At 44.4% G+C, this 461,373-nt stretch carries 443 protein-coding genes, 27 tRNA genes, 12 rRNA genes, 1 other RNA gene, 6 pseudogenes, 4 riboswitches and 3 other annotated features (2 of these 496 running past the window's edge); of the genes and pseudogenes, 285 read left to right on the top strand and 204 right to left on the bottom strand.

The genetic code is table 11. The annotated features are described in order from the left end of the window. Together rpoN and HUS26_RS17320 are read right to left on the bottom strand one after the other, a co-directional pair. A protein-coding gene (rpoN, locus tag HUS26_RS17325) for an RNA polymerase factor sigma-54 (protein ID WP_173918288.1) crosses the window boundary here: on the bottom strand, window positions 1-27 show its beginning. The gene continues 1,236 nt to the left of window position 1, outside the view; only the first 27 of its 1,263 coding nucleotides appear in the window; the start codon lies at window positions 25-27; the stop codon falls past the left edge of the window. 68 nt (window positions 28-95) lie between these two features. After that, the gene (locus HUS26_RS17320) at window positions 96-2,114 is read right to left on the bottom strand and encodes a sigma 54-interacting transcriptional regulator (RefSeq protein WP_173918287.1); all 2,019 of its coding nucleotides are present in this window, start codon (window positions 2,112-2,114) and stop codon (window positions 96-98) included. A 153-nt stretch (window positions 2,115-2,267) separates the two neighbouring features. Between HUS26_RS17320 and yfcC the strand changes: the two genes are divergently transcribed. Both yfcC and iadA read left to right on the top strand, forming a co-directional pair. Continuing rightward, window positions 2,268-3,755, top strand: a complete 1,488-nt coding sequence (gene yfcC, locus HUS26_RS17315; RefSeq protein WP_173918286.1) for a putative basic amino acid antiporter YfcC — start codon at window positions 2,268-2,270, stop codon at window positions 3,753-3,755. A 23-nt stretch (window positions 3,756-3,778) separates the two neighbouring features. Further along, entirely contained in the window at window positions 3,779-4,945 is a 1,167-nt protein-coding gene (gene iadA / locus HUS26_RS17310) for a beta-aspartyl-peptidase (protein ID WP_173918285.1), read from the top strand. Window positions 4,946-4,978: 33 nt separating this feature from the next. On the opposite strand, the gene HUS26_RS17305 is transcribed toward iadA, so the two are convergent. The 16 genes and pseudogenes from HUS26_RS17305 to HUS26_RS17230 all read right to left on the bottom strand — a co-directional run. After that, the gene (locus HUS26_RS17305; RefSeq protein WP_254434308.1) at window positions 4,979-6,889 is read right to left on the bottom strand and encodes a glycoside hydrolase family 13 protein; all 1,911 of its coding nucleotides are present in this window, start codon (window positions 6,887-6,889) and stop codon (window positions 4,979-4,981) included. 32 nt (window positions 6,890-6,921) lie between these two features. Continuing rightward, window positions 6,922-9,360, bottom strand: coding sequence for a glycogen/starch/alpha-glucan phosphorylase (locus tag HUS26_RS17300; RefSeq protein ID WP_173918283.1), 2,439 nt, complete (start codon window positions 9,358-9,360; stop codon window positions 6,922-6,924). Window positions 9,361-9,385: 25 nt separating this feature from the next. Continuing rightward, the gene (gene glgA, locus HUS26_RS17295) at window positions 9,386-10,816 is read right to left on the bottom strand and encodes a glycogen synthase GlgA (RefSeq protein ID WP_173918282.1); all 1,431 of its coding nucleotides are present in this window, start codon (window positions 10,814-10,816) and stop codon (window positions 9,386-9,388) included. An 81-nt stretch (window positions 10,817-10,897) separates the two neighbouring features. Next, window positions 10,898-12,004: a glucose-1-phosphate adenylyltransferase subunit GlgD gene (gene glgD, locus HUS26_RS17290; protein WP_173918281.1), complete on the bottom strand. Its 1,107-nt coding sequence runs from the start codon at window positions 12,002-12,004 to the stop codon at window positions 10,898-10,900. Window positions 12,005-12,015: 11 nt separating this feature from the next. Next, window positions 12,016-13,179, bottom strand: coding sequence for a glucose-1-phosphate adenylyltransferase (locus tag HUS26_RS17285; protein WP_305792011.1), 1,164 nt, complete (start codon window positions 13,177-13,179; stop codon window positions 12,016-12,018). Next, a complete protein-coding gene (gene glgB / locus HUS26_RS17280) occupies window positions 13,179-15,089 on the bottom strand; it encodes a 1,4-alpha-glucan branching protein GlgB (protein WP_173918280.1) in 1,911 nt (636 codons plus the stop codon). The genes HUS26_RS17285 and glgB overlap by 1 nt, the downstream gene beginning before the upstream one ends. A 696-nt stretch (window positions 15,090-15,785) precedes the next feature. Then, window positions 15,786-16,634 carry a carbohydrate ABC transporter permease gene (locus HUS26_RS17275; protein WP_173918279.1) on the bottom strand — a complete coding sequence of 283 codons (849 nt, stop codon included), beginning with the start codon at window positions 16,632-16,634 and terminating at the stop codon, window positions 15,786-15,788. A gap of 17 nt (window positions 16,635-16,651) precedes the next feature. Beyond that, window positions 16,652-17,545 carry a carbohydrate ABC transporter permease gene (locus HUS26_RS17270; protein ID WP_173918278.1) on the bottom strand — a complete coding sequence of 298 codons (894 nt, stop codon included), beginning with the start codon at window positions 17,543-17,545 and terminating at the stop codon, window positions 16,652-16,654. Window positions 17,546-17,619: 74 nt separating this feature from the next. Continuing rightward, window positions 17,620-18,936, bottom strand: coding sequence for an ABC transporter substrate-binding protein (locus HUS26_RS17265; RefSeq protein ID WP_173918894.1), 1,317 nt, complete (start codon window positions 18,934-18,936; stop codon window positions 17,620-17,622). Window positions 18,937-19,086: 150 nt separating this feature from the next. Then, on the bottom strand, window positions 19,087-20,001 hold the full coding sequence (murQ, locus tag HUS26_RS17260; protein WP_173918277.1) for an N-acetylmuramic acid 6-phosphate etherase: 915 nt from the start codon (window positions 19,999-20,001) through the stop codon (window positions 19,087-19,089). Window positions 20,002-20,274: 273 nt separating this feature from the next. Then, on the bottom strand, window positions 20,275-22,116 hold the full coding sequence (locus HUS26_RS17255) for a gamma-glutamyltransferase family protein (RefSeq protein WP_173918276.1): 1,842 nt from the start codon (window positions 22,114-22,116) through the stop codon (window positions 20,275-20,277). Continuing rightward, window positions 22,113-23,381 (bottom strand): CapA family protein, encoded by a 1,269-nt coding sequence (locus HUS26_RS17250; RefSeq protein ID WP_173918275.1) that lies wholly within the window; start codon window positions 23,379-23,381, stop codon window positions 22,113-22,115. Before HUS26_RS17250 ends, HUS26_RS17255 begins: the two co-directional genes overlap by 4 nt. A gap of 12 nt (window positions 23,382-23,393) precedes the next feature. Next, window positions 23,394-23,843, bottom strand: a complete 450-nt coding sequence (gene pgsC / locus HUS26_RS17245; RefSeq protein ID WP_173918274.1) for a poly-gamma-glutamate biosynthesis protein PgsC — start codon at window positions 23,841-23,843, stop codon at window positions 23,394-23,396. Window positions 23,844-23,864: 21 nt separating this feature from the next. After that, a complete protein-coding gene (gene pgsB / locus HUS26_RS17240) occupies window positions 23,865-25,130 on the bottom strand; it encodes a poly-gamma-glutamate synthase PgsB (RefSeq protein ID WP_254434306.1) in 1,266 nt (421 codons plus the stop codon). 373 nt (window positions 25,131-25,503) lie between these two features. Beyond that, window positions 25,504-26,913 (bottom strand): hypothetical protein, encoded by a 1,410-nt coding sequence (locus tag HUS26_RS17235; RefSeq protein ID WP_173918272.1) that lies wholly within the window; start codon window positions 26,911-26,913, stop codon window positions 25,504-25,506. Beyond that, window positions 26,910-27,518, bottom strand: a pseudogene (locus HUS26_RS17230) (ATP-binding cassette domain-containing protein); the annotation flags it as partial. The pseudogene HUS26_RS17230 and the gene HUS26_RS17235, both read right to left, overlap by 4 nt. Window positions 27,519-27,808: 290 nt before the next feature. Here HUS26_RS17230 and HUS26_RS17225 point away from each other — a divergent pair. Next, window positions 27,809-28,354, top strand: a complete 546-nt coding sequence (locus tag HUS26_RS17225) for a flavodoxin family protein (protein ID WP_173918270.1) — start codon at window positions 27,809-27,811, stop codon at window positions 28,352-28,354. A 56-nt stretch (window positions 28,355-28,410) separates the two neighbouring features. Here the strand turns inward: HUS26_RS17225 and HUS26_RS17220 are convergent, their stop codons facing one another. From HUS26_RS17220 to HUS26_RS17205, 4 genes are all read right to left on the bottom strand, one after another. Next, a complete protein-coding gene (locus HUS26_RS17220) occupies window positions 28,411-29,430 on the bottom strand; it encodes a HEAT repeat domain-containing protein (protein WP_173918269.1) in 1,020 nt (339 codons plus the stop codon). Between the two features lie 49 nt (window positions 29,431-29,479). Beyond that, window positions 29,480-30,613, bottom strand: coding sequence for a 5-methyltetrahydropteroyltriglutamate--homocysteine S-methyltransferase (locus HUS26_RS17215; protein ID WP_173918268.1), 1,134 nt, complete (start codon window positions 30,611-30,613; stop codon window positions 29,480-29,482). Between the two features lie 52 nt (window positions 30,614-30,665). Next, window positions 30,666-30,774: riboswitch (SAM riboswitch) on the bottom strand. Between the two features lie 60 nt (window positions 30,775-30,834). Then, window positions 30,835-31,698: a ribokinase gene (locus HUS26_RS17210; RefSeq protein WP_173918267.1), complete on the bottom strand. Its 864-nt coding sequence runs from the start codon at window positions 31,696-31,698 to the stop codon at window positions 30,835-30,837. 218 nt (window positions 31,699-31,916) lie between these two features. Further along, window positions 31,917-33,335, bottom strand: a complete 1,419-nt coding sequence (locus HUS26_RS17205; RefSeq protein ID WP_254434230.1) for a YfcC family protein — start codon at window positions 33,333-33,335, stop codon at window positions 31,917-31,919. Window positions 33,336-33,528: 193 nt separating this feature from the next. Between HUS26_RS17205 and HUS26_RS17200 the strand changes: the two genes are divergently transcribed. The 3 genes from HUS26_RS17200 to HUS26_RS17190 all read left to right on the top strand — a co-directional run bounded on the left by HUS26_RS17200 (window position 33,529) and on the right by HUS26_RS17190 (window position 36,387). Continuing rightward, a complete protein-coding gene (locus HUS26_RS17200) occupies window positions 33,529-34,572 on the top strand; it encodes a fatty acid desaturase (RefSeq protein WP_173918266.1) in 1,044 nt (347 codons plus the stop codon). A gap of 85 nt (window positions 34,573-34,657) precedes the next feature. Next, the gene (locus tag HUS26_RS17195; protein WP_173918265.1) at window positions 34,658-35,791 is read left to right on the top strand and encodes a sensor histidine kinase; all 1,134 of its coding nucleotides are present in this window, start codon (window positions 34,658-34,660) and stop codon (window positions 35,789-35,791) included. Continuing rightward, entirely contained in the window at window positions 35,788-36,387 is a 600-nt protein-coding gene (locus HUS26_RS17190; protein ID WP_173918264.1) for a response regulator transcription factor, read from the top strand. Before HUS26_RS17195 ends, HUS26_RS17190 begins: the two co-directional genes overlap by 4 nt. 150 nt (window positions 36,388-36,537) lie before the next feature. Here HUS26_RS17190 and HUS26_RS17185 read toward each other — a convergent pair whose 3' ends face one another. Both HUS26_RS17185 and HUS26_RS17180 read right to left on the bottom strand, forming a co-directional pair. Next, a complete protein-coding gene (locus HUS26_RS17185; protein ID WP_173918263.1) occupies window positions 36,538-37,797 on the bottom strand; it encodes a M48 family metallopeptidase in 1,260 nt (419 codons plus the stop codon). 400 nt (window positions 37,798-38,197) lie between these two features. Next, entirely contained in the window at window positions 38,198-39,031 is an 834-nt protein-coding gene (locus HUS26_RS17180; protein ID WP_173918262.1) for a YihY/virulence factor BrkB family protein, read from the bottom strand. Window positions 39,032-39,184: 153 nt separating this feature from the next. Between HUS26_RS17180 and HUS26_RS17175 the strand changes: the two genes are divergently transcribed. From HUS26_RS17175 to HUS26_RS17165, 3 genes are all read left to right on the top strand, one after another. Next, window positions 39,185-39,595, top strand: a complete 411-nt coding sequence (locus HUS26_RS17175) for a DUF4395 family protein (protein WP_173918261.1) — start codon at window positions 39,185-39,187, stop codon at window positions 39,593-39,595. Window positions 39,596-40,040: 445 nt separating this feature from the next. Beyond that, entirely contained in the window at window positions 40,041-40,184 is a 144-nt protein-coding gene (locus HUS26_RS17170; RefSeq protein ID WP_173918260.1) for a hypothetical protein, read from the top strand. Window positions 40,185-40,456: 272 nt separating this feature from the next. Continuing rightward, entirely contained in the window at window positions 40,457-43,237 is a 2,781-nt protein-coding gene (locus HUS26_RS17165) for a pullulanase (RefSeq protein ID WP_254434229.1), read from the top strand. 55 nt (window positions 43,238-43,292) lie between these two features. Here the strand turns inward: HUS26_RS17165 and HUS26_RS17160 are convergent, their stop codons facing one another. After that, on the bottom strand, window positions 43,293-44,459 hold the full coding sequence (locus HUS26_RS17160; protein WP_173918891.1) for a TraB/GumN family protein: 1,167 nt from the start codon (window positions 44,457-44,459) through the stop codon (window positions 43,293-43,295). A 339-nt stretch (window positions 44,460-44,798) separates the two neighbouring features. Further along, window positions 44,799-44,979, top strand: a riboswitch (Lysine riboswitch). A 125-nt stretch (window positions 44,980-45,104) separates the two neighbouring features. Here HUS26_RS17160 and dapA point away from each other — a divergent pair. The 7 genes from dapA (at window position 45,105) to HUS26_RS17125 (ending at window position 53,706) form a co-directional block, all read left to right on the top strand. Next, window positions 45,105-45,995 carry a 4-hydroxy-tetrahydrodipicolinate synthase gene (dapA, locus tag HUS26_RS17155; RefSeq protein ID WP_173918259.1) on the top strand — a complete coding sequence of 297 codons (891 nt, stop codon included), beginning with the start codon at window positions 45,105-45,107 and terminating at the stop codon, window positions 45,993-45,995. Window positions 45,996-46,331: 336 nt separating this feature from the next. Next, window positions 46,332-46,805 (top strand): divergent PAP2 family protein, encoded by a 474-nt coding sequence (locus tag HUS26_RS17150; RefSeq protein ID WP_173918258.1) that lies wholly within the window; start codon window positions 46,332-46,334, stop codon window positions 46,803-46,805. A gap of 231 nt (window positions 46,806-47,036) precedes the next feature. Next, window positions 47,037-48,245, top strand: a complete 1,209-nt coding sequence (locus HUS26_RS17145) for a M20 family metallopeptidase (RefSeq protein ID WP_173918257.1) — start codon at window positions 47,037-47,039, stop codon at window positions 48,243-48,245. Beyond that, complete coding sequence (locus tag HUS26_RS17140) at window positions 48,245-49,546, top strand: amidohydrolase (RefSeq protein ID WP_173918256.1); 1,302 nt, start codon at window positions 48,245-48,247, stop codon at window positions 49,544-49,546. The genes HUS26_RS17145 and HUS26_RS17140 overlap by 1 nt, the downstream gene beginning before the upstream one ends. Continuing rightward, window positions 49,539-50,783 (top strand): M20 family metallo-hydrolase, encoded by a 1,245-nt coding sequence (locus tag HUS26_RS17135; protein ID WP_173918255.1) that lies wholly within the window; start codon window positions 49,539-49,541, stop codon window positions 50,781-50,783. The genes HUS26_RS17140 and HUS26_RS17135 overlap by 8 nt, the downstream gene beginning before the upstream one ends. Next, a complete protein-coding gene (locus HUS26_RS17130; RefSeq protein ID WP_173918254.1) occupies window positions 50,783-52,093 on the top strand; it encodes a hypothetical protein in 1,311 nt (436 codons plus the stop codon). Before HUS26_RS17135 ends, HUS26_RS17130 begins: the two co-directional genes overlap by 1 nt. 68 nt (window positions 52,094-52,161) lie before the next feature. Next, entirely contained in the window at window positions 52,162-53,706 is a 1,545-nt protein-coding gene (locus HUS26_RS17125; RefSeq protein WP_173918253.1) for an AbgT family transporter, read from the top strand. Between the two features lie 154 nt (window positions 53,707-53,860). Here HUS26_RS17125 and HUS26_RS17120 read toward each other — a convergent pair whose 3' ends face one another. The 7 genes from HUS26_RS17120 to HUS26_RS17090 form a co-directional block, all read right to left on the bottom strand. Continuing rightward, on the bottom strand, window positions 53,861-54,934 hold the full coding sequence (locus HUS26_RS17120) for a branched-chain amino acid aminotransferase (RefSeq protein ID WP_173918252.1): 1,074 nt from the start codon (window positions 54,932-54,934) through the stop codon (window positions 53,861-53,863). Window positions 54,935-55,198: 264 nt separating this feature from the next. Continuing rightward, window positions 55,199-56,482, bottom strand: a complete 1,284-nt coding sequence (locus HUS26_RS17115; RefSeq protein ID WP_173918251.1) for a GntP family permease — start codon at window positions 56,480-56,482, stop codon at window positions 55,199-55,201. A gap of 24 nt (window positions 56,483-56,506) precedes the next feature. Then, the gene (locus tag HUS26_RS17110; protein ID WP_173918250.1) at window positions 56,507-57,685 is read right to left on the bottom strand and encodes an acetyl-CoA C-acetyltransferase; all 1,179 of its coding nucleotides are present in this window, start codon (window positions 57,683-57,685) and stop codon (window positions 56,507-56,509) included. A 15-nt stretch (window positions 57,686-57,700) separates the two neighbouring features. Then, a complete protein-coding gene (locus HUS26_RS17105; RefSeq protein WP_173918249.1) occupies window positions 57,701-58,471 on the bottom strand; it encodes a 3-hydroxybutyrate dehydrogenase in 771 nt (256 codons plus the stop codon). Window positions 58,472-58,514: 43 nt separating this feature from the next. Further along, window positions 58,515-59,159: a 3-oxoacid CoA-transferase subunit B gene (locus HUS26_RS17100; RefSeq protein ID WP_173918248.1), complete on the bottom strand. Its 645-nt coding sequence runs from the start codon at window positions 59,157-59,159 to the stop codon at window positions 58,515-58,517. Between the two features lie 18 nt (window positions 59,160-59,177). Then, window positions 59,178-59,873, bottom strand: coding sequence for a CoA transferase subunit A (locus HUS26_RS17095; RefSeq protein WP_173918247.1), 696 nt, complete (start codon window positions 59,871-59,873; stop codon window positions 59,178-59,180). Window positions 59,874-60,077: 204 nt separating this feature from the next. Continuing rightward, complete coding sequence (locus HUS26_RS17090; protein ID WP_173918246.1) at window positions 60,078-61,448, bottom strand: sigma-54-dependent Fis family transcriptional regulator; 1,371 nt, start codon at window positions 61,446-61,448, stop codon at window positions 60,078-60,080. Window positions 61,449-61,853: 405 nt separating this feature from the next. On the opposite strand from HUS26_RS17090, the gene HUS26_RS17085 reads away from it, so the two are divergent. Continuing rightward, complete coding sequence (locus HUS26_RS17085; RefSeq protein WP_173918245.1) at window positions 61,854-62,588, top strand: YqjF family protein; 735 nt, start codon at window positions 61,854-61,856, stop codon at window positions 62,586-62,588. A gap of 173 nt (window positions 62,589-62,761) precedes the next feature. Here the strand turns inward: HUS26_RS17085 and HUS26_RS17080 are convergent, their stop codons facing one another. Together HUS26_RS17080 and HUS26_RS17075 are read right to left on the bottom strand one after the other, a co-directional pair. Further along, window positions 62,762-63,247 carry a cupin domain-containing protein gene (locus HUS26_RS17080; RefSeq protein ID WP_173918244.1) on the bottom strand — a complete coding sequence of 162 codons (486 nt, stop codon included), beginning with the start codon at window positions 63,245-63,247 and terminating at the stop codon, window positions 62,762-62,764. A 24-nt stretch (window positions 63,248-63,271) separates the two neighbouring features. Beyond that, the gene (locus HUS26_RS17075) at window positions 63,272-63,826 is read right to left on the bottom strand and encodes a DUF6241 domain-containing protein (RefSeq protein ID WP_173918243.1); all 555 of its coding nucleotides are present in this window, start codon (window positions 63,824-63,826) and stop codon (window positions 63,272-63,274) included. 221 nt (window positions 63,827-64,047) lie between these two features. Between HUS26_RS17075 and HUS26_RS17070 the strand changes: the two genes are divergently transcribed. Continuing rightward, complete coding sequence (locus tag HUS26_RS17070; protein WP_173918242.1) at window positions 64,048-64,359, top strand: hypothetical protein; 312 nt, start codon at window positions 64,048-64,050, stop codon at window positions 64,357-64,359. Between the two features lie 172 nt (window positions 64,360-64,531). On the opposite strand, the gene HUS26_RS17065 is transcribed toward HUS26_RS17070, so the two are convergent. From HUS26_RS17065 to HUS26_RS17055, 3 genes are all read right to left on the bottom strand, one after another. Beyond that, window positions 64,532-65,299 carry a DUF1129 family protein gene (locus tag HUS26_RS17065; protein WP_173918241.1) on the bottom strand — a complete coding sequence of 256 codons (768 nt, stop codon included), beginning with the start codon at window positions 65,297-65,299 and terminating at the stop codon, window positions 64,532-64,534. After that, window positions 65,286-65,627: a PadR family transcriptional regulator gene (locus HUS26_RS17060; protein ID WP_173918240.1), complete on the bottom strand. Its 342-nt coding sequence runs from the start codon at window positions 65,625-65,627 to the stop codon at window positions 65,286-65,288. The genes HUS26_RS17065 and HUS26_RS17060 overlap by 14 nt, the downstream gene beginning before the upstream one ends. Window positions 65,628-65,729: 102 nt before the next feature. After that, window positions 65,730-66,272: a chloramphenicol phosphotransferase CPT family protein gene (locus tag HUS26_RS17055; RefSeq protein ID WP_173918239.1), complete on the bottom strand. Its 543-nt coding sequence runs from the start codon at window positions 66,270-66,272 to the stop codon at window positions 65,730-65,732. A 117-nt stretch (window positions 66,273-66,389) separates the two neighbouring features. On the opposite strand from HUS26_RS17055, the gene spoVB reads away from it, so the two are divergent. Further along, window positions 66,390-67,919, top strand: coding sequence for a stage V sporulation protein B (spoVB, locus tag HUS26_RS17050; RefSeq protein WP_173918238.1), 1,530 nt, complete (start codon window positions 66,390-66,392; stop codon window positions 67,917-67,919). Window positions 67,920-68,298: 379 nt separating this feature from the next. Here the strand turns inward: spoVB and HUS26_RS17045 are convergent, their stop codons facing one another. Beyond that, complete coding sequence (locus HUS26_RS17045) at window positions 68,299-68,454, bottom strand: DUF1540 domain-containing protein (RefSeq protein ID WP_173918237.1); 156 nt, start codon at window positions 68,452-68,454, stop codon at window positions 68,299-68,301. A 139-nt stretch (window positions 68,455-68,593) separates the two neighbouring features. Continuing rightward, complete coding sequence (locus HUS26_RS17040) at window positions 68,594-69,010, bottom strand: CotD family spore coat protein (protein ID WP_254434228.1); 417 nt, start codon at window positions 69,008-69,010, stop codon at window positions 68,594-68,596. 333 nt (window positions 69,011-69,343) lie between these two features. On the opposite strand from HUS26_RS17040, the gene mgtE reads away from it, so the two are divergent. Continuing rightward, window positions 69,344-70,702: a magnesium transporter gene (gene mgtE, locus HUS26_RS17035; RefSeq protein ID WP_173918236.1), complete on the top strand. Its 1,359-nt coding sequence runs from the start codon at window positions 69,344-69,346 to the stop codon at window positions 70,700-70,702. Between the two features lie 217 nt (window positions 70,703-70,919). Here mgtE and HUS26_RS17030 read toward each other — a convergent pair whose 3' ends face one another. After that, a complete protein-coding gene (locus tag HUS26_RS17030; protein ID WP_254434305.1) occupies window positions 70,920-71,600 on the bottom strand; it encodes an LrgB family protein in 681 nt (226 codons plus the stop codon). Then, a complete protein-coding gene (locus HUS26_RS17025) occupies window positions 71,600-71,962 on the bottom strand; it encodes a CidA/LrgA family protein (protein ID WP_173918235.1) in 363 nt (120 codons plus the stop codon). Before HUS26_RS17025 ends, HUS26_RS17030 begins: the two co-directional genes overlap by 1 nt. Before the next feature lie 273 nt (window positions 71,963-72,235). Between HUS26_RS17025 and HUS26_RS17020 the strand changes: the two genes are divergently transcribed. After that, entirely contained in the window at window positions 72,236-72,541 is a 306-nt protein-coding gene (locus HUS26_RS17020) for a DUF3243 domain-containing protein (RefSeq protein ID WP_173918234.1), read from the top strand. A 62-nt stretch (window positions 72,542-72,603) separates the two neighbouring features. Here the strand turns inward: HUS26_RS17020 and HUS26_RS17015 are convergent, their stop codons facing one another. Beyond that, complete coding sequence (locus HUS26_RS17015) at window positions 72,604-73,014, bottom strand: VOC family protein (RefSeq protein WP_173918233.1); 411 nt, start codon at window positions 73,012-73,014, stop codon at window positions 72,604-72,606. A 139-nt stretch (window positions 73,015-73,153) separates the two neighbouring features. Here HUS26_RS17015 and HUS26_RS17010 point away from each other — a divergent pair, with 139 nt between their 5' ends. Further along, window positions 73,154-73,951 (top strand): LysM peptidoglycan-binding domain-containing protein, encoded by a 798-nt coding sequence (locus HUS26_RS17010; RefSeq protein ID WP_173918232.1) that lies wholly within the window; start codon window positions 73,154-73,156, stop codon window positions 73,949-73,951. 5 nt (window positions 73,952-73,956) lie between these two features. Here HUS26_RS17010 and HUS26_RS17005 read toward each other — a convergent pair whose 3' ends face one another. The 6 genes from HUS26_RS17005 to HUS26_RS16980 form a co-directional block, all read right to left on the bottom strand. After that, window positions 73,957-74,676 (bottom strand): sulfite exporter TauE/SafE family protein, encoded by a 720-nt coding sequence (locus HUS26_RS17005; RefSeq protein WP_173918231.1) that lies wholly within the window; start codon window positions 74,674-74,676, stop codon window positions 73,957-73,959. 111 nt (window positions 74,677-74,787) lie between these two features. Continuing rightward, window positions 74,788-75,495 (bottom strand): lactate utilization protein C, encoded by a 708-nt coding sequence (locus tag HUS26_RS17000; protein ID WP_173918230.1) that lies wholly within the window; start codon window positions 75,493-75,495, stop codon window positions 74,788-74,790. Beyond that, window positions 75,495-76,919 (bottom strand): LutB/LldF family L-lactate oxidation iron-sulfur protein, encoded by a 1,425-nt coding sequence (locus HUS26_RS16995; protein WP_173918229.1) that lies wholly within the window; start codon window positions 76,917-76,919, stop codon window positions 75,495-75,497. The genes HUS26_RS17000 and HUS26_RS16995 overlap by 1 nt, the downstream gene beginning before the upstream one ends. A 15-nt stretch (window positions 76,920-76,934) precedes the next feature. Continuing rightward, window positions 76,935-77,651: a (Fe-S)-binding protein gene (locus HUS26_RS16990; protein ID WP_173918228.1), complete on the bottom strand. Its 717-nt coding sequence runs from the start codon at window positions 77,649-77,651 to the stop codon at window positions 76,935-76,937. A 72-nt stretch (window positions 77,652-77,723) separates the two neighbouring features. Then, window positions 77,724-78,431 carry a FadR/GntR family transcriptional regulator gene (locus tag HUS26_RS16985; protein ID WP_173918227.1) on the bottom strand — a complete coding sequence of 236 codons (708 nt, stop codon included), beginning with the start codon at window positions 78,429-78,431 and terminating at the stop codon, window positions 77,724-77,726. A gap of 80 nt (window positions 78,432-78,511) precedes the next feature. After that, entirely contained in the window at window positions 78,512-80,110 is a 1,599-nt protein-coding gene (locus HUS26_RS16980) for an L-lactate permease (RefSeq protein ID WP_173918226.1), read from the bottom strand. Between the two features lie 231 nt (window positions 80,111-80,341). Here HUS26_RS16980 and HUS26_RS16975 point away from each other — a divergent pair, with 231 nt between their 5' ends. Then, a complete protein-coding gene (locus HUS26_RS16975; protein ID WP_173918225.1) occupies window positions 80,342-80,635 on the top strand; it encodes a hypothetical protein in 294 nt (97 codons plus the stop codon). A 555-nt stretch (window positions 80,636-81,190) separates the two neighbouring features. On the opposite strand, the gene HUS26_RS16970 is transcribed toward HUS26_RS16975, so the two are convergent. Next, window positions 81,191-81,907 carry a hypothetical protein gene (locus tag HUS26_RS16970; RefSeq protein ID WP_173918224.1) on the bottom strand — a complete coding sequence of 239 codons (717 nt, stop codon included), beginning with the start codon at window positions 81,905-81,907 and terminating at the stop codon, window positions 81,191-81,193. A gap of 153 nt (window positions 81,908-82,060) precedes the next feature. Here HUS26_RS16970 and HUS26_RS16965 point away from each other — a divergent pair, with 153 nt between their 5' ends. The 15 genes from HUS26_RS16965 (at window position 82,061) to HUS26_RS16900 (ending at window position 95,090) form a co-directional block, all read left to right on the top strand. Further along, window positions 82,061-82,810, top strand: a complete 750-nt coding sequence (locus HUS26_RS16965) for a DUF4397 domain-containing protein (RefSeq protein WP_173918223.1) — start codon at window positions 82,061-82,063, stop codon at window positions 82,808-82,810. Window positions 82,811-82,929: 119 nt separating this feature from the next. Next, window positions 82,930-83,289: a hydrogenase maturation nickel metallochaperone HypA gene (locus HUS26_RS16960; protein ID WP_173918222.1), complete on the top strand. Its 360-nt coding sequence runs from the start codon at window positions 82,930-82,932 to the stop codon at window positions 83,287-83,289. Further along, window positions 83,286-83,945, top strand: coding sequence for a hydrogenase nickel incorporation protein HypB (hypB, locus tag HUS26_RS16955; protein WP_173918221.1), 660 nt, complete (start codon window positions 83,286-83,288; stop codon window positions 83,943-83,945). The genes HUS26_RS16960 and hypB overlap by 4 nt, the downstream gene beginning before the upstream one ends. Then, window positions 83,930-85,051, top strand: coding sequence for a Sua5/YciO/YrdC/YwlC family protein (locus HUS26_RS20080; RefSeq protein WP_254434227.1), 1,122 nt, complete (start codon window positions 83,930-83,932; stop codon window positions 85,049-85,051). Before hypB ends, HUS26_RS20080 begins: the two co-directional genes overlap by 16 nt. After that, the gene (locus HUS26_RS20075; RefSeq protein ID WP_254434226.1) at window positions 84,979-86,214 is read left to right on the top strand and encodes a hypothetical protein; all 1,236 of its coding nucleotides are present in this window, start codon (window positions 84,979-84,981) and stop codon (window positions 86,212-86,214) included. Before HUS26_RS20080 ends, HUS26_RS20075 begins: the two co-directional genes overlap by 73 nt. Before the next feature lie 6 nt (window positions 86,215-86,220). Beyond that, window positions 86,221-86,442: a HypC/HybG/HupF family hydrogenase formation chaperone gene (locus HUS26_RS16945; protein ID WP_173918220.1), complete on the top strand. Its 222-nt coding sequence runs from the start codon at window positions 86,221-86,223 to the stop codon at window positions 86,440-86,442. Further along, entirely contained in the window at window positions 86,429-87,535 is a 1,107-nt protein-coding gene (gene hypD / locus HUS26_RS16940; protein WP_217424736.1) for a hydrogenase formation protein HypD, read from the top strand. Before HUS26_RS16945 ends, hypD begins: the two co-directional genes overlap by 14 nt. A 2-nt stretch (window positions 87,536-87,537) precedes the next feature. Continuing rightward, a complete protein-coding gene (gene hypE / locus HUS26_RS16935) occupies window positions 87,538-88,542 on the top strand; it encodes a hydrogenase expression/formation protein HypE (RefSeq protein ID WP_173918218.1) in 1,005 nt (334 codons plus the stop codon). A gap of 30 nt (window positions 88,543-88,572) precedes the next feature. After that, window positions 88,573-89,067, top strand: a complete 495-nt coding sequence (locus tag HUS26_RS16930) for a cytochrome b5 domain-containing protein (RefSeq protein ID WP_173918217.1) — start codon at window positions 88,573-88,575, stop codon at window positions 89,065-89,067. Continuing rightward, on the top strand, window positions 89,068-89,973 hold the full coding sequence (locus HUS26_RS16925; RefSeq protein ID WP_173918216.1) for a hydrogenase small subunit: 906 nt from the start codon (window positions 89,068-89,070) through the stop codon (window positions 89,971-89,973). Further along, window positions 89,966-91,372 (top strand): nickel-dependent hydrogenase large subunit, encoded by a 1,407-nt coding sequence (locus HUS26_RS16920; protein WP_173918215.1) that lies wholly within the window; start codon window positions 89,966-89,968, stop codon window positions 91,370-91,372. Before HUS26_RS16925 ends, HUS26_RS16920 begins: the two co-directional genes overlap by 8 nt. Next, window positions 91,372-91,830 carry a hydrogenase maturation protease gene (locus HUS26_RS16915; RefSeq protein ID WP_173918214.1) on the top strand — a complete coding sequence of 153 codons (459 nt, stop codon included), beginning with the start codon at window positions 91,372-91,374 and terminating at the stop codon, window positions 91,828-91,830. Before HUS26_RS16920 ends, HUS26_RS16915 begins: the two co-directional genes overlap by 1 nt. A 207-nt stretch (window positions 91,831-92,037) precedes the next feature. Continuing rightward, window positions 92,038-92,146, top strand: a riboswitch (SAM riboswitch). An 84-nt stretch (window positions 92,147-92,230) separates the two neighbouring features. Beyond that, the gene (locus HUS26_RS16910) at window positions 92,231-92,710 is read left to right on the top strand and encodes an OsmC family protein (protein ID WP_173918213.1); all 480 of its coding nucleotides are present in this window, start codon (window positions 92,231-92,233) and stop codon (window positions 92,708-92,710) included. Beyond that, window positions 92,707-94,320: a sodium:solute symporter gene (locus HUS26_RS16905; protein WP_173918212.1), complete on the top strand. Its 1,614-nt coding sequence runs from the start codon at window positions 92,707-92,709 to the stop codon at window positions 94,318-94,320. The genes HUS26_RS16910 and HUS26_RS16905 overlap by 4 nt, the downstream gene beginning before the upstream one ends. 119 nt (window positions 94,321-94,439) lie before the next feature. Further along, entirely contained in the window at window positions 94,440-95,090 is a 651-nt protein-coding gene (locus HUS26_RS16900) for a LysE family transporter (RefSeq protein WP_173918211.1), read from the top strand. 196 nt (window positions 95,091-95,286) lie between these two features. On the opposite strand, the gene HUS26_RS16895 is transcribed toward HUS26_RS16900, so the two are convergent. The 9 genes from HUS26_RS16895 to HUS26_RS16855 all read right to left on the bottom strand — a co-directional run bounded on the left by HUS26_RS16895 (window position 95,287) and on the right by HUS26_RS16855 (window position 104,572). After that, the gene (locus HUS26_RS16895; protein ID WP_173918210.1) at window positions 95,287-96,111 is read right to left on the bottom strand and encodes a cupin domain-containing protein; all 825 of its coding nucleotides are present in this window, start codon (window positions 96,109-96,111) and stop codon (window positions 95,287-95,289) included. Between the two features lie 259 nt (window positions 96,112-96,370). After that, complete coding sequence (locus HUS26_RS16890; RefSeq protein WP_173918209.1) at window positions 96,371-96,958, bottom strand: hypothetical protein; 588 nt, start codon at window positions 96,956-96,958, stop codon at window positions 96,371-96,373. 12 nt (window positions 96,959-96,970) lie between these two features. Further along, a complete protein-coding gene (locus tag HUS26_RS16885) occupies window positions 96,971-98,407 on the bottom strand; it encodes a sodium:solute symporter (RefSeq protein ID WP_173918208.1) in 1,437 nt (478 codons plus the stop codon). Window positions 98,408-98,410: 3 nt separating this feature from the next. Further along, on the bottom strand, window positions 98,411-98,626 hold the full coding sequence (locus HUS26_RS16880; RefSeq protein WP_173918888.1) for a hypothetical protein: 216 nt from the start codon (window positions 98,624-98,626) through the stop codon (window positions 98,411-98,413). 15 nt (window positions 98,627-98,641) lie between these two features. Beyond that, window positions 98,642-99,586, bottom strand: a complete 945-nt coding sequence (locus HUS26_RS16875; protein ID WP_173918207.1) for an ornithine cyclodeaminase family protein — start codon at window positions 99,584-99,586, stop codon at window positions 98,642-98,644. A 116-nt stretch (window positions 99,587-99,702) separates the two neighbouring features. Beyond that, window positions 99,703-101,118: an NAD-dependent succinate-semialdehyde dehydrogenase gene (locus HUS26_RS16870; protein WP_173918206.1), complete on the bottom strand. Its 1,416-nt coding sequence runs from the start codon at window positions 101,116-101,118 to the stop codon at window positions 99,703-99,705. 14 nt (window positions 101,119-101,132) lie between these two features. Next, the gene (locus HUS26_RS16865; protein ID WP_173918205.1) at window positions 101,133-102,524 is read right to left on the bottom strand and encodes an APC family permease; all 1,392 of its coding nucleotides are present in this window, start codon (window positions 102,522-102,524) and stop codon (window positions 101,133-101,135) included. A 14-nt stretch (window positions 102,525-102,538) separates the two neighbouring features. Continuing rightward, a complete protein-coding gene (gabT, locus tag HUS26_RS16860; protein ID WP_371809638.1) occupies window positions 102,539-103,903 on the bottom strand; it encodes a 4-aminobutyrate--2-oxoglutarate transaminase in 1,365 nt (454 codons plus the stop codon). 9 nt (window positions 103,904-103,912) lie between these two features. Next, a complete protein-coding gene (locus tag HUS26_RS16855; protein ID WP_173918203.1) occupies window positions 103,913-104,572 on the bottom strand; it encodes a GntR family transcriptional regulator in 660 nt (219 codons plus the stop codon). A gap of 228 nt (window positions 104,573-104,800) precedes the next feature. Between HUS26_RS16855 and HUS26_RS16850 the strand changes: the two genes are divergently transcribed. Further along, on the top strand, window positions 104,801-105,496 hold the full coding sequence (locus tag HUS26_RS16850; protein WP_173918202.1) for a hypothetical protein: 696 nt from the start codon (window positions 104,801-104,803) through the stop codon (window positions 105,494-105,496). On the opposite strand, the gene HUS26_RS16845 is transcribed toward HUS26_RS16850, so the two are convergent. From HUS26_RS16845 to HUS26_RS16830, 4 genes are all read right to left on the bottom strand, one after another. Then, a complete protein-coding gene (locus HUS26_RS16845) occupies window positions 105,493-105,882 on the bottom strand; it encodes a thioesterase family protein (protein ID WP_173918201.1) in 390 nt (129 codons plus the stop codon). The genes HUS26_RS16850 and HUS26_RS16845 overlap by 4 nt on opposite strands. Next, a complete protein-coding gene (locus HUS26_RS16840) occupies window positions 105,875-107,056 on the bottom strand; it encodes an iron-containing alcohol dehydrogenase (RefSeq protein WP_173918200.1) in 1,182 nt (393 codons plus the stop codon). The genes HUS26_RS16845 and HUS26_RS16840 overlap by 8 nt, the downstream gene beginning before the upstream one ends. Window positions 107,057-107,379: 323 nt before the next feature. Continuing rightward, window positions 107,380-108,099, bottom strand: coding sequence for a GDSL-type esterase/lipase family protein (locus HUS26_RS16835; RefSeq protein ID WP_173918199.1), 720 nt, complete (start codon window positions 108,097-108,099; stop codon window positions 107,380-107,382). A gap of 134 nt (window positions 108,100-108,233) precedes the next feature. Then, the gene (locus HUS26_RS16830; RefSeq protein ID WP_254434225.1) at window positions 108,234-110,627 is read right to left on the bottom strand and encodes an immune inhibitor A domain-containing protein; all 2,394 of its coding nucleotides are present in this window, start codon (window positions 110,625-110,627) and stop codon (window positions 108,234-108,236) included. A 315-nt stretch (window positions 110,628-110,942) separates the two neighbouring features. On the opposite strand from HUS26_RS16830, the gene HUS26_RS16825 reads away from it, so the two are divergent. Together HUS26_RS16825 and HUS26_RS16820 are read left to right on the top strand one after the other, a co-directional pair. Further along, a complete protein-coding gene (locus HUS26_RS16825) occupies window positions 110,943-112,217 on the top strand; it encodes an OFA family MFS transporter (RefSeq protein ID WP_173918198.1) in 1,275 nt (424 codons plus the stop codon). Between the two features lie 134 nt (window positions 112,218-112,351). Beyond that, a complete protein-coding gene (locus tag HUS26_RS16820; protein ID WP_254434224.1) occupies window positions 112,352-112,801 on the top strand; it encodes a ferritin-like domain-containing protein in 450 nt (149 codons plus the stop codon). Between the two features lie 121 nt (window positions 112,802-112,922). On the opposite strand, the gene HUS26_RS16815 is transcribed toward HUS26_RS16820, so the two are convergent. Together HUS26_RS16815 and HUS26_RS16810 are read right to left on the bottom strand one after the other, a co-directional pair. After that, window positions 112,923-113,228 (bottom strand): hypothetical protein, encoded by a 306-nt coding sequence (locus HUS26_RS16815; RefSeq protein ID WP_173918197.1) that lies wholly within the window; start codon window positions 113,226-113,228, stop codon window positions 112,923-112,925. Between the two features lie 39 nt (window positions 113,229-113,267). Next, window positions 113,268-113,885 carry a CoA pyrophosphatase gene (locus tag HUS26_RS16810; protein ID WP_173918196.1) on the bottom strand — a complete coding sequence of 206 codons (618 nt, stop codon included), beginning with the start codon at window positions 113,883-113,885 and terminating at the stop codon, window positions 113,268-113,270. A 72-nt stretch (window positions 113,886-113,957) separates the two neighbouring features. Here HUS26_RS16810 and HUS26_RS16805 point away from each other — a divergent pair, with 72 nt between their 5' ends. Beyond that, window positions 113,958-115,019, top strand: coding sequence for a sulfite oxidase (locus HUS26_RS16805; protein ID WP_173918195.1), 1,062 nt, complete (start codon window positions 113,958-113,960; stop codon window positions 115,017-115,019). A 364-nt stretch (window positions 115,020-115,383) separates the two neighbouring features. Here the strand turns inward: HUS26_RS16805 and HUS26_RS16800 are convergent, their stop codons facing one another. The 6 genes from HUS26_RS16800 to HUS26_RS16775 all read right to left on the bottom strand — a co-directional run bounded on the left by HUS26_RS16800 (window position 115,384) and on the right by HUS26_RS16775 (window position 122,561). Continuing rightward, complete coding sequence (locus HUS26_RS16800) at window positions 115,384-117,453, bottom strand: amylo-alpha-1,6-glucosidase (RefSeq protein WP_173918194.1); 2,070 nt, start codon at window positions 117,451-117,453, stop codon at window positions 115,384-115,386. A gap of 18 nt (window positions 117,454-117,471) precedes the next feature. Beyond that, on the bottom strand, window positions 117,472-118,488 hold the full coding sequence (locus HUS26_RS16795) for a LacI family DNA-binding transcriptional regulator (protein WP_173918193.1): 1,017 nt from the start codon (window positions 118,486-118,488) through the stop codon (window positions 117,472-117,474). Between the two features lie 312 nt (window positions 118,489-118,800). After that, entirely contained in the window at window positions 118,801-119,481 is a 681-nt protein-coding gene (locus tag HUS26_RS16790) for a YesL family protein (RefSeq protein ID WP_173918192.1), read from the bottom strand. A gap of 20 nt (window positions 119,482-119,501) precedes the next feature. Further along, window positions 119,502-120,338 (bottom strand): carbohydrate ABC transporter permease, encoded by an 837-nt coding sequence (locus HUS26_RS16785; RefSeq protein WP_173918191.1) that lies wholly within the window; start codon window positions 120,336-120,338, stop codon window positions 119,502-119,504. After that, on the bottom strand, window positions 120,338-121,213 hold the full coding sequence (locus tag HUS26_RS16780) for a carbohydrate ABC transporter permease (RefSeq protein WP_173918190.1): 876 nt from the start codon (window positions 121,211-121,213) through the stop codon (window positions 120,338-120,340). The genes HUS26_RS16785 and HUS26_RS16780 overlap by 1 nt, the downstream gene beginning before the upstream one ends. Window positions 121,214-121,298: 85 nt before the next feature. After that, a complete protein-coding gene (locus tag HUS26_RS16775) occupies window positions 121,299-122,561 on the bottom strand; it encodes an extracellular solute-binding protein (RefSeq protein WP_173918189.1) in 1,263 nt (420 codons plus the stop codon). 448 nt (window positions 122,562-123,009) lie between these two features. Between HUS26_RS16775 and HUS26_RS16770 the strand changes: the two genes are divergently transcribed. Both HUS26_RS16770 and HUS26_RS16765 read left to right on the top strand, forming a co-directional pair. Further along, complete coding sequence (locus HUS26_RS16770) at window positions 123,010-123,360, top strand: hypothetical protein (protein WP_173918188.1); 351 nt, start codon at window positions 123,010-123,012, stop codon at window positions 123,358-123,360. A 386-nt stretch (window positions 123,361-123,746) separates the two neighbouring features. Further along, a complete protein-coding gene (locus HUS26_RS16765; RefSeq protein ID WP_173918187.1) occupies window positions 123,747-124,487 on the top strand; it encodes an HAD family hydrolase in 741 nt (246 codons plus the stop codon). Window positions 124,488-124,630: 143 nt separating this feature from the next. On the opposite strand, the gene HUS26_RS16760 is transcribed toward HUS26_RS16765, so the two are convergent. The 11 genes from HUS26_RS16760 to dacB form a co-directional block, all read right to left on the bottom strand. Beyond that, the gene (locus HUS26_RS16760; RefSeq protein ID WP_173918186.1) at window positions 124,631-125,239 is read right to left on the bottom strand and encodes a thioredoxin domain-containing protein; all 609 of its coding nucleotides are present in this window, start codon (window positions 125,237-125,239) and stop codon (window positions 124,631-124,633) included. After that, complete coding sequence (locus HUS26_RS16755) at window positions 125,236-125,520, bottom strand: hypothetical protein (protein ID WP_173918185.1); 285 nt, start codon at window positions 125,518-125,520, stop codon at window positions 125,236-125,238. The genes HUS26_RS16760 and HUS26_RS16755 overlap by 4 nt, the downstream gene beginning before the upstream one ends. After that, entirely contained in the window at window positions 125,517-126,380 is an 864-nt protein-coding gene (locus HUS26_RS16750; protein WP_173918184.1) for a hypothetical protein, read from the bottom strand. Before HUS26_RS16750 ends, HUS26_RS16755 begins: the two co-directional genes overlap by 4 nt. Further along, window positions 126,367-127,851, bottom strand: coding sequence for a hypothetical protein (locus HUS26_RS16745; RefSeq protein ID WP_173918183.1), 1,485 nt, complete (start codon window positions 127,849-127,851; stop codon window positions 126,367-126,369). Before HUS26_RS16745 ends, HUS26_RS16750 begins: the two co-directional genes overlap by 14 nt. Then, entirely contained in the window at window positions 127,826-128,578 is a 753-nt protein-coding gene (locus HUS26_RS16740; RefSeq protein WP_173918182.1) for an ABC transporter ATP-binding protein, read from the bottom strand. The genes HUS26_RS16745 and HUS26_RS16740 overlap by 26 nt, the downstream gene beginning before the upstream one ends. Before the next feature lie 134 nt (window positions 128,579-128,712). Next, complete coding sequence (locus HUS26_RS16735; RefSeq protein ID WP_173918181.1) at window positions 128,713-128,922, bottom strand: hypothetical protein; 210 nt, start codon at window positions 128,920-128,922, stop codon at window positions 128,713-128,715. Window positions 128,923-129,114: 192 nt separating this feature from the next. Continuing rightward, window positions 129,115-129,837 (bottom strand): LytTR family DNA-binding domain-containing protein, encoded by a 723-nt coding sequence (locus HUS26_RS16730; protein WP_173918180.1) that lies wholly within the window; start codon window positions 129,835-129,837, stop codon window positions 129,115-129,117. Beyond that, window positions 129,830-129,952, bottom strand: coding sequence for a cyclic lactone autoinducer peptide (locus tag HUS26_RS16725; protein WP_173918179.1), 123 nt, complete (start codon window positions 129,950-129,952; stop codon window positions 129,830-129,832). Before HUS26_RS16725 ends, HUS26_RS16730 begins: the two co-directional genes overlap by 8 nt. Then, window positions 129,949-130,596, bottom strand: a complete 648-nt coding sequence (locus tag HUS26_RS16720; protein WP_173918178.1) for an accessory gene regulator B family protein — start codon at window positions 130,594-130,596, stop codon at window positions 129,949-129,951. Before HUS26_RS16720 ends, HUS26_RS16725 begins: the two co-directional genes overlap by 4 nt. Further along, entirely contained in the window at window positions 130,586-131,884 is a 1,299-nt protein-coding gene (locus tag HUS26_RS16715) for a GHKL domain-containing protein (protein ID WP_173918177.1), read from the bottom strand. The genes HUS26_RS16720 and HUS26_RS16715 overlap by 11 nt, the downstream gene beginning before the upstream one ends. 220 nt (window positions 131,885-132,104) lie before the next feature. Beyond that, window positions 132,105-133,598, bottom strand: a complete 1,494-nt coding sequence (gene dacB, locus HUS26_RS16710) for a D-alanyl-D-alanine carboxypeptidase/D-alanyl-D-alanine-endopeptidase (RefSeq protein WP_173918176.1) — start codon at window positions 133,596-133,598, stop codon at window positions 132,105-132,107. Between the two features lie 284 nt (window positions 133,599-133,882). Here dacB and HUS26_RS16705 point away from each other — a divergent pair, with 284 nt between their 5' ends. Together HUS26_RS16705 and HUS26_RS16700 are read left to right on the top strand one after the other, a co-directional pair. Then, window positions 133,883-134,515, top strand: a complete 633-nt coding sequence (locus HUS26_RS16705; protein WP_173918175.1) for an FMN-dependent NADH-azoreductase — start codon at window positions 133,883-133,885, stop codon at window positions 134,513-134,515. A 660-nt stretch (window positions 134,516-135,175) separates the two neighbouring features. Beyond that, entirely contained in the window at window positions 135,176-136,228 is a 1,053-nt protein-coding gene (locus HUS26_RS16700) for a sugar diacid recognition domain-containing protein (RefSeq protein WP_173918174.1), read from the top strand. 306 nt (window positions 136,229-136,534) lie between these two features. Here the strand turns inward: HUS26_RS16700 and HUS26_RS16695 are convergent, their stop codons facing one another. From HUS26_RS16695 to HUS26_RS16680, 4 genes are read right to left on the bottom strand one after another with little or no spacing between them, the layout of a single operon-like run. Then, the gene (locus HUS26_RS16695) at window positions 136,535-138,103 is read right to left on the bottom strand and encodes a SagB family peptide dehydrogenase (protein WP_173918173.1); all 1,569 of its coding nucleotides are present in this window, start codon (window positions 138,101-138,103) and stop codon (window positions 136,535-136,537) included. Between the two features lie 20 nt (window positions 138,104-138,123). Next, on the bottom strand, window positions 138,124-140,070 hold the full coding sequence (locus tag HUS26_RS16690; protein ID WP_173918172.1) for a TOMM precursor leader peptide-binding protein: 1,947 nt from the start codon (window positions 140,068-140,070) through the stop codon (window positions 138,124-138,126). Then, a complete protein-coding gene (locus HUS26_RS16685) occupies window positions 140,067-142,016 on the bottom strand; it encodes a putative thiazole-containing bacteriocin maturation protein (RefSeq protein ID WP_173918171.1) in 1,950 nt (649 codons plus the stop codon). The genes HUS26_RS16690 and HUS26_RS16685 overlap by 4 nt, the downstream gene beginning before the upstream one ends. A 51-nt stretch (window positions 142,017-142,067) precedes the next feature. Continuing rightward, the gene (locus HUS26_RS16680; RefSeq protein ID WP_173918170.1) at window positions 142,068-142,262 is read right to left on the bottom strand and encodes a hypothetical protein; all 195 of its coding nucleotides are present in this window, start codon (window positions 142,260-142,262) and stop codon (window positions 142,068-142,070) included. Between the two features lie 490 nt (window positions 142,263-142,752). Between HUS26_RS16680 and HUS26_RS16675 the strand changes: the two genes are divergently transcribed. Beyond that, entirely contained in the window at window positions 142,753-142,971 is a 219-nt protein-coding gene (locus HUS26_RS16675) for a hypothetical protein (RefSeq protein ID WP_173918169.1), read from the top strand. A gap of 323 nt (window positions 142,972-143,294) precedes the next feature. On the opposite strand, the gene HUS26_RS16670 is transcribed toward HUS26_RS16675, so the two are convergent. The 5 genes and pseudogenes from HUS26_RS16670 to HUS26_RS16650 form a co-directional block, all read right to left on the bottom strand. Continuing rightward, the gene (locus HUS26_RS16670) at window positions 143,295-143,852 is read right to left on the bottom strand and encodes a sugar O-acetyltransferase (protein ID WP_173918168.1); all 558 of its coding nucleotides are present in this window, start codon (window positions 143,850-143,852) and stop codon (window positions 143,295-143,297) included. 479 nt (window positions 143,853-144,331) lie between these two features. Continuing rightward, window positions 144,332-146,290, bottom strand: a complete 1,959-nt coding sequence (locus tag HUS26_RS16665) for a beta-galactosidase (RefSeq protein WP_173918167.1) — start codon at window positions 146,288-146,290, stop codon at window positions 144,332-144,334. 48 nt (window positions 146,291-146,338) lie between these two features. Next, window positions 146,339-147,925 (bottom strand): solute:sodium symporter family transporter, encoded by a 1,587-nt coding sequence (locus HUS26_RS16660; protein WP_173918166.1) that lies wholly within the window; start codon window positions 147,923-147,925, stop codon window positions 146,339-146,341. A gap of 490 nt (window positions 147,926-148,415) precedes the next feature. Continuing rightward, window positions 148,416-148,598: pseudogene (locus HUS26_RS16655) on the bottom strand (IS1595 family transposase); the annotation flags it as partial. 124 nt (window positions 148,599-148,722) lie between these two features. Continuing rightward, window positions 148,723-148,893, bottom strand: coding sequence for a hypothetical protein (locus HUS26_RS16650; protein ID WP_173918165.1), 171 nt, complete (start codon window positions 148,891-148,893; stop codon window positions 148,723-148,725). Between the two features lie 272 nt (window positions 148,894-149,165). Between HUS26_RS16650 and HUS26_RS16645 the strand changes: the two genes are divergently transcribed. Next, on the top strand, window positions 149,166-150,284 hold the full coding sequence (locus tag HUS26_RS16645) for a glycerate kinase (RefSeq protein WP_173918164.1): 1,119 nt from the start codon (window positions 149,166-149,168) through the stop codon (window positions 150,282-150,284). Between the two features lie 173 nt (window positions 150,285-150,457). After that, the gene (locus HUS26_RS16640) at window positions 150,458-151,363 is read left to right on the top strand and encodes an acetamidase/formamidase family protein (RefSeq protein ID WP_173918163.1); all 906 of its coding nucleotides are present in this window, start codon (window positions 150,458-150,460) and stop codon (window positions 151,361-151,363) included. Window positions 151,364-151,436: 73 nt separating this feature from the next. Here HUS26_RS16640 and HUS26_RS16635 read toward each other — a convergent pair whose 3' ends face one another. Both HUS26_RS16635 and HUS26_RS20155 read right to left on the bottom strand, forming a co-directional pair. After that, window positions 151,437-151,649 (bottom strand): N-acetyltransferase, encoded by a 213-nt coding sequence (locus tag HUS26_RS16635; protein ID WP_173918162.1) that lies wholly within the window; start codon window positions 151,647-151,649, stop codon window positions 151,437-151,439. Window positions 151,650-151,716: 67 nt separating this feature from the next. Then, window positions 151,717-151,842, bottom strand: a complete 126-nt coding sequence (locus HUS26_RS20155) for a hypothetical protein (RefSeq protein WP_256371071.1) — start codon at window positions 151,840-151,842, stop codon at window positions 151,717-151,719. A gap of 65 nt (window positions 151,843-151,907) precedes the next feature. Between HUS26_RS20155 and HUS26_RS16630 the strand changes: the two genes are divergently transcribed. The 3 genes from HUS26_RS16630 to HUS26_RS16620 all read left to right on the top strand — a co-directional run bounded on the left by HUS26_RS16630 (window position 151,908) and on the right by HUS26_RS16620 (window position 153,788). Next, the gene (locus HUS26_RS16630) at window positions 151,908-152,402 is read left to right on the top strand and encodes a hypothetical protein (protein WP_173918161.1); all 495 of its coding nucleotides are present in this window, start codon (window positions 151,908-151,910) and stop codon (window positions 152,400-152,402) included. Between the two features lie 19 nt (window positions 152,403-152,421). Beyond that, window positions 152,422-152,886 carry a staygreen family protein gene (locus HUS26_RS16625; RefSeq protein WP_173918160.1) on the top strand — a complete coding sequence of 155 codons (465 nt, stop codon included), beginning with the start codon at window positions 152,422-152,424 and terminating at the stop codon, window positions 152,884-152,886. Between the two features lie 197 nt (window positions 152,887-153,083). Further along, window positions 153,084-153,788, top strand: coding sequence for a DUF421 domain-containing protein (locus tag HUS26_RS16620; protein ID WP_173918159.1), 705 nt, complete (start codon window positions 153,084-153,086; stop codon window positions 153,786-153,788). Between the two features lie 105 nt (window positions 153,789-153,893). On the opposite strand, the gene HUS26_RS16615 is transcribed toward HUS26_RS16620, so the two are convergent. Together HUS26_RS16615 and HUS26_RS16610 are read right to left on the bottom strand one after the other, a co-directional pair. Then, entirely contained in the window at window positions 153,894-155,456 is a 1,563-nt protein-coding gene (locus HUS26_RS16615; RefSeq protein ID WP_256371081.1) for a malate:quinone oxidoreductase, read from the bottom strand. A 206-nt stretch (window positions 155,457-155,662) separates the two neighbouring features. Next, window positions 155,663-157,081 (bottom strand): sodium:alanine symporter family protein, encoded by a 1,419-nt coding sequence (locus tag HUS26_RS16610; protein ID WP_173918157.1) that lies wholly within the window; start codon window positions 157,079-157,081, stop codon window positions 155,663-155,665. A gap of 172 nt (window positions 157,082-157,253) precedes the next feature. Here HUS26_RS16610 and HUS26_RS16605 point away from each other — a divergent pair, with 172 nt between their 5' ends. Beyond that, window positions 157,254-158,486 (top strand): CdaR family transcriptional regulator, encoded by a 1,233-nt coding sequence (locus HUS26_RS16605; protein ID WP_173918156.1) that lies wholly within the window; start codon window positions 157,254-157,256, stop codon window positions 158,484-158,486. Between the two features lie 129 nt (window positions 158,487-158,615). Beyond that, window positions 158,616-159,752: an alanine dehydrogenase gene (gene ald, locus HUS26_RS16600; protein ID WP_173918155.1), complete on the top strand. Its 1,137-nt coding sequence runs from the start codon at window positions 158,616-158,618 to the stop codon at window positions 159,750-159,752. A gap of 543 nt (window positions 159,753-160,295) precedes the next feature. On the opposite strand, the gene HUS26_RS16595 is transcribed toward ald, so the two are convergent. Together HUS26_RS16595 and yeiL are read right to left on the bottom strand one after the other, a co-directional pair. Continuing rightward, window positions 160,296-161,393: a PD-(D/E)XK nuclease family protein gene (locus HUS26_RS16595; protein WP_173918154.1), complete on the bottom strand. Its 1,098-nt coding sequence runs from the start codon at window positions 161,391-161,393 to the stop codon at window positions 160,296-160,298. Between the two features lie 50 nt (window positions 161,394-161,443). After that, the gene (gene yeiL / locus HUS26_RS16590) at window positions 161,444-162,124 is read right to left on the bottom strand and encodes a transcriptional regulator YeiL (RefSeq protein ID WP_173918153.1); all 681 of its coding nucleotides are present in this window, start codon (window positions 162,122-162,124) and stop codon (window positions 161,444-161,446) included. Between the two features lie 80 nt (window positions 162,125-162,204). On the opposite strand from yeiL, the gene HUS26_RS16585 reads away from it, so the two are divergent. Continuing rightward, on the top strand, window positions 162,205-163,383 hold the full coding sequence (locus HUS26_RS16585; protein ID WP_173918152.1) for an MFS transporter: 1,179 nt from the start codon (window positions 162,205-162,207) through the stop codon (window positions 163,381-163,383). 299 nt (window positions 163,384-163,682) lie between these two features. On the opposite strand, the gene rlmH is transcribed toward HUS26_RS16585, so the two are convergent. Further along, complete coding sequence (gene rlmH, locus HUS26_RS16580) at window positions 163,683-164,162, bottom strand: 23S rRNA (pseudouridine(1915)-N(3))-methyltransferase RlmH (RefSeq protein ID WP_173918151.1); 480 nt, start codon at window positions 164,160-164,162, stop codon at window positions 163,683-163,685. 124 nt (window positions 164,163-164,286) lie between these two features. On the opposite strand from rlmH, the gene HUS26_RS16575 reads away from it, so the two are divergent. From HUS26_RS16575 to HUS26_RS16565, 3 genes are all read left to right on the top strand, one after another. Beyond that, window positions 164,287-165,195, top strand: a complete 909-nt coding sequence (locus tag HUS26_RS16575) for a Gfo/Idh/MocA family protein (protein ID WP_173918150.1) — start codon at window positions 164,287-164,289, stop codon at window positions 165,193-165,195. Window positions 165,196-165,319: 124 nt separating this feature from the next. Further along, window positions 165,320-166,402: a hypothetical protein gene (locus HUS26_RS16570; RefSeq protein WP_173918149.1), complete on the top strand. Its 1,083-nt coding sequence runs from the start codon at window positions 165,320-165,322 to the stop codon at window positions 166,400-166,402. Between the two features lie 112 nt (window positions 166,403-166,514). Beyond that, a complete protein-coding gene (locus HUS26_RS16565; protein ID WP_173918148.1) occupies window positions 166,515-166,910 on the top strand; it encodes an SRPBCC family protein in 396 nt (131 codons plus the stop codon). A gap of 25 nt (window positions 166,911-166,935) precedes the next feature. Here the strand turns inward: HUS26_RS16565 and HUS26_RS16560 are convergent, their stop codons facing one another. The 3 genes from HUS26_RS16560 to HUS26_RS16550 all read right to left on the bottom strand — a co-directional run bounded on the left by HUS26_RS16560 (window position 166,936) and on the right by HUS26_RS16550 (window position 169,307). Then, window positions 166,936-167,340, bottom strand: a complete 405-nt coding sequence (locus HUS26_RS16560; RefSeq protein ID WP_173918147.1) for a DUF6438 domain-containing protein — start codon at window positions 167,338-167,340, stop codon at window positions 166,936-166,938. A gap of 198 nt (window positions 167,341-167,538) precedes the next feature. Continuing rightward, on the bottom strand, window positions 167,539-168,225 hold the full coding sequence (locus HUS26_RS16555) for a response regulator transcription factor (RefSeq protein ID WP_173918146.1): 687 nt from the start codon (window positions 168,223-168,225) through the stop codon (window positions 167,539-167,541). Continuing rightward, the gene (locus HUS26_RS16550) at window positions 168,225-169,307 is read right to left on the bottom strand and encodes a cell wall metabolism sensor histidine kinase WalK (RefSeq protein WP_173918145.1); all 1,083 of its coding nucleotides are present in this window, start codon (window positions 169,305-169,307) and stop codon (window positions 168,225-168,227) included. The genes HUS26_RS16555 and HUS26_RS16550 overlap by 1 nt, the downstream gene beginning before the upstream one ends. A gap of 362 nt (window positions 169,308-169,669) precedes the next feature. On the opposite strand from HUS26_RS16550, the gene HUS26_RS16545 reads away from it, so the two are divergent. Both HUS26_RS16545 and HUS26_RS16540 read left to right on the top strand, forming a co-directional pair. Further along, entirely contained in the window at window positions 169,670-170,164 is a 495-nt protein-coding gene (locus HUS26_RS16545) for a hypothetical protein (protein WP_173918144.1), read from the top strand. A 90-nt stretch (window positions 170,165-170,254) separates the two neighbouring features. Then, window positions 170,255-170,647: an SRPBCC family protein gene (locus HUS26_RS16540; protein WP_173918143.1), complete on the top strand. Its 393-nt coding sequence runs from the start codon at window positions 170,255-170,257 to the stop codon at window positions 170,645-170,647. Window positions 170,648-170,724: 77 nt separating this feature from the next. On the opposite strand, the gene asnB is transcribed toward HUS26_RS16540, so the two are convergent. From asnB to HUS26_RS16465, 15 genes are all read right to left on the bottom strand, one after another. Then, on the bottom strand, window positions 170,725-172,638 hold the full coding sequence (gene asnB / locus HUS26_RS16535; protein WP_173918142.1) for an asparagine synthase (glutamine-hydrolyzing): 1,914 nt from the start codon (window positions 172,636-172,638) through the stop codon (window positions 170,725-170,727). Between the two features lie 133 nt (window positions 172,639-172,771). Further along, window positions 172,772-172,963, bottom strand: a complete 192-nt coding sequence (locus HUS26_RS16530) for a hypothetical protein (protein ID WP_173918141.1) — start codon at window positions 172,961-172,963, stop codon at window positions 172,772-172,774. Between the two features lie 357 nt (window positions 172,964-173,320). Beyond that, window positions 173,321-173,767, bottom strand: a complete 447-nt coding sequence (locus HUS26_RS16525; RefSeq protein ID WP_173918140.1) for a hypothetical protein — start codon at window positions 173,765-173,767, stop codon at window positions 173,321-173,323. 347 nt (window positions 173,768-174,114) lie between these two features. Continuing rightward, window positions 174,115-175,137, bottom strand: a complete 1,023-nt coding sequence (ltaE, locus tag HUS26_RS16520; RefSeq protein ID WP_173918139.1) for a low-specificity L-threonine aldolase — start codon at window positions 175,135-175,137, stop codon at window positions 174,115-174,117. Window positions 175,138-175,627: 490 nt separating this feature from the next. Next, window positions 175,628-176,842: a S1C family serine protease gene (locus tag HUS26_RS16515; protein ID WP_173918138.1), complete on the bottom strand. Its 1,215-nt coding sequence runs from the start codon at window positions 176,840-176,842 to the stop codon at window positions 175,628-175,630. 66 nt (window positions 176,843-176,908) lie between these two features. Then, complete coding sequence (locus HUS26_RS16510; RefSeq protein ID WP_173918137.1) at window positions 176,909-177,703, bottom strand: MBL fold metallo-hydrolase; 795 nt, start codon at window positions 177,701-177,703, stop codon at window positions 176,909-176,911. A 22-nt stretch (window positions 177,704-177,725) separates the two neighbouring features. Further along, complete coding sequence (locus HUS26_RS16505; RefSeq protein WP_173918136.1) at window positions 177,726-178,634, bottom strand: two-component system regulatory protein YycI; 909 nt, start codon at window positions 178,632-178,634, stop codon at window positions 177,726-177,728. Further along, a complete protein-coding gene (locus HUS26_RS16500) occupies window positions 178,615-179,955 on the bottom strand; it encodes a YycH family regulatory protein (protein ID WP_173918135.1) in 1,341 nt (446 codons plus the stop codon). Before HUS26_RS16500 ends, HUS26_RS16505 begins: the two co-directional genes overlap by 20 nt. Next, window positions 179,952-181,784 carry a cell wall metabolism sensor histidine kinase WalK gene (gene walK, locus HUS26_RS16495; RefSeq protein WP_173918134.1) on the bottom strand — a complete coding sequence of 611 codons (1,833 nt, stop codon included), beginning with the start codon at window positions 181,782-181,784 and terminating at the stop codon, window positions 179,952-179,954. The genes HUS26_RS16500 and walK overlap by 4 nt, the downstream gene beginning before the upstream one ends. A gap of 13 nt (window positions 181,785-181,797) precedes the next feature. After that, window positions 181,798-182,502, bottom strand: a complete 705-nt coding sequence (yycF, locus tag HUS26_RS16490; RefSeq protein ID WP_173918133.1) for a response regulator YycF — start codon at window positions 182,500-182,502, stop codon at window positions 181,798-181,800. Window positions 182,503-182,628: 126 nt separating this feature from the next. Beyond that, window positions 182,629-184,026 (bottom strand): peptidoglycan DD-metalloendopeptidase family protein, encoded by a 1,398-nt coding sequence (locus tag HUS26_RS16485; RefSeq protein ID WP_173918132.1) that lies wholly within the window; start codon window positions 184,024-184,026, stop codon window positions 182,629-182,631. Between the two features lie 738 nt (window positions 184,027-184,764). Then, window positions 184,765-184,837: transfer RNA gene (locus HUS26_RS16480), tRNA-Phe, on the bottom strand. Window positions 184,838-185,034: 197 nt separating this feature from the next. Then, window positions 185,035-185,111, bottom strand: a tRNA-Asp gene (locus HUS26_RS16475). Between the two features lie 73 nt (window positions 185,112-185,184). Continuing rightward, a complete protein-coding gene (locus HUS26_RS16470) occupies window positions 185,185-185,733 on the bottom strand; it encodes a TIGR00730 family Rossman fold protein (RefSeq protein WP_173918131.1) in 549 nt (182 codons plus the stop codon). 91 nt (window positions 185,734-185,824) lie between these two features. Next, the gene (locus tag HUS26_RS16465) at window positions 185,825-187,117 is read right to left on the bottom strand and encodes an adenylosuccinate synthase (protein ID WP_173918130.1); all 1,293 of its coding nucleotides are present in this window, start codon (window positions 187,115-187,117) and stop codon (window positions 185,825-185,827) included. Between the two features lie 234 nt (window positions 187,118-187,351). Here HUS26_RS16465 and HUS26_RS16460 point away from each other — a divergent pair, with 234 nt between their 5' ends. After that, window positions 187,352-188,116 (top strand): DeoR/GlpR family DNA-binding transcription regulator, encoded by a 765-nt coding sequence (locus HUS26_RS16460; RefSeq protein ID WP_173918129.1) that lies wholly within the window; start codon window positions 187,352-187,354, stop codon window positions 188,114-188,116. A 1-nt stretch (window position 188,117) separates the two neighbouring features. Continuing rightward, complete coding sequence (locus HUS26_RS16455; RefSeq protein ID WP_173918128.1) at window positions 188,118-188,996, top strand: Cof-type HAD-IIB family hydrolase; 879 nt, start codon at window positions 188,118-188,120, stop codon at window positions 188,994-188,996. A 216-nt stretch (window positions 188,997-189,212) separates the two neighbouring features. Here the strand turns inward: HUS26_RS16455 and dnaB are convergent, their stop codons facing one another. From dnaB to HUS26_RS16435, 4 genes are read right to left on the bottom strand one after another with little or no spacing between them, the layout of a single operon-like run. Next, complete coding sequence (gene dnaB / locus HUS26_RS16450) at window positions 189,213-190,574, bottom strand: replicative DNA helicase (RefSeq protein WP_173918127.1); 1,362 nt, start codon at window positions 190,572-190,574, stop codon at window positions 189,213-189,215. 40 nt (window positions 190,575-190,614) lie between these two features. Next, window positions 190,615-191,061 carry a 50S ribosomal protein L9 gene (rplI, locus tag HUS26_RS16445; protein ID WP_173918126.1) on the bottom strand — a complete coding sequence of 149 codons (447 nt, stop codon included), beginning with the start codon at window positions 191,059-191,061 and terminating at the stop codon, window positions 190,615-190,617. Continuing rightward, window positions 191,058-193,031, bottom strand: coding sequence for a DHH family phosphoesterase (locus HUS26_RS16440; protein WP_173918125.1), 1,974 nt, complete (start codon window positions 193,029-193,031; stop codon window positions 191,058-191,060). Before HUS26_RS16440 ends, rplI begins: the two co-directional genes overlap by 4 nt. A 33-nt stretch (window positions 193,032-193,064) precedes the next feature. Further along, a complete protein-coding gene (locus HUS26_RS16435) occupies window positions 193,065-194,015 on the bottom strand; it encodes a YybS family protein (RefSeq protein WP_254434223.1) in 951 nt (316 codons plus the stop codon). A gap of 157 nt (window positions 194,016-194,172) precedes the next feature. Between HUS26_RS16435 and HUS26_RS16430 the strand changes: the two genes are divergently transcribed. Further along, on the top strand, window positions 194,173-194,988 hold the full coding sequence (locus tag HUS26_RS16430; protein ID WP_173918124.1) for a histidinol-phosphatase: 816 nt from the start codon (window positions 194,173-194,175) through the stop codon (window positions 194,986-194,988). A 187-nt stretch (window positions 194,989-195,175) separates the two neighbouring features. On the opposite strand, the gene serA is transcribed toward HUS26_RS16430, so the two are convergent. Together serA and HUS26_RS16420 are read right to left on the bottom strand one after the other, a co-directional pair. Continuing rightward, window positions 195,176-196,759, bottom strand: coding sequence for a phosphoglycerate dehydrogenase (gene serA / locus HUS26_RS16425; protein WP_173918123.1), 1,584 nt, complete (start codon window positions 196,757-196,759; stop codon window positions 195,176-195,178). Beyond that, window positions 196,740-197,924 (bottom strand): alanine--glyoxylate aminotransferase family protein, encoded by a 1,185-nt coding sequence (locus HUS26_RS16420; RefSeq protein ID WP_173918122.1) that lies wholly within the window; start codon window positions 197,922-197,924, stop codon window positions 196,740-196,742. The genes serA and HUS26_RS16420 overlap by 20 nt, the downstream gene beginning before the upstream one ends. Before the next feature lie 237 nt (window positions 197,925-198,161). Here HUS26_RS16420 and HUS26_RS16415 point away from each other — a divergent pair, with 237 nt between their 5' ends. Then, complete coding sequence (locus HUS26_RS16415; protein WP_173918121.1) at window positions 198,162-199,832, top strand: peptide ABC transporter substrate-binding protein; 1,671 nt, start codon at window positions 198,162-198,164, stop codon at window positions 199,830-199,832. A 519-nt stretch (window positions 199,833-200,351) separates the two neighbouring features. Here the strand turns inward: HUS26_RS16415 and hmpA are convergent. Further along, on the bottom strand, window positions 200,352-201,572 hold the full coding sequence (gene hmpA, locus HUS26_RS16410; protein WP_173918120.1) for an NO-inducible flavohemoprotein: 1,221 nt from the start codon (window positions 201,570-201,572) through the stop codon (window positions 200,352-200,354). Between the two features lie 213 nt (window positions 201,573-201,785). Between hmpA and HUS26_RS16405 the strand changes: the two genes are divergently transcribed. Next, the gene (locus HUS26_RS16405) at window positions 201,786-202,223 is read left to right on the top strand and encodes an Rrf2 family transcriptional regulator (protein WP_173918119.1); all 438 of its coding nucleotides are present in this window, start codon (window positions 201,786-201,788) and stop codon (window positions 202,221-202,223) included. Window positions 202,224-202,365: 142 nt separating this feature from the next. Here the strand turns inward: HUS26_RS16405 and rpsR are convergent, their stop codons facing one another. From rpsR to HUS26_RS16370, 7 genes are all read right to left on the bottom strand, one after another. Then, the gene (gene rpsR / locus HUS26_RS16400) at window positions 202,366-202,593 is read right to left on the bottom strand and encodes a 30S ribosomal protein S18 (RefSeq protein WP_101841900.1); all 228 of its coding nucleotides are present in this window, start codon (window positions 202,591-202,593) and stop codon (window positions 202,366-202,368) included. A 24-nt stretch (window positions 202,594-202,617) separates the two neighbouring features. Further along, entirely contained in the window at window positions 202,618-203,097 is a 480-nt protein-coding gene (ssb, locus tag HUS26_RS16395; protein ID WP_173918118.1) for a single-stranded DNA-binding protein, read from the bottom strand. A gap of 12 nt (window positions 203,098-203,109) precedes the next feature. Next, window positions 203,110-203,400: a 30S ribosomal protein S6 gene (gene rpsF / locus HUS26_RS16390; protein WP_173918117.1), complete on the bottom strand. Its 291-nt coding sequence runs from the start codon at window positions 203,398-203,400 to the stop codon at window positions 203,110-203,112. A gap of 137 nt (window positions 203,401-203,537) precedes the next feature. After that, window positions 203,538-204,635, bottom strand: coding sequence for a redox-regulated ATPase YchF (ychF, locus tag HUS26_RS16385; protein ID WP_173918116.1), 1,098 nt, complete (start codon window positions 204,633-204,635; stop codon window positions 203,538-203,540). A gap of 184 nt (window positions 204,636-204,819) precedes the next feature. Then, on the bottom strand, window positions 204,820-205,017 hold the full coding sequence (locus HUS26_RS16380; RefSeq protein ID WP_173918115.1) for a DUF951 domain-containing protein: 198 nt from the start codon (window positions 205,015-205,017) through the stop codon (window positions 204,820-204,822). A 15-nt stretch (window positions 205,018-205,032) separates the two neighbouring features. After that, the gene (locus HUS26_RS16375) at window positions 205,033-205,932 is read right to left on the bottom strand and encodes a mechanosensitive ion channel family protein (RefSeq protein WP_173918114.1); all 900 of its coding nucleotides are present in this window, start codon (window positions 205,930-205,932) and stop codon (window positions 205,033-205,035) included. A 47-nt stretch (window positions 205,933-205,979) separates the two neighbouring features. After that, a complete protein-coding gene (locus HUS26_RS16370) occupies window positions 205,980-206,996 on the bottom strand; it encodes a hypothetical protein (protein ID WP_173918113.1) in 1,017 nt (338 codons plus the stop codon). 93 nt (window positions 206,997-207,089) lie between these two features. Here HUS26_RS16370 and yyaC point away from each other — a divergent pair, with 93 nt between their 5' ends. Beyond that, complete coding sequence (gene yyaC / locus HUS26_RS16365; RefSeq protein WP_173918112.1) at window positions 207,090-207,701, top strand: spore protease YyaC; 612 nt, start codon at window positions 207,090-207,092, stop codon at window positions 207,699-207,701. Between the two features lie 400 nt (window positions 207,702-208,101). On the opposite strand, the gene HUS26_RS16360 is transcribed toward yyaC, so the two are convergent. From HUS26_RS16360 to HUS26_RS16325, 8 genes are all read right to left on the bottom strand, one after another. Further along, the gene (locus HUS26_RS16360) at window positions 208,102-208,806 is read right to left on the bottom strand and encodes a DUF554 domain-containing protein (RefSeq protein WP_173918111.1); all 705 of its coding nucleotides are present in this window, start codon (window positions 208,804-208,806) and stop codon (window positions 208,102-208,104) included. A gap of 79 nt (window positions 208,807-208,885) precedes the next feature. Beyond that, window positions 208,886-209,731 carry a ParB/RepB/Spo0J family partition protein gene (locus tag HUS26_RS16355; RefSeq protein ID WP_173918110.1) on the bottom strand — a complete coding sequence of 282 codons (846 nt, stop codon included), beginning with the start codon at window positions 209,729-209,731 and terminating at the stop codon, window positions 208,886-208,888. Continuing rightward, the gene (locus HUS26_RS16350; RefSeq protein WP_173918109.1) at window positions 209,712-210,485 is read right to left on the bottom strand and encodes a ParA family protein; all 774 of its coding nucleotides are present in this window, start codon (window positions 210,483-210,485) and stop codon (window positions 209,712-209,714) included. The genes HUS26_RS16355 and HUS26_RS16350 overlap by 20 nt, the downstream gene beginning before the upstream one ends. Before the next feature lie 108 nt (window positions 210,486-210,593). After that, entirely contained in the window at window positions 210,594-211,469 is an 876-nt protein-coding gene (noc, locus tag HUS26_RS16345) for a nucleoid occlusion protein (protein WP_173918108.1), read from the bottom strand. 387 nt (window positions 211,470-211,856) lie between these two features. Further along, the gene (locus tag HUS26_RS16340) at window positions 211,857-212,207 is read right to left on the bottom strand and encodes a VOC family protein (RefSeq protein ID WP_173918107.1); all 351 of its coding nucleotides are present in this window, start codon (window positions 212,205-212,207) and stop codon (window positions 211,857-211,859) included. Between the two features lie 29 nt (window positions 212,208-212,236). After that, window positions 212,237-212,674: a GNAT family N-acetyltransferase gene (locus tag HUS26_RS16335; protein ID WP_173918106.1), complete on the bottom strand. Its 438-nt coding sequence runs from the start codon at window positions 212,672-212,674 to the stop codon at window positions 212,237-212,239. Window positions 212,675-212,706: 32 nt separating this feature from the next. Then, window positions 212,707-213,927: an MFS transporter gene (locus HUS26_RS16330; protein WP_254434222.1), complete on the bottom strand. Its 1,221-nt coding sequence runs from the start codon at window positions 213,925-213,927 to the stop codon at window positions 212,707-212,709. Next, entirely contained in the window at window positions 213,920-214,966 is a 1,047-nt protein-coding gene (locus HUS26_RS16325) for a metalloregulator ArsR/SmtB family transcription factor (RefSeq protein ID WP_173918104.1), read from the bottom strand. Before HUS26_RS16325 ends, HUS26_RS16330 begins: the two co-directional genes overlap by 8 nt. 208 nt (window positions 214,967-215,174) lie before the next feature. Between HUS26_RS16325 and HUS26_RS16320 the strand changes: the two genes are divergently transcribed. Both HUS26_RS16320 and splB read left to right on the top strand, forming a co-directional pair. Beyond that, entirely contained in the window at window positions 215,175-215,435 is a 261-nt protein-coding gene (locus HUS26_RS16320; RefSeq protein ID WP_173918103.1) for a transcriptional regulator SplA domain-containing protein, read from the top strand. Further along, window positions 215,429-216,457: a spore photoproduct lyase gene (gene splB / locus HUS26_RS16315; protein ID WP_173918102.1), complete on the top strand. Its 1,029-nt coding sequence runs from the start codon at window positions 215,429-215,431 to the stop codon at window positions 216,455-216,457. The genes HUS26_RS16320 and splB overlap by 7 nt, the downstream gene beginning before the upstream one ends. Window positions 216,458-216,498: 41 nt before the next feature. Here the strand turns inward: splB and HUS26_RS16310 are convergent, their stop codons facing one another. From HUS26_RS16310 to gvpQ, 17 genes are all read right to left on the bottom strand, one after another. After that, entirely contained in the window at window positions 216,499-217,047 is a 549-nt protein-coding gene (locus HUS26_RS16310) for a hypothetical protein (RefSeq protein ID WP_173918101.1), read from the bottom strand. 47 nt (window positions 217,048-217,094) lie between these two features. Next, window positions 217,095-217,367: a hypothetical protein gene (locus HUS26_RS16305; RefSeq protein WP_173918100.1), complete on the bottom strand. Its 273-nt coding sequence runs from the start codon at window positions 217,365-217,367 to the stop codon at window positions 217,095-217,097. Further along, window positions 217,364-217,813, bottom strand: coding sequence for a DUF948 domain-containing protein (locus tag HUS26_RS16300; RefSeq protein ID WP_173918099.1), 450 nt, complete (start codon window positions 217,811-217,813; stop codon window positions 217,364-217,366). Before HUS26_RS16300 ends, HUS26_RS16305 begins: the two co-directional genes overlap by 4 nt. Before the next feature lie 31 nt (window positions 217,814-217,844). Next, window positions 217,845-218,276, bottom strand: a complete 432-nt coding sequence (locus HUS26_RS16295; protein WP_173918098.1) for a DUF948 domain-containing protein — start codon at window positions 218,274-218,276, stop codon at window positions 217,845-217,847. Window positions 218,277-218,385: 109 nt separating this feature from the next. Next, window positions 218,386-219,318 carry a DMT family transporter gene (locus HUS26_RS16290; protein WP_173918097.1) on the bottom strand — a complete coding sequence of 311 codons (933 nt, stop codon included), beginning with the start codon at window positions 219,316-219,318 and terminating at the stop codon, window positions 218,386-218,388. An 88-nt stretch (window positions 219,319-219,406) separates the two neighbouring features. Beyond that, window positions 219,407-219,775: a gas vesicle accessory protein GvpU gene (gene gvpU, locus HUS26_RS16285; RefSeq protein ID WP_173918096.1), complete on the bottom strand. Its 369-nt coding sequence runs from the start codon at window positions 219,773-219,775 to the stop codon at window positions 219,407-219,409. A gap of 30 nt (window positions 219,776-219,805) precedes the next feature. Further along, window positions 219,806-220,996: a hypothetical protein gene (locus HUS26_RS16280; RefSeq protein WP_173918095.1), complete on the bottom strand. Its 1,191-nt coding sequence runs from the start codon at window positions 220,994-220,996 to the stop codon at window positions 219,806-219,808. A gap of 22 nt (window positions 220,997-221,018) precedes the next feature. Continuing rightward, window positions 221,019-221,339, bottom strand: a complete 321-nt coding sequence (locus tag HUS26_RS16275) for a gas vesicle protein (protein WP_173918094.1) — start codon at window positions 221,337-221,339, stop codon at window positions 221,019-221,021. Window positions 221,340-221,354: 15 nt separating this feature from the next. Further along, a complete protein-coding gene (locus HUS26_RS16270) occupies window positions 221,355-221,654 on the bottom strand; it encodes a gas vesicle protein K (protein WP_173918093.1) in 300 nt (99 codons plus the stop codon). After that, window positions 221,635-221,892, bottom strand: a complete 258-nt coding sequence (locus HUS26_RS16265) for a gas vesicle protein (RefSeq protein ID WP_173918092.1) — start codon at window positions 221,890-221,892, stop codon at window positions 221,635-221,637. The genes HUS26_RS16270 and HUS26_RS16265 overlap by 20 nt, the downstream gene beginning before the upstream one ends. A 3-nt stretch (window positions 221,893-221,895) precedes the next feature. After that, window positions 221,896-222,711 carry a GvpL/GvpF family gas vesicle protein gene (locus HUS26_RS16260; protein ID WP_173918091.1) on the bottom strand — a complete coding sequence of 272 codons (816 nt, stop codon included), beginning with the start codon at window positions 222,709-222,711 and terminating at the stop codon, window positions 221,896-221,898. Window positions 222,712-222,733: 22 nt separating this feature from the next. Beyond that, window positions 222,734-222,985 (bottom strand): gas vesicle protein GvpG, encoded by a 252-nt coding sequence (locus HUS26_RS16255; protein WP_173918090.1) that lies wholly within the window; start codon window positions 222,983-222,985, stop codon window positions 222,734-222,736. Beyond that, window positions 222,982-223,746, bottom strand: coding sequence for a GvpL/GvpF family gas vesicle protein (locus HUS26_RS16250; RefSeq protein ID WP_173918089.1), 765 nt, complete (start codon window positions 223,744-223,746; stop codon window positions 222,982-222,984). The genes HUS26_RS16255 and HUS26_RS16250 overlap by 4 nt, the downstream gene beginning before the upstream one ends. Window positions 223,747-223,758: 12 nt before the next feature. Then, a complete protein-coding gene (gvpN, locus tag HUS26_RS16245) occupies window positions 223,759-224,679 on the bottom strand; it encodes a gas vesicle protein GvpN (protein WP_173918088.1) in 921 nt (306 codons plus the stop codon). A gap of 17 nt (window positions 224,680-224,696) precedes the next feature. Next, entirely contained in the window at window positions 224,697-224,960 is a 264-nt protein-coding gene (gvpO, locus tag HUS26_RS16240) for a gas vesicle protein GvpO (protein ID WP_173918087.1), read from the bottom strand. Between the two features lie 70 nt (window positions 224,961-225,030). Next, the gene (gene gvpA / locus HUS26_RS16235) at window positions 225,031-225,330 is read right to left on the bottom strand and encodes a gas vesicle structural protein GvpA (RefSeq protein WP_173918086.1); all 300 of its coding nucleotides are present in this window, start codon (window positions 225,328-225,330) and stop codon (window positions 225,031-225,033) included. Window positions 225,331-225,354: 24 nt separating this feature from the next. Then, a complete protein-coding gene (gene gvpQ, locus HUS26_RS16230; protein WP_173918085.1) occupies window positions 225,355-225,903 on the bottom strand; it encodes a gas vesicle protein GvpQ in 549 nt (182 codons plus the stop codon). 294 nt (window positions 225,904-226,197) lie between these two features. Here gvpQ and HUS26_RS16225 point away from each other — a divergent pair, with 294 nt between their 5' ends. Together HUS26_RS16225 and nei are read left to right on the top strand one after the other, a co-directional pair. Next, a complete protein-coding gene (locus HUS26_RS16225) occupies window positions 226,198-227,067 on the top strand; it encodes an SDR family oxidoreductase (RefSeq protein ID WP_173918084.1) in 870 nt (289 codons plus the stop codon). A 229-nt stretch (window positions 227,068-227,296) separates the two neighbouring features. After that, window positions 227,297-228,124, top strand: a complete 828-nt coding sequence (nei, locus tag HUS26_RS16220) for an endonuclease VIII (RefSeq protein WP_173918884.1) — start codon at window positions 227,297-227,299, stop codon at window positions 228,122-228,124. On the opposite strand, the gene HUS26_RS16215 is transcribed toward nei, so the two are convergent. From HUS26_RS16215 to rpmH, 8 genes are all read right to left on the bottom strand, one after another. Further along, window positions 228,106-228,603, bottom strand: coding sequence for a metallophosphoesterase (locus HUS26_RS16215; RefSeq protein ID WP_173918083.1), 498 nt, complete (start codon window positions 228,601-228,603; stop codon window positions 228,106-228,108). The genes nei and HUS26_RS16215 overlap by 19 nt on opposite strands. A gap of 126 nt (window positions 228,604-228,729) precedes the next feature. After that, window positions 228,730-229,446: a 16S rRNA (guanine(527)-N(7))-methyltransferase RsmG gene (rsmG, locus tag HUS26_RS16210; RefSeq protein ID WP_173918082.1), complete on the bottom strand. Its 717-nt coding sequence runs from the start codon at window positions 229,444-229,446 to the stop codon at window positions 228,730-228,732. 15 nt (window positions 229,447-229,461) lie between these two features. Continuing rightward, window positions 229,462-231,351 (bottom strand): tRNA uridine-5-carboxymethylaminomethyl(34) synthesis enzyme MnmG, encoded by a 1,890-nt coding sequence (gene mnmG, locus HUS26_RS16205; RefSeq protein WP_173918081.1) that lies wholly within the window; start codon window positions 231,349-231,351, stop codon window positions 229,462-229,464. A gap of 30 nt (window positions 231,352-231,381) precedes the next feature. Then, window positions 231,382-232,758: a tRNA uridine-5-carboxymethylaminomethyl(34) synthesis GTPase MnmE gene (gene mnmE / locus HUS26_RS16200; protein ID WP_173918080.1), complete on the bottom strand. Its 1,377-nt coding sequence runs from the start codon at window positions 232,756-232,758 to the stop codon at window positions 231,382-231,384. Between the two features lie 326 nt (window positions 232,759-233,084). Next, on the bottom strand, window positions 233,085-233,705 hold the full coding sequence (jag, locus tag HUS26_RS16195) for an RNA-binding cell elongation regulator Jag/EloR (RefSeq protein ID WP_173918079.1): 621 nt from the start codon (window positions 233,703-233,705) through the stop codon (window positions 233,085-233,087). Further along, on the bottom strand, window positions 233,702-234,463 hold the full coding sequence (gene spoIIIJ, locus HUS26_RS16190; protein ID WP_173918078.1) for a YidC family membrane integrase SpoIIIJ: 762 nt from the start codon (window positions 234,461-234,463) through the stop codon (window positions 233,702-233,704). Before spoIIIJ ends, jag begins: the two co-directional genes overlap by 4 nt. A 78-nt stretch (window positions 234,464-234,541) precedes the next feature. Then, window positions 234,542-234,895 carry a ribonuclease P protein component gene (gene rnpA, locus HUS26_RS16185; RefSeq protein ID WP_173918077.1) on the bottom strand — a complete coding sequence of 118 codons (354 nt, stop codon included), beginning with the start codon at window positions 234,893-234,895 and terminating at the stop codon, window positions 234,542-234,544. Between the two features lie 87 nt (window positions 234,896-234,982). Further along, a complete protein-coding gene (rpmH, locus tag HUS26_RS16180) occupies window positions 234,983-235,117 on the bottom strand; it encodes a 50S ribosomal protein L34 (RefSeq protein WP_173918076.1) in 135 nt (44 codons plus the stop codon). 1,215 nt (window positions 235,118-236,332) lie between these two features. Here rpmH and dnaA point away from each other — a divergent pair. The 7 genes from dnaA to gyrA all read left to right on the top strand — a co-directional run bounded on the left by dnaA (window position 236,333) and on the right by gyrA (window position 245,418). Continuing rightward, complete coding sequence (gene dnaA / locus HUS26_RS16175; protein ID WP_173918075.1) at window positions 236,333-237,685, top strand: chromosomal replication initiator protein DnaA; 1,353 nt, start codon at window positions 236,333-236,335, stop codon at window positions 237,683-237,685. A gap of 166 nt (window positions 237,686-237,851) precedes the next feature. After that, complete coding sequence (gene dnaN / locus HUS26_RS16170; RefSeq protein ID WP_173918074.1) at window positions 237,852-238,991, top strand: DNA polymerase III subunit beta; 1,140 nt, start codon at window positions 237,852-237,854, stop codon at window positions 238,989-238,991. Between the two features lie 232 nt (window positions 238,992-239,223). Next, on the top strand, window positions 239,224-239,445 hold the full coding sequence (gene yaaA, locus HUS26_RS16165) for a S4 domain-containing protein YaaA (RefSeq protein ID WP_173918073.1): 222 nt from the start codon (window positions 239,224-239,226) through the stop codon (window positions 239,443-239,445). An 18-nt stretch (window positions 239,446-239,463) separates the two neighbouring features. After that, window positions 239,464-240,576 carry a DNA replication/repair protein RecF gene (gene recF, locus HUS26_RS16160; RefSeq protein ID WP_173918072.1) on the top strand — a complete coding sequence of 371 codons (1,113 nt, stop codon included), beginning with the start codon at window positions 239,464-239,466 and terminating at the stop codon, window positions 240,574-240,576. Between the two features lie 16 nt (window positions 240,577-240,592). Next, entirely contained in the window at window positions 240,593-240,877 is a 285-nt protein-coding gene (gene remB, locus HUS26_RS16155) for an extracellular matrix regulator RemB (RefSeq protein WP_173918071.1), read from the top strand. Window positions 240,878-240,910: 33 nt separating this feature from the next. Continuing rightward, window positions 240,911-242,833, top strand: a complete 1,923-nt coding sequence (gene gyrB / locus HUS26_RS16150; protein WP_173918070.1) for a DNA topoisomerase (ATP-hydrolyzing) subunit B — start codon at window positions 240,911-240,913, stop codon at window positions 242,831-242,833. Window positions 242,834-242,871: 38 nt separating this feature from the next. Beyond that, a complete protein-coding gene (gene gyrA, locus HUS26_RS16145) occupies window positions 242,872-245,418 on the top strand; it encodes a DNA gyrase subunit A (protein WP_173918069.1) in 2,547 nt (848 codons plus the stop codon). Between the two features lie 576 nt (window positions 245,419-245,994). Here the strand turns inward: gyrA and HUS26_RS16140 are convergent. Next, on the bottom strand, window positions 245,995-246,702 hold the full coding sequence (locus HUS26_RS16140; protein WP_173918068.1) for a YaaC family protein: 708 nt from the start codon (window positions 246,700-246,702) through the stop codon (window positions 245,995-245,997). 164 nt (window positions 246,703-246,866) lie between these two features. On the opposite strand from HUS26_RS16140, the gene guaB reads away from it, so the two are divergent. The 6 genes from guaB (at window position 246,867) to HUS26_RS16110 (ending at window position 254,063) form a co-directional block, all read left to right on the top strand. Further along, entirely contained in the window at window positions 246,867-248,336 is a 1,470-nt protein-coding gene (gene guaB, locus HUS26_RS16135; protein WP_173918067.1) for an IMP dehydrogenase, read from the top strand. Between the two features lie 106 nt (window positions 248,337-248,442). Continuing rightward, on the top strand, window positions 248,443-249,780 hold the full coding sequence (locus HUS26_RS16130; RefSeq protein ID WP_371809605.1) for a D-alanyl-D-alanine carboxypeptidase family protein: 1,338 nt from the start codon (window positions 248,443-248,445) through the stop codon (window positions 249,778-249,780). Between the two features lie 123 nt (window positions 249,781-249,903). Next, a complete protein-coding gene (gene pdxS / locus HUS26_RS16125) occupies window positions 249,904-250,788 on the top strand; it encodes a pyridoxal 5'-phosphate synthase lyase subunit PdxS (RefSeq protein ID WP_173918066.1) in 885 nt (294 codons plus the stop codon). Between the two features lie 345 nt (window positions 250,789-251,133). Beyond that, on the top strand, window positions 251,134-251,724 hold the full coding sequence (gene pdxT / locus HUS26_RS16120) for a pyridoxal 5'-phosphate synthase glutaminase subunit PdxT (protein WP_173918065.1): 591 nt from the start codon (window positions 251,134-251,136) through the stop codon (window positions 251,722-251,724). Window positions 251,725-251,761: 37 nt separating this feature from the next. Then, window positions 251,762-251,984 (top strand) — a binding site (T-box leader). Between the two features lie 208 nt (window positions 251,985-252,192). Then, entirely contained in the window at window positions 252,193-253,467 is a 1,275-nt protein-coding gene (serS, locus tag HUS26_RS16115; protein ID WP_173918064.1) for a serine--tRNA ligase, read from the top strand. 503 nt (window positions 253,468-253,970) lie between these two features. Next, a tRNA-Ser gene (locus tag HUS26_RS16110) sits at window positions 253,971-254,063 on the top strand. A gap of 252 nt (window positions 254,064-254,315) precedes the next feature. Here the strand turns inward: HUS26_RS16110 and HUS26_RS16105 are convergent. Both HUS26_RS16105 and HUS26_RS16100 read right to left on the bottom strand, forming a co-directional pair. Next, on the bottom strand, window positions 254,316-254,999 hold the full coding sequence (locus HUS26_RS16105) for a deoxynucleoside kinase (protein ID WP_173918063.1): 684 nt from the start codon (window positions 254,997-254,999) through the stop codon (window positions 254,316-254,318). Beyond that, on the bottom strand, window positions 254,996-255,637 hold the full coding sequence (locus HUS26_RS16100; protein ID WP_173918062.1) for a deoxynucleoside kinase: 642 nt from the start codon (window positions 255,635-255,637) through the stop codon (window positions 254,996-254,998). Before HUS26_RS16100 ends, HUS26_RS16105 begins: the two co-directional genes overlap by 4 nt. A gap of 158 nt (window positions 255,638-255,795) precedes the next feature. On the opposite strand from HUS26_RS16100, the gene HUS26_RS16095 reads away from it, so the two are divergent. Both HUS26_RS16095 and HUS26_RS16090 read left to right on the top strand, forming a co-directional pair. After that, window positions 255,796-255,868: transfer RNA gene (locus HUS26_RS16095), tRNA-Arg, on the top strand. 255 nt (window positions 255,869-256,123) lie between these two features. After that, the gene (locus tag HUS26_RS16090) at window positions 256,124-256,399 is read left to right on the top strand and encodes a holin (protein ID WP_173918882.1); all 276 of its coding nucleotides are present in this window, start codon (window positions 256,124-256,126) and stop codon (window positions 256,397-256,399) included. A gap of 274 nt (window positions 256,400-256,673) precedes the next feature. Here HUS26_RS16090 and HUS26_RS16085 read toward each other — a convergent pair whose 3' ends face one another. From HUS26_RS16085 to modA, 5 genes are all read right to left on the bottom strand, one after another. Then, complete coding sequence (locus tag HUS26_RS16085) at window positions 256,674-257,198, bottom strand: hypothetical protein (RefSeq protein ID WP_173918061.1); 525 nt, start codon at window positions 257,196-257,198, stop codon at window positions 256,674-256,676. Beyond that, complete coding sequence (locus HUS26_RS16080; RefSeq protein ID WP_173918060.1) at window positions 257,195-257,377, bottom strand: hypothetical protein; 183 nt, start codon at window positions 257,375-257,377, stop codon at window positions 257,195-257,197. Before HUS26_RS16080 ends, HUS26_RS16085 begins: the two co-directional genes overlap by 4 nt. 86 nt (window positions 257,378-257,463) lie before the next feature. After that, window positions 257,464-258,081, bottom strand: coding sequence for an ATP-binding cassette domain-containing protein (locus HUS26_RS16075; protein ID WP_173918059.1), 618 nt, complete (start codon window positions 258,079-258,081; stop codon window positions 257,464-257,466). A gap of 12 nt (window positions 258,082-258,093) precedes the next feature. Further along, window positions 258,094-258,774 carry a molybdate ABC transporter permease subunit gene (gene modB / locus HUS26_RS16070; RefSeq protein WP_173918058.1) on the bottom strand — a complete coding sequence of 227 codons (681 nt, stop codon included), beginning with the start codon at window positions 258,772-258,774 and terminating at the stop codon, window positions 258,094-258,096. 18 nt (window positions 258,775-258,792) lie between these two features. After that, window positions 258,793-259,563: a molybdate ABC transporter substrate-binding protein gene (gene modA / locus HUS26_RS16065; protein WP_173918057.1), complete on the bottom strand. Its 771-nt coding sequence runs from the start codon at window positions 259,561-259,563 to the stop codon at window positions 258,793-258,795. Between the two features lie 86 nt (window positions 259,564-259,649). On the opposite strand from modA, the gene HUS26_RS16060 reads away from it, so the two are divergent. The 3 genes from HUS26_RS16060 to HUS26_RS16050 all read left to right on the top strand — a co-directional run bounded on the left by HUS26_RS16060 (window position 259,650) and on the right by HUS26_RS16050 (window position 260,864). Then, window positions 259,650-260,306 carry a M50 family metallopeptidase gene (locus HUS26_RS16060; RefSeq protein WP_173918056.1) on the top strand — a complete coding sequence of 219 codons (657 nt, stop codon included), beginning with the start codon at window positions 259,650-259,652 and terminating at the stop codon, window positions 260,304-260,306. Window positions 260,307-260,401: 95 nt separating this feature from the next. After that, window positions 260,402-260,503: a YjcZ family sporulation protein gene (locus tag HUS26_RS16055; RefSeq protein WP_173918055.1), complete on the top strand. Its 102-nt coding sequence runs from the start codon at window positions 260,402-260,404 to the stop codon at window positions 260,501-260,503. Between the two features lie 109 nt (window positions 260,504-260,612). Then, window positions 260,613-260,864 (top strand): hypothetical protein, encoded by a 252-nt coding sequence (locus tag HUS26_RS16050; protein WP_173918054.1) that lies wholly within the window; start codon window positions 260,613-260,615, stop codon window positions 260,862-260,864. 32 nt (window positions 260,865-260,896) lie between these two features. Here the strand turns inward: HUS26_RS16050 and HUS26_RS16045 are convergent, their stop codons facing one another. Continuing rightward, on the bottom strand, window positions 260,897-261,085 hold the full coding sequence (locus tag HUS26_RS16045; protein ID WP_173918053.1) for a hypothetical protein: 189 nt from the start codon (window positions 261,083-261,085) through the stop codon (window positions 260,897-260,899). Window positions 261,086-261,216: 131 nt separating this feature from the next. Between HUS26_RS16045 and aldA the strand changes: the two genes are divergently transcribed. After that, window positions 261,217-262,668, top strand: coding sequence for an aldehyde dehydrogenase (gene aldA, locus HUS26_RS16040; RefSeq protein ID WP_173918052.1), 1,452 nt, complete (start codon window positions 261,217-261,219; stop codon window positions 262,666-262,668). Window positions 262,669-262,703: 35 nt separating this feature from the next. Here the strand turns inward: aldA and queF are convergent, their stop codons facing one another. After that, window positions 262,704-263,201: a preQ(1) synthase gene (queF, locus tag HUS26_RS16035; RefSeq protein ID WP_173918051.1), complete on the bottom strand. Its 498-nt coding sequence runs from the start codon at window positions 263,199-263,201 to the stop codon at window positions 262,704-262,706. Between the two features lie 133 nt (window positions 263,202-263,334). Continuing rightward, a riboswitch (PreQ1 riboswitch) is annotated at window positions 263,335-263,382 on the bottom strand. 246 nt (window positions 263,383-263,628) lie between these two features. Here queF and acsA point away from each other — a divergent pair. The 4 genes from acsA to HUS26_RS16015 all read left to right on the top strand — a co-directional run bounded on the left by acsA (window position 263,629) and on the right by HUS26_RS16015 (window position 268,493). Continuing rightward, window positions 263,629-265,338, top strand: a complete 1,710-nt coding sequence (acsA, locus tag HUS26_RS16030; RefSeq protein WP_173918050.1) for an acetate--CoA ligase — start codon at window positions 263,629-263,631, stop codon at window positions 265,336-265,338. A 357-nt stretch (window positions 265,339-265,695) separates the two neighbouring features. After that, window positions 265,696-267,000 (top strand): lysine N(6)-hydroxylase/L-ornithine N(5)-oxygenase family protein, encoded by a 1,305-nt coding sequence (locus HUS26_RS16025; protein WP_173918049.1) that lies wholly within the window; start codon window positions 265,696-265,698, stop codon window positions 266,998-267,000. Between the two features lie 93 nt (window positions 267,001-267,093). Next, window positions 267,094-267,609 (top strand): type 1 glutamine amidotransferase domain-containing protein, encoded by a 516-nt coding sequence (locus HUS26_RS16020; protein ID WP_173918048.1) that lies wholly within the window; start codon window positions 267,094-267,096, stop codon window positions 267,607-267,609. Between the two features lie 119 nt (window positions 267,610-267,728). Continuing rightward, entirely contained in the window at window positions 267,729-268,493 is a 765-nt protein-coding gene (locus HUS26_RS16015; RefSeq protein ID WP_173918047.1) for a DUF3891 family protein, read from the top strand. A 42-nt stretch (window positions 268,494-268,535) separates the two neighbouring features. Here HUS26_RS16015 and HUS26_RS16010 read toward each other — a convergent pair whose 3' ends face one another. Further along, window positions 268,536-269,825, bottom strand: coding sequence for a LysM peptidoglycan-binding domain-containing protein (locus tag HUS26_RS16010; RefSeq protein ID WP_173918046.1), 1,290 nt, complete (start codon window positions 269,823-269,825; stop codon window positions 268,536-268,538). 88 nt (window positions 269,826-269,913) lie between these two features. Here HUS26_RS16010 and tadA point away from each other — a divergent pair, with 88 nt between their 5' ends. From tadA to rsmI, 21 genes are all read left to right on the top strand, one after another. Next, window positions 269,914-270,384 (top strand): tRNA adenosine(34) deaminase TadA, encoded by a 471-nt coding sequence (tadA, locus tag HUS26_RS16005; protein ID WP_173918045.1) that lies wholly within the window; start codon window positions 269,914-269,916, stop codon window positions 270,382-270,384. Window positions 270,385-270,449: 65 nt separating this feature from the next. After that, window positions 270,450-270,715, top strand: an RNA gene (gene ffs / locus HUS26_RS16000) — signal recognition particle sRNA large type. A gap of 204 nt (window positions 270,716-270,919) precedes the next feature. Continuing rightward, window positions 270,920-272,629, top strand: coding sequence for a DNA polymerase III subunit gamma/tau (gene dnaX / locus HUS26_RS15995; protein WP_173918044.1), 1,710 nt, complete (start codon window positions 270,920-270,922; stop codon window positions 272,627-272,629). Window positions 272,630-272,656: 27 nt separating this feature from the next. Further along, window positions 272,657-272,974 carry a YbaB/EbfC family nucleoid-associated protein gene (locus HUS26_RS15990; protein ID WP_173918043.1) on the top strand — a complete coding sequence of 106 codons (318 nt, stop codon included), beginning with the start codon at window positions 272,657-272,659 and terminating at the stop codon, window positions 272,972-272,974. A gap of 11 nt (window positions 272,975-272,985) precedes the next feature. Next, on the top strand, window positions 272,986-273,582 hold the full coding sequence (gene recR, locus HUS26_RS15985) for a recombination mediator RecR (RefSeq protein ID WP_173918042.1): 597 nt from the start codon (window positions 272,986-272,988) through the stop codon (window positions 273,580-273,582). A gap of 15 nt (window positions 273,583-273,597) precedes the next feature. Continuing rightward, complete coding sequence (locus HUS26_RS15980; protein WP_173918041.1) at window positions 273,598-273,813, top strand: YaaL family protein; 216 nt, start codon at window positions 273,598-273,600, stop codon at window positions 273,811-273,813. A gap of 74 nt (window positions 273,814-273,887) precedes the next feature. Next, window positions 273,888-274,151 carry a pro-sigmaK processing inhibitor BofA family protein gene (locus HUS26_RS15975; RefSeq protein ID WP_173918040.1) on the top strand — a complete coding sequence of 88 codons (264 nt, stop codon included), beginning with the start codon at window positions 273,888-273,890 and terminating at the stop codon, window positions 274,149-274,151. Window positions 274,152-274,628: 477 nt separating this feature from the next. Further along, window positions 274,629-276,197 (top strand): 16S ribosomal RNA (locus tag HUS26_RS15970). Window positions 276,198-276,366: 169 nt separating this feature from the next. Next, window positions 276,367-279,288: ribosomal RNA gene (locus HUS26_RS15965) — 23S ribosomal RNA — on the top strand. 87 nt (window positions 279,289-279,375) lie between these two features. Continuing rightward, window positions 279,376-279,489 (top strand): 5S ribosomal RNA (gene rrf, locus HUS26_RS15960). Together the 16S, 23S and 5S rRNA genes form the textbook arrangement of a ribosomal RNA operon. A 278-nt stretch (window positions 279,490-279,767) precedes the next feature. Then, window positions 279,768-279,950: a sigma factor G inhibitor Gin gene (locus HUS26_RS15955; protein ID WP_173918039.1), complete on the top strand. Its 183-nt coding sequence runs from the start codon at window positions 279,768-279,770 to the stop codon at window positions 279,948-279,950. A gap of 87 nt (window positions 279,951-280,037) precedes the next feature. Continuing rightward, window positions 280,038-281,459, top strand: a complete 1,422-nt coding sequence (locus tag HUS26_RS15950) for an aminotransferase class I/II-fold pyridoxal phosphate-dependent enzyme (RefSeq protein ID WP_173918038.1) — start codon at window positions 280,038-280,040, stop codon at window positions 281,457-281,459. Window positions 281,460-281,474: 15 nt separating this feature from the next. Further along, a complete protein-coding gene (gene tmk, locus HUS26_RS15945; protein WP_173918037.1) occupies window positions 281,475-282,110 on the top strand; it encodes a dTMP kinase in 636 nt (211 codons plus the stop codon). A gap of 44 nt (window positions 282,111-282,154) precedes the next feature. Then, window positions 282,155-282,484 (top strand): cyclic-di-AMP receptor, encoded by a 330-nt coding sequence (locus HUS26_RS15940; protein ID WP_173918036.1) that lies wholly within the window; start codon window positions 282,155-282,157, stop codon window positions 282,482-282,484. 11 nt (window positions 282,485-282,495) lie between these two features. Then, window positions 282,496-282,936 carry a YaaR family protein gene (locus HUS26_RS15935; protein ID WP_173918035.1) on the top strand — a complete coding sequence of 147 codons (441 nt, stop codon included), beginning with the start codon at window positions 282,496-282,498 and terminating at the stop codon, window positions 282,934-282,936. A 13-nt stretch (window positions 282,937-282,949) separates the two neighbouring features. Next, window positions 282,950-283,933 (top strand): DNA polymerase III subunit delta', encoded by a 984-nt coding sequence (holB, locus tag HUS26_RS15930; protein WP_173918034.1) that lies wholly within the window; start codon window positions 282,950-282,952, stop codon window positions 283,931-283,933. A gap of 7 nt (window positions 283,934-283,940) precedes the next feature. Beyond that, window positions 283,941-284,768, top strand: a complete 828-nt coding sequence (locus tag HUS26_RS15925) for a stage 0 sporulation family protein (protein WP_173918033.1) — start codon at window positions 283,941-283,943, stop codon at window positions 284,766-284,768. 16 nt (window positions 284,769-284,784) lie between these two features. Further along, window positions 284,785-285,126 (top strand): DNA replication initiation control protein YabA, encoded by a 342-nt coding sequence (gene yabA, locus HUS26_RS15920; protein ID WP_173918032.1) that lies wholly within the window; start codon window positions 284,785-284,787, stop codon window positions 285,124-285,126. A gap of 216 nt (window positions 285,127-285,342) precedes the next feature. Further along, complete coding sequence (locus HUS26_RS15915; protein ID WP_173918031.1) at window positions 285,343-286,086, top strand: tRNA1(Val) (adenine(37)-N6)-methyltransferase; 744 nt, start codon at window positions 285,343-285,345, stop codon at window positions 286,084-286,086. Further along, a complete protein-coding gene (locus tag HUS26_RS15910) occupies window positions 286,076-286,372 on the top strand; it encodes a GIY-YIG nuclease family protein (RefSeq protein WP_173918030.1) in 297 nt (98 codons plus the stop codon). Before HUS26_RS15915 ends, HUS26_RS15910 begins: the two co-directional genes overlap by 11 nt. After that, on the top strand, window positions 286,341-287,213 hold the full coding sequence (gene rsmI / locus HUS26_RS15905; protein WP_173918029.1) for a 16S rRNA (cytidine(1402)-2'-O)-methyltransferase: 873 nt from the start codon (window positions 286,341-286,343) through the stop codon (window positions 287,211-287,213). Before HUS26_RS15910 ends, rsmI begins: the two co-directional genes overlap by 32 nt. 103 nt (window positions 287,214-287,316) lie before the next feature. Here rsmI and HUS26_RS15900 read toward each other — a convergent pair whose 3' ends face one another. Next, complete coding sequence (locus tag HUS26_RS15900) at window positions 287,317-287,598, bottom strand: AbrB/MazE/SpoVT family DNA-binding domain-containing protein (protein ID WP_173918028.1); 282 nt, start codon at window positions 287,596-287,598, stop codon at window positions 287,317-287,319. A gap of 413 nt (window positions 287,599-288,011) precedes the next feature. Here HUS26_RS15900 and metG point away from each other — a divergent pair, with 413 nt between their 5' ends. The 11 genes from metG to spoVG all read left to right on the top strand — a co-directional run bounded on the left by metG (window position 288,012) and on the right by spoVG (window position 298,256). After that, on the top strand, window positions 288,012-289,970 hold the full coding sequence (gene metG / locus HUS26_RS15895; protein ID WP_173918027.1) for a methionine--tRNA ligase: 1,959 nt from the start codon (window positions 288,012-288,014) through the stop codon (window positions 289,968-289,970). 159 nt (window positions 289,971-290,129) lie between these two features. Next, entirely contained in the window at window positions 290,130-290,900 is a 771-nt protein-coding gene (locus HUS26_RS15890) for a TatD family hydrolase (RefSeq protein WP_173918026.1), read from the top strand. Window positions 290,901-291,101: 201 nt separating this feature from the next. Next, window positions 291,102-292,367: a G5 and 3D domain-containing protein gene (locus HUS26_RS15885; protein ID WP_173918025.1), complete on the top strand. Its 1,266-nt coding sequence runs from the start codon at window positions 291,102-291,104 to the stop codon at window positions 292,365-292,367. 99 nt (window positions 292,368-292,466) lie between these two features. Continuing rightward, window positions 292,467-293,030, top strand: a complete 564-nt coding sequence (rnmV, locus tag HUS26_RS15880; protein ID WP_173918024.1) for a ribonuclease M5 — start codon at window positions 292,467-292,469, stop codon at window positions 293,028-293,030. Further along, window positions 293,020-293,892 carry a 16S rRNA (adenine(1518)-N(6)/adenine(1519)-N(6))-dimethyltransferase RsmA gene (gene rsmA, locus HUS26_RS15875; protein ID WP_173918023.1) on the top strand — a complete coding sequence of 291 codons (873 nt, stop codon included), beginning with the start codon at window positions 293,020-293,022 and terminating at the stop codon, window positions 293,890-293,892. Before rnmV ends, rsmA begins: the two co-directional genes overlap by 11 nt. A gap of 56 nt (window positions 293,893-293,948) precedes the next feature. Then, on the top strand, window positions 293,949-294,824 hold the full coding sequence (yabG, locus tag HUS26_RS15870; protein WP_173918022.1) for a sporulation peptidase YabG: 876 nt from the start codon (window positions 293,949-293,951) through the stop codon (window positions 294,822-294,824). Between the two features lie 196 nt (window positions 294,825-295,020). Further along, on the top strand, window positions 295,021-295,281 hold the full coding sequence (gene veg, locus HUS26_RS15865) for a biofilm formation stimulator Veg (protein WP_173918021.1): 261 nt from the start codon (window positions 295,021-295,023) through the stop codon (window positions 295,279-295,281). A 284-nt stretch (window positions 295,282-295,565) separates the two neighbouring features. Next, window positions 295,566-295,748, top strand: coding sequence for a small, acid-soluble spore protein, alpha/beta type (locus HUS26_RS15860; protein WP_173918020.1), 183 nt, complete (start codon window positions 295,566-295,568; stop codon window positions 295,746-295,748). 295 nt (window positions 295,749-296,043) lie between these two features. Beyond that, complete coding sequence (gene ispE, locus HUS26_RS15855; RefSeq protein ID WP_173918019.1) at window positions 296,044-296,910, top strand: 4-(cytidine 5'-diphospho)-2-C-methyl-D-erythritol kinase; 867 nt, start codon at window positions 296,044-296,046, stop codon at window positions 296,908-296,910. A gap of 59 nt (window positions 296,911-296,969) precedes the next feature. Continuing rightward, complete coding sequence (gene purR / locus HUS26_RS15850; protein WP_173918018.1) at window positions 296,970-297,785, top strand: pur operon repressor; 816 nt, start codon at window positions 296,970-296,972, stop codon at window positions 297,783-297,785. Window positions 297,786-297,959: 174 nt separating this feature from the next. After that, the gene (spoVG, locus tag HUS26_RS15845; protein ID WP_173918017.1) at window positions 297,960-298,256 is read left to right on the top strand and encodes a septation regulator SpoVG; all 297 of its coding nucleotides are present in this window, start codon (window positions 297,960-297,962) and stop codon (window positions 298,254-298,256) included. Window positions 298,257-298,280: 24 nt separating this feature from the next. Here the strand turns inward: spoVG and HUS26_RS15840 are convergent, their stop codons facing one another. Next, window positions 298,281-298,520, bottom strand: coding sequence for a hypothetical protein (locus tag HUS26_RS15840; protein WP_173918016.1), 240 nt, complete (start codon window positions 298,518-298,520; stop codon window positions 298,281-298,283). A 168-nt stretch (window positions 298,521-298,688) separates the two neighbouring features. Between HUS26_RS15840 and glmU the strand changes: the two genes are divergently transcribed. From glmU to HUS26_RS15770, 14 genes are all read left to right on the top strand, one after another. Beyond that, window positions 298,689-300,068, top strand: a complete 1,380-nt coding sequence (gene glmU / locus HUS26_RS15835; protein ID WP_173918015.1) for a bifunctional UDP-N-acetylglucosamine diphosphorylase/glucosamine-1-phosphate N-acetyltransferase GlmU — start codon at window positions 298,689-298,691, stop codon at window positions 300,066-300,068. 14 nt (window positions 300,069-300,082) lie between these two features. Continuing rightward, a complete protein-coding gene (locus tag HUS26_RS15830; protein ID WP_173918014.1) occupies window positions 300,083-301,036 on the top strand; it encodes a ribose-phosphate diphosphokinase in 954 nt (317 codons plus the stop codon). An 88-nt stretch (window positions 301,037-301,124) separates the two neighbouring features. Then, window positions 301,125-301,802 (top strand): 50S ribosomal protein L25/general stress protein Ctc, encoded by a 678-nt coding sequence (locus HUS26_RS15825; protein WP_173918013.1) that lies wholly within the window; start codon window positions 301,125-301,127, stop codon window positions 301,800-301,802. Window positions 301,803-301,937: 135 nt separating this feature from the next. Then, a complete protein-coding gene (gene pth, locus HUS26_RS15820; RefSeq protein ID WP_173918012.1) occupies window positions 301,938-302,501 on the top strand; it encodes an aminoacyl-tRNA hydrolase in 564 nt (187 codons plus the stop codon). A 67-nt stretch (window positions 302,502-302,568) separates the two neighbouring features. Then, on the top strand, window positions 302,569-302,799 hold the full coding sequence (locus tag HUS26_RS15815; RefSeq protein WP_173918011.1) for an anti-sigma-F factor Fin family protein: 231 nt from the start codon (window positions 302,569-302,571) through the stop codon (window positions 302,797-302,799). Window positions 302,800-302,850: 51 nt separating this feature from the next. After that, a complete protein-coding gene (mfd, locus tag HUS26_RS15810) occupies window positions 302,851-306,387 on the top strand; it encodes a transcription-repair coupling factor (RefSeq protein WP_173918010.1) in 3,537 nt (1,178 codons plus the stop codon). Between the two features lie 298 nt (window positions 306,388-306,685). Beyond that, window positions 306,686-307,222 (top strand): stage V sporulation protein T, encoded by a 537-nt coding sequence (spoVT, locus tag HUS26_RS15805; protein ID WP_173918009.1) that lies wholly within the window; start codon window positions 306,686-306,688, stop codon window positions 307,220-307,222. 83 nt (window positions 307,223-307,305) lie between these two features. After that, complete coding sequence (locus HUS26_RS15800; RefSeq protein ID WP_173918008.1) at window positions 307,306-308,886, top strand: oligosaccharide flippase family protein; 1,581 nt, start codon at window positions 307,306-307,308, stop codon at window positions 308,884-308,886. Next, on the top strand, window positions 308,883-310,340 hold the full coding sequence (mazG, locus tag HUS26_RS15795) for a nucleoside triphosphate pyrophosphohydrolase (protein ID WP_173918007.1): 1,458 nt from the start codon (window positions 308,883-308,885) through the stop codon (window positions 310,338-310,340). Before HUS26_RS15800 ends, mazG begins: the two co-directional genes overlap by 4 nt. A gap of 2 nt (window positions 310,341-310,342) precedes the next feature. Further along, window positions 310,343-310,603 carry an RNA-binding S4 domain-containing protein gene (locus HUS26_RS15790; protein WP_173918006.1) on the top strand — a complete coding sequence of 87 codons (261 nt, stop codon included), beginning with the start codon at window positions 310,343-310,345 and terminating at the stop codon, window positions 310,601-310,603. A gap of 234 nt (window positions 310,604-310,837) precedes the next feature. Next, window positions 310,838-311,143 carry a sporulation protein YabP gene (yabP, locus tag HUS26_RS15785; RefSeq protein WP_173918005.1) on the top strand — a complete coding sequence of 102 codons (306 nt, stop codon included), beginning with the start codon at window positions 310,838-310,840 and terminating at the stop codon, window positions 311,141-311,143. After that, the gene (yabQ, locus tag HUS26_RS15780) at window positions 311,140-311,730 is read left to right on the top strand and encodes a spore cortex biosynthesis protein YabQ (RefSeq protein ID WP_173918004.1); all 591 of its coding nucleotides are present in this window, start codon (window positions 311,140-311,142) and stop codon (window positions 311,728-311,730) included. The genes yabP and yabQ overlap by 4 nt, the downstream gene beginning before the upstream one ends. A gap of 54 nt (window positions 311,731-311,784) precedes the next feature. Next, complete coding sequence (locus HUS26_RS15775; RefSeq protein WP_173918003.1) at window positions 311,785-312,162, top strand: septum formation initiator family protein; 378 nt, start codon at window positions 311,785-311,787, stop codon at window positions 312,160-312,162. Between the two features lie 74 nt (window positions 312,163-312,236). Beyond that, window positions 312,237-312,626, top strand: coding sequence for a S1 domain-containing RNA-binding protein (locus HUS26_RS15770; protein ID WP_173918002.1), 390 nt, complete (start codon window positions 312,237-312,239; stop codon window positions 312,624-312,626). A 437-nt stretch (window positions 312,627-313,063) separates the two neighbouring features. Here HUS26_RS15770 and HUS26_RS15765 read toward each other — a convergent pair. Then, window positions 313,064-313,135: transfer RNA gene (locus tag HUS26_RS15765), tRNA-Glu, on the bottom strand. 215 nt (window positions 313,136-313,350) lie between these two features. Then, window positions 313,351-313,424 (bottom strand) — tRNA-Met (locus HUS26_RS15760). Between the two features lie 264 nt (window positions 313,425-313,688). Here HUS26_RS15760 and spoIIE point away from each other — a divergent pair. The 97 genes and pseudogenes from spoIIE to rpsI all read left to right on the top strand — a co-directional run bounded on the left by spoIIE (window position 313,689) and on the right by rpsI (window position 393,963). Beyond that, a complete protein-coding gene (gene spoIIE / locus HUS26_RS15755) occupies window positions 313,689-316,130 on the top strand; it encodes a stage II sporulation protein E (protein WP_173918001.1) in 2,442 nt (813 codons plus the stop codon). A gap of 33 nt (window positions 316,131-316,163) precedes the next feature. Continuing rightward, on the top strand, window positions 316,164-316,925 hold the full coding sequence (locus HUS26_RS15750; RefSeq protein WP_305792010.1) for a VWA domain-containing protein: 762 nt from the start codon (window positions 316,164-316,166) through the stop codon (window positions 316,923-316,925). Beyond that, window positions 316,906-317,823 carry a protein kinase gene (locus tag HUS26_RS15745; RefSeq protein WP_173917999.1) on the top strand — a complete coding sequence of 306 codons (918 nt, stop codon included), beginning with the start codon at window positions 316,906-316,908 and terminating at the stop codon, window positions 317,821-317,823. The genes HUS26_RS15750 and HUS26_RS15745 overlap by 20 nt, the downstream gene beginning before the upstream one ends. Before the next feature lie 64 nt (window positions 317,824-317,887). Further along, window positions 317,888-319,273, top strand: coding sequence for a tRNA lysidine(34) synthetase TilS (gene tilS, locus HUS26_RS15740; RefSeq protein WP_173917998.1), 1,386 nt, complete (start codon window positions 317,888-317,890; stop codon window positions 319,271-319,273). A gap of 20 nt (window positions 319,274-319,293) precedes the next feature. Beyond that, window positions 319,294-319,830, top strand: a complete 537-nt coding sequence (gene hpt, locus HUS26_RS15735) for a hypoxanthine phosphoribosyltransferase (protein WP_173917997.1) — start codon at window positions 319,294-319,296, stop codon at window positions 319,828-319,830. Window positions 319,831-319,948: 118 nt separating this feature from the next. Beyond that, window positions 319,949-322,021, top strand: coding sequence for an ATP-dependent zinc metalloprotease FtsH (gene ftsH / locus HUS26_RS15730; protein ID WP_173917996.1), 2,073 nt, complete (start codon window positions 319,949-319,951; stop codon window positions 322,019-322,021). A gap of 126 nt (window positions 322,022-322,147) precedes the next feature. Next, the gene (locus tag HUS26_RS15725) at window positions 322,148-322,942 is read left to right on the top strand and encodes a type III pantothenate kinase (protein WP_173917995.1); all 795 of its coding nucleotides are present in this window, start codon (window positions 322,148-322,150) and stop codon (window positions 322,940-322,942) included. A gap of 3 nt (window positions 322,943-322,945) precedes the next feature. Beyond that, window positions 322,946-323,824: an Hsp33 family molecular chaperone HslO gene (gene hslO / locus HUS26_RS15720; RefSeq protein ID WP_173917994.1), complete on the top strand. Its 879-nt coding sequence runs from the start codon at window positions 322,946-322,948 to the stop codon at window positions 323,822-323,824. A gap of 259 nt (window positions 323,825-324,083) precedes the next feature. Then, complete coding sequence (gene cysK / locus HUS26_RS15715; RefSeq protein WP_217424735.1) at window positions 324,084-325,010, top strand: cysteine synthase A; 927 nt, start codon at window positions 324,084-324,086, stop codon at window positions 325,008-325,010. Window positions 325,011-325,439: 429 nt separating this feature from the next. Continuing rightward, entirely contained in the window at window positions 325,440-326,261 is an 822-nt protein-coding gene (gene folP / locus HUS26_RS15710; protein WP_173917992.1) for a dihydropteroate synthase, read from the top strand. A gap of 2 nt (window positions 326,262-326,263) precedes the next feature. Next, entirely contained in the window at window positions 326,264-326,629 is a 366-nt protein-coding gene (gene folB / locus HUS26_RS15705; protein WP_173917991.1) for a dihydroneopterin aldolase, read from the top strand. Next, complete coding sequence (folK, locus tag HUS26_RS15700) at window positions 326,626-327,123, top strand: 2-amino-4-hydroxy-6-hydroxymethyldihydropteridine diphosphokinase (protein ID WP_173917990.1); 498 nt, start codon at window positions 326,626-326,628, stop codon at window positions 327,121-327,123. Before folB ends, folK begins: the two co-directional genes overlap by 4 nt. A gap of 42 nt (window positions 327,124-327,165) precedes the next feature. Then, window positions 327,166-327,321 carry a hypothetical protein gene (locus HUS26_RS15695; protein ID WP_173917989.1) on the top strand — a complete coding sequence of 52 codons (156 nt, stop codon included), beginning with the start codon at window positions 327,166-327,168 and terminating at the stop codon, window positions 327,319-327,321. A 138-nt stretch (window positions 327,322-327,459) separates the two neighbouring features. Then, window positions 327,460-328,950, top strand: coding sequence for a lysine--tRNA ligase (lysS, locus tag HUS26_RS15690; protein ID WP_173917988.1), 1,491 nt, complete (start codon window positions 327,460-327,462; stop codon window positions 328,948-328,950). A gap of 361 nt (window positions 328,951-329,311) precedes the next feature. Beyond that, window positions 329,312-330,880 (top strand): 16S ribosomal RNA (locus tag HUS26_RS15685). Between the two features lie 169 nt (window positions 330,881-331,049). After that, window positions 331,050-333,971 (top strand): 23S ribosomal RNA (locus HUS26_RS15680). Between the two features lie 161 nt (window positions 333,972-334,132). Beyond that, a 5S ribosomal RNA gene (rrf, locus tag HUS26_RS15675) occupies window positions 334,133-334,246 on the top strand. A gap of 12 nt (window positions 334,247-334,258) precedes the next feature. Continuing rightward, window positions 334,259-334,334, top strand: a tRNA-Val gene (locus HUS26_RS15670). A 4-nt stretch (window positions 334,335-334,338) separates the two neighbouring features. Then, window positions 334,339-334,414 (top strand) — tRNA-Thr (locus tag HUS26_RS15665). Window positions 334,415-334,436: 22 nt separating this feature from the next. After that, window positions 334,437-334,512 (top strand) — tRNA-Lys (locus HUS26_RS15660). Between the two features lie 7 nt (window positions 334,513-334,519). Continuing rightward, a tRNA-Leu gene (locus tag HUS26_RS15655) sits at window positions 334,520-334,601 on the top strand. Window positions 334,602-334,607: 6 nt separating this feature from the next. Then, a tRNA-Gly gene (locus HUS26_RS15650) sits at window positions 334,608-334,682 on the top strand. A 50-nt stretch (window positions 334,683-334,732) separates the two neighbouring features. Continuing rightward, window positions 334,733-334,821 (top strand) — tRNA-Leu (locus HUS26_RS15645). Window positions 334,822-334,832: 11 nt separating this feature from the next. Continuing rightward, a tRNA-Arg gene (locus HUS26_RS15640) sits at window positions 334,833-334,909 on the top strand. Between the two features lie 8 nt (window positions 334,910-334,917). Beyond that, window positions 334,918-334,994, top strand: a tRNA-Pro gene (locus tag HUS26_RS15635). Between the two features lie 15 nt (window positions 334,995-335,009). Continuing rightward, window positions 335,010-335,085: transfer RNA gene (locus HUS26_RS15630), tRNA-Ala, on the top strand. A 118-nt stretch (window positions 335,086-335,203) separates the two neighbouring features. After that, window positions 335,204-336,772: ribosomal RNA gene (locus tag HUS26_RS15625) — 16S ribosomal RNA — on the top strand. 169 nt (window positions 336,773-336,941) lie between these two features. Beyond that, window positions 336,942-339,863: ribosomal RNA gene (locus tag HUS26_RS15620) — 23S ribosomal RNA — on the top strand. 101 nt (window positions 339,864-339,964) lie between these two features. Continuing rightward, a 5S ribosomal RNA gene (rrf, locus tag HUS26_RS15615) occupies window positions 339,965-340,078 on the top strand. A gap of 90 nt (window positions 340,079-340,168) precedes the next feature. After that, window positions 340,169-340,861 (top strand): MgtC/SapB family protein, encoded by a 693-nt coding sequence (locus HUS26_RS15610; protein ID WP_173917987.1) that lies wholly within the window; start codon window positions 340,169-340,171, stop codon window positions 340,859-340,861. Between the two features lie 165 nt (window positions 340,862-341,026). Continuing rightward, on the top strand, window positions 341,027-341,491 hold the full coding sequence (locus tag HUS26_RS15605; protein ID WP_173917986.1) for a CtsR family transcriptional regulator: 465 nt from the start codon (window positions 341,027-341,029) through the stop codon (window positions 341,489-341,491). Window positions 341,492-341,508: 17 nt separating this feature from the next. After that, window positions 341,509-342,060, top strand: coding sequence for a UvrB/UvrC motif-containing protein (locus tag HUS26_RS15600; protein ID WP_173917985.1), 552 nt, complete (start codon window positions 341,509-341,511; stop codon window positions 342,058-342,060). After that, a complete protein-coding gene (locus tag HUS26_RS15595; RefSeq protein ID WP_173917984.1) occupies window positions 342,060-343,130 on the top strand; it encodes a protein arginine kinase in 1,071 nt (356 codons plus the stop codon). The genes HUS26_RS15600 and HUS26_RS15595 overlap by 1 nt, the downstream gene beginning before the upstream one ends. 20 nt (window positions 343,131-343,150) lie before the next feature. Then, window positions 343,151-345,610, top strand: coding sequence for an ATP-dependent protease ATP-binding subunit ClpC (clpC, locus tag HUS26_RS15590; RefSeq protein WP_173917983.1), 2,460 nt, complete (start codon window positions 343,151-343,153; stop codon window positions 345,608-345,610). Window positions 345,611-345,781: 171 nt separating this feature from the next. Next, window positions 345,782-347,158 carry a DNA repair protein RadA gene (gene radA / locus HUS26_RS15585; protein ID WP_173917982.1) on the top strand — a complete coding sequence of 459 codons (1,377 nt, stop codon included), beginning with the start codon at window positions 345,782-345,784 and terminating at the stop codon, window positions 347,156-347,158. Further along, complete coding sequence (gene disA, locus HUS26_RS15580) at window positions 347,159-348,232, top strand: DNA integrity scanning diadenylate cyclase DisA (protein ID WP_173917981.1); 1,074 nt, start codon at window positions 347,159-347,161, stop codon at window positions 348,230-348,232. It begins immediately after the preceding gene. Between the two features lie 149 nt (window positions 348,233-348,381). Continuing rightward, on the top strand, window positions 348,382-349,488 hold the full coding sequence (locus tag HUS26_RS15575; protein ID WP_173917980.1) for a PIN/TRAM domain-containing protein: 1,107 nt from the start codon (window positions 348,382-348,384) through the stop codon (window positions 349,486-349,488). A gap of 76 nt (window positions 349,489-349,564) precedes the next feature. Continuing rightward, window positions 349,565-350,767, top strand: coding sequence for a bifunctional 2-C-methyl-D-erythritol 4-phosphate cytidylyltransferase/2-C-methyl-D-erythritol 2,4-cyclodiphosphate synthase (locus HUS26_RS15570; protein ID WP_371809604.1), 1,203 nt, complete (start codon window positions 349,565-349,567; stop codon window positions 350,765-350,767). Window positions 350,768-350,821: 54 nt separating this feature from the next. After that, complete coding sequence (gene gltX / locus HUS26_RS15565; protein ID WP_173917978.1) at window positions 350,822-352,291, top strand: glutamate--tRNA ligase; 1,470 nt, start codon at window positions 350,822-350,824, stop codon at window positions 352,289-352,291. A gap of 46 nt (window positions 352,292-352,337) precedes the next feature. Then, window positions 352,338-352,551, top strand: a binding site (T-box leader). A gap of 61 nt (window positions 352,552-352,612) precedes the next feature. Further along, complete coding sequence (cysE, locus tag HUS26_RS15560) at window positions 352,613-353,275, top strand: serine O-acetyltransferase (protein WP_173917977.1); 663 nt, start codon at window positions 352,613-352,615, stop codon at window positions 353,273-353,275. After that, complete coding sequence (gene cysS / locus HUS26_RS15555; protein WP_173917976.1) at window positions 353,265-354,665, top strand: cysteine--tRNA ligase; 1,401 nt, start codon at window positions 353,265-353,267, stop codon at window positions 354,663-354,665. The genes cysE and cysS overlap by 11 nt, the downstream gene beginning before the upstream one ends. Before the next feature lie 5 nt (window positions 354,666-354,670). After that, a complete protein-coding gene (locus tag HUS26_RS15550; RefSeq protein ID WP_173917975.1) occupies window positions 354,671-355,078 on the top strand; it encodes a Mini-ribonuclease 3 in 408 nt (135 codons plus the stop codon). Then, entirely contained in the window at window positions 355,075-355,818 is a 744-nt protein-coding gene (gene rlmB / locus HUS26_RS15545; protein WP_173917974.1) for a 23S rRNA (guanosine(2251)-2'-O)-methyltransferase RlmB, read from the top strand. The genes HUS26_RS15550 and rlmB overlap by 4 nt, the downstream gene beginning before the upstream one ends. A gap of 3 nt (window positions 355,819-355,821) precedes the next feature. Beyond that, on the top strand, window positions 355,822-356,331 hold the full coding sequence (locus tag HUS26_RS15540) for an NYN domain-containing protein (protein ID WP_173917973.1): 510 nt from the start codon (window positions 355,822-355,824) through the stop codon (window positions 356,329-356,331). Window positions 356,332-356,476: 145 nt separating this feature from the next. Continuing rightward, the gene (gene sigH, locus HUS26_RS15535) at window positions 356,477-357,064 is read left to right on the top strand and encodes an RNA polymerase sporulation sigma factor SigH (protein WP_371809637.1); all 588 of its coding nucleotides are present in this window, start codon (window positions 356,477-356,479) and stop codon (window positions 357,062-357,064) included. Between the two features lie 81 nt (window positions 357,065-357,145). After that, the gene (rpmG, locus tag HUS26_RS15530) at window positions 357,146-357,295 is read left to right on the top strand and encodes a 50S ribosomal protein L33 (RefSeq protein WP_173917971.1); all 150 of its coding nucleotides are present in this window, start codon (window positions 357,146-357,148) and stop codon (window positions 357,293-357,295) included. Between the two features lie 40 nt (window positions 357,296-357,335). Then, a complete protein-coding gene (gene secE, locus HUS26_RS15525) occupies window positions 357,336-357,509 on the top strand; it encodes a preprotein translocase subunit SecE (RefSeq protein ID WP_173918881.1) in 174 nt (57 codons plus the stop codon). Between the two features lie 131 nt (window positions 357,510-357,640). Further along, window positions 357,641-358,177 (top strand): transcription termination/antitermination protein NusG, encoded by a 537-nt coding sequence (nusG, locus tag HUS26_RS15520; protein WP_173917970.1) that lies wholly within the window; start codon window positions 357,641-357,643, stop codon window positions 358,175-358,177. Window positions 358,178-358,330: 153 nt separating this feature from the next. Then, window positions 358,331-358,756: a 50S ribosomal protein L11 gene (gene rplK, locus HUS26_RS15515; protein ID WP_173917969.1), complete on the top strand. Its 426-nt coding sequence runs from the start codon at window positions 358,331-358,333 to the stop codon at window positions 358,754-358,756. 115 nt (window positions 358,757-358,871) lie between these two features. After that, the gene (gene rplA / locus HUS26_RS15510) at window positions 358,872-359,567 is read left to right on the top strand and encodes a 50S ribosomal protein L1 (RefSeq protein WP_173917968.1); all 696 of its coding nucleotides are present in this window, start codon (window positions 358,872-358,874) and stop codon (window positions 359,565-359,567) included. 53 nt (window positions 359,568-359,620) lie between these two features. Beyond that, window positions 359,621-359,769: a sequence feature (ribosomal protein L10 leader region), on the top strand. 39 nt (window positions 359,770-359,808) lie between these two features. Then, window positions 359,809-360,309 carry a 50S ribosomal protein L10 gene (rplJ, locus tag HUS26_RS15505; protein ID WP_173917967.1) on the top strand — a complete coding sequence of 167 codons (501 nt, stop codon included), beginning with the start codon at window positions 359,809-359,811 and terminating at the stop codon, window positions 360,307-360,309. A 53-nt stretch (window positions 360,310-360,362) separates the two neighbouring features. After that, a complete protein-coding gene (gene rplL / locus HUS26_RS15500) occupies window positions 360,363-360,728 on the top strand; it encodes a 50S ribosomal protein L7/L12 (RefSeq protein ID WP_173917966.1) in 366 nt (121 codons plus the stop codon). A gap of 77 nt (window positions 360,729-360,805) precedes the next feature. Continuing rightward, on the top strand, window positions 360,806-361,408 hold the full coding sequence (locus HUS26_RS15495) for a class I SAM-dependent methyltransferase (protein ID WP_173917965.1): 603 nt from the start codon (window positions 360,806-360,808) through the stop codon (window positions 361,406-361,408). A 322-nt stretch (window positions 361,409-361,730) separates the two neighbouring features. Continuing rightward, window positions 361,731-365,261 (top strand): DNA-directed RNA polymerase subunit beta, encoded by a 3,531-nt coding sequence (gene rpoB, locus HUS26_RS15490; RefSeq protein WP_173917964.1) that lies wholly within the window; start codon window positions 361,731-361,733, stop codon window positions 365,259-365,261. 59 nt (window positions 365,262-365,320) lie between these two features. Then, the gene (rpoC, locus tag HUS26_RS15485; RefSeq protein ID WP_173917963.1) at window positions 365,321-368,929 is read left to right on the top strand and encodes a DNA-directed RNA polymerase subunit beta'; all 3,609 of its coding nucleotides are present in this window, start codon (window positions 365,321-365,323) and stop codon (window positions 368,927-368,929) included. Between the two features lie 145 nt (window positions 368,930-369,074). Further along, window positions 369,075-369,326, top strand: a complete 252-nt coding sequence (locus HUS26_RS15480; protein WP_173917962.1) for a ribosomal L7Ae/L30e/S12e/Gadd45 family protein — start codon at window positions 369,075-369,077, stop codon at window positions 369,324-369,326. Window positions 369,327-369,420: 94 nt separating this feature from the next. After that, window positions 369,421-369,834 (top strand): 30S ribosomal protein S12, encoded by a 414-nt coding sequence (gene rpsL, locus HUS26_RS15475; protein ID WP_173917961.1) that lies wholly within the window; start codon window positions 369,421-369,423, stop codon window positions 369,832-369,834. Between the two features lie 41 nt (window positions 369,835-369,875). After that, window positions 369,876-370,346: a 30S ribosomal protein S7 gene (gene rpsG, locus HUS26_RS15470; protein WP_173917960.1), complete on the top strand. Its 471-nt coding sequence runs from the start codon at window positions 369,876-369,878 to the stop codon at window positions 370,344-370,346. A 42-nt stretch (window positions 370,347-370,388) separates the two neighbouring features. Continuing rightward, window positions 370,389-372,467: an elongation factor G gene (gene fusA, locus HUS26_RS15465; RefSeq protein ID WP_173917959.1), complete on the top strand. Its 2,079-nt coding sequence runs from the start codon at window positions 370,389-370,391 to the stop codon at window positions 372,465-372,467. 126 nt (window positions 372,468-372,593) lie between these two features. After that, entirely contained in the window at window positions 372,594-373,784 is a 1,191-nt protein-coding gene (gene tuf / locus HUS26_RS15460) for an elongation factor Tu (RefSeq protein ID WP_173917958.1), read from the top strand. Between the two features lie 457 nt (window positions 373,785-374,241). After that, window positions 374,242-374,550 (top strand): 30S ribosomal protein S10, encoded by a 309-nt coding sequence (gene rpsJ, locus HUS26_RS15455; protein WP_143414534.1) that lies wholly within the window; start codon window positions 374,242-374,244, stop codon window positions 374,548-374,550. A 33-nt stretch (window positions 374,551-374,583) separates the two neighbouring features. Then, window positions 374,584-375,219, top strand: coding sequence for a 50S ribosomal protein L3 (gene rplC, locus HUS26_RS15450; protein ID WP_173917957.1), 636 nt, complete (start codon window positions 374,584-374,586; stop codon window positions 375,217-375,219). Window positions 375,220-375,241: 22 nt separating this feature from the next. Then, window positions 375,242-375,865, top strand: a complete 624-nt coding sequence (gene rplD, locus HUS26_RS15445; protein WP_173917956.1) for a 50S ribosomal protein L4 — start codon at window positions 375,242-375,244, stop codon at window positions 375,863-375,865. Next, window positions 375,865-376,152 carry a 50S ribosomal protein L23 gene (rplW, locus tag HUS26_RS15440; RefSeq protein ID WP_173917955.1) on the top strand — a complete coding sequence of 96 codons (288 nt, stop codon included), beginning with the start codon at window positions 375,865-375,867 and terminating at the stop codon, window positions 376,150-376,152. Before rplD ends, rplW begins: the two co-directional genes overlap by 1 nt. Before the next feature lie 34 nt (window positions 376,153-376,186). Continuing rightward, on the top strand, window positions 376,187-377,020 hold the full coding sequence (rplB, locus tag HUS26_RS15435) for a 50S ribosomal protein L2 (RefSeq protein ID WP_173917954.1): 834 nt from the start codon (window positions 376,187-376,189) through the stop codon (window positions 377,018-377,020). A 57-nt stretch (window positions 377,021-377,077) separates the two neighbouring features. After that, window positions 377,078-377,356, top strand: coding sequence for a 30S ribosomal protein S19 (rpsS, locus tag HUS26_RS15430; protein WP_082235768.1), 279 nt, complete (start codon window positions 377,078-377,080; stop codon window positions 377,354-377,356). 21 nt (window positions 377,357-377,377) lie between these two features. Beyond that, complete coding sequence (rplV, locus tag HUS26_RS15425) at window positions 377,378-377,719, top strand: 50S ribosomal protein L22 (protein WP_082235767.1); 342 nt, start codon at window positions 377,378-377,380, stop codon at window positions 377,717-377,719. A gap of 3 nt (window positions 377,720-377,722) precedes the next feature. Then, window positions 377,723-378,389: pseudogene (gene rpsC, locus HUS26_RS15420) on the top strand (30S ribosomal protein S3). Beyond that, on the top strand, window positions 378,383-378,817 hold the full coding sequence (gene rplP, locus HUS26_RS15415; protein WP_173917952.1) for a 50S ribosomal protein L16: 435 nt from the start codon (window positions 378,383-378,385) through the stop codon (window positions 378,815-378,817). Before rpsC ends, rplP begins: the two are co-directional and overlap by 7 nt. Beyond that, window positions 378,807-379,007: a 50S ribosomal protein L29 gene (gene rpmC / locus HUS26_RS15410; protein ID WP_008636054.1), complete on the top strand. Its 201-nt coding sequence runs from the start codon at window positions 378,807-378,809 to the stop codon at window positions 379,005-379,007. The genes rplP and rpmC overlap by 11 nt, the downstream gene beginning before the upstream one ends. 24 nt (window positions 379,008-379,031) lie before the next feature. After that, window positions 379,032-379,295 (top strand): 30S ribosomal protein S17, encoded by a 264-nt coding sequence (gene rpsQ, locus HUS26_RS15405; RefSeq protein ID WP_173917951.1) that lies wholly within the window; start codon window positions 379,032-379,034, stop codon window positions 379,293-379,295. A 41-nt stretch (window positions 379,296-379,336) separates the two neighbouring features. Continuing rightward, window positions 379,337-379,705 (top strand): 50S ribosomal protein L14, encoded by a 369-nt coding sequence (rplN, locus tag HUS26_RS15400; protein WP_173917950.1) that lies wholly within the window; start codon window positions 379,337-379,339, stop codon window positions 379,703-379,705. A 36-nt stretch (window positions 379,706-379,741) separates the two neighbouring features. Further along, window positions 379,742-380,053, top strand: coding sequence for a 50S ribosomal protein L24 (rplX, locus tag HUS26_RS15395; RefSeq protein ID WP_101847015.1), 312 nt, complete (start codon window positions 379,742-379,744; stop codon window positions 380,051-380,053). A 26-nt stretch (window positions 380,054-380,079) separates the two neighbouring features. Then, complete coding sequence (gene rplE / locus HUS26_RS15390; RefSeq protein ID WP_173917949.1) at window positions 380,080-380,619, top strand: 50S ribosomal protein L5; 540 nt, start codon at window positions 380,080-380,082, stop codon at window positions 380,617-380,619. Between the two features lie 26 nt (window positions 380,620-380,645). Next, a complete protein-coding gene (locus HUS26_RS15385) occupies window positions 380,646-380,831 on the top strand; it encodes a type Z 30S ribosomal protein S14 (RefSeq protein ID WP_082235759.1) in 186 nt (61 codons plus the stop codon). A 31-nt stretch (window positions 380,832-380,862) separates the two neighbouring features. Beyond that, on the top strand, window positions 380,863-381,261 hold the full coding sequence (rpsH, locus tag HUS26_RS15380; protein ID WP_173917948.1) for a 30S ribosomal protein S8: 399 nt from the start codon (window positions 380,863-380,865) through the stop codon (window positions 381,259-381,261). Between the two features lie 31 nt (window positions 381,262-381,292). Continuing rightward, a complete protein-coding gene (rplF, locus tag HUS26_RS15375; protein WP_173917947.1) occupies window positions 381,293-381,829 on the top strand; it encodes a 50S ribosomal protein L6 in 537 nt (178 codons plus the stop codon). A gap of 34 nt (window positions 381,830-381,863) precedes the next feature. Further along, window positions 381,864-382,226, top strand: a complete 363-nt coding sequence (rplR, locus tag HUS26_RS15370; RefSeq protein WP_173917946.1) for a 50S ribosomal protein L18 — start codon at window positions 381,864-381,866, stop codon at window positions 382,224-382,226. Between the two features lie 20 nt (window positions 382,227-382,246). Next, window positions 382,247-382,747 (top strand): 30S ribosomal protein S5, encoded by a 501-nt coding sequence (gene rpsE / locus HUS26_RS15365; RefSeq protein WP_173917945.1) that lies wholly within the window; start codon window positions 382,247-382,249, stop codon window positions 382,745-382,747. Window positions 382,748-382,765: 18 nt separating this feature from the next. Next, complete coding sequence (gene rpmD, locus HUS26_RS15360) at window positions 382,766-382,948, top strand: 50S ribosomal protein L30 (protein WP_173917944.1); 183 nt, start codon at window positions 382,766-382,768, stop codon at window positions 382,946-382,948. Between the two features lie 30 nt (window positions 382,949-382,978). Then, a complete protein-coding gene (rplO, locus tag HUS26_RS15355; RefSeq protein ID WP_173917943.1) occupies window positions 382,979-383,419 on the top strand; it encodes a 50S ribosomal protein L15 in 441 nt (146 codons plus the stop codon). Further along, window positions 383,419-384,711 carry a preprotein translocase subunit SecY gene (secY, locus tag HUS26_RS15350; RefSeq protein ID WP_173917942.1) on the top strand — a complete coding sequence of 431 codons (1,293 nt, stop codon included), beginning with the start codon at window positions 383,419-383,421 and terminating at the stop codon, window positions 384,709-384,711. The genes rplO and secY overlap by 1 nt, the downstream gene beginning before the upstream one ends. Before the next feature lie 37 nt (window positions 384,712-384,748). Then, window positions 384,749-385,396, top strand: a complete 648-nt coding sequence (locus tag HUS26_RS15345; protein WP_173917941.1) for an adenylate kinase — start codon at window positions 384,749-384,751, stop codon at window positions 385,394-385,396. Window position 385,397: 1 nt separating this feature from the next. Continuing rightward, on the top strand, window positions 385,398-386,144 hold the full coding sequence (gene map, locus HUS26_RS15340; protein ID WP_173917940.1) for a type I methionyl aminopeptidase: 747 nt from the start codon (window positions 385,398-385,400) through the stop codon (window positions 386,142-386,144). 16 nt (window positions 386,145-386,160) lie between these two features. Beyond that, window positions 386,161-386,496 (top strand): KOW domain-containing RNA-binding protein, encoded by a 336-nt coding sequence (locus HUS26_RS15335; RefSeq protein ID WP_173917939.1) that lies wholly within the window; start codon window positions 386,161-386,163, stop codon window positions 386,494-386,496. Then, window positions 386,474-386,692 carry a translation initiation factor IF-1 gene (infA, locus tag HUS26_RS15330; RefSeq protein WP_035543089.1) on the top strand — a complete coding sequence of 73 codons (219 nt, stop codon included), beginning with the start codon at window positions 386,474-386,476 and terminating at the stop codon, window positions 386,690-386,692. The genes HUS26_RS15335 and infA overlap by 23 nt, the downstream gene beginning before the upstream one ends. Before the next feature lie 35 nt (window positions 386,693-386,727). Continuing rightward, complete coding sequence (gene rpmJ / locus HUS26_RS15325; RefSeq protein WP_003156543.1) at window positions 386,728-386,841, top strand: 50S ribosomal protein L36; 114 nt, start codon at window positions 386,728-386,730, stop codon at window positions 386,839-386,841. A gap of 24 nt (window positions 386,842-386,865) precedes the next feature. Continuing rightward, the gene (gene rpsM / locus HUS26_RS15320; protein ID WP_173917938.1) at window positions 386,866-387,231 is read left to right on the top strand and encodes a 30S ribosomal protein S13; all 366 of its coding nucleotides are present in this window, start codon (window positions 386,866-386,868) and stop codon (window positions 387,229-387,231) included. Window positions 387,232-387,256: 25 nt separating this feature from the next. Further along, window positions 387,257-387,652 (top strand): 30S ribosomal protein S11, encoded by a 396-nt coding sequence (gene rpsK / locus HUS26_RS15315; protein WP_173917937.1) that lies wholly within the window; start codon window positions 387,257-387,259, stop codon window positions 387,650-387,652. 173 nt (window positions 387,653-387,825) lie between these two features. Then, window positions 387,826-388,770, top strand: coding sequence for a DNA-directed RNA polymerase subunit alpha (locus HUS26_RS15310; protein ID WP_173917936.1), 945 nt, complete (start codon window positions 387,826-387,828; stop codon window positions 388,768-388,770). Between the two features lie 45 nt (window positions 388,771-388,815). Beyond that, on the top strand, window positions 388,816-389,175 hold the full coding sequence (gene rplQ / locus HUS26_RS15305) for a 50S ribosomal protein L17 (RefSeq protein ID WP_082235745.1): 360 nt from the start codon (window positions 388,816-388,818) through the stop codon (window positions 389,173-389,175). A gap of 162 nt (window positions 389,176-389,337) precedes the next feature. Then, window positions 389,338-390,177, top strand: a complete 840-nt coding sequence (locus tag HUS26_RS15300) for an energy-coupling factor ABC transporter ATP-binding protein (RefSeq protein WP_173917935.1) — start codon at window positions 389,338-389,340, stop codon at window positions 390,175-390,177. Next, window positions 390,153-391,022 (top strand): energy-coupling factor ABC transporter ATP-binding protein, encoded by an 870-nt coding sequence (locus tag HUS26_RS15295; protein ID WP_173917934.1) that lies wholly within the window; start codon window positions 390,153-390,155, stop codon window positions 391,020-391,022. Before HUS26_RS15300 ends, HUS26_RS15295 begins: the two co-directional genes overlap by 25 nt. Beyond that, window positions 391,019-391,816 (top strand): energy-coupling factor transporter transmembrane protein EcfT, encoded by a 798-nt coding sequence (locus HUS26_RS15290; RefSeq protein ID WP_173917933.1) that lies wholly within the window; start codon window positions 391,019-391,021, stop codon window positions 391,814-391,816. The genes HUS26_RS15295 and HUS26_RS15290 overlap by 4 nt, the downstream gene beginning before the upstream one ends. Before the next feature lie 15 nt (window positions 391,817-391,831). After that, a complete protein-coding gene (gene truA / locus HUS26_RS15285; protein WP_173917932.1) occupies window positions 391,832-392,572 on the top strand; it encodes a tRNA pseudouridine(38-40) synthase TruA in 741 nt (246 codons plus the stop codon). Between the two features lie 540 nt (window positions 392,573-393,112). Next, window positions 393,113-393,550 carry a 50S ribosomal protein L13 gene (rplM, locus tag HUS26_RS15280; protein ID WP_173917931.1) on the top strand — a complete coding sequence of 146 codons (438 nt, stop codon included), beginning with the start codon at window positions 393,113-393,115 and terminating at the stop codon, window positions 393,548-393,550. A gap of 20 nt (window positions 393,551-393,570) precedes the next feature. Further along, window positions 393,571-393,963, top strand: coding sequence for a 30S ribosomal protein S9 (rpsI, locus tag HUS26_RS15275; RefSeq protein WP_082235739.1), 393 nt, complete (start codon window positions 393,571-393,573; stop codon window positions 393,961-393,963). A gap of 201 nt (window positions 393,964-394,164) precedes the next feature. On the opposite strand, the gene HUS26_RS15270 is transcribed toward rpsI, so the two are convergent. The 3 genes from HUS26_RS15270 to HUS26_RS15260 all read right to left on the bottom strand — a co-directional run bounded on the left by HUS26_RS15270 (window position 394,165) and on the right by HUS26_RS15260 (window position 399,528). After that, the gene (locus HUS26_RS15270) at window positions 394,165-395,433 is read right to left on the bottom strand and encodes an exo-beta-N-acetylmuramidase NamZ domain-containing protein (RefSeq protein WP_173917930.1); all 1,269 of its coding nucleotides are present in this window, start codon (window positions 395,431-395,433) and stop codon (window positions 394,165-394,167) included. A 233-nt stretch (window positions 395,434-395,666) separates the two neighbouring features. Beyond that, the gene (locus tag HUS26_RS15265; protein ID WP_173917929.1) at window positions 395,667-397,727 is read right to left on the bottom strand and encodes a glycoside hydrolase family 3 protein; all 2,061 of its coding nucleotides are present in this window, start codon (window positions 397,725-397,727) and stop codon (window positions 395,667-395,669) included. A 115-nt stretch (window positions 397,728-397,842) separates the two neighbouring features. After that, window positions 397,843-399,528: a serine hydrolase domain-containing protein gene (locus HUS26_RS15260; RefSeq protein WP_173917928.1), complete on the bottom strand. Its 1,686-nt coding sequence runs from the start codon at window positions 399,526-399,528 to the stop codon at window positions 397,843-397,845. A gap of 231 nt (window positions 399,529-399,759) precedes the next feature. Between HUS26_RS15260 and cwlD the strand changes: the two genes are divergently transcribed. Next, on the top strand, window positions 399,760-400,464 hold the full coding sequence (gene cwlD / locus HUS26_RS15255; protein ID WP_173917927.1) for an N-acetylmuramoyl-L-alanine amidase CwlD: 705 nt from the start codon (window positions 399,760-399,762) through the stop codon (window positions 400,462-400,464). A gap of 85 nt (window positions 400,465-400,549) precedes the next feature. Beyond that, complete coding sequence (locus HUS26_RS15250) at window positions 400,550-401,602, top strand: Mrp/NBP35 family ATP-binding protein (RefSeq protein WP_173917926.1); 1,053 nt, start codon at window positions 400,550-400,552, stop codon at window positions 401,600-401,602. A 39-nt stretch (window positions 401,603-401,641) separates the two neighbouring features. Here the strand turns inward: HUS26_RS15250 and gerD are convergent, their stop codons facing one another. Beyond that, a complete protein-coding gene (gene gerD / locus HUS26_RS15245; protein WP_173917925.1) occupies window positions 401,642-402,295 on the bottom strand; it encodes a spore germination lipoprotein GerD in 654 nt (217 codons plus the stop codon). A gap of 141 nt (window positions 402,296-402,436) precedes the next feature. Here gerD and HUS26_RS15240 point away from each other — a divergent pair, with 141 nt between their 5' ends. Beyond that, on the top strand, window positions 402,437-403,036 hold the full coding sequence (locus HUS26_RS15240) for a KinB-signaling pathway activation protein (protein WP_173917924.1): 600 nt from the start codon (window positions 402,437-402,439) through the stop codon (window positions 403,034-403,036). Between the two features lie 37 nt (window positions 403,037-403,073). Here the strand turns inward: HUS26_RS15240 and HUS26_RS15235 are convergent, their stop codons facing one another. Further along, the gene (locus HUS26_RS15235; RefSeq protein ID WP_254434220.1) at window positions 403,074-403,832 is read right to left on the bottom strand and encodes a polysaccharide deacetylase family protein; all 759 of its coding nucleotides are present in this window, start codon (window positions 403,830-403,832) and stop codon (window positions 403,074-403,076) included. A gap of 125 nt (window positions 403,833-403,957) precedes the next feature. Between HUS26_RS15235 and HUS26_RS15230 the strand changes: the two genes are divergently transcribed. The 19 genes from HUS26_RS15230 to rocF all read left to right on the top strand — a co-directional run bounded on the left by HUS26_RS15230 (window position 403,958) and on the right by rocF (window position 412,415). After that, complete coding sequence (locus tag HUS26_RS15230; RefSeq protein ID WP_173917923.1) at window positions 403,958-404,179, top strand: hypothetical protein; 222 nt, start codon at window positions 403,958-403,960, stop codon at window positions 404,177-404,179. A 407-nt stretch (window positions 404,180-404,586) separates the two neighbouring features. Further along, window positions 404,587-406,155 (top strand): 16S ribosomal RNA (locus HUS26_RS15225). A 100-nt stretch (window positions 406,156-406,255) separates the two neighbouring features. Continuing rightward, window positions 406,256-406,332, top strand: a tRNA-Ile gene (locus HUS26_RS15220). 9 nt (window positions 406,333-406,341) lie between these two features. Next, window positions 406,342-406,417, top strand: a tRNA-Ala gene (locus tag HUS26_RS15215). Between the two features lie 137 nt (window positions 406,418-406,554). Next, window positions 406,555-409,476, top strand: a 23S ribosomal RNA gene (locus tag HUS26_RS15210). Window positions 409,477-409,577: 101 nt separating this feature from the next. Further along, window positions 409,578-409,691: ribosomal RNA gene (gene rrf / locus HUS26_RS15205) — 5S ribosomal RNA — on the top strand. Window positions 409,692-409,707: 16 nt separating this feature from the next. Next, window positions 409,708-409,782, top strand: a tRNA-Asn gene (locus HUS26_RS15200). A gap of 3 nt (window positions 409,783-409,785) precedes the next feature. Then, a tRNA-Thr gene (locus HUS26_RS15195) sits at window positions 409,786-409,857 on the top strand. 20 nt (window positions 409,858-409,877) lie between these two features. Next, window positions 409,878-409,952 (top strand) — tRNA-Glu (locus tag HUS26_RS15190). A gap of 3 nt (window positions 409,953-409,955) precedes the next feature. Next, window positions 409,956-410,031, top strand: a tRNA-Val gene (locus tag HUS26_RS15185). Between the two features lie 4 nt (window positions 410,032-410,035). Further along, window positions 410,036-410,111 (top strand) — tRNA-Thr (locus HUS26_RS15180). A 21-nt stretch (window positions 410,112-410,132) separates the two neighbouring features. After that, window positions 410,133-410,218, top strand: a tRNA-Tyr gene (locus tag HUS26_RS15175). 60 nt (window positions 410,219-410,278) lie between these two features. Then, a tRNA-Gln gene (locus HUS26_RS15170) sits at window positions 410,279-410,353 on the top strand. Window positions 410,354-410,585: 232 nt separating this feature from the next. Continuing rightward, window positions 410,586-410,658, top strand: a tRNA-Lys gene (locus HUS26_RS15165). Between the two features lie 26 nt (window positions 410,659-410,684). Beyond that, window positions 410,685-410,759, top strand: a tRNA-Gly gene (locus HUS26_RS15160). A 6-nt stretch (window positions 410,760-410,765) separates the two neighbouring features. Next, window positions 410,766-410,841, top strand: a tRNA-Ala gene (locus tag HUS26_RS15155). 103 nt (window positions 410,842-410,944) lie between these two features. After that, entirely contained in the window at window positions 410,945-411,142 is a 198-nt protein-coding gene (locus HUS26_RS15150; RefSeq protein ID WP_173917922.1) for a hypothetical protein, read from the top strand. Between the two features lie 13 nt (window positions 411,143-411,155). Then, entirely contained in the window at window positions 411,156-411,326 is a 171-nt protein-coding gene (locus tag HUS26_RS20295) for an HAD hydrolase-like protein (RefSeq protein ID WP_173917921.1), read from the top strand. Window positions 411,327-411,512: 186 nt separating this feature from the next. Further along, window positions 411,513-412,415 (top strand): arginase, encoded by a 903-nt coding sequence (rocF, locus tag HUS26_RS15140; protein ID WP_173917920.1) that lies wholly within the window; start codon window positions 411,513-411,515, stop codon window positions 412,413-412,415. 24 nt (window positions 412,416-412,439) lie between these two features. Here rocF and HUS26_RS15135 read toward each other — a convergent pair whose 3' ends face one another. Next, window positions 412,440-412,625 carry an aspartyl-phosphate phosphatase Spo0E family protein gene (locus HUS26_RS15135; RefSeq protein ID WP_256371070.1) on the bottom strand — a complete coding sequence of 62 codons (186 nt, stop codon included), beginning with the start codon at window positions 412,623-412,625 and terminating at the stop codon, window positions 412,440-412,442. Window positions 412,626-412,765: 140 nt separating this feature from the next. Here HUS26_RS15135 and sigW point away from each other — a divergent pair, with 140 nt between their 5' ends. The 6 genes from sigW (at window position 412,766) to glmS (ending at window position 419,604) form a co-directional block, all read left to right on the top strand. Next, window positions 412,766-413,329 carry an RNA polymerase sigma factor SigW gene (gene sigW / locus HUS26_RS15130; RefSeq protein WP_173917919.1) on the top strand — a complete coding sequence of 188 codons (564 nt, stop codon included), beginning with the start codon at window positions 412,766-412,768 and terminating at the stop codon, window positions 413,327-413,329. 13 nt (window positions 413,330-413,342) lie between these two features. Further along, window positions 413,343-413,996 (top strand): anti-sigma factor, encoded by a 654-nt coding sequence (locus tag HUS26_RS15125; protein ID WP_173917918.1) that lies wholly within the window; start codon window positions 413,343-413,345, stop codon window positions 413,994-413,996. A gap of 143 nt (window positions 413,997-414,139) precedes the next feature. After that, on the top strand, window positions 414,140-414,958 hold the full coding sequence (gene cdaA, locus HUS26_RS15120; protein ID WP_173917917.1) for a diadenylate cyclase CdaA: 819 nt from the start codon (window positions 414,140-414,142) through the stop codon (window positions 414,956-414,958). Continuing rightward, a complete protein-coding gene (locus HUS26_RS15115; RefSeq protein WP_173917916.1) occupies window positions 414,951-415,922 on the top strand; it encodes a YbbR-like domain-containing protein in 972 nt (323 codons plus the stop codon). Before cdaA ends, HUS26_RS15115 begins: the two co-directional genes overlap by 8 nt. Before the next feature lie 69 nt (window positions 415,923-415,991). Next, window positions 415,992-417,341, top strand: a complete 1,350-nt coding sequence (gene glmM, locus HUS26_RS15110) for a phosphoglucosamine mutase (protein ID WP_173917915.1) — start codon at window positions 415,992-415,994, stop codon at window positions 417,339-417,341. A 463-nt stretch (window positions 417,342-417,804) separates the two neighbouring features. Further along, window positions 417,805-419,604: a glutamine--fructose-6-phosphate transaminase (isomerizing) gene (gene glmS / locus HUS26_RS15105; protein ID WP_173917914.1), complete on the top strand. Its 1,800-nt coding sequence runs from the start codon at window positions 417,805-417,807 to the stop codon at window positions 419,602-419,604. A gap of 47 nt (window positions 419,605-419,651) precedes the next feature. On the opposite strand, the gene HUS26_RS15100 is transcribed toward glmS, so the two are convergent. The 3 genes from HUS26_RS15100 to HUS26_RS15090 all read right to left on the bottom strand — a co-directional run bounded on the left by HUS26_RS15100 (window position 419,652) and on the right by HUS26_RS15090 (window position 423,117). Further along, window positions 419,652-420,653, bottom strand: a complete 1,002-nt coding sequence (locus HUS26_RS15100; RefSeq protein ID WP_173917913.1) for an NAD-dependent epimerase — start codon at window positions 420,651-420,653, stop codon at window positions 419,652-419,654. A 103-nt stretch (window positions 420,654-420,756) separates the two neighbouring features. After that, a complete protein-coding gene (locus HUS26_RS15095; protein WP_173917912.1) occupies window positions 420,757-421,800 on the bottom strand; it encodes a glucose-1-phosphate thymidylyltransferase in 1,044 nt (347 codons plus the stop codon). Window positions 421,801-421,824: 24 nt separating this feature from the next. Then, entirely contained in the window at window positions 421,825-423,117 is a 1,293-nt protein-coding gene (locus HUS26_RS15090; RefSeq protein ID WP_173917911.1) for a UDP-glucose/GDP-mannose dehydrogenase family protein, read from the bottom strand. 178 nt (window positions 423,118-423,295) lie between these two features. On the opposite strand from HUS26_RS15090, the gene HUS26_RS15085 reads away from it, so the two are divergent. Both HUS26_RS15085 and HUS26_RS15080 read left to right on the top strand, forming a co-directional pair. Further along, window positions 423,296-424,390, top strand: coding sequence for a CotS family spore coat protein (locus tag HUS26_RS15085; RefSeq protein ID WP_173917910.1), 1,095 nt, complete (start codon window positions 423,296-423,298; stop codon window positions 424,388-424,390). A 2-nt stretch (window positions 424,391-424,392) separates the two neighbouring features. Next, window positions 424,393-425,742, top strand: a complete 1,350-nt coding sequence (locus HUS26_RS15080; RefSeq protein ID WP_173917909.1) for a glycosyltransferase family 4 protein — start codon at window positions 424,393-424,395, stop codon at window positions 425,740-425,742. 50 nt (window positions 425,743-425,792) lie between these two features. On the opposite strand, the gene HUS26_RS15075 is transcribed toward HUS26_RS15080, so the two are convergent. Together HUS26_RS15075 and HUS26_RS15070 are read right to left on the bottom strand one after the other, a co-directional pair. Then, complete coding sequence (locus HUS26_RS15075) at window positions 425,793-426,761, bottom strand: L-lactate dehydrogenase (protein ID WP_173917908.1); 969 nt, start codon at window positions 426,759-426,761, stop codon at window positions 425,793-425,795. A 157-nt stretch (window positions 426,762-426,918) separates the two neighbouring features. Next, window positions 426,919-427,020 (bottom strand): ROK family protein, encoded by a 102-nt coding sequence (locus HUS26_RS15070; protein ID WP_254434300.1) that lies wholly within the window; start codon window positions 427,018-427,020, stop codon window positions 426,919-426,921. Between the two features lie 55 nt (window positions 427,021-427,075). On the opposite strand from HUS26_RS15070, the pseudogene HUS26_RS15065 reads away from it, so the two are divergent. The 4 genes and pseudogenes from HUS26_RS15065 to HUS26_RS15050 form a co-directional block, all read left to right on the top strand. Continuing rightward, window positions 427,076-427,603, top strand: a pseudogene (locus HUS26_RS15065) (xylose isomerase); the annotation flags it as partial. 4 nt (window positions 427,604-427,607) lie between these two features. Next, a pseudogene (gene xylB / locus HUS26_RS15060) lies at window positions 427,608-429,076 on the top strand (xylulokinase). An 88-nt stretch (window positions 429,077-429,164) separates the two neighbouring features. Beyond that, window positions 429,165-430,148, top strand: a complete 984-nt coding sequence (locus HUS26_RS15055; RefSeq protein WP_173917907.1) for an aldo/keto reductase — start codon at window positions 429,165-429,167, stop codon at window positions 430,146-430,148. Beyond that, the gene (locus HUS26_RS15050; protein ID WP_254434219.1) at window positions 430,123-431,205 is read left to right on the top strand and encodes an aldose epimerase family protein; all 1,083 of its coding nucleotides are present in this window, start codon (window positions 430,123-430,125) and stop codon (window positions 431,203-431,205) included. Before HUS26_RS15055 ends, HUS26_RS15050 begins: the two co-directional genes overlap by 26 nt. Before the next feature lie 457 nt (window positions 431,206-431,662). Here HUS26_RS15050 and HUS26_RS15045 read toward each other — a convergent pair whose 3' ends face one another. Genes HUS26_RS15045 through HUS26_RS20290 form a run of 3 tightly spaced genes read right to left on the bottom strand, consistent with a single transcriptional unit; the run spans window position 431,663 to window position 433,897 of the window. Continuing rightward, window positions 431,663-432,514 carry a MurR/RpiR family transcriptional regulator gene (locus HUS26_RS15045; RefSeq protein ID WP_173917906.1) on the bottom strand — a complete coding sequence of 284 codons (852 nt, stop codon included), beginning with the start codon at window positions 432,512-432,514 and terminating at the stop codon, window positions 431,663-431,665. Between the two features lie 4 nt (window positions 432,515-432,518). Further along, on the bottom strand, window positions 432,519-433,424 hold the full coding sequence (locus tag HUS26_RS15040) for an aspartate aminotransferase family protein (protein ID WP_371809602.1): 906 nt from the start codon (window positions 433,422-433,424) through the stop codon (window positions 432,519-432,521). Beyond that, window positions 433,424-433,897 (bottom strand): aminotransferase class III-fold pyridoxal phosphate-dependent enzyme, encoded by a 474-nt coding sequence (locus tag HUS26_RS20290; protein WP_371809601.1) that lies wholly within the window; start codon window positions 433,895-433,897, stop codon window positions 433,424-433,426. The genes HUS26_RS15040 and HUS26_RS20290 overlap by 1 nt, the downstream gene beginning before the upstream one ends. A 268-nt stretch (window positions 433,898-434,165) precedes the next feature. Here HUS26_RS20290 and HUS26_RS15035 point away from each other — a divergent pair, with 268 nt between their 5' ends. Beyond that, window positions 434,166-434,255 carry a putative holin-like toxin gene (locus HUS26_RS15035; RefSeq protein ID WP_254434218.1) on the top strand — a complete coding sequence of 30 codons (90 nt, stop codon included), beginning with the start codon at window positions 434,166-434,168 and terminating at the stop codon, window positions 434,253-434,255. Window positions 434,256-434,478: 223 nt separating this feature from the next. Here the strand turns inward: HUS26_RS15035 and HUS26_RS15030 are convergent, their stop codons facing one another. From HUS26_RS15030 to HUS26_RS15020, 3 genes are read right to left on the bottom strand one after another with little or no spacing between them, the layout of a single operon-like run. Beyond that, complete coding sequence (locus tag HUS26_RS15030; protein WP_173917905.1) at window positions 434,479-434,901, bottom strand: universal stress protein; 423 nt, start codon at window positions 434,899-434,901, stop codon at window positions 434,479-434,481. Window positions 434,902-434,923: 22 nt separating this feature from the next. Further along, window positions 434,924-436,384, bottom strand: a complete 1,461-nt coding sequence (locus HUS26_RS15025) for a SulP family inorganic anion transporter (RefSeq protein WP_173917904.1) — start codon at window positions 436,382-436,384, stop codon at window positions 434,924-434,926. Between the two features lie 57 nt (window positions 436,385-436,441). After that, window positions 436,442-436,624 (bottom strand): helix-turn-helix domain-containing protein, encoded by a 183-nt coding sequence (locus tag HUS26_RS15020; RefSeq protein WP_173917903.1) that lies wholly within the window; start codon window positions 436,622-436,624, stop codon window positions 436,442-436,444. 250 nt (window positions 436,625-436,874) lie between these two features. Between HUS26_RS15020 and HUS26_RS15015 the strand changes: the two genes are divergently transcribed. Beyond that, the gene (locus tag HUS26_RS15015; protein WP_173917902.1) at window positions 436,875-437,063 is read left to right on the top strand and encodes a helix-turn-helix domain-containing protein; all 189 of its coding nucleotides are present in this window, start codon (window positions 436,875-436,877) and stop codon (window positions 437,061-437,063) included. A 48-nt stretch (window positions 437,064-437,111) separates the two neighbouring features. On the opposite strand, the gene HUS26_RS15010 is transcribed toward HUS26_RS15015, so the two are convergent. Both HUS26_RS15010 and HUS26_RS15005 read right to left on the bottom strand, forming a co-directional pair. Further along, window positions 437,112-438,482, bottom strand: a complete 1,371-nt coding sequence (locus tag HUS26_RS15010; RefSeq protein ID WP_173917901.1) for an LVIVD repeat-containing protein — start codon at window positions 438,480-438,482, stop codon at window positions 437,112-437,114. Between the two features lie 201 nt (window positions 438,483-438,683). After that, window positions 438,684-439,049: a hypothetical protein gene (locus tag HUS26_RS15005; protein WP_254434217.1), complete on the bottom strand. Its 366-nt coding sequence runs from the start codon at window positions 439,047-439,049 to the stop codon at window positions 438,684-438,686. Window positions 439,050-439,179: 130 nt separating this feature from the next. Between HUS26_RS15005 and HUS26_RS15000 the strand changes: the two genes are divergently transcribed. Together HUS26_RS15000 and HUS26_RS14995 are read left to right on the top strand one after the other, a co-directional pair. After that, window positions 439,180-440,121, top strand: a complete 942-nt coding sequence (locus tag HUS26_RS15000; RefSeq protein WP_173917900.1) for an MBL fold metallo-hydrolase — start codon at window positions 439,180-439,182, stop codon at window positions 440,119-440,121. Between the two features lie 58 nt (window positions 440,122-440,179). Further along, window positions 440,180-441,199 carry a Gfo/Idh/MocA family protein gene (locus tag HUS26_RS14995; RefSeq protein WP_173917899.1) on the top strand — a complete coding sequence of 340 codons (1,020 nt, stop codon included), beginning with the start codon at window positions 440,180-440,182 and terminating at the stop codon, window positions 441,197-441,199. A gap of 174 nt (window positions 441,200-441,373) precedes the next feature. Here the strand turns inward: HUS26_RS14995 and HUS26_RS20070 are convergent. Further along, a pseudogene (locus HUS26_RS20070) lies at window positions 441,374-441,579 on the bottom strand (IS5/IS1182 family transposase); the annotation flags it as partial. 632 nt (window positions 441,580-442,211) lie between these two features. After that, window positions 442,212-444,005: an LTA synthase family protein gene (locus HUS26_RS14990; RefSeq protein WP_173917898.1), complete on the bottom strand. Its 1,794-nt coding sequence runs from the start codon at window positions 444,003-444,005 to the stop codon at window positions 442,212-442,214. Between the two features lie 220 nt (window positions 444,006-444,225). Here HUS26_RS14990 and cydD point away from each other — a divergent pair, with 220 nt between their 5' ends. From cydD to HUS26_RS14975, 3 genes are all read left to right on the top strand, one after another. Further along, entirely contained in the window at window positions 444,226-445,953 is a 1,728-nt protein-coding gene (gene cydD / locus HUS26_RS14985) for a thiol reductant ABC exporter subunit CydD (RefSeq protein WP_173917897.1), read from the top strand. After that, window positions 445,950-447,665 (top strand): thiol reductant ABC exporter subunit CydC, encoded by a 1,716-nt coding sequence (gene cydC / locus HUS26_RS14980; protein WP_173917896.1) that lies wholly within the window; start codon window positions 445,950-445,952, stop codon window positions 447,663-447,665. Before cydD ends, cydC begins: the two co-directional genes overlap by 4 nt. A gap of 74 nt (window positions 447,666-447,739) precedes the next feature. After that, the gene (locus tag HUS26_RS14975) at window positions 447,740-448,372 is read left to right on the top strand and encodes an SIMPL domain-containing protein (protein ID WP_173917895.1); all 633 of its coding nucleotides are present in this window, start codon (window positions 447,740-447,742) and stop codon (window positions 448,370-448,372) included. Between the two features lie 150 nt (window positions 448,373-448,522). Here HUS26_RS14975 and HUS26_RS14970 read toward each other — a convergent pair whose 3' ends face one another. From HUS26_RS14970 to HUS26_RS14955, 4 genes are all read right to left on the bottom strand, one after another. Further along, a complete protein-coding gene (locus HUS26_RS14970) occupies window positions 448,523-449,740 on the bottom strand; it encodes a threonine synthase (protein ID WP_173917894.1) in 1,218 nt (405 codons plus the stop codon). A gap of 299 nt (window positions 449,741-450,039) precedes the next feature. Then, complete coding sequence (locus HUS26_RS14965) at window positions 450,040-450,900, bottom strand: permease (protein ID WP_173918874.1); 861 nt, start codon at window positions 450,898-450,900, stop codon at window positions 450,040-450,042. A gap of 48 nt (window positions 450,901-450,948) precedes the next feature. Continuing rightward, entirely contained in the window at window positions 450,949-451,110 is a 162-nt protein-coding gene (locus HUS26_RS14960; protein WP_173917893.1) for a hypothetical protein, read from the bottom strand. Between the two features lie 47 nt (window positions 451,111-451,157). Further along, window positions 451,158-451,445 (bottom strand): metalloregulator ArsR/SmtB family transcription factor, encoded by a 288-nt coding sequence (locus tag HUS26_RS14955; RefSeq protein ID WP_173918873.1) that lies wholly within the window; start codon window positions 451,443-451,445, stop codon window positions 451,158-451,160. A 272-nt stretch (window positions 451,446-451,717) separates the two neighbouring features. Between HUS26_RS14955 and HUS26_RS14950 the strand changes: the two genes are divergently transcribed. The 8 genes from HUS26_RS14950 (at window position 451,718) to HUS26_RS14915 (ending at window position 459,161) form a co-directional block, all read left to right on the top strand. Continuing rightward, on the top strand, window positions 451,718-452,062 hold the full coding sequence (locus tag HUS26_RS14950) for a helix-turn-helix transcriptional regulator (protein WP_173917892.1): 345 nt from the start codon (window positions 451,718-451,720) through the stop codon (window positions 452,060-452,062). Between the two features lie 13 nt (window positions 452,063-452,075). Then, on the top strand, window positions 452,076-453,371 hold the full coding sequence (locus HUS26_RS14945) for an arsenic transporter (RefSeq protein ID WP_173917891.1): 1,296 nt from the start codon (window positions 452,076-452,078) through the stop codon (window positions 453,369-453,371). 192 nt (window positions 453,372-453,563) lie between these two features. Next, entirely contained in the window at window positions 453,564-453,986 is a 423-nt protein-coding gene (gene arsC / locus HUS26_RS14940) for an arsenate reductase (thioredoxin) (RefSeq protein ID WP_173917890.1), read from the top strand. A 55-nt stretch (window positions 453,987-454,041) separates the two neighbouring features. After that, the gene (gene arsD, locus HUS26_RS14935; RefSeq protein ID WP_173917889.1) at window positions 454,042-454,395 is read left to right on the top strand and encodes an arsenite efflux transporter metallochaperone ArsD; all 354 of its coding nucleotides are present in this window, start codon (window positions 454,042-454,044) and stop codon (window positions 454,393-454,395) included. A 12-nt stretch (window positions 454,396-454,407) separates the two neighbouring features. Continuing rightward, window positions 454,408-456,153 carry an arsenical pump-driving ATPase gene (gene arsA / locus HUS26_RS14930; RefSeq protein ID WP_173917888.1) on the top strand — a complete coding sequence of 582 codons (1,746 nt, stop codon included), beginning with the start codon at window positions 454,408-454,410 and terminating at the stop codon, window positions 456,151-456,153. An 18-nt stretch (window positions 456,154-456,171) separates the two neighbouring features. Further along, window positions 456,172-457,125: a thioredoxin-disulfide reductase gene (gene trxB, locus HUS26_RS14925; RefSeq protein WP_173917887.1), complete on the top strand. Its 954-nt coding sequence runs from the start codon at window positions 456,172-456,174 to the stop codon at window positions 457,123-457,125. Window positions 457,126-457,444: 319 nt separating this feature from the next. Beyond that, on the top strand, window positions 457,445-457,903 hold the full coding sequence (locus tag HUS26_RS14920) for an LPXTG cell wall anchor domain-containing protein (RefSeq protein WP_254434216.1): 459 nt from the start codon (window positions 457,445-457,447) through the stop codon (window positions 457,901-457,903). Window positions 457,904-458,039: 136 nt separating this feature from the next. Beyond that, complete coding sequence (locus HUS26_RS14915; protein ID WP_173917886.1) at window positions 458,040-459,161, top strand: FAD-binding oxidoreductase; 1,122 nt, start codon at window positions 458,040-458,042, stop codon at window positions 459,159-459,161. 116 nt (window positions 459,162-459,277) lie between these two features. Here the strand turns inward: HUS26_RS14915 and HUS26_RS14910 are convergent, their stop codons facing one another. Together HUS26_RS14910 and HUS26_RS14905 are read right to left on the bottom strand one after the other, a co-directional pair. Further along, window positions 459,278-459,940 carry a type 1 glutamine amidotransferase domain-containing protein gene (locus HUS26_RS14910; RefSeq protein ID WP_173917885.1) on the bottom strand — a complete coding sequence of 221 codons (663 nt, stop codon included), beginning with the start codon at window positions 459,938-459,940 and terminating at the stop codon, window positions 459,278-459,280. A gap of 75 nt (window positions 459,941-460,015) precedes the next feature. Beyond that, on the bottom strand, window positions 460,016-461,373 hold the 3' portion of the coding sequence (locus tag HUS26_RS14905) for a UDP-N-acetylmuramoyl-L-alanyl-D-glutamate--2,6-diaminopimelate ligase (protein WP_173917884.1). The gene runs 106 nt beyond the window's last position; the window shows 1,358 of its 1,464 coding nt (coding positions 107-1,464); its start codon lies beyond the right edge, outside the window; the stop codon is at window positions 460,016-460,018.

The following is a 461,373-nucleotide window of genomic DNA, read 5'->3' as shown; positions in this document are numbered from 1 at the left end:
CTGATTATGGCTTAACTCGAGCTTCATGCTGCCCCTCTTTTCATTTTGTCGTTACGTTTATTTTCCTTGATTTTACGCTGATTTTCAAGCTCAGCTTAGAGCAGAAGTTCGTTTAAATAGCTTTGGCCTGCCGATGTAATTTCCGTGCCGGCTCTCCCCCTTTTAACCCTTGCATACCCCAGTTCCTCAAGTTCCTTTACTATTTTTCGTACTTGCTGTTCTGAGAGGGGGTTTCCCAGGAAATTACTGTGTTCGCTTATCTTCTTCCTGCTGGCGCTTTTATATGAGTTATTAAGCTCAAGTAAAATGGATAAGACGATTTCATGCTTTCTCTGATCAAGCTTCCCCTGCTGTTTACCTTTTCTCTCACCCTTCTGGAAAAATTCGGATTGTGGCAGATCCTCACTTGTAATTTTCCCCCCTTCTGAAACGGTTATTAAATACGATATCGTATTTTGGAGCTCTCTAACATTTCCGTACCAGTTATAAGACTTTAATCGATCCATTAAGGGCGGACTAATTTGTTTTTCCCGTTTTCCATTTTCGATGAGAAATTGACTTACAAGAACTGGAATATCGTCTTTCCTTTTTCTAAGCGAGGGAACTTGAAGGTATAATACCTTAAGCCGGTGGTATAGATCTTCCCGGAACTCTCCTGCTTCAATTAATTCTAAGAGATTTTTATTTGTTGCTGCGATGACACGCACGTGAATAGGAATATTTTTATTGCCGCCGATTTTCCTTACTTCTTTTTCCTGAATGACCCTAAGAAGGCGAGCTTGCAGCTTTAAGCTAATATCGCCGATTTCATCAAGAAAAATAGTGCCTCCGTCCGCCTGCTCAAACAATCCCTTCTTCCCGCCTTTTTTTGCACCTGTAAATGCTCCCTCTTCATAACCAAAGAGCTCACTTTCAAGCAGGTCTTCTGGCAGAGCACTGAAATTCACAGCTAGAAAAGGCTCCAGCTTATTTTCAGAATGATTATGAATGGCGCTGGCAAACAATTCTTTCCCTGTACCGCTCTCTCCTTGAATCAGTACAGGAAGATCTGATTGGGCCAGCTTCTTAGCTATGGATTTCGTTTGTTCAATCGACGGGCTCTTCCCGATAATATCCGAAAAATGATATTTTGCAATATAGCCTGTCTTTGTCAGCTGCTTTCGAGCGGCTTTTTCCATTGAAATCGTTTCATCTGTATTCTTAAAAATAAAAATTACACTGTTTGTATCTTCCCATTGATAGCGATATACCATCACATTGTAAGTGTTGATCGTAAAAAACCTTCCTTCTTGCTGGGGCTGTGATAGGAATTGCAAGAGATCATGCTGCTTAAAAAGCTGAGAAAGGCTCTTCCCTGCCGCCTGTTCAGATGATATACCTGTGTACTCCTCCATGAATGGATTAAACACAGTGATTTTCCCGTTATGGTCTACAGCCATGATGCCATCGTTTACTCCATCAACAACTTGTTTCAGATGCTCATTTAAAGTCTCGGTTTTACGGTTCATTTGGACAACCTTTTTACTCAGGTCAATAATTTTACCCGTATAGCGGCTCGATATTAGGCCTCCCAGCTGTTCCTTCAATTGAAAGTGATCCAAAATATCAATTAAAGTAGTAATATCGATCAATCGGACCCCGATATCCACCACACGCTCGATTCCCCTTGGAATAATAGGAACCTCTCCCGGGGTCACCGCCACCTTTATGCCTTCCCACCCTTTTTTCAGGCCTGGATAATACGGAAGATAAGAAATATGGTTCAATCCGATTTTTTCTAATGTATCAATCGTCTGCTCGGTCATCTGCCGGGTATCATTTACACATAGCACTTTACTGCCTTCAGGAAGGTGAAACAGGGCGTCAATATGCTGGTAGTTTATAGCCCGCTGTGCTGTGAGTGTCGTACAGCTCTCTCCTGCAATATGACCAGCTTCTCTTTCGATCAACTCTGAAGAGTAAACGATCAAATCTTCATGAATGACATCCGGTAAAAATTCATCTGCTGCGTAACTTGTTATTTCAATGATTTCACCCATTATATTCTCAAGCTGACGATGAAGAGCCGCTTTTGTTTCTGGAGTACCTGTAATTAGTGTTAAGTGATTGTTCATAACCATCTTCATCCTTTTTGGCCCTAACAATAAGAACCCTTTACAACCAGATTAACACAATAAGCCCATTAACACTTGAAATATTCAGAAAATAAAGTTGGCACAAATTTTGCATCTATAACGATGAATGAAAAATATTGGGGGGGAACCAAAATGCAAAAACGAAAAAAAGCTTGGGAAATGCCGCACACGTACGTCATTATATTCTTCGTCGTACTATTCGCAGCTATCCTTACCTATCTTGTTCCTGCAGGAAGTTTTGAAACTGAAGAAATGACCTATAACAATTCGGGTACGGAGGAAACGAGAACAGTGCTTATCCCAGAAAGCTTTTCGACAGAAGGTGGAGAAGGGACTGAAACCTCCTTATTTGAAGGTGGAGGAGGAGCGGGGCTCCTCAACTATGTTTTTGAAGGACTCGTCAGCGGGGATAAATGGGGGTCTGCTGTCGGTGTAGTAGCCTTCATTATAATTATCGGTGGTGCTTTCGGCATTATTATGAGAACACGAGCCATTGAAGAAGGCATCCTTTCTGTAATTGATAAGACAAAAGGAAAGGAAGCTCTAATTATTCCCATCCTGTTCTTTTTATTTTCACTCGGTGGAGCTGTATTTGGAATGGGTGAAGAAGCGATTGCTTTTGCGATGATACTTGTTCCTTTAGTTGTTGCACTCGGCTATGATGCAATAACCGGAGTAATGATCACATATGTGGCTACACAGATCGGATTTGCCACTTCATGGATGAATCCATTCGGTGTTGCTATTGCCCAAGGAGTTTCGGATGTTCCTGTCCTATCCGGTTCCCCATTTCGTATCATAATGTGGCTTGTTTTTACAGTCATCGGAACGTTGTACACGTGGAGATATGCAAATAAGGTTAAAAAAAACCCAGCAAGATCTCTCGCTTATGCCTCAGATGAATACTTCCGAAAGGATTTTGAACATAAAGATTTAGACGTCAACTTTAAAAAAGGACACCTGCTTGTCATCCTGACCGTCGCAGCCGGGATAGTCTGGATTATTTGGGGGGTTATTCAAAACGCCTACTATATTCCGGAAATTGCGAGCCAATTTTTCACGATAGGTCTTGTCGCCGGGGTTATTGGGGTTATTTTTAAGCTAAATAACATGAGAGTAAATGATATTGCTGAAGGATTTGCCCAAGGAGCAAAAGACTTGCTTCCCGCTGCCCTGGTTGTTGGGATGGCCAAGGGAATTATTATTATTCTTGGCGGCGATGATCCAGCTTCTGCTTCAGTACTAAATACTATTCTCTATTCAGCCGGACAGGTGTTCAACGGAATGCCAGAAGTGCTGTCTGCCTGGTTTATGTACATCTTTCAATCGATCTTCAATTTCTTTGTCGTTTCTGGTTCAGGCCAGGCTGCCTTAACGATGCCGCTGATGGCCCCGCTTGCTGATATTGCAGGTGTCACACGACAGGTCGCCGTCCTTGCCTTTCAGCTGGGTGACGGGTTAACAAATATCATAGTACCTACCTCTGCTGCTCTTATGGGAAGTCTTGGAGCGGCACGTCTTGACTGGGGATTATGGTTTAAATTTATTATTAAGTTTCAGCTGCTCTTAGTTGGCTTATCCAGCCTTTTTATAATAGCTGCCGTCCTGATTAATTTTTAACTAATAGGTAGGGGGTTTCTTTCATGTTAAAGCTCATTAAACAAGCTAAAGTTTATCAGCCGGAATATGCCGGTGTTAAAGATATTCTAATTGCCGATAAGCGTATAGCGAAGATCAGTGATAATATCAGCATAAGTCACTGTGATTCTATTCAAGTTATTGATGGAACCGGGAAGGTTCTTGTTCCCGGGTTTATCGATGGTCACGTCCATATTGCAGGGGGCGGTGGAGAAGGAGGCTTTCATACCCGGACACCTGAGCTTAAACTTACGGATGCCACTCAAAGCGGCGTCACCACGGTCGTTGGAGTGATCGGTACAGATGGAACTACCCGGACAATGACCAACCTCATCGCCAAGGCAAGGATGCTGCAGGAAGAAGGGATTTCCTGCTATGCTCATACAGGATCCTACCAGGTCCCTGTACGCACTCTTACAGGAAAAATAGAAGATGACCTCCTGCTCGTAGACCTTCTCATAGGTGCAGGCGAAATCGCTATTGCGGATCACAGGTCCTCCCAGCCAAGTGTCGAGGAATTAGCAAGGATTGCTTCCCAGGCACGGATTGGCGGAATGCTTGCAGGCAAAAAAGGGATTGTCAACATTCATATAGGCGACAGCTCCTCACATTTATCGTTGATTGACCAGGTTGTGGAAGAGACAGATATCCCGATCACTCAATTTTACCCTACCCATATCAACCGAACACGCCAACTCTTTGAGGCTGGGATTCAATTTGCCAAAAAGGGAGGATATGTAGATTTCACGACAAGCACGATCCCTAAATTTTTAGAAGAAGGGGAAGTAAAGTGCAGCCACGCTGTAAGAGAAATGCTTGATGCAGGGGTTCCCATCGAGCAGATGACGTTTACCTCTGATGCCCAGGGAAGCCTGCCTGATTTTAATAAAAAAGGAGAGCTTATCGGCTTAAAGGTTGGAAAAATAAGCTCTCTATACGAGGCTTATCTCGATACCGTTAAGAACGGAATAGATACAGCTCATGCGTTAAAGCTGGTCACTTCAAACCCTGCTGATATTCTTGGTCTTTCAAATAAAGGAAAAGTAGAGGAAGGAAAAGATGCTGATATTGTGCTATTAGAAGAAGATACGATGGAAATTGATGCCGTTATTGCCATGGGACAGATTATGCTCGAACATAAAGAAATAGTTGTCAAAGGGACATTTGAATAAAAAGGGTCAGCCATTAGCGGCTGACCCTTTTTGTTAATGCATATGACGCAGGAGCATAGATTCAGAAGGCTTGAGGGGTAGAGTGATCTTGTCGTCTTTCGACTGAAACACCCGCTTTTTATTCTCCATATGCTGCCATTTTCCTCTGCGTGCAGGAATATCAATTTCAATGGTATCGGTAAGATTTCGATTAAAAACATAGATCAAATGTTCATTAGGGGCTTTTTCTCCGAAATAATCAACTTCATTATCAATCCAGCGTTCAAAAGCATATACATCTGCGTGAGGAGCGTGAGCACGCCAGCTGCCCGTCCTCAGAGCCTGATGGTCTTTACGCCAGGAACCAATCGTTTTGTACCATGAAAGAAGATCCTCGTTTTCTCTTCCCCACGGATAAGGCTTGCGGTTATCCGGATCACTGCCTCCGGTCAGCCCGGCTTCATCTCCATAATAGAGAGACGGGATGCCCGGGAAAACATAGAGCCATAGACTAAGAGCTTTAACCTGTGCGTAAATTGTTTCTTCACGCTTCTCCTGCTCCATGTCTTCAGGGAGAAAGCTGTCAAGCATCGTTTGAACTCTTTCTACATCATGGCTCGAAAGCATATTCATCAGTGCATAGAAATAAGCTTTCGGATAATGTTCCTGCAGGGTCTGCAAACGTCTGTCGATATATAAGGCATCCACTTCCCCCTGTACAAAACCAAGCATTAAATCACGAAGCGGGTAGTTCATGACGGAATCCAATACTCCGCCGAGGAAATAATCGCGGCGTTTTCCATACGCGGATTTGTTAGAAGCGTCTTCCCAGACTTCACCGAGCAGTACGCTCGATTTGTCCTTTTTCTTTAATTGCTGATAGATTTGACGGATCAGGTCATCCGTCAGTTCATCTGCTACGTCGAGACGCCAATGATTTAATCCGGAATTCTGCCATGCTTTAATGACGCTGTTTTCATCATGGACTAGAAAGTTCTGATAGCTTTTCTCTTCTTTATTGAGCGTTGGCAGCGTTCCAACACCCCACCAGGCTTCATATTCATCTGGGTGTTTATGAAACTTATACCATGGATAATAAGGTGAATCTTTAGACTGGTAGGCTCCCAGTGAGTCATATTCACCCCTTTGGTTAAAATAAATGCTGTTGCTGCCCGTATGACTGAATACACCATCCAGCATAATTTCAATTCCACGTTCGGCCGCCTTATCGATCAGCTCCTCAAAGTCTTCTTTTGTACCAAGAAGAGGATCAATCTTATGGTAATCCCCCGTATCATAACGGTGATTGCTCTCGGCTTCGAAGATCGGGTTTAAATAAATCACTGTGGTGCCCAGGGATTGGATATAATCCAGCTTGCTGATGATTCCTTGAAGGGTGCCCCCGAAGAAATCCCAGCGCACAACTCCGCCATCTTCATCTCGAATGTAGTAAGGATCATTTTCCCAGTGAGAGTGCATGAGACTCGTTTTCGGCGCTTTGCTTAATTCGGGCGGTCCTTCTCTATGAAACCGGTCAGGAAAAATCTGATACATCGTGGCATGCCTCCACCACGATGGAGTATCATAACTAGAATCATAGACTGTAATCTGCCAGGAAGGTGGCACCTGCTCATAAAGCACCCCTTCTCCGCTCTCTTCAATGTTTACCCGTCCATAATAAAAAGTTTTATCTTTCGTGACGATCTCAAAGTAATACCAAACGAGCTGCGGCTGTTCCGGCATAGTGATCGTCGTTTCAAATGAATCGTAATGATGCTCTTCGCTATATACATCCATTTCTGCGGTGTGTTCTTTATCTGTTTTATCATAGATGTAATGAAGAACAACACGCGAAACATGCTGGCGGTTAGGCACGTCGATAGTAAGTGTTACGTTAGATCCTTTAGGAGCAGCCCCAAAGGGTTCTCTATATTTAGAGTCGAAACTATTATGATAAACATCCATCTGCTTCACATGCAGTCCTCCTTCATCTGTATTTACTTTAATACTCCTGAAGATTCGATATTCCAAATATCTGTGGCATACTCCTGAATCGTTCGATCACTTGAAAACTTGCCGGAGTTCGCAATATTAATCAGGCTTCTCTTCGTCCATTCTTCTGTCTTCAGATAATCCTTGCCAATCTGTTCATGAGTGGCCATATAACTCGGAAAGTCTTTCAGGAGAAAGTATTCATCATTGTAAGTGATCAAATGGTCATACAGATCCTGAAATTCATGGCCGCCTTTAGCAAACGGTCCGTGACCTACCAGGAGATCTACTGCTTTCTTTACACTGCTCTCCTGCTCATACACTTCATAAGAACGATAGGATCCGTTTCTATAGAATTCAAGCACTTCCTCAGAAGTCAGCCCGAACGTATAAATATTTTCATCACCGACGAGTTCGTGGATTTCTACATTGGCGCCATCCATTGTTCCCAGCGTCAATGCTCCGTTCATCATCAGCTTCATATTTCCTGTGCCTGAGGCCTCTTTACTGGCCGTAGAGATTTGTTCACTAACATTCGTTGCTGGTATGATACGTTCCGCAAGGGAAACAGAATAGTTGTGTAAAAACACGACTTTTAACGTGCCGTTTACCGCAGGATCTGAGTTAACTACATCAGCAATGGTATGAATCAGCTTAATGACCTTTTTCGCAAAATGATAGCTTGGAGCCGCCTTGGCGCCAAAAATAAATGTCCGAGGTGTCATAGATAAATTCGGATTTTCTTTTAATTTATTATATAAGTGCATAATATGAAGGGCATTTAGCAGCTGACGTTTATATCCATGCAGACGTTTGATCTGCACATCGAAAATAGAAGATGGATCTACCGTTATTTGGCTGTACCCTTGAATAAACTGAGCTAACTCTTCCTTTTTCATCTGTTTAATGCTGTTTAACTCTTTTAAGAAAGACGAGCTTTCTTGATAGTGTAAAAGGTCCTGCAGGCGTTCAGGCTGAGTCTTCCACTGCTCGCCGATAGATTCCGTGATTAAGTTCGAAAGCGGCTGATTGGCATGCATAAGCCAGCGTCTGTGCGTGATGCCGTTTGTCTTATTGTTAAAACGCTCAGGGAACGTATCGTAAAAGATTTTCATTTCGCGCTTTTTCAAGATTTCCGTATGCAGCTTCGCAACTCCATTAATGCTGTGGCTGCCGACGATAGACAGGTGAGCCATCTTCACATAACCGTCTGCAATAATCGCAAGGCTGGCAATCCGGTCAAACTCGCCCGGGTGCTTTTCCCACAGAGACTGGCAGAAACGTTCGTTTATTTCTTCAATGATCATAAAGATTCGCGGCAGAAGCGATCGCACCATACCTACCGGCCATACTTCAAGAGCTTCACTCAGTGTCGTATGATTCGTGTAGGAAACCGATGACTGGGTAATGTCCCAGGCTTCTTTCCAGCCAAGTCCTTTATCATCCATTAACACTCTCATTAATTCAGGAATGACGAGGGCCGGGTGTGTATCATTGATGTGCAGGGCGGCATGGTCAGGAAAGTCGCTCCACGGAAGGCCGCTTCGCTCAAAACGGCGGACGGAATCCTGCACTCCGGCTGAGACGAGGAAATATTCCTGCTTTAAACGCAGTCGTTTCCCGTCTTCATGAGAATCGTCCGGATAGAGAAACCCTGAAATTTCTTCTAGAGACCGTTTGTTGTCAAGGAAGTTCTCATAGTTCTCATCAGGCGCGGATTTAAGCAGTGTATCCACTTCTGTAGGCTCGGCGGACCATAAGCGCAGCGTATTGACTGTCGTATTGTTATAGCCCACCACCGGCACGTCATAAGGCATAGCTCGTACCTGTTCGTAATTGTTCATTTTGAACTCCAGCTTGCCGTCTTTGCCGGCAACCATATCGACTTCACCGCCAAAGTAGACGCTGACAGCTTCTTCAGGACGCTTGACTTCCCACACATATTCTTTAGAAAGCCAGCCATCCGGCAGCTCTACCTGATATCCATCGATAATTTTTTGATCGAACATTCCATATTTATAGCGGATGCCGTACCCATGTCCAGCGATGCTTAAGGAAGCAAGGGAATCCAGGAAACAAGCAGCTAAACGGCCTAATCCTCCGTTTCCAAGACCTGCATCGCATTCCTGCTCTTCCAGGTCGGAGATCGATAATCCAAGATCCTTCAATCCATCTTTGACTATTCCGTACAGCTGCATATTAATTAAGTTATTGCCGAGTAAACGTCCCATGAGGAACTCCATGGAAAAATAGTAAACTTGTTTTTCCTGGCTTTCATCATATTGCTTATTTGTTTCCAGCCAATTTTTATTGATTTTGTCTGAGAGCAATGAGCCAAGAGCCCGATAGGCGTCGTCCTCTGTTGCTGATTCTACCTTTTTTCCTAAGTTCGTTTCGAGTTTTTCAGAAAAAGCTTGTTTAAATTCCTCTTTACCGCTGAACATACGGTCTCCTCCATTCATTACCTCACTACTCTAACGTTGCCTCATACAATTCGCTGTACTGGCTTGCGGAGTACTTCCACGGGAACTGGCTTTTACCCATGTTTTTCACAAGCTGTTTCCAAGCGGCCGGGTCTCGATACATTTCAACCGCTCTGCGGATCGTAAACAACATGTCGTGAGCGTTGTAGTTAGTAAAAGTGAATCCGTTGCCTTCTCCTGTCGTTTCATCAAATGGCTGGACAGTATCTGCCAGCCCGCCTGTTTCACGTACGATCGGTGCGGATAAATAACGGAGAGCGATCAGCTGGCCGATTCCACACGGTTCAAAACGTGAAGGCATTAAGAATAGATCACTGGCTGCGTAAATTTGACGGGAGAGGGCGTCACTGAACATAATATTCGCGGACAGCTTCGTCGGATACTTGGATTGTGCCCATTGAAACATATCCTCATACTCTGTTTCGCCTGTCCCCAGGACAACAATTTGAATGTCTTCTTGCTCCAGTAATTCACTAATGACTCTGGCGACTAAATCAAAGCCTTTTTGTTCAACCAGACGGGAAACGACCCCAATCATAGGAACATCCTTCCGAACAGGCAAGCCTAACTCCTCTTGAAGCCACATCTTGTTAAGAGATTTTTTGACAAGTGAACTGCGATAAGGAAAAGCTAAACTTTCGTCTTTTAAAGGATTGTATGCTTGATCATCGATCCCATTTACTATTCCTGATAAAATTTCTGAGCGCTCTCTGAGTACTCCATCTAGGTTTTCCCCATAATAAGGAGTTTGAATCTCTTTTGCGTATGTTTCGCTCACAGTTGTGATATGATCCGCGTAATTGAGTGCGCCTTTCATAAAATTAATGTTGCCGAAAAATTCAAGACCCTGTGCTGTCATCATGTTGCTGTCGAAGCCTAGCAGATCATATAAAACCGCGTCAGGATAGATACCCTGATACTTTAAATTGTGGATCGTAAAGACAGTTTTCATATCATGAAAGTAAGGATTATTTCCATAATGAGTATGCAGCAGTACAGGAATTAATCCAGACTGCCAATCATGGCAGTGCAGCACATCCGGCTTCCAGTCCATTTTTCTTACCATTTCCATAATCGCTTTATTAAAAAACACAAACCGCTCCGCTTCATCGTCATATCCATACAAGTTCGAACGCTTGAAATAGTACTCATTATCAATAAAGTAAGTAGGAATTCCTTCGTGTTCTATGAATTGTACACCTGCATATTGATTACGCCAGCCCAGCTCCACGTTGAACGTATCCAATGTATTCAGCTGCATCTTCCACTCATCACTCATATTTTCATATTTTGGCAGTACAATGCGCACGTCATGTCCTTGTTCTTGAAGAGCCCGGGGCAGCGAACCCAGCACATCCGCTAATCCTCCAGTTTTTACAAAAGGGGTACATTCCGACCCAATCATCAAAATGTTCACTAAACTTTCCACTCCTTTAAACATTGAATAATGAAAAGAGGCTGCCGGACACATGCGTTCAGACAGCCCCTTTTATCTTATTTACATCGTTTTTCGTTTGGCAACGACAAAAGGTTTTTCAGGAGCACCAATTAAGGTACGTCCAGGCGAGATCGAACAATCTTTATCTAAAATAACGTTTTCCAGCACAGCGTTTTCTTCAATATCACACCTCTGCATAATGATTGAATTCTTAATGACAGCGCCTTTTCCTACCCGCACTCCTCTAAATAAAATACTATCTTCTACTTCTCCATCGATGATACAGCCATTAGCTACAAGCGTGTTATTAACACTTGATGAACCCAAATACTTGGATGGAGGCTCATTTTTAACTTTTGTATAAATAGGAGATTCATCTTTAAATAATTCGTCGTGATTGTGCTCATCAAGCAGCTCTTTGCTATTTCTAAAGTAGCTTTCGACTGAATTAACGAGCGATAAGCTTCCTTCATATTCATAGGCATTGATATTAATATCCGGCAGTCTGCCTTTAATTCCATCTAAGAATAAATGTGAGCAGCCATGAGCAATGCAGTTTTCTACAAGATAATGAAGATATTCTTTCTCGATGATATACATATCCATATACACGTTCGTACCCTGCTGGTCATTGTGAATCGCCATCACATGACCGCTGTCATCAATCGTAAGTTTATGAGACAGGTTGTATTCAGGGTAGAGCTCCCGCACCTTTTTATAAACAACCGTTACATCAGCGCCTGATCGTTTATGAGATTCTACTACATCTCGATAGTCAATGTTGCAGATGTTTTGGGAACCAGAGACGACAATGTAATCCGCATACGTCCGGTTAATAAAATCTATATTGTTATGAAAATGCTGGAGATCCCCCCGGGAAATATCGGTTGGATCATTCCAGTCCGGCGGCAGGATAAACAGCCCGCCGCGTTTACGGTCTAAATCCCATGCTTTGCCCTGCTCAAGATGGTCCATAAGTGAACGGTACTTTCTTCTGGCAAATACTGCGATGGAATCCATCCGGGAATTCGTCATATTTGAAATTGTAAAATCTATCATTCGGTAACGTCCGGCAAAAGGGACGGCCGCTCCGCATCGAAAGTAAGTCAATTCTTCTAGTAAATCTTGTTCATGGTCCAAATTTATAATTCCTGCGATCCGGTCCATACCTTCACCCCTTATTTAATAATTGTTGCGTAGCTTGATGCCATTACGCTGCCTTCTTCTGCAATTAGTGTGATCGCGCTGTTTGGATTATCGTCTCCGATAATAGCTCCGTCTTCAATGACGCTGCCTTCTGAAATAATCGCGCGGTTAATCTTCACGTTCTTCCCAATCTTCACATTCGGCATAATCACAGAATCCCTCACTTCTGTCCCTTCGTCTACTCTGACACCATAGAAGACGACAGAAGTATCAATATTTCCATAGATACGGCAGCCTTCATTAATTAGTGAGTTTTTAACTGTTGCTTGCGAAGAAATATACTGAGCAGGCTGATTTGGGTTTTTAGAATAAATACGCCAGTTGTTGTCGCTTAAGTTTAATTCAGGCTCTTCACTTAATAAATCCATATTCGCTTCCCAGAGGCTGTCGACGGTTCCTACGTCCTTCCAGTATCCGTCAAACGTATAAGCATTGAGAAGCTTACGGTCGTTAAGGAGTGCCGGAATGATGTCTTTACCAAAGTCATGGGAGGAGCCTTCCTTTTCCTCATCCTCGAGCAGGTAACGTTTTAACACATCCCATTTGAAAATATAAACACCCATAGAAGCCAGGTTGCTGAGCGGGAACTCAGGCTTCTCATCAAACTCTATGATTCTTCCATCATCGTCTGTGTTCATAATTCCAAAGCGGCTCGCTTCGTTCCACGGTACTTCAAGGACAGAGATCGTAGCATCCGCTTCTGTTCTAATATGGTCCTCAAGCATGTCGTTATAATCCATTTTGTAAATGTGGTCCCCTGAAAGTATGAGAACGTGTTCCGGATCAAATCTATCGAGGAAATCTATGTTTCGATAAATCGCATTGGCTGTCCCTGTATACCATCCGCCGCCTTCAGACTGCATATAAGGCGGAAGCACGGATACACCTCCGTAGCTTCTATCCAGATCCCACGAAGATCCGATTCCAATGTAGTTATTTAAGATGAGGGGTTCGTATTGAGTAAGCACGCCAACGGTATCGATCCCAGAATTCGTGCAGTTACTAAGTGGAAAGTCTATAATTCGATACTTTCCTCCAAAATATACAGCGGGTTTTGCGATCTTTTTCGTCAAAGATTTTAATCTTGTGCCCTGTCCACCTGCTAGCAGCATAGCCACGCATTCTTTACCTTTCATTATTTGTCCTCCTTTGATGATGTTGTTCGTTTTAGAAAGCTGACGGCAAGTGGAGGAATGGTCATTTCCACATGCTGGCTTTGTTCTTGCCATGGTTCATTAATGGTAGATAAGGTAAGGCCGTTGATCTGCCCGGATCCCCCAAAATGCTCAGCGTCGCTGTTGAAAATCTCTTCATATTCCCCCTCTTCGGGAACGCCTACCTTATAGCTGTGGTAAACCTGAGGCGTAAAGTTGCAAACAACGATCAGCTGATCGGATGATTTCCGGCTGTTCCTTGCGAAAGAAACAATACTTTGTTCATAGTTATTAGGATCGATCCAGAAGAAACCTTCTTCCTTATGATCGAGCTCCCACAGCGCGGGCATATCCTGGTAAAACTGGTGAAGCTGCTTTGTAAATTCAAGAGTTGAAGAATGGGCTTCATAATCGAGCAGTTCCCAATCCAGGTCTTCTAAGTCTTTCCATTCATCGAACTGGCCAAATTCTGTACCCATCATGAGAAGCTTCTTCCCTGGGTGTGCGTACATAAAAGCAAGGAACGCTCTTAAGTTAGCGAACTTCTGCCAGTAATCTCCCGGCATTTTATTCAAGAGAGATTTCTTCCCATGGACCACTTCGTCATGCGAGATCGGCAATACAAAATTCTCATTGAATGCATAGAACAAAGAAAATGTTATTAAATGATGGTGATGTTTCCTGTAGATCGGATCCATCTCCACATACTTGAGCATGTCGTTCATCCAGCCCATGTTCCATTTATAATTAAAGCCAAGTCCCCCTATGTAAGTAGGAGCACTGACTAAAGGCCAGGAAGTAGATTCTTCGGCCATCATTAGAACATGCGGCACTTCTTCAAAAATGGCTTCATTCAGCTTTTTAATAAAACCTACCGCTTCAAGGTTCTCACGGCCGCCGTGCTCATTTAAATCCCATTGGCCTTCCTCTTTTCCAAAGTCGAGGTAAAGCATACTGGCAACAGCATCAACTCTAAGTCCGTCGAGATGGAACTCTTTCAGCCAGTAAATAGCATTAGAAATCAAAAAGCTTTGAACTTCATTTCTGCCAAAATCAAACGTCAGTGTGCCCCATTGAGGCTTTTCTGCTTTTTTAGCATCCTCATATTCATATAAGGCCTCTCCATCAAACCTGCGCAGACCATGCTCATCTTTACAGAAATGAGCAGGAACCCAGTCAAGAATTACGCCTATGCCGTTCTGGTGGCACTGATCGACGAAATACTTAAAGTCATCCGGTGTGCCGTACCTTGAAGTAGGTGCATAGTACCCTGTCGTCTGGTATCCCCAAGAGCGGTCAAAAGGGTGCTCTGTAATCGGCAGTAATTCAATATGGGTATAGCCAAGCTCCTTCACATATGGAATAACCATATCGGCATATTCCCTGTATGTGTAGTACACTTCCTCTTCAATATTCTTCCACGATCCGAGGTGAAGCTCATATATAGAAATCGGTGTTTCATATATATTTAAGCTTTCACGCCTCTTCATCCACTGTTTATCATTCCAATTATAATCAGTAAGAGGGTAAACTATTGAGGCAGTATTGGGCCTTACTTCACTGGAAAAGCCATATGGATCAGCTTTTAGTTGAAGGTGCCCATGCGGGGTTAAAATCTCATATTTGTAAATTGTCCCTTTTTCCAGTTCCGGAATAAATACTTGCCATATCCCGTTTTCATTGACTTTCGTCATGGGATGCTGTCGGCCATCCCATTGGTTAAAATCGCCCACTACGCTTACCTGTTTGGCATGTGGTGCCCAAACGGCGAATCGGATGCCTTCTTTTCCATCCTGCTCATAAGGGTGAGCCCCGAGAAGCTGATAACTATATCGAAGATTCCCTTGATGAAATAGAAAAATATCATGCTCAAATGTTGCTGTATCTAACACGCCATCACCTCCTGCTTAAATTGCTTACTACTAAGCATAAAATGTTAAGTTAACGATTACAATTAAATTCTGTTAAAAAAATCTGAAAATTATGTCCGATTTTGTCGATTTCACAATGGAAGCGCTTCATATTACTTTTTTTACCTTTAATTGAATAATCTGAAACATTTTAATAGAAATTTACTCTAACTTCTCACTGACTCATAAAATACTGTTAGGAAATATATTGGTGTCTAAAGGGAGAAAATGTTCCGTTCAATCTAACTAGAGAAAAGGGCAAGGGAAACGGATCGCTTCCATGGGCGAACGCTGACCTTCCTCGGGCAAAGCCATCCGGGATCTCACCCTGTTCTGTTATCCCATTGGAGTCTCACCGTTTCCCCTGGGCTTTATGAAGATTAGAGTAACGGAACTTATTCTTCCATTAGAGAACCTTAGACAAGAATCTGGGTGTTCCGTTTTTCAATAACTTGGTGAAGGGGGCTGGGAAATTGCGAGACTCCTGCAGGGTGAAAGAGCTAAGGGCGAGACCCCCGATGTGAAACGAGGTGGCTCGGCGGCTCCCTGCGGAAAGCGAGTGATTTCCCAGACCCCTTGGCTCCATTTTTCATAAGCGGAACAAACCTTTTAAGCCAAAAGAAAAGAAAGCCAAAAACGGCTTTCTTTCATTTGGGTGATATAGAATTCATGCAAAAACTAACCTTTAATTGCTCCTTCAGTCATTCCTTTAGCAATTCGCTGCTGGAAGATTGCGTATAAAATGATCACCGGCACTATAGCGATCACGAGACTCGCAAAAAGCGTGCCCCATGCATTCGTATACTGCGCCTCGCTGCTGATATAATCGATAGCCAAAGCAAGCGTATAATTCTCTTCTGTCTGCAGGAAAATCAACGCCATAAAATATTCATTCCAGAACTGAATCGCATTCATAATAGTGACGGTAATGATCCCCGACATCGATAAAGGCGTAATGATTTTTAACAGGATGCCATACGGAGAAAGGCCGTCAATAGAGGCCGATTCTTCCAGTGATTTAGGAATCGTCCCCATAAAGCTCGTAAGAACAAAGATTGTAAAGGGAAGCTGGCTTACCGCATAGACAATGGCCAGGCCGTAAATATTGTTGAGCAAGTTAAACTGCTGCAATAAGAAGAACAGTGGAATCCACCCGAGCACCATCGGAATCATCATAGCGGAGACATATATGGTAAAAAGAACTTGGCTCCCTTTAAACCGAATCCTCTCTATAGCATAGGCAGTAGGTATCGCCATCACCAATGTAAGCAGCGCTCCGAGTACAGTAACGATCAAGCTGTTGAAGACACTCGTATCAATGCTGAATTCCGTCCATGCCTGTATAAAGTTATCGAGCTTAAATTCTTCCGGCAGCCCCCAGGGATTGGCATATATTTCACCATTCGATTTAAAAGAACCAATAAACATCCATATAATTGGATACAAAACGGCAAGAGACCAAAGAATTAACGGGATCCGAACTCCAGCCCTTCCGAGTATTTGACTGACACTTCGTTTACGATGCACAGATCTTTCCCTCCTTACTAGTATTCCACACGCTCACGTCTCATAAAGAATTGCAAAATGAGAACAGTGATTAATGACAGAATGAGGATCATAACCCCAATCGTTGCTCCATAACCAAAATTAAACTGTTTAAAGGCCTGCTGGTACAAGTAGGAGCCCATGACGTGAGTGGAATTATTAGGTCCCCCGCCGGTCATAACTTGAACGATAATAAAAGAGCCATTCAGTGTAGTAATAACGATATACAAAATAGAAATTTTAATTTGCGGCCAGACGAGAGGCAGAGTGACCTTCCAGAATTGCTGCCATTCATTGGCACCGTCAATTTCAGCTGCTTCATAATAGCTTTTAGATACGTTTGCAATCCCGCCCATCAGCATAAGCATGAATAATCCGATCCCGGCCCAGACAGACGGAAGAACCAAGCTTGGCAGTGCCCAGTCCTCGCTTCCAAGCCACGGACGCGTCCAGCTTTCGAGGCCGATTGCTGTCAAGCCTGAATTTACTAATCCAAGACTCGGGTTATAGATAAAGGACCATAAGATCCCGATAACGACCACTGACATAATATTAGGAAAGAAGAAAATAATCCGGTAAAAAGGCGCTTCTTTTATCTTGAGCTGCGTAAGTGCTACAGCAAAGAAGAGAGCAAGTACCATAATCCCTACTACCTTTGTTGCTACTAAAAAGTAATCGTGGTAGATGGTGCGGGGAATAATGCTGTCGTTAAGCAACTGTATGTAATTATCAAATCCAACGAAGGTTTTTTCTTGTGAGGCTCCAGACCAATCAAAGAAGGAAGAATATAACCCATTAAACAAAGGATAAAGGGTAAAAATCGAAAACATAACAAACGTCGGAACTAAACAAAAGGCTAAAAAAGTGTATTTTTGCTTTTTAGACTGTACCACCCAATCACTCTTTCTTTATGAAATAAGATATGGAATATAAAGGCTGTGCCCCTATATTCCATATCGTCAGTCACCTAATTGCTGTTACGATACTCGGCCGCTGCCTTCTCTGCTTCTTCAGTGAATTCTTCAGCGGTAATGTTTCCGAGCATTAAAGATACCAGTGAATTACTAATTGGCTCTTCAAGATCTGCACTCATTGGGTGAGGCTTGTTATTCAATTGAACTTGTTCTGGGTCGTTGATCATTTTGTTTGCTTCGATCAGGTAGTCAGGAACCCCTTCACTCTTAGCAAGATCTACACCATTTAAGTTCATGATCGCCCCAGTATGCTCAGAGAATAGTTTGGCATATTCTCTTGAGAAAACAAACTCGACGAAAGCTTTTGCAGCTTCAGGGTTTTCAGCTCCTTCTGCAATCGCCAGCGGACGCAGGTCAGGCACAATGGAGAAAGCCTCTCCTTCATTCTGCATAGGAGAAGGAATAAATCCAAAGCTGAAATCTTCCGGCACATCATTCTTCATTTCATTTGGAAGCCAGAAGCCTACAGGAATAAACGCGTTATCTCCAAGCAGGAAGTCCATTTGAGACTGTGTATGGTTTAAAGCACCAAACCCGTCATCAATATAGCCGGCTTTCTGCATTTCTTCTACTTTTTTCATAACTTCAAGAACAGGCTCGCTCGTCCAGGCACCTTCAGCTCCCGTAATAACATCTGAAAGCAGCTCATCTCCACCTGCTGCGCCAAATGCCGGGTAAAGCACACCGCGTAAGAAGTAATAAGGATGCTGTCCTGTTGTAACGAAAGGTGCGATATCTTCACCTTCCTGAATTTCACCCATTGTACTCATAAAGCTGTCAAAGTCAGTTGGAACTTCGTAGCCTTTTTCTTCAAACATTTTTTTGTTGTACCACGTTCCCCACGTATCAAATACTAAAGGCAGGGAGTAAATGTCACCGTCATAAGTAGCCGGTTCTACAAGGAAGCTATCCATAAGCGGATCGCCATCAACTTCGATCTCCTCTACCCAGTCAGTCAGATTCATCAGCTGGCCGTCTTCTACCATCTGAGTTTCACTGGATCCTGCACCGTCGATGTACACAACATCAGGCGGATCGCCCGAAACCCAGCGGGATCTCATTTCATCGTTTATGTTAGGTCCAGCATGCTCTACAACAGACACATCCGGATATTCTTCCTGAAAATCTGCTATGACTTCTTTCCACCAGGAATCCCCATATCCGCCGACAAAGTATTGAAGTTCAAGCTCTCCGGAGACTCCCCCTTCTCCTGACCCGTCGGATGAACTGCCTCCGCTCTCTTCCGAAGATGATTCATCAGATGAACAGCCTACAACGAGAATCAGCATCAATAAGCCTGTCCATAACATCGCAATTGGCCCTTTACACAGCTTCTTCAAGTTACTTCCCCCTTTTTAAAAATTGTTAAGTATATGAAACGCATCAATAGCTTCAGGCTACTAATGTAGTTTCTAAGAATAAAATACTCGGTTGCATTTCAGCACCACCGTTTAACAGAGCTATGTGCGCTGCTGTTTTAAAATCATGGCAATCGCTTCTCTTACATACCCTTTGGATTCTTTAATCGCCCGCTCAGCTTCTTCACAGCTTGCTCCTGTTTCGATCATAACAACAGCCGGCTTCACGGCATTATTGGTTTGGGTCAGCGTTTTTTCTGCTTGATCATAACTTGCGTTTGTAATCTCCATGATCGTCCGCTTTGCCCGCTCCAACAATTTATAGTTGCTGGCGTGAACATCTACCATGAGGTTCTCGTGCACTTTTCCAAGCTGAATCATCGTTGTAGTGCTAATCATATTAAGTATCATCTTATGGGCGGTAGCGGCTTTCATCCGGGTAGACCCCGTCAAAACTTCGGGCCCTACGACTACTTCGATGTCACAGTCAGCATACTGGCTGATCAGTGACTTTTCATTACAGGACAATGAGATCGAATAGGCTCCGATTTGTTTTGCATATTTTAATGCACCTATAGGGTAAGGGGTGCGGCCGCTCGCAGTAATCCCAACGACAACATCGCCCGCCTTAAGCCGGCGTGCTTTTAAATCAGCCGCTCCCTGGCTCTCATTATCTTCAGACCCTTCAGCTGCGTTAAAGAAAGCATCACTTCCGCCGGCCATCACAGCCTGAACCATGTCGGGCGGTGTCATAAAGGTAGGAGGACATTCAGAAGCATCGAGAACCCCTAATCTTCCACTCGTGCCTGCTCCCACATAAAACAACCGTCCCCCATCAGCTAAAGATTCATAGATTCGCTCAATCGATGTATTAATCTTAGGAAGGACAGCTTCTACGGCTTCGGCTACTTTTTTATCTTCATTGTTGATCGTATGTAAGGCTTCCATGATTGTCATTTGGTCTAGACCATAACTATTCTTGTTTCGTTGTTCCGTCGTTAACTTCGATAACTCCATGAGCCCGATCTTCTCCTTACCTTTAATATCTATGAATTCATATGTGGAAGATAAATAGATTAGAAGTTTCTTTGTAAACGCTTTAATTTTAATTTTCTAAAATTATGACAATTATATGACTGCCTTCATCATATTTCCTTTGAACTATTTTGTCAATAAAATGTTTATTGTTTAGAAATTTTATTTCAAAATGTTAAAAATAAAGCATTAAAAGTTTCTATCAACTCAAAAAAAGACTGTCGAGAGTTACTCGACAGTCTTTTACAGCTTCTTTTATTGATCGGTTTCGTTTTCTACAAGGCCTTCCTGATCGGCAATCTGCCATGTACCCAAACGTCTGCGGTCGCCGCCGCCGTACATTTCCTGCACACTACCCTCAGTTCGAAGGCCGAGGCCCTGAATTCCACCATAGAAAAGCGGGGAATTGTGTTCAATAACTGAATAATTTAATTCACTCCGCAAAATCTCTACAGATTCAGGAGCGATCATGTTTTCTAAATGAACGACGTTATCTTCTGTATAGAAGCGTGATCTCATAATCGCATCCTGCAGCGTCAGCTTTTCATTATTATCATCTAATCCATATTCATACTGAAGTATAGTTTGGAAAAGCATAGCCGGGATTCTGGAGCCGCCAGGAGATCCCAGTCCTAACACAGCTTCTCCATCTTCCTCGAATATCATCGGAGAAACGAAAGAACGCGGACGTTTGCCAGGCTGGTATTCGTTCATCGATCCTTCTGCGGTATCGAAGTTATTCAGCTGGTTATTCCAGAAAAAGCCGTTCGAATAGCGGCCGGAACCGAAGAACTCCCCTAATGAGTTCGTTGCCGATGCCATCATGCCGTCTTTATCTACAACTACAAAGTGTGTAGTGTTGCGTGAATCACTGTAATCATTTGGACTGCTAAACCAGTCATTGGAGCTAGTCAATCCGTCACCATTCTGAAACTCTTCCTGGAAAAGACTTTCCACATAGGCATCAGACGTCAGCTCCTGCTGATCTACATTTACAAACTGTGGGTCACCCAGTGTATCGACTCGATCTGAGTAGACCGCATCAGACATTTTGTTGATTAGATGGATATATACTGGCTTCCATTTAGGGTTGTTCACTAAATCTTCCATATCTTCCGGCAGTCCATCCTGCAGGAAGGCAGGGATCTGGCCGTTTTGATCCGCAAACTCTTGTTTAATGACCTGATCCAGATTTCCTTCTAAGTGCTCCATCATTTTCAGCGCCTGGATGACAATAATCCCTGAAGTCGGTGAAGACCCGGCATATACGGTTTGTCCTTTAAATGTTCCAGACGGCGCTTCTCTTCTGGCTACTTCATAGGAAGCCAAGTCTCCTTCCTGAAGGCCAAGTTCAGCTGTTAATTGAGCACCGAGCTCTCCGCCATAGAATCCGTCGGCTCCTTGCTGCTGTATGACCTTTAAGGTTTCAGCTAATTCCTTTTGAACGAGTGTTTCATTCATCGGGATTGGCTGCCCCTGCGGATAGTACAATTCCCTTTGTTCAGGAGGCATTTGCAGATAACGGTTTGAGCTCTGAATTTGTTCGTTAAAGATTCGTCCAACCGAGAATCCTTCTTCACCGTAAGTAATCGCCTGATCCAGTAAGCTTTCCCATTCTACATTTTCGCCATAATCTTCATAGAGGGCTTCCATTCCTTTTACAAAACCAGGAATTGCCACTCCCCGTTCAGGCCAGGAGCCGCTGACGGGAGCTGCTTCGCGGTAGTCATATGTCATGGCTTTTTTTCCAGGTTCATGAACAATCATCTGGCCGCCGCCGCCGATTCCTGAACCGTAAGGCTCTACTACACCTAATGTAAAGGAAACGGCAATAGCTGCTTCAGCGGCATTTCCGCCATTATTTAATACTTCCATTCCTGCCTCAACAGCAAGAGGATGCAGGGCACTTACCCCGTAGACAAATGCGTTCTCATCCTCTGTATTGACTTCAATAGTTTCTGAAGCCTGCTGATCCTGATAAGGTTCACGGAAGGCATCAAATTCATCTTCAAAATAATAATTCCACGCCACTAAGCCAATAAAAACAAGGATCGCTGTAATGTTAGTAATTCTTAAATAGTTCTTATAGTTCTTCATGATGCAGACCCCCGGTAGTCAAGCACGCCTGCTTTCTCAACGTCAATTTTCAAGCGGCCGTCTTCTACACGCCACAGGTCTTTATCTAATTCCTTTCGCAGTGTGCGGTATATTCTGTAATCACGATATGGTTTTAATATTCCTGATGTCTCTCTTGGCCTAGTATCTGAAATTTGCATTGGAATAAAGGATAGATCAACGCTTCCATCCTGAAGGAAATCAAGCTGGGCCAGTGCCGATTCCTTTGTACGGGACCACCCCTGGTCAAAAACGAAATTCCCTAAACTGTTCATGACAAGAGAGGTGTTATTCGCTGTTTTCACAATACTCACCGGTTCAAGCACGTGGGAATGGTGGCCGATAATAATATCCGCCCCTATGTCTGTCATCAGCCAGGCTAAATTTTCCTGCTGTCGGTTGGATCCTACTTGATATTCGTCGCCCCAGTGAGCATGAACGATAACGATATCAGCTTGTTCCTTCGCTTCTCTAATTCTATCTTGAAGAACATTTAACCCATCATTGGTCAGTACACCGCCTACATAATCTCCGGCACTGTACCCGCTTACGTAGACATCTGTAAATCCAAGAATAGCTGCTGTGTAATTCTCGTTGATATCAAAATAATTGATTTCACCGGCATCCTTTACATCTTCCTCTTGCATACTCTCAGGATTTTCCACATCACCCCGGGCTTCACCGGAATCCAGTACTTCCCCGATCCCAAGTAAATCAAGATCAACATCACTCATATGCTTTAAGGTTTCCGTTAACGACAGGCTGCCATAATCCATCGTATGGTTGTTAGCCATGTTGACTGAATCAAAACCTGCATCCACGACCGCCTGCTCTGCTCCCTTTTCAGCATAGAGGTGGATATCTTTATTATGAAGCTCATAATCCTCCATCTGGCTTTCTATTTTCGGATTAGAAGAATCAATAATAGGATTTTCAAAGTTTCCTGTAGAATAATCTGATTCTTGAAAATATGGCTTTACATATTCAAAAACACGGCTGATCGGCTCACCGCTTCTGTCCGCTGCCTCCTGCACGTGGCGCCCAAGCATCATATCTCCGACCATTGAAACACGGTAATCTACATTATCAGGTCTTGTATTAGATGGCGGATCAGATTCATCGATTTTTGCATGGGCAAAGAATGGAATCGCTAAGAGCACCGCCAGAATAATAGAATGCGGGACTGCTCTCTGCTGGTGCTTTTTAATCCACACCTGCATGAATGACTTCAATTTTGTTTCTTTCATAAGTAAACTCCCCTAGATCAAGTGATAGACCGTAATACATACAAACGTAAAGAAGGCAATCACAAAAGTAGAACTAAACGTAGGAATGACGCCCTGCTTTTGAATGGAGTTGGCAATCAGTCCGGGCACGATAACCCCGATACCCCTGAGCTCCATCACCGGAAACGGGGTCAATGGGTAGAGATAGTCCATAGACATCTTAAGCAGAACCCCTACTGTCAGCATAGCTGCGAACTTTCTCCGTCCGTATAAAACTGTAAATCTTGAAAGCACCTGTGTCACCAGCAGATATGTAATCAAACTGATTAAAGCTACGACAAGCACATACATAACCTGGTCAAAAATTAAGGCAATATACCCAGGGACAACTAATCCTGCCGGGACAATGCCTGTTTTTTCTGCATATAACAAACTTAATAAAACCCCAATAACAATGGCTATATATAAATCCGTACCGAACACTGTACGTCCAACCCCTTTATTCTAATACTTATTTGCCTGAAAGCTGTTTTCAGCCCCAGTCGCGGAGTAAGAGTATTTCTCTTTCTTCTCTTCCTCTTTGTATACTTCTTTGATTTGAGCAGGCGAGCTCTCTCTGGCTTCCATCGCTTCTGCCAGCTCGTCCCCGCCCCCGTGAATGTTTCCAATGCCATAAATGACGGCATGAGCAGGCAAGCCTTCGATATATTCCAAGGCTTCTTCTATCGGCTGTTTTTCCAGGTTTACCAGATATCTTGCTAAAATTTTCCCTTCATCATAAGCTGTCAAAATCGGGTGAACCTCCCGTCCAATTAGGACAAGACGATCGATATCCAATTTCGGCAGCACTTTTTCAGCAAATTCAATCGTTCTCTCTACCCGGTCATGACGGCAGTTCACGATAACCGTGACGTCATCCATTGGATAACCTAAATCTTTAACCCGTTCCCAGATATTAAGAGTCGATGTAACATCATTAGCCGCAAATCCATTGAAAAAGTATTTAGGCGCATGTGGATCGCCTAAATGGTGAACCCGCATTGCCCCCGGATCAACCGGCGCCGTCAGCATTCCCTGAAGAGCCGTGTCTCGATCTATTTTTAATATGTCCGCTACAGCTAAAGCTAAGGCTGCATTCTGCGGGAAGATCATAAACGGAAACTTTTTCAAATAATCTTCATCTATCAGACTTTCATCAGCGACAACCACTTGACTGCCCCGACTTTCAGCAATCTTTTCAAAATATGACTGGTAAGGTGTTTCTGGTATAACGACATATCCATTATACGGAATGGTAGAACTAAACGCTCGTGCGATGTCGTCTAATGTAGGACCCATGACATCGAGGTGGTCTTCAATCACATTGGTGATAATTGTAATGTTTGATTTCACGAGCCTTTTCTGAAACACCTCCTGGTAAGTTGGATTAACCGCCATACATTCACTGACGAAGGCGTCCGCTCTTTTCTTTACAACCTTTTTGACCATATGCATCTGCTCACTGATGTTCGGACCTTGAAGGCTTCTGACAATTGGTTCCTCTTCTTCCTGATCCCAATAAAACATACGTGCAGAGGTTCCGGTGGTCTTACCTACTACTCTATCGCCGTTTTCTTTTAAAATCCCCATTACGAGTCTGGTAACCGTTGATTTCCCACGGATACCATTAACTAGAATCCGGGTGGGAATCCTTTTTAACCGGCGGTCCAGTGACTGTCTCTCCCGCAACCCTAACACAACGACCAACACCGCAAAGATCATCAGATATATTAATTCACTCATAGGTTGTCCCCCTGTAAATTGTTAAATTTCCTACAAAAATATTAAAAATAGAACTTTTTTCCCGATTTTTATCGTAACATAATATCTCTTACCCTAATTACTAATTTTACAATCTTTTATTTTTCAACCATATAATATTCCATCGTGATCAAATTTTTGTGTCGGTTGTTAGCAGATTATGTCAGTGTTTAGAGGAATTATTTTAGAAATATTTATTTCTTTCTACGAAAAAAAGGAAACCTTCCTCGCTTTCAAACGGCTCCATAGAATATGGGGGCCGGCTAGTTTTTCCGCAGGAGTTTCGCAGGTTCCCTTGTTTTTTCTGTATAACATCGACTCTATCGATTAATAAAACCTAAATCTAAACCTTGGGGCGAAGAAACATGAGATTTATTTTTCGATTCATCCACATCGGCAAAAATAATCCCAGCAGCGCTGGAGGAAAATAGAGGCCAAGGCCTAGAAATACATAACCCGTCAGGCGCAGCCAGTCTTGCTGATTTACTCTTTTTCTAAGAAAAACCCGGGTTCTCTCCTTCAACTGCTGCTTAAAGTCAATCAATCCCCAGGCGGCTGCACATCCTGTCTGGATGACCAGAAACAGCGTGCTACCCCCAGTGATCCACGCCGTTATAAAAAAGACAACGATCAAAGGCACAAGTCCCCAGGCACCCCAGTGAAAGAAGCTTTCCTGCCAGCCTTCTTCTTCAATGGGAATAACCGCTAATAAAGGCTGGGCATTAAACTGGTCAATGTATAAGCTGGCAGCAACCTCGACGTAAACAAATAAGGCAATGGGGGCGGCGATATATATGATCCACGAAGCCTGATATGGAAGAATTCCTAAGACGAGGATACACACGCCCATCGTTTTCCACACGTAACCGAAGTTCTGAAGAAAATAATGACGCCACAACCGGTGATAAAGCTGAGAAACCTGGTTAAACCTTTGCCTGGCCCGCTTTCTTCTAAAATAAGTCTGCACAATCCCGTATCTTTTCGGCGGCTTAATTTCCACCTTTGTCATCTGACTGACCAAACGAATATTCCATACGCGCGCATCATTCACCTCAACCACACGCCCCCAGTCCACTTGATGGAGAAGATACGGAAGCAGGCAGACATTTACTCCTAAGAGAATCAGGCCTAAACTCAAGCCGGCAAAAGATTGATTCCACTCGAAATATCCGGTCAATCCGCGAATTCCAGCAACCGAAGCAATGACAAAGATCATCCACATAAGCTTCTTCCACTTAGATACTGAATACAATTTCCACTGGATCACGATCGTCAATGTGAAAAAGAGACAGTAAATGGCGGCCAGGCGGAACGCAAATGGAAAAGTAAAGGGCGTGAGAACAGCGACGGTAAAAGCCAGCCCAAACATACCGAGCAGCTGCCACCCCCCTCGTTCTAAAGCCATCTGCCAGAGCAGGTCCTTTCTCGTATGAGGGAGCATGCTGAGCTTTAATTCAGACGTTGTAAAAGCTAAGCCTGAGTGAAGAAATGATTGTAAAACGGCTTTCACCAATAAAGCAGAAGGCAGAATCCAGAGCCATTGCTCAACATTCATCTGCCAGCTTTCCACAAGCGGCATGAACTGTTTCAGCCAGTCAGCCAGCATGAAAAGGAAAGCAGCACTGAAGATCAACATATAGATTAAAATTGTCCAATCCAAAGTGACGAGAAACGCCTGTTTATATAACTTGAACTTTTTTTTAAAACGCTGGCCGCGTACCCACCTGTACACCTCCCATGTCGAAAGGTTCATCGGGATTCCCTCCGATCGAGCGTTTCAAATTGCTCAATGGCGCCTGCTTGAGAGACGGCCCCGCTATTCAGCATGACAAATTCATCGGCAAGATCACGCACCTTTTCCAGCTGGTGCGTCGTCAGCAATATACTCGTTCCTGCTGCTTTTCTTTCCTGAAGGACTTCAATGAGATAGGCGCCTGCGTAAATATCCAAGCCAATGAAGGGTTCGTCAATTAAAAGGAGCGGTGCATCAGGAAGCAGCGCACAAATCGTCTGCGCCTTCTGCCTCATTCCTTTTGATAAAGACTCTGGGTATTCATCGAGTTTGTCCATGAGCTCAAAAGCTTCTGCGTATTTATTGGCACGGGGAATGAAAACTTCGTCCGGGATATCATAGCTCTTTTGATAAAGCTGAAAGTGCTGAAACACCGTCAGTTCAGACAGAAGAAGGGGTTCTTCCGGGATATAGCTGAACTGATATTTATAGTCTGAATAGTTTTCATCCTGGTCGATGCCAGCGATCTGGATACTTCCCTCGGTGCGTTCAAGACTGCCAATAATTGTTTTCATTAATGTAGATTTCCCTGCCCCGTTATGGCCGACAAGGGCCGTGATTATTCCTTTTGGAACTTCAAATGTGATGTCAGTAAGAAATGGCTGCTCCCGGATATTGACGGTGCACTGATTGACGCGGAGCACGGATTGATCGCTCATTTTTATTTCCTCCGTCATAAGTTTTCTTATAATACGCTTGAAAACATCCTATGGTTTCATGGCAGAAGAGGAAAGAATATTTTTCTCATTTTTCCAGTCCCAGTTTCAAAAACTTTTTTCTTTTTCTCCTGGCACCTGGTACCCATTTATTAAAACTTAGTATATGGTATTAATATCTAGTCAAAGGAGGGAGTACTATGAACATTTTGGTTATTCATGGATCGACCAGGCAAAATGGGAACACCGAGGCTCTTGCTAAATTATCTGTCCCTGAGAATGAGACCACTCATATTTATTTAAGAGATTCACAGATCCAGCCGATTCAGGATGCACGTCATTCGAAGGAAGGCTTCCAGGACGTCTCAGATGATTTCAGTGGGATTTTTGATCAGATCCTGGAGCATGAGGTGCTTATTTTTGCGACACCGATTTACTGGTACAGCATGACGTGTATCATGAAAACCTTTATTGACCGTTTTTCGCAGTCGATCAGAGAAGAGAAATATAAAGACTTTAAAGACCGGATGAAATCCAAGTACGTTTACGTTATTGCAGTCGGCGGCGATCAGCCTTCTGTAAAGGGGCTTCCGCTCATTCAGCAGTTTGAATATATTCTGCAATTTTTCGGTACCACATTAAATGGATACATATTAGGGGAAGCCAATAAGCCGGGAGAGATTCATAACGATAAAGCGGCCTTGCACACAGCTTCTGTTTTAAAAGAAAAAATGAGCAATTATTAATTTTTCATAACATACTCAAAGGACGATTTAGAACATTTCTAAATCGTCCTTCTCTTTTATGAGCTTTCCTGCTCTTCATGATCCTCCCAAAGCAGCAGGCTGAGGCTGTCTAAGCCAACGACTTTATAATAAACATAGGTCACATCATCCATATCGGTTAATCCGGTAAACTGGCCCCGCTCTATAAAATCCTCGATTTCATGAAGGCAGTCTTCGGAAAAATGGAGGCACATTCCTTCAACAATGGCTTCCCTATACTCCAGATCTTTTGTTTCCGAATACAACTGCCGAAGGGCTTCTAATGCTTCTTCAGTTTTTGTTTTTATCAGGATGCTCAGCGGCAGCATTTCATCCTCTGACTTACAAAGAGGATAGATTTCATCTACGATTGCATTCGTTTGATAGGCACAAAGCGTTTCTGCAGCGGCTTCACTTAAAAGGGCTCCGCCCGCCTTTAAAGCCTTAACCAGCGGATACACATACCGGTCTTCAGGGAAATGACGGAGGATATAAGCATTTAGAATAGCACGGAATCCATCAGATGCCGCTTTGAGGGATTCTTCTAACTCGCCCACTGCTTCCTCGCCGTCGAGCCACCCCTTTTTCACTATATAATCGACCGTCGTTTTAGCCAGCTGAAACGTTTTCTGGTCAAAGCGCTTATCAAGCATTTGAATCAATTCTGAATAAATGGAGTAAAGTTCATCTTTCGCTGAACAGTTTGCAATTCTCTCGTAATGGCTCCATGCCTCTTCTGTTATAAAGAAACGCAGGGCTTCTTTATGCTGAATGAGGCTCATCACATCCATTTTTTCTAACAGAGGCTGATAAAGATGTTTTCGATGCAAATCTTGTAGGCACTTTATGAGTTCTTCTATGGCACCTTCTTCAAGAATGACGCCATTTAACGAAGATATATAAGGGTACTGACCTTCCAGCCTGCTTCTTTTTAAGCTCTCGGCTGTCAAACGGTCAGGAATCCCTGGATGGTCGCTTAAAGCACGCATGATGATTTTTAAAACCGTTTCGTCATTTGTACTGAAGTAAGGCTCCACCCGCTTTAAAAACGGATCCATCTCATTCACTCCTATCCAACTTTATCTAAGCTGCCGCTGCCTGAGCGAATTAATTCCAAACTTCTTCGGCAATTTCAACGACGTGACGGAGCTTCGCCCACTGCTCCTCTTCCGTTATAATATTCCCTTCTTCTGTAGATGCAAATCCACATTGAGGACTTAAACATAGCTGCTCTTTTGGAACCAGCTTAGCCGCTTCCTCCAAGCTTGCTTTTATTTTCTCCTTATCTTCGAGCTCAGGAAACTTAGAAGTAATAAACCCGAGCACGATTTTCAAATCTTTGCGCTTAAGCTGTCTTAGAGGCTGTAACCCGCCTGAACGTTCTGTATCGTACTCTAAGAAAAGCCCATCGACATTAAGTTCGTTAAACAGAGTTTCTGCAATCGTGTCATAGCCTCCGGATGCGGTATAAGTCGAGCGGAAATTACCGCGGCAAATATGCATCGTGATGACCATATCGTCCGGTCGGCCGGCGATGGAATGATTAATTGCCTGAATGAAAAGCCGGCGAAGCTGTTCAGGCTCATGGCCGCGCTCTTTAATTTTCTGCCGGCCTTCTTCGGAGAAAAAGACAGCCCAGGAGGTATCGTCCAGCTGTAAATAGCGGCATCCTTCATCGTAAAAAGCCTGAATCGCTTTTTGGTAAGCCTGCGTGAGATCTTTTAACAGGGAGGCTTCATCCGGATAAATCTCAGGATTGATATCCCCTCTAAAGAACAGCATGTTTGGGCTTGGAATTGTAAACTTCGCCACGTGATCAGGTCCGACAATGGAATGAAGAAATTTATAATCATCAAGCATCGGATGCTGGTCAAAGTCTACTTTATCCAAGACTCGGACAGAGTGGGCTTTTGTCTGCACCCCTTTAAACTGAATTCCTTCTTCTGGTTTAAATCCTTCTACTCCTTTCAATCCTTCGAGGAAGTCAAAGTGCCACCAGGACCGGCGCAAGTCGCCGTCTGTGATGGACCGAAGTCCGGCTTTCTTCTGCTTTTCCACAAGCTTAGTAATTTCTTCATCTTCTATATTACGTAATTCTATGGCAGAAATTTTCCCTTTTTCCTTTTGCAGTCTTGCTTCCTTAATCCGCTGCGGGCGAAGGAGGCTTCCGACATGATCTGCTTTAAATGGAGCCTGATTTGTTTTTATCACTTGTATCCTCTCCTCTTTATAATTTTCCATAAAAAAATCTCTTCTATAATAAGAAGAGACGGCTTTATGTAACATGTGGCTCTTCTTATCTTCCAAGCCTGGACAGCTTGGTGGAATTAGCACCTTGCGTTAAGAAAACACAGGTTGCTGAGGTGTCTGCGGGCCATACCCTCGACCTCTCTTGATAAGAAATTAAATTGTAGTTGATATCGTATCAATTTTTTTTGGTAAATAAAAGGAAAATGAGACGTTTAGGCGTTAAGTCCCATGCGCTCCTCGACTTTTTCATATGTCGGCATGCCTGCCTGGGCCCCCAGTTTCTCTACTGTAAAGGAAGCCGCCGCATTCGCAAAAGCGATCGCCTGCTCCACCGAGAGTCGTACACCTAACGAAAAAGCCAGTGCCCCGTTAAACGTATCGCCCGCGCCTGTTGTATCCACTACTTCAGCCGGATATCCCGGAATAAACAGTGTCTTATATTTAGCCCCAAGCGGACCTAATGTTGTAATCAGCTGATCGCTAAACGACGGCTCTTGAAATAACAGCGCAGCTTCCAGCTCGTTTGGGGTAATGTAACTGCACTTTTCCCAGACGGAAGCGGACAGAGGAACAGCAGGAGCAGGGTTCAAAACAAACGGTATCTCGTTTTTATGGCAAAAATCCGCTGCCCATTCAACGGTTTCCACTGGAACCTCCAGCTGGCTGAGGACGACATCACTTGCCAGAAGCGTTTCTTTACAGGACTCTGCATAATCTGGCGTTACTTCCTGGTTCGCTCCGGATACGACCATAATGCGGTTGTCGCTTTCATTAATTAATATGTTCGCGACACCCGTTGCCTTTGTTTTTGAAATTCCGATATGCCCCGTATCAACGTTCTCACGCTTCATATGCTGGATCAGTTCTACCCCTATTGAATCGTTTCCGACTTTTCCAATTAGAGAAACCTTTGCGCCAAGACGTGCGGCTGCTACAGCCTGATTGGCCCCTTTCCCGCCAGGCTTCATGTAAAAAGATTCTCCGAAATTGGTTTCGCCTTGATCAGGAAGCCTCGAAATCGTCGTCAGGAGATCCATGTTAAGGCTTCCTATTACTGTAATGACCGGCTGTTTCATACAACTGACCTCCCAGAATGAATAGTTACTCTTATTATGTCGAAAAAGCTCAAAAATAAAAAGACCTTGGCGATATTTTAAGAAATTCAAATAACATAAAGGGGCCGTGTATGGAGGAAAGGTGTGGTGGTTGATGGTGAGGAATGACAGTATTAGGTTCGTAAATTAGAAAAAAGCTCAGAGCTTTAACCTCTGAGCTTTTTAGCTTTCGAAGAATCTTATACAGGTCCCCAATTAATGAGAACCGCAATGCTCAGCATGACAACCGCAATCGCTATCCAAATAAACAGAAGCGGAAGCATCCATTTCGCCCATTTGATCCATGGAACACCGGCAACGGCCAGACTCGCCATTAAAGGGCCTGAAGTCGGGAAAATACTGTTCGTAAATCCATCTCCGAACTGATAAGCCTGAACAGCCACCTGGCGGGTAACTCCAACCATATCAGCCAGCGGGGCTAAAATCGGCATCGCAATCATCGCCTGGCCGCTCCCTGAAGGAACAAGAAAGTTCATCAGTCCGTTCGCCACAAACATTCCCAGTGCTGCCATGACAGGGCTTAAGCTTTCCAGCGGAACTGCCAGGGCATTAACTGCTGTATCTAAAATCTGTGCATTTTCCATAACGATTAAAATGGCACGGGCAACACCGATAATCAGTGCACCATAGACAAGCTTTTGACAGCCATCAAGAAACGTCAGGGCAATTTTATTGTAATTCATGCCGGCAATGATACCGCACACAAGCCCGATAATGATAAAGAAGGCAGCCATATGATCGGTCGTCCATTTAAATTGAATGGTAGCAAATATAAAGAAAGCCAGAGCAAGACCTACGAAGCTTAAGATTAATTTATGTCTCCCTGTAAACGGGGCTTTTAAATCTTTTGATGATGCCTCTTTTGCATCTAAAATGCCAATCATGCTTTTGTCAGGGTCTTTTAATATGGTTTTCGCATAGCGCCATGTGTACCAAATTGTTACGCCAACGATGATGACGAAGGCAATAAGACGCAGCGCCATTCCCGAAAACAGTGGCAGATCGGCAATCGACTGCGCAATCCCGACCGTATATGGATTCATAAAACCTACGTTAAACCCCGCAAAAGTGGCCCCAAACGTAATGGCAACAGCAACCATTGCATCCAGCTTCAGCGCCCGCGCAATAATCACGCCGATCGCTACAAATGGAATAACGGCATTAGCGATTGCTCCTACAGCTCCCCCAATGGCAAACAATAGAGAAACAATCGCAATTAAAAAGAATTCTTTCCCTTTCGTCTTATGTACCGCTCTTAAGATCCCGCCTTTTATCGCCCCGGACCTTTCGATCACTTCAAATGCTCCCCCGGCAAACAAGACGAGAAAAATTAAGCCGGCAGACTCGACCATACCTCCCTGCAGAGCTAGAAATATTTCCATAAATCCAGTCGGCTCTCCATCCACCGATGTGAACGTATCTGGTATGACCCGCTCTACTCCATTGACCGTTTCTCTTTCAAACGATCCTGAAGGAACAAAATATGTAGCCACAACCGCCAGTAATAATACAAGAAAAAGAATGACGTATGTATCAGGCATCTCCCATCTTTTCGCCTTCTGGTTCTCAAGCTGCGATTCTTCTTTTCCCAATTCCACGTTCTATCCATCTCCATTCTAAAAAAAGATAGTGTCCATTATATAGTTTTGGCGGAATATTTTCAAAATTTAGTTAAAAATTGACTACCCATGATAAATGTCATACCCGGTACCTGACATTTGTGTCTTACAATCCTTTTTTGCTTCTTATATGCTTAGAAGACATTATTAAATGTATAAAAGGAGTAATGAAATGAGCCAACGTAAACAGGCAGAACTAAAAAAAGACGTAGCATCCTTTGCCAAGGCTGATAATAAAGCCGGCATTCTCCAATTAATAAATACAATTGTACCCTTTGTCATTCTATGGATCCTTGCCTATCAAAGCCTATCTGTTTCTGTATGGCTTTCGCTTCCTTTTGCTATGGCAGCTGGAGCGTTTGTCGTCCGTATTTTCATTATTTTTCACGATTGCACGCACATGTCCTTTTTCAATAACAAAAAAGCGAACCGAATCATTGGAACAATTACCGGTATTATCACCCTTTTCCCTTTTGAAAAATGGAAAAGAGAGCACTCCATTCACCACGCTACGAGCAGTAACTTAGATAAGCGCGGCACAGGTGATATTTGGATTATGACTGTGGAAGAGTATAAAGAAGCTTCTCTGAAAGAACGTCTGGCATATCGTTTATACCGTAACCCGTTCGTTATGTTCGGCTTAGGGCCCATTTATCTGTTTTGTATTACAAACCGCTTTAACCGTAAAGGGGCCAAGCGCAAGGAACGCATGAACACTTATTTAACGAACGCTTCAATTGTCGTACTCTACAGCTTACTCATTTTCGCGATTGGCTGGGAGGCTTTCTTAATCATTCAGCTTCCAATTCTTTATGTAGCTGGTTTCCTTGGCATCTGGCTGTTTTATGTCCAGCACCAGTTCGAGGATTCCTATTTTGAAGATGAGAAAGAATGGGACTTTGTTAAAGCCGCAGTGGACGGAAGTTCCTATTACAAACTGCCAAAAATCCTGCAGTGGATCTCAGGCAGTATCGGCTATCACCATGTTCACCACTTAAGCCCAAGAGTTCCTAACTATAAGCTTGAGGAAGCCCATGAATCTACGCCGCCTTTACATAAGGCGACAACGATTACGCTGGCATCAAGCTTAAAATCGATCCGCTTCCGCCTCTATGATACGAAGAACAAAACGTTTGTCAGCTTCAAAGAGGTGAAGCACCGTCTGCATGAACCTAAAGTATCGATCAGCCACAAAAACACAAGCTTTGAAAAATAATAAGTATTTAGGAACCCTATTCTTCATTACTCGAATAGGGTTTCTTTTGTTAAAATAAGGTTATATTCAATAAAAGGAGAACATCATGCAAAATTGGTATCAAATTATCCCTAAGAATACAGGGCTCAGCACTTATATATGGATTATCTTTTGTTTACTTCCTTTCTTTTTTATTTTCCGTTCTTCTTCATTAATCGAAATCATCTTTGGGATCGTGATGATTCTGCTGTTTTTCTTATCTTACCGCCTGTCGTTTATTTCTCACAGCCGCAGCGTCTATGTATGGGTAAGTATCGAAATGGCGATCAGTATTACGATGACCCTATTGTACGGATATATCTATTTCGCACTGTTCCTTGCCTTTTTCATCGGAAGTATCCAAAAATTCTCCGGCTTCCTGACTTTATATATCGTACACCTTGTCACAACGATTGCCGCCATTACAACCGTTTTTCTTACTCAAAATGAAGCCCTATTTCCACAGCTGCCATTTGTAATTATTTGTGTGATTGGTGTCATCCTGCTTCCCTTTACGATGTATTCCCGCATTAAACGCGAGAAGCTCGAAGGACAGCTGGAAGATGCGAATAAAAAAATCTCCCAGCTTATGGTTGTGGAAGAAAGAGAGCGCATCGCCCGCGATCTGCACGATACGTTAGGACAGAAGCTATCCTTAATCGGTTTAAAAAGCGACCTTGCCGGAAAACTGATAGAAAAGAAACCAGAAGCCGCCCAGAAGGAAATTCATGATATCAACCAAACCGCTAGAACGGCATTAAATGAAGTCCGCGAGATGGTTTCTAACATGAGGCGCGCGAAGCTTGAAGAAGAAATCCTGCGCGTCCAGCAGATGCTTGAAGCAGCTGAAATCAAATTTCGCGTTGATCACACACAGCTTCCTTCCCCGCCGCCTTTAGTGGAAAATGTATTGAGCATGTGCTTAAGAGAGTCCGTAACAAACGTCGTAAAGCATAGTAAAGCCACCGAGTGCGAGTTAAGCTTTAAGCAGACGGCAGAGGATTTTGAAATGCAGATTAAGGATAATGGTACCGGATTTAACAGTAAGCAGATCTCCCTGGAAGGCCATGGGCTTCAGGGAATGAGAGAACGTCTGGAATTCGTAAATGGCAGCCTGGATATTACTTCTCACAAGGGAACGAGGATAACAATTCGAGTTCCGTACCTCAATCAACATCAAAAACAGGAGGAGTCGGTATGATTCGTATAATTATCGCTGAGGATCAAAGACTGCTGTTGGGAGCTCTAGGTTCTCTGCTTGATCTAGAAGACGATATGGAAGTGATCGGAACCGCGAAAAACGGGGAGGAAGCCTGTGAGCTTGTTAAGGAGCTGAAACCGGATGTTTGTATAATGGATATTGAAATGCCTATGAAAAACGGGCTTGACGCTGCAGAAGAACTGAAAGACCACTCATGTAAAATCATCATCCTGACAACCTTCGCAAGGGCCGGATATTTTGAACGGGCCCGAAAAGCGGGAGTCAGCGGCTACCTGTTAAAAGACAGTCCGAGTGAAGAGCTCGCCAACTCAATACGTACGATCATGGAAGGACAAAAGGTGTTCGCTCCTGAGCTGATCGATATGGCATTTTCGGATGAGAATCCGTTAACCGAACGGGAAAAACAAGTCATTCAGCTGATGGCTGATGGAAAAGATACGAAAGAAATCTCAAAGCAGCTTTATATTACAACAGGAACGGTAAGGAACTACATTTCTGTTATTTTAGATAAGCTCGAAGTATCGAATCGGATTGAAGCTATTTCCCGCTTTCGTGAAAAAGGCTGGTTTAAATGATAGAAAAAGGAGAGTGTGAAGGTGCCGGCGAGACCCCGCACGAGGAAGCCCGCACGTTCGCCCGCGAAAAAGCGAGTACATTCCCCTCCGCTGGAAGTAAGATAAATAAAACCAAAAAGCCAAAGAGCTGGCAGGCTTTTTGGCTTTTTCTTATTCTTCTTCGTATTCCTCAAGCATATGAATCCTCTCCATCATCGTCGGATGACCGTAACGGAACCATTTCACGAGCAGCGGCGGATTCACATCACTAAGCCCGTTAATCGTCAGCTGTTGAAAGGAACCAATCGCAGCTTCCCTATCACCCGTCATTTCAATCGCATACTCGTCAGCCGCCTTTTCCGCCTGCCGAGAAATCATCAGTTCTACAGGAGTCGCCGCGATCGATATAGCAGACAGCAGCACCAAGAGAACAGGCAGAGAAGACACCTCAGACACGCTTTTCACTCCGAAATCATTTCCCCATTTCCGTACCACTTTAAGTAAAAGCCGATATGTCAAATAGAGGCCGATAAAGCTTGCGAAAATAACGCCCGTTAAATTCATGTACAGGTGGTTCATGACGTAGTGACCAATCTCATGAGCCATTATAAAAAGGGTTTCCGTGTCATCTAAACGGTTTAGCGTCGTATCCCATAAAACGATACGCAGGTTATCTCCTATCCCATTTACATAGGCGTTCATGCTGTTCGTTTTTTCCGACATATTGACTTCATATACACGATCCGCCGGCACGTTCGCTTCTTCAGCTAACGCCAGGATCTTCGTTTCAAGCTCCGCATCCTGCAGCTCTGAAAAATCGTTATATAAAGGATCGATTACTACGGGCTGGATATACATCATAAAAGCGAAAAATGGAATTAGCAGCCCCCATGCGTACAGCCACCATCTCTTAGCAGCTTTTCTAATCAGCAGATAAAGGACCGTGACTAAAACAGCCATAACGATAAACCCAATCCAGAAGCTGATTAGTTCATCCCTCATCCAGCTTGAAAAGGTTTGCGTTGAAATGCCGTAAGCGGAAGACAGCCGGTAGCCGATATAATCGAGCGGGAAGCTGATCAAATATACCACTGTTGAAAGCACCAGCACGTAAATAGGAATGTTGATGAAAGAAAAACGAGAGATTTTTTCACCGAATTGTTTAAATACAGGAGACCAGCCGAAAACAAGAATCCCCAGATATATTAATAATTCAAGCGGCAGCCCAATGAAGAAAAGCAAATTCCGATACCTTGAATATTCCTGGCTGAGCGCGATTTCCTCACCCGTCATAAATGTCGCCGGATCTGCTGCCGATCCCTGATAGGCTTCAGGAACGCCAGGCGTCGTCCAATGGAATAAATATAAATAAACGAGCAGAATGTATATAGGAAATAAGATAAACAGGCCGATCATAAACCGTTTTTTCATTCGCCTTCCCCCTCAAGCCTTTTTACCGCTTATTACTACTTGTACGAGTTCTCTCTTTATTTATACCACTTTTTAAAAATTTGATCAGGCGATTGAATGGTCAGCATAAAAAAGAGAGGCTAAATGCCTCTCTCTGCTTGTGGAGAAACCCCTGGTTTTCCGCAAGCTTTTTTCTTGCCGCCAGGAGCGAAAGCCCCTGGCCCCTTCCCTTTCCGCGAACGTGCGCCCGAGCTTCCTCACGAAACCCACGCTCGACGATCTCTGCTCACTCGTTCTTCCGCAGGCGTGGAAGGGGCCTCGCTCTTTGGAAGTTCCTAAGCCAGAAAAAGACTCTCCTCCATCTATTTCACACTATCTTCTTTAAGTCGTATTCCAATGATCTCACGCATGTAAACCTTTTTTATGCTGCACGGGCTTTTCGTTTCTTTCTTCTATGGCGGATGACATTAATTTCAGCACCAACCATAAGAATAATACCGGTTATGAAGAACCAAAGCATAAGGATAATCACACCACCAAGGCTTCCATATGTGGCAGAGTAGTTTGCGAAATTGCTGACATAAAAGGAAAATGCCAGGGAAACAAGCTGCCAAAGAACGGCTGCTGCGATAGCTCCAGGTACGATCTCTTTAAATGGGAACGTTTTGTTAGGAGCGAAATGATAAAGAGCCATTAAACTTAAGACCATCACAACGATACTAATCACCCAGCGCAGCACTTGGAACACGATCACCGTTTGTTCCGGCAGGCCTAAGAAGCTGCTGACCATTGAAATAATAACCTCCCCGAAGATCGGAAGGGCAAGAGCAACTGCAATGGTAATGATCATTCCAAGTGTCAGGAAAATAGAGATAAGACGTACTTTAATAAAAGAACGGGTCTCTTCTACATCATAAGCAATATTGGATGATTGAATAAATGCATTAACTCCGTTAGAAGCTGACCATAATGTACCGAGGATACCGACTGTTAAGAGGCCGCCATTTGGCGTTTGAATCAGCTCAATAATATTATCTTCAATCAGACTCGCCGTTCCTCCAGGCAGAGCATCACGCATAAAATTCATCGCCTGCTCCGTACTGATATTTAGATAAGGAAGTATGGATAATAGCAGAATCGCCAGTGGAAAAATGGCCAGTAAATAGTAATAAGCCTGAGCCGCTCCCAGTAAGGGAACATTATCTTTTTGAAACTCTGAATATACATTTTTAGCATATTTGAAAACCTTTTTCATAGAAATAAGCCTCCTCTAATGTTGTATAAGACTATCCCCGTTTCTTCTTCCTTTCTAACCTGTTCATGGCAATTAAATGACAATTGGCTATGCTGATAACTTTATTCCGAGTAAAATACTCTGTATAATAAACTATAAAAAAGGGGTGCCTACATGAGTATTCCAAAACCTCTAGTCCAGCTGAACCAATCGTTTATTATAGTTACTGCCGCAGCGGGACTCCTTTTACATCCCGCCCTTTTGCTTCTGCCTTTTATCAATGGTGTTTATACTGTAGCTGTGAAAACTAATCCTGTCATCATGCTCGGTAAACAATTTCTGAAAAAGCCGATTGATCAATATGAGGCGGAAGACAGAGATCAGCAGCTCTTCAATCAGTGGATTGCTACTATCTGCCTGGGCCTGTCTATGCTGTTTATTTTTACTGAGTGGTCGGTGATTATTGGATCGGCTTTCAGCATAATGGTAATTGCAGCGGCGGGCGCTGCACTGTTTGGGTACTGCATAGGCTGCACGATACGCTACCGGTATATGATGTGGAAATATAAGCGTGACCAAGTCTGAAAAAGTTTTTTCAGTTTGTCTAATTAGTCAGACCACAAAAAAGACTCTACTTCTTCCAGGCAGTTTGAGGCAGATGAAGCAGAGTCTTTTTCAGTTACCTCGAGAGCGATCCGAGACCCAGCAGTGAGGTTTTCACGAGAATGCTCGGGCATTAGTCCGTGAAAAAAGCAAGTGGTTTTAGCTCGAGGGAGAAGATCTTTTTTATTTGCGCTTACGGAGTTCAGGCTTTCCTGAGGGATTTCTTCTTTAGAGTGACTGCTTCTGCTTCTTCTATGTCCGCTTCTTCCTCTGGCTGCTCAGAGACTTCCTGTTCACTCGATTTCCGCAGCTCTTCCGGGGGACCAGGCTCCCCCTTCCCCGCAGTCGCCGATGGGTTTATTGCCTCTTGTACAAACCTTTCCAGCCACCAAGGAATAAGATAGAGAGAAGGGAGGAATGACAATGGATGGGAAAAAAAGAGAAAGACCTAAACATCAGGACAAACTCGATTCTTTTTCTCAACGTTGTTGTACAGCTAAAAAAAGACCTAAGAAAAAACATTGCTGTCATAAATGCTGCTGCCACTGTAAATCCCCTCGCTAAAATTTAAAGGCCCCGAGGTCCCGAGGTCTATTTCCACTCAAAAATATCCATTACTTATGTTATAGAAACCTTTCACAGCAGCTTCACCCCTAAATCTCCTAATCCTTTACAGATAAGCATTTTTTCTTTTGTGCAAACGCTTGCTTAATTGTTGTGTGAAGTAATTGCACTACTTAAGTCTTATCTATTAAAAACCCTATTAAATCTTATTGTTATTTAATTACATTTCAACTTATAATTAATGCAAGCGGTTTCATAAATTATAGAGGAGAGGTTCTATTGCGGAAGAAAAAATTTTATCCAGTATTGGCTGCAGTTCTTGGGTTAAGTCTTGTTCCATTTTTTTCGGCGGACTCCACGAGTGCCGAAGCTTCTGAAGACACGGTTCGTATCCACTACGATCGGGAAGATGATAATTATGAAGACTGGGGGCTCTGGCTTTTTGAAGATGTGGCTGCTCCTTCCGACCAGTCGGGACCATGGCCGACCGGTGCTTCTAACTTTTCAGAACAACAGGTTGGGGAACAAGGAGCATACATGGACGTAGAATTAGCAGAGGAAGCAAAAAACCTTGGTTTAGTCGTTGTTAATACAAAGTCTGGAGACAAAGATGGAAACGACAAAATATTTAGTAATGTAGATGATTACGACGACCTCTATATTCGTGAGGGAGATGATACCGTCTATACCAATCCTGACTACCTTCCAGAAATTAAGATGAAATCAGCACAGTTAGTCAACGGTCAAACCATCGAAATTTATTTCTCTTCTTCAGAAGGACTCGATGAAGATACGATTCGTGAAGAGCTGAGGATTATGGACAAAAATGAAGAAGAAGTCCCCTATAAAAATATTGAAATTCTTAAAGACGGAAAAGTAATAATAACAGGAGCATTCAATGAAGAACTGGCTCCTTACCAGGCAACATTTAAAGAAAAATCAGTGTCTGCTAACGTAAGCTGGCGCTATATTGACGAAAAATATGGCTATGACGACGATCTGGGACTTGAGCTTAATAGCGACGGGAGTGCTTCCTTGAAATTCTGGTCTCCTCGTGCCGATCGAGTGGCTGTTAAACTTTACGATAAAGACAACCAGGATAAAGCAGCAGGAACTGTAGATATGCAGATTGGTGACCGTGGTGTCTGGTCTGTGAAGCTGGATGAAGAAAACACTGGGATTAACAATTTAACCGGCTATTACTATCATCTGGAAATAGAGCGTAATGGTGAAACTAAATTAGCTTTAGATCCTTATGCTAAGTCAATGGCTGCATGGAATAGCGATGCCAGCGATACAATTGGAAAAGCAGCTATCGTCAACCCTTCAGACATCGGTCCTGAACTGAATTATGCTGATATCGAAGGCTATGAAAAACGGGAAGACGCTATTATCTACGAGGTTCATGTTCGTGACTTCACTTCAGATCCAAGCATAGAGGACGAGCTGTCTTCACAATTTGGCACATTTGAAGCTTTTATTGAAAAACTCGATTATATTGAGGACCTAGGGGTCACTCATATCCAGCTGCTTCCCGTAATGAGCTATTACTTTGCAGATGAAACGGCAAGTGCCGAGAGAATGCTTACCTATGATTCTCAGGATAATAACTACAACTGGGGCTATGACCCGCAGAGCTACTTTTCACCAACCGGTATGTATTCCGAGAACCCTGATGACCCGGAACTTCGCATACAGGAGCTTAAGCACTTAATTGATGAAATTCACAAACGTGATATGGGTGTTATTTTAGATGTAGTATATAACCACACAGCCGATGTAAATATTTTTGAAGATTTAGTTCCTAATTATTATCACTTTATGGATGCAGATGGGAGTCCTCGTACGAGTTTTGGCGGCGGACGACTAGGAACAACTCATGAAATGTCTCGTAAAGTACTGGTGGATTCAATTAAGTATTGGGTGGATGAATTTAAGGTGGACGGCTTCCGATTTGATATGATGGGGGATCATGACGCCAAGAGCATTCAGACAGCTTATGATGAAGCCGTGAAGTTAAATCCGAATACCCTCATGATTGGAGAAGGCTGGAGAACTTTTGCAGGTGATGAAACCAGCAGCGGTGTACAGCCTGCAGATCAGGACTGGATGATCGATACAGACAGTGTCAGCGTATTCTCTGACGAATTTCGAAATGAATTGAAATCGGGATTTGGAATTGAGGGTCAGCCTCGCTTTATCACAGGAGGCGCTCGGAACATCCAGCAGATTTTCGATAACATGAAGGCCCAGCCTTACAATTTTGAAGCATCTGATCCTGGAGATGTAGTCACTTATATTGCTGCTCACGATAACTTAACACTGCATGACGTGATTGCCCAATCGATTAAAAAAGATCCAGACAAGCATGCGGAAGAAATCCATAAACGCATCCGTCTCGGCAACTCAATGGTGTTAACCTCACAAGGTACAGCTTTCCTTCACGCCGGACAGGAATTCGGCCGGACAAAGCAATTTAGAGCTGAAACGAAAGAAGCACCTTATAAATCAACTTATATGGAGGATGAGGAAGGAAATCCATTTAACTTCCCATATTTCATTCATGATTCCTATGATTCTTCTGATGCAATTAATAAAATCGACTGGCAGAAAGCATCAAATGCGAAAAAGTACCCGATTCATACGATCACGCGTGAATATACAACCGGCTTGATCAAACTTCGCAGGTCAACGAACGCTTTCCGTTTAGGTACTATGGAAGAAGTGAATTCCAATGTCACAAGGCTTGAGGTGCCAGAGATTAAAGAAAATGATTTAGTACTTGCCTACAAAGCTGAGTCTACAGACAACACAGGAAACTACTTTGTATTTGTTAATGCAGATAATAAAGCAAGAACACTTACGATGAATGATTATAATTTAGCACCGGGAAAAGTGGTAGTCGATGACGATGAAGCCGGCGTGAATAAAGTAAATGATCCTACCGGTTTTTCTAAAAATGAAAAAGAGATAAAGATAGACCCGCTGACAACCATTGTTGTGAAGTGTGAAGATCGCGGCAAGGGCAATAACCCGTGCGAAAAGCCGAATAAGAAATAATGACAAAAGAAGCTCCCAGGTTATGGGAGCTTCTTTGTGTTTGTTTATGTGTATTTTAAAGGTTATCGAAAAACAGGCGCAGAACATCTGCCCCGCCTATTACTGTTCCAAGGGAACTTCCTAAATTAGCAAGGACGACAATAAGCAGGATACGGGTTACTTTATTATCCCAAAACCCTTTGACACTTGTAACATCATCAGACAGTGTTTCAAAATCGCTGACATTCGGCCTGCGGAAATAAGCCTGGACAACCCCTGCAAACCAGCCGGCAGCAAGCAGCGGATTTAACGAAGTAATTGGCGCCGCTACAAAAGCTGTCAGCACAGCTAGCGGGTGTCCTAAAGCTGCAGCCGCTCCTAAAGCTGAAAACGATCCGTTCCAAAGAATCCAGCTGATGGTCTGCTGGGTTCCAGCTGCCGGGTTTGTATAAAACGTATAGGCGATAATCGCGAGAATCACCACAGGAATGGACCAGCCAATAATCTTTGGAACCTTTGATTTTGGCGGCTTTGCTGTCAGTTTCTTTAAATCATGCTCTTTATGGATTTCTTCCTTGATGCCGGGGATGTGGGCCGCCCCTAATACGGCTACGATTTTCTTCCCGGGGGCATTTTTAATTTTCTGAGATAAGTATTGATCCCGCTCATCAATTAACGGCTTTTTCAAACGCGGGAAGTTATCCGAGAAATCCTGCAAGATCGAATTCAGCATATCCTGAGTCTTTAACTTTTCCAATTCTTCTTCAGAGATCTTTTCGTTACTAAATATACTTAATGAAATCTGTGTGAGCAGCTTCGCCCGGCCACCCATGCCAAGGTTTCCCCAGATGCGGGAAAACGTAACCTGGATATTTCGATCGGCGAGCACGAGCTCAGCCCCCATTTCATCCGCTGATTCGATGCCTTGGATCATTTCCTGGCCGGCCTGAATGCCAAGCTGTTTGGCCATCCTTTTTTGGAATGAAGAAATCGCCAGGTTCATTAATAAAAGCGTGGCTTTTTTATCTTTAATCACTTTAAAAATATCGGTTTCTTTCCATTGGCTGCCTTCTTTGATGGATTCATAGCGCTGCTGATCGAGCTCCACACATACAGAGTCCGGCCGTTCGTATTCGATGACTTCTTTGACCTGCTCCGCACTCTGTCTAGAGACATGGGCCGTCCCTATTAAAATTAATTCTTTATCGTCTAAATTAATCCGTGTAATGTTCTCTTCATTAATCGACATGCATAACCTTCCTTTTGAACATCTCTGTGATATTCTTCCTTATTTATATAGTAAACCAGATTTAATTAAATGAGAATTTATTTCGTTCATTCTTTTAGTATATAGTAAACGGTGATATTAATATTTTACAAAAAAGCAAAGGGGACCTGCGCGACTCCTGTTAAAAAAGGAGGCGGCCAAGTCCTCACATCGGTGGTGCGGCACAACTCAAGCGTTCTTCCTTTTTCTTCAAAAGTATATCCGATAAATTAAAAAAGTCCGTATTACCCCTTGTAGTTAAGCTGAATATTTGTTATAGTTCAGGCAACTAAATATTTCTTTCTTCAAATATGAAGAGAGGATAGAGGTGCGAAGACCATCAGTACACAATGCGAGGGTTATGAGATCCATCGACCATTGTGAAAAGGGGGATTTGCCGAAGCTTGAGAGAACTCATAATCTCGGAAGGCTGGTTCTGCTATTGAACAAATACAGGACTGTCAAATAGGAGACTATTTGGAGGGCTATCTGACGCGGAAACGGACTAGTATTTGTTTCACAGCAGCAGCGAACCCTCGCTGTTGCTTTTTTGCGGTTATACCTTAATGGCCCGGTCACCTTCATATTAAGAACAAAAATTTTACAAAAGGGTGTGTATTTATGAATTTTGGCCAAGTGTTAACAGCCATGGTGACTCCGTTTGATGCAAACGGCGATATTGATTTCAATGCAACGAGGGCTTTAGTCAATCATTTAATTGCAAACGGTTCAGACGGTTTAGTAGTCGGCGGAACGACAGGAGAATCTCCTACGCTGACGTCACAAGAGAAAATTCAGCTTTTTCAGTATGTAGTTCAAGTCGTAAATAACCGCGTCCCTGTGATTGCCGGGACAGGCTCAAACAACACGAGAGCATCGATTGAACTTACCCAGCAGGCGGAAAAAGCGGGAGTCGATGCAATTATGCTCGTAACTCCTTACTATAATAAACCTTCCCAGGAAGGTTTATACCAGCACTTCCAGACGATTGCAGCCGCTACCTCCCTGCCGGTAATGCTTTACAACATTCCTGGGCGCAGCGCTGTAAATATGGCACCTGAAACGATTATACGACTTTCACATATTGAAAATATCGTTTCTGTCAAAGAATCAAGCGGAGATTTAGATGCGGCTACTCAAATCATCAACGAGACAGCAGATGATTTCTCTGTTTACAGCGGGGATGACAGCCTGACCCTGCCGATGCTATCCATCGGGGGAGCAGGTATTGTATCTGTGTCTTCCCACATCATCGGGAGCGAAATGAAGCATATGGTCAACAGTTACCTTGAAGGCGATGTTCAATTTGCAGCTTCCCTTCACGGAAAGCTTTTACCTGCCATGAAAGCTTTATTTGCCCAGCCAAGTCCGGCACCGGTTAAAGCTGCTCTTAATATGACAGGCGTGCCTGTCGGCGGTGTTCGTCTGCCGCTTGTCGAGCTGACTGCCGAAGAAAGACACATACTGGCTCAATATATTCCGCACGGCCGTACCGAGCACGCCGTTATTTAATAAATGAGCATGAAAGCCTGCAGACCTTCCTGCAGGCTTTTGTACTTTATGTCAGGGAACAAAAATACCGTTCCCATCAAGGGGTTCTGCGAGACTCCTGCTTCAAAAAAGCGGACAACACCCCGCAGTGCGGTTTTCGCGAGGAGCTTTCCCGTTCGTCTGCGAAAAGCGAGCCATTAATATTTAGCACAACTTTTTTAAAAGAAACTGGGACCTGTACAAAGGAATGTCTCCCACATCTTCATGACTATGGAAAGTCATTGAATAAAAAACCTTGGCAGAGGGTATGAATTTCTTATAGCACTTTATAAAACGAGCTATAGGAGGCTGTATTAAATGAATCGTGGAATCATTACCGCAGTATCTGGCATAGCCATCGCGCAGGGCCTCAAGGTTTTTACGAATAAGCGGCTGACAGGCAAATGGGATTGGAAACCCCTCTTTCAAACAGGAGGCATGCCCAGTTCTCACTCGGCAGGCGTCGCTTCACTTGCTACATATGTAGCCGCCAATCGCGGAACAAGGCATATCGAAACGGCGCTTGCCGTCGTATTTGGATCCATCGTTATGTACGACGCGCAAGGTATTCGCCGTCATACCGGTGAAATCGCTCAACTGGTCAACGACCTAGAAGACCATTTTGGAACAATTTCTGAAAAATACCCAAGCATTGAATTTGTAGAACGAGAAGAAGAGCTGAAGGAAATGCTTGGCCACCAGCCAGCTGAGGTTATCGCTGGAGGTCTTTTCGGAATACTTCTCGGCCTAATTTCGGCTAGAATTGAAAATTACAACCAGGATCAATCCTAAAACCTGTTTTTCGATTTCGATCGGAAGCAGGTTTTTTCTTTTTTTAAAAAATATCTATTCTCTTTCTAAGTGCGCTTAAATCAGTATTTTGAGCAGTTTTAAACATCGATATTCTTGCTAATTTTCACAACATTTTGTCAAATAGGGGCTGATTTTTATCAAACTTCTGTTATAATCATTATTAACGGAATATTAAAGGACGATGTCCTTAAATAACAGGAGGTTCATTTTTTGTCTACCATCAAAGAACTTATATCAACTATTGAAAATGAAATTATAAATATACGCAGAACCTTGCACGAGAATCCTGAATTAAGCAATGAAGAATACCAAACCTCTTCTCTTGTAAAAGAAAAGCTGACTGAATTCGGAATTGAATGGCAGGACGGATTTGCTAATACAGGAGTGCTCGGCATCATCCATGGCGAGCAGTCAGGCAAAACTGTAGCTCTCCGCGCCGATATGGACGCACTTCCTATTCATGAAATGAACGATTCCGAAATCGCATCTCAGAATCCGGGAAAAATGCACGCTTGCGGCCATGATGCCCATACCGCGATGCTGCTTGGTGCAGGTTATGCCCTGCAAAATCTAAAAAAAGACATCAAAGGAACTGTACTGCTTGTCTTTCAGCCGGCTGAAGAAGTATCCCCTTATGGAGGGGCTCAGCCAATGATGGAGTCAGGAGTTTTTAACGAATATACACCTGATGTTATTTATGGACAGCATGTTTGGCCAAGTCTCCCTGTCGGACAAGTAGGGATTCGCGATAAAGAAATGATGGGCGCTTCCGATCGCTTTAAAGTAACGATAAAAGGCCGCGGCGGCCATGCGAGCATGCCTCAGGATGGAAATGATGCCTTGATTATGACCAACCAGGTGATTTCGGGTCTCCAAACGATAATCAGCCGAAATGTGAATCCATTGGAGTCCGCAGTCGTTACCATCGGAAAAATTGAAGGCGGCTACAGTTACAATGTCATTCCCGACAAGATTACATTCGAAGGCACGGTAAGAACTTACAAAACGGAAGTCAAAAACAAAGTAAAAGACAGATTCCACACCATTATTAAGCAAACGGTTGAAGCTTTTGACGGTCAAGCGGAAATCGATTATTTCGATGGCTATCCTGCCACCATAAACACTCCTAAATGGGCCCAGCAGGCCAGGGAATCTGCCCAAAAGCTGCTCGGCGAAGGAGCCACACCTGAAGTAGCACCTGCTCTGGCCGGTGAGGACTTCTCCCGTTTCTTACTTCAATACCCTGGGGCTTTCATCTGGCTTGGAACCCAAATTGAGGATGGTCAAAAACAAAAACCCCTGCACGATCCAGGTTTTAAGCTCAATGAAGAAGCTCTGCCTATTGGAAGCAGCTATTTAGCTCAGGTTGCCATCGATACTTTAAATCAGCTCCAAGTTTATGAAGAAAGGGTGTCATGATGTCTGTCGGTCATTTCTTAGAACATATGAAACCTCAGTTAATAGAATGGCGCCGTAAACTCCATCAGCATCCAGAGCTTGGCTTTATGGAATACGAGACAACGGCATTTATCGCAAAGCAGTTAGAAGATTTAGGTTTTAAAATTTATATCGGAAAAGACGCTTTAAAGAGCGAATCACGCTACGGTGTGCCAGCCTGCGAAGAACTGAAAAAACAGGAACAATCAGCGAAAGCTGCGGGTGTCCCGGACCATTTAATGAATCTCATGAAAGGCGGCCATACAGGCCTCGCTGCTTTATGGGATACAGAAAGGGAAGGAAAGCACAGCGCCTTTCGTTTTGACATCGACGCTCTGCCTATTGAAGAAGCGGAAAGTGAAGTACACTTACCCTTCAAGCATTCTTTTTCTTCTCAGAGAAAAGGCGTCATGCACGCCTGCGGTCATGACGGCCATACATCTATCGGTCTTGGATTAGCTCATTATATTTTCGAAAACCACAAGCATTTAAACGGAACATTCACTCTGCTTTTCCAGCCTGCAGAAGAAGGCGGCCGCGGGGCCAAAGCCATGACGGATAAGGGGTGGCTAAAAGAAGCTGACCACTTTTATTCCGGTCATATCGGCATCCAGCAGCTGCCTGTCGGAACGATTGCTGCATCGACGAGAGGATTCCTCGCTTCCTCAAAGCTTAACGCTACTTTTAAAGGGCAGTCTTCTCACGCCGGCATGAAACCTGAAGATGGACGTAATGCATTACTTGCAGCAGCCACAGCAGCCACTCAGCTCTATACAATTCCAAGACACAGCGAAGGAGTCAGCCGCGTTAATGTAGGGAAGCTCGCTGCAGGCAACGGCCGCAACATCATTTCTGATAAAGGGTATCTTGAGCTTGAAACCCGCGGCGAAACACAGGCCATTAATCAATTTATGCAGCAGCAGGCCAAGCGTATCATTCAGTCGGCTGCTGATATGCATAATGTAGAAGCTTTAGTGGAATTCGTCGGCGAAACGGAAGAAATGGTCTGTGATGAGTCTCTTATTTCTTCGATTCAAAGCGCGTGCAAAGAAAGCCTATTCGTTCAAAGGGTCGAGCCTTCCGCTCAAGTTTCCGGTTCAGAAGATGCCAGTTTTATGATAAATGAGGTTCAGTCTCATGGCGGCCAGGCGACTTATATGCTGTTTGGCACACCACTCCCTGCCAACCACCACGCCCCGCTGTTTGATTTTGATGAAGGTGTGCTTACCACAGCCTTAGAAACGTACATTCAAATTGTTAAAGGGGGTCACTCTGTTGCATAAATGGCTGGAAGAACATTTAAATCAGCTGAATTTAGTTAAAGAACTCGATTTTGAAAATGGTTTTACAAGACTGGGCTACAGTCCAGATGAAAAACAAGCTCATGAAGAGTTTTATAAAATTGCTCAAAGCCTTGACTTAGAAGTAGATCAAGATGCTGCCGGAAACCTGTGGGCTGTTTGGAAAGCAGAGGAACAAGCTCCTCTCATCGCCATTGGTTCCCATGTCGATACCGTACATTCCGGAGGAGGATTTGATGGTGTGGCCGGAGTGCTCACAGGCTTAGCTGCCATTAAACACTTAAAGGATACAGGTTTTTCACCGAGAAAAAATCTTGCGGTCGTCTGCTTTGCTTCAGAAGAATCCGCCCGTTTTGGAGTATCCACTATTGGGAGTAAAGCCGTATCAGGACTGCTCGATAAAAACGATTTAGAAAGCATAACAGATGCAGACGGGACTACGATAAAAGAAGCTGTCGAATCATTCGGCCTGTCGTGGGATGATATTGATCAAGCTGAGTTGTCCGAAGACCTCCTGGAGAGCTTTATAGAACTGCACATTGAACAAGGCACACAAATTGAGGAGCATACAGCAGATGTCGGCATTGTACGCGGCATTGCCTGTCCTGTCCGTCTTAAAGTAACGGCCTCAGGGATGGCCAACCATACTGGAACAACTCCAATGAACCGGCGTGCTGATGCGTTTGCTGCAGCAGCACCGCTAATCAATTTTGTCGAAGAAGAAGCAAACTTGATTAACGAAGAGCAGGAGATCCCTTTAGTCGCTACCGTGAGCACGGTCAGCCTCTCCCCTAACGCGATGACCGTAATACCAGGAGAAGTGGAACTGGGCATAGATATACGAAGCGTAGACGACAGCTTAAAACATAACCTGGCAAAAAAGATTAAGGACTTCTGTAAAAACAGCGAAGAACAGAGATCCGGCGTCACTATTAAAGTCGATACGCTCGTCGATAATGCATCAGTATTTCTCGATGATGAGGTTCAGAAGAAATTAATAGCTGCAAGCAGCGAGTTAGGGATGAAACATTTAGCCATGGACAGCGGAGCCGGCCATGATGTGATGAATATGGCCAACAAGTGGCGTTCAGGACTTATGTTCATTCCTTGTGAAAAAGGGATCAGCCACCATCCTAAGGAATATGCCTCTACAGAAGATCTCTGGAAAGGAACACAGGTCCTTGCCCAGTATCTTCGGAATGAAGCAGGAGGGATATAATGAAAACTACGATTGGCGTCATCGCTCCCCATGACTCCTTAGAAAGAGTTATGTATGTAGCAGAGGAATTCGAAGATATCACATTTATCCCCCATGCTTATGACCAGCTGGGGGAAGTCAGCGATATTTTAAATAAACATCGTTATGAAGTGGACCAGTGGCTGTTCTCTGGTGTGTTAAATTACACCTACGCTATGGAAAACAATCTGATTACCGAAGAGGAAGGGGCCTTCCCTCCTCTTCACGGGTCGAGCTTTTTTGGAATCCTATTAGAAGCTCAGCTGACTTCAAACAAAGTCTGCCGCCGAGTCAGCATTGATACGATTGCAAATGAAGAGTTTGAAAAAATTCTATCTTTCTACCAGCTCGACAATCTATCGTACTATAACCACCCGTTTGAAAGCGGAAAGAGTTCAGAAGAGCTTATTCAATTCCATGCTCAATTATATAAAGAGGGAAAAACGGAAGTCGTCATTACCTCCATTAAGGACGTTTATGAAAACTTAAAGAAACAGCAAATTCCCGTCTTCCGCGTTACACCATCCTATTTATCAATCAAAATGATTATTCAATTCCTGGAAGAGCGGGCACAGTCCAACCTGTACCGCAACTCACAGGTAGCGGTTATCGGCTGCCGAATTGAAATGAATCCCAACCAACTGGATGAAAACTACTATTCTTTTAAAACGAAATATCAAGAGCTCGACGTGAGGCGCCAGCTGCTTGCGATTGCTGAAAAAACGAATGGATCCGTCATGCAGATGGGCGATGGGCTATTCTTTATTTTTACTACAAGAGGAGAGCTGAGCGCAGAATCAGAAGCAGATATCTTTCAGCTGATTGAAGAGATTCGGATGCAGACGAATTTACAGGCAAAAGTATCTATTGGCTATGGAGAAACCGTCCTTCAAGCAGAACAGCACGTCCGGCTCGGCTTCCGTCACGTTAAAGAATACGAAAAACCGGTCATCTTAGTAGTGGATGAAGACCAGTCCATCTCCTTAAAGGAACAAAAAAAGGAGATTATCTACCAAACGACAGAAGTCGGATCTGCATGGAAAGAACGAATTAAAAATGCACATTTAAGTCCAGGCGTTGTTTCCAAAATTTCTGCCTATGCCAAGCAATACGGACGTGACCGCTTTTCATCACAGGACCTAGCCAGATGGCTCAAAAGTTCGGAACGAAACGGACGGAGGATTCTTGCTGAAATGGAACGCTCAGGCATTGTAGAGCAGGCTGGAGAAGCGCAGTCAGGCGAAAGAGGACGGCCGAGAAAGGTCTTTCAATTTACGGATTATGAACCTTAAGTACTTTTATTTCTCATCATACGGAACATTAAAGGAATTTTTCCAATATTAAGGAAAGGGTGGAGAAAATGAATAAGCTAAAGAAAGAGGAAGTGAGTACGGAACAGAAAAATAATTCCGCGATGACAAAATTTCTAAACGGAATTGAAAAGGTAGGGAACAAACTCCCTGAACCTTTTATGCTGTTTGTTTATCTTGCTGCTTTTACAATTTTGTTTTCATGGATTATTGCTCAGTTTGGAGTTACGGTTCAGGAACCTGGAACAGGGGAAGAAGTGGCTATTAAAAGCCTTGTATCCGGGGAAGGATTGGAATTTATTCTAACTTCTATGCTCGATAACTTTACAGGGTTTGCACCACTCGGCCTGGTACTAGCAATGATGCTGGGTATTGGACTTGCAGATAAAGTCGGGTTATTAGAAACAGCTATTAAAAGCACAATTCTTAAAGCACCTAAATCTTTAGTCACCTATGCTGTTATTTTTGTCGGTATTCTAGGTAACATCGCATCAGACGCTGCCTTCGTAATTATTCCACCTCTGGCTGCTATGGTCTTTTACACGATTGGCCGCCATCCTCTTGCTGGTTTAGCTGCCGGTTTTGCCGGAGTAGGTTCAGGGTTTACGGCAAACTTTATTATTACCGGAACGGATGCGCTTTTAGCCGGGATTTCTACAGAAGTGATGCAAAGCATGGATTCTAATATTGTAGTAACCCCTGTAGATAACTGGTACTTCATGATGGCTTCCGTTGTCGTACTTTCCATTACAGGTGCATTGGTCACGGAAAAAATCATCGAACCGCGCCTAGGCAAATATAAAGGGGAAGCAAGTGGAGAGCTAGAACAAAGTACTGCTTTAGAGAAAAAAGGATTTAGAAATGCAATTATTACCGGCCTCGTCTTTATTGCCGTACTAATAATTGCTATTGCATGGCCGAACTCTGCTCTTAGAAGTGAAGAAGGCGGACTGGTCCCTTCACCATTCCTGGATGGAATTGTGCCGATCATTCTTTTCTTCTTTATAGCGATTGGTATTGCTTACGGGGTTACTGTTAAAAAGATTGAATCCACTCGTGACATTTCTGGATTTATGGGGGAAGCCATGAAAGATATGTCAGGGTTTATTGTCCTTATTTTTGCAGCCGCCCAGTTTATTGCTTACTTTGACTGGACAAATATTGGCACATGGCTTGCTGTCAGTGGAGCAGAAACTCTGCAGGCTATGAATATGACAGGCTTACCAATCGTTGTAGGCTTCTCTGTCCTAACAGCGTTTATGAACCTGCTGATTTTTAGCGGATCTGCACAGTGGGCTCTGGAAGCACCGATCTTCCTGCAGATGTTCTATCTATTAGACTATCATCCTGCATTTATCCAGGTTGCTTATCGGATTGCCGACTCTTCCACTAACATTATCACACCTATGAACCCTTATATCATTGTAGTATTGGCGTTTATGAGAGAATACAACAAAAAAGCCGGCTTAGGTACTCTCATTTCCTTAATGCTGCCATACAGTGTCATCTTTTTCGTCATCTGGGTTATTCTATTAATAGCTTTCGCACTGCTGGGAATTCCGTTTGGTCCAGGAGTCGATATGTACATCAACTAAATATAAAGGAAACGAGTCTCAAAAGGAGGCTCGTTTTTCTTTTCTTATTCTATTCCCAAATCCTTGTTAGCGAAACTTACAGAAATCAGAATGGAAAGGGAATCCTGCTAAAAAAAGGGCCTGGCTGCAGATTCAGCCAGGCTTCCTTGTTCATTTATTTAACTTCTACAACCCAATTATACCGATCTTCTAAATTCCCTTTTTGAATGCCGGTGATTGTATCATAAAGCTTCTGGGACAGTTCACCGATCTCATTATTATTAACCGTCATCTTGCGGCCCTGCCAGTTTAACTCTCCAACAGGCGAGATAACAGCCGCTGTTCCCGTACCAAACGCTTCTTCCACTTCTCCTCGTTCGTAAGCTTCATACAGCTCATCAATAGAGATTTTACGCTCGACCACTGGAACATCCCATTCTCTTAACAGCTCTATGATGGACATTCGGGTAATTCCTTTTAGGATGCTGCCGCTGAGTTCGGGAGTAACCACTTCTCCATTAATTTTGAAAAAGATATTCATACTGCCGACTTCTTCTATGTATCTCTTTTCAATCCCGTCGAGCCAGAGAACGTCGGCGCTCCCTTCTTTATACGCCTGTGCCTGTGCCTGATAGCCGGAAGAGTAGTTGCCGGCTGTCTTCGCCATGCCGGTGCCGCCTTTTACGGCGCGGGTAAACTTGTCCTCTACTTTAATCTTCACAGGGTGAATGCCGCCTGAGAAATAAGAGCCGACTGGAGAAAGGATCATCATAAACTTGTACGTTTTCGACGGTGCCACAGCAAGATTTGGAGCTGTAGCAATAATAAACGGACGGATATATAAGGATGTTCCTTCTGTTGTCGGAACCCAGTCCTTCTCAAGGCTGATCAGTTCCTGTAAGTATCCCAGTACTTTTTCTTCATCTATCAGCGGGATGCTTAAACGGTCACTGGAACGATTTAAACGTTTAAAGTTCTGCTCCGGACGAAAGAGAAGAATATTGTCATTGTTCCCCCGATAAGCCTTCAGTCCTTCGAAAACGGTCTGGCCATAGTGGAAAATCATTGCTGCCGGATCTAACGTAATCGGCTCATAAGGAACGATTCTCGGCTCGAACCAGCCCTTACCTTCTTCATAATCCATCACAAACATATGGTCTGTAAAAGTTGTTCCAAAAGGAATCTGATCCTGCTCTGGTTTAGGCTTTCGGTCATTGCTTTTAACGATAGTCAGTTCTTGATCTGTCATCTTCTTCCATGGCTCCTTCTTGTCTGTATTAGCGCCCAAGCGAAAGAGACGCAATGTTAGTACTATTGTACGCTCAACACACGTTTTTTTAAAGCCTTGCACACCAATATTGTTTTTTACGTTTAAGCAGTGCAGAAAAAAAGGATTTCGATAAAATCGAAATCCTTTCAGCTTCTAGAGAAACTTCTTAGTGCAGACGTCCAACTTTTTCTTTCAAAAATATAGAAAAGAGCTACGGGAAATGGATCGCTTTCCAAAGGCTTTTTATAGAATGCCAAGCGATGAAAGTAGTATAACAAAGACTACAGAGATTACCGGGATAAGAACAGCCACTACGAAAATATCCTTATAGCTGTCTTTATGAGACAAGCCGGTAATGGTTAAAAGCGTCAGAACTGCGCCATTATGCGGAAGTGCATCAAGGCCGCCGGATGATAAGGAAGCCACCCTGTGAAAAGCTTCAGGGCTGATACCTGAGTTCAAGGCGATTTCATAATATTTAGACCCGAGCGCTTCAAGTGCAATCCCCATTCCGCCGGAAGCGGAACCGGTGGCCCCGGCAAGGACGTTAACCGCAACGGCTTCTGAAATAAGAGGATTTCCTTTAATCCCCATTAAGATCTCGGTCAATCGTTCAAATCCCGGTACGGCTTTTACGACTGTGCCGAATCCGACCGCCGCACTCGTATTAATAATTGCAATTACAGAGCCGCCGGCACCGCTGTTCAGCGATTTAGTGAAGCCTTTAACCTGTTGAATGTTAAGGAGCATGATTAAGACAATCCCTGAGATCAGGGCGGTAATGATATCCCATTTAAGCAGATTTAAAGTAAGTAATACTGTTAACAGCGGAAGTAAGGATAACAAGAAGTTAGGATCTTTTTCACTTGTTTCTGTCATTTTATTATCCTTAGGTTCGGTAAAATGTTCACCCTTCCCGGTCAGCTTCTTCTCACGCCAGCGCAAGTAAAAGTAGCCGCCGCCCGCCATGATAATAGCCGCGATAACCCCCATTGCCGGTGCCGCTACCGCGTTGGTCTGAAAATACTCCATCGGAATCAGGTTCTGGATTTGTGGAGTTCCCGGCAGCGCGGTCATTGTAAATGTAAAAGCACCAAGGGCAACGGTTGCTGGAATTAATCTTCGGCTGATATTCGCTTCTCTAAATAAGGAAAGCGCCAGCGGATAGACCGCAAATACGACAACGAACAGGCTGACGCCTCCATATGTTAAAACGGCTGCGGATACAAGCACGCCAAGAATCGCCCGTTTTGTCCCTATCAGCTTAGTTAAAGCGACCGCCACAGATCGGGCCATCCCGGTATCCTCCATGAGTTTTCCGAAAATGGCACCGAGCATGAAGACAGGAAACCAGTCTTTCGCAAATCCGACGAATCCTTCCATATACGTATTCTTATAGGCTTCTAATAAATCGAGACCGCCCGTTAAAGCCACGACACCTGCCGCAATGGGCGCAACCCAGATGATCGACCAGCCCATATAGGCCAGCGCCATTAACACTATAAGGCCTAGTAAAATACCAAGCATAGACTTTCTCCCCCTTTATCTTTTTTATAAAGCTTCAACGACCATGGCGATTCCCTGTCCGCCCCCAATACATAGGGACGCAACGCCGTACTTTTTGCCGCGCCGCTTTAATTCTTTAATCAGTGAATAGAGGACTCTCGTTCCGCTTGCTCCAATTGGATGGCCAAGCGCAATCGCACCGCCGTTTACGTTCACTTTGTCACGATTGAGCCCAAGTTCTTTTTCAACCGCTAAGTATTGAGAGGCAAACGCTTCGTTTACTTCAATTAGATCCATATCTTCAAGCGTGAGATCTGTTGATTTTAAAGCTTTCTTAATGGCTGATACCGGACCGATTCCCATATAAGCCGGGTCAACGCCTGCTAACCCCCAGGAGAGGACCTTTGCGATCGGCGTGCTGTTATTTGCCTGGACAAAATCTTTGCTCGCTGCAACCACAGCTCCTGCGCCATCGTTAATTCCGCTGGCATTGCCCCCGGTTACACTGCCTTCTTTTTTAAATGCAGGTTTTAGGGAAGAGAGCCCTTGTAGAGTGGTATCTTCACGGATGTGTTCATCTTCTGTAACTTCGCTTGTCCCTTTACGGCTTTTGACTTCTACGGCTGTAATTTCTTCAGCCAGCCTTCCTTCTTCTCTGGCAGCTGCTGCCCTCTTATGGCTTAATGCTGCATACTCATCCTGCTCTTCACGGCTGATTTCGTATTTTTCAGCAAGGTTTTCTGCGGTCACTCCCATGCCGTCGCCTATATATTCATCCGTTAAAGCCGCCCATAGCATATCGTCGACTTTCGGTGCACCTAATTTTGTCCCAAATCGGCTTCCTCTTAAGGCATAGGGGGCGAGGCTCATATTCTCTACGCCTCCGGCTAAAGCAGCTTCGCCTTCTCCAAGCTGGATCGACTGAGCTGCTGAAACGACTGACTGCATTCCGGAACCACATAGGCGATTTACGGTAAGAGCAGGACTGGTGATAGGAATCCCTGTATTTAAAGCGATATGCCGCGAAAGGTAAGGAGCGTTTTTTGCTGAGTGAATCACATTGCCAATCACGGAAAAATCAATTTGATCGGGAGTGATCCCGCTTCGCCTGATCGCTTCCTTACTCGCTGTCACTCCAAGCGTCGTTGGGTCGACGTCTTTTAACTTACCTCCAAAGCTGCCAAACGGTGTGCGTGCGCCTTCTAAAATATAAACTTCTCTCATTGTCGCCCTCCTTAGTTATTGAGCCGTATAGCCGCCATCAAGCACAACAGCCTGACCGGTTACACCTCTTGCTTTTTCGCTGGCCAAAAACATCGTATAGTCCGCGATTTCCTCCACAGACAACAGCCGCTTCTGAGGAACCAGCGGATAAATAACCTCTTCTAACACTTTTTCAAGAGAAACTCCGCGGTTTACGGCCAAGTCTTCCAGCTGATTGCGCACAAGCGGCGTATCCACATAGCCAGGGCAGATTGCATTGACGGTAATTCCGTGTTCCGCCCCCTCTAATGCTGTAACTTTGGTTAATCCGATTACCCCGTGTTTGGAGCTGTTATAAGCAGATTTTCCTGCAAAACCGATTAATCCGTTTATCGAGGCCATATTGATAATCCGGCCAAATCCCTGCTTTTTCATAATTGGAAAAGCATGCTTAATGGCCATAAACGGCGCCACCAGCATGACATCCGTAATAAAACGGAACTTCTCTGTTGGGAATTCTTCAATGGAGGCCACATGCTGCAGCCCGGCGTTGTTGATCAACACATCAAGACGTCCATAAGTGTTGACCGTCTCATCGATGGAGCTGATTAATTCTTCCTCCTTTGTTACATCACATTTCAGGCCGATACACTCATAGCCTTGTTTCTTCAAGGCTTCTGCCGCTTCTTTTACTTTTTCTTCATTTACATCACTGAGTACTACTTTTGCTCCTTCTTTTGCGAATGCTGTTCCTATTTGATATCCGATGCCGCTTGCAGCACCTGTAATAAAGACAACTTGGCTCATTGATTAAAAACCCCCATTATTTATTTGTACTTTCCATTAACTGCTAGCTTATTGTCAGCTCAGCCTCTGTAGAAACTTTTACTTCATCAACTGTCCATCCATTTAGAACCTCCACTAATTCAAGGCCCTGCCGCGTAACATCGATGACCGAGCGTTCTGTAATGATGCGGTCAACCACTCCCTGCCCTGTTAATGGCAGCTGACACGTTTTTAAAATTTTCGGATCACCGTGTTTGTTGACGTGATCCATGATAATGACGATCTTCTTAGCTCCATGGACAATATCCATCGCTCCGCCCATGCCTTTAATCATTTTTCCTGGAATCATCCAATTGGCAAGGTCACCCTTCTCTGAAACTTCCATACCGCCGAGTATGGCCAGATCCAAATGCTCGCCGCGTATCATGGCAAAAGACTCTGCGCTGTCGCAATAAGAGGCTCCTGGCGCTTCGGTCACCGTTTCCTTTCCGGCATTGATTAAGTCCGGGTTCACTTCCTCTTCATAAGGGGATCTTCCAATCCCAAGCAGCCCGTTTTCCGACTGAAGAACGACCTCTTTATCCTCTTGAATGTAGTTCGCTACCATTGTCGGCATTCCGATTCCTAAGTTGACATAGTAACCGCTTTCAATTTCCTGCTCAGCTCGCCGGGCAATTCTTTCTCTCACTTGGGCTCTATCTAATTTCATTAATTTCCCTCCTAGTGGTTATGCGTGTGTCCTAAGTGTTAATCGTTCAATCCGCTTTTCCTGAGCTCCCTGAATGAGTCCTTGTACGTAAATGCCTGGGGTATGAATCTGATCCGCCTCTAGTTCTCCTGTCTTAACGAACTCTTCTACTTCCGCAATTGTTGTTTTTCCGGCTGCTGCCATCATCGGATTGAAATTGCGGGCCGTTTTGTTATAAATGAGGTTGCCGTGCCTGTCACCTTTGGCTGCCCTGACAAGGCTGAAATCAGCACGCAGTCCGGTTTGAAGCAGATAATCTTTTCCATCAAAATTCCTGACTTCCCCGTCTTCTGCTAGAGGAGTACCGACCCCTGCTGGTGTGTAAAATGCCGGAATACCTGCTCCTCCTGCACGAATCCGTTCGGCCAGCGTCCCTTGTGGTGTCAGTTCAACTTCCAATTCACCTGAAAGTACCTGTCGTTCAAACTCTTTATTCTCACCAACATAAGAGCCAATCATTTTATCAATCTGCTTATTTTTCAACAAAAGTCCAAGCCCCCAGTCATCGACTCCACAATTGTTAGAGATAACTGTAAGGTGCTTAACCTTTGAATCTACTAAAGCGAGAATCAAGTTCTCCGGTATACCGACAAGCCCGAAACCGCCGACCATGATGACAGACCCGTCTTTTATATCTTTTACTGCCTGTTCGAATGATGAATAAATGGTTTTCATCCATGTAACACTCCCTTCACCCTTATATATGCAAAATTCATGCCAACTTTATAAACGCTGATTCGATAAGGTTTTCTCATATTCGCCATTTTTTTATTCCAGATTTCCGGAAAAGAGATCTCTATATACTGACTCAATTTATGAAAACCCTTACAATTAAGCGATAAAAAAATCATTCCGGTAATCCGGAAAGTGATTCCAGGATTACGGAATGATTGATAACTCGTACTTTTTCACTTTGTCATAAAAGCTGGATTTCCCAATTCCAAGAGCTTTTGCAGCCTTAACTTTGTCGCCTTTGCACCTTTTTAAAGCCTGTTCAATAGCCTTTCTCTCTGTACCCTCAAGAATCTCCTTCAACGATTGTTCTTCGGGATTATATTTGTACCGCATATGATCAGGGAGATCGCCAAGCTGAATGGTCTCTTCATTTGTTAAATAGACAGCGGATTCAATCACATTCTCTAACTCCCGGACATTCCCCGGCCAATCATAAGTTTGAAAACAGCTGTGCACCTCAGGGGCAAACTCAGCGACCCGCTTTCCGATGCGGTCTGTAAGCTTCTGTAAAAGATATTTAGAAAGGACCCGTAAATCCTCCGGACGCTCCCTTAATGGAGGAATAAACACCTGCATTGCATTAATCCGATAAAATAAATCGTTGCGAAACTTTTGTGTTTCGATCAGCTTTTCCAGTGGTTGATTGGTCGCCGCCACGATCCGCACGTCAATTTGCTGCGGCTTCACAGCACCAATAGCTTCTGCCTCTCCCTCTTGCAGCACACGCAGAATTTTCACTTGAGTGTGAAGGGGCATATCGCCGATTTCATCAAGGAAAAGAGTGCCTCCATCCGCGAGCTGAAATTTTCCGGGCTTCCCGCCTTTTTTAGCACCTGTAAAAGCTCCTTCCTGATAACCAAACAGCTCAGACTCTATTAAATGCTCAGGAATGGCGGCACAGTTGACCTTTATAAAAGGCTTCGTATGACGCTCACTCAGCTGGTGGATGCTGTGGGCGAAAAGCTCCTTGCCTGTTCCGCTTTCCCCTCTTAACAAGACGGACACGTCGCCGGTTGCCAGCTTTTTCACCTTGTCTTTCACCTTTTGCATTTCCGGAGAAGATGTAATAATATCGTGCAGAGAATAGCTGGCTCCACTTTGCTTATTCATTTGATTTCTGTAAGTTTCAAGCTCCATCAGAAGTGCCTTAATGTGACTATTCATTTTCAGCCATTCTTCTGTATCACGGAACAGAACCATCCCAAGCGCTCCGACGAGCTTCCCTTCAGAGCGCAGCGGGACGCGGTTGGCGATCATATAATTGCCGCGGATATACTGAATATCAGCCATCTCTTCCTTTCCTGTTTCCGCAACGATATGCATCCTTGTATTGTTAATGACATCAGTGACATGCTTTCCTTTTACTGCTGCTTTATCAACCTTTAAGAATTCACAATAACCTTCGTTCATGTATGAAATATAGCCTTTTTTATCGACGATCACAATGCAGTGATTGACGTTTCCAAAGAACGTCTCAAAAATTCCATCCTTATAATCATTTAAAATGGACAGCATGTAAATTAACCCCTTTATGATAACGGTTTCAATAACTAGAATTCTATCACACTGTCCTTTTAATAACGACTCTGCTGCTAAATGCAGCTACACCCAAAATATAGCAGGATCACGTATAATATCATGCGGTTGTCAGTGAAGTATCTAAAGGCAAGGAGAATAATTGACAGTCATTTAGGGTAGAGTGTAATCAATATAACAAAGCAGGTACGGCATGGGTGAGCCCTCCTCCCTTCATCCGCCCGTGCCTGTTTTGTTTTCTATCCTGGATTTCTGCCAAAGGATGTAGTGATTTTGAGGGGATTACGGGACTATCTGACGAGACCCCGCAATGAAGGACGATCGAAGAAGCTTGATCGGTTCGTCCATGGAAACCCTTAGCCTATCTATTATAGGAGTGGTCGTATGTATGAAGATATTCTTTCAAAAACCGAATATCGTGATTCTCCGCTTCCTAAAGGACCATGGGTATTCTCTCAACAATGGGACCACACCTTATTTATGCATCACTCCGTAGATAAGGAAGCTCTCCTCCCTTTCATTCCAGCCGGGCTGGAATTAGATACATTTGAAGGCGAGGCGTGGATCTCTATCATCCCCTTTCGAGTAAGCGGCATGCATTTTCGAATGATCCCGAAGATCCCTTACCTTCATACTTTTTTAGAACTCAATGTGCGTACATATGTTAAAAGAAACGGCGTTCCAGGAATCTGCTTTTTCAGTCTCGATGCTGAAAAGCTATTAGACGTGTTAGGAGCCAGAGCTACGACTCTGCCTTATTATTACGCGTCTATGAACATGACCAGGAAAGGAGATACGTTTCATTACTATAGTAAGCGAAAAGGAAAATCAGGTGCTCTGCTGCAAGGAACCTGGCGTCCGGTGTCTGCCGGTTACTCCCCAGAAAAAGGAAGCGTGGCAAACTGGCTCGTTGAACGCTATTATTTATGGACACCTGTTAATGATTCCTTGTATTCGATAGGCGTGCATCACTTACCGTGGAAAATCCATGATGCTTCCGGTCATTTTGAAACATATAATCTTTCGCCTTTACCTCCTTCTGCTTTTTCCGGGGGGAAATTTCTCCTTCATTACGCGGAAGCCAGACGAGTGCTGTTCTGGCCGATGAAAAAATCATAAGAAAAAAGCCTCCTCGTTCGTCCCTCACTGCGGTAAGCAGGCCGTTTTTCTGCAGGGGGCTCGCCGTTTCCCTGCCCTTCTTACATAACCAATAAATATAAAGCCAAAAGAAAAACCTCGAAGAATTTTCATTTCCTTCGAGGTTTTCACATTATAAACCGTTCGGACAGCCCTTATTTCTCATAAGCAAGCTTGTTAATGATTTTGCGGTGCTGAGGATATTGCTTCATCAGCTCCTGTTTTTCAAATAACTCAAAGTCCTCAAAATCAAAGCCGGGAGAGACCATACAGCCTGCCAGAGAAAACGTATCCTCTTCATCTACAGAAGAACCGAATATCGTATGTTTTGACACGACGAATTGCGGCACTTCTCCTCTGCTGATATTAAGGCCGAGCTTCACTTCCTTATATTCGCCTTCTGGTGTGATCATATGGACAGTGAGCGGGCTTCCTCCGTGAAAATACCAGAGCTCATCCGATTGAAGCCTGTGAAAGTGAGAAACGTCTTTAGAACGCAGCAGAAAATAAATGCTTGTGTACAAACTTCGCTTTCCATGAGGAGTTTCAGTGGAGATATCTGATTCGTAGGTTGGTTTATAAAATCCGCCTTCTGGGTGGGCTTTTAGTCCCAGCTGGTTAATTAAATCATCGCTTTTCATTCAAGCACTTCCTTCCCTTTCATATTATTCTTTGCTGCTTTCAATAAAAGCTTCTTCCTCAGCTTCTGATAATACACCAAATGATCTTCCTACTGTGCCCCCCTGCAGGCTCCACATCGCGTTATGGTGCTCGTCAGCTGATGAGAAATCTCCATCCTGCCAAGTATTTAGAATGCCGGCGTACTTGTCTTTATACTTTAGATCTGCAGTCTCTAACCCTTCAAGAAGCCAATTGACCCGTTCATCTGTAATTAAATAAAAACCCCACTTTTTGCCGGCCTTTACTTTTTGGTGGGACATTTGATGGATATACTCCTGATAGTCCCGATCGGTTAGTTCTTCATGTTCAGCTTGATCACCGAAAGGAATTAATTCTTCCGCATCCCCTTCAGCAAGCTTGTCCTCAGACAGCTCTTCCACTTTCTGACCTTCTGTCTCTTCTGTTTTCTCCGTTTCTTCAGAGCCCGCTGCTTCTTCATTGCCGCCCATGAGAATATCATAAGCCATATATCCAATGGCACCTGCCACGCCAAAGCAGATAAGGATTGAAATGGTTAAACCGATTACTTTATTAGACAATTCCCTTCCCCCTTATAACATCTCTGAGTCCATAGTAATAGTAAAAGAGATACAATTCAAGGTTATGAAGGAATAATAAGGAAAAATACAGGACTATAAGAAGAGATCACAACTGAAAAAATAAGGCTATTCCCCTTTATTTTCTCCAGTTCTACCCAGTGTCCCCGATCCGTATACTATCCTTACGAAGTTGAGATATTTATCTAAAGGAGGCTGAAAAGATGTCAGCATCAAGAGTTTTAAAGTGGGTTGCCGGAGCACTTGAAGCCATTCTCGCTATACCTTTTTTTGGAGGTGCCCTTATTATTTCGCTTTACTGGACGCCGCTTGCCGTTATGCTTGCCCTTCATATTATTACTTTAGTTTTAACAAAACAGGTCAAGGGAGCTTCGAGGGGAAGTGTTTTAGGGATTATTACCTCCTGCATCGGCTGGATCCCGGTAGTTGGAATGATTATGCATATCCTCTCGGCCATCTTTTTAATGATTGATGCGGCGACCCCTGACCCTGCCCCTGAGAAAGAAGCAGCTTAAGAGAAAGAAGCAGCTTAAGAGAAAGAATGGCTGATGTGCAAGCGAAAACCGTGTTTTGGTGTCTTAATTCGCCCGTTTGTTGGCACGTTACGGAAAAATATTCTCCTTTTGAGAGACGGCAGTGCTGGAGCGCCTGCCCGATATTTCTCGACAGCCTTAGAACTTCATTCCACTAAAGGGATGAAGTTCTTTTTTCCTCTGCTTTTGCTTTTCGGCCAATGAAGAATAAGTAAGTCATCATCCCGATAAACATGGCAGAGCTTGACACCGCCAGCTGCGTCTCCTTTGTAAAGCTGGTCAGCTTCACTAATAATTCAGGAACAAACAGCAGCAGCGGTATAATGATCGTAAACCACGTTTTACTCCAGATAGCCATTCCTACAAAAACAGCAACGGCTGCTACAGCAGCGATAACGTTGGCAGCGGTATTGAATTCAATGGAACTCGTTGAGTAATATTGATTGGCAAAAATTAAAGCTCCAAACAGCACAATCGGAGTAAAGCCCAGTATCCCAAAAAGGATCCACTCCTTAGTTTTTCGTGGACTTGAGCTTGCCATGTAACGAAAGACGGCCGCTGTAAGGAGTGTGAAAAGAATTACGACCATTGGATAACCGGCCAATTCTAATACCGATAATGTGATGCCGCCGTTGATCACGTCTCCGAGTAAAATGTAAGCAAACGCCCCCAGTATAATCATCGATATATATTGAAAAACCGTCCTTCTATTTAAAGGCATCTCTGCTGCAATCTGCTCCATATATTCCTTTGGCGATTGGCCGATCAGGCTGTCGACATTCTTGCCTTCGCTTTCTGCTTCTGTTAAATGGTCCTCCAGTTCACCGACGATTTCTTCAATTTGATGCTCACTTCTTCCTGCTGACGTTAGGTATAATTGTAGGTTCTCAAGAAACTCCTCACTCTGTTTAGATAATGTCATCCTTTCTTTCCTCCCGTAATAAATGGTCAACACTGCGAGAAATCTTTTCCCATTTTACTTTAAAATTGTGAAGCTCTTCTTCTCCTTCAGCGGTCAACGCATAATATTTCCGCTTCGGTCCGCCTGATGGCAGTTTCTTTTGCGTTGTCGTCACGAGGCCTTCCTTTTTCATCCTCAGCAGGAGAGGATAGATGCTTCCTTCCTTCACCATGGAGAAACCATGCTCATTCAGCTTCTCCATCATTTCGTAGCCGTACGTTTCTCCTTTTCCAATGATGGAGAGAAGACACCCCTCCAAAATCCCTTTGAGTATCTGACTTGAAGACAATTGATTCGCTCCTTTTGGTACAACTAAGTTGTTTTACAAGGTAGTTGGTTAAAAAATACTATATTGCATAACAATATAGTTTAAGATTAACACATTTTCCACTTATTTCAAGCCCGTTTTTTTCAAAGTCGATTTCCAGCCTTTGGCAGACTTCTGACTTTTTAATTGTTTAATCACAACATCAGCTGCCTCTCCCTGAGAAGTATCTACTGTAACGTCATACACTTCCCCCTGCTGATGAACATATGCCAGCTGCTTTTCTGCCTGGCCGATCGTGCGGTCGCCCCTAGCTGCTTCTCTTCTTTCCAGTTCATCCAGAGAACAATGCACCCCTACAAAGAAAATAGGATAATCTTTTAACACTGTGAAGGCGTCTTTCATCGTATCGTCATTATGTAGAATTTGATCCACGATCAGGTTGATCCCCCGATCAGAAAACATAGCAGTCGTTTGATGAAAAAAGTGCTCGGTCGGAATTGGAATCAGCTTTTCAAGCGTGCGATCTTCCATTCGTTCAATGAGTTCATCAAAATCATCAATGCTTAACGGGAAATAATTCCTAAGCTTTGAAGCAAGCTGCTTTGCCAGAGTGCTCTTCCCTGAACTTGATACACCATTAAGCAGAATAATTTGGCCCTGCTGCACGTATATCCTCTCCCTGCGTCTAAAAAAGTATTTAAAAGATTTTCTATAAAAGAAAGCAACTTCATCTTTTCCTGCCATATATATCAAATATGGACAAGGTAAAGGATGAGTGGACATATGACCAAACAAAGTCTTCTTAAAGGAACAATCATTCTCACCATCGGCGCCCTGATCACCCGGATTCTAGGGTTTGCAAATGGGATCGTCATGGCTAATGTATTAGGTCCTGAAGGGGTCGGCCTCATCATGATGGCGATGCCTGTGACCGGCTTATTAATTACGCTAACAACGCTTGGGCTTCCGGTTGCGATATCGAAGCTTGTGGCTGAAGCTGAAGTAAAAAATGACCCGCAGCGGGTGAAAAAGATACTGATTGTTTCTTTAACGACGACCAGTGTGATCGGTATCCTTTTAATGGGCGGAGCGCTCATTGGAGCAAAAGTGCTGGCCTCGATTTTCCTTACCGACCAGCGCGCTTACTACTCACTGCTTGCCGTTATTCCAATCATTCCTATTATAGCGGTTTCTTCAGTCATTAAGGGATATTTTCGCGGAAAGCAAAATATGACTCCGATTGCCCTTTCACAGGTGATTGAGCAGTTCTCAAGAATCGGTTTTATTTTCTTATTCGTTCAGTGGCTGCTTCCTTATGGACTGGAGTTTGCGGCAGCAGGCGCTGTGTTAAGCGGAATTATTGGGGAAGCTTTCTCCTTACTGTATTTAATGTCTGCTTTTAAATGGTTCAAGCGCCGGCGCTTTTCGTTTCGTCAGCCTTTTTCTAAAGTGGACAAGGGCAAGCGTGTCTTCTTTGACTTAATGCATACAGGACTCCCGACAACGGGAAACGGCTTGATCCACTCATTAATCGGAGTTATTCAGCCGATTCTTATTACCCAGAGTCTGGCGATTGCCGGGGTCGGTACAGCCCTGGCCACTCAGCAGTTCGGGATCGTTATGGGGTTTGTCATCCCGCTGTTAATGCTGCCAGGCTTTGTTACGAATTCGCTGTCCATTCCTTTAATACCGGCGATCAGTGAAGCAAAAGAGCAGAACGCGACAGGCCTGATTCACAAGAGGACCCAGCAGTCGATTCGGATTGCCTTAATCGTCGGCGTGCCAAGTTCCCTTGTGCTGTGGCTGTTTGCCGATCAGCTGACGACGGTTATATACAACTCACCGGAAGCTGCAATCCTGCTGAAAATGATGGCTCCTTTTCACCTGCTTCAGTATTTCCGAATACCGCTGCAAGCAGTTATCACCGGGTTAGGAAAAGCAAACCTTGTTATGGTGAACGACCTGATTGCAAATGCAGCTAAACTAGCCTTTATATTTTTACTGGCTTCCCGGCCGGATTTTGGGATTTACGGTGTTTGTTTAGGCATCAGCGCCAGCGTCATTCTCGGAACGCTGCTTCACTTTGCTACGATATCTAAGCTTGTCGGCTTTCGCTTTGTTCCGGGAGACTTTATAAAAGTCGGATTGTCAGGGGCAATTATGGGTTTTGTCGGGCATGGCACGTTTGATTATTTAAGTACAGTTACGACAAACCAGATTCTCCTGCTTTGTGCGTCGGTCTTCGTTACTATGCTCACTTACCTCCTTTTATTATTATTCTTAGGGGTCATTAAATTAAGACTTAAAAGATAATGGAAAATTTTCGTCGAATCCGCCTTTCCGTATTGCTAGCAGGAGCGGGTCCCCTTTCGCTTTGAAGCAAACGTCCGGCCAAGCCTCCGCGCTTCGCTGCTGGGTATCGGCAGGCCGTTTTTTAAGCAGCCCCTCGCGCAAGACTTGCGTCACGAACAAAGGCTTAAAGCGCTCTGGTAGACACGAAACGCATAAGCAAAAAGTCCGGAGGAAGGTGGCCTTCCCTTTTAGCAGGCCGGATGGCTTATGACGCGAGTGTCTGGGCGCTGGAGCTGGATGCCGCTATTATAAACATATATATCCACAGCTTGGAATTTTATAATTTCCTAGACAACGAAAAAACCTGATGGGCTTACCCGTCAGGTTTTTTAATTTTTTTTTAATGTTGAGGTTCGAATGTTTTACAGTCGGTTTCTTCCTGCTTGGAAGCCTGTTTGCCGCTATGGCTGACTACATAGATAGCCTCCGCGCTGCATTTGTTCCCATGATCCCAATATTTACAGTTGTTTACTTCACACAGTACATCTTTCGCCATGAATGTCACACCTCCCATGTCTCTATTTTTGACAAAGGATGGTGGATTGATACCCTTATGATCCTTAGAAGAACATAAAAAAAGATATAGGAGGAGCGAGTATGCCTATATCTTTTCTTACTAAACCTATTTAGTTTTTTTACCATCTAGGACGCTGCGGCCCCATCCAGTTTTGTGGAGGGTAAGGAACACGAACATTCTCACAGGAATAAGTGTTAACTACGGAGCAGGTATGCGGATAAGAATGCAAATATTTATAATGCGTATGATGAATTTGAGTCGTATGACTCGGATGAACAACTGGGATTAGCACCTCTCGATTAAAATTCTCGGTGAATTCCCTTACAGGTTCAACCTGAGCAGGCATTGTCTCAGTTGGCTGCTGCACAGCAGGCGCAACTTGATTATTATCATAATCATCATCGTCATCGTAATCCTGACTTTGACCCATTACTTGACCAGGACCCATCATGTTGTTTTGGGCTTGCTGACCCATCACGTCGTTTTGCCCCATCATGTCGTTTTGGCCGTGAAATCCTTGGAAACCTTTGTTCATTTCACCCAGCCTCCTCTCTTTCGCTGTTTTACGTTACATAATTTTATACGCAGGACAATCGTCCATTGATTGTACGTTTACCCATTTCCATAAATGAAGTTATTTTGTGTCACGATTTCCTCCCCTCCGCCCAGCACTTAAATAATTGAGCCGAATAAATTGTAAAAACTATTTATATACGACGGCTTGTTAATTGATAATGTTGATTTTTCATAAAATAGGGGAGCCTCGCAGTAGTCCCCCTGTTCTTATCAGCATTCTTTAACAGCGCCTTCATATTAAACAGGAAAATAGGGAAAGTTATATTAAGGAACTAAACTGGAGGGGTCTCCCATGTCTCTGGCCATGACAGAAAACGAAATTACCCTTGCAATTATACAATCATTAAAAGATGGCAAGAAAAGAGCTTTCCAGCATATCATCAGCGAACTGCATCCTTACGATATCGCCCTGCAGTATCACCATATTCCCGTCAAACATTCCGATAAATATCTGCTGTATTTAACTCTTGATCAGCTGACCAGTCTTATGGGAGAACTCGATCAGGGGGATCAGCTTGATGTGCTGCAAAGATTAGGAAGGAAAAAATCAACGAAAGTTCTCGACTTAATGGAGAATGATGATTTAGCCTCACTGCTGACGGACATGGAGCCGGAAAAGATTAAAGAACTGCTTTCGGAAATGAAAGATGAAGAATCGAAAATCGTTCAAAATATGATGACATACCCGCCAGAAACAGCCGGGCGCTTTATGAACAACCGGTATGTATGGATTCCACGTCACTATACGGTCAGGGAAGCCGTCGATAAGCTTAAAGACTTCGCGGAACTCGCCGAATATCTTAACTACCTGTACGTCATCGATGAAGAAAAAAGTCTGGTCGGGGTCGTTTCTTATAAAGATCTTATTTTGGGTGAAATCACCGATAAAATTGAAGACATCATGTACACCCGTGTCGTTAAAGCAGATGTGCATACAGACCAGGAAGAAGTCGCCAGTATCATTAACCGATATGATTTCGTTTCCCTCCCCATTGTTGAAGAAGGCGATCGGCTGGTCGGTGTGATCACGGTCGATGATGTCCTTGATGTCGTCTATCAGGAAGCAAACGAAGATATTGAAAAGCTATCCGCCTCCGGTAAAGCAATTGATTTTTCAACAAAACCGCTCATAGCCGCTTACCGACGTCTGCCCTGGCTGATTCTGTTATTATTTATCGGGCTGATTTCAGGTAGTATTATCAGCAGCTTTGAATCGACGTTGGAAACGGTGGTCGCACTGGCTTTCTTTATGCCGATGATTGCCGGCATGACAGGAAATACAGGTACTCAGTCACTCGCTGTTGTCGTACGTGGATTAGCTTCTCAGGATTTAAATTTTAAGCAGGTAGCTAAACTGGTTTCACGCGAACTTTGGGTAGGGATGATTATCGGCGTCACCTGCGGAATTCTCATCTCGTTAATCGCATATATATGGCGGGGGAATATCACCCTGGGGCTTGTCGTTGGAAGTTCCCTGCTGCTCACACTGATCATCGGAACGATCGCCGGCACCGTCATCCCGCTTATTTTATATAAGTTAAAAATAGACCCGGCTGTCGCTTCTGGTCCTTTAATCACAACGATTAATGATATTTTATCTTTACTCATTTTTTTTGGAATCGCGACAGCATTTATTTCGCGTCTTATGTAAAGTTTTTCTTTTATTTGTTATCGGGATAGAATACCGCTCGCTTTTACGCACAAACCATCACAGCGCCTTAATAATAAACATAAGAGCTATCACTGAAAGAAGCTTCCAAAATAAAAGGAAGGGACCGTCCCTTCCTTTTTATTGTTTCACGTGAAACACTCTCGAAAACGTTCCATTTATCCGCGAAATCATCTTTCCACTAAAAACCTCTTACCCATTAAATTTGGAATATCCATACAAATAGAGGTCCGAGCACAGATCCGAAAATGGCAGTCAGACTCATCGCGACCGAGCTCATCGAAGCTGTCTCTTCCCCGTATTCTAAAGCTTTTGATGTACCTAATGCGTGAGAGGCACTTCCAAAAGCGATCCCCTGTCCCATCGCACTTGTCATGCGCGTCCATTTTAACAGAAGCGGACCTGCGATAAGCCCGGTAAATCCCGCAACCATTGTAAAAACCACCGTCATTGAAGGAATGCCTCCGATTTCTGTTGAAACCGGGATCGCGACGGGTGTGGTTAATGATTTAGGAACCATGGAGAGGATCTGGATACGGTCAATACCGAATGCTTTGGCAAATAACAGGCCGGTGCCAAGAGCTGTCACAAGTCCAGCCAGAACCCCGGAGAGTACCGGCAGCAAATAAGTCAGGATCTCTTTTCTCTGCTTATACATGGGATAGGCGAGGGCAACGACAGCCGGGCCTAAAAAAGTATCGATCCACCGGCCTCCCTTCATATACGTTTCATATGGAATTTGAAAAATGACGAGCATAAGGACAATGAGCAGCGTCGATGTTAAAACAGGTGCTAATAACGGATTATGAAAGCGGGTGTATAGGCGGCTCATCAGTAAAAAGACAACTATGGTTACAGCAAACATCAGAATGGCCACCATCAATCACCACCCTCCTTTTTTAAAAAGATTTCGCTGATTTTCCCTGCCGCGATCATCGTCAATAGTGTGCTCACACTAACGATGAATACTAAGAAAACTCCGTTCATTGAAAGAAAGGACGGATAGTTCACGACTCCGACAGTTGCCGGAATAAAAAATAACGGAAGAAAAGAAAGCATGAATATCGATCCCTCTTCTATCCACCGGACAGAAAAGAGGTTGAGAGACAGGCAGCTAAAGAGAAGGACCAGCCCGATGATGCTGCCGGGGATCGATAAGTTTAACAGTTCGCGCAGCCCTTCTCCTATTAAATAAAAAAGATAAAATATAGAGATCTGCAAAGTAATTCGAATGATTTTCATAGGGTAAGGCCTTCTCTAAAAGAAGTCCGCCTCCTTTCTTTTTATTGACTATGTTAATTAAAAGAGATAGAATTCGCTCCCTTTTTCGCGGAATCATTCATTTTAAAAATATAATTTCATATCCTATCATTTCCTTAACAAACTCTTCAAAACAAAAGATTATAACAAACCTGTTCTATTAATTATTATTCTACGAGCACATTCACCAACCATTAAACGTTTAGGCGGCATTGGCACGTGGAACTAGCAGAACTATATGAAAGGAGAGATACAATGGCTAATAAAGACCCTAAAAATGTAGCAGCAAACATGAGCGAAGAAAAAAAAGATGACATTATGCAGAATTTCCAAACGTTTAAGGACTATCTTGGTGACCAGGTCAACAAAGGTGAAAAGCTCGGTTTAGGTGAAGAAGGACTTACAAAAGGCGCCAAGCGTGTGGCTGATTATCTCGCCAATCACGAGGAGCCGCGTAACCGTGAGGAAAAAGTGTTAAACGAACTTTGGAACGCCGCGAACGAAGAAGAGCGCAAGCACATGTCCCACGTTCTCGTAAAACTTGCTGATTCTACTAACTAATTGAGGAACATTCTGCTTTGAATAAAAGAGGTGCCTCTTGCTTAGGCACCTTTTTTTCGTTTCTAAAATTTTTCTCCTTGCTCGTATTTTGAAATATCGATACAAAATACAATGCGCCAGCCTTCAGGATCCTCAAAGGTATACCCTTTATCCTTCCAATATGGGTTCAGCGGCTCTACAGGTTCAAATCCATACTTTCTAAAATAGCTCTTCTGCTGCTCAATTTCTTCTTTGGTATTTAAGTAGAATACGAGTAAATGATCTTTAGAGGGTGCTTTCGTTTCAAGATCATGATCACTTTGTAAAAGTTCGAGATGGACTGTCTGGTCCGGCAAGCCGTACAGTAGCCCGTGATAGCCGTTGTGATTAAATTCTCCAATCAGCTTGAGACCTAACACTTCGCCATAGAAATGCCTCATTGGTTCAATTTTTGTTGTAGGCCTCGCGATCCGCATATAATTCCATGCTTTCATTTGCTTCCCCCTCTATTTCTTTACCCTTATCTTACCTCTAAAATTCCAGTTTTGAAATTAACAGAACAGCGCTCACCCCTTTTCTTTAACCGAATATTTTAAAATATACGGTTTCTTAAGAAGCAAGGAGTGAAATGACATGCCGATCGTGGACCAGACTCATTTTATGTACACCGTTCAGCCCGGAGATACACTATATACGATTGCCAACCGGTTTGGGACGAATGTTTCGCTGATTGAATCCGCAAACGCTCTCTACCCTCCGATTACCGACCCAGGACTGATCTATCCCGGACAGCTGTTAGTGCTGACAAGACCAGGCCTTCACGAGGTGTATCAAATGGTCAGCCAGGGGGACACGCTCTATTCCTACGCTCAGAGGTATTCAGCCAGCGTGGATTTACTGCACGGAATTAATCCTCAGGTCGCAAATCCTGTTTTTATTTACCCCAATCAGTTTTTGAGAGTTCCTGCTTTTATTTATGATATCGAACCGGGGGATACGCTGAACAGCCTCAGCCGCCGCTTTGGCCTATCACTGGCTGCCCTGTTGAATGCCAACAAATATCGTCCGGGGTTATCTCCTGACGTCATTTATCCAGGCTATTATCTTGTTGTTCCTCTGCCTTCCTCCCAGAATATTTTAGTAACCCAGCCGTTTGCCGGCACTCCTTTAATAGACGGCCAGTTGCTCAGCGGGTACGCGAGAGCTTTTGAAGGAAGCATTTTATACCGGATCATCGACAGTACAGGTCAAGTTGTTACCGATGAATCTCCTATTCAAACGTCAGCAGGAGCCCCTATGTATGGCCGTTTTTCCACTCCTGTACGATTCGACCGGCCGCCATCTGCAGCAGAAGGGGAATTGTGGGTATATACGAGAAGTGCCAATGACGGAAGCGTCCAGGATTTAGTACAGGTAGCTGTTCGATTCTAATCATGTTATGCATTCCAGTTTTCGACGAGTAAATAAATGCCTGTGAATAACAAAATGACATATATAAATATTTGGAACAATCGAGGGTTGATCCATTTAAACAGCAGCTGTCCTGCAAATAAACCTATAAGCACTAACGGGAGACCGAGACCGCTTGCTATCCAAATCACTGCATTGGTTCCCGCAAATAATACTTGAATAACTAAACTGATTAAATAGATAAATAAATAAAAAGCGAGCGTGGTCGCTCTTAATGTTTCTTTCTGTGTATTCGTTCCTGCAAAATAAAGGAGCAGCGGAGGGCCGGGCATCCCGATACTCGTAGTCAGAGTGCCGGATAAGCTTCCGGTGATTAAATCTCTCCCTTTGGTTTGAGAAACTCTAAAGTTCAGCATCAGCATAAAGGTTAACAGCAAAATAATGACACTTACTACAATCTTCAGCATGCTGATCTCCAGGGTAAGAAAAATTAACATCCCGACCGGCAAACCTGCTGCACTGCCTGCAATAAACCTTCTGACGATCCCAAAGTCAATATCTTCCTTAATCTTTTGAATTAACGCCAACGAGATTACGAGAGATAGAATAAGGTTGATTTGAATCGCTTCTCTCGGTTCAAAAAGCAGCAGTAAAAATGGAGTGGCGAGAATAGAGAAGCCGAAGCCGGTGCTCGTCTGCAGAATAGAAGCTGTTAGAATGATGATGATAAACAATACAATATCCAAATATATACCTTCTTTTTATGAGAGTTGATCTGTTTATCTTATCATTTCTACCCCCTTTATTTAACATCGAAAAAACAATAAACCCAGTCGATTTTAGACTGGGTTTTCTTCTTATAGATCATCGACTAAAATATAGGTCGCCTTAACCGGACCGTGAACACCAACGATTAAGTTCATTTCAATATCTGCACTGTTGCTTGGTCCTGTGACAAAGCTGACGCAGGAAGAAACAAGGTTCCCTTTCTTCTCTTCGGCGTGAATCAATTGGCCTGCCTGCGTCATACGCGGGACAAGCGTGCTTTTTGGAATGACAGCTATAAACGTTTCAGGCAGGAGACTGATGGAACGTCCATTGTACCGGTCGTTAAAAAGAGTGACCGTGCCTGACTCGGCCAGCGTGAGGTCACTGCAGACGATGCCTGCGCCTGCCCGTTCGGCAATTGTGAGATTGCGGCTGCCTTCATTTTCATCCCAAATGTGAAGATTGTAGCCGTCATGCTTTAATATCTCATAACAGTGATTAAGCCCTGCAGACTCAGTACGCGGACCGCCGGCGGCCACGATATCCCGCACACCATAATCTTCAAGGGTTGCTTTCATTGTTTGGGAGAGTCCCTCTGTCGTTGTTTTTTTAAAAGTTGTATGAATGACATCACACTGCTTTTCCAGAACATCGACAAGTTCATCGGCTGTCGCGCCTGCTAGCACGCGGGACTGCGGATGAACAGAATAAGCGGGAGGAGTGACTTCTGTTTTTCGCGGGCGCCCAAGACTTTCAGATACATGATCGAGAAAACTTTCACGATTATGAATGGCCATCAATGTCCCCTCCTTTTCTCTCTTTTTTTATACCAGTCTCTGAAACTTACCTTTGATGGTGCCGGAAAATCACGGGAGTCCGTCCAGCCTTTTAGCGGGCCAGGTCCGTTTTCGATAAAATCGTCTTTCGTCCAAGGCTTCATCGCCGTAAGGGCCACCTTGGTACTCAGCTTATAGGCCGCTGGATTTGATGCCCATTTTGCGTACCCCTTCATCATGACAGCTTCGGCTTTAGAGCCCATTTGTTCTTTTTCCACGATGATTTCACGGTGCCTGATCAAATGTTCATGAAGCGGAATTTTAACCGGACAAGCTTCCGTACAGGCGGCGCAGAGTGTGGATGCATAAGGGAGATCTTTATGATCCTCATAGCCATCAAGCAGAGGTGTAAGCACGGCGCCGATCGGCCCTGGATAAATCGATCCATACGAGTGGCCGCCGACGTGGCGATAAACCGGGCAGGCATTGATACAAGCTGCACAGCGGATACAGTGTAAAGCCGACTGAAATTCGGTTCCTAAAATTTTCGAGCGGCCGTTATCAACAATAACGAGATGAAAATCTTCCGGCCCGTCTACTTCGCCTTCCTGTCTTGTTCCTGTCAACGAGGTAATATAGCTCGTCAGCTTCTGGCCAACGGATGAGCGGGTCAGAAGACTCACGACGACTTCAAGATCTTCCCATGTCGGAACGATGCGCTCCATCCCCATCACCGATATTTGCGTATCAGGCAGTGAGGTGACCATACGGGCGTTTCCTTCATTCGTGACGAGCGTTACCGTACCTGATTCAGCGACAGCGAAATTACATCCCGTCACTCCGATATCCGCCGATAAAAAATCCTGTCTCAGCTGCTCACGGGCAAAAGCGCCCAGTTCCTCCGGCTCGTCTGAACCTGTGTAGCCTTTTTTCTCCATAAACGTCTGCTGAATTTCTTTTCGGTTTTTATGAAGGGCCGGTGTGACGATATGAGAAGGCGGATCTTCATCTAGCTGCAGGATCCACTCCCCTAAATCGGACTCGACGACTTCACAGCCAGACTCCTCAAGAGCATGATTTAAGCCGATTTCCTCCGTCACCATTGATTTTGATTTAACAACCTTTTTCGCCTGCTTCTCGAGGGCGATCTTCTGCACATACTCATTCGCTTCTTCGGCTGTCTTGGCGAAAAAAACCGTACCGCCCCGTTTTTCCACCTGCTCACTGAGCTGGTGCAAATAATAATCCAGGTTCTCTACGGTATGACGCCTGATTTCTTCACCAAGTGTCCGCCAGTCTTCCCAGTCGCCAAGCTCCTCGGCAGCTGCTGCCTTTCTCGTCCGGAACCGTCCTTGAGCAGAAGACACCGCCTGGCGCATAAACGTGTTGTCAATACCCGCCTGAATTCGATCTGCATACGTTTTACTGCTAATTTTAATACTCATTCAAGCTCTCCTCTCTTATTGACTGTTCAACACTTGAGCAATATGAAGGACCTTTACGTCTTTGTCATTACGACGCAGGCGTCCGCCCATATTCATCAGGCAGCCCATATCCCCGCCGATTAAGTATTCCGCTTTTGTTTCATCAATATGTTCTGCTTTCTCATGTACCATCTGTTCAGAGACAGCCGCATTTTTCACAGCAAACGTTCCGCCAAATCCACAGCAGTCCTCTTTAAGCGGCAGGTCAATAATGTTTAAACCCTTGACGTTTTCCAGCAGGATACGAGGGGCATCCGTTACGCCGAGCAGGCGGGTCATATGGCAGGATGGATGATAGGTGGCTGTGCCTTTAAAGGTGGACCCTACGTCCTCCACGCCTAAAACTTCAACGAGAAACTGTGTCAGCTCATACGTTTTACCCTTTAAAGTTTCGGCCCTGTCTCTCCATTCAGGCTCGTCTTTTAAAACCTTCGGATATTCCTTGAGCATGTGAACACAAGAACCAGAAGGCCCGACGACATATTCACTTTTTTCAAAGGCTTTGATCATCTGCTTCATGCCCTGCTTGGCTTCTTTTACATAACCGCTGTTATAGGCCGGCTGTCCACAGCATGTCTGATTTGCGGGAAAATCGACTTCGCATCCAAACCGCTCAAGAAGCTGGACCGTATCTTTTCCAACGTCAGGAGTAATCGTATCGCATAAGCATGTGATAAATAATGATACCTTCATCTTTTTTCCTCCCTAATGACATAAGGTCATCTGATGAGTAGGGAGCAGAAAGTTAACAAAAACTTTCTCCCACTAGCTCTCTAAATAATCCATAAGCGACTGTTCTACTTTACTTAGATGATTGTGCATGGCCTGCCGGGCTTTCTTCTCATCACGTGCAGAAATCGCAGCGAAGATCTGCCTGTGTTCTTCCAGGAGCCGCTCCGTTCCTTCTTCTGTGTGCAGAAGCTTCCGGGTTTCGCGCATCGCCTGAACCATAATGTCGGCTACGCTTTGCATCAGGTGGATAAGCATTTGATTGTGTGTCGCTTTTACCAAAGCGACGTGAAAAGCGAGGTCAGCCTGTTCGCCAAGCTCCCCGTTTCCTTTGGCTTCTTCCATCGCAAGCAGCGCATTCTCTAAAGGCTTTAAGTCTTCCTTCGTATGACGGAGGGCAGCAGCTTCAGCGGCACCTACTTCGAGAATCTGCCGGACCTCAAGCAGCTCGACGACATCTTTTCGGCTCATAAGGAAAGCAACCGAAATCGGCAGCGAAAACCGGTTAGCTTCAAAAGCTTTGACATACGTCCCTTCTCCCTGGCGCATCTCAAGAATTCCCATCGCTCTCAAGGCGCTTAGTGCTTCCCTGATCGCTGATCTGCCTACATTAAAGCTCTTTGCCAGCTGTTCAACACTATCGAGCTTGTCCCCCGGCTTCAGCTCATTATTTTTTAAAGAATCAAGCAGCGAATCAGCGACCTGCTCATAAATTTTTTTCGATCGAATCGGTTTGTATTCCACATTTGTCCCTCAACTTTCCATTACCCTTCTTTCTTCCATTGTACTCCAAAAAAAGGCTTAGGAAAAAGGAGGGAGTGATATTAAACTATAGAACCAAAGATGAACGCCGCCAGCCCGACAAGCAGCCCGTAAAGCAGTGCCGGCCCAACCGTCTTTCGAATAATCTCTCCTTCTTTCCCGGAGAGTCCGACCACAGTCCCTGCGGCCACCACGTTATGAACACAGATCATGTTGCCGGCGGCAGATCCAATAATCTGCAAGGACAGCACCGTGTTTGTATCAAATCCTACCTGCTCCGCAATGTTGTACTGAATCGGGGAAAACGTCAGTGCAGAAACAGTGGCACTTCCGGTAATAAATGATCCAAGTTCTCCGAGAAATGGTGCCATTAACAGCCACATAGGTCCAAAGCTGCCTGCCAGAGTCTGGGCAATATATTCAGGCATACTGATAATGTCATTCATGTTAATTCCTGAATTCGTAAATACTTGAACGAGCGCCAATGTCGCTGTAAGAGCCATGGCTGCATCTTTCATTGATAAAAGAGATTCTTTAGACGCTCCCGTAAAGCAATGGAACGGCTTCCGCTGAATGAGAAGTGACAGTAAAGCTGCAGCCACGAGGACGGCGCCCGGGGAATAAAGGAGTTCCCAGTTCGACGTTACCCCTTCTACACCAAGAATGCTTTTCAACGAAAGGTCGATCCACGTCAACGCTGCGTCTTTTATAAAAGGAACAATTCGAGTCAGCAGCAGTAAGGCAACAATAATTAAATAAGGCGACCACGCGGTCAGCAAAGGCATCGAAGACTTCTCCGCTGCCGCCGCTGCTTCTGTTCCCTTTACGTCTTCTTCCAGGGCATCCTGCCAGGTTGACGACGGCAGCAAAAATCCTTTTTTCGCGGTCAGGGTAGCGATGATCAGACCTGTTAGTGAGGCAAGAATAGCTACGAACTCAAACCCGAACAGCACAGCATATAAGAACGATGAGGATGTGTAAACGATCCCGACAAACAGACTCCATGGCAGCAATTCTAGCGCATCTTTAAACCCTTTTCGCTTACCAAAAAAGACGGTTAAAAGGAAGATGATGAGAAATGGGATAAACGTTCCAGCAAATAAGTCGAGAAACGCAATTTGAACCCCTATGTCTCTAAATAATTCAAGACCCGCATTCGGAAGGTTGCTGAGTCCCACCTGGATCGGCGTCCCTACAGCACCGTAAGAAACGGCAGAGCTGTCAGCTACTAAGGCAACGACAGCCGCAGCCATCGGTGTAAAACCAAGCGCCACCATCAAAGGCCCCGTCACAGCTGCAGGCGTTCCAAAACCGGCGGCCCCTTCAATTAATGAGCCGAATAAAAAGGCAACGATCACGACCTGAACCCTCATATCCGTTGAGATACTGCGGAATCCTTGATTAATCCGGTCAACTGCTCCCGTGCGCTTTAAAGTATTAAGCAGCACAATCGCACCAAAAAGAATAAATAAAATCGTAACTGTTTTATGAGCTCCCTGTAAAATCGAAGCTGAGATTACTTTCCCTTCCATACCCCATACAAAAAAGGCGAGGGAAATGACAATCAGCGCACTTAAGAACATCCCTTTTTTAGCTGACATTCTTAAAAGCACAAGAAAAACAAATGGGGCAATAATCGCACTAAAAGCTGCTAACAACATCCTGCTTCCTCCTCAGCTGCTACGTTACCGCTTTCATTTTCTCTAAATAAGTAAGGTCATCAGATGACCTGTTCAATATTATTGTAAGCCTTTTCCTATTAAAAAACAATTTATTTTATTAAATCTCTCTTCTAGTTTCGAAAGAAGCCAGCAGCTTGTCTTTTATTACCATATATATTCAAAAAAATAATGTAGATATTAAGGAAAACAGTATTAACAGGAGGTGCAGGGATGAAAGCAAAGGCAGGCATTCTAATGTTATCCTTCGTATTAGCCACAGCATTCTTAACAGCCTGCAATATTAATGGCAATCGAATGGATGACTTACTGTACGAACGAACCAATAATCAAAATGGTGAAGGGCCGCCTATCGAGCGAACTCATAACAACCGAAATAATTTCTACAATGAAAACCAAGATGAGGCAGATGATCTGATTCGAAATGAAGTAAATCCATTAGATAGAGATGGGCAGGAACCTGATGAAGGAAAAGATCCATCAGAAGAAAGAAATAACCGCGAGTAAAAGTGTGCAAGGCATTAAAAAGGAACTTCCGAAGTTATGGAAGTCTTTTCTTTTAAAGGATCGGATACAGCTTAGGGCTGCGGGAAACGGATCGCTTTCTGTGGGCGTACGGTGAGCTTCCTTAAGGCTTCGCCTTTTAGGGATCTCACCCTGTACGTTCCTCCCACAGGAGTCTCACCGTTTCCCTTCGCCCTATCCTAATAAGCTTTTCTCTCTCGTTCTATTGACTCTCTTCTCGGAGTTTAAGCTCTTAAAGATGCAAAGTACCAGGTAAAGGTCAGCTGATTCCTCTTCTCGCATGAGCAGAATTCCATTCCTCTTTTTCCTCGTAATGGGATGGGAAGCAGCGAGACTCCTGCTTAAGAAACGGACGATCCGAGACCCCGCAGAGTGGGTTTCTCGAGAAGGCTTGGGTGTTCTTCCGCTAAAAAGCGAAGTGGTTCCCGACCTATTAGTCCCCTTTTATGGCCAATGGAATCCTACCAACCACGTTAGAGGAAACTCCATAAGAAAAAACGGTTGCGACTTTCTCGACAGCCTGAGGAACTTCCAAAGTTATGGAAGTTCCTTTATTCGGTTTTTCTTCTTTTTTCTTCTCCCCGCTAAGATTACAATCGCCAGCACCACTAACAGTCCTGACCCTGTCCAAATAATATTCGTAAGGTTGGGTGCTTTCGCCTCAACGATAATATCCGTCACTCCAAGGGGCTGAATCTGCCAAGATAATACGCTGCCGTCCACTTCATCTGCATTATGTTCGGAGGCCTTAACCGGCAGGTCCAAAGTAAACGTTAAGTCTACCTGATTGGCCAGCAGCTGATCCATGCCCCCTCCTAAGCCAAGGGAATTATCAAGGTCTACCTCTCCCTCAAGCCGGTAAGTATTTGTAAAAAACCCTTCATCAACACTAAAGTCAACTGGTGACTCTTGCGGCTTTTCTTCCGATGTATCGAGAGGCTCTTCCTTCATCTTTTTAGTATCTGGAATGACCTTCATATTACGAACGTCGTCGAATTTCTTTGTTGCCTGAAAACCGACAAATCCGTTTTCGCTGATTTCTTTGATCGAATAGCCCTGGGCTTCCAGGTCCTCATAAGGAGCGGTAATCGTACCATCTTCCGCGCCGCTGAACTGTTCGAGAGTATCCTGCTCGACTCCGATCGTAATTGTATTTACACCGCTGCCGTCTTTGTTGATTTTTACGCCAAAATCGCCTTTGACGCAGCCAGTTAAAAGAAAGAGAAATAAGCCGATACACATTAATTTTTTCATATGTAATTTCTCCTTTGCCCGTATTTTCCGATTCCAACCGTATTCTTTTCATTATCGCCTGTCCAAATAAAAAGAGCAACGGAACAGACAAGATGCCTATTTTAAAAAGATGAATAGGCTAATGTTATCAGTTTGTTTGAAAGGAGTACGGAAATGTATCAGCAAAACTTTGATCAACTCGCATGGGAAGCGGCCAAATATGATTTAATGTCCCAATATTATAAGTACAGCGATCCTCAAATGCATATCTATTATTACCAAAAACACTTGGAATGTATGCAGAGGATGATGAATGACAATAAAAACAACAGGATAGGCATGAACGGTGAAGCCGAGGTCCGCGTTCTTCATGCTTCCCCCGACGCCCCGGATGTTGATGTGTACGTCAATGGACAGCCGATGTTAGAAGGTTTTTCTTATAAGCAGCGCAGCAATTATGTAACTGTGCCGGCGGGCCAGTACCAAATCGATATTTACCCGGCAGGACAAACGAATCAGCCTGTCCTCTCACAGATGGTTGAAGTCGGAGCAGGAAACAAGTACACCGTTGCAGCCGCAGGCCCCGTAAGCAGCCTGCAGCTGATTGCTGTGATTGACAGTGACAGCGTATCCTCTGGAAAAGCCAAGGTCCGATTCTGGCACTTATCGCCGAATGCCCCTGCTGTTGATATCGCTGTAAAAGGCGGAGAGGTCCTATTTAGAAATGTCCCGTTTGGTAAAGCCACACGCTACTTGTCACTGCCGCCTACAACCACAGATCTTGAAGTGCGCGTCGCCGGTACACCAAATGTCGTGTTGACGATTCCGGATGCCACGCTTAATCCGAACCAGGCGTATACTGCTGTTGCGCTGGGGTTTGTGGGAGAACAGCCTCCGCTTGAAGCTATTTTTATAAAACCTTAAATACAGGCAATGACTGCCTGTATTTTTTTATGATTCCACTTTACTCATTATGCGTACAAGCAGTTCTGATATAAAAAGTAACGCATAGATTTTAATAAAGATAAATAAAGGGTGTTCCTATGCATGAAATGTCACTCATGGCTGAGCTCATCCAGCTGGTTTCTGAAGATGCGAAGCAGCGGTCGTTTAAAAAAATCGACAAGATTGAAGTTATTGTCGGAAGTTTATCCAATGTCTTACCAGAGGCTCTGGAAATAGCCTTTTTTTATTTTCAGCAACAAGGAGAGGCTCTTATCGATGAAAAGACACAGCTGCAGATTATTCGAGAAGCAGCCAAGGCAAAATGCCAAAAATGTCTGATGGAGTTTGAACCTGACTATCAAATTGCGATCTGCCCCAAATGCGGCTGGACGGGCTGCCAGCTTTTAGAAGGGGAAACATTTAGAGTCGAATCTTATGAAGGAAGTGACGGGACGTGAAAGTAAAGCTTAAAGAACAAGTGTTAAAGGATTTAAATGAAGCCGCAGACTTTAACAGGAAAATTTTTAAAGATCATCAAATGCTCGTTATTAATCTCATGAGCTCTCCCGGGGCAGGTAAAACGACCCTCCTTGAGGAAACGGTGAAGGTGTTACGTGATGAGTATAGGATTGCTGTTATTGAAGGAGACCTGGCCACGGACAGGGACGCCGAACGATTACGCTCCCTTGGCGTTAAAACGGTTCAAATCAATACGGTGGGCGGCTGCCATCTAGATGCCCGCATGATCGCTAAAACGCTGCCGGAATTTGATTTTAAAAACATCGATATCCTTTTTATCGAAAATATCGGCAACCTCGTCTGCCCATCTGGATATGATCTGGGCCAGGATTATAAAGTCGTTGTCCTAAGCGTGCCGGAAGGTAATGATAAAATCCCGAAATATCCCGTGATGTTCAGGCGAACAGACTTGACGGTTATTAATAAAATCGACCTTCTCCCCTACCTGCCTTTTAATATTGAAGAAGCAAAACAGGACTTGGCTTCCATCAATCCAAAAGCAGAGTTTAAACAGCTCTCTGCCCTCACCCACGAAGGAATGGACAGCTGGATTGAGTGGATTAAGGACGCTTATCAAAAATGTACGAAGCTTTAAGAATTATAGTGACAGGCAGAATTCAGGGAGTCGGATTCCGCCCCTTTATTTATTCCCTGGCTGTGAAACATCACCTGACAGGAAGCGTCCAAAACAATAGGGGGCGGGTAACCATAGTAGTCGAAGGGGAAGCTGCAGCCATTCGCAAAATGGTGAAAGAATTAACCGCCTCTTCCCCGCCGCTGTCAAAAATAGATCAAGTAAATACCGAGCAGGTACCACCTGCTTTTTATCAACAGTTTACGATATTACGAAGTGAAGAAACGAGCGATTCTCTTCCATTGGTATCACCAGATGCTGCGGTATGTGAGGATTGTTTAGAAGAGTTTTCTGATCCCACAAACAGACGCTATCGTTATCCTTTTATTAATTGTACCCAGTGCGGACCGCGCTACACGATTACAAAACGCCTCCCCTACGACAGGCCTTATACCACAATGGGCGAATTTGAAATGTGTCCGCTTTGCCGGAGTGAATATGAGAATCCCTTGGATCGAAGGCACCATGCCCAGCCGATATGCTGTCCAAGGTGCGGCCCGGCGATTAAGCTTTTCGATCTAAAAGGCAAAGTGATCAGCGAAGATCATGAAGCTATAAAAGGTGCGGTCAATCAAATTTCTCAAGGAAAGATTGCAGCTGTGAAAGGAATCGGCGGCTACCACTTAGTCTGTGATGCTTTTCAGACAAGTGCCATCAAGCGGCTGCGGCAGAAAAAGAATCGGCCGCAGCGTCCACTCGCCATCATGGTGAAATCTCTTGACGACGCGAAGAAATATTGTGAAATAAACAAGCTGGAAGAGGAAATGCTCACAAGGCCGGCCAGGCCCATTGTTGTATTAAAGAAAAAAGCTGATTGTCCGCTGCCTGAATCCATATCGCCTGGACTCTCAACTATCGGTATTATGCTGCCTTATACGCCGCTTCATTACCTATTGTTTGAGAAAAATGTAGAGTGCCTTGTTATGACGAGCGCAAATCTTTCCGGCCGCCCGATTTCCTATCGGGAAAGACCATCGGAAGAGCTGGCGTCTATGTGCTGGATCATAATCGAGACATCTACCTTCCCATCGATGATTCAGTCCTTCAGTCTGACGGCAGCTGCATGATGGTCTTGAGAAATGGAAGGGGATTGGTGCCTGAACCCGTAAAAACGGACCACCCCGTCGACCACATCATCGCCTTAGGGGGAAATCAAAAAAACACCTTTGCTGTGGGAAGAAAAAATCACATGGTGATCGGCCCCCACATTGGAGATTTAGACAGTGAAGAAATGCTGAGACATGGGGAAAGTCAGCTGAATCATTTTAAAGAATGGTTTGACATCCAGTCTAGATTTATTGCCATCGATAAGCATCCTTTGTATGCCGCCCGTTCTCTCTTAGAGAATCAAGGAGGCCGAGTCGTTCCTGTGCAGCATCACCATGCCCATCATGTGTCGTGTATGGAAGATAACGGACTGACAAAACCATGCTTAAGCATTATTTTAGACGGGACAGGTTACGGAGATGACGGGCAAACGTGGGGATTTGAATTTTTATATGGAAATGCCGCTGCTTATAAGCGTCTCGGCCACCTCTCCTACTCCCCGCTGCCAGGAGGAGAAAAAGCTATAAAAGAACCGTGGCGTAATGCTGCTGGAATGCTCATACACCTCTATCCGTTAGAGGGCAGAGAATTAGCGATCCAGCTCTTTCCTGATCATGTAAAAGAAATTGAGATTATCGTTCAAATGGTTAAAAATAAGCTCAATTCACCAATGGCAGGAACTTGCGGCCGTCTGTTTGACGCGGTAAGCGCCATCCTTGGGATTTGCACCTGCTCCACTTATGAAGGGGAAGCCGCTGTTAAGCTATCTGATCCTATGACTCGACTTCCATCTGAATTTACAGCTCAAACTTATCCCTATCAAATCAAACCAATCGAAGATGCGTTTCAAATCGATTTTTCTGAAATGATACGGCATATCGCTGAGGACAAATTAAATCAGAGACCTGTTTTTGAGATCATCGCGTCTTTTCACGAGACAGTCGTTACCTGCTGTGTGGAAATGATGCAGAAGCTTACGACAAGAAACACAGAACTCAACCGAAACGTCGTGCTCTCTGGAGGATCGTTTCAAAATATATATCTTTCAAACTCAATCAAGCAGCGTCTTGAACGAGAAGGCTTTACTGTTTTTACCCATAAAAGGGTTCCCTGCAATGACGGAGGGTTAGCGTTAGGACAGCTCATTATTGCGTCACAGGCGGGATACAGCAAAGGAGGGTGAACAGATTTGTGCTTAGGCGTGCCTGCGAAAATTATTCAAATAGATGGTGAACGGGCGTTAGTCGATGTCATGGGGTCAAGGATGCACGTGGGAACGTTTTTTGTACCAGAAGTAAAAGTGAATGATTATGTACTTCTGCATGCAGGCCAGGCGATGACAATAGTAGATGAAACGTATGCGAAAGAAAGCATGACAGAATGGAGGAACCTTCTTGATGGAAGAGCTTGAACAGTTTTCTGACCCTAAGTTAAGCCGCGAATCCCTTCAAGCCGTTTTAGAACTGGCCGAGGATTTTAAAGACACCTTCGGCAGGGTTCCTGTTTTTATGGAGGTGTGCGGATCTCATACGATGGCGCTGGCGAAAAGCGGCGTCAAAAGCCGGTTAAAAGACCACGTCCGGCTGATTGCGGGGCCAGGCTGTCCGGTTTGTGTAACCGATCAAAAATCTATCGATGCCATGATCCAGCTTTCTAAAGGAACGAACCGGATACTTTGCACATTTGGCGATATGATGCGCGTTCCTGGTTCCAAACATAGCCTGATGCAGGCTAGAACAGACGGAGAGGATATCCGGGTCGTCTATTCCCCGTTAGATAGTGTCAAAATCGCGGAAGACCATCCTGATCATGAGGTTATTTTTCTAGGAATCGGCTTTGAAACAACGATTCCAATTCTCGCCCTTGCCATACGCGAAGCTGAGAATAAACAACTAAACAACTTTTCCATATGGATGACGACTAAGTTAGTAGAACCTGTCATGCGGGCCCTCCTTGAGTCCGAGGAAATCAATCTTGACGGCTTTCTGCTGCCCGGCCACGTTTCGATTGTGTCCGGAAAACAAAGCTTTGATTTTCTAGCGGAAGAATACAGAATGCCGGGTGTGATCAGCGGGTTTGAGCCTGTCCAGCTCCTGAGCGGCATTTATAAGCTGCTGAAGCTTCTCATTGAAAAAAAGGTGGATATCCTAAATGACTATACATACCTTGTTAAAGATGAAGGTAATCTTACGGCTCAAAAATTATTAGACGAGTATTTAGAGCCGAATGACGAGGTATGGCGCGGGATGAGCGCGATTCCAAAGAGCGGGTTAGTCCTTAAAGAAAAGTACGCCCGCTTCGACGCTAAAAAGAAGTTTAACGTTTCAGCAGGTGAACCGCGAAAAACGAAATGCCGCTGCGGAGATATTATTAAAGGTCTGATCAAACCTGAAGAGTGCATTTTGTTTAATAAAGGCTGTACCCCGATTCATCCGATCGGTCCTTGTATGGTCTCCACAGAAGGTACTTGCGCCGCCCATTACCAATACATGAGGGAGGATTAGATGTGGTCCGGAGAATCAGCTTAGCCCATGGAGAAGGCGGTGAGTTAACCCACCAGCTCATCCAGAACCTGTTTATAGAGTCGTTTGGCCATCAGGAGCAAACCCGGTTGGATTCCGCGATTTTAAAAGGCCCTCTTGAAAATATAGCTGTAACGACCGACAGTTTTGTAGTCAAACCTATTTTCTTTCCCGGTGGTGATATAGGAAAACTCGCGGTTACAGGGACTATTAACGACTTAGCTGTATCCGGCGCTCGTCCGGAAGTCCTTACCGCAGGGTTTATTTTAGAAGAAGGCTTTCCGCTGCCTGACTTAAAAAAAGTAGTAAAAAGTATGGCTGCAGAAGCAGCACGTGCCGGAGTCAGAATTGCAGCCGGAGATACGAAAGTCGTTGAAAAAGGCAGTGTGGACGGATTATTTATTAATACGACAGGGATCGGAATAGTCGTTCAACCCTTAGAGCCTGAAACGATTAAGGAAGGAGACGCGGTAATCATTAGCGGAACGATTGGGGATCACGGAGTTTCGATCATCAGCGCCCGCCAGGAGCTCGGTTTGCTAAACGAAGTGAAAAGCGACTGTGCATCCCTCAATCACCTGATCAGCCAGCTGATGGGAGATACGGAAGGTATTAAAATGATGAGAGATCCGACACGCGGCGGGCTGGCTACCACCCTTGTCGAGCTGTGTGAAGAGTTTAACTGCACGATAGAATTAGATGAGCTTTCGATACCCATACGAGATGAAGTCCATGGGGCCTGCGACATTTTAGGCTTTGACCCTCTTTATCTGGCAAACGAAGGAAAGGTCATCCTTATTGTCGATGCTGCATCAAAGCAGCAAGTCCTGGATACTCTGCACAGCAGTGAATTAGGAAAAGATGCTCAAGTTATCGGCCGTGTCACTGCAGGCGGGGAAGCCCAAGGCAAGTTAACGATATGTACACCGATTGGGACAACGAGACGTCTTTACCGGCTTTCAGGGATGCTTTTGCCGAGAATCTGCTGAATTTGATCCTTTTTTTAAGGAGAGGACAACATGAATAACACCCAGATGATTCGTCAGGAAATTAATCACCTCATTACACAAACGCGCTACGATGTTTCAATGCTGGCTAATGTCAGTCATACACCAGAAAACGCCCAGACCTTTCAGAGGCTTTGGGACAGCTTGAGTTCCATTCACTTTTTAAGTGAGCTGCTGGCAAGCCCCCTCCCTCCTCAGCCGGCGTTTGCAAATGGTGCAACAGCTCAGCACCCTGTTACACCAGCACCCCAAAACGAAGCGGCCCCTGCTCCTGAACAAAGAACATTCACTGTTGAGCAATTAGCAACATTTGACGGAAAGAATGGCAGGCCCGCTTATGTTGCGGTCAACGGCCTCGTGTACGATGTAACGAACAACAGAGCCTGGGCAGCAGCCACTCATTTTGGCTTAGTTTCCGGTAAGGACTATACAAATGAATTTGCTTCCTGTCATGCCGGTCAGCAGGCGATCTTAGCCACAATGCCAGTTGTAGGGAGGCTTGTGTAAATGGAAGAGAGAGTTTTACCTCCAGAGTCGTTAACCAATGAAGCGATTGCCAAAAGATTATCAAGCACGGTTGTAAGAAGCGTGAATAAGGATCTGATTAAGAAAAAGAAGTTAGTGTACCTTGAGCTGAATGGCTGTTCGGGAAATATAATTTCACTTTTAAATGGGGAAAATCCTGACTTTGAATATACGTTAACTTCCATGGTGGACCTTCGTTATCAAAACAGCATCATGGCTGCTGAAGGTGAGCAGGCCATTGAAAAGCTGATGAATACGCTGGATGATGATTTTATTTTAGCGGTAGAAGGTGCTGTGGCTTTAAGAAATAACGGCTTATATAATGTGATCGGCCGCTGGAAGGGGAAGCCGCTTACCGGTCTTGAGGCCGCAAAGATGTTCGGGGAAAAAGCATCTCACATCCTAGCTGTCGGAGCCTGTGCCACACACGGCGGTGTATCGGCTGCGAAGCCCAATCCGTCACAGTCTGTCGGGTTAAAAGAAGTACTCCCCCATAAAAAAATCATTATGCTTCCAGGCTGCCCTGTACACCCTGACTGGTTCTTAGGCACGCTGGCCCACCTTCTTCTATACGGCGAGCCGGAAATGGATAATTTAAACCGCCCGCTCATGTTTTACAGCACACTGATTCACGACAGATGTCCGCGACGGCCGTTCTTTGACCGCGGCATCTTTGCGGAAAAACTCAGTGATAAAACCTGTTTATTTAAGCTTGGCTGCCGCGGGCCTGTAACGAGAACCGACTGCCCGACAAGGCAGTGGAACGGCCATGTCAATTGGCCGATTGGTGATGACACGCCATGTATCGGCTGTGCCACATTTGGTTTTCCAGATCAGATGGAACCGTTTATTAGCTTTGACACGACAAGGGTGGTAAAGGATGAGTAAAAAAATTATTATAAACCCGCTGACGAGGATCAGCGGGTTTATGGAGATTGACTTCACGATTGAAAACAATACCGTCGTTGATGCCAGGACAAAAGGGAATCTTTTTCGGGGCTTTGAAGAAATGATGGTCGGGCGAAAGCCTTTTGATGCCGTCTATTTCACTCAGCGCATCTGCGGAATATGCTCGGCCGCCCACTCGATGGCCTCCTCTCTGGCACTTGAAGATGCTTTAAATGTACAACCATTAGAGCAAGGAAGATATTTGAGAGATATCATCCACTGCTGTGAGTTTCTGCAAAATCATATCCGCCATTTCTATCAATATACCGTTCCCGACTTCGTAAAGATTGATAAGGTTACGATTGTTGAAGCAGACCACGACGATTACCGTCTGCCCCAATCTGTCAATAGCCGAATCTCTCAAAATTACTTTGATTCCCTTGCCATCAGTCGTTCCGCTCACCAGATGCTCGCTGTACTAGGCGGAAAAGCTCCTCACAACCACGGCGTTTTTATCGGCGGGATTACAACGAAAGCCAACAGTGAAAAAATTGTTCATATTGATTCCATACTGCAGCATATCGCGGGATTTATTGATGAAAAAATGATCCCCGACGTTTACGAGATTGCTTACTATTACCCTGACTATTTCCGTTTAGGAGGAGGATATGGAAATCTATTAACCTATGGGGCTTTTGACAATTATAAAGATCTTGGGACCCTGTATGTAAATCCGCTCGTATTCAGCGGGAATACTGTGCAGCCTTTTGATGAAAATAAAATAGAAGAAAAGATAGATTATTCCTGGTATACAGCAATAGAAAATACGTACAAGCCAGACGAGCTGACCCCTAAACCCGATATGGACAAAGAAAAAGGCTATTCCTTTGTAAAAGCTCCAAGATATGACGGACTCCCCTTTGAAGTGGGGCCGCTGGCACGGCTCATTTTATCAGGAGAGCAAAAACTTGGTATTTCTGCCATGGACCGCACGATTGCCCGGGCTCTTGAAGCTAAAAAAATCACAGAAATTATGAGGACGTTACTTAAAGAAGTGCTTCCTAATGTAGAGCTGCAGAAACAATATGAAGTCCCTAAAAAAGCATCAGGCCGGGGATTAACAGATACAACGCGGGGCGCCTTAGGACATTGGCTTAAAATAGATAATAAGAAATTATCTTTCTATCAGATTATCACCCCCTCCACCTGGGATTTCTCTACTAGAGATGATAAAGGCTTCGCCGGCGTAGCCGAAAGAGCCTTATTGGGTACGCCGATTCAAAACCCTGACCAGCCGGCAGAAATCGGAAGGATCCTCCGTTCATTTGATCCATGTATGTCCTGCGCGACACACGTTTACAGCCCGGGGCGCGTAGTCAAAACCATTCAGGTGTTTTAATGGAAAAAGTAATCGTACTTGGAATTGGCAATCAGCTCATGATGGATGATGGAATTGGAATTTATCTCACAGAAGAACTGGCGAAGCAGAAACATCCGGAAAATATCTCTTATCTAATCGGCGAATCAGACATTGACTACTGTCTCCAGCAAATTGAACAGGCCTCCTATATGATTATTTTAGATACCGTCCGGGCAGGAAAAGAACCTGGAGAACTTTCCATCTTCCCGATTAACAACTTACATGAACAGCGTCCTCTCGATATCTCGCCGCATAACATACATTTGTTTCAGTCTCTCTACCTGCAAAGAGATACGCTTAAGGGTTTCCTTATTGGTATAGAGCCTTTTGAGATTAAGTTTCATATAGGATTGAGCGCACCTTTAAAGGGAAAGTGGGACACTATTTTAAGGGACGTGAGAATAACTATTGATCAACTATTAAAAGACAGCCATTAAAGGGATTGGGTTAGGCGAAAGGGGGCAGGGAAATCACTTGCTTTCCGCGGGGATCCGTCGAGCCTCCCCGCTTCTCTTTGGGTCCCGAACTGGCGTCCAAGGAGTCTCGCAATTTCCTTCTTCACATGACAAAACCGACTTATTTACTATGATTTTCCATTGACATTCCTTAGATGAAGCCATACAATGTTCAGTAATTTCATAATTTTCTTATCAAGAGCGGTGGAGGAATCTGGTCCTTTGATCCCGCGGCAACCTGTTTTTTATAAACAAGGTGCTAACTCCAGCAGACATTTTTCTGTCTGAAAGATAAGAGCCGGGACCTAAATATCCAAGCCTTCTATTTTTCATTCAGGAAAATAGAAGGCTTTTTTATTTATCAAAAATGGAGGGATTTTGTATGGCAAGTGAAACACAAACCAAGTCGTCAATACGTTCAATTAAGGCAGAAAGTACGCGCACGAATCAATTCCAAAACAAGCATTATATTCGGGATTTCGATTTCCTGATCGATGAGCCAGAGAAGCTGGGCGGCTTAAATCAGGCAATGACGCCAATGGAATACATCCTCGGCTCGTTTAACGGCTGTTTAATGATCGTAATTGAAATGGTCGCAAAAGAAAACGCCCTTACGATAGAGCACCTGACCTCTTCATCCATAGGGACGGTCGACCGTGAAGGATTGCTGGGAACGGCTGACGTAAGCCCGCACTTCCAGCAGGTTACTTTAAAAGTAGAAGTTACATTTGCTGAAGTGGAAATCGACGCCCATCATTTAATCTATTTAGTTAAAAAACGCTGCCCTGCATTCAATTTGTTTAAAGATGCTGGTATTGAGATTGAACTTATTTGGGAGATCAATAAGGAGGTGCAATCATGACATCATATGGAATATGGATGATATTATTCGCGCTGCTTTACACGCTGGCTTTAATTATTGTCGGGAACTTAGCCAAGCGAAAGGCAAGCCGGGGAGAGCAATATTTCGTTGGAGGGCGTACGTTTCGCTGGTGGACCGTAGCATTTTGTATCACTGGTTTATTCTCAGGTTCTACTTACATTTCGATTGTCGAGCTCTCCTATCTGACCGGAATCTCTGCCATATGGTATGGAGTAGCAGAAACGGTCCAAGTCCTGATCATCGCCTTGCTGATGATTAAATCGTTTCGCAAAAAGCTTATTGTTACAATTTCTGGTTTAATTGGCGACAACTTCGGACGGACGGCTAAAGGACTGGCGGGTACGATTACGGCGATCGCCTTTCCAATGTGGTCGGTAGCCACGGCAATTGCGTTTGCCTCAGCATTTCACGTGTTTACCGGAATTTCTTTATCTCTTTCTGTCGCGTTTACAGCTCTTTTACTATTTGTATATCTACAAGCCGGCGGTATGTGGTCGGTAGCCTTTACACAGACGATGAATTCCATCGTCTTTGCGATCATGTTCATTATTGGAACTGCGGCATTTTTCATTAATCCAGGGATCGCAGGCCTGCAGCAGCTCGCTTTAGACCGCCCGCAAATGTTTGACTGGGGAGGAGCAGGACTTCAGGTTATTCTCGTCTGGTTCGCGACTTTTCTAGTTAATGTAATTCTCGCGCAGGCTGCTTTTCAAATGGCATTATCCTGCAGAACTCCTGAAGAAGGCAGAAAAGGACTAATTGCCGCCTCATTCATGGGAATTCCTTTTATCGTCTTAGGTGTGTTATTTGGTTTAGCAGCATCTGTCGTCGTACCTGATGCAAGCTTAGGATTGGTTGCCCTGCCGCAATATTTCATGGAGGTGCTGCCCGCTCCGTTAGTCGGACTATTTTTCCTTGGAATCTGGGCATGTGCCCTCGGCTGGGGAGCTCCTTGCCAGTTCTCAGGAGCGACAAGCTTAGGAAAAGACGTCGGAAGTGCCGTATTTCCAGGTGCCTCTCCAGAGAAGCTCATTACCTATACCAAATGGTCGCTGCTGATTCTAACAGGCTTGATGATCGTCTTCGGTTTCTTAAGAACAGAGCAGTCAGCCTGGTGGAATGTGCTCGCCTGGACGATGAGAAACTCAGCTACATTCGCACCCGTTGTAGCTGCCCTATTCTGGCCGCTCGTTACCAAAAGAGCCGTTGTCAGCTCGCTGTTTGGAGGATTCGCCGCCGGGTTGATCTGGTACAATTTAAGCAACTGGAGCCCGACAGACTTCTACCTCAACATTCACCCGGTATGGGTCGGCATGAGTGTTAATGTCCTGACAATGGTCTTGTTTACGGTCGTTCTCAATATCGGCCAATGGAAAATCAACAGAGCCGCTTCCCTAAAAGGACCTGTCACTGCGATTGCTGCTGGTGTACTTTTAGTGGTAAATGTATTTTTTTACGAGCCGCTTCACCAGACGGGCATCGTCGGATTGTTTATCTTTAGTAATGCTTTAACCTTATTCATCGCAAGTATTATTTACTTTAAGCCTAAATATGCAGCGCAGGAATCACGTAAGCAAGTGGTTTCCTAGTAACGAAAAGAAGGGACTCCATTTAAAAATGGAAAGTTCCTTCTTTTTTTACTTCTAATTTACCTTGTCCCTTCATTAAATATAAGGACAAACTTCTTTAAACGCGGGAGGCTTAAGGCATGTTCTTTCTTTTAATCAGGCAGATTGTACTCGGCTTATCCATTGCAGCACCCATCGGACCAATCAATATCGAAATCATTAGAAGAGGGATTTATCAAGGGTTCTGGCCTTCTTTACTTGTTGGAGCAGGCGGCATGACGGCTGATCTCGCTTTAATGTACTTTATGTATCGAGGACTCTCCGAATACCTGACCTTAAACTGGGTCCAGCTTATCTTATTAGTATTGGGGGCCCTCGTTTTAACCTATACCGGGATTCAAAGTTTTATCAATAGAACAGAACCTATAGTGGATTCATCCGATCATAGAGGGGACCGCTTAAGCACCGGGTTGATTCGCCCCTATCTTACCGGATTATCGATAGCTGCGTTCAATCCTTTAAATATCTTATTCTGGCTGGGCATTTACGGATCGGTGCTCAGTGATTCCCTGCAGGACGAAGACATCCTAAGAGCCTTCTACATTAGCAGTGCTATCTTTATCGGTATCGGTCTATGGAATTTAAACCTTGCCCTCACCGTTCATTTTAGTAAAACACTGCTGAAGCCAGGAGCATTGAAGCTGATCACAGTAATGGCTAGCCTGGTCTTAATAAGTCTTGGTGTGTACTTCGCGTTTAAGGCGGCAATTAAAGTGACAGATTTTCTTTGAACGGGGGAACAGCCTATTTTATTCAACTAAAGCACTATTTTCAGAACAATAGGCCCATCCCAATACTTTTAGATTGTGCATTTACCCTTTCATTTGATGTGTATATGCAGAAATAAAAGGGGTTTGTCAATCTGACAAAACCCTTAACATTTTTTGAAATGTTTCTTTCTCTTAACTATATGTTTTTACTCTGCTTCTACATATTTTTGCTTTGCTGAAGAAGTTTGGATTCTCCTGTACGTTCCCATTCTTCTACTGTTTCATATGCGCTTTCAGGAGAATACCCTTTCCCTACGAGGACTCCCATTAGAATAAATTCTTGAAGGATGTGTAAAGCATTTATTCCTCTTTTAACATCTTGTAATCCTTCATTTACCAAAAATTCCGTGTACTGTACCCATTCATCTGGAGTCCTGCCGGAAACAACGGTATTTCCTTGGCTATGACCGTTGCCTTCTTCCGCAGCCATTGCATCTGCTTTGGTCACATGAACCGTGCCCGACGGATGGTTAGGAGGAGCATAAATCGAGTAAAGTTTTAGTGGAATATTGCCTGTATTGGTTACATTATGCCATGTTCCAGCAGGTATCATTATTGCAGAATCATCATAGACATTTCTTTCAAAATTTAAATCATCTTTATTCTTGCCCATCTGAACAATCCCCTGTCCTTCTTCAATACGTAAGAATTGATCAACGTCAGGGTGTATTTCTAAACCGATTTCTTCTCCGACATTAAGACTCATTAAAGTAACTTGTAAATGTGATCCCGTCCATAAAGCCGTACGATACGTATTGTTTTGCTTCGTTACTTCATTAATATTAACGACAAATGGATTTGGCCCGTAATCCTTCAACAAAATCCTTTCATCATCGTTGTATGTGCGAAAAGAATCCAATCCGGCTGCATACTGTATCTGATTAGGAAAAGTCCAGTATCCAGACGGTCTTTCATAGTTATACATTGGGGCATTCACATAATATGGGGTTTGATAAGGATACATATTAGGAACATAGTACATGTTTCTCCATCCCTTCAGTTTTATAAAAATATCGTATTCACTTGTTAAGGAAATGTACTTAGACTAAAGTCAAGGCGAATTATTAAGAGTAAGAGTTTTTTGCTTGAGACGCTTGGTCCTTATGTACAATGACTATCAAGTTCTTTTTATTCCGCTTACTTGTTAACTTCCAACCTTCCAATTCGTTTAACTTTGTGTATGCTTTTCACAAAATAAATACCCTGCCTCTTAAAAGACAGGGTAGTAAACTATATTTTGCCTACAACCGCCATTCTCCGCTCTTCCATAACTTACTCATATATTCCTCTGACTCCCCGGTATTCGCGTTAATGACAAACTCTTTTGTCAGGTAGCTGGAATCCACGCTCACTTTCCAAAGCGGGAGGTATGTAAGAAACAAGTCTTTCAGCTCATACCGTGGCTTCTTTAACACATAGCTGCGGTTGATTTGCTTTTGCTGGATGTCGATGATGTAAGTTTCCTCGACTTGCTGCTTTGTTAATTGTACAGGGACGATTTCTCCGCTTCCTGCTTCAGCTTCCTTCATCGGCGGTACGCTTGGAAAAAGACCGCGGTAGCCGGAGACAGCGTCGACAAATACCATGTTCGGTTTTTTTCTGGGAGGAAAAGGTTTGCGGTCGGCGATGACGAGCAGCTTGGCTACCCACATCGGGTGATACAGTCGCTTCGTGTTCGTTATGTGGTCTTTCAAATAGGCAGCATCGATGTGTCGGTTCATTTTCAACTGTACGCCAAGGTTTTTGTAAATGATTTTAGGCACTTCGTTTTCGGTTATCTCCCCGCCTGAACCAATCAGGCGGAGGTTATTCTGCTTCAATGTGTCCATGGATTTCATCCTTTATGACTCAATATGGGTGTGATAACGGTCCACTTCACGCTGCATTTCTTCGGATGGCGGAGCGGTCAGCAGGCTGACGACAATCATAAGGACCGCGGACACAGGTGCCGCTACGATTGGTTCAGCAACTAAAGCAAATGGAAGGGCTGCCATGATGATAAAGGCAATCGAGCCTCCAATCATGCCGGCCAGGGCCCCGGCCATGTTGGCTCGTTTCCACCAGATGCCAAGAACCATCGGAAAACCAAAGGCAGAAAGCATGGCACCGCTGACCCAGCCTACCATAATTGCGATAAGCTGCGGTGGATCAATTGCAAAATAAATACCTACAAGACTTGCTAAGATCATAACGACAAATCCGAGACGGGTAATCGATTTTTCCGAAGCGTTCTTATTAATGTACCCTTTGTACAAGTCGTGGGCCACCCCAGCAGATACAGCCAGCAGCATCGCGTCAGCTGAGGACATAATAGCCGCTAATAATCCAGCCAGCATCAGACCAGCAAGAATCGGAGGCATGTAATGCTCAATGACAGAAATAAAAATCATATCCTGATTACTCAGTGAATCAATAATGCCCAGGCTAGCTCCGGCAGAAGCAATGATCGCACCAAAAATAAAGACACAGAGATACAAAATACAGGCGCCAAGCGCTGAGCGGCGGGCTGTTTTTGCATCACGTGAAGCAAAATTACGCATAACAGCCGATGGTGATACGACACCAAACCATAGGAAGGCAATAAACAACCCAAAGTAAGACATCCACGGCTGTGTAACTTCACCAAAAGCAGGGTCAGCCGCAAGGGCATCCTGTATTAACGTACCTACCCCTTCGTGATCAACCAGTATAATAATGGAAAGTACGAGCATCCCTATCACCATCACTGCTCCCTGGATCAGATCGGTATATGTAATCGCCCACATGCCTCCTAAAGCAGCATACAGGGTAAATCCTATGCCAAGGAAAATGACAGCGGTTGTGTATTCAATGCCCAGCACGTAAGAACCGATTAAGCCTGAGGCTGTGAGCTGCGGCACCATGTAGAACGTCATACTAAGTACTACGATAACGGCAGCTACAATCTGAACCGGTTTTCCAAAGCGTATTTTGAAAAATTCCGGCATCGTTTTTACGCCTGAACGGCGAATCTGCCCGGCGATAAGAAAGAGAGCGAAGGATGGAATAGCGACAGCGCCAAATCCGTAAGCAAATAAGAATGGAAGACCAAGCGCCACACCGGACCCAACGGCTCCCATTAAGGAGCTCGAGCTGGCAACAGCCGCGAATAAAGCGAATGAACCTACGAAACTATTAATATTTCGTCCTGCCGTCCAGTAGTCATCTTCCGAGGAGTGTGCTCTCTTGGCAAAATAGATGCCGATGATGGTCATAAAAATTAAGTAGATTGCTAATATCGAGGTTTCCATTCCTTTCATCGTCTACAGCTCCGATCGTTTTTCGATTTTTTCGATCCAAATCACGTAAATAACCGTTAACAGCAGCCAGATAAAAAAGCAGAAAAACATCAGCCACCCAGCCAGAGAAATGCCCAGCCAATATACCTCAGTCGGCCACCAAAGCCAGACGACTCCTGAAATCAACAGAAGCGCAATGACCATGATGATCCCCGGGTCCTTCCACTTCGCTTTCGTCATTTGCTTCACATGGATTCATCCTCTCGTGTCTAATTTTTCATATAAAGCTTTTGTTACTACTAGGTCAAAAATGGCAGCACCGACGGATTTGAAAATAATAGATTGATCTTCTGGATGCTGCGGTTGATGTTTACGTTCAATGATATCTTTAAGGGAAAGCGTCTGATCCGGATCAACGCCGAGTTCTTTCGCCCTAATCATATCCCCTGATTCACGGAAAGCACTTGGAGCGTCAACATATACTTCATCCGCTTCAGACAACACGTGGTCAGGAATCTCCTGCATCGACGGGCGGAATGAACCGACGCCTGCAATCAGCTTTCCTTTATAGCTGGAAGCATCAAGTTCGGGAAGTACCGGAGTTTCTGAAGTGGTCGTGGTGACGATAATATCTGAGGTGAGAACTAATTCCTTAAGTGAAGCTTTTTCAATATGTAGGTTCGGGAAGGATTCACGGGCTTCCTTTATAAAATTCTCCAGCTTGTCCTGGCTGCGGTTGTACACCTTCACCGTTTCAATCGGCCGCACGGCACATGCCGACTGCAGGTGGCTCCACCCTTGAGTTCCTGCTCCAATGATGCCGAGTGAAGAAGCATTCTCTTTAGCTAAATATTTCATACCCAGCCCGCCAAGCGCGCCTGTTCTAAGGGCCGTAATCGGTACCGCATCACACATAAACAGCGGCTCCATCGTTTGACGGCTGTAGAGAACCATCAGCCCATGAATCGTCGGCTTGTTAAGCTCCGTGTTTTTTGGCGCTACCCCGACAAGCTTCGTCGCATAGTAATCACCAAAATAAGAAGGCATCAGCAGGCTCGTATTGCCGCCGTCCTCGATGTGCATGCGGTCAGGCATGACAATATCGCCTGAATTATCATCGAGGTAGAATTTTTCAATGGAGCGAATCGTTTCATCCATTTTTAATAACTCGTTTACTTTCTCAGCAGTAAAGTATTCCATTTTAAACCTCCTTAGGAAAATAATAACGATATGGTATCATAGTTTTCTGAAAAATTAAATTTTTAGTCTGGTTTCAAAAAAATGAGCACCTCAAAAGATAGGTGCTCATTATGTGACTATAATCCAATGGAAATATACTTCGTTTCTAAATATTCCTCAATTCCATGATGGCCGCCTTCTCTTCCTAAACCACTTTCTTTAAATCCTCCAAACGGAGCTTGAGCTGCTGACGGAGCGCCATCATTCAGCCCGACGATGCCATAATCCAGTTTTTCAGAAAGTGTCAGGGCTTTCGTAAGGTTTTCTGTGAATAAATAAGCGGCTAAGCCGAATGGAGTATCATTTGCTCTTTGAATGGCATCTTCTTCATCTGTAAAAGTAGAAACAGGCAGAACTGGACCAAAGGTTTCTTCTCTCATGCACAGCATGGAATCCTCCACATTTGTCAGCACGGTAGGCTCTACAAAGTAACCCAGGTCTGATTCAAAGCCTTTTCCTCCAACGGCAGCGTCAGCACCATGATCAACGGCTTCGCTAATATGACGGGTAACTTTTTCATAAGCATGCTTATCAATCAGCGGTCCTATATCTGTATCGGGATCCATGCCGTCTCCGACCCTCAGCTTCTTCACGGCTTCTTTCAGCTTTTCAGTAAATGGCTCTGCCACAGATTCATGAACAAAAAAGCGATTAGAGCAAATACATGTCTGGCCAGCGTTGCGGAATTTCGAAGCAACCGCGCCGGCAGCAGCTTTGTCTAGATCTGCGTCCGCTAATACTACAAAGGGGGCTTGGCCGCCAAGCTCTAAAGAGATTCGCTTCATCGTATCTGCAGATTTTTTCATCAGCAGCTTCCCGACTTCCGTTGACCCTGTAAAGGAAAGCTTGCGTACGCGGGAGTCAGACAGCCAGACATTGCTGATCGTCTTTGCATCTCCTGTTACGATATTGATTAATCCCGCAGGAGCCCCAGCTTCATGGGCAAGCTCTACGAGTCTAATAGCTGTGAGCGGAGTCTGCTCGGCAGGTTTAATCAAGACAGAACAGCCGGCTGCAATAGCTGGCGCTACTTTCCTAGTAATCATCGCCGCTGGAAAATTCCATGGAGTAATAGCTGCCATTACACCAACTGGCTGCTTCTGAACAAGGATTCTTTTATCGCGTTTGGAAGCAGGGATGGTTTCTCCATAAATCCGCCTGGCTTCCTCCGCGTACCAGGATATGTACTGGTTGGCGTAATTCACTTCTCCTAATGCTTCCTTTAAAGGCTTTCCCTGTTCTTTTGTCATCGTTTCAGCCATCTCTTCCTTATGCTCATCAATCAGCTTATGCCAGCGCCAAAGGAAGCCGGCACGCTCTTCTGCAGACGTTTCCTTCCATTCATGAAAAGCATGGTAAGCTGCGTCCACAGCCAGCTTGGCTTCCTCCTCCCCAGCATCAGGAACAGAGGCAATCTTCTTTTGGTTCAGAGGGTTAAACACATCAAATTCAGCCTGCGTTCTATGTGCTTCTCCATTAATATAGATATCCATCATATATTCTCCTTTTATAATACTTTTTTCTTATCTATTACCTTTTCTTCATAAGCACCGCTTCTCATTCTAATAAAGAAAAATGCTCCAAGCAGTGTCCAGCCGGCAATCATCATCCATTCGTATGGCCATACAAGGGCCGCTGGCATTCCCGGCATATATAAAGTAATGAACCCAAAGCTAAGAATCAGGGCAAGGTAGCCGTAAATTGGAGATTTAGCTGCACGAAAAGGACGCTCCATATCCGGCTCTCTTTTTCTTAAAACGATAAAAGACAGGGCCACCAGAAAATAAGCCGTTACAATTCCAAGCCCGCCTGCATTTACAATCCATACGAGAGCTGATTCTCCAAGCAGAGGAGCAAGCATGGACAGGACACCAATAAATAAAACAGCATTTGATGGCGTCTTGTATTTAGGATGAAGCTTTCCGAACCAGGAAGGGAGCATCCCTGACTCAGCCATGGCATAAAGCACTCGGCTTCCGCCAATAATGAATGAGTTCCAGCTCGTTATAATCCCTGCTACCCCTCCCACAATTAATAACTGCGCAAAGAACGGAGATCCAAAGAGACTGGCAATCGCATCGGCTGTTGCTAGATTTGTAACTTCAAGCTGGGATTGGTTTAATCCAAGTCCCACTCCAAGCGCAATAGCCAGATAAAAAATAATGGCAGAGGCGACGGAAAAGATCAGCAGCTTTCCAATTTGTTTTCTAGGAAGATTGGCTTCTTCTGCCACCTGCGGAATCACATCAAAGCCGACAAATAAGAAAGGAACCATAACCAGCACCGTCATTATCCCAGCTCCGCCATCAATAAAGAAAGGTGATAGGTTAGCAGGGTTTCCATTTGTGCCTGCACCAAAAATTAACAGCAGGCCTACACCTACAATCATTAGTGTGAGGAACGTCTGCAAAGCAGCTGCCTGCTTAACCCCTATATAGTTAATGATCGTAATGATGAGGGCTCCCACAGACCCAATAAGCACCCAGTTAAGGTGGACATCAAAGCCAGCGACCGTCCATAAATAACCCGCCTCATAATCAGGAAGAAGGAAATTGATAACGGTCGGAAGCGCCACAGCTTCAAATGTAGCCACAGATACATACCCAAGCGTAATCGCCCAGGAAGCAATGAATGACATATTGTGGCCCAGAGCCCGATGCACGTAGGCATGTTCTCCGCCCACTTTCGGCATAGCCGAAGCAAGCTCCGCATAGTTAAGTCCAACAAATATAACAAGCAGCCCGCCGATCGCAAATGCAACCAAGGCACCAAATGAACCAGCAGAAGTAATCCAAGTCCCGGACAATACCACCCAGCCCCAGCCGAGCATTGCACCTAAGGCTAAGAAAAGCAAATCGAATTTAGATAATACTTTTTTCAGCTTCTTTCCTTCTTTCATGGAAAAACCCCTTTCTATATTGAGTATTGTGCTTTTTCATTCCAGACTTTACGAACTGAATTTGTGATAATCTCAAGACCCTCTTCCAGTTCTTCATCTGTAATGACAAGCGGCATTAAAAAGCGGATCACGTTTCCATATACACCTGCTCCTAATACGAGCAACCCTTGCTGCTGCGCATGGGCAATCATTTTAGCAGTTGAAACCTTATCAGGAGTTTTTTCTTCCTTGTCCCTGACAATCTCTACGGCAACCATTGCGCCTATACCACGTACATCACCAATACAATTGACTTCTTCTTTTAGTTCATGAAAGGCTTTTTTTACCTTTTGGCCAATAACGTCAGCACGTTGATTTAATTCTTCTTCTTCAATAATTTCAATCGCTGCAAGTGCGGCTCTGCAGCTTACTGGATTCCCGCTGTATGTACCTCCAAGTTCCCCTGGTCCAGCTGCATCCATAATTTCCTTACGACCGATAACTCCGCTGATCGGCATGCCGGCTCCTAAGGACTTAGATACAGTGATCAAATCAGGAACTACGTCATAATGATCACATGCAAAGTAATGCCCTGTCCGGCCAAAACCTGTCTGTATTTCATCGGCTACAAATAAAATGCCATGCTGTTCACAAAGACCCTTAACCGTTTGAACAAACCTAGGATCAGGAACGATAAACCCGCCTTCTCCTTGAACAGGCTCCATAACCACAGCAGCTATCGTTTCGGGAGCCACCTCTTTAATGAGGAAGTCCTCGAACTGCTCAATCATGAAGTCCACGTATTCATCTTCATTCATCCCCTTTGGACGGCGGTAGGCATAAGGGAACGGAGCTTTATAGACTTCAGGTGCAAACGGACCGAATCCGAATTTATAAGGTTTTACTTTACTTGTCATCGACATCGTCATTAACGTCCGGCCGTGAAAAGCATTCGCAAACGTGACAACCCCTTGTCTGCCTGTATACTTGCGAGCTACTTTCACTACATTTTCAACAGCTTCAGCCCCGCTGTTTTGCAAGAGTACTTTTTTATCATGATTCCCCGGAGCCAGCTCTGCCAGCTTTTCAGCCAAAGCGATGTAAGGCTCATACATCATCACATTGAAGCCTGTATGAATAAACTTTTCCACTTGGTCATGGAGAGCTTCTTTCACTTTCGCATGACAGTGGCCCACATTGATCGTCCCAATCGCTCCTGCAAAATCAATGAATGTATTGCCATCGACATCCGTCACTCTTGCCCCTTCTGCTTTTTCTACAAATGTAGGGATTCCATAGCTTACAGCGTCCGGAACAATATGATGACGTCTTTCAAGCAGATCTTTGGCACACGGCCCTGGTAAACTTGTACGAACTAAAGCATTCTTTGTCATGTGAATCTCTCCTTATCAGCTGAAAATTGATGACCTCTTGGACAAGTCCTCCAATGTGGAAAGCAGATGGTCCTCAATGGCCTGGCATATACCATCCGTATCTCTTTCCTTGAATTTACTAATGATCGCGTTATGTTCAGGGATGGACTTTACTTCATCAAAAGGAGTCGAATAAAATTCGTCCCGTAAGATGAGATAGCCATCCGACCATTGATTCAGCTTCTCTATTTCTTCTAATAGAAACTTATTGCCAGAAATTCTGGCAGGAAAGCTGTGAATGAAACCATTCACTCTCATAAACTCTTCAAAGTCTTTCTTTTCGTAAGCTTCGATTTCCTGCTCCTGAAATTCTTCCAGCTGCTGGATATCTTGTTCAGTCAGCTTTTTGACTGCCAATTCTGCTGCATATTTCTCAAGTACCACCCGTAAATTAAAAACATCTTCAAGCTCTTCATCTGAAGGGTTGTAAACAATCGCTCCTTTATTAGGAACCAATTGAATCAAACCTGCGCTCTCAAGCTTCTTAAAAGCAGCCCGAATCGGAGTCCTGCTCATCTTCAGCTCCTTACTCACCCATTCCTCTGTCACTCGCTGGCCTGGATTTAGCTTCTTAAGCATGATTGCCCGCTTTACTTTTTCAAAAGCAAGCTCTTCGTTACTTTTTTGGTTAACCATAAGCTGTCCTTCTCCTTATTGTGTACAATAATTGTATACAATTTATAATTTAGTTAATATTCTAACTTATCTAAAAATATTTATCTAGTAATTTTCTGAAAAAATAGAATTTAGGGAAAATGAACCTAGTTTGATTTCACAAGGGAAGTATAGGAGGAAACAGCATGTTAGAAGCAATTTGAAAAAATGTATAGAATACTTTTAAAAACGAAAGGAGATTGAAGTGAAGTGGATACCGTTCTTTTCAGCTTGTTGGCTTTCGTTTACACTGCCCTTTTCATATCAGCGATTAAAATATTTAAAAGCCGCTATGTTGTGAGCACAGCTTTCCTTCTGCCTGTGATCGCAGGACTAATCTATGACAATGGAATCATTGCATCCGGACGATTGATCGGGGAAGGAACATTGTTGGAGAGCTTGAATCTTGCCCGGTTCTGGATTCATGCCTTTTTCACACCGCTTCTTGTCCTGTTTGCCTGGAAAACCCTTGAACAGGCAGACATCTGCTTGGTAAAAAAGTCGTGGGTACGGCTCTCTGCCTTTGTTTTAACGGCATCGCTGGTGCTCATCGAACTTTTGACAGAAGTATTTGGGCTCGAGTTAGAACCCAATTGGGAATACGGAGTACTAAGCTACAGCAGTTCCGAGCCTTCAAGCGGTCCCCCGATTATGGTGCTGATCGTCTCCTTCGTGCTTCTTGCCACCTCCGTTATGATTTGGCGTAAGCAGAAGTGGGCATGGTTCTTCATCGGTTCCTTTTTAATGATCATAGGGAGCACTGTTCAGCTGCCTGTAGAAAGCGGCGCAGTTACGAATTTCTTTGAATTGATTTTGCTTTGTTCTTTGCTTGGAACTGCTTATTTTCAGGGAAAGCCGGTGATTAGAAAAAGCAGTCCTGAACACAGGACTGCTTTTCCTACTTAATATAAATGTGCTTCAAGCGCTTCGCGAATCTTACCCGGAATTCTCTCCGATGCCTGCTTCTCCAAATTATAGTTCACATATGTCGTTGTCCCTTTCGCACACAGCGTATCCTTCTGCCACACTTCTTCATACAGCTGAAGACTGGTGTTGCCCACTTTATTCACCCACGTACGGATTTCAACATTCACCCCGAAATAAATTTGGCTGGTGTAATCAATATTCATATTAATAATAATCATCTTCCAGTTTGCAAAATTATCATCGGGTGTAAACAGCTTAAAAATCGGATTACGGCCGGCTTCAAGCCAGACGGGGATGACCGTATTGTTGATGTGGCCGACTCCGTCCGTTTCCGAAACGCGGGGTTCAATGGTCGATTTAAACATGATTGGATCCGTCCAATCGTCTGTGATAGGCATTCGTGTAAATTTGGTGAATTGACTGCTCATCAAGCTTTTTCGGGCTTCGGTTGAGCAGTCTAGTTTGCTTAATGCCGTTTCTTGTTAAAGACTCGATATCTTTTTCTTTAATTTCGTAAGCACTGAGCTGAGTCGAAAGCCCGACGTCCTCAACTAAGTGAAATAACTCCCAAACGACCTCCCGGGCGAGTGTACGATTGTCTTTTCCTTCTGCAGGCAGTCCCATGGCTTCAGCAACTTTGCTCATCTTATGGAGGCATGCAGGCCAAATGTGGTCATAAACATACGGCAGCAGAACGGCATTTGATTCGCCGTGGGGAATCTTAAATAAGCCGCCTAACGGATAAGCTAATGCATGTACTCCGGCGACACCGGCATTGTAAAAACTCAGTCCGGCAATTAGGCTTCCAAGCGCCATTTGTTCACGGGCATGCTTGTCTTTTCCGTTCCAGACAGCTGTTCTGATATTTGCGCTGATTTTTCCGATAGCATCGAGCGCCAGTGAGTCCGTGAGCGGACCAGCTTGTGTGGACGTATAGGCTTCAATTGCGTGCGTTAAGGCATCAATACCGCTTGCGGCAGTCACTTTTTCAGGAAGTGAGTAAGTTAAAACAGGATCGACAATGGCGTAATCGGCCAGCAAGTATTCGTGGGTGATTACGTCTTTCGTGTCTTCTAATGAAAAAACAGCGATGTCCGTTACTTCGGCTCCCGTTCCGGCCGTAGTTGGAATAAACAGCTTGGGAACACCCTTATTCTCAAGCTTTTTCGTTCCATTTAGGTTTAAATATTCCTCCACCTTACCTTCGTTCTCTACTAACACGGCTGTAGCTTTCGCAATGTCAATGGCACTCCCGCCGCCTACGCCAATCACTAATTCAGGCTGGCTTTCCCTGGCTTCTTCAACCACTTGATCTGCTGTATCGATCGGCGGTTCCGGCACGACACTAGTAATAATATCAAGTTCAACATTTTCGTTATGTAAAATTTCTAAAACGGGATCAATGACACCAAGCTCCTTTAATATCGGATCAGTGATCAGGACCACCTTTTTTACCTGCAGGTCCTGGATGATTTCGGGCAGCTTGCATAACGATCCTTCTCCATAGTAAATATGCTTAGGTGAAACAAACGGATTCATTTAAAAACTCCTTTATTCCAATATTTAGAAAGCGCTTTCATTTATTAAAATTTTACGGCCGCTCGGCGGTTACGTCAAATATTTTCCAGCTGGAGAAGGGGGGACGATATTCATTCACAAAAACAGCGAAGAAACCTTGCTATTAGAAATGGGCACTCATTTATATTTCGACAGGTTTTAAGCAGCACCGCAAAATTTAGTATTATTTCCTCGGAAATAATCGTGAAAACCAAGTATAAATAGGAAGAAAAGGGGTCAGAAAGCATTCCATCTATAAACAAAGCCGGCCCCTAGTGTCGTTCACACCGTGAGACCGGCTCATTTTAATTATTTTTACTTTTATCAAGCTTCTTCCAAAATTCTTTTGCAATAGCTTGATAGCCTTCTTTACTCACATGAATATTATCAGGGTTTGGAAGGTATGTTTCATAGTTTTTAGCAATCACTTTTTCAGTCGAGATATAAGTATCTCCGTTCTCACTTGCCGCTGACTGAATCACTCCGTTTAAAGCGTCCAATAAGAACTTTAGCTGAGGCTGCAATGCTTCAGGAGCGTAAGGAAATGGATTGTAATAGCCCAGAACATACACTCTGGCATCTGGGTTGATGGCATCGATTTTACTTAAAACGCCTTGTAAATTGACAGCCACCCCCTGTAAAGCACCAGGAACCAGGGAAGGATTGAAGCGCACCGGCAGCAGGTCATTGGCGCCAATATTAATTGTGATGTATTCAGCTTCTTTAATTTTTCCTTGAACAAATTCTTCATTAAGTACAGCTGCTAGATTAGCAGATGTGTGTCTGGGAACGGCAAAATTAGCATAATCTACGGTGTACTGTGACTGTTCCAAACGATCGACAAGGTAATCGGGATAGCCTGAGCCAGGCTTGTTGTCCGGCGTAATCCCATAGGCTAACGAGTCTCCTAACGCTACATAATCGACTTCTTTTTTCACAGGTCCTTTGGCAGAAACAGCAGACGCCACTGAAATCAGCAGGACAAAAACAAGCAGAAAGGCGGAGAGCTTCTTCATTTGTTTCATCAGCCAATCATCTCCTGTCATTCGTTATAACGATCATCTTTATCATACTAAAGCCTGTCTATGAAAACAATAAAATTTTCCAGCAAAAAGACCTGCTTCTTCCCCAATAGAAGCAGGTCTTCTAAATCTTCCTATTAATCTCTTGTCAGCTTAACTTTTCCTACCGTGCGATCCTTTGCTTCGCCGGTTACTTCAATGTTCAGTCCATACTCAGGAACATTGCGCCCTGCATCTGGAAGGACTGGATTTAAATAGTTTTTACTGTCATCAAACTTCTTCACAAATTGTTTCTTCTTATCTTCAATGGTATAGCCGAAAGTATCGCGGTAATCGATGAACATCTTCTCATCATGACGGAGGCTGAAGGCAGCATCATGAACTTGGAAGCGGGTAGAAGCAGGCTCACCGTCACTTCTCATGATCCCTCTCTGATCCGCATCCACAACTCCCAGGTACCCTTCACCTGGGTGAGCGCCTGTCCAGTTATCGCTGTATTTATTATCAACATACCAAATTACTAAACCTGGATCATAAACCATCAAGCTGTTGCCGCGACGGATATGCTTTAACCCTTCATCGACACCCTCATGATTTCGCCACTCTAATAAATAGTAATGCTCGGAAGTTTTCCATCCATTATCCTTCTTAAATCCATCAAGCTCCACTTTGGGCTCGCCTTCTGCATCGTCAAAAAATACTTCCTCCCCATCTGCTGTAACGCGGATGTCATCGGCATATAATCCCGGCAGAACCGCGGCCACGTCTGTCCAATAGTTAATTTTCACTTGAATATTCTTGCCCGCATAGTCGCTTAAATCAAACTTGGCATCTACCCAGCCGTCTGACTTACCAGTAATTCCGTGTCCAGGGTTTTGTTCATGCGGGTCAGTATCAGTAGTAATGTTACCTGGAATCACATCCCATGCTTCCCCGTCTTCACTTACTTGCACAGAACCGTAATCCCAATCGACTTCAATATCATACCAGACTTTAAATGCCAGTTCACCAGACTCGGCATTCGTTAGATCTACGTCCATCACTGCTGAATGATCGAGGTTATTTCCGCTTCCGCTAAAGTATTCATATTCTCCGCTAAATGGTGTATTGATCTGTGTTTCTTTATCAGGCAGGTTGACACGAAGGGCATCTAAGTTCGTCCCTTTTGTATTGGCCTGATCCAGTAGAACTTCCATTCCTTTTTTATCGACTTCATCTATGTCTACTTCATCGTACTTCAGCCAGTTGCCGCCATGATCGGCCTGCAGACGTTCTTTAGCATAGGCGCTGAATCCTGTAGGTTCTGTACCAGGAATGTCTCCGGCCCAGCTTCCGCTCGCCATAATCGACCAGTAGGCTACCGCTTCCCCTTGTCCAGAATAAGCCGTATCATACTCATCCGGCAGGCCTAAGTCGTGACCGTATTCATGAGCAAAAACTCCAGCTGCTCCGTCAGCAGGCTGAACGGTATAGTCATAAGCTGCCATGCCGCCGCCCCAGTAAGGGACTTCAGCATCAGGGGCTCCAGGGATCGCAAAAACATTGCCAAGATTCCAGCGGTGAGACCAGATCGCATCTCCACCTAACTGACCGCCGCCGGCTTCTTCACCAACGGCCGAGTGTACAATCATTAAATGGTCAACAAGGCCGTCCGGCTCACGGGTATTTCCATCATTGTCTAAGTCATAACGGTCTTCCTGATCATAGTCTGCCAGATTCATATCAGGGTCAGCCGCTGCTGCTTCAAGGGCTTCCCTCACAAGTCCGCGTGCATTCGTATCACTTCCGTCAGGCTCTGGATCATTCGCCCCATAATAAGCTGCCGGATTTTCAGCTTGGTACCAGCCGGCCACCTCTCCATCTATCGTATAAGCGCCGTTGCTCTGTTCTTCATAAAATTGTTTCATAGATACAAGGTTTTCGCCGTTCGGACCTTCATAGCCTTCATCTCCGAATACCATATCTTCATAATGCTCTTTTACATATTCGTCATAATACATATTAGTATCTTCAGAGGTTATATCAGTGGCAGGCGCGTCAGGAAATTCGATTAACAGTACAAGTACGTTATCGGTTCTGACGTCTCCGTTATATTCTTCCTCAACAACAGATGTCAGGTTCTTCTTGCCCTTTTTCCCTTTGCCTTTCGCCTTTCCTTTATTGTCTTTTTTCAGTTTTTCATTTACTTCCTCTTCAATTTTGGCTTTTTCATCATTAAGTTCACCGTCATTTTCCATTTCCTTTGCGGCTTCCGACTTCTTCGTCAGGAATTGATCGAGAGCCTTTTCTGCCTGTTCAGGGGAAGCGTTTTCAGGAATTTCCCCGCTTTCTTTTAACATCTCAATCAGTCGCTCTTCATTGGCGATGGCCAGATCAAAGGGACCTTGTCCATGCGCATGCTCTTTTTTCTCTTCCTGCTTTGCTGAAACCGGCTCTGCTGCCTTCGCCGTTTGGCTCGTCGCAGGGCCTGTAATTAAACCGAAACTTAAAGCCGTTATCATTGCCATTGAGAAAACCTTATTCGCCCTCAAACTTACACGCTCCCATTTATGTATATTTTCGCAACAAGTTAACTATATGGTAAATTCTGAATAATGAGAATCATGCAATGGGATTATTATTTCATGCTTTTTTTACAAAAATCTACAACATAATTATATTAATATAGGCACTTATACACCGATAATTAAAAAATATAATTATTTTTAAATAGAAAAAAGAGGCTTTAAGACCTAAAAGCGTTAAATTACTGATATTTTAAATATTTCAAAATAATTTGATTTTATACCATCTAGTATGTATCCTTTGTGTAGGCGCTTACAAAGAGAGATAAAAGGAGGAACAACATGAAAGCAATGAGGAACAGATGGTTAATTGCTTTATCCGCCATCGCCATTCACCTATCCATCGGGGGAGCTTACGCATACAGCGTGTACACCACTCCTGTCAGTGAACAAATGGGATGGACTCCAACTCAAGTAACAATCGCATTTACAATTATGATGGCGCTCGCTGGTTCATCAGCGGCCCTGTTTGGAAAATTTGTTGAAAAAGCCGGTCCAAGAAAATCAGCTATTGTGGCTGCTGTTTTATTTGGATTAGGACAAGCTGGGTCAGGTTTAGCTATTGCGGTAGATTCACTGATCTTATTCCTGCTGACCTACGGACTCGCCAGCGGACTTGGGCTTGGGATCGGCTACATTTCACCCGTATCCACTCTGGTTAAATGGTTCCCTGACCGAAGAGGTTTAGCTACTGGATTAGCGGTCCTTGGGTTTGGTACGGGGGCCCTTATCACAGCACCCGTTGCTGCTCAACTGATGACGACCGTCGGCATATCCAATACCTTTTATATATTAGGTACCGCTTATTTCGTATTTATTACATTAGGCGCTTCCTATATTGCACCGCCGCCTGAAGGCTGGATGCCGGCTTCGATGAAGAAAGATATGGCTTCCGGTAAAAAAGTATTCAAAAAGGACCTGCAGCAGTTATCGTCCAGGCAGGCCGTAAGAACGAAACGTTTCTGGCTGTTATGGGGTATGATGCTCATTAACACGACGGCTGGAATTATGATGATTTCCGTAGCATCGCCAATGGCCCAGGAAGTCGTCGGAATATCGGCAGCTTCAGCCGCAGCCATGGTCGGGATTATGGGGATCTTTAATGGCGGAGGAAGAATTGGCTGGGCCGCCGCTTCGGATTACCTTGGCCGTTCTAATGTATTTCTCGTGTTTTTCGTAATCCAGATGGTTGCTTTCTTCACCCTGCCGATTACGACGAACGTCATCTTATTCCAGCTCTTTATTTTCCTTGTAGTCAGCTGTTATGGCGGAGGATTCTCTAATCTTCCGGCGTTTATCGGGGACTTGTTTGGGACAAAACAGCTCGGCTCGATTCACGGCTATCTTCTTACGACATGGTCGCTTGGAGGAGTATTCGGCCCGATGCTCGTTTCCCAGATCAGAGATCGAACCGATGGCTATACGGCTGTATTTTACGTTTTCTTCGGGTTAATCACTCTGGCGTTTATCCTTTCCTTGTTTATGAAACGGGATATCAAAAAGACCGAGAAAGAAATGCAGGAAAAACAGCGCAGAGAAGAAGCGGTTAATTATTAATCTATTTAAAAAGCCTGTTCCGTGGTGCGCGATAGCACCGCAGGACAGGCTTTTTATTTTAGACAGACTGTCATAATCTCCCCCGCCTCATTCATACGATAAAATGATTTTACTATTTAGGGGGAGCTTCTATTATGTATACAAATCCTTACTATTACCAGAATTATCCCTATTACGCCCAGGATTATCAGATGACGAGAGATTTAACAGATGATATTGAAAAAGCGATTAACGCCGAATACAGTGCAATTGCCTGCTACGAGAAAATCGCTGAAATGGCATCCGATCAGGCGACACGCGATCAAATCATGGAAATCAGGAATGATGAACAGAAACATTTTCAGGCATTCTCCACGATTTATATGCAGCTGACAGGCAATCAGCCCTCACCTGAGATCATTGAGGAATGTCCGGAAACTTATGAGGAAGCGATTGATTTTGCTTTTAAAGATGAGCAGATGGCGGTTGATTTCTATTTAGACATCGCGGACAGCGCGCCGAACCAGGTAATTAAAGATACGTTTCGACGGGCAGCTGCTGATGAACAGAACCACGGCGTATGGTTTCTCTATTTTATGAAGTAAATGCAGGGGGAATGCACTCGCTGTGGGGTATCGTCAGGCTCGAGCCTCGCGATTCCCCTTCTCCTTCGTCAACGCAAAAAAGAAAAGGAGTACTCCCCTAAAAAGAGATGACTCCTTTTCTTTATTTTAAAATTTTCCAAAGCCAGTTGTCTTTCTCCAGTTCAATAAAATGAGAAAAGATCCCAAGTGCCCGGACTGTCTTCGTTTCTTCTTCAAATTCAACCGTATATTCCGTCGTCATCAAAACCAGCGAGTTTCTGGTGGAGACCGAATATTCTAATGGCTCGCCCTTCTCATTTTGACAGTCATAATTTGTACAGTCGATCCCTTTTTCTTTTAACATCCACTCCTGAAAATCTCTAAGGGTTGGATTCGTTAAAGCGGCCGCAGCCAAAATAAAAAATAAAATAACACCCGTAACCTTCACTTCCAACCATCCTTTTCAACAACGAGCCACGTGAATCAATTAATCAAGCGACTCAATAAAGGCATGCAGCACTCTTGCCGTCAGCCCCCAAATCACTCTTCCTTCATATTGATAAAAGTATTCTTCCACTTTTCTTGTCTGCCACTCATAATCCTTGCCGTTTGCGATCAGTTCAAACGGAAAGCCTTCCTCCGGCTTCACTTCAAAATTCACATAATGAATGTCCGGGCTGTTCTTTTTGAAAAAGGACAGCGGCACCGTAAAGACTTCCTCAACCTCGGCTGGATTCGGCTGAATGAACTTTTCATCTAGATTAAGAAACCCTACATAAGTGGTTACCATCATGCCAAACGGGGAAACCATGTAATCAAAAGGAAAAACGTCCTGGATATCACCGTCCGCGACCCCGAGTTCTTCTTTCGCTTCTCTTACCGCTGTATCCTGCCCGACTTGATCTTCCTCATCGACTCTTCCCCCGGGAAAGCAAATCTCCCCAGGCTGGCGCCTCATATTCAGGGAACGCACTTCAAATAAGAGGTGAAGCTCCCCATCTTTCTCGATCAGAGGCAGCAGAATGGAATATTTGTTAAAGGCTTTTTGGCCAATCACCTTAGGTTTATGGTTCTTCATTCTTTCAATAATTGATTCTCGTTTCATTAAGACACTCCATCTATCCTTTTCTTATTACTATAACAGACAAAGGGAAATTTTTAGTGACAGGAGGCTGCTATGAGTAACTATTCATTGGTGAAACCATATTTGATTACACGCAGTGTGAGCCCTGAAAACCAGGAAACTCCAATATCTTTTGTAGAAGCTGACAGGATTGAAAACAGGCTTTTTTACAGAAGAAACCACTTTTCCTATCCGAACCTTTCTTATACAAGCTCATGGCTTCCTGTAAATGGTGCGATGCAGCGGCCGACTCTTTTTTCAATGGAAGATCTTTTTCGCTTTCCTTCTAAAACGATAAAAGTACTGCTTGAATGTGCCGGCAACAAACGCAGCTTATTTGAGCCGAAAGTGTTTGGCGAGCAGTGGGAAAAAGGGGCAGTCAGCCAGGGATACTGGACAGGAGTACCGCTTAAAAGCCTCTTAGAATACTGCGGTTTATCCGCTCAAGCGAAAGAAGTGGTCATCGAAGGATATGATCAAGGGAAACGCCCGGATACAGACAAGGTCCATCCTTTTAAAAGAAGCCTGCCGATCGATAAAGCGCTCCACCCCGATACGCTTGTCGCTTATCAGTATAACGGCCAGCCGCTCCCCTATAAGCATGGCTGCCCGCTAAGGTTAATTGTGCCGCAGTGGTATGCGATGGCATCGGTAAAATGGATTAAGCAGATCCGTGTGATCGAGTCAGAATTTGAGGGTCCTTTTCAGTCGATCGATTATATATACTATCCGAATAAAGACGACAATGAAGGGGCTTTTCCTGTCACCACATTAAACGTCAATTCGACGATTCAAAAGCCTGTCGACCACGATAAGTTAGATACCGGACAGCATACGATCAAAGGTATCGCCTATACGGGAGAAGGAAAGATCACACAAGTGGAAATCAGCACGGATGGCGGAAAGTCCTGGACGAATGCAAGCTTAGAGAATGAGCCTTCTGAATATGAGTGGGTATCCTGGTCTCATCAATGGCCGGCCTTGGAAAAAGGGGAATACACGATTATGACGAGAGCGGCTGATTCCACAGGACGCATACAGCCAATGAAACCCTTCTGGAACAGAAAAGGTTATGGGTATAATGCTGTGGATCAAATAAAAGTAAAAATCGAGTAATTTTTACTCTCTGAAGCTATGACCACTTCTCTTTCCACAAGCGACCAGCCAAGCTTCCCCGCTTCGCTCGGGGGTCTAAGCAGGCCGTTTTTTCCGCAGGAGACTTCGTGGTCTTGCTCCTAAGAAATAGTGATTCACCAGAACAAAGGCTTAAAGCGCCCTGATAGACGCGAAACGCATAAGCAAAACGGCCGGAGGAAGGTGGTCTTCCCTTTTAGCAGGCCGGATGGCTTATGACGCGAGTGTCTGGGTGCTGGAGCTGGATGTCGCTATTATAAACATATATATCCACAGCTTGGAATTTTATAATTTCCTAAACAATAAAAAACCAGGCTGTCGAGACTTTGCTCGACAGCCTGTGATCTTAAGCCTGGCGCACCGTCCAGCCTGAGGTGTTTTCTAATACCTCCACGTTATACTCATCACAGCTCCTGGTAATTTTCAGCGAAACGGCTCCGCCTCCTGCTCGCATGCCCTCTACTTTAATTTCATTCATGTTCTCTAAAAAGGCAGGATTCACAGTAACTTCACCTTTTGCAGCATCAGGATTAACCCCGATCACCGCCTGTAAAAAGACGAAGGAAGACGCAGCGGCCCAGGCCTGCGGCGAGCATGTAGTCGGATAGGGAACTAAGTAACCGATCTCTTTGTCATGACCGCAGAATAATTCCGGCAGCCGCAGGTTTTCAAATGACTGCGCGGCTTCGAGCATTCCTTTGACAATCGTCAGTGCTTCAGAGCTTCGGCCGGTTTTAATCAGCCCAAGTAAAATCATTGCATTATCATGTGGCCAAACGCTGCCGTTATGATAGCTCATCGGATAGTAGCCGACAGACTCGCTCGACATCGTCCTGACTCCATACCCATTAAACAATGGCTTCCCCGTCAACACTTCGGCCACACGCTTGACCCGCTCTTCACTGAGCATTCCGGACATGAGAACATGCCCTGGGTTAGACGTGATCGCTTGGACCGGCTCGCTGTCACCGTCAAGAGCAAGGGCGTAAAACTGCTCCTCTTCCATCCAGAAGGCTTTTTCAAACCTTTCCTGCAAGCTCAAAGCTTCCTCTTCCAGCTGTCCGGCTCTGTCCTCATCTCCAAGTTTACGGTAGATCTCAGCCATATTCTGCTTCGCCTGATACACATAGCCCTGCACTTCAGCTAAGGAAATCGGGTCCTCTGCCAGTGTACCGTTCTGATGGACGTTTGAGTTATCAGAGTCCTTCCAGCCCTGGTTAATGAAGCTGTCTTCACTCGTTTTGGCATACTGGATGAATCCGTCGTCTTTGATATTTCCATAGTGATCCATCCATGAAAACGCAGCATTAATCGCCGGCTTTAATTCGAGAATGAACTCAAGATCACCAGTCCAGTTGTAGTATTCCGAAGCTAACACGATAAACAGCGGAGTCGCATCTACCGTTCCGTAATAAGGAGTAAACGGAATCTGGCCCGTTTTCGCAAGTTCGCCAAAGCGGATTTCGTGCATAATCTTTCCTGGCTGTTCATCACGCTCCGGGCGCTCTTCTTTGCCCTGGTAATGCGCCAGGGTCCTAAGCGTTCCTTTTACTTGATCCGAACGGTAAGGAAGCATAAATAAAGAAGTAATCAGGCTGTCGCGGCCAAACGGTACCGAGAACCACGGCACGCCTGCTACAGGGATGCTGCCAAAGCCGACGTCGGTCATCAGCATTCTCGTATCCACGGCTCCCCGTTTGAAAACTTCATCAAATACAGGAAGGTCGCTTTCAATTTTTGTTCCCTGATCGATCCAGTTCTGATAGGAGGCTTCCAGCTTCCCGAGAGCTTCTTCATAAGGCAGAGGCTTGCTGCAGGCTCCAGCGATTACGGGAGTGATAGTAAAAGTAATTGCCTTCTGCTGCTGGGGTTCAAGCTCCAACGTGAAGTGGATAGTTCCGTTACTGCTGATATGGTTGGCGGGGCTGTCCCATTCAATCACCGTTTCCCTTGTTGTATCGTCTTTTCCTTGATAGCCGATCATCATCGAGCCCGGCTTAAACGTATGCCCGGTGAGCTTCCCTACTTCGCCGCTTTTAAATTGGCGGACGATAAACATATCCTGAAAGTCAGCGTCCAAGCTTACGGAAGCCTCCACCTGCGTTGCTTCAAGAAAATAATTCGTAAACGTCACGCGTTCATAGAAAATCCTCTGATGAATAAACCGTTCGCGCACTGCTTCCACAGCCCCTACGTCTTCTTTGTTTTCTACGAGACGTATCGTGGCGATATAATTTTTATCGTCATTGGAGGAGAGAAGGGACGGCTCCTTTCCGTTTATTTTAAGCTCAAATTGACTTAGAAATCGCGTATCCTGCGTATAAAGCCCATACCCTTTTTGGTCTCCTGCCAGAATGTCTCCATTCTTTTCGGTCGTAAGAAATACGTCGTCTTCCTTTATGACACTATAGTCCATCGCTCTTCTCCTTAACAGTTATATTTTTCGTACGCTTTCCCTTTTGACGAGTTTATGATTCACAAAGATGTGATGACGGTCGAGCTTACCTTCCATTAAATCAAGCAGCAGCTGAGCCGATTGCTTCCCGATTTCAAAAAAGTCCTGCTGGACGGACGTTAAAGGAGGATACGTCAGACTGCTGAACGGAAGATTATCAAACCCTGTGATCGACAGGTCTTCGGGGATGCGGAGCCCCGCTTCTTTGACTGCCTTCATCACGCCAAACACCATAAGGTCGCTAAAGCATAAGAAAGCCGTCGGACGTTTAGCCTGCAGGTACTCTTTGGCTAGTTGATAAGCCTTCTCTTCGGAAAAATCCGCATACAAAATATCTAGATCTTTAAGTAGAATACTATTCTCCTCTAGAGCGTCTTCTACTCCTTTTAGCCGCTCAATATTCACCGTCGTTTCTTTCGTTCCTGCGACGATGACGATTTCTCTATGATTATTTTCCAGTAAATGAACAGCCGCTTCTTTGGCAGCGGCCCGGTTGTTTAACGATACACCGCCAATGTAAGGATTGGTTTTGTCTTCTGTCATCATATCCACACAGACGCAAGGAATCTTCGTATCTACCAGTTCTCTAAAATAAGCATCGTCTGTCCGCATTCCCTGCAGGATAGCGCCGCCAATATTCCGCTCACGGCAAAATTGGGTATAGCTCTTCTGCTTCTGTTTCTGTGAATCTATTAAAAAAATCGACAAGTCATATCCTCTCTCTTCGACCGCTGTATAAATCCCTTTAATGACCTCATAGGCGTTCGTATCTTTCTCGTTATGATTCAACACGGCCGAAGAAATCAGCCCGACGTTTGTCTGCTTTTTAGAAGACAGATTTCTGGCAGCGAGGTTTGGAGTATAGTTTAGTTCCATGGCGATTTTTAAGATTCTTTCCCGTGTCATTGGGTTAATATCGGCGTAATTGTTAAAGGCCTTTGATACGACGCTGACCGATACTCCCGCTTTTTTTGCTACATCTTTAATGGTGGCCATGCTCTTCCCCTGCTTCCTGTGATTATTGTTTTAATGATTGGTTTGCTGATGACTTGCTGTTGATTTCAGGAAAATCACTCGCTTTCCGCGGACGAACGTCCGAGCTTCCTCGAGAAAATCGCTCTGCGAGGTCTCGGATCGTCCGTTTTTCCGCAGGAGTCTCGCAATTTTCCTTCAGCACCGCCATGTATCAAAGGAAAGAAAAATTCGCTCATAATTTTGCAGACAACGCCTGAACCTATCACGAAATAAAAGCTATGGAGTCCAAGCAGACCTTTTTCCTTTCATGAACTTCACCTTTACTTCAAACGTCTAAGAGTTTCTAATCTTAATATACGAGCGGTAGAATAAATAGAAAGATAGACAGGCAATCAGAGAGCCTGTAAAAAAGATAAGTAAAAACCAGATATCCATGCTGATATAAATGATAAACAATCCGAGCAGCCCGGTACCGACCGTAAGCAGCGGCCGGCCGCCAGTCATCATTAAGCTGTTTTTCAAAAGCTGCCGGATAGTCATGTGATAATGCACGCTTAACGAAAAGAAGTGGATCGTCGTCACAAACAGCAGCATACCGATCATGAGGATAACGGTACCCATTAAGCTGTTAACGCCTATAAAAAAGTAGAGATCGACCGCCCAGATCATCCAGATCAAAACCCAGATAAACCCGGCCATCGAACTCTTTTTATAATTGCTTTTTACATAGAATAAATAAGATTTCACAAGTGATGAATGGTCCTTATCAACCATCCAGTCACGCGCCATGGCAAACAGCGCCGTCGTACTTGGGAAAAATAACAACGGCCCGAAGATAAGCAAAGGAGAAAGATAGATAATATCGGCGGACGTACTGAAATTCATCATAACACTTGCCACTACGAGAAAGACGGGAAGGTTAATGATAAACCAGATGACATTAATGACAGAAAGCCGCATTACCCATGTTGTTATAAAATGAAGAACCCCAAAGATTCCCGAGTAGCTCTGCATCTCCTTCTCCTCCTTTGCTGTTATTTAACGGCCCCTTCGCCAATCCCTTTAATAATGTGCTTCTGTGCCAGCGCATAGAAGATAATAACAGGAATGATCGTCAGGACAAGTCCCGCCATAGCCAGGTTCCACTGAATCGTAAATTCACCGAAGAAGTAGAACGTGGAAAGCGGAATGGTTCTTAAGTCTGTGGATGTTAGTGTTAAAGATGGCAGCAGGTAGTCATTCCAGATGCTGATTACATTAATAATCAGGACGGTAACGGTGATCGGCTTAAGCATCGGGAAGATAATTCTCCAGAAGATCCCGAACTTTGAAGCCCCATCAATCGTGGCTGCTTCTTCTAAGGATATCGGAATGGATTTAACAAATCCATGATACAAAAACACGGAAATACTAGAGTTAAAGCCGACGTGCATAAAGATCAGCCCGCCCCGTGTGTTGATCATCGGAAGTCCGGTCGTATCCATTATCGTATCCATCAATTGCATCAGCGGCATCATGATTGTCTGGAACGGAATCAGCATCGTGGCGATAAACGTCATAAAAATAATGTTGCTGAGCGCGTTATTCGTACGAGCCAGCATCCACGCCGTCATTGCTGAAAGAATAACGATGATGATCACTGAAATAATCGTAATATACAAGGAGTTAAACAGGGCCGTCATGAAGTTCATTTCCTCCATCGCGCTCCTATAGAACTCCAGGCTGAAGTTTTCCGGAAATGCTAAGACATTCTCATACAGTGCCGCCCGATCTTTAAATGAGTTGACCCCTATTATGTAAATCGGGGACAGAAACAAGAGAGCCAGTAAGAAAAGCAGGGTTTCTTTAATATAAGCACCTGGTTTTTTCATTACATTTCAACCTCCCGTTTCTTCGTGATGTACACTTGCGTCAATGAAACAATCGCAACGATTAAGAAGAAAATAATCGCTTTTGCCTGGCCGTAGCCATAGTTGCCGTAGCCAAAGATTTCATTAAAAATATTCATGGCAAACAGTTCCGTCGCATTCGCCGGACCGCCATTGGTTAAGGATAAGTTCACGTCGTAAATTTTGAAGGCTTGCGACAAAGCCAGAAATAAGCTGATCGTAAACGCAGGCATAAGCAGGGGAAACGTAATTTTTCTTAACTGCTGCCAGCGCCCTGCGCCATCAATTCGGGCAGCTTCCATAATCTCATTCGGAATACCTTGTATCCCCGTGATATAAATGATCATCACATATCCGGCCATCTGCCACGTAAATACAAATACTAACGCATATAACGCATAATCCGGGTCATTCAGCCAATTAAAGAAGACACTCTCAAACCCTGTGACTTCCCCCATCAATTCAAATACATCAGAAAATACGAACTGCCAGATGTATCCCAGGATCAGTCCGCCGATTAAATAAGGCATAAAGAACATCGTCCGCGCTGTATTCGCAATTTTTAACTTCGAAGTAACAAATAAGGCAAAAGCCAAGCCTGCAACATTAACAGAAATAACCGCCAGAATCGTAAATTTTATCGTGATCCAGGCAGAATCTATAAAACGAGAGTCGTCTAATAGCTGAATATAGTTGTCGATCCCAATCGGTACCATCGGATTCGCACTAATTCCATCCCACTGAAAAAATGAATAAAATATACCAATAATAAACGGGATTATGACAACCGTGGAAAAGATGATAAGTAAAGGACCGGTGAAAAGCAAGAACCATGCCCAGTTTTTTTGTTTGTACACGTCCATCCCTTCTTTCCTGCAGTTTTAAGATGAAAGGAGCGGGGGACCGCTCTTATCAAAAGAACAAGTCCCCCTGTTTAGATCCTTACTTGGTAGCATTCTGCCAAGCGGCATCCAGCTGCTCGATAAATTGCTCTCCTGTCATGTCTTCATTCAAGTAGAATTCTTGAGCTACCGGTGTAAAGTCGTTTTGGATGACGTTAGCCGGGAAATAGTTCTGTGCCCAAGGAATCGTTTCTCCACTGTTGGAAGCTTCAAATACCGCTTGAGACAATGGATCTAAATCATTTGCTTCAATATTTGTCATAGCTGGTACAAAGCCGAATTCCTCAACGATATAACGCTGTCCTTCTTCACTCGTGTGCATCCACTCAAGGAAATCACTGGCCGCCTGAATTTCTCCTTCATCCTTCGTGCCATTAATCGCCCAGTTTCCGCCAACACCTACAGCCAGCTTATCGTTACCCATAAGCGGGAATGGCATCATGCCAACTTCAAAGTCGAGTTCATAATCAGCCAACATGCCGTAAGCCCAGTTCCCCTGGTGGACCATAGCTGTCTTGCCTGTTGCAAAGTCACCCATCTGCTCGTCATAGTTCACATCCATTGGATTTCCGGCGTTCGCTTTAATCGCTTCCAGGAACTTGCCGAACTCCTGGAATTCTTCCGTTTCAGACATCGTCACTTCTCCAGCGCTCAAGCGATCAACGAACGCACGATAATCATCCTGAAGGGCAAATGGATAGTTACTCATGTGACCGATTAAGAAGAATGCTTCCTGGGAAAGGCTAAGTGGATTAACCCCTTCAGCACTCAATTTTTCTAATGTACTTGCGAACGAATCATAATTCGTAATATCTTCAGGGCTTACTAAATCCTTGTTATACACTAAACCATAACCTTCAACCCCATAAGGAATCCCAACAATCTGGTCACCCAGCTTTAACTCCATATCGGGAGCAATGTTTTCAACGTAAGATTCACCACTCATATCATATAAGTAAGACTCTAATCTCTCGGCTTCTCTCTCATTACCAAGCGTAAAGATGGAAGGCCCCTGGTTGCTGTTTAAACGAATTTGCAGCTGTGAGAAATAGTCATCCCCAGTTGTACCCCAAATCTCAACATCAACCCCGGTTTCCTCTGTATACTGTTCCGCCAATGCCTCAAGCTGGTCAGAAATCTCAACTTTACTTTGGAAGATCGTAATGCTGTCTGCTGCTTCTGAATCACCGCCGGATTCTCCCTCTGCACTGTCGCTTCCGGAATCCCCGCCGCTGCACGCCGCTAAAATAAGAATTAAACCAAATAATATCAGACCGCTGAGCGTCCTCTTCCCAAACGTCATGTAAATTCCTCCCCTTTTAATTGAAAAATATATAGTCAATAAAATGAATGGATTCATTTTATAGCTATCGATAGTCAGCCCGCTCTTTTTTGAAGGCTTCTTTCCCCCGTTTTTTAAGCAGGATTCTCGCAAATTCCTTTCGTCCAACAAAATCAGTTTACCGATAAAATCTTTACTTCAAATCTTTCGAAAACGTTTTAGTAAACGGTCAAAAAAATATGAAAGGGCTTACATTTAGAGTATAAGCTTGTATATACACGTAAGTCAATAATATTCTGAAAAATTTGTAGAAATATAAGATCATTACTTTTGGCTCAGCCCTTGGGATTGTGGGGTTTATGACTCTTTTTAAAATTTTGAATTCGAAATAGTTTTTTCGTTTCAGCCGAAGCTTGTCCGGGTATGATTCCTAAAAGCTGGGAAAACATAAAGAGCAGGAGGGATCAGCATGAGCAAGCAATTAAGCGTTGAGCAATTTAATGAAAACTTACAGCAATGGAGCGGTAAAACGATAAAAGTGACAAAGCATGAGCAGGGAGACGAAGACACGGTTTATATCGATTTAAATGACGTCTCCTACTCGAGGGATACAAGACGGGCCGATGAATATGAGCCGATGCATGAACTGAAGCTCAACGGCGAGGGACGGACAGAAACGGACAGAGGCGATTATCAGCCGCTTCCATCCCCTGTTTATGAAATTCCGCTGGAGGATTCAACACAATATCAATACGAGGACCATCGGTTTTCTTTAATTACCGATCGAGGCAGCTACATGATTGAGCTCGAGAATGATTAAACAGAAAGGGAACTCCCTAAACAGGAGGTTCCCTTTTTATCAGCGGAAGAATTTCTGTCAGCTAAGATAGAAATAACAGGACTTTTTGTCGAACAAAAAATCTTTAGATTCTTCAACCAAAAGGCTTTGTCGGTAAGGGTGACGTACAGACCGCTTTAAGTCTTAATAACGCACAGCTGCCATCCGAAGCAGGAATCCAGGCGTTTACAAATGAAACGGTTGATACGTATGAAGTAACGGTACAGCCTCATCAAGCCAGAAGCGTAAAACAAATCAACCGATTAACCTAAATGGGGAAGCCGTGAATTTTTACCGTCTTATACATATTTTTGTCCATCCATCTAATGATAAGTGTACTCTTATTTCATTAAAGGAGCTTTACACCTATGACCCCACAAGTGCTGATCTTTGATTTAGATGATACATTGGTTCATTGCAATAAATACTTCAAGGACGCCATCGATCAGTTTACCATTGAGCTGCTCGCCTGGTTCCCTTGTGCATCGCCTGAAGAGCTTAAGAAAAAACAGCTGGAGATTGATATCAAGAGTATTGAAGAACACGGGCTGAATTCCGCCCGTTTTCCAGAATCGCTCGTGGATACGTACAGTTACTTTTCAAAAAAATACGACCGCCCTGTCCAAGAAAGTGAAATCCAGCGGATCCGTACAATTGGACAAAGCGTCTTCCAGGTCGAAGTCCAGCCGCTTCCCCATATGTATGAAGTGTTAAACGAGCTGAAAGAAGATGGACATGAACTTTATTTATTCACAGGGGGAGATGAAGATAATCAGCATCGGAAGGTTCACCAGCTTGAATTATATACGTATTTTGAAGACCGTATCTTTATTTACAATCATAAAAATACAAACGCTCTCGAGGAGGTCGTGGATACGATCAAGTGTGACCGTAATGTCACGTGGATGATCGGGAATTCCTTAAGGACAGATATTACCCCCGGGCTTAAGCTCGGTTTGAACACGATCCACATCCCTGCGGAGCTGGAATGGAAATATAATAATAAAATTGAAACGAACGTCCTCCCCAATCATAAGATACAGACACTGAATTCCTTACGGGAAGTGCCGCCGTTTATTAGAGAAAATATATATGATACCTGCCACTAAACCAACGAGCTTCGTTTCGTATACTGTTGAAGATTGTTCCTCTTTATTCTCTACCAGCCTAGAGAGCCGTTTCTTGACGGCTCTCTTTTCGTTTTGTCAGCCGCTGCTTAATCCGCCCTCAAGCGATGCGGGGGAGATTTTTATTATTCAAGCGAGGACTGCAGCAGTTTTTTGAAGGCTTTTTCCGTTAACGCTCCTTGTACTTTTTTATCATTGACGAAGATCGTCGGTGTGCCTGAGACGTTTAGCTCTTTCGTTTCCTCCTGGATCGTAGCGCGTTCCTCCTCCAAATCTACGGCCTGAGTCAGGTTCATCTCTTCGAGGTATTCGATCAGTTCCTTTTCATTCAGCTTGGACCACGACTGCTGTTCTTGAAAGATCTGGTCCATGACTTCAGGCTTCGTCTCATCGTCTTCTAAGGAGGCCACCCTCTCACTGACGAGCGGGCTCTTCGTAAACTGATCGAGGCTCGTATGCTTAAAAATATAGTAGACGGCACCGCTGTCGATCGCCTGTTTGAGCGCTTCCTTAATTTCTTGATGGCTCTTCTGACAGGAAGGGCATTCGAAGTTGGAGAACTCAACGATCTTCACAGGGGCCGTTTCATTACCAAAGGCGTAGCCCGTGTCCGAGATGGACTCGATCTTATGCTGACTGGCTGTCGTCTCTTGAGAGCTGTAGCTGAAGATATAAAAAAGAGCGGCAGCGAATAGGAAGAAACCAATCAGGACGACCCAGCGGTTTTTCGTCATGCTGTCCCCTGCTTTTTAGAATTCTTTACGATGAAACTGACGGAAAGAATGATCAAGATCAACAAAGCGGTCGTGCCTACGACATAAAGGATGCCTGGTGAAATATTGAGTGAAAATCCAGCCGGGTCTCTCTGCACGTCGAGGTTATAAAAACTGCCCAGCTCGATGGAGTTAAACGTAAATAAAGAATAAAGCGTAATCCCCGCAAACCCGGCGAATACAAGCACGATCGCCGTAATAATCGAAATGAAAAGCAGCTTAAGGACTGAAGTCATTCTCATAGTAAAAACTCCCTTTCGTTTATGGAATATTTAAAGTTTCGTCCATCCCCAATGAACGGAAGAAGATAAAGCAGGTGCAGCAGGAAAATTCCCGCACATACATGGAGCGTCAAATGCCAGAACGGCTGGGTCACGAGCATTGTCAGCCAAAGGCCCGCCCCCCCAACTGATGCCGTCAGCAACGGACCGGCGGTGATGACTTGCAGGTCCTCCTCCATTTGCGGACGGACGACTTTTAACGTGAGCACCTGCTCTTTGATATGGCCTAAGTTCGGGTTCTTCGTCAGGCGGCGCAGCAGATAGAGGTGCGCGGCTTCATGAACCGCGATGCTTAAGATGATCGAAAGGATCACGACGAGTAAGGAAACTGGATAGATAATCAGCGGTGTCTGCCCGCTCATCATGATGAGCCCGCAGGCCAGTAAAAGAAACAGCAGCAAAATCGGCATCATTTTTCTCAAGGTGATCCACGTCAGGGAAAACAGGATTTTCATAAAAGAAAACCCTTGAAACGAGTGGCGCTGATAGGAAAACTCCCGCACCATCGGATTCATCATTGATATGGATGCCTGGCGTAGTTTTTCTTTCAGCGTCCCCGGCAGATCAATCAACAGATGGCGCTTCATCGACAGTAGCAGCGTTGTAAAATCCTGTTCGATTAACTGCGGATCCGCGTCCGGGTAATCGGCCTGAAGCATTGCCATAATCTCTTCAAATGTGCGCCGGCCATCCACTTTGGAGAGCATCATAAACGTCGGCTGGTTAATCGGATGCTTTTTATTCAGAGAGAGATCAAACAAATAGGACTCGTACAGCTCAATATCATAGGAAAACTTTGGAACCGTTTTAGATGAAATCACCGGATCGCCTCCATGTCAGGATGAATTTAAGAACGGCCAGCAGCACACAGCATGTGCCTAAAGCCGAAATCGAATAGTAGTCCGAAGGGATAACATTCATAACTTTAGACATCAAGTACAGCATCGGAATTGCTAAAAAGCTGCCGATCACCGCAGCAAAAGCCGTGGAATACGGCTGTTCCGGTGAATACGGAAGGATGACACCGGCCAGGAACAGGGCGATCGACACGAGGATGCCAATATACATATTTTCAAAGTAGCTCATCACGGTGAAATCGACCTTGATGGAGAACAGCAGAAACAGTACGCCAGCGAGCACAAGGTTAAAGAGGAGGGTTCCGATTAATTTCCCAAAGATCCAGTAGTCGAGCTTATAGGGGAGCGTCAGGTAATAGCGGAACTGCTCCCTCTCGCGTCCAAACGAATTGAAGCTCTGCGTGCTGCTGAGCAGGAAAATCAGCAGTATGATAATCCCGGAATACGACACTGGATTCGTAAAGACGAGCAGCAGCGAAGCAAAAATAAACAAAAGAATATAATAGAACAAATTTTCCCGGTTTCTCAGGTTTTCCTTCACCTCTTTAACGATGACAGAGGCGAATGGACTTTTCACAAAAGGCAGCCATTTAAACAGGGCAAAGCCTCGCGCTTCCACTAACCGTGCCGGTAAAAAGACGGTAAGCAGAAACAGTGCGAGCAGCAGGAGGACAAGCCCGTTGACAGCGGCAATTTCTAAAGGACGGCTTTCGTAAAGTCCCGGAATACTGGAAAAAACGTTGACTAAACTTATGTATAAAAAGTTAAAGCTCATATTTTCATAGAGCGTCTGCAGCATCGTAATCTTGAAGTTAAGTGCAAAATAACCAAGTAAGCTGAGCAGAGCCAGTCCGAGACTGAATAGACGGCTGTAGGGCAGGTTCAGCACATACCCGAAGATAAAGCTGTACACCTCAATCAGAATTAAAGTTGAAAGCAGTACGAAAAGTATCTGCAGCCACATGGAAAAAAGCAGCAGGACGAGCTGGGCCGGTGTCAGGGAAATCCCGAGGCCGATGGCGAGCAGGACAGGTATGTATAGAACCGATAAAAGTGTAAGGACAATAAGCACTAACGGAATATAGTAGCCAATTTTCCTCTGAAAGCCAGAAACAGGCATCCAGTGCAGGTTGATTTCAAGCGTATTACGCTCAGGCGAAATTAAGAGAAAGATCGTCAAAAGCAGGCCTGCGAAAAGAGATAAGTTGATGAACAAAGCCGCGAGCAGTACCGGAATCATGCGATAGTCGTCAAGTCCGTAAGACTGGATAAACGGATAGATCCCCTGATAGGCGAGGACAATCAGAAAACAGAACAACACGGCCGCTGTCAAAGGCACACCGATTTTGAGCGCAGGATAGGCATCGACCCAGTTTTTGTATTTATTTTTCCACGTTAAATAAATTACCTTAGAGATCATGAATGATTTTTTCAACTTCGATCCCTCTTTCAATTAATCCGGAGGCCACCATAAAGCAATCCTCCAGAGAATTTACTTGGTACTGCTGAAGCAGATCTGCGACGTATCCTTCAGCAACCATGCTGCCTTTTGAAAGAATGCCGACCCGATCACACAGCACCTGGGCACTCAGCAGATCATGTGTCGCAATGAAGATACTCTTCTTCTGGTCCTTCCGCTTTTGAATAATCCGTTTAAATAAAATAACACCCTCAGGATCCAGTCCTCTGAAGGGTTCATCTAAAATAAGCAGCTGCGGGTCGTGAATTAAAGCGGAAATGAGCTGGAGCTTCTTCTTCATGCCATGGGAATATTCGCTGATCAATAAGTTCATCGCCGGCGTCAGCTGCATCAGATCGACAAGCTTTTCGATTAAAGCCGGCTGGGTGGAATCATACATTTTCGAGACAAATTCTAAATGCTCACGACCGGTTAATGTCTCTGGCAGCAGCAGCTCATCGGGCACGTAGCCGAAATACTGTCTCGCCTTAAGGGAGTGGGAAGGATAGCCGTTGATGGAAGCTTCCCCCTGTGTCGGTTTAAGTAACGAGGTGATAATGCTGATGGTTGTCGTTTTTCCCGACCCGTTCGGCCCGATCATTCCATAGATCTCCCCTTTATTTACATGAAAGGATAATTGATCAAGAGCCTTCACTTTGTTCTTATAAATCTTGTCGACGTGTAACAGCTCTAAACTTTTCAATAGTGTCACCCACTTTATGTTATAATTTTAAAGAATGACCATTACCAATCTATTTCTTACATGAGAAATTATGTATGAAAATGGGGAGGGAGTGAAGCCGTAACCCATCACAATTAGCGGCTCCACTCCTTAGGTCATCTACATTCGATCTTTACACTGAATGGGCTCGACCAAGTCCAGGAACCAGTGAAAGATTCACGAGCATACATAAAGCACCACGCCATCGCTCCAAGAACGATCGTTGCGCCTAAAGCAAGAAGAACTGCTAAGGCCACTATATGCCACGCCTCATCCTCCATCACATTCATGTTATCCACGGCAAGAGTCGGTGATTGATAAGTCATTGTTACACCCCCTTTTCATGTATTACAGATCGATGAAGCTTAAGTACCTGTAAAAGAAAGTAAGTATGATCTGTTAAGGCTATATTAGCAGATCATACTTACTTTTCGGGGGTTTGTGACGATCAGGGTAAAAACAGCTTGGATTAGGTTTTCCTTCTGAGTCTTCAGGGTGAACTTAAGTCTCACCTCTTTTTAGCATGTGTAGCTGAGCTGACTTTTAAACTCTTTTATTTTATGTTTGCTGAGCTTCGCCATTGGAAGAATCCCGCCAAATGATAGATTGTAAGAATTCATAAACTCATCCGGCTCAATTCCATTCACTTTTTCCACAGCGACGAGGTAAGACTGGTGACTGCGGTAAAACCCTTTATTCCGCAGTTTCTTCTCAAGGATGGCCACACCCTCAGAGGTTTCAACGACTTCATTATTAGTTAAGTATAGGTAGCTCTTTCTGCCGTTTTTTTCTATGAACAGGATCTCGTCAGTTGACACCAGCTTTAGGGCCGCCTGCACTTTAACCCCTATTTTACTGGTCTTTTTTACCGCCCCCTTCTCTGTCACCCGCCGTAAGGCTCTTTCGGTTTGCACGATATTGAGCGGCTTGATGATATAATCTACGGGGTTCGCTTGAAAGCTTTCCAATGCATAGCCCGTATGCCCCGTGACAAACACAATCGGCAGCGCAGGATACTGATGGCGGATCGAGCAGGCCAGCGAGATCCCGTCCGTCTCCGGCATTTCTATGTCCAGAAAAACCACGTCAAAATGATCATCAGCCAACAGCTGAAACGCCTCATTCGGCGTCTGAATCCCTTTAACTTCCCCTACATAAGGAAATCCCTGCAGCACCCTTGATGCATGCTCCAGACAGATTTCCTGATCATCAATGATTAAAATGCTCAGTTGATTATTCATCTTTCACATCCTTTGGTAATTCCGGCTCATGCAAAAACCAAAAGCAGCTGCTCATCGTCGAAATCTGACTGACAGCTATTCCAACCAGACCAATCATTTTTAACAGGATCGTCAACTCACTCTCCTCCTTTCCGCAGGGTTTGTAGACAAACTATTAAAAAACTGAATAGTTTTATCCCCGAAAGGAGTTAAGGAAAAGACTTGATAGAATAGGGCCATTCCGATCACAAACTGAAGGGAAGGATCGGTAATGATAGAAAGCATCAGAATGGATAATAGCGTATAAAGGGCGACAGAAACCCCTTTAAAAACAAGCAAGCGTGTATGTGAAAAAAGGAGCTTCGTCTTATACAGCCTCGGTGCAAAAACGGCGGTGAGGATCAAACCAGCCGCCAATATCACGAAAGTTGGAACAAGCGGAATATGTAAGCCCTGCTGTTCAAAGGCAGCGGCCAAAAATGAGGAAAACAGAATCTGCACGGTTCCCACTGCAAAGCACCACCAGTAGGAAGCAAAGTGAACGCCTCCAGAAGCCATCCTTAAAAGTGCGCCGGTGATTAAGCAGACGAGCGCCTCTTTGTGCAGCTGAAACGGAAACGCAAGCAGAACCACGGCCATTACCTGATAAAACCCCGATAGGACCCACTCGAGTCCGTAGCGGATATGATCCGACTGGCTCCTGAACTCATGATGAGCCTCCGTCACGGCATCCGCCAGTTTCAGAGCGACACCGGCCGGTGAAACATCGTTAATGCTCATACTCATGCCTCCTCGGAAGGAAAGTATGGAAGCTGATCTGATCATCATCGACTTCCGGATAAATCATCCCATTGTATTTCTCCACGGTTTTCCGCACAGAAGAAAGACCGATACCTTGGTTGTGATCTGTCTTTTTCGTCGTGTACCCTTCCTCAAAGAAGTTGGCTAAATCGGCTTCGCCGAGGTTAAACGAATTCGTCACCACGATAAACTGATCCTCCTCCGTCTCCCCGAACTCCACGGATATCCTCTTCGGTTCAGGAGTCGATTCTGTAGCTTCAATGGCATTACGAATCAAATTCCCGAGAATCTGATTAATCTCATAAACTTTCAGCGGCGTATCCAGCAAATGACTGTTAACCGCATAATCAATCGTAATCCCCTTTAACTGAGCTGTCTGTTTTAACGTATGTAATAAAGCCGTCATCGCCGGGTGCTTAAGCGTCATCGTCTGATTAAGCGCATTCGTCACCTCGACCAATTCACTGATGTACTTTTTGGAGCTTTCCACATCTTCTTTAAGAAGCAGGCCATAGATGGAGTTTAAATGATGAATAAAGTCGTGGTGCTGGGATCTGATTTCCCTGAAGTGAGCGATTGCTTCTGATTGAAGCTGATGGTCAATTTTAATATCCGTAATTTTCTGTGAAAGCTGAAGCATTTTACGAACCGACCATAGAAAGAAAATGAGAATCGAGGCAAATAACAGCGTCGCCAGCAGACGTGCCAGCTGACTGTCCGCCCGGTAGACCAGGATGTACAGCACAAAAAAGGATATACAAAGGAGCATGACAATCGCATTGAGGTAATACCCAAACTTGCGGTCATCCGTTGAAGCACTCGCAATCAATTCGCTGTCATGGATTATAATTTTCTTTTTTCTAAGAATATGTAAGCAAACTAATAGTAATAAAACATGAGGAATCGATAATAACAGGCGTGTCCAATCATTCTGCAGCAATTGGGTTATGTCGTCGACAAAGAAGCTGATTAAGCTGAAACTGAGGGCCTCAGCCAGTAACAATGAAATCGTGCCGATAAACACAACCATCAAGGCACTCTTCATAGTCAGAGATAAAATCGGGGCAATCACAAGTGAAATTAATATCGCTGCAAAAGAGATATAGACCAGGGAAGGCACATGATCCCTGATCACCATAAAGAAAACTCCAATACTCATACTAACGAACACCAGTGTCCATTTCTGCTGAAGCCGGTTGATACAAGCCAGGCCGATCAGCAGAATGAGCAGGGTTTCAATCGTACTGCCGATAAATGTAATAAGCATGACAATTTCCCTTTTACAATTTTATTAATTATTGTTATATATACCAAATAATAAACCTAACCGCCCGTAAAGTAAACCAAATATTAGTATATTAGGGGGAAACTTGGAAATTCAGAAATTTGCTTCGGACGAACGCGCAATCCTCCTCACTTGCATGTCCGCCCGCTTTAAGAAATCAGCAAATTTATTACCGCCTACACCTTCGTTTAACAAAGCCTATTTATTCGGACTCATGCTCTGCTAAGGTCACAGCGATTTTGTCTTCAATGGCCCGGACAGATCCGAGATAATTATTTAAAACGATGGAGAATACCAGCTCCTCCCCGTCTTTTGTTGTGACATACCCGGAAAGTGATGTTACGGCTGTGATCGATCCTGTTTTCGCCTGAATGTTCCCTTCAGCCGCTGTTCCGTCAAAACGGTTACGCAGCGTACCGCCAACAAAGCGGTCACTGTCGCCCGCTACTGGCAAGGACTTCAAATAAGCCGGGAACCAGTCTTTTTCCTGCACTTCATATAAAAGTTTTGAGAACTCGTTGGCAGGGACATTATTCACGTGAGACATGCCGGATCCGTCACGCAGCCTCAGCGTATCCGCATTTACCCCGTTATCCGCTAAGAATTCTTCTACGACTTGAAGGCCTTTATCCCAGCTGCCTTCCTCATGAACGACTCTCCCCATTTCTTTTACTAAAACTTCGGCATGGCCATTATTGCTAAGCTTCATAAAAGGAATGAACAGATCTTCTACCGGCATTGAGTCTTTAGATACAAGCAGCTCAGCAGCTTTTGGAGTTTTACCTGTGCGCTCTTCCCCTTTGATTTTGATTCCCTGTTCTTCTAAAGCTTCATGAAATAAATCTAAAGCAAGGCCTGCCGGTTCATCAACAGCCACCCAGGAACGCGAGCGGCTCCCGTCCACTGGAATCTCGCCTTCAATCACAATCTGATTGGTTCCATGTGTCCGTTCGATCGAGATATCTTTTTCCTGATCTTCAGCCACAGTTTCTGCTTTATTTATGATTTCCACATAATCATTTTCAGGAGTTACTATAATCTCAGCCGGCTCTCCTTTTGTATTAGAAGGATGCGCTTCAACGATGACTGTCCCCGCATCATAATCCTCATTTGGCGACACGGTGAGTGCCGATATTTGCGCGGCCGTATAATTGGTTTCATCGTTCCAGGAGATATCCTCGGATAAGCGGATATCGTCATACCACGTATCATCTGCAATCAGATCCCCAGTAATCTGGCGGATCCCTTTTTCTTTCAGCGACTGAGCCATCGCTTCAAGATCCTCTGCCATTAACGTAGGATCACCTTTCCCTTTCAAATAAAGGTCGCCCTGAAGCATTTTACCGTTACCCTTCCTTTCACCGTCTGCTAATACCTCTGTTGTAAACGTATAATCCGTCCCCAGTGTTTCAAGGGCAGCAGCCCCCGTCAGAAGCTTCATGTTAGAAGCAGGCTTTAACCGAAGATCCCCGTCATTTTCATAAATCAATTCACCGGTTTCCGCCGAGCGTACACTGACACCCGCAAGCGCACCATTCAATTTTTCATCCGTCAAGATCACATTGAGCTTATCGGATAGAGCGGCATTCTCGTAAAAAGCGCTCACCTGGGGCTCTTCATAGGATGGGTAAGGGATGAACATCAAAAACACAGCAAAGAAAAGGACAATCATTTGTTTGCTTTTAATCGATAGCATAAGTATGTATTTTCCTCCTTGAATAATTTGGTAACTTTAACAATAGCAAAAGATACAGAAAATTTTAACAATTTTATGTCGAATCCATAGAAAACAGCCCAATAGTTGCATTTAAAAAAACTCGCTTCTTCCATACATAGTATGAAGCAAGGTTTTATTTATATGAGGCTGCCAGAGCATGAGAAATACAAGACAAGCATAAAAATTGAAATCTCAGTTTCGAGGTTTTATAATGAGTTCTGTTAAATCATTACGATCACTACAACATGGAGGGACTTTTTTAAATGAACGTATTAGTAATAAAAGCGAACAACCGTCCTGATGGAATCTCTACAAAAATGTACGAGACGTTTCTTGAGAATATAAAAGGCAATGAAGAAATCAACGTAAGCACGTATGACGTATTCGAGGAAGACACTCCTTATTTTGGCCAGGAGCTATTCAGCGCATTAGGCAAGCAGCACGAAGGTGTTGCCTTAACAGACGTAGAGCAGCGTCTGCTGGATGCCAAGCAAAAAGCGAAAGATGCCGTAAGTGCCGCTGACGTCATTGTCGTTGCCTTCCCGCTTTGGAACTTCACCATTCCGGCGAAGCTGCAGACATTCATTGATTATCTTGCAGAAGCCGGCTTTAGCTTCAAATATACAGAAGACGGCCTGAAGCCGCTTATGGATGACAAACGCGTCATTCTATTGAACGCGCGCGGCGGTGTTTACTCTGATCCATCCATGGCGCCAATGGAAATGTCCCTAAACTATATGCGCAATGTATTCGGCGGACTGTTCGGTATGCAGGTTAAAGATGAAGTGGTCATCGAAGGCCATAACGCACAGCCGGACAAAGCAGAAGAAATCGTTCAGCAAGGTCTTGAAAAAGTAGCGGAATCTGCTAAAAACCTTTCTTACCAAAACGCTTAAATAAAAAGCCTGATCCTAATCAAGGATCAGGCTTTTCTTGTGGAGAAATCTCATGCTTTTAGACGACCGACTTTTCTTTCGAAGGATCGCGCAAAGGGCTCCGGGAAACGGATCGCTTTCCATGGGCGTACGGTGAGCTTCCTTAAGGCTTCGCCTTGCGGGGATCTCACCCTGCACGTTCCTCCCATAGGAGTCTCCCCGTTTCCCTTCGCCCTTATCCTGACAAGTTTTTCTCTCTCGTTCTATTTGCTCTTTTCCTGGGGTCTAAGCTTTTAAGAATGCAGGGTACCAGGTGAAGAGTCGTGGGATTCCTCTTCACGCAAGGGCAGGATTCCATTCACCTTTTCGCTTGTAATGGGGAGGTAAGCACCGAGACTCCTACGGGAGACGCAAGACTGGCAAGACCCCACAGGGCTTAAAAGCCCGAGGAGACTTGCCGTCTTCCCCGTGGAAAGCGAGGTGCTTCCCGACGCATTCGTCCCCTTTATGACCAATGGAATCCCGATTACCACGCTAGAGGAAATCAAGGTCTGATAGAGGGCAATTTTAATAAAAAGCGGGCGGCGTGGGGTTTCTGGAGGAGGATTGGGCGGCAGAAGGCTAACCATGACAATTAGGTTTTACTTTTTGGTATGATGGTAACAAAAAGGAGTCACAGCCATGGAACTGACTGAGCAATTAGGGCGGGAAATTATCTCGCGCTTATCCAAATACATAGATGTGCCGATCAACCTCATGAACGCCCGCGGAAAAATTGTCGCAAGCACTGATCCAGAGCGCGTCGGTCAGCTGCATGGCGGGGCGCGTGCCGTCATCGAAGCTAAGAATGCGCAAATCATTACAGAGAAAGACGTTGATCATTTTTCTAATGCGAAATCAGGAGTCAACTTACCGATCTTCCACCGCGGGGAGCTGGCAGGAGTCGTCGGTCTGACCGGAAACCCCGATCACGTCATGCAGGCCGCACGAATGACGCAAGGCTCTGTAGAGATCACGCTTGAGCAAATGCATATGCAGAAGCAAGCTTTTTTCCTGGAGCGGCAGTGGAACCAGTGGCTGCAGCAGCTGCTTCATCCGGTCAAAGTCAACCTTGAGGAATTAGAGCGGGAAGCGAAGTATACCCTCCAAGTAGATGTGCACAAACAGTGGCAGGTGGTCATTTATCAATCACAGAACGCTTTTGAACTGGCTGATAAAATCCGCCCTCTCCTGGAAAACTATGACCCTCTCTTCATTTTGCCTTACCAGGAAAACACGGTCGTCGTTCCCCTTCCCTTTGAGGGTGAGCGTCTGTTAATCCCTAACCTTGAAGGTGTGTACATCGGGGCTGGACAGCCTGGATATTCAATCGAAGGCATCCGACAGTCCTGCAAGCAGGCGCGTGAAGCAATTGAACTTGCCGGAGAAAAAGGGAAAGTTATAGAAAGCGAGTCGATTAAAACCGAGCGGCTCCTTTATCATTTGGATCCGGACGTTTTTCGTGAAGTTACTGATCCCTACGTCCAGCGTCTTCAAAAGCTCGATCCGTCCTATCTAGAGACGCTGGAGCACTTTTTCGAGAATGACTTAAAGATGAACCAAACCGCAGAGGTTCTGCACATTCATCGAAATACATTGATTTACCGTTTGGATCAGCTGAGTAAAAAAGTGGGTCTTGATCCGAGAGTTTTTAATGAAGCGATTCTATTGAAAAGTATTTTAACGAAGAGATAGAGTACGATTGAAAACCCTCTTAGGCATAGGAAGTAATTGCTGCAAATAGAGGTCAATCGCCATTTTCACCTTATATCTGCTAAAAAGAACAAAGGCTCGAAGCGCCCTGGTAGACACGAAACGCATAAGCAAAACGGCCGGAGGAAGGTGTCCTTCCCTTTGATTGCTTATGACGCGAGTGTCTGGGTGCTGGAGCTGGATGTCGCTCTTTTAAACATATAGATCCACAGCTTGGAATTTTATAATTTCCTAGACAACGAAAGATTCCTTACGTTTGATTTACCGTAAGGAATCTATTTGTATGATCTAGCCATGAATATTCCCAATTAACCAGCTTCTAGGATGGTAGAAACCGACAGGAATTTGAAGGAGAGTCGTTTGATCTAAATTTTCCAGTTCATAAATTTGATCACATCCATTCACATCAAATCCCAGTAAAGGATGACCGTTCATCCCAAGCGCGCTGGCCGTTAACAATAATCGCTGAAGGAGCATGCCCGCTTCCATGTGCTGCACTCGGTATCCTCTGTACCCAAGCTCTGTTTTGTAGTGATTCCGTTCTCCCACGATATGAAGGCACATCGGCACCTGGTGCAGATTAACGTTATCGAGTGTCATCCCTGCCTGCAGGGCCATGCGAAAATCTCCCTTTTTTATTTGTATTAAGGAATGAGAGGTGTCGTCATACAGGTAGGCTCCATCAGGTAATCCTTCAACATTATGAAAACACCCATAAACCGAGATACGGGGGGTCTGCCCCTTTCCTCGATCCAGATCATTATCAAATGCCTTCGAATCCACCGTTTCCTTTAGAAGCGAAGCGAGCTGCATCAGATTGATTCCTTTTTCTATGAAGTCCATTCCTGGAGAATACCGGCTCCGGGAAACATGAGCTAAATCATAGTTTAACCTCTTCACTTCCGGCAAAATGAACCTTTGAATGTTGTCCTTCTTCTCTTTGTTTTTATTCAATTGCCGGAATTCCCCAGGCGTGGCCAACATCGAGTGTTGATTCATTTTCAATATTTCAGGATATTCAAGGACTCTTTCTGACCTCTGGTAGTGGCGGGTGCTGATTTCCGGGATTTCTTCACACAATGCGGATGCAGCTATTTCTCTAAACTTCCCCTCAGGTTTGGTTAATCCTTTATGTTCTGATATAGGAATGACCGCATAGGTGCTTTCCTCCTGATCATTTAGCCCGAGCAAGTGATTGATGGCTTGATCAAGAAATTGAAAATGAACCTTTGATGAAAAACCGAAACTTTTGCCAACCATAAGCAGCTGACCGATGAGTGCGCCCGCATCCAGTCCTTGCAGGCGGTAGGAAAAGTTGTTGTATTTAAAAAAGTTCTTCCAAAACATCGTTGTAATGATCGCAGCCCCAAAACAGTCCGACATCTCACAGCGGCTTCCAAGAGCGTTCGTCAAATAAGCATCAAAATTCCCTTCTCGCAGCAATAAAACACGGTGGTGAGCGACATCATAATGATAGATCCCGTCCGGCAGTTCTTCTATTTTAAGATATATATACAATTCATTGGGGTATAAGGCTCCCCCCGATGGCACGAACCGGCGGAATGAATGAATGGTCTCGACTGATTTTCCGTCCTCCATGGGAGGGAGTGCCGTCTGGCTAAATTGAGTGATTCCAAATACGTACCAGAGAAAATAACTCATTTCCTCTACATCAAGCCTTGAGGTCAAGGACTGGTCTTGCAAAGAAAGCGGAAGATCGTGGGCCAGGGGAGCCTCCGGCAAATCGCGGTAGATTTTAAAGGGAAGGGGAGCATCTTCCCAATCTGCTTCCCAGCCCGGCGGGATCACCCGGTCACTTTGAAAATGTAAATGGTGTAAGAACAAGTCAAGATCCATCACGTACCTCCCTTTCGAAATTAAGGAAATGGATGCGGATAGGGATTGAGGTCGTCTAGCGTTAGGATCCGATTGACATAACCGAGTTCTTTTGGAACTTTTAAAACCCTGTCTAAGCCTGTCACGCGCCTCAGGTGATGGCCAAATGTCATCGGAAGCATTCCTGGAATCAGCACCTTTACGCAATGCAGTCCATTTCGTCTAATTTCGGAAGTCGTTTGGTCAACCACAATGACGTCCCGCTTTAATTGGCGGAACACCTCCAGCACATGATTCAAATCTTCGGTGAGATCAGGATGACTTCGTTTACAAGGAAAGGCATCAGCAAATGTCTGCATCGGATGATTTTGATTGAATAAAAATTGAAGGCGCTCTTCAGCTTCAGGAAGCCCGTATACCATCCCGTGATCATCCATTTTTTTCACAAGAGATGAATCATGGAGCATTTTTAAGTACTTCTCTTTGTTCTTTTTAAACTCTTTATTCAAAGGCGCGATCATTCCGATACTCTCAAATATGGCACTTTTCACTGCTCTTACCGGGTCGAGATGAGCTCCGGCAGCGCAGATAAGGTTCAGGGCATCAGGATCAGATGTCCGGTTCTTTATGATGGTCATTATGCACGGAATGCCGTGTTCCATGGTTGCGTTGTATAGATAAAGATTATAACCGCCTGCCTCCAGCATACGGTCGATCAGCAAATGCAGCTCTATGTCATTGGAAGAGTAAGGGTCAATACGACGAAGAGGGAGCTGGGCATACCAGGACATCAGAAATGAATCACGTTCGAGCACTTCCATAATCCCGTGGAAAATCGCTTCTTCCCTGCTTCCTCCTATCGCACAACCATTCGAGGTTTCAAACACAATCCCATCCCCGCACCCCATGCTATAATAAGCCAGCAGTTCCGGAACTAAGATGGGAGCTTTATTTAATAGCGAATACCCCCACACCCAATTCATTTTTTTATCCGGGTCAAAGGCGGTGAAAGGGAAACCCTCTTTCGCATATTGTTCGTTTGCGTGAACCCCTGCCTCAAGAGGATGAAGGGCCGAATCGAGGTTGCGGTAGCTGTCATATACAACCGTTCGTTTTCCCTTAGGAGCAATACCGCAAGACCGTTCCAGCCCTTCTAAAATGGCTGTCATTTCACTGATGGCATAGGAATCTGTCCGGCCGGCCGACCCTTCATTCCCGTTCATTAAAGGAAGGTTGACAATCACATCGGCAAACGGCGTTTCAAAATCGATCATTTTATTATTTAAAAGACCGGTGCGCGGATCGAGGTAATCCTTTGAAAGGAAGGTGCCCAGCTCCTTCATCGATCGGCATCGATAACTATCTTCACTGATCTTCATACTTGGCTCAAGCGATATCACGGCACGAGAAGGGGCATCTTCTACGAAAGGGCTGCACACAGAACACATGGACTCCGGCAGAATGAAGTGCCTGGAGCTCTCCAGCGTCCTCATGTTGACCAAACTCATATGCCCTTCTAATTGAGCCGGCTTTCCGTTCATCACACGATGGACTTCATTTAATATAAGGTGAGCTATATGCAGCAGGCCGGTTTGAGAAACCCATTCATCCTCTTTGATCTCCTGATCCTCGGTTAACACCTGCTGGATCTTCCATAGATCCTGACGATCGCTCGCAGCCATCATCCTTCTCGCATCTGCACATTGAGAACACCCTTCACTCCCGGAGCGGACCAATGGCCCAATCAGCCCTTCACCAAACGCCACAAAACCCCGCAGCCAATCGATGCCACACTCAAAGGCGGCCTCTTCAGCTTTTTGGTGTATCGATGGATCCCAAGAATCACCTAAAACGAGGAGCAATTTCGTCCCTTTAGGCAATGGCTCCTCTAAATCAGAAAGCCGGGTCAGCTCATAGTGAGAAGTCAGTTCCTTAACTACAAGTTCCAGTAACAAGCCTTTTCCTACTGCCGTAATTAAAGAACTCACTTCTTCTCCCCCTCTCCCACCAACACTCCATAAATGTTTATAACTCCATCACTTTCAAAAGAGTCCAGCAGCACTTTAACAAAGGAGAGCTCCTTGTTATTTTCTTCCAGTCGCTTAATCACAGAACGAATGACCTCACTCTTGTCTTTTGATTCATAGGCAGGAATATCAATGAATTCCACAGGCTTTTCTGCAAATGAAAGTCTTGAAGAAGAGGCGGCTTGATGGAGTATCGAAGTGTTTTTAGTTTGTTCATGCATAAGAACAAGAAGTAACGCCTCACGCAAAGCCATCGCCTGATTAAATCCGACACATCCCCGCCAATGATTTTCCTCCGTTTTAAACCACACCACAGGAAAACCAAAGGCATCTTCTCCTAAGGCCAGCTCAGGAATTTTCTTCATCGTAGTTAAAGCCTGCCAATAATAGCGACAAAGCTTATCGTTCACTTTATTTAACATGATCTTCGATACGTTTTCTGTTCCGTGTTGAGCTTGCTTCTTCCATTCGTTTTCTATCGTTTTCTGCACAGCCCGGCTGACGGCTTCCATAACTGTTTCCCCAGCTCCCAGATGGAGAGTGGCTGGCAGGTCCTGCCTTCCATCCATTTGGGATGAGAGTGATGCTAAGATTTCATTCGTTAAAGGCTTCACATATTGCTCAATACCAGTCAATCCCGCTTCTCGTCTCGCTTCCTCGTGAGACATAGCACCAGTCACAAGGCTTGTGGTTAGTGCGGATGGGCCTTCTGCTTTTACGTCCACCACTTGAATTTTACATTGAGATAGAGGCAGTTGGTTAAGGTCGTCTTCATCCCATCGGTAAAAGATGCCAAGCGGGCTTGCGGTTAGCTCACTAAAGTAGTAAAGCAATTCCTTACCATCTCTTTTACCTTCATTCTTACTTATCTCATGCAGGGCGTCATCCACTCTTACTGCTGATATCTTCCCTGTTACGAGAGGATGAGGCTTAAAAGGATGCCATCTGCCTTCCAGGGTTTCCATGTTAAGCAGGTACATGTGGCTGGTGTGATGGGCTTCTTTCACCCCCGCCAGCTTTTTAAACAATTCAAATACGATGACATTTGTAAGCATCGCCTCCGCCGGCGATGAAGAGGGCTGAGAGTCTTCCAGTACATCTTGGGGGAGGCTCCGCCATGCGGATTCCCAGCAGCTGCTGGAATCAATACTTACAAATGGCCCCGCGATTCCGAACCCGCCATGACATATAGACGGTATAAATAATTTATTTTTTACCTGGCAGGCATGAAGGATGCTTCCCAGTTCCTCGATCCTGCCTTCTTGTGATACATAGACAACAGCGTCAAAGGCTTCGACTTGATCTTCCCAGGAAATGAGCTCTTTCTCGTCTTTGAATAACACTTCAATCGATACATCAGGATCCGCCTTTTTGGCCGATGCCTCTAATTCTAACAACCTCCGACAGCTCGTTTTCTCCCGATCTGTAATGAAAGTATGGAAGCTGGCCATACCAGATTGAAGCAGAGCTGAAACCAGCCCAATGATCATCGTTCCTTCACCAATGGCTAGTATCTTTTGCTCACGGTATTGTTGGAAACGGTACGCAGCAGAATCTCCAAAACTCTCTAAAAACTCAATTTGGGAAGAGAATTTTTTCACAATATGCTCTTTTAAAACGTGGGGACGATCTTTACTTACATCTCGAAGGAATCCGTTCGTATATAAGGCATCGGTAATTTCATAAACCCGGTCACGGTAAAGCGGGGGTAATCCCTCCGTCAAGCTTGCCAGCGAATACTCTCCGTTGAGCATTGGGATAAGCTTTTCCACCCATTGATGAATCGTACTTCCTTCCATACGAAAGGAACCTGAATTGTTCCTAAAATAAACACTTCCATTTGATTCCGGCATGAAAAAAGTACCCCTCTTTACCTTCAAACGCATAGAAGGTCTAACATTTGCCATGTCACTCCTCCTTACCAACTGAGCTGACTTCCTACTCCGATTCTATGTATTTCACTTCGTCCTATATGTCTGGACACCAAAGAAGAACCCCTGCCGGAAATTCCAACAGAGGAAAAGAAAGAAGATCTGCCTGCCTAACCCAGGACGGCCGGACGCTTTAGCGTCCACCGCAGCGTCCGCCGCAACGTCCACAGCCGCCGCATCCTGCGCAGCGCGCACAACCGCCACAGCCCGCACAACGTGCACAACGCGCACAGCCCCCGCAGCCGCCACAGCCCCCACATCCCGCACAACCGAAACAGCTAAAGCATCCAAAACAACCGCCAAACCCTATTCCAATACACAAGCGAGCGTTATTTTCATAAGGGTTTGCCTGCTCACTCGGAACTAATTGTTGAGCGTGAAATTCTCCGACATCTAAATTTTGAAGTTGATTTTGAAATTCATTCACCTTGGTAACCTCCATTGTAAGTCAGCTTTATGAGTGTCTAATTCACTGTCCTTATCGACCCTCAGCACAACACTTTCTCCAACAAACTATGAACGAGGCCTGGGTATTGTTCCTAATTTAAGGAAGATATGATGCTGCAGGAAGAGTATTTCCAGCTCAATCATGCGAAAGAAAAAATTTTTTCTGGCTTGTCCTCAGCGGAGACTTGCTTAGCCTTAATTCAGCTGCAAGGTGAATAATTTCCACTCCGGGCAACCAACTTATATACAAAGGAGGAAGATTTTTATGCCGAACGACTCACAAAATACTCATTCTCAAGTTTCACCTCATCCAGACGGAAAAAGAGAAGGTGTCATAAACGATTCCAAAGGCTCACAGATGGGTGTAACAACAGATACAAAGCGTTCCTTTAAAGGGAGAGAGAAGGAATTGAACTTACAGCCTGATGAAAAAATGCGAGAGTTTAAAGAAAATATGGAGAACGTAATGGATGATGATTCATAGCCTTGACTGAACCGTTATGAGGATAACGGACCTGCCGAATCACGAGTTACTTTTTTAAAAAATAGCTCTGTTAAAGTTTAGTGTTGATATTAGCCCAAAAAATGACTTCCATAAAATTGGAAGTCATTTTGAGATATATTGGCTTATTCAACTATAGTCCCCCTTTTTATGAAGACTCATGTTTAAAATAAGATACTCTTAAATGAAACCTATACTCCTTCTATTACTGGAATTTGCGAAGATATTCCTATTCAAATCTTACAAAATTATTTTGGTTATCTAATTTATTGAATTCCATTTTCATATCAGACGTTTAGCCTGAATTAAACTAGCTTTTTGATTATTTTCGCTGGATTTCCTCCGACTACCACATTATCCGGCACATCTTTAACTAAAACAGCTCCAGATGCTATTACAGAATTGTTTCCGACCGACACTCCTGGGTTAATGACTGCTTTTCCTCCAATCCATACGTTATCACCAATAGTCACCGGTTTTGTATATTCAATTTCAGTTATTCGTTCTTCGGCACTTACTGGGTGAGTATTCGTATAAATATGTACACCTGGGGCTAACATGCAATTTTTTCCTATGGTTACTCGTCCTCCATCTAAAATTGTACAGTCAAAGTTAGCATAAAAATTCTCCCCAACATGAATGTTATATCCATAATCACAACGAAATGTTGATTCTACGTATATCCGTTCTCCTGTTGAACCAAACAACTCTTTTAATAAAGAAATACGTTCTTCTTCCTCAGCTTCACTTATCTCATTGAAGGAGCGCACGAGAAACCTCGTTTTTGTTCTGTCTTTCGCCAATTCTCTATCGCTTGGATGATATAAATCTCCGCTTAGCATCTTTTCTTTTTCAGTTTTCATTTTTTGTCTCCTATCTTCATCATTTAACATTAAATTAGTGAGCATTACCTCGAGTTTAAATCTTTCACAACCCGCCTGTAAGTGGAAAGCTATCTCTATATTAAATAATTGCCCTTTAATTGAACACTCAGTATCAAAATATCTCCCCATTCATTTAAATACTAAAGAATAAGTTTGTTCCCTCTTCCCAAATAATAAGCATCGGACCCTATAGAAGGTTCTTTGTTTGCAAACGGATTAACCAAATGTTTCTGAATATAATATAGTGATTTAAACCTTGGCTTTTTTATACAAGAAACCTAATATCATTAAAATAGCCTTGAAGCATATTCCTCTCTGCTTCAAGGCCACTCATAATGTCTACCGTTTGCAATAAATGTGAAGTATAGAAACAGGTATAGAAGAAAAAAACAGGTAAGGGTACCCTTCCTAAGCTATGAAATTAACCTTTTTTTGATATTATTAGAAGGACTTCTGCATCATTCCTTAACTTTTGCTAAAAGAGTTTCATATGGGGAAAGCACCCTATCCTTATAGGAAACTGCTTGATCTGTATGGTTCATAATAAATTGATATTCTTCTCCATTCACTTTTCTACTATATACTTCTACGCCTCGCGGGGAATCTTCAAACGCTATATTATGCTTGGTCACAATATGCTTGACAAGTTTTCGAAGTCCTTCTATTTCAAGCCCTCCTCCAATATAGACAGCTTCTCCGTGTCCATATGAATTTCTTGTAGCTGCAGCATATTCTTTATAGAAGAAGTCACTATATCGATAGAGTACTTCAGCACCCTCTGGAACTATAAGGTCTCGCCATATAGCCATATGGCTTTCTTCTTCGGAAAGATCGTGTTCCCCTTTTACAGAGAGACGATGTTCTGCCGTTAACGATTCTATTTCTTCCACCCGTATTCCCGCCAAATCTGCAACTGGGCCCGGTAAAGGTTGACCGAAATAAATGGTATTATCCTTATCCTTTAAGCCCGCTCGGAATGAGAAGATTACCGTTCCACCTGCTTTCGCAAATTCTTTTAAACGGTTTGCTAAAGCTTCATCTAACACTTGCATTGCTGGAACTAATAACACTTTATAATTTGAAAAATCGCGATCCGCAGGTATTACATCAAGTTTGGTATTTAAATCATAGAAAGGGTGATAGAGACGCATTAACTCCTGTTTAAAATCAAAATCTTTACTTTGGATTTGGGAACGCCAAGCCCAGATATTATCGTAATCGTATAGTACGGCAACATCCGCTTCAATTGGAGCTTCTAATAGGTGCTCGTAATTACTCATCGTTTGAAAAACTTCTTGTGCTTCACGATACTTACGGCCATATTGGTTGTCATGGTCTACCACACCATAGCAGAATTGCTCCGCACCTCTCGTCATCCCACGCCAGCGAAAATAAAGCATATTAGAACAGCCATGAGCAAATGCCTGATAGGACCATAGTTTTGCTTGATTTGGACGGGGAAGATAGCCAATAACATCATGACCTTGAGCTCCAATTAATTCCTCTACAATCCAGAAATTTTGATCTTTTAATCCCCTGTTAAAATCAAGGGACATCGCTATTTCTGCTGGAGGAATAGGCTGCTCTAACCCTCCCCACACAGGATAGTTGTCATAGGAAACAAAGTCCATTGGCTTTAAATTCTCCTCATGATCAAACCACTTATTAAAAAAATCGCCAGTTGTATTTGTTGTTATTTCTTGATGAGTACCTTTTTCTTCACGAACTATTTCCGTCATCTCATGAGCAAAACTGTTAAGAGAATACGAACGAAAACGCGCCCAATCTAACTTCAAACTAGGGTTATGCGTGGTAATCGTGGGGGTTGGAGCAGGGATTTCGTTAAAGTCGTTGTAGCATTGCCCCCAGAAAATAGTCCCCCATCGTTCATTGAGTTCTTGAATATCGTTATATTTTCCCCTTAAGAATGTTTGGAATGCTTCTCTGCATGGCCCGCAGTAACATTCGTCACTCCCTTCATGCCCAAACTCATTATCGATTTGCCATACGACAATCGCTTTTTCATTTGCATAATGCTTAACTAACTCACGAGTAATACGAGCACTGTATTGACGATACACATCTGAATTGAAGCAATATTGACGTCTTCCTCCAAACTCTCTTACTGTCCCACACTCATCTTCTGATAGAATAGACGGATATTTTTTAGCCAGCCAGGCGGGAAAAATTGCTGTAGGTGTCCCAAACATAACATTAAGATTATAAGCTTTAGCCCGTTCAATCACGTTATCGAAAAATGAGAAATCAAATTCTCCTTCTTTAGGCTCCATTAGATGCCAAGCGAACTCCCCAATACGAATCATGTTCGCTCCTAGATTTTTAATACCGCTAAGATCTTCTTCCATTTGACTGGAAGACCAGTGCTCTGGATAATAATCCACTCCAAAATAGCTCATTTATAAACCCCCTGCTTTTATAGTAATGTCCAACTGTCTGCCAGTCTTTTATAAAATCCCTACTGGTGAGAGTAGTGTATAGATAATAACCATTGCTACGGTAGCTGCAATTCCAACCGGATATACCAGCTTCCATGGCTGCATATCTACTTTTGATTTTTCTTCCAGATAAAAATCTTCATTTCTTGGATAAAGTTTTCCTATGATTAACATAAGAGTTGAGCATATAACGAATAAAATACCCAAGATGTGAAGGAAATGTAACCCAGTATCCCATACTAATTGAGTTGTTGCGTAAGTAGAGATAAATACAAACAGTGATACTTTCGCTGCAATGGCTGGCACTCGTTTTGTTAGATAACCCACAATCATAATCGTTAAGATAGGCACGTTATAAAATCCATTGACCATCTGCAGGTATTGGAAAAACCCTTGGGGTACCAAATCGATTAATGGAGCAATACAGATAGCGAATAAAGCAATGGCCGTACCAAAATATTTACCTTTACGAACAACTTCTTTATCTGTTGCATTTGGATTTATATATGGCTTGTATATATTTAAAGCAATTAATGTAACTGATGAGTTTAATGCTGAGTTAAAAGAAGAAAGGATAGCACCAAATAATACAGCTGCAAAAAAGCCTACTAAAGGTGTTGGCAATATCTCATGAACAAGTCTTGGATAAGCATCTGTTGGTTCTAGATCAGGACCAAACATATTGAAAGCGATAATCCCAGGTAAAATTAGAAAAACCGGACCCAGCAATTTTAAGAAGGCCGCAATCAAAACTCCTTTTTGCCCTTCTTTCAAACTTTTAGCTGAAATGGCACGTTGCATAATATGTTGAGCAGTACCCCAATAAAACAGGTTAACGAGCAGCATCCCTGTAAACATTGTGCTAAATGGTACGGGGCTCTTTGAATCCCCAATGGAATTCATCTTCTCAGGTGAATCTTGGAGGATAGTGGAGAAGCCAGCATTAATCGACCCATCACCAAGAACGAATAACCCAATAAGCGGAATCATTAAGCCGCCAATTAAAAGCCCAATACCATTAATCGAATCTGAAACGGCAACCGCTTTCAAACCACCAAAAATTGCGTAAATAGAACCAACAATACCTATAGCTAATACAGTAAGATATAAAGCTGGCATTCTGCCTATGCCAAGAGCTTCTGGAATGTTGAATAATCCATTAATGGCAACTGCTCCAGAATATAAAATAGGCGGTAACAGATTAAATACATATCCAAATAAAAATAAAATGGTTACAATTTGCTTTGTGCCAAAATCATAACGGTCTTCCAGAAAGTCAGGAATGGTTGTGATTCCGCCTTTTAAGTATCTTGGTAAAAGGAAAAACGCAACAATTACTAACGCAATAGCAGAACCTACTTCCCACCCCATGACAGCAATGGTGTCCGAATATCCTTGGGCGTTTAACCCAATTAATTGTTCCGTTGACAAGTTGGTTAACATTAAAGAACCTGCAATAGTCCATGCACCTAAGCTTCTACCCCCTAAAAAATAACCATCCTGCGAATTTAAATCTTCTTTTCTCGTAATATAATAGGAAATTAGAGCAACTAAACCGGTGAAAAATAAAAAAGACACGATTGCAAAAAGATTCATATTTTTTCACTCCTTATTAATGAGATGTAAGCTTTCTTTTATGTACACAAGCTCGGGTTTTCCTAATAAACGAATTCAACGCTGCCTAAATACATTTGATTGTTCCTATCGAATCACACAATTTCTAAACCAACTTCATTTATCCTTTCGTTTTGTCGCGCTTACAAAAACTTGAATTCGCTTACAAATTATTTTGTAAATTAATTTAATTAACTTAACTATTTGATAAAGTAACATATGTGATAATCTTTGAAAAGCTTTTTTTAATTTTATGACGATTTTCAACTCTAATTTTCTAATAGGTTAGTCATTCCTTATTTTATAACTTTTTTCAGGTTCGGAAGCCTCTCATTTTATAAATGATCACAACAAGTCCCTCCATTGTAACTATGAATCAAACATTTTATGTAACTATAATGTTGAACACCTTTCTTAAATTAATTTACTTTGTGTCGGTTATACTATATATGAATGGTGCAAAAGGACCTACGATGTGATAAAGACCCTTGGTGCGAATTTTTCCGTCACATTCGAATGGATAGACAGCCATACCATTATCAAATGCATAGGTTTTAAAGGCACGCCAAGCATCGGTGCATAACACTTTCTCATTTGAAAGTCTATGACCGATGGCTTTGTCTAATTGTTCTTTTGTCAAACAACCCAATCCTAAGTCTGCGAGAAGGGAACTTTGTCACTAAAAAATAAGAAGAAATTTTGAGGAAAATTTTAGAAGATTAGACGGCAGAAGAAAATTATTCCATGTTATAATAGCCCCATGTAATAGAATAGGGAACTCAAGGGTGGTCGGCATTCATCCCCACAAGAAAGGGGGTAGTGCCAATGACAGTATTTGAAGCACTTATGTTCGCTGTTGCGTTCGCAACACTGATCATCAGCATACTGTCTTTTAACCATAAAAAATAATCCACCCTTGAGTTAACCGGCTCAGGTGGATTATTGTCCATCTCATGTCGATCCCCCTTGGAGGGAACCATTCTATTACACGACCGTAGATGTTACCAGCATCTGCGGTCTTTTTTAATATATATTATTTCTAAACTAATTATACCACAAACTTACAGATAAGAAACAGCGTCGAAAAAACGCCTGGCTAAAAATCATATCCGACTTGTGCAAATGCACAAGAATACGCTTGCATTTTTGGTGCTTTTATCAATTGTTCTCTGGCTGGATTTGCTTTTGAATGATAAGTAAGTATTTATGGGAGGGATCGTTGATGAAAGTTGTATTTGCACCAGATTCATTTAAAGGGAGCCTCTCTTCTATTGAAGTCACCCAAACGATGGCTCATGCTTTTCAATCGGTAAACAAAGAAATCACTACAATTTCTAAACCGATGGCAGACGGCGGTGAAGGAACACTTGAAGCCCTGTCAAAAGCGACAAACCACGAGAAAGTTTCCTTCTCCTGCAGGGGACCGCTCGGGGAAGATTCAGAAAGCTGGTATATCCGGCTTGATGATGAGCGTGCGGTAATTGAAGGAGCAAACATTGCCGGTCTGCCGCTTGTGCCGAAGGATAAGCAGAATCCTGATCTTACCACGACGTACGGACTTGGAGAAGCGATCCGGCACGCCTTAGACAACGGCCAGCGTGACTTAATGGTCGCGATCGGCGGCAGTTCGACGAATGACGGCGGACTTGGGATGCTGCAGGCACTTGGGATGAAAGCTTTTGATCAGAACGGCCAGGAAGCCGGCATCTTCGGAAGAGATCTTTTTCAGATCGAGCACGTAGACCTCTCTTCCCTCGATCCGCGTCTAAAAGAGACGTCGATTCGAATTGCGTGTGATGTCGACAATCCGTTAACAGGGACTCGGGGAGCAAGCCACGTGTATGGTCCGCAAAAAGGAGCCACCGAGCAGCAGGTACGCCATTATGATCAAGCCCTTGAGACATACGGCCGGCTGATTGAAAAAGAACTCGGCCAGGATTTAATGGAAGTCCCTGGAGCCGGAGCGGCTGGTGGACTTGGTTTTGCTTTTCTAACGATGGGAGCGAAATTAGAGTCTGGAGCAAAGCTCGTGGCTGAAGCGATCGATCTGCGTGCTTCGATCGAGGAAGCGGACTACGTGCTGACAGGGGAAGGCCAGAGTGATGAGCAGACTTTATATGGAAAAGCTCCAGGCTATGTTGCCGAGCTGGCTCAAGAATTCCAAAAGCCTGTGATCCTGCTGTCAGGAGGAATCAGCGGAGATTATGAGAAGCTGAATGAGCTTTTTACAAGCTGCTTTTCCATTGTTCCCGGGCCAAGCTCGCTCGATCAATGTATAGAAAACGCAGAGCATAACTTGTATCAGGCTACGCAGCAAATCGCCCGACTGATTTTAAGATAAGCTCTGCTTCGTTTAGCAGCCGAAGTGGTAAGAGAATACCGTCAGCCTCCTGCGGAAAGCGAATGGTAATATCTACCACAGGTTACATCATAAACAGAACAGGCTTTTTTGGTCGCTGATCTCCTGCCAAATCCTGTATAATATAACCAAATTCAACAAAAGGAGTCGATCCCATGTCTATCCGAGTAAGCACGGAGCATTTCGTTTATGCTATGGACAAAGAGAACAAGCCCGCTGTCACCGTTCAATCGGGCGAGCAGATTGTTGTGGATACATACGATTGCTTTGAGAACCAAATCAAGTCAGAAACGACACCGATTGATGCGATTGACTGGAACCGTATCAACCCGGCAACTGGCCCTGTGTATGTAGAAGGTGCGGAGCCTGGCGATGTTCTAAAAGTGCATATTGATGATATCGAGCTCGGGGAACGAGGAGTCATGGTCACAGGGCCACAGCTCGGTGTGATGGGCCACCGGATGACGGAATTCCAGGCGAAGATCATTCCTATTCAGGATGACCAAGCGATTTTTAATGAAAAACTCGCACTGCCTTTAAATCCAATGATCGGCGTGATTGGCGTTGCCCCTGAAGGCGAAGGCATCAACTGCGGTACTCCCGGCGCACACGGCGGGAATATGGATACAAAGTTGATCACAACCGGAGCAGCGCTGTACTTCCCTGTTTATCAAAAAGGCGCTCTGTTTTCGCTGGGTGATCTTCACGCCGCTATGGGTGACGGTGAAATCAGTGTATCCGGTATTGAGATCCCAGCTAAAGTAACGGCAACATTAGACGTGATTAAAGGACAACCGATCGAATATCCATTCCTGCAAAATGAAGAAGGCTTAGCTGTTCTCGTATCCAAGAAAACGCTGGATGAAGCTGCCGATACGGCGGTTGAGCTGATGATCGACTACCTGCAGCCTAAGACAGATCTATCTCTATCAGAAATCACGATGCTGATGAGCGCTGTTGGACAGGTAGAGGTCAGCCAGGTGGTCGACCCGCTGAAAACGGCAAGATTTTTCGTACCTAAGATTGTGCTGGATGCTTATCACATCAAGGTATTTGAATAAAAAAAGAGCCGGCGCTGGCCGGCTTTTTCTTATTCAGGAAACATCTCACAGCGGAATGCCATCCGTCTCGATTTTAAGGGATCTCCGGCTTAATCTCTCTCGCTTTCTCCACTGCATTTCGATGAATAAACCTCAACTGAAATCCTCTTTTCTGATAGAACTTCAATGCATTTAAGTTATCATTCGTTGTGATCAGCCAGACTCTCTGACAGTCACCACAATGCTCCTTCACTTTTTCAATCAGCGCCGTTCCAACGCCGGCGTTTTCCAGTGTGCTGAGTGACAATCTCACACTCGACGTTAACGACCTGGTAAGTCAGCAGCCCTGCTATTTCCCCGTCCACTTTAAGCGATTACCCTTTCAACTGGTCCGTTAAAACTTTCTCCCGAAGCCTGACCACATACGGCGCATGCCAATGATCAAGGATGAATGTTTGGATCAGCTCACGGTCAGCTATTTTTCTAACTTCAATATTCAATAGGCTCTCACCCCTTTTACTCCTTTTACATAGATTAAACCATATACAGGACAGGAGGCACTTGTTTGATTGATTTTAGATCCTTTTCCGGAACCGTCACCATGATCAGCGACTTTGCGATGGGACCCAATGATGAAGGCGGAGGGTGTTATAAATTCGTCACTGTTGAAAATGAAGCTGGGGCTGTCGTCCATTTTGTCGTCTCCCCTGCCACTTACTTTGTCGATCATGCCATGGTGCACACGGGAGACAGAGTGACTGGATACTATGATGGAAATGCACCCGTTATCCTCATTTATCCCCCACAATACCAGGCGTTGATCATGGTCAAAGACAGCCCTTATCAAAATGTAAAAGTGGATGATTTCAACAGCCAGCTGGTGAGCCGGGACAGCCAATTAAAATTGAACCTCGCTCCTTATACGCAGCTTCTGCTTCCAAATGGGCAGGCTTTCACAGGGAATCCGGGCAATCGCAGCCTTATTGTCATCTACGGCCCAAGCACGAAAAGCATTCCAGCTCAAACCACTCCTTATCGAATCATCGTCTGGTGCGGGTAATAACAAAGGAAGTGACGATATGACCGACTTCGATCCGCAGAAACTGTCTGTTGAGTTCAGAGAAGGCGTGACCCCAACCTCACCTATAAGGCCGAGACGCTACACCCTGACCCATTCTGATTATACCGCAGAGCTTTTTTTAACAATTGGACCGAAATACGCCTTTGATAAACTGAACCCGATGAGAGATGAAGTGCTCGGGGAATGGGCCCAGACGGGGAGAAGCTATAATTACTGGGTCTATATTTATGTAGATGGCGAAGGCCCGTTTCATAAAGATACCGTCACCTTGCGCAATTATGTCTTCCGACGTGAACTGCCGCTGGCTTTACAAGCGATCAGGTACGGAGACCGAGAATTTTTTGCCGCCCACCCCGGGTTCGACACTTTACCGATCATCGTCTATTTTATTTCTGTCAGCCCTCAGTTTAATAAAAAAGAATTCTGGGGAACTTTTGCTAAGTACCAGTATTCTGAAGAGTAAAGGAACTTCTTTTATCCCGGAAGTTCCTTTTCTTAATCAATGAATGCCCCCTATTTATGGATTCATGTTCCTTGTTTAATGCTACCGCCACCTTATACAGCTGATTACCATAATATTCAAATCATAAAGCTAAGGGTTAAGACAAAGACATCCGTACACAATAAGAACAGCTTACATATTAAAGGACGTGTAGAGTTATGGATTTTTTACAAGCCCAAGAGACCCTTTCTTCAGTAGAATGGATTCTTCGAGCGGTTATTGCCTTTATCTTTCTCGTTATTGTCGCACGCGTGCTAGGGCAGAGGGCGATTTCTCAATTAAGACTGCTTGATTTTGTCCTCGCCTTAGTTATCGGAAATATCATTGCCCACCCCTTATCCGATGAAGGACTGGGCCTCAAAGGATCGATGATCACCACCCTCGTGCTCGTGAGCCTTTATCTATGCGGCATTTTTATGATTTTAAAATGGCGCTGGTTCCGCAGACTGGTCACGAACGCTCCTATTCCTGTTGTCCGAAATGGTGAAATCCTTTTCTCCGGATTGAAAAAAGCGCGGATCTCTTTAGATGTGCTTTTAGAAGAACTGCGGGAAGAGAAAGTGAGAGATGTAAAAAACGTTGGGCTTGCCACCTGGGAAGCCGACGGGAAACTGTCTGTCTTTCTCGACCCTAAATACGAACCTGTAACACCCGCATCGTTCCAAATGGTAACAGAACCGTTTGATCTGCCGAGAACGATTATTAAAGAGGGAAAGTTTCTAAAAGAAGAGTTGAAATCTGTACAGAAGGATGAAGACTGGGTGATCTCGCAGCTTAAATCGCAATTTAAGACGGACTTGAAGGATGTACTGCTGGCGACGATAGATGGAAGGGATCAGCTGCAGGTGTTCTATTATCGATAGGAAGCTTCAAGCTTCTGCTTTTTTCTTTAAAAGCGCACTTCCTTGTTCCTATAAAAAAATGCCTGCCCCCAAAATTAATGGAGGACAGGCACTTTCACTTTTTCATTAAATACTTTTTTTATACTGAGAATCATCGATAGACTTGCTCTTTTCACTTAAACCAAGCGCCTTAGCTGTGGAAGCATGAATCTCCCGAATAAGCTCTGGATGCTCGGATAACTTCTTGCCATAAGAAGGAATCATCTCTTTGATCTTCGGTTCCCATTCTTTAATGTGCTGCGGGAAGCATCTTTCCATGACTTCAAGCATGACGGAAACAGCGGTCGAAGCGCCTGGAGACGCGCCTAGCAAGGCAGCGATCGAGCCGTCAGCTGCCGTCACCACTTCAGTACCGAACTGAAGAGTTCCTTTGCCGCCGTCTTTCGTATCCTTAATGACCTGCACGCGCTGGCCGGCTGTAACTAGATCCCAGTCTTCGCTTTTCGCGTTCGGGATGAACTTACGCAGCTCTTCCATGCGCTTTTCTTTGGATTGAATGACCTGCTCAATCAGGTATTTGGTTAACGAGGCGTTCTTTACGCCTGCGGCTACCATGGTCACGAGGTTATCCTTTTTAACAGATGTAATTAAATCGAGCAAGGATCCCGTTTTTAAGAACTTCGGTGAGAAGCCGGCAAATGGTCCAAACAGCAGGGACGATTTTCCGTCGATTAATCGTGTGTCTAAGTGCGGCACGGACATTGGCGGAGCTCCAACCTCTGCTTTCCCGTACACTTTGGCATGATGCTCTTTAACAACATCCGGATTATTACACACCATAAATTGGCCGCTTATCGGGAATCCTCCAATATGCTTGGATTCCGGAATACCGGTTTTTTGCAGCAGATGCAGACTTCCGCCTCCGCCGCCGATAAAGACGAAGTTAGCCGTGTGATATTCGACTTTATCGTTCTTTAGATCCTGGACTTTGACTTCCCATGCCCCATCGCTGGTCCGTGTAATATCCTTCACACTATGCTTGTAGTTGATCTCAAGGTTTTCCCTCTCTAAATGGTCAAACATTTTACGCGTCAGAACTCCGAAGTTAACATCCGTTCCAGCGTCAATTTTTGTTGCCGCAATCGGTTCCTTCACTTCTCGTTCGTTCATGATCAGTGGAATCCATTCCTTCAGCTTCTCCGGGTCATCGGTGAATTCCATGTCCTGAAACAAGGGATTGTTAGACATCGTGTTGAAACGCTTTCTTAGGAACTCGACGTTTTGTGCCCCTCGTACAAAACTTAAGTGAGGGAGACGCAAGATGAATTCCCGAGGGTTCTCGATCATCTTACGTTTCACAAGGTAGGACCAGAACTGCTGGGATTCCTGAAATTGTTCATTTACTTTAATCGCTTTCGTCATATCGATGGAGCCGTCCGGCTGCTCTTTCGTGTAGTTCAGCTCGCATAATGCCGCGTGTCCGGTTCCTGCATTATTCCATACGTTTGAGCTTTCTTCACCTGCACTGCCGAGCCTTTCAAACACACGAACCTTCCAATCGGGCGCCAGTTCTTTCAACAGCGACCCTAACGTTGCACTCATAATTCCTGCACCTATTAAAATAACGTCTGTTTTACTGTGTTGTTTACTCATTTCCCTTTCAAACTCCCTATATTTACAGAAAGAAATGTAACAAGGATAGACCTGGTTACACTTCCTTCCAAATATTTTAACCTAAGCCCAGTTTATCATTATAATCACAAAAATTAAAATATTTATATGAATCTTACAGCTTACAGAAGCACCGCCCCGCTTTTGGTATAAAAGCACCCCTCCCATTTCTATATTCGAAAGAAATCGGAGGGGTGTACGTACATTTCCTTAATCAAAGCGCCTTAGCTTGCTTTCCTCTCAGACGCTGCATTGGCATTTTTATAGAAGTTGTAAAAGTAATCATTCGTCTCAGAAACAATCACTTTCCAAAGAAGAAGAAGAGCGATTAAGTTTGGAATCATCATTAACGCATTGGCCATATCAGCAAAGGCCCATACCGTTGCCAGGTTCGCAATTGTCCCAACGCCACATGCGGCTATGTACACGAAGCGATAACCAGCAATTCCTTTAGGACCCGCTATATATTCGAAGCACTTCTCTCCATATACATACCAGCCGACAATCGTTGAGAAACCGAAGAAAATAACGGAGAGGGAAACAATATACTCCCCAATGATACCAAGCGCAGAGCCAAAGGCTGCACCTGTCAGCGCCCCGCCTTCAAGCGACGCGTCATGCGCTACACCGGAGATGTCCCCGCCTGATGGATCCCAGAAGCCCGTAATAATAAGTGTTAACCCTGTCATCGTACATACAACAATCGTTACGATAAACGTACCCGTCATAGCTACAAGTGCCTGCTTAACAGGGTGGTCGGCTCTCGCATTCCCTGCGATTAATGCCGCGGTACCAAGACCGGCTTCGTTTGAGAAAATCCCGCGGGCAACACCATTTCGAATCGCCTCCGCTACGACAATCCCAAGGAAACCGCTGGCCGCTGCCACAGGATTAAACGCATAATGAAAGATTAATTCAAAGGCTGGAATAATCATGTCATAGTTTAAGATAAGTATTAAAAGAGCACCGCCAATATAAAGAAACGCCATAATCGGCACAAAGAAGCTGGCCACCGCACTAATTCTTTGAATCCCGCCAAAAACAATGAAGCTGACAAGAACAATTAAGATTAACCCAGTCATCCAATTGGACATCCCAAAGCTTGTGCTTGTTACATCAGCAATGGTATTGGATTGCACACTGTTTCCGATACCTAAAGCGGCAAAGGCTCCAAATAAGGCAAAAGCGATCGCTAACCATTTAAACTTCCGGCCGAGCCCTCGCTCGATATAATACATCGGACCACTTGAATATTCACCATTCGCATTTTTTACACGGTATTTAACAGCAAGTAACGCTTCCCCGTACTTTGTAGCCATACCGAGCAAACCGACAATCCACATCCAGAAGATAGCTCCAGGACCGCCAAGTGTGATCGCTGTAGCTACCCCCGCGATGTTCCCGTTTCCAATGGTTGCCGCAAGAGCCGTCATTAGTGCCTTAAAGTGACTGACATCTCCTTCAGCCGAGGCATCTTTATCATCTTCTTTACCAAACCCAATCTTAAACGCATAAAGCAGCCGTTTAAACTGCAGCCCTTTTAAGACAATGGTTAAAAATAAGCCCGTCCCAAATAATAAAATCAAGCTTGGCGGACCCCATAGTACATTATTAATCTTCCCTAGTATATCTAAGATGTCCATAAAATCCCTCCAAATGATAGCGTTCACAAATATATTTCTTAGCTCACCTATGCTATTCTAGCATGGTGGTAAACTTTATGTGTATGTAAATCTGCACAAATTGAAAGCGTTTCACTTGTGCAATGTTAACAAAACAAAAAGATTTTCTTCTATAAAAGAGGGAGTTTTTAAAATGAACGATAAACGCCAGCAAATCTTCCATGAACCATTTGATACCCTTGAAGAATTTGTTGATGCCATCAGTGAGCATCTGGAATGTCCGGTAACGATCGAGGACGCTAATCACCACCTGCTTGCCTACAGCTCACATGACGATCAGACGGATTCCGCGAGAGTTCGAACCATCATCGGGCGTCGTGTGCCTGAGCAGGTGATTAATCGTTTTTGGAAGGAAGGAGTCATCCCGACTCTTAACCAAAGCGATGAACCCCAGGTTATTTCTGAAATCAATGATATTGGTCTTGGAAACCGTGTGGCGGTCTCCATTCGCCAGAACAAGGAAGTTCTCGGTTATATATGGGTACTTGAAGTAGGCCGAAGCCTTAGTGATCAAGACCTGGCTGACTTAACATTTTTCGCCGGCAAAGCGAAAAGCCTTCTTCTCCAGCTTAAGAAACAAAGATCCAGGAAGGAAAAGAATCATCAGGAACTGCTGTGGCAGATTCTCACGGGAGATCTTCGCGACCACCAGCCGATCGCCGACCAGCTGTCCAGAATAGGCATAAATACAAATAGGGCGTTAGGAATTATCGTCTTTACATTCCCTGAGCTCGATCGTGAACTTTATAAGAAATTAATTTATGCCGCAAAAACGATTCAAAAAATGGATATCTTAATTCAGACACTCGATGACAACCGGCTCGTTTTCCTTGTTTCGCCATTCTCTCAGGAGAATGAGATGGAGGAAACAAAAGAGTTTATCTATACATTCAAACGGCAGATAAATGAACGTTTCGGGATTTCCGATCTGGATTCTGGAAGCGGATATATGTACGAAAACTATACGTTCATTAAGAGAAGCTATGAGGAGGCCGTTAAGGTTGCCTCTCTAAAGAAGACATTCTATAAAGAACTTTCTCATGTGAACCTCTACCATGAACTGGGGATTTTCCGTTATATTGACCTTTTGAAAAAATACGACGAAGTACAGGACATGCCTCCAAACCCAGCGATTCAAAGGCTATCCGCTTACGATCAGGAAAACCGGACGAATTTGCTGGAATCTCTTGAGGCGATCTTAGAGAAGGATGGCAATATGAATGCGGCCGCTAAGTCTCTTCACTGCCACGTCAATACACTCAATTACCGTCTAAAAAGAATCCAGGAGCTGACATCCATCCAGCTTAAGGACCCTGTTCAAAAGCTTGGACTATATTTGGACATCAAACTATCGAACCAAAGGTAAGCTTAGACCGTTTGTTTAATTTAACAAACAAACGCTTACATTTTTTAATGTTATACACAATGTGCTTTTCCTTATAGGGATATATACTGAGGTTATAATATATAAATCCCTTTTGAGGAGGACGACAGCATGATTATTGGTATTCCAAAGGAAATTAAGAACAACGAAAATAGGGTAGCGATTACGCCGGCGGGTGTAGTAGCACTGACAAAGAGCGGACATGACATTATTATTGAGCAGGGCGCAGGAATCGGCAGCGGCTTTGAAGATGCGGATTACTCATCAGCAGGTGCAACGATCATTCCTGAAGCTAAGGACGTATGGGGCCAGGCGGAAATGGTAATGAAGGTAAAAGAGCCGCTAAGCTCTGAATATGGCTACTTCCGCGAAGGATTAATCCTCTTCACCTACTTACACTTAGCGGCAGAACCAGCGCTTACGAAAGCGCTTGTAGACAGCGGGGTTACGGCAATTGCCTATGAAACAGTAGAAGTAAACCGTACCCTTCCATTACTTACTCCGATGAGTGAAGTAGCCGGACGCATGGCCTCACAAATCGGTGCGCAGTTCCTTGAGAAATCTAAAGGCGGAAAAGGAATCCTGCTTTCAGGGATTCCAGGGGTAAAACGTGCCAAAGTAACGATCATCGGCGGCGGTGTCGTTGGAACAAACGCGGCGAAGCTCGCTGTTGGACTTGGTGCTGACGTAACCATCATTGACCTTAGCGCAGACCGCCTTCGCCAGCTGGATGATCAGTTTGGCCGTGACATACAGACACTGATGTCCAACCCGTTAAATATCGCTGAAGCTGTAAAAGAGTCTGACCTTGTGATCGGGGCTGTTCTTATCCCGGGTGCTAAAGCTCCTAAGCTCGTAACCGAAGATATGATCAAGTCGATGTCAGCTGGATCTGTTGTCGTAGACGTTGCGATTGATCAGGGCGGTATTATCGAAACCGTCGATAAGATTACAACTCACGATAACCCAACGTATACGAAGCATGGTGTCGTTCATTACGCGGTGGCTAACATGCCTGGCGCTGTACCAAGAACTTCTACGATCGGTTTAACAAACGTAACGATCCCTTACGCCCAGCAGATTGCCAACAAAGGCGTTGTCAAAGCGATTGAAGAAAACCCGGCACTAGCGCTTGGTTTAAACACAGCGAACGGTTCTGTTACTTACAGCGCTGTCGCCCGCGACCTTGGATATGAATTAGCTTCTGTAGAAGAAGCTCTTTCCAAAAGTACGGTAGCTTCTGTTTAATTTATAATTAAAAGGCACCCAACTCTATTAATTGGAGATGGGTGCCTTTTTTATTTAAAGAAGATTAAGGGTGAAAGGAGCTATTGAGCGGCGGTCGATCACCTGCGAAAGAAGAAGAGATATATTCCGACCTGTCCCGACATTTCCCGGGAAATATTTCTACATTCGTAAAACGGTTTTCAAATCCTGAAGCTTTGCTAATGAGCGCTTTGACGAACGAAAGGCGCTTCCTTTATAAATAACTCAGCTGCTTAATCGACTTGCTCTCACTCCGTATAGGGTCACTTTTATGTAATACCTCATCGATATCGCTATCCGCTCCGTACAGCTTTTGAAAAAATTTCAAGTAAGCGGCAGGCGCTAAGCTCTCATACCGGATGCCGCTTACTCAGCGATTAAAAGCTGAAATAACTGCTTCCCTAATCACACTGGATAGCGGACATGTCCCCCACGTTGGAGTTGGAAATAAAACTGACGGAACCATACTTTATCGCTCTCTATTTTACCTGCATTTCCGTTTAAGTGACTTCTGCCTATTGGCTATTAAATTATCAATCTCTCTTTCTTCATTTCACCAAGGACCTCATCTATACAATGTTCGATCGATACAAATTTTCTTTTGATATCTTGTACAGTTTCCCGAATCGTTAAGGCTTCTATTGGAAGAGACATAACTAGTAATTTAGAGTTTTTACGCTTTACGGAAAGACCTTGCTTTCTGGCTTTCTCATATAACCTTTGGCCAAATTCATTTTTATTTTCTATAAACTTATCGTACTCAGCCAGCTTGCTAATTTTCCGATGAGGGGCATATGGAGAGGTTTCAAACCGGACGCCTATCTCTTTTATATTACTATGCTGATTCAACAAATTGACATAAGTATCTACATGAACATAAAACGTTTGGGCGAGTCCAGTTTCTTGGTATGGCTTGTTACTTTTCCAATGCTGCTTCGAAATGAGAAATAAAAAGTTACTTCGTCCAGCTCCTCCTGTTACTCCCCAGTCTAAAATAAGCTCTTTGTTAAACTTGAACGCTTCAAATAATATAGTTTGCCAGCCTATTTTACGCTGGTTTCTATCCAATTCAATCGAATTCAGGCTTTCACATGGATGATTCAGAGGCACATAGAAATGATGGAGTTTAGTTTGAAAATCTTTAAACAGCTGCTTAAGCGTCTCATTATGTAAAAGCCAATTGCCTTGTAAAAATATCCGATATGTTAAAAACTTAAAGGTAGAGTTTTTCGGTTGAACCGTTGTATCTAAAGCTAAGAAGATAAAATGAAATTTACACTCCTCTTTGGAGACCTTATATTTTTTAGCAATCTCACTTCTTGCCCCACACGACTCATACCTATTGGTTTGTTCATTACCTTCTGAAGCAGCCATTTTATTTTCTATTATAATGAATTCCACCTTATCTTTTGTTATCACACGAATGACAAGGTCAGGAGTGCCAATATTTTTTCCTAGTCCCACACGTACATCTATATGAAAAGAGGCGTTCTCTTTTATTGGGATCTTCGCTTCATTTAAAAACCTTTTTAAAAACTCATTAGAGCTCTTAAAACAGTTCATTAGAAAATCTGAAATCGTGTCCTCTCTATAAAAGACATTTAATGCCTCAAAAATATTCACTGTCATTCCCCTTATCATTAATAAATTCTAATATACTGGCCAGCTTCCTATCACAACCCTCCCTCATTCTTCAGCACCCCTGCCAGCTCATGTAACCGATCCCGATTCTGGATATGGTACTGGTGCCCTTGCTTTTTCAAATACCCTTTCTCACAGAACTGGGACAATACGTGCAGTAAGTGTCTGTAGGAGACGCCTAGAAAATCACAGACCGTAACATGCTTCTCCTTATAGACCTCTCCATCAGCGGTCTGCAGGATAAAATCGGCCAGCCGGTTTTCGAGCGGGAAGGAGAGACTTTGCGAGTACTTCTCCGCCATTTTACCGGCTTTAATACTTAAGAACTTCGTCAGCTCGCGAAGAAATTTCGTATCCTCAAGCAGCTGTTCACGGAAGCGGTGAAGAGGAATCGCAAAGCAGATGGTCTTCGTGGAGGTTTCGACCCCTTTTGTGTAGTATATCTCATTGACGAGCTCCATTTCACCGATATATTCATCGGCATTAATAAAATTGATCAGGGAGCTCTTGCCGTTTTGGTACGTCACATAGATTTTCGCTTTTCCCTCCACCACGTAAAATAAATAGTCCGGGCGCATGCCTTCCCGGATGATCCATTCATCCCGCTCGTATTCATGGACTTCGATAAACTCTTCAATCGGAAATGAGAACAAATGGGAAATTGAGTACTTCTTTAAATAGTTCAGCCTTGCCTGCTTGTTGATTTTTTTCATTTTTATCCACCCAAACTATGAGATTTCTCATATTATTGTATGTTTCTTCCTGATATGATGCAATCATTGGAGGAATCGACATGAACACACATCGCTGGATGAGCAGACAATTTTTTAGTTTCTATTTAACGTGGGGGATATTCCTGCCTTATTTTACAGGGTGGATGATCCATACGAAGGGAATGACGGTGTCTGAGGCAAGCTTAATTATGAGCTTAGGACTGGTGATCCGCGGTCTCTCCACCTTATTCGTCTTTCCTCAATTATCAGAGAAATTCAGCAGTAAAACATTACTGAACGGAATGACCATCGGCACATTTATGGCCCTGCTGCTATCTATTCCGGCCAATTCGTTTACGAGCTTACTTGTCGTCGTTTTATTTTTACACTTTTTCTACCCTACCCTGATGCCTGCCTTAGATACCGCGGCCGGCGTACTTGTGCAGCATAGGCAGCTGCGGGATTACGGAAAGAGCCGCTCGTGGGGCTCGATCGGATTCGTTGTCGGCGGGATGATCCTTACCCTCTTTACCGGGAGATTTGGCGATGAAGTGATTTTATGGGCCCTGCTGACCGGGCTATTTGCCTTCCTATGTCTAGGAGTCTTACGCGCCCCTGATGTTTTATCTGAAAAGCCACAAGCCGATGAGACCCATAAAGGCGGCCTGCTTCAGTTATTTAAGGTGAAGCATTTCGGCATCGTGCTGATTGTCGTCATCTTACTGCAAGCGGCCCACGCTTCTTATTACAACTATGGCTATATCTATTTACAGGAAATCGAGGCACCGACCTACTTAATTGGCGCGATCATTAACATCGCCGTTATTGCTGAAATCATATTTTTCATTATGGCCGACAAGGCCTTTCGCAGCTTCTCACCAGGCTCGCTGCTGATCCTTGCCGCCCTTGGATCCACGATACGCTGGATTCTAGTATTTGCTTTTCCAAACGTTGCGGTCTTCTCGATCTCGCAGGTGCTGCATGCCTGCTCATTTGCGATGGGGCATTACGCGTTCATGCAGTACTTAATCAAAAACATTGCGCCTGCGGAGATTCCGAAGGCACAAGGGATCTACTCAGCCTTGGCGCTTAGCTGGAGCACAGCTGTATTTACTATTTTCGGTGGATTCTTATATGAGATTGAGCCTGGGTATGCATTCTTAGGAATGATCGTATGTACGATTCCATCGCTGCTGGTGGCTTTGGTTTATAAAAAGTTGGAGAGAAAAAGAGAGCTCGAAGCTGAGATGGTGGGGTAAGTGGTACTCCTATATGCTTCTATTTAAAAAAGACCCCTCTTAGCAACAGGGTAGCTGAACCGTATAGGGAATCTAATTCAACGAGATCATAAAACGCGTTTAGTTCTTTTAAGTAATTCATAGTCATCTCTCCTCTTTTAAAAATGGCATAAAAATGCCCCTCACTTCTATAATCGAAAGAAGGATGAGGGGAGGTGACGTTGTTTTAAAATTTTTAATCGATAGAAAAACTTTTTCCATTCTACTAGCTTTATACCAGCCGCTTGACCACTCCATTTAACGGGGTAAGCACTTCGTCTTTATTTGTGGTACGGTTCTCCCCGATTAATCTTAAACGCCCGATACACCTGCTCCACCAGCATCAACCGCATCAGCTGATGAGGAAACGTCATCTTCGAAAAAGACAGTCCATAATCACTGCGCTGCAGCACCTCATCACTGAGACCCAGTGATCCTCCAATTACAAACGCTACCTTGCTCTTTCCATACGTCGCCAGGTCATCGAGCTGCTTGGCGAGTTTTTCAGAAGTCAGCTGCTTGCCTTCAATCTCCAGCGTAATGACGTGTGTATCCGGCTGGATTTTGGCGAGAATTCGCTCGCCTTCCTTCTGTTTCACTTCCAGCATTTGCGCTTCACTTAGGTTTTCGGGTGCTTTTTCATCGGGGACTTCGACGATATCGACCTTGGCATAGGGGGCCAGGCGTTTAATGTATTCGTTGATGCCCTGCTTTAAGTATTTTTCTTTTAGTTTTCCGACCGAGATAATGGTAATTTTCATAAGAGAATCCTCCAGATTGTCATTCTGCTTCCATTTTATCATGAATGGTCGTTTTTTTATGAGGTTCTCTCCCGATGATTTGGGGTATGAGAAGGATACAGTTTTTCAATCAGGAGGTTTTACGATGAGAATTGGAATTGTTGGGTTAGGTGATATCGCTCAGAAAGCGTACTTGCCTGTGCTTTCTCAAAAGGAAGGGATTGAGCTTGTGCTTTGTACGAGAAATAAAGAGACGCTGGATCGTTTGGCGGATAAGTATCGCATCATGGAGAAGGTTGAGTCCGTCGATGGCCTGATGGCTAAGCAGGTGGATGCGGTGTTTATCAGTGCAGCGACAGAGGCTCATGCGGAGATTGTGGAGGAGCTGCTTGAGCATGGGATCCATGTATACATAGATAAGCCGATCTCTTTGAATTTCAAGGAGACGCAGCGAATCGTCGAGCTGGCGCGTGAAACTGGCAGGATTGCGATAGTCGGCTTTAACCGCCGGTTTATTTCGGCTGTGAATGAGCTTAAGGGGCATGGGAAGCCGAACCTGCTGATCATGCAGAAGAACCGCTTCGATGCGGCAGATGAGCCGAGGCGGTTTGTCGTTGAAGATTTCGTCCATGTTGTGGACACGCTCCGGTTTTTAATGGACACGGAAGTGAAGGAAATAAAGGTGGATTTCCTGCTGGATGGGGAGCTTCTTGATCAGCTGGTCGTTCAGCTGATCGGCGAGGGCTGTCAGGCGCTTGGCATTATGAACCGTAATGGCGGCGTGACCGAGGAGATCATTGAATATACGGCTGGCCATCATAAATACGTCGTCGATAACCTGACAGAAACGACGCACTATCACAATAAGGACGAGAATCTTTCCACGTATGGCGGCTGGGAGCCTACGCTATCGAAGCGGGGCTTTTACCAAATTGTTGATCACTTTCTTGATTGTGTGAAGCATGATAAAATACCGGATCCGTCGATTGAGGATTCGCTGACCACCCATGAAATCTGTGAGGAGATCGTCCAGCAGATTGACCGGCATGCTTAAGGCTTTGTTATGATTCTTTTTCAATCTCATTACAACAGCCTCAGCCATTGAAAAATATGTTAGGATTCCTTCTATATTGTACCTTTATGACCAATCTTTACTATTTAAAGGAAGTGTCGACATCATGAAAAAATTCTCGTGGCTGCTGTTAGCGGCATTACTTACGATTCTTCTGGCGGCTTGTTCAGAAGAGACTTCGACCTCTGATCAGAAGGCAGAGGAAGCTCCTAAAAAAGAAAGTGAACCGGAACAGAAGGAGGAGCCGGATCCGCCCTATCAAGCGCTAGAGCCGTCTGAAGATGCGGTCCCTTTAAAGGAGAGCCTGTCTGAGGAGGAGCTTAAAAATATGCCGGAGCAGCAGCTCGCCTTAGGCGGCGAACCTGAGCGTGCCGTCCCTGCCGGTGAGACGCTGGCTAAGGATATGGAAGATCAGACGACCGGCCCGCTTAAAGACCATCGGCTCGTTGCCTATTACGGCACCCCTCAATCAGAAAATATGGGAATTCTCGGCACAATGGAGCCGGAGGAGTTTATGAAGCAGCTGAAAGAACAGGCGCAGGCCTACTCGGATGCCGATCCCAAGCGTCCGGCCGTTCCAACGATTGAACTGATTACAACGATGGCCCACCGAGTTCCAGGGCCGGATGGAAATTACGTGACTAAGCTTTCGGATGAAAAAATCGAGGAGTATGTAAAACTCGCGGAGAAGCATGATGCCATCGTTCTTCTCGATATCCAGCTCGGGACAGATACCGTCATGAACCAGGTGAAGAGCATTGAGAAATGGCTCAAGCACCCGAACGTCCACCTGGCGATCGATACCGAATTCCAGGTCGATGAAGGCGAAGTTCCGGGAGAAGATCTCGGCCAGGTCGATGGACAGGAGGTGCAGGAAGCCGTCGAATATGTTTCCAAGCTGACCGAGGAAAACGACTTGCCCGATAAGTTCGTGCTCGTCCACCAGTTCACAGAGCATGTGCTGACGAATAAAGATGCGATTCAGCCGACCGACAACGTGGAAGTCGCCCTCAATTTTGACGGCTGGGGATCCTCCACCGACAAAATGGCGCTGTACAAAAAGTATGTGCGCGATAAGCCTTCCCAGTATGGCGGCTTTAAGGTTTTCTATGATAAAGATGAGCCTGTCATGACACCGGAAGAAGTCGTGAAGCTCGATCCGAGCCCGGCCATTGTCAATTATCAATAAAATGAGTGCCTGTTCCTTTGATGAGGAACAGGCACTTTTTTTAACAAATATTTTTGGGTGAGTTAGCTGAGACTAAAGGGACGAAAGCCTGATCAGGACGAGGAGGAAGGGTATGTTTGAGGCGAGAACAATTGGAATGATGATCAACAAAAAAAGCAGCGATGTCTACGGCTTCGTAAGGGAACCGATGAATTTGGCAGCCTGGGCGAATTCTTTTTGTGTGTCGGTGGCGCAGAAAAAGAAGGACTGGTACGTCGAGTCGGGTGATGGTACGGCTCGTGTGCAGTTTGAGACAGAGAATTCTTATGGGGTGCTGGATTTTACGCTGAGATTGGTTAATGGGGAGGAATTATATTATCCGATGCGGGTGGTGCCTCATAAGGATCGCTGTGAGGTAATGCTGACGATTTTTCGGCTTCCTGAGGTGTCTGAGGAGAATTTTTTATTGGATGGGGCGATGGCGGCAAATGATCTGCGTCAGTTGAAAGAGACGCTGGAGTCGATATAGCATCGGCCGCTCGCCCCGATTCATTTTAGCTTGGATTCAGGGTGCCGATATAGGCGTGGGTGCCTGCAATTTCTTCAACCTTCTCTTCGAATGTTTCGAGGTCTCTTCCAATCTGCAGGGTGTCTCCGAGGTAGTGGTTGATTTCCCGATAACAGCCTTTTTCATCTTGAACGGATGTCATGCAGTAGGGGTGGTCAGCGGCAGAGTGTCGATCTCCTTGAATGTACTGATAGGACATATAGTTAAAGTCTTCGATCAGCTCTTGCAGCTGCTCGACTTGTTCGTCGGTGAGGCTCCACGTGTGGTGGCCTTCCTTTTGAACAAATTGCTGTCCTTCCCAGTCGACTTCTCCTTCGCTTGAAATGCTGATTTTGTAAACAGGGGACTCTCCTTCGCACGGTGTGCGTTCGAGAGTGATGGTTTTAAACAATTGATCCGCCTCCTTGAGTTGGAATTTAAATACTCTCACATTTGTTATGTTAACGCATCTGTCAGAAAAGTCAAAAATGGATGCGCTTACCAGGAAGAGGTCAGCGGGTTTGTGGACTTTCTTAACAGAGTTTCGCAATGTGACTAGAGAGTCTAATTGACTTAAAAAACAAAAACCACGGCATACACCGTGGCTTTCTTATAGCAAAAACCGATAGCCCACGCCCCAGATCGTATCAATAAACTTAGGCTTCGAAGGGTCGTCTTCTATTTTCTCGCGAATCCTCCTCACATGGACAGTCACCGTCGTGTTATCGCCCAATGCATCAAACCCCCAGATCCGCTCAAATAAATCGTCTTTGCTGAACACACGATTCGGGTGAAGCGCCATAAATACGAGCAGGTCGTACTCTTTCGCTGTGAGTGTCTTTTCTTCCCCATTGACAAAAACTCTCCGCGACGTCCGGTCAATATGAAGTCCTCTCACTCTGATATCCTTCTCGGTGTCTTCCTTTTTCACAAGCCGCTTATACCTTGCCAGGTGGGCTTTGACGCGGGCGACGAGCTCGTTTGGGCTAAAGGGCTTGACGATGTAATCATCGGCGCCGAGACCAAGACCTCTCACCTTATCGATATCATCGGTTTTGGCGGTGATCATCAGAATCGGAATCTCTTTTTCCTTCCTCACTTTTTTACAAATCTCAAACCCGCTTGTACCCGGCAGCATTAAATCAAGCAGAAGGAGATCGTATTCGGCGTCTAATGCTTTCTTAAGGCCGGCGGCTCCGTCTGCTTCAATATCAACCGCGAACCCGTTCATTTCCAAGTAATCGCGTTCGAGCTCGGCAATCTCACGCTCATCTTCAATAATGAGGATCCTCTCCACTAATTCCCCTCCTCCCATTTTTCCAGCGTAAAGGCCACCTTCGTTCCTTTCCCTTGATCGCTTTTCGCTTTGATTTGGCCGCCGTGCTCCTCGACGATCTTTTTCACGATGGCAAGACCTAGTCCGCTGCCGCCGGCGGACGCGCTTCTCGCTGGATCCGCCCTATAAAACTGTTCAAAAATATGCGGCAGGTCTCCTCTTGGAATTCCCTTGCCATTATCGCCTATGACCGCCTTGATGTGATCATTGACTTCCTTAATCTCCACCTGCAGTATCTTCTCGTCTTTATCCATATTTTTTAGACTGTTATGGATGATGTTTGTGACGACACGGTTGAGCTGTTCCCAGTCGGCCTTTACGAAGAAGGTCTGCTTCTCCTTAGGCCAAAGCTCTACCTTCACATCCGTATGAAGCCTGATCTCCTCTAAGTAATCCTCAAAGTAAGCATACAGATCCACTTTTTCAAAATGAAACGGGACGCGGTTCACATCAAGCTTGGAGTAGTGGAACAGCTCATCGATCAAGTGGTCCATCTCGTTCGCTTTCTTATAAATCGTATCGATATACCGCTCCTGCTTCTCCGGCGTGTCGGCGACGCCGTCCCGGATGCCTTCTACATACCCCTTAATGGAAGTAATCGGTGTCTTCAGGTCATGCGAGATACTTGCGATCAGCTCCTTGCGGCCGGCTTCATATTTTTTCTGGAGCTCTTCGGCTTCCTGCAGCTTCCTTCTCATCGCTTCAAAGCTCTCAGCCAGCTCCCCGAGTTCATCGCTGCGGTCGGCCTCGATCTCAAAGTTGAGCTCTCCATTGGCGATTCGCTTTGTCGCTTCTGAGAGCTGTCTCACGGGCTTAATGATCGTTTTGGACACATAGTAGGTCAACAGCCCGTTCGTCACGATCAGGATGATGATAATGCCGATAAAACGGATTTGCGTGAACCTCTCAAGGCTGCTCCCTGGATCTAAGTTCAATATACGAAACATAATGAGGCCTAAGAAGATTTCCATAAGTATAAGGGCAGCAATCGGTAAAACAATCATAGCCAGATTAGATAATAGTAATCTCTTTCGAATCGACACAGCCGTTCACCTGCTTTCTTTTATGGCGTTTGAGATGGAGAGGAAAATGACGAGACTCCTGCGGAAAAACGGCCTGCCGAGACCCCGGAACGAAGTGAGGAGGCTTGGCCGGTCGTCCGCGGAAAGCGAGTTAATTTCCTGACATTCAAACTCTCTCTCCATTCTAAAACCCAATTCTAAACTTTTTCTTAACTACCAGTATAGGTTTTTTCGGCAGGATTTAATAAATATTTAAGAATCCAATAAGAGTTTAGTTAGAAATGATTTCTATGATAGAGACAGCAAAGGAGTGAAGGACAATGAACCGCCGGCGTGATTGCTGCTGGTCTTAAGAAAAGTGATGAACTAAGGAGGAGAAACATATGAGAGAGAAGTTTACATTTGGCTTTATTACGGGTCATTTATGGGTTCAGCTGATTATGCTAGGCAGTATTTTTTTACAAACGTTTATGGTGTATCCTAATATTTTTTACAACATTCCGCATTCCTTCGAGATTGGGATGGAATTCATGGCGGTGGCTGCGCCGAACACGTACTTTCCGCCGCTTGGCTTCTTAAGCATTTTAACGGGATTGGTGGCGGTCGTGCTGGCATGGCGCCACAAACACGCCCGCTGCTGGGTGCTCGCAAGTATGCTGATGATTGTCGCAGAAGGAGCCGCTTCGGTGATTTTTGAATGGCCGCGCAATGAGATGATGTTCATTGAAGGAGCGAACATTCACAGTGTGGAATTTTTAAAACAAACCGCTCGGGAGTTCCTGGTCGTGCACGTCTTTCGTGTGCTGTGTAACATCGCCGGGTCGATTCTCATCTTTGTCGGCTTCCTGAAATACTACCGCAAGCGTCTGGTCGCATAAGGGGTATCCTCCTTTTTCCAATTTTTTATATTTTTCAGGATCATTTTCTTAGAAAATAGGGTATCAGTTGGGTGAAGGAGTTGCTTGCTTATGTATGAATCTAAAACCGTAAGTGTGTCGATAAATCGGCCGATGGAGGAAGTCTATCGCTTCGTGCATGAGCCTATGAATCTGGCGGCGTGGGCGAAGTCGTTCTGCCTGGCTGTCGCAAAAAAAGACGGCGACTGGATCGTGGAAACCGAGGATGGCTGGGCGAAGGTCCAGTTTGTTGAAAAAAATTCGTATGGCGTGCTCGACCATTATGTGACGATGGGATCAGGCGGGGAGATTTTAAATCCGATGCGGGTCGTGCCAAACGGGCTGGGCTGTGAAGTGATGTTTACGCTGTTTCAGCTGCCGGAGGTGTCAGAGGAAGATTTCTTATTAGATGCGGTGCTGGTGTCAAAGGATCTCCAGCTTTTAAAAGAAACGATGGAATTATAAAAAGAGTCAGCTCGCGCGTGGGAGCTGACTCTTTTCTTTTGGAACCATACGGGCGAAAGGCCCGCTTCTTCCTTTATTTAGTTCGCAAGCGCTGCCTGCTGAAGGACTTTACTTTCTGTTTCATCCTCTTTTTGCAGGTCATCGAAGGAATAGATGCCTTCGATATAAATTTGGTGCCAGATCATGAACATCAGCACTGTCCAGATCTTGCGGGAGTAGTCGCCGCGCTGCTGTACGTGGGCTTCCAGCAGATCGCGGACGAATTGTTTGTTAATCAAGTAGTCGGTCGGGCTGCTGTTGATCAGATCCTTCGCCCAGTCGTACAGCTCGTTTCTTAACCAGTGGCGGATCGGCACTGGGAAGCCGAGCTTCTTACGGTCAAGCACGTGATCGGGCACGATGCCGCGGGCGGCTTTTCTAAGGATCGATTTCGTTGTACCGTCAGCGATGGTGCTGCCCACAGACAGTTCGCGCGCCACGTGAAAGACTTCTTTATCTAAGAACGGTACGCGGAGCTCCAGAGAGTTGGCCATTGTCATTTTATCGGCTTTTAGTAAGATGTCGCCGCGCAGCCATGTATGAATATCCACGTACTGCATTTGGTGAGTCGGGTGATATTCATGGGCCGTTTCGTACATCCGCTTCGTAATGGACTGATACGGATATTCCTTCGCATAATTCGTAAGCAGGCGCTGCTTGTCGGCTTCTTCAAACATTTTTGCATTGCCGATGTAGCGGTCTTTCAGCGGTGTTGTCCCGCGCTCAAGCAGACTCTTGCCGCGCACGCCTTCAGGAAGCACGCGGGCAACCTGGTGTAAGGCTTTTTTCAAAAGCCCCGGCATGGAGTGGAACGCTTTTAACGATTCCGGCTCGCGGTAAATGTTATATCCGCCAAACAGCTCATCCGCGCCTTCCCCGGAAAGCACAACCGTGACGTGCTTGCGGGCTTCACGGGCTACGAAGTAAAGCGGGACACAGGCTGGATCTGCTAATGGATCGTCCATGTGCCACATGATTTTCGGAAGCTTACTTACATACTCATCGGCTGTAATTAAATAATCGTGGTTCTCGACGTTAAGAGCCGCCGCTGTTTCCTTGGCTACATCCACCTCAGAATAGCCTTCGCGCTCAAAACCGACGGAGAAGGTTTTAATATTCGGATTAAACTGACGGGCGATCGATACGATTAAGGACGAGTCGATGCCGCCGGATAGAAATGATCCTACCGGCACGTCACTGCGCATATGCACATCAACAGAATCAAACAGAACATCCTGAATACGCTTGATCTGGCGCGCTTCATCAGAGATGGTCGGCTGGAACGCCGCGTGGAAATAGCGCTCCATTTGAAGCGGCTCGTTTGGCTTTTTCACAAAGTAGTGTCCTGGTTCTACCTTATGTACGCCTTCTGTCATCGTCAGCGGCTCAGGGACGTACTGGTAGCTTAAATAATGCTGCAGTGCGAGCGGAGATACATCATTCATGCTCTCACTCAGTGATTTTTTCTCTGAAGCAAAAGCGATTTCATCCGCTGTTTCATAATAATAAAGCGGCTTGATGCCGAATGGATCGCGCGCTCCGTATAATTCCTTCTGCTGTTTATCCCAGATCAGGATACTGAACATGCCGCGTAAATCTTTAAAGGCTTCTTCTTTTTTATCCTGGAAAAGAACAGCGATGACCTCGGTATCGGATTCTGTATTGAACGTATAGCCTTTTTCGATTAATTGCTGGCGCAGCTCGACATAGTTGTAAATCTCGCCGTTAAAAACCATCCAGAAGCGCTCGTCTTCAAACATAAACGGCTGGTGGCCGCTTTCAATGTCAATAATGCTTAAGCGGCGGAACCCTAAAGCAATATGCTCATCATAATAATATCCCTCATCGTCAGGACCACGGTGCTTAATCCAATTATTGTTCTCTACAAACAACTGTCGATCTTGAGCAGATAATTTTCCTTGATTGTGCAAAATACCGATAAATCCGCACATAGTTTATTTCCCCTTTGTCATTAATTTCTCCCCTGATATGTTGAAAGGCTCACTTTTCTTTTTATATTGTGAGGTTCTTCATTTTAGACGTGTTATTCTTACGGGTTCCCTACAGTTTCAAAGGTTTCCAGCATCAAATCAAAGCGGACGCCGTGTCCTTCCTTAAGCTTCTAAGCTGTTTAAAGACAAATAGATTTCCGTGTTGCTCATGGGTCACATAGTACTTCTCCATCTTCGTATCCCACTGCTGGCTCCCTGGTTCGGCTTCACTGGCTACAACGATTGAACCTTCGATTGGTTTCGTTACTTCCTGATCTAAAATCACCCGGTACTTTCCTGCTTTTCTGTTGATGTACCCGATTTTGGCATAAGATTATTTTCATTCTGAATTATTTTGATAAATAGTAAGGTTAACCAATAAAACAAAGGAAAATAGCCGATACAAGACGCGCTTGTACCGGCCGTTATTTTCATTATAAAACCCTGTAATTTATTGTCAACATGCTTTAAGTGGTTTCTTTCCTTTATTTCTTATTTTTCCCATGAGGCTTTTTTAGGTAGGAATATCCATTTATCTGATGACATGATAAGGTCTGTTCTCTAAGTCAGGAAAAGTGTCCCTTACCAACGGTCCGTACGTCCGCTTTCAAGGCACTAAAAAAGCTGCTTTAGCTACACGCTTTTATTCCTGCTCTTTCAGTTGAACAAGCTGTTGTTCCAGATATTCTGCATCTTTCGTGCCGAGACTGCTCATAATGTTTTGAAAAATAACATCCCTCGTCTGGATCGGCATCTGTGTCACATCATTTTGAGACACAAAGCTCAATAAGGTCCGTGCGAGCTTTTGATAAAAGTCATGATCTGCATTGCCGCCAGGATAATACTGCTGGCTCTGGGCCAAATCCGATGTCATCCGATTGAGCGAAAAAGCCAGGGCTCTGATTTCTCCATCAGAGGCGTCTTCATCTCCAATGAGGACAGCCAGTTCGGTCGCAAGTCCTCTCATGGCAGTAACATCGTTCCTTTTAATATCCGTGAGCTCTGCTTCGTGCGATTGATATTGGTAATAATTAAAACCTAAACTAATGATCAATAAAGCTGCTACAATGATCAGCCAGCGCCTTTTCATCATTGGCCCCCTCACACTCGTCTTTTATTTATAGTATATCTAAAAAATTGACAATCATGGGCGGGATTCCCGAAAATCTGAGAAAATTAACGCTTTCCTTACAAAAGAGCATCTGATCACTGTTCATCCGGGCTTAAAAAACACTGTTATTTACTTGAATCGCTGAAGCTGCTGCCGCTCGCTCTTTCGCGGCCTCACGGGAAGGTCGATGCTGGCCCATAACTTAATCGAAATTCCTGATTTAGAGCTCCCCTCTCGAAAACCATGCTGCGGGGGTCTCGGTTTATTCGTTTTTTGCACAGGTGTCCCGCAGTATTTGCTTCTGCTTAACCATAGGGAAATTTCCTTTAAAGCGCTAATCGATGAATGCGGTCAATGACAGTTTGAATATCCTCGCGGCTCACATCAAAATGAGTCACAAAACGGACAGTTTCCGGTCCAAACGGTACAGCCAGAATGTCATTTTTCTTCAGTATTTCTAAAAACTCTTCCGCCGTCTCCCCTCGTCCTGCTGTATTAACGAGCACGATATTCGTATCCACTTGATTTTCAATCGTCAAACCCGGCATCTCTGCTAATCGATCAGCCAAGGCTTTAGCATTTTCGTGATCCTCTACTAAGCGGTCTGCCATCTCCGTCAGGGCGATATATCCAGGTTCAGCGATGACGCCGACCTGGCGCAGTCCGCCGCCGAGTCTTTTTCGCCACTTTCTTGCTTTGCGAATGAAATCCGCCGAACCTGTGATGATGGATCCAACCGGGGCGCCAAGACCTTTTGATAAACAGAATTGCACCGTATCCGCTTGTGCGGCATAATGGTCAATAGACACGCCGGAAGCAGCTGCTGCATTAAATAATCGCGCTCCATCCAAATGAACGGGAATGCCATATTCACGGGCGACGCCGTAGATCGCCTGCATATTTTCTAAAGGCACGATGGCGCCGCCTGCTTTGTTGTGCGTATTTTCTATACAAATCATGCCGGTTTCAGGGAAATGAATGTCATCGGGGCGAATCGCTGCTTCTACTTCTTTCGGATCCATCGCTCCCCGATTTCCCTGGATCGTCCGCGGCTGCACGCCGGCCAGCGCAGACATGGAGGCCCCTTCATATAGAAAAAGGTGAGCATCCGCTTCAAGCAGCACTTCATCACCCGTATTACAGTGGGTGAGGGCAGCGATCTGATTGCCTTGCGTTCCGCTCGTTACAAAGAGCGCCGCTTCTTTTCCAAGCATCCCTGCCGCTTTTTCTTCTAATTTAATTACACTTGGATCTTCCGTGTAGACATCGTCTCCCACTTCGGCATCAAATGCGGCCTGCCTCATTCTTAATGTGGGCTTTGTCACCGTATCACTTCGTAAATCTATCATATGTATTCCTCCTTGATGATTTAATTGTACGTAACTGTGGATAACTATACAAAATTTTCTAAAAAGGAGCAAAAAGTAACTCTCGATAGCCGTTAGTATGTAAGAGTAGAAAGGTGTCGCTTCTTGTCTAGAATTGCTGATTTATGTAGAAGAGGTCTGGGGAAAAACTGTGTACATGTGGGTAACTTGACTAACGACTTGAGTTACCCACAATTATCCACAGACTTATGCACAGTACTTGTGACTTTTGGTCTATGCACAAGTTATTCAAACCTATAAACAGGTTATCCACAAAAATATGCACATATGCACAATTTGAGGTGCGTATCTTGTATTTCGTATGTATGTTCGCTACCATATGTGCTCCTTATCCAGAGAACTATTCACATGGTGTGGATAAAAAATCAGGACTTTTGGATAAGCATACTTCCTCACAAAAATAAGCTGTCGAGAAATTCTCGACAGCCTTTCATTATGCTATGAACAACATTTATTCCTGCGTTGCCAGTGTAACGGTCGTTGTATTCGGCTCACCGTCACGGTAATACGTAATCTCCAGTTCATCACCAGGATCTTTTTTGTCGTACAAATACTTACGCAAATCAATAATATCATTGACCGGCTCACCGTCGAGCTCTGTAATGACATCGAGCGGTTCAAGTCCTGCTTTAGCCGCCGGAGACATTTGAGAGACGCTGCGGATATATAAGCCGCCTTCCACTTCTTCCGGAAGATTTAAGGTGGACTCCCATTCAGAGGACGGTACTTCATTTAATCCGTAAGCTTCAACTCCAATAAATGCGCGGGTCACCTGTCCGCTCTTCTCTAATTCTTCTATGATAGGCATGGCCGAATCAATCGGGATGGCAAAGCCGATTCCTTCAACAGAGGACTGGGCCACTTTCATCGAGTTAATGCCAATCAGCTGTCCCTTAATATTGATAAGGGCACCCCCGCTGTTCCCCGGGTTAATGGCGGCATCGGTCTGAATAACTTCTGCCTGCCAGTCTTCCTGGCCGTCATTGTTAAAGTCCTGTGGAATCGCGCGCTGCGTCCCGCTGATAATTCCTTTAGTCACAGATCCGGCAAAGCGCAGACCTAACGGGTTCCCTATGGCAATCGCCGGTTCGCCGACTTTCAAGGGTTCAGAGGAGCCAATCTCAGCAACCTTCGTTACATCTTCACTCGACATTTTAAGTACAGCTAAATCCGTAAATACGTCTCCGCCGATTAACTCAGCCGGTATTCTCGTGTCGTCAAAGAGAACCACTTCAATTTCACTGGCCCCTTCGATGACGTGGTTGTTCGTGACAACGTAAGCCGTGTCTCCTTCTGTTTTATAAATGACGCCGGAGCCTTCGCCTGCCTGGGCAGGATTATTTTGGCTGTTCCAAAAGTCCGACTGGTTCTGAAGGTTTACCACACCCACGACGGAGGGGGTTACTTCTTCTACGACTTCTGTAATCTGGGTATTCACGTCGTATTCCACCTGTTCGCTTCTGGTGGTGGAGTCCTCATCTATGGATTCGCTTTCTTCATCGGGAACGGTAATGTTATAAGGAAGTAAATTAGTCTGAACCAGCGCCGGTAACGCGAGCAGCACAAGAACAGCTCCAAGTACAAGGCCAATTACGGTTGGCATCATGTACCGGCGGCGGTTCTTTTGCTGCCTGGTGGCTGGTGAATGATCGTCGTAGTAGCCCACGGCTATCACCTGTCCTTTCTTGTCTTCTACCTTATTGTTACCTTAAACCTTTTATTTTAAAACTATTTAAACTTTATAGAGAGGAGTGGCCGTCACTGGATCGGTATCGTGAAGCTCAATCCGGCGTCCAATTTCAAATCCCCGTTCCTCCAATACGTTCTTAACCGACATTCTCGCTAAGTCCTTCATATTGTTATCTAAACTTAAGTGGGCGAGGTAGACCCGCTTTGTGCAGTCATCTAAAATATCCGTCAGCGCAAGCGCACAGTCTTCATTGGATACGTGCCCCGAATCCCCGAGAATCCTGCGCTTTATATTCCATGGATAGCGGCCCATGCGCAGCATACTGACGTCATGATTGGATTCAAACACAAGCGCGTCTGATGCTTCGACGGTTTTCTTAATCCGTTCTGATACATAGCCGAGATCGGTCACAAGAGAAACCTTCTTCCCATCTTTACAGAAGGTATAAAACATCGGATCTGCCGCGTCATGCGAGACGGCAAATGATTCGACGTCGATCCCGCCGAAGTTTTGGGTCTCTTCCATATTGAAATGGAACTTCTGATCGAGCGACAGCTTGCCCAGGTGGCTTTCCATCGCATTCCACGTTTTCTCATTCGCATAGATCGGCAAATTATAGCGGCGGGCCATAATGCCAAGCCCTTTAATATGATCACTATGCTCATGAGTAACGAGGATGCGGGATAAATCGCTCGGGTTGACTTGAATCTGTTCCAAAAGCCCTTCGATTTTTTTCCCGCTCAGCCCCGCATCTACTAGAATTTTTTCCTCTCCCGACTCTATATAAAAGGCATTGCCTGTACTGCCTGAAGCGAGCACACTAAATTGCATCGTCATTACATGTCACTCCATTTTTTATCTAGTCACTCATACCTGGCTGGTCATCGTCGTCATTGTCCGTATCTGTTTCCTGATTAGAAAATACGTCCTGTTCATTTTCATCTATAATTTCCTGAAAGGACTGCATCGTATCTCGAATAAATCTTTCTTCCTCAATACTTAAAATCTGCCCCTCAACAGCAAGCGCGTTGACAAAGTGATCCTCTTGCCCGTTGACGGTCACTTTCCACGTCGGCGCAAACACCTGCAGAGGGTCAAGGTTAGCTGCTGAGTGATAACCCATGGTCATGCTCGTTACCTCGTCCCCGGAGGTAATCATCCCGTCACCAAACAGAATTTGAATCACATCCGTTGGACTGAGCAGCTCTTCTTCAATGTTTTCTTCCGATTCTCCAGGTTCAAGAATGGTTGCTTTATATCCGGTCATTTCTCCATTGGCTACGTCTATTATCAATACCCCGGCAGAGTTATAGTAAATCGTATTCGAGTTGGAAGTTTGGAAAAATAAGATCTTATCTCTATCCTGGTTCCATCCCCAATAGGAATACTGGCTGCTAAACGGGACATGATCACTGACTACTTCTGAAACGTTATCAACATCAACGGAAACAGGGTCATCCAATGTGGAAACGAGAAGCTCGCCGCCATAAACCCGGATGTCCTGGTCGTTAATCTTTCGGATCTGCTCAAGGCGGGCATCCGAAAACTTTCCAGGAGAGGCCGTTAACGAGGCGACTTCCGGAGTTTCATCAGGAACATCATCCGCAATCGTAATATCCTCGTCTCTGTAACTTTCTACCAGAGTGGAATCTTGAATGGTTCCTACATCCTCGGCCTTCTCCTGTTTGGTTAGAAACTGCTGAAGAAGGAAGAGGTCCAAAATGAGAAAGCTGATGATAAACAAGGTTTTAATTTGTCCCCATTGCATTTGGATCTCCTCCTTCCGTCAGCTCGGTAATTTCCTTCCAACGGCCGTTCTCCAATACGAACCAGGCCGGAACGAGTTCATAGACTTGATAGCCCTGCACCTGCGGCTCAATTCGATAGCCGACCTGAATATCTTCAATTAAGCGGAGGCTGTACTGGTTCGAATTCTCAAGAAATGAAATCACGTTTTCCCCGGACGTTAATTGTTCCGTCTGGTTTGGACTTTGATAATAAGCTTCAAAATCAAGAAGCGGGCGCATATACCGCTGCACGGTTTGCTCCTCAAATTCCAGCTCGATTTTGTGGATATCATCTGAGCTTTCGAGCAGTGGATAGTTATCAAAATACATATTGAATTGAACGGTTGAGTTCGCTGGAGACGGGCTGAATTGGTTCAGCCTGAACGTATCCGTCCATCCTTCATGGCCGTTAATAAAGTTCACACTTTCTTCTAACACATCGTAAGAGCTTAATGTTGACTGCACTTCCGTATCATTCGGCACAAGATCGACATATTCCATTCGTTTTCCCTGTGCAAAAACTTCGAGACGGCGGTAGTAGTCGGTTAATCGCTGCTCAGTTGATGATGTTGAAGTATTTTTTACAGCGGCCGGATTAGGGAAAAGCTCATTTTGCAGCGGCAAAATTTCGATTCTCTTCGGCTGCACGAGATCTTTTTCGACAGATACAGGCCCTTTCGGAAGATAAATCGGGCGCTGATCTTCCTTCTTAAAGGCCACCTGATCGGTTAACTGGCTCTCCTCATTAGATGCTGCCTTAAGCCTGCTGGCATCATCCTCTGAGATCGTCGCTCTGAAGGAAGAAGCGTCAGGGCGGTCTGAGGTGAAAAAGACTTCGGCCCCGCCATTCTCTCTAAACACAAAGAACATGCGGTTAAATTCACCCGGCGGTACGCCCTGGCTTTCATCTTCAAGGGTGAAAAGTCCCGGCATGGCCTGGCTTGGGATTTCCGTTGGGAATGTCACTTCCACCATAGAGCCGTCGTGTTCTGGAATGCCGGCATCTTCAATTTGAATTAAATCTCTCATCGTCCACTCCTGCAGTTCATTAAATGTAACCGTCACATTCTCCGGATCACTAAAAGCGTAATGGAGTCCGTTTCTATGAAAAATGAACTTATTGGGAGCGATTAAAGATGAGATCTCCACTTCTTCTCCATTAATACTCGTTTCATCAATAACTCCATCTTCATTTTCCAAACTGTCATAGTTCGGCTGATACGTCCATAAAGCTACTGTTAAGAGCAGGCTGAACATAATTAACAGGACGAGAATGATCGTTTTTATCGTTTCTACTTTCATTTTCGCTTCCTCCGCTTCTGGTTAATGAGCGGAAGTGTAAAGAATATAGTGGTCCCTTTGCCTTCTTTACTGTGCGCCCATATTTGACCATGATGAGCTTCGATTATTTCCCGGGAAATAGCGAGGCCAAGTCCGGTTCCGCCCATTTCCCGCGACCGGGCTTTGTCGACGCGGTAAAAGCGATCAAATATTTTGTCCACGGTGTTCGAAGGCATGCCTAACCCCTGGTCTGAGATGCTGACCAGTAATTGTTTTTTCTTAGATTCGGCTCGAAACGTAATCGTTCCGCCCTCTGGCGAATATTTAACCGCATTCGATATGATATTGTCGAGCACCTGCGTAATCTTATCTTTATCAATCCAGACGAAGAGTTCCTGTTCGGAGAGCTCCCGTTTGAAAGTAATATTCTCATGGCGGTGCATGTCGAAACGGTCGATCACATGATGGAAATGGCCGACAAACTCGACTTTTTCCTTAAACAGCCCGGTATCTTTCCGATCCATTTTCGACAATTGCAATAAATCGTTCACGAGACGGATCATGCGGTCGGTCTCATTCTGGGCCACCCCGAGAAATTGAGGGGCGATCTCTTTATCTTCCCATGCTCCATCCGTGAGTGCTTCTAGGTAGCTTCGCATCGTCGTCAGCGGCGTGCGCAGCTCGTGCGATACATTGGAAACGAACTCACGGCGTTCCTCGGCTACTCTCTCCTGCTCTGTTACATCACTCAACACGGTAATAAAGCCGTTCATTTCTTCATTTTCGTCTTCTACGACTGAGAAATTGGCTTTAATGAGCAGCTGCTGATCATCACTGCTTAAGTCAATAATCATCGATCCAACGGTTTCAATTTCCGATATTTCATTCATTTGATCGGTTAAATCGAGAATATCGATCAGCGACTGTCCCTGCACTTCTTCAAAGCTTTGGCCGATCAGCTTAGAAGCCGGTGCGTTCATAAGCGTAATCGCCCCTAGACGGTCTGTCGCGATAACGCCATCCGACATATTTGAAAGGACCGAGCTTAGTTTCCTTCGCTCGCCTTCTGTCGTAGCCTGGGAGAGCTTGAGCTTATCATTTAAGTCATTGAATGTTACACCCAGCTGGCCGATCTCATCATTACCATGTACGGTAACTTTTTGTGAAAAGTCCCCGGTGGCCATGATTTGCGCCTGCCTTCTCATCTCGGATAAAGGCTTCGTAATCGTCCGTGCCATAAGTATGCCTAAAAGGGCGGTAACCGTAATCGCTAAAAGTGTTCCTTGAGCAAATATGGAATTTATTTCCTGCAATTGGTTGTAAATATTACTCATGTCTGCTTCAAAATAAACAGCGGCGTATATCTCATCGCCATTACTGGCGGTGACAGGGATAGCTCCTACCCAGAGGCGGTCACCGCTCACCGGGTGCTGCATAATTTCCGGATCGGTATTTCCATAGATAAGAGCGCGCAGCACCTTGGCATCATTCGTCTTTTTACCGACATCTGAATAAGTAAAATCGCCGCCATCGGTCGCAATGATACGGCTGCTGCTGTTAACAACCTGAAGCTTATGAATATCGTTTTCATCAAAATCATTGATCAAACTCTGTACATCTGACTGCAGGGAGGGGTCGGATTCTCCCCGTTCGGTCTCAAAAGTGTTCTGTAAACTATACGTGAGAGACCGCATCCGCCCCTCAATCGATTCTTCGAAGTTCGCCTCCAGCTGATCTTCAAGTTTTCCAACGAAATAGGAACCAATCACCTGGATTCCTAGCAGAAGAAGCAGTATATAAACCAGGGTCAGCTTCAGCCGTACCGACTGAAAAAATCCTACCTTTTTCATTCCACCCACTGCCCTAGTCCTGTTCAGGATTTCTTAAGTAATACCCTACCCCGCGGCGAGTCACAATCCAAACAGGATTACTTGGGCTCTCCTCAATTTTCTCACGAAGGCGGCGGACGGTTACATCGACCGTACGAACATCGCCATAGTAATCATAACCCCATACCGTCTCAAGAAGATGCTCACGGGTCATCACCTGTCCAATATGACGGGCTAAGTAATGAAGCAGCTCAAATTCACGATGAGTCAGTTCAATGTACGAACCATCGCGGGTAACGGTATAAGCATCGGGGTGGATCGCTAAACGGCCGATCGTAATATCCTTCGTCTGCCGGCCAGGCTCTTCCGGTTCCTGCTGGTGCCGGCGAAGGTTCGCCTTCACACGGGCGATGAGCTCACGGTTGCTGAACGGCTTCGTTACGTAATCGTCAGCCCCCATTTCGAGGCCTAGTACTTTATCAATCTCTGCATCTTTAGCCGTCAGCATAATGATCGGCATTGTATGATTTTTTCTTACTTCCCGGCACACTTCATTTCCATCTTTATTCGGAAGCATAATGTCGAGTAAGATCAATTCAGGCTTTTCGTCATTAGCCTTGCGGATCGCTTCATCTCCGTCATAGGCACAAACAACCTCATATCCCTCTTTTTCTAAGTTAAATTTCAATATATCTGCAATTGGCTTTTCATCGTCTACTACTAATATTTTCTGCGCCATTTAAAAGTCACATCCTTTTCATCAACTTTGCGCTTTCACTTTATTTTAACTTATTTCAACGAAAAAGTCTTATACTGCCAAAACAAAACAGCAGCTGCTATGAATAGTGCCATAGCAGCTGCTGTTTTACAAGTGATCCATTGGATTTATCAATGAACCGTTCTTATGAATTTCAAAATGCAGGTGGACGCCAGTCGAACGACCAGTTGTCCCCATTTGTCCTATGGAGGAACCTTTTTCCACTACATCTCCGACATTCACACTAATGGATTTCAGATGAGCATATGTCGTTCTATACCCATTGTTATGATCAATAACTACTTTGTTTCCATATGCTCCATCTCTTCCGGCAGAAACAACTTTTCCGTTATCCGCTGCCCGGATGGTACGATCACTGACGCCGGCGATATCGATCCCTTTATGGAAGGATCCCCAGCGTTCTCCCTGTTTACTCGTAATCGAACCGCCTACAGCCGGCCAGCCGAAATTACCTGTTCCTTTGGAAGGAATAACCTTTGTGCCTTTCAATACGATTTCTTTCACGGGCTCTTTTATCTCTTTCTCTTTAATAATGCCCTCGTCCGTCGTGCGATCATTTATCTTTGTTTTATAATAATGTACTTCTTTTTCGCCGTCTTTACCTTTTTGTTTAACTTTCTCTGTACCCTTTTCAAGCTCGTCGGTTTCGACCACTTCCGTTTTATAAGGGATTTTCTTTGTCTTTTTTCCCTCTTCTTTAATTAAAACTTCCGTTAAAGGGCCTGTGTTCATGACTTTAATCTCCTGGCTCGTATCAAGAACTTCTTTCTCTTCAAGCTGTGGATTCATTTCAAGCAGGTCGTCCTGTGAGAGGTCATATTGATAAGCTATTTCTTGAATAGCCTGCCCTTTTTCTGCTTGATGAACTTTCTCTTCATTCATTCCCTCTTCTAGAAGGTCAGCCGCTTTCTCAACTTTGATGATGTCCTCAGGCTCCACGACTTTCTCTACATGTTCAACTTCTTCGGTAAGCTTTACATTGATAATCGTAGATTCCTCAATTTCAGGATTTTCTCCAGCTTCTTTTCGTTCTTCCACTTCTTTTAAAGCTTCCTCATCGACAAATTTCTCTTTATATTCTTGTACGACAGATTCAGCTTTCTCTTCATTAGGAAGAAATCCAACGGTTTCCCCGTCTACTTGGAGTCCTACAGCTTCGACACCGATCTTTATCTCTTTATCTAATCTGTCAATGGTCTCTGCTGGGTCAAAATCCGGAGTAAACTTTTTCTCTGGAAAAAATCGAACATCATTCATATAAGTTATCTCGTAATCTTCATGCTTTTCCTGTTCTTCATCTAAGCGTTGGTTCATGTGCTCCTGCACTTTTTGTTTACTATCTACGATGCCTACAGGTTTATCACCTACGTAAACGTGGTATATAGTTTCTACACTCCCCTCGGCATAAGCCGTACCAAAACTTAAACTAATCACAAGGAAAGCAATGGCGGCAGCCTTTTTCCATAGGCCGGTCGTCTCTTTCACTTGTCTTCCCCCTACCTTTTACTCAGTCTGTCTCATTTTCTGTATATTTGTCTTTTTCTCGTATTTTTTGGCACTTTATAAATTTAACATAGGAAAAATACTGTGTGGGCTATATGAAAGCGATGTAAATAATTTATAATATTCTTTCCAAAATACTCATGTAAAAGTTTACTTAATACACGATATGTGTAATTTTGCTCTCTAAATTGGTTGAATATTCATAATAGATTACAAGGTTATTACATAAGATTTTGAAAAAAGCTGGATGTGCTGGATGGGATTTCTTTAAAACTATGGAAAAAGGAAGTCTCCAGATTTCTTATAGTGCTTCAGTTTTGATCCACAGTCAATAGAAACGGGCCCGGGAAAACGACTCGCTTTCCATGGGCGAACGGTGAGCTTCCTCGGGCTTTGCCCTCCGGGATCTCACCCTGTTCTGTTATCCCATAGGAGGCTCACCGTTTCCCCTGGCCCTTTACCGTAATAGGTTTCAGGATATAAAGTTCCTTTTTTTCAATAATTTCTTGAGGAGGGCTGGGAAATTGCGAGACTCCTGCAGGGAGATAGAGCCAAGGGCGAGACCCCCGAAGTGAAACGAGGAGGCTCGGCGGCTCCCCGCGGAAAGCGAGTGATTTTCCAGCCTCCTTTTCTCTATTCTTAGGAAAAGGAACACATTGTTTCCCTCTACATATCAAATAAAAAAAAGCGCCTGCTAAAATAGCAGACGCTTTTTTGGAGTGGCTCGGGACGGAATCGAACCGCCGACACACGGATTTTCAGTCCGTTGCTCTACCGACTGAGCTACCGAGCCATGTTAAGATTAAAATTTTCTAGTTTGTTTTCGCTCTGTATCTTGTTTCGATGCAGATTCGAAGATGTTCTGTGCTCGTCTCGTTGCAAGTACATTCGGTGAAGCGTACGCTCCTCGCAAAGCCTGCGATGAAGCTTGTTCAGGAAGTTTTACGGCTTCTCTACCGACTGATCTGCCGAGCCATAATAAAAATTAAGTGGCGGTCCGGACGGGACTCGAACCCGCGACCTCCTGCGTGACAGGCAGGCATTCTAACCAACTGAACTACCGGACCACTGAATGATATTCTTCTTTACCGCAACGAAGAATATCATACCATACACTCAAAAGATGACGCAATAGATTTTTTAAAACTCGCTGTGATTTTCGAGCCTGCTTACTAGATCGCGGGCATCCGCGGACTCTATTAACAGCTTTCTGTGATCGTAAGAGACGAATCCTGCTTCTATGGAATGATCGATTAAGTCCATCAGCGGCGTATAATAGTTTTTGATATTAAAAATTCCAATCGGCTTTACGTGCAGGCCGATCTGTGCCCATGTGATTGTTTCAAACAGTTCCTCAAACGTCCCAAAACCGCCGGGCAGTGCGATGAACCCGTCAGCGAGCTCACTCATCTTTTCTTTGCGCTGGTGCATGGTGTCTACTTCTATAAACGTTGTCACGCCGCTGTGAACGATTTCTTTTTCAAAAAGAGGGGTAGGCATAACACCTGTTACCTGGCCGCCTGCTTCAAGGATTGAGTCAGCGAGCTTCCCCATAAGGCCGCTTTTCGCCCCGCCGTAAACGAGCTCGATCTTTTTCTCAGCAAAAGCTCTTCCTAATTGTTCAGCCTGCGCGGCAAAATCAGGGTCGTGTCCCGCACTTGATCCAGCAAATACACTAATTCTCTTCATGGCTGATCCTCCTTCTCGTATCTATTTTTTATCCAAATTGAACAAAAATAAACACGCCTTCCTCACATTCAGGAAGACGTGATGTAATTTTTTATAGTGGGCTGTATACGCTTCTTACGATATTCGTCTGGGAGCGGTCGGGCCCTACAGAAAAGATAGAAAGCGGAATTCCTGTTAACTGAGAGACGCGTTCCACATAATGTCTGGCGTTTGGCGGAAGCTCGTGTAGAGATTTTACACCTGTGATGTCTTCGCTCCAGCCTGGCATTTCTTCGTATACCGGCTCACATTCAGCCAGTACTTTAAGGCTTGCCGGGAACTCTTCCATAATTTCGCCTTTATATTTATAGGCTGTACATATTTTCAGAGTTTCAATACCTGTTAGAACATCGATTGAGTTCAGCGACAGGTCGGTAATTCCGCTCACGCGGCGCGCATGGCGTACAACAACGCTGTCGAACCAGCCGACGCGGCGCGGACGCCCTGTTGTCGTTCCGTATTCGTTTCCGACCTCGCGGATCTTATCGCCTGTTTCATCGTTAAGCTCTGTTGGGAAAGGGCCATCGCCGACACGAGTCGTATACGCTTTGGATACGCCAACGACGTGCTTAATTTTTGATGGGCCGACACCTGATCCAATCGTTACACCTCCGGCAATCGGGTTGGAGGAGGTAACAAACGGATACGTTCCCTGGTCGATATCCAGCATAACCCCTTGGGCTCCTTCAAAAAGAACACGGCGGCCATCGTCTAAATTATTGTTTAGAACAACAGAAGTATCGCACACATACTTTGCGATTTCCTGTCCATATTCATAGTATTCGTCTAAGATTTCTTCAACTGTAAATAAAGCTGTCTCATAAACTTTTTCAAATAAACGGTTTTTCTCCGCCAGATTTTGCTCGAGCTTCTCAGCAAAGCTCTCTTTATCCAGCAGGTCAGCAATTCTAATCCCCGTACGAGCGGCTTTATCCATGTACGCAGGGCCGATTCCTTTTTTCGTCGTACCGATCTTATTTGCTCCTTTGTCTTCTTCCTGAAGCTCATCCAGCTTCAAGTGATAAGGAAGGATGACATGAGCGCGGTTGCTGATCCGCAGGTTATCCGTAGATACCCCTTTATCGTGTAAGTATTTAATTTCTTCAAGCAAGGCTTTAGGATCAATAACCATTCCATTTCCGAGTACACATTCTTTGTCATTGAAAAAGATCCCGGATGGAATCAGGTGCAATTTGTAAGTAACTCCGTCAAATTTAATCGTATGGCCGGCGTTATTTCCGCCCTGATAACGAGCGACAACCTCGGCATTCTGTGACAAAAAGTCAGTGATTTTACCTTTACCTTCGTCCCCCCACTGGGTTCCGACAACTACTACTGAAGACATAAGGCACCTCCGCCTATTTAATTTACTTCTAAATGATTTCCACCGTCAGTTTACCAATTATACGCCACTGAGTCAATGCGAAAGACGAACATTAACATTATAAATAGGAAAAATGTTCGATTATTATCTGTGCAGATATTACTTGCATTTACTTACTTTTACTTATATCACTTGAAAAAATCATCATAATTACTTACAATAACTTATATAATATGATCAAGAAGGTGCTAAATCGTGTATCAAGAGGAACGATTAATTGAAATACAAAGCTTTTTAAATAAAGAACGTCGTATCTCCGTGGAGAAAATCTGTGAGCTGTTTGGTGTTTCTCGTGATACCGCCCGCCGTGACCTCGTGAAGCTTGAGGAACAGCGAGCGGTTGTAAGGACGCGGGGCGGAGCGATTCTCCCTTCCCAGCCCCATGAAGTGAAAGACTATTCCAATCGGCTGCAGACCTTTTCAAAAGAGAAGCTGGAAATCGGACGTAAAGCGGCTTCCCTTATAGGTAAAGGGGATAACATCATCCTTGATGCTTCAACAACCGTACAGTCGTGCGCAAGCCAGCTTGAGACGGAGTGTACCGTGATTACGAACTCGATCAACATTGCGGACATTCTATCGAGCCAGCCGTATGCGCATATTCACCTGCTCGGCGGACAGCTGGAGAAGCAGCATCGTTTTCTGTATGGAGCATCTGTCATTGAGCGGCTCTCTGCTTACTACGTCGATCATGCGTTTATCGGTGTTGTCGGAATCTCAGAAAACGGCTTAACGCTCGCTCACGAAGAAGACGGCATGGTGAAGCGTAAAATGATCCAGCAGGCGAAGCAGGTGAGTGTGCTCGCTGACCATACAAAAATAGGGGTTACTGATTTTTATCAATACGCCACACTTGAAGATGTTGATCTATTAATTACCGATAAAATTCCTAGTGAAGAATTTCAGGAGCTGCTCACGAAGCATCAAGTCGAGCTGCTGGTGACCGAGGAGGAATCTTAAGATGAAAATAATTGCGATTGATTTAGACGGGACGTTACTAAACCACAACAGTGAGATCAGCAAGGAAAACGCGGACGCCATTAAGGAAGCTCAAGGCCACGGCGTAGAAGTGGTGGTAGCTACAGGTCGAGCGGAATTTGATGTGCGCCAGGTTTTTTCTAAAACGGATATAAATACATGGGTAATCGGCGCCAACGGGGCGACGATTCACACGCCGGAGCGGAAGCTGTTTGATTCAGTGCCGCTTCCTCCTAACCACGCAGAAGATATTTTAGAGTGGCTGGAGCGTAAGGAATTCTATTATGAGGTATTCAGCGATGAAGCGATCTTAACTCCGGAAAACGGACGCCGGCTGTTGGAGATCGAACTCGACCGTTTAAAAACGGCGAACCCTCAGACCGATATGAAGACACTTTATCATTCAATGGAAAAACAATTTGGCCAGACCGGGTTTGCCCATGTGAAGACCTATCAGGAGATCATTCAGTCTAAAGAACGGCTTTATAATATTCTCGCTTTCTCATTTGATGAAGAAAAACGGGCCGAAGGATGGCGCCGCTTTGAAGGGATGGAAGAACTGACGCTTGTCAGTTCCGGCCTTCATAATTTTGAGCTTGAGCACAAAGAGGCCTCCAAAGGGCTGGCTCTTCAAAAGCTGGCCCGGCATTTTGGAATTGAGATGGAGGATACAGCCGCTATCGGAGACAGTCCGAATGACTTATCGATGATTCAGATGGCGGGTAAATCCGCTGCTATGGCAAACGGGCGTGACCCTGTGATTGAGGCAAGTGATTTTATTACGAAGTCCAACGATGATCATGGCGTCGCGTATGCCATTCACCGCTGGCTAAAAGAAGATTCATCCACCCATCCGGCGTAACTCCTTATTAGGAGGCGTGACGGAGGGTGATGAAATAGAAAAAGACTGAGCGCCGGGCGCTCAGTCTTTTTGTTGTTGGTTGGCTGCTGTTGGGATAAGTGCTAACGCGGCAGAGAGAGCATATGGGTACCAGGTACCGAAATGCTAGTTAGCGCTAAGCGGTATATTGATTTTCGGTACCTGGTACCATTTTTCCGTCTACCGTCTTTTCACCCGCTAAGCGGGCGGAACATCGGCATCGCTGTACCGGTGATCCAAGTCCACGAACTTGTTGTACTCTTTTACGAAAGCGAGCGATACGGTGCCGACCGGTCCGTTACGCTGCTTAGCTAAAATGATTTCAATAATGTTCTGGTTTTCTGATTCCTGGTCATAGTAATCGTCACGGTACAGGAAGCCGACGATATCGGCGTCCTGCTCAATAGATCCGGATTCACGTAAGTCTGACATCATCGGACGCTTGTCCTGACGGGATTCTACCCCACGGGACAGCTGGGATAAGGCGATAAGCGGAACATTAAGCTCACGAGCCAGCCCTTTTAAGGAACGGGAGATCTCAGATACTTCCTGCTGGCGGTTTTCCTTGGAATTCACACTTCCCTGGATAAGCTGCAGGTAATCGATCAGGATCATGCCGAGTCCGTGCTCCTGTTTTAAACGGCGGCACTTGGAACGGATTTCACTGACGCGGATCCCCGGTGTATCGTCAATGTAAATCCCGGCGTTAGACAAGCTCCCCATCGCCATCGTCAGCTTGTTCCAGTCTTCGGCTTCCATACTCCCTGTCCGCAGACGCTGGGCATCGATATTGCCTTCCGCACACAGCATACGGGATACGAGCTGGTCTGCTCCCATCTCGAGACTGAAGATGGCCACATTTTCGTCTGAGTTAACAGCGACGTTCTGAGCGATGTTTAAAGCGAACGCCGTTTTACCCATCGATGGACGGGCAGCAATGATGATTAAATCATTACGCTGAAACCCTGAAGTGATATGGTCTAAATCACGATAGCCTGTGGGAATTCCCGTAACGTTTCCATCGCTGTTATGCAGATTCTCAATGTTGTCATAAACGTCGATCAGCACGTCTTTAATATTTTTAAAAGCGCTCGAGTTCTTACGCTGAGATACTTCTAGAATATCTTTCTCTGCGGAATTTAAGACGTCTTCAATGTTTTCCTCTTCCGCAAATCCGCTCGTTACAATATTCGTCGCTGTGCGAATCAGACCGCGAAGGGTAGACTTTTCGCTGACGATTTTCGTGTAATAGGTAATGTTGGCTGCGGTAGGTACAGAGTTGGCTATATCACTTAAATAGGAAACCCCGCCTACTTCCTCCAACACTTTGTTGTTCGCCAAAGCGGATGTTACGGTTACCAGGTCAATCGGCTCCCCGCGGTCGGAGAGAGTGAGCATCACTTCAAAGATGCGCTGGTGGCTGGCCCGGTAAAAATCTTCCGGGAGCAAAAATTCTGCGGCTGTCGACATCGCATCAGGTTCCAAAAAGACCGCACCTAAGACCGCCTGCTCGGCTTCTATATTATGAGGCGGTGTCCGGTCATTAAATAATTCACTCACTAGCTGTTTCCTCCCCTAAAGATGTGAAAAGGACCCCCATTTACTGTTCTTCCACGTGCACACGGATCGTTCCTGTCACTTCATTGTGAAGCTTTACAGGGACATTCGTATATCCTAAATTACGAATCGGTTCATCGAGTTCGATTTTACGTTTATCAATTTTAATATTATGGGATTTCTTCAGCTGTTCCGCGATCTGCTTGCTCGTAATGGATCCAAACAGGCGGCCGCCATCCCCTGATTTAGCCGCCAGCTTCACTTCAAGGCCGGCGAGCTTATCTTTAAGCTGTTCGGCTTCTTTTTTCTCATTTTCTGCCTGCTGCTCGTGTTTGGCGTCTTTCGCCTGCTGAGCTTTAAGGTTACCGCTTGTCGCTTCTACCGCTAAGTTATTTTTTAAAAGGTAGTTGCGCGCATAGCCGTCAGAGACATTTTTAATTTCGCCTTTCTTGCCTTTCCCTTTAACGTCTGATGTGAAAATTACTTTCATTCTTCGTCTCCTCCTTCAAAGTACTCATCTATAATATCTTGCAGTAATAATCGTGCATCTTCAATCGTTGTGTCTTCCAGCTGCGTCGCCGCATTGGTTAAGTGGCCGCCGCCATTCATACGTTCCATAATCACCTGAACGTTGACGTCCCCAAGCGAGCGGGCGCTGATTCCGACACGGCCATCCTTGCGCTCTGAGATAACGAAGGAACATACGATTCCCGTCATTGTAAGCAGAGTATCAGCCGCTTGCGCGATAATGACCGGTCCGAAGATCTCCCCGGGCTTCGCTGCGGCAATCGCAATGCCGTCCCGGTAAACGTCCGCTTTTTCAATCAGGCGGCTTCGTTTAACGTATACATCAAGGTCTTCTTTCATGAACTTCTGGACAAGCACCGTGTCTGCCCCTTTAGAACGAAGATAAGAGGCGGCATCAAATGTACGTGAACCCGTCCTTAAGGTAAAGGCCTTCGTATCTACAATAATCCCTGAGAGCAGAGAGGTGGCTTCAAGCATAGACAGCTTCAGCTTCTTCGGCTGATACTCTAACAGCTCTGTCACAAGCTCCGCTGTAGAAGAAGCATACGGCTCCATATACACAAGCGTGGGGTCAGATATGAATTCCTCTGCCCGGCGGTGGTGGTCAATGACGACGACATGCTCTGTCTTCGTCAGCAGCTTATCTTCCATTACGAGAGAAGGTTTGTGCGTATCCACAATAACAAGCAGAGTTTCGTTTGTCACGAGCTCGATCGCATCCTCTGGTGTAATAAAATGCGACCAGAGTTCTTCATCCTTTTCGATTTCCTCAATCATCCGCCCTACCCCTGTATCAATATCATCAGGGTCCAGCACAATCGCCGCTTTTTTGTCATTCGCCTGGGCGATTTTTAAAATACCGATCGAAGCACCGATCGCATCCATATCCGGTGCTTTGTGGCCCATGATCAACACGCGCTCACTGTTCTGCACCAATTCCTTCATCGCATGGGAAATTACACGGGCACGGACACGCGTTCTTTTTTCCATTGGGTTGGTTTTACCGCCGTAGAAGCGGACCTTGCCGCTCTCATCCTTGATCGCGACCTGATCACCGCCGCGGCCCAAGGCTAAATCAAGACTGGACTGTGCCAGTTCTCCAAGCTCAGGAAGGCTGACAGGACCTACACCGACACCAAAGCTTAAGGTAAGCGGTACATTTTGATCGGTGATCAGTTCACGGACTTCGTCGAGAATCTCAAACTTCGATTTCTCAAGCCGCTGCAAAATCTCCTGGTTTAAAACGGCCAAAAACCGTTCTTGAGACGTCCGCTTCAAGTAGATCCCGTAGTTCTCCGCCCATTTATTTAAAATCGACGTAACTTGCGAGTTTATCTGGCTTTTCGCCGTATCATCCATTCCCTGCGTAATTTCCTCATAGTTATCAAGGAAAATGATAGAAAGAACGGTTTGTTCATTTTTATATAAGTTGTGAATTTTCGTCTGGTTCGTGCGGTCAAAGAAGTAGAGAAGCCTTTCATCTCTTTTTACAAGAGCCTGCAGCTGATAATCATCGATTTCAAGCCATACTTCTCCATGATCCTCTTTAATATGGGGAATTAAATCCTCCGACAGATCGTTTAATGATTCACCCACAATGGTGTCCTTCCTGGTGAACTTATTCATATAAGGGTTTGCCCACTCTACCTTATAGTTTTCGCTGTAAAGAACGATGCCGATAGGCATTTCTAAAAGCGCCTCTTCGCCTACCTTTTTGACCCGGTAGGAAAGAGTCGATATATATTCTTCTGTTTCATTGATCATATTCTGTTCGGTCCGCACACTATAGAAAATCGAACCTGCCAGCAAGAGAGTCATCGTTAATCCAAGCACCCATTGGTAGTACCAAATGAAGCTTAGAAGTGCGATGGAAATCACATAGATAACCCATAAATGACCACTCATTGTTGGTTTTTTAATGAAATTCGGCATAGTTCATTCAGCTCCTGCCATCGTTTACGAAAACTACTTCTTCGGCTCTAAGCGCTGCCTTAGAGAGAAACCTATATCAATTATACCTAATATTCGTACAAGATACATTAGAATTGTCGGGAAAAGTAAGGAACCGACAATTGCCAGGACCGGCAAAGCTTTCGATTTTTCTTTGACGTCCACATAATAAAACAAAAAAGCAAAGCCTTGCAGCACCAAAAATGTTCCAGTTAATGTATACACATTAATCGCTGCCAAATACCAAATGTTATTACTTTCTGCAAACACATATGTGAAGATCAGCGCGAAAAAGTAATACCATAATACGGATACAGGAAGGTTAAAGTTACGAACTGCGGGAAATTGAAACTTTTTACCCTCTACACGGTTGATCACCTTATAGCTCACCCATTGACTCACAAAGGCGAACAGAATGCCCATGATCGCTAATATACTTGGCAGGTAGTCAGGCAGTGCCCGTATCTGCTCTTCAAATCCTTCGAGCTGCTGCTGGACTTCTTCACCGCTGCCAAGAGCTCCCATCATGTTTTCAGACATGGAGAATGCTTCATCAAGAGCCGTCTGGATCTCTTCCATCCAGTTCAGCCCAAAGAACAGCTGGGTAACCAGATAAACGCTGAGAAGGCCGATAATAAACCCTAACGAGCCGGCCGCCCATGTTTCGTAAGCGGAGCGTTTATTGTGCATGGCGCCTCCTACAAATAAGCCGCCGACTCCAGCGAGAAGCGTGATCGGCAGTGAAAAGACGGTCGCGAAAATCAAAGTGAAGATCGTCGAGGCGGTCATCATTAAAATCCCAGGCTTCCACCCATGGCGGTAGCTGTAAAAAATAAACGGTATTGGTAATATAAACAATAGAAACGAGCCGATAAACCCGGGGGTAAATAGAATTATCAACAACAATAGCAGATAAGCCCCGGTCATTAAAGCCCCTTCTGTAATTTTTCTCGTATCATACATCATTTAGTGCACCTCGCCCTAACGTAACTATGCTAACTTAACTAGTTTAACATAGGCGCGCCATGTCTTTCTTCCCTTAAGTATTTAAGGGATGATTTTTGTCTGAATTTCATGAGTCTGGTATGATTAATGAAATATTCAGAACAATAGGAGGCTTTTCATGCGCACTGATTATCATGTTCACATGGCAGAAACCGGAGATCTATCCGTCGACTACTTACGCACTTATATCGAAAAAGCTAAACAGGAGGGCATTGAAGAGCTCGGTATTTCCGAGCATGCCTACTTTTTTGAAGAAACCCGGCCGATCCTATCCAATCCATGGGTAGAAAACCGCCGAACGCTTCAGTTTGAAACCTATCAAAAAATGTTTGATGAAGCGAACGAAGCCGGACTTCCGATTAAAATGGGAATTGAAATGGATTATATGCCGGGAAAAGAAGAGGAAATGAAAGCCTTTATCGATGCCCATCCTTTTGACTACGTCATCGGATCCGTCCACTGGATTGACGAATGGGGGATTGATCTGGCCATCTACCGCGACGAATACGAACAAAGAGATTTAAAAGAAGTCTACCGCCAGTATTTTGACAGAGTCGTCACACTCGCTGAATCCGGCCTGTTTGACTTTGTCGGACATATTGATGTGATTAAAGTCTTCGGCTATAAGCCCGATGACCGTGAATTTTTACTAGAACAGTATGAAAGAGCAGCAGAGGCACTCGCTGCAACAGACACCTGCATCGAAATCAGCACAGCGGGTATCCGTAAGCCTGTTGGCGAAATGTACCCGGACCCCGAGCTGCTTCGGATCTGTAAGGAAAAAGGGATCGGCATCGTTCTCTGCTCTGATGCTCATAAACCGGATCACTTAGGCTATGAGTATGGTCAGGCGATCGATTTTGCCCGCTCTGCCGGTTATGAGGAAGTAAATGTGTTTACCCAGCGAAAAAGGGAAACAAAGAAATTAGGATAAACGAAAACACCCGCTACCTTGTTTAGACAAGAGCGGGTGTTTTTTTGCTGTGTAAGAGCGGGGACCCGCTCGTCTTTAAGCGGACTACTTTTCTGAGCCTCCTCGCGAAACCTGCGCTGAGGGCTCTCGGATCGATTCACAGATCTACCAAAAAAGGCAGACCTATCACGGCCTGCCTTTTTCATAGTTAAAGTGTTAAACATTGAACTTGTTTAATATTTTGAACGCCTTGCAATTGTTCCTGACAGTCTTCCTCGACTGCTTTATCGACGGTTAACACCATCACTGCGTCTCCACCTTGGTGAGCACGACCCACCTGCATCGTGGCAATGTTAACGTGGTGATCCGCCAGCAGGCTTCCTACGCGTCCGATCGCACCAGGCTGGTCATTGTGGTGAATGACAATCAGATGGCCGCTGGGAACAACATCAATGGAGTATTCATCCAGCTTCACGATTCGCGCACCCAGCCCATTGAGCAAAGTACCTGAGATGGTGCGTTTTTCCTTGTCGGTTTCTATCTCAATGGTGACAAGGTTCGTAAATCCTTTCGTGGAAGTAGATTTCTGCTCATTGATGACAATCCCTTTATCGGATGCCGTTTTATAAGCATTGACGTCATTGACACGGCTGCCAATATAGCGTTTTAACAGACCTTTTACTGAAATCCTGGTAAGCGGCGTTGTTTCTACTTCTAACAGATCTCCAGAGTAATAGACGGTCACTTTCTCAAGAGCTCCCTCGGCGACATTAGAAATAAAGCTTCCAAGCTTCTCCGCTAGGTCAAAGTAAGGAGACAGCTTCTCCATCATCTCTGGAGAAACAGATGGCATGTTTACCGGATGCTTCACGGTGCTGCCGCGCAAAAGCTCCATAATGTCATAGCTTACATCTGTAGCGACATTTTCCTGTGCCTCAATGGTACTCGCTCCTAGGTGAGGGGTTGCAATCACTTCATCTAAAGATAGAAGCGGGTGGTCGATGGCAGGCTCTTCCTCAAACACGTCAAGCGCCGCTCCGGCAATTTTGCCATTTTGGATCGCCTCATACAAAGCATCTTCTTCAACTATTCCGCCACGTGCACAGTTGAGGATACGTGCGCCCGGCTTCATAAGCTGAATAGCCTCTTTGTTAATAAGGTGCTTCGTTTTTTCAATCAGCGGTGTATGAACCGTTAAGAAGTCAGCCTGCTGAAGGACTTCTTCAAGCGTACCGTGCTGAACACCGATTTTTTCTGCTTTTTCTTCGGTTAAAAACGGGTCAAAAGCGATGACCTTCATACGGTGTCCTTTCGCGCGGTGAGCCACCTCGCGGCCAATTCGTCCAAATCCGACGATACCAATTGTTTTATTTTTCAGCTCGACCCCTACGAATTTCTTACGTTCCCAGCGGTTTTGCTTTAGCTGGTGATACGCCTGCGGGATGTTACGTGCAAGCGACATCAGCATCGCCATCGTATGCTCAGCCGTAGAGATCGTGTTTCCATCAGGTGCATTCACAACGACAACCCCATGGTCTGTCGCTGCATCAAGATCTATATTATCGACTCCCACACCGGCGCGTCCGATAATTTTAAGGTTGGGAGCATTTTCGATTAATTCACGGGTTACCTGTGTCTGGCTTCGTACAATCAGCGCATCGCTGATTTTTAATTCCTTCAATAATTCTTCATAACTTAAGGATGAATCCATAACAGCTTCTATATCTGCTGCTTCAAGCAGCGGTTTAATTCCATCTTCACTTAAAGGGTCACTAATAAGAACGCGATACATCTTTGTCCATCTCCCTTGTTGCTTGTATATAAGCTTTTTGCGCGGCAGCTGATCCAGCTCCCGGCTCGAAATTATGTCCTAAACGCTGCAGTACGAGTTCAAGAATGCTGATATATTGAAGCACAGTTGTCGGCCTGGAGTATCCCATATGCCCGATACGGAAGATTTCTCCTTTAAGATGTTTCTGGCCGCCCGCTGTCATTAAGCCAAATTCCTGATTGGCTGTTTTTCTAAATTGTTCTGCTTCAAACGTCTCTGGCTTAACAGAAGTGACAGTTGTAGAAGCGGACTTATCTTCCACAAATAATGGAAGGTCCATTGCACGGCAGGCTGCCCGCGTCATTTCCATCATGATCTTATGACGATTATGGACTTGCTCAAGCCCTTCTTCTTCTATTAAACGTAAAACCTCCTGCAGACCAAATAAGAGGGACAAAGCAGGAGTGAAAGGTGTCTGGCCGTTATCAAGACTCTTCTTATAGCTTCTGAGGTCTAAATAAAATCTCGGCCTAGGGTTATTGTCGATCACTTTCCAGGCGGCTTCACTAACCGCTGCAAAAGCTAACCCCGCCGGAAGCATCATCGCTTTTTGAGACCCTGAAACTAAGAGATCGATTCCAGAACCGTCCATATCAAGCGGAGCTCCTCCGATCGACGACACCCCATCTACGATAACCAATGCTTCACTAAGCTCATGGACTTTTTTCGCAAGCTCTTCTACAGGGTGCATGACACCAGTGGAAGTCTCACAGTGTGTGACGAAAACGGCTTTGACATTTGGAGTCGATTTCAGCTGTTCTTCTATCGTTCCAATCTCTACCGCTTCCCCCCATTCTACATCGATACGGTGGACATTCAATTCATACGTTTCACAAATTTTTGCAAAACGGTCACCAAAGGCTCCAGCTACGACAACGACAACTTCATCACCAGGTTCTGTCGTGTTAACGACGGCTGCTTCAAGAACAGATGTCCCGCTGCTCGACAGTACAAGCACATCCCCTGAAGTTCCAAAAATTGGCTTCAATCTTGGTGCAATATCTTCCAACAACTCTTTACATTTCTGCCCCCTGTGACCGATCATCGGCTGATTCATCGCCCGGTTCACACTGGGCGGAATCGGAGTCGGTCCAGGAATCTGAAGCAGTTCCCATTCACGATTCATCTCTATATGTCCCTCCTGTACATCCTACACGCACAATTATTCCTATACGGTAGAAAAGTAATGATATTATCCTATCCTACCAAATGAACCGTTATTGTCAATCGAATTTGAATGTTCTATTAAATTAGTTTTTTTCTTATTTTTCTATCTTCCTATTAATGAAAGTTTTTTGTTTTATCAGTATAATTAGAAAGGTATCTATTTTTAGAAAATTAACACATTTAGGGGGAGATTTATTTGAAAAACCAGAAAAGCCTATGGGTATTGTTTACCCTGCTAGTTACGCTGTTTCTAGCGGCCTGCAGCGGGGGAGACAGCAACTCAGGCGACAGCGGCGAGGGAGAAGCGGAAGGCTCTGAAAGCGGGTCAGCACAGGAGATTACCGTATCTGCCAAAAGTGATATAGCCACCATGGATCCATCCCTTATTACAGATTCCGTATCCTTTCAGTGGGCCGGAGAAACATTAGAAGGCCTATACCGATTAGACAAAGACGGAAACCTATCGGAAGGAATTGCAACGAACAGTTCTGTCAGCGATGATGGACTCACATGGACATTTGAGCTGCGTGAGGATGCCGAATGGTCAAACGGTGATCCAGTTACAGCCAATGACTTTGTTTATGCCTGGCAGCGAGCTGTAGACCCTGAGACTGGCTCAGAGTACGGCCCATACTTTTTAGGCGGCGTTATCAAGAATGCGGAAGCCATTGCTAATGGTGAAGCAGAAGTAGACGAGCTTGGAGCGAAAGCTGCTGACGATTATACATTAGAGGTAGAACTTGAAAAACCTATACCATACTTTGAATCCATGACCGTATTCGGTACTTTCATGCCGATTAACGAGAAGTTTGCCGAAGAACAAGGCGATAAATTCGGGACAGAAGCTGAAGCTACTCTTTCTAACGGACCATTTGAAATGACTGAGTGGAATTCAGGAGAAGGATGGACCGTTGAAAAGAACGATTCGTATTGGGATGCGGATACGGTTCAGCTGGATAAAATCAATGCCCAGATCATTAAAGAAATTTCCACAGGTGTTAACTTATACGAATCCGGCCAGCTTGACCAAACCGAGCTGAATGCTGAATTTGTAGATGAATATTCTACAACAGAAGATTTCAATGTAGCTGAGAAACCATACCTTTATTTCTTTAAATTTAATCAAGAAGCAAATGAAGCACTAGCTAATGTTAACGTACGTAAAGCTATTTCCATGGCGATTGACAGAGAATCCCTTGTCGACGTTATTTTAAATGATGGCTCTGTACCAGCTGAAGGGTATGTTCCATCGAACTTTGTAAATATGCCAGATAGTGAAGAAGATTTCCGAGATGCTCAAGGGCCTCTTGTTAAAACTGACGTTGAACAAGCCAAGGAACTTTGGGCGACTGCTTTAGAAGAGCTGGGTACAGACTCTGTTGAAATCGAACTTCTTGGCGATGATACAGGAACTTCTAAAAACGTGCTGGCTTATTACAAAGATCAGCTTGAAACCAACCTCGAAGGCTTAACGATTAATTTAATGGAAGTGCCATTTAACGAGCGGGTAGAGCGCGACCAGAACTCAGAATTTGAAATTGAAGCCGCTACTTGGGGTCCGGATTACGTAGACCCTAACACGTACTTAAACATGTACCTTACTGGCGGACAAAATAATAACATGAACTATTCTAGTGATGAATACGATGAACTAATCGAAAAAGCGAACAATGAATATGCGCAGGATCCTCAAAAGCGCTTTGAAACATTCCTAGAAGCAGAACGCCTTCTTTTGGAAGAAGATGCAGCGGTAGCTCCTATGTATCAAGATTCTAAAGCACAGCTGTTTAGACCTTCTATTAAAGGAGTATTTACAACAGCTACAGGACCAGAGCTTGAATTCAAGTGGGCTTCCGTAGAAGAATAATAAAAAGCAGCAGCTGATAGGTCAGCTGCTGCTTTTTTTGTATTATAGAGAAAGGAATTTTCCGCTTACTGAAACTAGAGCTAAGAGGGCCGGGAAATCGCTCGCTTTCCGCAGGGAGCCGCCGAGCCTCCTCGTTTCACTTCGGGGTCTCGTCTTTGGCTCTATCTCCCTGCAGGAGTCTTACAATTTCCCAGCCTCTTAACCGTTGATAGTGTAAACGGAACGCCCAATCTTTTCGTGAAGTTCATGGCGATCAAGCTCTCTCAAGCTTCAGTTTATACTTCATTAAGTGCCGGGGGAAACGGCGAGACTCTGATGGGATAACAGAACAGGGTGAGATCCCGGAGGGCAAAAGCCCGAGGAAGCTCACCGTTCGCCCATGGAAAGCGAGCTGTTACACCCCGGCCCGTTACTCTATTAAAGGCAAACTGAAAAGCGATCCGTTTCCTGAAGCCTTAGAATGGCCTCGGCTGCTCCCCGCAAAAAAGCAAGGCCACTCCTGCTGCATGCCTTCGATTTCTAAATCTCCTGCTTAGGACCGAAGAATTCAAAGTTGATTCGTTCTTCAGGAATTCCCCATTCCTTCAGCATATGGTTTACAGCTTTCATGAATCCTGTCGGTCCGCAGAAGTAAAAGTCCGCACTGCCTGGTGCGATGCTGCGCAGCCACTCAAGTTCAATAACTCCTTCTTTATCAGCTGTTCCATTTTCCAAAGGCTCACTGTAAATCACTTTAGACTGGCACGATTTCATTCTTTCTGCAGCCTGTCTCACATCTTCTTTAAAGGCATGAACGTCTTCATTTTGAGCAGCATGAATGAAGTAAACATCGCGGTCTGTCTCTACGTCCTTCATTCGTTGCAGCATGCTCATCATAGGCGTAAGGCCGACACCTCCGCTGATTAGAACTAATGGGGCATCTGAATCTTCTTCTAAGAAGAAGTCTCCTGCCGGCGCTGTAATCGGCAGAATATCGCCTTCTTTGAGCTCCTGATGCAGGTAATTGGAAACCACTCCATCCGGGTTATCCTCAAGGCCGTCTTCACGCTTTACACTGATCCGGTAATAACCTTTGTCAGGGGCGTCTGATAAGCTGTATTGGCGAAGGTGCGTAAACTTCTCACCTGGAATATCTATTTTCACCGTGATGTACTGTCCCGGGCGGAATGAAGCAATCGGCTTGCCATCCTCTGCTTTTAAATAGAAGGAGGTAATGACATTGCTTTCCTGCACTTTTTTGTCGATCGTAAAGTTTCTAAAGCCGCTCCATCCACCTGTCTGGCCTTCTGCATCTTTATATTTAGCAGCTTCTACATCGATAAAGGCTTGAGCAATTACTCCATACGCCTCTTCCCAAGCTTCCATAATATCCGGTGTCGCTGCATCCTGAAGGACTTCTTTAATCGCAATTAATAAGTATTTTCCAACAATCGGATAGTGTTCAGGTCTTACATTTAAACTGCGGTGTTTTTCTGCAATCTGATTTACAGCCGGAAAGATCTCACTTAAATTATCGATATGAGCAGCGGCGGCATACACAGCTCCAGCTAACGCTTTAGACTGGCGGCCGGCTCTCTGGTTCGTCATGTTGAATATGTTTTTCAGCTCTGGATGGGCTTCAAATAATCTTTGGTAGAAATGTTTAGTAATCGCTTCCCCGTGCTCCGCTAAAACAGGCACAGTCGCTTTAACAGTTTCAATTGTTTTTTGGTCTAACGTATATGGACTTTCCGTTCTCATTTTGAAAAACTCCTTTATAAAAGATGTATTTCATTTACTCCTTTATTATAAAACATATGATTCCTAAAGCAATATTTAAAATACATCTTTTGTGACAAAATAAGAAACAATAAAGGAAAGACTGCTATGATAGGGGAAACAGATGCAAAGACACATCTTTCTTCCTATGGTAGAATGTTAGTTAATCACATACCTAAATGAGGGTCGAAATTTATGAGGCTAAAAAAATATACCGATTATGCACTGCGTGTGCTCATTTATACAGCAACAAAACCAAGTGATGAACTCTCGAGCAAAAAAGAAATATCGGATGTCTTTCATATTTCCGAAAACCATCTTGGGAAGATCATTCATCAGTTAAATAAGCTGGGTTATATCGATACAATTAGAGGAAGAAGCGGAGGTGTTAAGCTCGCGAAGAACCCTGAAGAAATAAATATCGGGATGGTCGTTAAAGCGATGGAAGACGACTTTTATTTACTCGAATGCTTTAACAGCTCGGAGAATTACTGTGTAATTACTCCGGCCTGTAAGCTAAAACACCTTCTCAATGAAGCGCTGGGGGCGTTCCTGAACGTACTTGATCAATATACGCTCGCGGATCTGCTTCAAAATAAAGATGAACTAAGAGAGTTAATGGATATTAAATAAAAGATGTTATTGGAAAGCGATGGCGAAAATTATAATTCCTCTTTTAAACATATATATCCACAGCTTGGAATTTTATAATTTCCTGGACAATAAAAAAGCCGCAAAGTCTTTGAAAGACTTCGCGGCTTTTTTTAGGCCTGTCTTACTCAGCAGAGTAAGGCAGTAGAGCCATTTGACGAGAGCGTTTGATCGCTTTTGTCAATTTACGCTGATATTTTGCAGAAGTTCCAGTTACTCGACGAGGAAGAATTTTTCCACGGTCGGAAATGAAACGTCTTAGCAAATCAGTATCTTTGTAATCGATGTGTGTAATTCCATTCGCTGTGAAGAAACACACCTTTTTACGTTTACCGCGTCCACGACGTGCCATATGGCATTCCCTCCTTACATAATTTTAGAATGGTAAATCATCATCTGAAATATCGATAGGTTCCCCTTTGTCTGCGAAAGGGTCATCATTATTATTGTTATTATTAAAGTTATTGTTAGACGGTTGATTCTGATTTGGCTGGAATCCTGAACCTTGCTGGCCTCCTCCACCTTGGGAAGAACCACCTTTGGATTCTAGGAACTGTACGCTGTCCGCAACTACTTCTGTTACAAACACACGCTTGCCTTCCTGGTTGTCGAAACTGCGAGACTGTAAACGTCCATCAACACCGACAAGACTACCTTTACTCATAAAGTTGGCGAGGTTTTCAGCTGCACGTCTCCAAACGACACAATTGATAAAGTCCGCGTCACGATCTCCAGAATTGCTGGAGAATGGACGGTTAACCGCAATCGTAAAGTTGGCTACAGCTACTCCGTTTGGCGTATAGCGTAAATCCGGATCCCTCGTTAATCTGCCGACCAAAACGACACGATTTAACATCAGAACCACTCCTTATTGATCATCTTCGCGTACAGCGATATGACGAATTAAATCATCAGAAAACTTCGCTTGACGGTCGAATTCATTGATTGCTTCAGAATCGCCGTTGAAGTTAACTGTTACGTAGATGCCATCACGATAGTCGTTAATTTCGTATGCAAGACGACGCTTACCTACTTCTTTAACTTCTTCGATTTCCGCACCGTTATCTGTTAGAATTCCGCTGAAACGTTCAATAACTGATGTCTTAGCTTCCTCCTCGATATCTGGGCGGATGATGTACATAATTTCGTATTTTCTCATCCGTATTCACCTCCTTATGGACTTAGCGGCTCCTTTCGTTAAAAGGAGCAAGGAGTAATCTTAACTATAATTACTCACAATGTTGTATTATATCAAAAGTCTATTAGAAATACAATAGCTAACGGAGAGATCCTCGCTTATACGTTAAAACGGAAATGAATAACGTCGCCATCCTTCACTAAATAGTCTTTACCTTCTAAACGGACACGGCCGCGGTCACGGGCAGCACCCATCGTACCGGCCTCTGTTAAATCTTCATAGGATACGGTCTCTGCGCGGATAAAGCCGCGTTCAAAGTCTGTATGAATAATTCCGGCACACTGAGGAGCCGTCATGCCTTCTTTAAATGTCCAAGCTCTTACTTCCTGCTCGCCGGCTGTGAAATACGTAGCCAGTCCAAGAAGGTTATACGTCGCTTTAATCAATTGATCCAAGCCGGACTCTGCAATTCCGAGATCCTCAAGGAATTCCTGCTTCTCTTCACCGTCAAGCTCAGCGATCTCTGCTTCAATTTTCGCACAGACGACGATCACTTCGGCGTTTTCATTAGCAGCAAATTCTCGGATCTGCTTCACTTTTTCATTATCTTCTTCGCCAATTTCGTCTTCACTAACATTCGCTACGTAAAGAATCGGTTTTGAAGTTAATAGATGAAGACCTTTTACAATCTTCTGCTGGTCACTTGAGAATTCAACAGCACGGGCCGGCTGTTCATTTTCTAATGCATCCTTCACTTTTTCAAGCACAGTCTGCTCTGCAACGGCGTCCTTGTCTTTCTGACGGGCCATTTTCGCCACGCGGTCCATACGCTTCGTCACTGTCTCAAGGTCAGCTAAGATCAGCTCAAGGTTAATAGTTTCGATATCAGAGATCGGATCCACCTGTCCTGAAACGTGTGTAATATTTTCATCGTCAAACGCGCGGACGACATGACAAATCGCATCCACCTGGCGAATGTGGGAAAGGAACTGGTTCCCTAAACCTTCACCCTTACTCGCCCCTTTTACAATACCGGCAATATCGGTAAATTCAAAAGCTGTCGGTACGGTCTTCTTCGGGTTGACAAGCTCCGTCAATTTCTGCAGACGGGCGTCCGGAACTTCCACGATCCCTACATTAGGGTCAATGGTCGCAAACGGATAGTTGGCAGACAGCGCACCTGCCTGTGTAATCGCGTTAAATAAAGTAGATTTGCCCACGTTCGGCAGACCTACGATTCCTGCTGTTAATGCCATATAAAATTCCACTCCTTAAGGATTTACATACATGTATGTTGGTCATACCAATTATAGATACTCTATCAGAAAATAACAACCTTGCCATAAATAAAAGAACAAGCACACGGGTGCGCTTGTTCTCTTATTTCTTTATAGCAAAATTATAAAATTGAAGGTCTTCTCATTATTAAAAATGCAAAGATTACTCATTATGTGTTTCGAGCACCTTTTTCATTTTAGCTTCAAACTTTTTCCTTGGAATCATAACACTGTGGCCGCAGCCTTCACATTTAATGCGAATATCGGCTCCCATACGAATGATCTTCCATCGGTTCTCTCCACACGGGTGGGCTTTTTTCATTTGAACAACATCATTTAATTCGTAGGTCTTTTCCGCCATACCTCGTTCCTCCTGTTAATCTTTCATTCGTCGATGGTCCTGTGAATTTGGTTCCTCATGGCGTGAATACATAACCATCCGAGGGAATGGAATCTCAATGCCTTCCTTGTCTAGTCGGTTTTTCACTTCTTTTCGTAAGGCACGTCCTATGGCCCAGTGCTCCATCGGATAAGTTTCTCCAATAATTCGCATCACAATATCTGAGTTTCCTAAATTCTGAACACCTAATAACTCAGGAGTAGCTACAAGTTCCTCGTAACGGTCTGGCATTTCCTCTAACAATTCTAATATTACTTTTTCCGCGCGGTCAATATCGCCTTCGTAAGCAATACTAACGTCAACGACCGCGATACTGTTATGAATCGAGTAGTTTGTGACCTGAGTGATATTACCATTTGGAAGAATATGAATCTCGCCTGTCCAGCTTTTAATTTTGGATATACGCAGCCCAATCTCCTCTACAAAGCCTTCCGCACCAGAAGCCATGACATAGTCACCTACGGAAAACTGGTCTTCAAAGATTATAAAGAATCCGCTGATTACGTCGCGCACAAGGTTCTGTGCACCAAAACCTATCGCAAGCCCGGCAATCCCGGCACCGGCGAGTAATGCGCCAATATCAAGCGTAAAGGTTTCGAGAATCATAATAAAAGCCGAAAAATAAACAATATAGCTTAATGTATTAATAACCAGCTTTTTCAGGGTTGCTTCTCTTCGCGCGGTAATCGAGAAAGGCCCCTGCCTTCTTTGGGCAAAGAACTGGGAAACAACGCGCTGTCCAACTTTTATAATAATGAAAGAAATGATCAGGATCAATACTATTTTTAAAGCGCCTCTACCAACGGCAAGCCAAAGTTCAGGCCCTGTTATAAATTGAAATATATTTTCGCTTTCCTGCACAACCTCATCTACCACAGCTATTCCCCTGCCTCTTTTGTGTTTGAGATTATTTTAACAGGTTTTCAGCTGGTTTTAAATCGATGAGTGACCGGGTAGAGAAGCAAAGCTGTTAAAATATACAAATTTAACACGCCATATAAAGGATATAAGTATTGAATTAATGTAGAGAAACCGAAAGAAGTAAAGGGAAGCATCACGGCAATGAGCGCAAATGCTATGATCCACAGCGGCTGTTTCCAATATTCCCTGAATCTCGTAACGAGCCCGAACGTTCCCGAGGCCGCCGTTGTAAAAATCGCAATCCACATGACAATAGACATAAACACCATCATGGAATAAGGGTAATGCTTCAATATGGCAAATAGCGGGATTTCATACAATAGAATTTCTTCTGATATTTGAATCAGGCTGCTGTTATAAAGAAATGAGATACTTCCTAGTAAAAATCCGCTTCCTATACTTGCCACCCACACTTCACGCCGACTCTTCATCCGGCTGCCTACCGCTCCAAGAACTGCTACTAACGGAAGGACATTAAGCGCGGTGAAAGGAAAGGCTGCCATCCAATTGGCAGTATCGCCGATATGCTCAAATAAAGAAAGCTTCTGATCTGTTATGAACAGAAAAAGAATCAACAGGAGCCCGACAATTAAAACAGGCAGCACGAGAGCATTCATAATAACGAGTCCTTTTACATCCCAGACAAAAAGCAGGATTAACGGAAGAGCGATTACTAATACACCCACTCGGTAGGAAATATCATAAGCCTGTAGTGTGGCTCCGCTCCCAGCCAGCATGACAATCGTCGTCGTGAATAAATAAAAAATGATCATCCAGTCGTACACACCGGTCAGGTGCCGGCCTACAATCGTCCTAAGTACAGGCAGATAGTGCATCGACTGCTGTTTATAGCTTATGCTCATCACAGATCCGCAGCAGACCATAAACATCACCGTAAATAAGAGGATGGCTAAGCTGCTGTCTTGTCCAAAAAACTGCCATAGCTCTCTTCCCGACGCATACCCCGCTCCAATCGTTGTCCCTATAATCAAGAAGATCCACTTAACCCCTGCCATCATCTAGAACCGCTCCCCCACCCGAAGTATTTTGCTACGTATAGAACGCCGATTTCCTTTATATACTGTTACTAATATGTGTGTGGAGGAGAAGCTATGAGTATGAAGGACAAGTTTACAAAAACAGACCTGCGTTTTCCTGCCGATGATCCTCATATCATCAACAGCCTGAGTGAGCATCTGCACAATACGTTACCTTATGAAGAGAAAGTCATCATCATCTGCATTGGCACCGATCGTTCAACAGGAGATGCTCTTGGTCCATTAGTAGGCTCGATGCTATCCGAACAGCAGCTGCAGACCTTCCACGTATATGGAACACTTGAAGAGCCTGTCCATGCACTAAACTTAAAAGATACACTATCAGCCATTGAAACTATGCACGCCAGCCATACAGTCTTAGCGATAGACGCCTGCCTCGGCAAAAAGACTTCGATCGGCCACATCGTCTTTGGAGAAGGGGCTCTCACGCCAGGAGCTGCCTTGAAGAAAGATCTGCCGGCAGTCGGAGATTATCATATCAGCGGGATGGTCAATGTCGGAGGGTTTATGGAATATGCCGTTTTACAGAACACACGCCTGCACGTCGTAATGAACATGGCAGCGAAAATAGCCGCTGCCTTAAAGGTGACGGAGAAAAAGAGAATCAGCGCAAAACTAAAACAGCCGCCGCGCACATTTATAACCTCAAAAAAAGAGCAGCGTTAGCTACGCTGCTCTTTCAGCTTGTTGGGAAACGATTCCTTTGGGGTTTGGAATAAAGCTTCTTCCTCCATGAGATTTACAAAATGTTTTCGTTCCGTTTTCTCTCTTCAACTTAAGGGGTCTGGTAACTTGCGAGACTCCTGCAGGGTGAAAGAGCCAGGGGCGAGACCCCCGAAGTGAAAACGAGGAGGCTCGACGGCTCCCCGCGGAAAGTGAGTAATTTCCCGGACCCCTTGGTTCCATTTTTCATAAACGGAACACGCTTTTTTTATCCTAGACATTGCTCCTGCAAAAAACGGACGATCCGATCCCGCGCAGAATAGGTTTCTCGGCGTTAGTCCACTAAAAAGCGAGGTGGTTCCCGTCCCATTAGTCCCCTTTTTAAGGCCAATGGTATCCTACTTTAAAACCACTGCGCTGCATATAAGACAAACCCCACCATAACTAAAGAAGGCAGCAGGTTAGCTACCCTGATCTTCGTCAGCTTAAGTAAATTCAAACCAATCGCTACAATCAGAAGGCCCCCGGTAGCGGTCATTTCTGTAATAAACAGGTCGAGCATATCCCGAGGGATCCAGCGGTTGATCTGTGTGGCTAGTAAAGCAATCGACCCTTCATATAAAACGACGGGAATGACAGAAAAGATCACACCAATACCTAACGTTGAGGTAAGGACTAAAGCGACAAATCCGTCAATAATCGCTTTGGTGATCAGGATCTCATGATCGTTGCGAAGCCCGCCGTCCAAAGCACCGATTACAGCAAGCGCCCCGATGACAAAAATAAGCGAAGCCGTAATAAAGCCCTGCGCAATTGTGGACTTCTGCTCGGGTGATGAAAATTTTCTTTCAATCCAGCGTCCTATGTACTCCAGCCGTTCTTCTAAATGGAGCGCCTCTCCGACAATCGCTCCCGATAATAAACTCAATAACACGATAACAATATTGTCTGTTTCAAACCCCATCTGCATACCGATAAGCATAACAGCAAGGCCGACACCGCTCATTACGGTCTCTTTAAAGCGTTCCGGAATTTTTGTGAAAAATAGACCAAGCAGTGTACCAACGATAATACATACTCCATTAACAATTGTGCCTAATAACGCCATCCTTTACATCTCCAATGCGTGTTTCACGTGAAACCTAACAACAGAAAAGGCCCGGCTGCTTGCTCACCCGGCCTTTCCTCTATTTATTATGTTCCATCCAGTTTAGTATCCGCTCCAAATCTTCCTGATCGGAAAATTCGATTTCGATCTTGCCTTTTCTCTTGCCTTTATGAATCGTGACTCCCGTGCCTAAGCGTTCTTTCAGCGTTTCTTCCCGCTCTTTTATGAAGATATCTTTTTCCGCCGGCTTCTTTTTCTGGCGGGGCTTCCGTTCGTTCAGCTCAACAATCAGCTTTTCCACCTGCCGGACATTTAATTTATCCCGCTCAATTTTTTCTACAACCAATGTTATCTTATCTTCGTTTTTCAAGCCTAAAAGTGCCCGTCCATGACCCATGGACAGAGTTCCTTGGTTAATCTTTTCGATCACTTCTGGTGAGAGATTTAAAAGGCGGACGAGATTGGCGATATGAGATCGGCTTTTGCCAAGCCTTTTTGAAAGCTCGTCCTGAGTCATTCCAAGCTTCACCATTAAGTTCTGATAAGCTTGAGCTTCTTCAACCGGCGTAAGATTCTCCCTTTGAAGGTTCTCCAGCAGCGCGACTTCCATCATCTGATTATCCGTCATTTCCCTAACGATGACAGGAACCGTCTCAAGTCCAGCCTGTTTAGCCGCACGATACCTTCGCTCTCCGGCGATCAGCTCATACCCTTTAATACTTTTTCTTACAATCAGCGGCTGGAGAATACCATGTTCCTTGATCGAGTTCGCCAGCTCCTCAAGGGCTTCTTCTGTAAAGTACTTACGAGGCTGATAAGGGTTTGGCCTGCATTCTCTCACCTTTACTTCTTCCAACTGTTCGTCGTCCTTGGCATTTAAATCGGTAAACAGCGAATTTAACCCTTTACCTAACCCTCTCGCCATTTGCTACCACTTCCTTCGCTAGTTCTAAATAGACTTCTGCCCCTCGAGACTTTGCATCATACAAAATAATCGGCTTTCCATGACTCGGCGCTTCACTCAAACGGACATTGCGGGGAATAATTGATTGATAGACTCGTTCCTGAAAATACTTTTTCACTTCATCAATTACCTGAATTCCTAAGTTGGTGCGGGCGTCAAGCATCGTTAAAAGCACACCTTCGATCATCAGGTTTTTATTCAAATGCTTTTGGACCAATCGGATGGTATTAAGCAGCTGACTTAACCCTTCTAACGCGTAATACTCACATTGGACAGGGATCAAGACAGAATCAGAAGCCGTTAATGAATTAATGGTCAACAGCCCTAAAGAAGGAGGACAATCGATAATGACATAATCGTAGTCTCCTTTTACTTCATCAATCGCCTGTTTTAGACGAACTTCGCGGGAAATCGTAGGAACGAGTTCAATCTCGGCTCCTGCTAATTGAATGGTAGCCGGGATGGTCTCTAAATTCTCTACCATCGTTGTGGTACGTACATCTTCTGCGCTCACACTACCGACCAGCACATCATAGATGCATTGATCGACGGTTCCTTTCTCCACTCCTACCCCGCTCGTCGCATTGCCCTGCGGGTCGATATCCACGAGGAGAACTTTATGATTTAAATATGCTAAGCATGCACTTAAGTTGACGGCTGTGGTGGTTTTCCCTACGCCTCCCTTTTGGTTAGCTACGGAAATCACTTTACCCATGCTGTCACCTGCCTTTTTGTTTGGAGTACCGGCCAAGGCCAGAATGACTGTCCGCTTTTAAAAACACCCATCTAAACATAGGAAGATGGGTGAGAGAAGTCTTAAGTTCTATGGTTTTTTCTTCGGAATCTTTATCGTAAATTGATAGTAGTCTTCGTGGTCTTCTTCATTCGTTTCCAAGTCGACTCCCGTATCTGTAACCATATCAAGAGACTGGCGGATCGTATTCATGGCAATTCTCATATCTTTGTTAACCCCTTTAAGCCTCGGCTTTCTTTTCTTAGGGGTTGTATCTTGCATTTTCTTAATCCGTTCTTCTGTCTGCTTTACATTCAGCTGTCTTTCGATGATTTCCTGCAGCAGCTTCTCCTGCTTTTCCTCATCTTTTAAAGCAATTAATGCTCTCGCATGGCGTTCAGTGATTTCTTTAGTCATGACAGCCATTTGAACAGATTCCGGCAGCTTTAGAAGTCTCAGCTTGTTAGCCACAGTCGATTGGCTTTTTCCTAAACGCTGAGCCAGCCCTTCCTGGGTTAACTCATGAATTTCAAGCAGTCGGGCATAAGCCGCAGCTTCTTCAATAACCGTCAGCTCTTCACGCTGAAGGTTCTCGATTAAAGCTACAGAAGCCGTTTGGGCATCATCCATATCTCGAATAATCGCGGGGATCGTTTCCCATTCAAGAGTCTGAACGGCACGCCATCTGCGCTCCCCTGCAATTAACTCATACTGTTCTTCATTTAGTCGACGTACGACAATCGGTTGAATCATCCCATGTGTATGTAACGTCTGGGCGAGTTCATTGATTTTTTCCTCGTTGAAAATGGCTCTTGGCTGATAGCGGTTTGGTTGAACGCGATCAACAGGAACTTGAATGACTTCGTCTGGATTATATTCTTCTTGTTCGACTTGTTCTTCTCTCTCATCATGCTCTGAATCCGACTTGTCGCCCAGTCCGAACAGACGGCTAAAAGGATGTAACACGATCAAACACCACCTTTTTGCGATCAGGCACACAGCTGTTTCACGTGGAACATTCACAGCCAATAGAAAAAAGCGCCGCAGGCTAAATAGCTGCTGCGCATTCGTAATGCCTTTTTACTCTTAACTTATTTTATCATATTTTCCCTATTAAAGTATCGAGGAAGCGCAATATTTAATAGTTCACTTTTCGACAGTATTTTATAAATTATGAAACTCGTTTATATTATAATAGTTATTTTATAGATTTTCGACCATTTCGAGAGATAAATAGATGTCCAATTTCTTGAAATCTTTTAACCCTCTTATTTACAGCATATATTCAGCGGGCCTCCCAGCGAAACCCAACGAACTGCATACGTTCACACACTTGAATCACAGGTACTTTCTTCAGCACTCGCACACCATCAGGACATTCCCATCCAGATCAGTAAACTTAAACCAGTGACCGTTCTCCACATCTGTTAACAGATTCATCTGTTTCTCTTTCATAAACTGATAGGCCCCTTCAATATCTTTGGTATTAAAATGAAAAGCCGGCACTTTAAAAGTCGCCTCTTCTGCATAAATTTTACTGTCGAGCACAATTCCTGTACCTTTCATAGGTAGGACATAGAGGTGGCCGTGAAGCACCTCGCCATCAGCCGGCACACCTAATAGATCACAGTACCAATCCCGTGCCTTTTCCACATCTTTTACAGGAATAAAAACAGTCCCCAGTTCATTTAAGAGAGGATTCATTGATCAAGCCCCTTTTCGTTTTTAGGAATTTAAAGCTTCTTCGCCATCACCGTCCGCTGTTCGGTGAATCCAAGCTTTTCGTATAAAGCACGCGCATGGTTGCCTGCATACACGACGAGCCGCACTGACGTCATGCCCTGCAGCTTCAGCTCTCTTAAGGCACTATCCATTAAAGCCCTGGCATACCCCTTTCCTCTATATTCTTTTCTCAAAAATAAATCGTAGATAAATCCCACTTTCTCCCCAGAAAATCTGTCGTCCTGCTGGCCGTACACGACCCAGCCGACCACCTGGCCTTCTTCGGTGACCACCTGGATCTGGCCATCCTGGCTTAACACATCCTGCATCATCCGGGAAGCCTTGTCCTGATCCACTTCATAATAACCGCGCGATCCTTCTTCAAGCGATTCCTGCACTCTTGGAAGGATTTCATTGATTTCTTCTGTCGTCGCATGCGTTATATTCATATAGACGTTTCACTCCTTTGCCAGGTTTTACGTTAGGCCGCTTCTTTTTCTGATGATAAATCTAATGAGGGGTGTAAGTAAAATATTGAGGCGGCTGCCGCTAATATTCCCCCTAATAAAATCGTAAAAGTCGTACTGGCTGCTTCTGAAAAAACCCCGGAAAATAATGCAGCGACTGGCATCGACAGCCAGCTGATCAGCCGACTCGTGGCCTGGACACGGCCTAACAGACGGGCCGGGGTTAATTTTTGCCGGATCGTGATAATACAAGGACTTTGAATGGAAGCCGCCAAAGTACCGATGGCATTCATTAATAGCAGCGACCAGTAAGAGTGGGTCAGGCTGAAACCAATGATCGAAAGGCCGCCGAGAAAAGAAGCGGTAAACAGGATCTGACGGTAACTCCACTTTTTCTTAAGAAATGGTGAGAGGAAGGCCCCGCAAATCGCCGATGCCCCTCCCGCTGACAGTAGCCAGCCGATAGAGGCAGCGCTCAGTCCCACAGTATCCTTCATATGAAAAACCATCATCGTAAGAAACAGTGTGGTGCCGAAAATGGAAATAAGCATGGCAATATTAGTGTAGAAAATCGGTTTAATCTTATAAACGTGAGTGAAACCTTCTTTCATTTCCCGCCACATGTTTTTCCTTTTAGACGCGTGCGGACGAATCGGCAGGGTCAGAAGGGCGGCTAAAGCGAGAAAAAAGCTTAAGCTGTTAATGAGTAACGCATAGCCCGGATGGTACATGCTGACGATGATCCCGCCTAATCCAGGACCAATAAGGACAGCCGCCTGAAACAAGCCGCCGTTTACCGCATTGGCTTTTTCAAGGTCGTGTTCCCTTACGAGAGCAGGTATCGACGCAAACTGGGCCGTATTATACAGCTGGCTTAACACACCCATACCAAAAGCGCCTGTATACAGCTGCCACATCTGCAACTGATCAAACACATACAGGAATCCGATCAGGCCAATCAGTGTGCCCCTTCCTATATCACAAACGATTAAAAGAAGCTTTCTATGATAACGGTCGGCTAAAACACCGAGCAGAGGCTGAAGCAGAATGGGCAGCCGTTCTAAAAAGGCAACAATCCCCATGGCGAGCGGAGATCCGGTTAAGGATAAGACAACGAAAGGCAAAGCCAAAAAGTAAATCTGGTCGCCTATAAAAGATACGACACTTCCGCCAATTAAACGAAAGACAGGGAAATTCTTTTTCCAGGGAGGCGGCTGATCGACCCTATTATTCATAGGTCTCTCCATCTAAAAATTGCTGAAGCTCATGAGGCAGCGTATCGAGCGTATGGGGAACCAGCCGGTACGTCTGCCGGTTATTCTCTATAACTCGGGCGGATTTTAACATTTTTAAATGGTGGTGAACGGTCGTTTTGCCTATTCCCATCAAATCCGTTAACTCCTGAAGGGACTTCTCCCCTTCTGTCATATACTTGAGGATTTTCAATCGGTTTTCATCCCCAAGCGCTTTATATTTCTGAACGAGAAATTGACTGGGGGTGTAGGCGTCGCTTCCTTCCATGCTCTGGTTTGAGACCGGATAATAAAAAACCTTCTTTCCGTTTAGATCAGCTTCTAAATTCCACGGACGATACGTTTGATGAGGGATGAGCACCACTTCATACACACTTGGCTCCGGGCTATACTGAATCCCTCCGGTTGCCCATTTCACAAAGCTTTCCGGATCGATCTTTTGAAGCATTCGCTGCTTGTCTTTTATATCTTTTTGAAGAACTTTTTCAATCTTCTCTTCCTGCGGCCGTACCATTTCCTCGTACCATAACGTCATGACTTCAACGAGATGTTCTTTTAAATGATCCGTGTCCGTTGATGTAATAAAAGAAATATACGGGGAGTAAAAAGGATGATCCGCCGTTTCTTTCTGCCACATTTGGATGGAAGACTTATCGCCGTTTGCTGCTTTCTTGCGGTCTTCCTCATGCTCATACCCCAAATAAGGAAGACATACAAAGCGAAGTTGTTCGGCATTTAGGCTGTTAATGTAAGAAGTGAATGAGTTCAGTGAGGAAAAAGTGTCTTGATGCAGGAGCTGCAGGAGAGCTTTCCACGTGTTATGTACTTCCACATCGTTTAACTGTTTCTGCAGAGTGTGATTGGCCTTTTTTCTAATCGCTTGTAACGGCCGTTCTAATGTATCAATTAAAGGAGTATTCGTAACTGCCGCTATGCTAAGCGCACACTCATACAAAAGCGAGCAATCGAATGTAATTCGATACGTTTCTCTCTTTTTATAAGTTGATTTGATAATGTCCATACGATCATCCTTTCTATTTCCTCTGCTGATTAGGCTGAGGCCCATCCTGGTACCAGGTACCCTCGGTAAGTGGTACTACTCCTTATCATCATATTATATTTTTAGAATTTAATATCCAGTATAATTAGAATACTATAACTAATTTACATAATTTTCAACTCTAGTGGAACAATGAACACATACAACTTAGAGTTAGGGTGTGTAAATGATGGAAGCAGGCAGCCATAGCTACCAAGCAGGAGATATCGTATATGTAATTTATCGCAATCCCCATACTTATAATGTCGCGAACGTCCAGAAAGCGGCAGTCGTCCACAATCCCGAGCGTCCGGGAGAACTTGCCCTGTTTTTATATGAAACGTATTATCCGCTCGACGCCGGAATCGCCGTCTACCCTTCTGAAAAAGAGGCAGAGATGGCGTTTGAGGAGAGTTTCGGCTCTACTTATGAGGGGGGACTGGAATGGTAAAGCCGTTCGTTCCTCAGCTCGTCTATATCGAGCCTCGGGCGCTTGAGTATCCGCTTGGGCAGAGGCTTAAGAAGAAATTTGAAGACATGGATATAGAAATTAGGGAAACGACCTCCCATAACCAGGTGAGAAACCTGCCGGGAGAAAATGATTTTCAAAAATACCGGGTCGCTAAATCAACACTCGTAGTGGGCGTTCGAAAAACATTGAAATTTGATACGTCCAAGCCGTCAGCCGAGTACGCGATTCCTTTTGCTACAGGATGCATGGGCCATTGCCATTACTGCTACTTACAGACGACGATGGGAAGCAAGCCGTATATCCGAACCTATGTGAATACAGATGAAATCTTCGAGTCCGCCGAGCAGTATATGAGAGAACGTGCGCCGCAGGAAACGAGGTTTGAAGCTTCGTGTACGTCAGATATCGTAGGGGTTGATCATTTAACCCATACACTCAAAGAGGCAATTGAATACTTTGGGAAATCCGAGCACGGCCGCCTGCGGTTCGTGACCAAGTTTGCTCATGTCGATCATTTGCTTGATGCCGATCATAACGGGAGAACGAGATTTCGCTTCAGCTTAAACGCAGATTATGTCATTAAATTTTTAGAACCGGGCACGTCGCGTCTAAATGAACGAATTGAAGCTGCGGTTAAAGTCGCAGAAGCTGGTTACCCGCTTGGATTTATCATCGCTCCGATTTACCTGTACGATGACTGGAAAAAAGGATACCGCGAGCTTTTTGAACAGCTGGATGCTAAACTGCCGCCTCACGCTGTAAAAGATTTAACGTTCGAATTGATTCAGCACCGCTTTACCAAACCAGCCAAACGCGTCATTCAGAAAAACTACCCAATGACGAAGCTTGAAATGGACGAAGAGAAGCGCCAGTACAAGTGGGGACGTTATGGAATTGGCAAGTATGTTTATAAAAAGGATGAGCAGAGCGAGATGAAGGAAACACTTGGAGGATATATTGAACAATTCTTCCCTGAAGCTTCTTTAGAATATTTCACATAAAAAAATCCCCTTTCTTTTTGAAAAGGGGATTTCTCTTTTATTTAGTTAATTGGAGTTTTCGTAACTGTATGGTCCGTATCGTTATCATCATCTTTGCTGCTGCCTGATTCTGTAGAAGCAGCGGCTTCATCTTTAGCGGAGTCCGTCAGCTCTTCTTTCGCTTCTTTTACTTTGTCGCCGACATCCTTCAGCTCTTCACCGGCTTCTTTAGCTGTGGAGACGATTTCCTGGGATTCTTCTGTTACATCTTCTACTTTTTCTTTAATGTCTTTTCCTTGCTCATCTAAGATCTTCTGGATTTTATTCAGCGCTTCTTTTGTAATGGAGGCCGTTTTTTGAATTCGCTGCATTAAATCATTCTTAGCTCCAGATGGATCTGACTTCACATCAGCGACATATTGGCTGACAGAATTCTTCGTGGAGGAGGATTTCTCTTTAACTTTATTACGAGCTGATGGAGTGGCTAGAACGGCAATACCTCCAGCTAAAGCTCCAGCAGTAATCGCTAATGTTAATTTACCCTTCTTTGACTTCTTCTCTTCTGTTTGTGCTCTTAGTGTTGTTTCTGGTGTTTGTGTTTGGTTAGACATAATGCTCTCCTTCCGATTCCAATATGGGAATCTATCTGTTTTTTTTGTTAAACTTGCGTAATTGCATCTTTTCTTGCCTCTGACTTTAAACTTTGTTTCTTTCGCTGAATGCCCTGGTACCTCTGCTTTCCTTTTTCATTCAGCTTGTCTGTTTTCTGATTATATTTATCCTTTACATAGCCTTTCGTCGATTGACGAATTGAAGGATCATCAGGTGCAATTTTTGAACGTAATAAGGCGCCGCCCAAAAAACTTATAAGAAAAATAACTGCTGCAATGAGGTTATTGGGCTGTTTACGTTCTTTAATCGTGTGGCTCATGCTTTCTTACTCGCCGCTGCTGCTTCTTTTAAAGCTTTTCTTTTTTGCGTGAGATAATAACCAAGGGCTACGGCGCCATAGAGCCCGCTTACATCTCTTTCTTTCACTTTGGCTTCGCCTGTTGATGTACTCTTCTTCATGGATTTTGTAACATCCACTAGTGAGGAAGTTAACTTTCGGGAAGATTCTCCAATGTCACCCACAATGTAAAACAGCGGGCTGAGGGCACGAATTTTCACATTTACATCAGCTAATGTATCATTACTATTGTTTAACACTTCAACCGTCTGCGCCATTACCTCATCAAGCTGCTCGGGAAGCTTTTCTACTGTTCGGTCGACACCTTTTAAGACATTAGCCAGATTATTTAATGCTTTCATTAGAAAAATCGATACGATCGCGAATGCGATGCCTATGATCAATACTCCAATACCTAATAGATCCATTTCAAAACCTCTTTTCCTTTAGTTTCTTTTGCTATCTTGATGGGCTGTCTACCGTTTGTTTTCTTAATTTCCATTTTGTGTATAGATTAATGGCTGTATCTCCCCATCGCATAAAGTGTGCGATATTGTCAGAATGTCGATGAGATTCCTTATTCATGCTCTGTGCGAGAACGTTCATCGTATCATTCACATTCCCAACTGTTGTGCCGACATTCTGGAGTGAATCAAACAAGCTGTCCAGGGATTCACTTTTATGTTGGACATCCACAGCGAGAGAATTGGATTTTTGCAGTAATTGCTCTGATTCTTTTGTAATTCCGTCAACTTTGCTCTCCACACTTTCTAAAGTGCCGGCCACTCGTTCCATCGTCTGGGAAGCAGCTTTTAGAACTTTTACGACAAAAATGGTGAGGACAGCAAAGGATACTGCAATGATTAGTAAACTGATTGCCGTTAGGGACATGTTGATCATTCCTCCTTATATGGAAAAGATACCCTCATCTTAAGGGACGAAACGTAAAAAATGCTTGAAATTAAGGATTAAACTAAGATTATTTAAAGTAGTAATACCTTTATTTTGTATTACCCTCTGCTGGTGCAGTTAAATCTGATACTTTTTCCTTAGTTGGTGTTTTTCCTCCTTGAGTCGTTAAAATGACGCCGGCGATGACTATACAGGTCCCCACAATATGCATCGGCCTAATCGCTTCGTCCAGCCAGAGAGAAGCTCCGGCCATGGTAAAGACGGGCAGCAAATTCAAGAAGATCGATGCTTTAGAAGCACTTAATAAATCGACCGCACGGTTATAAAAAATTAAGGCGATGAAAGACGGGAAAATCCCTAGGTACAATAAACCGGCCAAATAGGCGGGCTGAGTAATGGTTGGAAAGCCAACAAGCAGCCATTCAATCAAAACAGCAGGAAAAAGTACCACTAACGCAACACCGGTGATGACGAGCACAGCCGCGTAAGGAGGGAAGCGGAACATGTGGAGCTTGACGATGACCGAATAAAACGCCCACGATAAAATCGCTCCAATCATGATCAGATCTCCCACATTCCACTCAATCTGGCTTAAATTAAGGAACCGGCCGTCCAGGATCACCCATACAGCCCCGGCGAGAGATAAAATAACGCCCAGCCACTGAACACGGAGTAATTTTTCTTTTAATATCACTAAACTCAAAATAACCGTAACCGCTGGTATCGCTGACTCCAAAATCGCCACATTAGTTGAAGACGTAAATTGCAAGGACCCATAAATAAAGGTATTAAATAAAGCAATGCCGGAAAGGGACAGCAGTAAGACCGCTCTTTTGTTTTCCAAAAACACGGACTTATTCTTCCAGGCACTTCGATACCCGATCGGAAGTAATACGATAAAGGCAATTAACAAACGAAAAAAAGTAATAGTAAACGGAGGCAGGTCATTGATCGCCTTCCCCACTAAAATATTTCCCGCGTACATAATGACTACTAAGGTCATCAAAATATAAGGATACATAAGCGCCTCCCCCTCTTCTTCTGCGAAGCTTCTTTATATGTAAGTATGACACAAAAAAGAAGCGGCCGTGTACCGCTTCTTACTAAACTTATTCTTCTTCAGATGAAATTCTGCCTAGAAAGAAGCCATCCACCTGTTCGAGTTTGCCTCGCCAGTAAAAGTCCCCTTCAGCTGGTGTTGAATCAGCATCTCCGTTAAAGATCCGCGTGTTTTTCAAATGAATATAAGAAACGCTTTTTGAATTCTCTTTGGCTGATTGACCCGCTTGACTCAGCTTTTCGCCAATCGCTTGAGAAACATCGTTCCCTTCATCAAAAACAGAGGAAATGGAATTTAAATATTCCTCTGCTGACATCGTAGTACCTGAAATTAAAGCTCCATTCACATTAAGGGTAATATCTAATGAAAAGTCATAATTATTTGCTGCTTTCACAAACGTCTGCAGAACATCGTCCATTTTAAAGCCTCCTTTTATGCCCTTTAAACTCTATTTTTTTGTGTCATCATTATTAGAGAGAGTGGTTTTTTTCTTTTGCTTTCCGTTTGACTTCGAATTATTATTGGACTTATTATTCGTGTTCATTTTTGGCGAATTTCCTTTTGAATTGCCATTGCTTTTAGACTTGTTGGAAGAACTCTTAGTTGTGGAATTAGAGTCGGACTTATTGGACTTTTTCTGCTTGTTGGAATTCTGCTGCTGATCTGTTTCCTCTTCTTCATTGTCCTCGTCGTCTTCGTCATCGTCGTCTTCATCTTTATCATCACTGGATTTCTTGTCTTTTTGAGCTTTAGAGGATTTCTCATTAGTTTCGGTCTCTGTTTCAGGCTCTGCTTCTACGGTAGCAGCAACCTCTTCACTAGCGTCTTCCTGGTCTTCCTCATCTTCATCGTCTTCTTCTTCATCAGACAGCTTATTTTCCTGCTTCTTCGAAGATTTTTTGTCCTTCTTGCCAGAGTCTTTCTCTTTCGATGCAGCCGCTTCTTCACTTGCATCTTCCTGGTCTTCTTCATCTACATCGTCTTCTTCATCGGACTGTTTGTTTTCCTGCTTCTTCGAAGATTTTTTGCCTTTTTTGCCAGAATCTTTCTCTTTCGATGCAGCTGCTTCTTCGCTTGCATCTTCCTGGTCTTCTTCCTCATCTACATCGTCTTCATCAGATTCAGACTCTTTCTCTTCACTTTCATCATCTTCAGAGTCAGAATCTTCTTCCATAGATGCCGCTGCCTCATCACTAGCGTCATCTTCTTCCTGGTCCTCCGCCTGGTCGTCAGTCTCTTCATTCTCCTCCTGCTCACCTTGCGGCTGGCCATCAAAGTACTCTTCTTCTTCCTCCTCTTGCATGTTTAACTCTTCATTTACGTCTTCAGAGGAGTCTTCTTCCTCCTGCCTGTTCTTTTTCTTCAGTTTGCCAGCCGTACTTTTTGTCTTGCTGGCTGCATCTTTTGTTTTTTCTTTCGTTTTAATTTTAGCTTTTCTAAAGCTTTCACTAGCTTTTACGCCAGCTGCTTTCCCTTTATCCTTTAAGGAAGTCCCTGATTCTTCCTCCTTGCCTTCTTGATCTTGATCGGAACTGTCTGACTTGCGCGGTTTCATAAAAATTCCAGCCGCTGTTCCGACAAGACCTCCTACGATTGCTCTAGCGAACATTCCTCTTTTATTGTTTGATTTCTCTCCCATTACTCTTCACTCCTCCAAAATTTTATACGAATCGGTTATTTGATCGTCCTGTGTTTTTTTCCAATTGTTCGATACGCTTCTGCAGTTCTTTATTCTCTTTCTCAAGCTGCTCGTTATTTTGCTCAGCTGCTTTAGAATTCAGGTATGGATCGGTTTCCCACCAGTCCATGCCAATTTCTTTTGCTTTATCTACTGAAGCTACAATAAGCCGAATTTTAATTGTGAGGAGTTCGACATCGGCAATTCCCACTCGGATATCCCCTGCGATAACTACTCCTTTATCAAGGACGGTTTCTAAAACGTCCACTAGGCTTGATGACTGTGTTGGATGTTCTACTGCCATAATTGACCTTCCTTTCTATAGTAAGTTTCCAAGAGGACCAAGGTCGATGTTTAAATCCTCATCATCCAGGTCAAAAATCTCTTTCAGCTCATCCATCTTCACTTCTAAGTTCATCAGGGCGAGGCCCAGGTTTTCAATTTCTTCTTCTGTTAATGTGCCTCCATCTACTCGGCGGATGGCATGCCGTTCGACAAGCTGCCTTAACAGCTCGATGACAGTTAAAACGAGCTGCGCTAGACCTTGTTCGGCACCTTGAGGATCGAGATTAATTCTTCCGCTTTTGGGAGGCTGATGCTTAAGACTGCTCTGTGACATAAGTTAAATCCTCCTTCTCTTGATCAAATCGCTTCGAAGATATCGAGTCCGTGTCCATTTTTGCCTGCACGAGGGTTTCGACAGATGAGATGAGCACACGCAAGTCGAGATACACTAGATCAATTCCAGCAATTGAAATAATAAGATCTCCCTTAATCGCTACTCCTTTATCGAGGACCGTATCAAGAATATCGATTAGGCCAACTTCTTTGTTTTTAAAGTCTTCTCTATACGACATTGCTTACTCCTCGCTTTGCAATAGATTTACGAAGTGATACGCCGGCCACGGACCAGTGACTTCAAGGATATAACCGGAATCTTTATGCTTTTCACTGGCTTCTGAAATTAACCCTAGAAAATTCTCTACATCCTTCAGTGGAACAAGATAAGCACTGTTCCAGCACATATCTTCTTCTCTTCCTGTGACATCACGCTTCCAATTCTTCTTTACAGTATCCTGTATGCTCCACTCAATTAATTGACCGTGAAGGTCGGAACCAAACTGAGCTTCCTCTTTTTCGGCTTCCTGCTCTATATATTGATCAAGTTTTCTTGTTTCTAAATATTGGCGCCCTTTTGACATCTGGGCGATTTCTTCTTTCTTTTCTTTTATATTCAAATTGTGATCGGCGACCAGTTTCGTTAACTTTTCGCGATCACAATATATTTTCAAGTTCCATTCTTCTTTTCCATCAAGCTGCTCTATTAGTGTCAGCATTTGTGATTTATAATCATCTATCATCTTTGCCAGGCTGTTTTCGCTCTGGTAAATCGTACAAAATTTCATCGGTATAATGGTTTTTTCTTCATTAAGCTTCATTAACATTTCATGGTGATGGAAGGCTTTTTTCTGAACCCATTCCATCTGGTTTGTTTTCTCTTCTAAGACTTCTTCCCCGTATTCTGACTCATCCACATGACAGACGACTGCTGACAACTCACCAAATTCCTTTAAATGAACCTCGTGTTCGTCATCGATTCCTTTCATTGAAGAGAAAGGATCCGCCCCATCCAGTGGTGACTTGATAATGCCGTATAAATAAATGAATTTACCCATAATCGCCATTCTCCCCTGTAATTTATCTCTTCGTTAAATCCTGCCACTGTTCCATCTCCAGTCTCTTGGCAGTTTCATATCGCTGCAGCAGTTCTTCTTCCTGTTCCTTATAGACTTCCTCTGAGACTTCCTCTAGCTCATACATCATTTGCAGGTGTATGAGCTTTTGCTGAATATGCTCCAAATCATAATACTCTTTATCCACTTCTTCTTTGACATGTTCCCCGACTTTCTTCAGCAGGCTGATGGGCGAAGTGAATAATTTAAAAATCATGTCGGTTCCTCCACCTTTAACTTAATATTGATAAAGTTATACGCCGGCCATGGACCGGTATATTTGAAATCGACTTTTTCCTGCCATTTATCGTGAAGTTCATTAACTTTCGCATCAAATTGATCTTCTTTTTCACGATCGATCAGATACGAGCCGTTCAACAGCATTTTTTCACCGATTGGATCATTAGCTTTAGCGGATGCTGAAAGCTTAAGCAGCGGCTCATGAATATCACGTTCGATTTCTTCCTGGAGGGAAGTGAAGAATTTACGAGCCATTTCCCCTAACTGAATACGGTCGAAATAGCCGGCATCCTTCGATTTTTGGGACACCTGGTTTTTCTGCTTCATCACTTTTTCATTGTGAGAAATCTGTTCTTCGAGCCATTCTTTCTTACCGACTACTTTTAGGCCAACCTCGATTTTATTCTTAATTTCCGGGAACAGCTTAGACAGCTGCGGATAAAGATTTTCCAACAGAACTTCGACATCTTCCGAGGAATTGAAAACATTTCCAAAACTAATCGGAACTACTGTGTCGGATACTTCCATTACGCTGGAGATAACCTGCTGGTGAAGCATTAGGTTATCTTTATTCGGGTGATAAATCTTCATCGGCACTTCAGCCGCAATCATTGCCGCATCCTGATAATGAATCGTGAAAATTTCGCGGGTTTCACCTTCAAATTCAATGGGTTCAAACTCTGGTTTTTCATTGGTCTGAATACTGCAAAAAATATAAATTCCTGTTTCCTGATCCATGTGCAAATCCCCCTATACCTTTCTGCATTCATCTAAAATCTTTTCTTTTAATTCATCAAATGACTCTGAATACTGTGTGCAGACTTGCAGCGGATAAAGTGTAATATCAAGACAAATATCCTGAAATTCCTCATTGCTTCCATTTACTTTAATGTTATATCTTTGAACGACTTCCGCTATCATCAGCGAAGCCCGTAAGCTTAAATTGTCTTCCCCATCGGCTCCTTCACATATTCCCCGTACACCGTTTATGAACCCTACAATTTTTTCCGCTTTTTCCTGACTGATGGCAGTCCTGCTGCTGACAACCGCAATTTCCGCTTCTTCATCCATCGAATGAAGAGACAGCGTAATCATTCGGTCAAGCAGTGCATCCTGTGATTGATAAACCCCTGCATATTCGGCAGGATTACTCGTAAAAATAATCGAAAAATCCGGATGGACATCAATATAGGATTCTGTCCGCTTCGTGCCGTAAAGGGGAAGAATGCCTTCTTCTAATATCGAAAGAAATAAATTGTTAGTTTCCGGCTGAGATCGGGTAAATTCGTCATAGACGACCGTGTATCCTTCTTTTACAGCTTCGTACAGACGGCCGTTCACCCATTCTTCAGAAACGTTTTCCTCAATCTTATGAACGGTTCTGACAAAATTATCGTTAAGCTTCTTACGCCGGTAACCGGTATATGCTCCAATTAAGTCCTCATTTGATAAGTCCTTATTTCCATTAATCAAAAGGACAGGACGATTGCGTTTTTTAGCAAGATGGAGGGCAAGTGTAGTCTTCCCTATCCCTGATGGTCCTGTATAATGAACCGGATATCCGGCAGCTAAATACCTTTGAGACCGTTTAATCAGGCTTTTAAAATAGGGATGGTCGTACACGTTTTGCTGCGTTTTAGACGTCAGCCTGGTGGGTTTTAATGTTGTCATGCTCTCCCCTCCCTATATCATTGTTCCTGCTCTTCCAAATCACTGCGGAATCTTAAGCTGATTCGGTTAAATTCTTCAACTTCTTTATCACTGTCTATCATCACTTCATATAAACCAATCATTTCATCATGCGCGTACTTGCGCATATATTCTCTTTCTTCGATAACTTCTACAAGTACCCGCCAGCCTTCATCCTCTTCCCGCTTTTTTACGGAAATGATTTTATGAGGCGGAGCAATATGCTCTCTAAAAAAATCCGTCACATTGTCCATAATTTTCATAAGCTAATCCCTCACTATCCTAAACATTAAATGAGAGGACTAGAGGTTGAACTCCAGCCCTCTTTTTTGTTTAAATATTAAATTGGGCACGTTCATTTTGCTGAGACTGCTGAGAAGGTCTAGAATACTCCTGGTCGCTTAAGCGGCCGCCCAGTCCTTCTTCTTCCACTTCATCGCGAAGAAGTCCAACGGCTTCAGCGTAGCGTAACCAAGTATCCACACTGGCAATTACCACTCTTGCTTCAATGGTGATTAATTCAATACCTACTACTGAAATACGAGCATAAGCATCAATTACAATCCCTTTATCCAAAATACGGTCAATTACCTCTGCTAAACTTGAACTATCTGTTGACTTTTGAATAGCCATCTTTCATCATGCTCCTTTCAATAATTAATCAAAATAACCTTTAATATGAGAGGCTCCTTTAATATCATTAGAGCCTTTGACTTGGTCATAACTCTTCAGGCTGCTTACACCCTTAATATCGGTGCTGTTTTTGACTTTTGATTTGTCTTTCTTATTATCAGAAGGCGCATTCCCGCTTATTTTCTCCTGTACTTCCTCGCCGGATTCCTTAAAAGATTTGACGCCTTCTCTAAATTCAAGCAGGTTTTCCTGCATTTTCTCTTTAGCATCCTGTGCTTTACTGTGAACTTTATCGGCATTTTCTTCTTTCTTCTCTTCAAGGTTATCCCTTAGCTTGCCTGCCCCAGATTGAATCTGCTTTTTAAACTGCTTCTTAACTTGATCGCTCATTTCATCTTTTACTTCATCTTCTGCATATTCTTTAGCTTCTGCCGGGTCATCTGCTTTTTTTGCTACTCGTTTAACTCGGGGCCATTGTTTTTTGACGGCTCTGGCTGACTTTTTAACACCCCCTTCAACTTTCTCAAAAATATTATCGGATGAATCGTCGTGTTGATTTTCCTTACGACTCATGTTCATCACCTACTTTTTTTCAAGCATTCAAGCTTTGGGCTTTTAATCAAAATTCCCACGTACAGAAACTTAAAACCTATATTAGAAATGTTTTGTTTAAATTAGTAGATATTTCACATCTCAAGGCATAGTTCATCCATACCCTTTTTTACTAGGGACTTAAACCGTATAAGACGTATGGATTAAATTGTCATAAAGCCCTTTTTCAACATAATAATTACAACTTCCATAGTTTGAAAATTTGCCCAGGTGGAATGAAACGTCTAGGGACAAATTACAAGGAGGAATTTATATATGAGCCGCATGGATAGACAAACAGATGGACAGCCGGGACAGGTACAGAATAGACAGCCTGGCTATGAAAGCGAAATGGATCCACTGCCGCTTCAGGCGGATGAGGATTATACAAGTGGAAATAAATTAAAAGGAAAAGTTGCTTTAATTACAGGAGGCGACAGCGGAATCGGACGTTCGGTCGCGATTGGATATGCGAAAGAAGGGGCAGACGTCGCGATTTCCTATTTAGATGAACATGAAGATGCACAATATACGAAGGAAAAAATAGAAGCGGAAGGCCGGCGCGCTATTTTAATTCCAGGCGACGTGGGCGAAGAATCTGTGTGCCGCGACGCCGTAGAGCAGACGGTAAATGAGCTTGGCAAATTGGATATTCTCGTGAATAACGCAGCCGAGCAGCATCCAACAGGAGATCTTACAGAGATCTCTGCTGAGCAGCTGGAACGAACATTTAAAACCAATATTTATTCTGTGTTCTACATGACAAAAGCTGCTATCCCGCACTTAGAGCGTGGAAGTGCCATCATTAATACAGCTTCTGTTAACCCTTATAAAGGAAATCCACAGCTTGTCGATTATACGTCAACAAAAGGTGCTGTCGTTGCCTTTACGAGATCGATGGCTGCACAGTTAGTCGAAAAAGGCATCCGAGTCAACGGCGTAGCGCCAGGTCCTATCTGGACACCGCTCATTCCGGCTTCCTTTGACGATGAAAAAGTTGAAGAATTCGGCACGGAAACTCCAATGGGACGTCCAGGCCAGCCTGTAGAACATGTCGGAAGCTATGTATTGCTTGCTTCAGATGATTCCACTTATATTACCGGACAGTTCATTCATATTAACGGCGGCATGCTGATGACCAGCTAAATAAATATGAGAAAAAGGGATCTGAGCATTCTCAGATCCCTTTTATTTGCTTTTTCTTTTAAATACATACGATAATTCATTTACACAGATTCTATTCTTTATGAGGATTGGCTCGCTTCCCTTAACGAAACCTCCTCGCTGCGGGGTCTCGGCCGCCCGTTTTTAAGCAGGAGTCTCGCCATTTCCCTCTTTTATTTAAATACAATATAGGAAAGAAAAGGTGAAAAAAATGCCGGAAGGACCAGAAATACGACGTGCTGCGGATGATGTGGAAAAAGCCATCACCGGAAAACCTGTACTTGATATCTTTTTTGCTTTTGATCATTTAAAGGACTACGAGTCATTATTGAAAAGCGCGAACATCCTTAAAGTAGAAACAAAAGGAAAGGCGATGCTGATCTGCTTTGATAACGGCTATACTGTTTACTCGCATAACCAGCTGTATGGAAAATGGTATATACGCAATGCTCATAATTATCCGAAGACGAACCGCCAGCTTCGCTTTGCTATCCATAATGAGGAAAAATCTGCGCTCCTTTACAGCGCTTCAGATATAGAGGTACTGAGGAATGAAGAAGTAGAAATCCACCCATTTATCGCTAAAGTCGGTCCCGACCTTTTAAATGACTATGTGACAGCCGATGAACTTGTTGAGCGATTTAAAAGCTCGCGTTTCCGCCGCAGAAGGTGGACAGCACTTCTGTTAGACCAGGCTTTTATTGCGGGAGTTGGCAACTACTTAAGAAGCGAAATTTTATTTGTCGCGGGCATTCATCCCGATTTAAGGCCAATGGATTGCACAGACCAGCAGTTAAAAAAAGCGGCTGTGGCCTGCATTGAGCTGATGTGGCGTTCTTATGAGCATAAAGGTATTACCACTGATATTGAATTAGCTGAACGCCTGAAAGCCAAAGGGGCAAAGCGTTATGAATATCGACACTGGGTGTTTAACCGTGAAGGCAAACCCTGCCGCATCGACGGGTCAGAAATCATTAAATTTAAAGCAGGATCCCGCCGCTGTTATTACTGTCCGACGTGTCAATCGAAGGAATCATAAAAAATATGTTCTGCGTGTATACCGTCCTGCAGCGTAATCTTTCCAAATGAGAAGCGCGGCAGTCTGCGTTTATCTGTCGCAGATCCCGGGTTGAACAGCATCGTTTTTTTCACATATCTCAGCAGCGGCAAATGGGAGTGGCCGAATATGATGATGTCGAGCTCTTCTCCTTCAAATTCTTCCACTACACGTTTTTCGGTCGTCTTTTTTTCTCCATGACCATGGACTAAGCCAATTCGATATCCATTAAGCTCGAGAATTTGCCGACGGGGGAGGAGCTCTTGAATGTCCGGTCCATCAATATTGCCGTAAACCCCCACGACTTCTCCGTACTCCTGGAACTGTTCATACACTTCCGGAGTCTGCCAATCCCCGGCATGGATAATAAGATCGGCTTTTTGTAATTCCTGAACCAGCTTTTCGGGCAGCTGTTTCGCTTTTTTCGGCATATGCGTATCTGCTAGGATGACTAGCTGCATTTTGATCTCCTCCTGCTTGTTTTTTAACTCTGGTAAAGCGAGTTGTTTCCCCTGACCGTTTCTTTATTAACGTTAAACGTAAACGACGAGTTCTTTCAATAAAAAAGCTGCCTAAAATTAGGCAGCTTATTGAATAGGTTCTTTATTTGGTGTACCCGCTTTACGCGGGTATTTTTTAGGTGTTTTACGGCGTTTTTCAATCAGAGCAATATTACGCTCGCTGCCCTCCTCAGGCAGTTCAAACGTATGCACCTCTTGAACTTCACCGCCGACTGTCTGAATCGCGATTTGCGCATCTTCCATTTCCTCAGCAAGGTTCGGTCCTTTCATCGCCATGAAGATCCCGCCCTTGGCTGTAAGCGGAAGACAGAGCTCGCTTAGTACGGACATTCTTGCCACAGCGCGAGCCATGACAAGGTCGTAGCCTTCGCGGAATTTAGGGTTTTTACCGAAATTCTCTGCGCGGTCATGATAAAAAGCGACATCTTTCAATCCTAATTCATGGGCTAAGTGGTTCAAAAAGGTGATTCGCTTCTTTAATGAATCGACAATCGTAACTTTCAAATCCGGAAATGCGATCTTGAGCGGAAGGCTGGGGAAACCAGCGCCCGCTCCTACATCGCAAATCCTAAGCGGTTTTGAAAAGTCGTGATAGAAAGCAGCCGTTAAGGAGTCATAGAAGTGCTTTAAATACACTCCCTCTTCATCAGTGATGGCTGTAAGATTCATTTTTTCATTCCACTCTACTAAAATCTCAAAGTATTTGTGGAATTGGCCCTGCTGTTTTTCGTCTAATTCGATTCCTTGTTCTTTTAACGCCTGGAGAAAGGTATTTCTATCCATAAGTCCGTCCTTTCTTTACTCGCCTGATACTTTTGCAATTTTCCCTTGTTCGATATAAACGAGCAGAATAGAAACATCCGCTGGGTTTACACCAGATACACGGGAAGCCTGACCAACAGACAGCGGACGAACTTTTTTCAAACGTTCGCGTGCTTCCGTTGCCAGTCCATTAATTTGATCGTAATCAATGTCTTCTGGGATGGTTTTGGAATCCATTTTGCGCATACGGTCGATTTGATCAAGTGCTTTTTTAATATATCCTGCGTATTTGATTTGGATTTCCACTTGTTCTTTTACATCATCAGCAACTGCTTTGTCACTTGGTGCCACTTTATCAATCGCTTCATATTTCATTTCCGGACGGCGCAGAAGATCAGAGGCACGAATGGCATCTTTCAGCGGGCTTCCTCCAGCTTCCTCAATCGCGGCCTGCACCTCTTCGGTCGGTTTTAAAATAAGATTGCTCAAGCGCTCTTTCTCTTCTTCAATCAGACGTTTCTTCTCTTGGAAACGCGCATAACGCTCATCAGAGATCGTTCCAATACGGTGGCCGATTTCAGTCAATCTTAAATCAGCATTATCGTGACGAAGCATTAAGCGGAACTCAGCTCGAGATGTGAGCAGACGGTATGGCTCATCAGTTCCTTTCGTTACAAGGTCATCGATCATAACACCGATATAGCCTTGCGAACGGTCAAGAATCAGCGGCTCTAAGTCCAGCGCTTTGGCTGCCGCATTGATTCCGGCCATGATCCCTTGTCCTGCCGCTTCTTCATACCCGGAAGTTCCGTTAAGCTGACCAGCAGTAAACAAGCCGCTGATTTTCTTCGTTTCAAGTGTCGGCCACAGCGTTGTCGGAACGACAGAATCGTATTCAATGGCGTAGCCGGCACGCATAATTTCCGCATTTTCAAGTCCTGGCACGGTCTCCATCATTTGTTTCTGGATATATTCTGGAAGAGATGTTGACATCCCTTGTACATATACCTCTTCTGTGTCGCGTCCTTCAGGCTCAAGGAAAATCTGGTGGCGCGGCTTATCATTAAAGCGGACAATTTTATCTTCAATAGATGGGCAGTAACGCGGTCCTGTCCCTTTTATCATTCCTGAGTACATCGCAGACAGACCCAGGTTATCATTAATAATCTGGTGTGTTTTTTCGTTCGTATAAGTCAGCCAGCAAGGAATTTGGTCGGTAATAAACTCAGTCGTTTCATAGGAAAAGAAACGAGGCTCCTCTTCTCCGGGCTGAATTTCTGTTTTGGAATAATCAATCGTACGGCTGTTTACACGCATTGGTGTACCTGTTTTAAAGCGGACCATTTCGATACCAAGCTCTTCCAGCTGCTCAGAAAGAGAAACTGAAGTTCTTTGGTTGTTTGGACCACTTTCATAAGACAAGTCGCCAATAATAACGCGCCCGCGCATAAAGGTTCCTGTTGTTACGATAACCGTCGGCGCATAGTAAGCCGCTTTAGTTTCCGTTACAACACCTTTTATTTGATCATCTTCCACGAGAAGTTTCTCTACCATTCCCTGGCGAAGCGTCAAGTTTTCCTGGTTTTCAAGCACGCGTTTCATTTCTTTAATATATAGAGGTTTATCGGCTTGAGCACGGAGCGCACGCACAGCCGGTCCTTTTCTTGTATTTAACAGGCGCATTTGGATATGAGTTTTGTCGATAACTTTACCCATCGCACCACCAAGTGCGTCAATTTCACGTACAACAATTCCTTTTGCCGGCCCGCCAATAGACGGGTTACACGGCATAAAAGCAACCAAATCCAAATTCAGTGTCAGCATCAGGGTTTTTGCCCCGCGTTTCGCAGCGGCAAGCCCAGCTTCCACTCCAGCATGACCGGCACCAATAACAATTACATCGTAATGCCCTGCATCGTAAGTCATTTTGGTTGTCTCTCCTTTTATTTATTATAGTTATTTCCCTAAGCAAAACTGTGCGAACAGCTGATCAATTAAACTTTCATGGACTGCGTCTCCTATAATCTCGCCGAGCAGCTCCCATGTACGGGTTACATCGATTTGAACGACATCGATCGGCACTCCCATTTCCATGCCTTCCTGCGCGTCCTCTAACGCCTGCTTCGCCTGTTTTAACAGCTGAACATGGCGGACGTTGGAGACATAGGTCATATCGCCTGTGTCCAAATCCCCTTCAAAAAACGTGTCAGCGATGGCATTTTCAAGCTGATCAATGCCTTCCTCGCGAATAAGGGCTGTCGAAATCACCGGATGATCGCCTGCCAGCCTTTTAACTTCCTCAAGGTCCAGCTTCTGATCGAGGTCCATCTTATTTACAATGACGATGATATTCATATCGTTTACAGCTTCAAAAAGCTTCCGATCCTCGTCAGTGAGTTCATCTCCATAGTTTAACACAAGGAGGATCAGATCGGCTTCTTTTAATACTTGGCGGGAACGCTCGACTCCAATACGTTCCACGATATCTTCCGTTTCACGAATCCCGGCTGTATCTATTAATCGTATAGGCACTCCGCGCACGTTCACATATTCTTCAATTACATCACGCGTTGTACCTGGAATTTCTGTAACAATTGCTTTATTTTCATGCACAAGGGCATTCATCAGAGAAGATTTTCCTACGTTTGGACGTCCAATGATTGCTGTACCTAATCCTTCACGTAAAATTTTCCCCTGGCGAGCGGTTTCCAGAAGTTTTTCGATTTCGGTGTGAACCTCTCTCGTCTTCTCACGCATCATTTCATTCGACATCTCTTCGACGTCATCGTATTCAGGATAATCGATGTTAACCTCAACATGCGCAAGGGTTTCCAGAAGTTTTTGACGAAGTTCCTGGATAAGGTGAGATAGGCGTCCATCCATTTGTTTTAAAGCCACACTCATCGCGCGGTCCGTTTTGGCACGAATCAAATCCATGACGGCTTCCGCCTGTGAAAGATCGATCCTTCCATTCATAAACGCCCGCTTCGTAAATTCGCCTGGTTCAGCTAAACGAGCACCGCTGGCCAGTACAATTTCTAAAACGCGGTTAACGGAAACTAAGCCTCCGTGGCAGTTAATTTCAACGACATCTTCTCTCGTAAACGTCTTCGGGGCACGCATGACAGAAACCATGACTTCTTCTGCAACCTCCCCGGAATCAGGGTCAATCAATTTTCCATAATGCATCGTATGAGAAGCTGCTTGATTTAAATCTTTTCCCCTAAAAAGGCTGGCTGCAATCTCAACAGCCTCCGGACCGCTTAATCGTACAATAGCGATTGCCCCTTCGCCCATTGGAGTCGATATGGCAGTAATCGTATCCATTTCCACACGCGGTCACCTCCTTAAATTTTTAATTAATATATAGTTATCCACAAGGGTATAAATTTTAAACTCACTAACATAACAGATTAACACATAAAAGGGCAGTTTGGGAAGGGGTTGGATGAATTATCCACATGTTAATAACTTTTCAACTCCAAATGGAATGTTAATTTGCAAAATAAAAAGAGAGCCGCTCGCTTTCCGCAGGAATCTCAAATGTTGTACGATTCCTCTTCTTACCGCTATAAAATTCCTTCCCACTCATAAGCAGAGCCGAATATAAAACAAAAAATACCCCTGTCTATTAAAGACAGGAGTATTCATTCTTTCATTTATCGAACAGGATGGATGACGATATGGCGTTTTGGATCATTGCCCGCTGAATCAGTCTCGACTTTTGAATTATTCTGCAGAGCAGAGTGGATCACCTTTCTTTCATAAGAAGGCATCGGCTCTAAATGAATAGATTCTCCCGTTCTTACAGCTTTTTCTGCTAAACGGTTCGCCAAGGTTTCTAACGTTTCTCTTCTTCTCGCGCGGTAATTTTCCGCATCTAAGAGAACCGTATAAAATTGATCTGATTCACGATTGACTGCCAGTTGAACAAGATATTGCAGAGAATTAAGGGTTTGTCCACGTTTACCAATTAACATGGCAATTTTCTCGCCTGCTAATTCCATAAATAAATGTCGTCCATCTACTTTAGTTGCAACTTCGACAGGCGCCCCCATTTGTGCTGCTACTTCTTTAACAAATGATTCGGCGTCCTGCACAGGATCTTTTACAATAGAGACTTTCACAATAGCTGGTTTAGTACCAAAAACTCCTAGAAAACCTTTTTTTCCTTCATCAATGACTTCAACGTTTACTTGGTCCTTTGATGTTTGTAACTGATCTAGTGCTGATTGGACCGCTTCATCAATTGTAGTGCCGGTAGCAGTCATCTGCTTCACTTGCTCGCGCCTCCTGTCTCCTCTTTCATCATTGGCTTACGGATAAACAATGTTTGCAGGATCATCACGATGTTACCTACGATCCAGTAAACAGCTAATGCTGATGGGAAAAAGAATGCAAATGTACCGATCATTAACGGCATGATGTAAAGCATCATCTGCATTTGCGGGTTCTGAGCTGCTGAATTTCCAGCCATCATCAGCTTCTGCTGCAGGAATGTAGTCGCTGCAGTCAAGATGGCCAGGAATGGATCAGGTGATCCCAGCTCCATCCATAGGAAACTATGGGTTTGAATCGTTTCTGTACGCATGATTGCATGATAAAAACCAATTAATACCGGCATCTGAACGATGATCGGCAGACATCCGGCCAGGGGATTTACACCATTTTTTTGGAAAAGCTGCATCGTCTCCTGTTGAAGCTTCTGCTGAGACTGAGCATCTTTAGAGCTGTATTTTTGACGAAGCTCTTGTAATTGCGGCTGAATCTCCTGCATCGCTTTGGAGCTTTTCAGCTGCTTTACGTTTAACGGAAGCAAGATTAACCGAATAATAATCGTAACGATAATGATCGATAATCCATAGCTGCCGTTAGTAGAATCGGCAAAAAATTGAAGAGTTTGTGATAACGGATAAACTACATATTCATTCCAAAAACCTGTACTTTCCGGAGTGATCTCTTGGTTGACTTCCATACACCCGGTTAAGAAGGTCAGCATACCTGTCATAGCAAGTAATGCTATCCATTTATTACGCAACGTACTTCCTCCTTACACTTTCACATTTCACTATAGAATAGTGTAGCACTTTTCTATAGGACGTGCCTATATAAATTGTCAGTTTCGCATCTTCTTGTCGAGAAGCCTTGATTTATATAAAACATGAGTCAAGCTGCTCTTTATTTCATGAAACCCCATCTGCTGGGTCGGTTTTCTGGCAATGATGACGAAATCGTAGTCTGGCTTGATTTGATTTTCTAATTCGTGAAAAGCTTGTCTTAAGTATCGTTTGATTTGATTTCTCATGACGGCGTGCCCAATCTTCTTACTTACCGATAAGCCGATTCGAAAGTGCGGCTGATCTTTCTTTTTTAAATAATAAAGAACAAGCTGACGATTGGCGAACGACTCACCATGTTGAAAAACCTCTTGAAACTCATCATTCTTTTTAATTCGGTAAGTTTTCTTCATGGAATCAAGCTCCCTAAAAAAATAAAAAGCGAAAACGCCTCAATCATACTTTAACTAGAAAAAAGACCACTGATTAATTTCAGTGGCCTATGCTGATAATACTTTTCTTCCTTTGCGGCGGCGGCGAGCAAGAACACTGCGACCATTCTTTGTGCTCATTCTTTTACGGAAGCCGTGTACTTTCTTGCGCTTACGATTATTTGGTTGAAATGTGCGTTTCATTATATATACACCTCCTGAGGAAAATTCCTATCGAATACATAAACAGAGTTCTAAAAGGCAGTCCCGATAATTATAATCAATCTGTGAATTTGTGTCAATGGCTTCTTTCTTATTAGTCTTAATTGCTGTGGTTGATATTTATTAAGGTTTTCGTTTACGAAGGATGGAGAAAGGGGGCTGGGAAATCACTCGCTTTCCGCGGGGAGCCGTCGAGCCACCTCGTTTTACTTCGGGGTCTCGCCCCTGGCTCTTTCTCCCTGCAGGAGTCTCGCAATTTCCCAGCCTCCATAACCGTTAAGAGTGGAAACGGAACGCTATATCTTTGTGTAAAGCTCATGAAAGAAGACACTCTCTCTTCCTTGGTTCCGTCTCTTTCTGATTACGGTAAAGGGTTTGGGGAAACGGTGAGACTCCTAGGGGATTACAGAACAGGGCGAGATCCCGGGGGGCTTTGCCTGAGGAAGCTCACCGTTCGCCCATGGAAAGCGAATCTGTGAACGGCACAAGCTTCTCTCCTTAGCCCCTTGAGAAACAGCGATATTCATTTGGTCCTTTCTCCAATTATCGCAAAGGAACACTCATTTGAAGTTTCATTACTCAATTATCAGCTTATTTTTCCCTCATATTTTTCTAACTTTTTAGGATTCTTGTTTATTTTTAATAGGAAAGAAAGGTCCCTCCAGTTATATAACAGATGCTGTTACATAACACACCAAAGCCTATGAAATTCTCTTTTTTAGTGAACAATAACATCCCTTGTGTATAATTAAAATGACCAAATCAGACTATCCACAACAAATATCGACAAGTTAATCACAAAATCTAGTACTGTGGAAAAAATCTATCTACAACGTGTGGTGTCTGTGGATAAGTTGTTTAAAGACATTGCGTGAACCTATTTTATCTGGTATTATATTTGTGTTTAACCCTGGATGATTAAAAAACGCGATTAAAATTATTCACAGGTTGTGGATAACGTGTGGACATTTAGTAACACGGTTGTTTAAAGGTTTATCAACATGTGTGTGGATAATGAAAATAACCTGTCTGAATGACTAGATTGGTAGGGAAAGCTCGTCCACAATCCTGGAAGTTAAAATTGCATATATGCGTTGCACAAATATTGTACAAACACCTTTCGATCTTTTGATTACGTTCGAAAAAGAGAACGAAAGGCTTTTTTGTTTTCCTTTTTAGGGAGAAAGGGGTGAAATTTTGGAGAACATACACGAATTGTGGGACAACACGCTGGAGAAGATGAAAGAAAAAATTAGCAAACCTAGCTTTGAAACATGGCTCAAAGCTACAAAAGCTGACTCTCTGCAAGAAAATACATTAACAATCGTAGCTCCAAATGAATTTGCCAGAGACTGGCTGGAAAACCAGTATGAAGGATTAATAAGAGAAACATTGAGTGAAGTTACAGGGGCAGATCTTGATACTAGGTTTATCATTCCAGAAACGAAAGATGATTCCCTCGAGGATGTAAAGCTTTCCGATAAGAAGATGCCTAATATGAAAAATAACGGCAGCGAAGAATCTCCCCAAAGTATGCTGAATTCCAAGTATACGTTCGACACGTTTGTAATTGGATCAGGCAACCGATTCGCTCATGCCGCTTCATTAGCAGTCGCAGAAGCCCCGGCTAAAGCGTATAACCCGCTGTTTATCTACGGGGGAGTCGGCCTTGGAAAAACCCACCTCATGCATGCCATAGGACACTATGTTCTGGATCATAATCCAAATGCGAAGGTGGTCTATTTATCTTCAGAAAAATTCACGAATGAATTCATTAACTCGATTCGAGACAACAAAGCTGTCAATTTTCGCAATAAATACCGAAGTGTCGACGTTCTTCTAATAGATGATATTCAGTTCCTTGCAGGAAAAGAACAAACGCAGGAAGAATTTTTCCATACATTTAATACACTTCATGAAGAAAGTAAACAGATTGTGATCTCAAGTGACCGGCCGCCTAAGGAAATTCCAACCCTTGAGGACCGCCTGCGCTCTCGATTTGAATGGGGACTCATTACTGATATCACGCCTCCTGATTTAGAAACGAGGATCGCCATACTAAGGAAGAAGGCTAAAGCAGAAGGGCTTGATATCCCTAATGAAGTCATGCTTTATATTGCCAATCAAATCGATACCAACATTCGTGAATTAGAAGGCGCATTAATTCGTGTTGTCGCTTACTCATCCTTAATTAACCACGATATTAATGCATCACTGGCGGCTGAAGCCTTAAAAGACATTATTCCAAGCTCTAAGCCTCGAGTGATTACGATAGAAGCGATTCAAGAAATGGTAGGCGAGAAGTATAATGTGCGCCTGGAGGATTTCCCTGCCAAAAAACGTACCAAATCTATCGCCTTTCCACGCCAGATAGCTATGTATCTATCAAGAGAGCTGACAGATTTCTCTCTTCCTAAGATTGGTGAAGAATTCGGGGGACGAGATCATACAACAGTGATTCACGCCCATGAAAAAATCTCTAAAATGATTGCAACAGATCAACAGCTGCAAAAAGAACTCGATGAAATTACTGAACAGTTAAAAGCTTAAGCTGAATAGTGTGGATAATCGAACCACTTGCATCAACAGGCTATCCACATGTGGACAACTTCTTCTAACAGGAGGAAATGCCGGTTATCCACAAATTCACAGGCCCTATTACTTCTATTACTACTTTTTTAAATAATAATTAATATATACAGGAGGAATAACTCCCATGAAATTTACGATACAAAGAGATCAATTAATGGAAAGTGTCCAAAATGTAATGAAAGCCATCTCTTCAAGAACGACAATTCCAATTTTGACAGGAATTAAAGTAGAAGCTACGACAGAAGGAGTAAAGCTGACAGGAAGTGATTCAGATATTACTATTGAATCTTATATTCCTGCAGAAGAAGACGGAATCGTATATGTAGAAAACATTGAACCTGGAAGTATCGTTCTTCAGGCGAAGTATTTCCCTGATATCGTACGTAAGCTCCCGCAAAAAAATGTGGATATTGAAAGTGATGATAAACGAAATGTCACGATTAAATCAGGCAAAGCTGAATTCCACTTAAATGGACAAGATGCAGAAGAATATCCGCAGCTGCCTCAATTACATACTGAGGACAGTTTTGAACTTCCAACTGATCTTCTGAAAAACTTAATTCGCCAGACCGTTTTTGCTGTCTCCTCATCAGAAACTCGCCCAATCCTAACAGGTGTACATGTGCAGCTTGTAGATGAGCAGCTTCACTTTACGGCTACAGACAGCCACCGTTTAGCTTCAAGGAAAATCCCTTTAAAGCGTGAGGGACAAGGAGAAATACCTGCAGTCGTTATCCCTGGAAAGAGCTTAACGGAGCTGAATAAGATTCTTGACGATTCTGATGAACCAATTGAAATCAGCTTAACGGAAAACCAAGTCCTGTTTAGAACGAAGCATCTATACTTCCTGTCTCGTTTATTGGACGGCAACTACCCGGAAACGTCTCGCTTAATTCCGGACCAGAGCAAAACGGTAGTAAAGATCGATACAAAAGAGCTGCTTCAGTCCATTGACCGTGCCTCCCTGCTTGCGAAAGAGAACCGAAACAATGTCGTTCGATTGATTACACAGGAGGGCAACCAGATTGAAATTAACGGAAACTCCCCGGAAGTAGGAAATGTAGTAGAAGAAGTCATAGCGGATTCTATCGAAGGAGAAGAGCTTAAGATCTCCTTTAGTGCGAAGTACATGATGGATGCCCTGAAGGCCGTAAACTATGACCAGGTTAAAATAGAGTTTACAGGCGCTATGCGTCCATTCCTAATCCGCCCGGTAGATGATGAACAGATTTTACAATTAATCCTGCCGGTAAGAACGTATTAATTAATCTTTGAACGGGAGGGAATCTCGTAGATTCCCTCTTTTAAAAAATAAACAGAGCTGATTATTTAAAAAAAGCCGTTATGATCGAAAATCATAGCGGTTTTTATGTTTTTGCCGAGAAATTGCATACATTTTTACCGTTTTGTGTTATATTCTATAGTTTGCTTTCCATTAAGCGATATCTTTAGTAAAATAGAGAGATAAGACAAACCATGAAAAATAGGGTGAATTTATGAGTGAACGCATTGAAATAAATACAGAATACATTCCACTCGGACAATTTCTAAAGTTAAGCAATATTGTCGAATCCGGTGGAATGGTGAAGATCTTTTTAGCTGAATTTGATGTTTACGTAAATGGTGAGCGGGAGCAGAGACGTGGACGAAAGCTTTACCTGGGAGATGTTGTAGAAATTCCTGAGTTTGGAGTTTTTGAAGTCGTACGTGAAGAATAGGCGGCTTCTTTAAATTCTATGCACATTCAAGAGCTCTCGTTAAGGTCATATCGAAACTATGACCAGCTCTCCTTAACCTTTGACCATACCATTAACGTTATTATTGGTGAAAACGCCCAGGGTAAGACCAATTTAATGGAAGCTATCTACGCTTTAGCTTTTACCCGTTCCCATAGGACCCCTCGTGATAAAGAACTCATTCAATGGGACGCAGAGTATGCTAAAATAAAAGGTAGTGTGTTTAAACGCAATCGCCGTTTTCCTCTGGAAATCGTCTTTTCCAAGAAGGGGAAGAAGGCGAAGCTCAATCATATAGAGCAAAAAAGACTGAGCGACTATATTGGCGCGCTGAATGTCGTTATGTTTGCACCTGAGGATTTAAACCTGGTAAAAGGCAGTCCTCAGGTGCGTCGTCGGTTTATTGATATGGAAATAGGCCAGATCCAACCGCGATACATCTATCATCTGGGACAATTTCAAAAGGTCCTGAAGCAGAGGAACCACTTACTGAAGGAATTACAGCGAAAACCATCAGCTGATCGAACGATGCTCCATGTGCTGACAGATCAGTTGATTGAGCATGCCGGAACGATAGTTGAGCGGCGGTTTAAGTTTCTTCGGCTCCTGCGGTCGTGGGCTGCTCCGATTCACAAAGGCATCAGCCGTAATCTGGAAGTACTCGAAATTGCCTATGATGCTAGTGTCAAAGTATCAGAGGATATGGATTTGGAAACAATAAGAACAAGGTTTGAAGAAAAGTTCCGTGAGATCGAATCTAAAGAGGTCGAACGAGGGACAACGTTAGCCGGCCCCCATCGGGATGATTTAGTCTTTTTCGTCAATGGAAAGGATGTTCAGACCTATGGATCTCAAGGGCAGCAGCGGACCACCGCTCTCTCTTTAAAACTAGCGGAAATTGAGCTGATTCACAGCGAGGTAGGAGAATATCCGATCCTGCTTTTAGATGATGTGCTTAGTGAACTCGATGATTATCGGCAGTCCCACCTGCTTCATACGATTCAGGGGAAGGTCCAAACCTTTGTATCAACGACAAGCATTGAAGGAATTGAGCATGAAGCCCTCAGAGAGGCGGAAATCTTTCACGTCGCTGACGGCACTATAGATGGTTAAGAAATGAGGTGGCAATTTGTTCATACACATTGGGGATGACCACGTCATCCATTCCAAAGATGTGGTAAGTATCATAGATCATACGCTATTAAGCTCTTCTTCAATCATAGAGGAAATGATATTTAACCAGCGAAAAAATAAAAAAGTAGTAGAATCTGAGGAACATGAACCTAAAGCAATTGTCATTACGAAAGATTATATTTATTTTAGTCCTTTATCGGTTTACACATTGAAAAAACGCGCGAATATGATGTCGACTTTAAATAGAATAGAAGATTATACAGAGGATTTTGAGCAATAATTTTATATCCTTTAGAAATGTAGGTGAAGTACCATGAAAGAAGAAATTTTACAGGAACAGCAGGCCTATGATGAGAATCAGATACAGGTGCTTGAGGGCTTAGAAGCTGTTCGAAAGCGGCCGGGAATGTACATTGGGTCTACGAACGAAAAAGGTCTTCATCACCTCGTATGGGAGATTGTCGATAACAGTATCGATGAAGCAATGGCAGGACACTGTGATCAGATCCAAGTGGTGATCGAAGAGGATAACAGCATTACCGTCATCGATAATGGACGCGGAGTGCCGGTCGGAATGCATGAGAAGCAGGGACGCCCGGCGGTTGAAGTTATTATGACCGTACTTCATGCCGGCGGTAAATTCGGCGGCGGCGGTTATAAAGTATCCGGCGGTCTGCACGGTGTAGGGGCATCTGTAGTAAACGCTCTTTCATCTAAATTAGAAATTTACGTTCACCGTGACGGGAAAGTTCACTATCAGGAATACCACCGCGGAGTTCCTCAGGCGGATCTGAAAGTCATCGGGGATACTGATATTACTGGAACGCGAATTACTTTCACTCCTGACATTGAGATTTTCAGTGAAACCCAGGAGTACAACTACGATACATTAGCCAGCCGTATTCGTGAGCTAGCTTTTCTAAATAAAGGTTTAACCATTACGCTGGAAGATAAACGCAGTGACCGCGAAACGCAGAAATTTTTCTATGAAGGCGGAATACTTTCTTACGTGGAGCATATGAACCGTACGCGTGACCCAATCCATGAAGCTCTGTTCATTGAAGATGAGCAGGCTGGTATTTCGATTGAAATTGCGATGCAGTATAACGACGGGTTCGCGAGCAACATCTATTCGTATGCCAACAACATTCATACGTATGAAGGGGGAACCCACGAATCAGGCTTTAAGACAGGACTGACTCGTGTCATCAACGACTACGCACGTAAAAACAACATGTTTAAGGAAACTGATCCGAACTTAACCGGTGACGACGTTCGTGAAGGTTTAACAGCGATCATTTCCATTAAGCACCCGAACCCTCAGTTTGAAGGACAGACGAAAACTAAGCTTGGCAACAGTGAAGCCCGTACAATTACAGATTCCCTTTTCTCTGAAGCTCTATCAAGATTCATGTTTGAAAATCCGGATATGGCGAAGAAAGTCGTAGAAAAAGGACTTATGGCATCACGCGCCCGCATGGCTGCCAAAAAAGCACGTGAGTTGACACGCCGTAAGAATGCGTTAGAGGTTTCCAACCTGCCCGGCAAATTAGCGGACTGTTCTTCTAAAGATGCGAAAATTTCCGAGCTTTACATCGTTGAGGGTGACTCAGCCGGCGGCTCTGCCAAACAGGGGCGAGACCGTCATTTCCAGGCCATTCTGCCGCTGAGAGGTAAGATCATTAACGTAGAAAAAGCTCGATTAGATAAAATTTTATCGAATAATGAAGTCCGTACGATTATTACGGCTCTCGGTACAGGAATTGGGGAAGAATTCGATATCTCCAAAGCCCGCTACCATAAAATCGTGATTATGACAGATGCCGATGTAGACGGAGCTCACATTCGTACACTACTGCTTACCTTCTTCTATCGTTATATGCGTCCATTGATTGAACATGGATATATCTATATTGCCCAGCCGCCGCTTTATCAGATTAAGCAAGGCAAGTCTGTTAACTACACGTACAGTGACAAGCAGCTGGATGCCATCCTTAAGGAAATGCCGGCATCGCCAAAACCAAATGTTCAGAGATACAAAGGTCTTGGTGAAATGAATCCTGAGCAATTATGGGAAACAACAATGGACCCAGAAACGCGGACTCTCCTTCAGGTAAATCTTGAAGATGCCATGAGCGCCGATGAGACGTTCGATATTTTAATGGGAGATAAAGTCGAACCACGAAGAAACTTTATACAAGAAAACGCCCAATACGTGAAAAACTTAGATATATAAGAAAGTGTAAGCGCACTGGTAACTAGGAGGTAATTGGAATGGTTGATCAACCTGAACGCCCTCGCGTAGAGGAAGTTAATATAAGCAATGAAATGAGAACTTCCTTTCTAGATTATGCGATGAGTGTAATCGTAGCTCGTGCACTTCCAGACGTACGCGATGGTCTAAAACCGGTACACCGACGAATTTTATACGCCATGCACGACTTAGGCATGCACTCTGATAAAGCTTATAAGAAATCCGCACGTATCGTAGGGGAAGTAATTGGTAAGTATCACCCGCACGGTGATTCAGCCGTTTACGATACGATGGTCCGCATGGCCCAGGATTTTGCTTATCGATACATGCTTGTCGACGGTCACGGTAACTTTGGTTCTGTGGATGGAGACTCCGCAGCAGCCATGCGTTATACTGAGGCCCGCATGTCCAAGATTTCGATGGAAATTTTGCGTGATATCAACAAAGACACTATAGATTATGGCGATAACTACGATGGTACGGAAAAAGAACCGCTCGTCCTTCCGTCCAGGTTCCCTAACCTTCTTGTTAATGGAGGAGCGGGGATCGCTGTAGGTATGGCGACCAATATTCCTCCTCATCAGCTCGGAGAAGTCATCGACGGGGTTCTCGCGGTAAGTAAGAATCCGGACATTACGATCCAGGAGCTAATGGAAGAATATATTTACGGACCAGACTTTCCGACCCATGGGCAGATTCTTGGACTTAGCGGTATAAGAAAAGCCTATGAAACTGGGAAAGGCTCTATTACCATTCGGGCAAAAGTTGACATTGAAGAACAGGCCAATGGGAAATCGACATTGATTGTGACTGAGCTTCCTTACCAGGTGAACAAGGCCCGTCTTGTTGAAAAAATTGCTGAACTGGCACGTGATAAGAAGATCGACGGCATAACGGACTTAAGAGATGAATCCGATCGTAACGGAATGCGTGTAGTAATTGAACTCCGCCGAGACGCTAATCCAAACGTGCTGTTAAATAACCTATACAAAATGACGGCCTTACAGACGACGTTTGGCATCAATATGCTCGCTTTAGTCGACGGCCAGCCTAAAGTATTGAACTTAAAGCAGTGTCTTGTACACTATTTGGAACACCAAAAAGTCGTAATCAAGCGCCGTACCGCTTATGAGCTTCGTAAAGCAGAAGCAAGAGCACACATTTTAGAAGGTTTGCGTATTGCCCTTGATCACCTTGATGAGGTAATCAAGCTGATACGTGCTTCTCAAACCACTGAAATCGCCCGCACCGGGTTGATTGAGCGCTTTGGTCTTTCAGAGAAGCAGGCACAGGCGATCCTTGATATGCGTCTGCAGCGCCTGACAGGCTTAGAGCGTGAGAAGATTGAAGAAGAATATCAGGAATTAATCAAACTGATTGCTGAATTAAAAGCCATTTTAGCGGATGAAGAAAAAGTTCTTGAAATCATCCGTGAAGAGCTTCTTGAGGTGAAAGAACAGTATAACGATGAGCGCCGTACAGAAATCGTGCTTGGCGGAACTGATTTCATTGAGGATGAAGATTTGATTCCTGAAGAAACAGTAATCGTTACTTTAACTCACCAGGGCTATATTAAACGACTTCCAGCCAGCACATACCGTTCCCAGCGAAGGGGAGGACGAGGCGTACAGGGCATGGGTACCCATGAAGAAGATTTCGTCGAACACTTACTGTCGACCTCTACCCATAATACGCTGCTGTTCTTCTCCAACAAAGGGAAGGTTTACAAAGCGAAAGGCTATGAAGTCCCTGAATTCAGCCGTACAGCTAAAGGAATTCCAATCATAAATATGCTGGAAGTTGACCGAGATGAGTGGATTAATGCCGTAATCGCTGTCGAAGACTTTGTCGATGACTGGTACTTCGTCTTCACAACGAGAAATGGTATTACGAAGCGGACAAGCATTTCACAGTTCGCCAACATCCGCCGCGGCGGTCTTATCGCTCTTGGCCTTCGCGAGGACGATGAGCTGATCTCTGTTAAGCTGACAGACGGCGATAGAGACATTATGATTGGTACGAGCAATGGATATGTCATTCGCTTTAACGAGTCGCAGATCCGTACGATGGGCCGTACAGCTGCCGGGGTAAAAGGAATCTCCCTGCGTGAAGATGATAAAGTCGTATCTATGGAAATCATTGATAACAGCCTTCAGGTCTTAACCGTTACAAGCAAAGGTTTCGGTAAGCGAACACCGGCCGAAGACTATCGTCTGACGAACCGCGGCGGTAAAGGGATTATTACTTGTAACCTTACGGAGAAAAACGGCCATGTCGTTGCTACCAAAGCTGTAACCGGTGAAGAGGATGTTATGATTATTACCGCACAGGGTGTGCTTATTCGAATGCCTGTTGAAAGTATTTCCGAAACAGGACGTAACACTCAAGGTGTCCGGTTAATCCGTCTTCAGGAAGAAGAAGAAGTGGCGACCGTTGCTCGGATCGAATCTGAGAAAGAAGAAGAAGAGATCATTGAAGAAGCAATTGAAGCTGCAGAATCTGCGGACGAAGGTACGGTTTCAACAGAAACAGATATCGCTGACGATTTAAATACAGAAGAAGAATAAAATAATTAAGCCGCTCTCTAATTTAAAAGGAGAGCGGCGTTTTATTTGTTTCTTAGATATTCCGTTTCTTGGACTCTCACCATTTCCCATGCTCTTTCTCATTTTTGGGAAGAGAGAAAAGACTGGTCCGTTTACTGTGAAAAGAGAAAAGCGGCTGAGAAATAGCTCGCTTTCCGCGGGGAGCCGGTGAGCTAGCTCGTTTCACTCGCGGATCTCACCCTGGCTCTATCTCCCTGCAGGAGTCTCGCCATTTCTCAGCTGCTTTATCGGTAGTAGTTGAAACGGAACGCTATAGATTCATTAAGCTCTCTAATGGAAAAGCTCTCTTACCCATGGTTCCGTTACTCTAAAAACCATAAAGGACCAGGGAAAAAGCGAGACTCCAATGGGAGGAAAGAACAGGGTGAGATCCCGGAAGGCAAAGCCTGAAGAAGCTCACCGTTCGCCCATGGAAAGCGAGTCTTTTCCCTGGCCCGCTTTTCTTATTGAAGGCAAGCGGGGACCCAGTTCACTTAGTTACCTGCTAATTGGAACATTCCTTCCCCTTATGCAAATTGAAAAGAAGCAAGTTAACTCCTAATGAATTTCATACTCATACAGCCATGAAGAAATAAGCTCGGGGATTTCTTCAGGCATTTTCTCAAGGTAATGCTTAATAAATACATAGTCTTCCCGGTCCCGCAGCTGCTCCATTTCGCCCCACCATTCATCTTCATAACGCACGAGCATACTCAAATTATAAAGCACTGCAAATTCAGCAATTAATTTAGGGAAAGGTGCAGAGGTTTCAGTTGTCATTGATTTAAATTTAAAGATCGGCTTCATGAAAGGAAGCGGCTCTAACAGCTCACTCATCGAAACTTTAGACGGGAGATCTTCCATTTGAAACAGACACTTCGCAGCATAAGGAAACAGCCCGTGCGGCTGAATCCGGATTTCATCCTCCAAAAACCGGTAGTGCTGCTTCTTTCGTTTTCTAGTAGAGAGCCCGTGTGCCAGCACTTTAACAGAGGATGGGTAAGTAGGGTCGACGGTTAGTATGCAGCTTTTTAAAAAATGGGTCAGGCTGTAATAATAGAGAAGCGGCTGAACGCTGATAGGAGTATGTTTCGCTGCAGTAAAATATTCTTCTCCAAGGCTGAGCCCATACATAAATCGCTCGACGTTTTGGTAAGCTAAGGTTTTAGCATCGTCTGCCTGTAGCTTCTCATATTGGCCGTGAAGATAACTGCGGGCATGGGATGCAGCCTTTAAGTAGGTAAGGAAGGCATGTCTTTCATCCATCTAAATAGGGCTCCTTTCCTATTTTTTACAACGAGGAAGATGTTTTTTGTTCTTGAAAAAGGCAGATCATTGTCGTATTGTAAATAACAATAAGAAAGTGACAAAAACCATTACCCACTTACTTTACCCACATTTATCTAAACTATTTAAGGAGAGGATCAAGCATGCGAGAGGACAAGTTTACTAAAGAAGGACTAACGTTTGATGATGTTCTTTTGCTTCCTGCCAAGTCGGATGTATTGCCGCGGGACGTATCGCTGGCTACAGAGTTGTCTCCGACTCTGAAGCTGAATATGCCGATTATGAGCGCAGGAATGGACACGGTTACGGAAGCCCCGATGGCGATTGGAATGGCACGTCAAGGCGGATTAGGCGTCATTCACAAAAACATGTCGATCGAAGAACAAGCGGAGCACGTTGATCGTGTGAAGCGTTCAGAGAGCGGCGTCATTACTAATCCTTTTTTCCTGACACCTGAGCACCAGGTTTATGATGCGGAACACCTTATGGGCAAATTCCGTATTTCCGGTGTGCCGATTGTAGACAACGTGGAGGATCAGAAGCTTGTAGGAATCATTACAAACCGTGATTTAAGATTTATGGATGATTACTCTCGTGCAATCAGTGAAGTAATGACGAAGGATAACTTAGTCACAGCCCCTGTCGGCACTACCCTTGATGAAGCCGAAAAGATACTTCAGGAATATAAAATCGAGAAGCTGCCAATGGTAGACAATGAAGGTGTGCTCAAAGGGCTGATCACGATTAAAGATATTGAGAAAGTCATCGAGTTTCCACTGGCTGCTAAAGATGAGCAGGGCCGGCTGCTTGTAGCTGCTGCAGTTGGAGTAACTGCTGATGCGATGACTAGAATCGATAAACTGGTTGAAGCAAACGTGGACGCACTTGTTGTCGACACTGCTCACGGTCATTCTCAAGGAGTTATTGATCAGGTGAAGCGGATCCGTGATAAGTACCCGAACGTTAATATCATTGCTGGAAACGTAGCGACTCCAGAAGCGACGCGCGAGCTGATTGAAGCGGGCGCAGATGTGGTTAAAGTAGGAATTGGACCCGGTTCTATTTGTACGACAAGAGTCGTTGCCGGGGTAGGAGTTCCGCAAATTACAGCTGTTAACGACTGTGCGATGGAAGCTTCTAAACACAATATTCCTGTCATTGCCGACGGCGGCATTAAATATTCAGGAGATATCGTAAAAGCGATAGCTGCCGGAGCTCACGCTGTGATGCTCGGAAGCCTTCTTGCCGGGGTAACAGAAAGCCCGGGAGAAACGGAAATCTTCCAAGGCCGCCGCTTTAAAGTTTACCGCGGCATGGGATCTGTCGGAGCAATGGAATCCGGATCAAAAGACCGTTACTTCCAAAATGAATCTGAGTCGAAGAAGCTTGTCCCTGAAGGAATTGAAGGCCGCATGCCTTATAAAGGACCACTCAGCGACTCCATTCACCAGCTCCTTGGCGGTCTTCGTTCAGGTATGGGCTACTGCGGAACAAAAGGAATTGAAGAACTTCGCAATGACGCCAAGTTCACGAGGATTACAGGTGCCGGCTTAAGAGAAAGCCACCCGCATGATGTGCAGATTACGAAAGAAGCACCAAACTACTCCGTTTGACCCGGGAAATAAACAGTAGACAGGGACTTTTCCCTGTCTATTTTTTTATGGAGCCATATGGTAGAATAACAAAGATGCATATTATATTCCGTGGAGGTTGAGAGATTTGAAACAAAGATTACGCGCATCGTGGGCCTTGGGGATGGCCTTTGTTTTATGCATGATAACGGTTTTTGGAAGTCCTGAAACTACATATGCGAAAACCGTAGAGATCAAAGCAGATTCTGCTATTCTAGTAGATGCTGATTCAGGCAAAATTTTGTACGAGAAAGATTCTGATTTAACATTACCTCCAGCAAGTATGGCGAAGATGATGACGGAATATCTCGTATTAGAAGCGATCGAATCAGGAGATATTACCTGGGAAACTACAACTCAAATAAGTGATTATCCATATAGCATATCAGCGAATGCTTCTTTTTCCGGAGTAGGTTTAACGCAGGGTCAGGATTATACGGTACGTGAGTTATATGAAGCAATGGCGATTAATTCCGATAACGCTACTTCTATAGCATTAGCAGAATTAATCGCAGGTTCTGAAAGCGAATTTGTTAAAATGATGAATGAAAAAGCAGAAGAGCTCGGTATGCCGGATTACCAATTCGTGAACGCTACAGGTCTTGAAAACAGAGACCTGGATGGGAATCATCCGGAAGGTACCGATCCCGACGGAACCAACTTGCTGTCTGCGCGTTCAGCAGCAATCTTAGCTTATCACCTCGTCAATGACTATCCAGAAGCCCTGGAAATCTCATCAATTACGGACACTACTTTTGATGGACAGACAATTATTAACTACAACTGGATGCTTCCAGAGATGCCTGGTTATTTAGCTCAGTTCGGTTATGAAGGCCTGGATGGATTAAAGACGGGCTTTACTGATTTAGCCGGCTACTGCTTTACAGGTACAGCCGAGCGTGACGGCCAGCGCCTCATCTCTGTAGTGATGAAGACAGAAAGTGAAGAAGCACGTTTTGAAGAAACTAAAAAACTTCTCAATTACGGTTTTGAGCAATTTGAACAAAAAGAATTGTTTTCTGCGGGCCATCAAGTTGACCAAAACTCAACAGTAGAGGTTTCTAAAGGAAAAGAATCCACGGTAGAGCTGGAAACAGCTGCTCCCATTACGGCTCCAGTTAAAAAAGGCGAAGAAGATCAATATGAGGTTAAAGTGAATTTATCCGAAAAAGCCTTAGATAAAAACGGTAACCTGGAAGCTCCGTTTGATAAAGGACATAAAGTCGGTACAGCAGAGTTAGTCTATAATGGAGAAGAGTCTTATGATGATCTTCAGACAGGGGAACCCTTACGTACAGAAGTCGATGTCGTAACGACTTCAGGTGTTGAAAAAGCCAACTGGTTTATGCTGACGATCGGCGCCATCGGTGACTTTTTTGGAGATATTTTCAATAATGCCGTAGATATGGTAAACGGCTGGTTCTAAGCTGAAAAAATCCAATGTAGATGGTAGGATTTAGCGCATGAATGAGGTACAATAGATTTTAGGAAAAATGATTGATGGAAATAAAGCTCGACAATATATAAACAACTCAGGGAGGAATTACTCATGTCTCAAACAGGTACTGATCGCGTAAAACGCGGAATGGCAGAAATGCAAAAAGGCGGCGTTATCATGGACGTCGTAAATGCTGAACAAGCAAAAATCGCAGAAGAAGCAGGCGCTGTAGCCGTTATGGCCCTAGAACGAGTTCCATCTGATATTCGTGCTGCCGGCGGAGTTGCCCGTATGGCAGATCCAACGATTGTAGAAGAAGTAATGAATGCTGTTTCCATCCCAGTTATGGCTAAAGCACGTATCGGCCACATTACAGAAGCCCGTGTTTTAGAATCTATGGGTGTAGACTATATCGATGAGAGTGAAGTACTGACTCCAGCTGATGAAATCTATCACATTAAAAAAGATGAATATACAGTTCCATTCGTATGCGGCTGCCGTAACTTAGGCGAAGCAACCCGCCGTATCCGTGAAGGTGCGTCTATGCTCCGTACAAAAGGTGAACCAGGTACAGGCAACATCGTAGAAGCCGTAAGCCACATGCGTCAGGTGCAATCTCAAATCCGTCAGCTTCAAAGCATGTCTGAAGATGAAGTTATGGTATATGCTAAAGAAAATGGCGCACCATTTGATCTTCTGCTTGAAATTCGTGAAGAAGGACGTCTTCCAGTCGTAAACTTCGCAGCAGGCGGAATCGCTACACCAGCTGACGCATCCCTAATGATGCAATTAGGAGCTGACGGCGTATTCGTTGGATCCGGTATCTTCAAGTCAGACAACCCAGCAAAATTCGCACGTGCGATTGTTGAAGCGACCACACACTATGATGACTATAAATTAATCGCTGAAATTTCAAAAGGCCTGGGAACAGCTATGAAAGGCATTGAAATGAACACCCTAACTCCAGACCAGCGCATGCAGGACAGATCTCAATAAAGTAGAAAAGCGGAAGTGACCGTTTAGACACGAAACGTATAAGCAAAACGCCAAAGGGAAGTGATCCTCCTTCCCGGCGGAGGGTTGCTTATGCCGCGAGTGTCTGGTCACTGCAGCTGGACACCAAGAAAAGCGGAAGTGACCGTTTAGACACGAAACGCATAAGCAGAACGCCAAAGGGAAGTGATCCTCCTTCCCGGCGGAGGGTTGCTTATGCCGCGAGTGTCTGGTCACTGCAGCTGGACACCAAGAAAAGCGGAAGTGACCAGTTTAGACACGACACGCATAAAAAAAGCGGACCCATCCGCTAATTCAGACAAGCATAAATAAAAGGAGAAATGCATCATGACTACGATTGGCGTTTTGGGACTTCAAGGTGCTTTTCGTGAACATATCCGTTCCGTAGAAGCATCAGGAGCCAAAGGTGTTATCGTCAAAAGAGTGGAACAGCTTGAAGAAGTTGATGGTTTAATCATCCCGGGCGGGGAAAGCACAACCATCCGCCGTTTAATCGATAAATATAATTTCCTTGAGCCGATCCGTCAGTTCGGAAAACAAGGAAAACCTGTTTTCGGAACGTGCGCAGGGCTGATCCTGCTAGCTTCTGAAATCGACGGTTCTTACGATGTTCACTTAGGATTAATGGATATTCGCGTACGCCGCAATGCTTTTGGCCGTCAGCGGGAAAGCTTTGAAGCTCCTCTTGATATTAAAGGAGTCGCCGATCAGTATAATGCAGTCTTTATTCGTGCACCCTATATCGAAGGCGTAGGGGAAAACACAGAAGTGCTTGCGACGTATAATGGGAACATTGTAGCCGCTCAGCAGGGTCATTTGCTGGCATGTTCTTTCCACCCTGAGTTAACAGATGACCATAGAATTACAGAGCATTTTGTAAAAATGGTGGAAATGTCTAAAAAATCCCTTGCATCTTAATCGCAGATCGTCTATATTTATGTGCAAGAACAAATAAGCTAACACGTTGATAGGAAATAGTAGCTATTCTTTCTTTCTAAAGAGAGTCAGTGGCTGGTGTGAACTGATGAAGAAAAGTAGTGAATCCATCCTTGAGTTGTTTGCCTGAACTCTTTTAGTAGGGCAAATCGGTACTCGCCGTTAGGAGTGAAGCCGGGAGATCAAGTATCTCCAACCAGGGTGGTATCGCGGGAATTTATAACCAAGCTCTCGTCCCTTTATTTAATAAGGGGGCGGGGGTTTTTTAATTTTTAGGACCTTTTCAAAGGTTATTGTGGGAAAGGAAATTTGTGAGACTCCTGCGTGAGAAAATGGGCGGGCAAGACCCCGAAGTATGCGGGGAGGCTTAACCGTTCGTCCGCGGAAAGCGAGTGAATTTCCTGCTTACACAACGTAACAAGCCACTTTATTTAAAAGGAGGAAGCTTATATGCTGGATTTAAAATTTTTACGCCAGAATTTTGAAGAAGTAAAACAAAAGCTCCAAAAACGAGGAGAAGATTTATCCGAGCTTGATGCTTTTGAAGAATTGGATGTGAGACGACGGGAGCTTATCCAAGAATCAGAAGAGCTGAAAGCCCGCCGCAATGACGTTTCCAAAGAAATTTCTCAATTGAAAAGGAACAAGCAGGACGCCGATGATAAAATTAAAGAAATGCGTGAAGTAGGGGACCGCATTAAAGAATTAGACGGTGAGCTTAAGCAGGTGGAAGAACGCCTGGATACGATGCTCTTATCCATCCCTAACATTCCAGACGAGAGTGTTCCTGTCGGAGAAGATGAAGACGACAACATTGAAGCCCGCAAGTGGGGAGAGATTCCAGCGTTTGACTTTGAAGCCAAAGCTCACTGGGATGTAGCCGCTGATTTAGATATTGTAGATTTTGAAAGAGCTGCAAAAGTTACTGGAAGCCGTTTTGTCTTTTATAAAGGTTTAGGCGCACGCTTAGAACGCGCTTTACTTAACTTTATGATGGATCTCCACGCGGATGAGCATGGCTATCAGGAAATGCTTCCGCCGCAAATGGTAAACCGTACGTCAATGACAGGTACAGGACAGCTGCCTAAATTCGAAGAGGACGCTTTTAAGATCGAAGACTGGGATTACTTCCTCGTACCGACAGCTGAAGTGCCGGTTACAAACTATCATCGTGAAGAAATATTAAAAGCCGAAGACCTGCCGCAGAAATTCGTAGCCTTCAGCACCAACTTCCGTTCTGAAGCTGGATCTGCAGGACGTGACACTAGAGGGCTGATCCGCCAGCACCAGTTCAATAAAGTAGAGCTTGTACAGCTGGTCAAACCGGAAGACTCTTATGAAGTACTAGAAGCTTTAACAGGACACGCTGAGAAGGTTCTACAGCTGCTTAAACTGCCTTACAGGGTTATGAGTATGTGTACAGGCGATTTAGGCTTCACAGCCGCTAAAAAGTACGATATCGAAGTGTGGATTCCAAGCAATGATACGTACCGCGAAATCAGCTCCTGCTCTAATTTTGAAGATTTCCAGGCGCGCCGGGCAGGCATCCGTTTCCGACGCGAAGAAAAAGGCAAGCCTGAATTCGTCCATACACTCAATGGTTCCGGTCTTGCCATCGGCCGTACTGTTGCAGCCATTTTGGAAAACTACCAGCAGGAAGATGGATCTGTCGTTATTCCTGAAGTCCTTCGTCCCTATATGGGGGGAAAAGAAGTTATTAAATAACTGATAACAAAAGTCCGGGCTTAGGCTCGGGCTTTTTCTTTGTGTATCAAAGGTTGGTTCCGTTTGTTTTAATGTATAGAGCCGGGCCGGGGGAACAACTCGCTTTCCATGGGCGAACGGTGAGCTTCCTCGGGCTTTTAGCCCTCCGGGATCTCACCCTGTTCTTTCCTCCCATAGGAGTCTCGCCGTTTCCCCCGGCCCTTTACGGTATTAAGAATGGAACTTTAAGAAGAGTACTAAATTCATTATCTTTACCAAAAGTTTTAGCGTTGCGTTTCCACTACAAAAAGGTAAGGGGCTTAAGAAATGGCGGGACTCCTGCAGGGAGATGGAGCAAAGGTGGGATCCGCGAGTGGAACGATCTAGCTCACCTGCTCCCCGCTTCACTTCTAAATAAACGCAACAGTCCATTATTTTTTGAGCAAAAGAAAAATCACAAAAAAATCGACAAAATTATTGACGAATAAATCTGACCATGATATATTATCTATTGTCGGTCACACGGAGGAGTACCCAAGTCCGGCTGAAGGGAGCGGTCTTGAAAACCGCCAGGGGCTTCACGGCCCGCGGGGGTTCGAATCCCTCCTCCTCCGCCATTTAATCTTTTTAAATGAACGCGCATAATAATTGGAGATTATAGAACACGAAACCGCTGCTTAATGCAGCGGTTTTTTCTATACAAAAGGCTCTGTAATATACAGAAAAAGCAAGCGGGGCTCATGGGCGGGCAAGCCCGTGAAGCGTGGTTTTTTCAATGAGGATCCCTTTTTCATGAAGGTCCATATTAACAATTAACAGAGTCATGCAAAAAAAAGTCCCCTCTGGACAAAAACCAGAGGGGACTTTTATTAAGTTAAAAGACGGCTTGACCGCCATTTGCGGGACTGCTGGATAAAGTGTCCGATCTTCTGTAAGATCGGCTCTATGCTCGCTTCATCGTTAAGCAGATCATAATCTGCAATGTTTAAGCGAAGCACAGGGCAGGAATTGAAATTATCAATCCAGTTGTCATAACGGTTGTACATCTCTTTCCAATAATCAATTGGCGTCTGCTGCTCCATCGCGCGTCCACGTTCCTGGATACGTTCGATGATATCATCAAACGAGCCTTCCAAATAGATTAGTAAATCAGGATGGGGGAAATAAGGTGTCATCACCATAGCATCAAAAAGGTTGGTGTACGTATTATAGTCCGTTTCAGACATCGTGCCTTTTTCATAGTGCATTTTTGCGAAAATGCCTGTATCCTCGTAAATCGAACGGTCCTGGACAAAGCCTCCGCCATACTCAAAGATTTTCTTCTGCTCTTTAAAACGTTCTGCTAAGAAGTAAATCTGAAGGTGAAAGCTCCAGCGTTCAAAGTCGTTATAAAATTTATCTAAATACGGATTCGTCTCTACTTTTTCTAAAGATGTTCTAAAGTTAAGGGCATTTGCCAGTGAGTGGGTCATAGTAGACTTTCCAACTCCTACTGTGCCCGCGATCGTGATTACACTGTCATGCGGGATGCCGTGGCGTTCTCTTGCGTTCATTTGATGACTTCTCCTTTATTTAAATGATCTCTTACTTGTGACATGATATAATCTAAATCCTGCTGATGCCTGACAAAGTCCAGTTCATCTCCATTGATGCGGACAACAGGGATCTCCGGGTGAGCCGCTTCAAAATGGCTCATGAAATCCTCATAGTCCTGGGACAGCTGCTCCAAATACGAAGGCTGAATGTTCTCTTCCACTTCTCGATTGCGCATCCGGATGCGTTCAAGCAGTGTATCAAGACTGGCCTGCAGGTATACTACAATATTTGGCTTTGGCATATCACGGGTAAGAATATCAAAGATCTGCGAATATTTATCAAATTGATCCTGCCTCAGCGTCCGGCGGGCAAAGATCATATTTTTAGAGATATGGTAATCAGCAACGACAGGCTTGCCTTGCTTTAAGTAATATTGATCAATGTCTTCCAGCTGTTTCACACGGTTACACAGGAAGAACATTTCCGTCTGAAAACTCCATTCATCAATATTCTCATAAAATTTGCCTAAAAACGGGTTCTCCTCAACGATTTCCTTTAGCAGATGAAAATCAAACTGGGAGGCAAGCTTTTTAGACAGAGACGTTTTACCCACTCCAATTGGTCCTTCTACGGCAATAAAAGGTAATGGTCCCATCTCTTCTCCTCCTTACAGGTTAAAACAAAATTCGATTCCTTTTGACAGACAGATACCATTTTACCACACCGGGGATAAGGAAGTAACAGATCGACCGGGATTTTTGAAGGAAAATTCCTTTTCAAGCGGCGGCAAATTTTGTATAATATGATTCATGTGCCCCCGTAGCTCAGGGGATAGAGCATCGGTTTCCTAAACCGTGTGTCGCAGGTTCGAATCCTGCCGGGGGCGTTACCTAAAATGGGAAATCAAAAGAACACTCGCCTTATTAATAAAATGGCGGGTGTTTTTTATTTGTCCATAGATCCCCCAATTAAGAGAAAGAGATAATATGGAAAATGAAGTCAGGAAAAATTTCCTCACCACAAGATGAACGCCATCACGTCCCATAGATTTCTTCGTATTCTACTACTATAGGAAGAGTGCCATTTCCTCGTCCTACTTCTTTCTTGCAGCAGGGAGGTGTTTCCTGTGGAAAATGAGTTAATGAACCAAGTGTTATTGTTTGCAACCTTAATTAGTCCCTTTGCTGTGGGGCTGGTTGAAGTCTTGAAAAGGACAATAGATCTTCCAAAGAACTATATTCCGCTGATCAGCTTAGCGACAGGGCTGGTGCTCGGGGCTTTAGCCTATCCACTGACTGATATGGAACTCATGCTGCGTTTATGGGCGGGAGCCGGGGCCGGATTATCTGGCACGGGCCTTTTTGAAATTGTGAATCGTAGGGAAGGGTATACGAAATCTTCTAAAAAAGAGAAGTAAACCTAACGATCCGACTCTTTCTATTTTATTAAGCTGAACTTCTGGTTCAGCTTTTTTTATATCAGTATGGAAATAGACCCGCTCGCTTTTAAGCGGACGAACGCCTGAGCCTTATCGCCAAACCCACACTAGGGGGTCTCTATTTCGCTTACCATTCTAAAGAATGTCGTCTCACAAGCCTTTATATTAAGTAAATAATGATAGTTAATTCTCTATCTTCCCCAGGTAAACTATAAAAACATAAGAAAATCCCTCACCATCAATAGGCAAGGGATTATTCATTCTTTAGTGTTTTCGTGACACCCCACACTTTATCGTAATCCTCGTAATCATTAACAGCTATATCTAGATCATGAAAATAACGATGGAGCTGAATAACTTTTTCTCTAAAGTCAGGTGTAGTAGTTAAGGAAGCTGCTAATTCATTGATTGACTGAATGTCTTCGGTGTTGATCTGATCGGTAGAATGGCTTTTTAAATATCGCTGAATCAGATCAGCGAACTCCAAATGCAAGTCTTCATCCAAGCCTTCGTCTCTTCCCCAGCCTAATGTTTGATTATAAAAATTATGGGCTTCGGCTACAAATTCCTGGACTGATCCTTCAAAACTCATTTCTTTGGTCTCTGAATTACCTTCACCATGAGATGTGTTTTCTGATTTGAAAGTTTCTTCGATCTTCTGGAGGCTGGCTTCTTCGCTTCTATCATTTGTATATTTCATAATAGAGAAAACCGCGGTCCCTATTAACAGAAGGACAATTATAATAACACCTATTGACCATTTCCATACAGTGCTCAATTGATTTCCTCCTTTATAATAGAAACTGGTTGTACGTTTTCATTAATTTGATCTTTATCTTCGTCATAATAGATATCGGCTACAAATAAATAAGCGACAACAAGACCAATGAGTATCATAACAATGGAAAGAGCGATTACTAACCATTGAATAGTCTTTTTTATGTAGGTCTTCTTCACCCGGGACACCTCCGACAAATCAACCTGCCTTCTATAAGAGTAACGAATACACAAGTTATTATCAATACTTTCCAAAACAGGAAGACTTATACACCAAGCCTTCCGTTGTGAATAGGCAATATCCGGTCTCCCAGTTTTTCGGCTTCCTGTTTATCATGGGTGACCAATATGACGGGTATGTTCCAGGAGGAAGTAACGGTAAGCAAAGCATGATGTGAATCTTCTTTCGTCTGCTCATCTAAAGAAGAAAAAGGCTCATCCAGAAGCAAAACACTGGGCTGAGCAGCTAAACAGCGGGCTAAGGCCACTCTTTGTTTCTCTCCTCCAGATATTTCATGGGGGTATTTTAAGGAAAGGTGGCTGATTTTAAGAGAATACATCAATTCTTCTGCAAGTTTAGTATCTTCAGTGCCGAATAAAATGTTTTTTTGTACTTTCATATGAGGAAATAAAGCATAGTCCTGAAATACATAGCCTGTTTTTCTGTGTTGTATGGGAACGTTCACTTTCTTATTTTTATAAAGAGCTCTTCCATCCAGAGTGATTTCCCCATTGTCCGGAGAGGTTAGACCGGCAATGATGTTCAATATCGTTGTCTTCCCCGAACCGGAAGGGCCGAATAAGACTACGGTTTCATTACGTGCCTGGAAGGAAACATCCAATATAAAATTAGACAGCTTCTTTTGAATCGATACATTCAGCATAATCGTCTTCCTTTACTTATTATTTCCCTGGAAATAAAATACGTTTTTCTTGCTCCACCAGTTGAGCCATAATATCGAACTGAAACCGAGCGCCACGATAATGATCACCCACAGCCTGGCATCGTCCATTCGACCTGATTCAACAGCAAAGTAAATCGCCAGAGGAATCGTGTCTGTTTTTCCAGGAATATATCCTGCTATCATAAGAGTCGCCCCGAATTCCCCTAAAGCACGTGCGAAGGTGAGGACGGTTCCAGCCAAAAGGCCTGGCCACGCTAACGGAAAGGATACTTTAAAAAACACTTTCCACTTGGAAGCCCCTAACGTGTAGGCGGCTTTTTCAACCATAGGATCATATGTCTGAAAGGCCGCTGTGGCACTCTGATACATAAGCGGAAACGAAACAACGATCGCCGCTATTACCGCTCCAAGCCATGAAAAAACAGTCTGTATACCGAACCATTCCATCAGTAAACTTCCGATAGGACCGTTGTTCCCAAATAAATAGAGCAGGCCAAAACCAACAACGGTCGGCGGCAAAACCATAGGAAGTAAAATGACTGATTCGACAATACTTTTCCCGGGAAATGATTGCCGCGAGATAAGCCTTGCAAGCAGGATTCCGATGATAAAAACGATTAGTGTAGCTATTCCTGCAGTTTGTAAAGACAGAATTAAAGGTGATAAGTTCATAGAAATCGTTCCATTCTTTTATTGATAAAAGCCGTAAGTCCGTAAAATATCCTGGGCTTCCTCACTGTTTAGGTAATCGACAAATTTCTCAGCTTCTTCCGGATGGCTGCTTGACGTTGTGATCGCCGCTGGATAGATAATCGGATCGTGAATTTCTTCACTAACCTCTGCTAAAACTTCGACTTGATCTGAAATCTTGGCATCACTTTGATAAACTATTCCATAATCCGCGTTCCCTGAAGCGACGTAAGTAACCGTCTGGCGGGCATCATTAGAATAAACAAAATGACCGTTCCATGCTTCCCATTTTCCGATGGATTGTATGGACTGCTTCGCGTATCGGCCGATAGGGGCGCTCTCTGGTTCGCCAATCGCTATTTGATCATTTGGACCAAGCTGTAAATTTTCTAAAGCAGATACGTTTGCTTGTTTTTCTTTTGGTGCAATAAGAACGAGCTTATTTCCTGCTATATTGTTTAGGCTGTCTGCTTTAATATGCTCATTCTTTAGCAGCCAGTCTGTCCACCGTTCGTTAGCGGAAATATAAATATCGACAGGCGCTCCCCGGTGGATTTGCTGTGCCAGTTTGCCAGAACTGCTAGTATTGAGGGAAAACGACAAATCAGAATCCTTTTCTTCATATGTATTTATGATCTCTTCCATCGCTTCCTGAAGACTCGAAGCTGCGGAAATAGTGAGATTCACTTCAGCCTTTTGCTCGTTGGACGTGGAACACGCAGTAAGTATGAACAAGAAAATGAAACATAAAGGGAAAGTTTTCGTAAACATAATAGATGCTCCTAATAATGGGTTACATCAAATTATATGGGTCTCTGACTTTTTAGTAAAATAATAACAAGGTGAGGTAGCCTTCTATGAAACTACAAATTATTATCAGCTTAATTTTAGCATTTATATTAACGCAGGCGCCGATTGTTGGAAAATACTTCGCAATGGTCAATACGATGATTCATGAAACGGGCCATTCGCTTATGGCGTTAATTACCGGTGGAAATGTGAAGAATATCTCTCTATTTCCTAACACTTCCGGAGTGACGATGACTGGGCACTCCTCGTGGGGGAGCCAGTTCTTAACCAGTTTGTCCGGCTATTTATTCGCTTCTTTTATGAGCTATTTATTTTTTTATCTGATTACTAAAGGGAACTATCGCTGGATGGTTTATCTTTTGCTCGGCTTTTTAGTAATTAACTTGATCTTCTGGGTGAGAAACGGATACGGGATTTTTTGGATCATTACGTTTGGAGCAGCGTTTATTTGGCTGTTACGCTCCGGAAATCAGACATTGATTCAATACGTGCTCGTATTTATCGCTTCCCTTGTACTGATCGAAGCGGTAACCAGCGCATTTGAAATTATGTGGCTGAGCTTCTTCTCTCCACACCAGGCCGGTGACGCAGCGAACCTGGCCCGATTAACCGGTTTTATCCCTGCTTTACTGTGGGGTGTGTTATTTTTTGTCCAGGCCCTTTATTTTGCCTGGATTTCCCTGCAAAGAGTTTTTCTCGTGTAGAAATTATTTTTCATCGGAAAAAATCCGCTATAGCCCTTACTTTCATTTAGTTCCTACATATTGTAGTAAAGAAAGTTATGAGAGGGGGTTAGATGATGAGCGGTGGATACGGCGGAGGTTTCGCCTTACTAGTTGTTTTGTTCATTTTGTTGATTATCATCGGTGCGGCATACGTAGGCGGTGGCTACGGATTTTAGAAAGCGGGGAATTCTCCTCGCTTTTTATTTTGTACATAATAAAGTTTTACTCAAGATAATAAGGGTATATAGAAAACAGACGAATTGTGAGACTTTTGGAGGGGACAAGATGAATTTAAAGGAAAGACTTGTAAGCCATGGATATGATAATATTGATATTTTATTAATTGATGAGGAGAAGAACCAGGAGACGGTGCCAGGTATCTCCCTCAATAAAGTAACAGATTTAGAGTATAAGCTTTATCTGGAGCCGGACTCCTTAAAGTATGATCTCGATAAGGACAATCCTTATTTTACGGCCCGGCAGAAAAGTGAAGAAGGGGCTTCAAAAGAAGTCAAAGGGTTTATATTGGAATGGTAAAAAGTCTCTTTCTTAAAAGAGGCTTTTTTTTATTACTTCTTGTTCCTCTTTCTTCTTTCTCTGCGATCAGCCCAGCCTCCTACCATCAGCAGGATTCCAGAGACGAAGAGCATGGCGGCAACCATTGGATTGCTGATCGTTACAGCCAGTATAAGAGCGGCGATTATGTTCGCGATCCCTACTGCCCCTAAGATATAAAACATTTGATTTTCTTTTTTCATAGGCTGTACCTCCTTTTTGTTAATTATAACGAAAGCGCGTCCTGAAATGAAACCAGCGCGTTCATTGGTTTATAAAATGGAAAGAAGAGGAACAACTCTTGTGTAACAAAGTATTCAAGGAGGAATTTCTTTTGATTACCCATCAATTATATATCAATGGTGAATATACCGAATCCAGCGGGAATGAATGGTTGGATATTTTGAACCCATCTACTGAAGAAGTTATCTCACGTACACCAAAAGGAACAAAAGAAGACGTGGATCGTGCTGTTCAAGCAGCCTTTGAGGCCCAAAAAGGCTGGGAACACACTCCCAATATTGAAAGAGGTAAGATTGTGCGTGAATTAGGAGATCAGATGGAAGAGAATCGGGCTACATTCATTGAGCTTCTTCAGCAGGAGCAGGGGAAAGATTATGAACTGGCCAGCGGTGAAGTCGACCTGGCGATAGATTTTTTCCGTTATATGTCGGAATGGGCACGCCGTATTGAAGGAGATGTCGTACCGAGTGACCGTCCGAATGAGCACATCTATATCCATAAAAAACCAATCGGTGTTGTAGCAGGAATTGTGCCTTGGAACTTCCCTGTGTTTATATTAGCGAGAAAAGTAGCTACAGCTTTAGTTACAGGCTGCACGATTGTGTTAAAGCCGAGTCAGCAGACTCCAAATACAGCTATGGAATTTACAAAGCTGATCGATAAAATGGATGAGCTGCCAAAAGGGGTCTATAATGTAGTGACAGGTACGGGCTCTGAAATTGGAAACGCACTGGCTTCCCACAAAAACGTAGCGATGATTTCTATGACAGGAAGTGTCGCAGCAGGTACGAAAGTGATGGAAGCAGCCGCTCAAAATATTACAAAAGTTAACCTGGAACTTGGAGGTAAAGCGCCGGCGATTGTTACAGCCAATGCGGATTTAGACGTTGCGGTTGAAAGCATTCAGACTTCCCGCCTTGCGAACAACGGCCAAGCCTGCACGAATGCGGAGAGAGTGTACGTCCATGAAAGCATTGCGGATGAGTTTGTGGACCGCTTAAGAGAATCATTTGAACAGCTGAAAATAGGGGATCCAAATGAGAATAAAGACGTCGATGTCGGCCCGCTTGTCAGCCAGGACCGTTTAGAAGAAGTAGAAAGTATGGTGGAAGAAGCGGTAGGAGCAGGTGCTGTGGTCGTTACTGGCGGAGAGCGTGCTGATGTGGAAAAAGGTTATTTCTACAAACCGACGATTATAAAAAATGTCGAACAGGATTCTCCGATTATGCAGGAAGAAATATTCGGTCCTGTTATTCCGATCACTACGTATAAGACGCTGGATGAAGCGATTGAAAAAGGCAATGATACGGAATTTGGACTTTCCTCATCGGTTTATACAGATGACTTAAATGAAGCGATGCGCGTAGTAGACGAGCTAAAATTTGGAGAAACGTTTGTAAACCGTGAGAATTTTGAGGCCGTACAAGGATATCATGCCGGCATGCGCAAGTCAGGACTTGGCGGTACCGACGGAAAATACGGTATGGAAGATTTCCTCGCCACTCAGGTTGTTTATATGCAGTTTAAAAAAGATAAGCAATAAAACAATCCCCTCCTTTAATAGGAGGGGATTACATATTACCGGTTATCAATAGTTTCCGGATACATATCGTGATTCATCATCCGGTAGTCGGCCATTTTTTCGTATTTCGTTCCCGGTTTTCCATAGTTGCAGTAAGGGTCAATGGAGATGCCGCCTCTAGGCGTGAATTTACCCCATACTTCAATGTAGCGCGGATCCATTAATTCAATAAGATCGTTCATCATAGTATTCACGCTGTCTTCGTGGAAATCCCCGTGGTTGCGGAAGCTGAAAAGGTAAAGTTTTAGTGATTTACTTTCTACCATTTTGACATCAGGGATGTAGCTGATATAGATTGTCGCAAAATCGGGCTGGCCTGTTTTAGGACATAACGTCGTAAACTCAGGACAGTTGAATTTTACAAAGTAATCACGGTTTGGGTGCTGGTTGTCGAATGTTTCTAATGCTGCTGGGTTATATTCAAATGAATATTCATTGTTCTGACTGCCCAAAAGGGTTAAGTCAGTTAATTGGTCGTCTTTGCGGCCTGGCATGTTCATTCCTCCTGTTATTAAAAAATGGGGCAGGTTTGATTGAAAGTGAGCAGATTCAAAGCCCATTTAGAGTGCAAGTAAATCCAATAAAAAACCGCCTCCCTAAGGAAGCGGTGAATCTTGCGTTTCGCTTTTAGCCTTAGTTTTTTATAGAGGGTTTATTGCTAAGAACCTCTTTTGTATGAGCAAGTTCATTATAGGTAGTAGAACGTGTAAAAGTCAATCACAGAGGGTGGAATAAGAACTAATTATGTAAAAAATTAGTTCTTTCACTTTAAAAGTGAAGCGTTTTCTACTAAAATAAGAAGTAATTCACGAAATATTTCGAATAAAATTGTAGAAAACAGCTCTGTATTTGTAGAATAAGCAGGGCTATTTTCAGGATTTGTGAGAAACCGTTTACAAAAATCTTATATGAGGTGATTCAATGGATATGCAGCCAATCACAGCAAGAGCGGGAAAACACAACTTAGAAAATTATGAAGAAATGTACAAGAACTTTAAATGGGATGAAGTCAAAACGGAATTCAGCTGGAGTGAGACAGGGAAAGTCAACATTGCTTATGAAGCAGTAGATAAGCATGCCGAGAATCCGGACAAAAAGGATCAGGCGGCCCTGATTTATACAGCTCCTAATCGTGAAGAAGTGTTAACATTTGACCAATTGAAGCGTCAAAGTAATCAATTTGCTAACGTATTAAAGAAACATGATGTAAAAAAAGGCGACCGTGTCTTTTTATTTATGCATAGAAGCCCGGAGTTTTACGCTTCCTTCCTTGGAATATTAAAAACTGGTGCTATCGCCGGTCCGCTGTTTGAAGCATTTATGGAGCAGGCCGTCCGTGACCGCCTTGAAGACAGTGAGGCCAGCGTACTTATTACGACTCCGGATTTATTAGAGCGTGTCCCTCAGGAAGAGCTTCCTAACTTAGAGAAAATCATCCTTGTCGGTGCGTCTGATCCAGGAAAGCACATCAGCTATGATGAAGAGATGGCGTTTGCATCTGAAGAATTTGAGATTGAGTGGGTAGATCTTGAAGATGGAATGCTTCTGCACTATACGTCAGGCTCTACAGGTAAGCCAAAAGGGGTTTATCATGTCCACAATGCGATGCTGCAGCACTACCAGACAGGTAAATGGGTGCTGGATTTAAAAGAAGATGATGTGTACTGGTGTACAGCTGACCCAGGATGGGTAACTGGAACTAGTTATGGAATATTTGCTCCTTGGCTTAATGGTGTCACTAACGTGGTTCGCGGAGGACGCTTCAGCCCGGATGATTGGTATGGCACAATTGCCAATCAGAAGGTAAGCGTATGGTACTCTGCCCCGACAGCATTTAGAAAAATGCTGAGCGCCGGAGAAGAAACGGCTAAGCAGCATGATCTGTCCTCCTTAAGACACATTCTTAGCGTCGGAGAGCCGCTTAATCCGGAAGTTATTACTTGGGGGCTTAAAGCCTTTGATTTGAGAATTCATGATACGTGGTGGATGACAGAGACAGGCGGTATGCTGATCTGTAACTATCCAGCTGTAGATATCCGACCTGGTTCTATGGGTAAACCTTTCCCTGGAATTGTAGCGTCGATCGTAGATAATGAAGGAAATGAACTTCCTGCCAATCAGATGGGGAACCTGGCGATTCGTGAAGGCTGGCCTTCCATGATGAGAGCCGTTTGGAACAACCCTGGTAAATACGAAAGCTATTTCATTAATGGCTGGTATGTATCTGGTGACAGCGCCTATAAAGATGAAGAAGGGTATTTCTGGTTCCAGGGTCGTTTAGATGATGTAATTAACACATCCGGTGAGCGAGTCGGCCCATTTGAAGTCGAAAGTAAGCTGATTGAACATGAAGCCGTTGCTGAAGCTGGTGTAATCGGGAAGCCTGACCCTGAAAGAGGGGAAATCATCAAAGCGTTCATTACGCTTCGTGATGGATATAGCGAGTCAGATGAACTTCTCGAAGAAATTCGCCAGTTCGTGAAAAAAGGATTGAGTGCTCACGCAGCGCCGCGGGAAATTGAAATTAGGGATACGATTCCTAAAACACGAAGCGGTAAGATTATGCGTCGTCTCCTCAAGTCCTGGGAGCTTGGGCTGCCGACAGGAGATACATCTACACTCGAAGAATAAGACTAAGCGCACAGCTTCTTACGCTGTGCGCTTTCTTTTTGTCTAGGAAATTATAAAATTCCAAGCTGTGGATATATGTGTTTAAAAGAGCAACATCCAGCTCCAGCGCCCAGACACTCGCGTCATAAGTAATCCGGCCTGCTAAAAGGGAAGGCCGCCTTCCTCCGGCCGTTTTGCTTATGCGTTTCGTGTCTACCAGGGCACTTTAAGCCTTTGTTCTGTCGTTTCACGTGAAACATATCGCGATTATCCTATCCCTCGTTTGTGCTAATATAGAAATTACATAGGAAAAAGCTGCGCTAGACATCAGGATTTTGAACATAATAGAAGGAGCAGCGCCAAAAGGAAGTGAAGAACTTGTCGAAACCATTATACGACGTCATTGGGATTGGGATTGGTCCATATAATTTAGGACTGGCCGCATTATTGGATCAGACCGACTTAAAAGGAATATTTTTTGATGAAACTCCAGAATTCAACTGGCACCCGGGAATGCTTATCGAAAAGATGGACTTACAGGTGCCGTTTATTGCCGATTTAGCTACATTTGCAGACCCTAAAAGCCCTTATACATTTATGAACTACTTATATGAACATAATCGGATGTTTCCTTTTTTCTTTCATCAGCATTTTAAAATTCCGCGACAGGAATACAACGATTACCTACAGTGGGTCGCCGGACAGCTGGATGACATTTATTTCCATCATCAGGTCATTGATGTGATTGATCATCCGGAAGCTTTTTATGAAGTGGTTACGAAAGAGATCGATACGGGAAGAAGAAAAAGCCATTTTGCTAAGCACGTGGTCATGGGAACAGGAAGCAAACCGCTTATTCTTGATGGAATGGATGGCCTGCCAGAAGAAGATGTCATTCACACGAGCCGTTATATGTATGAAAGGGAACAGCTGCTTCACGCAAAAGATGTAACCGTGGTAGGTTCCGGGCAGAGTGCGTTAGAAATATTATTAGATTTGTTAGAAGAACAAAGACGTAATGATATGAAACTGACGCTGCTTTCAAGAACAGGCGGGCTGTTTCAACTGGATCAGGCGAAGTTTGCCCAGGAGTTTTTCACCCCGGAATATGTCGATTATTATCATTCATTAAGCTTTGAGCAGAGGCAGAAAAACCTGGAGACGCTTGGCGCACTGCGAAAAGGAATTGACCCTGATACCCTGACCCGTCTTTATACGAACTTGTACCACAAAACCGCCGGAGGACAGGACAGCCGCGTGACGATTAATCCTATGACCGAGGTGAAATCGATCGAGAAAAGCAGCAGCGGGTATAAGCTTCACTGTGAACAATGGCAGGAGGAACTGGAATATACGTATCAGACGGAGAAAGTGATTTTGGCGACTGGGTATAAGCCGCATATCCCTGAATGGTTTATGGAACGATTTAAAGACAAGATCGAATGGGATGATGAAAAAGCGTATAAAGTCACCCGTGATTACCAGCTCGTTTTTAAAGAACCGCGCAGCCGCCACTTTTTCACACTGACGAATCTCGTTCCTTCTCATGGAGCAGGGGCAACGAATTTAGGATTATCTGTTCAGCGGAATGTGCATATTATTAATACGATTGCTGGTAAAGAGTTGTACAAAAACCAGGAGCAGACCGCATTTCAGACTTTTTCTATGCAAAATTACACGTAAAAGGTGGCCGTATTGAAATGTTTAATTTTGCCACATGGGGGAACATAACTTCTGTGACTTTATTAAACAAATCAATCAAGGAGTGGTACCGATATGAGTAAGATTGCATGTGTTATGACTTCCATGTTTGAAGATGTAGAGTATACTCAGCCTGCCGACGCTTTTTCAACACAAGGCCATGAAATAACTACTATTGAATGGGAAGCGGGTAAAGAAGTTAAAGGTAAACAGGGAGAAACAACTGTAACGATTGATAAATCCATTGATGATGTACAGCCGCAGGATTTTGATGCGCTGTTTATTCCAGGTGGATTCTCTCCGGATCAGCTGCGCGGGGATGAGAAATTTGTTAAATTTGCAAAGCACTTTATGGATGAGAAAAAGCCTGTATTTGCTATCTGTCACGGACCACAACTGTTAATTACAGCAAAAACATTAGAAGGCCGTACAGCCACCGGCTTCAAATCGATTGCTGTCGATATGGAGTATGCCGGAGTGAACTTTAAAGACGAGGAAGTTGTCGTATGCGGGGATCAGCTTGTCACAAGCCGCCAGCCTGATGATCTTCCAGCCTTTAACAGTGAAGCTCTAAAACTGTTAAATAAATAAAGCTGTCCTATCCTATAAGGAAGAAAGCCGCTAAGGATCAGCCTCCTTGGCGGCTTTTGTTTATAGAGTAAAGTTCAACTATAATATAATTATTACGAGTTTTAGCAGGGGTGTTATCGATGATTGTAAACGAGCAGGAGAACCACTTTTTAATGATTGCTCAGCATGATCATGCATTGGTTTCCGGAGAGATCGTCCTTCACTGGAGGAATAAGTTCTTGCTTCGTTCTAAACTGCGTGAAGAAGCTGACTGGGCGATTTCCCAGCATGACCGGGCGTGGATTCCTCTGGATCAATCGCCGTTATGGAATGATGAGAAGCAGCGGCCTTATTCCTTTGTCGATTATCCAGTCGAAGAAAAATTGAAGGCTTATCAGCAGGGGATTCAAGAAGTCGCTGATCGGTCTTATTATGCAGGGATTTTGTGCAGCAATCACTATCAGTCGTTTTTTTCAAAAGACAGTGACGACCCATTGGTTCTTCGTTTTCTTAAAGAAGAAGAAGAGCGGTGCCGCAAACTGGCTAAAAAGATGAAGATGGAGGTCCCGCCGGATATTTATCAGCTCCACTTTGATCGGCTTCAGTTTTGTGATGATATATCTCTTTATGTGTGTATGCAGGAGCCCGGTATTGATAAAGAAGATGAAATCAAATGGTTTAAAAATGGATTCCGCCAGAAATTTGATGGAGCTCCAAACGGAATTATGCCTAAATGGCCGGATCCAATGCACGTAACACTCGATCCATTTCCATTTGAGCATCCGTTTAATGTACGCATCCCATACCGCCTGGTCAACAAAGAAGATATTAAAAACAAAGGCCTTACCGATGCTTACCAGGAAGCAGACGTCCATGAGCGGGAAGTAAGGTTTATTCCCGAGTAAGATAAAAAGACAGCCCTGGTATAAAAGGCTGTCTTTTTAAGTTTACTCATTTTTTACGATATTGAATTGGCTGTTTAAAAGTTCCCAGTTTTGCGGGAAGGAGAGCCCGAGCTTCCAGTAGCTAATGCCTTTTAAATTCAATTCCCTGATTAAATCAAACTTCGCCTGAATCGAACGGGCATCTTCAAACCATACTTCATGCTCTTTTCCTTCTCCATCGGTGTATGTGAAAAACGGGGCTTGAGCTTTCTGGTCATAAGAGATCGCTACATTATTTTCACGTGCGATTTGAATGGCTTGCTGAGGACTGATGGCTCTTGCGAATTCGCCCCCTGGTACAAAAGGCAAGGTCCAGTCGTAGCCATATAAATTCTGGCCGAGTAAGATTTTTTCAGGCGGTATAACGGTCACGGCATAGTCGACGACTTTTCGTACCTGATCAATTGGAGAAACAGCCATTGGAGGACCGCCGCTGTAGCCCCACTCATATGTCATTAATACAACAAAGTCTACGATCTCCCCGTGTGCTGCGTAATCGTGGGCTTCATACCACTGCCCCACCTGTTCGCCGCTCGTTTTAGGGGCCAGGGCCGTAGATAAAAGCAGTCCTTCGCTTGAAAGCCGCTGTTTCGCTTTTCTTAAAAATTGATTATAATTTTCTCCTAAGTCAGCGGGCAGGAATTCAAGGTCAAAGTGAATGTCGAGAAACCCGACCTGCTTGGCTGTCTGGACAATATTGTCGAGCAGGTTGTTCTGGAACTGTTCATCGGTTAAAATCTGCCGGCCGAGCTCATCACTGAAACCTTCATCTGTTAAGTTAGTGACCACCATCATTAAAGCCGCTCCGTTAGCCTGTGCAATTTGTTTGAAATCATCGAGTGGAGGCGCCTGCAGGGAAGCATCTGTTTGAATCCGGTAACTAAAAGGAGCCAAGTAACTTAAATAAGGAGCCCTTCTTTGAGCCGCTGTCTGCAAGGCTTCTGAAACTTCCCCTCCAAAAGGCTCGATATAGGCATTTGTGGTAATATCGGTCTTAGGAGCCTGTGGAATATAAAGTCTGAAACCGACAGGCAGTACAGCTCCCGGCTGCAGCTGATTCACCTGGATCAGCTGTTCCACAGTGGTGCCGAATCTTCTTGCAACCTCGAATAAGCTGTCACCGGGCTGAACAAAATAAAACTGGCCGATAATCGGAATGACGAGCGCCTGGCCAATGACTAAATTGCCGGGGGTCTCCAGCTCGTTTGCTTCAATAATACTATTTGGTGTCGTTTCATATAGGTTAGCAATGGAATAAACAGATTCACCCTGTGCGACTACATGGATCTGCATGTAAGACACTCCTTCCTCAACTATAATGAATATATGAAACGTCTCCGTTCATTTATACGAAATCGATGAAAAAAGGGAGGAGGATTTTATGAAAGAAAAAGATCAATCTTATATGAAATTAGCGATAGAAGAAGCCAAAAAGGCCCAGGCGATCGGTGAAGTTCCCATTGGAGCGGTGATTGTACATAATGATGAAGTCATTGCCAGCGGGTATAACCTGAGAGAATCTTCCCAGCTGGCCTCATCCCATGCAGAATTTATAGCGATTGAAAAAGCAAATCGGGCGATCGGAAGCTGGAGGCTTGAAGACTGCACGTTATATGTGACGCTTGAACCTTGCCCGATGTGTGCGGGGGCGATTGTTCAATCACGGATTCCAAGAGTGGTGTATGGGGCCGCGGATCCTAAAGCCGGCTGTGCCGGGACGTTAATGAATTTGCTTGTAGAAGAGCGGTTTAACCACCAGTGCGACGTGACCGCCGGAGTAATGGAGGAAGAATGCGGCGGATTGCTGACTTCTTTTTTCAAAGAACTGAGGGAAAAGAAGAAAAGGAAATGAAATGGTAATTATTTATAAAATCTTATGATTGCATTTTTCGATAAAACTCGCTATACTTAGAAATACCGTGCTAAGCGGGGAATTAGCGGTGCCCTGTACTCGCAATCCGCTACAGCGAGGCCGAATTCCCACTCGAGGTGAATCGATTTCGAGGTCTGCCTCATGAGAGTGGTGTTGACACTCAGGTCCTGCGCAACGAGAACCAGTGAACCCTGTCAGATCCGGAAGGAAGCAGCAGTAAGCTGACCATCTCGTGTGCCGCGGGAGTGCCTGGGTCGAGCCATGAACATGAGTAACGCTCGGGGTCGATTCATCGACAGTGGGTGCACGGTATACATATGAGAAGTGAGAACCGTTATGACTTTCGTTCATAGCGGTTCTTTTTTATAGGTTCTGTTATGTAATCCTGGTGATTGGTATGGAATTCGTCTCTTTTAAGCTCAATCAATGAAAATTAACAGAGTCTTTCTTATGGTTCACTCCATTCCTACATTCGGTTATAATAGATGAGAGACTAAAAAGGGAGAGCGGTTGTATGAGCTATCAAGCACTTTATCGTGTTTGGCGCCCGAGAAATTTTGAAGATGTCGTAGGCCAGACCCATATTACCCGTACATTGCAAAACGCAATGGAACAAGACAAGTTCTCACATGCTTATTTGTTCTCCGGGCCTCGCGGTACCGGTAAAACGAGTGCGGCGAAAATCTTTGCCAAAGCCGTAAACTGTGAGAAGGCGCCCGTCAAGGAGCCATGCAACGAATGCTCGGCTTGTCTTGGAATCCAGGATGGCAGCATTTCGGATGTCATTGAAATTGATGCGGCTTCCAATAATGGTGTCGAGCAAATACGGGAAATTAGAGACAAAGTAAAATATGCCCCTAGTGCTGTTTCTTATAAAGTGTACATTATCGATGAAGTACATATGCTTTCCATGGGAGCTTTTAATGCCCTTTTAAAAACATTAGAAGAACCCCCGAAGCATGTGATTTTCATTTTAGCAACGACAGAGCCGCACAAAATTCCGCTGACGATCATTTCTCGATGCCAGCGATTTGATTTTAAACGAATCACCCAGCAGGCCATGGTCGATCGGATGGAAAAAATCATGGCAGCTGAAGAAATAAATGTTGCCAGAGAAGCATTGGAAATCGTAGCTCTCTCCGCAGAGGGGGGAATGCGTGACGCTTTAAGCCTTTTAGACCAGGCAATCTCTTACAGTGAAGATGAGGTTAGCGTTGAAGATGTACTGGCCGTCACTGGTTCGGTTTCTCAAGCGAAACTGTCGGAAGTCATCCAGGCTTTAAATGGCCAGAGAGTTAATGACGCTTTGTCGGCGATCGATGAATTAATTCAGCAGGGTAAAGATCCAGGAAGGTTTGTATTTGATCTTATCTACTACTTGCGGGATCTGCTTTTATTCCAAAGTGCTCCTGACCTGGAACATCATTTAGAGCGTGCGATCCCTGATGAAATGTTAAGGAGTTTAGCAGAAGAGCTCAAGGCTTCATGGATTCAGCAGACGATCCGTGAGTTAAATAAGTGCCAGCAGGAAATGAAATGGACAACCAGTCCAAAAGTGTTTATTGAAATCGCCATTTTAAATATTGCCGATACCCAGCCGGCTTCATCAGGCGGAGCCGATTCTGAAGCTGTTAAGCAGCTGTCGCAAAAACTTTCACAGCTCGAACAGGAATTAGCTAGGCTAAAAGCAAACCCGCCGGCTGCTCAAGGTTCCGCAGATCAGGAACCACCGAAGCAGAAGCGTACACCTGCAAGATCGGGAAGAAACGGGTATAATGTTCCGTATGAACGGATTCGCATTGTGTTAAGTGAAGCTTCTAAAGAGGATCTCGTCCAAGTGCAGAATCAGTGGCCGAACTTCATGGAGCGGTTGAAACAAACAAACGCTCCCGCGCATGCTACGCTGTTAAACAGCAAACCAAGTGCTGCATCCCCGCAGGCTTTAATTTTAGCGTTCCGTTACGATATTCACTGTTCTTTAGCGCTTGAACATCAGCAGACGATTGAACCGCTGCTCGCGGAATTCATAGGAAAGCCGCTGACGATCATTCCGATTCCATTTGAAAAATGGCAGGAGCTGCGTGAAGAATATGTAAGAAAACAAAAAAATAATAAAGATCAAGAAGGAGAATCATCTGCAGCTGAGGAAGAAGGAGAAGAAGATCCTTTAATCTCAGAAGCGAGAAAGCTGGCCGGTGACGATCTAATTGAAATTCAAGATTAAGGTAGATAATTAAAGGAGGAATTTACCATGCGTGGTGGAGGAAACATGAACAATATGATGAAACAAATGCAGAAAATGCAGAAGAAAATGATGAAGGCTCAGGAAGAGCTTTATGAAATGACATTTGAAGCTACAGCCGGAGGCGGAATGGTTAAGGTTACCGCAAACGGGAAAAAAGAAATTACAGATGTTGAAATCAACGAAGAAGTAGTAGATCCAGATGATGTGGAAATGCTTCAGGATTTGATTATAACAGCGACGAACGATGTTATTCGTCAAGTAGACGATAAAACTAATGATACTATGGGACAATTCACGAAAGGTATGCCTGGAGGAATGTTCTAGGAGGAATTTTCATGTATTACCCGGAACCAATATCAAAGCTGATTGATAGTTTTACAAAGCTGCCAGGGATCGGACCTAAAACAGCTGTCCGCCTGGCTTTTTTTGTTCTCGAGATGGAAGAGGACGATGTATTAGAATTTGGCAGATCGCTCGTTAATGCCAAACGGGAGTTAACCCACTGTTCGAATTGCGGTCATATTACCGACCAGGATCCCTGCTCGATCTGCCAGGATGAATCACGCGACCAGAGCATCATCTGTGTCGTTCAGGATCCTAAAGATGTCATCGCCATGGAGAAAATGAAAGAATTCAGCGGGAAGTACCATGTCCTGCATGGGGCGATTTCTCCAATGGACGGCATCGGACCTGAAGATATCAATGTAGCAAGCTTAATTAACCGGTTAAAAGACGAAGAGGTTGAAGAACTGATTCTGGCGACGAACCCGAATATAGAAGGGGAAGCTACAGCGATGTACATTTCCCGGCTGGTGAAGCCGTCAGGAATCCGAATGACGAGGATCGCTCATGGTCTTCCAGTCGGCGGAGATTTGGAATATGCGGATGAGGTTACTTTATCGAAAGCCCTGGAAGGTCGACGAGATTTATAAAAAGGGTGATGGGCCGTGTTAACGAAGAGGAAGTCCAAGAAGAAATCTTTAGACCAGCAGCTCTTAATGGATATAAAAAAGTTAAAGCATGACTGGGAGACGCTTGAAAATATTATTGAACATAGTATTGAACCCAGTGAAGAAGGCCTGCTTGATTTGTCATTGGCTAAAGCGAAGTATTTTTATTTGCTGAGGGAAGCCAGATATAGAAAGATTAATGCACTTTCCTGAAGAATAAGAATATCCCCTTGTTCATTCACATAACTTTGTATTAAGAAAAGTTATTTTTGGACAGGGGGTTTTTTATGGATCCGGTGCTCGTTATTCTTCTATTGGCTTTGGCGATTCCTCTACTTTTAATTGTAGGAATGCCGGCTTCCCCAATTAAGTGGTTAGGACAAGCTTTTATGAAAGTGGTTATTGCGGTCGTCTTATTGTTTTTTATTAATTTATTTGGAGCGGAGTTTGGTCTTCACATTCCTATAAACGGTTTTACGACGATTGCTTCGGCTTTATTAGGAATACCAGGTATCTTGTCATTAGTAGCGATTCATATATGGGTATTTTAAGAAGGCGGGGTCCTCTGAGGGCTCGGTCTTTTTTATTCCATTTGTGAGGATTGTAACCTGGTACATAGATGAAAGAGAACATGACTTAATGTAAAACTTCTGGTGTGCCGGCATCGAACGGCCCCATAGCATTTGAGCCTGCGGAGAGAGCAGGTTCCTCTTTTTAAAAACTCAACATTGCCCCTTTTAAAAAAACATGAATAAATTTCATGAAAAGTGTTGCATTCATTTTTTAGCCATGGTATATTATTTCTTGTCGCCATAAACAAACGCGACACAGAAAAAAATATCTCGAAAAAAGTTATTGACTTAAATGACTCATCGTGATATATTAATTAAGTCGCTGTTTTAAGGCGAAGCAACATTTTGATCTTTGAAAACTGAACGAACCAACCAGTACGTCAATTTATTCTTTCTATTATATAGAGAGAATTCAAACAAGCACATTCGGTGTGCAAATGAGCAAGTCAAACTACTTTTATGGAGAGTTTGATCCTGGCTCAGGACGAACGCTGGCGGCGTGCCTAATACATGCAAGTCGAGCGCAGGAAGTTAACTGATCCCCTTCGGGGGTGACGTTAGTGGAATGAGCGGCGGACGGGTGAGTAACACGTGGGCAACCTGCCTGTAAGACCGGAATAACCCCGGGAAACCGGGGCTAATGCCGGGTAATCTCCTCCCTCGCATGAGGGAAGAGTAAAAGATGGCTTTCTGAGCTATCGCTTACAGATGGGCCCGCGGCGCATTAGCTAGTTGGTGAGGTAACGGCTCACCAAGGCGACGATGCGTAGCCGACCTGAGAGGGTGATCGGCCACACTGGGACTGAGACACGGCCCAGACTCCTACGGGAGGCAGCAGTAGGGAATCTTCCGCAATGGACGAAAGTCTGACGGAGCAACGCCGCGTGAACGATGAAGGTCTTCGGATCGTAAAGTTCTGTTGCGAGGGAAGAACAAGTACCGTGCGAATAGAGCGGTACCTTGACGGTACCTCGCGAGAAAGCCCCGGCTAACTACGTGCCAGCAGCCGCGGTAATACGTAGGGGGCAAGCGTTGTCCGGAATTATTGGGCGTAAAGCGCGCGCAGGCGGTTCCTTAAGTCTGATGTGAAAGCCCACGGCTCAACCGTGGAGGGTCATTGGAAACTGGGGAACTTGAGGACAGAAGAGGAGAGTGGAATTCCACGTGTAGCGGTGAAATGCGTAGATATGTGGAGGAACACCAGTGGCGAAGGCGACTCTCTGGTCTGTTTCTGACGCTGAGGTGCGAAAGCGTGGGTAGCAAACAGGATTAAATACCCTGGTAGTCCACGCCGTAAACGATGAGTTCTAGTTGTTATGAGGCTTCCACCCCTTAGTGCTGAAGTTAACGCATTAAGCCCTCCGCCTGGTTAGTACGGCCACAAGGCTGAAATTCAAATGAATTGACGGGTTCCCTCACAATCCGTGGAGCATGTGGTTTAATTCGAATCAACGCTAAGACCCTTCCCAGGTCTTTACATCCTTGGACCACCCTAGAGATAGGGTCTTCCCTTCGGGGACCAAGTGACAGGTGGTGCATGGTTGTCGTCAGCTCGTGTCGTGAGATGTTGGGTTAAGTCCCGCAACGAGCGCAACCCCTAATCTTAGTTGCCAGCATTGAGTTGGGCACTCTAAGGTGACTGCCGGTGACAAACCGGAGGAAGGCGGGGATGACGTCAAATCATCATGCCCCTTATGACCTGGGCTACACACGTGCTACAATGGATGGTACAAAGGGCAGCGAAGCCGCGAGGTGTAGCAAATCCCATAAAACCATTCTCAGTTCGGATTGCAGGCTGCAACTCGCCTGCATGAAGCCGGAATCGCTAGTAATCGCGGATCAGAATGCCGCGGTGAATACGTTCCCGGGCCTTGTACACACCGCCCGTCACACCACGAGAGTTGGCAACACCCGAAGTCGGTGAGGTAACCTTTATGGAGCCAGCCGCCGAAGGTGGGGCCAATGATTGGGGTGAAGTCGTAACAAGGTAGCCGTATCGGAAGGTGCGGCTGGATCACCTCCTTTCTAAGGATAAAAGGAACGGCTTTTTAGCCGTCTCCTTCGGAGGACGTACATGGTTGGTTGTTCAGTTTTGAGAGATCAAAGGATCTTCTCAATGTGAACCTTGAAAACTGGATAAGATTTGACAAGACATCAAACCAAAGTAAGAAACGTCTTTTCACGACGATTTAAAAGTTAAGTGAATAAGGGCGCACGGTGGATGCCTTGGCACTAGGAGCCGATGAAGGACGGGACTAACACCGAAATGCCTGGGGGAGCTGTAAGTAAGCTTTGATCCCAGGATCTCCGAATGGGGAAACCCGCTGTTCGTAATGGAACAGTATCCATAACTGAATACATAGGTTATGGAAGGCAGACCCGGGGAACTGAAACATCTCATTACCCGGAGGAAGAGAAAGCAAACGCGATTTCCCAAGTAGCGGCGAGCGAAACGGAATCAGCCCAAACCAGAAAGCTTGCTTTCTGGGGTTGTAGGACACTCCTTTGGAGTTACCAAGAGAGAGGATAGACGAAGTGATCTGGAAAGATCCGCCATAGAGGGTAACAGCCCTGTACTCGACATCCTTTCTCCTCCGGAGTGTATCCTGAGTACGGCGGAACACGAGGAATTCCGTCGGAATCCGGGAGGACCATCTCCCAAGGCTAAATACTCCCTAGTGACCGATAGCGAACCAGTACCGTGAGGGAAAGGTGAAAAGCACCCCGGAAGGGGAGTGAAAGAGAACCTGAAACCGTGTGCCTACAAGTAGTCGGAGCCCATTCATGGGTGACGGCGTGCCTTTTGTAGAATGAACCGGCGAGTTACGACCGTATGCAAGGTTAAGCTGATGAGAAGCGGAGCCGCAGCGAAAGCGAGTCTGAATAGGGCGATTTGAGTATGCGGTCGTAGACCCGAAACCGTGTGATCTACCCATGTCCAGGGTGAAGGTCAGGTAACACTGACTGGAGGCCCGAACCCACGCAAGTTGAAAATTGCGGGGATGAGGTGTGGGTAGGGGTGAAATGCCAATCGAACACGGAGATAGCTGGTTCTCTCCGAAATAGCTTTAGGGCTAGCCTCAGAATAGAAAGTCTTGGAGGTAGAGCACTGATTGGACGAGGGGCCCCTACCGGGTTACCGAATTCAGTCAAACTCCGAATGCCAATGACTTTGTTCTGGGAGTCAGACCATGGGTGATAAGGTTCATGGTCGAGAGGGGAACAGCCCAGACCGCCAGCTAAGGTCCCTAAGTGTGTGTTAAGTGGAAAAGGATGTGGAGTTGCTTAGACAACCAGGATGTTGGCTTAGAAGCAGCCATCATTGAAAGAGTGCGTAATAGCTCACTGGTCGAGTGACTCCGCGCCGAAAATATACCGGGGCTAAACACACCACCGAAGCTGCGGATTGATCCTGATGGATCAGTGGTAGGAGAGCGTTCTAAGGGCGGCGAAGTCAGACCGTAAGGACTGGTGGAGCGCTTAGAAGTGAGAATGCCGGTATGAGTAGCGAAAAAAGAGTGAGAATCTCTTTCACCGAAAGCCTAAGGTTTCCTGAGGAAGGCTCGTCCTCTCAGGGTTAGTCGGGACCTAAGCCGAGGCCGAAAGGCGTAGGCGATGGACAACAGGTGGATATTCCTGTACCGCCTCCTTTCCGTTTGAACGACGGGGGGACGCAGGAGGATAAGGAGTGCGCACGATTGGAAGAGTGCGTCCAAGCAGCAAGACGGTCGGATAGGCAAATCCGTCCGGCAACGTCAAGCTGTGATGGGGAGGGAAATAAAGTACCGAAGCTCCGGACTTCACACTGCCAAGAAAATCCTCTAGTGAGGAAAGAGGCGCCCGTACCGCAAACCAACACAGGTAGGCGAGGAGAGAATCCTAAGGTGAGCGGGAGAACTCTCGTTAAGGAACTCGGCAAAATGACCCCGTAACTTCGGGAGAAGGGGTGCTCCTCTGCCGAGGAGCCGCAGTGAAAAGGCCCAAGCGACTGTTTACCAAAAACACAGGTCTCTGCGAAGCCGTAAGGCGAAGTATAGGGGCTGACACCTGCCCGGTGCTGGAAGGTTAAGGGGATGCGTTAGCTTTTAGCGAAGCGTTGAACCGAAGCCCCAGTAAACGGCGGCCGTAACTATAACGGTCCTAAGGTAGCGAAATTCCTTGTCGGGTAAGTTCCGACCCGCACGAAAGGTGCAACGACTTGGGCACTGTCTCAACGAGAGACCCGGTGAAATTATACTATGCGTGAAGATGCGCATTACCCGCGACAGGACGGAAAGACCCCGTGGAGCTTTACTGTAGCCTGATATTGAATGTTGGTACAGCTTGTACAGGATAGGTGGGAGCCTGAGAAGCCGGAGCGCTAGCTTCGGTGGAGGCGCTGGTGGGATACCACCCTGGCTGTACGGACATTCTAACCCAGGACCGTGATCCGGTCCGGAGACAGTGTCAGGTGGGCAGTTTGACTGGGGCGGTCGCCTCCCAAAGAGTAACGGCGGCGCCCAAAGGTTCCCTCAGAATGGTTGGAAATCATTCGCAGAGTGTAAAGGCACAAGGGAGCTTGACTGCGAGACCTACAAGTCGAGCAGGGACGAAAGTCGGGCTTAGTGATCCGGCGGTACCGTATGGAAGGGCCGTCGCTCAACGGATAAAAGCTACCCCGGGGATAACAGGCTTATCTCCCCCAAGAGTCCACATCGACGGGGAGGTTTGGCACCTCGATGTCGGCTCATCGCATCCTGGGGCTGTAGTCGGTCCCAAGGGTTGGGCTGTTCGCCCATTAAAGCGGTACGCGAGCTGGGTTCAGAACGTCGTGAGACAGTTCGGTCCCTATCCGTCGTGGGCGTTGGAAATCTGAAAGGAGCTGTCCTTAGTACGAGAGGACCGGGATGGACACACCGCTGGTGTACCAGTTGTTCCGCCAGGAGCATCGCTGGGTAGCTACGTGTGGACGGGATAAGTGCTGAAAGCATCTAAGCATGAAGCCCCCCTTGAGATGAGATTTCCCCTAACAATAAGTTAGTAAGATTCCTCAGAGACGATGAGGTCGATAGGTCCGAGGTGGACGCGTGGTGACACGTGGAGCTGACGGATACTAATCAATCGATGACTTAACTTTAAAAGAAAAGCGAAAACGCCTAGGCATTCCTTGGTTTGATTCCAATCAGTCTTATCCAGTTTTGAGGGTTTACCTCAATATAATAGATGAGGTGGCGATAGCGAAGAGGTCACACCTGTTCCCATGCCGAACACAGCAGTTAAGCTCTTCAGCGCCGATGGTAGTCGGGTATATCCCCGTGAGAGTAGGACGCTGCCTCGTCACAGATGAAACCTTAGAAGATATTCTTCTAAGGTTTTTTATTTTGTTGAATTTCCTTATTTTATTTTTTGGTGATTCATTTTTAGCGGGAATGGGCTGTTAAATGACGTTGTTGATATTGTATAGAAAGTTAGGGAAGTTGCGAGCAGTGCTCCCTTTTCTAAACCCAAACAAAAAACATACACGGTTTAATAGAAAAACTTTTAAAAATCTCGTATAAAGTTAATAGATTAGGAGATACTAGAGATAAACTTATTTCTCTAGGAGGCCGAATTGCTGTGAAAACACCTGAATGCTGCAGTATTTGTTCCAAAAAGACTGAAGACGGAATTCATCTATTAAGGGTATACATTTGCGGAGATTGTGAGAAAGAAATGCTAGAAACACCGGCAGATGACCCAAAATACCAATTCTTTATCGATCAAATGAATAAGGCTCACCGTACAGCGATCTATTCTTAATGCCGCTCCTATAGATAGGGGTGGCTTTTTTTCGTTTCTATCATGTAGCATAGACAATGAAACATAGAGAGAACGGGATGGATAATGATGAATAAACAAAACGAGACTCCTTTATTTGACCAGTTGAAGCGTCATGATCAAAAAGACAGCTTATCTTTTCATGTGCCGGGTCATAAGTTTGGAAAAGTTTTTGCAGAGAAGGGCATAGGTCCTTTTGAAAATATATTAAAGCTTGATGCGACAGAAATTAGCGGACTTGATGATTTACACGGAGCTGAAGGTGTCATTTTACATGCGAAGCAGCTGCTTAGCGATTACTATGGAAGCAAGTCCTCTTACTTTTTAGTGAATGGAAGCACTTCTGGAAATATAGCGGCCATTATGGCTTCTGTCCGTCCGGGAGAAAAGGTGCTCGTCCAGAGAAACAGTCATAAATCGGTCCTGCATGGGATTGAGCTGGCTGGTGCAGAACCGGTGTTTGTTATGCCAGAACATGAAGAAGCGACGGGACGTTATAGTAAGATAACGAAAGAAATGATTCATAAAGCATTAAAAGCCCACCCTGAGATTAAAGCGATCGTGTTAACGTATCCTGATTATTTTGGACGCACCTATCAAATTCAGGAGATTATTGAATACAGCCACGTTCAAAAGGTTCCGGTCATCGTTGATGAAGCACATGGTGTTCATTTTAAGCTGGGAGATCCTTTTCCATTATCATCGGTAGACTTAAAGGCCGATATCGTCATTCAATCCGCCCATAAGATGGCTCCCGCGATGACGATGGCGTCGTTCTTACATGTCCAGACAGAGCGAGTAGATCTTTCGAGGCTTGAGTACTGCCTGCAGATGCTCCAGTCGAGCAGCCCATCTTATCCGATCATGGCCAGCCTGGATTTGGCGAGGTATTTTTTAGCTGCTTTTACCGAGGAACAGAAAAGGGAGCTGCTCGAATTCATAGATGAGGTCCGGTCAGGATTAGCCCATTCGCCTTTATTTGAACTTCTGCCTTTAACTGAGCGGGACGACCCTCTGAAAATTACGTTAATTCCACATCCTTCGCTTTCAGGGTTTGAGCTTGCGGAGCAGTTAGAAAATGCCGGACTTTTTCCAGAAATGGCGACGGCAGACCAGGTTCTCTTTACCTTAGGGCTGACTCCTCATATCAATATAGAGGATTTAGAAAAAAGGCTTGAGACGCTGAATTGCCAATTAAAAATTCAGCCCGCTCATGATACAATTAAACGTAAGAATCTATCTATCCCTGCATTGCAGACGCTTGAGGTCAATTATCAGGACATGCAATATAAAACCCCAGTTTTTGTACCATGGAAGGAAGCCGCGGGCAGAATTTGCGCCAAGGCCATTATTCCTTATCCTCCAGGTATCCCGCTCGTTTTAAAAGGGGAGCGAGTGACTAAAGAGCATCATGAGCAGATCCTTTCCCTTCAGCAGGAGAAAGCGAGCTTTCAGAATAAAGATATAGAGCTGGGGATGTGGGTATTTTAAAGGAGAATGGTTTTTTTGAGTGGACTTTTTATTACGTTTGAAGGCGGAGACGGAGCCGGAAAAACGACAGTGTTAAATCAAATCAGCGATTGGCTTAAGGAGAGTGGATACTCGGTTCTTAAGACGAGAGAACCTGGCGGGATTCATATTGCCGAAAGCATTCGTGAGATTATATTAAATAAAGAACATACCACGATGGATGGGCGGACAGAAGCCCTTCTATATGCAGCGGCAAGGCGCCAGCATTTAGTGGAAAAAGTAATGCCTGCGCTTAATGAAGGTCAAGTGGTGTTATGTGATCGGTTTATCGATTCCAGCCTCGCTTATCAAGGATATGCACGGGGACTCGGCATTGACGAAGTATACCAGATCAATCAGTTTGCAATTGAGGGCTGTATGCCTGACGTGACGCTTTTCTTTGATATCCCGCCTGAAGAAGGATTGAAGAGAATCTCAGCTAACGATGAGCGTGAAAAGAACCGTCTGGATCTTGAAGCAGTTGATTTTCATGAACGTGTATATGAAGCTTATCAGCTGCTGCTTAGGAAGTACCCTGAGCGAATTCAATCAATCAATGCCCATCAGGACATAGAGGATGTAGAGGAAGCTGCTAAGGAAGTCCTTCGTCCCTTTTTACTAAAGGGAAAGTAATTTTGGTATAATAGTAAGAAAAACCAAGCAGGAGGAAGTTTCCTATGAAAATGATTATTGCAATCGTTCAAGATAAAGACAGTAATCGTTTAACGGACGCACTGGCCGATAACGATTTAAAGACGACAAAGTTATCGACGACCGGCGGTTTTCTGCGTGAAGGAAACACGACATTTATGATCGGCTGCGATGATAATCAAGTAGACGATGCGTTAGACATTATCCGTAAAAATTGCAGTCAGCGTGAGCAGATGGTAGCGCCTATCTCGCCTATGGGCGGGAATGCGGATTCCTATATTCCAAAACCAGTGAAAGTCGAAGTCGGCGGGGCCACGGTCTTTGTACTGCCTATTGACTCCTTCTTTCAGTTCTAAAGAGGTTCTTTATGAAGATTACGCAGGATATCCGAGCGCAGCTTGATGGATCGAAGCCAAATCGCTCTTCTTCTACAAAGGAAAGACAGAGCTTTGATACCGTTATCCAGTCGCAGTCGAAACAGCTGCAGGAAAAGCAGCATCACCGCTTAATGAACAATATCTCCGCTCAAGGAGATCGTGTCGCCCGGTCCCGCTCGTTTCGGGATCTGGCGAAATATAAAAGGCTGATTAAGGATTTTCTTGATGAGACCGTTACCTACGGTTTGAGCGTTAAACAAAGCCGCAGTTTTGATATCGACGGCCGCAGCCGCAAGCTGATGCTGTTTCGGGCGGTCGATGATCAGTTATCGGAACTGACGGAGGCTGTGATGGATCATGAGAAAAGATCAATTGATGTATTAAGAATCATTGGAGAGATTAAAGGACTATTAATTAATTTGTACACTTAAGGACGGAAACCGTATGACATGGAATGAAATGAGGGAGCTACAGCCGCTGGTAGCCCAAATGCTTGTAAACAGCTTTAAAAAAGATCGAATTTCTCATGCTTACTTATTCCAGGGTGATAAAGGAACAGGTAAGAAGGAGATGGGAACTTTATTTGCGAAAAGTATTTTCTGCAAAGAAAAGGACGGAGCCGAACCGTGCCAGCAATGCCGCGACTGCAGGCGTATCGATTCGGGCAACCACCCGGACCTGCACTGGATTTCCCCAGATGGACAATCGATTAAAAAAGATCAAATTCTCAATTTGCAAAAAGAATTTTCATATACAGGACTTGAGTCCAATCGAAAAGTTTATATCATTGCAGACGCTGATAAAATGACAACAAATGCTTCTAACCGCTTATTAAAGTTTCTCGAAGAGCCGAGCCGCCAGACTACGGCGATGCTTTTAACCGAAAACAGCCAGGCGATTCTTAATACGATTCGCTCCCGCTGTCAAATTCTGGCGTTTCAACCCTTGAATTCTGACCGAATTGTGCAACAATTAGAGGAGCAGGGAGTTTCTGCTTCCAATGCTAAAATGTTAGCTTCTTTGACAAATAATTTAAGTGAAGCTGATGAGTTATCCAACGATGAGTGGTTTGCTAATGCGCGAAAACTAGTGATACAATTAGTAGAAGTGCTTCTTAACAAACCACAAGAAGGACTCTTATTTATCAGCCACCAGTGGATGCCTCATTTTAAAGAGAGACAGCAGCTGCAGATGGGCTTGGACATTCTGATGCTTTGGTATCATGACCTTATTCACCACAATTTGGGCCGGGAACAAGCGATTGTTTTTACACAAGAGAAAGAAAAACGAAACCAGGCTGCATTGAGATGGTCCCGCCAATCTGTAACTAAAGCCCTGTCGCTTATTTTAGAGGCGAAACGAAAGATAGATCAAAACGTCCATCCGACTCTGGTGATGGAACAGCTTACACTTCAACTGCAGAGGTGATGATCAAGTGATAGAAGTTGTAGGTGTCCGATTCAAACAAGCGGGGAAAATATACTACTTTGATCCAGGCGACCTTCAAATGACGACTGAAGATTATGTCATTGTGGAAACTGTCCGTGGAATAGAGTTCGGAAAAATCGTAATCGCGAATAGATCAGTAGACGAAGAAGATGTGGTCCTGCCTTTGAAAAAGGTAATCCGCATAGCTGACGAAAAAGACAAGCTATCCGTCGATGAAAATAAGGAAAATTCCGAAGAAGCCTACCGTATGTGTGAGAAGAAGATACGTGAACATAAATTAGAAATGAATTTAGTCGATGTTGAATATACATTTGACCGGAAAAAAGTAATTTTTTACTTTACCGCCGATGGGCGTGTCGATTTCCGTACGCTCGTAAAAGATCTTGCTTCTGTCTTTAAAACGCGCATTGAGCTTAGGCAGATCGGTGTCCGTGATGAAGCGAAGATGCTTGGAGGCATAGGTCCGTGCGGCAGAATGCTTTGCTGCTCCACGTTCTTAGGAGATTTTGAACCGGTCTCCATTAAAATGGCAAAAGATCAGAACTTGTCATTAAACCCGGCAAAAATATCCGGTTTATGCGGCCGGCTAATGTGCTGTCTTAAATACGAAAATGATGAATACGAATCCGCAAAACGAGAGCTTCCTGATGTAGGGCAGAGCATCGCGACTTCCTACGGCAAAGGAAGAGTTGTCGGGCTTAACATGCTCGAGCGTTTAGTTCAGGTTGAGTTTAAAGAACAGGAACGTACACTAGAGTATTCCTTACAGGAGCTTATCGATGAGGGAGTCGTCCAAACCGAAGCCACAGAATGATGGGGTGGAGTCAACCGTGAATAAAAAGGCTATATTTGAACAAGTATCTCATTTAGAATCGCAAATTGGCGAGCTCTATGAGCAATTAGGTGATTTGAAAAAACAGCTGGCTCATTTACTCGAAGAAAATCAGCATTTATCGGTTGAAAATCATCATTTGCGTCAGCGTTTGGATAGAGAAAATGAACATTCTTCTCAAGGGAGCAGTTCAAGCGGGAAAAGCAAAGTCGTAGGAGAAGGCTATGATAACTTAGCCCGTCTTTATGAAGAAGGGTTTCATATTTGTAACCTTCACTTCGGCAGTCCGCGTGATGAGGATTGTTTGTTTTGTCTATCATTCTTAAATAAAAGTAAATAGTTTTCAGGCCCAAGCCTTTCCTTGCCCACCCGAGGAAGGGCTCTCTTTCTATTCGGCTTTCATTTAATTAAAATGAAAAGTGACACTCCTGCATAAAGTGGGCAAGTCTCCGCAGTCGAGGGACGAGCGGGGAAGGCTTGTCCGCTTAAAAGGGAGCGGTTCCCTTTTTTAATATAGAATAAAAGCCCTTGATTAAAATAAAGGAAGTGCAAGAGAATGGTTGAGTTAAAAGGTGATGAACGAATTGATTTTCTGTTAGCCGAGGAAAACATGCGGATTATACAGAGTGATCAAGTATTTGCTTTCTCTGTAGATGCTGTTTTACTTGCCAGGTTTACCTCTGTGCCGAGAACCCGGGGCAGAATCCTGGACCTGTGCACAGGAAACGGTGTCATTCCGCTGTTTTTATCGAGAAGATCTCAGGTTTCGATAACCGGAGTGGAGATTCAGGAAAGATTACATGATATGGCTGTCCGCAACGTAGAGCTGAATGATTTAAATGACCGTCTTGAGATGATCCACGGTGATTTAAAGGATATGCCCAAAGTCTTGGGAAACGGCCGATTTGATCTGGTCACCTGCAATCCACCTTATTTTCCTACACCGGCTCATGATAAAAGGAATGAAAACGAGCATTTAGCGATCGCACGCCATGAAATTTACTGCTCGCTTGAAGATGTGATTAAATCGTGCAGCCGCCTGACAAAGTCCGGAGGCAAAATTTCCTTAGTCCACCGTCCGGGCCGTCTGGCTGATATGATTGAGCTGTTTAGAAAATACCAAGTAGAGCCTAAACGCATTCAATTTGTTCATCCGAAGCGTGGAAAAGAAGCGAATGTCCTGCTGATTGAAGGAGCGCGTGACGGCAAGCCGGACTTAAAAATTCTTCCGCCGCTCTATACTCATAAGGATAATGGGGAATACAGCGATGAATTCAGGGAGATTTTATATGGAAAGTAAACACTACGTTTATATTATTCGCTGTAAGGATCATTCGTTATATACAGGCTATACCAATGACCTTGATGCCCGGCTTAAGAAGCATGCAGAAGGCAAGGGCGCGAAATATACGAGAGGCCGGGGCCCATTTGTATTAGAATACTGTGAGGCGTATGAGTCAAAGGGAGAAGCAATGCAGCAGGAATATAAAATTAAGCAGTTCTCCCGGGATCAAAAGGAAAAGTGGATTATTTCAAGCAATGGGGGCTCACTACATGAACATCCAAAAAAGCTATACAAAGCGTGAAGGCCAGGGGTCTCTTTATATCGTCCCTACACCTATAGGAAATTTAGAAGATATGACTTATCGTGCCGTTTCCATGTTACAGGAAGCGGACGCGATTGCTGCAGAGGATACGAGAAATACGAAAAAATTGTTAAACCATTTTGAGATTTCTACTCCGCTGATCAGCTATCATGAGCATAATAAGCAGACAAGAGGCCCACAGCTTTTACAGGATATAAAAGATGGACAGATGATTGCAGTTGTCAGCGATGCAGGAATGCCCGGCATATCGGATCCGGGAGCAGATTTAGTTCAGGAAGCCATAGAGGAAGACATCTCTGTTATTGTACTGCCGGGCTGTAATGCTGCACTTCCTGCCCTTGTCGGCTCAGGACTCCCGACTGAGCAATTTTATTTTTACGGCTTTCTGCCCAGAAAGAAAAAAGATCGGCAGGTTATTCTCGAATCCTTAACCAGTCAGGCGTCGACACTTATCTTTTACGAGTCTCCTCACCGCTTAAAGGAAATGCTTGGGCACCTCTATGAACAGTTCGGAAATCGCCAGGTCGCAATCGCCCGTGAGCTTACAAAAAGATACGAAGAATATGTAAGAGGCAGTCTTGAAGAAGTGCTGGAATGGGCAAAAGAAGGAGAAGTGCGTGGAGAATTCTGTGTGATCGTTGAAGGTGCACAGGAAGATGAGTCATCGGATCAATTCTGGTGGAGTCATCTCTCTACAAAAGAACACGTCGAATACTATATAGAGAAAAAGCAGCTGAAGCCTAAAGAAGCCATTAAACAAACTTCGGTGGACCGCAAAATGAAAAAGCGGGATGTCTATCAGGTGTATCATGTAGAATAAAAAAAGAGAGCCCTTACTGCGTGAAGCAGTAAGGGCTTTTTGCTGCGAGCATATGTCAAAGCGTAATTATAGTGATTTAATTAACCAGTTGTATATAGTCTCTTTATTTGTTTGTTAATTGGCCTTGAATTTCTTTTAGAAGCATTTGTGCGCCTTCTTGGCTTAAAACTAAGTTGCCGTTAGCCAGTTTCATATTATTGTCAGATACTTCCCCTGTAACGTGACAAGTCATATTCGGCTTATATTTCTTAAGTACAATGCGATCATCATCGACATAGATTTCCAGTGCGTCTTTTTCATTAATACCTAACGTTCTGCGAAGCTCGATCGGAATTACAACCCGACCTAGTTCGTCAACCTTACGTACAATACCTGTAGATTTCATCTTTTTTTCTCCCCTCAATCAAAAGTATTCGTCAAATATCGACATATGTCTCGCGTAATATAGTACCAACGTTTCCCAAACCTGTCAATTCACAATATTTCCAAAATCGATGGTAAAATTTAACGTCGGCAGAAGAATCAAGTTAGCAGCTGACAACTTAACAAGTATTGCAGGCGCTGGGCTCGACAAATTTCGTCATTCCAAAATTGGGGTAAATATCCATTGTCTATACACTTTAATTTTACCAGAAAATACCTCGCTAGGATATATAATAATTCGACGTTTTCGTCATTTTTTTGACAATTTCATCTTAGTTTCGGTATATTTTAGTGTTAGATATGGATATACAGAAATAAAAGCCAAATCATGGTACAATACCAAATAGAACTGCTCGAATTTAGGAGGGAAACATGATGTCAGAGGAAAAAAAGACATTTTATATTAGTACACCAATCTATTACCCAAGTGGTAATTTGCATATAGGTCATGCTTATACCACGGTAGCCGGGGACGCCATGGCACGTTATAAGCGACTTCGCGGATATGACGTCATGTATCTGACCGGAACAGATGAACATGGTCAAAAGATCCAGCGTAAAGCCGAAGAGGCCGGAGTAACGCCTCAGGCTTATGTGGACGACATCGTTGCGGGAATTAAGAACTTGTGGGATAAGCTCGATATTTCCTACAATGACTTCATTCGTACCACCCAGGACCGCCACAAAAAAGTCGTTGCTAAAATCTTCGATTACCTTCTCGAAAAAGGCGATATCTACTTAGATGAATACGAAGGATGGTACTGTACGCCGTGTGAATCCTTCTTTACAGAACGCCAGTTAGAGGACGGCCACTGTCCGGACTGCGGCGGACCTGTTGAAAAGGTAAAAGAAGAGTCTTACTTCTTTAAAATGAGCAAGTATGTCGACCAGCTGCTTAAGTTCTACGAGGAAAACCCGACATTCATCCAGCCTGAGAGCCGTAAAAATGAAATGATTAATAACTTTATTAAGCCGGGCCTTGAAGATCTTGCGGTTTCCCGTACGACTTTTGACTGGGGCGTCAAAGTACCTTCCAACGAGAAGCACGTCGTCTATGTATGGATTGACGCGCTGAGTAACTACATTTCTGCTCTTGGTTATGATAGTGATAATGATGAACTTTATCAGAAGTACTGGCCGGCCGATGTCCATTTAGTCGGAAAAGAAATTGTCCGGTTCCATACGATTTACTGGCCGATTATGCTGATGGCTCTTGACCTGCCGCTTCCTAAAAAGGTTTTTGCGCATGGATGGATCCTGATGAAAGACGGGAAGATGTCTAAATCAAAAGGAAACGTTGTTGACCCAGTACAATTAAGCGACCGCTATGGTCTTGATGCTCTTCGCTATTACCTTCTTCGTGAAGTACCGTTTGGATCTGACGGTGTTTTCACGCCGGAAGCATTTGTTGAGCGTACGAACTACGACTTGGCGAACGATTTAGGAAACCTGTTAAATCGTACAGTTGCGATGATCAGCAAGTACTTTGATGGTGAAATTCCTAAGCTTACATTATCTGAAGATGAGTATGATAAGAACTTAGAAGCGTTAGCAGCAGAAACTAAGACATCTGTTGAAAAATCGCTTGAAAACATGGAATTCTCTGTAGCGCTGGCCGATCTATGGAAGTTCGTCAGCCGCACAAACAAATATATTGATGAAACTCAGCCATGGGTGCTTGCGAAAGATGACGAGAAGAAGGAACGCCTTGGCAATGTTATGGCACACCTCGCTGAGTCACTGCGCCATATTGCTGTTATGCTTCAACCATTCTTAACAAGTACGCCTAAGCAGATATTCAGCCAGCTTGGTGTTACGGCTGAAGAATATAAGGCATGGGACAGCATTGCTGAATTTAAAGGTCTTCCTGAAGGTACAAGGGTACAAAAAGGAGATCCAATCTTCCCTCGTCTTGATGCAGAGGAAGAGGTACAGATCATCAAAGATATGATGAAGAAGCCTGCTCCCGCACCTGAAAAGAAAAAAGAAGATAAGAAAAATCAGGCAGAGGAAGTAACGATTGACGATTTCATGAAGCTTGATTTCCGTGTTGCTGAAGTGAAGAAAGTGGAAAAAGTGAAGAAGGCGGACAAGCTGCTGAAGCTTCAGCTCGACTTAGGTGAAGAGCAGCGTCAAGTTGTTTCAGGAATTGCCGAACATTATAATGAGGAGCAGCTGACGGGCAAGAAAGTCATCTGCATTACGAACCTGAAGCCTGTTAAGCTCAGAGGAGAACTCTCACAAGGCATGATTTTAGCAGGGGAAGACGATCAAGGTAAGCTGGCGTTAGCCTCAATTGATCAGTCCCTTCCAAACGGAACGAAAGTTAAATAACCAAAAAGGGGAAAAGCAGACATCCAAGCTTTTCCCTTTTTAAATTTTTGTGTTAGTGATGAGAGGGAATCGCGACACTACTGCTTAAAAAAACGGGTTGCCTGCGCACCCCAAAAGATTCCCTCATTACCCAACAGATTTTTAGGAGGAAAAGTAAAAATGCTATTTGATACGCATGTCCATTTAAACGCCGATCAGTTTGAAGACGACTTACAAGAAACCATTGATCGGGCACATGAAGCAGGAGTTCGTTATATGACGGTTGTCGGCTTTGACCGCAAAACGATTCCGCTTGCTATACAGATTGCACAAGAGAATGATCACATCTTTGCAGCAGTTGGCTGGCACCCTGTAGATGCCATTGATATGACACAGGAGGATCTGGAGTGGATTGAGAAGCTGTCTTCCCACCCGAAAGTCGTCGCTTTAGGGGAGATGGGCCTTGACTATCACTGGGATAAGTCACCGCCTGATGTCCAGAAAGAAGTGTTCCGCAAGCAGATTCAGCTTGCAAAAAAGGTGAAAATGCCGATCATTATTCATAACCGTGAAGCCACAGATGATATCGTGCAAATTTTAAAAGAAGAGAATGCAGCTGAAGTTGGCGGTATTATGCATTGTTACAGCGGTCCTGTTGAAACAGCCAAAGAATGTGTCGATATGAATTTCATGATCTCTTTAGGCGGTCCTGTTACATTTAAAAATGCCAAACTGCCAAAAGAAGTAGCCAAAGCAATCGACATCGAGCATTTACTTGTCGAAACGGACTGCCCCTTTTTAGCTCCGCATCCTAACCGCGGAAAACGCAATGAACCCGCCTATGTTACGCTTGTTGCTGAGCAGGTCGCGGAATTAAAAGGCTTGAGCTATGAAGAAGTTTGTGATCGGACCACAGAAAATGCTCTCCAATTTTTCCGAATTAAGTCATAAATTGCAGGACTTTGGAATCAATATTACAAATTTAAGACGAATTGTATAAGAATCGTAATGTAGCTGTTATGTTAATTGACAATTCAAAAGTGCATAATGTAAAGAGTCAGCAGGGTATATGCTGACTCTTTATTTATTTCGGATGAAAAACTTTTGACATATATTTTGAAATTCGTGGGGGAAAGGGATGAAGAAGGAACTATGAAGCTTTGGAATACTCTTCTATCTGTAATGAAATCAGGAATGTTATGGGCATGCTTAGGACTTATTGTTGCCCTGACTTTTATAACGTCTGTTACATATGAAGCTACAAAAGCGTCTGTTCAAGTAACACATAATGGTGATACGCAAATTATCCGTACTCATGCTGATTCTGTTGAAGATTTACTAACTGAACTGAATGTTACTCCAAAAGCTCATGACCTCATCTCCCACGAATTATCTGCCCCCGTTACTTATGGGATGGATGTAGAGTATACAGCTTCTACTCCAGTAAACCTTATGATAAACGATGAATCCCAAACCCTTTATACTACCGCTGATACTGTAGAGTTATTTTTAGAAGAGCAAGGGGTCGAATTAAAAGAACATGATGTCATTTCTCACAGTCAAGAATCTAAACTGATAGATAATATGGAGATTCAAATCGACCGTGCGATTGCAATTACGTTAAATGACGGCGGCGATGAAGAGAAATTATGGACAACCTCGGCTACAGTCGAAGAACTTCTGAATCAGGAAAATATCACATTAGATAAATTAGATGAACTCAAACTTTCTAAAGATGAAAAACTCTCGAATGATATGACGGTGTCTATTAAGCGCATTAAGAAAGTAACAGAAGTTGTCGAAGAAGAGATTGAATATAAAGTTGTAAAAGAGAAAGACGACTCGCTTCATAAGGGAGAAGAAAAAGTCCTTACCGCAGGGGAGCCTGGAAAAGTCAAAAAAGAATACGAAGTGCTCATCGTTAATGGCGAAGAGAAGGAACGTAAACTTGTAGAAGAAGACATTGAAAAAGAGAGTGTCGACGAAATCGTGGCCTTAGGTACGAAAGCAGAAGCTCCAAAGCGCCGTACTGTTGCACAAAAAGAGGACAAGCCGGCTATCGAAAGAACGTCTGCGAAAAAAGCCGAAGCCTCTGTACCTATTAAGTCAGAACCAAAAGAAGACAGCACAAAGACTTTCACGATGAATGCCACGGCTTATACAGCTGACTGTAAAGGCTGCACCGGTAAAACGGCGACAGGCATCGATCTGAAAGCTGACCCGGACAAAAAAGTGATCGCTGTTGATCCTGATGTAATCCCGCTTGGAAGCAAGGTTTGGGTAGAAGGATACGGTACAGCGGTTGCTGGCGATACAGGGGGAGCAATCGAGGGAAATAAGATCGATGTCTTTGTTCCTTCTAAGAGTGACGCAATAAACTATGGAGTACAGACGGTTGAAGTCAAAGTATTAGATTAAAGCGGGCAGAGGAATGCTTTCCTCTGCTTTTTTTCTATGTTTAAGTCGTGGTATGCTATGGAAGATTATTAAAAGCAAGTGATAATTGGAGGATGTACGGTGAAGATAAAAGAAGTCATAGTCGTCGAAGGCCGGGATGATACAGCACGAGTGCACCAGGCCGTGGAGGCTGACACGATTGAAACAAATGGTTCAGCAATAGATGAAGATGTATTGCTCCGTATTGAGCACGCCTACGAAAAGCGGGGTGTGATCGTTTTTACAGATCCTGATTATCCGGGGGAGAGAATCCGTCATATCGTCACAAGCCGTGTCCCGGGATGCAAGCACGCGTTTCTTCCAAAAGACCGGGCACGGGCAAAGCGGGACAAAGGAGTCGGGATTGAGCATGCGTCTTTAGAAGATATCCGCCAAGCACTCTCTGAAGTCTATGAACTGACTGACAGCCATGAGATAACGATAGAGAAAGAGGACTTAATTTATTACGGTCTGATCGGTGGACCAAAGGCTAATGAGCGCCGTAAAAAACTCGGAGCTCTCCTTCATATTGGGGAAACCAACGGAAAACAGCTGCTCAAACGTTTAAATATGTTTCAAATTACTATAAATCAGCTGGAAGAGGCAATGGAACAAATTGTGCAGGAGGAAAACAATGAAAAGTAAAGCGGTAGCAACACCGAAACGAACAAAAGAAATACTCGAAACGTACGGCTTTTCTTTTAAAAAGAGCTTAGGCCAGAATTTTTTAATTGACGTCAATATTTTGAAAAATATCATCGAGCATGCCGGCATTGACAAACAAGCTGGAGCGATTGAAATTGGACCGGGTATCGGAGCTTTGACCGAACAGCTGGCCGAGCACGCGGGAAAAGTAGTGGCCTTTGAGATTGACCAGCGCCTTATCCCTATTTTAGAAGACACGCTTTCAGACTATGATCACGTTAATATTATAAATCAGGACATATTAGAAGCCGATGTTATACAAGTTATGAAAGAGAATTTCGCAGAAGGACAGCCGGTCAAAGTAGTCGCGAACCTTCCCTACTACATCACGACACCGATCTTAATGAAGCTGTTAATGGACCGCCTGCCGGTAGACAGCATTACGGTCATGATCCAGAAAGAAGTAGCTGAACGAATGGCAGCTGGTCCAAATACGAAGAGCTATGGGTCTCTTTCCATTGCCGTTCAGTACTACACAGAAGCCGAAATAGCCATGAACGTGCCCAAGACTGTATTTATGCCTCAGCCTAACGTAGACTCCTCTGTGCTCCATTTAAAGATGAGAGCAGAGCCTCCGGTAAAAGTGGAAGATGAAGAATTTTTCTTCGACTTAGTTAAAGCAACCTTCGGGCAGAGAAGAAAAACATTAATGAACAACTTATCGAGACATTTTAAAAACGAAATGGATAAACAGGAAATCCGCACACGATTGGAAGCAGCCGAGATCGATCCAAGCCGCCGGGGAGAATCTTTAACGATGGAAGAATTCGCTGTCCTTGCCCGCAGCTTTTATAGAAAGTAACAGACCTCTTCCTTTTGCATAGGCTAATGTAGCGTATGTGTGAAGGTGGGATGCTGATGTTAACAAAGGGAGATCTAGTAACAAGGAAGTCATATAACCACGACGTCATCTTTCGGGTAAAGTCGATCGAAGATTCCTATGTTATTTTATTAGGGGAAAATGTACGTTTAGAAGTTGATGCACCTATAGAAGATTTAAAAAAAGTCTCAGGATCTGAATATCAAGAGCGAAAATCACATATTAATAAACAAGAGGCTTGTTCTTATCGCCTGTTTCGTCAGGATTATCGTCTTTTAAAAGAAAAAAGGGACATCGAAGCAAGCAGTGGATATTCGGAACCTGAAGAAGAGAAAGCCAATTATTTTCAGATTTCACCCCGCATTCTCCATATCGATGGCGACGCCTTGTTTTTAAAAAAGTGTGTTCAATTGTATGAACAGCTCGGTTTACAAGTACACGGACAGTATATTCAGGAAAAGAACATGCCTGAAGAAGTCCTGGCACTTGTAAGAAAAATTCAGCCGGAAATCGTTGTTTTAACCGGCCACGATGCTTATTCCAAGTCCAAGGGCTCCATCAAAAGCTTAGATGCCTATCGTCATTCAAAGTATTTTGTTGAAGCTGTCCGAAACTTACGTGAGCATTATCCTCATTTTGACCAGCTCGTCATTTTCGCTGGCGCCTGCCAATCCCATTTCGAATCTATAATTAAAGCAGGTGCAAATTTTGCCAGCTCCCCTGCACGCGTCAACATTCACGCCATTGACCCTGTCTATGTCGCCGCACGCGTCGCCTATACTTCATTTATGGATTACATTAATATCTGGGAAGTTGTCCGTAATACGATCAGCGGTGAAAAAGGGTTAGGAGGTCTACAAACGCGAGGGCTCTTACGAATTGGAATGCCTTACTCTGAGGATGTCGAAAATTAACGAATACAATCATTATCTGGGGAAACGCCGCAGCTTATGGCATGAGGGGATTTTTTATTTTATAAAATTAATAAATTAGCCCCTAATCTACAAATTATTATGTTGACATTGATTTTAACCTATTGGTATAATTAAATATTTTATTTGACTTTGTCCAGAAATGATGGTATATTAATCTTTAGTGAGGTGGAGTGTAGTGGCTAAAACGTTAGTAGAAATCAAACAATCCCTTGAGGGGCAAATTGGTAAACGTTTAACATTAAAAGCAAACGGTGGACGTCGTAAGACAATTGAACGCACAGGTGTTCTTGCAGAAACATACCCTGCGGTATTTATTGTTGAGTTAGACCAAGAAGAAAATGCTTTCGAACGTGTATCATATAGTTATGCAGATGTACTCACAGAGACAGTCGAACTTAGCTTCGACGATTTATCAACAATGGCTATGGAACAGTAACCAAAAAGGTTACTGTTTTTTTGTTTTTTGGGGTACCAGGTACCGGTAGAGCGACAGCGGCGGATCAGCTGAAACGCCGGAAGAGAGCAGGTTGGTACCAGGTACCGAAACTCTTGTTGAGCTCAGAGCCTCTTATATAGCTATTCGGTACCTGGTATCATGAGAGCCACAACCGAGAAATAGTTGAAATGCCTCAGTTACCGAATACTTCCTCACATCTTTTCCCTGCTGACTGCGAATAATAAACGTGTCGTAGCTAGCTATGGCGAAAGGAGCTGAATACGATGGGGCGCAGAAGAAGCATGATGTCCGATTCGTTGAAAGAGGAAATCGCAAAAGAGCTTGGATTTTACGACAAGGTTCAAAAAGAGGGCTGGGGCGGAATTACGACCCGTGACGCTGGGAACATGGTAAAACGTGCGATCCAGATGGCCGAAGAACAGATGATGAACAACAACCAAAAGTAAGTAATGACCGCTCAGCTGTTTGGCTGAGCGGTTTTTTAGGCGTTTAAAAGCTGGCCTAGGCTGGATTTTTCGCAAAAATCGGTGCTGATCGCTAAAAAAGAACAAACGTCAAAAAGCCATGCAAGAACACCGATAAGCCGTCCAGCCCACTTCTCAATCTCGGCCCCTGGCTACAGCTCAGCAAAAAGTCCCAAACCAGCGCGCCGCCGCCTATCCTCGTCACCAAAGCCTCCACACGAACATTTTTTATGATACAATGCTGAAAGAAGATTACGCGCCTTGAGGAGGTGTAGGTATGGTTGTATTAGAAAAAGCGCCGGCTAAAATCAACCTGTCTCTTGATGTGTTACATAAACGTACGGATGGTTACCACGAGGTTGAGATGGTCATGACGACTGTTGACCTGGCCGATCGCATTGAATTATCGCTGTTATCCGGCGGTAAGATTAAAATAGAATCGGAGAGTCGATTTGTTCCAAATGATGAACGAAACTTAGCCTACCGGGCTGCTCAGTTAATGCAGAAGCATTTTCAAATAAAGCAGGGAGTTTATATCTTCCTGGAAAAAAATATACCCGTAGCTGCGGGTCTTGCAGGGGGAAGCAGTGATGCGGCTGCGGTCCTGAGAGGGCTGAATAAGCTGTGGAATATTAATGCGAGTATCGATACGCTGGCAGAGCTTGGGGCGCAGATCGGCTCTGATGTCTCGTTCTGTGTGTATGGAGGTACAGCGGTAGCCCGCGGACGCGGGGAGAAGATTGAGGAGCTTCCAGCACCGCCTCCTTGCTGGGTGGTACTAGCTAAGCCCGCCATTGGGGTATCGACTCAGTCCATCTATCAGAAGCTCAATATTCAAAAAGCCGAGCATCCTGATACGCAGGCGATGATCGATGCGCTTCATAGGGGAAGCTTTGAAGATATTTGCGCCCAGGTGTCAAACACGTTAGAAGGTGTAACGACAAAGCTCCATCCTGAAGTGGACCAGATTAAAGAAAAGATGAAGCAGGCCGGGGCAGAGGCCGTGCTAATGAGTGGAAGCGGTCCGACTGTATTTGCTTTAGTGTCGCAGGACGCGAAGGTTCACCGGATTTATAACAGCCTGAAAGGGTTTTGTCCGGAGGTTTATATGGTCAGAATGTTAGGAACAAGAGAAACCACTTGAAAAAAACCGTACAAATCTGATATATTTAAAGATAATATTCGGATTTTGAGGTGTCTTTCATGAAAAGAAGCGAACGACTGGTGGCGATGACTCATTATGTTCTAGATCAGCCAAGGCGGCTGATATCTCTGCCTTTTTTATCAGAAAAATATGAAGCAGCTAAATCCTCTATCAGCGAAGATTTAGCGATTATTAATAAAATGTTTCAAAATGAAGGGATTGGTCATCTGGAGACAGTCTCCGGAGCGGCAGGAGGAGTAAAATATATTCCCGCTTTTTCAGAGGATTTCAGCAAGTCCTTTGTAAAAGAGCTTTGCGATCGACTGGAGGATCCGGAGCGGATTCTTCCGGGCGGCTATTTGTTTATGAGTGATTTGTTAGGGGAGCCTGAAACGGTAAGAAACATCGGGCGTCTCTTAGCTTCAGCTTTTGCGGACAAGGAAATAGATGCTGTAATGACCGTGGCGACAAAAGGCATCCCGTTAGCCTATGCCGTTGCCTCATACTTGAATGTCCCGGTTGTCATCGTTAGACGCGATCCAAAAGTCACCGAAGGATCTACAGTAAGCATTAATTATGTTTCGGGTTCGACGAGAAAGATTCAGACGATGGTCTTAACGAAACGCTCGCTGGCTGAAGGATCAAAAGTATGTATTATCGACGACTTTATGAAAGCCGGTGGAACGATTAACGGAATGAGAAGCCTGCTGAAGGAATTCAATGCAGAAGTCGCTGGTATCGGTGTTCTTGCGGAAGCGGAAGATGAAGAAGAGGATCGTGTCGTAGACGATTACGTGTCGATTGTGCAGATTATGAACGTTGATAACCGTCAGCCGAAAATTGAAATTCATCCAGGAAACCTTTTCAAAAATTAATATTTATTTTAGAGAGCCTTTATCCTTAGATAAAGGCTTTTTTTGAGTAAAAAGCCTTATATAATTAGAATTTTACATATCTTTTAAATTTTTTTGTGAAATTAGCAGGATTTTCATTTTGTTGTGTGGAATTGGTTTAATAAGTTCTTTTTGGGGAAAAGGTGGTGAACTTTAATGGAAGTAACTGACGTAAGACTGCGACGCGTAAATACCGAAGGAAGAATGCGAGCAATTGCTTCTATTACCTTGGATCAGGAGTTTGTTGTCCATGACATAAGGGTGATTGATGGCAACAACGGCTTGTTTGTAGCTATGCCTAGCAAGCGCACTCCTGATGGTGAATTCCGTGATATCGCCCATCCAATCAACTCAGGGACACGCGGCAAGATTCAGGAAGCAGTGCTTGAAGAGTATCACAATGTAGGTGAAGCGGAATCAGAAGTTGAATTTGAAGAAGCAGGTGCTTCTTAATTTAAGAGTCTTTAAAAAAGGAAGTCAGACCTTCAAGGGGGGTCCGGCTTCCTTTTTGTTTTGAGCTGCTGTTAAAAAGATGGTTGGATGATTTGGAGCACGAAATTCCTGCTTTAAAAATGGACGGCCTGCGGACCCCGGAGTGAGGTCGAGATCGAGGATGCCCTGATAAAAAAGAAGTTCGATTAAGTTCTGTACGTCCTCAAAAGACATGTCTTTTTCTGCGGTGGACGTGAAATCAGCGAGTTCTTTGTCTGCTGCCATCGAGCGAGCTCACGTCTTGTGGGACCGCAAAAAGCGAGCAGTCTCCCTATAATAATTAAAAGAGCTTTGGAAATAGCCTGGGACCTTACAATGGCAATAGGTACATGTTGAAATCATATTGGTTTTAAGATATTATTCATAATGGATAAATAGGATGGAGGTTCCTTCATGACCCAAAAATATGCAGTAGTTTTAGCCGCTGGCCAAGGTACCCGTATGAAGTCAAAACTGTATAAAGTTTTGCATCCAGTTTGCGGGAAGCCTATGGTTCAACACGTGGTTGATCAACTTAATAAATTACAGCTTGATGAATTAATAACTGTTGTCGGTTATGGTGCTGAAAAAGTACAAGACCAGCTCGGAAAAGACAGTCATTATGTGATCCAGGAGGAACAGCTTGGAACAGGTCATGCTGTTCAGCAGGCGGAAAGCATTTTGGCAGGAAAGCAGGGTGTTACGATAGTTGCTTGTGGTGACACTCCTTTATTAACAGATGAGACCCTTCAAAACATGATCGATCATCATGTGGAAAAAGAGGCGAAAGCAACTATTCTTACGGCGCATGCCGAGGATCCGACAGGCTACGGCCGTGTCATTCGCGGTGGAAATGGCCAAGTGAAGCGGATTGTTGAGCAAAAGGATGCCTCTGAGGAAGAGCAGGCCGTACAGGAAATCAATACAGGAACGTATTGCTTTGACAATGAGCTGCTTTTTGAATCCTTACAGAATGTTTCCAATGACAATGCACAGGGAGAATATTACCTTCCAGACGTCATTCAGATTCTAAAAGATCAGGGTGAGGTCGTAAGTGCGTATCAAACGACCGACTTCTCTGAGGCATTAGGAGTAAATGACCGAGTTGCTTTGGCCAAGGCTGAAAAATTGATGAAGCAGAGAATTAATGAAGCTCATATGCGTAATGGAGTTACGATTGTTGATCCTGCACAGACGTACATCGGACCTGACGTAACGATTGGACAGGATGTTACGATCTATCCTGGTTCAGTTATTGAAGGGCCCACAATTATAGAAGATGATGTAACTGTCGGACCTCACTCCACGATTACGAACTGTTCTGTCGGTGCAGGCACAGTAGTTAAGCAAAGTGTAGCAGCAGACAGCCGTATTGGAGAGCGGGTTCAGATTGGGCCATTCGCTCATATTCGTCCTGATTCTTCATTAGGAAATGATGTTAAAGTCGGCAATTTTGTAGAAATTAAGAAAGCATCGTTTGGAGATGGAAGCAAAGCTTCACACTTAAGCTACATTGGAGATGCAGAAGTGGGGAGCGGAGTGAATGTCGGTTGTGGTACAATTACTGTGAACTATGATGGTGCCAATAAACATTTGACGACTATTGAGGATGAGGCCTTTATCGGCTGTAATTCGAACTTAATCGCTCCAGTTACAGTAGGCAAAGGAGCTTATGTAGCGGCTGGATCCACCATTAATCAAGATGTACCAGCAGATGCATTATCTATCGCTCGATCTCGTCAAACGAATAAAGAAGGCTACGCTAGTAAAATGCAGCCGAATAAAAAAGATTAACGGAGGGTTCATCCATGGCAACTGGATATAAGGATTCTAAATTGAAAGTCTTCTCTCTCAATTCTAATCCTGAGCTGGCAAAAGAAATTGCGGAGAATATCGGCACCGACCTAGGTAAGTGTACGGTAACAAGCTTTAGTGACGGAGAGATTCAAATCAACATCGACGAAAGTATTCGTGGGTGTGACGTATATGTCGTACAGTCGACATGTGCACCGGTCAATCAGCACATTATGGAATTGCTTATTATGATTGATGCTTTAAAACGAGCCTCAGCTCGTACGATTAACATCGTAATGCCTTATTATGGGTATGCGCGTCAGGATCGTAAGGCACGTGCCCGTGAACCAATCACTGCCAAGCTTGTAGCTAACCTGCTTGAGACAGCGGGCGCAACCCGTGTCATTATGCTGGACCTGCACGCACCGCAAATTCAAGGATTCTTCGATATGCCGATTGATCACCTTGTTGGTGTACCAATTCTTTCCGATTATTTTGAGTCAAAGAATTTTGATGATGTCGTTGTTGTTTCCCCTGACCATGGAGGGGTAACGAGAGCCCGTAAAATGGCCGATCGATTAAAAGCTCCTATCGCTATTATCGATAAGCGCCGGCCAAGGCCAAATGTGGCTGAGGTGATGAATATTGTCGGTAATATCGAAGGTAAAACAGCGATTATGATTGATGATATCATCGACACTGCGGGTACGATCACTCTTGCTGCTAACGCTTTAGTGGAAAATGGCGCGAAAAATGTGTATGCTTGCTGTACACACCCTGTACTGTCAGGCCCAGCGATTGAGCGCATCGACAACTCCAGGATTAAAGAGCTTGTCGTAACAAACACCATTCCACTAGGTGAAGAAAAAGCAATTGATAAAATTACCCAGCTTTCCGTTGCTCCGTTAATCAGTGAAGCAATTATCCGTGTCCACGAACGTCAATCAGTAAGTATTTTGTTTGATTAATTAGTTTATTGTAATAAAAAATGTTTAATTTCTATCAGAGTTGGGAACCAGAATAAAATAGATGGTTAATTAACTGGAGGAGATTATTGTGGCTATTACATTAAAAGCAGATCAAAGAAAAGACCTTAAACAATCAGTAACAAGAGGATTGCGTCAGGAAGGTAATGTTCCTGGAGTAGTCTATGGTAAAGATAAAGAACCAGTTAACGTATCGGTTAACAGCATTGAATTATTGAAAACCGTACGTGATGAAGGTAAGAATGCGATCATTTCCCTTGATATTGACGGCGGCTCTACTGTAGATGTTATGCTGCACGAGTATCAAATTGATCCATTAAAAGATGAACTTCTTCATGCGGACTTCTACATTGTAAACATGTCCGAAGAGATGGATGTTGAAGTACCTGTACACCTAGAGGGTGAAGCTGCAGGTGCAAAAGAAGGCGGAGTTGTTCAGCAGCCGCTTTATGAATTGGCAATCAGAGCTAAGCCGCGCGATATCCCTGAAGAGATCGTTGTTGACGTATCCGAGCTAAACATCGGTGACAGTGTTATGGTTAGTGACCTGAAGGAATCTCGTAATTATGAAATCACAGAAGATGAAAATACGACGATTGTTTCTGTTACTCCACCGGAAGAAATGCCGGAAGAACCAGAGCTTGATAACGCTGACGAAGAGCCGGAGGTTGTCGGTGAAGAAGAAGGTTCTGACGACGATCAGCAGCAGGATAACGAAGAAAAAGAAGATAAAGAAAATAAAGAGTAATAAAGAGATATATACAAAGAGGGGCGTAGCCGAGGGTTGCGCCCTTTTTTGTGGATGAACCAACATTTAGACAATTTTTTTCAGATAGATTTGTTATAATGGAACGAATATGAATAGACAAAGGAAGATTTCGAAATGAAGTGCATTGTAGGCCTCGGAAATCCAGGGAAAAAATATGAAAAAACCCGCCATAATATCGGGTTTATGGTTATTGATGAACTGGCAAAGCTAAACAATTGGAGCCTTTCTCAGGAGAAGTTCAAAGGGAAATACACAATTGAACATGTGGCAGGTGAAAAGGTTCTATTGCTGCAGCCGCAAACATATATGAATTTATCGGGAGAATCTTTGCGTTTATTCATGGATTACTATGACATCCCTGAAGAAGACGTACTCGTCATCTATGATGATTTAGATTTACCAACAGGCCGTATACGCCTGCGTCAAAAGGGCGGGCATGGCGGACATAACGGAATTCGCAGCATTATTGACCAGCTAGGAACGAAAGAGTTCAAACGTTTGCGAGTAGGGGTGGGACGACCATCTGTCCCAATGTCTGTCGTTGACTATGTGCTCGGTACTTTTGATAAAGAACAGCAGGCAGCAGTTGATGAGTCTATCCAGCAGTCAGTGAAAGCCTGTGAAGCCTGGCTTTCCAAACCATTCCTGGAAGTCATGAACGATTACAACGCTAAGTAAAATAGTATAAGTGGTATTTGAGCCGGTAACACTAGATACATGAAACCTTTAGAGGAGATGTGTATCTATGCAAATTCACTATAATTGCCGGCATTGTCAGCGCCAAGTAGGAAAGTTGGACCGTGAACGCGTCGAAATTTCTGAGCTTGGCTTAGAGTGTTTAAACGAAGAGGATCATAAGGAAATGATTACGTATGATGCGCAGGGCAACATGAAGATTAAGACAATCTGTGATTCCTGTGAACGGTCGTTACAGCAGAATCCTCACTATCATGAACTAGACTTTTTTATTCACTAAACTAGGAAGCTCCTCCTTTAGCGGGCTTTCCTAGTTCCGGAGGAGTTAAAGATGCAAGGTATAAAAAATTATTTACAGCCCCATGACGATGTGCGATCTGTTATTGATGGTTTTGAAGCAGGAATGAAAGAACAAATGGTGGCCGGGCTGTCAGGTGCCTCGCGCAGCCTGCTCGTCTCGATTCTTAAAGAGTCGCTGGATCGTCCGATCATAATAGTGACTCACCAGCTCATTCAAGCTCAGCAAATTTATGATGATATGTTGGAACTATCAGAAGACAACGAAGTCCATCTCTATCCGGTCAACGAATTAATTGCTTCAGAAATAGCAGTAGCCAGCCCTGAGCTCAGAAGCCAGAGAATCGATGCATTAAGCCAGTGGCTGAACCAGAAGACAGGCGTTCTGATTGCTCCTGTCTCTGCATTAAAAAGAATCATGCCGCCTAAATCCTATTGGGAGCATAACCTGCTCCCTTTTCGTGTTGGTGAAGATATTGAATTAGAGACGTATTTAGAACGCTTCGTTCAGATGGGCTATGAACGAGTAGATATGGTAGCAAGTCCGGGAGAATTTTCAGTCCGTGGAGGAATTATTGATGTTTATCCGTTAACCGCGGAGTTTCCTTATCGTATTGAACTGTTTGATACAGAAGTTGATTCGATTCGAACGTTTGATTCAGAAACCCAGCGTTCCCATGAAAAGTTAAAAGAAGTCAGCATCGGTCCTGCGACGGAGCTGCTGCTGACGAGCGAAGATTTTTCAAGGGCTGCAGACAAGCTGGAAGGAGCTCTCAGTGAATCTCTCAAGAAGCTATCTAAAAGCGAAGCGAAGGAGACGTTAAACGCTCATATCGAGAGAGATATAGACCGTTTAAGAGACGCCGAGCGTTTTCAGGAGCTGTATAAGTATATTGGCTATTTTTACGAAGAGCCGGTAAGCCTGCTGGATTATCTGCCTGAGAACGGGCTGATGGTATTAGATGAGATGAGCCGGATTAATGAAACGGCCGGGCGCCTCGACCATGAAGAAGCCGAATGGTACAACAGCCTGCTTGAAGTTAATCAGCTGGTTCGCGGTCTTCGTATTTCCTTTGACTGGCATGACACGTGGGCAAAGATGAAGCAGCCTAAGCTTTATTTATCCGTCTTTATGCGTCATATACCAAACACCCAGCCGCAAAACATTGTAAATATATCAACTCGCCAAATGCAGCAGTTCCATGGACAGATGAATTTATTGAAAAGTGAAATGGAACGCTGGGCGAAGCAGGGTTACAGTGTCATTGTGTTAGCTTCTGACGATACGAGAGCAGAGAAGGTTCATTCTGTTCTGCTTGATTATGGAATGGAAGCGTCTGTAGTTAAAGCATCCGTTACATTGCCTGTAAAAACCCCTGTGGTCCTTAAGGGGAACATCAGCAGCGGGTTTGAATGGCCGCTTCATAAGCTCGCGGTCTTAACGGAAAAAGAACTGTTTAAGAAGCGTACAGCTAAGCCGAAGCGAAAACAGAAGATGACGAATGCTGAGCGGATTAAAAACTACCAGGAGTTAAAAGTCGGCGACTATGTCGTTCACACCAACCATGGAATTGGTAAATATATCGGTATTGAAACATTGAAAGTCGGAGACACCCATAAGGATTTCCTTATGGTAAAATACTCCGGCAATGATAAGCTTTTCGTGCCGATTGATCAGATTGATCTTATCCAAAAGTATGTCGGTTCAGAAGGTAAAGAGCCAAAAGTATATAAACTGGGCGGCAGCGAGTGGACGAAGGTGAAACGCAAAGTCCAGTCATCCGTTGAAGATATTGCAGATGATTTGATCCAGCTGTATGCCGAGCGTGAAGCCTCCAAAGGGTTTGCTTTTTCAAAAGATGGTGAGATGCAGCGCGATTTCGAAGCTGCCTTTCCTTATGAGGAAACCGAGGACCAGGTACGATGTATAGAAGAGATTAAAGAAGACATGCAGCGGATCCGCCCGATGGACCGCCTGCTGTGTGGTGACGTAGGATATGGCAAAACAGAGGTTGCGATCCGTGCGGCATTTAAAGCAGTGGAAAACGGAAAGCAGGTTGCTCTGCTCGTCCCTACGACGATCCTTGCCCAGCAGCACTTCGAGACCCTGCAGGAACGATTCCAGGATTTTGGCATTAATATCGGACTTTTAAGCCGTTTTAGAACGAAAAAGCAGCAAAAAGAAACGACGGACCGGCTCCGTAAAGGACTTGTCGATATTGTCGTCGGTACGCACCGAATTCTGTCCAAAGACATTCAGTTTAAAGACTTGGGCTTATTGATTGTCGATGAAGAACAGCGGTTTGGCGTGAAGCATAAGGAAAAAATTAAGCAGCTGAAGTCTAATGTCGATGTCCTGACGTTAACGGCTACACCGATCCCAAGAACGCTGCACATGTCGATGCTTGGAGTCCGTGATCTGTCGGTGATCGAAACTCCGCCGGAAAACAGATTCCCGATTCAGACGTATGTGCTTGAGTATAACCCTGTCTTTATGAGAGAGGCTGTCGAGCGGGAAATGGCTCGGGGAGGCCAGGTTTTCTTCCTGTTTAACCGTGTAGAAAATATCGAGCGCATGTCTCAGGAGATCTCGGCCCTTGTACCTGAAGCGAGAGTAGCGTTTGCTCATGGGCAGATGAATGAGACTGAGCTTGAAAATGTGATGTTTTCCTTCTTGGAAGGAGAGTTCGATGTCCTTGTAAGCACGACGATTATCGAAACAGGTGTCGATATACCAAACGTTAATACGCTGATCGTTTATGACGCTGACAGAATGGGCCTCAGCCAGCTTTATCAGCTGCGTGGAAGAGTCGGACGTTCGAACCGGGTGGCCTATGCGTACTTTACCTATCAGAAAGATAAAGTGCTGACAGAGGTGGCCGAAAAGCGTCTGCAGGCGATTAAGGAATTCACCGAGTTAGGTTCGGGGTTTAAGATTGCCATGCGCGACCTCTCGATCCGGGGAGCCGGTAATCTGTTAGGCGCCCAGCAGCACGGATTTATCGATTCCGTTGGTTTTGACATGTACTCTCAAATGTTAAAAGATGCGATTGAAGCGAAAAGGCAAGGGAAAGAGCCGGAAGCCATCCAGCCTTTCCAAACCGAACTTGATCTGAAAATCGATGCCTATATTCCGGATGAGTATATTTCTGATGAAAAACAAAAAATCGATATGTATAAACAATTCCAGGCGATTGAATCGATCGAAGATATTCACGATATCCGCGATGAATTGATTGATCGTTTCGGGGACTATCCTGAAGAGGTAGAGAACTTGATTACGGTTTCCTCTCTTAAATATTTTGCAAAGAAAGCTCGTATTGAATCTATTTCAGAGAAGAAGAGAAAAATGGTACTGCTGATGGAAACTTCGCAAAGCCAGACAATTGACGGAGCTAAACTATTCGAATATGCGAATAAATTTGGCCGGATGATTCAGCTTGGTACTGAGGACAATCAGTTAAAAGTAACATTTACGTGGGATCGGAAAACTGAGCTGAAACGCTATGCAATGGTGGAAGAGTTCCTTCAGACACTGCCTGAATTAACCCGTGAAGCAACAAGTGTTTGATCATCCTTATTAAGATAGGCTGGGAAATGGCTCGCTTTACGTGGTATCACTGCGTGTGACAGGATAGAAACCCAGAAGCGGCATTCGATGCAGCTTAAGATTAATAAACAAGCGCTCCCTTTAAATAAGAGGGCGCTTGTTTATTTTCCAAAATGCTCAATTAACCTCTGTTTTTCTTATTTTTTTATGAATAGGTTTTTTTTGGTGTATCATACTATATTTATCACCCGTTATTCTGCATGCGCTTTTCAACAGGATAATTAAGGATAGATCACCAAGAAAGGGAGGCAGCATTGGAATGAAAGCAACTGGTATTGTACGTCGTATCGATGATCTAGGACGTGTCGTAATTCCTAAAGAAATTCGCCGCACACTTCGCATCAGGGAGGGAGATCCTCTTGAAATATTTGTAGATCGCGAAGGTGAAGTTATCTTAAAGAAATATTCTCCTATTAATGAATTAGGCGATTTTGCAAAAGAATATGCAGAGGCTTTATATGATTCACTAAACGTTCCTGTACTTATCTGTGACCGTGATGAGTTTATTGCGGTAGCTGGAGAGTCTAAAAAGTCTTACTTAAACCGCCAAATTGGTCAGACAGTAGAGCAGGTAATGGATAAGCGGACCGAAGTATCTGAAAAGCATCCGCAGCCAATTGAGTTAGTTCGCGATCAAGAAGTGGACGTTATCTCTTATATTATTTATCCTATTATCGCGCAGGGTGATCCGATAGGCTGTGTAGCCGTCTTTAATAAAGAGGGTTCTCCAATCGACGAAAATTACAGTAAAGCCATTCAAACAGCCGCACAGTTTCTTGCCAAGCAGATGGAGTAAGGGAAAAGCCAGGTCTATCAAGAGATCTGGCTTCTTTTGTGCTATAATGGGGGAACTTATTACGCTAGGTGGAAGGATCGGTCATGGAACATTCTAACGCGTCCCATCGATTGGTGAAGGGGGCATTTTTACTTACACTCTCGGGGCTGGCCGGCAAAATTTTAAGTGCAGGCTATCGCATCCCCTTACAGAACATTGCGGGAGATGTAGGGTTTTATATTTATCAGCAGGTCTATCCCATCTTGGGAATGGCTTTAATATTGTCACTATACGGATTTCCTGTAGCGATCTCACGGCTTGTCTCTGACTTACATGAAGAAGGGATGAAGTTGTCGATACAGGCTTTTTACATACCAATTTTCTCGTGGGTCCTTGCTATTTGCGGGATTATATTTCTTACAGGTTTCACGCAGGCCGAACAGATTGCTCAAATCATGGGCGATGAACAACTTGTTCCATCGCTGCGGGGAGCATTTTGTGTGTTTTTATTTATACCTTTTACCTCAGTTCTAAGAGGTGTATTTCAAGGAAAAGGAATAATGGAACCGACGGCTGTTTCCCAAGTGACGGAACAGACAGTAAGGGTCATCGTGATTATCGCAACGGCGCTGTATGCTTCACGGACAGGCGAGCTTTACGATATCGGTGTAGGTGGTGCATGGTCTTCCATTTTAGGAACGTTAGCCGCTGCCATTGTATTATGGGTCCTCTGGCTTCGTCAGGAAAAACCTCCGTTTGCCGAATCCCATAAATCGAAGGTGTCCTACGTACGGCCGATTTTATTCTACGGGCTGTTTATTTCGTTAAATTATATGCTTCTGCTGTTTTTCCAGTTTGTCGACTCCCTTTCTCTCGTTTCTTATTTAGAAAGAGCAGGCTTTAGGGTTGAGGAAGCTAGAGTGGCAAAAGGGGTATTTGACCGCGGCCAGCCGCTTATTCAATTAGGTACTGTATTGGCTTCGTCTCTGGCATTAGCCCTCGTGCCTTCAGTAACGAGGAAAAGGCTGCAGAAGGATCCGCTCCAGGTACAAAAATATATCTTTGGCGCTGTGAAATACAGTTTATTAGTGGCCGCAGGGGCAGCAGCTGGATTAATTGTGCTGTTTCCCGCTGTGAACTCTTTGTTATTTCAGGATACAGCAGGCACGGATTCATTACGGATCTTAATGGTGGTCATTATTTTCAGTTCACTGGCGATTACTTTAAGTTCTGTGCTGCAAGGGCTCGGCTTCACAGGACATACAGCCTTTGTTATCCTGTTGGCTGTTTTCATGAAAGCCGGTCTGAATATATCCTTGATTCCTCTGTTTAAAGAGTCAGGGGCAGCGATCGGTTCTATAGGAGCAGCTGCGTTTGTCACGGGAGCTTATTTACTTTTACTTAATCGTGACTTTCCACTTAAGCATTGGAGCCGTCTGCCGTGGAAAGGAATGGCTGGAGCTTTATCTGGGATGGTATTATTTCTAATCGTATTGTCTCCTTTGCTTGCGTTTGTTGAACACCGGCTGGCTCTTCTCGTTTCCCTATTAATTATGATCGGGTCTGGAGCAGCTGTTTACCTCATCCTGCTGATTTGGCTGGGGGCGCTTGAGCAAAAGGAACTGGAGTCTCTCCCTTTTAGAGACTGGCTCGTGAAATTATTACCGAAAGGAAGGGAATTATGAATAAAATTACTGTGATTGGTTTAGGGGCTGGAGATCTTGATCAGCTTTCCCTCGGTGTTTACCGAAAGCTCAAAAGTCATTCAGACAACATATTCGTACGGACACTCGATCATCCAGCGGTTAAGGCGCTCGATGAGGAAGGAGTGACTTTTCGAAGCTTTGATAAGGTCTATGAACAGAACGACCAGTTTGAACAAGTGTACGAAAGCATCGTTCAAACGCTCATAGAAAAAGCTTCAACACAGGATGTCATGTACGCTGTTCCCGGGCATCCAATGCTGGCAGAACGGACAGTCCAGCTGCTGCTGGAAAGGGAAGACCTGGAAGTAGAGCTTCAAGGAGGTCACAGCTATCTCGATGACGTATTTACAGCACTAAAAATAGATCCGATCGAAGGTTTCCAGTTTATCGATGCGACGGCTTTTAAACGCGAAGAGCTGCAGTTTCAAAATCATATCGTATTTTGCCAGGTGTATGATGCTATGATCGCCTCAGAGGTAAAGCTTACCTTGCTTGAAGATCTGTCTCCTAAGCACCCGGCAGTGGTCGTAAGAGCGGCTGGAAGCAGGGAAGAAGAGGTTATACACGTGACGCTGGAAGAATTGGACCGTGCGGTTAAAGTCGATAACTTAACGAGTGTCTATATCGCACCAGCAGACAAGGAAAAGCTGAATCACCAGTTTTTCCGGTTAAGAGAAGTTATCAGGGATTTGCGCGGACCGGGCGGCTGCCCATGGGACCAGAAACAAACCCACGAATCTTTAAGAAAGTATTTGATTGAGGAAGCGTATGAATTTATAGACGCGGTGAATCGCCTGGACGATGAGCACATGGTCGAAGAACTCGGAGATGTACTCCTGCAGGTGATGCTTCACAATCAAATTGGTGAGGACGACGGCTTTTTTACAATCGATGATGTCATACAATCGGTGACAGATAAAATGATTCGCAGGCATCCCCACGTATTTGGAGAGGTGCAGGCCGAGGATGCCGAACAAGTCTTAGCCAATTGGGAGGAGATTAAGAAACAGGAAAAAGGAGATCAGCAGCCTGAATCTAAGCTCGATGATGTGCCCCAAAGCTTTCCTGCCATGCTGCAGGCTGAAGAATTACAGAAAAAAGCAGCCAAAGTAGGATTTGATTGGGATGATGTCGAATCTGTAAAAGATAAAGTAGAAGAAGAATGGGAAGAATTTCTGGAAGCTCAGAAGAAGAATGACTTTGAGGAGATGGAAAAGGAATTTGGAGACTGGTTATTTGCAATTGTAAACTTGGCGCGTCATTATAAGATTAACGGGGAAACCGCCCTTCAGCGGACGAACCAGAAGTTTCGAAGCAGATTTTCTTCGATGGAAAAACAAGCCGTTCAAGCTGGAAAAATTCTAAACGATTATACACTAGATGAACTTGAAGAATTATGGGTAAAAGCGAAACTTAACAATAAAGGAGAGTAACGATGCGGTTAGATAAATTTTTGAAGAATTCACGATTAATCAAGCGTCGTACATTAGCCAAAGAAGTAGCCGACCAGGGCAGGATTAAAATAAACGGAAATGCCAGTAAAGCGGCAACAAATGTAGCTGTCGGTGATGAGCTGGTCATTCAATTCGGGCAGAAAATCCTGACGATTGAAGTGAAATCGCTCAAAGAAAATGTGAAAAAAGATGAAGCTGCGATGCTTTATGAAATTAAAAAAGAAGAGCCTGTGAACAGTTAAAGCGAAGAAGCCGTCTTGCCATAATGGGAGGCGGTGTTTTTATAGGCTATATAGGGGAGCCTGCTAGAGAAAACCACGCTGTGGCGTCTCGGATCGCCCTTTTTTTAAGCGGAAGTCTCGCAGCACTCCTTGTTTTTCTATCTCAGTTCAACGATTAACGTCTTTTTGTAACTGGGCGCGTTCTATTTCAAGCCTTTTTCTCATAGCTTGTACTAGAGAAGGAGGCTTTTGAAAATGGAATATTACGATAAAAATATGAGTGGCAGCAACAGACAGCAGCCAGAGCATAATGTGAAAATATGGAGCCGTCGAAACGTCGAGATTACAGGGGTTAAAGAAGTGGACAGCTTCGACAGCGAAGAGTTTCTTTTACAGACTAATATGGGGTACTTAGTGATCCGCGGGGAGAACCTGCAGATGAAAAACCTGAACTTAGATGACGGAGAGGTGGCTATTAAAGGACGAGTCTATGAGATGACATATTTAGATGAGAACCACGGGGAGAAAGCTAAAGGGTTATTTAGCAAGCTGTTCAAATGACGCTGACGACACAGTTTATGACGATGATCTCTATGCTGGCCGGCGGGGTGTATATTGGGGCTGCAATAGACACCTTCAACCGTCTTTTTCGTAACAGAAATCAAAGAAGCTGGCTAGAATTTCTGTGGCAGCCTGCCTTTTGGATCTCCCAGGCTGCCTTTCTTTTTTATATCCTGTATCTCGTCAATTTTGGAGAAATCCGTGTATATGTTTTTGTAGCGATTTTATGCGGTTATTCAGCGTACAGGGCATTGTTTCAAAACTTGTATCAGAAAACGCTTGAGTTGAGCATCAGGCTTGTGACCGCACTTTTTAGACTAATTAAGCGGATTTTACGCATATTAATCTACCTGCCTGTCGTGGGTGTGCTGATCCTCTTGAAAAATGTCGGTTTTTTGGTTTATCGTATATTATATAAGGGTATTTATATAGTGCTTCTTGTCGTTTTTACTCCGTTAATGCTGGTTTTTCGGATGATTTGGAGGCTATTACCGGAAAAAATTCAAAATTACTTGCACAAAGGAGCAGGATTTTGGGTTAAGATAAAGAATACATTAAGTAATAAATGGAAAAAGAAAAACGATTAGCCAAAGCGCCTTTACAAGCGCTTGAGCTACGCGTGACCGAGGAGGTCTAATTACATGGCAGAAAAAGAGTCCGTCGCCCGCTTAGATTCTACATACATGAAACACTACGATGCGCAGATGGAACGGCACAATCGAAAAAAGAAACGCTTGATTCGCCGCATCATGTTATTTAGCCTTTTAGTCGTTATATTCGCTGGCTCTATGACTTATTACCATTTCCAGCAGCGGGTGCTTCATGCTGAAAAAGTAGAAGAGTACCAGAAGCTGCAGGCAGAGATGGATCAACTGAAGCTGGAAGAGAAGAACCTGAAGGAAGAGATTGAATTGTTGAACAATGAAGAATATGTCCTGCAAATCGCTCGTTCGAATTATTTCTTCTCCAAAGATAACGAAATTATCTTTAAAATGCCAAATGATGATCCTTCGTATTGACACCTTTTTGAAAACCTATATATAATAGATAAGAAGGATATTTTTATCGAAATCTAAGGAGGAGCATTTTTTTTATGTCAATTGAAGTAGGCAGCAAGCTACAAGGTAAGGTAACTGGTATCACTAATTTTGGAGCGTTCGTGGAGCTTCCAGACGGCAAGACGGGTCTTGTTCACATTAGTGAAGTTGCCGACAACTATGTCAAAGACATTAATGAACACCTTAGCCAAGGTGACCAAGTTGACGTTAAGGTAATTAATGTCGGAGACGATGGTAAGATTGGCTTATCCATTAAAAAAGCAAAAGAGAACTATGGTCGTCGTGCACCTAAGAAGCCTCGTAAACCAGTAGAGTCATTCGAACAGAAAATGAATAACTTTCTGAAGGATAGCGAAGACCGCTTAGCATCACTGAAGAAGCAAACCGAGACCAAACGTGGGGGTCGAGGTGCTAAAAGAGGATAGCTTGCTGTCTAAGACAATGAGTAAAAGATGCACGTTTATATAAAAGCAGATCAGGAACTTTCCTGATCTGCTTTTTCTATTTTAGATGAAATCCTGCCATACCATTTATAAAGGGCTTTTACATAATGTTAAACCAGCGTCTAACGGCTGCCTCTCCTCTTAGTATAAAATGTCGTATAACAGGGCCTATAAATAAACAAAGAACTTCCGGCTGCTGTAAGTTCTTTGTTAAATCAAGCGATAAAAGTAAAGATAGCTGTAGTTGCAATGCCCCGTAACCCCTGGCTGCCGAACAGTTATCTCACAGTTGAATGCCATTTAGATAATAGTCATACAGTGATACAAAAGCACCTGGGAACCCCGCAGTGTAGGAGATTGTACAAATTAAACAAAAAAAGCAGGAGGAAGTTAATTAACTTCCTCCTGCTTTTTTAGGATGACCCGTACGGGATTCGAACCCGTGTTACCGCCGTGAAAGGGCGGTGTCTTAACCGCTTGACCAACGGGCCTTGCTATGTAGTTTCTAATGTCGTGACCATTCCAGTTGCTTGTCTTATCCGTTTCGTGTCTGAGCAAGCCCCTTCGACACTTGTTAGTCATCCGGCTTCATGGCTTAGATGCTCGCGACATAAGTCAATCATCTGAATGTTCCAAGTGCAGGAACATTACAGCTGCTTGTCTTATGCGAGTCGCATCTGATCAAAGCCATTGACGCACTTGTTAGTAGCGGCGGAGGGGATCGAACCCCCGACCTCACGGGTATGAACCGTACGCTCTAGCCAGCTGAGCTACACCGCCATGTTGTTTCGAGCACAAGAAATATAGTACACCATGAAAAAAAACATGTCAACAGAAAATAAAATTGTGAGATTACTCTGTCAATTTCGATAGGTTATCATTGGGGATTTTGGAAGAGTACTCTACCCTTAGGGTGTGAATTTGTAGAATCAACCTAATTATGTAGGAAATCCATCGAAAGTTTTGTTACGGCACTTCTGTTCTTTTGACAAAATGATCTTTTTGCGTGTGGTTTAATAGGTCTAACAATAAAGGAGTGGTGATATGTTAGGTACTTTAACGAAGAGGCAAAGTAGACAAGCGGTATGGAAGGAGTCGGCTCTAAACAAGGGGATGGAGCGGGCTGCTTTAACATCTTTAACATTTTTAGCGAACAAAGGCGTGTTCCATATGGCGCTGAGCTTATTACTGGGACGTGCTGTAATCCTTTCTTCTATGGCCCCGTTTGGAGTGGCATTCTTAGCGGTGATCTGGTGGTTCAAACGTCCGTTAATTGTTCCCGCGACTGTGATGATGGCGATCGGGGCTTCTACATACAGCTATGGACATGCTGGATTTATTTTAGGAGCGTCTGTATCTATCTTATTACTAAGCGTCTTGTTAAAACAGGTAAACCATCCCCAGAGGTGGCTGCCGCTCATTGCCGCATTTGCCAGTCTTATACCGCGGACCGCCAGCCTGGCCTTCCTTGATAGGTGGCAGTTATACGAAATCTTCCTGGTGTTAGCGGAAGGGGTTCTAACATTTATTCTTGTTCTCATCTTTATGCAGAGCCTGCCGCTTTTATCACCACAGCGTTATCATCCGACATTAACGAATGAAGAGATTGTTTGTTTCATTATATTATTAGCATCTGTACTTACGGGAATGATAGGTTTTCAAGTTCAAGATGTCGCTATGGTCGATATCTTTTCAAGGTATCTCGTTATTTTAATTGCCTATATAGCGGGGGCAGCGATCGGATCTACGGTGGGGGTCGTAACCGGTCTTGTTCTCGGTTTGTCGCAAGTTGATCACTTATATCATATGAGTCTGCTCGCCTTTTCTGGGTTGCTGGGGGGGTTATTAAAAGAGGGCAATAAACTGGGGGTAAGTGCAGGGCTTTTTGTAAGTACCATTTTAATGGGTTTTTATACAGGTGGCAGTTTAACGGCTTCCATGTGGGCATCGTTTTTCGCGATTGTTCTGTTCTTACTGACGCCGGATAAGTGGGTGAAGCGGCTGTCCCGCTACGTTCCGGGAACAGATGAGCATAGTCAGGAGCAACAGAAGTACTTACAAAAGGTAAGAGATGTAACGGCTGTTCGTGTGGGGAAGTTTTCCGATGTGTTTGAAGCCCTGTCTAAAAGCTTTCATCTTACAGATCGATCAAAGGAGGAGGATACCGATTCCCAGGAAATTGATTATTTCCTGAGCCATGTAACGGAGAAAACGTGCCAGGCGTGCTTCAAAAAGGAGAAGTGTTGGATTAATCAGTTCGATGAGACTCACAATCTCATGACAGATCTAATGATGGAAATCGATGAAAAAGATGATGTGGGGAGGATGATGCGTAAAAGCGTCGACCAATATTGTGTGAAGTCGCAAAAACTGGTAGATACGATGAAACATGAACTATCTTTTTACCATGCGAATAAGCAGTTAAAACAGCAGGTCAGGGAAAGCCGGCGTTTCGTGGCAGAGCAGCTGCACGGCGTTTCGGAGGTTATGAATAATTTTGCAAAGGAAATTGTAAAGGAGAGGGAGCACCACGAACAAAAAGAACGGATGATTCACCAGGCCTTAGAAAGAATGGGACTTAAGGTGGCTAAGCTTGAAATTTATACGTTGGACTCAGGGAATATTGACTTGGAAATTATCATCGAGATTGATCAGTACCGGGGAGAGGGAGCCAAGATCATTGCTCCGCTGCTGTCGGATATTTTAAAAGAAACGATCGTTGTGACGATGGAAGATATCTCACCTTATCCAAATGGAAGGTGTTTAATGAATTTTGGATCAGCGAAGCATTATACGATCGAATCGGGTGTCGCTCATGCGGCGAAAGGGGGAGGATTTATTTCAGGAGACAGTTATACAATGATGGAATTAGGAAGAGGGAAGTACGCACTGGCGATCAGTGACGGTATGGGGAATGGGGAACGAGCTCATGAAGAGAGTGTGGAAACGCTGCGGCTGTTAAAACAAATCTTGCAGTCTGGCATTCAGGAATCCGTAGCGATCCAGTCCATCAATTCGGTACTCTCATTACGCAGCAATGATGAAATATTTTCTACCTTGGATTTGGCGATTGTCGATCTTCATAAGGCCACTTCCAAGTTTATAAAAATAGGCAGTACTCCTAGTTTTATTAAAAGGGGAGAACAAGTCTTTTCCATAGAATCGAGCAACTTGCCGATGGGAATCATCCGTGATGTCGATGTAGATACGACAAGTGAGCAGCTGAAAGCGGGCGATCTTCTGATCATGGTGAGTGATGGAATACTCGAAGGTCAGAAACATGTAGAGAATGTAGAGTTCTGGTTTAAGAGAAAGGTTCGCGAAATTGACCATGACGATCCGCAGGAGGTGGCGGATATTTTATTAGAGGAGGTTATTCGTACTCAATCGGGAGATATTGACGATGATATGACGATTCTAGTAGCGCGTCTTGATCATTATATTCCGGAATGGTCGGCCATTCCTTTTGAGAAAAAACAGGCATAGATTTAGGTATATTCCCTTTCTTTTTCGGCGAAAATGAGAATAACGAAAAAGGAGGGAATATCTATGAAAGCAGGACGACTGAAACAAATTTTATTAATAACGGACGGATGCTCAAATTACGGGGAGGACCCTGTGGCGGTAGCGGGATTAGCTAGAAACCAGGGGGTAACGGTTAACGTCATCGGAGTGCTTGATGACCGCCAGGAGCCGCAGGGGCTGCAGGAAGTAGAGTCGATTGCAGAAGCGGGCGGCGGCGTCAGCCAGATTGTTTATCAAAAAAGCCTTTCAGAAACTGTGCAGATGGTCACTAAACAGGCCATGACGCAGACGATCCAGGGGGTTGTAAATAAAGAGCTCGAACAAATTCTGGGAGAAAGGAAAACGATTGAAGAACTTCCTCCTGATCAGCGGGGAGAAGTCGTGGAAATTGTAGACGACCTCGGAGAAACATGTGATTTAGAAGTCCTTGTTTTAGTAGATTCCAGTGCCAGCATGCACCATAAGCTTCCGACGGTAAAAGAAGCTTTAGCGGATTTATCATTAAGCTTGAATGCGAGAACAGGATCGAATCAATTCAGCGTCTATTCTTTCCCTGATCCAAAACATACGATCAAGCAGAGGATAGATTGGACGACAGAGCTCAACGCGATACATGGGTTATTTTCAAAGCTTGACAGCGGTGGATACACGCCGACAGGTCCTGCCATAAAAGAAGCCCTTTACGCGTTTACAAATAAGTCGTTGAAGAGAAACGGCCTAGACAAGGAAGATCCTTATGAAGAAACAGGCTTTTAATTTACGTGCTGGAACAGCGATACGAGGCAAATGGAATCACCATGTTTATCAAATTATAAAACCACTTGGCGACGGAGCATGCGGGGTTGTTTATCTTTGTCAAAAAAATGGGGTCAAGTATGCCCTTAAAGTAGGCACGGACAGCTCACGATTAATGCTTGAAGTAAATATGTTAAAGAAATTCAGTAAGGTCCAAGGGGTGAAGCTTGGGCCTTCTTTTGTTGACGTCGATGACTGGGTGGATCCCACGCAGCAGACATATCCCTTTTATGTGATGGAATATATCGACGGCGTTCCATTAAATGATTTTCTAACCGGTAAGAAAAAAGAATGGGTCGGATTAATAGCTATGCAGCTGCTCAGTGATCTAGAGCATCTGCATAGCGCCGGGTATGTATTTGGGGATTTAAAAACAGATAACCTGCTTGTTTCCTCTTCCCGGGTGCAGTGGATTGACGTAGGCGGCGTAACAGCGGCCGGACGGGCGATTAAAGAGTATACCGAGTTTTATGACCGCGGGTACTGGGGTTACGGGTCAAGAAGGGCAGAGCCTTCTTATGATTTGTTTGCCACTACGATGATTATGCTCGAAACCGTATATCCAAAAAGGTTTGAATCTCAGAAGGATCCGCAAAAAACATTGAACGACCGTTTAAAGCAGGCACCTCTGCCTTCAGCCTATAAGCAGCTGATACTTGACTGCTGGAAAGGTAAGTATCATTCAGCTGTCGAGATGAAAGAGGCCCTCGGACAAATTTTAATGAAACGCGTGCAGACTCCCAAGCGGACGACGAGAAAAAGGGTTCAAAATGATGCTTCCGAATGGGGAGAAATGCTTGGCGTCGGCTTTATTGCTGTGGCCTGTTATGGTATTTCCATGTGGAACTTCTGGTTTTAAGTGAATGCTTTGCAGGGGGAGGGTTGAGAGTGGTAGGATAGGGGAAGATAGGTGGGTGAGGACTATGCGTGGAACCGTCCATTCCTTTATAAAAAAGCACAATTTGGTGAAACGGAATCAAACGATCGTTGTTGCGGTTTCCGGCGGTCCTGATTCGCTCGCACTATTACATTTTTTTATTCGATTAAAAGAAGACTATCAGCTGCGCATTATTGCTGCATCCGTGGATCATGGACTGCGGGGAGAAGATTCTTTAGAAGACGTGCGCTATGTTAAGGAAGCTGCTCATAAGTGGGGCGCTGAATTTTATGGAACTTCCGTCGATGTTCCTGCGTATAAGAAAGAAGCAGGAATAGGGACACAGGAAGCGGCCAGAGATCTGCGTTACCAATTCCTTGCTAAAGTTATGGACGAGACCGGTGCAGATCAGCTGGCGTTAGGCCATCACGGCGATGATCAGGCAGAGACGATGCTTATGCAGCTTACCCGCAGTGCGCTGCCAGAAGCCGTTCACGGCATGCCTGTTAAACGTCCGTTTGCTAATGGCTGGATTATTCGGCCTTTTCTTTGTCTTTCAAAAGCGGAGATTCAGCAATATTGTGAGCAAAACGGTTTAAAGCCGCGGATAGATGCTTCCAATGAAGATACAGAGTATACGCGGAACGCTTTTCGAAAACATGTGCTGCCTTTTTTAAAGGAGATAAATCCGAAACTCCATGAACATATGCAGCATATGAGTGAACGTGTGACAGAAGATCGAACTTTTATGAAAAGTGAAGCAGAGAAGGTGCTTAAAAACGTTGATATGACAGGCGGTAAAGGCGGGCATGTCCATTTTTCAAAAACGACGTTTCAAAAGTTTCCCCTTGCTTTACAAAGGACTGCCTTTCATCTAATATTAAACTATCTGTATGGTAATCAAATTGAAGAAATCTCCTTTATCCATGAGGAGATGTTTTTTCACCTTTTACAAGAACAAAAACCTAATGCATCATTAGATTTCCCGAGAGAACTCAGGGTAATCCGCGCGTATGACGCCATTACTTTTACGTTTAGCCAATCTAAGGAAGAAACGGCGTTTCATGCATCACTTTACATAGGGAAGCAAGTGACACTTCCGGATGGTTCAATGATTTCCCTGGAGGCTGCTGACAGCAGTGAGGAAAGTGGTAAGTATGTCTATACTTGTGATTCAAATCACGTAACCCTTCCTCTTATTGTGAGGACGCGCCGGCCAGGGGATCGGATAAAGCTTAGAGGAATGAATGGCTCAAAGAAGGTAAAAGATATTTTTATCGATCAAAAGATCCCCGCTCAGGAACGGGATACTTGGCCGCTTGTTACTGATCTTGATGGTCAGGTCCTATGGCTTGTTGGGTTGAGAAAAGGTGAAGGGTGTACTAGGAACCCTTCCGGTACATGGCTTCGATTACAATATAAAAATAACTGAGAAACGTAGGAGGAGCTTTCATGCACAACGAAATTGAGAAGATCTTAATTTCTGAAGAAGAGATTCAGGCGAAATGTAAAGAACTTGGAGAACAGCTGTCAAAAGAATATGACGGCCGCTTCCCATTAGCTATCGGTGTTTTAAAAGGGGCTATGCCGTTTATGGGCGATCTTTTAAAGAGAATCGATACACATCTGGAAATGGATTTCATGGACGTATCCAGCTACAGCGGCATGAGATCAAGCGGAGAAGTAAAGATTGTTAAAGACCTGGATACCCAAGTAGAGGGAAGAGATCTTTTAATCATCGAAGATATTATCGACAGCGGCTTAACGCTTAGTTATTTAGTTGACCTTTTTAAGTATCGTAAAGCCAAGTCAATCAAGATTGTGACACTGCTTGATAAGCCTGATGGAAGAACGTCACACATCAAGGCAGATACGGTGGGCTTTGAAGTGCCGGATGAGTTCGTAGTCGGTTATGGACTGGATTATAACGAGAAGTACCGCAATCTTCCTTATATCGGTATCTTAAAACCGGAAGTGTATGGTGGGTAATGAGCATTTCTACTATATATAATTCCAACGTACTTAAGTCAAGGGGTATTAGTTGTGTATTAAGTTTTTCATATGATAGTATTTACTATAGTTTTTCTCGTTTGGGAGGAGGTAGGCAATGAATCGGATTTTTCGGAATACAATATTTTACTTACTTATCTTCCTCGTAGTAATCGGCGTAGTCGGTCTATTTAGAGGTCAAGGTGAGCCAGAACAAACGTTAAATGTAAATGAATTCTATGATAGATTAAACAGTGGTGAAATTGAAGAAATGACGCTTCAGCCTGTCAACGGTGTTATGCAGATCACAGGTTCTCTTGTTGGCGCAGAAGAGGGTGAAACATTCACCGCGAAGCTGCCTGCCAACGAACAGGTGATTTCTGATGTAACCCAGCAGGCACAGGATCAGAGTATTTTAACAGTGGAAGAAGAAGAACAGCCGAGTGTATGGGTGACCGTACTTACTTCCATCATTCCGTTTGTGATTATCTTTATCTTGTTTATCTTCTTACTTAACCAGGCACAGGGCGGCGGAAGTCGTGTGATGAACTTTGGTAAGAGTAAGGCAAAGATGTACAGTGAAGAGAAGAAAAAAGTACGCTTTAAAGACGTTGCCGGAGCGGATGAGGAGAAACAGGAGCTTGTGGAAGTTGTTGACTTCTTAAAAGACCCTCGTAAATTCTCAGCTGTCGGTGCCCGCATTCCTAAAGGGGTGCTGCTGGTAGGCCCTCCGGGTACTGGTAAAACTTTGCTGGCAAGAGCGGTTGCCGGTGAGGCGGGAGTTCCGTTCTTCTCAATCAGTGGTTCAGACTTCGTTGAGATGTTCGTAGGGGTCGGTGCTTCCCGTGTTCGTGACTTATTTGAAAATGCGAAGAAAAATTCTCCGTGTATCATCTTCATCGATGAGATCGATGCCGTTGGTCGTCAGCGTGGCGCCGGTCTTGGCGGTGGACATGATGAACGTGAGCAGACGCTTAACCAATTGCTGGTTGAGATGGATGGTTTCGGCGCTAATGAGGGAATCATTATGATCGCTGCAACGAACCGTCCGGATATTCTTGACCCGGCATTGCTTCGTCCAGGACGTTTTGACCGTCAAATTACGGTTGACCGCCCAGACGTAAAAGGCCGTCAAGCGGTACTTGGCGTTCATGCTAAAGATAAGCCGTTAGCGGAAAATGTTGACTTGAAGACGATTGCTCTAAGAACTCCAGGGTTCTCAGGGGCCGATCTTGAGAACTTGCTAAACGAAGCAGCGCTTGTAGCTGCTCGTTCAGACAGTAAGAGCATTGAAATGGTTCACGTCGATGAAGCGATTGACCGTGTTATCGCTGGCCCGGCTAAGAAGAGCCGCGTAATTTCTAAGAAAGAGCGCGACATTGTGGCCCACCACGAAAGTGGACATACGGTTATCGGTATGGTCCTTGATGATGCAGACATGGTTCATAAGGTTACGATTGTACCTCGCGGCCAGGCCGGAGGTTATGCGGTCATGCTTCCGCGTGAAGACCGGTACTTTATGACGAAACCGGAGCTGCTTGATAAGATTACGGGACTGTTAGGCGGGCGAGTAGCTGAGGAGATTATGTTTGGGGAAGTATCTACAGGTGCTCACAACGACTTCCAGCGTGCGACTTCGATTGCCCGTAAGATGGTTACTGAATACGGCATGAGTGAAAAGCTTGGACCGCTTCAGTTCGGACAGAATAGTGGCGGACAAGTGTTCCTTGGCCGTGACATTCAAAATGAACAAAACTATAGTGATCAAATCGCTTATGATATTGATACAGAAGTTCAGAAGTTCATTAACGACTCTTACGCAAGAGCGAAACAGATTTTAACTGAAAACAAAGACAAGCTTGAGTTAATCGCTCAAACGTTGTTGGAAATCGAAACACTCGATGCAACCCAAATCGAGTCCCTGTTTAAGAAAGGGCGGCTTCCGACAGATGAAGAACTTGAGGAAATTGCGATTAAAAACAATAAACAGCTTAAGGCGAATCGAGAAGAGCAGAAACAAATCGATGAGCTTCAAGCAAACAACGAGAACGTTCGTGTGAACTTGAAATCCAAGGAAGAGGAAGAGAAGCGCCAGACACCTTCTACTCCGGATGACAAGCAGAAAGACACTTCTACTGAAGCTGATTCAAAGGAAGATAATACGAATCGCAAACCGGAAGATCGTCAATAATTAATGAAGCCACATTTCCCGGGAAATGTGGCTTTTCCTTTGGAAAATTGAAGATTCGAGAGCGAAATCCCCCATGTAATTGTGATATGATGGAAGCCGAAGGAAACGAAACAGGAGGCTTTTTGTATGAACTTCGTGCTTGATGTCGGAAATACAAACACAGTATTAGGCGTATTTGATGATAATCAGTTAAAATATCAATGGCGTGTTAAAACAGATCGCCATAAAACCGAAGATGAATATGGTATGTTAATAAAGTCGCTTTTCGAGCATGAAGGGTTAACGTTCCGGGATATTAGTGGTGTAATTATCTCATCCGTTGTACCTCCCATCATGTTTGCGCTGGAGGGCATGTCCCGTTACTATTTTAATAAAGAACCTATGGTGATCGGGGGTGATAATGTCAATCATGGATTGAAGATGAAGTATCCAAACCCGGGTGAAATTGGAGCAGACCGTATCGTTAATGCAGTAGGGGCTCTTGAAGATTTTGATTCCTCTTTGATCATTATCGACTTCGGGACAGCGACCACTTATTGTTATATTAATGAAAATGCAGAATATATGGGAGGAGCCATCGCCCCGGGTATTAACATCTCTATGGAAGCTTTGTATGCAAAAGCAGCCAAGCTGCCTAAAATTGAAATAAAAAATCCGGACAGCGTGGTCGGGTCTTCTACGGTAGAAGCGATGCAGTCCGGAGTGTTTTATGGATATATTGGCCAGGTCGATGAGCTGGTAAGAAGAATGAAAGAGAATGCGGCTGTCGAACCAACGGTCATTGCTACAGGGGGATTGGCGTCGCTGATAGCGGATCAGTCAAGTACGATTGATGTAGTCGACCCTTATTTAACGCTTAAAGGCTTGAATAAAATTTATCAAAAGAATAAAGATAATAAAGTATTTAAAGGAGAAGGATAATATATGGCAGATTATTTAGTGCGTGCTATGGGTTTTAACGGACAGGTTCGTGCTTACGCAATTTCTTCTACAGAAACTGTCGAAGAAGCGCGCCGCAGACAGGATACGTGGGCCACTGCTTCTGCTGCGCTCGGACGGACACTTACTATCAGTGTAATGATGGGGGCTATGTTAAAAGGGGAAGATAAGCTTACCGTAAAAATCGAAGGAGACGGCCCAATTGGTGCAATTATTGCTGATGCCAATTCAAAAGGACAGGTCCGCGGCTATTTGAAAAATCCTCATGTCGATTTCGATTTAAATAAAAAAGGCAAACTGGATGTGGCTAAAGCTGTCGGAACGAGCGGAACGTTAAGCATAGTAAAAGATTTAGGAATGAGAGATCATTTTACAGGACAGGTGCCGATTGTATCCGGTGAAGTAAGTGAAGACTTTACGTATTACTTTGCTAATTCTGAACAGGTGCCTTCTGCTGTAGGAGCAGGAGTCCTTGTGAATACCGACCACACCATTCTTGCGGCCGGCGGATTTATCGTGCAAATGATGCCGGGAGCCGATGAAGATACAACTGCGGAAATTGAGAAGCGCCTGAGTGAAATAGAACCTATCTCGAAAATGGTGCAGGATGGCAAGACACCAGAGCAGATTTTAGAAGCGGTGCTTGGTGAAGGAAATGTTCAGTTCCTTGACACGATGCCCGTAGAATTTAAGTGCCACTGCTCAAGAGAACGTGTGGAAATGGCAATCTCAAGCCTTGGGGACGATGAAATTCAGCGGATGATTGAAGAAGACCATGGCGCAGAAGCCAAGTGTCATTTCTGTAATGAGGATTATCATTTTGACATTAAGGCCTTAAAGCAGCTGCAATCAAGTCCATCATAAGAACAAAGCGGGATTTCCTGCTTTGTTCTTTTTTTAACTTTTGGTTTTTTAAGGAAAAGAGGGAACTTGCTCGCTTTTAAGCGGGCAAACGGACAAACCCCCTGCTTAAAAACTCGACCGCCCGTTAAGTCCCGCTAATTTCCTTTACATCATCCTCACCAATTTTATAATAAAATGATTGAAATGTTTGACAATGAGATAGTGATTGCGTACTCTTGTATTAAATCCTATTAAAATCCTTGGTATTAGGAGTGAAATGATGAGAATAGCTAACAATGTAAGTGAATTAGTGGGACAAACCCCAATGGTGAAATTGAACGGCAGTGCTGATCAGGACTCAGCTGACATCTACTTAAAGCTGGAGTATATGAACCCGGGCAGCTCTGTTAAAGATCGTATCGCCTTATCTATGATTGAGGCAGCCGAGGAATCAGGCGACCTTAAAGATGGAGATACAATTGTAGAGCCGACAAGCGGAAATACGGGGATCGGACTTGCGATGATCGCTGCGGCGAAAGGGTATAAAACCGTCCTTGTTATGCCTGATACAATGAGTCAGGAGCGCCGTAATCTGCTGCGTGCTTATGGAGCTGAGCTCGTTTTAACTCCAGGAGCGGAAGGTATGAAAGGTGCAATTAAGAAAGCCACTGAACTTAAGGAACAGCATGGATATTTTATGCCGCAGCAGTTTAATAACGAAGCAAACGTAAAAGTTCACGCAGAAACAACAGGACCTGAAATCGTTGAGCAAACGGGCGGTCAGCTGGATGCCTTTGTATCCGGGATCGGAACAGGTGGAACGATTACAGGTGCAGGTAAAGTTTTAAAAGAAAAATATCCGGATCTTAAGATTTATGCTATCGAGCCGGATGCTTCTCCGGTATTGTCCGGAGGAAATCCTGGCCCGCACAAAATTCAGGGAATCGGTGCTGGATTTGTACCAGGGATTCTGGACACTGAAATTTACGATGAAGTCCGCCAAGTATCTACAGAAGAAGCTTATGCGGCCGCTCGTGAAGCAGCGAGAAAAGACGGGATTTTAGGTGGAGTTTCATCTGGAGCTGCCATTCATGTTGCGAAGCAGGTAGCTAAAGAATTAGGAAAAGGTAAGAAAGTAGTCGCTGTGATTCCGAGTAATGGTGAGCGTTACCTCTCTACTCCTTTATACCAATTTGAAGAAGAGTAAAATATAAACTGTGCTCTGTCATAGGAGCACAGTTTTTGCGTTTGAAGAGAAAGATGCGGGGGTTGAACTTTTTAAAAAATACAGCCAAGGGCTACGGGAAATGGCTCGCTTTCCATGGGAGTACGGTGAGCTTCCTCGGGCTTTGCCCTCCGGGATCTCCCCCTGTACTTCCTCCCATCGGAGTCTCCCCATTTCCCTCAGCTTTTCCTTCCCCAATCCCATACACCTTTTACGGCCAATGGAACCCACAGCTGCTGCATGTAACTGGAAACTTAGCAAGAAAAAATATGTAAGACTTTTTCAAAAGCCTGTAAACCTGTGTTCTGTAATGGGAGCACAGTTTTTTTATGGGGAAATTCTACCTTGATGAAAGAATCTGCAATATGTTGTAAAATGGAAGGCGAACGATGACGAAAAGAGGGTTACAAAATGAACGGTATACTTAAGACATCTTCTCATACTTATAACCTCACAGAGCAGACGCTCGTGATGGGAATTTTAAATATTACACCTGATTCTTTTTCCGATGGAGGAAAATACGACAGCGTAAAGAAAGCTGTCCGACATACGAGACAAATGAAGGAAGACGGTGCTCATATTATTGACGTTGGCGGTGAATCGACACGGCCGGGACATAAGCCAGTTTCAGAACAAGAAGAATTGGACCGGGTTCTACCAGTGATAGAGGCGGTTAAAAAAGAAACAGATCTTCCTGTTTCCATTGATACGTATAAAGCTGAAGTAGCCAGGCAGGCTGTAGAGGCAGGTGCGGACATCATTAATGATGTATGGGGCGCGAAAAGAGAGCCTGAAATCGCGAATGTGGCTGCTGAACATCAGGTTCCGATTATATTGATGCACAACAGAGACAATAAGGATTACACTTCTTTAATTTCGGATATGAAGGATGACCTTCGGGAAAGCATTAACATCGCCAAGTCTGCAGGTGTTCCTGTTGAAAATATCATCCTTGATCCAGGAGTTGGTTTTGCAAAAACTCCAGAACATAACCTGCAGGTCATGCGGGAGCTGGAGAAGTTTCAGCAGCTTGGCTATCCGCTGCTTCTAGGAACATCACGGAAATCTTTTATCGGTTTAACGCTTGACCTTCCTGAAGATGAACGAATGGAAGGTACAGGAGCAACTGTTTGCTATGGAATCTCAAAAGGGGCTCATATCGTGCGGGTTCATGATGTAAAACCAATCGCCAGGATGACTAAAATGATGGACGCTATGATGGGAAGGGGATAATAATGGATCAGATTCACTTGAATGGAATGGAGTTTTGGGGATATCACGGACTTTTTCCTGAAGAAAACAAGCTTGGCCAAAGGTTTTATGTCGATTTAAAACTGGAGCTCGACCTCAAGCCTGCTTCAAATTCAGACGATATGAACCAGTCGATTGATTACGGAGCCATTTATGAAGAAACGAAAAAAATCGTTGAAGGGGAAGCGAAAAATTTAGTTGAAACGGTAGCTGAAGAGATTGCTGATGTCCTATTAGAGCAATTCACGCTTCTTGATGCGTGCCATGTAAAAGTCACGAAGCCGGACCCTCCAATCCCAGGTCACTATCAGTCAGTAGCTATTGATATTTACCGGAGCCGTAAAGGATGAACAGCGTATATATTGCACTCGGCTCAAATCTTGATAACCGAATCGAGTATTTAACCGAAGCGGTCACCCTGCTTGATCACCATGATGGAATTAACGTAGTCAGGCAGTCATCGATTTATGAAACGGCACCTGTAGGTTATATTGAACAAAACGACTTTTTAAACATGGTTCTTGAAGCGCGTACCACCTTGCAGCCGCTTGAACTGCTTGATTACTGTCAGTTTATTGAAAAGGAGCTAGGGCGCAAAAGGGTTATTAAATGGGGGCCGCGCACAATAGACCTTGACATTTTGGCCTATAATCAAGAAAATATGAAAGATGAGCGTTTAACAATACCACACCCACATTTGCAGGAAAGAGCGTTTGTACTTGTTCCTCTTGCGGAGCTGGATCCGAATTTATATATCCCATCCGTAAAACAGGAAGCCGGAGTTCTTTTAAACAAGCTTCCCAAAGAGGAAGTCGAAAGTATTCAAGTGTGGATAGAGAAGTAGTTGGACTGTCGGTTAAGCTTTTATATATAAATAGTATGTATTATGGAAATGCGTAAGCACGCTTCATGGTATTTCAAAGGATTGAAAGGAAACGGCCGCGTACGTAACCGTATCAATGCTGCTGAGACAAGAGAAGAGATGCTGGGCATCCTTTATGAGTTTGCAGCAGACATCGAAGAAAAGATGAAGGTTTCCTAAGTATAGAAGCGTTGACACCGAGATAGGACTTTTCTATACTAAACGATAGTTAGCATACTGCCAGTGCCTGCTGGCAGTTTTTATTATTCGAGCGTTATTTTAAATCGATAAATATTTTAAATGAATGGAGTGATGATCATGTCCGAAGAACTCAATGACCAGATGCAGGTGAGACGGGAGAAGTTAAACTCCTATAAAGAGAGAGGTCTCGATCCTTTCGGCAGCAAATTTGAGCGTACAGCACTTGCCGAAGAGTTAAGGTCTCAATACGATGAGTTTTCCAAAGAAGAGCTTGAAGAGAAGCTGGCACAAGTAACGGTAGCCGGCCGTATCATGACAAAGCGTGGAAAAGGAAAAGCCGGTTTTGCTCATATTCAGGACTTAAGCGGTCAAATTCAGTTATATGTACGTAAAGATGCTATCGGTGAAGAAGCCTATGAAATCTTTAAATCAGCGGACATCGGAGACATCGTTGGTGTGTCAGGGGAGATGTTTAAAACAAACGTAGGAGAGCTTTCCGTTAAAGCCAGCCAGTTTGAAATTTTAACAAAATCTCTTCGACCTCTTCCAGAGAAATTCCACGGCCTAAAAGATGTAGAACAGCGCTACCGTCAGCGTTACTTAGATTTAATTACAAACCCTGAAAGCAGGGATACCTTTGTGCTGCGAAGTAAAATCATTCAATCAATGCGCCGTTATTTGGACAACCTTGGCTTCCTTGAAGTGGAAACTCCAATGATGCACAGCATCCCTGGCGGAGCTTCTGCCCGTCCGTTTGTTACGCATCATAACGCCCTGGATATGGAGCTTTATATGCGTATTGCGATTGAGCTTCACTTGAAGAGACTAATCGTCGGCGGCATGGAAAAAGTATATGAAATCGGCCGTGTCTTCCGTAATGAAGGGATATCCACCCGTCACAATCCGGAATTTACTATGATTGAGTTATATGAAGCCTACGCTGACTACCACGACATCATGAGCTTAACTGAAGAACTGATTGCTCATATTGCTAAAGATGTACTTGGCACTTCCAAAGTTGACTACAATGGAGAAGAAATTGATCTCGAGCCTGAATGGACTCGTCTTCATATGGTAGACGCTGTTAAAGAATATACAGGAGTCGACTTCTGGCGGGAAATGTCAGATGACGAAGCAAAAGCCTTAGCAAAAGAGCACGACATCGAGATTCAGGATACGATGTCCTTTGGTCATATTGTTAATGAATTCTTTGAACAAAAAGTGGAAGAAAAACTGATCCAGCCTACTTTTGTTTACGGACACCCAATTGAAATCTCTCCATTAGCGAAAAAGAACCCGGAAGATCCGCGCTTTACGGATCGATTCGAGTTATTTATCGTAGGCCGCGAGCATGCGAATGCATTTTCTGAGTTAAACGATCCAATTGATCAGCGGGAGCGTTTTGAAGGTCAGTTAAAAGAGCGTGAAGAAGGAAACGATGAAGCACACTTAATGGATGAAGATTTCTTAGAATCATTAGAATACGGAATGCCGCCAACCGGAGGATTAGGTATTGGCGTGGACCGTTTAGTTATGCTTCTGACGAATTCCGCTTCTATTCGAGATGTATTACTATTCCCGCAGATGAGAAAGCGCGGCGAATCCTAAAGATATGCAATGCCTCTAATTTTGAGATTAGGGGCTTTTTTTATACAAAAAAACGATGAATCGTCAGAAAATACTTTTATTTAAAATAAGGCTTGATGTAGTCTTATAACCGTGGTATATTAATAAACGTCGCATCGAGAGCGGCACAGCAAACGATAAAAACTCAATTATAAAAACGAAAAAAGTTGTTGACTTAAACAAGTTATCGTGGTATATTAATTGAGTCGCTGTTTTAAAGCGAAACGACATTTTGATCTTTGAAAACTGAACGAACCAACCAGTACGTCAATTTATTCTTTCTATTATATAGAGAGAATTCAAACAAGCACATTCGGTGTGCAAATGAGCAAGTCAAACTACTTTTATGGAGAGTTTGATCCTGGCTCAGGACGAACGCTGGCGGCGTGCCTAATACATGCAAGTCGAGCGCAGGAAGTTAACTGATCCCCTTCGGGGGTGACGTTAGTGGAATGAGCGGCGGACGGGTGAGTAACACGTGGGCAACCTGCCTGTAAGACCGGAATAACCCCGGGAAACCGGGGCTAATGCCGGGTAATCTCCTCCCTCGCATGAGGGAAGAGTAAAAGATGGCTTTCTGAGCTATCGCTTACAGATGGGCCCGCGGCGCATTAGCTAGTTGGTGAGGTAACGGCTCACCAAGGCGACGATGCGTAGCCGACCTGAGAGGGTGATCGGCCACACTGGGACTGAGACACGGCCCAGACTCCTACGGGAGGCAGCAGTAGGGAATCTTCCGCAATGGACGAAAGTCTGACGGAGCAACGCCGCGTGAACGATGAAGGTCTTCGGATCGTAAAGTTCTGTTGCGAGGGAAGAACAAGTACCGTGCGAATAGAGCGGTACCTTGACGGTACCTCGCGAGAAAGCCCCGGCTAACTACGTGCCAGCAGCCGCGGTAATACGTAGGGGGCAAGCGTTGTCCGGAATTATTGGGCGTAAAGCGCGCGCAGGCGGTTCCTTAAGTCTGATGTGAAAGCCCACGGCTCAACCGTGGAGGGTCATTGGAAACTGGGGAACTTGAGGACAGAAGAGGAGAGTGGAATTCCACGTGTAGCGGTGAAATGCGTAGATATGTGGAGGAACACCAGTGGCGAAGGCGACTCTCTGGTCTGTTTCTGACGCTGAGGTGCGAAAGCGTGGGTAGCAAACAGGATTAGATACCCTGGTAGTCCACGCCGTAAACGATGAGTGCTAGGTGTTAGGGGGCTTCCACCCCTTAGTGCTGAAGTTAACGCATTAAGCACTCCGCCTGGGGAGTACGGCCGCAAGGCTGAAACTCAAAGGAATTGACGGGGGCCCGCACAAGCGGTGGAGCATGTGGTTTAATTCGAAGCAACGCGAAGAACCTTACCAGGTCTTGACATCCTTGGACCACCCTAGAGATAGGGTCTTCCCTTCGGGGACCAAGTGACAGGTGGTGCATGGTTGTCGTCAGCTCGTGTCGTGAGATGTTGGGTTAAGTCCCGCAACGAGCGCAACCCCTAATCTTAGTTGCCAGCATTGAGTTGGGCACTCTAAGGTGACTGCCGGTGACAAACCGGAGGAAGGCGGGGATGACGTCAAATCATCATGCCCCTTATGACCTGGGCTACACACGTGCTACAATGGATGGTACAAAGGGCAGCGAAGCCGCGAGGTGTAGCAAATCCCATAAAACCATTCTCAGTTCGGATTGCAGGCTGCAACTCGCCTGCATGAAGCCGGAATCGCTAGTAATCGCGGATCAGAATGCCGCGGTGAATACGTTCCCGGGCCTTGTACACACCGCCCGTCACACCACGAGAGTTGGCAACACCCGAAGTCGGTGAGGTAACCTTTATGGAGCCAGCCGCCGAAGGTGGGGCCAATGATTGGGGTGAAGTCGTAACAAGGTAGCCGTATCGGAAGGTGCGGCTGGATCACCTCCTTTCTAAGGATAAAAGGAACGGCTTTTTAGCCGTCTCCTTCGGAGGACGTACATGGTTGGTTGTTCAGTTTTGAGAGATCAAAGGATCTTCTCAATGTGAACCTTGAAAACTGGATAAGATTTGACAAGACATCAAACCAAAGTAAGAAACGTCTTTTCACGACGATTTAAAAGTTAAGTGAATAAGGGCGCACGGTGGATGCCTTGGCACTAGGAGCCGATGAAGGACGGGACTAACACCGAAATGCCTGGGGGAGCTGTAAGTAAGCTTTGATCCCAGGATCTCCGAATGGGGAAACCCGCTGTTCGTAATGGAACAGTATCCATAACTGAATACATAGGTTATGGAAGGCAGACCCGGGGAACTGAAACATCTCATTACCCGGAGGAAGAGAAAGCAAACGCGATTTCCCAAGTAGCGGCGAGCGAAACGGAATCAGCCCAAACCAGAAAGCTTGCTTTCTGGGGTTGTAGGACACTCCTTTGGAGTTACCAAGAGAGAGGATAGACGAAGTGATCTGGAAAGATCCGCCATAGAGGGTAACAGCCCTGTACTCGACATCCTTTCTCCTCCGGAGTGTATCCTGAGTACGGCGGAACACGAGGAATTCCGTCGGAATCCGGGAGGACCATCTCCCAAGGCTAAATACTCCCTAGTGACCGATAGCGAACCAGTACCGTGAGGGAAAGGTGAAAAGCACCCCGGAAGGGGAGTGAAAGAGAACCTGAAACCGTGTGCCTACAAGTAGTCGGAGCCCATTCATGGGTGACGGCGTGCCTTTTGTAGAATGAACCGGCGAGTTACGACCGTATGCAAGGTTAAGCTGATGAGAAGCGGAGCCGCAGCGAAAGCGAGTCTGAATAGGGCGATTTGAGTATGCGGTCGTAGACCCGAAACCGTGTGATCTACCCATGTCCAGGGTGAAGGTCAGGTAACACTGACTGGAGGCCCGAACCCACGCAAGTTGAAAATTGCGGGGATGAGGTGTGGGTAGGGGTGAAATGCCAATCGAACACGGAGATAGCTGGTTCTCTCCGAAATAGCTTTAGGGCTAGCCTCAGAATAGAAAGTCTTGGAGGTAGAGCACTGATTGGACGAGGGGCCCCTACCGGGTTACCGAATTCAGTCAAACTCCGAATGCCAATGACTTTGTTCTGGGAGTCAGACCATGGGTGATAAGGTTCATGGTCGAGAGGGGAACAGCCCAGACCGCCAGCTAAGGTCCCTAAGTGTGTGTTAAGTGGAAAAGGATGTGGAGTTGCTTAGACAACCAGGATGTTGGCTTAGAAGCAGCCATCATTGAAAGAGTGCGTAATAGCTCACTGGTCGAGTGACTCCGCGCCGAAAATATACCGGGGCTAAACACACCACCGAAGCTGCGGATTGATCCTGATGGATCAGTGGTAGGAGAGCGTTCTAAGGGCGGCGAAGTCAGACCGTAAGGACTGGTGGAGCGCTTAGAAGTGAGAATGCCGGTATGAGTAGCGAAAAAAGAGTGAGAATCTCTTTCACCGAAAGCCTAAGGTTTCCTGAGGAAGGCTCGTCCTCTCAGGGTTAGTCGGGACCTAAGCCGAGGCCGAAAGGCGTAGGCGATGGACAACAGGTGGATATTCCTGTACCGCCTCCTTTCCGTTTGAACGACGGGGGGACGCAGGAGGATAAGGAGTGCGCACGATTGGAAGAGTGCGTCCAAGCAGCAAGACGGTCGGATAGGCAAATCCGTCCGGCAACGTCAAGCTGTGATGGGGAGGGAAATAAAGTACCGAAGCTCCGGACTTCACACTGCCAAGAAAATCCTCTAGTGAGGAAAGAGGCGCCCGTACCGCAAACCAACACAGGTAGGCGAGGAGAGAATCCTAAGGTGAGCGGGAGAACTCTCGTTAAGGAACTCGGCAAAATGACCCCGTAACTTCGGGAGAAGGGGTGCTCCTCTGCCGAGGAGCCGCAGTGAAAAGGCCCAAGCGACTGTTTACCAAAAACACAGGTCTCTGCGAAGCCGTAAGGCGAAGTATAGGGGCTGACACCTGCCCGGTGCTGGAAGGTTAAGGGGATGCGTTAGCTTTTAGCGAAGCGTTGAACCGAAGCCCCAGTAAACGGCGGCCGTAACTATAACGGTCCTAAGGTAGCGAAATTCCTTGTCGGGTAAGTTCCGACCCGCACGAAAGGTGCAACGACTTGGGCACTGTCTCAACGAGAGACCCGGTGAAATTATACTATGCGTGAAGATGCGCATTACCCGCGACAGGACGGAAAGACCCCGTGGAGCTTTACTGTAGCCTGATATTGAATGTTGGTACAGCTTGTACAGGATAGGTGGGAGCCTGAGAAGCCGGAGCGCTAGCTTCGGTGGAGGCGCTGGTGGGATACCACCCTGGCTGTACGGACATTCTAACCCAGGACCGTGATCCGGTCCGGAGACAGTGTCAGGTGGGCAGTTTGACTGGGGCGGTCGCCTCCCAAAGAGTAACGGAGGCGCCCAAAGGTTCCCTCAGAATGGTTGGAAATCATTCGCAGAGTGTAAAGGCACAAGGGAGCTTGACTGCGAGACCTACAAGTCGAGCAGGGACGAAAGTCGGGCTTAGTGATCCGGCGGTACCGTATGGAAGGGCCGTCGCTCAACGGATAAAAGCTACCCCGGGGATAACAGGCTTATCTCCCCCAAGAGTCCACATCGACGGGGAGGTTTGGCACCTCGATGTCGGCTCATCGCATCCTGGGGCTGTAGTCGGTCCCAAGGGTTGGGCTGTTCGCCCATTAAAGCGGTACGCGAGCTGGGTTCAGAACGTCGTGAGACAGTTCGGTCCCTATCCGTCGTGGGCGTTGGAAATCTGAAAGGAGCTGTCCTTAGTACGAGAGGACCGGGATGGACACACCGCTGGTGTACCAGTTGTTCCGCCAGGAGCATCGCTGGGTAGCTACGTGTGGACGGGATAAGTGCTGAAAGCATCTAAGCATGAAGCCCCCCTTGAGATGAGATTTCCCCTAACAATAAGTTAGTAAGATTCCTCAGAGACGATGAGGTCGATAGGTCCGAGGTGGACGCGTGGTGACACGTGGAGCTGACGGATACTAATCAATCGATGACTTAACTTTAAAAGAAAAGCGAAAACGCCTAGGCGTTGCAGCTACAAATTATGACGGTTTGATTCCAATCAGTCTTATCCAGTTTTGAGGGTTTACTAAAAAGTTTTAAAATAACCCTTGATATTTTCTCAAAAGGACAATATAATATATCTTGTCCCTAAAAAATAAGGTTTGGTGGCGATAGCGAAGAGGTCACACCTGTTCCCATGCCGAACACAGCAGTTAAGCTCTTCAGCGCCGATGGTAGTCGGGTATATCCCCGTGAGAGTAGGACGCTGCCATACCTTACATAATCCGGAGGATTAGCTCAGCTGGGAGAGCACTTGCCTTACAAGCAAGGGGTCGCAGGTTCGAGCCCTGCATCCTCCACCATTTAGCCGGCCTAGCTCAATTGGTAGAGCAACTGACTTGTAATCAGTAGGTTGGGGGTTCAAGTCCTCTGGCCGGCACCATTTTGTCCAAGCTTTTTATTAAGAGCCATTAGCTCAGTTGGTAGAGCATCTGACTTTTAATCAGAGGGTCGGAGGTTCGAGCCCTCCATGGCTCACCATTTATTAGCGGGTGTGGTGGAATTGGCAGACACGCTAGATTTAGGATCTAGTGCTTCACGGCGTGGGGGTTCAAGTCCCTCCACCCGCATTATACGCGGAAGTAGTTCAGTGGTAGAACACCACCTTGCCAAGGTGGGGGTCGCGGGTTCGAATCCCGTCTTCCGCTCCATTATACTTATTGCAGATGAATAGTATATAAACCTTACTTGCAAGTGTCGTGCCGGGGTGGCGGAATTGGCAGACGCACAGGACTTAAAATCCTGCGGTGGGTTTCCACCGTGCCGGTTCGAGTCCGGCCCTCGGCACCATAATTTAATTTGCGCCCGTAGCTCAATTGGATAGAGCGTCTGACTACGGATCAGAAGGTTAGGGGTTCGACTCCTCTCGGGCGCGCCATTTACTTACGGGAAGTAGCTCAGCTTGGTAGAGCACTTGGTTTGGGACCAAGGGGTCGCAGGTTCGAATCCTGTCTTCCCGACCATTCTTATCATAATAAGGGGCCTTAGCTCAGCTGGGAGAGCGCCTGCTTTGCACGCAGGAGGTCAGCGGTTCGATCCCGCTAGGCTCCACCATTTAATTTTGATCTTTGAAAACTGAACGAACCAACCAGTACGTCAATTTATTCTTTCTATTATATAGAGAGAATTCAAACAAGCACATTCGGTGTGCAAATGAGCAAGTCAAACTACTTTTATGGAGAGTTTGATCCTGGCTCAGGACGAACGCTGGCGGCGTGCCTAATACATGCAAGTCGAGCGCAGGAAGTTAACTGATCCCCTTCGGGGGTGACGTTAGTGGAATGAGCGGCGGACGGGTGAGTAACACGTGGGCAACCTGCCTGTAAGACCGGAATAACCCCGGGAAACCGGGGCTAATGCCGGGTAATCTCCTCCCTCGCATGAGGGAAGAGTAAAAGATGGCTTTCTGAGCTATCGCTTACAGATGGGCCCGCGGCGCATTAGCTAGTTGGTGAGGTAACGGCTCACCAAGGCGACGATGCGTAGCCGACCTGAGAGGGTGATCGGCCACACTGGGACTGAGACACGGCCCAGACTCCTACGGGAGGCAGCAGTAGGGAATCTTCCGCAATGGACGAAAGTCTGACGGAGCAACGCCGCGTGAACGATGAAGGTCTTCGGATCGTAAAGTTCTGTTGCGAGGGAAGAACAAGTACCGTGCGAATAGAGCGGTACCTTGACGGTACCTCGCGAGAAAGCCCCGGCTAACTACGTGCCAGCAGCCGCGGTAATACGTAGGGGGCAAGCGTTGTCCGGAATTATTGGGCGTAAAGCGCGCGCAGGCGGTTCCTTAAGTCTGATGTGAAAGCCCACGGCTCAACCGTGGAGGGTCATTGGAAACTGGGGAACTTGAGGACAGAAGAGGAGAGTGGAATTCCACGTGTAGCGGTGAAATGCGTAGATATGTGGAGGAACACCAGTGGCGAAGGCGACTCTCTGGTCTGTTTCTGACGCTGAGGTGCGAAAGCGTGGGTAGCAAACAGGATTAGATACCCTGGTAGTCCACGCCGTAAACGATGAGTGCTAGGTGTTAGGGGGCTTCCACCCCTTAGTGCTGAAGTTAACGCATTAAGCACTCCGCCTGGGGAGTACGGCCGCAAGGCTGAAACTCAAAGGAATTGACGGGGGCCCGCACAAGCGGTGGAGCATGTGGTTTAATTCGAAGCAACGCGAAGAACCTTACCAGGTCTTGACATCCTTGGACCACCCTAGAGATAGGGTCTTCCCTTCGGGGACCAAGTGACAGGTGGTGCATGGTTGTCGTCAGCTCGTGTCGTGAGATGTTGGGTTAAGTCCCGCAACGAGCGCAACCCCTAATCTTAGTTGCCAGCATTGAGTTGGGCACTCTAAGGTGACTGCCGGTGACAAACCGGAGGAAGGCGGGGATGACGTCAAATCATCATGCCCCTTATGACCTGGGCTACACACGTGCTACAATGGATGGTACAAAGGGCAGCGAAGCCGCGAGGTGTAGCAAATCCCATAAAACCATTCTCAGTTCGGATTGCAGGCTGCAACTCGCCTGCATGAAGCCGGAATCGCTAGTAATCGCGGATCAGAATGCCGCGGTGAATACGTTCCCGGGCCTTGTACACACCGCCCGTCACACCACGAGAGTTGGCAACACCCGAAGTCGGTGAGGTAACCTTTATGGAGCCAGCCGCCGAAGGTGGGGCCAATGATTGGGGTGAAGTCGTAACAAGGTAGCCGTATCGGAAGGTGCGGCTGGATCACCTCCTTTCTAAGGATAAAAGGAACGGCTTTTTAGCCGTCTCCTTCGGAGGACGTACATGGTTGGTTGTTCAGTTTTGAGAGATCAAAGGATCTTCTCAATGTGAACCTTGAAAACTGGATAAGATTTGACAAGACATCAAACCAAAGTAAGAAACGTCTTTTCACGACGATTTAAAAGTTAAGTGAATAAGGGCGCACGGTGGATGCCTTGGCACTAGGAGCCGATGAAGGACGGGACTAACACCGAAATGCCTGGGGGAGCTGTAAGTAAGCTTTGATCCCAGGATCTCCGAATGGGGAAACCCGCTGTTCGTAATGGAACAGTATCCATAACTGAATACATAGGTTATGGAAGGCAGACCCGGGGAACTGAAACATCTCATTACCCGGAGGAAGAGAAAGCAAACGCGATTTCCCAAGTAGCGGCGAGCGAAACGGAATCAGCCCAAACCAGAAAGCTTGCTTTCTGGGGTTGTAGGACACTCCTTTGGAGTTACCAAGAGAGAGGATAGACGAAGTGATCTGGAAAGATCCGCCATAGAGGGTAACAGCCCTGTACTCGACATCCTTTCTCCTCCGGAGTGTATCCTGAGTACGGCGGAACACGAGGAATTCCGTCGGAATCCGGGAGGACCATCTCCCAAGGCTAAATACTCCCTAGTGACCGATAGCGAACCAGTACCGTGAGGGAAAGGTGAAAAGCACCCCGGAAGGGGAGTGAAAGAGAACCTGAAACCGTGTGCCTACAAGTAGTCGGAGCCCATTCATGGGTGACGGCGTGCCTTTTGTAGAATGAACCGGCGAGTTACGACCGTATGCAAGGTTAAGCTGATGAGAAGCGGAGCCGCAGCGAAAGCGAGTCTGAATAGGGCGATTTGAGTATGCGGTCGTAGACCCGAAACCGTGTGATCTACCCATGTCCAGGGTGAAGGTCAGGTAACACTGACTGGAGGCCCGAACCCACGCAAGTTGAAAATTGCGGGGATGAGGTGTGGGTAGGGGTGAAATGCCAATCGAACACGGAGATAGCTGGTTCTCTCCGAAATAGCTTTAGGGCTAGCCTCAGAATAGAAAGTCTTGGAGGTAGAGCACTGATTGGACGAGGGGCCCCTACCGGGTTACCGAATTCAGTCAAACTCCGAATGCCAATGACTTTGTTCTGGGAGTCAGACCATGGGTGATAAGGTTCATGGTCGAGAGGGGAACAGCCCAGACCGCCAGCTAAGGTCCCTAAGTGTGTGTTAAGTGGAAAAGGATGTGGAGTTGCTTAGACAACCAGGATGTTGGCTTAGAAGCAGCCATCATTGAAAGAGTGCGTAATAGCTCACTGGTCGAGTGACTCCGCGCCGAAAATATACCGGGGCTAAACACACCACCGAAGCTGCGGATTGATCCTGATGGATCAGTGGTAGGAGAGCGTTCTAAGGGCGGCGAAGTCAGACCGTAAGGACTGGTGGAGCGCTTAGAAGTGAGAATGCCGGTATGAGTAGCGAAAAAAGAGTGAGAATCTCTTTCACCGAAAGCCTAAGGTTTCCTGAGGAAGGCTCGTCCTCTCAGGGTTAGTCGGGACCTAAGCCGAGGCCGAAAGGCGTAGGCGATGGACAACAGGTGGATATTCCTGTACCGCCTCCTTTCCGTTTGAACGACGGGGGGACGCAGGAGGATAAGGAGTGCGCACGATTGGAAGAGTGCGTCCAAGCAGCAAGACGGTCGGATAGGCAAATCCGTCCGGCAACGTCAAGCTGTGATGGGGAGGGAAATAAAGTACCGAAGCTCCGGACTTCACACTGCCAAGAAAATCCTCTAGTGAGGAAAGAGGCGCCCGTACCGCAAACCAACACAGGTAGGCGAGGAGAGAATCCTAAGGTGAGCGGGAGAACTCTCGTTAAGGAACTCGGCAAAATGACCCCGTAACTTCGGGAGAAGGGGTGCTCCTCTGCCGAGGAGCCGCAGTGAAAAGGCCCAAGCGACTGTTTACCAAAAACACAGGTCTCTGCGAAGCCGTAAGGCGAAGTATAGGGGCTGACACCTGCCCGGTGCTGGAAGGTTAAGGGGATGCGTTAGCTTTTAGCGAAGCGTTGAACCGAAGCCCCAGTAAACGGCGGCCGTAACTATAACGGTCCTAAGGTAGCGAAATTCCTTGTCGGGTAAGTTCCGACCCGCACGAAAGGTGCAACGACTTGGGCACTGTCTCAACGAGAGACCCGGTGAAATTATACTATGCGTGAAGATGCGCATTACCCGCGACAGGACGGAAAGACCCCGTGGAGCTTTACTGTAGCCTGATATTGAATGTTGGTACAGCTTGTACAGGATAGGTGGGAGCCTGAGAAGCCGGAGCGCTAGCTTCGGTGGAGGCGCTGGTGGGATACCACCCTGGCTGTACGGACATTCTAACCCAGGACCGTGATCCGGTCCGGAGACAGTGTCAGGTGGGCAGTTTGACTGGGGCGGTCGCCTCCCAAAGAGTAACGGAGGCGCCCAAAGGTTCCCTCAGAATGGTTGGAAATCATTCGCAGAGTGTAAAGGCACAAGGGAGCTTGACTGCGAGACCTACAAGTCGAGCAGGGACGAAAGTCGGGCTTAGTGATCCGGCGGTACCGTATGGAAGGGCCGTCGCTCAACGGATAAAAGCTACCCCGGGGATAACAGGCTTATCTCCCCCAAGAGTCCACATCGACGGGGAGGTTTGGCACCTCGATGTCGGCTCATCGCATCCTGGGGCTGTAGTCGGTCCCAAGGGTTGGGCTGTTCGCCCATTAAAGCGGTACGCGAGCTGGGTTCAGAACGTCGTGAGACAGTTCGGTCCCTATCCGTCGTGGGCGTTGGAAATCTGAAAGGAGCTGTCCTTAGTACGAGAGGACCGGGATGGACACACCGCTGGTGTACCAGTTGTTCCGCCAGGAGCATCGCTGGGTAGCTACGTGTGGACGGGATAAGTGCTGAAAGCATCTAAGCATGAAGCCCCCCTTGAGATGAGATTTCCCCTAACAATAAGTTAGTAAGATTCCTCAGAGACGATGAGGTCGATAGGTCCGAGGTGGACGCGTGGTGACACGTGGAGCTGACGGATACTAATCAATCGATGACTTAACTTTAAAAGAAAAGCGAAAACGCCTAGGCGTTGCAGCTACAAATTATGACGGTTTGATTCCAATCAGTCTTATCCAGTTTTGAGGGTTTACCTCCATATAATAGATGAGGTGGCGATAGCGAAGAGGTCACACCTGTTCCCATGCCGAACACAGCAGTTAAGCTCTTCAGCGCCGATGGTAGTCGGGTATATCCCCGTGAGAGTAGGACGCTGCCTCGTCAATGATTAAGAAACCGAAAGCATAAGCTTTCGGTTTTTTTGATATATTTATTAATAGGACCCTTAGAAATAAAGAAAGGTGGGGGAATCATGGATCAAACTTATATGTGGTTGGAGGATCTAGATATATTTTTTATAAGATTAATGGCGGCTCTAGTTTTATCAGGAATTATTGGGTTTGAACGTGAGCTGAAAAATCATTCTGCCGGTTTTCGTACCCATATCTTAGTAGGAATGGGTTCCTGTTTGATGATGCTGCTCTCCATTTATGGATTTGAATCTTTTATCGAAGAATATGATAATGTGAGGTTTGATCCTGCCCGTATCCCTTCCTATGTTATCAGTGGTATTGGTTTCTTAGGAGCAGGGACCATTATTGTAAACGGCATGACCATCCGCGGACTGACGACAGCCGCTTCAATTTGGACAGTCGCCGGACTTGGGCTGGTCGTCGGAGCCGGTATGTATGGTGTGGCAATTGTAGCCACCGCCCTTGTGCTGTTAAGTCTAATCTTCTTAAACAATATTGAAAGAAAATATGTAAGCCATTATTTTAAAAATTCGTATGTCGTGGTAGTGGAAGACGATGCGAAAGTCAGTGATATCTTAACCATTTTTGATGATGAAAACCTTGTGGTGAAAAAAGTCGAAATTCAAAAGGGGAACAACCATCGTAAAAAAATCTTTATTCACGCGGACCGCAGCCAGAAATACGACGAAGCCGGTCTAATTGAGAAGCTTTCAAGCATTCCCCGGGTAGTCCAAGTCTCTAGTAAAAGATAGTTAAAGCTATGCGACATAATTCGCATAGCTTTTTTGTTTTAGGAAGGGGAAAATTAGGGAAAGATTACTCTTGTACATGAAAACATTATAGTTGCGTATGCAGTAAAAATGAGTATAATAAAATTAAGGTCAAAGATAGTCAAAGTCAAAAGAGGAGGAGGGAAAATGCGGAATATATCTGACATCATTGAAGAGCATCTAAAGAAGATTTTAGATGAAAATCATCACGGAAGTATTGAAATTAAACGGAGTGAAATCGCTGAAAAATTTCAATGTGTGCCTTCTCAAATCAATTACGTGATTAAAACCCGCTTCACTGTGGAAAAGGGCTATATAGTTGAAAGTAAACGCGGAGGCGGCGGCTATATTCGAATCCGCCGTGTCCAGCATCGATCCGAGTCACAAATGATTGATGATATTATTAAGCTGGTTCAGCCGGAAGTATCTCAATCTGTTTCACTCGATATTATCGATCGTTTACTTGAAAATGATAGCATAAACGAACGTGAAGCGAATATCATGGCAAGCGTGATGGAGCGTGAGGTTCTTGCATTCCCACTTCCTCTAAGGGATGAGCTCCGTTCTCGAATTCTGACAGCGATGCTTTTCACCCTTAAGTACAAAAGCTAGGTGAGGAGGTAGATCATATGGATTGCCAAAGATGCCATAAGCGCCCTGCAACGGTTCATTTAACCCAGGTTATTAACGGCGAGAAATCAGAAATTCATGTGTGCGAGCACTGTGCCAAAGAAAAGGGTTATATGAATGAAAAGGAAGACAACTTTACTCTTACTGACTTATTATCCGGTTTATTTAATCACGATCATCAATTTTCATTTAAAGGTCAGCAATCTAAACCTTATGAGAAACAGTCTGTACAGCTGAAATGTCCAAACTGCGGGTTAACCTACCAGCAATTTGCGAAAATTGGAAAGTTTGGGTGTGCGGATTGTTATAAAACTTTTGATGAACGTTTGGATCCTATATTTAAGCGAGTTCATAGTGGAAATGCCCATCACCACGGGAAGATACCTAAACGAGAAGCCGGCCACCTGCACTTGAAAAAACAGGTGGACCAGCTAAGAGCAGAGCTTCGTGGGATGATTGAACAGGAAGAATTCGAACAAGCCGCTCAATTACGAGATCAGATTCGGTCCCTGGAACAACAACTTCATCAAGAGAAAGGGGATGGAGAATAATGTCACTTGGACAATTTATGAATGAAGCAATCAGCCCCTGGATGAACCAGGAAGGCCCGGACAGTGACATTGTTCTAAGCAGTCGAATTCGTCTGGCCCGTAACCTTCAGAAGTATCCGTTCCCTATCATTGCAGCAGAGGAACGCCTGGAGGAAGTACTGAACATTTTTAAAGAAGAGTTTGCGGGACAGTCATTTAGAGATTATAAGAATTTCGAAGTCGTGGAAATGAGTGATTTGCAGCCGATTGAAAGAAGAGTACTTGTGGAGAAGCATTTAGTCAGTCCGCATTTAATCGATCAATCGAAGCATTCGGCATCATTGATTTCTCAAAATGAACAAGTGTCAATCATGATAAATGAAGAAGATCACATACGAATACAGCTTTATTTTCCTGGCTTTCAGCTGGACCGGGCATTAGAACAGGCCTCTCAGTTAGATGACTGGCTTGAAGAAAAAGTGGATTATGCCTTTGATGAAAACAGAGGCTATTTAACGTCGTGCCCGACTAACGTTGGTACGGGAATGAGGGCTTCAGTGATGATGCACCTTCCTGCTTTAGTAATGACCCAGCAGATTACGCGCATGACGCCGGCAATTAACCAGCTGGGATTAGTCGTCCGCGGTATTTACGGTGAAGGAAGCGAAGCTCTTGGCAACTTGTTTCAAATTTCTAACCAGATTACGCTTGGGAAATCAGAAGAGGATATTGTGGAAGACTTGCACAGTGTGGTAAGACAACTGATTGATCAAGAAAGAAAAGCCCGTCAGACCTTAATGCAGCGGTCAGGAATCCAGCTTGAGGACAGAGTTTTTCGATCCTATGGTGTTTTGAAGCATAGTCGAATCATAGAGTCTAAAGAGGCAGCAAAATGCTTATCTGATCTTAGACTGGGAATCGATTTAGGGTTCATCGATGATATTCCAAAGACCATTTTGAATGAGCTTATGGTTTTAACACAGCCAGGGTTCCTTCAGCAATATGCACAAGAGTCTCTAACTCCGTCTGAGCGTGATATCCGTCGAGCTTCCCTGATTAGAGAAAGATTACAATTAGAAAAGAATGAATAAATAGTTAGGAGGTAATGTCCATGATGTTTGGGCGATTTACTGAAAGAGCACAAAAGGTACTAGCATTAGCGCAAGAAGAAGCGGTCCGATTAGGCCATAACAATATTGGCACTGAACACATCCTTCTTGGTCTTGTAAGTGAAGGTGAAGGCATTGCTGCAAAAGCTCTGAACGCTTTAGGATTAGAAGCCAGCAAGATCCAGGAGGAAGTTGAGAATCTAATTGGCAAAGGTGAAAAAGTATCTCAAACCATTCACTATACACCAAGAGCTAAAAAAGTAATCGAGCTTTCTATGGATGAAGCCCGCAAATTAGGCCACTCTTACGTAGGGACAGAGCACATCCTTCTTGGTTTAATTCGGGAAGGCGAAGGGGTAGCTGCCCGTGTGTTAAATAACCTCGGTGTCAGCTTAAATAAAGCGCGTCAGCAGGTTCTCCAGCTGCTTGGAAATAACGAATCAACCGGTGGAGGCAGCAACCGCAGAGGCGGTGGCGGCGGTGCACAGGCTGCTAATGCCAATACACCAACGCTTGATTCTCTAGCTCGTGATTTAACGGCGATTGCCAAAGAAGGCAACATCGATCCAGTGATCGGACGAAGCAAAGAGATCGAACGTGTGATTCAAGTATTAAGCCGCCGTACGAAAAATAACCCAGTGCTTGTCGGTGAGCCAGGTGTAGGTAAAACAGCGATCGCTGAGGGGCTTGCTCAGCAGATTATGAACAATGAAGTTCCAGAGATCCTGCGTGATAAACGCGTAATGACGCTTGATATGGGTACGGTTGTAGCAGGTACTAAATACCGTGGCGAATTCGAGGATCGTTTGAAAAAGGTTATGGAAGAAATCCGCCAGGCCGGTAATATTATCTTATTCATCGATGAGCTTCATACCTTGATCGGAGCAGGTGGAGCCGAAGGTGCGATAGATGCGTCTAACATCCTGAAACCTTCACTGGCCCGCGGTGAGCTTCAGTGTATTGGGGCAACGACTCTCGATGAGTATAAAAAATATATTGAAAAAGATGCTGCTCTTGAACGACGCTTCCAGCCAATTAAAGTTGACGAGCCATCCTTAGAAGAATCTGTTCAAATTCTTAAAGGACTGCGCGACCGTTATGAAGCGCACCACCGAGTAACGATTACGGATGATTCCATTGAGTCCGCTGTTCGTTTCTCTGACCGTTATATTACGGACCGCTTCCTGCCGGATAAAGCAATTGACTTAATTGATGAGGCTGCTTCTAAAGTACGTCTTCGTTCTTATACAGCGCCGCCAAACTTAAAAGAGCTTGAGCAGAAGCTTGAAGAAGTTCGTAAAGAGAAAGACGCTGCTGTTCAAAGCCAGGAATTTGAAAAAGCCGCTTCCTTACGGGACAGTGAGCAGCGTTTGCGTGATGAGCTTGATCAGACGAAAGACGAATGGAAAGAGAAGCAGGGTCAGGAAGATTCAGAAGTGACGGTAGAAGATATTGCTTCGATCGTATCTACCTGGACGGGAGTTCCTGTTTCTAAAATGACCAAAGATGAAAGTGAACGTCTGCTTCAGTTAGAAGATACTCTTCATAACCGTGTCATCGGCCAGGAAGAAGCGGTGAAGGCTATTTCCAAAGCGATTCGCCGGGCCCGTGCCGGTCTTAAGGATCCGAAACGGCCTATTGGTTCCTTTATCTTCTTGGGACCAACTGGTGTAGGTAAAACCGAGCTTGCCCGTGCACTGGCGGAAAGCATGTTCGGTGAGGAAGATGCGATGATTCGAATCGATATGTCTGAGTATATGGAAAAACACAGCACGTCCCGTCTTGTCGGTTCACCTCCAGGATATGTAGGCTATGATGAAGGCGGACAGCTGACAGAGAAAGTTCGAAACAAACCTTACTCTGTCATCCTGTTAGATGAAATTGAGAAGGCTCACCCTGAAGTCTTTAACATCTTGCTTCAAGTATTGGAAGACGGACGTCTTACAGATTCTAAAGGACGTGTTGTCGACTTTAGAAACACAGTCTTAATCATGACTTCAAACGTTGGGGCACATGAGCTGAAAAGCAATAAGTATCTTGGCTTCTCTATGGGTGATGAGGACCAGAACTACAAAGACATGAAGTCTAAAGTAACGGATGAGCTGAAAAAAGCATTCCGTCCGGAGTTCTTAAACCGTATTGACGAAACGATCGTCTTCCACTCTTTAGAGCGTCGCCACATGAAGGATATCGTTACACTGATGGCAGAACAATTGAGAAAGCGTCTGCTTGATCAGGATATCGACTTCACGCTCAGCGAAAAAGCGATCGAGCATATTGCGAAAGAAGGATTCGACCCAGAATACGGAGCACGTCCTCTTCGCCGCTCTATACAGAAAAACGTGGAAGACCTCTTGTCTGAAGAGCTGTTAAAAGAGAACATTCACAAAGGTCAAAAAGTAGAAATTGACCTGAATGATAACAAAGAATTTACGGTTCATACTCATCAGGAAGCGAAATAAGAGGCAAATTTGAATAAATTATGAACTATTTGAGGTCGGAAGGTGTATGCCTTCCGATTTTTTTATGATTCCGATATGCTTTTAGTAAGGTATTTTTAACTAAAATGATATGGTCATGAAACTTTTTCACAAGCCATATCGTTTATAATAAGGGAGAGGGAGAGAGCGCTTTTGGCGAAGAGAAAAACAAAGTTTGTCTGTCAGGAATGTGGATACGAAACTCCCAAGTGGATGGGTAAATGCCCGGGCTGTCAGCAGTGGAACACATTAGTGGAAGAAGCGGCGATGACCGGAAGCAATTCCCGCCACGTTTTTCAAACCAGTTCATCAGGTTCAGCAAAACCTGAAAAAATCACACAGATTAAATCAGAAAAAGAGCCGAGACTAAGAACGGATATGCCGGAATTAAACCGCGTGCTCGGGGGCGGTATCGTACCGGGGTCGCTGGTTTTAATCGGCGGTGATCCGGGTATTGGGAAGTCAACTTTATTACTTCAGGTTTCTGCTCAGATTGCGAATAAGCAATTGCCTGTTTTATATATATCAGGAGAAGAATCTACACGCCAGACGAAGCTCCGGGCGGAACGATTAGGTGTAGAATCAGACGAGCTTTACGTATTGTCTGAAACGAACCTCCAGGACGTGCTCACTCAAATCGATGTAATTAATCCTAAGTTTGTGATTATCGATTCGATTCAAACGATTTTTAAAGAGGACGTTACTTCCGCTCCAGGGAGCGTGTCACAGGTTCGTGAATGTACAAGTCATTTAATGCGTGTAGCGAAGAGTAAAGGTATTCCTATTTTCATTGTAGGTCATGTAACAAAAGAGGGGTCGATCGCAGGCCCGCGGTTACTTGAACATATGGTGGATGCTGTTTTATATTTCGAAGGAGAGAGGCACCATACATTTCGTATATTAAGAAGTGTGAAGAACCGTTTCGGGAGTACTCACGAAATGGGGATTTTTGAAATGAAGGAGAAGGGCTTAGAAGAGGTTCTGAACCCTTCGGAGATTTTTCTGGAAGAGAGGTCTCAAGGAGCAGCTGGATCGATTATAGTGGCTTCTATGGAAGGGACACGCCCTGTTTTAGTCGAGATCCAGGCGTTGATTTCTCCAACCTCGTTTGGAAACCCGCGGCGGATGGCTACAGGACTTGATCATAACCGTGTGCCCCTGCTCATGGCGGTATTGGAAAAAAGGGTCGGGCTGCTATTGCAAAATCAGGATGCTTACCTAAAAGTTGCTGGAGGCGTAAAGCTGGATGAACCAGCTGTTGATTTAGCGGTGGCCATCAGCATTGCCTCAAGTTTTCGCGATCAGCCTTCCAACCCCGATGACGTAGTTGTTGGCGAAGTGGGGCTGACGGGAGAGATCAGGCGGGTCTCCCGGATTGAACAGCGCGTTCAGGAAGCGGCTAAGCTTGGTTTTAAACGAGTCATTATACCTCAGAAGAATCTAGATGGATGGACACCTCCTTCAGGCATCCAGGTGATTGGTGTAAATACAGTACAGGAAGCTATGCAAATTACATTGGGGGATCGATAAATGGAAGCAAACAACGATAGGACAGGCGACATCGGAGAAATGCTTAAATTTGTAGCTCCCGGCACTCCTATTCGTGAAGGGATCGACAACGTTTTACGTGCTAAAACGGGTGGTCTTATCGTTATGGGTTATGCTAAAGAAGTGCAGGAGCTGGTAGACGGCGGGTTTCATATTCAGTCCCGATTTACTCCCGCTCACCTCTATGAACTGGCCAAGATGGATGGAGCGATCATCTTAAGCAATGAAGGCGAGGAGATCCTCTACGCGAATGCTCAGCTTATGCCGGATCCGGATATTTTATCGACGGAAACAGGCATGCGGCACCGTACAGCTGAACGGGTAGCAAAGCAGACGGGGCACTTAGTGATTGCTATTTCTCAAAGAAGAAATGTCATAACCCTTTATAAAGGGGCCGTCCGGTATTCGCTTAAAGATATAGGCGTTATTCTTACAAAAGCGAATCAGGCGATTCAGACGCTTGAGAAGTATAAGCTCGTACTCGATCAAAGCATTACCAACCTTGGGGCGATGGAATTTGAAAACATGGTTTCTTTCTCGGAAGTCATTCAAGTCGTCCATCGCGTGGAAATGGTGCTGAGAATTAAAAATGAAATCTTAAACTATGTCAATGAGCTCGGTAATGAAGGCAGACTGATTCAGCTCCAGCTTACAGAGCTCGTCTCTAATATTGAAGAAGAAGCGGCATTATTGATAAAGGATTACAGCAAGCGGGCGGAATATGAACCTGCTTATCTTTTAAATAAAATGCAGGAATCAGCCGGTACAGAGCTGCTGTCTGATGAACAGGTGCTTAAATTGTTAGGCTACTCCGTCCACGTAAAGCTTTCAGACCCTATTTATCCGAGAGGCTATCGGATCATGAATCGGATTCCTCGATTGCCCACGGTAATTATCGAACATTTAGTCCAAAGGTTCGGAGTACTGCATGAAGTTATGTCGGCCACTGTCAAAGAATTAGTCGAAGTTGACGGAGTGGGTGAAGTAAGGGCTAAGAAGATCTGCGAAGGCTTAGAGCGGATACAGGAACAGCTGTTTGTTGACCGGCATTTGTAATCATTTGACTTGTAGGTATTTAGTATGATACAATATTTTCCTTTTAATTGAAAAAAATTGTAATTTGTGCTAGTTTATATTCAAGATTTCTAACCTGGACGATTAATCGCCATTATGGTTGGTCATAATGATTTTAAGGAGGTGAGCAAGTGCTTAAAAGAATAGTTCAGTTATTTATTATCGTCACTGCCGGTACAATCGGTTATCTTTATATTCCCGAACTGTTTTCCTTAATGGATGTAACCTGGCAAAGCTGGATTCAATCAGTAGCTGGGGCAATTATAGGAGCACTTATTTTATTTTTATTAACTTTCTGGATTGTTGACTATATTGTCAATTTCCTAAGGTGGGTAGAGGATACACTGGTACGAGCCCCTGTGGCAGACTTGCTTTTTGGGAGCTTAGGATTAATTGTCGGTTTAATTATTGCTTATTTAATCAATAACATCCTGCAGGACATCGAAATCAAAGTCGTAAGCCAGGTTGTGCCGATTTTCATTACGATCTTATTAGGCTACTTCGGGTTTCAAGTCGGTTTTAAACGAAAAGATGAATTTTTAAATCTCTTAACACTTGCAAATAAAAAGGATAAGAAATCTTCAGATGATGAGTCTTCTCAAACTGTTCAAGTGGATCCGGCAATCATTCCAAAGCAGAAAATCTTAGATACGAGTGTCATTATTGACGGCCGTATTGCAGACATCTGTGAAACGCACTTTTTAGAAGGAACGGTTGTTATTCCGCAGTTCGTGCTGGAAGAGCTTCAACATATTGCAGATTCCTCAGATGGTCTTAAGAGAAACAGAGGCCGCCGGGGGCTGGATATTCTGAACCGTCTGCAGAAAGATCTTCCGGTCAAAGTCGAAATTTACGAAGGCGATTTTGAAGAAGTGCAGGAAGTTGACAGCAAGCTGGTGAAGCTGGCCAAGGTGATGGACGGTATTGTAGTGACAAACGACTTCAATCTGAATAAAGTGTGTGAGTTTCAGAATGTGCAGGTACTGAATATTAATGACCTTGCCAATGCAGTGAAGCCGGTCGTTTTACCAGGAGAAGAAATGTCAATCCAGGTAATCAAAGACGGGAAAGAGCAGAAGCAGGGAATTGGTTATTTAGATGATGGGACAATGATCGTCGTAGAAGAAGGTAAAGATTATATCGGAAAAACAATTGAAGTGATTGTAACGAGCGTCCTGCAGACTTCAGCGGGCCGTATGATTTTTGCTAAGCCAAAATCACTTGAAAAAGCTTTATAAAAACGGTATAACAAATAGAGATTAACAAAAGTGATAACTGCGTGTTATCGCTTTTGTTATTTCAAATACATTTAGGATGGTAGCTATGATTAATTATTCAGCAATTGTATTAGCGGCTGGCCAGGGCAAGCGGATGCTGGCCGGGCAAAACAAACAGTTCCTCATGATTAATGATCAGCCATTGATTATACATACATTAATTATTTTCTCTCAGGATCCTTGGTGTGAGAAAATCATTCTCGTGACCAATGAAAAAGAGCATGCTCAAATGCAAGAGGTGCTTAACGAATATCCGATTGAAAAGCAGATTCAGCTCGTTAACGGCGGAAAAGAGCGACAGGACAGTGTGTATGCCGGGCTTATGGCGCTGGCAGAAGAAAGTGATGATTCGCTTGTGTTTATTCATGACGGTGCCCGCCCGTTTGTGAAAAGAGATAACCTGCACAAATTAGCAGAGGTTGTAAGCAAAGAAGGAGCCGGACTGCTGGCTGTTCCGGTAACCGATACGATTAAACAAAAGGGAGAACAGCTCGTTACGCTTGATAGAAAGACGCTGTGGGCAGCTCAGACTCCGCAGGGGTTTCGCCGCACCCTTATTACAAATGCCCATCATCAGGCGCAGGAAGAGAATTTTTACGGAACCGATGATGCTTCATTAGTGGAACGATTAGGGGAGCCTGTCGCTGTTGTGGAAGGCAGCTACGACAATATTAAGCTGACCACTCCTGAGGATTTATCAAAAGCGAGGTCTTTTTTAACAGACCAGTATAAAGGAAAGGACGGTGGTTCGGATATGTTTCGGATTGGACAAGGCTTTGATGTGCACCAGTTAACAGAGGGGCGTCCATGCATCATTGGAGGCGTAGACATTCCTTATGAAAAAGGACTGCTGGGCCACTCGGATGCTGACGTTCTCCTTCACACAATTGCAGATGCCTGTTTAGGTGCAATTGGGGAAGGAGATATCGGCAGGCACTTCCCTGATACAGATGAGGCCTTTAAGGATGCCGATTCCGGAAAGCTGTTGCAGCATGTATGGAAACTTGTAAACGAGCAAGGCTTTGAGTTAGGCAACTTAGACTGTACAGTGATCGCCCAGGCACCCAAAATGGCGCCATATATCGAAGAGATCCGCAGCAATGTAGCTTCACTGTTAAACAGTGACCCAGGCCGGATCAATGTTAAAGCGACAACAACCGAGAAACTCGGATTTACCGGACGTAAAGAAGGAGTGGCGGCACAGGCTGTGGTTCTTTTGCAAAATAGTCAACAATCGTAACTTATTAATGATAAAATAGAAAAAGCTAAAAGAGAACGAAAAGGAGTTTTAAATATGAGTAACGAAGTAAGGGTGCGTTATGCGCCAAGCCCGACTGGTCATCTTCACATCGGAAATGCCCGTACGGCTCTGTTTAACTACCTGTATGCGAAAAATGCAGGCGGCAAGTTTATTATCCGCGTGGAAGATACAGATGCTAAGCGTAATGTGGAAGGCGGAGAACAAAGCCAGCTGAACTATTTGAAGTGGCTCGGCCTTGAGTGGGACGAAGGTGCTGATATTGGCGGCGAGTATGGTCCTTACCGTCAAATGGAGCGTCTTGATATCTATAACAAATATGTCGATGAGCTGTTAGAGCGAGGCCTTGCTTACAAGTGCTACGTTACGGAAGAAGAGCTTGAAGCGGAGCGGGAAGCGCAGATGGCCCGCGGCGAAGCGCCCAAGTATTCAGGAGCTCATCGTGATTTAACCGAAGAACAGATCCGTCAATTTGAAGAAGAAGGACGCCAGCCGAGCATTCGCCTTCGTGTACCTGAAGGAAAAACGTATACCTTTAATGATTTAGTGCGCGCCGATATTACGTTTGAATCTAGCGACTTTGGCGATTGGGTTATCGTTAAGAAGAACGGCACTCCGACTTATAACTTTGCCGTAGCTGTTGATGATCATCTGATGAAGATCAGTCACGTGCTTCGCGGTGAAGAGCATATCTCCAATACGCCGAAGCAGATGATGGTTTATGAAGCGTTCGGATGGGAAGCTCCGACATTTGGTCATATGACTTTAATTTTAAATGAAAATCGTAAAAAGCTTAGCAAACGGGACGAGCATATTCTGCAGTTTATTGAGCAGTACAAAAACCTCGGATATCTGCCGGAAGCGCTCTTTAACTTTATTACGCTGCTTGGCTGGTCTCCAGTCGGCGAGGAAGAGATCTTCACACAGAATCAGCTGATTGATATCTTTGATGCCGACCGTTTATCTACGTCACCGGCTATTTTTGATGCAGCGAAGCTGAAGTGGATGAACAACCAGTATATTAAAGCTGCTTCCCTTGAAAAAGTAGTGGATCTTACACTGCCTCACTTAATTCAGGCGGGCCGCGTTCTTGAAGATATGAGTGAGGAAGGGCGCGAATGGACGCACGAACTGATTTCTCTTTATCATGAGCAACTAAGCTACGGAGCGGAGATCGTTGAGCTGACGGATCTCTTTTTCAAGAAACAGATTCAGTACGATGAAGACGCTATGGAAGTGCTGAACGGCGAGCAGGTTCCTGAGGTGCTTTCTGTGTTTAAGGACAAGCTTGGCGAGTTAGAGGAGTGGACTCCTGAAAACATTAAGAAACAGATTAAAGCTGTCCAAAAAGAAACCGGGCATAAAGGCAAAAAACTGTTTATGCCAATTCGAGTAGCGACAACAGGCCAGACACATGGACCGGAACTTCCGAATGCGATTCGTCTACTCGGAGTGGAAACGATTAATTACCGGCTTGAAAATGCTTTAGAACAAATCCAAAGCTAAACTGTTCACAATTGGATCCTTTTATCATATAGTAGAGATACCTATATACGAAGCGTTGAAGAGGAGAAGTAAGGATTTAGCCCCTTACCCAGAGAGAATCACCATGGCTGAGAGTGATTTTAAGGGGAGGTTCTGAAATGCACCTCTGAGTCTTTGGCTGAATTACAGTAGGCTTAAGCGGCACCTGCCGTTATCGGGGATAAGTGGGGGATATATATTTCCCAAACAGAGTGGAACCGCGCTGAAGAAGCGTCTCTGTGCCAAAATGGCACGGAGGCGCTTTTTTTGTACCGTAATAGAAGAAGAAAGGGAGGATCAATGATGGGATGGTTTAAAATGTTCAAAGAAGATGTCGATGTCGTATTCGACCAGGATCCGGCCGCTCGTTCTTATTTAGAGGTGATTTTGACGTATTCTGGTCTGCACGCTACTTGGGCTCATCGGATTGCCCATGCTTTTTATAAACGAAAGTTCTTTTTTCTAGCCCGTTTGATCTCTCAAATCAGCCGCTTCTTCACAGGGATTGAAATTCATCCTGGCGCGAAGATTGGACGTCGTTTTTTTATCGACCATGGAATGGGGGTTGTCATCGGGGAAACGTGTGAAATCGGTGATAATGTTACCTTATTCCAGGGAGTTACGCTTGGTGGAACTGGAAAAGAAAAAGGAAAACGCCACCCGACCTTAAAGGATAACGCGCTCGTTGCGACAGGTGCTAAGGTGCTGGGCTCCATTACGATTGGGGAGAACTCCAAAGTCGGCGCCGGCTCTGTCGTTTTAAAAGACGTGCCTGATAACTCTACAGTTGTAGGGATTCCCGGCCATGTGGTTGTCCAGGACGGAAAGAAAGTGCAGTCCCGCGACCTCGACCACCACAAAATGCCGGATCCGGTTTACGATCGGTTAAACGAAATGCAGGAAGAAATCAAACAGCTATGCTTGCAATTAGACGAACAAGAAGGAGTGAAGCAAAATGAGCATTAAAATATATAATACTTTATCCCGCTCCAAAGAGACATTTACCCCGATTGAAGAGGGCAAAGTGAAGATGTATGTGTGCGGTCCTACCGTTTACAACTACATTCATATCGGGAATGCCCGCCCGGCGATCGTATTTGATACAGTAAGGCGCTACTTTGAATATAGAGGCTATGAGGTTAAGTATGTGCTTAACTTTACAGACGTTGATGATAAATTAATTAAAGCAGCCAACGAATTAGGAGAAGGTGTACCTGATATCGCCAATCGTTTTATCCAGGCCTATAAAGAGGATGTGGGAGCGCTTGGTGTTAAAGAAGCGGTTTACCACCCGAGAGTTACGGAAAATATGGACGAAATTATTTCCTTTATCCAAGGATTAATTGATAAAGGCCATGCTTATGCTTCAGAGGGAGACGTCTATTTCCGCACACGTTCTTTTGACGGCTACGGTAAACTGTCCCATCAATCCGTTGATGAACTGCGCTCAGGCGCCCGTATTGAAGTAGGGGAGAAAAAAGAAGACCCGCTTGATTTTACACTTTGGAAAGAAGCAAAAGGCGACGAAATTGCCTGGGACAGCCCATGGGGGAAAGGACGTCCGGGCTGGCATATTGAATGCTCCGCTATGGCGAAGAAATATCTTGGGGAAACGATTGATATTCATGCCGGAGGACAGGATTTAACGTTCCCTCACCACGAGAACGAAATTGCTCAATCTGAAGCCAATAACGGATCCTCTTTTGCGAAGTATTGGATGCATAATGGCTATATCAATATAGATAATGAGAAAATGTCGAAGTCGCTAGGCAACTTTGTATTGGCACATGATCTTGTGAAAAAACACGATCCTCAGGTCATTCGCTTCTTTATGCTGAGTGTGCAATACCGCCATCCTATTAACTTTAGTGATGAGCTGTTAGCGGGAGCGAAGAGCAGTTTTGATCGCATACGTAATGCGTATGAAAATTTAAAGCACCGTATGGAATCAAGCGTCAACCTTGCTGGCGACAATGAAAAATGGCTGAGCGAAATCACACAGCATAAGCAGCAGTTCATTAAAGAAATGGACGATGACTTCAATACAGCGAATGCTATTTCCGTTCTATTCGATCTGACGAAGTCGATCAACTTATATTTACAGTCTGAACAAACTCACACCGAAGTACTGCAGGCTTTTGAGCAGACACTTGAAGAGCTGATGAGTGTATTAGGCCTGAAAGTTTCTCAGGAAGAAGAGTTATTGGATGAGGAAGTAGATGCCTTAATCGAAGAAAGAAAGCAGGCGCGAAAAGAACGCAACTTTGCGCGCGCTGATGAAATTCGTGATGAATTAAAAGCACGTAACATCATCCTTGAAGATACATCACAAGGCACCCGCTGGAAGCGAGGGTAAACGTTATGGCCTCAACGGATGTAAAGCAGATGAAAAGCCTGGCCCTCGCTTATATGGGTGACAGTGTTTATGAATTATATGTCCGCCGCCATCTGATTGAAAAAGGAGAGGTTAAGCCGGATCAGCTGCATAAAGCAGCCGTTCAATTTGTTTCGGCTAAATCTCAGGCTCAAGTTGTACAGGCCTGGCAGGAAAATCAGATGCTGACAGAGGAAGAAGAGGGTGTGCTGCGCCGGGGCCGCAATGCTAAATCCGGCAGTGTCCCGAAGAATACAGATGTACAGACGTACCGGTACTCTACAGCGTTTGAAGCCGTCCTAGGCTTTCACTACTTATCAGGGCATGAGGACCGTCTGGAAGAATTAATAAAGAATGCTATACAACTTGTGGAAAAAAGGAGAGTTCAGCAATGAATGAAGAGTGGATTCTTGGAAAAAACAGCGTAATGGAAGCTATCAAATCAGGCCGCTCGATCAACAAGGTTTTCGTATCTGAACAGCTTCAGCCCCAGGCCGCCCGAAAAATCGAGCAGGCGGCCAAAGAACACGGTGTCCTTGTACAGAAAGCCCCTAAGAAAAAGATCGACCAGTTAGTCGACGGCAATCACCAGGGCGTGGTGGCAGCTGTTGCAGCCTATGAATACAGCGACATCGATGATCTCTTCGCCCGTGCCGAAGAGAAAGGGGAGGCTCCTTTTTTCCTGATTTTAGATGAAATCGAAGATCCTCATAATCTCGGCTCAATTTTACGTACGGCCGATGCAAGCGGAGCTCACGGTGTGATTATTCCAAAGCGGCGTTCCGTAGGACTGACCGCGACAGTGGCGAAGACATCTGTAGGAGCGATTGAGCACGTGCCGGTCGCCCGGGTGACCAACCTTTCCCGCACTATCGATGAACTGAAGGAACGATTCGTATGGGTTGTGGGCACAGAAGCGGAAGCGAAGGAAGATTACCGGGAGCTGGACGGGAAGATGCCTTTAGCTCTCGTTATTGGGAACGAAGGAAAAGGAATGAGCCGTTTAACGAGGGATAAGTGTGACTGGACAGTAAGGCTCCCGATGGCTGGAAAAGTATCGTCTCTTAATGCTTCTGTAGCTGCGTCACTCCTGATGTACGAAGTATATAGAAAGCGTCATCCCTTAGGGGAGTAAATGATGAATGTACTCATTGTCGACGGCTACAATATGATTGGGGCATGGCCCGAACTTCAGAAGCTTAAAGACAGAGACCTTGGACAGGCAAGGGACTTGCTGATAGAGATGATGGCCGAATATCGTGCCTATAAAGGAGATCGGGTCATCGTGGTATTCGACGCTTATCACGTAAGAGGCTTGGATAACAAACAGAAAAATTTTAAAATCGAAGTCATATATACGAAAGAAAATGAAACCGCGGATGAGCGGATTGAGAAGCTGGCCGGGCAGCTGAACGATATCAGGACTCAAGTATATGTCGCTACGTCAGATTATGCCGAACAGCGGACCATTTTTGCCCAAGGTGCTTTTCGTAAATCGGCGAGAGAATTATATATTGAAGTGAAAAATATTCAGCTGGAAATAAAAAAAGATGTAGAATCACATAAATCGATTCAAAATCAGCCCAAAATTCCGATAAATAAAGAGATAAGAGAGATTTTTGAGCAGTGGCGGAGGGGGCGTAAATAAAGAAAGGCTTGTTGACGCTTTTGAAACGCTTACTGTATAATATTTCTATATTTAGGTACCATGTCGGAGGGATCCTTTAGTGAGCAGCGGACAAACAAAGATAGGCATCGAAAAGGTAGATTTCAGTAGACTTGATGATGAAGAAATTATCGTACGGATCAATCTTGGCCAGGTTCAGGCACTGGATTTTTTAATTGATAAGTATAAGAATTTCGTGCGCGCCAAAGCGAGAACTTATTTCTTAATTGGGGCAGACCGGGAAGATATCGTTCAGGAGGGCATGATCGGACTCTATAAAGCCATTCGCGATTATCAGGGAGACAAGCTCTCATCGTTTAAAGCTTTTGCTGAATTATGTGTAACTCGTCAAATTATTACCGCTATTAAAACCGCTACCCGCCAAAAGCATATTCCACTTAACTCTTATGTTTCCCTGGACAAGCCTATTTTCGATGAAGAAGCAGACCGTACGTTATTGGACGTAATCGCTGGATCCAAAGCCATTGACCCTCAGGAACTGATGGTGAATAAAGAGAGATTCGGAGATATTGAAGAAAAAATTTCTGAGCTCCTGAGCGATCTGGAACAGCAGGTTCTTTCCCTTTATTTAGACGGAAAAAGCTATCAGGAAATCTCTGTAGAGTTAAATCGTCATGTGAAATCTATTGATAATGCGCTGCAGCGAGTAAAAAGAAAGCTTGAGAGATATATAGAGTTTAGTGAAACGACATAGCTTATGGCTAATTGACACTAACTTGTAAGCGTGCTACATTATTGGGAGTGAATTAAACCTCTACTAACGAGGGGACTGTCGATGAGAAAGAAAATTATTCTAGCATGTACTCAATGTTTAAGCCGCAATTATAGCACTCATATTAACCGCTCGAATCAGTCAGAACGTTTAGAAGTTCGCAAGTTTTGCAAAGCGTGTGGAGAACATACGCTGCACCGCGAGACAAAATAGAGGATGCAGCCGGTTGGCGCAAGTTTGGGGGTTGTTTGACATGTTTAAATTTTTTAAAAACGTATCTCGTGAAATGCGTAAAGTAAGCTGGCCCAGCGGCCGTGAGCTTTCCAAATACACGGTTACAGTACTGAGTACTGTTGCGTTTGTTGCAGTGTTCTTTGCTGTTGTAGATTTAGGAATTTCACAATTGCTTGAACTAATTCTGAGATAATAGTACAGTCTCATTTGTGATATAATAGATGAAAGTATTGTTAAAAAAACCCGTTTAACGGGTTTTTTCATGTTGGAAATCAATAATACGAATGATAAGGGAGGGAAGGACAAGCTGCTTGTCCTGTGTAAATGGAAAAAAGATGGTATGTGGTCCACACGTATTCAGGTTATGAAAACAAAGTGAAGGCCAACTTAGAAAAACGCGTTGAGTCTATGGGTATGGAAGATAAAATCTTCCGCGTTCTTGTGCCCGAGGATGAAGAGATGGAAATAAAGAACGGCAAGCGCAAAGTGAATAAGAAAAAGGTTTTCCCTGGTTATGTTATAGCAGAAATGGTTATGACAGACGATTCCTGGTATGTCGTTCGAAACACTCCAGGTGTTACTGGATTCGTAGGATCTACAGGTTCTGGCTCTAAACCTATCCCTCTCTTACCTGAAGAAGCAGATACAGTACTTAAGCGTATGGGTATGGCAGAGCCGACCGCCGCTCAAGTAGACTTCGAAGTCAAAGAGAGTGTGAAAGTGACAGACGGACCGTTTGCTAACTTCACAGGCACGATCGAAAATATCGATGCCGACAAACAGAAGGTAAAAGTTCACGTCAACATGTTCGGGCGTGAAACCCCGGTAGAATTAGATTTTTCACAGATTGAAAAATTATAAAGTTTGCTATGCCCCTTGCATTATGTAGAAATAGATGCTAAAATTCTTATGTTCTTTATGTGCCTCTCACCGAAGAGGTATTGATGCATAAATGCGATGAGTGGGAGGGGAAAACCCTATTACCACATCACGGACTTTAAGGAGGTGTGTCTCGTGGCTAAAAAAGTAATTAAAGTAGTAAAGCTACAGATTCCAGCAGGTAAAGCTAACCCAGCTCCACCGGTAGGACCGGCACTAGGACAAGCTGGTATTAATATCATGGGTTTCTGTAAAGAATTTAACGCTAAAACACAAGATCAAGCAGGAATGATTATTCCGGTTGAGATCTCTGTTTTTGAAGATCGTTCATTTACATTTGTTACAAAAACTCCACCAGCTGCTGTTCTTCTTAAGAAAGCAGCAGGAATCGAATCAGGTTCAGGTGAGCCTAACCGTAACAAGGTAGCTACTGTTAAACGCGATCAAGTAAAAGAAATCGCTGAAACAAAAATGCCTGACTTGAATGCTGCTGACGTTGAAGCTGCAATGCGCATGGTTGAAGGTACTGCACGCAGCATGGGAATCACTGTCGAAGACTAATCCCACAGCGTCGCTCTAAATGGAGTTGAAGGTTGCGAGTCAGGAGCGATCCTCGGTTCGCAACCTTTATTCGTGGGAGGTAAATCCGTTAAAACCACAAGAGGAGGAAATAGAAATGGCTAAAAAAAGCAAAAAGCAACAAGAACTTCAAAAGCTTGTTGACCGTACAAAAGCTTATGAAGTAAACGAAGCAATCAGCTTAGTAAAAGAAACAGCTAAAGCAGGCTTTGATGAAACAGTTGAAGCGGCTTTCCGTCTAGGGGTTGACCCTAAGAAAGCAGACCAGCAAATCCGTGGAGCTATGGTGCTTCCGCATGGAACAGGTAAAACTCAGCGCGTTCTTGTTTTCGCTAAAGGTGATAAAGCGAAAGAAGCAGAAGCTGCTGGAGCAGACTACGTAGGAGATCAAGACTTGATTAACAAAATTAATCAAGGATGGTTCGACTTTGACGTAGTTGTTGCAACACCTGACATGATGGCTGAAGTTGGTAAACTTGGTCGTGTGCTTGGACCAAAAGGTCTAATGCCAAACCCTAAAACAGGAACTGTAACTTTCGAAGTTGAAAAAGCAGTAAATGAAATCAAAGCTGGTAAAGTAGAATACCGCGTTGATAAAGCTGCAAACATTCACGTTCCAATCGGTAAAGCTTCTTTTGATCAGGAAAAACTTGTAGAAAACTTCAAAGCTCTTACAGAAACGTTAGTAAAAGTGAAGCCACAAGCTTCTAAAGGTACTTACGTGCGTAATGCGGCTGTATCTTCTACAATGGGACCTGGAATCAAAGTTGACGTTGCAAATTACGTGAAGTAATTATTTTATTGTTGACTTTCCGTTTCTAGTTACTTATAATTAGAAACGTTGTATAAATTGAATACGTTATACCGAAGACAGCAGGTGCGCAAGAGTGCTTAATTTCCTGCCGAGGTGTGTGAATAAACAGGACAGCTTTTAAACGACCTGTTCTGTCATACGTACCTCCATGTCTTCATGGAGGTACTTTTTATTTGAAAACACGGATCGGTATGATGAAAAGTCATTAGGAGGTGGAACGATGAGCAAAATTATCGAGCAAAAGCAGCAGGTTGTATCTGAGATCGCTGACAAGTTCCGTAATAGTAAATCTGCTGTATTAGTAGATTACCGCGGCCTGGATGTAGCGGAAGTTACTGAACTACGTGCTCAGCTGCGTGAAGCAGGCGTTGATTTTAAAGTGTACAAAAACACAATGACTCGCCGTGCGACTGCTGAAACTGATCTTACAGAACTTGATGAAATTCTAGTGGGACCTACTGCACTGGCATTCAGTGAAGATGATGCTGTATCCCCGGCAAAAGTTCTTAACAACTTTGCCAAAGATCACGACAACCTTGAACTTAAAGGCGGAGTGATCGAAGGGAAGGTTGCAACTCTTGAGCAAATCAAGGAACTTGCTACTCTTCCAAACTACGAAGGTCTTGTATCTATGTTCCTAAGCGTGATTCAAGCACCAGTTCGCAACTTCGCTTACGTTACAAAAGCCGTTGCAGAACAAAAAGAAGAAGAAGGCGCGTAAGCCCCGTTTTCGGTTAAATAAATTAATTTTAAATTCTAAGGAGGAAATTTCTCATGTCTAACGAACAAATTATCGAAGCGATTAAAGAAATGACAGTTCTTGAGCTTAACGATCTAGTTAAAGCTATTGAAGAAGAATTTGGTGTAACTGCTGCAGCTCCAGTTGCAGCTGGCGGTGCTGCTGCAGGTGGCGAAGCTGAAGAAGAGAAAACTGAGTTTGACGTAGTACTAGAATCTGCTGGAAGCTCTAAGATCAAAGTAGTTAAAGCAGTTCGCGAAATCACTGGTCTTGGTCTTAAAGATGCTAAAGATTTAGTTGATAAGGCTCCTGGCGCTATCAAAGAAGGCGTAGCTAAAGAAGAAGCTGAAGAAATCAAATCTAAGCTTGAAGAGGCTGGCGCTTCTGTAGAAGTTAAGTAATTTTGCATGATGAAGAAAAGCTCGCTGAACTATCGGCGGGCTTTCTTTTTCTTATTTTTCCTAAGAGGGTGTTCTAGATGTCTGAACATTATTATTCAAAAAGAACAGAGGCAAAAAGCGATGAAAAGACATGGTCTTTTACGCTGAGAGGAAACAAGCTGTCCTTTACAACGGATCATGCGGTTTTTTCCAAGAGTGAAGTAGACTTTGGATCTCGTGTTCTCATTGAATCCTTTGCTTTTAACGATTTGGAAGGGCCTGTTCTAGATCTCGGCTGCGGTTACGGACCTATTGGTTTATCGCTGGCCAAGGAACGCCAAGACAGGCAGGTCGTTATGGTAGATGTAAATGAAAGAGCTTTGGAATTAGCGAAAAAAAATGCCCGGCAAAACGGGATCGAGAACGTGACGATCAAGCCGAGTGACCGTTTTTCGAATCTCCAGGGTGAAACATTTGCAACTATTTTAACAAATCCTCCAATACGTGCAGGCAAGAAAGTGGTCCATTCAATGTTTGAAGAGGCGGAAGAATCCTTGCTGCCAGAAGGTGAGCTTTGGGTAGTTATTCAGAAGAAGCAGGGAGCACCATCTTCAAAAGATAAATTAGAAGAGTTATTTGGGGAAGTAGAAATAGTAACTAAGAATAAAGGCTACTATATTCTCAAAGCTAAAAAAGTTTGACGCCCCTTTTTGTGTGTGGTATTATTATAAAATGCCAACATGACTATTGTCATGTCAAGTCCTTTTTTCATATTTTTTGGTATAAATTTTTGAAAGCAGGATAGAATGGTAGATTATCCACGGAAAGTGAAATGAGGTTTTTGAGTGAAAACCCTTTTTCTTTTTTGTCTAACGTTAGAGAGAAATGAAGAAACACCATTCACCATTAAGGTGGATGTTTAGTTATAGCGCTTGTGGCAAGATCAACCGCAAGCCTGTTCGGCATGTCTTACGCCGAACGCTTTTTTCGTTATAAAAATGCTTGTTTGAAGGGGTGAATCAGTTGACAGGTCAACTAGTTCAATATGGACGACACCGCCAACGCAGAAGTTATGCACGTATCAGTGAGGTATTAGAATTACCCAATTTAATCGAGATTCAAACGGCTTCTTATGAGTGGTTCTTAGAAGAAGGTTTGAAGGAAATGTTCAAAGACATTTCTCCGATTGAGGATTTCACAGGTAATCTATCACTGGAGTTTATAGACTATAGCTTAGGCGAACCAAAGTATCCAGTCGATGAGTCAAAAGATCGAGACGTAACTTATAATGCACCACTTCGTGTGAAAGTTCGTCTTCTTAATAATGAAACAGGCGAAGTGAAAGAGCAAGAAGTATTTATGGGGGATTTCCCGTTAATGACAGACACAGGAACATTCGTCATTAATGGTGCCGAGCGAGTAATTGTATCCCAGCTTGTACGTTCACCGAGCGTCTATTTCAATAAAAAGATTGATAAAAACGGAAAACGCGGGTATACCGCAACCGTCATCCCTAACCGTGGGGCATGGTTGGAATTCGAAACGGATGCCAAAGACGTGGTTCACGTTCGAATCGACCGCACACGTAAACTTCCAATTACCGTATTGCTTCGTGCTCTAGGATTCGGTACCGATCAGGAGATTATTGATTTGATCGGTGAGAATGAGTACTTGAAAAATACGCTGGAGAAAGATAATACAGAAAACAGTGAGAAAGCATTGCTTGAAATCTATGAGCGCTTACGTCCTGGTGAGCCGCCGACAGTAGAGAATGCGAAGAGTTTGCTTGTTTCTCGTTTCTTTGATCCTAAGCGTTACGACCTGGCACGTGTAGGTCGTTATAAAATGAATAAAAAGCTTCACATTAAAGATCGTCTTTTCAATCAGACGCTTGCTGAAACGCTCGTGGATGAAGAGACAGGTGAAGTGCTTGCTGAAAAAGGCGCGAAAATCGACCGCCGTCTTTTAGATAGATTAATTCCGCATTTTGATAACGAGGAAGAGTCTATGGGGGAACGCACGCTAGACCCAGTTGACGGGGTGTTAGAAGACCCTATCCGCGTACAATCTGTGAAAATAGTAGACCCTACCGACCCGGAGGGAGAGCGTTCCATTAACGTTATTGGTAATGCGAACATCGACCGCGATGTAAAGAACATTGCTCCTTCTGATATTTTGTCTGCTATCAGTTATTTCTTTAACCTTCTTCATGATGTTGGAGGAACGGACGATATCGACCACTTAGGAAACCGTCGACTTCGTTCTGTAGGTGAATTGCTGCAAAATCAGTTCCGCATCGGGCTTTCCCGTATGGAGCGTGTGGTACGTGAGCGTATGTCCATTCAAGATACATCGTCCATTACCCCGCAGCAGTTAATTAATATCCGACCAGTTATAGCTTCCATCAAAGAGTTCTTCGGAAGCTCTCAGCTTTCTCAGTTCATGGATCAGACAAATCCTCTGGCTGAATTAACGCATAAGCGTCGTCTATCTGCTCTTGGACCCGGTGGTTTAACGCGTGAACGAGCTGGCTTTGAAGTTCGTGACGTACACTATTCTCACTATGGCCGTATGTGTCCGATCGAGACACCGGAAGGTCCAAACATCGGTTTGATTAACTCTCTTTCTTCTTATGCAAAGGTAAATGAGTTTGGCTTTATTGAAACTCCATACCGCCGTGTAGATCCTGAAACAGGAAAAGTTACAGCCCAGATCGACTATCTGACAGCCGATGAAGAGGACAACTATGTAGTGGCCCAGGCAAATGCGAGACTTGAAGAAGATGGATCGTTTACAGACGATGAAGTTATTGCCCGTTTCCGTGGGGAAAACACATTAGTCGGCCGAGACAGAATCGACTACATGGACGTTTCTCCTAAACAGGTAGTATCTGCAGCGACTGCATGTATTCCTTTCTTAGAGAACGATGATTCTAACCGTTCCCTGATGGGTGCGAACATGCAGAGACAGGCAGTACCATTGCTTAAGCCGGATGCTCCGCTTGTAGGTACAGGTATGGAGTATGTATCTGGTAAAGACTCCGGTGCCGCGGTTATCTGCCGTCATGACGGAGTAGTTGAGCGTGTAGAAGCTAAAGAAGTACACGTTCGCCGAGTTTCTGAGGTGGATGGAAGAGAAGTAGAAGGCGACCTTGATCGTTATCGTCTTCAGAAATTCATCCGTTCTAACCAGGGAAGCTGCTATAACCAGCGTCCAATTGTGGCTAAAGGCGACCGCGTAACGAAAGGCGAAATTTTAGCTGACGGTCCATCCATGGACATGGGTGAGCTGGCTCTTGGCCAAAACCCGCTTGTAGCGTTCATGACATGGGACGGTTATAACTACGAGGATGCGATCATTATGAGTGAGCGCCTTGTAAAGGATGACGTTTATACTTCTATTCATATTGAAGAGTATGAGTCTGAAGCTCGTGATACGAAGCTTGGACCTGAAGAAATCACTCGCGATATCCCTAATGTTGGGGAAGATGCACTTAAAGATCTGGATGAGCGCGGAATTATCCGCGTCGGTGCTGAAGTAAGTGACGGAGATCTGCTTGTAGGTAAAGTAACTCCTAAAGGTGTTACCGAGCTTTCTGCAGAAGAAAGACTGCTTCACGCGATCTTCGGTGAAAAAGCCCGTGAAGTAAGGGACACTTCCCTGCGCGTACCACACGGAGCAGGCGGGATCGTCTTGGATGTGAAGATCTTCAACCGTGAAGACGGAGATGAGCTTCCTCCAGGAGTTAACCAGCTGATCCGCGCATATATCGTTCAGAAGCGTAAAATCTCAGAAGGGGATAAGATGGCCGGCCGTCACGGAAACAAAGGTGTTATTTCGAAAATTCTTCCAGAAGAAGATATGCCTTTCCTTCCAGATGGAACACCGGTTGATATCATGCTTAACCCGCTGGGCGTACCTTCACGTATGAACATCGGACAAGTATTGGAGCTTCACTTAGGAATGGCTGCCCGTCAGCTTGGAACTCGCGTAGCGACACCGGTATTTGACGGAGCGCGTGAAGAAGATGTGTGGGCAACACTTCAAGAAGCAGGCATGGCCCGCGATGCGAAAACAATTCTTTACGATGGACGCACAGGCGAACCATTTGATAACAGAGTTTCTGTTGGTGTTATGTATATGATCAAGCTTGCACACATGGTTGATGACAAGCTTCACGCACGTTCAACAGGACCTTATTCACTCGTAACCCAGCAGCCATTAGGTGGTAAAGCACAATTTGGCGGACAGCGTTTCGGTGAGATGGAGGTATGGGCATTAGAAGCTTATGGTGCCGCTTATACTCTGCAGGAAATCTTAACAGTTAAATCCGATGACGTCGTCGGCCGTGTGAAAACATACGAGGCGATTGTTAAAGGGGATAACGTACCAGAACCTGGTGTACCGGAATCCTTTAAAGTTCTTATCAAAGAGCTTCAAAGTCTTGGTATGGACGTGAAGATTTTAAACAGTGCTGACGAAGAAATCGAAATGCGCGATATCGAAGAAGATCAAACCAATGAATCAGAAGAGATCAATCTCGAAGAACAATAAATTGTGATCTTGTCCAAAGCTTAGGGTAGAACCCGGAGACTAAAAGGGAGGTAGGCCCCTTGCTAGATGTAAATAAATTTGAGTATATGAAAATCGGTCTGGCTTCACCAGACAAGATTCGCTCTTGGTCTTATGGTGAGGTTAAGAAGCCCGAGACAATAAACTATCGTACGTTAAAACCAGAAAAAGACGGCTTATTCTGTGAAAGAATTTTCGGGCCGCAAAAAGACTGGGAATGTCACTGTGGAAAATACAAGCGTGTACGTTACAAAGGTGTCGTTTGTGACCGCTGTGGTGTAGAAGTAACGAAAGCTAAGGTACGTCGTGAGCGTATGGGGCACTTAGAATTAGCTGCCCCTGTCTCTCACATTTGGTACTTTAAAGGTATCCCAAGCCGTATGGGTCTTGTTCTCGACATGTCCCCGCGTGCTTTAGAAGAAGTTATTTACTTCGCTGCCTATATCGTTACAGATCCTGGAGAAACGGCTCTTGATAAGAAGCAGCTTCTTTCAGAAAAAGAGTACCGTACGTACCGTGAAAAATTCGGCCAGGGATTCCAGGCGGCGATGGGCGCTGAAGCGATCCGCAAGCTTCTTTATGACATTGACTTAGACGGTGAAGTAGAGACGTTAAAAGAAGAATTGAAAACGGCGCAAGGTCAACGCCGGACGCGTGCGATTAAGCGTCTGGAAGTTCTTGAATCATTCCGTAACTCAGGAAATGATCCATCATGGATGATCCTTGATGTGCTTCCGGTTATCCCACCAGAACTGCGCCCGATGGTTCAGCTGGATGGAGGACGTTTCGCTACATCCGACTTAAACGACCTATACCGTCGTGTCATCAACCGTAACAACCGCTTAAAGCGTCTGCTTGATCTTGGAGCCCCTACGATTATCGTGCAAAACGAGAAGCGTATGCTGCAAGAAGCTGTCGATGCTTTAATCGATAACGGGCGCCGCGGCCGTCCGGTTACAGGGCCAGGAAACCGTCCGCTTAAATCTCTTTCTCATATGCTGAAAGGGAAGCAGGGTCGTTTCCGTCAGAACCTTCTCGGTAAACGTGTCGACTACTCCGGCCGTTCCGTTATCGTTGTAGGTCCTAACCTGAAAATGTATCAATGTGGACTTCCAAAAGAGATGGCACTAGAGCTGTTCAAGCCTTTCGTAATGAAGGAGCTTGTATCCCGCGGACTGGCTCATAACATCAAGTCTGCGAAACGCAAGATTGAACGCATCCACCCAGAAGTATGGGATGTCCTTGAGGATGTAATTAAAGAACACCCTGTACTGCTTAACCGTGCACCAACATTGCACCGTTTAGGTATCCAGGCGTTCGAGCCTACGTTAGTAGAAGGACGCGCGATCCGTCTTCACCCGCTCGTATGTACAGCATATAACGCTGACTTTGATGGTGACCAAATGGCGGTACACGTTCCATTATCTTCAGAAGCACAGGCAGAAGCCCGTATTCTTATGCTGGCTGCTCAAAACATTCTTAACCCTAAGGATGGTAAGCCTGTTGTTACACCATCACAGGATATGGTACTGGGTAACTATTACCTGACTCTTGAACGTGAAGGTGCTATCGGAGAAGGAATGGTTGTTAAAGACTTGAACGAAGCGCTGATGGCTTATCAAAATGGATATGTTCACCTGCACACACGTGTAGCTGTTCAAGCCAGCTCTTTAAACAATGAGACGTTCACAGAAGCACAGAACAATCAGCTGTTAATCACATCGATTGGTAAGTTGATTTTCAATGAAATGCTTCCAAATTCATTCCCGTATATGAATGAACCGACTCAGGAAAACTTAGAAGTTAAAACTCCGGATCATTACTTTATCGAAAAAGGTACAGACGTGAGGAAAGAAATTGCCAGCCGCAAAGAAGTCCTTCCGTTTAAGAAAGGGATCCTTGGAGATATCATTGCCGAAGTATTTAAGCGTTTCTCTATCAGTGAAACCTCTAAAATGCTTGACCGCATGAAAGATCTTGGTTTTGCTTACTCTACGAAAGCCGGTATTACTGTCGGTGTATCTGACGTAGTTGTACTTCCTGAGAAGCAAGAGATTCTCGAAGAAGCACAGACTAAAGTAGATAAAGTGCTTAAGCAGTTCCGCCGCGGTTTAATTACAGAAGAAGAGCGTTATGACCGAGTGATTGAAATCTGGTCCGCATGTAAAGATACTATTCAAGACCTCTTAATGAAGTCCTTGAATCCGCGTAACCCAATCTTTATGATGAGTGATTCTGGAGCACGTGGTAATGCTTCTAACTTTACTCAGCTTGCTGGTATGCGTGGTCTGATGGCCAACCCGGCTGGACGTATCATCGAACTTCCGATCAAGTCCAGCTTCCGTGAAGGTCTGACGGTACTCGAGTACTTCATTTCCACTCACGGTGCCCGTAAAGGTCTTGCGGATACAGCCCTGAAGACAGCCGACTCAGGTTACTTGACTCGTCGTCTTGTAGACGTGGCACAAGATGTCATTGTGCGTGAAGACGATTGTGGTACAGACCGAGGACTGCCGGTTGCATCCTTAAGAGAAGGAACGGAAATGATCGAGCCGCTTATCGACCGATTAATTGGCCGTACGTCCTTCCAAACGATCAAGCATCCGGAAACCGGCCAAGTGCTGGCGACCCGCAACGAAGTTATTTTCGAAGATGCGGCTAAGCAGATTGTGGATGCAGGCATTGAGAAAGTAGTTATCCGCTCTGCCTTTACTTGCAACACGAAACACGGCGTATGTAAGAAGTGTTACGGACGTAACCTGGCAACAGGTGACGAGGTAGAAGTGGGAGAAGCTGTTGGTATAATCGCTGCTCAATCCATCGGTGAGCCAGGTACACAGTTAACGATGCGTACCTTCCACACAGGCGGGGTTGCAGGAGACGATATCACGCAGGGTCTTCCGCGTATCCAGGAGATCGTTGAAGCCCGTAATCCTAAAGGTCAAGCTGTTATCACAGAGATCGAAGGTACGGTTCACGAAATCAATGAAGTCAAAGAGAAGCAAGAAATTGTTGTACAAGGTAAGGTAGAAACTCGTTCCTATACAGCACCTTATGGTTCAAGGATGAAAGTTGCTATCGGCGATGAAGTGAAAGCCGGCGAGCCGCTGACTGAAGGTTCTATCGATCCGAAAGAACTCCTTACCGTTCAAGGTTTGGATGGGGTACAAGAGTATCTGCTGAAAGAAGTTCAAAAAGTTTACCGTATGCAAGGGGTTGAAATCTCCGATAAACACGTAGAAGTAATGGTGCGCCAGATGCTTCGTAAAGTCCGTGTACTCGATTCTGGAGATACAGATGTACTTCCAGGTTCACTCCTTGAAATTCACCAGTTTAAAGAAGCTAACCAGAAAGTGCTTATGGAAGGCGGCCAGCCGGCTGTCGGCCGACCAGTCATTCTTGGTATAACAAAAGCATCGCTTGAAACAGACAGCTTCCTGTCTGCGGCATCCTTCCAGGAGACAACTCGTGTCCTGACAGATGCAGCCATTAAAGGTAAGCGCGATGAGCTTCTTGGACTGAAAGAGAATGTAATCATCGGTAAGTTGGTTCCAGCTGGTACGGGAATGACACGTTACCGTACAATTAAAGCGGAATCTGAACAGCAGGAAGTACAGAAAGAAGCTGTGGAAGAAGTAACTCAGCCATAAACTTTCAATGAAAGTAATCAGAGGATAGGCCAGCGGAGCACCTTAATAGGAAACTAATTTTAAAATCCAGTTGACATGGGTTTTTCAGGGTGATACTATTATCAAGGTGCTTCCGTTTATCCTTGTTACTTTGGAGGATATGAAGATGTCTTATGAAAAAGTAGCACAGGCTAAATCAGATATAGTCATTGGAACGAAACAAACCCTTAAAGCCATGAAAAATGGTGAAGTGGTTGAAGTCATAACGGCCGATGATGCCGATCAGTCAATGACATCTAAAGTAGCAGTTCTTGCTGCGCAATTGAACATTCTGCATTCGAGGGTATCCTCGATGGAGGAACTGGGCAAAGCGTGCGGCATAGAAGTAGGTGCTGCGACAGTGGCGATAAAGCAATAAAGTTTTGGCGGTAAACGCGAAAGCTTTGTTTTTTGCCTTTTTATGAACCACCTGGATGTGTGGTATTAAAAAATGTTGAAGGGAGGATAACCAAATGCCAACAATTAATCAGCTAGTTCGTAAAGGACGCGTAAGCAAAACTAGGAAGTCTGACTCTCCAGCTTTGAACAAAGGCTACAACAGCTACAAAAAGCGCATGACAGATCAGTCTTCTCCACAAAAACGTGGGGTTTGCACACGTGTAGGTACGATGACTCCGAAGAAACCGAACTCCGCACTACGTAAGTATGCTCGTGTTCGTTTGACTAACCAAATCGAAGTTAACGCCTACATCCCTGGAATCGGACACAACCTGCAAGAGCACAGTGTTGTTCTTATCCGCGGTGGACGTGTTAAAGACTTACCAGGTGTGCGTTACCACATCGTTCGTGGTGCTCTTGATACTGCAAGCGTTGAAGGACGTATGCAAGGCCGTTCTAAATACGGAACTAAGAAGCCTAAGAAATAATAAATCTATGATATCGACTTAATAGGAAAGGAGGGGGACATATGCCACGTAAAGGACCAGTAGCTAAACGTGATGTGTTACCAGATCCGATGTATAACTCTAAGCTGGTTACTCGCTTAATTAACCAAATCATGGTTGACGGACAGCGCGGTAAAGCTCAGAAAATTCTTTATAAATCTTTTGAACTTGTTCAAGAACGCAGCGGCAACGACGCTATGGAAACTTTCGAACAAGCTATGAAAAACGTAATGCCTGTACTAGAAGTACGCGCGCGCCGTGTAGGTGGATCAAACTACCAAGTACCAGTTGAGGTGCGCCCGGAACGCCGTCAAGCTCTAGGCCTTCGTTTCATTGTTAACTATGCGCGTCTGCGCGGAGAGAAAACAATGGAAGAGCGTCTTGCGAATGAAATTCTAGATGCAGCTAACAACACCGGTGCAGCAGTTAAGCGCCGTGAAGATATGCACAAAATGGCAGAAGCGAACAAAGCATTCGCTCACTATCGTTGGTAATCTAAAACGAAATAATCTTTCAATCAGGAAGGAGAAAAAATCATGGCTAGAGAGTTCTCCTTGGAAAAGACTCGTAATATCGGGATCATGGCTCACATCGATGCCGGTAAAACGACAGCTACCGAGCGTATTCTTTTCTACACAGGACGTATCCACAAAATTGGCGAAACTCACGAAGGGGCTTCCCAAATGGACTGGATGGAGCAGGAACAAGAGCGCGGAATCACAATCACTTCCGCTGCCACTACTGCTCAGTGGAAAGATCACCGTATCAACATCATCGATACTCCAGGACACGTAGACTTCACAGTAGAAGTTGAGCGTTCCCTGCGTGTACTTGATGGATCTGTAGCTGTACTTGATGCTCAGTCTGGTGTAGAACCGCAAACTGAGACTGTATGGCGTCAGGCTACAACTTACGGTGTCCCACGTATTGTTTTCGTTAACAAAATGGATAAAATCGGTGCAGACTTTATCTATTCTTTAGGTACATTAAAAGACCGTCTAGGTGCTAATGCTGCAGCCGTGCAACTTCCGATCGGTGCAGAGGATGAATTCGAAGGAATCATCGACCTAGTTACTATGGAAGCTTTCTTCTACTTGGATGATCTTGGAACTCGTGCAGAAGCGCGTGAAATCCCTGATGAGTACAAAGAACAAGCTGAAGAGTATCGCACAATGCTTGTAGAAGCAGTTGCTGAACTTGATGAAGATTTAATGATGAAGTATTTAGAAGGGGAAGAGTTCACAAACGAAGAGTTAAAATCAGCGATCCGTGCTGCGACTCTAACTGTAGACTTCTACCCAGTATTCTGTGGTTCTGCCTTTAAAAACAAAGGGGTTCAACTTCTAATTGATGGAGTTATCGATTACCTTCCATCTCCATTAGATGTACCTCCGATTGAAGGACACGTTCCACAAACAGAGGAACAAGTCGTTCGTAAGCCTGACGATAATGAGCCATTCTCTGCTTTAGCATTTAAAGTAGCGACTGACCCTTATGTTGGTAAACTTACATTCTTCCGTGTGTATTCCGGAACATTAAACTCTGGTTCTTACGTGAAGAACTCTACGAAAGATAAGCGTGAGCGTGTAGGACGTATCCTGCAAATGCACGCCAACTCTCGTGAAGAGATCTCCACAGTATACGCTGGAGATATCGCTGGTGCTGTAGGTCTTAAAGACACTGGAACAGGTGACACTCTATGTGATGAGAAGAGTCTTGTTATTCTTGAATCTATGGAATTCCCTGAGCCGGTTATCTCTGTTGCGATTGAGCCTAAATCTAAAGCCGATCAAGACAAGATGTCTGTAGCACTTGGTAAACTTGCTGAAGAAGATCCAACGTTCCGTACTGAAACGAACGTAGAAACTGGTCAAACGATTATTGCTGGTATGGGTGAGCTTCACCTTGACATCATTGTTGACCGTATGCGTCGCGAGTTCAAAGTAGAAGCGAACATTGGTGCTCCACAAGTTGCTTACCGTGAAACATTCCGCGGCAGTGCGGAAGTTGAAGGTAAATTCGTTCGTCAGTCTGGCGGCCGTGGACAATTCGGTCACGTTTGGGTTAAATTTGAGCCAAACGAAGAAGGCGCTGGCTACGAATTCGTTAACAAAATCGTTGGTGGTGTAGTACCACGTGAATATATCCCATCTGTAGAGCAGGGAATCAAAGAATCTATGGAGAACGGTGTATTAGCCGGCTACCCAATGGTTGACATTAAGGCTACTCTTTATGATGGTTCTTACCACGATGTTGACTCTAACGAAATGGCCTTTAAAGTTGCCGCTTCTATGGCACTTAAAGAAGCAAAGAACAAGTGTAAGCCAGTTCTTCTAGAGCCGCTTATGAAAGTTGAAGTGGTTATCCCTGAAGAATACATGGGTGACATCATGGGTGACGTAACTTCCCGTCGTGGACGTGTAGAAGGTATGGAAACTCGTGGATCAGCTCAAGTGGTTAAAGCTTTCGTTCCACTTTCTGAAATGTTCGGTTACGCTACGGCTCTTCGTTCTAACACACAAGGCCGCGGAACTTACACTATGCACTTCGATCACTACGAGGAAGTTCCTAAGAGCATTTCTGAAGAAATTATCAAGAAAAATGCTGGTGAATAATTGATTTTTTTGATAAGTTAAAGTATAACTTGTATTGTAAGCATAGGGGGTTCGCCCCTCTGTGCTTCAAATAAAAATCAGTAATTTAAAATAACTTTTTGTTTTATTTAAAGGAGGAAATATAGAATGGGTAAAGAAAAATTCGACCGTTCCAAAGACCACGTAAATATTGGTACAATTGGTCACGTTGACCACGGTAAAACTACTCTAACTGCAGCAATCACTACTGTTCTTCACAAAAGATCTGGTGAAGGTTCTGCAATGGCATATGACATGATCGACGGAGCTCCTGAAGAGCGCGAGCGTGGAATCACAATCTCCACTGCACACGTTGAGTATGAAACTGAAAACCGTCACTATGCACACGTTGACTGCCCAGGTCACGCTGACTATGTTAAAAACATGATCACTGGTGCTGCACAAATGGACGGTGCCATCCTAGTTGTATCTGCAGCTGATGGTCCAATGCCACAAACTCGTGAGCACATTCTTCTTTCTCGTCAGGTTGGTGTACCTGCCATCGTTGTTTTCTTAAACAAAGTTGACATGGTAGATGACGAAGAGCTTCTAGAACTAGTTGAAATGGAAGTTCGTGACCTTCTTTCTGAGTACGACTTCGATGGTGACGATGTACCAGTAGTAAGCGGTTCTGCTCTTAAAGCACTTGAAGGTGACGAGAATTATGAGCAAGCAATCTATGACCTAATGGATGCTGTAGACCAATATATCCCTAACCCAGAGCGTGACGTAGACCAGCCATTCATGATGCCTGTTGAGGACGTATTCTCTATCACTGGCCGTGGTACAGTTGCAACTGGCCGTGTTGAGCGTGGACAAATCAAAGTTGGAGACGAAATCGAAATTATCGGTCTTGCTCCAGAAGCTAAGAAAACTACAATCACTGGTGTTGAAATGTTCCGTAAGCTTCTTGACTATGCTGAAGCTGGCGATAACATTGGTGCACTTCTTCGTGGTGTTAGCCGTGAAGATATCAACCGTGGACAAGTACTAGCTAAGCCTGGTACAATCACTCCACACACTAAGTTCCAAGCAGAAGTTTACGTTCTATCTAAAGATGAAGGTGGACGTCATACTCCATTCTTCTCAAACTACCGTCCACAGTTCTACTTCCGTACAACTGACGTAACTGGTGTTATCCAACTTCCAGAAGGCGTAGAGATGGTAATGCCTGGCGATAACGTAGAAATGACTGTAGAACTTATCTCTCCAATCGCAATCGAAGATGGAACTAAGTTCTCTATTCGTGAAGGCGGACGTACAGTAGGCGCTGGCGTTGTTGCTAAAATCACTGAATAATTTATAAAGCTATCTAGCTTTCAAACAAGCAGCTGCTCATTTTGAGCGCTGCTTGTTTTTTATTATGTTTGGCTCCGGGAGAAACGACCGCGAGTAGTCTTCACGTCCGGAGCCAAACATTTTCTAAATGTATAAAAGAAGAACTTCTTACTATATAATAGGAAGCCTTGTTTCTTTTAAGAAAAAAATATTTTATAAAAAAACAATCTAAAGTCTTGAGCTGGTTGAAAACTAAGTAAAAACCTAGTATAATTCTTTGAGGTGTTCATAGTTAAATAAATTTTGAATATCTCTTGCAATGACCGCATTTCTTCTATATAATAAGTAATGTTGGTCATAAAAGGCGATGATGCGAAAGGTTGTTGACACACCCGGCCCCTTTGCCATGGCGGGTGAGGTCGAGGAATTTTCGCGGAGAATGTCTATTTCTAAAATGGGCGAAGAAGGAGGGAAAATAATGGCAAAAGAAAAAATTCGTATTCGTTTAAAGGCGTATGATCACAGAGTTCTGGATCAGTCCGCTGAGAAAATCGTAGACACAGCGAAGCGCTCTGGTGCTAAGGTATCAGGTCCAATCCCGCTTCCAACTGAAAAGTCTATCTACACAGTACTTCGTGCAACTCACAAGTATAAAGATGCTCGTGAGCAGTTCGAAATGCGCACACACAAACGTTTAATCGACATTGTTAATCCAACGCCACAGACGGTTGATTCGCTAATGCGTCTTGATCTGCCATCTGGTGTGGATATCGAAATCAAACTATAAATTACTATGAAACAATAATAGGAGGTGTAACGGATGACGAAAGGAATCTTAGGAAAGAAAGTCGGAATGACTCAAATCTTCTCTGAAGATGGCGAGCTTATTCCAGTAACAGTAGTACAAGCTGAACCGAACGTTGTGTTACAAATGAAAACAACTGAGAATGACGGTTATGAAGCTATCCAGCTTGGATTTGCTGATGAAAAGTCTAACCGCTTGAAAAAAGCAGCTAAAGGCCATGCTGAAAAAGCAAACACAACACCTAAGCGCTACATTCGTGAATTCCGTAATACAAACCTTGATGACTACGAATTAGGTCAAGAGGTTAAGGTGGATATTTTCGAAGCAGGAGACACAGTTGATGTAACAGGAACTTCTAAAGGGAAAGGTTTCCAAGGTGTAATCAAGCGCCACAACCAATCCCGCGGCCCAATGAGCCACGGTTCCCGTTTCCACCGTCGTTCTGGTTCCATGGGGCAAGGTGCTGACCCATCTAAAGTATTCAAAGGTAAAGGCCTTGCAGGACAAATGGGTGGAGAAACAGTAACTCTACAAAACCTTGAAGTAGTGAAAGTGGACGCTGAGCGTAATCTGCTACTTATTAAAGGTAATGTTCCTGGCCCGAAAAAATCTTACGTTAAAGTTACGAGTGCAGTTAAGGCTAGCAAATAATTAAACGAAGGGAGGATATGTCATGCCTAAAGTAGCACTATTAAACCAAAGCGGCTCTAAAGTTGGAGATGTTGAACTGAATGACGCTGTTTTCGGTATTGAACCAAACACTCATGTTTTACATGAAGCAGTTGTTGCCCAGCAAGCATCCTTGCGTCAAGGCACACACAAAGTAAAAAACCGTTCGGAAGTACGTGGCGGTGGCCGTAAGCCGTGGCGCCAAAAAGGTACTGGACGTGCTCGTCAAGGTACTATTCGTGCGCCGCAGTGGGTAGGCGGTGGAACAGTATTCGGCCCTACACCACGCAGCTACAGCTACAAGCTGCCTAGAAAGGTTCGTCGTTTAGCACTTCAGTCTGCTTTCTCTTCTAAAGTACAAGAAGAAAACATCGTAGTACTTGAAGATCTTTCTCTGGAAGCACCAAAGACTAAAGAAGTTGCTAACATCCTTAAAGGTCTTGAAGTAAATGAGAAAGCTTTGATTGTTACAGCAGACAAGAATGAAAATGTCGTTCTTTCTTCTAACAACATTCCTACAGTTAAAGCTACTACAATTGATGAAGTAAGTGTGTTAGATTTACTAACGCATGACAAGCTTATCCTAACGAAGGAAGCAGCTGAAAAAGCAGGGGAGGTGCTCTCATAATGAAAGAACCACGCGATATTATTAAACGCCCTGTCATTACTGAACATTCTGCTGACCTTATGGGAGAAAAGAAATATACGTTTGAAGTGAGCACAAAAGCAAACAAGACAGAAATTAAAGACGCAGTAGAAGAAATCTTCGGCGTTAAGGTTGCTCGTGTGAACACTATGAACCTTAAAGGTAAGTTCAAGCGTATGGGTCGTCACGGTGGATACCGTTCAGACCGTAAGAAAGCAGTTATTACGTTGACTGAAGACAGTGAAGAACTAGAATTCTTTGAAGTATAAATAATAAATCCAAACATGTAAGGAGGGAAAAAAGATGGCGATTAAAAAGTTCCGACCTATTACTAACGGTCGTCGACACATGACAGTATCTGATTTCTCTGAGATCACTACTGATAAACCTGAACGCTCCCTAATTGCTCCGCTTCACAAACGTGGTGGACGTAACAACCAGGGAAGGCTGACAGTTCGTCATCAGGGCGGAGGTCACAAGCGTCAATACCGTATCATCGACTTTAAGCGCGACAAAGATGGAATACCTGGACGCGTTGCTACGATCGAATACGATCCAAACCGCTCCGCTAACATTGCACTGATCAACTACGTTGATGGTGAAAAACGTTATATCCTGGCTCCAAAAGGGCTGAAAGTAGGTAACGAAATTCTATCCGGTCAAGGTGCTGACATTAAAACAGGAAATGCTCTTCAGCTGAAAGACATCCCTGTAGGTACAATCGTACACAATGTTGAGCTTAAACCTGGACGTGGAGGACAGCTTGCTCGCTCTGCAGGTGCTTCTGCACAGATCCTTGGTCGTGAAGAAAAATACACTTTAGTACGCCTTACTTCCGGTGAAGTACGCTTAGTACTAAGCACTTGCCGTGCAACCATCGGTCAGGTAGGCAACATCGAGCACGAACTTATCAGCATTGGTAAAGCTGGTCGTTCCCGCTGGAAAGGCAAGCGCCCTACAGTTCGTGGTTCTGTAATGAACCCTAGCGATCACCCACACGGTGGTGGTGAAGGACGTGCACCAATCGGTCGACCTTCTCCAGTATCTCCATGGGGTCAGCCAACTCTTGGATACAAGACGCGCAAACGCAACAAGCCGTCTGATAAATATATCGTTCGTAGAAGAGGTAAAAAATAACGGGATTGAACGGCGGGCGATAAAACCCGTCTCTCAATCACGAAGGGAGGTTTATTCATGGGCCGCAGCCTGAAAAAAGGACCTTTTGTAGATGACCATTTAATGAAAAAGGTAGAGAAGTTGAACGAAGACAGTAAAAACCAGGTGATCAAAACTTGGTCTCGTCGTTCTACAATCTTCCCAAACTTTGTTGGACACACAATCGCAGTTTATGATGGACGCAAACACGTACCAGTATACGTGACAGAAGATATGGTAGGTCATAAACTTGGTGAATTCGCGCCATCCCGTACGTTCAAGGGACACTCTGGCGACGACAAGAAAACAAAACGCTAATGAAGAGAGGAGGCTACTCTAATGCAAGCTAAAGCAGTTGCTAAAACCGTTCGTATTGCTCCTCGTAAAGCTCGTCTAGTTATCGATTTAATCCGAGGAAAAAACGTTGGTGACGCGATCGCAACATTGCGCTTAACACAGCGCGGCGCTTCTCCTATCATCGAGAAAGTGCTAAAATCTGCGATTGCTAATGCTGAACACAATTATGAAATGGACACGGACAACTTATATGTTTCCGAAGCTTATGTAAATGAAGGCGTAACTCTTAAACGTTTCCGCCCTCGTGCGATGGGACGTGCAAGCCAAATCAACAAACGCACAAGCCACATTACAGTAGTGGTATCAGAAAAGAAGGAGGGATAATCAGTGGGTCAAAAAGTTAATCCGGTAGGTCTTCGTATTGGCGTTATCCGTGACTGGGAGTCCAAGTGGTACGCTGGCAAAGACTATGCTGACTTATTGCATGAAGATATTAAAATTCGTGAATATACTGAAAAACGTCTTAAAGATGCTGCCGTTTCTTCCATCGAAATCGAACGTGCAGCTAACCGTGTAAATATCACTATTCACACTGGTAAACCAGGAATGGTTATCGGTAAAGGCGGTTCTGAAGTCGAAGCACTTCGTAAATCTCTAAATGAACTAACTGGCAAACGTGTACACATCAACATCGTTGAGGTTAAAAAGCCAGACTTAAATGCTGCTCTTGTAGCTGATAACATCGCACGTCAATTGGAAAACCGTGTATCTTTCCGTCGTGCACAAAAACAAACGATCCAACGCGCAATGCGTGCAGGAGCGAAAGGTATTCGTACACAAGTATCTGGACGCCTGGGCGGTGCGGATATCGCTCGTGCTGAATATTACAGCGAAGGAACTGTACCACTTCACACACTTCGTGCAGACATCGACTATGGTACTGCAGAAGCTGACACAACTTACGGTAAGCTTGGTGTTAAAGTGTGGATCTATCGTGGAGAAGTCCTTCCAACGAAAAACCAGAAATAAGGAAGGGGGAAAAGCATTATGTTAATGCCTAAACGTGTGAAATATCGTCGTCAACACCGTGCAAGCTTAAAGGGTCGTGCAAAAGGCGGCACTACAGTAGCTTTCGGTGAATATGGTCTTCAAGCAATCGATCCTGCATGGATCACAGCCCGCCAAATCGAGGCAGCGCGTATCGCAATGACTCGTTACATGAAGCGTGGCGGTAAAGTATGGATTAAAATCTTCCCAGACAAGCCTTATACTGCTAAACCCCTAGAAGTACGTATGGGTTCCGGTAAAGGTGCTCCAGAAGGTTTCGTAGCTGTTGTGAAACCAGGGAAAATTTTGTTTGAAATTGCAGGTGTTTCTGAAGAAGTTGCACGCGAAGCGCTGCGTCTTGCTTCTCACAAACTGCCTATTAAAACTAAATTTGTAAAACGTGAAGAAATTGGTGGTGAAATCAATGAAGGCTAATGAAATCCGTGAATTAACCACTGCCGAAATTGAACAAAAAGTTAAGTCTCTTAAAGAAGAACTTTTCAACCTACGTTTCCAGCTAGCAACAGGTCAACTTGAGAACACTGCTCGCATTCGCGAAGTTCGCAAGTCTATCGCTCGGATGAAAACTGTTGCTCGCGAACGTGAACTAGGCGTAAATAACTAATAGTTGAGAGGAGGTCACCCTCACATGAGTGAACGTAACAATCGTAAAGTTTACACTGGCCGTGTAGTGTCTGACAAAATGGATAAGACAATTACTGTTTTAGTAGAAACTTATAAGTTCCACAAACTTTATGGCAAACGCGTAAAGTATTCTAAAAAATTCAAGACTCACGACGAAAACAATCAGGCTAAAAACGGAGATATCGTTCGTATTATGGAAACTCGTCCACTATCCGCAACGAAGCGTTTCCGCCTAATTGAAGTTGTAGAAGAGTCTGTTATTATCTAATATAGTTCGCTCGGAGAGATTCCGAAGGGAGGTTACAGTGTATGATTCAACAGGAGACTCGTTTGAAAGTAGCCGACAACTCTGGTGCACGTGAAATCCAAACTATTAAAGTATTGGGTGGATCTGGTCGCAAGACTGCTAACATTGGTGATATTATCACTGCTACTGTGAAACAAGCAACACCAGGGGGCGTTGTTAAAAAAGGTGAAGTTGTTCAAGCCGTAATTGTACGTTCTAAGAGCGGCATGCGTCGTAAAGACGGTTCTTATATCCGTTTTGACGAAAACGCAGCCGTAATTGTACGTGAAGATAAAGGTCCACGTGGTACTCGTATCTTTGGACCAGTTGCTCGTGAACTTCGTGATGCTAAATTCATGAAGATCGTATCATTAGCTCCAGAAGTATTATAAAAACTTGAAATGCCTTGTTAAGGAGGTGCGCGAAGCATGCACGTGAAAAAAGGTGACAAAGTGATGGTTATTTCCGGCAAGGACAAAGGGAAGCAGGGAACGATCCTTGAAGCTTACCCAAAGAAAGACCGTGTCCTTGTAGAAGGAATTAACGAAGTAAAGAAACACGCGAAGCCTTCACAAGATAACCCACAAGGTGGGATTCTTACTCAGGAAGCTCCGATTCACGTCTCAAACGTTATGCCGATTGACCCTAAATCCGGCGAACCTACTCGTGTAGGTTATAAAGTTGAAGACGGTAAGAAAGTTCGTATCGCGAAAAAATCTGGTGAAGCATTAGATAAATAATCCAGTTGTGAAAGGAGGGCCACATGATGAACGAACTTAAAAGAAAATATCAGGAAGAAATTGTGCCATCACTAATGAGCAAGTTTAACTATGACTCAGTGATGCAAGCACCTAAAGTTGAAAAGATCGTAATTAACATGGGTGTAGGTGATGCTGTACAAAATGCGAAAGCATTAGATTCAGCTGTGGAAGAACTATCTTTGATCTCTGGTCAGAAGCCAATGATCACTAAAGCCAAAAAATCAATTGCAGGTTTCCGTCTGCGTGAAGGAATGCCAATCGGTGCGAAGGTAACACTTCGTGGGGAAAGAATGTATGAATTCTTCCAAAAACTGATTGCTGTTTCACTTCCACGTGTTCGTGACTTCCGTGGAATCTCGAAAAAAGCTTTTGATGGTCGTGGAAATTACACGTTAGGTGTTAAAGAACAGTTGATTTTCCCAGAAATTAATTATGACAAAGTAGATAAAGTGCGTGGCATGGACATCGTTATCGTCACTACTGCTGACACTGACGAAGAATCACGTGAACTATTAGCTCAATTCGGTATGCCGTTTCAGAAGTAATGAGCTAACCATAAGGAGGGAAAATAGTGGCTAAAAAATCAATGGTCGCGAAGCAACAGCGCAAACAAAAGTTCAAAGTACGCGAATATACACGCTGTGAACGTTGCGGACGTCCTCATTCCGTACTACGCAAATTTAAACTTTGCCGTATTTGTTTCCGTGAACTTGCATATAAAGGACAAATCCCTGGTGTCAAAAAAGCCAGCTGGTAAAACCCTAGATAGGGAAGGAGGTATTTGAGTTATGACTATGACAGATCCAATTGCAGATATGCTTACACGTATTCGCAATGCGAATATGGTTCGTCACGAGAAGCTTGAACTTCCAGCTTCCAAAGTGAAAAAAGAAATTGCTGACATTCTTAAGCGCGAAGGTTTTGTTCGTGATTATGAGTTTGTTGAAGACAGCAAGCAAGGTGTACTTCGCATTTTCCTTAAATACGGTCAAAACGATGAGCGTGTAATTACTGGTGTTAAACGTATCAGTAAACCAGGATTGCGTGTTTATGCCAAAGCAGAAGAACTTCCGAAAGTTCTTAATGGCCTAGGCGTAGCCGTTGTTTCTACTTCAAAAGGTGTATTAACAGATAAAGAAGCTCGTGAACAAGCCATCGGCGGCGAAGTTCTAGCTTACGTTTGGTAATCGAATCAGATAAGACAGGAGGTGCAAAAGAATGTCTCGTGTAGGATTAAAATCATTAGAAATCCCTGAAGGTGTAGAAATCATTCAGGATAATCATACAATCACAGTTAAAGGCCCTAAAGGTGAATTAACTCGTACGTTCCATGAGGATATTACAGTGAAGGTTGAAGATAACGTTCTTACTGTTTCTCGCCCAAGCGATAAAAAAGAACATCGTGCTCTTCACGGTACTACTCGCAGCCTGATCGGCAACATGGTTGAGGGTGTATCTAAAGGATACGAGAAAAAACTTGAAATCATTGGTGTAGGTTACCGTGCGAACAAGCAAGGTGATACTGTAGTAATCAACGCAGGTTACTCTCACCCGGTTGAGGTTGAGAAGCGCGAAGGAATCGAAATCGAAGTTCCTTCTAATACGAAGTTAACTGTTAAAGGTATCGATAAAGAACTTGTAGGTGCTGTTGCTGCTAAGATTCGTGCGATTCGTCCTCCAGAGCCTTACAAAGGCAAAGGGATTCGTTATGAAAACGAACATGTACGCAGAAAAGAAGGTAAGACAGCTAAATAAGGTTCATAGGTAGGAAAAGAAAGGAGTGACCCTAATGATCACAAAGGCTGATAAAAACGCCGTGCGTAAGAAGCGTCATGCACGTGTTCGTTCTAACGTTGTCGGTACTGCGGAGCGCCCGCGTTTAAACGTATACCGTTCGAACAAACACATTTATGCACAACTAATTAATGATGAGAATCAAGTAACTGTTGCCAGCGCGTCTACAGCTGACAAAGAGTTAAACCTTGATAACACAGGTAATGTTGAAGCAGCTAAGCAGGTTGGTGAACTAGTAGCTAAGCGTGCGAAAGACAACGGCTATCAAGTTGTTGTGTTCGACCGTGGAGGTTACTTGTATCATGGACGTGTAAAAGCACTAGCAGATGCGGCTCGTGAAGCCGGACTAGAATTTTAATCGTTAAAGGAGGGACATACATGCTAACAACAAACATTGACCCTAGTAAACTAGATCTTGAAGAACGCGTAGTTACGATCAACCGTGTTGCAAAAGTAGTAAAAGGTGGACGTCGTTTCCGTTTTGCTGCGTTGGTTGTTGTCGGTGATAAAAATGGCCATGTTGGTTTCGGTACAGGTAAAGCACAAGAGGTACCTGATGCTATTAAAAAGGCTATTGATGATGCGAAGAAGAATTTGATTACTGTACCAATTAAAGATACGACGATTCCTCACGAAGTTACAGGACAATTCGGTGCTGGCAGCATTCTAATGAAGCCTGCTGCGGAAGGTACTGGAATTATCGCAGGTGGTCCTGTACGTGCTGTCCTTGAGCTATCAGGTGTTCAAGACATTCTTTCTAAGTCACTTGGTTCTAACACACCAATTAACATGGTGCGTGCGACACTAACAGGACTTAGCGAGCTTAAGCGTGCAGAAGATGTTGCCCGCCTTCGTGGGAAGTCCGTAGAAGAACTGTAGGATAAGGAGGGAAATGAAATGGCTAAAAAGTTAGAAGTTACCCTCACGCGCAGTGTTATTGGCAGACCACAAGATCAGCGTGCGACAGTTAAAGCACTTGGTCTAAGCAAGATCCGTCAATCTGTCGTCCTAGAAGATAACCCGGCGATCCGAGGTATGGCTAAAAAGGTATCTCACCTTGTATCCGTTAAAGAAGTATAAGTAAAGAACACTAAATAAGGAGGTGCTCGCATGAAACTGCATGAACTTAAACCAGTATCTGGATCCAACAAAAAGCGTAACCGTGTAGGTCGTGGAATGGCTTCTGGTAACGGTAAGACTTCAGGCCGTGGCCACAAAGGTCAAGGACAACGCTCTGGAAGCAAAACACGTCCAGGTTTCGAGGGTGGTCAAATGCCACTTTTCCAACGTTTACCGAAACGTGGATTCACGAACATTCACCGTAAAGAATTCGCTATTGTAAATCTTGATGCTCTTAACCGTTTTGACGAGGGCACTGAGGTTACTCCTGAGCTTCTACTTGAATCTGGTATTGTCAGCAAACAAAAAGCAGGCATTAAGGTTCTAGGTAAAGGTTCTGTTGAAAAGAAACTTACAGTGAAAGCTCATAAGTTCTCTGCTTCAGCTAAAGAAGCGATTGAAGCAGCGGGCGGTCAAACTGAGGTGATTTAATGTTCCGGACAATCTCCAATTTTATGCGCGTGGGTGATATTCGGCGGAAAATTGTCTTCACCTTATTAATGCTCGTTGTGTTTCGCTTAGGTACATTCATCCCTGTACCTTTTACTGATCAAGATGCCATTGACTTCATGGATGAACAAAATGCGTTCGGCTTCTTGAATACTTTTGGAGGCGGTGCATTGCAGAACTTCTCCATCTTTGCCATGGGGATTATGCCTTACATCACAGCCTCCATTATTATGCAGTTGTTACAGATGGATGTTGTTCCTAAATTTGCGGAATGGAAAAAGCAAGGTGAAGTGGGCCGTCGAAAATTAGCTCAGTTTACCCGCTACGGAACTATTGTTCTTGCCTTCATTCAGGCGATTGGAATGTCAATTGGTTTTAATGCTTTAGCCGGCGGTCAGCTGATCGCTGAGCCTGGGCCATTAAAATTTGCAATCATTGCTCTCGTGCTGACAGGCGGAACGGCTTTCCTAATGTGGCTTGGTGAGCAAATCACGTCTCACGGCGTTGGAAATGGTATTTCCATTCTGATTTTTGCCGGTATCGTTGCTGCGATCCCGACAGGAATCAATCAATTATATGACCAGTACATTGCTGGCGCAGGCGATGAATTGTTTCTAAACTTAGTGATTATTGCAATCATTGCTTTAGTTATCGTAGCTGTTGTAGTAGGAGTTATCTTTATACAACAAGCTTTACGTAAAATTCCGATTCAATATGCAAAGAAACTTGTTAACCGTTCGCCGGTGGGTGGACATTCCACGCACTTGCCGATTAAGGTTAATGCGGCCGGGGTAATTCCAGTAATCTTTGCCATCTCCTTCATTATTGCGCCGAGAACCGTTGCGGGTTTCTTCGAAGGCAATGAAGTGGCCTCAATGATTCAGTATATATTTGATTACCAGAACTGGCCTGGAATGATTATCTATGTAGCGTTAATCATTGCTTTCACTTACTTCTATACATTTGTTCAGGTGAACCCGGAACAAATGGCAGAGAATCTGAAAAAGCAAGGCGGGTATATCCCGGGGATTCGTCCTGGTGCAAACACGGAAACGTATTTAACACGAGTGATGTATCGCCTGACGTTCGTAGGGTCGATCTTCCTGGCAGCTGTCTCTATCCTTCCTATTATTCTTGGTTCACTGGCTAATCTGCCGCCAAGCGTACAAATTGGAGGAACAGGACTGCTCATCGTCGTAGGTGTTGCCCTTGAAATGATGAAGCAGCTAGAAAGTCAGCTGGTGAAACGCCACTACAAAGGGTTTATTAAATAAATAATGAAGCTAATGAATAGAGAGTGGAGGGAACACGTTGAATTTAATTCTGATGGGTCTTCCTGGTGCTGGTAAAGGCACCCAGGCAGAGAAGATAGTCGAAAAATATAACATCCCTCATATCTCAACTGGAGATATGTTCCGATTAGCTATCAAAGAAGAAACGCCGCTGGGTAAAGAAGCGAAGTCCTTCATGGACAAAGGTGAACTAGTTCCAGATGAAGTAACGATCGGCATTGTCCGCGAACGTTTAAGCAAACCAGATTGTGAAAAAGGCTTCTTGTTAGACGGCTTTCCTAGAACGATTGCCCAGGCGGAAGCCCTTGAAAATCTGTTAAGTGATATGGAAGAGTCAGTTGATTATGTGCTCCACATTGATGTCCCAAAAGACAAGCTTGTTGAACGCTTAACAGGCCGAAGAGTCTGCCCGACATGCGGTGCTACGTACCATGTAGTATTCAATCCTCCGAAAGAGGAAGGCAAATGTGACCATGATGGATCTGAACTTATCCAGCGCGAGGATGACCAGCCGGAAACCGTGAAAAAACGTTTAGAAGTAAACGTGGAACAGGCTCAGCCATTACTCGACTTCTATCAGGAAAAAGGGTATTTAGTCACTTTTGATGGTGATCGAAATATCGATCTAGTATTTGAAGATATCGACAAAAAGCTCGGAGGCTTGTAAGATGATCATTTGCAAAACACCACGGGAATTGGAAATTATGCGGGAAGCCGGCCGAATAGTCGCCTTAACGCACCAAGAATTGAAGAAAAACATCCAACCTGGTATAACTACTGGAGAGCTGGATAAAATAGCTGACCAGTTCATACGCAGCATGGATGCAATCCCTTCTTTTAAAGGTTATAATGGATTCCGTGGCAGTATTTGCGCATCGGTCAATGAAGAGCTCGTTCACGGCATTCCGGGAGACCGGGTGCTCAAGGATGGAGATATCATTAGTATCGATATTGGTGCGAAATACCAAGGCTATCATGGTGACTCGGCTTGGACCTATCCAGTCGGCACCGTAGATGAAAGCACGGCGGAATTGCTGAGAGTTACTGAAGAATCGTTATTCAAAGGGCTCGATGAAGCAAAGCCGAATGTGCGCCTTTCAAATATATCCCACGCCATTCAAAGCTGTGTGGAAGCAGAAGGCTTTTCTATCGTACGAGAGTACGTAGGCCACGGAGTGGGGCAGGATCTTCACGAAGATCCTCAAATCCCTCACTACGGACCGCCAAATAAAGGCCCACGCTTAAAGCCGGGGATGGTGCTGGCTGTAGAGCCAATGGTTAACGCAGGTTCACGCTATGTAAAGACACTGGGTGACCATTGGACGGTAGTGACACAAGATGGTAAGAAATGTGCGCATTTCGAACACACCATTGCGATTACGGAAGAAGGTTATGAAGTATTAACTACAACCTAAGTGAAGGTGATCGTGTTTGAAGGAATCTGAGTCGAGTCCGCAAATAGGTCAAGTTGTTCATATTGTTCAAGGACGGGAAGCAGGCCAGTATGCTGTGATCATTGATATTCTCGATGAACGGTTTTTACTGCTTGCTGACGGTGAGAAACGAAAGTATGATCGACCAAAGAAAAAGAATCTGCAGCACGTAGAGCTTTTGGATTTCGTTTCTCCTGAAGTCCAAAACAGCCTTCTGGAAACAGGTCGCGTCACAAATGGCAAGCTTCGATTTGCCGTATCAAAATATGTCAATGAAGAAGTGACTGATTTAGAGAAGGGAGATCAACTCGATGGCGAAAGACGATGTAATTGAGGTGGAAGGAACTATTGTTGAGACTCTGCCGAACGCACAATTCAAGGTGGAGCTTGAGAACGGACACACCGTTCTTGCGCACGTATCCGGTAAAATCCGCATGCACTTCATTCGTATTTTACCTGGAGACAAAGTAACGGTAGAACTTTCCCCGTATGATCTGACAAAAGGACGTATTACGTACCGTTATAAATAAATAACAGAGCTCCGTTATAAAAGGAGGTATGGATGATGAAGGTAAGACCTTCTGTAAAACCAATTTGCGAGAAATGCAAAGTTATCCGACGTAAAGGTAAAGTAATGGTTATCTGTGAAAACCCGAAACACAAACAAAAACAAGGTTAATTAAAAAGGAGGTGCACGTAGTCTATGGCACGTATAGCAGGTGTTGATATTCCTCGTGACAAACGAGTCGTAATATCTTTAACTTATATCTATGGTATTGGTACTTCACTGGCTAGTGACATTCTAGCTGAAGCTGGCGTTTCTGAAGATACTCGTGTACGCGATCTTACTGAAGATGAATTAGGTAAGATTCGTAAAGCTGTTGATCAGTACAACGTTGAAGGTGACCTTCGCCGTGAAAAATCTCTTAACATCAAGCGCTTGATTGAGATCGGTTCATACCGAGGCATCCGTCACCGTCGCGGACTTCCAGTTCGTGGTCAAAAGACTAAAAACAACTCTCGTACTCGTAAAGGTCCACGTCGTACGGTAGCTAATAAACGTAAGTAATAAGAAATAAAGGAGGTATATCTACATGGCACGTAAAGGAAACACTCGTAGTCGTAAGCGTCGCGTGAAAAAGAATATTGAGACTGGAGTAGCACACATCCGCTCAACTTTTAACAACACGATCGTATCGATCACCGACGTACAAGGTAACGTAATCACTTGGAGCAGTGCTGGAGCTCTTGGTTTCAAAGGTTCCCGTAAGTCTACTCCATTTGCTGCACAAATGGCTGCTGAAGCCGCTGCGAAAGACGCTATGGATAACGGAATGAAAACTCTAGAAGTTACTGTTAAAGGCCCTGGCGCTGGTCGTGAAGCAGCGATTCGTTCACTGCAAGCCGCAGGTCTTGAAATCACTGCAATTCGTGATGTAACTCCAGTACCACACAACGGTTGCCGTCCACCAAAACGTCGTCGCGTATAATAATTCTGTATAGAATTTGTAACCCTGTCTATAATGGGGTATGATAGCTTTTAAATAGCACCGCCATAGACAGTCTTATTGTAGTTGTCTCATTCGACTGCCTACCTGAGGAATTTCGGTTAGACATGGTGTCTAACCGGGGTTTCGACGTTTTGAAGGAGGGTTTTGTTTAAATGATCGAAATTGAAAAGCCAAAAATTGAACCGGTTGAGATCAGTAGTGATTCCACATTCGGTAAATTTGTCGTTGAACCGCTGGAGCGTGGATATGGTACAACACTAGGTAACTCCTTACGTCGTATTCTATTATCCTCATTACCTGGCTCAGCTGTTACATCTGTTCAAATTGACGGAGTACTCCATGAGTTCTCAACCATTGAAGGTGTCGTAGAAGATGTAACAACTGTCGTACTGAACCTAAAGAAACTAGCTTTGAAGATTTATTCCGATGAAGAGAAGACTTTAGAGATTGATGTACAAACAGAAGGTAAGGTAACTGCAGCAGATATTACGCATGATAGTGATGTAGAAGTTCTGAACCCAGATCTTCATATCGCTACTTTAGATAGCAATACGCCTTTGCGTATGCGTATTACCGCTGAACGTGGCCGTGGGTACCGCCCAGCTGAAGGTAATAATCACGATGATTTACCAATTGGCGTAATCCCTGTAGATTCCATCTTCACCCCTGTATCCCGCGTTACGTATCAAGTGGAGAATACTCGTATCGGACAAACTTCTAACTTCGACAAACTGACGTTAGATGTATGGACGGATGGAAGCATTCGTCCGGAAGAAGCGATCTCACTTGGAGCGAAAATCTATATGGAGCACCTCAACATCTTTGTCGGCCTAACTGATGAAGCTCAAAAAGCTGAAATCATGGTTGAAAAAGAAGAGGACCAAAAAGAAAAAGTTCTTGAGATGACGATCGAAGAGCTTGATTTGTCTGTTCGCTCTTATAACTGCTTGAAACGTGCCGGAATTAACACAGTTCAGGAACTTGCGAATAAGTCGGAAGACGACATGATGAAGGTTCGTAACCTTGGCCGTAAGTCTCTTGAAGAAGTGAAGCACAAGCTGGATGAGCTTGGATTAGGTTTAAGAAAAGAAGATTAATCGATAGATCACATCTAAGAGATTCCTATAAGGGAGGGATAATCTATGGCTAGAAAACTAGGACGTACAACTGATCAGCGTATGGCGCTTCTTCGCAACTTAGCGACAGACCTGATCATTCACGAACGTATTGAAACAACTGAAGCTAAAGCTAAAGAACTTCGCTCTGTTGTTGAAAAGATGATTACACTAGGTAAGCGCGGCGATCTTCATGCTCGTCGTCAAGCTGAGTCGTTCCTTTACAAAGCGGATGCGAACGAAGAAGGAGATCAAACAGCCCTTCAAAAGCTGTTCTCTGACATCGCACCACGCTACGAAGAACGCCAAGGTGGTTACACTCGTGTGCTTAAATTAGGCGAGCGTAAAGGTGACGGAGCTAAGATGGCAATTATCGAACTCGTTTAATGTCATCATGAAAATGGGTACTAAAGGGCAGGACTTAAATCTCATCGAGAGGTTAACTCCAGCCCTTTTTTTATTGCCCAAAAGAAAACGAGAAAGTGTCGCATCCTATCGGGAAATGGTGAATTTTATTTCCTGGGAAATAGCGACTGTGGAGGATAGCCTATGGAGAAAAGTGAGATTGAGTTTAGAAACGTTTCTTTTCGCTATCAGGAAGACGGCCCTTGGGTGCTGCGGAACGTAAGCTTTACGATCCATTCCAGTGAATGGGTCGCCGTTATTGGGCATAACGGTTCCGGGAAATCTACCATCGCTAAGCTGATGAATGGATTGTTATTTCCCCAAGAAGGCGAAATTTTTGTAAATGGAACGAAAGTAAGCAGAGAAACGGTTTGGGACGTCAGAAAGAATGTAGGAATGGTCTTTCAGAATCCTGACAACCAATTCGTAGGAACAACGGTCCGGGATGATGTAGCTTTTGGAATGGAGAACCATGGCCTGCCAAGGGAGCTTATGGTAGAAAGAATTAAAGAGAGTCTATCTGCTGTTAAGATGTTTGATTATGAACTACATGAGCCCCATCGTTTATCAGGAGGGCAGAAACAGCGCGTAGCCATTGCTAGCGTACTGGCTGTATCACCTAAATATATTATTTTAGATGAAGCGACAGCCATGCTGGATCCTAAAGGCAGAAAAGAAATCATGGACACGATTCTTGATGTGAAGCAGCAGCGGGACCTAGCCCTTATTACCATCACCCACGATCTTCAGGAAGTGACGCAGGCAGACCGGGTGATCGTTATGAACAACGGGGAAGTCTGGATGTCTTCCACACCAAGAGAGCTGTTTGCGAAAAAAGAGAAGTTAGTAGAAATTGGCTTGGATACTCCATTTGTTGCAAAACTGGCAGGAGAATTAAATGCTGCTGGTCTTTACCTATCACGTGAGCCACTTAATCACCAGGAGTTGTTGGAGGAACTATGGACATTACGTTCAAAAAGGTAAGCTATGTCTATCAGCCTGACAGTCCATTTGAACATAAAGCCCTTGATGATATTAATTTTTCTATTCGCTCAGGGTCATTCGTCGCTGTTATCGGCCATACAGGGTCAGGGAAATCAACCTTACTTCAGCATTTAAACGGCTTAATGCGCCCGACCAGCGGTAAAGTCACGGTCGGTCCTTATGTGCTTGAAGCAGGGGAGAAAAATAAACACCTTCGTGAACTCCGAGAGAAGGTAGGGATCGTTTTTCAGTACCCGGAGCATCAGCTGTTTGAAGAAACGGTAAGGAAAGATATCGCTTTTGGTCCTTCGAATTTTGGAGTAGAAGAAACTGAAATTGCCAAGCGTACAAAAGACGCGATTGAAGCCGTTCATTTAAATGATGATTTGCTGGAACGCTCACCGTTTGATCTCAGCGGAGGACAGATGAGACGCGTGGCCATTTCCGGTGTACTGGCCATGAACCCCGAAGTCATTGTGTTAGATGAGCCTACGGCCGGATTAGATCCGAGAGGGCAGAAAGAAATTATGGACATGTTTGCCCGTCTGCATAGGGAAAAAGGTTTGACGACAGTGTTAGTGACCCACAGTATGGAGGATGCCTTAACGTATGCTGACCATATTGTAATATTAAATAAAGGGACAGTGTACCGTCAGGGTGAGCCATTGGAAATTTTTAAAGATAAGGAATCACTGGATCAAGTGCAGCTGGATGTTCCCGAGGTCATCGAGTTTTTAAATAAGGCTGAAGAACAGTTTGGGGTGCAGATTCCATACAGAGGTCAATCCTTAACTGAATTAGCAAAGGAATTGGCTGAATGGGTGAAGGGAGGAAGCTTATCATGAGTAGTTCAATGATGATCGGTCAGTATATCCCCGGGCAGTCACCTATTCATAAGCTTGACCCACGTACGAAGATCGCTATCATATTCTTTTTTGTCGTAATCGTATTCTTTGCTAATTCTGTTATGAGTTATGGACTGCTGGCGCTTTTTGCTGTAGGAAGCGCGATTGCTACGAGAATTCGCCTTCCGTATATATTAAAAGGGCTGAAGCCTGTCTGGTTTTTAATCGCTTTTACCTTTCTTCTCCACCTGTTTGTCACGAAAGAGGGAGATGTCCTTTTTTCCATTGCAGGATGGGAGCTGTACGAGGGCGCGGTGATTCAAGGGGCTGCGATTTCTTTACGATTCTTTCTGCTGATCCTCGTCACCTCAATGCTGACTTTAACGACGACACCTATTGAAATTACAGACGCTATTGAAGAACTGTTAGGGCCGTTAAAAAAAGTTCGCTTTCCTGTTCATGAGCTGGCTTTGATGATGTCGATTTCGCTTCGATTTATTCCTACTTTAATGCAGGAAACTGAAAAAATCTCCAAGGCGCAGGCATCCAGGGGCGTAGACTTCCGTACAGGCTCATTTAAGGACCGTGTTAAGGCGATTATACCATTGCTGGTCCCTTTGTTTGTCAGTGCCTTTAAACGCGCTGAGGAGCTCGCTATGGCCATGGAAGCACGAGGCTATCGTGGAGGAGAAGGCCGGACGAAGTTAAGAGAGCTGCAAGTGGGCCGTATCGACTACATCGGATATATCGTGTTTATCCTGGTGGCGGCCGGAATGTTTTTAACGAGAAGCTAAGTGGAGGCAAAGCGTATGAAACGATTAAAATGCAGAGTGGAATACGATGGCACAAATTATGCCGGTTATCAGGTCCAGCCCAACGGAAATACCGTGCAGGCGGAAATTGAAAAAGCTCTGGCCTCTATGCATAAAGGGGAAAAAGTTAAAATAACCGCTTCCGGGCGGACCGACTCTGGGGTACACGCACGAGGCCAGGTCATTCACTTTGATACGCCGCTTCAAATTCCGGAGAGTAATTGGAAGCGGGCCTTAAATTCTATGATTCCAGCAGATATTCATATAGCCGAAGTAGAAGAAGCGGCCCCCGATTTCCACGCCCGCTATGATACAACAGGGAAAGAATATCGCTATTTCGTGTGGAATTATCGGGAGCCTGATCTGTTCCGACGCCACTTTTCTCATCATGAAAAAAGACCTCTTGATATAGAGGCGATAGATAGGGCCTGTTCCTTGATTGAAGGGGAGCACGACTTTACCACCTTCTGTTCCTCACGAACGGATGTAAAAGGAAGCAAAGTCCGGACGATTCATGAGGCGACGGTTGAGGTGCACGGATCGGAGCTTGTCTTTATTTTTAAAGGAAGCGGCTTTTTATACAACATGGTCCGTATTCTAGTAGGGACATTGCTGGAAGTAGGGCGGGGGGAACGGCAGCCGGAAGAAATGCTTGAGATGATCGAAGCGAGAAATCGGGAAGCGGCGGGGAAAACGGCTCCTCCGCATGGGCTGTTTTTGTGGAAGGTTGATTATTGATAATTCCTCCACTTTTCTGATGTCCAGTTCCAAGGGGCAGGTCTTCGCGACATAAGCAATCCGGCTGCGTGAAGAAAGACCGTTTTGCTTATGCGTACAGGCCTAAACGCTCGCCTCCACATTTCTGATGTCCAGTTCCAACGGCCAGACACTCGCGTCATAAGCAATATACCTGCATCATGAAAAACTACCCGATTACGGCATCTTGCTTATGCGTTTCGTGTCTACCAGGCCGTTTCCACTTTTCTTGGTGTCCAGTTCCAAGGGGCAGGACTTCGCGCCATAAGCAACCCCATTACGTGGCAACCCCCGCCACTGCATGGTTTTGCTTATGCGTTTCAGACCTAAGCGGCCCCTTTCCACTTTTCTTACAAAAAAACAACGTTTCCTTGTGTTTGCATCTTGACATCTTGGACAAGAGTGTTATATTATATTCTATGGCATTTTATTTCTATACCACGATTAGCCCCGGAAACTAATCGTATTGAGATAAATAACAAATGAGCTTTGTGAAGATAACAATTCAGGAGGGAAACCGATATGCGCACAACTTTCATGGCAAATGAAAACAACGTGGATCGCAAGTGGTACGTAGTGGATGCTGCAGGGCAAACGCTTGGCCGTCTAGCGAGCGAAGTTGCTGCGATCCTTCGCGGTAAGAACAAACCTACGTATACTCCACACGTTGATACTGGCGACCATGTCATCATTATCAATGCAGGACAGATTGAACTAACTGGTAACAAAATCAACGACAAGATTTATTACCGTCACTCAAATCACCCAGGTGGTTTGAAACAGCGTACAGCTAACGAAATGCGTACAAAATACCCTGAGCAAATGCTTGAGCTTGCTGTTAAAGGTATGCTGCCTAAAGGAAGCCTAGGACGCAAAATGGGCAAAAAACTTCATGTATATGCTGGATCTGAGCACAAGCATGAAGCACAACAACCAGAAGTTTACGAGCTTCGCGGATAATAAAAGGGAGGTAATTGAGAGTGGCACAAGTACAATATTACGGTACTGGACGTCGTAAAAAGTCAACAGCTCGTGTACGTCTTGTTCCTGGAACAGGACGCGTAGTTGTTAACAAGCGTGATGCTGAAGACTTTTTCCCATATGAAACACTTCGTACGATTCTGAAACAGCCTCTAGCTGTAACAGAAACTGAAGGTAACTATGATGTATATGTAAACGTAAATGGTGGAGGTTTCACTGGTCAAGCTGGTGCGATCCGTCACGGAATCGCTCGTGCTCTGCTTCAAGCAGACCCTGAATACCGCACACCACTTAAGCGCGCAGGACTTCTAACACGTGACGCACGTATGAAAGAGCGTAAGAAATACGGTCTTAAAGGTGCTCGTCGTGCTCCACAGTTCTCAAAACGTTAAGATATCAACGTTTCAAAGGCTCTCAGCTATTCAGCTTGAGAGTCTTTTTTATTGTCATCTGTTATTAGTTGTAAGGTTCTCTAAATCTTTGGGGATGTACGACAGACCGTTCTCGTAAAAACCTGAGGATACAGAATCTCTTAGGGGAGAATTTTCAATACGAAAAAAGCCTCGGGCTGATGTCAGCGCGAGGCTTTTCTATTATTTATAAAGTAAATAGTTTTCCCGTACTTCTTTAAATTCGATTAGTTCATCCTGCCACTGAGCCTGGATCTCTTCAACAGATTCTCCATTTTCAATTGCTTCGCGGACCCATCCGTTTCCGATCAGGTTATCGAAGAAGGAAATACCGCTGGCATTTTCTGCGCGGAAGGCAAAGTCTTCAGGGTACATATCATGGATCGTTTTCACAATGTGTAATCCTGTTTCAATGGGCTGGAAGGATTCTTTGTGCGTCACGTGAATCTGAATCCCGTTGCTTAGTTTGCCAGCATGCTTAGAGAAAGTAGGTGTAAACGATGCAGCGCGGAACATTACGCCTGGTAAGTTCAATTCATTCAATTCTGCTGCAAGTTCGGTACTGTTAATAAAAGGAGCACCGATCAGTTCAAAAGGCTGGGTTGTTCCACGTCCTTCAGAAACGTTTGTCCCTTCAATGAGTGCAGCCCCCGGGTAAACAAGCGCCGTTGTTGTTGTCGGCATATTTGGTGAAGGAGCTACAAATTGAAGTGGTGTGTCATCGTAATACATATTCCGTTTCCACTTATTCATTTCAACCACTGTCAGGTCAGCGCCAATCTCAAACTCTTCATTGAAAAATTTAGCCAGCTCACCTACAGTCATTCCATGGCGAAGTGGAATTTCATAATTTCCTACGAATGATTTATAAGGTTCTTCTAACACTGGTCCCTCAACTTTTTCTCCACCTAATGGGTTCGGACGGTCAAGAACAATAAAAGGGATGTCGTTTTCTTGAGCGGCTTCCATCGCGTAAGCCATTGTATAAATGTAAGTATAGAAGCGGGTTCCTACGTCCTGTATATCAAATAAAAGGACGTCGATATCTTCAAGCATCTCTGGAGTTGGCTTGCGTGTTTGGCCATAAAGGCTGTAAACCGGCAGCCCTGTATGTTCATCGATGTAGTATTCTACATATTCCCCGGCCTGCGCACTGCCACGGACACCATGCTCAGGACCGTAGAGGGCAGTCAGGTTAACATCAGGATCCTCATGAAGAAGGTCAACAATACTATTAAGATCTTTATCAACACCAGTAGGGTTAGTAATTAAGCCTACATTTTTCCCTTCAATTAATTCTTTTTCTTCTTCCAGCAGAACTTCTACACCAAGCTTAAAGTTTTTATCTTTTCCTTTCTGCTGTCCGTTGTTCCCGCTCTTATCTGCAAAAACAGCTGTAAACGTTGACAGTACAAGAACCAGTACGAGCAATCCGATCATTGATTTTTTCAAATGCTTCACTCCTTTTTATTTGGCTCTATTAAGTTTTAGAGGATGCTTAAGGAAAGGAATTTTTGAGAATCCTGCACAAGGCGATCCAACACACCAAAGTGTGGGTCTCGCGAGGAGGCCCGAGCGTTCGTCTGCAAAAAGCGAGTAAAATTCCTTTCCTTTGGTGAAATACCCAACATCATTTAACAGAGTCTTTTACTTAGGGATGGGGAGGAGGGATCCGCCCCTTCCCTTTAATAACTTAATCCGTGACCGAATTCATAAAGGGCTTTTCCATCTTCTCCAGGGATCGTTACCGGCAGCTGCCCTGTTGGATTGTTCTCACCAAAGATTGTCGCTGCTGTAGCGTCAAAGCTTACATCATTAAAACCGTATTGAGCGAGATAACTATCCACTTGCGGATAAGCCATCACGTCATATGGATTACGGATGCCGACCCCAATGACAGGAGCATCTGCTTCATTGATCAGCTGTTGCACTAATTGCATTTGAGAACTGCTTGGAGCACGGCCGGCCACATTATACGTATATGTTCCAACGATGATATGATCGGCTTCCTGTACTTGAGCAAGCTGATCATCATTTAAAGGCTGGGTCGATTTAATCAACTGCACATCATCTCGATAGGCAGAAATAGAGGTGTGCAGTCTGTCGATAAAGGTATTGCCGACAACGACAATCTTTCCATCCAAATTAAGCGGAAGGACATCATCGTTTTTCACAAGGGTTATGGAACGGTCAGAGGCTTCTTTTTCAATGGCCTGGTGTTCAGGCGACCCTACAGTGGCATTGGCTTCTGATAGGATCTCATCCATATTTGGCTGTGTTTCTTCTTTAAAAATTCCACGTTCTAATTTAAGGGTTAAAATTCTTTCGACCGATTGCTCAATGCGTTCTTCACTGATTTCACCAGATTTTACAGCGTCCAGAAGACCTTCAGCTACTTCTTCAAGACCAACAGGCATCAGGACGATATCTGTTCCTGCTTTTACAGCGCGGATGACCGCATCGACTGAACCGAAGTGGTCGGAGATGGCTTTCATATTTAAGGCATCGGTAATGATGAGGCCGTCATAACCCATTTCTTCACGCATAAGACCAGTCAGCACTTTTGGTGAAAGGGTCGCAGGAAGGGAAATTTCCGTACCATCCTTTTGGGAAATAACTTTCGTGTCATCGATTTTAGGGAACGTGACGTGAGCAGTCATAATTGCATCAATGTCAGCTTCCATAGCCTTTTGAAAAGGATAAAGTTCAACTTCCATCAGGCGTTCTTTATCATAAGGAACTTCAGGCAGGCCAAGGTGTGAATCAACTGCCGTATCCCCGTGACCCGGGAAGTGTTTCGCTGTTGCGGCTACTCCCGTACTTTGAAGGCCTTTTGTATAAGCGATTCCTAAATCAGCAACGAGTTCAGGATCTTCTCCAAAGGAGCGGGTGCCAATCACCGGGTTATCGGGATTATTGTTCACATCTAAAACCGGAGCGAGGTTCATATTAATACCTAGAGATTCCAGCTCTGATCCAATCGCTGTTCCGACATCTTCAGTGATTTCAGGAGAGCGGGTAGCACCGAGGGCCATGTTGCCAGGCATGTCGGTTCCGGATTGCAGACGAGTAACAATTCCGCCTTCCTGGTCAATCGCCATCAGCAGCCCCTGCTCTTGTGAAGCTTCCTGATAATCTGCGACGAGCTCAGCTGTCTGTTCTGTCGTCACCACGTTCTCACGGAAGAGAATGACGCCTCCTAAGTGATAGTCTTTAACGACCTGCTCGATTTCAGGAAGCATTTTTGTAACGTTTTTTCCTTCCCAGTTTCTAAAGTCTGGCATCAGCATCTGTCCGACTTTTTCTTCAAGCGTCATTCCTTCAATCGCATTATGAATAAGATCGTACTGATCACCTTTTTGTTTCACGAGGGCTGGTTCTCCCTGAGCGGGTTTATGGTCGACGGCGATTCGGTCTTTATTCTTTCCGTCACTAACCGAGATGAACGTACGACCGTTTTGACCGGTCAGGGTTACTGTGCCATCCTTATCAACCGTGGCGACGTTTTTGTTAGAAGACGACCAATTAAGGTTTTCTTCGACTTTTGTATAGTGGCCGTCCTCATATAGATTTAAAGCGGTGAGGTCAACTTCATTATTTTCAATTTCTTCGTGAACCTGTGCCGCGTTTTCTAAAAGAACGAGGTCTTTGACTTCAGCAGATGCCGCAGCCGTCTGTGGTGTAAAAGGGCTGATCAGCAGTACAGCAGCCGCTGTCAGGATAGCCGGCTTTCGAAATCTTTTCATTTAGCTCTCACTCCTTTTTTAGGGGCTTTTTTATAAGTATAAGGAGGAATCTGCTCATTTTTTAAGCGGCCTCACACTAGGCGGGGTCGTTAACTGCCTCCTCATAATTTCCTTCTTAATAAGACCTTTTCTCCCACTCTGTATCGAGCAGTTGAAGGTTTCCGTCTATATTCAAGTTTGTGATATACCAGCCTCGTCCATTCACGCTTCCGTCTGTGTCATAGCGGAAGCGGACGAAATTCGTACCTGCTGGTAGAGTAACTTTTTCCTCGCTCCACGCTACACTGCTGCCAGTGAAGGCTTCACGGACGGCTGTCCAGTTCTCACCGTCTTCAGATACCTCTACATGCCCAAGGTCATATCCATTCTCAAGGCGATACCATGTCTCAAAGGAGAGCTCCGTGGCTTTTTGGACATCCACTTTTGCAGTTAAGGAACGGTTTAATTGGTTTCCGTAGCCTGAGAACCAGGAAGGAGCAGGTGTGTCAACAGGAATGGCATCAGCGACCTGACGGGCAAATAATTGTCTAGTCGGATTAGTGGATACTGTATTTCTTGTCGGATGCACGCGGTTAGTCAATAGAATGGCGATCGTATCGTTATCCTGATTGACGACCATAGATGTTCCTGTATATCCGGTATGACCCATCGTTGAAGCTTCTGATAAAGCATCCATATACCATCCTTGGGACAGCTCCCAGCCAAGGCCGTGCTCATCGCCGGGGAATTCAGGAATCCTATTTTCGGTTAACAGCTTAACGGTTTCAGATTTTAGAATTTGTTTACCGCCATAACGGCCGTCATTTAAGTACATATGGCCGAGCTTTCCTAAGTCTTCGGCGGTAGAGAATACGCCTGCATGACCAGCTACTCCATCAAGCGACCAGGCATTTTCATCATGCACTTCTCCCCATACCAGTCCTCGTCCAATAGCTGCCTGATATTCTGTAGCTGCAATTCGTTCTTTTAATTTCTCAGGCGGATTGTACATCGTATCTTTCATTCTAAGGGGACCTGTAATGTTTTCGTATACGAACTCATCCAATCGCTGGCCTGACATCTTTTCGATCAGGGCGCCGAGTGTAATCATGTTCAAGTCGCTGTATGTGTATGTAGATCCAGGCGGGTTAGCCAATGGATACGCATAAACATATTCCAGGCGGTCTTCCCTGGTGTTACCTTTTGCGTATAAAGGCACCCATGCTGTAAAACCTGAAGTATGGGTCATCAGCTGTTCAATCGTAAGGTGTTCTTTTCCGTTTTGTGCAAACTCAGGGATATACTTAGCGACAGGGTCGTCCAACTGAAAATGTCCATCTTCATATAAAATCATGGCTGCGGTAGCGGTGAATATTTTACTTATAGAGGCTACATCAAAAATCGTATCTTTTTCCATGTGAAGGGGGTTGGGCACTTCGTTTCCTTGATCATCTTTGTAAAGCAGGGAATGGCCGTAAGCTTCATTCTGGACGATATGCCCTTTTCTGGCGACAAAAGTGACAGCGCCGGGAAGAGCACCTTCAGAAATGCTTGTTTCAATCACAGAGTCAATGGCATTAAGCGGTGCCTGCATCATGCCGGCTCCTCTAACAGATCCCGGGTGAAGCACGGGGGAAGATGGACCTGGGTTATTCCAAGAAAAAACAGGGTGGGGGTTCTCCTGGGTTTTCTTGTGAGCTCGATTTTCCATCGTTGGTTTTTTCAATTCGTCTGCTGTTACACTCCTTTCATCTGCTGGGGTAAACAGTAAAGAAGAGGCTAAGGCGGTGGATAATACTAAAAGAGCGCTTGTTTTTTTCATAAATTCCTCCTTTTATGTAAGGGCTTTCCCTGTTTATCCTCAATCATAGTTTTAAAAAATATAGTTGTCTATACCACTTAAGTAGCAAAATTATTAGAATATTGCAAAAATCGACGAAAAAGGGCTAGGACATTTGATACAGATCGAAAAGAATCATTCCAGTCAGAGGTATAATTCATAATCTTGTCCCATATATTGAGCTACAAGTGGAAGAAGTGGGAGTGGATCAATATGGGACGACGGTGGAAAACGGTCATATGGTTCGCGGCCGTATTATTGTGCGTGAGTTTAATATCTTTCCCTGTTCAGGAAGTGAAAGACACATGGCAGTCTTGGTCATCTCCTCTTTTTGGGAAAGTTATTGTCATTGACCCAGGACACGGCGGGCCAGACGGGGGAGCCAGAGGGGCGAATGGCACCGAAGAAAAGGACATTACCTTGCAGCTTTCAAAATATTTACGAGATTATTTGCAGCAAGCAGGAGCGATCGTTTATTTAACAAGAGATGAAGATAAAGATTTATCAACAGAGGGAGGAAGCTTATCGCAGCGTAAGTCGGAAGATATCCGTAAGAGAATGGAGCTTATTAACGACTCTAAAACCGACCTTTTTATCAGTCTGCACCTTAATGCGATACCTGCTTCGCAGTGGAGAGGGGCCCAGACATTCTACAACCCTAATCAGGAAGAGAGTAAGAAGTTAGCGAAATCGGTGCAGAAAGAGATTAAAGAAAACCTTAATAACACAAAAAGGGAAGCACTCGGGTTAAGAAATATTTATATTGTCGACCACGCGGATAATCCTGGTGTTTTAGTAGAAGCCGGATTTTTATCAAACCCTGATGAAAGAACGCTTCTTGAAAGCGAGGATTATCAGAGAAAAGTAGCAGCTTCCATCTATAAAGGCATTCTGCGTCACGAAGCGGATAAAGAATAATAAGGATCAAATGCATATCACTTAGAAAGCGTTTCATGTATGTTATACTTGCACTGTCGAAACATTTCTAAGGAAGGTGACGCACGTGCTGACACAAGAAAAGGTTCTGGAAATCCTTCACTCGATCGAGGATCCGTTTTTACATAAAACGTTAGAAGAAACCGGTGGAGTCGAAGAAATTAAGATAAAAGAAGAGAAGAATCATGTGAGCGTTAAGATATTAATAGCGAAGACGAATACAGCTGAGCAGATGGAGCTGCAGCAGAAAATCGTTAATGCATTAAAGAACGGCGGAGCGGCTACAGTAGGCCTGCGCTTTGATCAGCTCCCTGATGAGGTTATCGAAAAATTCCAGCCCGAAGCGGCCCAGGATGAGGGAGCTGCTCTCTTAGGAGCAGGCAGTGATACGAAATTCATTGCGATTGCCAGTGGTAAAGGCGGCGTAGGAAAGTCTACAGTAACCGTAAACCTGGCAGTGGCTTTAAAGCGTCTCGGTAAAAAAGTCGGGATTATTGATGCCGATATTTACGGGTTTAGTGTACCTGACATGATGGGTGTAGAAGAACGCCCGGTTGTTCGCGGCGAGAAGATTATTCCGGTAGAACGATTTGGTGTAAAGCTTGTCTCTATGGGCTTCTTCGTAGAGGACAACTCTCCGATTGTATGGCGTGGACCAATGCTTGGCAAAATGCTCACAAGCTTTTTTAAAGAGGTCGAATGGGGTGAATTAGATTATTTACTTCTTGATTTGCCGCCTGGAACAGGTGATGTAGCGATGGATCTGCATTCCTTGCTGCCTTCGTCCAAAGAAATTATTGTGACAACACCTCACCCAACAGCTGCGTTCGTTGCTGCTCGTGCCGGCCAAATGGCGATTAAAATGGAGCACGATATTCTGGGGGTCATCGAAAATATGTCTTATTTCGAAAGTAAAGAAACAGGAAATAAAGAATTTATCTTCGGCCGCGGCGGCGGAGTGAAGCTGGCCGAGCAGCTGAAAACAGATGTGCTAGGTCACATTCCTCTGCAGCAGCCTTATGAAGATGAAGATGTATTTGCACCTTCTGTTTATCAGGAAGACCATCCAATTGGGGTCGTTTATCGCAATATGGCTGCTAAGGTCATCAGTAAATATTAAAGAAAAAAACACGCAGTCAACTACGGCTGCGTGTTTTTTCTATTGCGAGGATTGGCCGGAGCTGCCTTGCTGTCCTCCGCCTTCTCCTTCTGTACCTTGTTCAGTGGACTGCTCTTGTCCTCCGCCTTCACCTTGACCTCCACCGCCGCTCTGCATATCTTCTGCAGCTTTAAGCAGGGTTTCGCTCATTTTCGCCTGAAAGACCGGGTTGTTTAAGGTTTCTTGAATGGTTTTTTCCAGGTGGGCCCTAAACTTCTGCCCTTGCATAACCTCAAGCATTTTTTCCATCATTTCAGGGTTCTGGTAAAGTTCGATTAAAGAAGACTGATATTCAGAGTCCTTCATAAGACCTTTCATTAAGCCTTCCTGTTCTTCCTGGACGACTTTACTGAACTCTTGCACAAAGGAAGGGTCGGAGAAAAGCTTGCTCCAAAACGCCTTGCCTTTTTCAGATAGCAAAGTTTCTTTAACGGCATTTTGCACATCTGCTGACTCTAAGGCCATTTCCTGCTTCATTTCCTCTTCAGAAAGGACTTCTTTTAAAGCTTTCTGCCCATCGTCAGTTTTTAATATATCAACCATCATATTTTTGGTGGTATCATAATCCGCTTGCTCGCTGGCACTTGAAGTGCCATTACATGCAGCTAACAGCATGACGAGGAGAATGGGACAAATGATTCGAAATCTGGACATGTGAATGTCCCCTTTCCATAAGTTATCCCTTACGTTTAATATGCAACATGTCACAAAAAATATTCGGGCCATTAAGGAAAAATACCTGGAATCATGGTAGAATACGTGTGGGAAGTATTAGCCAACAGGGGGAGAATTAACGTGAATAGTCGAAAATGGGTACGTCTGTTTTTAACGACGCTGTTAATCGGCGGAGTTTTAACGTTAGTATCCAGTTTTATAATTAAAAAAGAATCCTATGCTGCTGTTCTGCAGCCTTTTCAAATATTTGAACTGCTTGGATTATTATTATTTTTTTCAGGATTAGGATTTATATTCAGTGTAATCAGTCAAATGGGCTTCTTCGCTTATTTAACGATCCACCAATTTGGTAAAGGTTTATTTAAGAGAAGCTGGGGATTGATCCAATTATTTTTAATCGCATTTGTCATTTTTGATCTTATTTACTTTAGATATCAAGCGGCAGATAACGTGTCTGTGTGGCCTTATGTTTTTACATCCCTCGGTTTATTTGTAGTTTCTTTAGCGGTGGCGTGGAAAAAAACGCAGGAAACGAACCGACAGGCATTTGTACCCGCCTTATTTTTTATGGTCGTTGTAACGTCGGTCGAATGGGTGCCCGCTTTGCGAGCGGCTTCACCTGATTATGTATGGTTAATGATCATTCCGCTCGTTATCTGTAATGCATATCAGCTTTTAATTTTACATAGGCTTACGAGAGATCAGCCTGCTGCTAAATAGGAAAAAGAGAGCTGCCTTAAATAGGCAGCTCTCTTTATTAATTCACCTGTTCAATGGTTGTCTGGCTTCCGTTCACCAGTTCAGAGACCGTTACAAATTTAAGCTTTTTCTGCTTTAAGCCCGGCAGTAATACTTCAAGAGCTTTGTCGGTCTGCTTGACAGAATCAGAAGCGTGCAGAAGAATGATATCTCCTTTGCCGGTATCATTTAACACTTGATCAATGATTTTATTAGTGCCCGGGTTTTCCCAGTCTCTCGGGTTTACACTCCATTGGATCGCTTCTAGTTTTTCTTCTTCGATTACCTTTAACACTTCTTCATTGTATTTTCCGTGAGGCGGGCGGATCCAATGAACTTCTTCAAAACCGAGCTTTGCAAAAACCCCCTGAGCCTTTTCAATATCCTGGCGCACTTCGGCAGCTTCCTTGTCCATATAGCTTTCGTACGCATAGCCCATCATCGCAATTTCATGTTCTCCGTCGTGAATCGCTTTGACAATATCCGGGTGGCGCTCCGCCCATTCGCCGCTTAGAAAAAACGTGGCTTTTGTCTCATGTGCCTCTAAAGATTTTAAAATATCGTGCACTTTGTTGCTTCCCCAGCTGATATTGAAGGTTAAGGAAATAAACGGATGCTCTTCACTTCCTTGTGATAAAGCCCGCGGTTCACCATTATTCGAAAACACAGAAACCTGGCTTCGCTGGCCTACCCACATTAAAACGGCGCAAAACAAAGCAATAACTACTATGATTCCATAACGTTTAAACGACCCTATACGTTTTTTGTGAAATTTCACGCCCACGCACTCCTTTTTTCACCTATATGATTTATATCTATGAAAAACAGGACAACCTATGCTATAAATCCCGAAAAAAGGGTAAGAATAAAAAGAAGCTGTTGAACACTTAGGGAGGGTCTTGGATGTATGGTCTCATGATTACAAAGCAAGAGTACCAAGAGATAGAGTACTTATTAAGGCGGGAGATGGAAGAAATCACTCTTGACCTGGGGGATAACCGAATCGATCCTTCCATTAAGAACGCTATGGAAAAAAGGTATGAAGTTTTGTTCCGCCTTTTTCGAAGGTTTGCTTCTGGTGAAGAGTGCTTACACTATATGCCCAAGAAGAAAAAACAGAACTAATTTTATGTATTCATCATCAGGCAAAAGCCCGGGAGATTAACCTGGGCTTTTGTTTTGAAGAAAAATGGTTTAAGGATGGGGAAGGAGGGAAAAAGAAAAATCTAAAAAAGTTTATGAAAATGTATTGCGCTGAGTTTAAAATCTGTGCTATATTATTAATCGTTGTCAGGAAAGGGATTCACAAAAAAGTGTTTCTCCTAATCACTAAGAATTTAATTTTTCTTTAGAAAACATGTTGACTTATTCATGTAACCATGATAAATTAGTTCTTGTCGCTAAAAAGACATCGAAACAATTTGATCTTTGAAAACTGAACGAACCAATCAGTACGTCAATTTATTCTTTCTATTATATAGAGAGAATTCAAACAAGCACATTCGGTGTGCAAATGAGCAAGTCAAACTACTTTTATGGAGAGTTTGATCCTGGCTCAGGACGAACGCTGGCGGCGTGCCTAATACATGCAAGTCGAGCGCAGGAAGCTAACTGATCCCCTTCGGGGGTGACGTTAGTGGAATGAGCGGCGGACGGGTGAGTAACACGTGGGCAACCTGCCTGTAAGACCGGAATAACCCCGGGAAACCGGGGCTAATGCCGGGTAATCACCTCCCTCGCATGAGGGAAGAGTAAAAGATGGCTTTCTGAGCTATCGCTTACAGATGGGCCCGCGGCGCATTAGCTAGTTGGTGAGGTAACGGCTCACCAAGGCGACGATGCGTAGCCGACCTGAGAGGGTGATCGGCCACACTGGGACTGAGACACGGCCCAGACTCCTACGGGAGGCAGCAGTAGGGAATCTTCCGCAATGGACGAAAGTCTGACGGAGCAACGCCGCGTGAACGATGAAGGTCTTCGGATCGTAAAGTTCTGTTGCGAGGGAAGAACAAGTACCGTGCGAATAGAGCGGTACCTTGACGGTACCTCGCGAGAAAGCCCCGGCTAACTACGTGCCAGCAGCCGCGGTAATACGTAGGGGGCAAGCGTTGTCCGGAATTATTGGGCGTAAAGCGCGCGCAGGCGGTTCCTTAAGTCTGATGTGAAAGCCCACGGCTCAACCGTGGAGGGTCATTGGAAACGGGGGAACTTGAGGACAGAAGAGGAGAGTGGAATTCCACGTGTAGCGGTGAAATGCGTAGATATGTGGAGGAACACCAGTGGCGAAGGCGACTCTCTGGTCTGTTTCTGACGCTGAGGTGCGAAAGCGTGGGTAGCAAACAGGATTAGATACCCTGGTAGTCCACGCCGTAAACGATGAGTGCTAGGTGTTAGGGGGCTTCCACCCCTTAGTGCTGAAGTTAACGCATTAAGCACTCCGCCTGGGGAGTACGGCCGCAAGGCTGAAACTCAAAGGAATTGACGGGGGCCCGCACAAGCGGTGGAGCATGTGGTTTAATTCGAAGCAACGCGAAGAACCTTACCAGGTCTTGACATCCTTGGACCACCCTAGAGATAGGGTCTTCCCTTCGGGGACCAAGTGACAGGTGGTGCATGGTTGTCGTCAGCTCGTGTCGTGAGATGTTGGGTTAAGTCCCGCAACGAGCGCAACCCCTAATCTTAGTTGCCAGCATTGAGTTGGGCACTCTAAGGTGACTGCCGGTGACAAACCGGAGGAAGGCGGGGATGACGTCAAATCATCATGCCCCTTATGACCTGGGCTACACACGTGCTACAATGGATGGTACAAAGGGCAGCGAAGCCGCGAGGTGTAGCAAATCCCATAAAACCATTCTCAGTTCGGATTGCAGGCTGCAACTCGCCTGCATGAAGCCGGAATCGCTAGTAATCGCGGATCAGAATGCCGCGGTGAATACGTTCCCGGGCCTTGTACACACCGCCCGTCACACCACGAGAGTTGGCAACACCCGAAGTCGGTGAGGTAACCTTTATGGAGCCAGCCGCCGAAGGTGGGGCCAATGATTGGGGTGAAGTCGTAACAAGGTAGCCGTATCGGAAGGTGCGGCTGGATCACCTCCTTTCTAAGGATAAAAGGAACGGCTTTTTAGCCGTCTCCTTCGGAGGACGTACATGGTTGGTTGTTCAGTTTTGAGAGATCAAAATTAAATTATTGTAATGAATGGGCCTGTAGCTCAGCTGGTTAGAGCGCACGCCTGATAAGCGTGAGGTCGGTGGTTCGAGTCCACTCAGGCCCACCATTCATATACGGGGCCTTAGCTCAGCTGGGAGAGCGCCTGCTTTGCACGCAGGAGGTCAGCGGTTCGATCCCGCTAGGCTCCACCATATTACCTTTAAAACACAAAGTATTTCTTTTTGTGTTTTATAATCAACTGATCTTTTAGTTGTGAACCTTGAAAACTGGATAAGATTTGACAAGACATCAAACCAAAGTAAGAAACGTCTTTTCACGACGATTTAAAAGTTAAGTGAATAAGGGCGCACGGTGGATGCCTTGGCACTAGGAGCCGATGAAGGACGGGACTAACACCGAAATGCCTGGGGGAGCTGTAAGTAAGCTTTGATCCCAGGATCTCCGAATGGGGAAACCCGCTGTTCGTAATGGAACAGTATCCATAACTGAATACATAGGTTATGGAAGGCAGACCCGGGGAACTGAAACATCTCATTACCCGGAGGAAGAGAAAGCAAACGCGATTTCCCAAGTAGCGGCGAGCGAAACGGAATCAGCCCAAACCAGAAAGCTTGCTTTCTGGGGTTGTAGGACACTCCTTTGGAGTTACCAAGAGAGAGGATAGACGAAGTGATCTGGAAAGATCCGCCATAGAGGGTAACAGCCCTGTACTCGACATCCTTTCTCCTCCGGAGTGTATCCTGAGTACGGCGGAACACGAGGAATTCCGTCGGAATCCGGGAGGACCATCTCCCAAGGCTAAATACTCCCTAGTGACCGATAGCGAACCAGTACCGTGAGGGAAAGGTGAAAAGCACCCCGGAAGGGGAGTGAAAGAGAACCTGAAACCGTGTGCCTACAAGTAGTCGGAGCCCATTCATGGGTGACGGCGTGCCTTTTGTAGAATGAACCGGCGAGTTACGACCGTATGCAAGGTTAAGCTGATGAGAAGCGGAGCCGCAGCGAAAGCGAGTCTGAATAGGGCGATTTGAGTATGCGGTCGTAGACCCGAAACCGTGTGATCTACCCATGTCCAGGGTGAAGGTCAGGTAACACTGACTGGAGGCCCGAACCCACGCAAGTTGAAAATTGCGGGGATGAGGTGTGGGTAGGGGTGAAATGCCAATCGAACACGGAGATAGCTGGTTCTCTCCGAAATAGCTTTAGGGCTAGCCTCAGAATAGAAAGTCTTGGAGGTAGAGCACTGATTGGACGAGGGGCCCCTACCGGGTTACCGAATTCAGTCAAACTCCGAATGCCAATGACTTTGTTCTGGGAGTCAGACCATGGGTGATAAGGTTCATGGTCGAGAGGGGAACAGCCCAGACCGCCAGCTAAGGTCCCTAAGTGTGTGTTAAGTGGAAAAGGATGTGGAGTTGCTTAGACAACCAGGATGTTGGCTTAGAAGCAGCCATCATTGAAAGAGTGCGTAATAGCTCACTGGTCGAGTGACTCCGCGCCGAAAATATACCGGGGCTAAACACACCACCGAAGCTGCGGATTGATCCTGATGGATCAGTGGTAGGAGAGCGTTCTAAGGGCGGCGAAGTCAGACCGTAAGGACTGGTGGAGCGCTTAGAAGTGAGAATGCCGGTATGAGTAGCGAAAAAAGAGTGAGAATCTCTTTCACCGAAAGCCTAAGGTTTCCTGAGGAAGGCTCGTCCTCTCAGGGTTAGTCGGGACCTAAGCCGAGGCCGAAAGGCGTAGGCGATGGACAACAGGTGGATATTCCTGTACCGCCTCCTTTCCGTTTGAACGACGGGGGGACGCAGGAGGATAAGGAGTGCGCACGATTGGAAGAGTGCGTCCAAGCAGCAAGACGGTCGGATAGGCAAATCCGTCCGGCAACGTCAAGCTGTGATGGGGAGGGAAATAAAGTACCGAAGCTCCGGACTTCACACTGCCAAGAAAATCCTCTAGTGAGGAAAGAGGCGCCCGTACCGCAAACCAACACAGGTAGGCGAGGAGAGAATCCTAAGGTGAGCGGGAGAACTCTCGTTAAGGAACTCGGCAAAATGACCCCGTAACTTCGGGAGAAGGGGTGCTCCTCTGCCGAGGAGCCGCAGTGAAAAGGCCCAAGCGACTGTTTACCAAAAACACAGGTCTCTGCGAAGCCGTAAGGCGAAGTATAGGGGCTGACACCTGCCCGGTGCTGGAAGGTTAAGGGGATGCGTTAGCTTTTAGCGAAGCGTTGAACCGAAGCCCCAGTAAACGGCGGCCGTAACTATAACGGTCCTAAGGTAGCGAAATTCCTTGTCGGGTAAGTTCCGACCCGCACGAAAGGTGCAACGACTTGGGCACTGTCTCAACGAGAGACCCGGTGAAATTATACTATGCGTGAAGATGCGCATTACCCGCGACAGGACGGAAAGACCCCGTGGAGCTTTACTGTAGCCTGATATTGAATGTTGGTACAGCTTGTACAGGATAGGTGGGAGCCTGAGAAGCCGGAGCGCTAGCTTCGGTGGAGGCGCTGGTGGGATACCACCCTGGCTGTACGGACATTCTAACCCAGGACCGTGATCCGGTCCGGAGACAGTGTCAGGTGGGCAGTTTGACTGGGGCGGTCGCCTCCCAAAGAGTAACGGAGGCGCCCAAAGGTTCCCTCAGAATGGTTGGAAATCATTCGCAGAGTGTAAAGGCACAAGGGAGCTTGACTGCGAGACCTACAAGTCGAGCAGGGACGAAAGTCGGGCTTAGTGATCCGGCGGTACCGTATGGAAGGGCCGTCGCTCAACGGATAAAAGCTACCCCGGGGATAACAGGCTTATCTCCCCCAAGAGTCCACATCGACGGGGAGGTTTGGCACCTCGATGTCGGCTCATCGCATCCTGGGGCTGTAGTCGGTCCCAAGGGTTGGGCTGTTCGCCCATTAAAGCGGTACGCGAGCTGGGTTCAGAACGTCGTGAGACAGTTCGGTCCCTATCCGTCGTGGGCGTTGGAAATCTGAAAGGAGCTGTCCTTAGTACGAGAGGACCGGGATGGACACACCGCTGGTGTACCAGTTGTTCCGCCAGGAGCATCGCTGGGTAGCTACGTGTGGACGGGATAAGTGCTGAAAGCATCTAAGCATGAAGCCCCCCTTGAGATGAGATTTCCCCTAACAATAAGTTAGTAAGATTCCTCAGAGACGATGAGGTCGATAGGTCCGAGGTGGACGCGTGGTGACACGTGGAGCTGACGGATACTAATCAATCGATGACTTAACTTTAAAAGAAAAGCGAAAACGCCTAGGCGTTGCAGCTACAAATTATGACGGTTTGATTCCAATCAGTCTTATCCAGTTTTGAGGGTTTACCTCCATATAATAGATGAGGTGGCGATAGCGAAGAGGTCACACCTGTTCCCATGCCGAACACAGCAGTTAAGCTCTTCAGCGCCGATGGTAGTCGGGTATATCCCCGTGAGAGTAGGACGCTGCCTCATTAATAAGCTTCACTATTCCACAGTAGCTCAGTGGTAGAGCAATCGGCTGTTAACCGATCGGTCGTAGGTTCGAATCCTACCTGTGGAGCCACTTGCTTCCATAGCTCAGTGGTAGAGCACTTCCATGGTAAGGAAGGGGTCGCCGGTTCAAATCCGGCTGGAAGCTCTGAAGAAGAACATTTTTTTGGCCCGTTGGTCAAGCGGTTAAGACACCGCCCTTTCACGGCGGTAACACGGGTTCGAATCCCGTACGGGTCACCATTTGGAGGATTAGCTCAGCTGGGAGAGCACTTGCCTTACAAGCAAGGGGTCGCAGGTTCGAGCCCTGCATCCTCCACCATTTAGCCGGCCTAGCTCAATTGGTAGAGCAACTGACTTGTAATCAGTAGGTTGGGGGTTCAAGTCCTCTGGCCGGCACCATTGATTCCATTTTTGAATAGTGGAGGGATAGCGAAGTTGGCCAAACGCGGCGGACTGTAAATCCGCTCCCATCGGGTTCGTAGGTTCGAGTCCTACTCCCTCCACCATTTTATTTAAAAAGATGGAATAAATAAGTTGGATATGGTAATAATACTTAATGTCATCAATGGGCCATAGCCAAGCGGTAAGGCAACGGTTTTTGGTACCGTCATGCGCTGGTTCGAATCCAGCTGGCCCAGCCATTTTTTCAACTTACATCTAGCTTAAATAAGAGCTAGGTATTTTCTTGTGTTTAAATGATTTTTAATTTATGAAAACCACTTATTATTAAGGGCCATTAGCTCAGTTGGTAGAGCAAGCCAACCACATGAGTAAGCTTCCTGCAGGCTTGCGAGGAGTGCGGCATCACTGAATAAGCTTGCAACACGACGAGCATCGTCACTCAACAAACTTACGAGAACTTATTTTAATTACGAGCCATTAGCTCAGTTGGTAGAGCATCTGACTTTTAATCAGAGGGTCGGAGGTTCGAGCCCTCCATGGCTCACTTTTAATTTTCATCCGCACCTGAGTGCGGGAGTAGTTCAGTGGTAGAACACCACCTTGCCAAGGTGGGGGTCGCGGGTTCGAATCCCGTCTCCCGCTCCATTGTTCGGGGCCTTAGCTCAGCTGGGAGAGCGCCTGCTTTGCACGCAGGAGGTCAGCGGTTCGATCCCGCTAGGCTCCACCATACATAATCAGAATTACATCATTAGGCTGTCATCATTGAGATGTCAGCCTTTTTTTGTTAAGCAGTTTTTCTTAAGACAGCAGGAATAAAAAGGGGTGTTCCTATGAAAAAAGCTGTTTTTATCGACCGTGACGGTACACTTGGGGGAAGCAGCCAAATTGAATACCCAGGAAGCTTTACATTATATCCTGAAGTAAGAGAGCATCTCGAACTTTTAAAAAAGAACGGGTTTCTCGTATTTTCTTTTACCAATCAACCAGGGATCTCTAAAGGTAAATCAACAGAAAAGGCATTTAAATAGGAATTGCTGGGGTTTGGAATGGATAGTGTGCAGAAAGCCTAAAACCGGCATGATCGAGCAAGCCTGTAAAGATAATGAATTTAATCTCCAGGAAAGATGGGTGATTGGAGGTCGAATGAAGGACATACAGGCAGCCGAACAGGCTGGCACTAAAAGTACTAGTCTTAACAGGGGCAGGAAGTGAAGGTGCCGATTTCATAGAAAGACTCCGGAAATATTTCAAAAAATGATGATAGCTGATAGTCTGAACCATGCTATAAAAAAGGTGATTTCTCATTTATAACGTATATATATACACAATTTTGTCTAGTTGAGTCATTGGTATGAAAACGTCTACAATTAGATGAGATAGTAAAAGGAGGAATTTGGTATGGTTAAGCAAATCTCTATTGTAGGCGTACCTATGGATTTAGGACAGAGCCGCAGAGGTGTTGATATGGGTCCGAGTGCTATTCGCTATGCGGGGGTGTTGGAGCGCTTGGAGCAGTTAGAATTAGACATAGAAGATTTGGGAGATATTGAAATTTCCCGTCCTAAACGTCAAAAAGAGCAAAAAGAGGATAACTTAAGAAACCTTACAGAAGTCGCTGAAGGTAACCTGCGTTTAGCAGAAAAAGTGGATGCTGTTGTTCAAAAAGGTAATTTTCCATTAGTTCTTGGAGGAGATCACAGTATTGCAATGGGGACACTTGCAGGAATCTCAAAGCATTATAAGAGCTTAGGGGTTATTTGGTACGATGCTCATGGAGATTTAAATACGGGGGAAAGCTCGCCGTCTGGAAACATTCATGGGATGCCGCTGGCTGCAAGCTTAGGAATAGGGCATGAAAAGCTTACAAATATATTAGGATACTCACCTAAAGTAAAACCGGAGAACATTCTCATTATTGGAGCACGTTCTTTAGATGCCGGGGAAAAAGTATTAATAAAAGAAAAAGGTATAAAAGTATATAGTATGCATGAAGTAGATAAAATGGGAATGCCTGCCGTAATGAAAGAAGCAATAAATTATTTAAAGGATCGCACAGACGGGGTACATTTAAGTTTGGATTTAGATGGGCTTGACCCTAATGAAGCACCAGGTGTCGGAACACCGGTCCTTGGCGGGTTAAGCTATCGTGAGAGTCATTTAGCTATGGAAATGTTAGCTGAATCTCAAATGATCACATCTGCAGAGTTCGTTGAAGTCAATCCGATCCTTGATGAAAAGAACAAAACGGCCAACATGGCGGTAGGATTAATGGGTTCCCTGCTTGGTGAAAGTTTAAAATAAAAGGTATGCGTTAGGGCTTTTAATTCAGCAGCTGACCCTTTGGAAGGACGGTTGCTGGTCCTTTTTTTTCTCATATTCATTTAGCAGCCGATCTAATTTTGCACTTACATATACAACATGCTTAGATGTTAATGAATACTTCTTTGTCAGCCGGTTCATTTCATTTCTGCAATCCTCAATTTCATTTAACAGCTTTCTCTCCGCGTTCAATGTTTTCACCTCCCTTAGACCTCAATGGTCTTTCTATTACCTTTTTTTCTATATGATAAACATAATTTGTATGAATTTTGAAACCTTATTGCGGAACTATACGTATAGGTAACACCGCATAATCAGCGGAGGTATAGGATATGGAAAACATGATAAAGAAAAAAATTAAAGAGCTCAAAAAGGGCGATCCATCCGCATTTGAGGATATTGTTACCTTTTATCAGAACAAAGTGTATCATATCTGCTACCGAATGGTCGGTATTCCATCAGAGGCGGAAGATCTGGCCCAGGAAGCTTTTATACGGGCATATACGAATATAGACCGTTACGATGAGCGCCGTAAGTTCTCTACTTGGCTCTACCGCATTGCAACGAATCTCACAATTGACTGGCTGAGAAAAAGAAAGCCGGACTATTATCTTGATGCGGAAGTAAAAGGTACAGATGGACTGAATATGTACTCTCAGTTAGCAGTCGATCAAGCGCTTCCTGAAGAAGAAGTGGAAAGTCTGGAGCTTCAGAATTACATTCAGCGCGAAATGCTGGCCTTGCCTCCTAAATACAGAAGCGTTATTGTATTAAGGTATTTAGATGAACTGTCGCTGCAGGAAATTGCAGATGTACTGGAAATTCCGGTAGGGACGGTAAAGACAAGGGTGCACCGGGGCCGGGAAGCCTTGAGAAAAAGGCTTCGACATGTGTAAAGGAGTTGAGGGAATGAACTGCAAAAAGGAAGCTGTAGTACTTATGCATAAGTACTTGGATGGCGAACTAAATAAAGAAGAAGAACGACGACTGCGGGACCATCTCCAGGCTTGCCCATCGTGCCAGAGTCATTTTCATGAATTAAAACGATCCATTACTTTAATAAAAAGCACCGACTCTCTTCCTGCTCCGGAGAATTTTACGGCACAGGTCATGAATAACCTTCCTAAACAAAAGAAAAGAAAAAGCTATGTCCGTACTCTGCAAAGGCATCCGTTTATTACGGCTGCTGCGGTATTCTTTCTCCTGATGTTTAGCGGGATTTTATCCGTCTGGGAACAGGACCAGCAGATGACAGTTTCTAAACAAGAGAATCTTATCATTCAGGATGATACCGTCATTGTACCTGAGGGAGTAACGGTACAGGGGGACTTAGTTGTACGTAATGGAGATCTTAAAGTAGAAGGAAAGATCGATGGAGACGTAACGTTAATTAATGGAGATTTTATTACGGATGAACCCGAAGGCCCGCTGGCCAATGGTGAGAACTACCAGGCTTATGCCAGCGGCGAAATTAACGAAGTGAATCAAGTTTTTGAGTGGATGTGGTACCATACGAAAAACTTCATAACGGATGTTTTCTCCTTCGGTTCTGATTCTGAATAAATCAACTATGCATACCGCCATGCACATCATGGTGGTTTTATTTTTGTCTTCTCCATTTAATATTAGTAAAATTGGAAATATGGTATAATAAACAGGCTATGGCTTTTTATTAAAGTTGAATATCTTCAAAAGGAAGTGTAAGCATGCTTGATGGGGGATTTGAGTTTTTAGATCTATTTTTAATTGCTATTGATATTGCCCTTGTCTGGTTTGTTGTATATAAATTAATCATGCTTATCCAAGGCACAAAGGCCGTTCAGTTATTAAAAGGTATATTCATTGTCTTGGCTATATGGTTATTGAGTAATTTATTTGGACTGACCACACTGAGGTGGCTGATGTCACAAGCAATTACTTGGGGTTTCTTAGGAATCATTATATTATTCCAGCCCGAACTGCGACGGGCGCTTGAACAGTTGGGCCGAGGAAGCTTCTTCAGCCGGACGGGTGGAGAAGAAGAGGACGGCGAGAAGTCTCTTCAGGCGATTATTAAGTCGTGCAACTACATGGCTAAGCGGCGGATTGGTGCATTGATTACGATAGAAAGAGAAACCGGCATGGGGGATTATGTGGAAACAGGCATTCCTGTCGGCGGACATTTAACAAGTGAATTATTAACGAACATATTTATACCGAACACGCCGCTGCACGATGGAGCCGTAATACTTAAAGAAAACAAAATTGTAGCAGCCGCTTGTTATCTGCCATTGTCTGAAAGCCCGTTTATTTCTAAGGAATTAGGGACACGGCACCGTGCAGCTATGGGAATCAGTGAAGTCACTGATGCGGTAACCATTGTAGTATCTGAAGAAACAGGAGCGATTTCCTGTACGAAAAATGGAGAGCTGCACAGGCAGCTCGATCAGGAAACGCTGGAAGACATTTTACGAAGCGAGCTCGACTTTGGCGCTAAAAATCCTGCCTCTAAATCCTGGAACTGGAGGGGGAAAAAGAATGGATAATTTATTTAAAAATAAATGGGTTCTCCGAATTATTTCATTGCTTTTAGCTGTGCTCCTTTGGGTTTCCATCAATGTGGATGATAATATGGATTCTGATTCTCAATGGTTTAATGATACCACCTCTGAAAGAGAAGTCATGAACGACGTTCCTCTTGAGGTTCGATTTGATAACGACCAGTATGTTGTCAGCGGACTGCCGCAAAACGTAGTGGTTACTGTAGAAGGCCCCACCAGTTCACTGGCTCCGGTCGTCCGCCAGAGAAACTTTACGGCGTTTGTCGACCTCAATGATTTAGGACCGGGAACGCACGAAGTAGATGTTCAGCATTCCGGTATCTCCAATCAATTAAAAGTAAATATGGATCCTGAAGAAGTAGAAGTGACGATTGATCAAAAAGTAAATGAAGATTTTCCGATCAGTGTGGATTATATAAATGAACAGGAAATTTCTGATGAATATACGATTGGGGAAGCGGCACTTGATCCCCAGCAAGTAACGATTACTGGTTCAGCTGAAGCTATTGAGCGTGTAGCTTCTGTCAAAGCTATTATCGACGTCGGAGAGGCTGACGGTGACTTAGAGGCTCTCAAGGCTCCTGTAAAAGTATATGACGACCAGGGGAATGAGCTAAACGTACTTTTGGACCCTACCACTGTAGATGTATCAGTACCGATTCAGCGCTCAGAGAAAGAGGTGCCTGTCTCCTTTGAAGCAGAAGGCGACGCGGCTGACGGTGTAAGCATAGAATCAATCACCTCTGATACAACCAATGTAACGGTTATAGGACCTAACAGCGTTCTTGAAGAACTTGAGGAAATTGAAAACATTCCGGTTGATGTAGAAGGAATTACGGAAGATGAGACCGTGGAAATAGAAGTGCCGGTTCCTGAGGAAGCTTCAAGTGTTGATCCGGAAACAATTGAAGTGAATGTGGAAGTGGACCAGGCAGCAGACGCCCAGTAAAATAACAGATTCGGGCTCTTCCAGAAAAACAATTAAGAAGCGACAACGAAAGAGAGGTTTCAATTAATTATGGGTAAATATTTTGGTACAGATGGTGTAAGGGGAGTAGCGAATAAAGAACTTACTCCCGAACTGGCTTTTAAATTAGGACGCTATGGCGGATATGTTCTTACTAAAAATACAGAGCGTCCAAAGGTGCTTATCGGACGTGATACGCGTATTTCCGGGGAGATGTTAGAAGGCGCATTAGCTGCAGGTCTTCTCTCTATAGGAGCGGAAGTGATGCGCTTAGGCATTATTTCTACACCGGGTGTAGCTTATTTAACGAAAGCATTACAGGCGGAAGCGGGTATTATGATTTCAGCCTCCCATAACCCTGTAGAAGACAACGGGATCAAATTTTTCGGCCCCGACGGCTTTAAACTGACAGACGATCAGGAGTTAGAAATCGAAAAATTACTCGATGAACCTGGGGATAACCTCCCACGTCCTTCTGGAGAGGACCTTGGCCAGATTAATGACTATTTTGAAGGCGGCCAGAAGTATATGCAGCACCTGAAACAAACGGTCGATTTTGATTTTGATGGGCTACATATTGCTCTTGACTGTGCGCACGGGGCTACATCGTCTTTAGCCTCTCACCTTTTTGCGGATTTAGAAGCAGATATTTCATCGATCGGGTCTTCTCCTGATGGATTAAATATTAATAAAGAAGTAGGTTCTACTCATCCGGAAGCCTTACAGCAGCTGGTAAAAGAGAAAAACGCTGATATCGGATTAGCTTTTGATGGCGATGGCGACCGTCTAATCGCTGTTGATGAGAAAGGTTCCATTGTCGATGGCGACCGCATTATGTTCATCTGCGCGAAGCATATGAACGAAAAAGGGCTGCTGAACCACTCAACAGTTGTATCCACTGTAATGAGCAACCTTGGCTTCTATAAAGCAATTGAAGCTAATGGAATGAAGAGTGACAAAACAGCAGTGGGCGACCGTTATGTGATGGAAGAAATGCGCCGCGGCGGATACAACCTTGGTGGTGAGCAGTCCGGCCATATCATCTTCTTAGATCACAATACGACGGGAGACGGCATGCTTTCTGCTCTGCAGCTTGTGAACGTCATGAAAGAGACAGGCAAGCCGCTTTCAGAGCTGGCATCTGAGATGGAAAAATTCCCTCAAGTATTAATCAATGTACGAGTCATTGATAAGCAGGCTGTACAGACCCATCCGCGCATTCAGGAAGTAATTAAAGCGGTAGAAGGAGAAATGGGAGACAGCGGTCGCGTTCTTGTCCGTCCATCCGGTACAGAACCGCTTGTAAGAATCATGGCAGAAGCTCCAACCGAAGAAGAATGTGAAAAGTACGTGAATAAAGTAGTACAGGCTGTTGAAGAAGAATTAGGCATGAAAGAATAATGAATAAAGGCGCAGGCCGGGCACAAGCAGCCCTCCTGCGCATATTTTATTTAATATGAAAGAAATGTAAATGTTATTGACCCTAAAGCTTGGTTTCGGGTAAAATGAGGCATAGCTTCGAAAAAAGTGTTTAACCTTCAGTGTTTCGGGTTATATAAGTAGAGGCTTTATTCAAAGCATAAAAGGGAGGAAAGTAAGAACGGTATTTAATTAAAGCGCCAGGACTGTGCTGAGGGCACAGTTGACGAGGAGGAAGTTCATCGAGTGTTCGGCGGATGCTTCCCGGTTGCTGCACTTCAACCGCATGTTTGTATGTTAAACCAAAGAGGCGACTCTTTGTTCAAACCATACGAATAAAGTGTCAATAAAAAAACGTTAACGGGAAAGGGGCATGCAACGGCCCCTGTTAACTTTTACGCAGACCGTTGGATGCTCCTTTCTTGATTTTAGGAGGATACAATATATGTGTGGAATTGTAGGATATATCGGACAAGAGGATACGAAAGAGATTCTATTAAATGGTTTAGAAAAGCTTGAATATAGAGGGTACGACTCTGCAGGAATAGCAACTTTAAACGGCGGAGTAAAAATTTCTAAAGTAAAAGGACGCATCGCGACGCTTCGAGAAGCGGTGGATGAAAACATTCATTCAACGTTAGGAATCGGGCATACACGCTGGGCCACTCACGGTGCTCCAAGTAAAGAGAATGCTCACCCTCACCAAAGTGCATCTGGGCGCTTCACCATCGTACACAACGGCGTTATCGAAAACTACTTGGACGTGAAAAATGAGTATTTAGCCGATGTGGAACTGAAAAGTGAAACAGATACTGAAATCATTGTGCAGCTGATTGAAGTTTTAAATAACGAACTTCAGGATGTAGCCGCTGCTTTCCGTAAAGCTGTTAATCTTTTAACTGGTTCTTATGCGATTGCACTAATCGATGCTGAAGATGAAGAAACTATTTATGTAGCGAAAAATAAGAGTCCTTTACTCGTCGGCTTAGGAGAAGAATTCAACGCCGTAGCGAGTGACTCTATGGCTGCTCTTCATGTAACCGATCAGTTCCTTGAGTTAATGGATAAAGAAACTGTTCTTCTTCGTCGTGACGAAGTTATCATTCAAAATCCAAACGGAGAAAAGGTAACTCGTGAACCATTTAAAGCAGAGCTGGATGCGACTGATATTGAAAAAGGTACGTATCCTCACTTTATGCTGAAAGAAATCGACGAACAGCCATTTGTTATTCGTAAAATCATTCAGGAGTATCAAAACGAAAATGACGAAATTAAACTGGATCCTGAAATCCGCAAAGCTATGAAGGAATGTGACCGTATTTATATTATTGCGGCGGGCACAAGCTACCATGCTGGTCTTTTAGGTAAGCAGTTTATTGAAAAATTAGCGAACATTCCAGTAGAAGTGCATGTGGCTAGTGAGTTCTCTTACAACATGCCGCTGCTTTCTCAGAAGCCGTTATTTATCTATATTTCCCAAAGCGGCGAGACAGCTGACAGTCGTTCAGTACTCGTCCAGACGAAAGAACTTGGTCACCCGGCATTAACGATTACAAACGTACCAGGCTCCACCCTTTCCCGTGAAGCAGACTATACGCTGCACCTGCACGCAGGTCCAGAAATCGCAGTTGCTTCAACAAAAGCTTATACAGCTCAAATGGCTGTACTTGCTATCTTAGCTGTGGATACAGCCCGCGCCAAAGGTCTTGAATTAGACTTTGATCCGATGCAAGAGTTAGGAATTGTAGCAAACGCTATGGAAGCCCTGACTGACCAGAAAGAACAGCTTGAAGAACTGGCAGGAGAATACTTGCCGACGACACGCAACTGCTTCTTCATCGGACGCGGCATTGACTATTATGTAGGATTAGAAGGATCCTTAAAACTAAAAGAAATCTCCTATATCCAGGCAGAAGGATTTGCCGGCGGAGAATTAAAACACGGAACGATCGCTCTTATCGAAGAGGGTACGCCAGTGATCGCGCTTGCGACACAGAAGAACGTTAACTATTCCATTCGCGGTAACGTTCAGGAAGTAGTAGCACGCGGAGCAAACAGCATGATCATCAGTATGAAGGGGCTCGACAAAGACGGCGACGCCTTTGTAATCCCGCAGGTACACGATCTGCTGACACCGCTTGTTTCTGTGATTCCACTGCAGCTGATTTCTTACTATGCTGCGCTTCACCGTGACTGTGATGTTGATAAACCTCGTAACCTTGCGAAGAGTGTAACAGTAGAATAAATGAAAAAACGGAGGCCTAAACGGTCTCCGTTTTTTTATATAGCTCTTCATCCCCCGTAGTAATCTCTATACCAGTCCACAAACATACTTATACCTTTTTCAATAGAGGTCGAAGGCTTAAAGCCAAAGTCGTTTACCAGCTCATCGATATCCGCATACGTAGAAACCACATCTCCTTCCTGCAGGGGTAGAAATTCCAGCCTGGCTTTTACACCAAGCTTATCTTCAATTACAGAGATGAATTTCATCAGCTCTACAGGCTGGTTATTGCCAATGTTATAAACTTTGTAAGGCGCATAGCTTGAGCCTGGGTCCGGAGATTTGCCATTCCAATTGGGGTTGGGGGCTGCCTTTTTTACGATGATTGGCGTAATACCTTCAATAATATCATCAATATAAGTAAAATCTCTCTGCATCTTACCATAATTAAATACTTTAATTGGTTTTCCATCGAGTATAGCTTTTGTAAAAATAAAATAGGCCATATCCGGTCGTCCCCACGGACCATAGACGGTAAAGAAGCGGAGGCCGGTCGTCGGCAGATTGTATAGATGGCTGTAAGTGTGGGCCATGAGTTCATTGGCTTTTTTTGTAGCGGCATACAAGCTTACGGGGTGGTCAACGTTATCACTTACAGAAAAGGGCAATTTGGTATTGGCTCCGTACACAGAGCTTGAGGAGGCGTAAATCAGGTGATTGATTTTATGGCGGCGGCACGCTTCCAGTATATTTAAGAACCCGACGATATTTGAGTCTATATAAGCCCTTGGATGCTCTAGGCTGTAGCGGACTCCTGCCTGGGCGGCTAAATCGACGACGACAGAGAACGTGTGCTGCTTAAAGAGCTCTTCTACCTGATCTTTATTCTGTCGGTCGATTTCTTGAAAAGTAAAGCGTGGATCTTTCAGCCAATTGAGACGGTCTTTCTTTAACTGAACATCATAGTAATCATTCAAGTTATCGATGCCCACGACAGCATGGCCATCCTGAAGCAGTCTTTTTGTAAGGTGAGCTCCGATAAAACCTGCAGCTCCTGTTACTAAAATCATAGATTCACCCTCTTCTGCTAAAGAAGTACTTTTTTTTATTACTATATGTCGGGAGGACTTGTTCGTATGTATGGCCCTGCACTGTATATGGAAGCAGGGCGTGTTACTGATCTGTGTCATCCTGGGGAGCCGGGGAGTTCGAGAGGATTAGAGAGGAATCATCGCCAAGTATTCCATTTATCGTATGTTGCTTTGAGTTTTTGCCGACAATTTTTGTTCTTTCTCCAAAGATGCTTTTTGAAATCTCATAAGGAATGTTTTTTAAACATGAATCTTTTAAAATAATGCTGTTATTAATACGGCATTTCTTAATCGTCGTATTTGGTTCAATAGAAACAAAAGGGCCAATTACCGAGTCTTTTATTTTACAGTTTTCCCCGATGACTACAGGGGGGATGATCACGGTGTTTTCTACGAGGTCATGATGATTGATATCTTCTTTTTTCTGAAGCATCCATTCATTCGCCTCCAGCCATCTGTCCATTGTCCCGACATCAAAGGCTGGTTTATGAGCTTTGACATAATTTATGGCATATCCTTGATTAATCATCCATTGAATAGCATCCGTAATCTCATATTCTCCTCTAGATGAAGGTGTTATCGAATGGATGGCTTTAAATATCAGCGGTGTAAAAATATATACCCCTATGACAGCAAGCTTTGATTTTGGCTTTTCAGGCTTTTCTACAAGATTTATAATTTTTTTCTTTTTAACTTCTGCGATCCCATAATCCTCAGGATTTTTCACTTTCGTCAGCATGATGCTTCCGTCTATGTTTTCCTTGTCAAATGATTCTTTTAAGTGCTGGAAGGGTTCGTCAATTAAGTTATCTCCAAGAAGGAGCACGAAAGATTCGGACCCTATAAAATCTTCAGCCTGACTGACAGCATGAGCAATGCCTTTAGGTTCATTTTGAACGATGTATCGAACCGTCAGATCATTCTCCAGATTTAAATGATCTTCAAACGTTTCCTGCTGTCCGGGTGGAATGACTAATCCTATTTCCCGTATGCCGATGTTGTAAAGCTGGAGAATTCCATATTGGATAACGGCCTGATTGGCTACAGGGAGCAGGGGTTTTGGTTTCGTATAAGATAGCGGCCGTAATCGGGTTCCTCTTCCGGCTGTTAAGATTAATCCTTTCATGGCTTCCTCCTTTCTAAATTTTCATTACTCATAACCTATCCCTTGATAATGAAAACCTAAGCTTTTTAAATAGACAGCGTCCAGCATGTTACGGCCGTCAAAGATAGAGCCATCCTTCATGAGGGAATGGATCTTCCCCCAGTCCAGTTCACCGTATTCTGGCCAGTCGGTGCAAATCACAATGAAGTCGCAGTCTTTGGCAGCGGCGTAAGCACTGGGAAATTGTTCAACTCCTTGATCCAGCCAATTCTTTGTAAGTTTCACAACTGGGTCGTGGACCTGAACCTGCGCTTTTTCCAGAAGGAGCTTCTCGATGGTAGAAAAGGAGACAGATTCCCTCGTATCATCCGTGTGTGGTTTGAACGAAAGCCCAAAGACAGCTGCTTTTTTCTTCTCCAGCGGGCCAACTTTCTGTTTGATTTTATCTATAAAATACTGAGGCTGGGACTGGTTGACTTTTTCTGCTTCTTGCAGGATGTGAAGCGGACAGCCGCTGTTCTCTGCAGTCCAGAGCAGCTCTTTTGTATCTTTAGGAAAACAGGAGCCGCCGTAGCCTAAGCCGGCTTGCAGGAAGGCGGGGCCAATTCTATGGTCAAGTCCCATTCCCTTGGAAACGTCCTGAATTTCGATCTTTTTTTGATCGCACAGCCGTGCGATTTCGTTAATAAAAGAAATTTTTGTGGCTAAAAAAGCATTCGATGCATACTTAATCATTTCAGCAGCTTGTGACGAAGTGGTTACGATGGGGCAGTGAAAGGCTTGATATAGTTTTGTCAAAGTGTGTAAGGCTTTACTGCTTTCACTTCCGATAACAATACGGTCAGGATTTAAAGCATCATGCAGGGCATTTCCTTCTCTTAGAAACTCCGGGTTCATAGCCGTATGAAGAAGAGAGGAATCCACACTGGATGATTGTACCCACTGCTCTAAATTCCTTGTGGTTCCTATAGGCACGGTGCTTTTAATTACGACGATCTTTTCGCTGGCTTTATAGCGGCCGATCATTTCGGCTGCCTTTTTAATATAACGGAGGTCTGCCTTCCCACTGCTTAATGAAGGAGTGCCTACCGTAATAAATATAATATCGTGGCCTTCGATCGCTTTTTGCGGATCCGTAGTGAAGAATAATTGTTTGTTTCGTATTCTTTCAACCATCATTTCCTGTAATTCCGGCTCATGAAAATATAGCTTACCCTCTTTTAGGGAGGAGATTTTCTCTTCATCAACATCGAATCCAGTTACTAGATGACCAGCCATGGCTAGAGCTGTACTCATCGTTGTCCCTACATATCCCATCCCTATGAATAAAATTTTCATTAAAGATTCTCCTCTTTGAAAACGATCATACTACCACTACTATATTGGCAATCTCGAAATGGGTAACGGCGAATAAAAGCCTATTTTCAGTTTTTTTCATTCCCTATCGTGACATTAGCCATTGCCCCATACGTTCTGTCAGGAACCGAATAAGATGATTTATATAGGAGGTGAAATCATGTCAGATCAAATCATAAAACCGTGGTTAGACGAGAATCCCTTAGAAGAAATGTACGTTCCTCAATATATCGTAGACATGGCTTATGAAGTGGCTGAATTCTACGATTTTACTGTTTACGGAATGACAGTTATGGCAACGAAAGATGAAAAAGGAGGAGCTATCTGGAAGTTAGACACAGATAAAGGCACATACAGCCTGAAGCTTCTGCATCGCACTCCGATCCACAGTAAGTTCAGCCTGGGCGCCCAGGAATATTTAGTTCAAGAGCAGAAAGCCAGGGTTCCTGCCATTATTCCAACGAAAAATGGAGAGAAGTATGTACTAAAGGGAGGGAAGTTATGGTTTGTGGCAGATTGGATCGATACTTTGTATCAGCTTCCTCAAGATCTGGAAGGTACAAAGCAGCTTTGTTATGCGCTGGGAGAGTTTCACAGACTATCTAAAGGCTATATCCCGCCCGCGGATGCACAAGTCGTTTCTCGTTTGAACCGATGGCCAAGAACGTATCAGCGAGTGGAGAAGAAAATGAACTGGTTTAGAGATATAGCGAACGCCTATATCGAAATGCCGGCAAGTGCAACGATTCTTTCTGTCATTGATATGTTTCAAGAACAAGCAAGGAAGGCGATCGAACGACTTGAGAATTCATCTTATGATAATATCATAGCTCGCGGTACAGAAGAGGTAGGGCTCGTTCACCAAGATTACGGCTGGTCAAACGCTCAAATGGCTGACGATGGTGTCTGGATCATTGATTTAGACGGAGTGTCTTATGATATTACAATTCGGGATTTAAGAAAGATGATTATAGACAGGATGCACGCTCTTGGGCAATGGGATATTCACTGGGCCCGGGAGATGATTCAGGCTTATCATGAAGCAAACCCAATTTCTGATGAAGTCTATGAGATGCTGCTGATCGACTTATCGCTGCCCAACTTATTTTATAAGAATATTAAATATATGGTGTATTCACCGACGACTTTTTTAAACGAAGAGCTTGAGCAAGAAGTCCAATCCATTATAAAACTAGAAGAATCTAAATGGTCAGTCCTCGAAGAACTGGCTAACGACAGGAAAGGAGGTTCATAAGGTTGAAGATTTTAATTATATGTACTGAAAAATTACCCGTCCCGGCTATTCGTGGAGGAGCGATTCAAACCTATATTGACGGTGCAGTGTCCATTTTAAAAAGGAATCATGATATCACGATCTTAGGAAGAAGTGATGAAGCACTCCCTAATGATGAAAGGAAAGATGGGATTCGTTATGTGCGGGTAGATGGAGGTTTATTAGAACCATACCGTGAAAATGTTGCGGACTTTCTAAGGAACTCCCCTGAAACTTATGAGCTGATTCATATTTTTAACAGGCCGCGCTTAGTAGGGGCTGTACGTGAGTTAGCGCCTGATTCGAAAATTGTATTAAGCATGCACAATGATATGTTTAAGCCGGAGAAGATTGACCGCGAAGAAGGAGCAGAGGCTGTCCGGAAGGTTGATAAAATTATTACGATCAGTAATTATATTGGTGACACGATCAAAGGGTTCTTTCCAGAAGCAGCCCCTAAGCTGCAGACTATTTATTCAGGCGTAGATTTGGACCGTTTCGTTCCGGTTTATTCAAGCCAGGCAAGAGAAATGAGAAACAGATTGCGGACAGAGCACAATTTAACAAATAAAAAAGTGATCCTGTACGCAGGCAGGCTTTCACCTAATAAAGGAATCGATGTCCTCGTCCGTGCCATCCCTGAATTGGCGAAGAAGAATGAAGATATCGCACTCGTAATTATGGGGAGTAAATGGTTTAGCGATGATGGGATTTCCGATTATATCGCGTACGTACGGGCGCTCGCTGAAAGGCTGCCAATCCCTGTAGTCCTCACAGGCTTTGTGTCACCCGATAAAATTCACGAATGGTTTGCCGCGGCTGATGTTTTTGTATGTACGTCCCAGTGGCAGGAGCCTCTGGCACGTGTGCATTACGAAGCTATGGCTGCTGGTCTGCCTATCGTTACTACGAATCGTGGAGGAAATAAGGAAGTCATTGACATTCATAAAAATGGTCTCGTCGTTGAAAATCCTCAGGATCCGGGAGAGTTTGTCCAGCATATTTCCTATCTTCTCTCCAACACTGGATTAAGGGAAGAGATGGGAAGATACGGGCGGGCGCTCGCTGAAAAACATTATTCCTGGGATCGGGTCGTTCAGGATATTTCACTAGTTTGGGAGCATGTAGAGCGTTCAGAAAGTGAGGAACAAATCGCGGCTGTAAATAGAGAGGAATTCTATTTAGAGTCAGCAGCTGATGAATTCGGTGAATCTTCATTTATTCCGCACTTGGATGAAGAAATGGAGGCAGCATCAGAGACAGGCGTCATGAGCTTTAAGTCCGCCTGTTTAATAATGTTGTATTTCTATTTAAAAGCGAAACGGATGAGGTAGTTCATGAAAAACCCCCAGGCGGTAGTAATCACCTGGGGGTTTATTAATTATTAAAGGTACTGTTTTAATGCCGGATTCATCGTCGCTTTTAAAGTGCTGATGCTGTGATCAAACTGCTGCTGTTCTTTAGCGGACAGTTTCATTTCAAGCACCTCACGGATACCTTGGCGGTTCACAATAGTTGGTACTCCGGCATAAACATCCTCGGCTCCATACTCGCCGTTAAGATGAGCACTTACGGTTAAAATACTGTTTTCATTACTCAGGATCGCTTTCGTAATTCGGACAAGGCTCATCGCAATCCCGTAATGGGTCGCTCCTTTTTTCTGAATGATCTGATAGGCCGCATCTCTTACATTTTCGAAGATATGATCGAGGTCCTTATCATGATAATCAGCTTTCGTTTCAATATATTTAGAAATTGGGACACCGCCGATAGTGGCATTGCTCCAGACTGGAAGCTCGGTATCACCGTGCTCGCCAATAATATAGGCATGCACATTTTGCGTAGCGACGTTGAAGTAGTCACTTAGCAGATAGCGGAACCGTGCGGTATCTAACGTAGTACCGCTGCCAATCACACGTTCTTTTGGCAGGCCGCTGAACACTTGAGTGGCTTGGGTTAGTATATCTACTGGGTTAGTAGCCACCAGGAAAATACCGTCAAATCCACTCTTCATCACGTCATCTACGATTCCCTTAAAGATTTTCATGTTTTTCTCTACAAGGTCAAGCCTGGTTTCCCCAGGTTTCTGGTTGGCTCCTGCACAGATACATACAATGTCTGCATCCAGGCAGTCGTTATAATCTCCATACCAAGTGTTTGTTGAGGAAGGGGAAAAGGCCTTCCCATGGTTAAGGTCCATCGCATCGCCGATCGCTTTTTCTTTATCTAAATCAATAATTACTAATTCTTCAATTACAGCCTGGTTAATTAAAGCAAAGGCATAGCTGCTTCCAACTAAACCTGCACCAATTAATACAACACGATTAACTTTTTCTTTTCTTGGACTATTCATTAACCGATCACTCCTATAGTAGGTTGGAAATCATTTCATGTCTATATTGTGCAATATTTCACAAAGTTTTTCAACCCCTTTTGCTAACATTTCTGTATTTACGAGAAAAAGAGAACATTCGGAAACAAGGGATCTTCAAAACTGAAGGCCGCCATTCCTAAAGCTCTTTCATTATTCCTTTGAAGTCAATATTCTGCCAGCCCAGATTAGGTGTAAACAATATTTTCCCCTGTTTGTCTACAGATCCTGGAACGCCGATGCCAATACCGGCAATATGGTATTCACTTGACGGTGCGGCAGCCGCCGCTCGATTTGCGAACCACGCGACACTAGCAGGCCATACATTTGAACATGAACTTCGTTATGCCCGTGTCAACAACCTGCTTGGCTCAGTAGATGCCAACCAGGGCCATCCCCTGCTGGGCTGGGATACCGATGATTTCCCGACGGACTTATATTCTACAACATTAGCCATGTATGAAATTATTAAAAATGGCGGCTTAGGCCGGGGCGGATTGAACTTTGATGCAAAAGTGCGTCGTGGATCGTTTACACGGGAAGACCTCTTCCTGGCTCATATTGCCGGTATGGATGCTTTCGCAGTAGGGCTGCGAGTAGCTCAGAAGCTGATCGATGATAAAGTTCTTGATGGAATTGTGGAAGATCGTTACAGCAGCTTCAAAGAGGGTATAGGAAAAGAAATTGTAGAAGGAACGACGGACCTTTATAAGCTTGAGCAGCATGCTTTGCAGCTTGATGAAATTAAGCATGAGTCCGGCCTTTTAGAGCTTATCAAATCAAACATCAACCAATATCTATTAAAAGCCTACGCAGGAGAGTAATCGTATGAAATATGTAATTGGGATTGATCTTGGGACTAGTGCCGTAAAGCTTTTACTAGTGAACCAAAAAGGAAAAATTGAACATGAAGTCTCCAAGTCCTATCACTGATTCAGGAGCAAAATGGTTACAGTGAACAGGATCCAAAAAACTGGGTGGATCAGACACTTGATGGATTAAAAGATTTAGTTCAGGAGTTTAACGGCCATGTGGAAGATATAGAAGGTATAAGTTTTTCCGGGCAGATGCACGGGCTTTTCCTTCTCGATGAAAACCATGAAGTTTTAAGGCCTGCGATTCTTTGGAATGATACGAGAACGACCGATCAGTGCCGGCAGATTTATGAAACGCTTGGAGAGAATAAGCTGCTTGAAATTACTAAAAACCCGGCACTTGAAGGCTTTACACTGCCGAAAATCTTATGGGTGCAGGAAAATGAACCGGAGATTTTTGAAAAAGCAAAGACGTTCCTACTGCCTAAAGACTATTTACGCTATAAGCTGACAGGACAGATTCACATGGATTATTCCGACGCTGCCGGCACTTTGTTGTTAGCTATCGAAGAAAATATGTGGAGTGAAGAAATCTGTGAAGCTTTTAATATCCCGGCTGCCCTATGCCCGCCGCTTGTAGCTTCTCATGAAAAAGTCGGTAACCTGTTGAATGCAGAAGAAATCGGGCTGCCTCAAGCTCCCAGCGTTTTCGCCGGCGGTGCCGACAATGCCTGCGGGGCCATCGGTTCAGGTATTTTAGATGTAGGAAAAACGCTGTGCAGCATTGGGACTTCAGGAGTCGTTCTTGCTTATGAGCAGGATCGTGATAAAGATTTCAATGGAAAAGTTCATTATTTTAATCATGGAGCTCCGGACGCTTACTATGCCATGGGAGTTACCCTGGCTGCGGGTTACAGTTTAAGCTGGTTTAAAGATGTGTTTGCAAAAAAAGAATCTTTTGAAGAGCTTGTAGCGGAAATTGCTTCTGTGCCTGCAGGATCGAACGGCTTACTGTTTACTCCTTACATAGTAGGTGAGCGGACGCCTCATGCGGATGCTTCCATCCGCGCCAGCTTTATTGGGATGGACAGCTCACATGAACGCAAGCATTTTGTGAGAGCTGTTATGGAAGGGATTACGTTTTCTCTCTATGAGTCAATCAGTATTCTCAGGAAAAGCGGCAAATTGATAGATACGATTGTCTCCACCGGGGGCGGGACGAAAAATAAGGATTGGCTTCAGATGCAGGCTGATATTTTTGGAGTAGAAGTCATGAAGCTCTCAAGTGAGCAGGGACCCGGCATGGGCGCTGCCATGCTGGCGGCTTACGGAAGCGGATGGTTTGATTCCCTAAAAGAATGTGCCGACGAATTTCTTGAGATAGGGCAGACGGTCAAACCAAATGAAGAAAATGTAAAAGCATATAGAGAGTTGTTTAGCATTTATCAAGAAGTCTATAATCAAACTGAATCGTTGAACTAGCAGCTCGCACCATATCGTTAACATTATAAAAGAAGAAGGCTGTACTCAAGTGGACAGCCTTCTTCTATAATAGGGAGGCGGGAGAAGAGTGAAATACAATCAATTTGGTAAAACGGATATGAAAATTAGTGAGTTGAGCTTTGGGACATGGGCAATTGGAGGAAACTGGGGAAAAACAGATGATCAGAAATCGCTAGAAGCCTTAGAATACGCGATGGATCAGGGTGTTAACTTTTTTGATACGGCTGATGTTTATGGAATGGGGCATAGTGAGGAACTCCTTGCTCAAGCGACCAAAGGAAAAGAAGACCAAGTCTACATAGCGACTAAATTTTGTCGTCAGGGAGACATTGAAGACCCGGCGAATTACTCAGAAGAAGCCGTTACCGAGTATGTAGAGAGAAGCCTCAAGCGGTTAAATCGAGATCAGATTGACTTATATCAAATCCACTGTCCTCCTTTTGAAATCATGAAAGAAGGTTCGGTTTTTGAAGTATTAGAGAAATTAAAAGACCGGGGAAAAATAAGGTATTACGGCGTGAGCGTCGAAACGGTAGAAGAAGGCCTGTTTGTACTTAATCACACAAATGCGAGTGCACTGCAGATTATCTTTAATATTTTCCGCCAAAAGCCCCTGGAGGAGCTGCTTCCTAAAGCTCAGGAAAAACAAGTGGGAATTCTTGCCCGCGTCCCTCTCGCCAGCGGACTGTTAACAGGGAAATTTAATGAAGACCATCAATTTGAAGAGAGTGATCACCGCCATTTTAATCGTAACGGTGATGCTTTTAACGTAGGGGAAACATTCGGAGGACTAGAATTTCAAAAAGGCGTAGAACTAAGCCGGAAACTGGAATGGATCGCTCAGGATAGAGGAAATATGACGAGAGCAGCTTTAAAGTGGATTATGCAGCAGGAAGCAATAACGAGCGTCATCCCGGGCTTTAAGAATGTCGGGCAGGTGGAAGATAACTTAAAAGCCATTGATGTTCCAAGTTTTACAGATAACGAATTAGCAAAATTAAAAAACTTTTATAAGGGTGAAGTTCATGAGCATATACGAGGAGTCTACTAATCCAAAGCTTGGCCGCAGTAAAATGAATCTTGAAGTAATAAAGTTAGGAGATGGGTGGAAGCATTATCATTTAAAGAACGAGAAGGGCATGGAGGTTTCCATCTTAAATTATGGCGGAATTATTACTCGTCTGCTCGCTCCGGATCGACATGGACAACTCGAGAATATCGTCCTTGGTTATAAGGATTTAAAAGATTATAAGTCCGATTCCAACTTTTTTGGTGCTCTTATTGGAAGAGTAGCCGGCCGAATCGAAAAGTCATCCTTCCAGTGGGAAGGCAAGAATTATCTGCTTGAGGCTAATGACGGTGCGAACCACCTTCATGGAGGCTCCCAAGGATTCCACCAAGTATTGTGGAACGCAGAACCTTTTCAAACTTCAAAAAGTGTCGGGTTAGTCCTCAGCCAGAGGTTCCTTGCAGAGCAGGATGGATATCCTGGTAATTTAACGGTGCGAATTACGTATTCACTGACGAATGACAATCAGTTGGTTATTGATTATCAGGCGAAGAGTGATCAAACGACACCATTGACGCTTACGAACCATTCTTATTTCAATTTAAGCGGTAGATTAAAGCGCACGGTACACAATCATGTCGTTACAATGAAAAGTGAACGATATGTAGAGTTAGACGAGCAGCTGATTCCAACGGGGAAAATCCTGAACGCTGAACAATCGTCATTTGATTTTCGTAGAGGTCGAAAGCTGAAAGAAGGTATTAGCTCTGAAGATAAGCAAAATCTGATAGCCGGCGGAGGCTACGATCACTATTTTATTTTCCAGGAGGCAGAAGAGGAAGTAATCGTTGTAACAGAAAAAGAGAGCGGGCGGCGCCTTACCATCCACACCGATCAGCCTGGTGTCGTGATGTATAGCGGGAATCAAATGAGTGATGAGCTTGAGCTGAGTGAAGGGAGTTCTAAGAAGCACTTAGGCGTCTGCTTTGAGACACAGGCTTCTCCTGCTTCTCTACATCACGAAGGGTTTCCATCTGTAGAATTAAAAGCTGATCAGCCTTATGCCAAGCAGACTATTTTTACTTTTGATACGTTTTAACAGACAGAGTGACCATACTGTCAGCTTGTAGAGAAATCTCATGCTTTTTAGACGACCGACTTTTCTTTCAAAGGATCGGATACAGCAAAGGGCACCGATTCGCTTTCCATGGGCGAAACGCTGAGCTGCCCTTAACTATTATGGGCAGCTCAGCGTTCAGTAAGAGAGAAATTCTGCTATCAAGGATTTTTTTTAAGAATTCATTCCATCTATCTAGAGTGAGCTGGGTGGAGGAGAGTCTTTTTCTGTCTTAAGAAACTTCCAAGGATCGAGGACCCTTCCACTCCTGCGGAAGAACGAGTGAGCCGAGATCGCCGAGCGTGGGTTTCGTGAGGAAGCTCGGGCGCTCGTCCGCGGAAAGGGAAGGGGGCTTCGCTCCTGGCGGCAAGAAAAAAGCTTGCGGAAAACCAGGGGTTTCTCCACACGCTGAGCCAGAGAATATCTCTGTCTTTTTAACCTATTTGTAGAAGGTATCAAATTTTTCCCATGTCTTCTCCAACTGATCCAATCGACCGGTAAGCTTTTCTTCTTTCGCTCTGCCAATATAATTGATCAACGCATTAATTAAGCTTAAAGGGGCCGTATAAGAATCAATGAACGACGGCATTTGAGTAGAAACCGTGAGAGCTGCTTCTGTTCCAGGAAGTAAAGGAGAAAAGGAATTATCCGTGATCGCTATCGTTTTAATGCCTTTCTCTTTAGCAAAAGAAAAGATATCAATGGTCTTTTTCGAATAACGAGAAAAACTGAGACCGATGACTAAGTCTTTCTCTGAAGCCTTAAGAAATTTTTCTGCCGCCTCATCTGCCGTTCTGATTAATTCAGCGTCCTCCATAATAAGGTGAAGGTAATGGTGCATAAACAGGCCTAACGACCGTGTGCTGCGGTTTGCCACAATATATATTTTTCGAGCATCAAGCATCAATTGTACAGACTTTTTAAAGGAAGCTAAATCAAGTTTTTCAAAAGATGATTGGATATTTGCGATATCATCCTGAAAGATTTCGTAAACTCCTTTTTCATCTTCCGTGTGGTAGATCTCATTAGACATTTTCATTCTTTCCTGGGCTGTTAACTGTGTGTGCATAGAGTCTTGCAAATATTGCTGAAGCTCATTGTAGCCGGAAAAACCAAGAGTTGTGGCAAAACGAAAAACAGTAGCATCACTCACCCCGGTAAGCTCGGCTAATTTCCCAACAGTAAAGAATGGAACGGTTGAGCGGTTATCTAAAATATAATTGGCTACCTTCAAATGAGATTTACTCATAGAGGGCCTTTTTTCTGCAATTGTCTGGTAAATATCTTTCATGGCTTTAACTCCTTAAGCTATGGTTTAGTACTTTTTTTAAAGCTTCTCTATGGGCAGCAACCGTCTGGTTAATGTCTTCTTCTGTATGAACGATCGATAGAGAGTATCGGTTTAACGGCTTAATATATACACCCTGGTTTAGCAGCTCATAGTCAATTTTTTTACGCAGATCGGTATCGGCCTGGTCCATATCACGATAATTCTTGATGGGATCGTCAGAAAGAACGATATTAAAAATACTTCCCATTCCTAAGGTCTGCATCGGAATATTAAAGCTCTCATATAATTGCTCAAGATCTTCTCTCAGCTTGCGGGTTATTGTAATTAAATCTTCCATCGTTTCCTCTTGTTCTAAGAGACGGATGGTCGCAAGCCCTGCGGTAAGGATGGTAGGGTGGCCATTATAAGTGCCGCTGTGAAATAGAACGTCCTGTTTAGAAGCGTCAGTTTTCCCGGCTGTTAAAATATCGCGTCCTTGATCGGGTGCGCTGACCATCATAATTTCTTTTTTACCTCCGACAGCCCCGATTGGAAAGCCGCCTCCAAGCACTTTTCCTAATGCTGTAATATCTGGTTTAACGCCGTATATCTCTTGAGCTCCGCCAAGACCTAATCTAAAGCCTGATTTGACTTCATCGAAAATAAGCAGAATTCCCAGTTCTTCTGAAATCGTACGTAAGCCTTCCATGAAATCCTGGTCAGCGGGAATGAACCCGCCCTGGACAGGTTCTAATACTATGGCCGACAATTCATCTGCATGTTCCCTCAATAATTTTTCAGCAGCTGGTAAATCATTAAATGGAAGGATCACTGTGTTCGCTGCGATTTCTTCCGGCATTCCGCTAGATTCGCTTATTGCATTCGGAGCTTCACGGCTGCCGGCTTGGTCTAACGGTGGATTGATGCTCACTAGACTTGATCATAACCTCCGTGATAGTGACCTTCAAACTTGGCAATTTTATTTTTTCCTGTGTAAGCGGCGGCCATTCGGATAGCCAGCAGCGTTGCTTCTAAACCGGAATTTGTGTAACGGACCATTTCAATACCAGGGTACAAATCAACAAGCTTTTCAGCCATTTTGGTCTCTAATCGATGGGGGGTGCCAAAGATAGTTGTGCCTGATTCTTTTAACTGTCTGGAAATTGCATCTAGTACATCGGGGTGCCCATGTCCTGCAATTAATGCTCCATAACATAGCAGATAGTCGACATACTCATTACCGTCTACATCATATAAACGACTGTCTGTGCCCTTCTCCATCATAAGTGGATAAGGCGGGAAGTGTTTAATATTGGCTGTTACTCCACCGGGAATGACGTCAGCAGCTTCTTTGTATAACTCAGCCGACTTTTTCGATTTCTGAGTAAATTGTTCATTTGGCATAATGAACCTCCTGTTGAAATGATTATTTCGTAGAATTATAACACGTGAAATATTTATTTCAACATGCACCTGGTTCTTTATTTATGAAGAATTATCTGTGATTAGATCAGCCCATAGTCCACCTTTCTATAAAAAACCTCAAAACGGGAACGTATGTTCTCTTTTTGGGTAGGATTCTAAAGAATAGTATGGTACAATAATAAGCAGATAATATTCCTTTTAGGGTGGTCGGCTAACCCCGTGATGTAAGGGGGTGATGCCTATTAGCATGTATGAAGTTCTGACAATCATGTTGACGTTTGGAACGTTTTTGATTGCATTGCTCGCATTGATCATTGAAATGATCAATAAAAAATAGACCTCCCTATTAACCTGACAGTTGATCGGGAGAGGCCTATTTTCGATGAATAGCTGATCCCCTGGGGGAATCATTATCTAGAGGTCGCAGTTGCAGCTGCGGCCTTTTTTATTGTATGTCCTTCTACATAGTATAATACCATGCTTATTACTTTTTTACCACAATCGTGTGGGTTTAAACAAAAAGGATCGTCGAATGACGATGCTTTCTCGAAAGTTCTTTTTTATTTAACAACCATTACAGGTGCTTTAATATATTTCATTAATTTATGGCTGACACTGCCGAGCATAAGAGTCTGAAACTTGTTTCTGCCGCGGCTTCCGACGACAACACAATCATAGGCTCTTTCATTCGCGTAAGAAATAATTGTTTCAGCAGGTTCACCATGCAGAATCATAATATTTGCTTCAATTCCATTAGATTCAATGTTTTGAATGGTTTCAAGAAATCTTTCTTTTCTTTTAATCGTCGCTGTATCCGCATCTCCGTACTTTAATATATCACTTTTCGAACCATCTCCATCTACAGAATAGACGAGTTCAATTTCTACTTGCTCTTTATAAGGATTCACCATTTTTATGGTTTGTTCGATGGCGCGCTGAGAATGCTCGGATCCATCAGTGGCCAGCAAAATTTTAGTAAACATACAAGTTCTCCTTTATAAAATTTTAGTGGCCCGCACTTTTAGAAACCCCGCCTAGTTTGTTTAAGAGGCGGGAGCTTTCTCCGTTTAACCCTTTAAACCTCACTTGAATTCCTTGCTGTTCAAATTTAGCTTCTAAGCTGTCTAAGGCTCCAATAGCTGAATCATCCCATAAATGAGACTGGGTGAGATCGATTTCGACTTCTTCTACATTATCTTTAAAATTGATAGAAGCTAAAAAGTCTGTAACTGAGGCAAAGAATAATTGGCCTTGTACATAATAAATTTTCTTTCTGCCTTCATTCACATACAGCTGCAGTACACGTACTTTAGAGATTTTTACGGCAAAGAAGATCATGCTCAGTACCACGCCTGCCAGAACGCCATATGCCAGGTTGTGGGTATAAACCACGGTGGCAACCGTTACAATCATAACGGCAGCGTCTGTTTTTGGAACACGATGAATGTTCGTTAAAGAACTCCAGTCAAATGTCCCAATGGAAACCATAATCATGACACCTGCTAATGCAGCCATAGGAATTTGTACTACTACGTTTCCCAGGGCAATAATTAAGAACATGAGAAATACACCTGCGACAAGTGCGGATAAACGCCCGCGGCCGCCGGACTTCACGTTAATAACCGATTGGCCGATCATCGCACAGCCGGCCATCCCGCCGAAGAAACCGGCGACGATGTTCGCCATACCCTGTCCGCGGCTTTCCTGATTTTTATTACTCTCTGTATCGGTCATATCATCAACGATAGATGCTGTTAACAATGACTCAAGTAAACCAACAATCGTAAGTGCCAGGGAGTAGGGTAATATGATCATTAATGTTTCCAAGTTTATTGGAATATTAGGAAGTGCAAAGATAGGAAGCGATTGAGTAAGCTCACCCATATCTCCTACATTTCGAACACCAGCGTTCATATATATCGCTATAAACGAAACTGCGATAATGGCAACTAAAGGCGATGGGATCGTCTTATTTACTAATGGAAATAAATAAATGATAGCTAATGTTATTCCTACTAATACATAGATAATCCATGTTTCATCTACAAAGTGCTGAAGCTGTGAAGTGAAGATTAAAATCGCCAGTGCATTTACAAAGCCGACCATTACGGATCTTGGAATGAATTTCATAAAACGGGCAAGCTTAAACACTCCAAATAAAATTTGCAGGACACCCGTCAGGATTGTAGCGGCGAGCATATATTCAAGTCCGTGCTCAGCTACAAGTGTAATCATGACTAGAGCCATGGCTCCAGTAGCAGCGGAGATCATGCCCGGACGCCCGCCGACAAAAGCAATTACCACAGCAATACAGAAGGAAGCATACAATCCTACCATAGGGTCCACACCAGCAATAATAGAGAAAGCAATTGCTTCAGGGATGAGTGCCAGTGCTACGACTATGCCTGCCAGGATATCTCCCTTCACATTACCAAACCATTGTTCTTTTAAGCTTGTTGTAAACATATTCAACCTCTTTCTTTTAAAAATATTCTTCGACTGCCGACTCTCACAGCAGCCGCTTTATAGACGTTCGCCTTGTTTCAATCGTTCAATACATTCGTTTAAGTCATCTTTCTTAACGCGCCAGTGACTTCCAATTTTGAAAGCTGGGATTGTGCCTTTTTGAACTAATTTATAAGTTGTCATCTCACTAAGCTGCAAATAGTCTGCCACCTGTGAAACTGTCATAATTTCGCGTTCCATTTTTATTCCTCCATAGAAACCCCTTATAAAAAAGGAGCAATCATTATAATGAGTTATAACCGACTATAATAGAATATAAGAGGGGTGAAGATAATGCAATGCCTTTTTTTCTATTAGATTAATACTAATAAACTTGAATTCGTTGAGGGATGTAAGGGGCAGCGCTTACAAAAATTTTTGGTTTTTCTTCATTTGAGAAAGCGGATGGATACGCTAAACTAGAAGTAAGACATAATTTGAGGAAGGTTTGATGGAGCAGAACCGTGAAATCATGACAATAGCCCAGGTAGCCGAGTATTTGCAAATTAGTGAAATGACCACATATAAACTCGTCCAAAATGGAAGAATTCCAGGCTTTAAGATTGGCAGCCATTGGAGGGTTAAAAAAGAGGATTTAAGTGTTCTTATTTCTAAATTAGAACATGGAGAAGAACTGTAACAAAAAAGCTGTCCCCGCCAATTGCGGGGACAGCTTTTTAATATTCTATTACTTCTGATCGCCGTTATTTTTCAACAATACTTTTAGTCCATTTCCCATATCCGAAGCTAAAACGTAGTTTCTATTTACATCTACGCCCCAGAAGTAAGCATCTTTAGGCTGATATTGTCCTGTTTGTACAGGATTAGCTGGATCAGTAATATCAACAGCAAATAATCCTCCGGCATAGTGGGACAGGTAAAGCGTGTTGCCCTGGACTTTCGGATCGTGTACTGTGTTGGCAAATGTAACGCCGTCCTCTACGTTATCGACTAAGTCCGTCTTAAACGTGCTTAATTCTTTCGGGTTGGTTGGATCTTTAATATCAAAGATTCTCGTATAGCCGTAAGATTCTTCATATCCCTCTTTAACAGGGTTATACACCTCTCTAGTTTCAATTAAGACATTGCCGCCTTGAGCTAAAGCAGCAGAGTGAGCGGCGCCTTGAACTTTAGGAGCATAATCTGTACGGCCTTGATATTTCACATCGTATGGATCGGAAATATCAAGGATAATTGTTCCTAAATCCCAGAAGGATAGCAGCGCTGTGTCCCCGTTATTGCTGGCCATGGCGCTGTGGTTAAATACAGGGCGTGTTTTTCCATCTGGAGAATTCCAGTGGTATCCGTTAAAGTCTTCTGAGACTTCCGGAAGAATACGAGGGTCAAATTCATAGATCGTTTTCGGTTCAGCTGGATTAGAGACGTCGACTAAAGCGAAGTCTTTTTCTTCTCCATGAGTGTAATAGTCAGCATAAGGGTTAGCTGATAAAACAAATGGTTTACCGTCTTGAATCGTTAAGTATAGTTCGTGAGTTCCAGGGACGCGCTTGTCCATTTCCCAGAATCCAAGCTTTTCAGGATTATGTGGATCGGAAACATCATAGAGGAGGAAACCGCCTTGAGAGGCCGGGTTACTTCTATCTAACTGCTGTACGCTGACTACCGCTAATTCCCCTTTAAATTCCGGAGTATTGACGGATTTTACAATGACTTTTTCCTGCCAGGTCCCAGGAATATCATCCGCAAATTTAGCTATTTCAACGGGATGGGAAGGATCTTTTAAATCAAAAATCCGTACTCCTCCCTCTCCGCCGGAAGCTGTATGGGTACCGACATAGGCATACCCTTTGTAAGCATACACGTCTGCTGTATTGTTTTGTACTCCGTCATATTTTTTTAATTGAACCGCAGCTGCTTCACTCCAGCTGGATAGATTTTTTGATCCTTCAATTTTCGGAATATCATTTAAGTCTGCTTCATGAGATCCTTTATTGATGCCTGTCCCATCAAGCATGTCATGGGCGAAAGCGGTGGGCGTAAATAGTGAGAAAGCGAGGGCTCCCGTCAGAGTTGTACGTAAGAGAAGCTTTTTGTTCATTTAATTTCCTCCAATTCAAATTGTTTCCATATAACGGTATCATAGGTCAGGTTTATAATCATTAATTTTCAGAAAAAATAATTCGAAACTCGTAATACTTTTGTGAAAACCTTATGTAAGATTACCCTGTCCAATCATTTTACACCCTTATTTCGACCTAATTAATCCGCAAAAAAAGAGGGAGGGCCCCCTCTCTTCCATTTAGTAGTAAGGATAGTACGGATAATAAGGATAAAACGGTGCCGCGTATGGATAGAGAGCAAGGGCCGTCAGCGCTGCTAATGGAAAAACGGCTCTTCTGAAACGACGGGCTCTCCAGCCTCCATAGCCATAAGGATAAAACTGTCTGCTTTCCCCGTTGGTTTCATTTCCGTTCTCATCGACCATGACTTCTTCCCCCATGAGAACAGTAACGTCATCATCATTTACATCCGTAATGATCCCATCAAACGAAGAACCGTCTTCCATAGAAACCATGACGTGATAAAATTTATGCTTGTTTACGTCCTCATGAGTAGGCTTTACTTGCGCGTTTTGATAATTATAGTTATTCCGTGCATCTATCATGCTCATCAACTCCTCAAAACCATGATACGCACCCAGTTCAGAAGTGTGACAACCGAATAGTTAATTAGTATTCCTTACAATTTTCCCCATCTTTTAGTACACTTGAAAGAAAAGAACATGAGGTGAAGTTATGGAAAAGAGAGCACCTATCGATTTAGGAAAGCGGATTCATTTAATTGACGGCTTTGATCTGGGAGTCCCTGGGCGGACAGGTACATATGTTATCGAAGAGGAGCAGTTGACGCTGGTTGAAACAGGACCGAGCATGTCAGTTCCGCGAATTTTGGAAGGGTTAAAAGATTTGAGTCTCGATGTGAAAGACGTCCGCTATATTATTTTAACTCATATCCATTTAGACCATGCCGGGGGAGCCGGACTGTTATTGAAAGAATGTCCGCAGGCAGAAGTCATTGTTCATCCGAGGGGAAGACGGCATATGGCGGACCCGTCCCGGTTGATTGAGGGTGCACGTGCGGTGTATGGGGATGATTTCGATCGTTTATTTGATCCGATTGTTCCTATTCCCGACGAAAAGCTGATCATTAAGGAGGATGACGGTGCACTGGAGATTGGGCCCGACTGTACGCTCTCATTTTTAGATACACCCGGTCATGCCAAACACCACATCGGAATTTATGACCCTGTAAGCAAAGGTGTGTTCACAGGAGATACAGCGGGTATTCGTTACCATCAAATAGAAGGCGTGACATTCTATTTACCTTCGACATCTCCGAATCAATTTGATCCTGAAGCTATGAAACAATCGATTGAGCGGATGAAGCAGCTGGAATTGGAGCGTGTCTATTTTGGTCATTTTGGAATGTCGGAAGAACCTGAAGCAGCTTTTGACCAGGTCGTTTCATGGATTCCGGACTTTTTATCGGCAGCGGAAGAAGCGATAGAACGTGAAGAAGGTGTAAAAGGAATAAAGGAACGCTTACAACATAAAATTTATACTTATCTTAAAGGCTATTCCATCGAGGATGACCATCCTGTTTATGAAGTCATTAACCTGGACATTGAAGTGTGTGCGATGGGATTGGCTGATTACTTTCATAAGCAAAGGGGCTGAGTCGCATGCCGGTTTACAAGTCCTATTTAGATGATATTTCGACGAGAAGGTGGTAATTATGATAAAAGCAGCGTTACTCAGTAAATGGCACGTTCATGCTGTTGATTATGCGAAACAGGCACAGGAGCAGCAGAATTTATCGATAGAAGCTGTTTGGGATGAAGAAAAAGAACGGGGAGATCAGTGGGCACAAGAGCTGGGAGTTCCTTTTGAGCCTGACTTAGAGACCGTCTTATTAAACTCGGAGATTGATGCTGTTATCGTAACTACTCCAACGATCAGCCATAAGGATGTGATCGTATCTGCCGCAAAGCACAAGAAGCATATTTTTACAGAGAAGGTACTGGCCTTAACGGTAGAAGAGTGTAATGAAATCTTAGCTGAAGTAGAAAAAGCGGGTGTTCAGCTGATGGTTTCTCTTCCGAGGCTGGTGGAGAGCTATTATTTATATGCACAGGAAGCTTTGGACAAAGGTTGGCTGGGGCAGCTTACAATGGTCCGCTGCCGAATGGCGCATAATGGTGCTGTCGCTTCCGCTGATCATCCAGACGGCTGGCTGCCTGCGCATTTTTATGAAAGAGAGCATACGGGAGGAGGAGCTTTTATTGACTTAGGAGCTCATCCCATTTATTTAGCGAATCGCCTGGCAGGAACCCCGCAAGCTGTAATGGCTAGACTGCAATCGGTTTTCCATCAGGACGTTGATGATCAGGCCGCAGTCATCGTGGATTATGAATCCGGAACCCTTGGGATCCTTGAAACAAGCTTCGTATCCGGGGGAAGTCCTTTCCAGCTGGAGCTGTACGGTACCGAAGGAAGTATACTTATTGAACAAAATGAATTACGTATTAAGAGCTCACATTTAAACACTAAGGACTGGGTGAAGCCGGAGGAAATGATGGAATCACTCCCAATGCCGCTCGTTCAGTGGGTGAACGCCATTGAAAAAGGGGAAGAGCCTACAATAACGAAAGAGGATGCCTTGAATTTAACACTAGTTAACGAAGGTGCAGCTCTTTCTGAAAAAGAAGGAAGAAGAGTAGATCTTCAGCCGATAAAAAACAGCCTCGCCAGATAAGAGGCCACTGAAAAACTGAAGATCTGTGAAAGGTAGAATTTTAAAAAGCGGTCTGTGTGGAATTTAATTTCCAAACAGACCGCTTTTCTTCTAATTTTAAGAGATTTGTGCCCTCTATTCCTTCATAAGATTAACGATTCATTTCACATTAGCAGTGAAAATCGCCATCGTACCTTAAATGCGCATGCCTTCGAGACCCGAAGATGAGACCACCTAACATCCGTGTCGATGCTTCAGTTCGCTATTCTTCGCTTCAATCTTATATCGTTCTTTAACCTTTTGCTTGAAGTTCTCACTGTTTTGAAAGGCGAGTTGACCCATATGTCCTTCTGATTTAGGCTGACCGAATAACTCTTGGTTTTGGCCCCAGGTTTATAACATCTTGAGACAGGCGTAATTCAGTCGAAGTCTCTCATCCTTGATGCGACGCACACCAGAGCTCGATACAATCAAACATTTTCTCAAGAAGTATTGCGTACCCGTTTTATCGTACTGACTTAAATTCACGGTCTAACATCGAATCCCTCACTTTTATGTATTACTCTCATTGTAGAACAAAGGCTTAAAGCGCCCTGGTAGACACGAAACGCATAAGCAAAACGGCCGGAGGAAGGTGGCCTTCCCTTCCGCAGGGCGGATGGCTTATGACGCGAGTGTCTAGGCGCTGGAGCTGGATGTCGCACTTTTAAACATATATATCCACGGCTTGGAATTTTATAATTTCCTAGACAACAAGAAAAAAGAGTGACTTTCTTTTATAAATCAAAGAAAATCACTCTTTTTAGATTGGCCTCTGTTGATACCACGATGAGCGTTCGGTGGTGACGCCTGCGGGAACAGCGCGAGTCGAAGATCCACTTGGTCAAGTGATCTTCTTGACCAAGTTAGCTGAGGCTGTGCCCGCGGCAAGCATCCACCGACAAGGGATTCGTGAGAATCAACAACAAACTTTAACAGCTCTTTTAGAGAAAGGACTTTTTCAGTGGACTCGCCACATAAGGCGGGCTGTTTTTTATTGATGGGCAAAGTTAGACTTAATCAGCTGTTCTGATACATTTAGAATCTCGGAATGATGAGGCTTGTAATCAGTGACCGTCTCATCCTGTTGAATGACAATACGCTCGCCGTAATCTCCCCTTAATAGAAAGACATCTTCATTGATATAGCGGTTGATGTTATGGCCGAGGGCGCTGCCGGCCAATGCATCTTCAGAAAAGCCAAACCAGTCGAGTAGAGTTGGAGCAGTATCGATTTGGCCCATCACATCATCTATGAGGAGCGGCTTTTGGATATCTGGATTCGAAACAATGAGTGGAACAGGAACATAATCAGTGCGCCACTGATCCTCCGTAATTTCTTCCCCTTTCCATGCTTCCACTTCCTGTTTAGATTCTCTAAACAAGCCATTATGGTCTCCATAGATGACGATAACAGTATCTTGAAGCCCGCCGTTTTCTTCCATCGCCTCCATAAATTCTCCTAAATAATGATCGGTATAGTGGATGCTTTCGAAATACTGCCCAAGATGAGAGCCTTTCATGTCATCAACATCGATCATTTTCTCTTCCTCAGGTATTATAAAAGGAGTATGGGAGGTTAACGTAATCAGACTGGCGACATAGGGCTTCTTCACAGTCTGCAAGTGATCCGCCGTCTGCTCAAAAAAAGCTTCATCACTAAGTCCCATTCCAATCGACTTTTCCTCAGCATGTTTATAATCGGTAATATCGTAGTATCGATCAAACCCCATCGAAGGATAGACGGCCTCCCGATTCCAGAAGGACCCCTCATCCCCGTGGAAAGCTGCCGCTGTATAGTCTTTTTCTTTAAATATTTTAGTGAGAGATGGATAATCAGCCCCCGGATAACGAAAGAATGTGCTTCCTTCTTTCAAAGGATAAAGGCTGTTTAATACGAGCAGTTCAGCGTCAGAGCTGTTTCCTTCTGCAGTTTGCGGATAATAGTTCGTAAAAGAAACGCCGCCTGACGCAAGCTTGTTTAAGTTCGGGGTAATTTCTTCACCATTAACCTTCTCTCCTAAGACAAACTGCTGAAGCGACTCAAATTGAATGAAAAGCAGATTTTTCCCTTCGAAAATACCAGGCATCATCAACGGTTCTTCCCGTGGAACCGCATAGTCTTCACTTGCCAGCAGTTCGTTAATGCTTTGTTTTTCATCCGCAGAAAGTTCAAGAAGCTGCTGTGAGGTAAGGAACTCCACCCAGTCGATCGCCTGGTGGCCAATCAAACCATAGTTACTTAAATGGGAATCGGCGGTGTATTTTTTAAACAACAAATCTCCTTTTCCACTTACTTGCATGGAAATCGGCTTTAAAGATAAAAAGATAAGAGAGAAGACAACGAGAACGCTAAATGGTTTAAAACTTCGTTCGCTAATAACCGGCCCCGACGTTCTAATATATCTTTCATAAAAGATCCATAAGGTTAAAAGAAAAGCGTCGATGAAAAAGACAATCTGCCAAAACGCCATTTGTTCGAAAATGCTTTCTGACATGCCTGAAAGATTGGAGCTCTGTAAAGTAACATAAGAAGAAAGCGGTGTCTGAAAATAATCCATATATAAATAAGATGACCAGCAATAGAAGCTGACAGCTAAGGAAATCAAGGCCCCGTACCAGAAATAATATTTTCTAAAAAGAAACATGATGCTGAAAACAAGGAGAGAGAAGCTCAGCGAGACGAGAAGGGCACCTTTTGACCAGTCAGACAGAAGATGATGACTGACGCTGGCAAGCTTGATAAAGGAAGCTAACGTAAAAATAGAAAACCAGATCATTCTTTTCATCGTGACACGTCCTTTTTTCTAGGTGGTTATAGTATGGGGGAAGAGATGGAAAATCATTCATAAATTTAGATGGGTATTCGATAATAAATGAGAATACAAGAGGCAAGGTCTGATAGAATGAATAGAGACTGATCAAAATGATTCTCACACAAGAAAAAATATAATATACTTAGTATGTGAAATACTTCACTAATGATTTTATAGTTAGGAGCTATACCATATGAAGCACCTCAGGGAAATAGCCTTTTCACAGCGGTCTGTTGTTATCACACTTGCGATTATGGCAGTGCTCATGGGCGCTGCGATCATCGGACAGGCTTATTACTTTGTTGCAGTGATCGAAGGTGTTTTTTTAAATAAAGCGTCATTTACATCTGTTCTTCCGCTGTTAGGAGGATTATTAGCTGTGCTTGCATTACGGGCCGTACTTATGTACGGTGCAGGACGTACAGGGATCAAGCTGGCTTCCAGGGCTAAAAACATGTTCAGGAAATCTTTATTAAATAAATATGCGAAAAATCCGGTCCAAGCTTCTATGCAGGGGCAGTCAGGGCGGAAAATCAGTGTGCTCATGGACGCCGCAGACGATGTCGACAGCTATTTCAGCAGCTACATTCCGCAAATGATACAAACCGCAATCGTTCCCTTCATGATCTTAATCGCTGTGTTTACGCAGCATTTATATTCCGGTTTAATTATGATCATCACAGCACCATTTATACCTTTTTTTATGGCGCTGATCGGAGTGATGACGAAGAAAAAATCAGACGAGCAGCTTGAGAAGATGGCTGCGTTCTCTGGCAGGTTCCTCGATACACTGCAAGGCTTAACAACCCTGAAGCTGTTTGGGAGAGCCCGGAAGCAGAGAGAGCTGATTGAAGAAAGCAGCCTTGGGTTTCGCGATGCCACGATGGAAGTGTTAAAAGTAGCGTTCGTTTCTTCTTTGATGCTTGAATTCATCTCCATGCTCAGCATCGGTTTAATTGCTATGGAAATCGCAATCCGCCTTGTCGTCTATGAAAATATTTCGTTTTTCTCTGCCTTTTTCATTCTCATTTTAGCGCCTGAATTTTACCAAGTGCTTAAGGATGCGGGGACCGCTTTTCATACAGGGCGCGGAAGCATCGTTGCTGCTCAAAAAATAACCGGAGAACTGGATAAGGAAACACAGACGCCAGCCTGGGGCAATGAATCGCTGAATACGAATGAACCACCGTCTATTGATTTATCACACGTAAGCTTTCGTTATAAAGAGGAAGGGTTTGCTTTACAGGCGATAAATGCCCATATCCCAGCTTACAGCCAAGTGGCCGTTGTCGGGCGGACAGGGTCTGGAAAAACGACATTGCTTCACTTGCTGGCTGGACTGGCGCCGTCTAAAGAGGGAGAAGTCCTTGTAAACGATCAGCCGCTCTCTTCCTACAGAGAAAGGGACTGGTTTGATCAGCTGAGCTACATTTCCCAGCATCCTTATTTATTCTCAGGGACGATTTCTGATAATATCGCGATCGGCTCTCGCGATGTAACGAGAGGGCAAGTGAAAGAAGCTGCAGAAAAAGCAGGGATAGCCTCAATGATTGAGTCCCTTGAAAAAGGATATGACACGCCAATTGGTGAAGCCGGACGCGGCCTTTCCGGCGGGGAAAAGCAGCGCGTGGCTTTAGCCCGTGCGTTCTTAAAGCGTCCATCTATCATCTTGTTTGATGAGCCGACAACAGGACTCGATCTATATACGGAAAAGGTTCTTCAGCAGTCGATGAAGGAGCTGGGCCGGTCATCAACAGTAATTACTGTAGCCCACCGCCTGCATACGATTCAGCAGGCTGATCAGATCTTTTTTTTAGAAGACGGGAAGCTGGCCGGTTTGGGCACACATGATGAATTAATCGCCAAAGTTCCCGAGTACCGCCAAATGGTTTCCGTCCAGCAAGGAGGGGAGGCGCGATGAAAGAATTAGGGATTGTTGTAAAGCTCGTAGTCCTCGAGAAAAAAGATATTTTTCTTTCGATCTTGTTTGGGTTTTTAGCAGGGATATCTGCTGTCGGCCTATTTGCCTCCAGCGGATACCTGATATCCCGGGCAGCATTTGCGCCTCCGCTGTATGCTTTAACCGTAGTCATTGCTGTCCTTAAGATGTTTGGTTTTATCCGGGCAGCAAGCCGTTATGGTGAACGGTATTTTTCCCATAGAGCCACATTTACGATTTTAAGTAATTTACGCGTTTCTTTTTATGAGAAATTAGAACCGCTTGCTCCAGGAATTCTGCAGAAGTATCGAAGCGGGGATCTGCTGTCACGGATTGTCGGAGATGTAGAAAGCCTGCAGAACTTTTTCTTAAGGGTGTTCTATCCGCCAATCGTTCTCATAATCGTGTTCTTAAGCACGATTTTCTTCACATCTTTTTATTCGTTTGGAATTGCTGCAGTGCTGCTTATCGGTTTATTGATTACCGGTTTTGTCGTGCCTGCACTGTTTGCCTTAAGGCAGAAACGGATTAATTCGCAGGTAAGGGAAAGCCGTGGAGCTCTCTCTACGGAAGCAGCCGAACTTCTATATGGATACCGTGATTTAAAGATCTACCAAAAGCTTGAACAAAAAGAAGAAGAATTGATGAATGCCGCCAAAGAATACGTCGGCGAACAGGAGCGTGAGGGCATACACTCCGTTCTCAGCCACTCAGTGAACACGATGGTGTCACTTGCTGTCTCCTGGGTAGTTCTCGGGCTGGGAGCATGGCTCGTTGCTGAAGGTGATCTAAACGGCATCTTTCTGGCCATGCTGGTAATGGTCTCACTGACGGTATTTGAAAATGCTACACCGATGGCGGTATTTCCGGTCCACTATGAAGACAGCCGCCGGGCTTCAGAACGCTTATTCTCGGTTGTTAAGGAAAAGCCGCAGCCGGAACCGAAATCTCGGGTCAGGCTTAAAACAGGAGAGGCACCATCGATCAAGCTGGAAAATGTATCCCTGTCATTTCCTGGAGAATCGAGAAGGGCACTCCGTAACATTAGACTGCAAATTGCTAAAGGCTCTAAAACGGCTATCGTGGGCGCGAGTGGTTCAGGGAAATCAACGCTGCTTCAAGCCTTGTTAAAAGTACAGCCAATCGAAGAAGGAGAAATCCTTTTAAGCGATATTTCTTTAGAAAAAGTAGAGCGCGAGGATCTTTGGGCACGTTCTAATGTCGTGCTGCAGGAAAATCACTTTTTCTACGGCAGCATAAGGGACAATTTGGAGATCGCTTCAGACGGACTGGGCGACGATGATTTAAAAGATGTGCTGAAAAAAGTGAAGCTCGACCACTTTTCCCTGAATGATGAAGTACTCGAACGTGGAGAGAACCTGTCAGGCGGAGAGAGGCAGCGTTTGGCCATTGCTCGTGCCCTCTTAAAAAGAGAGCGTTTATGGCTGCTTGATGAACCGACGTCGTCGGTGGACGCACTGACAGAAAGAGCGCTTTATGAAGAAGTTTTTACTCAGGCGCAGGATGATACCGTTATGCTTGTCAGTCACCGCCTCGCCGGTCTTGAAAGCATGGATCAGATTATCGTATTCGATCAGGGAGAGATAGTCGAAGCCGGTACGTTTGCTGAGCTGATGGCTCAAAGGGGTTATTTTTACCAGATGAAAGAAATTGAAAAGAGCGTGTTTTTATAAAAAGCAGGACGAATCATATTCGTTCTGCTTTTTTGTGTTGTGAATAGATTAGTTATAACGGGAGGGGGAAGAAGATGTATCCTCAATCTATACAGAGACGGCTGATCACCGTCAGCGGCGCAGGGAAAATGTCCGCTCAGCCGGATGTTGCAACCGTACAGCTCGGTGTAGTAACGAAGGGGAAGGATTTAACAAGAACTCAGCAGGAAAATGCACGGGTTATGACACAGGTAATCCAGGCTGTTGAAGGAACAGGTGTGCCGCGAAGTAATATCAGGACAGTCGATTATTCGATTCAGCCTCAGTATGACTATATAGAAGGGCAGCAGGTTTTTCGTGGATATGAAGTAAGAAATATTGTTTCCGTAACGATTGAAAATATAAACCAGACAGGAACAGTGATTGATACGGCGGTTCAAAATGGAGCGAATCAAGTAACAAATATCGAATTCTCTGTGCAGAATCCAGAAGCTCTGTATCAGGAGGCGCTCTCCAAAGCGTTAAAAGAGGCTTACAGGAAAGCTCAAACCATTGCTCAGACGATGAGGATGCAGCTTGATCCGTCTCCGATTAAAGTGGTGGAACGAAAGCAGGAAGGGGTAGTCCCTTTAGCTCAGACGGCAGTGTTTAGTGCGCCAACACCTATTGAACCTGGCCAGCTTGAGGTCGAAGCTTTTGTGGAAGTTCAATTTCAGGTTTATGTATAAAAAAGCCACAGATCATATCTGTGGCTTTTGAGTTCCGTTTTAGAAAAATGGGGAAGGACCTGGGGAAAGCGAGTGATTTCCCTGCCCCACTTCTCCATTCTTCGTCATTGGAACTAACTTTCTCTTACGATCTAAAGCTTTTTAACAGAGCTACCTATATAACGAGTCTCCGGGCTCGAGGATGGGGACTTCAATATCGACAGTGTCTGGATATTTAATACCTGCTCCTGTATTTAAAACAACAACCTGTTCATTTTCTTTGATCCAATTTTCCTTCCTTAACTGACGGGCTGCGAGGAAGGAAGCCGCACCTTCAGGACATACAAAAGATCCTTCTAACTGGGCAATTTGCTTCTGTTCTTCTAAAAGGTCTTTGTCATCCACGGCAATGGCACAGCCGTCTGTTTCATAAAGAGCGTCAAGGACAAGGAAATCACCAATTGCCTTAGGAACATTGATTCCAAAAGCAATGGTCTCTGAGTTTTCCCAGAAGCTTGATTCATGCTTGCCTTCTTTCCAGGCTTCAACGATCGGAGCACAGCCTTTAGATTGAACAGCGACAAGACGAGGAAGCTTCTGTTCCGGGGACACCCAGCCTAATTGCTGAAGTTCATTTAGTGCTTTATAAATGCCGATTAAGCCGACTCCTCCTCCAGTAGGATAGAGAATTACATCAGGCAGCTGCCAATTGAGCTGTTCAGCAATCTCAAGCCCCATCGTTTTCTTTCCTTCAATTCGGTAAGGCTCTTTTAAAGTAGAAACGTCATACATTCCTTTTTCTTCTGCCGCCTTGGCAATAATTTTTCCGGCATCACTAATTAAACCGTTCACCAGAAATAAATTCGCTCCTGATAAAGCACATTCATTTCGGGTAATACTCGGGGCGTCAATCGGCATGACGATCGTAGAGCTCATTCCGGCTCTCGCCGCATACAGAGACCAGGCGGCACCTGCATTTCCGTTAGTGGGCATAGCGAGCTCTTTTACATCCAATTCTTTGGCTTTGGAAACCCCAACAGCCGCTCCTCTTGCTTTAAAAGCTCCCGTTGGAATAATCCCCTCATCTTTCATCAGGAGATGAGGGATGTTCATATCTCCACCAAGTGATGGAAATTCAACGAGCGGAGTCATTCCTTCTCCGAGGCTGATTTTGTTTTCTTCACTTTTTACAGGAAGTAATTCATGGTAGCGCCATAAATCCGGCTGTCTATTAACAAGATCACCAGGGGCAAGCGCCTTTGAAAGCTCCTCAAGTTTATAGTCAACGAGCAGGGGAGAGCCGCAGGTACATAAGTGATTCTCCTCTTCTGTTGAATAAGTTTTTGAACATTTCGGGCAGTATAGATGGGAAACATAGCTATAATTCAATAGAATATCCTCCTCTATGTAATGATAATTTCAGCCTATCATAGATGTTTAAAGAATGTTGGTTAAACGTTTGTTTAATATGAAAAAGCTGCCTCCACTGAGGAAACAGCTCATTTACAGTTCTGCTTTTTCTCTTCTTTTACTTCTTTAATTTTTATCGTACAGCAAGGCTTTTCTTTTTTTGATCCAAAAATCTTTTTTAAAATGCTCATTTTTTCTTCCTCCCTTATATTGTTTCTGTTAAAGATGGGTGTAGCAGCGAATCTGCAAGACTCCAGCGTTCAAGAAAATAAAAGCCTTTATATGAGATAGAACAAGAATCCTGACATGGAAGCCATAAATAGTACAGAACCAATAAACGCGAATACCAGTTTCTTTTTAAAAAGGCTGTGGAGCATTGTTATTTCGGGAAGGCTGGCGCCCGCCGAACTAATCATAAGGGCCATTACAGGGCCAAGAGCCATCCCTTTAGCGAGCATAATTTGCGAAACAGGAATCATCGTAGATAACCTGATGTAAAGAGGAATTCCGGTCAGCGCTGCAATCGGAACAATCCACCAGTTTTCACCGCCCATATAAACAGCCATCCATTCAGCAGGAACGAAACCTTGAATAAAGGCTCCAATACCCGCTCCTAAAATGAGAAAGGGATAGACCGTCTTCATTAAGTTCCATGTTTCGTTCATGGCTGCCCTAATATTAAAACGTTTTTCCTCTTGAGGAGCATTCTCTACAATGACATTTTTTAATTGTTTTTCAAATCCCAGTGCACTTAAGGAGAACCCTATAATTATTGAAAATATTATGGTAAGGATCGTGTAGAAAAGACTGATTTTCCAGCCTAGTAAGTAAGTCATGAGCGTAAATATTGTCAGGTCTAGTACAGGGGAAGCGAACAAGAAAACCATGACGATCGAAAACTTCACATGATTGCGAAGCAGGTTCACTACAATAGGAATGGTAGAACAAGAGCAAAAAGGTGTGACAAAGGCGAACATGATTGCCGCACCAGCCTGAAGCAGCGGGTGACTGTGATTCATCAGCCGTTCCATTTTGTAATAAGGGATAACACCCTGTAGCAAGTTAATAACAAGTGATATTCCTATAAAGAGAATAGTGAGCTCAAGAGCAATGCTGATAAAGCTCAGAAAAACATCCATCATATTTTCACCTCCAATTAATCGATTTTTTTTGATTAATAAACCATGTTAGGACACTGCACATCCACACTCGCAGCATTTCGGCTGTTTTTTGGCAAACAGCACTTTAAGCGGGCTAAGGGAGAATCCAGAGCGCTGGTTAGATCTCCGATTATTTTGAATGGATTGGCGAATCTCTTCTCTGTGAAGCTTTAATAATTCATAATGCATCGTAATTCCTCCTTTCATCAAATTTTTTTGATTTATAGTTTAAAAAATTAATCCCGACGAAATAAGCAGCATAGCTCTTCAGACAGCAGATGGTTTAATTGTGAATGATTCAAGGTGTAATAACTCCACGTTCCTCTAGTTTCTTTTTCGATAAGCCCTGCGTCCATGAGGATTTTTAAGTGGTAAGAAAGCTTTGATTGAGGCAGTTCCATCGTATCTGCCAGGTCGCACACACAGACCTCTTTTTGCTGAGTTATTTCATGAAGGATTTGGAGTCTGCGCTGGTCAGATAGTGCTTTAAACTTCTTTTCGTATTCCGCAAAGGTTCTCTGCATGGAGATATCGGTTACTTGTATTTCTTTAGTCATGGCAGGTGTCTCCTTCATCAATGTTTTTTGATTAATATAAGTGTATGCCATTTATATCCATATTGCAACTAATAAATCAAAAAAATTGATTTACACATTTTTTATACTTTGATGGTTTACTTCAACATATAAGTATATTATTATATGTCTTGGTTATAGCTAAAAAAGAAATGAAAATATGATGCATTACACTTGCTTATATAAGCATATGCTTATATTGTGATAAGAGAGGTGAGGTTATGGAAAAAACAATCATCGATATTGAAACTGCAGCACAGACACTTAAACTGTTAGGAGATAAAACACGTTTAACGATTATCGGCCTCGTTAGTAATGGAGAGTGCTGTGTATGTGAGTTTGTTGAGGTTTTGAAAATGAGTCAGCCTTCTGTCAGTCAGCATTTACGAAAATTACGTGACGCTGGGCTGGTGAAGGAAAATCGAAGAGGTCAGTGGGTTTTTTACTCATTAAATAAAAATCACGAAACCTATCCGATCATTCAGCAAATCTTAGAGCAGATTCCAGATCAAATAAAAAAATTACGTGCATTAGAGGAAGCGGGATTACGCATCCAGTGCGATTAACAGGGGGATTCTTTTGAATTTAGCAATTGCAGCTTCAATTATATTTTTACTTACACTTATTTTAGTGATCTGGCAGCCGAAAAACTTAGGAATCGGCTGGTCAGCTTGCGGAGGAGCGATCATCGCTCTAATTGTCGGTGTCGTAGACTTTCAGGATGTTATCGCTGTAACCGACATCGTATGGAATGCCACACTTGCCTTTATTGCTATTATTATTATCTCGCTTATTCTTGATGAAATCGGCTTTTTTGAATGGGCCGCTCTTCATATGGCGAGAATCGCTAAAGGCAACGGAATGAAAATGTTCATTTATGTAACTTTACTGGGTGCAGTGGTCGCTGCATTATTTGCGAACGATGGAGCAGCATTAATATTAACTCCAATCGTTTTAGCTATGGTTAGGAATTTGAATTTTAAAGAAAAAATGATTCTTCCCTTTATCATGGCCAGCGGTTTTATCGCAGATACGACTTCACTTCCGCTGGTGGTCAGTAACCTTGTTAACATCGTTTCAGCTGACTTCTTTGGCATTGGTTTTGCCGAGTACGCGTCACGTATGATTGTTCCTAATTTCTTCTCATTAGGAGCCAGTATCCTTGTCTTATACATTTTCTTTAAGAAGGACATACCAAGTAATTACAACCTGAGCGATCTAAAAGAACCTAAACAGGCTTTGATGGACCATAAGATGTTCAGATTATCCTGGGGAGTTCTCGCAGTTCTGCTTATCGGATATTTTGCGAGCGAGCCGTTAGGAATTCCGGTTTCCATCATTGCAGGAGTCATCGCTATATTCTTCCTTATCATGGCACGCAGAAGTCCAGCCGTTGAGACAGCGGCAGTAATAAAGGGAGCCCCATGGGCAATCGTGTTTTTCTCTATTGGAATGTACGTCGTTGTTTATGGGCTTCGAAATGTCGGACTGACTAACGTACTGGCTGATGTGATTCAATATACAGCAGATCAGGGAATGTTCGCAGCTACTGTTTCCATGGGATTCATAGCTGCCATCCTCTCTTCGGTTATGAACAACATGCCGACTGTCATGATTGATGCTTTAGCGATTGCTGAGACGAATACATCCGGTACGATGAGAGAAGCATTAATTTACGCGAATGTGATCGGTTCTGATTTAGGACCGAAAATTACGCCGATTGGATCTTTAGCCACATTACTATGGCTTCATGTTCTTTCAACGAAAGGCGTTAAAATTTCCTGGGGATACTACTTCAAGATAGGAGTCATCCTCACGGTTCCAACACTGTTTATTACATTAGTCGGTCTCTATCTATGGCTGCTAATTATATAATTTAATTCAAAATATAAAAGGCTCTGGTCAACGTTGACGAAAAGGTAATCTGTGACACCTGCGAAAAAAACGGGCGGTACTACCCCTCAAGCGAGGGACGAGGCCTGTCCATTCGTCCGCTCAGGAAGTGAACAAATTACCAATAAATCGCAAGAAAGTTATCAGTGTCTAAATAAAAAGGAGAAATTTAATATGTCTAACAAACCAGTAGTTTACTTTCTATGCACAGGGAACTCTTGCCGCAGTCAAATGGCTGAAGGTTTCGGTAAGAAATATCTTGGAGACGAGTTCGAAGTCCTTTCAGCAGGAATTGAAGCACACGGCTTAAACCCTAATGCCGTTAAAGCGATGAATGAAGTAGATATTGATATTTCTGATCAAACTTCCGACATTATTGATCCTGATATCTTAAACAATGCTGCTTATGCTATTACGCTTTGCGGAGATGCCAACGATAAATGCCCGATGACACCGCCTCACGTTACGCGCTTCCACTGGGGGTTTGACGACCCAGCGAAAGCAGAGGGTACAGAAGAAGAAAAATGGGCCGTTTTCCAAAGAGTACGTGACCAAATCAGCGAGCGTATTCAGCAGTTTGCAAGAGACAAAGAATAAACGACAACAAAAGCCGGGAGATCCTCTCGGCTTTTATTTAAAAGGAGAGAAAGATATGAAGAAAATAGAAGTCTTTGATCCGGCTATGTGCTGTTCCACTGGCGTCTGCGGACCAAGTGTAGACCCTGAACTGACGAAAGTAGCCAGCAGTCTTGGCATTTTAGAAAAAAAGAACATTGAGGTTGCTCGTTATAACCTTTCAACAGAGCCTCAGAAGTTTGTTGAAAACCCTGTCGTCCGCAAACAGCTCGATGAAAGCGGGGAACAGGCTCTGCCTCTGATTTTAGTTGATGGAGAAGTTGCAAAAACGGGGGCTTATCCCAATGCTGAAGAATTCGCTGCATGGACAGGCCTCGAAAAATCAATTTTCTCACCACAACCGAAGACACAGTTTAACATATTAGACTAAGGAGCCTTCCTAATGTATAACGTGTTTGATCCAATGAAGTTGAATTATCCGCTCTTTCTTTTTTTTACGGGAAAGGGTGGAGTAGGAAAGACATCGACTGCCTGCGCGACAGCGGTTTCACTCGCTGATCAAGGAAAGACGGTATTGCTTATCAGCACCGATCCAGCTTCAAATTTACAGGATATCTTTGAAGAGAAGTTAACAAACGAGCGGCGTTTTTTAAAGAGTGTTCCACGGCTGGCCGTCGCTAATTTAGACCCTGAAGAAGCAGCTGAAGAGCACCGGGAAAAGTCGATTGGTCCGTATCGGGGACAGCTCCCGGATACTGTGATTGCTTCAATGGAAGAGCAGATGTCAGGAGCTTGTACAACTGAAATTGCCGCGTTTGATTCTTTTACAGCTTTTTTAAGTGATCCAAAGCTTCACGACCAATTCGACCACATTATTTTTGATACCGCCCCTACCGGCCACACGCTGCGGCTTTTACAGCTGCCGCAGGCTTGGTCAGGATTTATGGAGGAGAACCCTAACGGAGCCTCCTGCCTGGGTCCTATGTCGGCATTAGCGGGCAAAAAAAACATATATGAAAGAGCGGTAGCCAGCTTGAATGATCCGGAGAAGACAGTTCTGTTTATTGTGAGCCGGCCTGATGAATCGGCACTATATGAAGCTGAACGTTCTTCTAAGGAATTAAAAGAAATTGGAATTTCTAATCAAAAATTAATCATCAATGGTCTGATTTCCACTCCTCCTGTTGAGGGGGACGATGTTTCTAGAAGTTTCAGGGAAAAACAGCAAAGCGCTATGAGTTGTATCTCTGACCATTTAAAGTCACTGCCAACATTTAAACTCCCCTTTGCCCCACTTTCATTAAGTAGAGTAGACTCCTTAAGACAGTGGATAAGCGGCAATGTAACTGATCAAGAATTAGTGCCTGATTGGCATAAGCTCTCAGGTTCAACAATGCAGGATGTTATCGATGACTTTGCCAGCATGGAAAAAGGATTGATTTTTACGATGGGGAAAGGCGGCGTCGGCAAAACATCTGCTGCGGCAAGTATAGCTAAGGGACTCTGGAAGAAAGGCTTTTCTGTCCGGTTAACAACGACAGATCCTGCCGATCACCTCAGCCGCCTGTTTACTGATTTTGACGATGAACGTTTATCTGTCAGTCACATCGACCCTAAATTAGAGACAGAACGCTATAAGGATAAAGTACTGAAGGATTCGGGTAAGGAATTAAGTAAGGATGAAATAAAATATTTGCAGGAGGACTTAGATTCTCCCTGTACGGAGGAAATTGCCGTATTTCGGGCCTTTGCTGACGTTGTCGAACATTCTGAGGAAGAGTTTATCGTAATTGATACGGCGCCAACTGGGCATACTTTATTACTACTAGACGCTGCACAGTCGTATCATAAGGAAATTGAACGCACAACAGGCGAAGTTCCAACTTCCGTTAAAAAACTTCTGCCTACACTTCAGGATGAGAGCTATACAAAGATGTGCATTGTTTCATTGCCGGAGGCTACCCCTGTATATGAAGCTGAACGGCTGGAAACAGACCTGCGAAGAGCAGGGTTACATCCAAGCTGGTGGATTATGAACCAATGCTTATCGGCAGCGGACACCAATGATCATCTGCTGCAGGCGAAAGCCCAGGCAGAAAGTAAGTGGATTGAGCGGGTGACAAGCAGTAAACCACAAGCCGCTGTACTTCCTTGGGAAAAATCCCCTGTAGCAGAATCTATTCTTTAAATAAGGAGGAGATAAAAAATGAAACATCAAGCTATTATACTAGGTACAGGACCAGCTGGTTTAACAGCAGCTGTCTATTTAGCGAGAGCGAATATGCAGCCATTAGTGATTGAAGGACCAGAGCCGGGAGGACAATTAACATTAACAACAGAAGTAGAGAACTTTCCTGGCTTTCCTCATGGAATCATGGGCCCAGAGCTCATGGACAATATGAAAAAACAGGCTGAGCGTTTTGGCGCTGAATTTAAACGCGGCTGGGTAACCGATGTAAATGTAGACAAGAGACCTTTTAAGCTGACAGTAGACGGCATAGGAGAGCTCGAAACACAGACACTTATTATTTCTACAGGTGCGTCTGCCAAGCTGCTCGATATCCCTGGAGAAAAAGAAAACATCGGGAAAGGCGTAAGCACATGTGCGACCTGTGACGGTTTCTTCTTCCGCAATAAAAAAGTAGTTATCATTGGCGGAGGAGACTCAGCCATGGAGGAAGCGAACTTCCTTACAAAGTTTGCCGATGAAGTGCAGATCATTCACCGCCGTACAGAGCTGCGTGCATCTAAGATTATGCAGGATCGCGCGAAAGCCAATGAAAAGATTACGTGGGCTTTAAACAAAACGCCGGTTGAAATGGTTTCTGATGGTATGAAGATTACTGGTGTTAAAGTAAAAGATTCGGACAGCGGTGAAGAAGAGATTATTGAGACAGATGGCATATTCGTCGCTATCGGCCACAACCCAAATACCGAGTTCTTAAAAGGCCAGCTGGATATGGATGAGAAAGGCTACCTGCTGGTTGAACCAGGAACTACGAATACAAATATTCCAGGTGTTTTTGCTTGCGGTGATGTTCAGGATCAAAAATATCGCCAGGCGATTACTGCTGCAGGAACAGGATGTATGGCCGCTATGGACGCTGAACGTTTTCTTGAAGGGGAAGCGACCATTGACTGGAGCCAAAGTTTATCTTAATTCAAAAGAACCACAAATGCCGGGGGACCAGCATTTGTGGTCTTTTTTATATTAGCTCTGTTAAGTAAAGTTTTCAGGTAGGGAGTTTTTTTAAGACCCCTGGATAAAAAAGGAGGAGGCTGGCAAGACCCAGCAGCGAGCAGCTCTCTTTAAAACTAAAAAACAATTAAACAGGAAGTGAGGGTTTTTCAATTTCTAAAGATCAAAACCGAGAATTATAGGAAAATTCATACTAATTTGTATACTTTTACATAAAATTGCTGTAACATGACGAAGTAGAGGGATGGGAAAAATTTACTTAAGAAGGAGCTGAAGAATTTTGAAAAAGTTATTAATGGCTTTTTGCAGCGTAGCTTTCTTAGCAGGTATTTTTCTAGGTTCGGGTCCAGCTCTAGCAAGCCACGGAGATGTAGACAGAAATTGTGATGATTTTGATAACAAACAAGAAGTTATGGAATTCTGGGATTCCCACGGATACGATGAGAACAATGATCCGTCTGATTTAGACCGTGACAATGACAATCTTCCTTGTGAAACAACTCAGGGAGATTGGGATGAATATAACGCAAGTAAAGATTCTTCAGGTGACAGTTCTTCTGATGAGTCAAAAGACAATGAAGAAGCCGCCGGGTCTTCTGATGATGGAGATGGTACTTCAGCTGATGAAGGCGGAGAGCTTCCGAATACAGCCACCAGCAATCCATTGATGATGCTGGTGGGCGCTTTACTTCTAGGCACAGGCGGACTATTATTTATTCGCAAAAATAAATTGAGCTAAATATATAAACCATCCCTGGTAAAGGCAGGCTGCCCGTCGCAGTCTGTCTTTATTTTATCCCATCCGTTCGTCAAATGCCTTTTTATCTTGTAAAATGAAGGACAGATAAAACTTACTAATAGAAAAGGTGTTACATGTGAAGTCTTATATTGTTATAGGAGCCGGAGTCCTTGGCGCTTCTACTGCTTATCACTTAGCCAAAAAAGGAGCAGAAGTGACGGTAGTGGATCGTAAGGATATCGGCCAGGCTACAGACGCAGCGGCTGGAATTATCTGCCCATGGCTTTCCCAGCGTAAAAATAAAGCATGGTATGAGCTGGCCAAAGGAGGCGCGCGCTATTACCCGGAGCTTATCGAAGAATTAGAGGCGGCCGGTGAAACGGAAACTGGCTACAAACGAGTAGGTGCCCTGCGCCTTCATAAAGATGAAGACAAGCTTGAAGAAATGTATCAGAGAGCTTTAGAACGCCGCGAAGCAGCCCCGGAGATGGGGGAAATTAAACGCCTTTCTTCCGAACAGACAAATGAAATGTTTCCCGTATTAGACGAGGAGTATGGATCTGTTTTTATAAGCGGAGCGGCAAGGGTAGATGGGCGAGCGATTCGAGATGCGCTGGTTCGTGCAGCTAAGCACAAAGGAGTCCAATTTATTCAGGCAGACGCTTCTCTAAAAGTAGAGGATCATAAAGTAACTGGTGTCCATACTGAAGGAGGCCCCCTAGAAGCTGATGAAGTGATTGTAACCGCAGGGGCGTGGGCGAAAGATTTAGTCCTTCCTTTAGGTGAGGAATTCCTCGTATATCCGCAAAAAGCTCAAATTGTTCATTTGGAAATGCCGGATACGGATACTAGTGAATGGCCAGTCGTTATGCCGCCGACCAATAAATATTTGTTAACCTTCGATGACGGACGTGTGGTTGTGGGAGCGACCCATGAAACGAAGGAAAAATTCGATATACGTATAACAGCAGGAGGCCTTCACGAAATCTTTCATAAAGTATTAGCTGTGGCGCCAGGACTAGGGAGAGGAACCGTCCTTGAGACACGAATGGGTTTCAGGCCGTTCACCCCTAATTCCCTGCCTGTATTTGGGCGTCTAAGGGGTTATGAGGGGCTGTTTTTAGCCAACGGCCTTGGAGCTTCAGGCTTAACATCAGGACCTTATATCGGAGCGGAACTTGCCCGACTGGCTCTAGGTGAACAAACAGAGCTTGACCCGGATAACTATAAAATCGACCTGGCATTAGCCAAAAAATAAAGACACCCAGAGTCTCTTTATATTAAACACTGAAAGCGAAAGCCGCTTTGCATTTTAAAGAGATCAAACTTTTGAAAAAGACCAAAAAAAAGACACTCGAAAATGAGTGTCTTTTTTTAGTGCTGCAATTGTTTAATAAATTCTTTAGAAACAGCAACAGTGGATTGCGGATTTTGTCCGGTCACCAATTTACCGTCTACTTCAACATGCTCTGACCAGTTTGGAGCCGAATTAAAGACGGCCCCTAGCTCGCGAAGCCGGCTTTCCAATAAGAACGGCATATGCTGATCAAGCGTAGTATCTGCTTCTTCAGCATCTGTAAATGCGTTAATACGCTTGCCTTTTACCAGCGGTTCTCCATTGGATAGATGAGTTTCTGCAAAAGCAGAAGGTCCATGACAGACTGCTCCAATTACTTTATCCGATTCATAGAAATTACGAAGCAGTTCCTGCAGTTTTTCGTTTTGCGGGAAATCGAACATCGTGCCGTGTCCGCCTGGAAGGAATACAGCATCGAAGTCGTCAGCTGAAACGGAAGCAAGCGGCCGTGTATCTTCTAAATAAGGCTTCGTATCAAGTATTTCCTGAGGTTCGTCCTCGCTGACACTGTTAGGGTCAACAGGAGCCTGTCCTCCATCAGGGCTGGCCACTGTTATTTCATATCCGTGCTGCTTAAATTCGTTATAAGCCTCACCGAATTCAGAAAGCCAGATGCCAGTAGGCATATCTTCATTTATTTTTTCGTGATTTGTAACAACCATAAGAACTTTCTTGGCCATTTTTCATACCTCCTAAGCTCTATTTATCCTTCACGAAAAACTCATTCCCTCGACTTTAAAAGGTCAAACCTCGATTTATCTGTTCGTTTGTCCGGAAAGGTATTGAATGGCATCTTTATCAGAACGCACGGGGTGACGATATTCCTGCTGGTACTTTTCGTGTCCTTTACCAGTAATGATAATCCAGTCTCCGTGCTTACTCATCGACAGAGCTTCTTCTATCGCTGACGTTCGGTCAGGGATGACTCTTCCTTTTTCATTCCCATAATTCTTCTGCAGTTTGTACGTGGCATCTACCATATCACTGTAAGAGACTTCATTCAGGTCATCTAAAGTAAGGATATAGGAATCACTGATTTCTGCACTGATTCTAACCATTTCCTTCCTTTTTTCTTCATCTCTGTTTCCCCGGAATCCAAAAATATGGATTAAACGATTTTCCGTAGAGTCTAAAGCGGTCTGAAGACAGTTGAGGATAGCTTCTGCTGTGTGAGCATAATCAATCACAACAGATGCTCCATTGTTTAATTTATATATATTGAATCGTCCTTCCACACCAGGAAAGCTTTCAATCGATTTTATAATAAAAGCAGGCGGAAGAGAGAAACTTCTTCCTGTAATATAACTTAGAGCGGAGTTATACAAGTTATGAAACCCAGCAATTGGGGAGGGAAGTTTGTACCATTCTCCCTGATCATTAATTACAGCATTTGATGGAGGTGAAGGCTTGAGGTCTTTAATCTGATGATCTGCACCTTTGGACTGGCCAAAGGTTCTTACATTTACCCCGCTGGAAGACAATTCTTCCGCTAACCTTTCACCAAATTCATCATCATAGTTAATGAGGGCCGTACCATTTTCCTTCAGTTTGAGGAATAACTTTTTCTTTGCCTCAAAGTAATTTTCTAAAGAGCCGTGATAATCCAAATGTTCTGGGGAGAGATTCGTAAAGAGACAGGCATCGAACTCAATTCCTTCTAATCGAAACTCCGACAGCCCTTGAGAGGAAGCTTCCATAATAACGATATCGTCTGTACTTTTGTTGAGTAATTGGTTAATGACAAGAGAGCTTGGTGTTGTGTTAATCGTCTTATACTTTTCACCATTGATTACGTTTTGTATTGTCCCAATAAGGGAACAAGAATATCCCGTACTTTCAAAGATATGTCTCACCATATAGCTGGTTGTTGTCTTTCCATTTGTTCCGGTGATACCTATTAAAATCTTCTTGCGAGAAGGATAATTATAGAAGACAGCAGATAATTGGCCGAGAGCCTTTCGACTGTTAGCAACTTGTACATAAGGTACAGGGAAATTATCTTTCAGCTGCTTTCCGCCAATGATGACGGCTGCTCCTCTTTCAATTGCATCCTCAATAAAAAGGTGACCATCAGATTGATAACCTTTTATTGCAATAAAGGCACAGCCTTTTT

Source organism: Halobacillus sp. Marseille-Q1614, assembly GCF_902809865.1.
In the GTDB taxonomy this organism is placed as follows: Bacteria; Bacillota; Bacilli; order Bacillales; family Halobacillaceae; genus Halobacillus_A.
Note: the sequence above shows the minus strand (reverse complement) of the source record. Positions and strands in the feature narration are given on the sequence as shown.

Bases quoted from the DNA above. Each gene is read 5' to 3' on its own strand.
- HUS26_RS17320 (WP_173918287.1), bottom strand. From the start codon at position 2,114: ATGAACAATCACTTAACACTAATTACAGGTACTCCAGAAACAAAAGCG.
- yfcC (WP_173918286.1), top strand. From the start codon at position 2,268: ATGCAAAAACGAAAAAAAGCTTGGGAAATGCCGCACACGTACGTCATT.
- iadA (WP_173918285.1), top strand. From the start codon at position 3,779: ATGTTAAAGCTCATTAAACAAGCTAAAGTTTATCAGCCGGAATATGCC.
- HUS26_RS17305 (WP_254434308.1), bottom strand. From the start codon at position 6,889: ATGGATGTTTATCATAATAGTTTCGACTCTAAATATAGAGAACCCTTT.
- HUS26_RS17300 (WP_173918283.1), bottom strand. From the start codon at position 9,360: ATGTTCAGCGGTAAAGAGGAATTTAAACAAGCTTTTTCTGAAAAACTC.
- glgD (WP_173918281.1), bottom strand. From the start codon at position 12,004: ATGGACCGGATCGCAGGAATTATAAATTTGGACCATGAACAAGATTTA.
- HUS26_RS17285 (WP_305792011.1), bottom strand. From the start codon at position 13,179: ATGAAAGGTAAAGAATGCGTGGCTATGCTGCTAGCAGGTGGACAGGGC.
- HUS26_RS17265 (WP_173918894.1), bottom strand. From the start codon at position 18,936: ATGTTATGGACAGGCTTATTGATGCTGATTCTCGTTGTAGGCTGTTCA.
- murQ (WP_173918277.1), bottom strand. From the start codon at position 20,001: ATGGAGTTATCGAAGTTAACGACGGAACAACGAAACAAGAATAGTTAT.
- HUS26_RS17255 (WP_173918276.1), bottom strand. From the start codon at position 22,116: ATGAAGAACTATAAGAACTATTTAAGAATTACTAACATTACAGCGATC.
- HUS26_RS17250 (WP_173918275.1), bottom strand. From the start codon at position 23,381: ATGAAAGAAACAAAATTGAAGTCATTCATGCAGGTGTGGATTAAAAAG.
- HUS26_RS17235 (WP_173918272.1), bottom strand. From the start codon at position 26,913: ATGAACCTTTCGACATGGGAGGTGTACAGGTGGGTACGCGGCCAGCGT.
- HUS26_RS17225 (WP_173918270.1), top strand. From the start codon at position 27,809: ATGAACATTTTGGTTATTCATGGATCGACCAGGCAAAATGGGAACACC.
- HUS26_RS17220 (WP_173918269.1), bottom strand. From the start codon at position 29,430: ATGGATCCGTTTTTAAAGCGGGTGGAGCCTTACTTCAGTACAAATGAC.
- HUS26_RS17215 (WP_173918268.1), bottom strand. From the start codon at position 30,613: ATGGAAAATTATAAAGAGGAGAGGATACAAGTGATAAAAACAAATCAG.
- HUS26_RS17210 (WP_173918267.1), bottom strand. From the start codon at position 31,698: ATGAAACAGCCGGTCATTACAGTAATAGGAAGCCTTAACATGGATCTC.
- HUS26_RS17200 (WP_173918266.1), top strand. From the start codon at position 33,529: ATGAGCCAACGTAAACAGGCAGAACTAAAAAAAGACGTAGCATCCTTT.
- HUS26_RS17195 (WP_173918265.1), top strand. From the start codon at position 34,658: ATGCAAAATTGGTATCAAATTATCCCTAAGAATACAGGGCTCAGCACT.
- HUS26_RS17190 (WP_173918264.1), top strand. From the start codon at position 35,788: ATGATTCGTATAATTATCGCTGAGGATCAAAGACTGCTGTTGGGAGCT.
- HUS26_RS17185 (WP_173918263.1), bottom strand. From the start codon at position 37,797: ATGAAAAAACGGTTTATGATCGGCCTGTTTATCTTATTTCCTATATAC.
- HUS26_RS17180 (WP_173918262.1), bottom strand. From the start codon at position 39,031: ATGAAAAAGGTTTTCAAATATGCTAAAAATGTATATTCAGAGTTTCAA.
- HUS26_RS17175 (WP_173918261.1), top strand. From the start codon at position 39,185: ATGAGTATTCCAAAACCTCTAGTCCAGCTGAACCAATCGTTTATTATA.
- HUS26_RS17170 (WP_173918260.1), top strand. From the start codon at position 40,041: ATGGGAAAAAAAGAGAAAGACCTAAACATCAGGACAAACTCGATTCTT.
- dapA (WP_173918259.1), top strand. From the start codon at position 45,105: ATGAATTTTGGCCAAGTGTTAACAGCCATGGTGACTCCGTTTGATGCA.
- HUS26_RS17150 (WP_173918258.1), top strand. From the start codon at position 46,332: ATGAATCGTGGAATCATTACCGCAGTATCTGGCATAGCCATCGCGCAG.
- HUS26_RS17140 (WP_173918256.1), top strand. From the start codon at position 48,245: ATGTCTGTCGGTCATTTCTTAGAACATATGAAACCTCAGTTAATAGAA.
- HUS26_RS17130 (WP_173918254.1), top strand. From the start codon at position 50,783: ATGAAAACTACGATTGGCGTCATCGCTCCCCATGACTCCTTAGAAAGA.
- HUS26_RS17125 (WP_173918253.1), top strand. From the start codon at position 52,162: ATGAATAAGCTAAAGAAAGAGGAAGTGAGTACGGAACAGAAAAATAAT.
- HUS26_RS17120 (WP_173918252.1), bottom strand. From the start codon at position 54,934: ATGACAGATCAAGAACTGACTATCGTTAAAAGCAATGACCGAAAGCCT.
- HUS26_RS17115 (WP_173918251.1), bottom strand. From the start codon at position 56,482: ATGCTTGGTATTTTACTAGGCCTTATAGTGTTAATGGCGCTGGCCTAT.
- HUS26_RS17110 (WP_173918250.1), bottom strand. From the start codon at position 57,685: ATGAGAGAAGTTTATATTTTAGAAGGCGCACGCACACCGTTTGGCAGC.
- HUS26_RS17105 (WP_173918249.1), bottom strand. From the start codon at position 58,471: ATGAGCCAAGTTGTCTTTATTACAGGTGCTGCAAGCGGCATCGGATAT.
- HUS26_RS17100 (WP_173918248.1), bottom strand. From the start codon at position 59,159: ATGAAATTAGATAGAGCCCAAGTGAGAGAAAGAATTGCCCGGCGAGCT.
- HUS26_RS17095 (WP_173918247.1), bottom strand. From the start codon at position 59,873: ATGAAAACCATTTATTCATCATTCGAACAGGCAGTAAAAGATATAAAA.
- HUS26_RS17090 (WP_173918246.1), bottom strand. From the start codon at position 61,448: ATGCTGTCCATTTTAAATGATTATAAGGATGGAATTTTTGAGACGTTC.
- HUS26_RS17085 (WP_173918245.1), top strand. From the start codon at position 61,854: ATGTATGAAGATATTCTTTCAAAAACCGAATATCGTGATTCTCCGCTT.
- HUS26_RS17080 (WP_173918244.1), bottom strand. From the start codon at position 63,247: ATGAAAAGCGATGATTTAATTAACCAGCTGGGACTAAAAGCCCACCCA.
- HUS26_RS17070 (WP_173918242.1), top strand. From the start codon at position 64,048: ATGTCAGCATCAAGAGTTTTAAAGTGGGTTGCCGGAGCACTTGAAGCC.
- HUS26_RS17065 (WP_173918241.1), bottom strand. From the start codon at position 65,299: ATGACATTATCTAAACAGAGTGAGGAGTTTCTTGAGAACCTACAATTA.
- spoVB (WP_173918238.1), top strand. From the start codon at position 66,390: ATGACCAAACAAAGTCTTCTTAAAGGAACAATCATTCTCACCATCGGC.
- HUS26_RS17045 (WP_173918237.1), bottom strand. From the start codon at position 68,454: ATGGCGAAAGATGTACTGTGTGAAGTAAACAACTGTAAATATTGGGAT.
- HUS26_RS17040 (WP_254434228.1), bottom strand. From the start codon at position 69,010: ATGAACAAAGGTTTCCAAGGATTTCACGGCCAAAACGACATGATGGGG.
- mgtE (WP_173918236.1), top strand. From the start codon at position 69,344: ATGTCTCTGGCCATGACAGAAAACGAAATTACCCTTGCAATTATACAA.
- HUS26_RS17030 (WP_254434305.1), bottom strand. From the start codon at position 71,600: ATGGTGGCCATTCTGATGTTTGCTGTAACCATAGTTGTCTTTTTACTG.
- HUS26_RS17025 (WP_173918235.1), bottom strand. From the start codon at position 71,962: ATGAAAATCATTCGAATTACTTTGCAGATCTCTATATTTTATCTTTTT.
- HUS26_RS17020 (WP_173918234.1), top strand. From the start codon at position 72,236: ATGGCTAATAAAGACCCTAAAAATGTAGCAGCAAACATGAGCGAAGAA.
- HUS26_RS17015 (WP_173918233.1), bottom strand. From the start codon at position 73,014: ATGAAAGCATGGAATTATATGCGGATCGCGAGGCCTACAACAAAAATT.
- HUS26_RS17010 (WP_173918232.1), top strand. From the start codon at position 73,154: ATGCCGATCGTGGACCAGACTCATTTTATGTACACCGTTCAGCCCGGA.
- HUS26_RS17000 (WP_173918230.1), bottom strand. From the start codon at position 75,495: ATGGCCATTCATAATCGTGAAAGTTTTCTCGATCATGTATCTGAAAGT.
- HUS26_RS16995 (WP_173918229.1), bottom strand. From the start codon at position 76,919: ATGAGTATTAAAATTAGCAGTAAAACGTATGCAGATCGAATTCAGGCG.
- HUS26_RS16990 (WP_173918228.1), bottom strand. From the start codon at position 77,651: ATGAAGGTATCATTATTTATCACATGCTTATGCGATACGATTACTCCT.
- HUS26_RS16980 (WP_173918226.1), bottom strand. From the start codon at position 80,110: ATGTTGTTAGCAGCTTTTAGTGCGATTATTGCCCCATTTGTTTTTCTT.
- HUS26_RS16975 (WP_173918225.1), top strand. From the start codon at position 80,342: ATGAAAGCAAAGGCAGGCATTCTAATGTTATCCTTCGTATTAGCCACA.
- HUS26_RS16970 (WP_173918224.1), bottom strand. From the start codon at position 81,907: ATGAAAAAATTAATGTGTATCGGCTTATTTCTCTTTCTTTTAACTGGC.
- HUS26_RS16965 (WP_173918223.1), top strand. From the start codon at position 82,061: ATGTATCAGCAAAACTTTGATCAACTCGCATGGGAAGCGGCCAAATAT.
- HUS26_RS16960 (WP_173918222.1), top strand. From the start codon at position 82,930: ATGCATGAAATGTCACTCATGGCTGAGCTCATCCAGCTGGTTTCTGAA.
- HUS26_RS20080 (WP_254434227.1), top strand. From the start codon at position 83,930: ATGTACGAAGCTTTAAGAATTATAGTGACAGGCAGAATTCAGGGAGTC.
- hypD (WP_217424736.1), top strand. From the start codon at position 86,429: ATGGAAGAGCTTGAACAGTTTTCTGACCCTAAGTTAAGCCGCGAATCC.
- HUS26_RS16930 (WP_173918217.1), top strand. From the start codon at position 88,573: ATGAATAACACCCAGATGATTCGTCAGGAAATTAATCACCTCATTACA.
- HUS26_RS16925 (WP_173918216.1), top strand. From the start codon at position 89,068: ATGGAAGAGAGAGTTTTACCTCCAGAGTCGTTAACCAATGAAGCGATT.
- HUS26_RS16920 (WP_173918215.1), top strand. From the start codon at position 89,966: ATGAGTAAAAAAATTATTATAAACCCGCTGACGAGGATCAGCGGGTTT.
- HUS26_RS16915 (WP_173918214.1), top strand. From the start codon at position 91,372: ATGGAAAAAGTAATCGTACTTGGAATTGGCAATCAGCTCATGATGGAT.
- HUS26_RS16910 (WP_173918213.1), top strand. From the start codon at position 92,231: ATGGCAAGTGAAACACAAACCAAGTCGTCAATACGTTCAATTAAGGCA.
- HUS26_RS16905 (WP_173918212.1), top strand. From the start codon at position 92,707: ATGACATCATATGGAATATGGATGATATTATTCGCGCTGCTTTACACG.
- HUS26_RS16900 (WP_173918211.1), top strand. From the start codon at position 94,440: ATGTTCTTTCTTTTAATCAGGCAGATTGTACTCGGCTTATCCATTGCA.
- HUS26_RS16895 (WP_173918210.1), bottom strand. From the start codon at position 96,111: ATGTACTATGTTCCTAATATGTATCCTTATCAAACCCCATATTATGTG.
- HUS26_RS16890 (WP_173918209.1), bottom strand. From the start codon at position 96,958: ATGGACACATTGAAGCAGAATAACCTCCGCCTGATTGGTTCAGGCGGG.
- HUS26_RS16885 (WP_173918208.1), bottom strand. From the start codon at position 98,407: ATGAAAGGAATGGAAACCTCGATATTAGCAATCTACTTAATTTTTATG.
- HUS26_RS16880 (WP_173918888.1), bottom strand. From the start codon at position 98,626: ATGACGAAAGCGAAGTGGAAGGACCCGGGGATCATCATGGTCATTGCG.
- HUS26_RS16875 (WP_173918207.1), bottom strand. From the start codon at position 99,586: ATGGAATACTTTACTGCTGAGAAAGTAAACGAGTTATTAAAAATGGAT.
- HUS26_RS16870 (WP_173918206.1), bottom strand. From the start codon at position 101,118: ATGGATATCTATATTAATGGAGAAGCACATAGAACGCAGGCTGAATTT.
- HUS26_RS16865 (WP_173918205.1), bottom strand. From the start codon at position 102,524: ATGAAAGAAGGAAAGAAGCTGAAAAAAGTATTATCTAAATTCGATTTG.
- HUS26_RS16855 (WP_173918203.1), bottom strand. From the start codon at position 104,572: ATGGTTAACCAAAAAAGTAACGAAGAGCTTGCTTTTGAAAAAGTAAAG.
- HUS26_RS16845 (WP_173918201.1), bottom strand. From the start codon at position 105,882: ATGTTTAAATCGACCATTGAACCCCGCGTTTCGGAAACGGACGGAGTC.
- HUS26_RS16840 (WP_173918200.1), bottom strand. From the start codon at position 107,056: ATGAATCCGTTTGTTTCACCTAAGCATATTTACTATGGAGAAGGATCG.
- HUS26_RS16835 (WP_173918199.1), bottom strand. From the start codon at position 108,099: ATGAAACAAATGAAGAAGCTCTCCGCCTTTCTGCTTGTTTTTGTCCTG.
- HUS26_RS16825 (WP_173918198.1), top strand. From the start codon at position 110,943: ATGAAAGCAATGAGGAACAGATGGTTAATTGCTTTATCCGCCATCGCC.
- HUS26_RS16820 (WP_254434224.1), top strand. From the start codon at position 112,352: ATGTATACAAATCCTTACTATTACCAGAATTATCCCTATTACGCCCAG.
- HUS26_RS16810 (WP_173918196.1), bottom strand. From the start codon at position 113,885: ATGAAACGAGAATCAATTATTGAAAGAATGAAGAACCATAAACCTAAG.
- HUS26_RS16805 (WP_173918195.1), top strand. From the start codon at position 113,958: ATGAGTAACTATTCATTGGTGAAACCATATTTGATTACACGCAGTGTG.
- HUS26_RS16800 (WP_173918194.1), bottom strand. From the start codon at position 117,453: ATGGACTATAGTGTCATAAAGGAAGACGACGTATTTCTTACGACCGAA.
- HUS26_RS16795 (WP_173918193.1), bottom strand. From the start codon at position 118,488: ATGGCCACCATTAAAGATGTAGCAAAAAAAGCGGGAGTATCGGTCAGC.
- HUS26_RS16790 (WP_173918192.1), bottom strand. From the start codon at position 119,481: ATGCAGAGCTACTCGGGAATCTTTGGGGTTCTTCATTTTATAACAACA.
- HUS26_RS16785 (WP_173918191.1), bottom strand. From the start codon at position 120,338: ATGAAAAAACCAGGTGCTTATATTAAAGAAACCCTGCTTTTCTTACTG.
- HUS26_RS16775 (WP_173918189.1), bottom strand. From the start codon at position 122,561: ATGACGTTTGGGAAGAGGACGCTCAGCGGTCTGATATTATTTGGTTTA.
- HUS26_RS16770 (WP_173918188.1), top strand. From the start codon at position 123,010: ATGAGCAAGCAATTAAGCGTTGAGCAATTTAATGAAAACTTACAGCAA.
- HUS26_RS16765 (WP_173918187.1), top strand. From the start codon at position 123,747: ATGACCCCACAAGTGCTGATCTTTGATTTAGATGATACATTGGTTCAT.
- HUS26_RS16760 (WP_173918186.1), bottom strand. From the start codon at position 125,239: ATGACGAAAAACCGCTGGGTCGTCCTGATTGGTTTCTTCCTATTCGCT.
- HUS26_RS16755 (WP_173918185.1), bottom strand. From the start codon at position 125,520: ATGAGAATGACTTCAGTCCTTAAGCTGCTTTTCATTTCGATTATTACG.
- HUS26_RS16735 (WP_173918181.1), bottom strand. From the start codon at position 128,922: ATGACTTATCAATCACCGACTCTTGCCGTGGATAACATGAATGTGATG.
- HUS26_RS16730 (WP_173918180.1), bottom strand. From the start codon at position 129,837: ATGAATAATCAACTGAGCATTTTAATCATTGATGATCAGGAAATCTGT.
- HUS26_RS16720 (WP_173918178.1), bottom strand. From the start codon at position 130,596: ATGAGCATTAACGATGTTTCACCGGCCGGTGTCGCTCTGAAACTGGCG.
- HUS26_RS16715 (WP_173918177.1), bottom strand. From the start codon at position 131,884: ATGCTTATTACATTTATCGGCAGTACGATTGAAACCCTGCTCATTCTG.
- dacB (WP_173918176.1), bottom strand. From the start codon at position 133,598: ATGCTATCGATTAAAAGCAAACAAATGATTGTCCTTTTCTTTGCTGTG.
- HUS26_RS16705 (WP_173918175.1), top strand. From the start codon at position 133,883: ATGAACGTATTAGTAATAAAAGCGAACAACCGTCCTGATGGAATCTCT.
- HUS26_RS16700 (WP_173918174.1), top strand. From the start codon at position 135,176: ATGGAACTGACTGAGCAATTAGGGCGGGAAATTATCTCGCGCTTATCC.
- HUS26_RS16695 (WP_173918173.1), bottom strand. From the start codon at position 138,103: ATGGATCTTGACTTGTTCTTACACCATTTACATTTTCAAAGTGACCGG.
- HUS26_RS16685 (WP_173918171.1), bottom strand. From the start codon at position 142,016: ATGGCAAATGTTAGACCTTCTATGCGTTTGAAGGTAAAGAGGGGTACT.
- HUS26_RS16675 (WP_173918169.1), top strand. From the start codon at position 142,753: ATGCCGAACGACTCACAAAATACTCATTCTCAAGTTTCACCTCATCCA.
- HUS26_RS16670 (WP_173918168.1), bottom strand. From the start codon at position 143,852: ATGAAAACTGAAAAAGAAAAGATGCTAAGCGGAGATTTATATCATCCA.
- HUS26_RS16665 (WP_173918167.1), bottom strand. From the start codon at position 146,290: ATGAGCTATTTTGGAGTGGATTATTATCCAGAGCACTGGTCTTCCAGT.
- HUS26_RS16660 (WP_173918166.1), bottom strand. From the start codon at position 147,925: ATGAATCTTTTTGCAATCGTGTCTTTTTTATTTTTCACCGGTTTAGTT.
- HUS26_RS16650 (WP_173918165.1), bottom strand. From the start codon at position 148,893: ATGGACAATAATCCACCTGAGCCGGTTAACTCAAGGGTGGATTATTTT.
- HUS26_RS16645 (WP_173918164.1), top strand. From the start codon at position 149,166: ATGAAAGTTGTATTTGCACCAGATTCATTTAAAGGGAGCCTCTCTTCT.
- HUS26_RS16640 (WP_173918163.1), top strand. From the start codon at position 150,458: ATGTCTATCCGAGTAAGCACGGAGCATTTCGTTTATGCTATGGACAAA.
- HUS26_RS16625 (WP_173918160.1), top strand. From the start codon at position 152,422: ATGACCGACTTCGATCCGCAGAAACTGTCTGTTGAGTTCAGAGAAGGC.
- HUS26_RS16620 (WP_173918159.1), top strand. From the start codon at position 153,084: ATGGATTTTTTACAAGCCCAAGAGACCCTTTCTTCAGTAGAATGGATT.
- HUS26_RS16610 (WP_173918157.1), bottom strand. From the start codon at position 157,081: ATGGACATCTTAGATATACTAGGGAAGATTAATAATGTACTATGGGGT.
- HUS26_RS16605 (WP_173918156.1), top strand. From the start codon at position 157,254: ATGAACGATAAACGCCAGCAAATCTTCCATGAACCATTTGATACCCTT.
- ald (WP_173918155.1), top strand. From the start codon at position 158,616: ATGATTATTGGTATTCCAAAGGAAATTAAGAACAACGAAAATAGGGTA.
- yeiL (WP_173918153.1), bottom strand. From the start codon at position 162,124: ATGAAAAAAATCAACAAGCAGGCAAGGCTGAACTATTTAAAGAAGTAC.
- HUS26_RS16585 (WP_173918152.1), top strand. From the start codon at position 162,205: ATGAACACACATCGCTGGATGAGCAGACAATTTTTTAGTTTCTATTTA.
- rlmH (WP_173918151.1), bottom strand. From the start codon at position 164,162: ATGAAAATTACCATTATCTCGGTCGGAAAACTAAAAGAAAAATACTTA.
- HUS26_RS16575 (WP_173918150.1), top strand. From the start codon at position 164,287: ATGAGAATTGGAATTGTTGGGTTAGGTGATATCGCTCAGAAAGCGTAC.
- HUS26_RS16570 (WP_173918149.1), top strand. From the start codon at position 165,320: ATGAAAAAATTCTCGTGGCTGCTGTTAGCGGCATTACTTACGATTCTT.
- HUS26_RS16565 (WP_173918148.1), top strand. From the start codon at position 166,515: ATGTTTGAGGCGAGAACAATTGGAATGATGATCAACAAAAAAAGCAGC.
- HUS26_RS16545 (WP_173918144.1), top strand. From the start codon at position 169,670: ATGAGAGAGAAGTTTACATTTGGCTTTATTACGGGTCATTTATGGGTT.
- HUS26_RS16540 (WP_173918143.1), top strand. From the start codon at position 170,255: ATGTATGAATCTAAAACCGTAAGTGTGTCGATAAATCGGCCGATGGAG.
- asnB (WP_173918142.1), bottom strand. From the start codon at position 172,638: ATGTGCGGATTTATCGGTATTTTGCACAATCAAGGAAAATTATCTGCT.
- HUS26_RS16525 (WP_173918140.1), bottom strand. From the start codon at position 173,767: ATGAAAAGGCGCTGGCTGATCATTGTAGCAGCTTTATTGATCATTAGT.
- ltaE (WP_173918139.1), bottom strand. From the start codon at position 175,137: ATGATAGATTTACGAAGTGATACGGTGACAAAGCCCACATTAAGAATG.
- HUS26_RS16510 (WP_173918137.1), bottom strand. From the start codon at position 177,703: ATGACGATGCAATTTAGTGTGCTCGCTTCAGGCAGTACAGGCAATGCC.
- HUS26_RS16505 (WP_173918136.1), bottom strand. From the start codon at position 178,634: ATGCAATGGGGACAAATTAAAACCTTGTTTATCATCAGCTTTCTCATT.
- HUS26_RS16500 (WP_173918135.1), bottom strand. From the start codon at position 179,955: ATGAAAGTAGAAACGATAAAAACGATCATTCTCGTCCTGTTAATTATG.
- walK (WP_173918134.1), bottom strand. From the start codon at position 181,784: ATGAAAAAGGTAGGATTTTTTCAGTCGGTACGGCTGAAGCTGACCCTG.
- yycF (WP_173918133.1), bottom strand. From the start codon at position 182,502: ATGGCGCAGAAAATATTAGTAGTAGACGATGAAAAGCCAATTGCAGAT.
- HUS26_RS16470 (WP_173918131.1), bottom strand. From the start codon at position 185,733: ATGAAGAGAATTAGTGTATTTGCTGGATCAAGTGCGGGACACGACCCT.
- HUS26_RS16465 (WP_173918130.1), bottom strand. From the start codon at position 187,117: ATGTCTTCAGTAGTAGTTGTCGGAACCCAGTGGGGGGACGAAGGTAAA.
- HUS26_RS16455 (WP_173918128.1), top strand. From the start codon at position 188,118: ATGAAAATAATTGCGATTGATTTAGACGGGACGTTACTAAACCACAAC.
- rplI (WP_173918126.1), bottom strand. From the start codon at position 191,061: ATGAAAGTAATTTTCACATCAGACGTTAAAGGGAAAGGCAAGAAAGGC.
- HUS26_RS16440 (WP_173918125.1), bottom strand. From the start codon at position 193,031: ATGCCGAATTTCATTAAAAAACCAACAATGAGTGGTCATTTATGGGTT.
- HUS26_RS16435 (WP_254434223.1), bottom strand. From the start codon at position 194,015: ATGATGTATGATACGAGAAAAATTACAGAAGGGGCTTTAATGACCGGG.
- HUS26_RS16430 (WP_173918124.1), top strand. From the start codon at position 194,173: ATGCGCACTGATTATCATGTTCACATGGCAGAAACCGGAGATCTATCC.
- serA (WP_173918123.1), bottom strand. From the start codon at position 196,759: ATGTATCGCGTTCTTATTAGTGACCCTTTAAGTGAAGATGGAATTAAA.
- HUS26_RS16420 (WP_173918122.1), bottom strand. From the start codon at position 197,924: ATGAATCGTGAATGGGAACTGCTTCAGATTCCTGGACCGACTCCGATT.
- hmpA (WP_173918120.1), bottom strand. From the start codon at position 201,572: ATGAGAACGGAAAGTCCATATACGTTAGACCAAAAAACAATTGAAACT.
- HUS26_RS16405 (WP_173918119.1), top strand. From the start codon at position 201,786: ATGAGGCTAAAAAAATATACCGATTATGCACTGCGTGTGCTCATTTAT.
- rpsR (WP_101841900.1), bottom strand. From the start codon at position 202,593: ATGGCACGTCGTGGACGCGGTAAACGTAAAAAGGTGTGTTTCTTCACA.
- ssb (WP_173918118.1), bottom strand. From the start codon at position 203,097: ATGTTAAATCGTGTCGTTTTGGTCGGCAGATTAACGAGGGATCCGGAT.
- rpsF (WP_173918117.1), bottom strand. From the start codon at position 203,400: ATGAGAAAATACGAAATTATGTACATCATCCGCCCAGATATCGAGGAG.
- ychF (WP_173918116.1), bottom strand. From the start codon at position 204,635: ATGGCATTAACAGCAGGAATCGTAGGTCTGCCGAACGTGGGCAAATCT.
- HUS26_RS16380 (WP_173918115.1), bottom strand. From the start codon at position 205,017: ATGGCGGAAAAGACCTACGAATTAAATGATGTTGTTCAAATGAAAAAA.
- HUS26_RS16370 (WP_173918113.1), bottom strand. From the start codon at position 206,996: ATGATGGCAGGGGTTAAGTGGATCTTCTTGATTATAGGGACAACGATT.
- yyaC (WP_173918112.1), top strand. From the start codon at position 207,090: ATGAGTATGAAGGACAAGTTTACAAAAACAGACCTGCGTTTTCCTGCC.
- HUS26_RS16360 (WP_173918111.1), bottom strand. From the start codon at position 208,806: ATGGCGTTATTAGGCACAATTGTTAATGGAGTATGTATTATCGTTGGT.
- HUS26_RS16355 (WP_173918110.1), bottom strand. From the start codon at position 209,731: ATGGCGAGAGGGTTAGGTAAAGGGTTAAATTCGCTGTTTACCGATTTA.
- HUS26_RS16350 (WP_173918109.1), bottom strand. From the start codon at position 210,485: ATGGGTAAAGTGATTTCCGTAGCTAACCAAAAGGGAGGCGTAGGGAAA.
- HUS26_RS16340 (WP_173918107.1), bottom strand. From the start codon at position 212,207: ATGAATCCTCTCTTAAATGAACTGGGGACTGTTTTTATTCCTGTAAAA.
- HUS26_RS16335 (WP_173918106.1), bottom strand. From the start codon at position 212,674: ATGAATATAACGCATGCGACGACAGAAGAAATCAATGAAATCCTTCCA.
- HUS26_RS16330 (WP_254434222.1), bottom strand. From the start codon at position 213,927: ATGAATAATAGGGTCGATCAGCCGCCTCCCTGGAAAAAGAATTTCCCT.
- HUS26_RS16325 (WP_173918104.1), bottom strand. From the start codon at position 214,966: ATGGACATTATCAAATCAACTTATAAAAAGAGAGAAACGTATCGAATT.
- HUS26_RS16320 (WP_173918103.1), top strand. From the start codon at position 215,175: ATGGAAGCAGGCAGCCATAGCTACCAAGCAGGAGATATCGTATATGTA.
- splB (WP_173918102.1), top strand. From the start codon at position 215,429: ATGGTAAAGCCGTTCGTTCCTCAGCTCGTCTATATCGAGCCTCGGGCG.
- HUS26_RS16310 (WP_173918101.1), bottom strand. From the start codon at position 217,047: ATGTCTAACCAAACACAAACACCAGAAACAACACTAAGAGCACAAACA.
- HUS26_RS16305 (WP_173918100.1), bottom strand. From the start codon at position 217,367: ATGAGCCACACGATTAAAGAACGTAAACAGCCCAATAACCTCATTGCA.
- HUS26_RS16300 (WP_173918099.1), bottom strand. From the start codon at position 217,813: ATGGATCTATTAGGTATTGGAGTATTGATCATAGGCATCGCATTCGCG.
- HUS26_RS16295 (WP_173918098.1), bottom strand. From the start codon at position 218,276: ATGTCCCTAACGGCAATCAGTTTACTAATCATTGCAGTATCCTTTGCT.
- HUS26_RS16290 (WP_173918097.1), bottom strand. From the start codon at position 219,318: ATGTATCCTTATATTTTGATGACCTTAGTAGTCATTATGTACGCGGGA.
- gvpU (WP_173918096.1), bottom strand. From the start codon at position 219,775: ATGGACGATGTTCTGCAGACGTTTGTGAAAGCAGCAAATAATTATGAC.
- HUS26_RS16280 (WP_173918095.1), bottom strand. From the start codon at position 220,996: ATGGGAGAGAAATCAAACAATAAAAGAGGAATGTTCGCTAGAGCAATC.
- HUS26_RS16275 (WP_173918094.1), bottom strand. From the start codon at position 221,339: ATGGCAGTAGAACATCCAACACAGTCATCAAGCCTAGTGGACGTTTTA.
- HUS26_RS16270 (WP_173918093.1), bottom strand. From the start codon at position 221,654: ATGTCACAGAGCAGTCTTAAGCATCAGCCTCCCAAAAGCGGAAGAATT.
- HUS26_RS16265 (WP_173918092.1), bottom strand. From the start codon at position 221,892: ATGTCGTATAGAGAAGACTTTAAAAACAAAGAAGTTGGCCTAATCGAT.
- HUS26_RS16260 (WP_173918091.1), bottom strand. From the start codon at position 222,711: ATGGGTAAATTCATTTATTTATACGGCATTATCAAGTCACCACTGGAT.
- HUS26_RS16255 (WP_173918090.1), bottom strand. From the start codon at position 222,985: ATGATTTTTAAATTATTCACTTCGCCCATCAGCCTGCTGAAGAAAGTC.
- HUS26_RS16250 (WP_173918089.1), bottom strand. From the start codon at position 223,746: ATGGATCAGGAAACAGGAATTTATATTTTTTGCAGTATTCAGACCAAT.
- gvpN (WP_173918088.1), bottom strand. From the start codon at position 224,679: ATGACAACATTAAAACCCACCAGGCTGACGTCTAAAACGCAGCAAAAC.
- gvpO (WP_173918087.1), bottom strand. From the start codon at position 224,960: ATGAAAATTATGGACAATGTGACGGATTTTTTTAGAGAGCATATTGCT.
- gvpA (WP_173918086.1), bottom strand. From the start codon at position 225,330: ATGGCTATTCAAAAGTCAACAGATAGTTCAAGTTTAGCAGAGGTAATT.
- gvpQ (WP_173918085.1), bottom strand. From the start codon at position 225,903: ATGAGTCGTAAGGAAAATCAACACGACGATTCATCCGATAATATTTTT.
- HUS26_RS16225 (WP_173918084.1), top strand. From the start codon at position 226,198: ATGAGCCGCATGGATAGACAAACAGATGGACAGCCGGGACAGGTACAG.
- nei (WP_173918884.1), top strand. From the start codon at position 227,297: ATGCCGGAAGGACCAGAAATACGACGTGCTGCGGATGATGTGGAAAAA.
- HUS26_RS16215 (WP_173918083.1), bottom strand. From the start codon at position 228,603: ATGCAGCTAGTCATCCTAGCAGATACGCATATGCCGAAAAAAGCGAAA.
- rsmG (WP_173918082.1), bottom strand. From the start codon at position 229,446: ATGGATAGAAATACCTTTCTCCAGGCGTTAAAAGAACAAGGAATCGAA.
- mnmG (WP_173918081.1), bottom strand. From the start codon at position 231,351: ATGACTTACGATGCAGGGCATTACGATGTAATTGTTATTGGTGCCGGT.
- rnpA (WP_173918077.1), bottom strand. From the start codon at position 234,895: ATGAAGAAAACTTACCGAATTAAAAAGAATGATGAGTTTCAAGAGGTT.
- rpmH (WP_173918076.1), bottom strand. From the start codon at position 235,117: ATGAAACGCACATTTCAACCAAATAATCGTAAGCGCAAGAAAGTACAC.
- dnaN (WP_173918074.1), top strand. From the start codon at position 237,852: ATGAAATTTACGATACAAAGAGATCAATTAATGGAAAGTGTCCAAAAT.
- yaaA (WP_173918073.1), top strand. From the start codon at position 239,224: ATGAGTGAACGCATTGAAATAAATACAGAATACATTCCACTCGGACAA.
- recF (WP_173918072.1), top strand. From the start codon at position 239,464: ATGCACATTCAAGAGCTCTCGTTAAGGTCATATCGAAACTATGACCAG.
- gyrB (WP_173918070.1), top strand. From the start codon at position 240,911: ATGAAAGAAGAAATTTTACAGGAACAGCAGGCCTATGATGAGAATCAG.
- gyrA (WP_173918069.1), top strand. From the start codon at position 242,872: ATGGTTGATCAACCTGAACGCCCTCGCGTAGAGGAAGTTAATATAAGC.
- HUS26_RS16140 (WP_173918068.1), bottom strand. From the start codon at position 246,702: ATGGATGAAAGACATGCCTTCCTTACCTACTTAAAGGCTGCATCCCAT.
- guaB (WP_173918067.1), top strand. From the start codon at position 246,867: ATGCGAGAGGACAAGTTTACTAAAGAAGGACTAACGTTTGATGATGTT.
- pdxS (WP_173918066.1), top strand. From the start codon at position 249,904: ATGTCTCAAACAGGTACTGATCGCGTAAAACGCGGAATGGCAGAAATG.
- pdxT (WP_173918065.1), top strand. From the start codon at position 251,134: ATGACTACGATTGGCGTTTTGGGACTTCAAGGTGCTTTTCGTGAACAT.
- serS (WP_173918064.1), top strand. From the start codon at position 252,193: ATGCTGGATTTAAAATTTTTACGCCAGAATTTTGAAGAAGTAAAACAA.
- HUS26_RS16105 (WP_173918063.1), bottom strand. From the start codon at position 254,999: ATGAACGCAAGAGAACGCCACGGCATCCCGCATGACAGTGTAATCACG.
- HUS26_RS16100 (WP_173918062.1), bottom strand. From the start codon at position 255,637: ATGGGACCATTACCTTTTATTGCCGTAGAAGGACCAATTGGAGTGGGT.
- HUS26_RS16090 (WP_173918882.1), top strand. From the start codon at position 256,124: ATGAACCAAGTGTTATTGTTTGCAACCTTAATTAGTCCCTTTGCTGTG.
- HUS26_RS16075 (WP_173918059.1), bottom strand. From the start codon at position 258,081: ATGCTGAATGTATCGATTCAAAAGAAGCTGTCTAATTTTATATTGGAT.
- modB (WP_173918058.1), bottom strand. From the start codon at position 258,774: ATGAACTTATCACCTTTAATTCTGTCTTTACAAACTGCAGGAATAGCT.
- modA (WP_173918057.1), bottom strand. From the start codon at position 259,563: ATGTTTACGAAAACTTTCCCTTTATGTTTCATTTTCTTGTTCATACTT.
- HUS26_RS16060 (WP_173918056.1), top strand. From the start codon at position 259,650: ATGAAACTACAAATTATTATCAGCTTAATTTTAGCATTTATATTAACG.
- HUS26_RS16055 (WP_173918055.1), top strand. From the start codon at position 260,402: ATGAGCGGTGGATACGGCGGAGGTTTCGCCTTACTAGTTGTTTTGTTC.
- HUS26_RS16050 (WP_173918054.1), top strand. From the start codon at position 260,613: ATGAATTTAAAGGAAAGACTTGTAAGCCATGGATATGATAATATTGAT.
- HUS26_RS16045 (WP_173918053.1), bottom strand. From the start codon at position 261,085: ATGAAAAAAGAAAATCAAATGTTTTATATCTTAGGGGCAGTAGGGATC.
- queF (WP_173918051.1), bottom strand. From the start codon at position 263,201: ATGCCAGGCCGCAAAGACGACCAATTAACTGACTTAACCCTTTTGGGC.
- acsA (WP_173918050.1), top strand. From the start codon at position 263,629: ATGGATATGCAGCCAATCACAGCAAGAGCGGGAAAACACAACTTAGAA.
- HUS26_RS16020 (WP_173918048.1), top strand. From the start codon at position 267,094: ATGAGTAAGATTGCATGTGTTATGACTTCCATGTTTGAAGATGTAGAG.
- HUS26_RS16015 (WP_173918047.1), top strand. From the start codon at position 267,729: ATGATTGTAAACGAGCAGGAGAACCACTTTTTAATGATTGCTCAGCAT.
- HUS26_RS16010 (WP_173918046.1), bottom strand. From the start codon at position 269,825: ATGCAGATCCATGTAGTCGCACAGGGTGAATCTGTTTATTCCATTGCT.
- tadA (WP_173918045.1), top strand. From the start codon at position 269,914: ATGAAAGAAAAAGATCAATCTTATATGAAATTAGCGATAGAAGAAGCC.
- dnaX (WP_173918044.1), top strand. From the start codon at position 270,920: ATGAGCTATCAAGCACTTTATCGTGTTTGGCGCCCGAGAAATTTTGAA.
- HUS26_RS15990 (WP_173918043.1), top strand. From the start codon at position 272,657: ATGCGTGGTGGAGGAAACATGAACAATATGATGAAACAAATGCAGAAA.
- recR (WP_173918042.1), top strand. From the start codon at position 272,986: ATGTATTACCCGGAACCAATATCAAAGCTGATTGATAGTTTTACAAAG.
- HUS26_RS15975 (WP_173918040.1), top strand. From the start codon at position 273,888: ATGGATCCGGTGCTCGTTATTCTTCTATTGGCTTTGGCGATTCCTCTA.
- HUS26_RS15950 (WP_173918038.1), top strand. From the start codon at position 280,038: ATGAATAAACAAAACGAGACTCCTTTATTTGACCAGTTGAAGCGTCAT.
- HUS26_RS15940 (WP_173918036.1), top strand. From the start codon at position 282,155: ATGAAAATGATTATTGCAATCGTTCAAGATAAAGACAGTAATCGTTTA.
- HUS26_RS15935 (WP_173918035.1), top strand. From the start codon at position 282,496: ATGAAGATTACGCAGGATATCCGAGCGCAGCTTGATGGATCGAAGCCA.
- holB (WP_173918034.1), top strand. From the start codon at position 282,950: ATGACATGGAATGAAATGAGGGAGCTACAGCCGCTGGTAGCCCAAATG.
- HUS26_RS15915 (WP_173918031.1), top strand. From the start codon at position 285,343: ATGGTTGAGTTAAAAGGTGATGAACGAATTGATTTTCTGTTAGCCGAG.
- HUS26_RS15910 (WP_173918030.1), top strand. From the start codon at position 286,076: ATGGAAAGTAAACACTACGTTTATATTATTCGCTGTAAGGATCATTCG.
- rsmI (WP_173918029.1), top strand. From the start codon at position 286,341: ATGAACATCCAAAAAAGCTATACAAAGCGTGAAGGCCAGGGGTCTCTT.
- HUS26_RS15900 (WP_173918028.1), bottom strand. From the start codon at position 287,598: ATGAAATCTACAGGTATTGTACGTAAGGTTGACGAACTAGGTCGGGTT.
- metG (WP_173918027.1), top strand. From the start codon at position 288,012: ATGTCAGAGGAAAAAAAGACATTTTATATTAGTACACCAATCTATTAC.
- HUS26_RS15890 (WP_173918026.1), top strand. From the start codon at position 290,130: ATGCTATTTGATACGCATGTCCATTTAAACGCCGATCAGTTTGAAGAC.
- HUS26_RS15885 (WP_173918025.1), top strand. From the start codon at position 291,102: ATGAAGCTTTGGAATACTCTTCTATCTGTAATGAAATCAGGAATGTTA.
- rsmA (WP_173918023.1), top strand. From the start codon at position 293,020: ATGAAAAGTAAAGCGGTAGCAACACCGAAACGAACAAAAGAAATACTC.
- yabG (WP_173918022.1), top strand. From the start codon at position 293,949: ATGTTAACAAAGGGAGATCTAGTAACAAGGAAGTCATATAACCACGAC.
- HUS26_RS15860 (WP_173918020.1), top strand. From the start codon at position 295,566: ATGGGGCGCAGAAGAAGCATGATGTCCGATTCGTTGAAAGAGGAAATC.
- ispE (WP_173918019.1), top strand. From the start codon at position 296,044: ATGGTTGTATTAGAAAAAGCGCCGGCTAAAATCAACCTGTCTCTTGAT.
- purR (WP_173918018.1), top strand. From the start codon at position 296,970: ATGAAAAGAAGCGAACGACTGGTGGCGATGACTCATTATGTTCTAGAT.
- spoVG (WP_173918017.1), top strand. From the start codon at position 297,960: ATGGAAGTAACTGACGTAAGACTGCGACGCGTAAATACCGAAGGAAGA.
- HUS26_RS15840 (WP_173918016.1), bottom strand. From the start codon at position 298,520: ATGGCAGCAGACAAAGAACTCGCTGATTTCACGTCCACCGCAGAAAAA.
- glmU (WP_173918015.1), top strand. From the start codon at position 298,689: ATGACCCAAAAATATGCAGTAGTTTTAGCCGCTGGCCAAGGTACCCGT.
- HUS26_RS15830 (WP_173918014.1), top strand. From the start codon at position 300,083: ATGGCAACTGGATATAAGGATTCTAAATTGAAAGTCTTCTCTCTCAAT.
- pth (WP_173918012.1), top strand. From the start codon at position 301,938: ATGAAGTGCATTGTAGGCCTCGGAAATCCAGGGAAAAAATATGAAAAA.
- HUS26_RS15815 (WP_173918011.1), top strand. From the start codon at position 302,569: ATGCAAATTCACTATAATTGCCGGCATTGTCAGCGCCAAGTAGGAAAG.
- mfd (WP_173918010.1), top strand. From the start codon at position 302,851: ATGCAAGGTATAAAAAATTATTTACAGCCCCATGACGATGTGCGATCT.
- spoVT (WP_173918009.1), top strand. From the start codon at position 306,686: ATGAAAGCAACTGGTATTGTACGTCGTATCGATGATCTAGGACGTGTC.
- HUS26_RS15800 (WP_173918008.1), top strand. From the start codon at position 307,306: ATGGAACATTCTAACGCGTCCCATCGATTGGTGAAGGGGGCATTTTTA.
- mazG (WP_173918007.1), top strand. From the start codon at position 308,883: ATGAATAAAATTACTGTGATTGGTTTAGGGGCTGGAGATCTTGATCAG.
- HUS26_RS15790 (WP_173918006.1), top strand. From the start codon at position 310,343: ATGCGGTTAGATAAATTTTTGAAGAATTCACGATTAATCAAGCGTCGT.
- yabP (WP_173918005.1), top strand. From the start codon at position 310,838: ATGGAATATTACGATAAAAATATGAGTGGCAGCAACAGACAGCAGCCA.
- yabQ (WP_173918004.1), top strand. From the start codon at position 311,140: ATGACGCTGACGACACAGTTTATGACGATGATCTCTATGCTGGCCGGC.
- HUS26_RS15775 (WP_173918003.1), top strand. From the start codon at position 311,785: ATGGCAGAAAAAGAGTCCGTCGCCCGCTTAGATTCTACATACATGAAA.
- HUS26_RS15770 (WP_173918002.1), top strand. From the start codon at position 312,237: ATGTCAATTGAAGTAGGCAGCAAGCTACAAGGTAAGGTAACTGGTATC.
- spoIIE (WP_173918001.1), top strand. From the start codon at position 313,689: ATGTTAGGTACTTTAACGAAGAGGCAAAGTAGACAAGCGGTATGGAAG.
- HUS26_RS15750 (WP_305792010.1), top strand. From the start codon at position 316,164: ATGAGAATAACGAAAAAGGAGGGAATATCTATGAAAGCAGGACGACTG.
- HUS26_RS15745 (WP_173917999.1), top strand. From the start codon at position 316,906: ATGAAGAAACAGGCTTTTAATTTACGTGCTGGAACAGCGATACGAGGC.
- tilS (WP_173917998.1), top strand. From the start codon at position 317,888: ATGCGTGGAACCGTCCATTCCTTTATAAAAAAGCACAATTTGGTGAAA.
- hpt (WP_173917997.1), top strand. From the start codon at position 319,294: ATGCACAACGAAATTGAGAAGATCTTAATTTCTGAAGAAGAGATTCAG.
- ftsH (WP_173917996.1), top strand. From the start codon at position 319,949: ATGAATCGGATTTTTCGGAATACAATATTTTACTTACTTATCTTCCTC.
- HUS26_RS15725 (WP_173917995.1), top strand. From the start codon at position 322,148: ATGAACTTCGTGCTTGATGTCGGAAATACAAACACAGTATTAGGCGTA.
- hslO (WP_173917994.1), top strand. From the start codon at position 322,946: ATGGCAGATTATTTAGTGCGTGCTATGGGTTTTAACGGACAGGTTCGT.
- cysK (WP_217424735.1), top strand. From the start codon at position 324,084: ATGAGAATAGCTAACAATGTAAGTGAATTAGTGGGACAAACCCCAATG.
- folP (WP_173917992.1), top strand. From the start codon at position 325,440: ATGAACGGTATACTTAAGACATCTTCTCATACTTATAACCTCACAGAG.
- folB (WP_173917991.1), top strand. From the start codon at position 326,264: ATGGATCAGATTCACTTGAATGGAATGGAGTTTTGGGGATATCACGGA.
- folK (WP_173917990.1), top strand. From the start codon at position 326,626: ATGAACAGCGTATATATTGCACTCGGCTCAAATCTTGATAACCGAATC.
- HUS26_RS15695 (WP_173917989.1), top strand. From the start codon at position 327,166: ATGGAAATGCGTAAGCACGCTTCATGGTATTTCAAAGGATTGAAAGGA.
- lysS (WP_173917988.1), top strand. From the start codon at position 327,460: ATGTCCGAAGAACTCAATGACCAGATGCAGGTGAGACGGGAGAAGTTA.
- HUS26_RS15610 (WP_173917987.1), top strand. From the start codon at position 340,169: ATGGATCAAACTTATATGTGGTTGGAGGATCTAGATATATTTTTTATA.
- HUS26_RS15605 (WP_173917986.1), top strand. From the start codon at position 341,027: ATGCGGAATATATCTGACATCATTGAAGAGCATCTAAAGAAGATTTTA.
- HUS26_RS15600 (WP_173917985.1), top strand. From the start codon at position 341,509: ATGGATTGCCAAAGATGCCATAAGCGCCCTGCAACGGTTCATTTAACC.
- HUS26_RS15595 (WP_173917984.1), top strand. From the start codon at position 342,060: ATGTCACTTGGACAATTTATGAATGAAGCAATCAGCCCCTGGATGAAC.
- clpC (WP_173917983.1), top strand. From the start codon at position 343,151: ATGATGTTTGGGCGATTTACTGAAAGAGCACAAAAGGTACTAGCATTA.
- disA (WP_173917981.1), top strand. From the start codon at position 347,159: ATGGAAGCAAACAACGATAGGACAGGCGACATCGGAGAAATGCTTAAA.
- HUS26_RS15570 (WP_371809604.1), top strand. From the start codon at position 349,565: ATGGTAGCTATGATTAATTATTCAGCAATTGTATTAGCGGCTGGCCAG.
- gltX (WP_173917978.1), top strand. From the start codon at position 350,822: ATGAGTAACGAAGTAAGGGTGCGTTATGCGCCAAGCCCGACTGGTCAT.
- cysE (WP_173917977.1), top strand. From the start codon at position 352,613: ATGGGATGGTTTAAAATGTTCAAAGAAGATGTCGATGTCGTATTCGAC.
- cysS (WP_173917976.1), top strand. From the start codon at position 353,265: ATGAGCATTAAAATATATAATACTTTATCCCGCTCCAAAGAGACATTT.
- HUS26_RS15550 (WP_173917975.1), top strand. From the start codon at position 354,671: ATGGCCTCAACGGATGTAAAGCAGATGAAAAGCCTGGCCCTCGCTTAT.
- rlmB (WP_173917974.1), top strand. From the start codon at position 355,075: ATGAATGAAGAGTGGATTCTTGGAAAAAACAGCGTAATGGAAGCTATC.
- HUS26_RS15540 (WP_173917973.1), top strand. From the start codon at position 355,822: ATGAATGTACTCATTGTCGACGGCTACAATATGATTGGGGCATGGCCC.
- rpmG (WP_173917971.1), top strand. From the start codon at position 357,146: ATGAGAAAGAAAATTATTCTAGCATGTACTCAATGTTTAAGCCGCAAT.
- secE (WP_173918881.1), top strand. From the start codon at position 357,336: ATGTTTAAATTTTTTAAAAACGTATCTCGTGAAATGCGTAAAGTAAGC.
- nusG (WP_173917970.1), top strand. From the start codon at position 357,641: ATGGAAAAAAGATGGTATGTGGTCCACACGTATTCAGGTTATGAAAAC.
- rplA (WP_173917968.1), top strand. From the start codon at position 358,872: ATGGCTAAAAAAAGCAAAAAGCAACAAGAACTTCAAAAGCTTGTTGAC.
- rplJ (WP_173917967.1), top strand. From the start codon at position 359,809: ATGAGCAAAATTATCGAGCAAAAGCAGCAGGTTGTATCTGAGATCGCT.
- rplL (WP_173917966.1), top strand. From the start codon at position 360,363: ATGTCTAACGAACAAATTATCGAAGCGATTAAAGAAATGACAGTTCTT.
- HUS26_RS15495 (WP_173917965.1), top strand. From the start codon at position 360,806: ATGTCTGAACATTATTATTCAAAAAGAACAGAGGCAAAAAGCGATGAA.
- HUS26_RS15480 (WP_173917962.1), top strand. From the start codon at position 369,075: ATGTCTTATGAAAAAGTAGCACAGGCTAAATCAGATATAGTCATTGGA.
- rpsL (WP_173917961.1), top strand. From the start codon at position 369,421: ATGCCAACAATTAATCAGCTAGTTCGTAAAGGACGCGTAAGCAAAACT.
- rpsG (WP_173917960.1), top strand. From the start codon at position 369,876: ATGCCACGTAAAGGACCAGTAGCTAAACGTGATGTGTTACCAGATCCG.
- fusA (WP_173917959.1), top strand. From the start codon at position 370,389: ATGGCTAGAGAGTTCTCCTTGGAAAAGACTCGTAATATCGGGATCATG.
- tuf (WP_173917958.1), top strand. From the start codon at position 372,594: ATGGGTAAAGAAAAATTCGACCGTTCCAAAGACCACGTAAATATTGGT.
- rpsJ (WP_143414534.1), top strand. From the start codon at position 374,242: ATGGCAAAAGAAAAAATTCGTATTCGTTTAAAGGCGTATGATCACAGA.
- rplC (WP_173917957.1), top strand. From the start codon at position 374,584: ATGACGAAAGGAATCTTAGGAAAGAAAGTCGGAATGACTCAAATCTTC.
- rplD (WP_173917956.1), top strand. From the start codon at position 375,242: ATGCCTAAAGTAGCACTATTAAACCAAAGCGGCTCTAAAGTTGGAGAT.
- rplW (WP_173917955.1), top strand. From the start codon at position 375,865: ATGAAAGAACCACGCGATATTATTAAACGCCCTGTCATTACTGAACAT.
- rplB (WP_173917954.1), top strand. From the start codon at position 376,187: ATGGCGATTAAAAAGTTCCGACCTATTACTAACGGTCGTCGACACATG.
- rpsS (WP_082235768.1), top strand. From the start codon at position 377,078: ATGGGCCGCAGCCTGAAAAAAGGACCTTTTGTAGATGACCATTTAATG.
- rplV (WP_082235767.1), top strand. From the start codon at position 377,378: ATGCAAGCTAAAGCAGTTGCTAAAACCGTTCGTATTGCTCCTCGTAAA.
- rplP (WP_173917952.1), top strand. From the start codon at position 378,383: ATGTTAATGCCTAAACGTGTGAAATATCGTCGTCAACACCGTGCAAGC.
- rpmC (WP_008636054.1), top strand. From the start codon at position 378,807: ATGAAGGCTAATGAAATCCGTGAATTAACCACTGCCGAAATTGAACAA.
- rpsQ (WP_173917951.1), top strand. From the start codon at position 379,032: ATGAGTGAACGTAACAATCGTAAAGTTTACACTGGCCGTGTAGTGTCT.
- rplN (WP_173917950.1), top strand. From the start codon at position 379,337: ATGATTCAACAGGAGACTCGTTTGAAAGTAGCCGACAACTCTGGTGCA.
- rplX (WP_101847015.1), top strand. From the start codon at position 379,742: ATGCACGTGAAAAAAGGTGACAAAGTGATGGTTATTTCCGGCAAGGAC.
- rplE (WP_173917949.1), top strand. From the start codon at position 380,080: ATGAACGAACTTAAAAGAAAATATCAGGAAGAAATTGTGCCATCACTA.
- rpsH (WP_173917948.1), top strand. From the start codon at position 380,863: ATGACTATGACAGATCCAATTGCAGATATGCTTACACGTATTCGCAAT.
- rplF (WP_173917947.1), top strand. From the start codon at position 381,293: ATGTCTCGTGTAGGATTAAAATCATTAGAAATCCCTGAAGGTGTAGAA.
- rplR (WP_173917946.1), top strand. From the start codon at position 381,864: ATGATCACAAAGGCTGATAAAAACGCCGTGCGTAAGAAGCGTCATGCA.
- rpsE (WP_173917945.1), top strand. From the start codon at position 382,247: ATGCTAACAACAAACATTGACCCTAGTAAACTAGATCTTGAAGAACGC.
- rpmD (WP_173917944.1), top strand. From the start codon at position 382,766: ATGGCTAAAAAGTTAGAAGTTACCCTCACGCGCAGTGTTATTGGCAGA.
- rplO (WP_173917943.1), top strand. From the start codon at position 382,979: ATGAAACTGCATGAACTTAAACCAGTATCTGGATCCAACAAAAAGCGT.
- secY (WP_173917942.1), top strand. From the start codon at position 383,419: ATGTTCCGGACAATCTCCAATTTTATGCGCGTGGGTGATATTCGGCGG.
- map (WP_173917940.1), top strand. From the start codon at position 385,398: ATGATCATTTGCAAAACACCACGGGAATTGGAAATTATGCGGGAAGCC.
- infA (WP_035543089.1), top strand. From the start codon at position 386,474: ATGGCGAAAGACGATGTAATTGAGGTGGAAGGAACTATTGTTGAGACT.
- rpmJ (WP_003156543.1), top strand. From the start codon at position 386,728: ATGAAGGTAAGACCTTCTGTAAAACCAATTTGCGAGAAATGCAAAGTT.
- rpsM (WP_173917938.1), top strand. From the start codon at position 386,866: ATGGCACGTATAGCAGGTGTTGATATTCCTCGTGACAAACGAGTCGTA.
- rpsK (WP_173917937.1), top strand. From the start codon at position 387,257: ATGGCACGTAAAGGAAACACTCGTAGTCGTAAGCGTCGCGTGAAAAAG.
- HUS26_RS15310 (WP_173917936.1), top strand. From the start codon at position 387,826: ATGATCGAAATTGAAAAGCCAAAAATTGAACCGGTTGAGATCAGTAGT.
- rplQ (WP_082235745.1), top strand. From the start codon at position 388,816: ATGGCTAGAAAACTAGGACGTACAACTGATCAGCGTATGGCGCTTCTT.
- HUS26_RS15300 (WP_173917935.1), top strand. From the start codon at position 389,338: ATGGAGAAAAGTGAGATTGAGTTTAGAAACGTTTCTTTTCGCTATCAG.
- HUS26_RS15295 (WP_173917934.1), top strand. From the start codon at position 390,153: ATGGACATTACGTTCAAAAAGGTAAGCTATGTCTATCAGCCTGACAGT.
- HUS26_RS15290 (WP_173917933.1), top strand. From the start codon at position 391,019: ATGAGTAGTTCAATGATGATCGGTCAGTATATCCCCGGGCAGTCACCT.
- truA (WP_173917932.1), top strand. From the start codon at position 391,832: ATGAAACGATTAAAATGCAGAGTGGAATACGATGGCACAAATTATGCC.
- rplM (WP_173917931.1), top strand. From the start codon at position 393,113: ATGCGCACAACTTTCATGGCAAATGAAAACAACGTGGATCGCAAGTGG.
- HUS26_RS15265 (WP_173917929.1), bottom strand. From the start codon at position 397,727: ATGAAAAGATTTCGAAAGCCGGCTATCCTGACAGCGGCTGCTGTACTG.
- HUS26_RS15260 (WP_173917928.1), bottom strand. From the start codon at position 399,528: ATGAAAAAAACAAGCGCTCTTTTAGTATTATCCACCGCCTTAGCCTCT.
- cwlD (WP_173917927.1), top strand. From the start codon at position 399,760: ATGGGACGACGGTGGAAAACGGTCATATGGTTCGCGGCCGTATTATTG.
- gerD (WP_173917925.1), bottom strand. From the start codon at position 402,295: ATGTCCAGATTTCGAATCATTTGTCCCATTCTCCTCGTCATGCTGTTA.
- HUS26_RS15230 (WP_173917923.1), top strand. From the start codon at position 403,958: ATGTATGGTCTCATGATTACAAAGCAAGAGTACCAAGAGATAGAGTAC.
- HUS26_RS15150 (WP_173917922.1), top strand. From the start codon at position 410,945: ATGAAAAAAGCTGTTTTTATCGACCGTGACGGTACACTTGGGGGAAGC.
- rocF (WP_173917920.1), top strand. From the start codon at position 411,513: ATGGTTAAGCAAATCTCTATTGTAGGCGTACCTATGGATTTAGGACAG.
- sigW (WP_173917919.1), top strand. From the start codon at position 412,766: ATGGAAAACATGATAAAGAAAAAAATTAAAGAGCTCAAAAAGGGCGAT.
- HUS26_RS15125 (WP_173917918.1), top strand. From the start codon at position 413,343: ATGAACTGCAAAAAGGAAGCTGTAGTACTTATGCATAAGTACTTGGAT.
- cdaA (WP_173917917.1), top strand. From the start codon at position 414,140: ATGCTTGATGGGGGATTTGAGTTTTTAGATCTATTTTTAATTGCTATT.
- HUS26_RS15115 (WP_173917916.1), top strand. From the start codon at position 414,951: ATGGATAATTTATTTAAAAATAAATGGGTTCTCCGAATTATTTCATTG.
- glmM (WP_173917915.1), top strand. From the start codon at position 415,992: ATGGGTAAATATTTTGGTACAGATGGTGTAAGGGGAGTAGCGAATAAA.
- glmS (WP_173917914.1), top strand. From the start codon at position 417,805: ATGTGTGGAATTGTAGGATATATCGGACAAGAGGATACGAAAGAGATT.
- HUS26_RS15100 (WP_173917913.1), bottom strand. From the start codon at position 420,653: ATGATTTTAGTAACAGGAGCTGCAGGTTTTATCGGAGCTCACCTTACA.
- HUS26_RS15095 (WP_173917912.1), bottom strand. From the start codon at position 421,800: ATGAAAGGATTAATCTTAACAGCCGGAAGAGGAACCCGATTACGGCCG.
- HUS26_RS15090 (WP_173917911.1), bottom strand. From the start codon at position 423,117: ATGAAAATTTTATTCATAGGGATGGGATATGTAGGGACAACGATGAGT.
- HUS26_RS15085 (WP_173917910.1), top strand. From the start codon at position 423,296: ATGTCAGATCAAATCATAAAACCGTGGTTAGACGAGAATCCCTTAGAA.
- HUS26_RS15075 (WP_173917908.1), bottom strand. From the start codon at position 426,761: ATGAATAGTCCAAGAAAAGAAAAAGTTAATCGTGTTGTATTAATTGGT.
- HUS26_RS15050 (WP_254434219.1), top strand. From the start codon at position 430,123: ATGAGCATATACGAGGAGTCTACTAATCCAAAGCTTGGCCGCAGTAAA.
- HUS26_RS15045 (WP_173917906.1), bottom strand. From the start codon at position 432,514: ATGAAAGATATTTACCAGACAATTGCAGAAAAAAGGCCCTCTATGAGT.
- HUS26_RS20290 (WP_371809601.1), bottom strand. From the start codon at position 433,897: ATGCCAAATGAACAATTTACTCAGAAATCGAAAAAGTCGGCTGAGTTA.
- HUS26_RS15035 (WP_254434218.1), top strand. From the start codon at position 434,166: ATGTATGAAGTTCTGACAATCATGTTGACGTTTGGAACGTTTTTGATT.
- HUS26_RS15030 (WP_173917905.1), bottom strand. From the start codon at position 434,901: ATGTTTACTAAAATTTTGCTGGCCACTGATGGATCCGAGCATTCTCAG.
- HUS26_RS15025 (WP_173917904.1), bottom strand. From the start codon at position 436,384: ATGTTTACAACAAGCTTAAAAGAACAATGGTTTGGTAATGTGAAGGGA.
- HUS26_RS15020 (WP_173917903.1), bottom strand. From the start codon at position 436,624: ATGGAACGCGAAATTATGACAGTTTCACAGGTGGCAGACTATTTGCAG.
- HUS26_RS15015 (WP_173917902.1), top strand. From the start codon at position 436,875: ATGGAGCAGAACCGTGAAATCATGACAATAGCCCAGGTAGCCGAGTAT.
- HUS26_RS15010 (WP_173917901.1), bottom strand. From the start codon at position 438,482: ATGAACAAAAAGCTTCTCTTACGTACAACTCTGACGGGAGCCCTCGCT.
- HUS26_RS15005 (WP_254434217.1), bottom strand. From the start codon at position 439,049: ATGATAGATGCACGGAATAACTATAATTATCAAAACGCGCAAGTAAAG.
- HUS26_RS15000 (WP_173917900.1), top strand. From the start codon at position 439,180: ATGGAAAAGAGAGCACCTATCGATTTAGGAAAGCGGATTCATTTAATT.
- HUS26_RS14995 (WP_173917899.1), top strand. From the start codon at position 440,180: ATGATAAAAGCAGCGTTACTCAGTAAATGGCACGTTCATGCTGTTGAT.
- HUS26_RS14990 (WP_173917898.1), bottom strand. From the start codon at position 444,005: ATGAAAAGAATGATCTGGTTTTCTATTTTTACGTTAGCTTCCTTTATC.
- cydD (WP_173917897.1), top strand. From the start codon at position 444,226: ATGAAGCACCTCAGGGAAATAGCCTTTTCACAGCGGTCTGTTGTTATC.
- cydC (WP_173917896.1), top strand. From the start codon at position 445,950: ATGAAAGAATTAGGGATTGTTGTAAAGCTCGTAGTCCTCGAGAAAAAA.
- HUS26_RS14975 (WP_173917895.1), top strand. From the start codon at position 447,740: ATGTATCCTCAATCTATACAGAGACGGCTGATCACCGTCAGCGGCGCA.
- HUS26_RS14965 (WP_173918874.1), bottom strand. From the start codon at position 450,900: ATGGATGTTTTTCTGAGCTTTATCAGCATTGCTCTTGAGCTCACTATT.
- HUS26_RS14960 (WP_173917893.1), bottom strand. From the start codon at position 451,110: ATGCATTATGAATTATTAAAGCTTCACAGAGAAGAGATTCGCCAATCC.
- HUS26_RS14955 (WP_173918873.1), bottom strand. From the start codon at position 451,445: ATGCAGAGAACCTTTGCGGAATACGAAAAGAAGTTTAAAGCACTATCT.
- HUS26_RS14950 (WP_173917892.1), top strand. From the start codon at position 451,718: ATGGAAAAAACAATCATCGATATTGAAACTGCAGCACAGACACTTAAA.
- arsC (WP_173917890.1), top strand. From the start codon at position 453,564: ATGTCTAACAAACCAGTAGTTTACTTTCTATGCACAGGGAACTCTTGC.
- arsD (WP_173917889.1), top strand. From the start codon at position 454,042: ATGAAGAAAATAGAAGTCTTTGATCCGGCTATGTGCTGTTCCACTGGC.
- arsA (WP_173917888.1), top strand. From the start codon at position 454,408: ATGTATAACGTGTTTGATCCAATGAAGTTGAATTATCCGCTCTTTCTT.
- trxB (WP_173917887.1), top strand. From the start codon at position 456,172: ATGAAACATCAAGCTATTATACTAGGTACAGGACCAGCTGGTTTAACA.
- HUS26_RS14910 (WP_173917885.1), bottom strand. From the start codon at position 459,940: ATGGCCAAGAAAGTTCTTATGGTTGTTACAAATCACGAAAAAATAAAT.